This is a genomic window from Cellulomonas sp. Leaf395, from assembly GCF_001424125.1.
Lineage (GTDB): Bacteria > Actinomycetota > Actinomycetes > Actinomycetales > Cellulomonadaceae > Cellulomonas.
Window position 1 is genome coordinate 651,257 of sequence record NZ_LMQI01000005.1, and the last position, 353,216, is coordinate 1,004,472.

The 353,216-nt window shown below is 72.1% G+C and carries 327 protein-coding genes, 3 tRNA genes, 1 rRNA gene, 3 pseudogenes and 1 riboswitch; of the genes and pseudogenes, 158 read left to right on the forward strand and 176 right to left on the reverse strand.

Annotated elements, in window-relative coordinates:
• The first annotated feature begins 303 nt into the window (after positions 1 to 303).
• Entirely contained in the window at positions 304 to 819 is a 516-nt protein-coding gene (locus ASG23_RS17590) for a hypothetical protein (protein WP_056027696.1), read from the forward strand.
• Positions 820 to 1,236: 417 nt separating this feature from the next.
• On the opposite strand, the gene ASG23_RS17595 is transcribed toward ASG23_RS17590, so the two are convergent.
• The 13 genes from ASG23_RS17595 to ASG23_RS17655 all read right to left on the reverse strand — a co-directional run bounded on the left by ASG23_RS17595 (position 1,237) and on the right by ASG23_RS17655 (position 12,967).
• Positions 1,237 to 1,310: transfer RNA gene (locus tag ASG23_RS17595), tRNA-Pro, on the reverse strand.
• 27 nt (positions 1,311 to 1,337) lie between these two features.
• Positions 1,338 to 2,381, reverse strand: a complete 1,044-nt coding sequence (locus tag ASG23_RS17600; RefSeq protein ID WP_056027698.1) for a hypothetical protein — start codon at positions 2,379 to 2,381, stop codon at positions 1,338 to 1,340.
• Entirely contained in the window at positions 2,378 to 3,853 is a 1,476-nt protein-coding gene (gene der, locus ASG23_RS17605; protein ID WP_056027700.1) for a ribosome biogenesis GTPase Der, read from the reverse strand. The genes ASG23_RS17600 and der overlap by 4 nt, the downstream gene beginning before the upstream one ends.
• A gap of 56 nt (positions 3,854 to 3,909) precedes the next feature.
• Positions 3,910 to 4,725 (reverse strand): class I SAM-dependent methyltransferase, encoded by an 816-nt coding sequence (locus ASG23_RS17610; RefSeq protein WP_157465734.1) that lies wholly within the window; start codon positions 4,723 to 4,725, stop codon positions 3,910 to 3,912.
• Positions 4,725 to 5,411: a lysophospholipid acyltransferase family protein gene (locus tag ASG23_RS17615; protein ID WP_056027705.1), complete on the reverse strand. Its 687-nt coding sequence runs from the start codon at positions 5,409 to 5,411 to the stop codon at positions 4,725 to 4,727. The genes ASG23_RS17610 and ASG23_RS17615 overlap by 1 nt, the downstream gene beginning before the upstream one ends.
• Positions 5,408 to 6,118, reverse strand: a complete 711-nt coding sequence (gene cmk / locus ASG23_RS17620) for a (d)CMP kinase (protein WP_056027706.1) — start codon at positions 6,116 to 6,118, stop codon at positions 5,408 to 5,410. The genes ASG23_RS17615 and cmk overlap by 4 nt, the downstream gene beginning before the upstream one ends.
• Positions 6,100 to 7,209, reverse strand: a complete 1,110-nt coding sequence (locus ASG23_RS17625) for a prephenate dehydrogenase (RefSeq protein ID WP_056027708.1) — start codon at positions 7,207 to 7,209, stop codon at positions 6,100 to 6,102. The genes cmk and ASG23_RS17625 overlap by 19 nt, the downstream gene beginning before the upstream one ends.
• Positions 7,206 to 8,522, reverse strand: a complete 1,317-nt coding sequence (locus ASG23_RS20820; protein ID WP_327019480.1) for a pseudouridine synthase — start codon at positions 8,520 to 8,522, stop codon at positions 7,206 to 7,208. The genes ASG23_RS17625 and ASG23_RS20820 overlap by 4 nt, the downstream gene beginning before the upstream one ends.
• Positions 8,519 to 9,181: an SMC-Scp complex subunit ScpB gene (scpB, locus tag ASG23_RS17635; RefSeq protein WP_056027711.1), complete on the reverse strand. Its 663-nt coding sequence runs from the start codon at positions 9,179 to 9,181 to the stop codon at positions 8,519 to 8,521. The genes ASG23_RS20820 and scpB overlap by 4 nt, the downstream gene beginning before the upstream one ends.
• The gene (locus ASG23_RS17640) at positions 9,178 to 10,119 is read right to left on the reverse strand and encodes a segregation and condensation protein A (protein ID WP_442856827.1); all 942 of its coding nucleotides are present in this window, start codon (positions 10,117 to 10,119) and stop codon (positions 9,178 to 9,180) included. Before ASG23_RS17640 ends, scpB begins: the two co-directional genes overlap by 4 nt.
• Positions 10,088 to 10,903, reverse strand: coding sequence for a ParA family protein (locus ASG23_RS17645; protein ID WP_235521277.1), 816 nt, complete (start codon positions 10,901 to 10,903; stop codon positions 10,088 to 10,090). Before ASG23_RS17645 ends, ASG23_RS17640 begins: the two co-directional genes overlap by 32 nt.
• A gap of 115 nt (positions 10,904 to 11,018) precedes the next feature.
• Complete coding sequence (locus ASG23_RS17650; protein ID WP_235521223.1) at positions 11,019 to 11,960, reverse strand: site-specific tyrosine recombinase XerD; 942 nt, start codon at positions 11,958 to 11,960, stop codon at positions 11,019 to 11,021.
• An 11-nt stretch (positions 11,961 to 11,971) separates the two neighbouring features.
• Complete coding sequence (locus ASG23_RS17655) at positions 11,972 to 12,967, reverse strand: heme o synthase (protein ID WP_056027717.1); 996 nt, start codon at positions 12,965 to 12,967, stop codon at positions 11,972 to 11,974.
• Positions 12,968 to 13,285: 318 nt separating this feature from the next.
• Here ASG23_RS17655 and tkt point away from each other — a divergent pair, with 318 nt between their 5' ends.
• From tkt to pgl, 5 genes are all read left to right on the forward strand, one after another.
• The gene (gene tkt / locus ASG23_RS17660) at positions 13,286 to 15,460 is read left to right on the forward strand and encodes a transketolase (protein ID WP_056027719.1); all 2,175 of its coding nucleotides are present in this window, start codon (positions 13,286 to 13,288) and stop codon (positions 15,458 to 15,460) included.
• Between the two features lie 66 nt (positions 15,461 to 15,526).
• Positions 15,527 to 16,669 (forward strand): transaldolase, encoded by a 1,143-nt coding sequence (tal, locus tag ASG23_RS17665; RefSeq protein ID WP_056027721.1) that lies wholly within the window; start codon positions 15,527 to 15,529, stop codon positions 16,667 to 16,669.
• A complete protein-coding gene (gene zwf, locus ASG23_RS17670; RefSeq protein ID WP_056027723.1) occupies positions 16,666 to 18,207 on the forward strand; it encodes a glucose-6-phosphate dehydrogenase in 1,542 nt (513 codons plus the stop codon). The genes tal and zwf overlap by 4 nt, the downstream gene beginning before the upstream one ends.
• Entirely contained in the window at positions 18,204 to 19,121 is a 918-nt protein-coding gene (locus tag ASG23_RS17675) for a glucose-6-phosphate dehydrogenase assembly protein OpcA (RefSeq protein WP_056027725.1), read from the forward strand. Before zwf ends, ASG23_RS17675 begins: the two co-directional genes overlap by 4 nt.
• Complete coding sequence (pgl, locus tag ASG23_RS20825; RefSeq protein ID WP_056027727.1) at positions 19,118 to 20,566, forward strand: 6-phosphogluconolactonase; 1,449 nt, start codon at positions 19,118 to 19,120, stop codon at positions 20,564 to 20,566. The genes ASG23_RS17675 and pgl overlap by 4 nt, the downstream gene beginning before the upstream one ends.
• 58 nt (positions 20,567 to 20,624) lie before the next feature.
• Here pgl and ASG23_RS17685 read toward each other — a convergent pair whose 3' ends face one another.
• The 9 genes from ASG23_RS17685 to uvrC form a co-directional block, all read right to left on the reverse strand.
• Positions 20,625 to 20,972, reverse strand: coding sequence for an RNA polymerase-binding protein RbpA (locus ASG23_RS17685; RefSeq protein ID WP_055914815.1), 348 nt, complete (start codon positions 20,970 to 20,972; stop codon positions 20,625 to 20,627).
• Between the two features lie 11 nt (positions 20,973 to 20,983).
• Complete coding sequence (gene secG, locus ASG23_RS17690; RefSeq protein WP_056028586.1) at positions 20,984 to 21,226, reverse strand: preprotein translocase subunit SecG; 243 nt, start codon at positions 21,224 to 21,226, stop codon at positions 20,984 to 20,986.
• 166 nt (positions 21,227 to 21,392) lie between these two features.
• Positions 21,393 to 22,187 (reverse strand): triose-phosphate isomerase, encoded by a 795-nt coding sequence (gene tpiA, locus ASG23_RS17695; protein ID WP_082516308.1) that lies wholly within the window; start codon positions 22,185 to 22,187, stop codon positions 21,393 to 21,395.
• Between the two features lie 3 nt (positions 22,188 to 22,190).
• Positions 22,191 to 23,390, reverse strand: coding sequence for a phosphoglycerate kinase (locus ASG23_RS17700; RefSeq protein WP_056027731.1), 1,200 nt, complete (start codon positions 23,388 to 23,390; stop codon positions 22,191 to 22,193).
• 117 nt (positions 23,391 to 23,507) lie between these two features.
• Entirely contained in the window at positions 23,508 to 24,512 is a 1,005-nt protein-coding gene (gap, locus tag ASG23_RS17705) for a type I glyceraldehyde-3-phosphate dehydrogenase (RefSeq protein WP_056027733.1), read from the reverse strand.
• Positions 24,513 to 24,729: 217 nt separating this feature from the next.
• Positions 24,730 to 25,710: a DNA-binding protein WhiA gene (gene whiA / locus ASG23_RS17710; protein WP_056027735.1), complete on the reverse strand. Its 981-nt coding sequence runs from the start codon at positions 25,708 to 25,710 to the stop codon at positions 24,730 to 24,732.
• 50 nt (positions 25,711 to 25,760) lie between these two features.
• Positions 25,761 to 26,738 carry a gluconeogenesis factor YvcK family protein gene (locus tag ASG23_RS17715; RefSeq protein WP_056027737.1) on the reverse strand — a complete coding sequence of 326 codons (978 nt, stop codon included), beginning with the start codon at positions 26,736 to 26,738 and terminating at the stop codon, positions 25,761 to 25,763.
• Complete coding sequence (gene rapZ, locus ASG23_RS17720) at positions 26,735 to 27,679, reverse strand: RNase adapter RapZ (RefSeq protein ID WP_056027739.1); 945 nt, start codon at positions 27,677 to 27,679, stop codon at positions 26,735 to 26,737. The genes ASG23_RS17715 and rapZ overlap by 4 nt, the downstream gene beginning before the upstream one ends.
• Positions 27,676 to 29,694: an excinuclease ABC subunit UvrC gene (uvrC, locus tag ASG23_RS17725; RefSeq protein ID WP_056027741.1), complete on the reverse strand. Its 2,019-nt coding sequence runs from the start codon at positions 29,692 to 29,694 to the stop codon at positions 27,676 to 27,678. The genes rapZ and uvrC overlap by 4 nt, the downstream gene beginning before the upstream one ends.
• Before the next feature lie 73 nt (positions 29,695 to 29,767).
• Between uvrC and ASG23_RS17730 the strand changes: the two genes are divergently transcribed.
• Complete coding sequence (locus tag ASG23_RS17730) at positions 29,768 to 30,280, forward strand: OsmC family protein (protein ID WP_056027743.1); 513 nt, start codon at positions 29,768 to 29,770, stop codon at positions 30,278 to 30,280.
• 111 nt (positions 30,281 to 30,391) lie between these two features.
• Here the strand turns inward: ASG23_RS17730 and uvrA are convergent, their stop codons facing one another.
• The gene (gene uvrA, locus ASG23_RS17735) at positions 30,392 to 33,283 is read right to left on the reverse strand and encodes an excinuclease ABC subunit UvrA (RefSeq protein WP_056027745.1); all 2,892 of its coding nucleotides are present in this window, start codon (positions 33,281 to 33,283) and stop codon (positions 30,392 to 30,394) included.
• 106 nt (positions 33,284 to 33,389) lie between these two features.
• Here uvrA and ASG23_RS17740 point away from each other — a divergent pair, with 106 nt between their 5' ends.
• Both ASG23_RS17740 and ASG23_RS17745 read left to right on the forward strand, forming a co-directional pair.
• Positions 33,390 to 35,213: a glycoside hydrolase family 15 protein gene (locus ASG23_RS17740; RefSeq protein WP_056027747.1), complete on the forward strand. Its 1,824-nt coding sequence runs from the start codon at positions 33,390 to 33,392 to the stop codon at positions 35,211 to 35,213.
• Positions 35,210 to 35,881, forward strand: a complete 672-nt coding sequence (locus ASG23_RS17745) for an MBL fold metallo-hydrolase (RefSeq protein WP_056027749.1) — start codon at positions 35,210 to 35,212, stop codon at positions 35,879 to 35,881. Before ASG23_RS17740 ends, ASG23_RS17745 begins: the two co-directional genes overlap by 4 nt.
• A gap of 4 nt (positions 35,882 to 35,885) precedes the next feature.
• Here the strand turns inward: ASG23_RS17745 and ASG23_RS17750 are convergent, their stop codons facing one another.
• Together ASG23_RS17750 and ASG23_RS17755 are read right to left on the reverse strand one after the other, a co-directional pair.
• The gene (locus ASG23_RS17750; protein WP_056027751.1) at positions 35,886 to 37,574 is read right to left on the reverse strand and encodes an AMP-binding protein; all 1,689 of its coding nucleotides are present in this window, start codon (positions 37,572 to 37,574) and stop codon (positions 35,886 to 35,888) included.
• Positions 37,575 to 37,625: 51 nt separating this feature from the next.
• Positions 37,626 to 38,789, reverse strand: a complete 1,164-nt coding sequence (locus tag ASG23_RS17755; protein WP_056027753.1) for an acyl-CoA dehydrogenase family protein — start codon at positions 38,787 to 38,789, stop codon at positions 37,626 to 37,628.
• A gap of 37 nt (positions 38,790 to 38,826) precedes the next feature.
• Here ASG23_RS17755 and ASG23_RS17760 point away from each other — a divergent pair, with 37 nt between their 5' ends.
• On the forward strand, positions 38,827 to 39,111 hold the full coding sequence (locus tag ASG23_RS17760) for a YciI family protein (RefSeq protein ID WP_056027754.1): 285 nt from the start codon (positions 38,827 to 38,829) through the stop codon (positions 39,109 to 39,111).
• 3 nt (positions 39,112 to 39,114) lie between these two features.
• On the opposite strand, the gene ASG23_RS17765 is transcribed toward ASG23_RS17760, so the two are convergent.
• From ASG23_RS17765 to ASG23_RS17795, 7 genes are all read right to left on the reverse strand, one after another.
• Entirely contained in the window at positions 39,115 to 40,119 is a 1,005-nt protein-coding gene (locus ASG23_RS17765; protein WP_056027756.1) for a TerC family protein, read from the reverse strand.
• Between the two features lie 10 nt (positions 40,120 to 40,129).
• On the reverse strand, positions 40,130 to 41,137 hold the full coding sequence (locus tag ASG23_RS17770) for a TerC family protein (RefSeq protein ID WP_056027758.1): 1,008 nt from the start codon (positions 41,135 to 41,137) through the stop codon (positions 40,130 to 40,132).
• A 207-nt stretch (positions 41,138 to 41,344) separates the two neighbouring features.
• The gene (gene uvrB / locus ASG23_RS17775; protein WP_056027760.1) at positions 41,345 to 43,450 is read right to left on the reverse strand and encodes an excinuclease ABC subunit UvrB; all 2,106 of its coding nucleotides are present in this window, start codon (positions 43,448 to 43,450) and stop codon (positions 41,345 to 41,347) included.
• A gap of 45 nt (positions 43,451 to 43,495) precedes the next feature.
• Positions 43,496 to 44,134 (reverse strand): pyroglutamyl-peptidase I, encoded by a 639-nt coding sequence (gene pcp / locus ASG23_RS17780; RefSeq protein WP_056027762.1) that lies wholly within the window; start codon positions 44,132 to 44,134, stop codon positions 43,496 to 43,498.
• Positions 44,131 to 44,760, reverse strand: a complete 630-nt coding sequence (gene coaE, locus ASG23_RS17785; protein ID WP_056027764.1) for a dephospho-CoA kinase — start codon at positions 44,758 to 44,760, stop codon at positions 44,131 to 44,133. Before coaE ends, pcp begins: the two co-directional genes overlap by 4 nt.
• 108 nt (positions 44,761 to 44,868) lie before the next feature.
• Positions 44,869 to 46,374, reverse strand: a complete 1,506-nt coding sequence (gene rpsA / locus ASG23_RS17790; protein ID WP_056027766.1) for a 30S ribosomal protein S1 — start codon at positions 46,372 to 46,374, stop codon at positions 44,869 to 44,871.
• A gap of 220 nt (positions 46,375 to 46,594) precedes the next feature.
• Positions 46,595 to 47,620, reverse strand: coding sequence for a 6-phosphofructokinase (locus ASG23_RS17795; RefSeq protein ID WP_056027768.1), 1,026 nt, complete (start codon positions 47,618 to 47,620; stop codon positions 46,595 to 46,597).
• 104 nt (positions 47,621 to 47,724) lie between these two features.
• Between ASG23_RS17795 and ASG23_RS17800 the strand changes: the two genes are divergently transcribed.
• Positions 47,725 to 48,543, forward strand: a complete 819-nt coding sequence (locus ASG23_RS17800; RefSeq protein WP_056027770.1) for a class I SAM-dependent methyltransferase — start codon at positions 47,725 to 47,727, stop codon at positions 48,541 to 48,543.
• Between the two features lie 32 nt (positions 48,544 to 48,575).
• On the opposite strand, the gene ASG23_RS17805 is transcribed toward ASG23_RS17800, so the two are convergent.
• The 3 genes from ASG23_RS17805 to polA all read right to left on the reverse strand — a co-directional run bounded on the left by ASG23_RS17805 (position 48,576) and on the right by polA (position 53,487).
• Entirely contained in the window at positions 48,576 to 50,246 is a 1,671-nt protein-coding gene (locus ASG23_RS17805) for a solute symporter family protein (RefSeq protein WP_056027772.1), read from the reverse strand.
• Positions 50,243 to 50,593: a DUF485 domain-containing protein gene (locus tag ASG23_RS17810; protein ID WP_082516310.1), complete on the reverse strand. Its 351-nt coding sequence runs from the start codon at positions 50,591 to 50,593 to the stop codon at positions 50,243 to 50,245. Before ASG23_RS17810 ends, ASG23_RS17805 begins: the two co-directional genes overlap by 4 nt.
• 134 nt (positions 50,594 to 50,727) lie before the next feature.
• Positions 50,728 to 53,487 carry a DNA polymerase I gene (polA, locus tag ASG23_RS17815; protein WP_082516311.1) on the reverse strand — a complete coding sequence of 920 codons (2,760 nt, stop codon included), beginning with the start codon at positions 53,485 to 53,487 and terminating at the stop codon, positions 50,728 to 50,730.
• On the opposite strand from polA, the gene ASG23_RS17820 reads away from it, so the two are divergent.
• Entirely contained in the window at positions 53,486 to 53,890 is a 405-nt protein-coding gene (locus ASG23_RS17820; RefSeq protein ID WP_056027777.1) for a PaaI family thioesterase, read from the forward strand. The genes polA and ASG23_RS17820 overlap by 2 nt on opposite strands.
• Here the strand turns inward: ASG23_RS17820 and ASG23_RS17825 are convergent.
• On the reverse strand, positions 53,806 to 54,528 hold the full coding sequence (locus ASG23_RS17825; RefSeq protein ID WP_056028589.1) for a GNAT family N-acetyltransferase: 723 nt from the start codon (positions 54,526 to 54,528) through the stop codon (positions 53,806 to 53,808). The genes ASG23_RS17820 and ASG23_RS17825 overlap by 85 nt on opposite strands.
• Before the next feature lie 332 nt (positions 54,529 to 54,860).
• On the opposite strand from ASG23_RS17825, the gene ASG23_RS17830 reads away from it, so the two are divergent.
• Genes ASG23_RS17830 through ASG23_RS17845 form a run of 4 tightly spaced genes read left to right on the forward strand, consistent with a single transcriptional unit; the run spans position 54,861 to position 59,108 of the window.
• Positions 54,861 to 56,309 (forward strand): branched-chain amino acid ABC transporter permease, encoded by a 1,449-nt coding sequence (locus ASG23_RS17830; RefSeq protein WP_056027779.1) that lies wholly within the window; start codon positions 54,861 to 54,863, stop codon positions 56,307 to 56,309.
• A 12-nt stretch (positions 56,310 to 56,321) separates the two neighbouring features.
• A complete protein-coding gene (locus ASG23_RS17835) occupies positions 56,322 to 57,308 on the forward strand; it encodes a branched-chain amino acid ABC transporter permease (protein ID WP_056027782.1) in 987 nt (328 codons plus the stop codon).
• Positions 57,298 to 58,227 (forward strand): ABC transporter ATP-binding protein, encoded by a 930-nt coding sequence (locus ASG23_RS17840; protein ID WP_056027785.1) that lies wholly within the window; start codon positions 57,298 to 57,300, stop codon positions 58,225 to 58,227. The genes ASG23_RS17835 and ASG23_RS17840 overlap by 11 nt, the downstream gene beginning before the upstream one ends.
• A complete protein-coding gene (locus tag ASG23_RS17845; protein ID WP_082516312.1) occupies positions 58,224 to 59,108 on the forward strand; it encodes an ABC transporter ATP-binding protein in 885 nt (294 codons plus the stop codon). The genes ASG23_RS17840 and ASG23_RS17845 overlap by 4 nt, the downstream gene beginning before the upstream one ends.
• Here the strand turns inward: ASG23_RS17845 and ASG23_RS17850 are convergent.
• Positions 59,105 to 59,749, reverse strand: coding sequence for a nucleotidyltransferase family protein (locus tag ASG23_RS17850; protein ID WP_056027787.1), 645 nt, complete (start codon positions 59,747 to 59,749; stop codon positions 59,105 to 59,107). The two genes, ASG23_RS17845 and ASG23_RS17850, sit on opposite strands and share 4 nt — an antisense overlap.
• A gap of 59 nt (positions 59,750 to 59,808) precedes the next feature.
• Here ASG23_RS17850 and ASG23_RS17855 point away from each other — a divergent pair, with 59 nt between their 5' ends.
• Positions 59,809 to 60,570 carry an endonuclease/exonuclease/phosphatase family protein gene (locus ASG23_RS17855; protein ID WP_056027789.1) on the forward strand — a complete coding sequence of 254 codons (762 nt, stop codon included), beginning with the start codon at positions 59,809 to 59,811 and terminating at the stop codon, positions 60,568 to 60,570.
• A gap of 80 nt (positions 60,571 to 60,650) precedes the next feature.
• Here ASG23_RS17855 and ASG23_RS17860 read toward each other — a convergent pair whose 3' ends face one another.
• Positions 60,651 to 61,916 carry an ABC transporter substrate-binding protein gene (locus ASG23_RS17860; RefSeq protein ID WP_056027791.1) on the reverse strand — a complete coding sequence of 422 codons (1,266 nt, stop codon included), beginning with the start codon at positions 61,914 to 61,916 and terminating at the stop codon, positions 60,651 to 60,653.
• Between the two features lie 242 nt (positions 61,917 to 62,158).
• Positions 62,159 to 62,845, reverse strand: a complete 687-nt coding sequence (locus ASG23_RS17865) for an ANTAR domain-containing response regulator (RefSeq protein ID WP_056028595.1) — start codon at positions 62,843 to 62,845, stop codon at positions 62,159 to 62,161.
• A 129-nt stretch (positions 62,846 to 62,974) separates the two neighbouring features.
• On the opposite strand from ASG23_RS17865, the gene ASG23_RS17870 reads away from it, so the two are divergent.
• The 3 genes from ASG23_RS17870 to ASG23_RS17880 all read left to right on the forward strand — a co-directional run bounded on the left by ASG23_RS17870 (position 62,975) and on the right by ASG23_RS17880 (position 64,640).
• A complete protein-coding gene (locus ASG23_RS17870; RefSeq protein WP_056027792.1) occupies positions 62,975 to 63,952 on the forward strand; it encodes an SMP-30/gluconolactonase/LRE family protein in 978 nt (325 codons plus the stop codon).
• Between the two features lie 28 nt (positions 63,953 to 63,980).
• Positions 63,981 to 64,057: transfer RNA gene (locus ASG23_RS17875), tRNA-Leu, on the forward strand.
• Between the two features lie 163 nt (positions 64,058 to 64,220).
• Positions 64,221 to 64,640, forward strand: a complete 420-nt coding sequence (locus ASG23_RS17880; RefSeq protein ID WP_056027795.1) for a hypothetical protein — start codon at positions 64,221 to 64,223, stop codon at positions 64,638 to 64,640.
• A gap of 149 nt (positions 64,641 to 64,789) precedes the next feature.
• Here ASG23_RS17880 and ASG23_RS20175 read toward each other — a convergent pair whose 3' ends face one another.
• The 5 genes from ASG23_RS20175 to ASG23_RS17900 form a co-directional block, all read right to left on the reverse strand.
• Positions 64,790 to 65,059: a carbohydrate-binding protein gene (locus ASG23_RS20175; protein ID WP_056027798.1), complete on the reverse strand. Its 270-nt coding sequence runs from the start codon at positions 65,057 to 65,059 to the stop codon at positions 64,790 to 64,792.
• A 47-nt stretch (positions 65,060 to 65,106) separates the two neighbouring features.
• A complete protein-coding gene (locus tag ASG23_RS20180) occupies positions 65,107 to 69,900 on the reverse strand; it encodes a hypothetical protein (RefSeq protein ID WP_056027800.1) in 4,794 nt (1,597 codons plus the stop codon).
• A gap of 14 nt (positions 69,901 to 69,914) precedes the next feature.
• Positions 69,915 to 73,175, reverse strand: a complete 3,261-nt coding sequence (locus ASG23_RS17895) for a hypothetical protein (RefSeq protein ID WP_056027802.1) — start codon at positions 73,173 to 73,175, stop codon at positions 69,915 to 69,917.
• A 164-nt stretch (positions 73,176 to 73,339) separates the two neighbouring features.
• The gene (locus tag ASG23_RS20060; protein ID WP_157465735.1) at positions 73,340 to 73,495 is read right to left on the reverse strand and encodes a hypothetical protein; all 156 of its coding nucleotides are present in this window, start codon (positions 73,493 to 73,495) and stop codon (positions 73,340 to 73,342) included.
• Between the two features lie 465 nt (positions 73,496 to 73,960).
• Positions 73,961 to 75,574, reverse strand: coding sequence for a helix-turn-helix transcriptional regulator (locus tag ASG23_RS17900; protein WP_056027804.1), 1,614 nt, complete (start codon positions 75,572 to 75,574; stop codon positions 73,961 to 73,963).
• Between the two features lie 164 nt (positions 75,575 to 75,738).
• Between ASG23_RS17900 and ASG23_RS17905 the strand changes: the two genes are divergently transcribed.
• A complete protein-coding gene (locus ASG23_RS17905) occupies positions 75,739 to 76,146 on the forward strand; it encodes a putative quinol monooxygenase (protein WP_056027806.1) in 408 nt (135 codons plus the stop codon).
• 32 nt (positions 76,147 to 76,178) lie between these two features.
• Complete coding sequence (locus ASG23_RS17910) at positions 76,179 to 76,967, forward strand: alpha/beta fold hydrolase (protein ID WP_056027808.1); 789 nt, start codon at positions 76,179 to 76,181, stop codon at positions 76,965 to 76,967.
• 241 nt (positions 76,968 to 77,208) lie between these two features.
• Here the strand turns inward: ASG23_RS17910 and ASG23_RS17915 are convergent, their stop codons facing one another.
• The 6 genes from ASG23_RS17915 to ASG23_RS17940 form a co-directional block, all read right to left on the reverse strand.
• Positions 77,209 to 78,141, reverse strand: coding sequence for a LysR family transcriptional regulator (locus ASG23_RS17915; protein WP_056028598.1), 933 nt, complete (start codon positions 78,139 to 78,141; stop codon positions 77,209 to 77,211).
• A 91-nt stretch (positions 78,142 to 78,232) separates the two neighbouring features.
• Entirely contained in the window at positions 78,233 to 80,452 is a 2,220-nt protein-coding gene (locus tag ASG23_RS17920) for a glycoside hydrolase family 3 C-terminal domain-containing protein (protein WP_056027810.1), read from the reverse strand.
• Positions 80,449 to 83,106, reverse strand: coding sequence for a family 78 glycoside hydrolase catalytic domain (locus tag ASG23_RS17925; protein WP_082516314.1), 2,658 nt, complete (start codon positions 83,104 to 83,106; stop codon positions 80,449 to 80,451). Before ASG23_RS17925 ends, ASG23_RS17920 begins: the two co-directional genes overlap by 4 nt.
• Positions 83,103 to 83,891 (reverse strand): carbohydrate ABC transporter permease, encoded by a 789-nt coding sequence (locus ASG23_RS17930; RefSeq protein WP_235521226.1) that lies wholly within the window; start codon positions 83,889 to 83,891, stop codon positions 83,103 to 83,105. Before ASG23_RS17930 ends, ASG23_RS17925 begins: the two co-directional genes overlap by 4 nt.
• A 121-nt stretch (positions 83,892 to 84,012) precedes the next feature.
• Positions 84,013 to 84,897: a carbohydrate ABC transporter permease gene (locus tag ASG23_RS17935; RefSeq protein ID WP_056027814.1), complete on the reverse strand. Its 885-nt coding sequence runs from the start codon at positions 84,895 to 84,897 to the stop codon at positions 84,013 to 84,015.
• 72 nt (positions 84,898 to 84,969) lie between these two features.
• Entirely contained in the window at positions 84,970 to 86,256 is a 1,287-nt protein-coding gene (locus ASG23_RS17940) for an ABC transporter substrate-binding protein (protein ID WP_235521229.1), read from the reverse strand.
• A gap of 240 nt (positions 86,257 to 86,496) precedes the next feature.
• Between ASG23_RS17940 and ASG23_RS17945 the strand changes: the two genes are divergently transcribed.
• The gene (locus ASG23_RS17945) at positions 86,497 to 87,564 is read left to right on the forward strand and encodes a LacI family DNA-binding transcriptional regulator (RefSeq protein ID WP_056027816.1); all 1,068 of its coding nucleotides are present in this window, start codon (positions 86,497 to 86,499) and stop codon (positions 87,562 to 87,564) included.
• 284 nt (positions 87,565 to 87,848) lie between these two features.
• On the opposite strand, the gene ASG23_RS17950 is transcribed toward ASG23_RS17945, so the two are convergent.
• Positions 87,849 to 88,880 (reverse strand): LacI family DNA-binding transcriptional regulator, encoded by a 1,032-nt coding sequence (locus tag ASG23_RS17950; protein WP_056027818.1) that lies wholly within the window; start codon positions 88,878 to 88,880, stop codon positions 87,849 to 87,851.
• A gap of 76 nt (positions 88,881 to 88,956) precedes the next feature.
• Between ASG23_RS17950 and ASG23_RS17955 the strand changes: the two genes are divergently transcribed.
• From ASG23_RS17955 to ASG23_RS18020, 14 genes are all read left to right on the forward strand, one after another.
• On the forward strand, positions 88,957 to 89,538 hold the full coding sequence (locus tag ASG23_RS17955; RefSeq protein WP_056027820.1) for a TRAP transporter small permease: 582 nt from the start codon (positions 88,957 to 88,959) through the stop codon (positions 89,536 to 89,538).
• Positions 89,535 to 90,809: a TRAP transporter large permease gene (locus ASG23_RS17960; protein WP_056027821.1), complete on the forward strand. Its 1,275-nt coding sequence runs from the start codon at positions 89,535 to 89,537 to the stop codon at positions 90,807 to 90,809. Before ASG23_RS17955 ends, ASG23_RS17960 begins: the two co-directional genes overlap by 4 nt.
• Positions 90,806 to 91,732: a shikimate dehydrogenase gene (locus tag ASG23_RS17965; protein ID WP_056027823.1), complete on the forward strand. Its 927-nt coding sequence runs from the start codon at positions 90,806 to 90,808 to the stop codon at positions 91,730 to 91,732. The genes ASG23_RS17960 and ASG23_RS17965 overlap by 4 nt, the downstream gene beginning before the upstream one ends.
• A gap of 12 nt (positions 91,733 to 91,744) precedes the next feature.
• Positions 91,745 to 92,779, forward strand: coding sequence for a DctP family TRAP transporter solute-binding subunit (locus ASG23_RS17970; RefSeq protein ID WP_056027825.1), 1,035 nt, complete (start codon positions 91,745 to 91,747; stop codon positions 92,777 to 92,779).
• 41 nt (positions 92,780 to 92,820) lie between these two features.
• Positions 92,821 to 93,777, forward strand: coding sequence for a phosphotriesterase family protein (locus ASG23_RS17975; protein WP_162242705.1), 957 nt, complete (start codon positions 92,821 to 92,823; stop codon positions 93,775 to 93,777).
• Positions 93,777 to 95,591: a bifunctional sugar phosphate isomerase/epimerase/4-hydroxyphenylpyruvate dioxygenase family protein gene (locus ASG23_RS17980; protein ID WP_327019481.1), complete on the forward strand. Its 1,815-nt coding sequence runs from the start codon at positions 93,777 to 93,779 to the stop codon at positions 95,589 to 95,591. The genes ASG23_RS17975 and ASG23_RS17980 overlap by 1 nt, the downstream gene beginning before the upstream one ends.
• Position 95,592: 1 nt before the next feature.
• The gene (gene pcaH / locus ASG23_RS17985; RefSeq protein WP_056027829.1) at positions 95,593 to 96,351 is read left to right on the forward strand and encodes a protocatechuate 3,4-dioxygenase subunit beta; all 759 of its coding nucleotides are present in this window, start codon (positions 95,593 to 95,595) and stop codon (positions 96,349 to 96,351) included.
• The gene (gene pcaG / locus ASG23_RS17990) at positions 96,344 to 96,901 is read left to right on the forward strand and encodes a protocatechuate 3,4-dioxygenase subunit alpha (RefSeq protein ID WP_056027831.1); all 558 of its coding nucleotides are present in this window, start codon (positions 96,344 to 96,346) and stop codon (positions 96,899 to 96,901) included. The genes pcaH and pcaG overlap by 8 nt, the downstream gene beginning before the upstream one ends.
• Positions 96,898 to 98,079, forward strand: coding sequence for a lyase family protein (locus ASG23_RS17995; RefSeq protein WP_056027833.1), 1,182 nt, complete (start codon positions 96,898 to 96,900; stop codon positions 98,077 to 98,079). The genes pcaG and ASG23_RS17995 overlap by 4 nt, the downstream gene beginning before the upstream one ends.
• Positions 98,076 to 99,290, forward strand: a complete 1,215-nt coding sequence (gene pcaDC / locus ASG23_RS18000) for a bifunctional 3-oxoadipate enol-lactonase/4-carboxymuconolactone decarboxylase PcaDC (RefSeq protein WP_056027836.1) — start codon at positions 98,076 to 98,078, stop codon at positions 99,288 to 99,290. Before ASG23_RS17995 ends, pcaDC begins: the two co-directional genes overlap by 4 nt.
• On the forward strand, positions 99,265 to 100,047 hold the full coding sequence (locus ASG23_RS18005; RefSeq protein WP_056027838.1) for a CoA transferase subunit A: 783 nt from the start codon (positions 99,265 to 99,267) through the stop codon (positions 100,045 to 100,047). Before pcaDC ends, ASG23_RS18005 begins: the two co-directional genes overlap by 26 nt.
• Positions 100,047 to 100,694, forward strand: coding sequence for a CoA transferase subunit B (locus ASG23_RS18010; protein ID WP_056027840.1), 648 nt, complete (start codon positions 100,047 to 100,049; stop codon positions 100,692 to 100,694). The genes ASG23_RS18005 and ASG23_RS18010 overlap by 1 nt, the downstream gene beginning before the upstream one ends.
• Positions 100,691 to 101,905: an acetyl-CoA C-acetyltransferase gene (locus ASG23_RS18015; protein ID WP_056027842.1), complete on the forward strand. Its 1,215-nt coding sequence runs from the start codon at positions 100,691 to 100,693 to the stop codon at positions 101,903 to 101,905. The genes ASG23_RS18010 and ASG23_RS18015 overlap by 4 nt, the downstream gene beginning before the upstream one ends.
• Positions 101,906 to 102,367: 462 nt before the next feature.
• Positions 102,368 to 103,096, forward strand: a complete 729-nt coding sequence (locus tag ASG23_RS18020) for a DUF72 domain-containing protein (protein ID WP_056027844.1) — start codon at positions 102,368 to 102,370, stop codon at positions 103,094 to 103,096.
• A 146-nt stretch (positions 103,097 to 103,242) separates the two neighbouring features.
• Here the strand turns inward: ASG23_RS18020 and ASG23_RS18025 are convergent, their stop codons facing one another.
• Positions 103,243 to 105,372, reverse strand: coding sequence for a SpoIIE family protein phosphatase (locus ASG23_RS18025; protein WP_056027846.1), 2,130 nt, complete (start codon positions 105,370 to 105,372; stop codon positions 103,243 to 103,245).
• A gap of 207 nt (positions 105,373 to 105,579) precedes the next feature.
• On the opposite strand from ASG23_RS18025, the gene ASG23_RS20065 reads away from it, so the two are divergent.
• The 14 genes from ASG23_RS20065 (at position 105,580) to ASG23_RS18095 (ending at position 119,063) form a co-directional block, all read left to right on the forward strand.
• Complete coding sequence (locus ASG23_RS20065; RefSeq protein WP_157465736.1) at positions 105,580 to 106,140, forward strand: VOC family protein; 561 nt, start codon at positions 105,580 to 105,582, stop codon at positions 106,138 to 106,140.
• Positions 106,141 to 106,208: 68 nt separating this feature from the next.
• Entirely contained in the window at positions 106,209 to 107,303 is a 1,095-nt protein-coding gene (locus tag ASG23_RS18030) for a flavin-containing monooxygenase (RefSeq protein ID WP_056027848.1), read from the forward strand.
• A gap of 51 nt (positions 107,304 to 107,354) precedes the next feature.
• A complete protein-coding gene (locus tag ASG23_RS18035) occupies positions 107,355 to 108,974 on the forward strand; it encodes a helix-turn-helix transcriptional regulator (RefSeq protein ID WP_235521286.1) in 1,620 nt (539 codons plus the stop codon).
• Between the two features lie 307 nt (positions 108,975 to 109,281).
• The gene (locus tag ASG23_RS18040) at positions 109,282 to 109,659 is read left to right on the forward strand and encodes a hypothetical protein (RefSeq protein WP_157465737.1); all 378 of its coding nucleotides are present in this window, start codon (positions 109,282 to 109,284) and stop codon (positions 109,657 to 109,659) included.
• A 417-nt stretch (positions 109,660 to 110,076) separates the two neighbouring features.
• Positions 110,077 to 110,694 (forward strand): GNAT family N-acetyltransferase, encoded by a 618-nt coding sequence (locus tag ASG23_RS18045; protein WP_056027854.1) that lies wholly within the window; start codon positions 110,077 to 110,079, stop codon positions 110,692 to 110,694.
• Between the two features lie 91 nt (positions 110,695 to 110,785).
• Positions 110,786 to 111,148, forward strand: a complete 363-nt coding sequence (locus ASG23_RS18050) for a PadR family transcriptional regulator (RefSeq protein WP_056027856.1) — start codon at positions 110,786 to 110,788, stop codon at positions 111,146 to 111,148.
• Positions 111,148 to 112,497 carry a permease prefix domain 1-containing protein gene (locus ASG23_RS18055; protein WP_056028605.1) on the forward strand — a complete coding sequence of 450 codons (1,350 nt, stop codon included), beginning with the start codon at positions 111,148 to 111,150 and terminating at the stop codon, positions 112,495 to 112,497. Before ASG23_RS18050 ends, ASG23_RS18055 begins: the two co-directional genes overlap by 1 nt.
• A gap of 320 nt (positions 112,498 to 112,817) precedes the next feature.
• Entirely contained in the window at positions 112,818 to 113,483 is a 666-nt protein-coding gene (locus tag ASG23_RS18060; protein ID WP_056027858.1) for a Type 1 glutamine amidotransferase-like domain-containing protein, read from the forward strand.
• Positions 113,484 to 113,625: 142 nt separating this feature from the next.
• On the forward strand, positions 113,626 to 113,907 hold the full coding sequence (locus ASG23_RS18065; RefSeq protein WP_056027860.1) for a dsRBD fold-containing protein: 282 nt from the start codon (positions 113,626 to 113,628) through the stop codon (positions 113,905 to 113,907).
• A 170-nt stretch (positions 113,908 to 114,077) separates the two neighbouring features.
• Positions 114,078 to 115,097: an alcohol dehydrogenase AdhP gene (gene adhP / locus ASG23_RS18070; RefSeq protein WP_056027862.1), complete on the forward strand. Its 1,020-nt coding sequence runs from the start codon at positions 114,078 to 114,080 to the stop codon at positions 115,095 to 115,097.
• 289 nt (positions 115,098 to 115,386) lie between these two features.
• Positions 115,387 to 116,526, forward strand: coding sequence for a hypothetical protein (locus ASG23_RS20070; RefSeq protein ID WP_056027867.1), 1,140 nt, complete (start codon positions 115,387 to 115,389; stop codon positions 116,524 to 116,526).
• Between the two features lie 129 nt (positions 116,527 to 116,655).
• Complete coding sequence (locus ASG23_RS18085) at positions 116,656 to 117,522, forward strand: alpha/beta hydrolase (RefSeq protein WP_056027869.1); 867 nt, start codon at positions 116,656 to 116,658, stop codon at positions 117,520 to 117,522.
• A 128-nt stretch (positions 117,523 to 117,650) separates the two neighbouring features.
• Positions 117,651 to 118,040 carry a hypothetical protein gene (locus ASG23_RS18090; protein WP_157465738.1) on the forward strand — a complete coding sequence of 130 codons (390 nt, stop codon included), beginning with the start codon at positions 117,651 to 117,653 and terminating at the stop codon, positions 118,038 to 118,040.
• Positions 118,041 to 118,187: 147 nt separating this feature from the next.
• Positions 118,188 to 119,063 carry a universal stress protein gene (locus ASG23_RS18095; protein ID WP_056027873.1) on the forward strand — a complete coding sequence of 292 codons (876 nt, stop codon included), beginning with the start codon at positions 118,188 to 118,190 and terminating at the stop codon, positions 119,061 to 119,063.
• A gap of 141 nt (positions 119,064 to 119,204) precedes the next feature.
• Here ASG23_RS18095 and ASG23_RS18100 read toward each other — a convergent pair whose 3' ends face one another.
• Positions 119,205 to 119,528, reverse strand: a complete 324-nt coding sequence (locus ASG23_RS18100) for a hypothetical protein (protein WP_056027875.1) — start codon at positions 119,526 to 119,528, stop codon at positions 119,205 to 119,207.
• A 349-nt stretch (positions 119,529 to 119,877) separates the two neighbouring features.
• Here ASG23_RS18100 and ASG23_RS18105 point away from each other — a divergent pair, with 349 nt between their 5' ends.
• Complete coding sequence (locus tag ASG23_RS18105) at positions 119,878 to 121,041, forward strand: hypothetical protein (protein ID WP_056027877.1); 1,164 nt, start codon at positions 119,878 to 119,880, stop codon at positions 121,039 to 121,041.
• 110 nt (positions 121,042 to 121,151) lie between these two features.
• The gene (locus ASG23_RS18110) at positions 121,152 to 122,039 is read left to right on the forward strand and encodes a phenylalanine 4-monooxygenase (protein WP_056027879.1); all 888 of its coding nucleotides are present in this window, start codon (positions 121,152 to 121,154) and stop codon (positions 122,037 to 122,039) included.
• On the opposite strand, the gene ASG23_RS18115 is transcribed toward ASG23_RS18110, so the two are convergent.
• Positions 122,036 to 123,907: an FAD-binding monooxygenase gene (locus ASG23_RS18115; RefSeq protein ID WP_056027881.1), complete on the reverse strand. Its 1,872-nt coding sequence runs from the start codon at positions 123,905 to 123,907 to the stop codon at positions 122,036 to 122,038. The two genes, ASG23_RS18110 and ASG23_RS18115, sit on opposite strands and share 4 nt — an antisense overlap.
• 102 nt (positions 123,908 to 124,009) lie before the next feature.
• On the opposite strand from ASG23_RS18115, the gene ASG23_RS18120 reads away from it, so the two are divergent.
• The 9 genes from ASG23_RS18120 to ASG23_RS18160 all read left to right on the forward strand — a co-directional run bounded on the left by ASG23_RS18120 (position 124,010) and on the right by ASG23_RS18160 (position 134,256).
• Positions 124,010 to 125,656 carry a thiamine pyrophosphate-binding protein gene (locus ASG23_RS18120; RefSeq protein ID WP_056027883.1) on the forward strand — a complete coding sequence of 549 codons (1,647 nt, stop codon included), beginning with the start codon at positions 124,010 to 124,012 and terminating at the stop codon, positions 125,654 to 125,656.
• Between the two features lie 66 nt (positions 125,657 to 125,722).
• Positions 125,723 to 127,210, forward strand: coding sequence for a fumarylacetoacetate hydrolase family protein (locus tag ASG23_RS18125; RefSeq protein WP_056027885.1), 1,488 nt, complete (start codon positions 125,723 to 125,725; stop codon positions 127,208 to 127,210).
• Positions 127,192 to 127,902 carry a GntR family transcriptional regulator gene (locus ASG23_RS18130; RefSeq protein ID WP_056027888.1) on the forward strand — a complete coding sequence of 237 codons (711 nt, stop codon included), beginning with the start codon at positions 127,192 to 127,194 and terminating at the stop codon, positions 127,900 to 127,902. The genes ASG23_RS18125 and ASG23_RS18130 overlap by 19 nt, the downstream gene beginning before the upstream one ends.
• A 10-nt stretch (positions 127,903 to 127,912) precedes the next feature.
• Positions 127,913 to 129,397: an aldehyde dehydrogenase gene (locus ASG23_RS18135; protein ID WP_056027890.1), complete on the forward strand. Its 1,485-nt coding sequence runs from the start codon at positions 127,913 to 127,915 to the stop codon at positions 129,395 to 129,397.
• Between the two features lies 1 nt (position 129,398).
• Entirely contained in the window at positions 129,399 to 130,523 is a 1,125-nt protein-coding gene (gene hpaD / locus ASG23_RS18140) for a 3,4-dihydroxyphenylacetate 2,3-dioxygenase (protein ID WP_056027892.1), read from the forward strand.
• Positions 130,520 to 131,308 carry a 2-keto-4-pentenoate hydratase gene (locus tag ASG23_RS18145; RefSeq protein ID WP_056027894.1) on the forward strand — a complete coding sequence of 263 codons (789 nt, stop codon included), beginning with the start codon at positions 130,520 to 130,522 and terminating at the stop codon, positions 131,306 to 131,308. Before hpaD ends, ASG23_RS18145 begins: the two co-directional genes overlap by 4 nt.
• Entirely contained in the window at positions 131,293 to 132,096 is an 804-nt protein-coding gene (locus ASG23_RS18150; RefSeq protein WP_056027895.1) for an HpcH/HpaI aldolase family protein, read from the forward strand. The genes ASG23_RS18145 and ASG23_RS18150 overlap by 16 nt, the downstream gene beginning before the upstream one ends.
• Before the next feature lie 183 nt (positions 132,097 to 132,279).
• Positions 132,280 to 134,025: an eCIS core domain-containing protein gene (locus ASG23_RS18155; RefSeq protein ID WP_056027897.1), complete on the forward strand. Its 1,746-nt coding sequence runs from the start codon at positions 132,280 to 132,282 to the stop codon at positions 134,023 to 134,025.
• 9 nt (positions 134,026 to 134,034) lie between these two features.
• Positions 134,035 to 134,256 carry a hypothetical protein gene (locus ASG23_RS18160; protein WP_056027899.1) on the forward strand — a complete coding sequence of 74 codons (222 nt, stop codon included), beginning with the start codon at positions 134,035 to 134,037 and terminating at the stop codon, positions 134,254 to 134,256.
• Between the two features lie 16 nt (positions 134,257 to 134,272).
• On the opposite strand, the gene ASG23_RS18165 is transcribed toward ASG23_RS18160, so the two are convergent.
• The gene (locus tag ASG23_RS18165; RefSeq protein ID WP_056027901.1) at positions 134,273 to 135,028 is read right to left on the reverse strand and encodes an AfsR/SARP family transcriptional regulator; all 756 of its coding nucleotides are present in this window, start codon (positions 135,026 to 135,028) and stop codon (positions 134,273 to 134,275) included.
• Positions 135,029 to 135,211: 183 nt separating this feature from the next.
• Here ASG23_RS18165 and ASG23_RS18170 point away from each other — a divergent pair, with 183 nt between their 5' ends.
• The 11 genes from ASG23_RS18170 to ASG23_RS20350 are packed head-to-tail and all read left to right on the forward strand — an operon-like array spanning position 135,212 to position 150,170.
• Positions 135,212 to 135,883, forward strand: a complete 672-nt coding sequence (locus tag ASG23_RS18170; RefSeq protein WP_056027903.1) for a hypothetical protein — start codon at positions 135,212 to 135,214, stop codon at positions 135,881 to 135,883.
• Between the two features lies 1 nt (position 135,884).
• Positions 135,885 to 136,190: a hypothetical protein gene (locus ASG23_RS18175; protein WP_056027905.1), complete on the forward strand. Its 306-nt coding sequence runs from the start codon at positions 135,885 to 135,887 to the stop codon at positions 136,188 to 136,190.
• On the forward strand, positions 136,187 to 137,329 hold the full coding sequence (locus ASG23_RS18180; protein ID WP_056027907.1) for a hypothetical protein: 1,143 nt from the start codon (positions 136,187 to 136,189) through the stop codon (positions 137,327 to 137,329). Before ASG23_RS18175 ends, ASG23_RS18180 begins: the two co-directional genes overlap by 4 nt.
• A gap of 9 nt (positions 137,330 to 137,338) precedes the next feature.
• Positions 137,339 to 137,860 carry a phage baseplate assembly protein V gene (locus ASG23_RS18185; protein ID WP_056027909.1) on the forward strand — a complete coding sequence of 174 codons (522 nt, stop codon included), beginning with the start codon at positions 137,339 to 137,341 and terminating at the stop codon, positions 137,858 to 137,860.
• Positions 137,860 to 138,177, forward strand: a complete 318-nt coding sequence (locus ASG23_RS18190; protein ID WP_056027911.1) for a hypothetical protein — start codon at positions 137,860 to 137,862, stop codon at positions 138,175 to 138,177. Before ASG23_RS18185 ends, ASG23_RS18190 begins: the two co-directional genes overlap by 1 nt.
• Positions 138,174 to 138,593, forward strand: a complete 420-nt coding sequence (locus tag ASG23_RS18195) for a GPW/gp25 family protein (RefSeq protein ID WP_082516319.1) — start codon at positions 138,174 to 138,176, stop codon at positions 138,591 to 138,593. The genes ASG23_RS18190 and ASG23_RS18195 overlap by 4 nt, the downstream gene beginning before the upstream one ends.
• Entirely contained in the window at positions 138,590 to 141,163 is a 2,574-nt protein-coding gene (locus tag ASG23_RS18200) for a hypothetical protein (RefSeq protein ID WP_056027913.1), read from the forward strand. Before ASG23_RS18195 ends, ASG23_RS18200 begins: the two co-directional genes overlap by 4 nt.
• On the forward strand, positions 141,160 to 143,691 hold the full coding sequence (locus ASG23_RS18205) for a putative baseplate assembly protein (protein ID WP_157465739.1): 2,532 nt from the start codon (positions 141,160 to 141,162) through the stop codon (positions 143,689 to 143,691). Before ASG23_RS18200 ends, ASG23_RS18205 begins: the two co-directional genes overlap by 4 nt.
• Complete coding sequence (locus ASG23_RS18210; protein WP_056027916.1) at positions 143,688 to 145,934, forward strand: phage tail protein; 2,247 nt, start codon at positions 143,688 to 143,690, stop codon at positions 145,932 to 145,934. The genes ASG23_RS18205 and ASG23_RS18210 overlap by 4 nt, the downstream gene beginning before the upstream one ends.
• A gap of 1 nt (position 145,935) precedes the next feature.
• A complete protein-coding gene (locus ASG23_RS20075; RefSeq protein WP_056027918.1) occupies positions 145,936 to 149,013 on the forward strand; it encodes a DUF6519 domain-containing protein in 3,078 nt (1,025 codons plus the stop codon).
• Positions 149,010 to 150,170 carry an eCIS core domain-containing protein gene (locus ASG23_RS20350; RefSeq protein ID WP_082516320.1) on the forward strand — a complete coding sequence of 387 codons (1,161 nt, stop codon included), beginning with the start codon at positions 149,010 to 149,012 and terminating at the stop codon, positions 150,168 to 150,170. Before ASG23_RS20075 ends, ASG23_RS20350 begins: the two co-directional genes overlap by 4 nt.
• 73 nt (positions 150,171 to 150,243) lie before the next feature.
• Here the strand turns inward: ASG23_RS20350 and ASG23_RS18225 are convergent, their stop codons facing one another.
• The 7 genes from ASG23_RS18225 to ASG23_RS18255 are packed head-to-tail and all read right to left on the reverse strand — an operon-like array spanning position 150,244 to position 158,289.
• Entirely contained in the window at positions 150,244 to 151,299 is a 1,056-nt protein-coding gene (locus ASG23_RS18225; protein WP_056027921.1) for an eCIS core domain-containing protein, read from the reverse strand.
• The gene (locus ASG23_RS18230; protein ID WP_056027923.1) at positions 151,296 to 153,236 is read right to left on the reverse strand and encodes an ATP-binding protein; all 1,941 of its coding nucleotides are present in this window, start codon (positions 153,234 to 153,236) and stop codon (positions 151,296 to 151,298) included. The genes ASG23_RS18225 and ASG23_RS18230 overlap by 4 nt, the downstream gene beginning before the upstream one ends.
• Positions 153,233 to 154,507, reverse strand: a complete 1,275-nt coding sequence (locus ASG23_RS18235; RefSeq protein ID WP_162242706.1) for a DUF4255 domain-containing protein — start codon at positions 154,505 to 154,507, stop codon at positions 153,233 to 153,235. Before ASG23_RS18235 ends, ASG23_RS18230 begins: the two co-directional genes overlap by 4 nt.
• Positions 154,504 to 155,463, reverse strand: a complete 960-nt coding sequence (locus tag ASG23_RS20185; protein WP_056027927.1) for a hypothetical protein — start codon at positions 155,461 to 155,463, stop codon at positions 154,504 to 154,506. Before ASG23_RS20185 ends, ASG23_RS18235 begins: the two co-directional genes overlap by 4 nt.
• A 6-nt stretch (positions 155,464 to 155,469) precedes the next feature.
• Positions 155,470 to 156,222: a hypothetical protein gene (locus ASG23_RS18245; RefSeq protein ID WP_056027929.1), complete on the reverse strand. Its 753-nt coding sequence runs from the start codon at positions 156,220 to 156,222 to the stop codon at positions 155,470 to 155,472.
• The gene (locus ASG23_RS18250; RefSeq protein ID WP_056027931.1) at positions 156,222 to 156,743 is read right to left on the reverse strand and encodes a phage tail protein; all 522 of its coding nucleotides are present in this window, start codon (positions 156,741 to 156,743) and stop codon (positions 156,222 to 156,224) included. The genes ASG23_RS18245 and ASG23_RS18250 overlap by 1 nt, the downstream gene beginning before the upstream one ends.
• A gap of 10 nt (positions 156,744 to 156,753) precedes the next feature.
• On the reverse strand, positions 156,754 to 158,289 hold the full coding sequence (locus tag ASG23_RS18255) for a phage tail sheath family protein (protein ID WP_056027933.1): 1,536 nt from the start codon (positions 158,287 to 158,289) through the stop codon (positions 156,754 to 156,756).
• 131 nt (positions 158,290 to 158,420) lie between these two features.
• Between ASG23_RS18255 and ASG23_RS18260 the strand changes: the two genes are divergently transcribed.
• Positions 158,421 to 158,867 (forward strand): DUF1579 family protein, encoded by a 447-nt coding sequence (locus ASG23_RS18260; RefSeq protein ID WP_056027935.1) that lies wholly within the window; start codon positions 158,421 to 158,423, stop codon positions 158,865 to 158,867.
• 38 nt (positions 158,868 to 158,905) lie between these two features.
• Positions 158,906 to 159,094 (forward strand): annotated as a pseudogene (locus ASG23_RS19705) (2-dehydro-3-deoxyglucarate aldolase); the annotation flags it as partial.
• Positions 159,095 to 159,099: 5 nt separating this feature from the next.
• Here the strand turns inward: ASG23_RS19705 and ASG23_RS18265 are convergent.
• The 3 genes from ASG23_RS18265 to ASG23_RS18270 form a co-directional block, all read right to left on the reverse strand.
• Positions 159,100 to 159,516, reverse strand: a complete 417-nt coding sequence (locus ASG23_RS18265; protein WP_056027937.1) for a CBS domain-containing protein — start codon at positions 159,514 to 159,516, stop codon at positions 159,100 to 159,102.
• A gap of 186 nt (positions 159,517 to 159,702) precedes the next feature.
• Positions 159,703 to 159,918, reverse strand: a complete 216-nt coding sequence (locus ASG23_RS20745; RefSeq protein WP_162242707.1) for an aldehyde dehydrogenase — start codon at positions 159,916 to 159,918, stop codon at positions 159,703 to 159,705.
• Positions 159,855 to 161,192 (reverse strand): aldehyde dehydrogenase family protein, encoded by a 1,338-nt coding sequence (locus tag ASG23_RS18270; RefSeq protein WP_162242708.1) that lies wholly within the window; start codon positions 161,190 to 161,192, stop codon positions 159,855 to 159,857. Before ASG23_RS18270 ends, ASG23_RS20745 begins: the two co-directional genes overlap by 64 nt.
• Before the next feature lie 140 nt (positions 161,193 to 161,332).
• On the opposite strand from ASG23_RS18270, the gene ASG23_RS18275 reads away from it, so the two are divergent.
• The 8 genes from ASG23_RS18275 to ASG23_RS18310 are packed head-to-tail and all read left to right on the forward strand — an operon-like array spanning position 161,333 to position 171,426.
• Positions 161,333 to 163,003, forward strand: coding sequence for a carbamoyltransferase family protein (locus tag ASG23_RS18275; RefSeq protein ID WP_235521231.1), 1,671 nt, complete (start codon positions 161,333 to 161,335; stop codon positions 163,001 to 163,003).
• A complete protein-coding gene (locus tag ASG23_RS18280) occupies positions 163,000 to 164,535 on the forward strand; it encodes an HAD-IIIA family hydrolase (protein WP_056027941.1) in 1,536 nt (511 codons plus the stop codon). The genes ASG23_RS18275 and ASG23_RS18280 overlap by 4 nt, the downstream gene beginning before the upstream one ends.
• Positions 164,532 to 165,563 (forward strand): glycosyltransferase family 9 protein, encoded by a 1,032-nt coding sequence (locus ASG23_RS18285; RefSeq protein WP_056027943.1) that lies wholly within the window; start codon positions 164,532 to 164,534, stop codon positions 165,561 to 165,563. Before ASG23_RS18280 ends, ASG23_RS18285 begins: the two co-directional genes overlap by 4 nt.
• The gene (locus ASG23_RS18290) at positions 165,560 to 166,519 is read left to right on the forward strand and encodes a glycosyltransferase family 4 protein (RefSeq protein WP_056027945.1); all 960 of its coding nucleotides are present in this window, start codon (positions 165,560 to 165,562) and stop codon (positions 166,517 to 166,519) included. The genes ASG23_RS18285 and ASG23_RS18290 overlap by 4 nt, the downstream gene beginning before the upstream one ends.
• Positions 166,516 to 167,742 carry a glycosyltransferase gene (locus tag ASG23_RS18295; protein ID WP_056027947.1) on the forward strand — a complete coding sequence of 409 codons (1,227 nt, stop codon included), beginning with the start codon at positions 166,516 to 166,518 and terminating at the stop codon, positions 167,740 to 167,742. The genes ASG23_RS18290 and ASG23_RS18295 overlap by 4 nt, the downstream gene beginning before the upstream one ends.
• Positions 167,739 to 169,763 carry a PfkB family carbohydrate kinase gene (locus ASG23_RS18300; RefSeq protein ID WP_082516322.1) on the forward strand — a complete coding sequence of 675 codons (2,025 nt, stop codon included), beginning with the start codon at positions 167,739 to 167,741 and terminating at the stop codon, positions 169,761 to 169,763. Before ASG23_RS18295 ends, ASG23_RS18300 begins: the two co-directional genes overlap by 4 nt.
• Entirely contained in the window at positions 169,760 to 170,488 is a 729-nt protein-coding gene (locus ASG23_RS18305) for an SDR family oxidoreductase (protein WP_056027949.1), read from the forward strand. Before ASG23_RS18300 ends, ASG23_RS18305 begins: the two co-directional genes overlap by 4 nt.
• On the forward strand, positions 170,485 to 171,426 hold the full coding sequence (locus ASG23_RS18310; protein ID WP_235521233.1) for a glycosyltransferase family 9 protein: 942 nt from the start codon (positions 170,485 to 170,487) through the stop codon (positions 171,424 to 171,426). The genes ASG23_RS18305 and ASG23_RS18310 overlap by 4 nt, the downstream gene beginning before the upstream one ends.
• Here the strand turns inward: ASG23_RS18310 and ASG23_RS18315 are convergent.
• Positions 171,418 to 172,413 carry a UDP-glucuronic acid decarboxylase family protein gene (locus ASG23_RS18315; RefSeq protein ID WP_056027951.1) on the reverse strand — a complete coding sequence of 332 codons (996 nt, stop codon included), beginning with the start codon at positions 172,411 to 172,413 and terminating at the stop codon, positions 171,418 to 171,420. The two genes, ASG23_RS18310 and ASG23_RS18315, sit on opposite strands and share 9 nt — an antisense overlap.
• Positions 172,414 to 172,540: 127 nt before the next feature.
• Positions 172,541 to 173,122: an NADPH-dependent FMN reductase gene (locus ASG23_RS18320; RefSeq protein ID WP_056027953.1), complete on the reverse strand. Its 582-nt coding sequence runs from the start codon at positions 173,120 to 173,122 to the stop codon at positions 172,541 to 172,543.
• Positions 173,123 to 173,371: 249 nt separating this feature from the next.
• On the opposite strand from ASG23_RS18320, the gene ASG23_RS18325 reads away from it, so the two are divergent.
• A complete protein-coding gene (locus tag ASG23_RS18325; protein WP_056027955.1) occupies positions 173,372 to 175,810 on the forward strand; it encodes a lysylphosphatidylglycerol synthase transmembrane domain-containing protein in 2,439 nt (812 codons plus the stop codon).
• A gap of 9 nt (positions 175,811 to 175,819) precedes the next feature.
• Here ASG23_RS18325 and ASG23_RS18330 read toward each other — a convergent pair whose 3' ends face one another.
• Entirely contained in the window at positions 175,820 to 176,026 is a 207-nt protein-coding gene (locus ASG23_RS18330; protein WP_056027957.1) for a dodecin family protein, read from the reverse strand.
• Positions 176,027 to 176,123: 97 nt separating this feature from the next.
• On the opposite strand from ASG23_RS18330, the gene ASG23_RS18335 reads away from it, so the two are divergent.
• Together ASG23_RS18335 and ASG23_RS18340 are read left to right on the forward strand one after the other, a co-directional pair.
• Positions 176,124 to 176,723 carry an FMN-binding negative transcriptional regulator gene (locus ASG23_RS18335; RefSeq protein WP_056027959.1) on the forward strand — a complete coding sequence of 200 codons (600 nt, stop codon included), beginning with the start codon at positions 176,124 to 176,126 and terminating at the stop codon, positions 176,721 to 176,723.
• A gap of 75 nt (positions 176,724 to 176,798) precedes the next feature.
• Positions 176,799 to 176,981, forward strand: coding sequence for a DUF1918 domain-containing protein (locus ASG23_RS18340; protein WP_056027961.1), 183 nt, complete (start codon positions 176,799 to 176,801; stop codon positions 176,979 to 176,981).
• Positions 176,982 to 177,031: 50 nt separating this feature from the next.
• Here ASG23_RS18340 and ASG23_RS18345 read toward each other — a convergent pair whose 3' ends face one another.
• On the reverse strand, positions 177,032 to 177,268 hold the full coding sequence (locus tag ASG23_RS18345) for a hypothetical protein (protein WP_056027963.1): 237 nt from the start codon (positions 177,266 to 177,268) through the stop codon (positions 177,032 to 177,034).
• A gap of 75 nt (positions 177,269 to 177,343) precedes the next feature.
• Entirely contained in the window at positions 177,344 to 179,605 is a 2,262-nt protein-coding gene (locus ASG23_RS18350; protein WP_157465740.1) for a LuxR C-terminal-related transcriptional regulator, read from the reverse strand.
• Between the two features lie 215 nt (positions 179,606 to 179,820).
• Between ASG23_RS18350 and ASG23_RS18355 the strand changes: the two genes are divergently transcribed.
• The 4 genes from ASG23_RS18355 (at position 179,821) to ASG23_RS18370 (ending at position 183,477) form a co-directional block, all read left to right on the forward strand.
• A complete protein-coding gene (locus tag ASG23_RS18355; protein WP_056027967.1) occupies positions 179,821 to 180,216 on the forward strand; it encodes an SHOCT domain-containing protein in 396 nt (131 codons plus the stop codon).
• A gap of 25 nt (positions 180,217 to 180,241) precedes the next feature.
• Entirely contained in the window at positions 180,242 to 180,700 is a 459-nt protein-coding gene (locus ASG23_RS18360; RefSeq protein ID WP_056027969.1) for a DUF6325 family protein, read from the forward strand.
• Positions 180,701 to 180,836: 136 nt separating this feature from the next.
• Positions 180,837 to 182,015 (forward strand): peptidoglycan-binding domain-containing protein, encoded by a 1,179-nt coding sequence (locus ASG23_RS18365; protein ID WP_235521234.1) that lies wholly within the window; start codon positions 180,837 to 180,839, stop codon positions 182,013 to 182,015.
• Between the two features lie 229 nt (positions 182,016 to 182,244).
• The gene (locus ASG23_RS18370) at positions 182,245 to 183,477 is read left to right on the forward strand and encodes a PP2C family protein-serine/threonine phosphatase (RefSeq protein ID WP_056027971.1); all 1,233 of its coding nucleotides are present in this window, start codon (positions 182,245 to 182,247) and stop codon (positions 183,475 to 183,477) included.
• 81 nt (positions 183,478 to 183,558) lie between these two features.
• On the opposite strand, the gene ASG23_RS20085 is transcribed toward ASG23_RS18370, so the two are convergent.
• From ASG23_RS20085 to ASG23_RS18380, 3 genes are all read right to left on the reverse strand, one after another.
• Positions 183,559 to 183,705, reverse strand: coding sequence for a hypothetical protein (locus ASG23_RS20085; protein ID WP_157465741.1), 147 nt, complete (start codon positions 183,703 to 183,705; stop codon positions 183,559 to 183,561).
• Between the two features lie 43 nt (positions 183,706 to 183,748).
• Complete coding sequence (locus tag ASG23_RS18375) at positions 183,749 to 183,937, reverse strand: hypothetical protein (RefSeq protein WP_056027973.1); 189 nt, start codon at positions 183,935 to 183,937, stop codon at positions 183,749 to 183,751.
• Positions 183,938 to 184,049: 112 nt separating this feature from the next.
• A complete protein-coding gene (locus tag ASG23_RS18380) occupies positions 184,050 to 184,490 on the reverse strand; it encodes an SRPBCC family protein (RefSeq protein ID WP_056027975.1) in 441 nt (146 codons plus the stop codon).
• A 92-nt stretch (positions 184,491 to 184,582) separates the two neighbouring features.
• On the opposite strand from ASG23_RS18380, the gene ASG23_RS18385 reads away from it, so the two are divergent.
• Entirely contained in the window at positions 184,583 to 185,008 is a 426-nt protein-coding gene (locus ASG23_RS18385; RefSeq protein WP_200941639.1) for a hypothetical protein, read from the forward strand.
• 82 nt (positions 185,009 to 185,090) lie between these two features.
• On the forward strand, positions 185,091 to 185,762 hold the full coding sequence (locus ASG23_RS18390; protein WP_056027980.1) for a DUF6766 family protein: 672 nt from the start codon (positions 185,091 to 185,093) through the stop codon (positions 185,760 to 185,762).
• 148 nt (positions 185,763 to 185,910) lie between these two features.
• On the opposite strand, the gene ASG23_RS18395 is transcribed toward ASG23_RS18390, so the two are convergent.
• Positions 185,911 to 186,351 carry an Hsp20/alpha crystallin family protein gene (locus ASG23_RS18395; RefSeq protein ID WP_056028617.1) on the reverse strand — a complete coding sequence of 147 codons (441 nt, stop codon included), beginning with the start codon at positions 186,349 to 186,351 and terminating at the stop codon, positions 185,911 to 185,913.
• A 471-nt stretch (positions 186,352 to 186,822) separates the two neighbouring features.
• Between ASG23_RS18395 and ASG23_RS18400 the strand changes: the two genes are divergently transcribed.
• The 4 genes from ASG23_RS18400 to ASG23_RS18415 all read left to right on the forward strand — a co-directional run bounded on the left by ASG23_RS18400 (position 186,823) and on the right by ASG23_RS18415 (position 189,199).
• Complete coding sequence (locus tag ASG23_RS18400; protein ID WP_056027982.1) at positions 186,823 to 187,530, forward strand: hypothetical protein; 708 nt, start codon at positions 186,823 to 186,825, stop codon at positions 187,528 to 187,530.
• Positions 187,527 to 187,937 (forward strand): phage holin family protein, encoded by a 411-nt coding sequence (locus ASG23_RS18405; protein WP_056027984.1) that lies wholly within the window; start codon positions 187,527 to 187,529, stop codon positions 187,935 to 187,937. The genes ASG23_RS18400 and ASG23_RS18405 overlap by 4 nt, the downstream gene beginning before the upstream one ends.
• Positions 187,934 to 188,542 (forward strand): DUF3618 domain-containing protein, encoded by a 609-nt coding sequence (locus ASG23_RS18410; protein ID WP_082516323.1) that lies wholly within the window; start codon positions 187,934 to 187,936, stop codon positions 188,540 to 188,542. The genes ASG23_RS18405 and ASG23_RS18410 overlap by 4 nt, the downstream gene beginning before the upstream one ends.
• A gap of 81 nt (positions 188,543 to 188,623) precedes the next feature.
• Positions 188,624 to 189,199 (forward strand): DJ-1/PfpI/YhbO family deglycase/protease, encoded by a 576-nt coding sequence (locus ASG23_RS18415; RefSeq protein ID WP_056027986.1) that lies wholly within the window; start codon positions 188,624 to 188,626, stop codon positions 189,197 to 189,199.
• A 52-nt stretch (positions 189,200 to 189,251) separates the two neighbouring features.
• Here the strand turns inward: ASG23_RS18415 and ASG23_RS18420 are convergent, their stop codons facing one another.
• Positions 189,252 to 189,464 carry a hypothetical protein gene (locus ASG23_RS18420; RefSeq protein WP_056027988.1) on the reverse strand — a complete coding sequence of 71 codons (213 nt, stop codon included), beginning with the start codon at positions 189,462 to 189,464 and terminating at the stop codon, positions 189,252 to 189,254.
• A 92-nt stretch (positions 189,465 to 189,556) separates the two neighbouring features.
• On the opposite strand from ASG23_RS18420, the gene ASG23_RS18425 reads away from it, so the two are divergent.
• The 7 genes from ASG23_RS18425 to ASG23_RS18455 all read left to right on the forward strand — a co-directional run bounded on the left by ASG23_RS18425 (position 189,557) and on the right by ASG23_RS18455 (position 195,886).
• Positions 189,557 to 190,441, forward strand: a complete 885-nt coding sequence (locus ASG23_RS18425) for a phosphotransferase family protein (RefSeq protein WP_056027990.1) — start codon at positions 189,557 to 189,559, stop codon at positions 190,439 to 190,441.
• Between the two features lie 23 nt (positions 190,442 to 190,464).
• Positions 190,465 to 191,541: a DNA polymerase IV gene (locus tag ASG23_RS18430; protein ID WP_056027992.1), complete on the forward strand. Its 1,077-nt coding sequence runs from the start codon at positions 190,465 to 190,467 to the stop codon at positions 191,539 to 191,541.
• A 287-nt stretch (positions 191,542 to 191,828) separates the two neighbouring features.
• Positions 191,829 to 192,332, forward strand: coding sequence for a cysteine dioxygenase (locus tag ASG23_RS18435; RefSeq protein ID WP_056027994.1), 504 nt, complete (start codon positions 191,829 to 191,831; stop codon positions 192,330 to 192,332).
• Positions 192,329 to 192,763 (forward strand): rhodanese-like domain-containing protein, encoded by a 435-nt coding sequence (locus ASG23_RS18440; protein ID WP_056027996.1) that lies wholly within the window; start codon positions 192,329 to 192,331, stop codon positions 192,761 to 192,763. Before ASG23_RS18435 ends, ASG23_RS18440 begins: the two co-directional genes overlap by 4 nt.
• A 75-nt stretch (positions 192,764 to 192,838) precedes the next feature.
• Positions 192,839 to 194,629: a gamma-glutamyltransferase gene (gene ggt / locus ASG23_RS18445; protein WP_056027997.1), complete on the forward strand. Its 1,791-nt coding sequence runs from the start codon at positions 192,839 to 192,841 to the stop codon at positions 194,627 to 194,629.
• Between the two features lie 145 nt (positions 194,630 to 194,774).
• Positions 194,775 to 195,347: an NADPH-dependent FMN reductase gene (locus ASG23_RS18450; RefSeq protein WP_056027999.1), complete on the forward strand. Its 573-nt coding sequence runs from the start codon at positions 194,775 to 194,777 to the stop codon at positions 195,345 to 195,347.
• Positions 195,344 to 195,886: a flavin reductase family protein gene (locus tag ASG23_RS18455; protein WP_056028001.1), complete on the forward strand. Its 543-nt coding sequence runs from the start codon at positions 195,344 to 195,346 to the stop codon at positions 195,884 to 195,886. The genes ASG23_RS18450 and ASG23_RS18455 overlap by 4 nt, the downstream gene beginning before the upstream one ends.
• Positions 195,887 to 195,977: 91 nt before the next feature.
• Here ASG23_RS18455 and ASG23_RS18460 read toward each other — a convergent pair whose 3' ends face one another.
• The 10 genes from ASG23_RS18460 to ASG23_RS18505 all read right to left on the reverse strand — a co-directional run bounded on the left by ASG23_RS18460 (position 195,978) and on the right by ASG23_RS18505 (position 208,228).
• The gene (locus tag ASG23_RS18460; protein WP_056028003.1) at positions 195,978 to 197,078 is read right to left on the reverse strand and encodes an LLM class flavin-dependent oxidoreductase; all 1,101 of its coding nucleotides are present in this window, start codon (positions 197,076 to 197,078) and stop codon (positions 195,978 to 195,980) included.
• A 10-nt stretch (positions 197,079 to 197,088) separates the two neighbouring features.
• Positions 197,089 to 198,195 (reverse strand): LLM class flavin-dependent oxidoreductase, encoded by a 1,107-nt coding sequence (locus tag ASG23_RS18465; RefSeq protein ID WP_056028005.1) that lies wholly within the window; start codon positions 198,193 to 198,195, stop codon positions 197,089 to 197,091.
• A 27-nt stretch (positions 198,196 to 198,222) separates the two neighbouring features.
• Positions 198,223 to 199,389, reverse strand: a complete 1,167-nt coding sequence (locus ASG23_RS18470; RefSeq protein WP_056028007.1) for an LLM class flavin-dependent oxidoreductase — start codon at positions 199,387 to 199,389, stop codon at positions 198,223 to 198,225.
• A 182-nt stretch (positions 199,390 to 199,571) separates the two neighbouring features.
• Complete coding sequence (locus tag ASG23_RS18475) at positions 199,572 to 200,432, reverse strand: DUF1684 domain-containing protein (RefSeq protein WP_056028009.1); 861 nt, start codon at positions 200,430 to 200,432, stop codon at positions 199,572 to 199,574.
• Positions 200,429 to 202,105 (reverse strand): dipeptide ABC transporter ATP-binding protein, encoded by a 1,677-nt coding sequence (locus tag ASG23_RS18480; RefSeq protein WP_056028011.1) that lies wholly within the window; start codon positions 202,103 to 202,105, stop codon positions 200,429 to 200,431. Before ASG23_RS18480 ends, ASG23_RS18475 begins: the two co-directional genes overlap by 4 nt.
• Complete coding sequence (locus ASG23_RS18485; protein WP_082516324.1) at positions 202,102 to 203,001, reverse strand: ABC transporter permease; 900 nt, start codon at positions 202,999 to 203,001, stop codon at positions 202,102 to 202,104. The genes ASG23_RS18480 and ASG23_RS18485 overlap by 4 nt, the downstream gene beginning before the upstream one ends.
• 18 nt (positions 203,002 to 203,019) lie before the next feature.
• Entirely contained in the window at positions 203,020 to 203,967 is a 948-nt protein-coding gene (locus tag ASG23_RS18490; RefSeq protein WP_056028013.1) for an ABC transporter permease, read from the reverse strand.
• Positions 203,964 to 205,610, reverse strand: coding sequence for an ABC transporter substrate-binding protein (locus ASG23_RS18495; RefSeq protein WP_056028015.1), 1,647 nt, complete (start codon positions 205,608 to 205,610; stop codon positions 203,964 to 203,966). Before ASG23_RS18495 ends, ASG23_RS18490 begins: the two co-directional genes overlap by 4 nt.
• Positions 205,611 to 205,649: 39 nt before the next feature.
• Entirely contained in the window at positions 205,650 to 207,065 is a 1,416-nt protein-coding gene (locus tag ASG23_RS18500) for an NtaA/DmoA family FMN-dependent monooxygenase (protein ID WP_056028018.1), read from the reverse strand.
• 8 nt (positions 207,066 to 207,073) lie between these two features.
• The gene (locus ASG23_RS18505; protein WP_056028020.1) at positions 207,074 to 208,228 is read right to left on the reverse strand and encodes an LLM class flavin-dependent oxidoreductase; all 1,155 of its coding nucleotides are present in this window, start codon (positions 208,226 to 208,228) and stop codon (positions 207,074 to 207,076) included.
• Positions 208,229 to 208,507: 279 nt separating this feature from the next.
• Positions 208,508 to 208,628: riboswitch (SAM riboswitch) on the reverse strand.
• A gap of 112 nt (positions 208,629 to 208,740) precedes the next feature.
• Here ASG23_RS18505 and ASG23_RS18510 point away from each other — a divergent pair.
• Entirely contained in the window at positions 208,741 to 209,250 is a 510-nt protein-coding gene (locus ASG23_RS18510; RefSeq protein WP_056028623.1) for a GNAT family N-acetyltransferase, read from the forward strand.
• Here ASG23_RS18510 and ASG23_RS18515 read toward each other — a convergent pair.
• From ASG23_RS18515 to ASG23_RS18535, 5 genes are all read right to left on the reverse strand, one after another.
• Entirely contained in the window at positions 209,195 to 209,926 is a 732-nt protein-coding gene (locus ASG23_RS18515; RefSeq protein ID WP_056028626.1) for a glycosyltransferase family 2 protein, read from the reverse strand. The two genes, ASG23_RS18510 and ASG23_RS18515, sit on opposite strands and share 56 nt — an antisense overlap.
• A gap of 5 nt (positions 209,927 to 209,931) precedes the next feature.
• Entirely contained in the window at positions 209,932 to 210,471 is a 540-nt protein-coding gene (locus tag ASG23_RS18520) for a hypothetical protein (RefSeq protein WP_235521235.1), read from the reverse strand.
• Positions 210,468 to 210,677, reverse strand: a complete 210-nt coding sequence (locus ASG23_RS18525) for a CDGSH iron-sulfur domain-containing protein (RefSeq protein ID WP_056028024.1) — start codon at positions 210,675 to 210,677, stop codon at positions 210,468 to 210,470. Before ASG23_RS18525 ends, ASG23_RS18520 begins: the two co-directional genes overlap by 4 nt.
• Positions 210,674 to 211,690 carry an iron-containing redox enzyme family protein gene (locus ASG23_RS18530; protein WP_056028026.1) on the reverse strand — a complete coding sequence of 339 codons (1,017 nt, stop codon included), beginning with the start codon at positions 211,688 to 211,690 and terminating at the stop codon, positions 210,674 to 210,676. Before ASG23_RS18530 ends, ASG23_RS18525 begins: the two co-directional genes overlap by 4 nt.
• Positions 211,691 to 211,839: 149 nt before the next feature.
• A complete protein-coding gene (locus ASG23_RS18535; RefSeq protein ID WP_157465742.1) occupies positions 211,840 to 212,910 on the reverse strand; it encodes a fatty acid desaturase family protein in 1,071 nt (356 codons plus the stop codon).
• Positions 212,911 to 213,081: 171 nt separating this feature from the next.
• Here ASG23_RS18535 and ASG23_RS18540 point away from each other — a divergent pair, with 171 nt between their 5' ends.
• From ASG23_RS18540 to ASG23_RS18575, 8 genes are all read left to right on the forward strand, one after another.
• Positions 213,082 to 213,384, forward strand: a complete 303-nt coding sequence (locus ASG23_RS18540) for a hypothetical protein (protein ID WP_056028028.1) — start codon at positions 213,082 to 213,084, stop codon at positions 213,382 to 213,384.
• On the forward strand, positions 213,381 to 214,055 hold the full coding sequence (locus ASG23_RS18545) for a GAF domain-containing protein (RefSeq protein ID WP_056028030.1): 675 nt from the start codon (positions 213,381 to 213,383) through the stop codon (positions 214,053 to 214,055). The genes ASG23_RS18540 and ASG23_RS18545 overlap by 4 nt, the downstream gene beginning before the upstream one ends.
• Before the next feature lie 72 nt (positions 214,056 to 214,127).
• The gene (locus ASG23_RS18550) at positions 214,128 to 214,868 is read left to right on the forward strand and encodes a GAF and ANTAR domain-containing protein (protein WP_157465743.1); all 741 of its coding nucleotides are present in this window, start codon (positions 214,128 to 214,130) and stop codon (positions 214,866 to 214,868) included.
• A gap of 331 nt (positions 214,869 to 215,199) precedes the next feature.
• Positions 215,200 to 216,282 carry a YihY/virulence factor BrkB family protein gene (locus ASG23_RS18555; RefSeq protein ID WP_056028034.1) on the forward strand — a complete coding sequence of 361 codons (1,083 nt, stop codon included), beginning with the start codon at positions 215,200 to 215,202 and terminating at the stop codon, positions 216,280 to 216,282.
• Between the two features lie 18 nt (positions 216,283 to 216,300).
• Positions 216,301 to 217,272, forward strand: coding sequence for a manganese catalase family protein (locus ASG23_RS18560; protein WP_056028036.1), 972 nt, complete (start codon positions 216,301 to 216,303; stop codon positions 217,270 to 217,272).
• A gap of 442 nt (positions 217,273 to 217,714) precedes the next feature.
• Positions 217,715 to 218,827 carry an ABC transporter substrate-binding protein gene (locus ASG23_RS18565; protein ID WP_056028037.1) on the forward strand — a complete coding sequence of 371 codons (1,113 nt, stop codon included), beginning with the start codon at positions 217,715 to 217,717 and terminating at the stop codon, positions 218,825 to 218,827.
• 62 nt (positions 218,828 to 218,889) lie between these two features.
• Positions 218,890 to 219,615: an ABC transporter ATP-binding protein gene (locus tag ASG23_RS18570; protein ID WP_235521287.1), complete on the forward strand. Its 726-nt coding sequence runs from the start codon at positions 218,890 to 218,892 to the stop codon at positions 219,613 to 219,615.
• Positions 219,605 to 220,513, forward strand: coding sequence for an ABC transporter permease (locus ASG23_RS18575; RefSeq protein ID WP_056028041.1), 909 nt, complete (start codon positions 219,605 to 219,607; stop codon positions 220,511 to 220,513). The genes ASG23_RS18570 and ASG23_RS18575 overlap by 11 nt, the downstream gene beginning before the upstream one ends.
• On the opposite strand, the gene ASG23_RS18580 is transcribed toward ASG23_RS18575, so the two are convergent.
• Positions 220,510 to 221,640, reverse strand: coding sequence for an alpha/beta hydrolase family protein (locus ASG23_RS18580; protein WP_056028043.1), 1,131 nt, complete (start codon positions 221,638 to 221,640; stop codon positions 220,510 to 220,512). The genes ASG23_RS18575 and ASG23_RS18580 overlap by 4 nt on opposite strands.
• Positions 221,641 to 221,673: 33 nt before the next feature.
• Between ASG23_RS18580 and ASG23_RS18585 the strand changes: the two genes are divergently transcribed.
• The gene (locus tag ASG23_RS18585) at positions 221,674 to 222,345 is read left to right on the forward strand and encodes an AIM24 family protein (protein WP_056028046.1); all 672 of its coding nucleotides are present in this window, start codon (positions 221,674 to 221,676) and stop codon (positions 222,343 to 222,345) included.
• Positions 222,346 to 222,360: 15 nt separating this feature from the next.
• Here ASG23_RS18585 and ASG23_RS18590 read toward each other — a convergent pair whose 3' ends face one another.
• From ASG23_RS18590 to ASG23_RS18600, 3 genes are all read right to left on the reverse strand, one after another.
• Complete coding sequence (locus tag ASG23_RS18590) at positions 222,361 to 222,543, reverse strand: hypothetical protein (protein ID WP_056028049.1); 183 nt, start codon at positions 222,541 to 222,543, stop codon at positions 222,361 to 222,363.
• Between the two features lie 32 nt (positions 222,544 to 222,575).
• Complete coding sequence (locus ASG23_RS18595; protein WP_056028052.1) at positions 222,576 to 223,430, reverse strand: SDR family oxidoreductase; 855 nt, start codon at positions 223,428 to 223,430, stop codon at positions 222,576 to 222,578.
• Positions 223,431 to 223,569: 139 nt separating this feature from the next.
• Positions 223,570 to 223,833, reverse strand: a complete 264-nt coding sequence (locus tag ASG23_RS18600; RefSeq protein ID WP_056028054.1) for a hypothetical protein — start codon at positions 223,831 to 223,833, stop codon at positions 223,570 to 223,572.
• Positions 223,834 to 224,120: 287 nt separating this feature from the next.
• Between ASG23_RS18600 and ASG23_RS18605 the strand changes: the two genes are divergently transcribed.
• The 3 genes and pseudogenes from ASG23_RS18605 to ASG23_RS18615 all read left to right on the forward strand — a co-directional run bounded on the left by ASG23_RS18605 (position 224,121) and on the right by ASG23_RS18615 (position 226,470).
• Positions 224,121 to 224,303 (forward strand): hypothetical protein, encoded by a 183-nt coding sequence (locus ASG23_RS18605; protein ID WP_056028056.1) that lies wholly within the window; start codon positions 224,121 to 224,123, stop codon positions 224,301 to 224,303.
• Between the two features lie 165 nt (positions 224,304 to 224,468).
• Positions 224,469 to 226,040, forward strand: a pseudogene (locus ASG23_RS18610) (NAD(P)/FAD-dependent oxidoreductase).
• Positions 225,991 to 226,470 carry a hypothetical protein gene (locus ASG23_RS18615; protein WP_235521237.1) on the forward strand — a complete coding sequence of 160 codons (480 nt, stop codon included), beginning with the start codon at positions 225,991 to 225,993 and terminating at the stop codon, positions 226,468 to 226,470. Before ASG23_RS18610 ends, ASG23_RS18615 begins: the two are co-directional and overlap by 50 nt.
• A gap of 22 nt (positions 226,471 to 226,492) precedes the next feature.
• Here ASG23_RS18615 and ASG23_RS18620 read toward each other — a convergent pair whose 3' ends face one another.
• Positions 226,493 to 227,077 carry a DinB family protein gene (locus ASG23_RS18620; protein WP_056028061.1) on the reverse strand — a complete coding sequence of 195 codons (585 nt, stop codon included), beginning with the start codon at positions 227,075 to 227,077 and terminating at the stop codon, positions 226,493 to 226,495.
• Between the two features lie 149 nt (positions 227,078 to 227,226).
• Positions 227,227 to 228,921: an MFS transporter gene (locus ASG23_RS18625; protein ID WP_082516325.1), complete on the reverse strand. Its 1,695-nt coding sequence runs from the start codon at positions 228,919 to 228,921 to the stop codon at positions 227,227 to 227,229.
• 139 nt (positions 228,922 to 229,060) lie between these two features.
• Here ASG23_RS18625 and ASG23_RS18630 point away from each other — a divergent pair, with 139 nt between their 5' ends.
• Positions 229,061 to 229,771 (forward strand): hypothetical protein, encoded by a 711-nt coding sequence (locus tag ASG23_RS18630; protein WP_157465744.1) that lies wholly within the window; start codon positions 229,061 to 229,063, stop codon positions 229,769 to 229,771.
• A gap of 80 nt (positions 229,772 to 229,851) precedes the next feature.
• Here ASG23_RS18630 and pyk read toward each other — a convergent pair whose 3' ends face one another.
• The 15 genes from pyk to ASG23_RS18705 all read right to left on the reverse strand — a co-directional run bounded on the left by pyk (position 229,852) and on the right by ASG23_RS18705 (position 249,326).
• Positions 229,852 to 231,288 carry a pyruvate kinase gene (gene pyk, locus ASG23_RS18635; RefSeq protein ID WP_056028067.1) on the reverse strand — a complete coding sequence of 479 codons (1,437 nt, stop codon included), beginning with the start codon at positions 231,286 to 231,288 and terminating at the stop codon, positions 229,852 to 229,854.
• A 98-nt stretch (positions 231,289 to 231,386) separates the two neighbouring features.
• On the reverse strand, positions 231,387 to 232,853 hold the full coding sequence (locus tag ASG23_RS18640; protein ID WP_056028070.1) for a glutamate synthase subunit beta: 1,467 nt from the start codon (positions 232,851 to 232,853) through the stop codon (positions 231,387 to 231,389).
• Entirely contained in the window at positions 232,846 to 237,411 is a 4,566-nt protein-coding gene (gene gltB / locus ASG23_RS18645) for a glutamate synthase large subunit (protein WP_056028073.1), read from the reverse strand. The genes ASG23_RS18640 and gltB overlap by 8 nt, the downstream gene beginning before the upstream one ends.
• Before the next feature lie 154 nt (positions 237,412 to 237,565).
• Positions 237,566 to 238,447: a prolipoprotein diacylglyceryl transferase gene (gene lgt, locus ASG23_RS18650; RefSeq protein ID WP_056028076.1), complete on the reverse strand. Its 882-nt coding sequence runs from the start codon at positions 238,445 to 238,447 to the stop codon at positions 237,566 to 237,568.
• Entirely contained in the window at positions 238,444 to 239,280 is an 837-nt protein-coding gene (gene trpA / locus ASG23_RS18655; protein ID WP_056028079.1) for a tryptophan synthase subunit alpha, read from the reverse strand. Before trpA ends, lgt begins: the two co-directional genes overlap by 4 nt.
• Positions 239,277 to 240,554, reverse strand: a complete 1,278-nt coding sequence (gene trpB, locus ASG23_RS18660; RefSeq protein ID WP_082516368.1) for a tryptophan synthase subunit beta — start codon at positions 240,552 to 240,554, stop codon at positions 239,277 to 239,279. The genes trpA and trpB overlap by 4 nt, the downstream gene beginning before the upstream one ends.
• 35 nt (positions 240,555 to 240,589) lie before the next feature.
• A complete protein-coding gene (gene trpC, locus ASG23_RS18665; RefSeq protein ID WP_056028081.1) occupies positions 240,590 to 241,402 on the reverse strand; it encodes an indole-3-glycerol phosphate synthase TrpC in 813 nt (270 codons plus the stop codon).
• Between the two features lie 133 nt (positions 241,403 to 241,535).
• Positions 241,536 to 242,009: a DUF2752 domain-containing protein gene (locus ASG23_RS18670; protein WP_235521239.1), complete on the reverse strand. Its 474-nt coding sequence runs from the start codon at positions 242,007 to 242,009 to the stop codon at positions 241,536 to 241,538.
• Position 242,010: 1 nt separating this feature from the next.
• A complete protein-coding gene (locus tag ASG23_RS18675; RefSeq protein ID WP_056028084.1) occupies positions 242,011 to 242,544 on the reverse strand; it encodes a DUF4190 domain-containing protein in 534 nt (177 codons plus the stop codon).
• Positions 242,545 to 242,601: 57 nt separating this feature from the next.
• The gene (locus tag ASG23_RS18680; RefSeq protein ID WP_056028087.1) at positions 242,602 to 242,907 is read right to left on the reverse strand and encodes an HGxxPAAW family protein; all 306 of its coding nucleotides are present in this window, start codon (positions 242,905 to 242,907) and stop codon (positions 242,602 to 242,604) included.
• A 100-nt stretch (positions 242,908 to 243,007) separates the two neighbouring features.
• Complete coding sequence (locus ASG23_RS18685) at positions 243,008 to 243,592, reverse strand: Trp biosynthesis-associated membrane protein (RefSeq protein WP_235521241.1); 585 nt, start codon at positions 243,590 to 243,592, stop codon at positions 243,008 to 243,010.
• A 29-nt stretch (positions 243,593 to 243,621) separates the two neighbouring features.
• Positions 243,622 to 245,199 (reverse strand): anthranilate synthase component I, encoded by a 1,578-nt coding sequence (locus ASG23_RS18690; protein ID WP_056028093.1) that lies wholly within the window; start codon positions 245,197 to 245,199, stop codon positions 243,622 to 243,624.
• A complete protein-coding gene (hisI, locus tag ASG23_RS18695) occupies positions 245,196 to 245,597 on the reverse strand; it encodes a phosphoribosyl-AMP cyclohydrolase (RefSeq protein WP_056028096.1) in 402 nt (133 codons plus the stop codon). The genes ASG23_RS18690 and hisI overlap by 4 nt, the downstream gene beginning before the upstream one ends.
• A 64-nt stretch (positions 245,598 to 245,661) precedes the next feature.
• A complete protein-coding gene (locus tag ASG23_RS18700) occupies positions 245,662 to 247,479 on the reverse strand; it encodes an ABC transporter ATP-binding protein (RefSeq protein WP_056028099.1) in 1,818 nt (605 codons plus the stop codon).
• A complete protein-coding gene (locus ASG23_RS18705; protein ID WP_056028102.1) occupies positions 247,476 to 249,326 on the reverse strand; it encodes an ABC transporter ATP-binding protein in 1,851 nt (616 codons plus the stop codon). The genes ASG23_RS18700 and ASG23_RS18705 overlap by 4 nt, the downstream gene beginning before the upstream one ends.
• 152 nt (positions 249,327 to 249,478) lie before the next feature.
• On the opposite strand from ASG23_RS18705, the gene ASG23_RS18710 reads away from it, so the two are divergent.
• A complete protein-coding gene (locus ASG23_RS18710) occupies positions 249,479 to 250,126 on the forward strand; it encodes a TIGR03085 family metal-binding protein (protein WP_056028104.1) in 648 nt (215 codons plus the stop codon).
• Here ASG23_RS18710 and ASG23_RS18715 read toward each other — a convergent pair.
• The 9 genes from ASG23_RS18715 to ASG23_RS18755 form a co-directional block, all read right to left on the reverse strand.
• Positions 250,123 to 251,007 carry an FKBP-type peptidyl-prolyl cis-trans isomerase gene (locus ASG23_RS18715; protein WP_235521242.1) on the reverse strand — a complete coding sequence of 295 codons (885 nt, stop codon included), beginning with the start codon at positions 251,005 to 251,007 and terminating at the stop codon, positions 250,123 to 250,125. The two genes, ASG23_RS18710 and ASG23_RS18715, sit on opposite strands and share 4 nt — an antisense overlap.
• 164 nt (positions 251,008 to 251,171) lie before the next feature.
• Positions 251,172 to 252,533: a Pup--protein ligase gene (pafA, locus tag ASG23_RS18720; protein WP_056028106.1), complete on the reverse strand. Its 1,362-nt coding sequence runs from the start codon at positions 252,531 to 252,533 to the stop codon at positions 251,172 to 251,174.
• Positions 252,534 to 252,585: 52 nt separating this feature from the next.
• Positions 252,586 to 253,287, reverse strand: coding sequence for a proteasome subunit alpha (prcA, locus tag ASG23_RS18725; RefSeq protein WP_056028109.1), 702 nt, complete (start codon positions 253,285 to 253,287; stop codon positions 252,586 to 252,588).
• A complete protein-coding gene (prcB, locus tag ASG23_RS18730; protein ID WP_056028113.1) occupies positions 253,284 to 254,141 on the reverse strand; it encodes a proteasome subunit beta in 858 nt (285 codons plus the stop codon). The genes prcA and prcB overlap by 4 nt, the downstream gene beginning before the upstream one ends.
• A 6-nt stretch (positions 254,142 to 254,147) precedes the next feature.
• Positions 254,148 to 254,345, reverse strand: a complete 198-nt coding sequence (locus ASG23_RS18735) for a ubiquitin-like protein Pup (RefSeq protein ID WP_056028116.1) — start codon at positions 254,343 to 254,345, stop codon at positions 254,148 to 254,150.
• 116 nt (positions 254,346 to 254,461) lie between these two features.
• The gene (gene dop, locus ASG23_RS18740) at positions 254,462 to 256,069 is read right to left on the reverse strand and encodes a depupylase/deamidase Dop (protein ID WP_056028119.1); all 1,608 of its coding nucleotides are present in this window, start codon (positions 256,067 to 256,069) and stop codon (positions 254,462 to 254,464) included.
• A gap of 46 nt (positions 256,070 to 256,115) precedes the next feature.
• Complete coding sequence (gene arc / locus ASG23_RS18745) at positions 256,116 to 257,750, reverse strand: proteasome ATPase (RefSeq protein WP_056028121.1); 1,635 nt, start codon at positions 257,748 to 257,750, stop codon at positions 256,116 to 256,118.
• Between the two features lie 275 nt (positions 257,751 to 258,025).
• A complete protein-coding gene (locus ASG23_RS18750) occupies positions 258,026 to 259,054 on the reverse strand; it encodes a tRNA (adenine-N1)-methyltransferase (RefSeq protein ID WP_056028124.1) in 1,029 nt (342 codons plus the stop codon).
• Positions 259,055 to 259,065: 11 nt separating this feature from the next.
• Complete coding sequence (locus tag ASG23_RS18755) at positions 259,066 to 260,199, reverse strand: site-2 protease family protein (RefSeq protein ID WP_056028127.1); 1,134 nt, start codon at positions 260,197 to 260,199, stop codon at positions 259,066 to 259,068.
• A 60-nt stretch (positions 260,200 to 260,259) separates the two neighbouring features.
• Between ASG23_RS18755 and ASG23_RS18760 the strand changes: the two genes are divergently transcribed.
• Positions 260,260 to 261,207: a RecB family exonuclease gene (locus tag ASG23_RS18760; RefSeq protein ID WP_442856828.1), complete on the forward strand. Its 948-nt coding sequence runs from the start codon at positions 260,260 to 260,262 to the stop codon at positions 261,205 to 261,207.
• Between the two features lie 31 nt (positions 261,208 to 261,238).
• Here ASG23_RS18760 and ASG23_RS18765 read toward each other — a convergent pair whose 3' ends face one another.
• Positions 261,239 to 261,922, reverse strand: a complete 684-nt coding sequence (locus ASG23_RS18765) for an HAD family hydrolase (protein WP_268760898.1) — start codon at positions 261,920 to 261,922, stop codon at positions 261,239 to 261,241.
• A gap of 176 nt (positions 261,923 to 262,098) precedes the next feature.
• On the opposite strand from ASG23_RS18765, the gene ASG23_RS18770 reads away from it, so the two are divergent.
• Positions 262,099 to 262,956, forward strand: a complete 858-nt coding sequence (locus ASG23_RS18770) for a PAC2 family protein (RefSeq protein WP_056028130.1) — start codon at positions 262,099 to 262,101, stop codon at positions 262,954 to 262,956.
• Between the two features lie 4 nt (positions 262,957 to 262,960).
• Here ASG23_RS18770 and mshC read toward each other — a convergent pair whose 3' ends face one another.
• Positions 262,961 to 264,220 (reverse strand): cysteine--1-D-myo-inosityl 2-amino-2-deoxy-alpha-D-glucopyranoside ligase, encoded by a 1,260-nt coding sequence (gene mshC / locus ASG23_RS18775; RefSeq protein ID WP_056028133.1) that lies wholly within the window; start codon positions 264,218 to 264,220, stop codon positions 262,961 to 262,963.
• 40 nt (positions 264,221 to 264,260) lie between these two features.
• Here mshC and ASG23_RS18780 point away from each other — a divergent pair, with 40 nt between their 5' ends.
• Complete coding sequence (locus ASG23_RS18780) at positions 264,261 to 265,271, forward strand: CorA family divalent cation transporter (protein WP_235521245.1); 1,011 nt, start codon at positions 264,261 to 264,263, stop codon at positions 265,269 to 265,271.
• Between the two features lie 3 nt (positions 265,272 to 265,274).
• Here ASG23_RS18780 and ASG23_RS18785 read toward each other — a convergent pair whose 3' ends face one another.
• Complete coding sequence (locus ASG23_RS18785) at positions 265,275 to 266,162, reverse strand: undecaprenyl-diphosphate phosphatase (RefSeq protein WP_056028136.1); 888 nt, start codon at positions 266,160 to 266,162, stop codon at positions 265,275 to 265,277.
• 78 nt (positions 266,163 to 266,240) lie between these two features.
• Here ASG23_RS18785 and ASG23_RS18790 point away from each other — a divergent pair, with 78 nt between their 5' ends.
• A complete protein-coding gene (locus tag ASG23_RS18790; protein WP_056028139.1) occupies positions 266,241 to 267,200 on the forward strand; it encodes an aldo/keto reductase in 960 nt (319 codons plus the stop codon).
• Between the two features lie 9 nt (positions 267,201 to 267,209).
• Positions 267,210 to 267,803, forward strand: coding sequence for a YdeI/OmpD-associated family protein (locus ASG23_RS18795; RefSeq protein WP_056028143.1), 594 nt, complete (start codon positions 267,210 to 267,212; stop codon positions 267,801 to 267,803).
• Here ASG23_RS18795 and ASG23_RS18800 read toward each other — a convergent pair whose 3' ends face one another.
• Positions 267,804 to 268,100, reverse strand: coding sequence for a hypothetical protein (locus tag ASG23_RS18800; protein WP_056028145.1), 297 nt, complete (start codon positions 268,098 to 268,100; stop codon positions 267,804 to 267,806). It lies immediately after the preceding gene.
• A gap of 112 nt (positions 268,101 to 268,212) precedes the next feature.
• On the opposite strand from ASG23_RS18800, the gene ASG23_RS18805 reads away from it, so the two are divergent.
• Positions 268,213 to 268,461 carry a DUF5703 family protein gene (locus tag ASG23_RS18805; protein ID WP_056028147.1) on the forward strand — a complete coding sequence of 83 codons (249 nt, stop codon included), beginning with the start codon at positions 268,213 to 268,215 and terminating at the stop codon, positions 268,459 to 268,461.
• Positions 268,462 to 268,760: 299 nt separating this feature from the next.
• Here ASG23_RS18805 and ASG23_RS18810 read toward each other — a convergent pair whose 3' ends face one another.
• The 4 genes and pseudogenes from ASG23_RS18810 to ald form a co-directional block, all read right to left on the reverse strand.
• Entirely contained in the window at positions 268,761 to 270,110 is a 1,350-nt protein-coding gene (locus tag ASG23_RS18810) for a M20/M25/M40 family metallo-hydrolase (protein ID WP_056028150.1), read from the reverse strand.
• Between the two features lie 49 nt (positions 270,111 to 270,159).
• Positions 270,160 to 272,265 (reverse strand): annotated as a pseudogene (locus ASG23_RS18815) (M3 family metallopeptidase).
• A gap of 28 nt (positions 272,266 to 272,293) precedes the next feature.
• Entirely contained in the window at positions 272,294 to 273,298 is a 1,005-nt protein-coding gene (locus tag ASG23_RS18820; protein ID WP_157465745.1) for an NAD-dependent epimerase/dehydratase family protein, read from the reverse strand.
• 9 nt (positions 273,299 to 273,307) lie between these two features.
• Entirely contained in the window at positions 273,308 to 274,426 is a 1,119-nt protein-coding gene (ald, locus tag ASG23_RS18825; protein ID WP_056028153.1) for an alanine dehydrogenase, read from the reverse strand.
• A gap of 98 nt (positions 274,427 to 274,524) precedes the next feature.
• Here ald and ASG23_RS18830 point away from each other — a divergent pair, with 98 nt between their 5' ends.
• Positions 274,525 to 275,046 (forward strand): Lrp/AsnC family transcriptional regulator, encoded by a 522-nt coding sequence (locus ASG23_RS18830; protein WP_056028156.1) that lies wholly within the window; start codon positions 274,525 to 274,527, stop codon positions 275,044 to 275,046.
• Here ASG23_RS18830 and ASG23_RS18835 read toward each other — a convergent pair whose 3' ends face one another.
• A complete protein-coding gene (locus ASG23_RS18835; protein ID WP_082516370.1) occupies positions 275,047 to 275,946 on the reverse strand; it encodes an aminoglycoside phosphotransferase family protein in 900 nt (299 codons plus the stop codon).
• 90 nt (positions 275,947 to 276,036) lie between these two features.
• Between ASG23_RS18835 and ASG23_RS18840 the strand changes: the two genes are divergently transcribed.
• Genes ASG23_RS18840 through ASG23_RS18855 form a run of 4 tightly spaced genes read left to right on the forward strand, consistent with a single transcriptional unit; the run spans position 276,037 to position 279,457 of the window.
• On the forward strand, positions 276,037 to 276,945 hold the full coding sequence (locus ASG23_RS18840; RefSeq protein ID WP_056028162.1) for a matrixin family metalloprotease: 909 nt from the start codon (positions 276,037 to 276,039) through the stop codon (positions 276,943 to 276,945).
• A 52-nt stretch (positions 276,946 to 276,997) separates the two neighbouring features.
• The gene (locus tag ASG23_RS18845; RefSeq protein ID WP_268760899.1) at positions 276,998 to 277,714 is read left to right on the forward strand and encodes an alpha/beta fold hydrolase; all 717 of its coding nucleotides are present in this window, start codon (positions 276,998 to 277,000) and stop codon (positions 277,712 to 277,714) included.
• A 31-nt stretch (positions 277,715 to 277,745) separates the two neighbouring features.
• Positions 277,746 to 279,098: a DNA polymerase IV gene (locus tag ASG23_RS18850; RefSeq protein WP_082516326.1), complete on the forward strand. Its 1,353-nt coding sequence runs from the start codon at positions 277,746 to 277,748 to the stop codon at positions 279,096 to 279,098.
• Positions 279,095 to 279,457 carry a cupin domain-containing protein gene (locus ASG23_RS18855; protein ID WP_056028167.1) on the forward strand — a complete coding sequence of 121 codons (363 nt, stop codon included), beginning with the start codon at positions 279,095 to 279,097 and terminating at the stop codon, positions 279,455 to 279,457. The genes ASG23_RS18850 and ASG23_RS18855 overlap by 4 nt, the downstream gene beginning before the upstream one ends.
• On the opposite strand, the gene ASG23_RS18860 is transcribed toward ASG23_RS18855, so the two are convergent.
• Genes ASG23_RS18860 through ASG23_RS18870 form a run of 3 tightly spaced genes read right to left on the reverse strand, consistent with a single transcriptional unit; the run spans position 279,431 to position 281,069 of the window.
• A complete protein-coding gene (locus ASG23_RS18860; protein WP_056028170.1) occupies positions 279,431 to 279,814 on the reverse strand; it encodes a HipA domain-containing protein in 384 nt (127 codons plus the stop codon). The genes ASG23_RS18855 and ASG23_RS18860 overlap by 27 nt on opposite strands.
• On the reverse strand, positions 279,811 to 280,650 hold the full coding sequence (locus ASG23_RS18865; RefSeq protein ID WP_200941641.1) for an alpha/beta fold hydrolase: 840 nt from the start codon (positions 280,648 to 280,650) through the stop codon (positions 279,811 to 279,813). Before ASG23_RS18865 ends, ASG23_RS18860 begins: the two co-directional genes overlap by 4 nt.
• Complete coding sequence (locus tag ASG23_RS18870; RefSeq protein WP_056028172.1) at positions 280,647 to 281,069, reverse strand: ChaB family protein; 423 nt, start codon at positions 281,067 to 281,069, stop codon at positions 280,647 to 280,649. Before ASG23_RS18870 ends, ASG23_RS18865 begins: the two co-directional genes overlap by 4 nt.
• 161 nt (positions 281,070 to 281,230) lie before the next feature.
• On the opposite strand from ASG23_RS18870, the gene ASG23_RS18875 reads away from it, so the two are divergent.
• Entirely contained in the window at positions 281,231 to 281,665 is a 435-nt protein-coding gene (locus ASG23_RS18875) for a transferase (protein ID WP_235521248.1), read from the forward strand.
• 1 nt (position 281,666) lies between these two features.
• Here the strand turns inward: ASG23_RS18875 and ASG23_RS18880 are convergent, their stop codons facing one another.
• Positions 281,667 to 282,218, reverse strand: coding sequence for a DUF1269 domain-containing protein (locus ASG23_RS18880; RefSeq protein WP_056028659.1), 552 nt, complete (start codon positions 282,216 to 282,218; stop codon positions 281,667 to 281,669).
• 133 nt (positions 282,219 to 282,351) lie between these two features.
• Here ASG23_RS18880 and ASG23_RS18885 point away from each other — a divergent pair, with 133 nt between their 5' ends.
• The 3 genes from ASG23_RS18885 (at position 282,352) to ASG23_RS18895 (ending at position 284,976) form a co-directional block, all read left to right on the forward strand.
• Positions 282,352 to 283,035 carry a helix-turn-helix transcriptional regulator gene (locus ASG23_RS18885; protein WP_056028175.1) on the forward strand — a complete coding sequence of 228 codons (684 nt, stop codon included), beginning with the start codon at positions 282,352 to 282,354 and terminating at the stop codon, positions 283,033 to 283,035.
• An 89-nt stretch (positions 283,036 to 283,124) separates the two neighbouring features.
• The gene (locus tag ASG23_RS18890) at positions 283,125 to 284,255 is read left to right on the forward strand and encodes an epoxide hydrolase family protein (RefSeq protein WP_056028178.1); all 1,131 of its coding nucleotides are present in this window, start codon (positions 283,125 to 283,127) and stop codon (positions 284,253 to 284,255) included.
• A gap of 103 nt (positions 284,256 to 284,358) precedes the next feature.
• Positions 284,359 to 284,976, forward strand: coding sequence for a dihydrofolate reductase family protein (locus ASG23_RS18895; RefSeq protein WP_056028181.1), 618 nt, complete (start codon positions 284,359 to 284,361; stop codon positions 284,974 to 284,976).
• A gap of 43 nt (positions 284,977 to 285,019) precedes the next feature.
• On the opposite strand, the gene ASG23_RS18900 is transcribed toward ASG23_RS18895, so the two are convergent.
• The 3 genes from ASG23_RS18900 to ASG23_RS18905 form a co-directional block, all read right to left on the reverse strand.
• Positions 285,020 to 286,765, reverse strand: a complete 1,746-nt coding sequence (locus ASG23_RS18900) for a glycosyltransferase (RefSeq protein WP_056028184.1) — start codon at positions 286,763 to 286,765, stop codon at positions 285,020 to 285,022.
• 12 nt (positions 286,766 to 286,777) lie between these two features.
• Positions 286,778 to 286,939 (reverse strand): hypothetical protein, encoded by a 162-nt coding sequence (locus tag ASG23_RS20090; RefSeq protein ID WP_157465748.1) that lies wholly within the window; start codon positions 286,937 to 286,939, stop codon positions 286,778 to 286,780.
• A gap of 167 nt (positions 286,940 to 287,106) precedes the next feature.
• Positions 287,107 to 287,433: a hypothetical protein gene (locus ASG23_RS18905; RefSeq protein ID WP_056028188.1), complete on the reverse strand. Its 327-nt coding sequence runs from the start codon at positions 287,431 to 287,433 to the stop codon at positions 287,107 to 287,109.
• 142 nt (positions 287,434 to 287,575) lie between these two features.
• Between ASG23_RS18905 and ASG23_RS18910 the strand changes: the two genes are divergently transcribed.
• Positions 287,576 to 288,385, forward strand: coding sequence for a helix-turn-helix transcriptional regulator (locus tag ASG23_RS18910; RefSeq protein ID WP_235521250.1), 810 nt, complete (start codon positions 287,576 to 287,578; stop codon positions 288,383 to 288,385).
• Between the two features lie 99 nt (positions 288,386 to 288,484).
• On the opposite strand, the gene ASG23_RS18915 is transcribed toward ASG23_RS18910, so the two are convergent.
• Positions 288,485 to 288,567, reverse strand: a tRNA-Leu gene (locus ASG23_RS18915).
• Between the two features lie 147 nt (positions 288,568 to 288,714).
• Between ASG23_RS18915 and ASG23_RS18920 the strand changes: the two genes are divergently transcribed.
• On the forward strand, positions 288,715 to 289,941 hold the full coding sequence (locus tag ASG23_RS18920; RefSeq protein WP_056028194.1) for an AI-2E family transporter: 1,227 nt from the start codon (positions 288,715 to 288,717) through the stop codon (positions 289,939 to 289,941).
• A gap of 3 nt (positions 289,942 to 289,944) precedes the next feature.
• Here the strand turns inward: ASG23_RS18920 and ASG23_RS18925 are convergent, their stop codons facing one another.
• From ASG23_RS18925 to ASG23_RS18935, 3 genes are read right to left on the reverse strand one after another with little or no spacing between them, the layout of a single operon-like run.
• A complete protein-coding gene (locus ASG23_RS18925; protein ID WP_056028197.1) occupies positions 289,945 to 293,538 on the reverse strand; it encodes an error-prone DNA polymerase in 3,594 nt (1,197 codons plus the stop codon).
• Entirely contained in the window at positions 293,531 to 295,249 is a 1,719-nt protein-coding gene (locus tag ASG23_RS18930) for a DNA polymerase Y family protein (RefSeq protein ID WP_056028200.1), read from the reverse strand. Before ASG23_RS18930 ends, ASG23_RS18925 begins: the two co-directional genes overlap by 8 nt.
• On the reverse strand, positions 295,246 to 296,142 hold the full coding sequence (locus tag ASG23_RS18935) for a hypothetical protein (RefSeq protein WP_157465749.1): 897 nt from the start codon (positions 296,140 to 296,142) through the stop codon (positions 295,246 to 295,248). Before ASG23_RS18935 ends, ASG23_RS18930 begins: the two co-directional genes overlap by 4 nt.
• A gap of 218 nt (positions 296,143 to 296,360) precedes the next feature.
• Between ASG23_RS18935 and ASG23_RS18940 the strand changes: the two genes are divergently transcribed.
• The 5 genes from ASG23_RS18940 to ASG23_RS18960 are packed head-to-tail and all read left to right on the forward strand — an operon-like array spanning position 296,361 to position 300,453.
• Entirely contained in the window at positions 296,361 to 297,029 is a 669-nt protein-coding gene (locus ASG23_RS18940; RefSeq protein WP_056028203.1) for a Pr6Pr family membrane protein, read from the forward strand.
• A 7-nt stretch (positions 297,030 to 297,036) separates the two neighbouring features.
• On the forward strand, positions 297,037 to 297,561 hold the full coding sequence (locus ASG23_RS18945) for a YbhB/YbcL family Raf kinase inhibitor-like protein (RefSeq protein WP_056028206.1): 525 nt from the start codon (positions 297,037 to 297,039) through the stop codon (positions 297,559 to 297,561).
• Positions 297,558 to 298,124, forward strand: a complete 567-nt coding sequence (locus tag ASG23_RS18950; protein WP_056028209.1) for a YbaK/EbsC family protein — start codon at positions 297,558 to 297,560, stop codon at positions 298,122 to 298,124. The genes ASG23_RS18945 and ASG23_RS18950 overlap by 4 nt, the downstream gene beginning before the upstream one ends.
• 54 nt (positions 298,125 to 298,178) lie before the next feature.
• Positions 298,179 to 299,486 (forward strand): Fic family protein, encoded by a 1,308-nt coding sequence (locus ASG23_RS18955; RefSeq protein ID WP_056028212.1) that lies wholly within the window; start codon positions 298,179 to 298,181, stop codon positions 299,484 to 299,486.
• A gap of 34 nt (positions 299,487 to 299,520) precedes the next feature.
• The gene (locus ASG23_RS18960; protein ID WP_162242709.1) at positions 299,521 to 300,453 is read left to right on the forward strand and encodes an alpha/beta hydrolase; all 933 of its coding nucleotides are present in this window, start codon (positions 299,521 to 299,523) and stop codon (positions 300,451 to 300,453) included.
• Between the two features lies 1 nt (position 300,454).
• On the opposite strand, the gene ASG23_RS18965 is transcribed toward ASG23_RS18960, so the two are convergent.
• The 9 genes from ASG23_RS18965 to ASG23_RS19005 form a co-directional block, all read right to left on the reverse strand.
• Complete coding sequence (locus tag ASG23_RS18965) at positions 300,455 to 301,282, reverse strand: TrmH family RNA methyltransferase (RefSeq protein WP_056028218.1); 828 nt, start codon at positions 301,280 to 301,282, stop codon at positions 300,455 to 300,457.
• A gap of 4 nt (positions 301,283 to 301,286) precedes the next feature.
• Entirely contained in the window at positions 301,287 to 302,528 is a 1,242-nt protein-coding gene (locus ASG23_RS18970) for an endo-1,4-beta-xylanase (RefSeq protein WP_056028221.1), read from the reverse strand.
• 28 nt (positions 302,529 to 302,556) lie between these two features.
• Positions 302,557 to 303,780 carry an MFS transporter gene (locus ASG23_RS18975; protein WP_056028223.1) on the reverse strand — a complete coding sequence of 408 codons (1,224 nt, stop codon included), beginning with the start codon at positions 303,778 to 303,780 and terminating at the stop codon, positions 302,557 to 302,559.
• A 42-nt stretch (positions 303,781 to 303,822) separates the two neighbouring features.
• A complete protein-coding gene (locus ASG23_RS18980; protein WP_056028225.1) occupies positions 303,823 to 305,799 on the reverse strand; it encodes an ABC transporter ATP-binding protein in 1,977 nt (658 codons plus the stop codon).
• Positions 305,796 to 307,541: an ABC transporter ATP-binding protein gene (locus ASG23_RS18985; RefSeq protein ID WP_056028228.1), complete on the reverse strand. Its 1,746-nt coding sequence runs from the start codon at positions 307,539 to 307,541 to the stop codon at positions 305,796 to 305,798. The genes ASG23_RS18980 and ASG23_RS18985 overlap by 4 nt, the downstream gene beginning before the upstream one ends.
• Positions 307,535 to 308,197 carry a TetR/AcrR family transcriptional regulator gene (locus ASG23_RS18990; RefSeq protein ID WP_235521252.1) on the reverse strand — a complete coding sequence of 221 codons (663 nt, stop codon included), beginning with the start codon at positions 308,195 to 308,197 and terminating at the stop codon, positions 307,535 to 307,537. The genes ASG23_RS18985 and ASG23_RS18990 overlap by 7 nt, the downstream gene beginning before the upstream one ends.
• A 110-nt stretch (positions 308,198 to 308,307) precedes the next feature.
• A complete protein-coding gene (locus ASG23_RS18995; protein ID WP_056028231.1) occupies positions 308,308 to 309,468 on the reverse strand; it encodes an SPFH domain-containing protein in 1,161 nt (386 codons plus the stop codon).
• A gap of 58 nt (positions 309,469 to 309,526) precedes the next feature.
• Positions 309,527 to 309,961 (reverse strand): NfeD family protein, encoded by a 435-nt coding sequence (locus tag ASG23_RS19000; RefSeq protein ID WP_056028234.1) that lies wholly within the window; start codon positions 309,959 to 309,961, stop codon positions 309,527 to 309,529.
• Positions 309,962 to 310,052: 91 nt separating this feature from the next.
• On the reverse strand, positions 310,053 to 310,847 hold the full coding sequence (locus ASG23_RS19005) for an ABC transporter ATP-binding protein (RefSeq protein ID WP_056028237.1): 795 nt from the start codon (positions 310,845 to 310,847) through the stop codon (positions 310,053 to 310,055).
• A 77-nt stretch (positions 310,848 to 310,924) separates the two neighbouring features.
• On the opposite strand from ASG23_RS19005, the gene ASG23_RS19010 reads away from it, so the two are divergent.
• Positions 310,925 to 311,713: a hypothetical protein gene (locus ASG23_RS19010; RefSeq protein ID WP_056028668.1), complete on the forward strand. Its 789-nt coding sequence runs from the start codon at positions 310,925 to 310,927 to the stop codon at positions 311,711 to 311,713.
• A 3-nt stretch (positions 311,714 to 311,716) separates the two neighbouring features.
• On the opposite strand, the gene glgA is transcribed toward ASG23_RS19010, so the two are convergent.
• Positions 311,717 to 312,943, reverse strand: a complete 1,227-nt coding sequence (gene glgA, locus ASG23_RS19015) for a glycogen synthase (protein WP_056028671.1) — start codon at positions 312,941 to 312,943, stop codon at positions 311,717 to 311,719.
• A gap of 113 nt (positions 312,944 to 313,056) precedes the next feature.
• On the opposite strand from glgA, the gene glgC reads away from it, so the two are divergent.
• The 3 genes from glgC to ASG23_RS19030 are packed head-to-tail and all read left to right on the forward strand — an operon-like array spanning position 313,057 to position 316,061.
• Entirely contained in the window at positions 313,057 to 314,298 is a 1,242-nt protein-coding gene (gene glgC, locus ASG23_RS19020) for a glucose-1-phosphate adenylyltransferase (protein WP_056028239.1), read from the forward strand.
• 45 nt (positions 314,299 to 314,343) lie between these two features.
• Positions 314,344 to 314,988, forward strand: a complete 645-nt coding sequence (serB, locus tag ASG23_RS19025; RefSeq protein WP_268760900.1) for a phosphoserine phosphatase SerB — start codon at positions 314,344 to 314,346, stop codon at positions 314,986 to 314,988.
• Positions 314,985 to 316,061: a DUF4037 domain-containing protein gene (locus ASG23_RS19030; protein ID WP_056028242.1), complete on the forward strand. Its 1,077-nt coding sequence runs from the start codon at positions 314,985 to 314,987 to the stop codon at positions 316,059 to 316,061. The genes serB and ASG23_RS19030 overlap by 4 nt, the downstream gene beginning before the upstream one ends.
• Position 316,062: 1 nt before the next feature.
• Here the strand turns inward: ASG23_RS19030 and ASG23_RS19035 are convergent, their stop codons facing one another.
• From ASG23_RS19035 to ASG23_RS19045, 3 genes are read right to left on the reverse strand one after another with little or no spacing between them, the layout of a single operon-like run.
• A complete protein-coding gene (locus tag ASG23_RS19035; RefSeq protein WP_056028678.1) occupies positions 316,063 to 316,581 on the reverse strand; it encodes a SixA phosphatase family protein in 519 nt (172 codons plus the stop codon).
• A 38-nt stretch (positions 316,582 to 316,619) separates the two neighbouring features.
• Positions 316,620 to 317,390, reverse strand: a complete 771-nt coding sequence (gene fabI / locus ASG23_RS19040; RefSeq protein ID WP_056028244.1) for an enoyl-ACP reductase FabI — start codon at positions 317,388 to 317,390, stop codon at positions 316,620 to 316,622.
• A 54-nt stretch (positions 317,391 to 317,444) separates the two neighbouring features.
• Positions 317,445 to 318,185: a beta-ketoacyl-ACP reductase gene (locus tag ASG23_RS19045; protein WP_056028246.1), complete on the reverse strand. Its 741-nt coding sequence runs from the start codon at positions 318,183 to 318,185 to the stop codon at positions 317,445 to 317,447.
• Positions 318,186 to 318,318: 133 nt separating this feature from the next.
• On the opposite strand from ASG23_RS19045, the gene ASG23_RS19050 reads away from it, so the two are divergent.
• From ASG23_RS19050 to ASG23_RS19060, 3 genes are read left to right on the forward strand one after another with little or no spacing between them, the layout of a single operon-like run.
• Entirely contained in the window at positions 318,319 to 318,678 is a 360-nt protein-coding gene (locus tag ASG23_RS19050) for a DUF3099 domain-containing protein (RefSeq protein ID WP_056028681.1), read from the forward strand.
• Positions 318,675 to 318,917, forward strand: coding sequence for a hypothetical protein (locus ASG23_RS19055; RefSeq protein ID WP_056028249.1), 243 nt, complete (start codon positions 318,675 to 318,677; stop codon positions 318,915 to 318,917). Before ASG23_RS19050 ends, ASG23_RS19055 begins: the two co-directional genes overlap by 4 nt.
• The gene (locus ASG23_RS19060; protein WP_056028251.1) at positions 318,914 to 319,873 is read left to right on the forward strand and encodes an SURF1 family cytochrome oxidase biogenesis protein; all 960 of its coding nucleotides are present in this window, start codon (positions 318,914 to 318,916) and stop codon (positions 319,871 to 319,873) included. Before ASG23_RS19055 ends, ASG23_RS19060 begins: the two co-directional genes overlap by 4 nt.
• On the opposite strand, the gene abc-f is transcribed toward ASG23_RS19060, so the two are convergent.
• Positions 319,870 to 321,468 (reverse strand): ribosomal protection-like ABC-F family protein, encoded by a 1,599-nt coding sequence (gene abc-f / locus ASG23_RS19065; RefSeq protein ID WP_056028253.1) that lies wholly within the window; start codon positions 321,466 to 321,468, stop codon positions 319,870 to 319,872. The genes ASG23_RS19060 and abc-f overlap by 4 nt on opposite strands.
• 171 nt (positions 321,469 to 321,639) lie before the next feature.
• Here abc-f and ASG23_RS19070 point away from each other — a divergent pair, with 171 nt between their 5' ends.
• Genes ASG23_RS19070 through ypfJ form a run of 4 tightly spaced genes read left to right on the forward strand, consistent with a single transcriptional unit; the run spans position 321,640 to position 324,602 of the window.
• Entirely contained in the window at positions 321,640 to 322,329 is a 690-nt protein-coding gene (locus ASG23_RS19070; RefSeq protein WP_056028262.1) for a biotin transporter BioY, read from the forward strand.
• Between the two features lie 16 nt (positions 322,330 to 322,345).
• Entirely contained in the window at positions 322,346 to 323,059 is a 714-nt protein-coding gene (locus ASG23_RS19075; protein WP_056028265.1) for an energy-coupling factor ABC transporter ATP-binding protein, read from the forward strand.
• Positions 323,056 to 323,688: an energy-coupling factor transporter transmembrane component T family protein gene (locus tag ASG23_RS19080; protein ID WP_056028268.1), complete on the forward strand. Its 633-nt coding sequence runs from the start codon at positions 323,056 to 323,058 to the stop codon at positions 323,686 to 323,688. Before ASG23_RS19075 ends, ASG23_RS19080 begins: the two co-directional genes overlap by 4 nt.
• 50 nt (positions 323,689 to 323,738) lie before the next feature.
• The gene (gene ypfJ / locus ASG23_RS19085) at positions 323,739 to 324,602 is read left to right on the forward strand and encodes a KPN_02809 family neutral zinc metallopeptidase (RefSeq protein ID WP_056028271.1); all 864 of its coding nucleotides are present in this window, start codon (positions 323,739 to 323,741) and stop codon (positions 324,600 to 324,602) included.
• Between the two features lie 178 nt (positions 324,603 to 324,780).
• Here the strand turns inward: ypfJ and ASG23_RS19090 are convergent, their stop codons facing one another.
• Complete coding sequence (locus tag ASG23_RS19090; RefSeq protein ID WP_056028274.1) at positions 324,781 to 324,996, reverse strand: hypothetical protein; 216 nt, start codon at positions 324,994 to 324,996, stop codon at positions 324,781 to 324,783.
• Positions 324,997 to 325,370: 374 nt separating this feature from the next.
• Between ASG23_RS19090 and ASG23_RS19710 the strand changes: the two genes are divergently transcribed.
• Positions 325,371 to 325,769 carry an META domain-containing protein gene (locus ASG23_RS19710; protein ID WP_082516330.1) on the forward strand — a complete coding sequence of 133 codons (399 nt, stop codon included), beginning with the start codon at positions 325,371 to 325,373 and terminating at the stop codon, positions 325,767 to 325,769.
• A 118-nt stretch (positions 325,770 to 325,887) separates the two neighbouring features.
• Here the strand turns inward: ASG23_RS19710 and ASG23_RS19100 are convergent, their stop codons facing one another.
• From ASG23_RS19100 to ASG23_RS19135, 8 genes are read right to left on the reverse strand one after another with little or no spacing between them, the layout of a single operon-like run.
• Positions 325,888 to 326,217 (reverse strand): metal-sulfur cluster assembly factor, encoded by a 330-nt coding sequence (locus tag ASG23_RS19100; RefSeq protein WP_056028280.1) that lies wholly within the window; start codon positions 326,215 to 326,217, stop codon positions 325,888 to 325,890.
• A complete protein-coding gene (gene sufU / locus ASG23_RS19105; RefSeq protein WP_056028283.1) occupies positions 326,214 to 326,693 on the reverse strand; it encodes a Fe-S cluster assembly sulfur transfer protein SufU in 480 nt (159 codons plus the stop codon). The genes ASG23_RS19100 and sufU overlap by 4 nt, the downstream gene beginning before the upstream one ends.
• Entirely contained in the window at positions 326,690 to 328,000 is a 1,311-nt protein-coding gene (locus tag ASG23_RS19110; protein ID WP_056028286.1) for a cysteine desulfurase, read from the reverse strand. Before ASG23_RS19110 ends, sufU begins: the two co-directional genes overlap by 4 nt.
• A gap of 17 nt (positions 328,001 to 328,017) precedes the next feature.
• Positions 328,018 to 328,782: a Fe-S cluster assembly ATPase SufC gene (gene sufC, locus ASG23_RS19115; RefSeq protein ID WP_056028289.1), complete on the reverse strand. Its 765-nt coding sequence runs from the start codon at positions 328,780 to 328,782 to the stop codon at positions 328,018 to 328,020.
• A 19-nt stretch (positions 328,783 to 328,801) separates the two neighbouring features.
• Positions 328,802 to 329,134 (reverse strand): non-heme iron oxygenase ferredoxin subunit, encoded by a 333-nt coding sequence (locus tag ASG23_RS19120; RefSeq protein ID WP_056028292.1) that lies wholly within the window; start codon positions 329,132 to 329,134, stop codon positions 328,802 to 328,804.
• The gene (sufD, locus tag ASG23_RS19125; RefSeq protein ID WP_056028295.1) at positions 329,131 to 330,429 is read right to left on the reverse strand and encodes a Fe-S cluster assembly protein SufD; all 1,299 of its coding nucleotides are present in this window, start codon (positions 330,427 to 330,429) and stop codon (positions 329,131 to 329,133) included. Before sufD ends, ASG23_RS19120 begins: the two co-directional genes overlap by 4 nt.
• Positions 330,429 to 331,886, reverse strand: coding sequence for a Fe-S cluster assembly protein SufB (sufB, locus tag ASG23_RS19130; protein ID WP_056028298.1), 1,458 nt, complete (start codon positions 331,884 to 331,886; stop codon positions 330,429 to 330,431). The genes sufD and sufB overlap by 1 nt, the downstream gene beginning before the upstream one ends.
• The gene (locus tag ASG23_RS19135; RefSeq protein WP_056028301.1) at positions 331,883 to 332,659 is read right to left on the reverse strand and encodes a helix-turn-helix transcriptional regulator; all 777 of its coding nucleotides are present in this window, start codon (positions 332,657 to 332,659) and stop codon (positions 331,883 to 331,885) included. The genes sufB and ASG23_RS19135 overlap by 4 nt, the downstream gene beginning before the upstream one ends.
• Positions 332,660 to 332,841: 182 nt before the next feature.
• Between ASG23_RS19135 and ASG23_RS19140 the strand changes: the two genes are divergently transcribed.
• The 6 genes from ASG23_RS19140 (at position 332,842) to ASG23_RS19165 (ending at position 337,967) form a co-directional block, all read left to right on the forward strand.
• Positions 332,842 to 333,756, forward strand: a complete 915-nt coding sequence (locus ASG23_RS19140; protein ID WP_056028304.1) for an ABC transporter ATP-binding protein — start codon at positions 332,842 to 332,844, stop codon at positions 333,754 to 333,756.
• Positions 333,753 to 334,502, forward strand: coding sequence for an ABC transporter permease (locus ASG23_RS19145; RefSeq protein WP_056028307.1), 750 nt, complete (start codon positions 333,753 to 333,755; stop codon positions 334,500 to 334,502). The genes ASG23_RS19140 and ASG23_RS19145 overlap by 4 nt, the downstream gene beginning before the upstream one ends.
• Before the next feature lie 16 nt (positions 334,503 to 334,518).
• Positions 334,519 to 335,058, forward strand: coding sequence for a hypothetical protein (locus tag ASG23_RS19150; RefSeq protein ID WP_056028310.1), 540 nt, complete (start codon positions 334,519 to 334,521; stop codon positions 335,056 to 335,058).
• Between the two features lie 57 nt (positions 335,059 to 335,115).
• Entirely contained in the window at positions 335,116 to 336,045 is a 930-nt protein-coding gene (locus ASG23_RS19155) for a COX15/CtaA family protein (protein ID WP_056028313.1), read from the forward strand.
• Positions 336,046 to 336,108: 63 nt separating this feature from the next.
• Positions 336,109 to 337,155 (forward strand): ATP-binding cassette domain-containing protein, encoded by a 1,047-nt coding sequence (locus ASG23_RS19160; RefSeq protein WP_082516331.1) that lies wholly within the window; start codon positions 336,109 to 336,111, stop codon positions 337,153 to 337,155.
• Positions 337,155 to 337,967 (forward strand): ABC transporter permease, encoded by an 813-nt coding sequence (locus ASG23_RS19165; protein ID WP_056028316.1) that lies wholly within the window; start codon positions 337,155 to 337,157, stop codon positions 337,965 to 337,967. The genes ASG23_RS19160 and ASG23_RS19165 overlap by 1 nt, the downstream gene beginning before the upstream one ends.
• 13 nt (positions 337,968 to 337,980) lie before the next feature.
• Here ASG23_RS19165 and ASG23_RS19170 read toward each other — a convergent pair whose 3' ends face one another.
• From ASG23_RS19170 to rrf, 13 genes are all read right to left on the reverse strand, one after another.
• Positions 337,981 to 338,574: an NUDIX domain-containing protein gene (locus tag ASG23_RS19170; protein ID WP_056028318.1), complete on the reverse strand. Its 594-nt coding sequence runs from the start codon at positions 338,572 to 338,574 to the stop codon at positions 337,981 to 337,983.
• Positions 338,574 to 340,244, reverse strand: a complete 1,671-nt coding sequence (locus tag ASG23_RS19175) for a CTP synthase (RefSeq protein ID WP_056028321.1) — start codon at positions 340,242 to 340,244, stop codon at positions 338,574 to 338,576. The genes ASG23_RS19170 and ASG23_RS19175 overlap by 1 nt, the downstream gene beginning before the upstream one ends.
• A 71-nt stretch (positions 340,245 to 340,315) precedes the next feature.
• Positions 340,316 to 341,998 (reverse strand): murein biosynthesis integral membrane protein MurJ, encoded by a 1,683-nt coding sequence (murJ, locus tag ASG23_RS19180; RefSeq protein ID WP_056028324.1) that lies wholly within the window; start codon positions 341,996 to 341,998, stop codon positions 340,316 to 340,318.
• Entirely contained in the window at positions 341,995 to 342,885 is an 891-nt protein-coding gene (locus ASG23_RS19185; protein ID WP_056028327.1) for a hypothetical protein, read from the reverse strand. Before ASG23_RS19185 ends, murJ begins: the two co-directional genes overlap by 4 nt.
• Positions 342,882 to 343,913, reverse strand: a complete 1,032-nt coding sequence (locus ASG23_RS19190; RefSeq protein ID WP_056028331.1) for a copper transporter — start codon at positions 343,911 to 343,913, stop codon at positions 342,882 to 342,884. The genes ASG23_RS19185 and ASG23_RS19190 overlap by 4 nt, the downstream gene beginning before the upstream one ends.
• 73 nt (positions 343,914 to 343,986) lie before the next feature.
• Positions 343,987 to 345,165 carry a putative cytokinetic ring protein SteA gene (gene steA / locus ASG23_RS19195; RefSeq protein ID WP_056028333.1) on the reverse strand — a complete coding sequence of 393 codons (1,179 nt, stop codon included), beginning with the start codon at positions 345,163 to 345,165 and terminating at the stop codon, positions 343,987 to 343,989.
• 6 nt (positions 345,166 to 345,171) lie between these two features.
• The gene (gene recN, locus ASG23_RS19200) at positions 345,172 to 346,902 is read right to left on the reverse strand and encodes a DNA repair protein RecN (protein ID WP_056028684.1); all 1,731 of its coding nucleotides are present in this window, start codon (positions 346,900 to 346,902) and stop codon (positions 345,172 to 345,174) included.
• Positions 346,899 to 347,807 carry an NAD kinase gene (locus ASG23_RS19205; RefSeq protein WP_056028336.1) on the reverse strand — a complete coding sequence of 303 codons (909 nt, stop codon included), beginning with the start codon at positions 347,805 to 347,807 and terminating at the stop codon, positions 346,899 to 346,901. The genes recN and ASG23_RS19205 overlap by 4 nt, the downstream gene beginning before the upstream one ends.
• Positions 347,804 to 348,625, reverse strand: coding sequence for a TlyA family RNA methyltransferase (locus tag ASG23_RS19210; RefSeq protein WP_056028339.1), 822 nt, complete (start codon positions 348,623 to 348,625; stop codon positions 347,804 to 347,806). Before ASG23_RS19210 ends, ASG23_RS19205 begins: the two co-directional genes overlap by 4 nt.
• A 6-nt stretch (positions 348,626 to 348,631) precedes the next feature.
• Entirely contained in the window at positions 348,632 to 348,793 is a 162-nt protein-coding gene (locus ASG23_RS20360) for a hypothetical protein (protein WP_200941642.1), read from the reverse strand.
• A gap of 159 nt (positions 348,794 to 348,952) precedes the next feature.
• A complete protein-coding gene (locus tag ASG23_RS19215) occupies positions 348,953 to 349,993 on the reverse strand; it encodes an HAD-IIA family hydrolase (protein ID WP_056028342.1) in 1,041 nt (346 codons plus the stop codon).
• On the reverse strand, positions 349,990 to 351,063 hold the full coding sequence (locus ASG23_RS20635) for a hypothetical protein (RefSeq protein ID WP_235521254.1): 1,074 nt from the start codon (positions 351,061 to 351,063) through the stop codon (positions 349,990 to 349,992). Before ASG23_RS20635 ends, ASG23_RS19215 begins: the two co-directional genes overlap by 4 nt.
• A gap of 2,066 nt (positions 351,064 to 353,129) precedes the next feature.
• Positions 353,130 to 353,216 (reverse strand): 5S ribosomal RNA (rrf, locus tag ASG23_RS19225); the annotation flags it as partial.

Here is a 353,216-nt window from a genome sequence, read left to right on the forward strand (position 1 = left end):
TCGTGGAGCCAACCGGCTGACAGCTGACGGGGCCGAGGCTCGTGCGCGCGGCGTCCGGTACCCCCTGCCGGCAGGCTCTGCGGGCCACCCGAACTACCCCGAGAGTCGAGCTCGCCTGAGGAAGCTTCCTGCTCCGGGTTTAGTGCAGGCTCGGAACTGGCCCAGGATGGACGATGTGCGCGTGGCTGCCGAACTCCTGAGTCCTGCCCGCCCAGCACGCCGTGGGCGTTCTTCGCCGTGCGAGGCTCGGCGACAGGCGCGCCCAGGTGGCTGCTTCTGGAGGACGAGCGTCCCGAGCCGGTTGTGGGCCTCAACGACGTGACGACACGGCTCCGGGAGCAGCTCGCCGGCGACCCACCAGGTGCGCCGTTCGACGACCGATGCGAACGGTGGCTGGAGAGATTCCTGCACCGGGCGCAAGCGGCCGAGCTCGCGATGCTGCCGCGCCGCCACCAGCGGGCCCTCGACCAGATGCGGCGCACTGGTCGCGCGTGCGCACAGCACGCCCGAGTCGAAGCACGATTCGACGACGCCGAACGGTGGGAAGCTCTTGCCGCCCTCGCCAGGGACGAGTCCGACCGAAGAGACGTAGACCTGCACCAGCTCGCCGAGATCTGGCTGGAGTTGATGCACCCCTACGTGCTCGAAACCCGCGCGCTACGTCATCACCACCCGTACAGCCGCCTCTCCGACATCGACCCGCTGCTCCTTGAACGACCCGTCGATCTCGGTACGGTCGAGCGCGCCTTGCGCCGCCTGCGAATTGTCGAGCCCCTCGCCCAGCGCGTGGCGTCCTGCATCCTCGGCGTCCCCGAGTAGTTGCCCCGACTGGGGCGCGCCCGCCGCTTCTCCGTACGGTCGAGCAACGACGTCACCACGGTGGTCTGCGTCAACAGCCGCCTCGCAGCGGGCGCCGGTCCGCGGCTAGCGAACGCGGCTGGCGGGTCCCCGACGAAGTGACCATCACGGGCTGGGACGACGGCAAGAGACGCCGCGATCATGCCGTCGAGCATCAGTACCGGCGCCGGGAGCGTGGACACGAATCCCGCTCGTGGTGGAGGGCCGCCACTCAGCGTTTCCGGATGGAGGACGTACGCCTTGGGCCGCCCACGGACTGCTCCGTCCGCCCCTGTACGCGGCGAGATGTTTCCCGAGATGCTTCCCGCCGGGCCAAAAAGAGAAGGTCAGGGGCTTGCTAGGATGACCCCCAGAAGCCCCTGACCTGCGCTTTCACTGTCGGGCTGACAGGATTTGAACCTGCGACCCCTTGACCCCCAGTCAAGTGCGCTACCAAGCTGCGCCACAGCCCGATGGCTTCCGCAGAAGCCTCGGAAACTCTACCCCACGGGCGAGGTGGTCCTGTCATTGGCGATCACGTCGAGCTCGGCGGCGACGACCCCGAGGATCACCAGGTCGACCAGCAGCCCGACGGTCGCGTCCCAGGGTGAGAGCCGGAACAGGAAGATCTGGGTGATCAGGAGTGCGACGAGGGCGGCGCGGCGGAACCAGCGGTAGCCGGCCTCGCGGTCGCGGCGGACCCGGACGAGGCCGACCACGGCGAACGCGGTGGACGCGAGCCCGCTGAGCAGGATGCCGGCCACGAGCCACACGGGCTGGTCAGCGGAGGCCCTCCACCCGTAGATGCCACGGGCGAGCGTCACGACGGACGTCGCGACCAGGACGGCGACGGTGACCCACGGGACCCACCGGGCACGGACGAGCCACCGGGATGCTGCGACGACCGACCGGGACGTCGCACCGATCGGGTCGGGGAGCTCGTCGGCGTCGTGCTCCACGGTGTCGAGCAGCGCGCGCACCTCGTCGGCACCCGGGACGTCGCCAGCGCGGGACAGGTACCAGCGTGCGCGGGTGCGTTCACGGGTGCTGAAGCCGCCTGCCAGGCCGGAGACGGCTTGGTCGGCGGCTGCGGCGAGGTACTCGGAGGGGTCGCGCGGGTGGCGTCGTTGAAGGGTGTCCGCGAACAAGCCCAGGCTGATGACCACGAGGTAGATCAGGGCGGCCGTCGGTTCCCAGAAGTAGTCGTAGTCGGAGGTGACGAACTTGCCGATCTCGTCGATGAAGAGCCCGAAGCCAACGCCGGAGACGATCACCGAGACACGGCGGGCGACGGGACCGATGAACGTCATCAGCCCGATGAACGCCAGCGCCATCAGCAGCCCGCCCCACAGGACGTGGGAGATGTGCACTCCCCCGCCGCCCAGCTGCGGGAACCCGGTCAGTCCCAGCAGCAGGCGCGTCAGGATGACGGTGGCGAGCGTGGTCACCAGGAAGCCGGTGATGTGGCTGCTCGACGCGGGGTCGCGTGGCAGGCCGAGCCGCAGGAGCGGCCGTCGGCGGTGCACGGACCCCTCGGGCGTCACCGCTTGCGCTTCTCCCGCACCCGCACCGAGATCGAGATGGGGGTGCCCTCGAACCCGAACGTCTCGCGCAGGCGACGCTCGATGTAGCGGCGGTAGCCGGGGTCGAGGAAGCCGGTCGCGAAGATGACGAAGCGGGGCGGGCGCGTGGACGCCTGCGTCGCGAAGAGGATGCGGGGCTGCTTGCCGCCGCGCAGCGGGTGCGGGTGGGCCGCGACGAGCTCCCCGAGGAACGCGTTGAGGCGCCCCGTGGAGATGCGGGTGTCCCAGGACTCCAACGCGCGCTCGAGCGCGGGGACCATGCGGTCGGTGTGCCAGCCGGTCTTCGCGGAGATGTTGACGCGGGGCGCCCACTGCACCTGCACGAGGTCCTGCTCGATCTCGCGCTCGAGGAACGGGCGGCGGTCCTCGTCCATGAGGTCCCACTTGTTGTACGCGATGACCAGGGCGCGGCCCGCCTCGATGACCTGGGTGATCACGCGCGTGTCCTGCTCGGTCAGCTTCACCGACGCGTCCACCAGGACGACGGCCACCTCGGCCTTCTCGATCGCGGCCTGCGTGCGCAGCGAGGCGTAGAAGTCGGCGCCGGACGTCTGGTGCACGCGGCGGCGGATGCCGGCGGTGTCGACGAACACCCACGGCTTGCCCTTGAGCGCGACGAGCTCGTCGACGGGGTCGCGCGTGGTGCCGGCGACGGAGTCGACGACGACACGCTCCGCTCCGAGCACCTTGTTCAGCAGTGAGGACTTGCCGACGTTCGGGCGGCCGACCAGTGCGACGCGACGCGGACCGTCGGGGATCGGGGTGCCGTGGGCGGAGACCTCGGGCAGCGCCTCGATCGCGGCGTCGAGCAGGTCACCGGTGCCGCGGCCGTGGAGGGCCGAGACGGGGAACGGTTCGCCCAGGCCGAGGGACCAGAGGTTGGCCGCGTCGGCCTCACCGGCGGGTCCGTCGACCTTGTTGGCGCACAGCACGACAGGCTTGCCCGCCTTGCGGAGCAGGCGGACCACCTGGGTGTCGGTCTCGGTGACGCCGACGGTCGCGTCGACGACGAAGATCACCGCGTCGGCAAGCGAGATCGCGACCTCGGCCTGCTGCGCCACGCGTGCCTCGATGCCGGCGACGTCGACCTCCCAGCCGCCCGTGTCGACAAGCGTGAACCGCTTGCCGGACCAGTCGGCGGGGTAGCTCACGCGGTCGCGCGTGACCCCGGGCTTGTCCTCGACGACGGCCTCGCGGCGGCCGAGGATGCGGTTGACGAGCGTCGACTTGCCGACGTTCGGACGGCCGACGACCGCGAGCACCGGGAAGACGACGACCGGCTCCTCGCCGATCTCGCCGACGTCCCCCGCGTGCAGGAGGGCAAGGTCCTCGTCCTCGAGCTCGTAGTCGGTGAGCCCTGCGCGCAGAGCCCGCTCACGGTCGGCGTCGGAGGCCTCGTCGGGCAGCGCAAAGGTCGGATCGGGCTCAGTCATGCGCCCATTGTCCCCTGTGCACCGACCCCGGGACGACTACCGGCGCGAGAGTCCCGTCACGGACGCCAGATGACGACGCCGATGTCGCGCGCCCGCTCCGCGAACGTGCCTGTCGGGGACGCCGCTCGCAGCAGCCGGCGTAGGTCGTCGTCGAACTCCGGCAGCCGAGGTCCGAACAGGTGCGGCGCCGAGCTCGACAGCGAGAAGACGGCGGACACGACCTCCTCCGTCGAGCGCTCCACCACGTCTCCGCGCACGACGTCGAGCCGCTCCGGCCCGCGGTAGCCGACCTCGCGCATGACGTCCTCCTCGCCGCCGCGCGTGCCCGACGGCAGAGAACCCTGGCCTGCCCGGCGGACCGGCCCGAGGTAGGTGGCGACGAGCTCCTCGATCTGGTCCCACGGTGGGCGGGGGTGCGGGAGCGCGTCGTCGCCCGCGGCCCCGCGGTGCGTCGTCGCGAAGACGTGCACCCAGGCGCCACCGGGCTCGATCATCGGGCGGACCGCCCGGGCGACCTGCGGCTGATCCATCCAGTGGAAGGACTGTGCGAAGCTCACCAGCCGGAACGTCCCCAGGTCGGCCGGCAGCTCCTCGGCGCGCATCTGTCGCCACTCGATCCCGACCGCACCCGAACGACGAGCCTCGGCGACCATGCCGTCGTCGGCATCGATCCCCACGGCCGACGCGACCAGCGGTGCGAGCAGCAGCGTCAGCGAACCCGGTCCGCAGCCGACGTCGAGCAGACGGCCGGTGCCGTCAAGGCCGAGCGCATCGCGCAGGGCGTCGGCGAGTGCTGTCGGGTAGGCCATCCGGCCCACGGCGTAGTGCCGGGCGCTGCCCTCGTAGAGGCTCGGGTCCCACGCCCAGTCCATCAGAGCGCGCGTTCCCTGTTCGGGTCGTCGGTGGGCAGGACCAGCCCGGTGCGGGCGGTGGCCCGGTCGACCAGCTCGGCGAGCGCCACCCGGATCGACTCGTTCGCCGCTTCGAGGGCGGCCCGGCCGGACACGCCGGCCCGGCGTTCGAGGATCAGCGGCTCACCGAACTCGATCGCGAGCCGGCGCCGCAGACCGGGCACGTGACCGACCGACTCGCCCGTCCGCCGCGTGCCGAGCACCGCGACCGGGACCACGGGTGCATGGCCGTTCAGCGCGAGCCACGCGATCCCGGCGCGCGCGCTCGCGGCGTCGCCCTTGCCGCGGTTCCCCTCGGGAAAGACTCCGACGACGCCACCGCGCTTGAGCACGACCAGCGCGCTGTTCAGCGCGGAGCGTCCACCGTCGTGCTCGACGGGGATCTGGCCGGCCGCGCGCAGCACCGTGCCGACGGGACCCCAGAACATCTCCGACTTGACCAGCATGTGCGACGGCCGCGGCGAGACACCCAGCAGGATCGGGCCGTCGATGATGCCCGTGTGGTTCGCGGCGAACAGGACCGGTCCGTCGGTCGGCACCAGGTGGCCGGCGACGACGTCGGTGTTCCAGACGATCCGCGCGAGGAACCGGCCGATCCACCGTGCCCAGCGCGGACCGCTCGACGACGGCCCGACGGACGTGCTCACGCGCGCGGGCCGACGACCGACTCGACGACGTCGAGCACGGCCTGCACGGTCTGGTCGAGGTCCAGGTGCGAGGAGTCCACGGTGGCCACCCCGTCGGCGGCGACGTGGAACTGCACGACGGTCGAGTCGTCCGCGTCGCGACGCAGCACCTGGTCGCGCGTCGCCTCGACCGCGGCGGCGTCGTCCGTGCCGTGCACGTCACGCGCCCGCCGGGCGAGCCTGGCCTCCTCGCTCGCGGTCAGCAGCACGCGGACGTCCGCGTCGGGCGCGACGACCGTCGTGATGTCGCGTCCCTCGGCGACGATGCCCCGCCCTTTGACGCGCGCCGACTCGATCTCCGCTCGCTGGAGCCTCCCGAGCTCGGCGCGTACCTCGAGGTTGGTCGCGACCGCACTGACGGCTGCCGAGATCTCCGTGGTCCGGATCGCCTCGCCGATGTCGATCCCGTCGACGTGCACCGTCGGGTGCAGCGGGTCCACACCCATCACCAGCGGCAGCGTGCGCACCAGTCCGGCGACCGCGTCGACATCGGTCAGCGGCACCCCGCGGTGCAGGCACCACCACGTGGCCGCTCGGTACATCGCACCGGTGTCGAGGAACGCCAGCCCCAGCGCGCTCGCGACACCCCGCGACACGCTCGACTTGCCGGACCCCGAAGGACCGTCGATCGCGACGACAATCGCCCTGCTCAACTCACCAGCCTCCATCCGCGGGCCGTGAGTTCCGCCTCGAGGTGCTCCACCCGGCCGGGCAGCACCGAGATCTCCGCCATGCCGACCGGCCGGCCGGCGGCGTGCTCGAGGTGCAGGTCCTCGAGGTTGACCCCCGCCTCGCCCACCTCGGTCAGCAGCCGCGCGAGCTCCCCCGGCGCGTCCGGGACGAGGACCGTGACGACGCCGTACACCCGCTGCGCGCCACCGTGCTTGCCGGGGATGCGCGCGACGCCGGCGTTCCCGTCTGCGATCGCCTGCGCGAGCGTCGCCAGGGCGCCGAGCTCGACCGTCTCCGGCCCGTCGGCGGCCGCCGCGTGGCCGAGCGCGTCAATGACGGTGTCGAGGTCGGCGCGCAGGTCCCGCAGCACGTCGCCCACGGCGGCGGCGTTCGCCGCGAGGATCGAGGTCCACAGCGCGGGGTCGGAGGCCGCCAGCCGCGTGACGTCCCGCAGACCCTGGCCGGCGAGCACGAGCGCTGCGTCGTCGGCTCCGCGCAGCCGGGCGGCGACGAGGCTGGCGGCCACCTGGGGCACGTGCGAGACGGCGGCGACCGCGGCGTCGTGCGCGTCCGCGTCCATCGTCACGGGAACGGCGCCGAGGTCGACGGCGAGCGAGCGGACGGCGAGCACGGCGTCCGGGTCGGACGCACCCGAGTCGGTGATCACCCAGGGGCGACCGAGGAACAGGTCGGGGACGGCCGCGGCCGGGCCGGACCGTTCGCGGCCGGCCATGGGGTGGGAGCCGACGTACCGCGTGAGGTCGGCGCCCGCGGCCTTGAGCTCGGCCAGCACGTACCCCTTGACGCTCGCCACGTCGGTCACGACGGCATCCGGGTACGCCTCCAGCTCCGCTCGCACCACGTCGGCGGTCACGTCGGGCGGGGCTGCGACGACGATCAGGGCCGGCGCGGAGTCGTCGGGACCGGCGGGCCGTCCCGCACCGACGTCCCGCGCCAGCGCGAGGGCGGTGCGGGACGGGTCGTGCAGGACGACGTCGACGCCGTGGGTTGTCAGCGCGAGACCCACCGACGTGCCGAGCAGACCGGTACCGACGATGCGCACCGGCCCTCGCGTCGCGACCGTCACATGCCCACCCGTGTCATCAGGGAGCCCACCTCGGTCTTCGACAGCACGCGGGTGCGGCCCGGCTTGAGGTCGCCCAGACGGATCGGGCCGATCTGCGTGCGGACCAGCTGCGTGACCGGGTAGCCGACCTCCTCGAAGATCCGTCGCACGATGCGGTTGCGACCCTCGTGCAGCTCGATCTCCACCAGGCTCGCCTGCGGGGTCGTCTGCACGATCTGGAACTTGTCGACCTTGGCCAACCCGTCCTCGAGCTCCACGCCCTTGATCAGACGCTGGCCCAGCGACGGCGTCACACGCCCCTCGAGCTGGACGAGGTAGACCTTGGTGACACCGTGCGACGGGTGCGACAGGCGGTTGGCCAGGTCTCCGTCGTTGGTCAGCAGGATCAGGCCCTCGGTCTCGGCATCCAGGCGACCGACGTGGAACAGCCGTTCCTCGCGGTCGGACACGAACTGCCCGATCGACGGCCGGCCTTCAGGGTCGTGCATCGTCGAGACGACACCCTTCGGCTTGTTCAGCGCGATGGTGATGATCGACGAGTCCAGCTGCACGCGCATGCCGTCCACGTGGATGACCGCCGTGAGCGGGTCCACCCGCACGCCGAGCTCGAGCACCTTGTTGCCGTCGACCGTCACGCGCCCGGCCGAGATGAGGTCCTCGCACGAGCGCCGCGACCCGAGCCCGGCGGCCGCGAGCACCTTCTGCAGGCGCACGCCGTCGGGGTCGTGGACGTCGATCGTCACCTCGGGCGTGCGGCTCGGCTTCGTCGGCCGGCTCGACGCGCCGTTGCTGCGGGGACGACCTGAGCCACCGCTGCGCGGGTACCCGCCGCCCGCCTTGGGTGCGCCGCTGCGCGGGTACCCACCACCGCTCTTGGGTGCACCGCTGCGGGGTGCGCCGCCCCGCGACGCCCCGGCCGCACCGCGCGAGGCTCCGCCGGTCGAGCTCCCTCCGGAACCCGCGCCGGTGCTCGCGCGCGAACCACCGGAGCCGGCCCCGCGGTTGGCGTCGCCGCTGCTGCCACGGCCGCCGCCGGTGCTGCTTCCCCGGTAGCTGTCGCCGCTGCTGCGGTACCCCTCTCCGCCGCCGGTGCTCCCCCGGTACCCCTCGCCGCCGCCCGCACCGCGGTACCCGCCGGAGCTGCCACCGCGCGAGCCACCGGACGAACCGGACCCGGACCCCCCGCGGTACCCGCCCGCGCTGCCACCCCGGCTGGCGCCGGACCCGCTGCTGCCCCGAGGCGCACCGCTCTTGCCGCCGGACTGGCCACCGGACTGGCCGGCGCCCCCTGACCGTCGTTCCTGCGGGCTCATCTGTTGTCTCCGATCGCCTGGTCGACCCCGTCGAAGGCGTCGATGTCCGGCAGGTAGGGCGCGAGCGGGGGCATCTCGTCCAGGCTGGACAGCCCCATCCGCTCCAAGAAGTATCCCGTGGTCTGGTAGAGCACCGCACCGCTGGACGGATCCGTCCCCACCTCGGCGACCAGTCCGCGGGTGGTCAGCGTGCGGACGACCCCGTCGACGTTCACCCCGCGGACCGCCGAGACCTGTCCGCGCGTCACGGGCTGCCGGTAGGCGATGACGGCGAGCGTCTCGAGCGCCGCCTGCGTCAGGCGGGCGGTCTGCCCCTCGAGGACGAAGCGCCCGACGACGTCCGCGTAGACCGGGGCGGAGTAGACCCGCCAGCCGTCACCGACCCGTCGCACCTCGAAGCCTCTCGGGCGACCACCGTTCTCACCGCGGTACTCGGCGGCGAGCTCGTCGAGGAGGGCCTCGACCCGGGCGGTCGGCAGCGCCAGGACGGTCGCGAGCCGGACGGCGGCGATGGGCTCGTCGGCCACCATGAGCACCGCCTCGAGCGCGGCCAGGGCCCCGCCGGGCAGGTCGTCGACGTCGAAGGCGAGCTCGTCGGCCGCGGCCTGCTCGTCCGTCGGCTCCTCGACGGCCGCGTCGTCTGCTGCCTGCTCGGTCATGCGTCCTCCTCGGCTGACCCGTCGCGGGCCAGCTCTGCGTCGAGTGCGGTGTCCAGCGTGTCGAAGTCGTCGGAGACCTCGATCTCGCCCTCCTCGGATCCCGTCCAGCGCACGGTCAGCTCGCCCAGCGGCGTGACCTGGTCGAACGCGACCGCGCCCTCCCGGAACAGCTCCAGAAGCGCGAGGAATCTGGCGACCACGACGACCGTCGCGCCGGCGTCGGCCGTGAGCGCGCGGAACGACATCGCTCCGCCGTGCCGCAGGCGGTCCACCAGGACGGCGGCCTGCTCCCGGACGCTGACGGCCGGGGCGTGCAGGTGGCTGATGTCGACACCGGGAGGTGCTGCCTTCGGCTGCTCGGCCTTCGCGGCCAGCGCCGCCAGCTGCTCGGGACCGATCTGCCACACAAGCTCCGGCAGCAGCGCGGCCAGGTGGGGCTCCAGGATGACCAGGCGCGGGAAGCGCCGGCCCTCGGTGGCGAACCGCTCCGCCAGGTCTGCGGCGACCAGCTTGTAGGCGCGGTACTGAAGCAGTCGCGCGAAGAGCAGGTCACGGGCCTCGAGCAGCTCCAGGTCTTCGGCGTCCTCGACGTCGGCCGACGGCAGCAGTCGCGCCGCCTTGAGGTCGAGCAGGGTGGCAGCGATGACGAGGAACTCGCTGGCCTGCCCCAGGTCCCACTGCTTCTCGGCGCCACGGATGTGGGCGATGAACTCGTCGGTGACCTGCGCCAGCGCGACCTCCGTGATGTCGAGCTTGTGCTTGGCGATCAGCCCGAGCAGGAGGTCGAACGGACCGCTGAAGTTGGTGAGATGGACCTCGAACGCACTCGTGCCCATGGGGGACGGCGCAGGCGCGCTCGCACCCGTCGGCTCCTTCACCGACTGCTCGGGCGGGACCGCGCGCTCGTCAGGCGGCGTCGCCACGGGCGACGAGCTCACGTGCCAGCTGACGGTAGGCCGCCGCACCCGAGTGCGTCGGGGCGTAGGTGGTGATCGGCTCCGCGGCCACGGTGGCGTCGGGGAACTTGACGGTCCGGCTGATGACGGTGTGCAGCAGCGTGTCGCCGAACGCCTCGTTGACGCGTGCGACGACCTCACGCGCGTGCAGCGTGCGCGGGTCGTACATCGTGGCGAGGATGCCGTCGACCTCCAGGCGCGGGTTCAGCCTGTCGCGGACCTTCTCGATGGTCTCCACGAGCAGCGCGACTCCGCGCAGGGCGAAGAACTCGCACTCCAGCGGGATGAGCACGCCGTGCGCGGCAGTCAGCGCGTTGACCGTGAGCAGGCCGAGAGACGGCTGGCAGTCGATCATCACGACGTCGTAGTCGTCGAGGACCGGACGCAGCGTGCGGGCCAGCACCGACTCGCGGGCGACCTCGCCGACCAGCTGCACCTCGGCGGCGGACAGGTCGATGTTGGCGGGCAGCAGGTCGAGGCCCGGCGTCGCCGTGTGCTGGATGAGCGCGTGGATGTCGGCGTCCCGCTCCATGAGCAGGTTGTAGACGGTCCGGTCCAGCTCGTGCGGGCTGATGCCCAGACCCACGGACGCGGCACCCTGCGGGTCGAAGTCGACGATGAGCACCTTGCGGCCGTACTCCGCGAGAGCGGCGGCCAGGTTGATGGTGGTCGTCGTCTTGCCGACGCCACCCTTCTGGTTGCACAGCGCGATCACGCGCGCCGGACCGTGCGACGCGAGCGGTGGGGGCTCGGGGAACACGGGCATGGGCCGCCCGACGGCATCGAGCTGCGGGTCGGTCGTCTGCTGGCTCACCACGCGGGACAACCTACCGGAGCGGCGCGCCGGATGGCCCCGCGACAGTCCGATGCCGGCCCGATGCTCATCGAGCGCGCGGGTGTGACGCCGCGAAGACCTCGCGAAGGGTGTCCGGGGTGACGGTCGTGTAGATCTGCGTCGTGGTCACCGACGCATGCCCCAGCAGCTCCTGGACCACGCGAACGTCGGCGCCGCCGGCGAGCAGGTGCGTGGCGAACGAGTGCCGCAGCGTGTGCGGGGAGATGTGCTCCCCGCCCGCCAGCCCGGCACGCTCCGCGGCCACCTGCAGGACCGCCCACGCGCTCTGCCGGCTGAGCCTCGCGCCACGCGTGTTGAGGAACATCCCGGGCGACCCGCCCGTGCTCCCGACCGCCAGCGCGGGCCGCGCGCGGGCGAGGTACGCCTCCACGGCGTCGAGCGCGAACGATCCCAAGGGGACGATGCGCTCCTTGCTCCCCTTGCCGAACAGCCGGACGGCCGCACGTCCCGGGGTGCGGTCCACGTCGTCGACGTCGAGTCCCACCGCCTCGGAGATGCGCGCACCCGTCCCGTAGACGAGCTCGAGGAGCGCCCTGTCGCGCAGCGGCACCGGACCGTCACCGAGGCCTGCCGCGTCGAGCAGCTTCTCGACGTCCCCCACGGAGATCGCCTTCGGCAGCCGCTTCGGCTGGGCCGGAGGCTTCACGGCGCGCGCGGGGTCGACGCCGGTCACGCCGTCCAGCAGCAGGAACTTGTGCCACCCGCGGACCGCGACGACGATCCGGGCAGTCGACGAGTCTGACAAGGCGGTGCGACCGTCGGACCCGGTGCGGACAGCGAGGAGGAAGTCCTCGACGTCCGGCTCGGCCACGTCGTCGGGCGCGACGTACCCGCGGGACTCGAGAAAGGCCGTGTACCGGGCCAGGTCACGGCGGTAGGCCAGCAGCGTGTTCGTGGACAGCCCGCGCTCGACCGTGAGGTGCGCGAGGTAGAGCTCGAGCGCCGAATGGAGCGCGGTCCGGTTCACGCGTCCGCCGCTCAGAACGGCAGGAACACGTCCACCGCGATCGCGACGGACAGCAGCGTGAGGTACGTGATCGACGCGTGGAACACGCTCATCGCGCGCAGCTTGCCGGCCTCGGGGTGCTCGGCGCGGCGCAGCAGCCCGATGCACGCCCACAGGAACCAGAGCCCCAGGGCCAGCGCGACGACGCCGTACACCCAGGTCATGCCCTGCACGGGGACCAGCAGCAGCGAGCAGGCGATCATCGCCACCGTGTACGCGATCATCTCGCGGGCGACCTTGGTGTCCTTGGCCACCACGGGCAGCATCGGGACGCCCGCGGCGGCGTAGTCGCCACGGAACTTCATCGACAGCGGCCAGTAGTGCGGCGGCGTCCAGAAGAAGATGACACCGAACAGCAGGACCGCGGTCCACGAGAGGCCGCCCGTGACCGCCGACCAGCCGATGAGCACCGGCATGCACCCCGCTGCGCCACCCCAGACGATGTTCTGCGGGGTGCGGCGCTTGAGGATCATCGTGTAGCCGACGACGTAGATGAGGATCGCGGCGGCGGTCAGCCACGCCGACGCCGGGTTCACCACGACGGCGAGCCACACGAGCGACAGGACACCGAGCGCGAGACCGAAGACGAGAGCCGCGCGGGGGCTGACCTCGCCGGTCACGATCGGGCGCCGTTTGGTGCGGTTCATGATCTTGTCGATGTCGCGGTCGAGGTAGCAGTTCAGGACGTTGGCCGAGCCGGCCGCGGCCGCGCCACCGACGAGGGTCGCGACCACCAGACCGAAGGGGGGGAAGCCGCCCTGCGCCAGGATCATCGTCGGGAGCGTGGTGACCAGCAGGAGCTCGATCACGCGCGGCTTGGTCAGCGCGACGTACGGCCCGACCGTGCGGCGCAGGCGAGCGAGCGGACCGCTCGGGGCGGCGGTGGTGGCGGTTGCCTCAGGTGCACCCGGGGTCGACGCGGAGGACGCTCCGGCGTCGTCGACTGACAGGGGGCTGCTGAGGCGCACGCGCTGCGATTCCGTTCGTGTTCCGGCGGGGATGGGTCGCGCAGACATGCTACGGCCTGCGCCTGCGCCAGGGCGCGACGGGGGCGCCGGATCGCCAGGCGTCCGTGTGAGATCGGTCGCTCCGCCGCGTGATGGTCACGCCCGGCACCGGTACCCGGGTGCGCTATAAGGTCGGTTCGCACGGTCCGACGACCGCCGTGACGGCGTGACGTCCCACCTGCCCGGCATCCGACGCGGATGTCGTCTCATCTCGAAATCACGTCGAAGATCTCGTCCGACACGACACCCGGCCCTCTGCCCGGGTGGAAATGAGGTTCGGTGAACGCGAAGGCTCCCCTGGCTGAGACGGTCGGTTGGACTGACCTCGACCTGCGGGCGGTGGACACCGTGCGTGTCCTGGCCGCCGACGCGGTCGAGAAGGTGGGCAACGGCCACCCCGGGACGGCGATCAGCCTCGCCCCCGCGGCCTACCTGCTCTACCAGAACGTGCTGCGGCACGACCCGGCGGACCCGCACTGGCTGGGCCGGGACCGGTTCGTCCTGTCCGCGGGCCACTCCAGCCTGACCCAGTACATCCAGCTGTACCTCGCCGGATTCGGCCTCGAGCTCGAGGACCTCGAGGCGCTGCGAACCTGGGGCTCGAAGACCCCTGGTCACCCGGAGTACAAGCACACCACCGGCGTCGAGATCACGACTGGTCCGCTCGGCCAGGGTCTCGCGTCGGCGGTCGGCTTTGCGATGGCGTCGCGGCGAGAGCGCGGTCTGCTCGACCCCGAGGCCGCGCCCGGCGCCAGCCCGTTCGACCACTTCGTCTACGTCATCGCCTCCGACGGCGACCTGCAGGAGGGCGTGACCAGCGAGGCCTCGTCGATCGCGGGCACCCAGGAGCTGGGCAACCTCATCGTGCTGTGGGACGACAACCACATCTCGATCGAGGGCGACACCGAGATCGCGTTCACCGAGGACGTCGTCGCGCGCTACGAGGCCTACGGCTGGCACGTGCAGTTCGTCGACTGGACCGGTGGCCAGGACGGCTACCGCGAGGACGTCGACGCACTCCACGCAGCGATCGAGGCCGCCAAGGCCGTCACCGACCGCCCGTCGTTCATCGGCCTGCGCACGCTCATCGCGTGGCCGACGCCGACCAAGACCAACGACCACTCGTCCCACGGTTCCAAGCTCGGCGGCGAGGCGATCCGCGGCCTCAAGGAGCTGCTGGGCTTCGACCCCGAGAAGACGTTCGAGGTCGACCCCGAGGTCATCGCGCACACGCGTGGGCTCTCCGAGCGCACGGCGCCGGTGAAGGCGCAGTGGCAGAGCTCGTTCGATGCGTGGCGTACCGCCAACCCGGAGAACGCCGCACTGCTCGACCGCCTGGTCGGGGGCGACCTGCCGGACGGCTGGACGGACGCGCTCCCCGTGTTCCCGGCGGGCAAGGCGCTGGCCACCCGTGCGGCGTCCGGGGAGGTCCTCAGCGCGCTGGCACCGGTGCTGCCCGAGCTGTGGGGCGGCTCGGCCGACCTGGCCGGCTCGAACAACACCACCATGAAGGGCGAGCCGTCCTTCATCCCGGCCAAGCGCTCGACGCACGAGTTCGCCGGTGACGAGTTCGGCCGCACGCTGCACTTCGGCATCCGCGAGCACGCGATGGGCGCGATCCTGTCGGGCATCCGGTTGCACGGTCTGACCCGGCCCTACGGCGGGACGTTCTTCACGTTCAGCGACTACATGCGCGGCTCGGTCCGGCTGGCGTCGCTCATGGGGGTGCCGGCGATCTACGTGTGGACCCACGACTCGATCGGCCTGGGCGAGGACGGCCCGACGCACCAGCCCATCGAGCACCTCGCGGCCGTGCGCGCGATCCCCGGTCTGACGGTCGTCCGCCCCGCGGACGCGAACGAGACGGCAGCGGCGTGGGCCGCGACCCTCGCGCACACCGACGGCCCGGTCGCCCTCATCCTCACGCGGCAGAACGTCCCGACGTTCCCGCGCGGCGAGGAAGGGTTCGCGACCACCGAGGGGGTCGCGCGCGGCGCCTACGTGCTGCTCGAGGCGAGCAGCGGCACGCCGGACGTGATCCTGATCGGCACGGGGTCCGAGGTCCAGCTCGCGGTTGCGGCTCGGGAGACCCTCGAGGCCGCCGGGGTGGCCACGCGCGTCGTGTCGGCGCCGTCGCTCGAGTGGTTCGGCGAGCAGGACGAGGACTACCGCCAGTCGGTGCTCCCGTCGTCGGTCAAGGCGCGAGTGTCCGTCGAGGCGGGCATCGCGCTTTCGTGGCACAAGCTCGTCGGCGACGCCGGCCGGTCCGTCTCGATCGAGCACTACGGCGCGTCGGCGGACGACAAGACGCTCTTCCGCGAGTTCGGGTTCACGCCTGAGGCCGTGGTCGCGGCGGCGCACGAGTCGATCGCGGCGGCACGCGGTGGCGCGAGCCCGTCGAGCAGCGCCGGCCTGCCTGTCAACGAGGGACTGACGGGCGACCAGCAGATCTGAGTCTGAACGGGCGCGTCGGCCCCGGTCACTCCGGGGCCGACGCGCAGGAGAAGGGGATCGATCGACATGGCACCGAGCAGCACCCCTCTGGCACGGCTGGCTGACGCCGGCGTCGCGATCTGGCTCGACGACCTCTCGCGCGAACGCCTGCGCACGGGGAACCTCGCGGAGCTCGTCGAGGCGAAGGGCGTCGTCGGCGTGACCACGAACCCGTCCATCTTCGCGAGCGCGCTGGCGAAGGGCGACGCCTACGACGAGCAGCTGCGTGAGCTCGCCGCGGACGGAGCCGACGTGGACGCGGCAGTCTTCCGCATCACGACGGACGACGTCCGGCAGGCCGCCGACGTGCTGCGGCCCGTGTACGACGCCACCGACGGCGTGGACGGCCGGGTGTCGATCGAGGTCGATCCCCGGCTGGCCAGGGACACCGACGGCACGATCGCGTCCGCGAAGTCGTTGTGGTCGACGGTCGACCGGCCGAACGTCTTCATCAAGATCCCGGCCACGCGCGAGGGGCTGCCGGCGATCACCGCGGTTCTCGCCGAGGGCATCAGCGTCAACGTCACGCTGATCTTCTCGCTCCAGCGGTACAGCGATGTCATCGACGCGTTCCAGAGCGGCCTGGAGCAGGCCGAGGCCAACGGGCACGACCTGGCGCCCATCGCCTCGGTCGCCTCGTTCTTCGTCTCCAGGGTCGACGCGGCGATCGATCCCCGCCTCGACGCGATCGGTACTCCCGAGGCCGCGGCCCTGCGCGGGAAGGCCGCGATCGCGAACGCCCGTCTGGCGTACGCGCTCAACCAGGACGCCGTCGCCGACGAGCGCTGGAAGGCGCTCGCCAGGGCTGGCGCGCACCCGCAGCGACCGCTGTGGGCGTCCACGGGTGTGAAGGACAAGGCGTACCCGGACACCCTGTACGTCGACGAGCTGGTCGTCGCGGGTGTCGTCAACACCATGCCCGAAGCCACGCTGAACGCGGTCGCGGACCACGGCGGCGACGGTAGCGACACGGTGACGGGAACTCGTCCGGAGTCGCAGGCCGTCATCGACGGCCTGCGGGACCTGGGCATCGACATCGACGAGGTGACCGAGCAGCTGGAGGTCGAGGGCGTGGACAAGTTCTCGGCGAGCTGGGGAGACCTCCTCGGCACCGTTTCCGACGGCCTGGCCGGTGTCGCCGACCAGAACGCGTCCGGGGGCGCCAGGTGAGCCCGAGCAAGGTGTCCGCCGGCAACAACCCCCTGCGCGACCCCCGCGACCGCCGCCTCCCCCGCATCGCGGGCCCCTGCGGTCTGGTCATCTTCGGCGTCACGGGCGACCTGGCCCGCAAGAAGCTGATGCCCGCCGTCTACGACCTCACCAACCGAGGTCTGCTCCCACCCGGGTTCGCGCTCACGGGCTTCGCCCGGCGCGACTGGGCCCGGCAGGACTTCGAGCAGATCGTGCACGACTCGGTCAAGGAGCACGCCCGCACGCCGTTCCGCGAGGCGACGTGGCGCCAGCTCTCCGAGGGCATCCGGTTCGTGCAGGGCACGTTCGACGACGACGACGCCTTCGACCGGCTCCGGGACACCGTCGAGGAGCTCGACGCCTCGCGCGGGACCGGCGGCAACCACGCGTTCTACCTCTCGGTGCCGCCGAGCGCGTTCCCCGTCGTCTGCAAGCAGCTCGCCCGGTCGGGGCTGTCGCAGCCTCAGGACGGCACCTGGCGCCGGGTCGTCATCGAGAAGCCCTTCGGGCACGACCTGGCGAGCGCGCGTGAGCTCAACGAGATCGTCTCGAGCGTGTTCCGCCCGGACGACATCTTCCGGATCGACCACTACCTGGGCAAGGAGACGGTCCAGAACCTCCTGGCACTGCGCTTCGCCAACCAGCTCTACGAGCCCATCTGGAACGCCCACTATGTCGACCACGTCCAGATCACGATGGCCGAGGACATCGGCATCGGTGGCCGCGCGGGGTACTACGACGGCATCGGCGCCGCCCGCGACGTGATCCAGAACCACCTGCTCCAGCTCCTCGCCCTCACGGCGATGGAGGAGCCGGCGTCGTTCGAGGCGTCGAGCCTGACGGCCGAGAAGGTCAAGGTCCTGTCGGCGGTCCGACTTCCTCGGGAGATCGGCAAGCACACCGCCCGCGGCCAGTACGCGGCCGGGTGGCAGGGTGGCGAGAAGGTCGTCGGCTACCTCGAGGAGGAGGGCTTCAACCCGGAGTCGACCACCGAGACGTTCGCCGCGATCCGCGTCGACATCGACAACCGCCGCTGGGCGGGGGTGCCGTTCTACCTGCGCACGGGCAAGCGTCTGGGTCGTCGCGTCACGGAGATCGCCGTCGTCTTCAAGCGTGCGCCGCACCTGCCCTTCGAGTCGACCGCCACCGAGGAGCTGGGCAAGAACGCCCTGGTCATCCGCGTCCAGCCCGACGAGGGCGTGACGCTGCGGTTCGGTGCCAAGGTGCCGGGCACCGCGATGGAGGTCCGGGACGTCACGATGGACTTCGGCTACGGCCACGCGTTCACCGAGTCGTCGCCCGAGGCGTACGAGCGTCTCATCCTCGACGTGCTGCTGGGTGACCCGCCGCTGTTCCCCCGGCACGAAGAGGTCGAGCTGTCCTGGAAGGTGCTCGACCCCATCACCGAGTACTGGGCGAGCAAGGGCAAACCCGAGGAGTACCGCTCCGGCACCTGGGGCCCGGAGTCGGCGGACCAGATGATGGCGCGCGACGGGCGAGCCTGGAGGCGACCATGATCATCGAGATGCCCGGCACGACCACGCGGGCCATCAACAGGCGTCTGCTCAAGGAGCGCGACGAGGGCGGAGCGATCGCCCTGGGGCGCGTCCTCACGCTCGTCATCTCCGTAGGTGACCGGGACCCGGACGAGGCCATCGACGCCGCGAACGACGCCAGCCGCGAGCACCCGTGCCGCGTCATCGTCATCGCGAACGACACCAAGGACCGCGCGTCGAACCTCGACGCCCAGATCCGGCTCGGGGGTGACGCGGGTGCGAGCGAGGTGCTGGTGCTGCGCCCGTCCGGGCAGCTGGAGCGGCACCTGGACACGCTCGTGATCCCCCTGCTGCTCCCGGACGCGCCCATCGTCACGTGGTGGCCGTACGAGATCCCCGAGAATCCGGCCGAGCACCCCCTCGGCCGCATGGCGACCCGGCGGATCACCGACTCGACGCAGTGCGCGCACCCGAACACGGCGCTCCGCACGCTGGCGGCGTCGCACACCGACGGTGACACCGACCTGGCGTGGACGCGCGCGACCCTGTGGCGCGGGCTCATCGCCGCGACGCTCGACCAGCCGCCGTACGAACAGGTACACAAGGCCGTCGTCGTCGGCGAGAGCACGCACCCGTCCGTCGACCTGATGGCCGCGTGGCTCGCTTACGCCCTGAAGTGCCCGGTCGAGATCGAGCGCGTCCCCGACGCGCTGGCCATCACCCAGGTGCGGCTGGAGCGGTCGTCCGGTGACATCGTGCTCGACCGGCCGGACGGCAAGACCGCCGCGCTGCGTCAGCCCGACCAGCCGGAGCACCGGATCGCCCTCCCGATCCGGCAGCTGCGCGAGTGCCTGGCGGAGGAGCTGCGGCGGCTCGACGCGGACGAGGTCTACGGCGAGGTCCTGCAGAAGGGCCTCCCGAGGATCGACGCATGAGCCGCGACGTCCTCGTCCACCCCGACGCCCGTGTGCTCGCCGAGTCGGTGGCGGCTCGCCTGCTCACGCACCTGGTCGACATCCAGTCGCACCGCTCCCCCGTCCACGTCGTCCTCACCGGTGGCACGGTCGGCATCGCGACTCTCGAGGCGGTCGCGGCGAGCCCGGTGCGGGACGCCGTCGACTGGTCGGGCGTGCACCTGTGGTGGGGCGACGAGCGCTTCCTGCCCGACGGCGACCCGGACCGCAACGAGACGCAGGCCCGCAACGCCCTCATCGACGCGCTCGGTGACGCACTGCCGGCCGAGAACGTGCACCCGATGCCCGCGAGGTCGGACGACGTGACCACGCCGGAGGCGTCTGCTGACGCCTATGCAGCCGCGCTGACCGAGGCCGGCTCACCCGCCTTCGACGTGCTGGTGCTGGGCATGGGGCCTGACGGGCACATCGCCTCACTGTTCCCCGAGCACGACGCGCTCGCCGTGACGGGGCAGCCGACGGTCGGAGTGCACGGATCCCCCAAACCGCCGCCGGAGCGGGTCTCGCTGACCTACGACGCGATCCGCGGCGCCCGGGAGGTCTGGGTGGTCGCGTCCGGCACGGAGAAGGCCCAGGCGGTCGCCTCCGCCCTCCGCGGCGCCCCCGTGACCACGACTCCGGCCGCGGGTGCGATCGGCACGGAGCGGACGCTCTGGCTCGTCGACATCGCCGCCACCGAGGGCCTGGGCACGCCTGCCGCACTCTCGACGACGGCCGCGGCCTTCCCAGCCGCGGTGGACGCCGCCGCCGAGCGTTGGACCCACGTCGACGAGTACTTCTCGGTGCTGGTGCCCGAGGACGTCGCCCTGGTCGACACCCGGCACGCCGCTGCTGCGGGTGGTCTCCCGGACATCGCCGTCGCCGCGAACCAGGGCAAGCTCCTGCACCTGCTGGCACAATCGGTCGGTGCGCGACGGATCCTCGAGATCGGCACGCTCGGGGGCTACAGCACGCTCTGGCTCGCCCGGGCCCTGCCGTCCGACGGCCGCCTCACGACCCTCGAGATCGACCCCGAGCACGCCCGCGTCGCGACGGACTCGCTCACGCAGGCGGGCGTCGACGAACTCGTCGACGTGCTCGTCGGGCCGGCGGCCGACACGCTCGACCGCCTCATCGAGGAGGAGACGGCGCCGTACGACCTCGTGTTCATCGACGCCGACAAGCAGTCGATCCCCCGCTACCTCGGGCAGACCCTCGAGCTCACGCGTCCGGGGTCCCTCGTCATCGTCGACAACGTCGTCCGAGGCGGGGCCGTCGTGGAGGCGGACCACCCGGACGACCGGGTGCAGGGCGTCCGGTCGATGGTCGAGCTGCTCACGGACCACCCGCGCTACGACGCCACGGTCGTCCAGACGGTCGGCACCAAGGGATACGACGGCTTCGCTCTCCTGCGCGTCCGCGACTGAGACCGGAGAACCACGAAGGCCCCCGCACCAGTGCGGGGGCCTTCGTCATGTGCAGTGTTCAGCCGCCGCGCTTGGCGCGCAGCGCAGCCAGTGCCTCGTCCAGGATCGCGGCGCCGTCCTCGTCGGAGCGTCGCTCCTTCACGTAGGCCAGGTGCGTCTTGTACGGCTCGTTCTTCGACGGAGACGGAGGGTTCTCCTGGTCCTGCCCGGCGGGGAACCCGCAGCGTGGGCAGTCCCACGTCACCGGTGCCTCGAGAGCGGCCTCCTCCGCGAAGCTGGGGCGTGTCTCGTGACCGTTGGCGCACCAGTACGACACCCAGATCCGCGGGGCCGTGTCACCGCGCTCGGCCTCACCCATCGGGCCCGCGCCGACTCGCGACCCCCTGATCGCGCTCCCGCTCGCCATCGCCTACCGCCTCAGACCGTGCGCTCGATGAGACCCAGCAGGACGATGATCGTCGTCCACACGAGTGCGGTGCCCACCGTGATGCGGTTGAGGTTGCGCTCCGCGACGCCGGAGCTCCCTGCGCTGCTCGTGATGCCACCGCCGAACATGTCCGACAGTCCACCGCCCTTGCCCTTGTGGAGCAGGACGAGCGGGATGAGAAGGAGGCTGGTCAGCACCAGCAGCACCTGGAGGGTGATACGAAGGCCAGTCACGTCGGTGTAGTTCCTCACTGGGCGGGCACATCGACGGCGGTAGAGCCAGCGACGTTGCGGTGGACCGCGGTACAGGGTAGGCGACGAGTGGGGCGATAAGCCACCACCGTGCCCAGGCAGGTCCCGGAGATTTCCCGGAACCTGCCTGGCTCACATCGGTGTCAGGTCACAGACCGACGGCGTGCGACTTGTACCGCGCGATCGCGGCGAACTCCTCGGGGTCCAGGCTGGCGCCGCCGACGAGTGCACCGTCGACGTCCGGCTTGGCCATGATCGAGGCGACGTTCGACGACTTCACCGAGCCGCCGTAGAGCACGCGGACCGCGTCGGCCGTCTCGGCGTCGTAGAGCTCGGCGATGCGGGCACGGATGGCCGCGGCCAGCTCCTGCGCGTCCTCCGGGGTCGCCGTCTCGCCGGTGCCGATGGCCCAGACGGGCTCGTACGCGACGACGATCGTGGCCACCTGGGCGGCCGTCAGACCGGCCAGGGCGCCGTCGAGCTGCGCCAGCGTGTGCGGGACGTGCTCCCCGGCCTTGCGGACGTCGAGCACCTCCCCGACGCACAGGATCGGGGTGATGCCCGCGCCGAGCGCCGACTTCACCTTGGCGTTGACCAGCTCGTCGGACTCGTTGTGGTACTCGCGGCGCTCCGAGTGGCCGATCGCGACGTACGTGACCCCGAGCTTGGCCAGGAACAGCGGCGAGATCTCGCCGGTGTACGCGCCCGACGCGTGCGCCGAGACGTCCTGCGCGCCGTAGACGAGCTCGAGCTTGTCGGCGTCGACCAGTGTCTGCACGCTGCGCAGGTCCGTGAACGGGGGCAGCACGCAGACCTCGACAGCCGCGAAGTCGTGCCGGGCGTCCTTGAGCGTCCACGCGAGCTTCTGCACCGTGTGCGTGGCCTGGTGGTGGTCCAGGTTCATCTTCCAGTTGCCCGCCATCAGCGGGGTGCGAGTGGTCAACGCTCAGTCCTCCAGAACCGCGATGCCGGGGAGCGTCTTGCCCTCGAGGAACTCGAGGCTCGCGCCACCACCGGTCGAGATGTGTCCGAACCCGGCCTCGTCGAAGCCGAGCGTGCGCACGGCCGCGGCGGAGTCGCCACCGCCGACGATCGTGAAGCCACCGTTCGCGCCCGCGTCGACGAGTGCCTGCGCGACAGCGCGCGTGCCGCCCGAGAACGCCTCGAACTCGAACACGCCGGCCGGACCGTTCCAGACGACCGTCTTGGCGTCGACGATCTTCGACGCGAAGAGCGCGCTCGACTCGGGACCGATGTCGAGACCGATCGTGCCGTCAGGGATGGCGTCGGCCGGGACGATCTGCGCCGGGGAGTCGGCCTTGAACTCGTCGGCCACGACGATGTCGGTGGGCAGCACGATCTCCACACCGGCCTCCTCGGCCTGCGCGAGGTAGCCCTTGACGGTCTCGATCTGGTCCTCCTCGAGGAGCGAGTTGCCCACCGAGTAGCCCTTCGCCGCGAGGAACGTGAACAGCATGCCGCCACCGATGAGCAGGCGGTCCGCCTTGGTCAGCAGGTTGGCGATGACGCCGAGCTTGTCCGACACCTTGGAGCCGCCGAGGACGACCACGTAGGGCCGCGCGGGGTCGTCGGTCGCCTTGCGTAGCGACGCGACCTCCTTGAGGACGAGCTTGCCGACCGCGTGCGGGAGCACCAGCGCGACGTCGTACACCGACGCCTGCTTGCGGTGCACGACGCCGAAGCCGTCGGACACGAAGACATCAGCAAGGCCGGCCAGCTCCCCCGCCAGCTCGGCACGCTCGGCGTCGACCTTGGACGTCTCGCGCGGGTCGAACCGGATGTTCTCCAGCAGGGCGATCTCGCCGTCCTGGAGCGCGGCGACGGCGGCCTTGGCCGAGTCGCCGACGACGTCGGTCGCCAGCGCGACGGGCTGGCCCAGCACCTCGGCGAGCCGGTCGGCGACGGGCTTGAGCGAGTACTTGTCCTCCGGGGCGCCCTTGGGGCGGCCGAGGTGGGCTGTCACGACCACGCGCGCACCGGCGGCGAGCAGCGCCTGGAGCGTCGGGAGGGCCGCGCGCACGCGGCCGTCGTCCGTGATGGTGGTGCCGTCGAGCGGCACGTTGAAGTCGGAGCGGACGAGCACGCGCTTGCCGCGCAGGTCGCCGAGGTCCTCGATGGTCTTCATGCGTCTTCTTCCCGTGACTCGTGCAGGGGCTGACACGGCAACGTCCGCGTGCGCCCGGGCCACAGGGGCCGGGGCGCACGCGGACGCATGACCGTCACTACAGGTGCAGCGAGACCGTCAGAGACGCTCGCCGACGTACGTGGTGAGGGCGACGAGGCTGTTCGAGTAGCCCCACTCGTTGTCGTACCAGGCGATGATCTTGACCAGGTCGCCGCTCACCTTGGTGAGCTTGGAGTCGAAGATGCTCTGGTGCGGGTTGGTGACGATGTCGCTCGACACGATCTCGTCCTCGACGTACTCGAGGATGCCCTTGAGCGGACCGTCGGCGGCAGCCTTGACGGCCGCGTTGACCTCCTCGACGGTGACCTCACGCGAGGCCGTGAACGTCAGGTCGGTGGCCGACCCGGTGATCGTCGGCACGCGCAGCGCGAAGCCGTCGAGCTTGCCCTTGAGCTCCGGGAGCACGAGCGCCACGGCCTTGGCCGCACCGGTCGAGGTGGGGACGATGTTCTGCGCGGCCGCACGGGCACGACGGAGGTCCTTGTGGGGGCCGTCCTGCAGGTTCTGGTCACCGGTGTAGGCGTGGATCGTGGTCATGAGGCCACGCTCGATGCCGATCGAGTCGTTGAGCGCCTTGGCAACGGGGGCCAGGCAGTTCGTGGTGCACGACGCGTTCGAGATGATGTGCTGCGTCGCCGCGTCGTAGTCGGTGTGGTTGACACCGACGACGAACGTGCCGTCCTCGTTCTTCGCCGGAGCGGAGATGATGACCTTCTTGGCGCCGGCCGTCAGGTGAGCCTTGGCCTTCGTCGCGTCCGTGAAGAAGCCTGTGGACTCGATGACGATGTCCGCACCGAGCTCGGCCCACGGGAGGTTCGCCGGGTCCCGCTCCTCGAGCGCACGGATCTTCTTGCCGTCGACGATGATGTTCTCGTCGTCGAAGTCGACGCTCAGCGGGAACCGGCCCAGCACGGTGTCGTACTTGAGCAGGTGCGCGAGCGTCTTGTTGTCCGTGAGGTCGTTCACGCCGACGATCTCGATGTCGGCGCCGGACGCGATGATCGCCCGGTAGAAATTACGCCCGATACGGCCGAAGCCATTGATACCGACGCGGATGGTCACTTGCCCTCCTCGGCAGCGCCGACGAGGGCCGGCGCACACATTTTGGTGATGGGGTCACGCACGCCGCTGTGCGTTCCAACCGCCCACCGGGCTACCGCGCACAGCACGGACGCACGTCTGGCGGTCGGATGACCCGAGCCTATACCCGTGACGACGGTCACGCGGACAGCGCCCGAAGAGTCAGGACGAAGGTCCCGGCACGGACTCGGACGCCGGCTCAGAGGTCGAGCAGGTCAGGGCTCAGGCCCGCCTCGGTGTCCGGGATGCCCAGCTCGACCGCGCGCTTGTCCGCGGTCGCCAGCAGCCGCCGGATCCGCCCTGCCACCGCGTCCTTGGTCAGCGTCGGCACCGCGAGCTTGCCCAGCTCCTCCAGCGACGCCTCCTTGTGGGCCAGGCGCAGCTCGCCCGCCTCGCGCAGGTGCTCGGGAAGCTCGTCGCCCAGGATCTCGAACGCCCGCTCGACCCGGGCACCTGCTGCCACAGCCGCACGTGCCGACCGGCGCAGGTTCGCGTCGTCGAAGTTCGCCAGCCGGTTGGCCGTGCCGCGGACCTCGCGCCGCACGCGGCGCTCCTCCCAGACGAGCATCGTCTCGTGGGCACCGAGGCGGGCGAGCATCGCGCTGATGGCGTCGCCGTCGCGGATGACCACCCGGTCGATGCCGCGCACCTCACGCGCTTTCGCGGCGATCCCGAGCCGCCGCGCGGCCCCGACCAGCGCGAGCGCAGCCTCCGGGCCGGGGCAGGTGACCTCCAGGGCGGAGGACCGACCGGGCTCGGTGAGCGAGCCGTGCGCGAGGAACGCACCGCGCCACGCGGACTCCGCCTCGGCGACGCCCGCGGACACGACTTGCGGCGGGAGTCCCCGCACCGGCCGACCGCGGTTGTCCAGCAGACCCGTCTGCCGCGCGAGCGACTCGCCGTCCTTGACCACCCGCACGACGTACCGGCTGCCGCGGCGCAGGCCACCGCCGGAGACGACGATGATCTCGCTCTCGTGCCCGTAGACCTCGGCGATCGCCTGTCGGAGCCGACGGGCAGCGATGCCCGTGTCCAGCTCCGCCTCGATGACGATCCGACCCGAGATGATGTGCAGCCCCCCGGCGAACCTCAGGGTGGCCGAGACCTCGGCCTTCCGTGAGGACGTCTTGTCCACCTTCAGACGGGCGAGCTCGTCCTTCACCTGTGCCGTCAACGCCATGGGGTGCATCCTGCCATTGCGGGACAGGTGTCCGGGACCGGTCTCGTCACCTACGCGGGTGGCTTCTCTCGCGTGCCGACGTCGCCGAGAAAGCCGTCGAGCACGTCCGAGTAGGCCCCGGCGAGGCGCAGCGGGTCGTGTCGGGGCGTGCCGTCACCCCGGCTGACCTGGCGCAGCAGGAGACGGGCTCCCAGGTCCGCGCAGCGCGCGGCGAGCGCCTCGACGTCCTCGACCGCCGTCGGGTCCGCGACGACCGCGTCCACCCACAGCTCCGGCGCGTGCGCATGGAGCACGTCGAGGTACTGGTCCGCACGCATGCCCGCCGTCTCACCCGATTCACCCGAGGCGAGGTTGAGCGTCACGATCGTCCGCGCGCGCGTGCGGTGCAGCGCCTCGCGCAGCCCGGGGACGAGAAGGTGCGGAAGCACCGACGTGTACCAGGACCCAGGACCGAGGACGACCCAGTCGGCGGCGACGATCGCGTCCACCGCCTCCGGGCAGGCCGGCGGGTCGGGCGGCTCCAGGCGGACCTGGGAGATCGTCCCGGTGGTCACGGCGACGGCACTCTGCCCGACGACGAGCCGGGAGGCCCCCGCCGCGTCGACCACGTCCGCCTCGATGAGGAGGGGCACCGCGGCCATCGGCAGGACCCGACCGCGCGCGCCCAGCAGCTTGCCGACCCAGTCGAGGCCCTCGACCGTGTCGCCCAGCAGCTCCCAGAGGGCGACGATCAGCAGGTTTCCCACGGCGTGCTGGTTCAGGTCCCCCGAGGAGCTGAACCGGTGCTGGAGCAGGTCCCGCCACGTCCGGCCCCAGTCCGAGTCGTCGCACAGGGCCGACAGCGCCATGCGCAGGTCCCCGGGCGGCAGGACCCCGAGCTCGTCGCGGAGCCGGCCGGAGGACCCCCCGTCGTCCGCGACCGTGACCACCGCGGTGATCCGGTCGGTCATCAGGCGCAGCGCGGACAGCGACGCCGACAGGCCGTGGCCACCTCCGAGTGCGACGACGGCCGGCGCGGCCGCCCTCATTCCTTGCCGAGGTCGCGGGCCGACACGGCCACGAGGTGACCCCGCTCCCGCAGCCTCGCGGCGATCGCCTCGCTGACGGCGACCGAGCGGTGCTTGCCGCCCGTGCAGCCGACGGCGATCGTCACGTAGCGCTTCTCCTCGTTGAGGTACCCAGCGAGCACGGGCTCGAGCGCGTCGACGTACCGGTCGATGAAGGTGACCGCCCCCGGCAGCCCGAGCACGTAGTCCCGCACGGGAGCGTCGCGGCCGGTCAGGTGCCGCAGCTCGGTGATCCAGTAGGGGTTGGACAGGAACCGCATGTCGACCACGTGGTCGGCGTCGAGCGGCAGCCCGTACTTGAACCCGAACGACAGGATCGAGATCCGCAGCGCGTCCTCCGCGCCGCTCGCGACGACCGCCCGGACCTCGCGAGCCAGGTCGTGCACGTTGAGCTCGGACGTGTCGATGAGCGTGTCTGCGCGCTCACGCAGGTCGGAGAGGATCGCGCGCTCCTCCGCGATGCCGTCGAGGATGCGCCCCTGGCCCTGCAGCGGGTGCGGCCGGCGGACCTGCTCGAACCGGCGGACCAGCACCTCGTCGGACGCGTCGAGGAACAGGATCCGGTACTCCACGCCGGACGCCCGCAGCCCCGCCAGCACCGGCGCGAGGTCGCGGAAGAACTCACGCCCACGGACGTCGATGACGGCGGCCAGCCGCTGCGCTCGCGCACCCGTCGGCCCGCCGGTCAGCATGCCCACCAGGTGGGTGAGCATCTGTGCGGGCAGGTTGTCGATGACGTACCAGTCGAGGTCCTCGAGTACCGCAGCCGCTCGCGTCCGGCCGGCACCGGACATGCCGGTGATGATCAGGACCTGGGGCTGGCTCACGTGGGGCGCCTCGGTGGCTGCCTCGAGGGCCGGGATCCCGGTGGGCACCGTGATCGGCGAAGGCTCGTCGCTCATGCGTCCAGCATGCCAGCCGACTCGGGGACCGGGTCCGACGCCACTCCCGGGGCAGCGAGCGCCGCGACCACCGCCGCGGCCGTCCTGTCCCCCATGCCCTGCACCGACGCGATCTCCTCGACAGACGCTGCGCGCAGACGCTTGACCGACCCGAAGTGCCGCAGCAGCGCGGCCTGACGCGCAGGTCCGAGACCCGGCACGCCGTCGAGGACCGACGTCGTCATGCCCTTGCTCCGGCGCTTGCGGTGCGCCGTGATGGCGAACCGGTGGGCCTCGTCGCGCAGGCGCTGGAGCAGGTACAGACCCTCCGAGCTGCGCTGCATGATCACCGGGTACTCCTCCCCCGGCAGCCACACCTCTTCCAGCCGCTTGGCCAGCCCGACGAGCGCGACGTCGTCGATGCCCAGCTCCGCCATCGCGGCCTTCGCCGCCGCGACCTGCGGTGGGCCGCCGTCGACGACGACGAGGTTCGGCGGGTACGCGAACCGCACAGGCTTGCCCGTCACCTCGTCGATCGGGCCCGAGCGCAGCGGCTGACCGTCGTCGTCCTCCCCGGTGCCCAGCTCCACGTCCCGCGCGTCCGAGCGCTCCGCCAGATAGCGCCGGAAGCGCCGCGTGATGACCTCGTGCATGGCCGCGGTGTCGTCGCGCGCGCCCTGCCCCTCGGGACCGCGGATGGTGAACAGGCGGTACTCGCTCTTGCGGGACAGTCCGTCCTCGAACACCACCATCGATGCCGACTGGTACGTCCCCTGGTTGTGCGAGACGTCGTAGCACTCGATCCGCAGCGGTGCGGACTGCAGGTCGAGCGCCTCCTGGATCTCCTGGAGCGCCTGGCTGCGCGTGGTCAGGTCGCCGGCACGTCGGGTGCGGTGCAGCACCAGCGCGTGCTCGGCGTTGCGGTGCACGGTCGCCGCCAGCTCCCGCTTGTCCCCGCGCTGCGGGATGCGCACCGACACCCTGCTGCCGCGCAGCCCGGACAGCCACGCCTGCACCTGCTCGACGTCGGGCGGCAGCACCGGGACGAGCACCTCGCGAGGCACCGCCGACGAGCCCGCGCCTCCGTCGCCAGCCGCGGCCTCGGACCCGTAGATCTGCTGGAGCAGGTGCTCCACCAGCTCCGCGTCCGTGACGTCCTCGACCTTCTCCACGACCCACCCGCGCTGACCGCGGATGCGCCCGTCGCGCACGTGGAACACCTGGACGGCGGCCTCGAGCTCGTCCCCGGAGAGCGCGAAGATGTCCGCGTCCGTCCCGTCTGCGAGCACGACGGCGTTCTTCTCCGTGGCTCGCTCCAGCGTCGCGATGTCGTCGCGCAGCCGCGCCGCTCGCTCGTAGTCGAGCTCCGCCGCCGCCTCCTTCATCCGCGCGGTCAGGCGGCGCGTGAACTTGGCGGTGTCACCCGCCATGAAGTCGCAGAAGTCCTGAGCCAGCTGGTGGTGGTCGTCCGGCGAGATACGCCCGACGCACGGGGCCGAGCACTTGTCGATGTAGCCCAGCAGGCACGGCCGGCCCTGCTGGTGCGCACGCTTGAACACGCCGGCCGAGCAGGTGCGGACGGGGAACACGCGCAGCAGCAGGTCGACGGTCTCCCTGATCGCCCACGCGTGCGCGTACGGGCCGAAGTAGCGCGTGCCCTTGCGCTTGGCGCCGCGCATCACCTGGATCCGCGGGAACTCGTCGGCCAGGGTCACCGCGAGGTACGGGTACGACTTGTCGTCGCGGTACTTCACGTTGAACCGCGGGTCGAACTCCTTGATCCACGAGTACTCCAGCGCCAGCGCCTCGACCTCGGTCCCGACCACCGTCCACTGCACCGACGCCGCGGTGGTGACCATCTGCCGGGTCCGCTGGTGCAGCCCGGACAGGTCCTGGAAGTAGCTGGACAGGCGCGAGCGCAGACTCTTGGCCTTGCCGACGTAGATGACACGGCCGTGCTCGTCACGGAAGCGGTAAACCCCGGGCGCGTCCGGGATCTCCCCCGGCGCAGGGCGGTACGTGGCGGGATCAGCCATGCTGTCGAGCGTAGTTCGCACCGCCGACGCCACGGACCGCACAGGGCTGGCCGGACGCCGCTACCGTGGGCAGATGGGCCCCCTCCACACGTACTCCGTCGACGTCACCTGGACCGGCGCCGGCCGGACCGGCACCTCGAGCTACACCGCGTACAGCCGCGACCACGAGGTCAGGATCGGCTCGAAGCCGCCCCTGCTGGGCTCGTCGGATCCCGCGTTCCGCGGCGACCCGAGGCGGTACAACCCCGAGGAGCTGCTGGTCAGCGCGCTGGCGCAGTGCCACATGCTCTGGTTCCTGCACCTCGCCTCGGCCGCGGGTGTCGTCGTCGTCGGCTACGAGGACCAGGCCGTGGGCACCATGCGGATCGAGGCCGCGGGGCAGGGCCAGTTCCGTGAGGTCGTCCTGCGCCCACGCGTGACCGTCGCCGCGGGCGCGCACCTGCCCACCGGTGCCGCGATCACCGACGGCGTGCTCGCCGGCATCCATCACCAGGCCCACGAGCACTGCTTCATCTCGCGGTCCGTCAACTTCCCCGTGCGCCACGAGCCCGTCCCGGTCCGCATGGCGCAGCACGTCACGCACTGAGCGGCTCACGGCCGGCGCAGGCGCAGCCAGGCCGCGGCCTGGAGCGCGACCGCCGACGGGTCGTCCTCCCGACGGAGATGACGCCGCCACGCTCGTCCGGCGCCTCGACCGTCACGCGGGGACGGGCAGCTTGACGGCGCGCTTGCGCTTGACGGGCTCCGCCACCGGCTCCAGCACCTCGGCGAGGAAGCGACCCGTGTGGCTCGCCTCGACGGAGGCGATGTGCTCCGGCGTGCCCTCGGCGATCACGAGCCCACCGCCGCTACCGCCCTCAGGTCCCATGTCGACGACCCAGTCGGCGTTCTTGATGACGTCGAGGTTGTGCTCGATCACGATGACGGAGTTGCCCTTGTCCACCAGCGACTGGAGGACGCCGAGCAGCTTGCGGATGTCCTCGAAGTGCAGGCCGGTGGTCGGCTCGTCCAGGACGTAGATCGTCCGCCCCGTCGACCGGCGCTGGAGCTCGGCCGCGAGCTTCACGCGCTGCGCCTCGCCACCAGAGAGAGTCGGGGCAGGCTGGCCCAGCCGCACGTAGCCGAGGCCGACGTCGACCAGCGTGCGCAGGTGCCGGGAGATCGCGGGCACGGCGGCGAAGAACTCCGCAGCCTCCTCGATCGGCATGTTCAGCACGTCGGCCACGGTCTTGCCCTTGAAGTGCACCTCGAGCGTCTCGCGGTTGTACCGCGCACCGTGGCAGACCTCGCAGGGGACGTAGACGTCGGGGAGGAAGTTCATCTCGATCTTCAGGGTGCCGTCGCCCGAGCACGCCTCGCAGCGCCCGCCCTTGACGTTGAACGAGAACCGGCCCGGGGTGTAGCCGCGGACCTTCGCCTCGGTGGTCTCCGCGAACAGGCGGCGGACGTGGTCCCAGACCCCGGTGTACGTGGCGGGGTTGGAGCGCGGGGTACGGCCGATGGGTCCCTGGTCGACGTGCACGACCTTGTCCAGGTGCTCCAGCCCGGTCACGCGCTTGTGCCGGCCGGCGACCTGACGCGCGCCGTTGAGCTCGTTGGCGAGCACCGTGTAGAGGATGGCGTTCACCAGCGTCGACTTCCCGGACCCGGACACGCCGGTCACGGCCGTGAGCACGCCCAGCGGGAAGGACACGTCGATGCCCTGCAGGTTGTGCTCACGCGCACCGATGACGGTCAGCTGGCGGTTCTTGTCGGTCGGCCGGCGCACCTGCGGCATGGGGATCGTGCGACGACCGGACAGGTAGGCACCCGTCACGGACTCCGCGGACGACAGCAACCCGGCGAGGTCGCCGGAGTGGACCACCCGTCCCCCGTGCTCGCCGGCCCCGGGTCCGATGTCGACGATCCAGTCGGCCGTGCGGATGGTGTCCTCGTCGTGCTCGACCACAATGAGCGTGTTCCCCAGGTCCCGCAGACGCGTGAGCGTGTCGATCAGGCGCCGGTTGTCCCGCTGGTGCAGGCCGATGCTCGGCTCGTCCAGGACGTAGAGCACGCCGACCAGGCCGGACCCGATCTGGGTCGCGAGCCGGATGCGCTGGGCCTCGCCGCCGGACAGCGTCGCCGCGGGGCGCGTCAACGAGAGGTAGTCGAGGCCGACGTCGAGCAGGAAGCCGAGGCGCGCCTGGATCTCCTTGAGCACCTGCGCGGCGATCGCCCGCTCCCGCTCACCCAGCTCCAGGCCGTCGAGGAACCCGCGGGCCTCGCGGATGGGCAGCGTGCAGACCTCGGCGATGGACTTGCCGCCCACCCGCACGGCGAGCACCTCTGGCTTGAGCCGCGCGCCCTCGCACACCGGGCACGGGACCTCGCGCATGAAGGCCTCGTACTTCTCCTTGCTCCAGTCCGAGTCGGTCTCCGTGTGCCGGCGCTCGAGGAACGTGATGACGCCCTCGAAGCCCGTCGAGTACTGCCGCTCACGGCCCCAGCGGTTCTTGTACCGGACCTTCACCTCATGGTTCTGGCCGTGCAGCACCGCGTCCTTGGCCCGCTGCGGGAGCGCTCGCCACGGCACCGACGTCGAGAAGCCCATGTCCGAGGCCAGTGCGCTCAGGACGCGGGCGAAGTACTCACTCGAGATCTGCGACCACGGAGCGACCGCACCCTCGTCGAGCGACAGGTCCTCGTCGGGGACGACCAGGTCCGGGTCCACCTCGAGGCGCGAGCCGATGCCGGTGCACTCCGGGCAGGCACCGTAGGGCGCGTTGAACGAGAACGTGCGGGGCTCGATCTCGTCGAGGGTCAGCACGTGATCGTTCGGGCACGCCCGGTGCTCGGAGAAGCGTCGCTCGCGGTTCAGGTCGTCGATGTCGGCGTCCACCAGCTCGACGACGAGCAGCCCGCCGGCGAGTCCGAGGGCGGTCTCGACGGAGTCCGTGAGCCGGCGCTTGACGCCCTCGCGGGAGACCAGGCGGTCGATGACCACCTCGATGTCGTGCTTGAGCTTCTTCTCGAGCGTCGGCGGCTCGGTGAGCTGCACGACCTCGCCGTCGACACGGGCGCGCGCGAAGCCCTTGCTCTGCAGCTCCTTGAACAGGTCGGCGTACTCCCCCTTGCGGCCGCGGACGACCGGTGCAAGGACCTGGTACCGCGTGCCCTCCGGCAGCTCGAGCAGCCGGTCCACGATCTGCTGGGGTGTCTGCGCGGTGACGCGCTCGCCGCAGATCGGGCAGTACTGCGTGCCCGCCCGGGCGTACAGCAGGCGCAGGTAGTCGTAGACCTCGGTGATGGTGCCGACCGTCGACCGCGGGTTCCGGTTGGTCGACTTCTGGTCGATGGAGACGGCGGGCGACAGACCCTCGATGAAGTCGACGTCGGGCTTGTCCATCTGCCCGAGGAACTGCCGTGCGTACGCGGACAGCGACTCGACGTAGCGTCGCTGCCCCTCCGCGAAGATGGTGTCGAAGGCCAGCGACGACTTCCCGGACCCGGACAGACCGGTGAACACGATGAGCTTGTCACGCGGGAGATCGAGGTCGACGTTGCGAAGGTTGTGCTCGCGGGCGCCCTGCACCACCAGTCGTTCGTTCACGCGGGGAGTCTACGTTGCGCCTCCGACAATCGCACATCTGTTCGACGTGAACCTCCGCACACCGGGTCGACGTGCCGAGCCCGCCCGGTAGCGCAATGCTCGCCTCGTGGAGAGAACCGACGACGTCGTCGACCCCCCGCTCGTCCCCATCGAGGACTACGCCGTGCTCGGCGACGGGAAGACCGCCGCCCTCGTCTCCCTGCGCGGGTCGGTCGACTGGATGTGCCTGCCGACGTTCGACTCGACCGCGTGCTTCGCGCGCCTGCTGGGCACGCCGGAGAACGGCAGGTGGCTCCTCACGGTCCGCGACGCCACGAGCGTCACCCGGCGCTACCTCGACGACTCCTTCGTGCTCGAGACGACCTACGAGACCGCTCAGGGGACCGCCGTCGCGCACGAGACGATGCCGCTCAACGACGGGCGCGCCGACCTGGTCCGCCGCCTCGTGTGCACCCAGGGCAGCGTCGAGGTCGAGCACGAGTGGATCGTGCGGTTCGGCTATGGCGCCATCGAGCCGTGGGTCCGGCACACCACCGACGACGACGGGAACGACACGATCCGGGCCATCGCCGGCCCGGACTCCCTGATGCTGCGCGGCGACCGCCTGCCCACGGCCGCCGACCACCGGCACGCCGACCGGTTCACCCTCCGGCAGGGCGAGTCGGTCGAGCTGTCGCTGACGTGGACCCGGTCGTTCGACCCGGTCCCGCCCCGCCTGACCATCGAGGACCGGATCGACTCCACGCGCATCTCCTGGGGTCTGTGGGCGCGCGGCTGCGCTTATGAGGGCTCCTACCGCGAGGCCGTCGTCCGGTCGCTGCTGGTCCTGCGCCTGCTGACCGACGCGGAGTCCGGAGGGATCGTCGCGGCGGCCACGACGTCACTTCCCGAGGACTTCGGCGGCGAGCGCAACTGGGACTACCGGTTCTGCTGGCTGCGCGACGCGGCGATGACCCTGGAGGCGCTGCTGGAGCACGGGTACCGCGACGAGGCGACGGAGTGGCGCGACTGGCTGCTCCGGGCCGTGGCGGGTCGGTCGACGGACCTGCAGATCATGTACCGCGTCGACGGAGGGCGCGACCTGCCCGAGAGGGAGCTCGACCATCTGGCGGGCTACGCCGGCTCACGCCCGGTCCGGATCGGCAACGCCGCGGTCGGCCAGGTGCAGAACGACGTGCTCGGCGAGGTCATGTGTGCGTTCGAGCTCGCGCGCGCTGCAGGGCTGGAGGAATCGAAGGACTCCTGGTCGCTCCAGCGCAAGCTCGTCGACGAGCTCCTCGCGCGGTGGCGCGAGCCGGACCGCGGAATCTGGGAGGTCCGCGGCGATCCGCGCCACTTCACGCACTCCAAGGTGATGGCCTGGGCTGCGGTCGACCGGGCGATCCGAGCGGTGGAGAAGCACGGATTGAGCGGACCCGTCGAGCGCTGGCGCGCCGAGAGGGACGCGATCCACGCCGACGTCCTGGCGCGCGGCTGGAACGACGAGCTGGGCACCTTCGTGCAGTCGTACGACGCAGAGCACACCGATGCGGCCCTCCTGCAGATCGCCCAGGTGGGCTTCCTGCCCGCCGACGACCCTCGCGTCCTGTCGACGCTCGCGACGATCCGCGCGGAGCTCGAGGTCGCCCCCGGCCTGCTGCGCCGCTACCCCACGGAGCGCACCGACGACGGTGTGGCCGGGGACGAGCACGCGTTCCTCGCCTGCTCGTTCTGGCTCGCCGACGCTCTCGCCCGTACCGATGACGTCGAGGGGTCGACCAAGGTGCTCGACATCCTGGTGGGTCTGAGCAACGACGTCGGACTGCTGGCGGAGCAGTACGACCCCGTCGGTCGTCGGATGGCCGGGAACATGCCGCAGGCGCTGTCGCACCTGGCGCTGGTCCGCGCGGTGCACAGTCACGACCTCGCCCTCGAGCGGAGGGCGCGATGACGTACACCGGCGACGTGCACGTGGGCGGCCCCACCGAGGTCCGGGTGCTCGACGAGATCGAGATCCGCAAGGCCGCGGTCGGGCCGATGCAGAACAACGCCTACCTGCTGACGTGCCGAGCCACCGGCGCCCAGCTCCTGATCGACGCCGCCGACGACCCCGACCGCCTCCTCGCCCTGCTGCAGGAGGGGACGACGCAGCTCGACCTCGTGGTGACCACGCACCGGCACCCCGACCACCACCGTGCCCTGGCATCCGTCGTCGCCGTGACGGGCGCGACCGTCGCGGCGGGTGCCGACGACGCCGACGCCATCGCCGAGGCGACGGGCATCGACGTGACGCAGCGTCTCCACGACGGCGACATCGTGCGGGTGGGGAACGCGACCCTGGCGGTCGTGGCACTGCGGGGTCACACCCCGGGCTCGGTCGCTCTCGCCTACCGCGAGCCGGACCAGCGTGTGCACCTGTTCACCGGTGACTCGCTGTTCCCGGGCGGGGTCGGCGCCACGCGCGGCCCGGAAGCCTTCGACCAGCTCTACACCGACGTGGTGCAGCGGGTATTCGAGCGGTTCGACGACGACACCTGGGTGTACCCAGGCCACGGCCGCGACACGACGCTCGGGACCGAGCGCGAGCATCTGCCGGAGTGGCGCGCCCGCGGGTGGTGAGGCCTCAGCCCGCCAGCACGGACTCACGCACGACGCGCCGCAGGACCTTGCCCACCTGCGACCGCGGCAGCGCGTCCAGGAACACCAGCCGGCGGGGCAGGGCGTAACGCGCGAGGTGTCGCTCTCCCCACGCACGCACCGCGTCGAGGTCCACCACGCCGGCGCCGGGCTCGAGCACCACCGCGGCCACCACGGTCTCACCGAGGTCCCCACCGGGGATCCCGACCACCGCGACGTCCGCCACCCCGGGCATGGTCCGCAGGTGCTCCTCGACCCGCGACGGGTAGACCTTGAACCCCCCGGTGACGATGACCTCCTTGATGCGGTCGACGAGCACGACCCACCCCGTCTCGTCGACGGTCACGATGTCCCCGGTCCGCAGCCAGCCGTCGTCGAGCAGCTGCTCCGCGGTCTCGTCGGGCCGCTGCCAGTAACCGGCGAAGACCTGCGGGCCGCGGACCAGCAGCTCCCCGCGCTCCCCCGGCTCGACCTCGGTCGTGACGTCCTCCGGGTCGACGACACGGATGCTCGTGCTCGGGAACGGCAGCCCGAGCGTGCCGGGCCGACGCGCATCCGTCAGCGGGTTCCCCAGCGCGACCGGCGAGGTCTCGGTCATGCCGTACCCCTCGATCACCAGGCCGCCGGTCACCTGCTCCCACTTCTGCGCGGTGGACGTCGGCAGCGCCATCGCCCCGGAGATCGCGTAGCGGAACGACGTGAGGTCGGCGCCGGACGTCTCCGCGGCGGCGGAGAGCCGGTCGAGCATGGGCGGCACCGCCGGGAGGAACGTCCCGGGCAGCCGTCGCTGCGCCTCGAGCACGCGCTCGGGGTCGAACGACGGGAAGGCGACGAGGGTGGCGCCGACGCGGATCGGGTAGCTCAGGCACAAGGTCAGACCAAAGGCATGGAAGAACGGCAGGACGCCGTACACGACCTCGGTGCCCGGCTGGGTACCGGTCCACGCGTGCCCCTGCACGGCGTTCGCGACGAGGTTGCGATGCGTGAGCATGGCACCCTTCGGCGTGCCAGTGGTCCCGCCCGTGTACTGCAGGAGCGCCAGGTCGGACGTTGATGGTGCCGCATGCGCCGGGTCCAGGGGTGCGGCCTTGGCGACGAGCCGGTGCCACATCGGGAAGGCCGGTGGAACCTTCCCGCACATCGACTGCCGCACGCGTCGCGCGCTGGGGAGCGGAAGCCGCAGCGCGAGCCGCTTGCCTCGCGACAGGTCCGCGGAGAGGTCGACGGCGACGACCGCCTTGAGCGCCGTCCTCGGCAGCGACTCCAGCACGCGCGGCACGGCCTTCTCCCAGACGAGGGCGACGACGGCTCCCGAGTCGGCGAGCTGGTGCTCGAGCTCCCCGGTCGTGTACGTCGGATTGTGCTCGACGACGACGGCACCGATGCGCAGCGCGGCGTAGAAGGCGATCACGTGCCCCGTGCAGTTCGGCATCACCAGCGCGACCCGGTCACCGGGTCGGACGCCGAGGTCGAGAAGCACCTGCGCCCCGCGGGCGACGGCGTCGGCGAGCTCGCGGTAGGTCGTCGTCGCGCCCAGGAAGTCCACTGCCACCCGCTCCGGCCAGCTCGCGGCGGCCCGGTCGAGCGCGGCGGTGAGCGCTTCGTCGGGGATCTCCACCTCCTGCGGGGTGCCGGTCGAGGGGGCGGAAGGTCGGCCTGGTCCCACGGTGGTCATCTCCAGAGCCTAACCTACGGTTGCGTAGGTTACTTGAGAGTAGGTTGCGCGTCAGTCCTCCGGCGGCCCGAGCACGGACGTGGCCAGCGTGGCGTGGGCGGACTCGTCGTCGGACGGGTGGAAGATCCCGGCGAGCACATCCCGGTAGAGCCGCCCGAGCTCGCTCCCCGAGAAGTACGACCCTCCGCCGGAGACCCGGATCGCGTTGTCGACGACCACCCGCGCGGACTCCGTCGCGCGGACCTTGAGCCCGACCAGCTGGGCGAACCAGCGCGCGCCGTGGTCCACCTGCTCGTCGACGTCCCGCGCCAGCGCGAACACCTGGAGCTCGGCACCGTCCTGCGCCAGGACCGCGTCGGCGATCCGCCAGCGGATGTCGGGGTCCTGGGCATAGGCCCGGCCGTCGTACTTCATCGACGTCCGGCGCCGGGCGGCCTCGACCCCGAGCTCGATCGCCCGTCGACCGATGCCGGTGTACACCGCACCGAGCAGGATCTCGAAGACCGCGAAGAGGGCGAAGACGAACGGGTCCGCGTTCGGCCCCGGAGGCAGCGAGCGGTAGACGCGATCAGCCGGCGCGAACGCACCGTCGAGGACGGTCGTGGCGGACTGCGTGGCGCGCATCCCGAGCGTGTCCCAGTCGTCACGCGTCTCGATGCCCCCGTCCGTGCGCGACACCACCCCGTGCACCAGGCGCGGGTCGTCCGGGTCGGCGTCGTCGAGCCCGAACGTGGCCAGGCGTGTCCACACGGGCGACAACGACGTGAAGATCTTCGTGCCGGAGTAGCGGTACGAACCGTCTGGCTGCCGCACGGCCCGGGTGCGCGACCCGAACATCACCAGGTCGTTGCCGGGTTCGGAGTTGCCGAACGCGAAGACCTCCCCCGCCGCCGCGTCGCGCAGGACGAACTCGACCGAGTCGTCACCCCGACCGACCAGGAGCGCGGCCAGCCCGGTGACCACCAGGTGCATGTTCACCGCCAGCGCGGTCGCCGGCGCCGCTGCCGCGAGCCGCACCTGCTCACGCGCGACCTCCTCGAGCGTGAGCCCTGCACCACCCAGCCGCTCCGGCACGAAGGCGAGCAGGTACCCGACGCCGACCAGGTCCGCGAGGTCGTCGTGCGGGAACGTGTTGTCCCGGTCGTGCACCGGAGCCCGCTCGTGGATGCGGGCCAGCACGTCGTCGGTCAGCAGGGTGCGCAGGATCCGAGCCATGTCAGCACTCTGCCACCGGCTCGGGCAGGATGACGCCATGCCTACCTATGCCGTCCGGTACACCTACGACGAGCGCACCGACGTGCGCGACCACTTCCGCGCCGAGCACCGCTCGTACCTGGCTGCACTCGCCGAGCACGGCACGCTGCTCGGCTCCGGCCCCTTCACCGACGGCGACCCCGGCGCGCTGCTGGTCTTCCGTGCCGCCTCTCCGGAGGTCGTCGGCGCCATCCTCGACGACGACCCGTTCGTGCGCGAGGGCCTCGTCGCGGACAGTGACGTCCGCGCGTGGGACGTCGTGCTCGGGCCCTGGAGCGCCTGACGCTCAGTCCGTCGGTTCGCCCGCCGTGACGGCTGCCCGCTCGTCGCGCCGCACCTTGATGATGCTCGCGATGGCGGTCGATCCGAGGATCGCGACGATCGCACCCAGGGAGACTCCGATGGGGATCTCGGGCACCCACGCCACCGGCTCGCCACCGTTGATGAACGGGACCTCGTTCTCGTGCAGCGCGTGCAGCACCAGCTTGACGCCGATGAAGCCGAGCAGCACCGCGAGCCCGATGTTCAGGTAGACCAGGCGCTTGAGCAGGTCACCCAACAGGAAGTACAGCTGGCGCAGTCCCATGAGCGCGAACAGGTTGGCCATCAGTACGAGGTACGGCTCACTGGTGAGCCCGAAGATCGCCGGGATCGAGTCGAACGCGAACAGCAGGTCCGTGGCACCCAGGGCGACCAGGACCACGAACATCGGAGTGATCAGCCGACGGCCGCCCTCGACGACGGTGAGCTTGACACCGTGGTACTCCTGCGTGGCGGGAAGCCATCGCTGGACCAGCCGCAGGATCAGCGGCGGATGGAACTCGTCATCGCCCGCCTCGCCCTCCCGGCCGACCTTCCAGGCCGTGTACACCAGGAACGCACCGAACAGGTAGAACACCCAGCTGAACGCGCCGATGACCGCGGCGCCCGCCCAGATGAACAGCCCGCGGAACACCAGCGCGAGGATGATCCCGATGAGCAGGGCCGTCTGCTGGTACGCCTTGGGCACCGCGAACTTGCCCATGATCAGCAGGAACACGAACAGGTTGTCGACCGACAGCGAGTACTCCGTCAGCCACCCGGCGTAGAACTGGCCCGCGTACTCGGCCCCGTTCGTCAGCCAGATCCCGATCCCGAAGAGGACGGCCAGGCCGATGTAGAACGCGAGGTAGCGCACGCACTCGGCGGTGGACGGCACGTGCGGCCGGCGGGCGACGACGGCGACGTCGACGAGCAGCAGCGTGCCGGCCAGGCCGAGCGAGACGGCCCAGACGAGGGGGGAGATGTCCACGAGGTGGTCCTCAGCTCTTAGTCTTCGACGCGATGCTCGCGTCGCTTCGGGTCTTCAGCAGGCTCAGCACCGTGGCCACGACGAGCGTGCCGAGGATGACGGTGAGGGACAGCCAGGTCGGGATCTCAGGTGCCCACTCGACGGGCTCGCCGTTGTTGATGAAGGGCAGCTCGTTGACGTGCAACGCGTGGAGCACGAGCTTGAGCCCGATGAATCCGAGGATGACGGCGAGACCCTGCGACAGGTAGATGAGCCGCTCGAGCAGCCCGCCGATGAGGAAGTACAGCTGGCGCAGGCCGAGCAGCGCGAACGCGTTCGCCGTGAAGACGATGTAGGGCTCCTCCGTCAGTCCGTAGATCGCGGGGATCGAGTCCAGCGCGAAGAGGACGTCCGTGGAGCCGATGGCGATCATGACGACGAGCATCGGCGTGAAGAACCGCTTGCCGTCGATCCGCACCGTGAGGCGGTCGCCGTGGTACTCGTCCACGGTCGGCACCAGCCGCTTGAAGAGTCGGACGGCGATGCCGTCGCGCTCCTCACGCGGGTCCGGGTGCTGGGCGTCGTGGTGCTCGCGAGCGAGCTTGACCGCCGTGTACACGAGGAACCCGCCGAAGATGTAGAACACCCACGAGAACTGCTCGATGGCGGCCGCGCCGGCCAGGATGAAGACCGTCCGCAGGATGAGTGCGATCACGACGCCGACCAGCAGCACCTTCTGCTGGTACTCACGCGGAACCGCGAACTTGGTCATGATGATGAGGAATACGAACAGGTTGTCGACCGAGAGGCTCTTCTCCGTGATGTAGCCGGCGAAGTACTCGGTGCCCGGGCCCCAGCCCCAGACCATCCCGACGACCACGCCGAACACCAGCGCGAGGACGATGTAGAAGATGGACCAGCGCGCAGACTCCTTGAAGGTCGGAGCGTGCGGCGTGCGCACGTGCGCGAAGAAGTCGAAGAAGATCAGACCGACGACGAAGACCGCCGTCGCTGCCCAGACCCAGCCGGACACGTCCATATAGGAAAACCCTCCGGTACGAGATGTGCTTCGGTACCGAAGGTCTCCCCCGCCCGCGCGACGAACCGCAGCGGACCGATCCCACCGGGCACCGCGCTAGCGGGTCCGTGATGACGACGGGATCGTGTCTGGGGTACTCCCCTTCAACGTCGGCAAGCATAAGGCACGCATGTTGCGGGACCGTGACATGTCCACAGCCGGCGGCGCTCAGGCCGTCGCGGCCTGCATCTGCCGGAGCTCCTTCTTCATCCCCGAGATCTCGTCGCGCAGCCGGGCGGCCAGCTCGAACTGGAGCTCGCCGGCAGCCGCGTGCATCTGGTCCGACAGCTGCTGGATGAGGTCCGCGAGCTCGCCCGCGGCCGCGCCCGTGAGCCGGGTCCGCTCGTCGCGCGGGGTCCCCTTCGAGCCGAACCCCGGTACGGGTGCCTTCCCGCGGCTGGTCTGCCGTCCGGAACCCCCGAGAAGCTCGGCCGTGTCGGCGTCCTCGCGGGCCAGCAGGTCGGTGATGTCGCCGATCTTCTTGCGCAACGGGGTCGGGTCGATGCCGTTCTCAAGGTTGTAGGCGACCTGCTTCTCCCGGCGCCGCGCCGTCTCCTCGATGGCCTGCGCCATCCCGTCCGTGATCCGGTCCGCGTACATGTGCACCTGACCGGAGACGTTGCGTGCGGCACGGCCGATCGTCTGGATGAGCGAGCGTCCGGAGCGCAGGAAGCCCTCCTTGTCGGCGTCGAGGATGGCGACCAGCGACACCTCCGGCAGGTCGAGGCCCTCGCGCAGGAGGTTGATGCCGACCAGGACGTCGTACTCGCCCATCCGCAGCTCTCGCAGGAGCTCCACGCGACGCAGCGTGTCCACCTCGGAGTGCAGGTAGCGGACGCGGACCCCCTTCTCCAGGAAGTAGTCCGTCAGGTCCTCCGCCATCTTCTTGGTGAGAGTGGTGACCAGGACCCGCTCGTCCTTCTCGACGCGGTCGTGGATCTCCCCGAGCAGGTCGTCGATCTGTCCGGTGGTCGGCTTGACGACGACCTCGGGGTCTACGAGCCCCGTCGGGCGGATGATCTGCTCGACCACCCCGTCGGAGATGGACAGCTCGTAGTTGCCCGGCGTCGCCGACAGGTACACGGTCTGCCCGATCCGCTCGACGAACTCCTCCCAGCGCAGCGGGCGGTTGTCGGTCGCGCTCGGCAGGCGGAAGCCGTGGTCCACGAGCGCGCGCTTGCGCGACATGTCCCCTTCGAACATGGCCCCGATCTGGGGCACGGTGACGTGCGACTCGTCGATGACGAGCAGGAAGTCCTCGGGGAAGTAGTCGATGAGCGTGTTCGGTGCGCTGCCGGGGCTGCGCCCGTCGATGTGCCGCGAGTAGTTCTCGATGCCCGAGCACGAGCCGATCTGGCGCATCATCTCGATGTCGTAGGTGGTGCGCATGCGCAGGCGCTGGGCCTCCAGCAGCTTGTTCTGCCGCTCCAGCTCGGCCAGCCGGTCCTCCAGCTCGAGCTCGATGCCCGTGATCGCCCGCTCCATGCGCTCGGGACCGGCGACGTAGTGCGTGGCCGGGAAGATGTGCATCTGCTGCTCGGAGTGGACCACGTCGCCCGTCAGCGGGTGCAGCGTGGCGATGGCCTCGATCTCGTCGCCGAAGAACTCGATCCGGATGGCCAGCTCCTCGTACACCGGGATGATCTCGACGGTGTCCCCGCGCACGCGGAACGTGCCCCGCGTGAACGCCATGTCGTTGCGGGTGTACTGCATGGTGACGAACTTGCGCAGCAACTGGTCGCGGTCCACCTGGTCGCCCACCGACAGGGTCACCATCCGGTCGACGTACTCCTGCGGCGTACCCAGGCCGTAGATGCAGCTGACCGAGGCGACCACGATGACGTCCCGCCGCGTCAGCAGCGAGCTGGTGGCGGAGTGCCGCAGCCGCTCGACCTCGTCGTTGACCGATGAGTCCTTCTCGATGTAGGTGTCCGTCTGCGCGATGTACGCCTCGGGCTGGTAGTAGTCGTAGTACGAGACGAAGTACTCGACCGCGTTGTTGGGCAGCAGCTCCCGGAACTCCGTGGCGAGCTGAGCGGCAAGCGTCTTGTTGGGCGCCATGACGAGCGTCGGCCGCTGCACCTGCTCGATGAGCCAGGCCGTGGTCGCGGACTTGCCGGTACCGGTGGCGCCCAGCAGGACGACGTCCTTCTCCCCCGCCTGGATGCGCGCCGTCAGCTCCTTGATCGCCTTGGGCTGGTCACCCGACGGGGTGTACTCCGAGATCACCTCGAAGGGTGCGACGGTCCGCTGGAGGTCGGTGACAGGACGCATCCCACAACCGTACGTGGCACCACCGACATCCACGTCGGGGAGAGCTCAGGCGAGCGTGCCCGCAGACACCCGCAGGTCCGACGTCGTCGACAGAGCGGCCTGCAGCAGGGCGTTCAGGGCCGTGGCCGCCACGTCGACGTCCATCGACGGCTCACCCGGCTCGACCTGGGCGGGGGTCCGGGGCACGTGCACGAACCCGCTGCGGATCTCGGGTCGGGACGCGAGCAGGTGCTGCAGCGCGTAGAACGTTGCGTTGCAGACGTACAGCCCCGCGGAGTTCGACACCTCGACCGGAACGCCGAGCTCGCGGACGGCCACGGCGCACGCTTTGACGGGCAGCGTCGAGAAGAACGCCGCGGGCGCGCCGGCGATGACCGGGACGTCGATGGGCGCCGACCCGTCGATGTCGGGGATGCGGGCGTCGATGACGTTCACCGCGACGCGCTCGATTCCGACCTGCGTGGTCTGGCCCGCTTCGCCGACGCAGACGACGAGGTCCGGCACGACCTCGGCGATCGCCGCCCGCAGCAGCTGACGGGCTCCCCGGAACGACACGGGGAGCTCGCGCACGACGAGCTCCTCCGGTCCGGACCAACGCTCCACCAGCTCCGTCACCGCGAGCCACGAGGCGTTGACCTGCTGGCCGTCGAACGGGCCGAAGCCCGTGACCAGGACCCGCGTCACGGAGTCTCCGCCGCGAGCTCGTCCGCCCGCTCCACCGCAAGGCGGTCCCAGAGCTCGTCCACCTGGGTGCGCAGGTCGTCGTCGCTGCCACCGCCGTCGAGCACGACGTCCGCGACCGCGAGCCGCTCGTCGTCGCTCGCCTGCGCGGAGACGCGCGCCTCGGCCTCGGCGCGGTCCATGCCGCGCAACCGCACCAGCCGCTCCACGCGCAGCACCGCGGGGGTGTGCACGACGACGAGCACATGGAAGGCGTCGGCCTGGCCGGTCTCGACCAGCAGGGGGATGTCGTGCACGACCACGGCACCGTGGTCGGTCACCGCGGCCGCGGCCTCCCGCTCGGCGGAGAGTCGACGCACGATCGGGTGCACGATGCCGTCGAGCCGAGCACGTGCGGCGGCGTCGGCGAACACGATCGAGGCGAGCGCCGCGCGGTCCAGGGACCCGTCCCCGGCGAGGACCCCGCGGCCGAACTCGTCGACCACCGCGTCCAACCCCGCCGAGCCGGGGGCCACCGCCTCCCTCGCCAGGACGTCGGAGTCGATCACCACCGCCCCGAGCTCCGCCAGTCGCCGTGCCGCGACGGACTTGCCGGCCGCGATCCCGCCTGTCAGACCGATGCGTTGCATCCGCCCATCCTGCCCTGCCCCGCCGTTCGATGCCTCGCGGCGCAGGGCCCGGGAACGCCGAAGGCCGGCCACCGCGAGGGTGACCGGCCTTCGAGCGTCAGGCGTGGATCAGTTGCCCGTGAGCTTCTCGCGCAGAGCGGCGAGCGCCTCGTCGGACGCGAGCGTGCCCGCGGCCTCCTCGGTGGACGACGAGTACGACGACGGCACGGGGCCGGCCGACGAGCTCGACGACGAGGACGAGGACGTTGCACCCTCGGCGGCGCCGCTGGCGGCCTCCGCGTCGGCCTTCGCGGCGTCGGCGACCTGCTTGCGGTGCGCCTCCCAGCGCTCGTGGGCCTGCGCGTACTGCGCCTCCCACACCTCGCGCTGAGCCTCGAAGCCCTCGAGCCACTCGTTCGTGGCCGGGTCGAAGCCCTCGGGGTACTTGTAGTTGCCGGCCTCGTCGTACTCCGCCGCCATGCCGTACAGCGCGGGGTCGAAGTCCTCGCTGGCCGGGTCGAAGCCCTCGTTCGCCTGCTTGAGCGACAGCGAGATGCGGCGACGCTCCAGGTCGATGTCGATGACCTTGACGAAGACGTCGTCGCCGACCTGGACGACCTGCTCCGGGATCTCGACGTGGCGCACGGCCAGCTCCGAGATGTGGACGAGGCCCTCGATGCCGTCCTCGACGCGCACGAACGCACCGAAAGGAACCAGCTTGGTGACCTTGCCCGGGACGACCTGGCCGATGGCGTGCGTGCGGGCGAATGCCTGCCACGGGTCCTCCTGCGTCGCCTTCAGCGACAGGGAGACACGCTCGCGGTCGAAGTCGACGTCGAGAACCTCGACGGTGACCTCCTGGCCGACCTCGACGACCTCGGACGGGTGGTCGATGTGCTTCCAGGACAGCTCGGAGACGTGCACGAGCCCGTCCACGCCACCCAGGTCCACGAACGCACCGAAGTTGACGATCGAGGACACGACACCGGGGCGGACCTGGCCCTTCTGCAGCGTCTGCAGGAAGGTGGAGCGCACCTCGGACTGCGTCTGCTCGAGCCAGGCACGGCGCGACAGGACCACATTGTTGCGGTTCTTGTCGAGCTCGATGATCTTGGCCTCGATCTCCTTGCCGACGTACGGCTGGAGGTCGCGGACACGACGCATCTCCACCAGCGACGCGGGCAGGAAGCCGCGCAGCCCGATGTCGAGGATGAGGCCGCCCTTGACGACCTCGATGACGGTGCCGGTGACGACGCCGTCCTCTTCCTTGATCTTCTCGATCGTGCCCCAGGCGCGCTCGTACTGTGCGCGCTTCTTGGACAGGATCAGCCGGCCTTCCTTGTCCTCCTTCTGGAGAACGAGGGCCTCGACTGCGTCGCCGACCTTGACAACCTCGCCGGGGTCCACGTCGTGCTTGATGGACAGCTCACGGGAGGGGATGACGCCTTCGGTCTTGTAACCGATGTCGAGCAGGACCTCGTCGCGGTCGACCTTGACGATGGTGCCCTCGACGATGTCGCCATCGTTGAAGTACTTGATGGTGGCGTCGATCGCGGCGAGGAAGTCCTCGGCCGAGCCGATGTCGTTGATCGCGACCTGCGGGGTGGCGGGCTTCGCGGGGGTGGTGATGCTCATGTAGGGATGGGCTCCGATGCGGACAGGGAAGTTGTGAGGACTGAACGTGTGTGCCGGCGGCACGGTGATTGCATGGTGGTGACCACGAACCGTTGGGGACGCCCCTGCCGGCACGAAGGCCGACCACGTACGAGCAGTACGCGTGGGTATCGCCGACGCAACAAGGCGCGCGGCACCGCCGTCCACCCTATCGGGGTGACGATGGGCAGGTCAAAGCAGCTCACGCGAGCGCGCGCGCCACCGAGAGCAGCTCATCCGGCACGTACTTGACCTTCCCGGCCACCTCGCTGAGCGGGACCATCTCCACCCGCTCGCCGCGCAGCGCCGTCATGACGTTCGACTGCCCGTTGCTGGCGGCGTCGATGGCCGCCACCCCGAACCGCGAGCCGAGGATCCGGTCGACGTGCGTCGGGATGCCGCCGCGCTGCACGTGCCCGAGGACGACCACCCGGGTGTCGAATCCCGTGCGCTTCTCGACCTCGGCCTTCAGCCGCCAGCCGATGGCTCCGGCGACGATGTCACCGAACGTGCCGACGGGCGTCTCGTAGTCCATCGACGTCCCCGCCGCGGGGATCGCACCCTCGGCCACGACGATGATCGAGAAGCTCGCATGCGCCCGGTGCCGGTGCTTGAGGAACTTCTCGATCTTGTCGATGTCGAACGGCGCCTCGGGGACCAGGACGAGCTCGGCTCCCCCAGCGATGCCGGACGTCGCGGCGATCCAGCCGGCGTGCCGGCCCATGACCTCGACGATCATCACGCGGTTGTGGCTCTCCGCCGTGGTGTGGATGCGGTCGATGGCCTCCGTCGCGATGGCCACCGCGGTGTCGAAGCCGATGGACTGGTCCGTGCCCCAGACGTCGTTGTCGATCGTCTTCGGGATGGCCACGATCCGCACGCCCGCCTCGGCGACCTTGCTGGCGGCGTGCAGCGTGCCGTCGCCGCCGATGCAGATGAGCACCTCGATCCGCTCGGACTCCAGCGTCGACAGGACGGCGTCGAGGCCACCGTCGTCGGCGTGCGGGTGGTAGCGGGCGGTGCCGAGGAGCGTGCCGCCGACCGCGAGCTGGTTGCGGATGTGCTGGCGGGTCAGCGGGATGCTGAACCCGTCGACCACCCCCCGCCACCCGTTGCGGAAGCCGATGATCGTGTGCCCGTACTCACCCTCGCCGCGCTTGACGACGGCGCGGATCGCGGCGTTCAGGCCGGGGACGTCCCCGCCGCCCGTAAGCAGACCGACTCGCACGCTGGCACTCCTTGGTCGCGATGACATGGATCGGAGCGCATCTTCGTGCTGCCGGAGGCCCAGCGTATCGGCGTGGACAGTCCGTGGGAGGGGACACTGGTCCTGTGTCTGACGATCCCTTGGCCGAGGCCGGTTACCTCGAGGTGCCGGCGGCGGCCGGCGGAGCGGCGGGCCGCCGCTGGTGGGACGCCAACGCGGACGAGTACCTCGACGAGCACGGTGCGTTCCTCGGGCCGGCCGACTTCTGCTGGTGTCCCGAGGGGGTGCGGGAGAAGGACGCCCGGCTGCTCGGTGACCTGTCCGGACGACGCGTGCTCGAGGTGGGCGCCGGGGCCGCGCAGTGTGCACGGTGGCTCGTCGGCGAGGGCGTCGACGTCGTCGCGACCGACGTGTCCGGCGGGATGCTCGAGGCGGGCGCTCGCTACGACGCCGCCGCGGGCCGCGTGACGCCTCTGGTCCAGGCGGACGCCCGCGTGCTGCCGTTCGCCGACGACTCGTTCGACGTCGCCTTCACGGCCTTCGGTGCGCTCCCGTTCGTCCCGGACGCGGACCGGGTCCACGCGGAGGTCGCGCGGGTGCTGCGCCCCGGCGGACGCTGGGTGTTCGCCGTGACCCACCCGGTGCGCTGGGCGTTCCCCGACGACCCCGGCGAGGCGGGCCTGACCGCGACGCGCTCGTACTTCGACCGGACCCCCTACGCCGAGCTCGGCGAGTCGGGCGGCGTGCTGTACGCCGAGTACCACCGGACCCTCGGTGACCACGTCGGCGAGCTGGTCGCCGCCGGGTTCGTGCTCGACCGGCTGGTCGAGCCCGAGTGGCCCGCCGGGCACGACCGGACCTGGGGAGGGTGGGGCCCGGTGCGCGGAGCCCGGCTGCCGGGGACCGCGATCTTCGTGACGCACCTCGGGCGGCCGCCCCTGTGAGAGCGACCGCCCGAGCCGTGCGCGTCAGCGTGTCAGTGCACGGTCGCCTTCTCGGACCCGGCGCCGGTCAGGGAGCGAACCTCCATCTCCGCGAACTTCTCCGGGCTGCTCGTGTCCTTGCTCAGGTACGTGCCGAGGATCCCGAGCAGGAATGCCAGGGGGATCGAGATGAGCCCCGGGTTCTCCAGCGGGATCACGTGGAAGTCGATGTCGGTGTTCTTGATCATCGACAGGCTCSCGCCCGTCACCGGGTCGACCTTGCCTGACACGACGGGCGAGAACGTGATGAGCACCAGGCACGAGATGAGCCCGCCGTACATGCTCCACAGCGCACCCGAGGTGTTGAACCTCTTCCAGAACAGCGAGTAGAGGATCGTCGGCAGGTTGGCGCTCGCCGCGACGGCGAAGGCCAGCGCCACGAGGAACGCGACGTTCTGGCCGTTCGCGAAGATGCCACCGATGATCGCCAGGATCCCGATGACCACCACCGTGATCCGTGCGACGCGCACCTCGCCGTCGGGCTTGACCTCGCCGTGCTTGATCACCGAGGCGTAGATGTCGTGCGCGAACGACGCCGCCGCCGTGATCGTCAGACCGGCGACCACCGCGAGGATCGTCGCGAACGCGACCGCCGAGATGAGGCCCAGCAGGATGGTGCCGCCGAGCTCGTACGCGAGCAGCGGCGCTGCCGAGTTCACCCCGCCCGGTGCGGCCTTGATGACCTCCGGCCCGACGAGTGCTGCCGCGCCGTACCCGAGCACGAGCGTGAACAGGTAGAAGATGCCGATCAGCCAGATCGCCCAGACGACCGAGCGACGAGCTTCCTTGGCCGTCGGCACCGTGTAGAAGCGCATGAGCACGTGCGGCAGGCCGGCGGTGCCCAGGACGAGCGCGAGGGCGAGTGACAGGAAGTTGAGCTGGCTCATCGCACTGACGCCGTACGCCTTGCCCGGCTCGATCAGCGCCTCGCCGCCCTCACCTGCGGTGTCGATGGCCCCCTGGAGCAGGTCGGACAGGTTGAACCCGAACTTCGCCAGCACCCACAGAGTCATGACCGCGGCGCCCGCGATGAGCAGGATCGCCTTGATGATCTGGACCCAGGTGGTCCCCTTCATGCCGCCCACCAGGACGTACAGGATCATCAGCGCACCGACCACGGCGATGACGAATCCTTGCGCGACGGCACCGTCGACGCCGAGCAGGAGTGCCACCAGTCCGCCCGCGCCCGCCATCTGGGCGAGCAGGTAGAAGAAGACGACCGTGAGCGTGGCCAGGGCCGCTGCCATGCGCACGGGGCGTTGCTTGAGCCGGAACGACAGGACGTCCGCCATCGTGAAGCGCCCCGTGTTGCGGAGCAGCTCGGCCACGAGCAGCAGGGCGACGAGCCACGCGACGAGGAAGCCGATCGAGTACAGGAACCCGTCGTACCCGTTGATCGCGATCGCGCCGCAGATGCCGAGGAAGGACGCGGCGGACAGGTAGTCGCCCGCGATCGCGGTGCCGTTCTGGGGGCCGGTGAACGAGCGACCGGCCGCGTAGTAGTCGGCGGCCGTCTTGTTGTTGCGCGAGGCGCGGAACACGATCACGAGCGTGATGGCGACGAAGCCGCCGAAGATCGCGATGTTGACCCACGGGTTGCCGATGTCCTCGGTCTCCGCGGTGCGGAGCACAGCATTCAGGGTTGTGCTCAGCGAGGCGCTCATGCGGGCTCACCGTCCAGCGAGTCACCGTTCTCGATGTGCAGACGGAGACGCTCGGCCACGCGGTCCTGCCGGTTGTTGGCCCAGCGCGCGTAGATCATCGTGATCGCGAACGTGCTGACGAACTGGCCCAGTCCGAGCAACAACCCGACATTGATGTTGCCCCACACCTTGGTGGACATGAAGTCGTGGGCGTAGGCGGCGAGCAGGACGTACAGGAAGTACCAGGCCAGGAAGAAGGCCGTCATGGGAAAGACGAAGTGACGGAACCGGCGTCTGAGCGCCTGGAACTCCGCACTGTTCTGCACGCGTTGGTAATCGGTCTCAGGTTCTCCGAAGATGTCAGTCATCAGCGCCTCCCGGGTGGGAATGTCAGCGGCCTCGTCGCCACTGCGACACTGTGGCGTAGATCACCCCCGAATGCACCGGAAACTTACGACGTGTCGCCCGACACCCGCGCTTTACGCACGATCGGGCGACACGGTCAGTGCCCGGCGTCGTGCCAGGAGGCCCCTGCGCCGACCGTGACGTCCAGCGGCACGTCCAGCGGACCGTCCGTGGCAGCGTCCCCCGCGGCGCCCATCTGCTGTCGCACCAGTGCTTCGACCTCGGCCCGCTCCCCCGGCGCCACCTCGAGCACGAGCTCGTCGTGCACCTGCAGGAGCACGCGCGAGCCGAGCTCGCGGCGCGTGAGCTCGCGGTCGACACCGAGCATCGCCACCTTGATCAGGTCCGCGGCGCTGCCCTGGATCGGCGCGTTGAGCGCCATCCGCTCCGCCGCGTCGCGGCGCTGCCGGTTGTCGCTGGTGAGGTCCGGCAGGTACCGACGTCGGCCGAGGATCGTCGCGGTGTACCCGGTCTGCCGGGCGACGTCGACAACCCCCGTGAGGTAGTCGCGCACGCCGCCGAACCGAGAGAAGTAGTCCTGCATCAGCGCGGCGGCTTCGGACACCTCGATCGAGAGCTGCTGCGAGAGACCGAACGACGACAGGCCGTACGCGAGCCCGTAGCTCATGGCCTTGATCTTGGACCGCATGGCTGGCGTGACCTCGTCGGTGGGCACGTTGAACACCCGCGAGCCCACGTAGCTGTGCAGGTCCTCACCGGAGCGGAAGGCGTCGATCAGACCCTCGTCGCCCGACAGGTGCGCCATGATGCGCATCTCGATCTGGGAGTAGTCCGCGGTCAGCAGCGTCTCGTAGCCGTCGCCGACCACGAACGCACGCCGGATCTGCCGGCCGGCCTCGGTGCGGATCGGGATGTTCTGCAGGTTCGGGTCCGCGGACGACAGCCGTCCGGTCGCCGCGATCGTCTGCTGGAACGTGGTGTGGATACGCCCGTCCGTTGCGACGGACCGCAAGAGGCCCTCCACGGTCTGGCGGAGCCGGATGGCGTCACGGTGGGCCAGCAGGTTCTCGAGGAACGGGTGCTGGGTGCGCGCGAACAGGTCCGTCAGGGCGGCGGCGTCCGTGGTGTAGCCCGTCTTGATCTTCTTCGTCTTCGGCATGCCCAGCTGGTCGAACAGCACCTCCTGGAGCTGCTTCGGCGAACCGAGGTTGACCTCGCGACCGATCACCGCGTACGCCTCGGCGGCCGCGTTCTGCACCTGACCGTCGAACGACTTCTCCAGGCCAGACAGGTAACCCGAGTCGCTCGCGATGCCCGTGCGCTCCATGCGCGCGAGCACGTCGACCAGCGGCAGCTCGAGGTTCTCCAGCAGGCCCGTGGCGCCGCGGTCGGACAGCTCACCGCCCAGCACGTCGGCGAGGTCACGGACGGCGGCGGCGCGGACGGCGGCGCGCCGGCCCTCGTCGGTGCCGTCCAGCTCGAGGTCCAGCGCACCCTGACCGCTGCTCGACACCTCGTCGGCGCCGAGCTCGCGGTGCAGGTAGCCGATGGCCAGGTCCGTCAGGTCGTACGCGCGCCGGTCCGGCTGGCACAGGTACGCCGCGAGCTCGGTGTCGAACACGACGCCGGCGATCGGCAACCCGCGCCCGGTCAGCGCGTGCCACGCCTCCTTGGACGCGTGCACGATCTTGGGTGCGGCCGGGTCGGCGAGCCACGCCGCCAGTGCCGCCTCGTCCGGCGGCTGGATCTCGGCGAGGTCGAACGAGGCCGCCTGGCCGTCGGGGTCCGCCAGCGCGATCCCCCACGCGTCTCCGCTCGCCGGCGAACCGGATCCGCGCACGTCGACACCGAGCGGGCGTCCTGCCCGGGCGGAGAGCCACCCGGCGAGCTCGCCGGAGCCGAGGACCGCGTGGTCGATCTGGGCCGCCGCGACCGTCTCGGGCCCCTGACCGCTCTCGTCGGGCAGCATGGCGAACAGGCGGTCCCGGATGGCGCGGAACTCCAGCTCCTCGAGGATCGCGTGCAGCGCGGGACGGTCCCACGGCCGCGCCGCGAGATCCTCGGGACCCAGCGGCAGCTCCAGGTCCGTGAGCAGCGCGTTGAGCTGGCGGTTGAGGCGCACCTGCTCGAGGTTGTCGCGCAGCGACTCTCCTGCCTTGCCCGGCACCTGGTCCGCCGACGCGAGGATCCCGTCGAGCCCGTCGAACTGGCCGATCCACTTGGCGGCCGTCTTCGGGCCCACTCCCGGGATGCCGGGCAGGTTGTCGCTGGACTCCCCGACGAGCGCGGCGAGGTCCGGGTAGCGGTGCGGCGGCACTCCGTACTTGGCCTCCACCGCGGCCGGGGTCATGCGAGCCAGCTCGGAGACGCCCTTGACGGGGTAGAGCACCGTCACGTCGTCGTTGACCAGCTGGAGCGCGTCGCGATCGCCGGTGCAGATGAGGACCTGCATGCCCTGGGCGCGCGCCTGGACGGACAGGGTGGCCAGGATGTCGTCCGCCTCGAACTGCGGCTTGCTCAGCGACGGGATGTGCATGGTCTCCAGGACCCGCTCGATCACCGCGACCTGCCCCTTGAACGGTGCCGGCGTGGCGTCCCGGTTGCCCTTGTAGGCCTCGTAGACCTCGGTGCGGAACGTGGTCCGACCCGCGTCGAAGGCGACGGCGACGTGCGTCGGCTCCTCGTCGCGCAGCAGGTTCGCGATCATCGAGAAGAACCCGAACACCGCGTTGGTGGGCTCGCCGGCCGACGTCGCGAACTTGTCCACCGGGAGCGCGAAGAACGCCCGGTAGGCCATCGAGTGACCGTCGATCAGGAGAAGTCGGGCAGGCGTTCCGGGAGTGGCCGGCGGAACCGCTGGCAGTGCGTCGCTCACGGGTGCCAACCTATCTGCCATGTCCGACACGACCCGACCGGTCCACGAGTACGCAGGCACCCTGATCGAGCGCATGGGCATCAAGGTGATCGAGGCGTCCGCACAGCGGGTCGTCGGCACCATGCCCGTCGCGGGGAACACCCAGCCGTACGGTCTGCTGCACGGCGGCGCGTCCGCCGTCCTGGCGGAGACGCTCGGCTCGATCGCGGCGATGGCGCACGCCGGCGAGGGCCGGGCCGCGGTCGGGATCGAGCTGAACGCGACGCACCACCGTTCCGCGCGGAGCGGCATCGTCACGGGAACGGCGACGGCGCTGCACCTCGGGGGGCGTCTGGCGACCTACCAGGTGGTGGTCGAGGACGAGGACGGCCGACCGGTCTGCACGGCGCGGCTGACCTGCATGGTGATCGACGCGCGACCCTGATCCGCTCCGGACGCCCGGGCGGGGAGCACAGGCTCCTCCGCGATGGGCTGGCGCGCGGCGCGGGCCTGCCGGCGCCGCGCGATGAGGTCCTCGAGGCCACGCGGGCCGGAACGGCGGACCGATCCGCCGGGGCCGGCGTGCGCATGCTCGTGGGTGAGCTTGCGCTGCAGCGCAGCGGTCGTCACGACCCGGTGGGACGCCGCGGGCGCGAAGCCCAGCCGCGCGAGGAACCGTTGCATCCCCCGCGCACCGGGCAGGGGCGAGGAGTAGATCTCGGTCGCGCCGGCCTCGTCGGCCACCGTCGTCGCGCCGACCAGCAGCGCGTGCCCGAGACCGCGACGGCGCGCCGCCGGCAGGACGTAGATGGCTTCGATGTCGAGGCTGACGAGATCGGTGAAGGGGCCGGGTCCGACCACTCGGGCCAGCAGCAGACCCGCCGGCTCGTCGTCGAGGAGGGCAACCAGCACACGCCCGCCGCGGACCGCCAGGAGCGCTCCCAGCTGGTCACGCAGCCGCTCGGCGTCGTCGGTGCACAGCTGGGCTCCTACCGCAGCCTCCTGACGCGCGGCGAGGCAGAGCGCGACGAGGCTGTCCATGTCGCCCGGCAGGGCTTCGCGGACCTGCACTCCGAGTCGCACGGCGCAGTACCTCCAGACGGGACGAGGGGATCCGGTCAGGATGGCGTCACCTCGTCGTTCGGGGATGGCGCCGTCCTTGATCATGGACCAGCCTGGTCCGGGGTGCCAGTCCTGGGCGATCCCTCATCCGAATGACGGAGCCGTAAACTGGACGATCGACCAATAATGTACGACACGCGGGCTGTCCTCGGCCCGGGGGCCTCGCGTTCACGAAATGAACACGACACAATCCCTGCCTATCGTCCTGCCACCCGGCAGACGTCGAACGTGCGCGGCAACGACGCCGCTGCGCACGGCTCCGCCACACCCGAACAGACGGACGGAGGTCCCAGGTGCGATCAGCCGTCCTGGACCCCGGCGGCACCACCTCGCCGCCACTTGCCCGACGCATCGCTGCCCTGCTCCTGCTCGCACTGACGTTCGCGACCCTGCTCCTCGTGGCCTCCCCTGCGCGTGCGCAGGGCCCCGTGGCGTCCGCGACGGCGGCCTGTGTCGCGGACGCCACGACCGGGTGCATCGTCGGCACTCTGCGCACGGCAGCCGGAGAACCCGTCGTCGGCGCGGTCGTCAACGTCGTCGGCCCGCAGGGAGACCTCACGGCCACGAGCGACGCGACCGGTCGCTGGTCGGTCGCCGTCACCGAGCCGGGCGAGTACGAGGTCACGCTCGACGTCGCGACCATCCCCGCCGGCGAGACGCTGCGGGACCCCGCCAACAACCCCCGCACCGTGGAGGTGGGGCTCGGCGCGTCGGCAGCCGCCCTCTTCCCGCTCGGCGCTCCCGCTGCGGGCGCAGGCGGAGGTGGCGACGACGGCGGCGAGCCCAGCGACGCACCGACGACCGGCGCCGACGGTGGCGCCGCGGTCCCCACGACCCCCGGCTCCACCGGCTCCGGCGTGACCGCCGCGCGCGTCGCGCAGCTCACCGTCAACGGTCTGGTGTTCGGCACGCTCCTCGCCCTCGCGAGCGTCGGGCTCTCCCTGATCTACGGCACGACCGGGCTGAGCAACTTCGCGCACGGCGAGCAGGTGTCGCTCGGCGGCATCCTCGCGTACGTCGGCACCCAGCTGGTCGGGCTGCCGCTGATCCCGTCGGCGATCATCGCGGTCGCGCTCGGCGCGGCCACCGGGTGGTTGCAGGACGCGGGCCTCTGGAAGCCGTTGCGACGGCGCGGCGTCGGGATGATCCAGCAGATGATCGTGACGATCGGCCTGTCGATGGCGATCTCGTACGTGTTCCAGTTCTTCTTCGGCGCCGGTCCGCTGCGTATCGTCACGGACACCCCGACGTCGGTCTCCATCGGTCCGGTCCGGATCACGACGACCACGCTGTGGTCGCTGGCGATCGCGGTCATCGTGCTCGCCGGGGTCGCCTACTTCCTCCTCGGCACCCGGGCGGGACGCGCGACGCGGGCGGTCGCGGACAACCCCGCGCTCAGCGCCGCGTCGGGCATCTCGGTGAACGGCATGATCCGAATCGTCTGGACTCTCGGAGCCGGTCTGGCGGCGCTCGGCGGCGTCCTCATCGGCCTCTACTTCGGCGCGACGTCCTGGTACTCGGGCGGCGCCCTCCTGCTGCTGATGTTCGCCGCCGTGACGCTCGGTGGCCTGGGTGCCGCGTTCGGGGCGCTCGCCGGCTCGATCGTCATCGGCCTGGTGGTCGAGCTGTCGAGCCTCTGGATCCCGACGGACATGCGGTACGCCTCCGCGCTCGTGATCCTCATCCTCGTCCTGCTGGTACGACCGCAGGGCATCCTCGGCCGAGCGACGCGCGTCGGATAACGGAGACCACTCATGGACTGGACACGCATCCTCACGAACGTCGCCGGCGAGTTCTTCGCCCCGACGACCGCCGCCTACGCGCTCGCCGCTGTCGGGCTCAACATCCACTTCGGCCTCACGGGGCTGCTCAACATGGGCCAGGCCGGCTTCATGCTGCTCGGTGCCTACGGCTTCGCCATCGCGACGATCGCGGGCTGGCCGCTGTGGGCAGCTGTCCTCATCGCCATCGCTGCGGCGACCATCTTCGCGCTCATCCTCGGCATCCCGACCCTGAAGCTGCGCGGGGACTACCTGGCGATCGTCACGATCGCCGCCGCCGAGATCGTCCGCCTGGTCGGCCGGTCGACCGCCCTCACGGAGCTCACCGGCGCCTCGAGCGGACTGCGCGGCAACCAGTACAAGGACACGTTCCAGGACGCGTCACCGTTCGACGACGGCAACTGGGCCCTCGGCCCGTTCGAGTACGCCGTGAACGCGTCGAACAGCTGGTGGATCCGGATCGTCGGCTGGGTCGTCGTCGGCCTCGCCTGCTGGCTCGTCTGGCTCCTCATCCGCAGCCCGTGGGGTCGCGTGCTCAAGGGCATCCGCGAGGACGAGGACGCCGTGCGCTCGCTCGGCAAGAACGTCTACAGCTACAAGATGCAGGCGCTCGTGCTCGGCGGCGTGATCGGGTCCCTGGCCGGGATCCTCTACGTGCTGCCACGAGCGGTCCAACCCGACTCCATGGGCAGATCGATGACGTTCTTCATCTGGACGATCCTGCTGCTCGGCGGGGCGGCGACCGTGTTCGGCCCGGTGCTCGGCTCGATCATCTTCTGGGCTGTCCTCGCCCTCGTGAAGCTCACCCTGCGCGACGTGGTCCCCACCACCTTCCTGCGCAGCGAGCAGATCGAGCAGTTCGGCTGGATCATCGTGGGAGTCGCCCTGATGCTGCTGATCATCTTCAGACCACAAGGCATCCTCGGCGACAAGAAGGAGCTGGCGATCAATGCCCACTGAGCCCTCGCCCGCAGCCGTCGACGCCCGAGCGGCTGTCGCTGCCGCACTCAAGGACGTCCCGCACGTCCCCGGCGCTCCCAAGCCCGACCCGGTCCTCATTGCCGACGACGTCCGCCGGATGTTCGGTGGCGTGAACGCTGTCGACGTCGACCACGTCGAGGTGCAGCGCGGCGCCATCACGGCCCTCATCGGGCCCAACGGCGCCGGCAAGACGACGTTCTTCAACCTGCTGACCGGGTTCGACAAGCCCAACAGCGGGAAGTGGACGTTCGACGGCCGGTCGCTCGGCGGCGTCGCAGCCGCCCGGGTGGCACGTGCCGGGATGGTCCGCACGTTCCAGCTGACCAAGGCGCTGAACCGCATGACCGTCATGGAGAACATGCGGCTCGGCGCCACCGCCCAGCCGGGCGAGAACCTGTTCGCGGCGCTCGTGCCCGCGGTGTGGCGTCCGCGCGAGAAGGCGATCACCGAGCAGGCGGAGGAGCTCCTCGCTCGCTTCAAGCTCGACACCAAGCGCGACGACTTCGCGGGCAGCCTGTCCGGTGGTCAGCGCAAATTGCTCGAGATGGCCCGTGCGCTCATGGCCAAGCCGCAGATGATCATGCTCGACGAGCCGATGGCCGGCGTGAACCCCGCGCTGACCCAGTCGCTCCTCGGGCACATCCAGGCGTTGCGCGACGACGGCATGACCGTGCTGTTCGTCGAGCACGACATGCACATGGTCCGGCACATCTCGGACTGGGTCATCGTCATGACGGAGGGCCGGATCGTGGCCGAGGGGCCGCCTGACTCCGTGATGAACAACCCCGCGGTGATCGACGCGTACCTGGGTGCGCACCACGACACCGACCTCGGTGACGACGCCCTCCTGGACGACGCCGTTCTCGAGCAGCTGCGCACCGAGGAGGAGGCACGATGAGCGACGAGGCGATGGACGCCGTCACCCGCGACGACCACGGCACCCCTGCGACGGGGTCGACGTCGGTGGCTCTCGGTGACCGGGCCGGCCTGCACCGCGGGGCGCCGGAGGGCGAGCCGCTCCTGGCAGCGACCGACCTCGTGGCCGGGTACCTGCCCGGGGTGAACATCCTCAACGGGTGCGACCTCGTCCTGCACCCGGGGGAGCTCATCGGGATCATCGGCCCGAACGGCGCCGGGAAGTCGACGCTGCTGAAGGCCCTGTTCGGGCTGGTCAACGTCCGCTCCGGGTCGGTGACTCTGGGCGGCGAGGACATCACCAACCTGCGTGCGGACCACCTGGTCCAGCGCGGGGTCGGGTTTGTCCCGCAGAACAACAACGTGTTCCCCTCGCTCACCATCGAGGAGAACCTGCAGATGGGGGCGTTCCAGGCGCCGAAGAAGTTCGCGGAGCGGTTCGCGTTCGTCTCGGACCTGTTCCCGACGCTCGCGGAACGTCGACGTCAGCGCGCCGGCTCGCTGTCCGGCGGTGAGCGTCAGATGGTCGCGATGGCCCGCGCGCTCATGATGGAACCGTCCGTGCTCCTGCTGGACGAGCCCTCCGCGGGCCTGTCGCCGGTGAAGCAGGACGAGACGTTCCTGCGTACCCGCAAGATCAACAAGGCCGGCGTGTCCGTCGTGATCGTGGAGCAGAACGCCCGCCGCGCACTGCAGATCTGCGACCGCGGCTACGTGCTCGACCAGGGCCGCAACGCCTACTCGGGCCCGGGCCGGCAGCTCATGCACGACCCCAAGGTGATCGAGCTCTACCTGGGCACGCTCGCCGCGGACGTCGACGCAGCGAGCCACGGCCCGCTGCTCCCGCCCACCTCGACGTCCTAGTCCGAGTCGGACCCGGTCGGTGCTGCGGCCCGACCGGGTTCGACGTCGACGTCGGCCGCGCGTTGTGCGTCGGTGATGCCCAGCTCGTCCGCGAGGTACAGGAACGCCTTGGCGTACGGGTGGTCCCGCACGTCGTGACGGATGACGTCCCAGTCGATCTGCTCGCGCAGCGCACGCACGATCGCCAGGAGCCGGCCGAAGTCGCACGCGTGCTCCCCGAGCACCCGCATCTTCGCCGAGACGATGTCCGTGGCGGCCAGCACCGGCATGCGCACGGCGAGCACCTCGAGGACGTCCGCGCGGGCCAGCAGCTCCTCGGTGACCGGCTCCCCCACCATCCGGAAGAGCACGTCGACCAGCTGCCCGTGGTGGAACGCCTTGAACAGCCAGTTCTCCGCCGGCTGCTCCACCACCAGGCCCGCCGAAGCGATGGCCTCCTTGGCTCGCTGGACGTCCTTCTCGGTCACGGCGAAGTCGGCGTCGTGGCTCGGTTCAGGTGCCCCTCGTGCCCAGGAGGCGTAGCCGCCCACGAGCGCGAACGGGATCTCCGCATTCGTGAGCGCGACGGCCGTGAGCCGGAGCCCGTCCTGGAGCGCGGTGCGGTCGTCGGGAGGATCGGCGAGGGCGCCCTGCTGCGTCATGGCTCCTGTGTCTACACGCCGACGGGCGGGCTCGCAGGTCGACAGGAACAATCAACGGGATGCGCCTCGCCACCTTCAACATCCTGCACGCGCGCTCCCTCGCCGACGGGCAGGTGGACCTCGACCGCTTCTCCGCGGCCGTCCGCGACCTGGACGCCGACGTGCTCGCGCTGCAGGAGGTGGACCGTGACCAGCCGCGGTCGCACGGCGCCGACCTCACCGTCCTGGCCGCCGAGGCCATGGGCGCCCCGGAGCACCGGTTCGCCGCCGTGCTGCACGGCGAGCCCGGGCTCTGGACGGCCGCGACCGGCGACCACCAGCCGGCGACGGCGTCCTACGGGATCGCGCTGCTGAGCCGGCACCCGGTCCGCGAGTGGCGTGTCCTCAAGCTTCCGGTGCTGCGCCGACGGGCTCCCGTCCTGTGGCCCGGCAACCGCTGGCCGGCGCTGGTCAGCGACGAGCCCCGCGCCGCCCTCGCCGCGGTGGTCCAGGGGCCCCACGGCGACGTGACGGTCGTGGCGACGCACCTGACGTTCATCCCGGGGTGGAGCACCCGGCAGCTGCGCACGCTCGTCTCGTACGTCTCGGCGCTCCCCCGCCCGCTCGTCCTCATGGGCGACCTCAACATCGGCGGCGACCGGCCGGCGCGCGTGTCTGGCATGCGCCCGCTCGCGACGGCCGCCACGTTTCCCGTGGCGCACCCGCTGCGCCAGCTGGACCACATCCTCGCGGACGGCCGTGTGGAGCCTCTGGGGGCCGCTCGCGCCGTCGACACGGGCCTGTCAGACCATAGGGCGCTCGTGGTCGACGTCTCGTACTAAGGAGCTTCGAAGGCCGGACGCGCCGGAGGCCGGCGAGGATCTCTCCGCGCCGGCCTCCGGTCAGTCGATCAAGGGCGCGGTCAGCCGACCTCGCCGAACTCCGACTTGCTGAACGTGTACTTGTTGTCGGCACCGAACTTGTAGACGCCGATGTACGCGTTCGACGGGTCGTTGTCCGCGTTGAACGGACCGGCACCCGACTGCGCCTCGTAGTCGATGTCCTCGCCGGCGTCGAGCAGCTCGAGGCACTCCTCGAACGTCGCGCACTTCTCGCCGCCGTCGGCACCGGAGACCGCAGCCATGTTGGCCTGGATGGTCTCGCCGTCCGTGGCGCCGCCCTTCACGGCCGCGAGGGCCGCGAGGATCGTCGCGTCGTAGGACTCCGCCGCGTACGAGAAGTCCGTCAGACCGTCGTTGATCTCCAGGAGGCGGGCCTGGAACTCGTCGCTCGGGAAGGCGCCCGGCAGCGTGCCCTGGGCACCCTCGAGCAGCCCCGCCTGGAACTCCTCACCGAACTGCGTGAGGTTGCCGTCGACGAAGTAGACCTTCGACATGTCGTAGCCCTGAGCAGCGAGCTCCGAGACGATCAGCGGCGTCTGGGTGGTGAACGCGATGATCGCGATCGCGTCGGGGCTCGTGGCGAGCGCTCCGCTGACGATCGTGTTGAAGTTCGTCTCGTTCGGGTCGAACTCCTGGCCGGCGGTCCCGTAGGACAGCGTGGCGCCGGCGTCCGTCACGACCTTCTCGACGACGTTGCGCAGCGACGTGCCGTAGTCGTCGTTGAAGACGATGACGCCCGGGTTCACCGCACCGTCACCGAGGATCAGGTTGGCGAGCGCCGCACCCTGGACCGTGTCCGGCGGTGCGGTCCGGAAGTAGAAGTCGCTGTAGCCGGAGAGGTCCGTGGCCGTGTTGGCCGGCGAGATCTGGACGATGTTCGCGCCCGTGATGTCGTCGATCACGTTGCGGGTCACCGAGGACGACGCGGCACCGATGATGACCGAGACGTCCTGGCTGATGAGGTCCTGCACCGACTGGGTGGCGACCTCGGCGTGCTCGGCGTCGGAGGAGTCCGTGTGCTCGACCTGGATGTCCTGACCGAGGACTCCGCCCGCGGCGTTGATGTCCTTGACGGCCAGGTCCACGCCCGCGATCTCGGGCGGGCCGAGCTGGGCGAGCGACCCGGTCTGCGGGAGGAGCGTGCCCACGATCAGCGGGCTGCCGGAGTCGGCGGTGGCGCCGTCGGTCGCGTCGTCGCCGCTGTCGCCGGAGCTGCAGGCGGCAAGGACCAGCGCTGCTGCGCCAGCCAGGGCCGCGGCCCGAACTGCGTGTGTCGAACGAATCATGCGTGGTACCCCTCTGTGAAGTACTGCGATCCGCGGAACCCGGTAGGGATCCTGCAGGGTGTGGCGCGAAAGTACTCATTGTTTGTGTCCGCGATGTGAATCAACATGTCCCAGAGCGGGTTGTTGCCGAGTTGTGACCAACCAGTAACCCCCGATCTGGACGTCCGACCGACAGATGCGTCGTATCCGGACACGACGAAGGCCGGCCCGACGTGAGTCGGACCGGCCCCGTCATGCACGCGTCAGGACGACCCGCCACCCACCTGCTCGATGACCGCGTCGGCCACCTCACGCATGGTCAGGCGACGGTCCATCGACGTCTTCTGGATCCAGCGGAACGACTCCGGCTCCGTCAGACCCATCTTGGTCATGAGCAGGCCCTTCGCCCGGTCCACCCGCTTGCGCGTCTCGAACCGCTCCGCGAGGTCCGCGACCTCGGACTCCAGCGCGGTGATCTGCGCGTACCGGGAGATCGCGATCTCCACAGCGGGCAGCAGGTCGGCCGGGCTGAACGGCTTGATCACGTAGGCCATCGCGCCGGCGTCCCGCGCGCGCTCGACGAGCTCCTTCTGCGAGAAGGCCGTCAACAGCACCACGGGAGCCAGGTGCAGCTTGCCGATGCGCTCTGCCGCCGAGATGCCGTCGAGGACAGGCATCTTCACGTCCATCACGACGACGTCGGGCTTCAGCTCCGTGACCAGCTGCACGGCCTGCTCGCCGTCGCCGGCCTCGCCGACCACGTCGAAGCCCGCATCACGCAGGGTCTCGACGACGTCCATGCGGATCAGCGCCTCGTCCTCGGCGACGACCGCGCGCCGCGCTGCACGTGCCGGTGCGGGGGTCGTCGGCTCGCCCGTCGGAGCCGGAGTGCTCAGGTCGAGGGCGTCAGGGGCCGCCTCGGTGGGTTCGGGGGTCGCGTCGGTGCTCACGTGCACAGAGTAGTGGGCGGCGCGGCTCGCTTCGCAGTAGGTGAACCTGTGAGGCAGCCCACGCGGCGCGTTCCTCCGGCGCCGGACGTAGCCTCGAGGGGTTCGGACACGTCCGAGGAGGCCCCGATCATGCGCAGCCACCCATCCGTCCGCGCGGCCCTCGCTGCCGCGACCGCTCTGCTCCTGCTCGTGGTCGCCGCCCCCGCGGCGAGCGCCCGCGACAAGCCCACGGACTACCTGCTCGACCCGGCGGGGACGGCCGCTGCGGACATCTACCCCGAAGGCATCGCTGCACGCGGCGACACCTTCTACGTCGGCAGCACGACCGACGGCACCGTCTATCGCGGCGACCTGCGCTCCCCCACCGCGACCCCGTTCCTCCCGGGCGGCGCCGACGGTCGCACGTCCGCGGTCGGCATGAAGGTCGACGGTCGCACCCTGTTCGTCGCCGGTGGAGCAACCGGCCGAGTCTTCGCCTACGACGTGCGCACCGGCGAGCTCACCGGTTCGTGGCAGGTCGAGCAGACCGGCGCCCCGACCTTCCTCAACGACATCGCGATCAGCCCGCGCGGCGACGTGTACGTGACCGACTCGTTGCGGCCCGCGCTCTACCGGATCGAGCGCTCCGATCGCAGCACGTCAGACGTCGAGACCCTGCCGACGTTCCTCGACTTCACGGGGACCGCCCTGACGTACGCACCCGGGTTCAACGTCAACGGCATCGTGGTCTCGCCCGACGGCCGGTACGCCGTCGTCGCACAGTCGAACACCGCCACCCTGTTCCGGGTCGGTCTCACCGACCGCAGCGTCCAGCCCGTCGACCTCGGCGGGATGACCGTCGCCGGCGACGGCCTCGTCCTGACCGGCCGCACCCTCTTCGCCGTCGAACGCCAGGGCGACGTCGGGTACGTCGTCACGATCACCCTCGATCGCCGCCTCACGTCCGGCACCGTCGCGTCCCGCACCACCGACCCCGGGTTCGACGACCCGACCACCGCCGCGCTGGTCGGAGGACCCCTGCTCGTCGTGAACAGCCAGTTCGGGGAGCGGTCCGCCGGCGAGGTCCCCGGACCGTTCACCGTCAGCCGCATCCGCGCACCCAGATGACCGCCGGGTCCGGCTATCCTGCTGCACGGCCCCGATAGCCCAACCGGCAGAGGCGTTCGGCTCAAACCCGATCCAGTGTGGGTTCGAATCCCACTCGGGGCACCATGTTTTCGCAGTTCAGAGGCCTCGTCGAACCGTCTGTCCCCACGGGCCCCCAATTCTGTCCCCACCGACCGCACATGGGGTCCCGGCAAGCGTCGAGAAGCGGGTCCGACGGACCGTCGAGACGGCGACCGGCAGGCTCGAGGACAAGGGGCACCGTCGGGCTGTGCACCTCGACGACAATCTGATCCGCGTGCACGTCGGCGTACTCGGCGGGCACAAGCTTGAAGCGCTCGAGCCGACGACGGAACCGGCACGACGGAGCTGCGGCGGCTCGAGCGCTTTCGCACCCGGCGCTAGCGCAACGCGCAGCGCGCTCGAACGGCTGGGAGACGAGATCGTCATCGCCGCGGTGCTGCCCGCCGACCCAGAGCATCGCGCCCGAGAGGTCGCCGACGAGCTACGTCAGATCGCGCTCCGCGCGCGTGCTGCGACTACCCCGGGTTTCACCGACGACGATTGGCCGTCGATCCGGGCAGTCGCCACCGTGAGCCTGCAGGCCTGCGCCGACGGACCGCTCCTGCTCCAGGAGCAGCACCGGGACATCCGCCGGGAGAAGGCGCAGTGGGCCTCGAGGCTGTCGTAGGCGAGCAGTGCCGCGGTCGCGTCCGCCTGGCGCGTCCGCACAACGACCTGCGCACATCGGAGATCGACCCGAGTGCTCCACCATCGGGTGGCTCCGCGACGCGGGACGGCCCGCGGGGACGGAAGGGCCCTCTCCTGAACCGATCCCTATCAGGCGAGGAGCTTCCAGGCGCTCCGGGCAGTTCCCGGAGCGACGCCTGCCGTCCACCACTGCGCCTGGTCGGTGTGACCGAGATAGGTCACCTTCTCGCCGCCGAAGTTGACGGTTGCCGCGCTCCACGCGGGGTAGGAGCCGGCAGGCACCGGCGCCGGCACCTCGGACCACGGACCTCCGACTCCACCGGGGGCCTGGTTGCGCGTCCACCACATCGCCTTGTACTTCTTGCCGTTGTAGACGACCACGTCACCGGTGGTGAACACGCGCGTGACCGCCCGAGACCTCGTCGCGCAGCCACTCTCTGCCCGACCTACAACGCGACACCGTCCGCATAGACGAGTCGCGGCACGCCCGCGACTCCCGGCACCGTCGGGTCGGCGTCGAGCAGCTCGTGCTCCTCCACCAGCACCCGCCAGTCCGACTCGACCGACCCGGGCTGCCGCAGACTGGGAGACCCCTCGCTCTCGGGCAGCAGCACGGACCCGGTCCAGGTGGCCCGGAACGCGCCGGCCTCCTCGACGCTCACCGCGAGCAGCGCAGACGCCGAGACGGTCGACCACTCCAGATCGCCGGCCCCCGCGACCCTGCTCTGGACGGTCGCCCGCACGGTCCGCGACTGCTGCAGCCGGGAGGCCCGGGTCGCCGCGTCGCCGGTCGGGCTGTCGGCGCTCAGCTGGTCACCCTGGAACTCCGGGCCGCCGTGCGGGTCGAACCGCAGCCAGCTCACGACGCCGGTCAGAGTGACCTGGACGTGCCCCGGGTCGGGACGGCTCACGGTGAGCGTGCGGGAGGGAAGGGGCTGCACCCAGCCCGTCAGCGCGACCGGCGAGAGCGAGCAGCCCTCGATCGACTGCGGCTGGAAGCGAGCGACGGCCAGGCGCACGAACGGCCACAGCGCGGGGGTCTCCTGCAGTGCGACGTCGACGAACCAGCGTCCGGTGGCCTCGTCGAACTCCGGCTGGTAGCCGAGCACTCTGACCGCGGGGTGCCCACGCACGTCCCGCAGCGGCACGGACGCGGCTACCGCGACCGGGTTCCCGGGGCCGTCCGGCCAGCCGCGGTCGCGCCCGCCGAACACCTCGCCGTCGAGCGGCGGACGGATCCCGACCGCCTCGGCTGCGCCCGTCTCGACCACGTCGAGCACCAGCTGGTCGAACGTGAGCAGCGGCGGCACGGTCGGGTTGGTCGTCGCACCGCCGTGCTGGACGATCGGGTCCGCTGCCCACAGGCTCGTCGCGCCGTCGGGCGCCTGCCTGGCTTTGGCCTGGCGGGACCACGTGCCGTCCCCGTCCTGCACCCACTCGTCGGTGTCGAACACGAGGACGCCCAGCAGCTCACCGTCACCCGAGGAGAACCACGGGCGCGCCAGCCAGACGCGGACGCCCGAGCGGCGGACCTGCCGCCACGCGAACGGGTCGGCCGGCTCGGGCTGCTGCTCCCAGCGCAGCAGCGGCACGGCGTCGAGCACCAAGGGCGCCGCCGGGCGTGCGGACGACGGGATGTCGAGCACCACGGCCTCGCCGGGCACGGGATCGGCCGGGATCTGGTCGGGCGGGAAGAACTCGGCGTAGCGGGTGGCCCCGCTCGGAACGTAGGTGACCCGCCGGTAGTGGGTGTCCTCGAAGGTCTGCAGCATCCGGTGGAACCCGATGCCGCCGAGCGCCTGCGCGAGAGGACCGGTCGGCAGGAAGTCGTGGAGGAACAGCACTCCGGTCGTCTCGCGCTCCGCAACCGCCGAGCGCACGACGACGTCGGACTTCGACACCACCTGCGGCGTCGACGCCGTCGGGTCGTCGACCGTCTCGGTCCACGACGCCCGGACGACCACCGTGTCCGTGCTCGCGCCGTGCACGTCGAGCAGCCCGGTGAAGGCGGCGACCGAACGGCCGGGCGGACGCAGGAACAGGTCGAGCACCGTGAGCTCGGGAGGCCGCACCGGCGTCGGCACCGCGTGCACCAGGCGGACGTCGGTCGAGGGCGTGAGCCACCAGGTCCACCCGGACGACGCGGCGCGCATGAGGGCGGCTGCGGCGATCACCTCGTCCGTGGTGTACCCGTCGGTGGGGTCGACCGCGCTGGCCAGGTGCGACCTCCACAGGCCGAACTTGTCGAGCGAGCTCGCGTCCAGGGTGCTCGACACGGCGACGCGGACCTGTTCGCCCGGCGGCAGCTGCACATGCACCTCGTGACCGACGACCTGAGCGCCGAGGACCTCACCGGCCTCGACGACGAGCCGCAGCGGCTGCAGGGACGGCCACACGCCGGGGTAGGGCACCGAGACCGCCTGGAGGGCGCGCGGCTCCGGCAGCACGTGCGGCGCGCCCGCCTCGTAGAAGACCAGCGAGATCCCGGTCGCGTACGGGTCGGGCAGGTACGGGAGTCGCAACGCGTCGGTGTCGTGCACGACGTACTGGCCCTCACCGATGGGTCGACCGCGGTCGGCCGTGATCTCGGCGAGGGTCGCCCGGTGGGCCGAGCCCGTGTCGGCCCCGGGACGGTCGACCAGCGCGATGCCGGGCTGCTCGACGGTCGCGGTGGCGTCGGTCAGGCTGGGCACGAACTGGTCGAGGAGCGTGCCACGCTCAGCTAGCGCGAGGGCGTACAGACGCTTGATCTCGGCCGCGTCGCCCGTGCCGATCGCTTTGTCGAACTCGCCGGCGGTCTCGGCCTCGAGCTGGGTGGCCTTGGGCGGGGCGAGGTGGCGCTCGGACGTCGCGGGGCCGCCGCTGCGCACCACCAGCGCGGCGGGCTGCTCCCCCGGTGTGAGCTCCACCCGCACGACGAGCGCGGGGGCCGGGACCGGTTCCCACCGCAGGTAGGGCCGCGGCGTCGTGACGACGGACCGGAGGGGCAGGCGCACCTCGTCGGGCAGCTGGAGGTCGTCGTTGGCGGCCAGTCCCGCGAACTCGCCCGCGTCGATCCGCAGCTGTGGGCGCACACGCAGGGTGGCCCGCGACTCGGCGAGGATCCGCGACGCCGCCGCGACGTCGTCGAACAGCCGCTGGACGGGCGCTGTCTCGTCCGGCGCGGTCGCCCGTGCCACCAGGTTCTCGAGCGTCGCGTCGAGTCGCGCGTCACCGGACAGCAGCTCGTCGGGCAGTAGCGCCGCCTGCGGCGGCTCCACCCGCAGGTGCTCGATCACCGCGTGCCGCCTCGCCTCCGCGACGCCGGCGCGGTCCCGACGCACGTATGCCTCCCGCACGCGGTCCAGGTGGTCACGGGCGGCGCCGACCTGACGCTCGCCCGGTCGACGCGGCCGACGCCGCGGCACCTGCGGGACCGAGTTGCCGGCCAGGTCGACGGCCAGCACCCGGAAGCTGTACGACGTGCCGTACCGCAGCCGGGGAAGCGACAGCGGCTCGACGCGCGAGACCGTGTGCGCGCCGTCGATCGGCTCGTCAGGCAGGGTGTCGACGACGGCCTCGGTCGCTCCGTCGGGACCCGGCGGCTCGACGTGCACGATAGTCAGTCCGGGCCGCGGCGCGGACAGGCTCCAGCCGTCCCACCCCGCGACGACCTCGTGCAGGTAGTACCCGTTCGTCTCGTCGCCGGGCGCCCGGTTCAGCGCGGAGAGCTGCAGGAACCCCACGTCGGGCTGGTCGGCCAGCACGCTGAGTCCGCCGGGCGCCGCCGTCACCGTGACTCGCCGGCGGTGCAGGCTGTGCCACTCCTTGGTCACGTCGTCCCACACCTCGATCCGGATGCCGCGCACGACGTCGTCCAGCAGCAGCTCGCGCGTGCCGTCGTCGACAGCCAACGCCTCGGCCTCCTGGACGCGCGCGCGCAGCTGGGCGGCACGCTCACGACGAGCGAGTGCGAAGCCCGTCGAGCGAAGCGTCCCTGGAGCGGAGGTCGCATGGTCCCCGTTCGCCTCGCTCGCGTACTGCCGCGCGAGGTCGCGCGCGTGCTGGTCCAGCTTGAGGCCGGACGCGTCCGGGTCGACGTCGAGCACGACCCACTCGTCGTCACCGAGCGGCAGCGCGCCGCCGACCCACGCGTTGCTCGACAGCGCCGCGAAGACGGGGCCGTCGACGACCACGGCGGTCTTCCGCGGTGGGAGCACCTGCAGGTCGGCATCGGGCGACGTGAGGGTCACGCTCACCCAGGTCGCGCGGGCGAGCGCTGCACGGGCCCGGGTGGCATCGACGCCGTCGAGCACGACGTCGACCGCCAGCCCGAGCCGCCGCAGCAGGGCGGGCGTCGACCCGAAGGAGCCGACCTTGGCGTGGAAGTCGTGCTCGGGTCGGTCCGGCCGAGGCGTCGGTGGCGCGGCGGGGTCCGGCTCCGTGCGAGGTGTCTGCTGCGGCTGCTCGGGCCGTTCGTAGTAGCGCCGCATGGCGTGCGCGTCAGCGATCAGCTGCAGCTGCGGGTCCCCGGACAGGTCCTGCCCCGCCAGCGCGTCCAGCTGCCGGGTCACTCGCGTGTCCGCCTCGGGATCGTCCAGAAGCACCTGGACGGGCGAGTCCTGGTCGGCGATCTCCGACTGGTACGGCGGCAGTGGTGGGGTCTCCCCGCCGTGGCCGTGCTCGGGGTCGGTGTCGTCGACCTCGGTGAGCGGGCCGATCGTGGTCAGTGCATCTCGGAGCCGGCGGCCGGCGATCTGCAACGAGCGCCGCGCGCGACCCGCCTCGTCGTCGAGCAGCCGCCAGAGCGGGCCACCCTGGTCCAGGTTCGCGAGGGTGCGCAGCATCCCGCCGGCCACGGGATCTCCCGCGAGGCGGGGCCTCGTCAGCGGCGCCGCCGTGATCGCCGCGAGGTGCAGGTCCACGGCGTGGTCGCTCATCCGGCTCGCAGGGTTGGTCCGCCACGTCTCGTCGGAGAGAGCGGGCGTCGGGAAGCCGTCGACCGGCGTGCCCGGGGGCAGCACGGCCGACCACGAGGCGGCGTCGGCGACGGACACGACGCGCAGAGGGAGACTCGTCCCGAGCGAGGTCTCCAGCGCGAACGTGCAGCCGGCGAGAGTCGTCGGCCAGTCGGCGGCTGCCGGGAAGTCGGACAGGAGAGCGCCGCCGACGAGCTTGTGCGTGAGGAAGACGGTGAGCTGGAAAGGGGCGTCATCGGCGAGCGAGTGCGGCAGGGCGGTCGCCAGGACGGTCGTGGGCATCGGTCCTCCTGCGCTTACGCCGGCACGGGCGCGAACGCGCCGCAGTACTCGGCCCAGTCGGCGTTCGTGCCCATGCCGTCGGGCGGCATGACCTGGTACATCGTCGGATCCCCCTTCGAGCCGGCCAGCTTGCGCTCGACCGAGATCTCCACGGAGGCGGAGAAGAACAGCACCCCGATCTCGACCACCAGCGAGGCTCGACCGATGAGCTTGCCGGTCTCGAAGTGGTAGGTCAGCGACAGCTCGAGCGTGATCGAGGCGCTGATGAGGCCGAGCACGTCCACCTCGCCGCGGATCCTGAAGTACGCGGTGAACAGTCCCTTGTCCGCCTCGAGCCGCAGGTAGACGCCGACGGAGATCGACACCGAGCCCGACGCGACGCCGAGGTCGACCGACAGCGACGCGCACGCCTCGAGCCCGAGCTCCAGGAGGACCAGCCCCTTGGGCGCCGCCCGCACCACGAGCCACCCGCCGCCACCGACGCACATGACCGTGAGCCGGAAGGGTGCGTCCTTCGAGCAGAAGTGGAAGCCGACGGTCATCGCTTCGCCGAGGAACGGCACCCGCGCGTCGGCGCCCAGCGAGATGTTTTCCAGGCTGAACACGCCGACCGACACGTTCGGGAGCGTGAGGTCGAACCCGGCCGTCACGCCCTCGGGAGCGACGTCGACGTAGGGCGGGTCGGAGAAGCCGTCGAACGGGATGAGCTCGCGCAGCCGGTCGACGAACGACAGCGGCCCGAGGAACCCGAGCCCGCCGAACACCACGTCAACCTCGGGCTTTCCCGACGACCCCGCGTGGAACCCGATCCGGCGGAACATCAGCTTCATCAGCCCGGCGTCGCCGTCGCCGATGAGGTTGAGGTCGAAGTCGACGATCTCCGCGACGATGTCGACCGCCGGCGGCGCGGTGGCGGACGCGCGGACCTCGACGTCGAGGTGCAGCGAGTCGGGCTTCGGCTTGAAGATGTTGGGCGCGCCCGGCAGCCCCCACGGCTTGATCAGCGGCCGCCACGACATCCGTGCGGTGACCTGACCGCCCGCGATCCCCTCGAGCATCTGCGCCAGCCCGGCGGCGTCCTTGGCGAGGTCCGTGAGCGTCTTCAGGGTCGCGACGGGCTTCTCCAGCGCGGACCGGAGCGCTGCAGGCACGCCGGGCACGCCGATGGCGTCGAGCAGCGGCTGCAGGTCGCCGGCGAGCGCGACGGCTGCGGCGCTCACCGCGTCGGGGTTGCCGGGCAGGCCCTGCACTGCGGCGATCAGCGCGTCGAGGTGGGTGGTGAGGTTGCCGACGACAGCGTCGAGCTGGTCCTTCGCGTGCTGGGCGACCGCCTGCGCTCCCCCGTGCGCGGCGTTCGCGACCTCCTGCGTCAGTCGGGCCTCAGCGTCCTCGAGAGCCTGCTTGAGCCGCTGCGCCTCGGTGAGCAGCTTGGTGACGGCGTCGACCGCGTCGGACACGAAGGCCGGAGCCTCGTCGAGACCCGCTTCCTCGAGCAGGTCCAGGAGGCTGAACAGCCCGAACAGCTTGGGCAGTGCGCCTGCCAGGAGCTCCCCGGGGTCGAACTTCGCCGCGTCGAACGCCGACGGCGCGTTGCCGCTCTCCCCGATCGCACCGAGCGCACGGGAGATCCCTCGGACGGCCAGGTTGGGCGCGACGAACCCGCCGGCCCGGTCCGACCCCTTCGAGAAGTCGACGGCGGGCGGCGCGCTCTTCAGGGCAAGGATGAGCTCGCCCGCGTTGGGTTCGCCGGGGACCGGCTTGGCGTCGAGCGCCCGTGCCGGGAGGCCGTTCGCGAGGTACGGCTTGGCGAAGACGAGGTCCACTGCCGGAGCCTGCGGGGCGAGGTGCCGCATCGACGGCACGATCGACCGCGTCTCGGTGAGGAACGGCCGGCTCGTCACGTTGGCGGAGTCGATCTCACCGTCGAAGATCAGGTGCCCGACCTCGATCGACGTGTCGCCCGCCTTGACAGGCTTCGCCACCGCCAGCGTCTGCCCGCGTCCCTGGATGTGCCGCACCGGGAAGTACCGCGGCGAGGCGTCCTCGGCGTGGAAGACGAACGTCTGCGGTCCGTCCTTGCCTGCCTGAACGAACACGAGCGGGGCTGGCCAGCTCCGCGTCTCGCCACCACGGTCGACGGTCGTGAGCGTGAACGGGAACGGGACACCGTTGCGCGTCGGCACGAACGGCTGCTGGTCCTCTGGCGGCTTGTCGATGTCCGGCGTGACCAGCGGGCTGACCGTGACCTGGCCAAACGGGTTGTCGAGGTCAGTCGGCGGGTACGTCCGCGTGGGCTGCCGCACGATGATGAACCAGCGCTGCCACAGGTACGCGACCGGGGTGTCTCGGTGCTTGACCTCCCGCTCCGTGATCTTGACCAGGAAGCACCGGTGCCCGAACGGGAACAGGATCCCCGGGTACGCCACCCGGACGTACCCGTCGCGCCCCATGAACGCCTGGTGCCGATAGTCGACGATGTTGGCGGGGAACTCCCAGGACTGCTTCCAGTCGAACCAGGCGCCGAGGCTGGACAGGCTCAGGCGGGAGACCTCGAGCGGCGTGCGTGCGTTCTCCGGGTTGCCGCCATGGGTCTGCGTGACGATCGCGGTGCGGTCGAACGGGACGAGCGGCTGGTCGAAGCCGGGCGGCGGGAGCTCGTCGTCGCGGGTCCACAGCGCGCGGACGATGCGCTGGTCGGCGTCGTCGTCGTCGACGGTCCCGTCGGCCCTGCGGACCGTCAGGTGTGTGCGCCAGAGCTCCGACCGGTCGCTCGGACCCTTCGGGCTCGTCTCGTGGCGGAACGCGCCCCGCGCACTCGGCGAGACGATCAGGCGGTACGGGGCCTCGATCGCGGTCTCCACGTCGCGCGGCGGTTCGATGCCCGAGCCGTTCGACTCGCCGTTCTCGGTCGCGCCGGGCGCCACCCGCAGCCGCAGGGTCTGGATCGCGTCGAGAACCTTCTCGAGCGTGTAGGTGATCCGGGTGCCTTCGGGCACCTCGTAGACGAGCCGCGTCGGCCCGGCCGCGACGTGACGCGACGGACTCCCCGGCTTCGCGGGAGGGGGTGGCGGCGCTCCCGCCTGCCAGACCTCCTCGCCCACGTGCTGCGGGGGGAAGTGGACGACGAGCGACGCATCGGGACCAGCGACCAGCTCCGCGCCGCCGTCGGTCGGTTCGACCGTGCAGCCGAGAGCCTCCAGCCTCAGGTCGACCAGGTCGCGGGTGCGCAGGAGCCTCGTGTCGACCGACTGCGGCCGTTCGTCCGGCTGGCCCATGCAGCACCGCCCCCTCGCCGCGCCCGCTTCGTGCCGTTTTGGGCGCCTTCGAGAGCGATCATGCTCCGGTTCACGTCTTCCCGCTACGCCTTTCGGGTGAACGTCGCCCGCGCGCCCGGTGGTGGACCCCGCGTCCGCCCGACGTCGACGTCGCCGTGGCCGAGTCAGGCGTCGGCGACGTCCTCACCCTCGGCCGGCTCGCTGGCGTGCCGGCGCTCGTCGGTCGGCTCGGCCGTCGACGATGCGGCAGCACCCTCGGCGGGCTCGGTCGCGTGAGCCCGGGTCTCGTCGTCGGGGAGCGGCGGGATATCCGTGGTCATCGATCTGCCTCCTCTGCGTGCGCCCGGCGGCGCCCTCGTCCTCTCGACCGTACGCCCGTGGCGCGCTCCTGCACTGTGGCCGGTCAGAACCCTTCTCAGACCGAGGCGTGCGCGGTGGCGGGCCACGGACAAGATCGCGGCAGCAGTCACCGACCTCGTGGACCATCCTCAATACGCGGCAGCGGCCAACCGCTTCGCGCACGTCCCCGCGCAGGAAGCCTGCCACTACGCCCAGCGCGGCCGATGAATCTGAAGCCATGCTGCGAAGCTGATGCCAGGGTGCATCGAACCCCCAGACGAGAGACCGGGCGCTTGCGACCTCGGGGTTACGTGCCCAGGGCGTCGCCGCCAACTCGTGCGTGCCGCCAGCGGCGCACACCTGCCTGCAACAGGAGGCTGCCGAGGAGGACGGCACCATGCGGATCGTCGACCTTGCAACCGAGCAGTGACAGCCCGATGGCGATCTCAGACAAGGCCGCTCCTCACCGCATGGACCGCCGCGGCGGTCCGGGACGGCAGGCCGAGCTTGGTGAGGATGTTGCTCACGTGCCGGTGAACTGTTCGCTCGCTGAGGTGCAGGTTCGCGGCGATCTCAGCATTCGTCTGGCCGTCGACGATGAGCCGGAGCACGTGTGTCTCGCGCGGGCTCAGGGCATGGTCGGCTTCGCCCGACAGCTGGCGGGCCCGGTCGGCGTCGGGACGCGCACCAAGGTGCTCGAAGGTCGCGAGGCAGGCGCGGAACTCCAGGGCCGCCCCCTCCTCGTCACCAACGGCCCGCCTAGCCTCGGCCAGGTGGAGGCCGGCGGCGGCCGCCTCGTACGGCGCGCCGAGCTCGCGCCACGTGTCGGATGCTGCTCGTAGTCGCGGTAGCGCCTTCGTCGCCGACCCCTGGGCGAGCTGCAAGCAGCCACGGATCGAGTCGGCGGTGGCTCGCAGCGCGGGCGTGGGGTATGTGGCCAGCGCGCGCTCGATCTCCCCGACGCAGCTGTCCGCCATCTCGAACTCGCCGCACGCGATGGCGACCTCGGCCGCTGCGGGAAGGATGGCCAGCCGCTCATCGACCTGGGTCAGCTCGGCCAGCGCGCGCCGGATGCCCGACTCCGCGGCAGCGAGATCACCCTCCCGCCACCGCAGCAGCGCCAACCCGGGCTGTCCTGAGTGCCCCGAGGTGACAGCCCGCTCGTACGCCTCTGAGGCGTTGGCCTTCCCCTGAAGGCGTCGCACGTCGCCAAGTTCGTACCACGCGTGTCCGACGATGAGTTGGGCATCGGAGGCGAGCCCGACGCACGTGTTCTCCAGCTCTTCTACGCTGCGTGTCCACTCGCCTCGCAGGCGAAGCAGCATCGCACGGTAGATCCGGCAGTTGCCGTAGTAGACGCCCGACAACGAGGGGACATTCGAGAGCCAGCCATCAAGGGCAGTCGACCACTCCGCGGCTCGCCTGACCTCGTGCGCTTCGTAACAGGACCCGATCGCGGCGCAGTACATTGCGCTCGTCGCGCGCACCGACGTCGACCGGGTGAGGATCCGGACCATGGCCTCGTCGAGCAGTGCGATGCCGCGATCGAGGAACCCGAGCTTCAGCGTCGCCCGACCCCGCATGGTCGTGGCGATCGTGACCAGATCGACGTCGCCGCGACCCATGCCGAGCTCCGCCGCCCGGTGCAGCATCCCCTCAGCGGTCTGCCAATCACAGCGCCCGAAGTGCCGGTAGGCCTGCGGGATCAGCAGCCATCCGTACTCCTCACTACCCGCTGCCTCGCGGGCGCGCTCGACCCAACCGGCGCCGATCGCGAACTCCGCCCGAGCGAAGGCGTGTGCACTCCACAGCCAGTACGTCGCGCGCGTCGCCTCGTGGATGGCCCCTGTAGCGACGCGCTCCTCGAAGCAGAGAGCCAGTTGCTGCACCGCCTCGGAGATCCGCCCACCGATCTGTGCGGCCTCCGCCCAATCTTCGCGATCCTCGACCGAGATTGGCGAGACGCGATCCGCCGCGGCGTACCGCTCACAGGCTTCGACCCACCGCGACGCGCTGTGGTGCTCGCGCGCGGCGCCCAGATTGTCATCGGACGCGGTCATCAGGGTTCACCCACGTCAATCCTGCCAGCCGGTGGCCCTGGGCAGGAATACCCATTCGGGCGCCGGGCAGGTCGGCAGTCGATGCCGAAGCCGGGTCGGTGCGTGCCGTCGGAATCTGGAGCCACACGCCCGAACCCGTCGGACGAAGGTCAGGAGGAACCGAAATGACCGCACCGTTCATCTTCGTCGGCACCCATCGGGTCAAGCCGGGCAAGCGCGATGACTTCATGGAGTACTTCACCGAGTTCTGCACCGGTGTCGTCGAGCCCAACGAGCCGCGGCTGCACTCGTTCTTCGGCTACACCGCACCGGACTCCGACCTCGTGACCGTCGTACAGGTCCACCCCGACGCCGACTCGATGGCCACCCACATGAGGCTGATCTTTAAGCACATCGGCGAGGCGTACGCCGACTACCTCGAGCCGGAGAGCACCGTGCAGATCTACGGCACCATCTCCGACGAACTGGCCCAGACGATTGCCGGAGCGTCGCAGGGAAGTAGGGACGCCGTCACCATCCGTGAACCCTTCGCCGGCTTCAGCCGCCTGCCGAGCGCGGAGCCGCGCCGTTGACTGGCGCGGGACCGCCGACAGACCATGCGGGAATGCGACGGATCCCGCTGGCAACCGGCGTCGAGTTGGCTGTCCACGAATTCGGCGCCGGSGAGCCGGTGCTCATGCTGCACGCGTGGAGCGAGACCCATCGCAGCTTCCAGCGCCTCGTGCCGCTCCTGCCGCGGACTTGGCGCGTGATCGTGCCCGACCAACGCGGTGTTGGTGACAGCGCCCAGCCAGACACTGGCTACGCCCTCACCGACTTCGCCGCGGACACCGTCGGCCTTCTGGACGCCCTCGGCCTGCACTCCGCCTGGCTCGTCGGCACGTCGAGCGGTGGGTACGTAGCGCAGCAGATCGCCGTCGACCATCCCTCGCGGGTCCGCGGACTCGTCCTGATCGGATCACCGGCAGACCTTCAGCGGCCCCTTCCGGTAGCCCTAGCGGAAGCATTGGATTCGTTCCACGACCCCATGACCCGCGACGACATCGGGCGACTCAACAGGATGCTCGGCGGTCAGCACCGGATCCCGGCCGACTTCCTAGACGACATGGACACCGCCGCCCTGACGATCCCAGCGCGCGTCTGGAAGGAGTGGCTGGCAGAGCTCCTCGCCGCCGAGCCTCCGTGCCGCCAGGGTCGGATCTCCAGACCGACCTTGCTCCTGTGGGGCGGCGCAGACGAGGTTCTTCCCGCTGAGCAGCTCGACACGCTCAGAGCGGCCATCGACGAGGTCACTGTCAGGATCTACGAGGGCACTGGGCACCTGGTGCTGTGGGAGCAGCCCGAGCGAGTGGCCGCCGATGTCAGGGCTTTCGTCGGCGTGTCAGCGAGCTGAGTCTCGTCGCCAAGCTCGTGAGCCTGGCGTTGCGTCCGTTTCGCGGGTCTGGCGGGGTTCGAATCCCACTCGGGGCACCTTGTGCCCCGCAAAACCACAGGTCAGAGGCACACTTCGTCTCCACGGCGGGTGATGCTGTGGGGACACTGGCGGGTCTCGTGGGGACAGAACTGAGCAAAACCTGCTCGCGGCCGGCGCCAGTCCTGCGAGGTCTGGCACCGCGCCCATGATCAGCAGGAGGTCAGGTCGGAACGGACGACCGGACATGGTCGACGTCCTGCGCGGCCTCCAGGATGATCGACCGTAACCACGCGTGCCCGGGCTCCAGCTGCTGGGAGGGATGCCACCACAGCGCCTCGACGAGCGGGATCACGTCGAACGGGCACGGCACCGTCCGAAGACTGTGTCCCCGCTGGAGCATCGGCACCAGTCGCTCCTGGACCAGAGCGATGCGATCGGTCCCGACGACGAACTGGGGGATCGCCAGGAAGCTTTCGACCACGATCTGGACGTGGACGTCGACGCCGAGGTTCTCCATCTGCCGCATCGGCGGGGTGAACGCCGACGACGACCTGTAGCTGACCACCCAGGGGTTGCTCGCGAGGTCGGCCAGGGTGGCCGTCTCCCCGATCGTCGGGTGATCGACATCGACGAGGCAGACCCAGGTGTCGGTGAACAGGTCGAGGTGCGGCAGTCCCGACGCGAACCCTCGCGGCAGGATCATCGCGTCGGCCTCGCGCAGCACCTCCTCGGCCCGCTCGATGAGCTGGGGAGTGTGCGGGTGGAACTCGACGCGGACCCCTGGGGCCCTTCCGGCGACGATCTGGCTGACGCCCGTGCCGATCACGCTGAGCGAGTAGTCGGCCACGAGGATGCTGAATGCCCGGTCGGAGGTAGCGGGGTCGAAGGTGGGGGCGACGGAGAACACGCGCTCCACACCCGCCATGGCCGACCCCGTGCGCTCGCGCAGCTGCTCGGCGAAGGGGGTGAGCTCGTAGGCGTTCCCGACGCGGACCAGCAGCGGATCGTTGAAGTGGCGGCGCAGGCGCGCCAGCGACGCACTCAGGGCCGGCTGGCTCAGGCCGAGCTTTGCGGCCGCGTTCGTGACGCTGCGCTCCCGCAACAACGCATCGAGCGCGGTCAGCAGGTTCAGGTTCAGGTTGGCGATGTTCACGGTCAGTCTCCCGCCGAACGGGCGCACCAGTGGGCCGCGATCCTGGAGGACGCCATGGTTCATCGTAGGAGCGCCTCCGGTGTCGCGGCGCTCAGAGTCCGTCGTTCTGCTCCTCGTGCACTGTCGCGTGCTGCAGGGCTCGGCTCAGGAGGTCGGGGCCGAGCGCGGTCGATGGATCGTCGAAGAGCCGCTCGATCGGCAGGTCGCCGATCATCGTCAGGATCGTCGGGTTGGCCAGGAATCCCGCGGTCGCGCCCGACGGGTCAGCGTCCTGTGCCACGTGGACGAGGGAGGTCCCGACGCTCGGGTCGGTGAGCCACTCACGGAGGGTCGACCTCCCGTCGAGGACCGTCCTCGGTCCGGATGCGACCCGGCGGACGGTCGTCTCCGTGCGGATGTCCCGCGAGGACGCCCCGATGTCGAGGGCGTAGGTGCCGTCGTCGACGACCCACCCGTCTCGCCGCTCGTCCCAGCGGGCGAAGTCACGCGAGGCGACCGTCGACCTGATCCGAGCTGACGCTCCCGGCTCGAGGTGGACCTTGCCGAAGGCGGCGAGCGTCCGCACGGGCCTGTCCTCGGTAAGGGGCTCTGGCCTGACATAGACCTGCCACACTTCTGCACCCGCCACGGCTCCGACGTTGCGCACCGTGAACTCGATGACCGGGTCGCCACTCTGGGCTCCGTCGTCGATCACGAGAACGTCCTCGTAGGCGAACTGGGTGTAGCTGAGCCCGTGACCGAAGGGGAAGGCGACCTCGCGCTCGGCGAGGTCGTACCCGCGGTACCCGACGAAGATCCCTTCACCGTGGAACACGCGCCCCCCATGCCCCGGGAAGGACGCGAATGCGGGCGTGTCGCTCAGGCGGAGTGGGATGGTCTCCGCGAGCCGACCGGACGGGTTGACCGCCCCGGTCAGCACCTGCGCGATGGCTGCGCCTCCGCCCTGGCCCGGCAGCCAGCCCTCGACGAGTGCGGCGACGCCGTCGGACCACGGTGCCGTCAGGACGATCCCGCCGTTGACGAGCACGACGACAGTCCGCTCGTTCACCTCCCTGATCCGCGCCAGGAGATCCAGCTGGGCGGCCGGCAGCTCGAGCGATGCCCGGTCGTACCCTTCGGACTCCGAACCCTCCCCCGGCCCGAGGAAGACGACGGCGACGTCGGACCCACGGGCGACGCGGACGGCCTCGTCGACGAGCGACTCCTGCAGGGCGGGGTCGGTCGAGTACCCGGCCGCAAAGCCCACCGGGCGTTCCAGGACGGCGCGCAGACCGTCGAGCGGGGTGTCGACACGCGTCGGTGCCGCGCTCGCGCTTCCGCCGCCCTGGATGTGCGGGGTGCGCGCTAGCTGGCCGATCACGGCGATCTGCCCACCCGTCGGGGCGAGAGGAAGGACCCCGTCGTTGCTGAGCAGCACGACCGACGCCGCCGCAGCGTTCACGGCGAGGCGGTGGTGCTCCTCATGATCGGGCGTGGACGCGGGGCGGGCGCCCCAGGTCGTGGCCACCCGGCGCAGCCGGTCGGCAGCCTCGACGACGACCGACGCGTCGAGCTCGTCGTCCTCGACCGCAGCGAGGATCCGTCGCAACGAGCCCTCCCCCGGTCCTGGCATCTCGAGATCGAGGCCTGCGCGAAGGGCGGCGACCCGGTCGTCGACGGCGCCCCAGTCGGACACGACCGCCCCGTCGAATCCCCACTCGCCTCGGAGGATGTCGGTCAGGATGCGCCGGTCCTGCGTCACGTAGGTGCCGTTGACCCGGTTGTACGACGCCATGATCATCGCCGGAGCTGCGTGCGCGACGACGTGCTCGAAGGCGGCGAGGTAGATCTCGCGCAGCGCCCGCTCGCTGACCTCGGCGCTCACGCGCATGCGGTCGGTCTCCTGGCTGTTCACCGCGAAGTGCTTGACGCAGGCGCCGACACCGGCGGACTGGACGCCGTCGACGAAGGCTGCGCCGATCCGGCCCGTGAGGAACGGGTCCTCGGAGTAGTACTCGAAGCCGCGGCCGCCGAGCGGAGATCGCTTGATGTTGATGCTGGGTCCCAGAAGAACGTCAGCACCGGCCGCACGCGCCTCCCGACCGATCGCGGCCGCGACCTCGGCGACGAGGTCCACGTCCCAGGTCGCGGCGAGCGCCGCCGGGGCGGGGAAGCAGGTCGCCGGCACCTTGCCCGACCAGTCGGGCAGGTTCATCGCCAGACCGTTCGGGCCGTCGCTCATGGTCAGCGCCGGGACGCCGTCCTCGGCTCGCGTGTGAGACATGTCCGCGCCGCTGAGCAGCGCCGCGGGCCTGGCGAGGTTCGTGGTCATACCTCGACTCCCTGCTGCGCCATCTCGACGCGATCCTCGGGGCTGTGCACGTTCCACAGACGGGGCATCACCGGGTCATCCTCCGCCGCGCGGCAGGTCGCGTGGAACGCGTGCGTCCCCCCGGCGACGCGGAGCGTCCGGTCGGAACCCGGCAGGTGGATGTCCGCCTCCACGCCGGCCGGCAGGTCCACCTCGACGCGGAGATCCGTCCCGGTGCGCCGCCACGAGCATCGGACCAGCCCGTAGGGCGACAGGTGGGCGGCCGAGGCGTGAGTGAGTCCCCCGCCGGGGGACGGAGCGATCCTGACCCGCTGGTACCCGGGCTCGGCAGGGCTGAGACCGGCGACGACGCGGTGGAGGAAGTCGACGACCGCACCGAGCGCGTAGTGGTTGAACGAGGTCATCTCGCCGGGGTTGATGCTCCCGTCCGGGAGCATGCTGTCCCACCGTTCCCAGACGGTGGTCGCCCCCATCGTGACGGGGAACAGCCACGACGGGCACTTGGTCTGCAGGAGCAGGTGGTACGCCGTGTCCACCGAGCCCGTCGCCACGAGCGCGTCGCAGACCAGAGGCGTCCCGATGAATCCCGTCTGGATGAGGTGGTCCCCCTCGCGGACCAGATCAGCCAGGCGACGACCCGCGATGGCCCGCTGTTCGGACGTCGGCAACAGGTCGAAGCAGAGCGCGAGCGACAAGGCCGTGACGGTGTCGCTCACGACCCGACCCGACGGCGTGACGAACTCGTTCTGGAACGCCTGGCGTGCGCGCACAGCAACAGCGTCGTAGCGCATGGCGAGGCTGTTCAGGCCGAGCACCGAGCACGCACGTGCTGTGATGGCAGCCGTCTGGGCGTGGTACGCGCTGGCCACGAGATGCGCGTCCGTCGCGGAGTCTCCTGGCCGGTCGGGAGGCGCTTGAGGGTCGAGCCAGTCGCCGAGCTGGAACCCTGTGGCCCACAGCCCGGTGCCGCGGGTGAGCTCGTCGACCTGGTCCACCCAGGCCGTCATGCTCGGCAGCTGCTCGTGGAGCAGTGCGAGGTCCCCGGTGCGCTGGTAGATCGTCCACGGCACCAGCACGGCGGCATCGCCCCACCCGGCGGCAGGGTCTGCCGGGAACCCGCAGTCGAGCCACGGGTGGAAGTTCCTGACCGAGCCGAACTCGCGCTGCTCGGCGGCAAGGTCCCGCAGCCAGTTCCGCAGCACCCCGGTGCTCTCGTACAGGAAGGTCGCCGCGGGGACGAAGGCCTGGATGTCACCGGTCCAGCCCAGGCGCTCGTCGCGCTGCGGGCAGTCCGTGGGTAGGTCGACGAAGTTGTCCCGCATGCTCCAGACCACGTTGTCGTGGAACTGGTCGAGAAGCACGTTCGAGCTGCTGAACCACCCGGCGCGGCGCATGTCGGAATGGATGACGCGTGCGACGACGTCCAGTTCCTGCCCGGCCGGCCAGCCGTCGATCTCGACGTACCGGAAGCCGTGCACGGTGAATCGGGGTTCCCACGTCTCCGGTCCCTCGCCCGCGAACGTGTACCGGTCGACCGAGGTGGCGGTCCGCAGTGGTCGCACGCACAGCTCGTCGTCCTCGAGGACTTCCGCGTGCCGGATCGTGAGCTCGTGATCGCGGGGGGCGGTCGCGGTCAGGCGGACCCGGCCGGAGATGTTCTGACCGAAGTCCAGCCGTACGCGTCCGTGCGGACGCCGCTGCACGATCGTCGGCGCGAGCTCCTCGACGACCCGCATCGCGGGCCCGGTCGGTCCTTCGAGGGTGGCGGTGAAGCCGGTCCGCGGAAGGACGGTCGCGGAATCCCAGCTGACCGTGTCGTAGCCGGGGTTGGCCCATCCCGCCGCGAACCGGCGCGCGTCGTAACTCTCCCCCTCGTAGAGGCCTGTGGCAGTGATCGGCGACGCCGTCGTCTGCCAGTCGAGCGGGACGAGCTCGAGCCGCCCGTCGTCGTGCACGAGCTCGAGCTGCACCATGACGGCGACATCGTCCCCGTAGACGTCCCAGAGGCCGCCGTTGAACCCAAGTCGTCCGCGATACCACCCGTCAGCGAGCCAGATGCCGAGGACGTTGCGCCCGGCGTGCACCAGGTCCTCCAGGGGGAACGTCTGGGTCCGGAGCCGGTGCCGAAAGCTCGTCCAGCCCGGTGCGAGGACCGAGTCGTCCGCTGGTGCGCCGTTCACCTCGAGGTCGTAGACGCCGTGGGCGGCAACGTACGCCCGGGCCCGTCGGACCGTCGCCGGCAGGTCGAACTCGGCGCGCAACAGGTACGCGGGTCGCGGTCCGGTGGCGGGGGCGTTGGTCGACGGCGAGACGAAGTCGACTGCCCAGTCGGCTGCGGCAAGGCCCCGCTCCACCACGGTCGGCTCCGACCAGGCGGTCGGCTCTGCGGTGTCGAACCACGAGCGGATACGGATCACCGCACGTTCCCTGGGCTGGAGCGGCAGCACGGGCCACCGGACGAGGACGGAGTCCGGACTGTCGATGCGCGTCCGCAGCGCCGCCCCGTGGTCTCGTGCCACCTCGATCTCGTACGCGACCGGGCGCGCGCCGCGATCCGCGCCGACCACCCGCCAGCTCAGGCGAGGCGTCGCCTCCGAGATGCCGACCGCACGGTCGACGTGCTCGAGACGGACGTCGACGACCTGGGCGGTCACCCCTTCACCGAGCCGGCGGTCAGGCCGGTCATCATCCGCTGGTTCAGGAAGAGGTAGACCAGCAGGGTGCCGAAGACATTGAGGCAGATCGCGGCCATGGTCGGACCGTACTCGACCTGGCCGAACTGACCCTGGAAGCTGAGCAGCCCGACCTGGATGGTGCGGAGCTCGTCGCTGTTGACGAACGTGAGGGCGATGAGCAGGTCGTTCCAGATGAAGAAGAACTGGACCAGCGCCACCGTGAAGATCGCGTTGCGCACGAGCGGCACGGCGACCACGAAGAACATGCGCAGGATGCTGGCGCCATCGAGCGTCGCTGCCTCGAAGACCTCACGAGGGACGCTGCGGAAGTAGGTCGCCATCATGAACACGGTCAGCGGGAGGCCGATGGCCGTGTAGGTGATGATCAGCGGCCAGAGCGAGCCGGTCAGGCCGGCGCGGAAGTAGATCGTGAAGAGCGGCAGCAAGATCATCTGGCCCGGAATCATGATTCCCGCCAGGAACATGAGCAGAACTGTCCCGCGGCCTTTCCAGACCATGACCTCGAGAGCGAATCCTGCGGCAACTCCCAGCGCGATCGTGAGGAACAGGGACGGAATCACGGCGAGGACAGAGTTGCGTGCGTAGGTGCCGAGATTTCCCTCGGTGATGGCGCGCGTGTAGTTCTCGAAGTTGAGCCAGTTCTCGGGCAATGCGAACGCCGCGTTGTCCAAGAACTCCGACTGCGACTTCAGGGAGCCGAGCACGAGCCACACGAGCGGGCCGACGACGACGATCAGGAGCACCGCTGTCAGGATGCCGGTACCGATGGACCGGGCCCGTCGACGAGGAACCAGGCGGCGCGGCGCCGAGGCGGAGCTTGCGGCGAGCGGCCTCGTCGTGGGAGTGGTAGCGAGGGACATGGACTCAGGCCTTCGTCAGGTCGCGGCGTGCGGAGCGGAAGATGAACAGCGTGACGACGAGGCACAGCACGGTCAGCAGCAGCGCGATCGAGCTGCCGTATCCGTACTGGCCGTACGAGAACGACGTCTGGAACATGTAGAGCGTCAGCGGCGTCGTGGTGCTCCCCGGCCCGCCGTTGGTGAGCGCAAGAACCGAGTCGAAGATCTTCAACGTCCCGTTGATGCTGAAGATGACGGCCGAGAGCAGCACGGGCAGCGACAGCGGCAGCACGACCGAACGCACGAGGCGGAGCCCGCTGGCGCCGTCGAGGCGGGCCGCTTCGAGCAGGTCGTCAGGGATGTCGACGAGGCCGGCGTACAGGAGCACGGCGTAGAAGCCCATCGAGCGCCAGGACTCCATCAGGATGAGGACCCAGAACGCCGTCGTGCTCGACCCGAACCAGTCGACGCTCTCGATCCCGAAGACGTTGAGCAGACCGTTCACGGGACCCGTGCGCGGCGCGGACTCGAACAGCTGCTGGAACAGCAGACCGACCGCGACGGTCGGCAGGACGACCGGGAAGAACGCCAGTGTCCGGACGAGGTTGGACGCCTTCTTCAGCACGAACACGTAGAGCAGCGCGAGCCCGTAGCCGAGCAGCACCTGCACGATGGTCAGGACGATCGCAAAACGCACCGTGAACGACAGCGCCTCACGGACGTGCGCATCGGTGAACAGCAGCTGGAAGTTCTGCAGCCCGACGTAGTCGAACCCGATGATCGCGTTGCCCTCGAAGAGGGTGTACCCGAACGACCAGATGACCGGGACGAGAATGATCAGGGAGTAGACCGTGAGGGCCGGGGCCAGCAGCATGAAGATCGCGCGGCGATCGCCTAGGACGTGCGTCATCGTGGTGTCTCTCAGTTCTGTTCTTCGGTGATCCGCCGGGCGCACCACCATCGGTGCGCCCGGCGGCGAGGCTCAGCCTGCGTCCAGGTCCGCCTGGACGGTCTCCATGAACTGCTCGGGGCTCACGCCTCCCGTGACCAGCAGAGACGCGTTGGTCTGGCTCGTCGTCGATGCCTTCGGCGTGAACAGCGCCTCGAACCACAGAACGGTCTGGGTGGTCGTGGCGATCTGGTCCTGCACCGACTGCGTCAGTGCCGGCACCTCGCCCACGTCACCGTCGACCTTGAACCCGGTGATGACGCCCTGGTCCTTGAGGGACTGCGCGCCGAAGTTCTTCGCGATGCACTCGAGCCACTGCTTGGCACCGTCGTCGTACCGGGACTTCGACATCGCCAGCGGCACACCGACGTTGGCCGCCAGCTGGTCGGCGGAACCTGCGCCGCCCTCGACCGCCGGGAACGGCATGAAGCCGATGTTGTCGTTGCCGATCTTGTTCGCCTCGGGGTCGTTGAAGTTCCCGAGGATCCAGCTGCCCATGTAGAACATCGCGGCGTCACCGGACAGGAACTGGTTGACGGCCGTCATGTAGTCGATGGAGTTGACGGACGGACCGAAGTAGCCCTTCGCGCCGAGGTCCGCGACCTTCTGGGCCGCCTCGACGTACTCCGAGTCGGTCAGCTTGGCGCTGCCATCGGCCACCTTCGCCAGAGCGTCCGGCCCGAGGCTCCGGTAGATGTAGTTGCCGACGAGCCGGGTCAGCGGCCACCCGTCCTGGCCGTCCGCGGAGAACGGCTGCACGCCGGCCGCGCTGAGCGTGTCGGCCGCGGCGACGAGGTCGTCCCAGGTCGCCGGCACCTCGATGCCGTTGGCGGCGAACAGCTGCTTGTTGTACCAGATGCCCTCGACGTTGAACTCGGTCGGCAGGACGTAGACCTTGCCGTCGTAGAGAGCCTCGATGGTCGACTTGGCCGCCGGGATGATGGCGTCCTCGAGTCCCATGTCCGACAGCTCGGCGCCGATGTCGACCAGCGCGCCGGACGACTCGATGTCCTTCGCGATCTGCGGCGAGTTGCCGCTGGCGAAGATGGAGGGCAGGTCCATCTGGCCCGCCTTGAGCTGGATCGACTGGTCGTAGGCGGCCTGCGGTGTGTTGTCGACCTTGAGCTTGGCGTCGGCCTCGGCCGTGCTGCAGGACCCGGTGGACAGCGAGGTGAACGTGTCCTTGATCGAGGTGTTCTCGGCGAACGACAGGTAGGTGAACTCCTTGTTCGCCGCACCGGTCGAGCCGCCGGCCGGGCTCGAGCCCGAGCACGCCGAGAGCAGCAGTGCTCCGGCGGTGGCGAGACCCAGGAATGTCACGACTTGAGTGCGCTTCCGTTCACGCGTCAACATCACACTTCCTCCTTGAAATGTTTTGGTGGCAGCGCATTGAAGCGCTTCAGGTCGAGACAGTAGACAAGCGTCCACGGCAACTCAAGGCGCGAGGACCCGGTAGAACAAGTTCCAATAACCGGCATAGACAGGCGTGATGTGGCTTGTCTTGCAGCGCTTCAAAACCCGGTATTGTGATGGAATCGAGACCCGAACAAAGGGGACGCAGTGCACCGCAACAACCACCCGGGCGCAGAGTCGCGTGCGGGCATCGCCGACGTCGCGTCACTCGCAGGTGTCTCGCAGGGAACCGTCTCCAACGTCCTGAACCACCCCGAACGGGTGGCCGAGGAGACGCGAGCCCGCGTCGTCCGCGCGATGGAGATGCTCAGCTACGTCCCCAACGGACTCGCCCGATCGCTCGCAGCCGGGTCGAGCTCGACCATCGGGCTGGTGGTCACCGACCTCAGCAACTCGCTCTTCATCGACATCGCGCGCGGTGCCGAACGGGCAGCTGAGCTGGCCGGCGTGGACCTCATGCTTGCCAACGCGGACGGCCGGCTCGACCGGGAGGAGCGTTACCTCGGCCTGTTCGCCCAGTCCCGGTTCGCAGGCATCCTGATGACCCTGAACGACGAGCAGCACTTCGCGTCGATCGCCGCTCGAGCGACGGGGCGGACGCCGCTGGTCATGCTGAACTTCAACGCTCCCGAAGCGCGGTTCTGCAGCGCATCCGTCGACAATGAGCTCGGCGGATACCTGGCCGCGCAGCACCTGCTCGAGCTCGGCCGACGCCGCCTGGTGTTCGTCGGCGGACCGGACGAGCTGAAGCCGGTGCAGGACCGAGGACGCGGATATCGCCGAGCGCTTCGGGAGCACGGGCTGGGGAGCGTCAGGGAGGTCATGCCTGAACGCATCAACCGCGCGGACGGCTGGGAGATCGGGCTGGCACTGGCCGATCCCGTCGCCCGCGCCGAGGTCGACGGGATCTTCGCCTCGTCGGACCTCCTGGCTGCCGGCATCGTCCAGGCTCTCGCGGGGACCGTTGGAGTCTCGATCCCGGAGGACGTCGCCATCGTCGGGTTCGACAACAACCAGGCGGCCTGGGACAGCCCGATCCCGATCACGACTGTGAGCCAGCCCGGCGAGGCGGTGGGCCGGATCGGCGCGGAGCTGGTGCAGACCGAGGCAGCGGCACGATCCGGCCCACACGCCCATCGCTCGGTCATCCTCACGCCCGAGCTGGTCGTCCGCCGCTCGACCTCGACAGTCCCCGCCCTGCAAACGACGGCGTAGCGAGCACGCATCGGCGGGCGCCATGAGTCGGCCGTGGTGGTCCCGCCTGCCGGTTCAGCGAGCTCCTAGTCGGGGGCTGGGGCCCCTCACCGACGCCCTGCGGCCTCCAGGAAGTCGTGGACCTGGCGGATCGCCACCGACCCCTCGCCGACGGCGGAGGCGACGCGCTTCACGGAGCCGCTCCGCACGTCACCCACGGCGACAACCCCTGCCGTCGGGTCTCGAACATGCCGCGGTGGCCGTCGGCGTCAGGCCCAGTGAGGACGAAGCCCATGACCAGGACTTCATGGGCGTCCACCACCAGCCACCGTCGAAGCCGTAGGTCGGTCGACGGGTCCGGTGGACTCGCGCAGCCGCAGCTCAGTCGGCAGCACCACCCGGACCGGTGGCCCACCGACCGCTCCTCCGTGAACAGCAGCTTTGAGCAGGATCTCGACCGCGGCCCGTCCCACGTCCGCGTGCGCGCCGCCGAGCGTGGTCAGCCGGGGCGTGCACAGGTCGGCGGCGAAGATGTCGTCGAAGCCGACGACGGACACGTCGGCCGGGACTCGGACCGCGCGCTGCTGCAGGCGCTGCACGACACCGATCGCGAGCAGGTCGTTGTGCGCCACGAAGGCGGTCGCGCCCGAGGCCAGAGCCGCGTCCGCCGCGACGCCGCCCTGTGACACCTTGGGTGTGAACGGTCCGACGCGGTCGGCGCGCATGCCGGTCTCCTCCGCAGCTGTGCGCAGGGACGACCACCGGGTGCTTGCCATCCAGGAGCTGCGCGGTCCGGCAAGGTAGACGAGGTGGCGGTGCCCCAGCGAGTCCAGGTGCTGCACGATCTGCCGACAGCCGTCCACGTGGTCCAGCAGGGCGCACGGCAGACCGGGCAGCTCCCGGCTGACCAGCACCACCGGTCGCTGCTCAGCCAGGTGGGCCAGGTTCTCGTCCGGGAGCCTGCTGGCGGCCAGCACGAAGCCGTCCACCGATGGCAGCAGCCGCTGGATCTGCTCGAGCTCGATGCGGGCGGACTCCTCCGCGTTGACCAGGACGAGGGTGTACTCGGAGGCCTTGGCCCGCATCTCCGCGCCGCGGATCAGCTCGAAGTAGTGCGGGTTGGTGATGTCCGAGACGACCATCGCCACCGTGAAGTGGTGGTCGGACAGCAGGGCGCGGGCGTGCGGGTTCGGCCGGTACCCCAGCTCCTCGGCCACCGCGAGCACATGCTCACGCGTCGCAGCACCGACCCGCTCCGGGGTGGAGAACGCCCGGGAGACGGTGGAGGTCGCTACCCCCGCCGTACGGGCGACGTCGTAGATCGTCGGGCCACGCACCCGGCCAGCCAACCCACTTCGGCAACTTTTGACAACCCCTTGCCATGGTTGTCGTGGTCTCAATAGCGTCCGGAATGTGACGCACATCACATCCGATGCCGGAGGTCGGCTGCACGCGTTCTTCGCCGATCCCCCGCGACCTGTCGCCCGCACGGTCCGCGCGCTCACGGCCGTCGAGCTCGCCATCGGCGTGCTCGCGATGCTGCTGATCTTCGTCCTGGTCCTGGTGCAGGCCGGCCAGCGCTACCTGCCGCTGCAGGGGTGGCCGTGGACCGGCGAGCTGGCCCGGTTCTGCCTGGTCTGGCTCACCTTCGTGACCGCCGGCGTCCTCGTCAGCTCCGACTCGCACATCGCGATCGAGACGATCGACGCGGTCCGCAACCCGACCGTCCGCCGCGTCGTGCGAGTCATCTCCTGCCTCATCGTCGCGGCGATCGGTGCCCTGCTCACCGCCGAGGCGTGGGAGCTCATGCACACCCAGGGTGTGCTGCGCTCCCCCGCGATGGGGATGCCCATGTCGTGGCTGTACGCGATCTCGATCGTGGGGTTCATCAGCACCACCCTGCGCGCCCTCGTCGCCGCAGCCCGATTCGCGGTGCTGGGCGTCCCTGACCCGCAGGAGCTGGACGACTCGCGTCCCGAGGTGACGAGCACATGAGCCTGCTCGTGCTCTGCGTGCTCATCACCGTGCTGCTGCTGGCACGGGTGCCGGTCGCGTTCGCGTTCATCGGACCGTCGCTCGTGTACCTGCTCAGCACCGGGCAGTCGCTGGGGCTGTCGCTGCGGCTGGTCGCCCAGTCGACGGCCAGCTTCCCGCTGCTCGCGGTGCCGCTCTTCATCCTGCTGGGCTGCCTCGCCAGTCACGCCGGGATCGCCGACCGCCTGTACGCGTTCGCCCTCGCGCTGCTCGGCCGGGTGCGCGGGAGCCTGGGCTACGTCAGCGTCGGGGTGAGCGTGGGCTTCTCCTGGATCAGCGGCTCGGCCGTCGCGGACGCCGCCGCGCTGGGCAAGATCCAGATCCCCGCGATGCTCCGCGAGGGGTACTCGAAGCGGTTCGCGCTCGGCGTGTCCGGTGCGTCGGCGCTGATCGCCCCCGTGATGCCGCCGAGCATCCCGGCGGTGATCTTCGCCGGCCTCGCCGCGGTCTCCACCGGTGCGATGTTCGCCGCGTCCGTCGTGCCGGCGCTGCTGATGGCGCTCGGGCTGTGCGTCGTGGTGTTCCTCTGGGTGCGACGGGACCCGAACATCCGCGTCACCCGGGTCGACCGCGCCGGTCTCGGCAGCGCCGGTCGCCGGGTGCTCGGCGTGCTCGTCGCGCCGATCCTCATCCTCGGCGGAATCCTCAGCGGCTGGTTCACGCCGACGGAGGCAGCCGCGGTGGGCGCGGCCTACATCGGGTTGCTCGGCTTCGCGTACCGGACCCTGCACTGGCGGGACCTGCCCAAGATCCTGGTCGAGGCGGTGCTGACCTCCGGTGCGATCCTGCTCATCGTCGCGTCGGCCAACCTGCTGGGCTACATCTTCGCCCGCGAGCGGGTGCCGCAGGCGATCGCCGAGTGGATGCTCGGGATCACGTCCGACCCGACCGGCTTCCTGCTGCTCGTGCTGGCGCTCTCGCTGATCCTCGGCACCGCGCTCGACGCGATCGCCGTGCTCACGCTCACCGTGCCGATCCTGATGCCGATCGCGGCGGTCTACGACGTGGATCCCATCGCGCTCGGGGTGCTGATGATCCTGTCCCAGATGATCGGGCTGCTCACGCCACCGGTGGGCACGGTCATCTTCGTGCTGCAGGCCATCGCGAAGGTCCGCATGTCCGAGGTGTTCTGGGGCTCGCTGCCGTTCATGGTGCCGCTGCTGCTGCTGTGCGTGGCGATCATCCTGTGGCCGGACGCGATCCTCTACCTGCCGCAGAGGCTCGGGCTGTGAAGGCGCGGCGCTCGATCCTGGCCGGCCTCCTGGGCCGGGGCGTCGGCCCGTCGCTGACCCCGGAGCTGCACGAGCGCGAGGCGGCCCGCCAAGGGTTGCGCTACGTCTACAAGACCGTCGACCTGGACGATGGCCAGCTCGACCCCGAGCACCTGAGGGAGCTGCTCGGGTCCGCTGTGGAGCTCGGCTTCGACGGGCTGAACGTCACCCACCCGATCAAGCAGGCCATGGTGCCCCTGGTGGACCGGGTGTCGCCCGAGGTCGCCGCGATCGGCGCGCTGAACACCATCGTGGTGTCGGACGGGCAGACGTTCGGCCACAACAGCGACGTCACCGGGTTCACCTCCGCGTTCCGCGACGGGCTGCCGGACGTCGATCTCGGCGAGGTGCTCCTGCTCGGCGCGGGCGGTGCCGGCACGGCCGTCGCGCACGCGCTGGCCGCTCTGGGAGTGCACCGGCTGCTGATCGCCGACCCGGACACCCGGCGTGTGGCCGCCCTCGTGGACTCGCTGCGACGGACCCCGCACGAGGTGCAGCCCGAGCCGGTGCCCCCGCACGACGTGCCCGCGGCGCTCGCGCACGTCCAGGGTCTGGTGAACGCCAGCCCTGTGGGGATGACCGGTCACCACCCGGGCAGCCCGGTGGACACCTCCGGGCTGCGCACCGACCTGTGGGTCGCGGACATCGTCTACCGCCCCCTCTACACCGTTCTGCTGCGCGACGCGCACGCCCGCGGCTGCCGGACGCTGTCCGGGGCCGGGATGGCCGTGCACCAGGCGGCCGACACGTTCGAGCTCATCACCGGACGACCGGCGCACCGGGCGGACATGTTCGGCGACTTCGACGAGCTGGTCGCCGCCGAGACCGGCGGCGATCGTCACACCCCCGAGCCCCCGGCTTCGGGGACCCACACAAGGAAGTGAGGTCGAGATCCCATGCGATGGAACCCGAAGGTCGCCCTCGTCGCAGGGGCGGTCATCACGCTCACCACGCTCACTGCTTGCAGCGGCGACGACGAACCTGACGCGGAGGCCAGCGAGCCTGGCGCCACCGCCGAAGAGGTCACGCTCCAGCTGGCGCACAGCTACGCCGAGACCCAGCCGCAGCACCGCTGCGGAGCCCAGGTCATCGCCGACGAGGTCGCCGCCGCCGACGTCGGACTCACGGTCGAGATCTTCCCCGGCAGCCAGCTGGGCGGGGACGCCGACCGCATCGCGTCCGTCGTCTCCGGCGACATCGACATGGACATCCAGGGCGCCTCCGCCCTCGGCGCGGTGTACGCCCCGATCAGCGTGCTGGACGCGGCGTACGCGTTCGACGACAGCGACCACCTGGCGCGGTTCTTCACCGACGAGGCCTCCGACGAGCTGCTGAACGGGTTCGAGGAGGAGACAGGCGTGCACACCCTCGGCGCCTGGTCGGCAGGCATGCGGCAGTTCACCGCGAACAAGCCGATCCGCAGCCCCCAGGACCTCGAAGGGCTGAGGATGCGGTTCCCCGCCTCGCCACAGTTCCTGATGAACGCCGAGGCGCTCGGAGCGAGTGCGACCGAGGTGGCCTACGAGGAGCTCTTCCTGGCACTGCAGCAGGGCACCGTGGACGGCCAGGAGAACCCGATCGTGAACATCGACGCGAGCAACCTGGAAGAGGTGCAGGACTTCATCAGCATGTCCTCCCACCAGGCCAACTCCAACCTCGTGATCATCGGCGGCGACGCATGGAGCGGGCTGTCCACCGAGCAGCAGGACGCGCTGCAGGCGGCCGTCGACGCGGCCATGGAGCAGGTGCCCGGCTGCGTGGATGAGGACGAGCAGGCGAAGCTCGCGGAGTGGGCGGAGACAGGCGCCATGGAGGTGGTCGACGACGTCGACGTCGAGGCCTTCCGCACCAAGGCGGACGCCTACCTGCAGGAGAACTTCACGCCGGAGCAGCTCACCGTCTACGAGGCGATCCGGGCCACGTCGGAATGACGGCGATCGGGGAGGTTCACACGTTCCGCGGTCCGGTCCCGGTGACCGACCTCGGCACGACCCTCCTGCACGAGCACGTGTTCGTCCGCGACCACGAGCTCGACGTGAACCTCCCCGACCCGGAGTGGGACCCGGCTGCGCTGGTCGCGGCCGCGGTCGACGGGCTGCGCCGGGTGCATGCGCTCGGCGTGCGCACCGTGGTCGACCTCACCGTGCCGGGCCTCGGCCGGGACGTCGCGCTGGTCGCGCAGGTGGCGGCACAGGTCCCGGTGCACCTGCTGGCCAGCACCGGCTGGTACGCGCCGAAGGCGCTGCCGGTGACGTTCTCGGTCCGCGGTCCGGGCCTTCTGCTCGACGGGCCGGACCCGCTCGAGGAGCTCTTCGTCCGCGACACCCAGCAAGGCATCGCGGGCACCGGGGTGCGGGCCGCGATGCTCAAGATCGTGCTGGACCGCTCGGGCGCGACGCCGGACGTCCTGCGGGTGCTCGCCGCAGCGGCGGCCGCCCACCGGCTGACCGGTGTCCCGATCACCGTGCACACCGACCCCTCGACGCACCGAGGTCGCGAGGCGCTCGAGCTGCTGGTCCAGCACGGCGTCGACCCGAGCCGGGTGGTCCTGGGGCACAGCGGGGACAGCGAGGAGGTCGGGGAGCTGCGCACCCTGATGGACACCGGGGCCACGCTCGGCATGGACCGGTTCGGCGTGGAGCACGTGCTCACCGACGACCGCCGCGTCCGCACGGTGCTGGCTCTGCTGCGGCTCGGTTACGCGGACCGGATGGTGCTCTCGCAGGACGCCGCGTTCTACAGCAGGGTCACGCCGCCGTCGTGGCGGCGGGTGCACACGCCGCACTGGCACCTGGAGAACCTGCCGCGGCGGGTGCTGCCGATGCTCCAGGCCGGCGGGGCGACCGAGAAGGACCTGCACCAGATGCTGGTCACCAACCCCGCCAGGCTGCTTGCGCCCGGCGGGGCACCACGTGAGGAGAAGCCCTGATGCTGCGCACCTCGATCGCCACCGTCTGCCTCAGCGGCACGCTGACGGAGAAGCTGCACGCCTGCGCCGAGGCGGGATTCGACGGCGTGGAGCTGTTCGAACCTGACCTGCTCGCCTCCCCGGCCGGCCCGGACGAGATCAGCGCGCTGGCCCGCCGGCTCGGTCTCAGCCTCGACCTCTATCAGCCGTTCCGGGACGCCGAGGGCGTCACCGAGGCCGAGTTTGCCGCGGTGCTGCACCGCGCCCGGGCCAAGTTCGGGCTGATGCAACGGCTCGGCGTGGACACCGTGCTCGTCTGCTCCAACGTGGCCACCGCGACGCTGGATGACGACGCGGTGTCCGCCGACCAGCTGCGTCGACTGGGCGAGGAAGCCCAGGCCTACGGCGTGCGGATCGCCTACGAAGCGCTCGCCTGGGGTCGGTACGTGGACGACTACCGACGGGCCTGGCGGATCGTGCAGCAGGCCGACCACCCCGCACTGGGGGTCTGCCTGGACAGCTTCCACATCCTGTCCCGCGGGCACGACCCGGCCGCGATCGAGCAGATCCCCGCCGAGAAGATCTTCTTCCTGCAGCTCGCGGACGCTCCCGCCCTGACCATGGACGTGCTGTCCTGGAGCCGGCACCACCGGCTGTTCCCGGGCGAGGGCTCGTTCGACCTGACGGCGTTCCTCGGGCACGTGCTGGACGCGGGGTACACCGGTCCGGTCTCGTTGGAGGTCTTCAACGACACCTTCCGGCAGACCGATGTGAAGCGCACCGCCCGACAGGCGAAGCGGTCGCTGACCTGGTTGGAGGACCAGGTCGCGCGGCGCCCGCTGCGGTCCCGCCGCACCGACGGCCCGAGCCGGCTGCCGGACGTCGGGCAGCCGGTCGCGTTCGACTTCGTCGAGGTCAAGGCGGAGGACGCGGGCGAGGTGGACGAGGTGCTGCGGATGCTCGGCTTCACGTTCCGCGGCCACCACCGGAGCAAGCCGGTGCGGCTCTGGACCCAGGGCGCCGCCCGGGTGCTCTGCAACGAGCACCTGGCCCGCGAGTGGGCACCCACGCTGGCCGCGATCGGCATGGAGGTGCCCGACCCGGCGGCATCGGTGCGCCGTGCCCGTCTGCTCGGAGCACCCTCGGTGTTCCGGCGCACCCGCGCCGGCGAGCAGGACCTGGTGGCGTTCCGGGCGCCGGAGGGCACGGAGATCTTCTTCGCCGAACCCTCGCCTGCCGAGCCCGCGTGGGTGCCGGAGTTCGACGGCGGTGACGAACCCGGCGGAGCGCCGATCCTCGCGATCGACCACGTGAACCTCGCGCACCCGTGGCAGACCTTCGAGGAGTCCGTGCTGTTCCACACGAGCGTGCTGGCCCTGCGCTCGCAGGGCACCCAGGAGGTCGCAGCGCCGACCGGGCTCGTGCGAAGTCGCGTGATGCGCTCGGACGACGGCGCGGTCCGCCTCGCGCTCAACGTGGCGCCGGTGCTGGACCGCGGCCTGCCCCAGCACGTCGCGTTCCGCAGCCCGGACGTGATCGCCGCCGCCCGGACCGCGCGAGCACGCGGTCTGCACCCGCTGCCGATCCCGGCCAACTACTACGACGACCTGGCAGCCCGGTTCGACCTGCCCGCGGCGGTGCTCGACGAGATGCGCGAGCTCGGTGTGCTGTACGACCGGGACGACACCGGGGGCGAGTTCCGGCACTTCTACACCCGCACGGTCGGTGCGGTGTTCTTCGAGCTCGTCCAGCGTGACGGCGGGTACGACGGGTACGGAGCAGCCGGTGCGCCGGTCCGGCTCGCCGCCCAGCACCTTGCGTCCTCCAGGGGGTGAGATGACCGACCTGACCCAGGAGATGATCTCGGCGGAGATCGCGGACCGGCACCTGCGCGAGCAGGGCAGCACCACCGTGCACCCGCGTCGCGACTTCGCGCCGTACCGGTCCACCGTCCTGCGCCACCCGACGCACGAGCTCGTGCGTGCGGACCCCGAGGAGATCGAGCGGGTCTCCCCCGCGTTCGGGCACACCGACGTGGCGGTCCACGAGTCGGACCTCACCATCCAGCACGCGGGCGAGCCGCTCGGCGAGCGCATCATCGTCACCGGCCGCGTCCTGGACGGCGACGGGCTCCCCGTCCGGGGACAGCTGGTCGAGGTCTGGCAGGCCAACGCCGGCGGCCGGTACGCCCACAAGCGCGACCAGCACCCCGCGCCGCTCGACCCGAACTTCACCGGCGTCGGCCGCATCATCACGGGCGATGACGGCTCGTACCGGCTGACGACGATCAAGCCAGGCCCTTACCCGTGGCGCAACCACCGCAACGCCTGGCGGCCCGCGCACATCCACTTCTCGTTCTTCGGCACGGCCTTCACCCAGCGGCTGATCACGCAGATGTACTTCCCCGGCGACCCGCTGTTCGGGCTCGACCCGATCTATCAGTCGATCACCGACCCGGCAGCCCGCGCCCGGCTCGTCGCGAGGTACGACCATGAGGTGAGCCAGTCCGAGCGGGCGCTCGGGTACCGCTGGGACGTCGTCCTGACCGGCCCGCGCGCCACCTGGACGGAGCCGGAGGGTTCGGACCATGCCTGAGCAGACCCCGGGCCAGACGGTCGGCCCGTTCTTCGGGTTCGCGCTGCCCTACGACGGCGGCCCGGAGGTCCGGGCGCCGTGGCAGCCCGACGCCATCCGGCTGCACGGGATCGTGCTCGACGGCGAGGGGTCACCTGTCCCTGACGCGGTGATCGAGGTCTGGGGCGCCGACGGGGACGGGCGCCCGTCGACGGAGCGCGGCTCGTTGGACCGCGACCCGCACGGGTTCACCGGGTTCGGGCGGGCTGCGACCAGCGAGGACGGGCACTACGCGTTCAGCACGGTGAAGCCCGGCGTCGGCCGACCCGGCTCGGCGCCCTACGTGGTGCTGGCCGTCTTCGCGCGCGGTCTGCTGCACCACCTGCTGACCCGGGCGTACTTCGGCGACGAGCCCGACGCCAACGCGATCGACCCGCTGCTGCGGCGCGTCGACCCGGACCGGCGAGGCACGCTCGTCGCCACGGTTGACGGTCCGCGGTCGTACCGGCTCGACCTTCGGCTGCAGGGTCCCGGCGAGACCGTGTTCCTCGACTACGGGACCGAGCAGTGACGCCCGGCGACTGGGGCCTGCTCCAGCCCGTCACCGCCGGCACCCCCGACGCGGCCGGCGACGACCAGGTGCTCGCCGCCATGGTGGCCGTGGAGGCCGCACTGCTGCGCGCCTGGGCACGGGTGGACGGCACCGACGACGATGCGGCCGCTCGCGCACTCGGACCCGTCGCTCTCGACCGGGAGGCACTGGTAGATGGCGTCGCCCGGGACGGCGTCGTCGTCGCGGAGCTGGTCGAGCAGCTGCGGGACCACCTCGAGCAGCTCGAGATCCCCGCTCCCCGTCTGCACACCGGCGCCACCAGCCAGGACGTCCTCGACACCGCCCTCATGCGCGTCGCGCGCACGGCGTTCGAGCAGCTCCGGGTGCAGCTCGCCGCCTCGGGCACGGCCCTCGCGGTGCTCGCCGATGCTGAGCGCGACGCCGCACGCGTCGGACGCACGCTCGGCCGCAACGCCGCGCCCACGACGCTCGGGGCACAGGTCGCCGGATGGTTGGACGGCATCAGCTCGGCCGTCGCCACCGTTGACCGGACACGGTTCCCCGTCCAGCTCGGCGGCGCAGTCGGCACCGGCGAGCAGGCCGACCGCGCCGGAGGCCGACCCGGCGCGATCACCGCCCTCCGGTCCGCGCTTGCCGAGGAGCTCGACCTCGACGACCCCGAGCGCTCGTGGCACACCGAACGGACTCCGATCCTGGCCGTCGCGACCGCGGCGGCGACGGTGACGTCCGCCCTCGGCCGGATCGGTCGCGACCTCGTCACGGGCTCGCGCGACGGCGTGGACGAGATCGTGCTCGCGGACGGCGGCCGGTCGTCGGCCATGCCGCACAAGCGCAACCCGGTCGGTCCCGTCGTCATGAGCGCCGCGGCCCTGCAGGCTCCCGGGCTGCTGTCCACCGTCGTCCGTGCGGCGGTCTCCGTCGACGAACGACCCGCGGGCGAGTGGCACGCGGAGTGGTCGGCGCTGCGCGAGCTGGTGCGGCTGGCGAGCGGCTCGGCCGACGCGGCGGCGCGCACGGTCGCGGGGCTGACGCTGGACCGGGAGGCGGCCGCCCGCAACCTGCGAGACGCCGGCGTCGGCTCGGCCGACGACGTCACGCTCGCGGCCTGCGGCAAGGTGGTGGACGCCGCGATCGCCCGCTTCCGCAGCACGCTCGACGACGGGCCAGGCCGATGAGCGTCCCCCGGCTGCGCGGCTCGTTCGCCCCGGCGACCGCACCGGCCGCCCACCAGGACCTGCTCGTCCTGCTGCCGTCGCTGGGCACCACGACCGAGCTGTGGGACGGGGTCGTCACGCACCTCCGGGGCGAGCCGTCGACGGCGGCGCTCCGCATCCTGCGCATCGACCTGCCCGGGCACGGGACGAGCCCTGCTGCACGGGAGCCGTTCACCATCGCCGAGCTGGCCGCGGCGGTCCTCGACATCATCGAGGAGGTCGGGGGTGGGGCGTTCCACGTCGCCGGCGCCTCGCTCGGCGGAGCCGTCGCGCTCGAGCTCGCTGCCGGGCACCCGGACCGGGTGCTGAGCCTGGTGATGTGCTGCAGCGGCGCCCGCATCGGCACGGTGGACGGCTGGGAACAGCGTGCGGCGACGGTGCGCGCGAGCGGGACCGCCTCCCTCGTCGCGGCGAGCGCCGGCCGGTGGTTCGCACCCGGGTTCCTGGAGCGCAGCGGCCGCCCGGGCTCCCGCTCTCTCGACGCGCTCATGGACGTCGACGACGAGTCGTACGCGCGCTGCGCGGACGCGCTCGCCGGCTTCGACCGGACCGGGTCGGTCGCCGGGGTGCAGATCCCTACGCTGCTGGTCTCCGGCGAGCACGACGAGGTGACGACGCCAGCGTCGATGCAGCGGCTCGCCGAGGACTTCCCGCGCGCCACGCACGCCACGCTCACCTCGACCTCGCACCTGGCCGTCCTCGAGGCGCCGACGACGGTGGCCGCGCTTCTGCGCGACCACCTGGCCGGATCCCGCGCCGACGACGACGTGCACGCTCGCGGGATGGCCGTGCGGCGCGCCGTCCTCGGCGACGCCCACGTCGATGCGGCGCTCGCGGCCACGACGCCGGAGACGGCCGCCTTCCAGGACTTCGCCACGCGCTACGCGTGGGGCGAGGTGTGGAGCCGACCCGGTCTGTCCCGCCGCGAGCGGTCGATCGCGACACTTGCGAGCCTGGTCACCGGCGGTCACGAGGCGGAGCTGCGGATGCACGTACGGGCGGCCCTGCGCAACGGCCTCGAACCCGACGAGATCGCGGAGGTCGTCCTGCACACCGCCCTCTACGCGGGCCTCCCGTCGGCGAACACTGCCATGACCGTCGTCCGGGACGTCTTCGCCGACTCGGATCCCCTGAAGGGAGGTCCCGATGGACAAGACCGTCGCGACGGCTGACGAGGCCGTCGCCGACATCGGCTCGGGCTCCTCGCTGGCCGTCGGCGGCTTCGGGTTGTCGGGTGTGCCCATCGCCCTCATCCGCGCCCTGCTCGCCCGCGGGGTCGACGACCTCGAGGTCGTGTCCAACAACTGCGGCGTCGACGGCTGGGGTCTGGGCGAGCTGCTCGCGGCCGGCCGCATCCGTCGGGTCGTCGCCAGCTATATCGGCGAGAACAAGGAGTTCGCCCGGCAGTACCTGAGCGGAGAGGTCGAGGTCGAGCTGACTCCCCAGGGCACGCTCGCGGAGCGGCTGCGCGCGGGCGGGGTCGGGATTCCCGCCTTCTACACGCCTGCCGGGGCGGGTACGGCGGTCTCCGACGGGGGGATGCCGCTGCGGTACGCCGCGGACGGCACGGTCGCGCTGGCAAGCGAGCCCAAGGAGCTCCGTCCGTTCGCCGCGTTCGGCCGGAGCCGCGACTACGTCCTCGAGGAGGCCATCAGGACCGACTACGGGCTGGTGCGGGCGGCGGTCGGCGACCGGCACGGCAACCTCCGGTTCGAGAAGTCCGCCCGGAACTTCAACCCGCTGGCCGGCATGGCAGCCCGCCTGACCATCGCCGAGGTCGACGAGCTGGTCGAGCCGGGCGAGCTCAGTCCGGACGACATCCACCTCCCCGGCATCTACGTCGACCGGGTCGTCCTGCTGAACGCCGAGCAGTCCGCGGATCTCCCGATCGAGAAGATCACCGTCCGCGCGCGCCGCGAGGGGTCCTGATGCCGCTCACTCGCGAGCAGCTCGCCGCCCGTGCGGCCCGTGAGCTTGAGGACGGGTCCTACGTGAACCTCGGGATCGGTCTGCCGACGCTGATCCCGAACCACCTTGCGCCGGGGGTCGAGGTCGTCCTGCACTCCGAGAACGGGATCCTCGGCGTCGGGCCGTACCCGTGGGAGGGCGAGGCCGACCCCAAGCTGATCAACGCGGGCAAGGAGACCGTCACTGTGCTGCCCGGGGCCGCCTACTTCGACTCGGCCGCCAGCTTCGGCATGATCCGCGGCGGCCGCGTCACGCACGCCGTCCTCGGTGCCATGCAGGTCTCCGCAGGTGGAGACATCGCCAACTGGGCGGTTCCCGGCAAGATGGTCAAGGGAATGGGCGGCGCGATGGACCTGGTCAACGGTGCCGCGCACGTGCTGGTGGTCATGGAGCACGTCGCCAAGGACGGGTCGGCCAAGATCGTCGAGCGGTGCACGCTGCCGCTGACCGGACGGGCGTGCGTCGACCGCATCATCACCGACCTCGCCGTCCTGGACGTGACCGACGACGGCCTGCTGCTGGTGGAGCTCGCGCCGGACGTCACCGTGGAGCAGGTCAGGGCCGCCACCGGGGCGCCGATCACCGTCGCCCTCGCGGACCGACCATGACCGAGCTCCGCGAGGTCGTCCTCTGCTCTCCGCTGCGCACACCTGTCGGCCGCCTGGGCGGGGCGCTCGCACCGCTGTCCGCCCGGGACCTCGCCACCACCGTGCTGCGCGCGCTCGTCGAGCGGACGCAGCTGGACGTCACCGCCGTCGACTCCGTCATCGGCGCTCAGGGCTACCCGACGATGGAGTCCCCCGCCTTCGGCCGCGTCGCAGCCCTCGACGCGGGCTTCCCCGTCACCACCACCGGCTACCAGCTCGACCGACGCTGCGGCTCCGGGCTGCAGGCCGTGGTCAACGCCGCGATGGAGGTGCAGACCGGCGTCGCCGACGTCGTCGTCGCCCTCGGCGCCGAGTCCATGTCGAACGCCCCGCTCTACACCGAGCAGGGCCGGCGCGGGCTGCCCCCCGGTGGGCTCCTCCTGCACGACGCGCTCGCCCGCGGCCGCGAGACCGTCGGCGGTGTCGACTACCCGACGCCCGACGGCAACGTCGGCACCGCCGAGGCCCTGCGCGCCGAGTACGGCATCAGCCGGGAGGACCAAGACGCCCTCGCGCTCCGGTCGCACCAGCGCGCCGTCGCCGCTCAGGACGCGGGCGCGTTCGATGCCGAGATCGTCCCGGTCACGGTGCCGGACAGACGCGGACCCGTCGTCGTCGAGTGCGACGAGCACCCCCGTGCCGACACCACGCTCGCCGCCCTCGCGGCCCTCCGCCCCGTCCTCGTCGCCTCCGACCCGGACGCCACGGTGACCGCCGGGAACTCCAGCGGGCAGAACGACGCCGCGGCCGCGTGCGTCGTCACGACCCCGGAGCACGCCCGTCGGCTCGGCCTGACGCCCGCCCTGCGCCTGATCTCGTGGGCGGTCGCCGGAGTCGACCCCCGGCGCTTCGGGATCGCCCCGGTCCCCGCGACCCGGCTCGCGCTCGACCGGGCCGGTGCGACCCTCGACGACATCGACGTCCTCGAGCTCAACGAAGCCTTCGCCGTCCAGGTCCTCGCCTGCCTGGCCGACTGGCACATCGACCCTGAGGACCCCCGGGTCAACCCGCGGGGCAGCGGCATCTCGCTCGGCCACCCCATCGGCGCTACCGGGATCCGGATGCTCGCGACCCTCTCCCACGAGCTCCCGGCACTCGACGGCGCGCTCGCGGTCGAGGCCATGTGCATCGGCGGCGGCCAGGCCCTCGCCGCAGTCCTCGAGCGCGTCTAGCGGCCCACCTGAACAGCGCAGACGGTCAGCAGCGGTCGCTGGCGGACGTCGGCCTCCTGCCCGACACGGAAGAAGTCACGCGGCTGTCTACCGGCACGATGTCGGTCCGATCCGCAAGCTCGGATCCGCACCTCGGTGACGTTCCCGCGGCCGGGCTCAGAAGTTGAGGTTGCTGGCCGGGTCCTGGTTGGTGAGATCGTCCGGGAACGAGCGGGGATCGACGTCGGTCGGCGCGTCGGGCTGACGAACGGAGTCGACTGACATCGCCGCACGGACGTCGCCACGACCAGGTGGCGCGAACCTCGACAGTTGCTGGGTCACGCCTGGTAGTCCCCCCTGGTTGCTCGCTCGACATGCGCGTCGATCGGGTGGGCACCACGATGCCTGGATGCCGGCTGCACAGGAGGTCCCCGCCCTCATCGCCGACGTCCACAAGTCCCTCGCCGCGTCGCCGGCCCGGCCGTGAGTATTCGGATCGGGACCTCGGGCTGGTCCTACGACCACTGGGACGACGTTCTCTATCCGCACGGCACGCCGCCGAACGACCGGCTCGCGCGGTACGTGCAGGAGTTCGACACCGTCGAGCTCAACGCGAGCTTCTACCGCTGGCCGCGCGAGTCGACGTTCACGTCGTGGCGACGCCGGCTTCCCGACGGGTTCGGCATGTCGGTGAAGGCGCCCCGCGGGCTCACCCACGCCAAGCGTCTGTACGGCCCTGAGACCTGGTCCGCGCGGATCGCCGGGTCGTGGCACGCGCTCGGCGATCGTCGCGAGGTGCTCCTGGTACAGCTGCGCCCGGACCAGGAGCGCGACGACGCGCGTCTCGACTGGTTCCTGGGGTCGTTGCCCGACTGGATCCGGGTCGCCGTCGAGCTGCGCCACCCGTCCTGGCAGACCGACGACGTCTTCGCGCTGCTCGAACGGCACGGTGCCGCGTCCTGCGTGATCAGCGGCGCGAACCTGCCCTGCGTCCTGCGGGCGACCGCACCGTTCGTGTACATCCGCATGCACGGCCCAGACCACGACCACCTGTACGCCGGCTCCTACTCCGAGGACGACCTGCGCTGGTGGGCCGACCGAATCCGGGAGTGGGCCGACGACGGCCGCGACGTCCTCATCTACTTCAACAACGACGGCGGCGGCCACGCCGTGCACAACGCACGTGCCCTCCGCCGGATCCTGGGCACCTGAGCGCACCGGACGCCGCCTCTGACGCCCGGCGCGTTACACGCGCAGACCGACGAGCCAGTCCCCTTGCCGGGACCTCATCGTCCTCAGGCTCGGCGGACGACGACGAGGTGCTGATGACCGTCAAGAAAGGGCGACAGCTCGCAATCTCACGTCACCACCTCGGCGCCGGGCTCGAGGTATACGGCAAGGACCGCGACGTCGTCGTCTGCCTCGCTCTCGGGGACCAGCCGCCGCAGCAGCTCGTCGACGAGGCCGTCCAGGTCGCGCCCGGCGCGGCCCGCCCCGTCGTCACGCGTGAGCTCGACGACCTGGGCGACGAGCCGGTCCAGCCCGACGCGCAGGTGCTCGCCCCGGCGCTCGACGAGGCCGTCCGTGTAGAGCAGCACCGTCGAGCCGCGGGGCACACGCACGACGTGGTCGGTGCGCGGCGTCCCGGGGTGCAGGCCCAGCAGGAGCTCCGCGGGGGCGGCGAGCTCCGTCACCGTGCCGTCGGGCGCGATGAGCAGCGGCGGCAGGTGGCCGGCATTCGTCCAGCGCAGCGTCGTGGCGTCGTCGACCCGGTCGTCGGCCTCCTCGAGCCGGAGGACGACGGCTGTCGCCATCGTGTCGATGCCAAGCGCGCGGACGGCGTCCTCGAGCGACGTGAGCACCTGCGCGGGCGTCCCGCCGCCTGTGTGCGCGATGCCGCGCAGCAGGGTGCGTAGCTGGCTCATCGCGGCGGCCGCGGGCGTGTCGTGCCCCATCACGTCCCCGATGACGACGACCGTCTCACCCGACGGCTGCGTGAACGCGTCGTACCAGTCGCCGCCCACCTGCGCCGCCTCCGCCGTCGCGACGTAGCGCACGACGACGTGCAGGTCCTCCGACGGCGTCGGCGACGCGAGCAGCGAGCGCTGCAGCGCGACCGCGATCTCGCGCTGACGCCCGAAGAGCCGCGCGTTGTCCAGGGCCATGCCCGCCCGGTCCGCCAGCTGCACCAGGAGTGCGACGTCGTGCGGCGTCAGCCCGGGCTGCCCCTCGTCGAGGAACACGGTGATGGCGCCGACCGTCCGTTCGCGCGCGCGCATCGGGATTGCGTACGCGGTGCTCGGCGCGAGCTCGCGCAGCACGTCGCGGGCGCGGCCGGACAGCACGCCGCTGATCGACTCGGTCGCGTTGTGGATGACGATCGTCTCGCCCGTGCGCATCGTGCGGAACAGGTACGCGTCCGGCAAGAGCGCGTCGATGCGCAGGGCCGCGTACGTGTTCACCGTGTCGCGCATAGCGGGGTCGGTGTGCCAGGCGGCGATGTCGCGCAGCTGGCGGTGGTCCTCGGACATGGTCACGAGGCACCACGTGCCGAACGTCGGGACGAGGTGGGTCGCCAGGCGGCGGACCGCCTCCTCCGTCTCGAGCGTCGAGCTCAGGTCGTCACTCACCTGGGCGAGCAGGCGCAGCCGCCGCGAGGAGTCCTCCGCAGCGGCGCGGGCCGTTCGCACCTCGTCCTGCGCGCGACGACGCTCCGAGATGTCGTCGAGATAGACCGACAGGCCGTCAGGGCCCGGCCATGCCCGCACCTCGCACCAACGGTCGACCGGCTCGGCGACGAATGCCTCGAAGAGGCGCGGCGCCACGGCCGCGACGGCCTCGCGGCACTCGCGCTCGACGTCTGTGCCGAGCCACTGCGGGTACGCGTCCCAGACGACGACGGACAGCAGCGCGTCCCGCGTGCTGCCGAGCAGGTGCTCGGCGGCGGCGTTGACGTAGGTGAACCGCCACTCCTCGTCGAGCAGGAAGAAGGCGTCGGGCATCGTCTCGAGGATGCGGTCGACCCGCGCCTCGGCATCCCGCTCGGCCGTGGTGTCGTACGCGGCCCCCATGAGCCGGACGGCCGTCCCGTCCGGACCGGCCAGCGCCATGCCCCGCGCCTTGACCCACCGCACGGAGCCGTCGCCCCGGATCACGCGGTACTCGGCGACGTACTGCGTGCACGTGGCGATCGCGGCCTGGAGCGCGTCGCTCACCCGCGGCAGGTCGTCGGGGTCGAGCGCGGCGTTGAACGCCTCGATCGTGGACCCGAAGGCGTCCCGTGCGATGCCGAAGATCTCGAGCAGCTGGTCGTCCCAGTCGAGCCGGCCGGAAACGAGGTCCCAGTCGAAGCTCCCGACCCCCCCGGCGCTGACGGCGAGCTGCCAGCGCATGCGGTCCGCGTCGTACCGCGCCGCTAGCTCGGCCAGTGCCGCCTCGGGATCCGCGGGCGCGAGGGGAGCCAGGTCTCCAGCGTCGACGTCCGTCATCGGCCCGCCTCTCAGGGTGCTGTAGGTCAGCACGATACGTGCTCGGCCCGTGGACACGACCCCGCGACAGCGGGTGAGCGTCGGGCGTGACGGCCGGGTCGTTCAGTCGGTCGGCTCGACCGCCGCTGGATCCTCCACGAGCTCGCCGGGCGTGGGCCCGTCGCCGCTCTTTACCTTGACGCCGCGTCAACGTGCAGGCTGAAGCCTATGACGAACTCACCTGCCCTTATCGAAGGCATCACTCGAGACATCTACGGAATGCCCGCATTCGTCTCCCTCGACGTCCCCGACGTGCGAGACGCCGCCCGTTGGTTCGTGGGAGCACTCGATTTCATCGAGTTGTTCGCAATGCCGCCCGGCGACGACCCCACACTCATTCACCTGCGCCGGTGGAGATATCAAGACATCCTCCTGCGGCGCAGCGATACGGACGCAACCATCGGCCCAGGCATCCAACTGTCGATAGCGGCCACCTACGAAGAGCTGGACGACTTGGCAACACGTGCACGTACGGTCGGAGCGACCACCGTCCTCGGCCCAGAGGACACGCCCTGGAACACCCGCGACCTCACATTGACGAGCCCGCAGGGCCTACAGATCGTCCTCACCGCCCGACGACCGGAGCCGCTCCGAGATGCAGAATTCACTGCCAAGATGAATCGGTGGTCGCCGACCACTCTGGCCGATGACGGTCGCGGTCCGGTAGCACTGCCTCGCACCGACCCTGCTGGCCCGTTCTTCCCATCCCGGAACCGAGAAGATGGGTGATCGTGCCGACGCGGCGCCCCGTCCCGCGCTCCTAACGTGCTGCCGTCCAGCGACGACAGGAGCGTGTCATGACCACCCAGCACATCGAGACCCTCGTGATCGGTGCCGGCCAAGCCGGCCTCGCCACCGGCTACCACCTGCAGCAGCTCGGCCGCCCGTTGCTGATCGTCGACGGCGACCAACGCGTCGGCGACGGCTGGCGCCGGCACTGGGACACGCTGAGGCTCTACAGCCCGGCGAAGTACGACGCGCTCCCCGGGCTGAGCTGGCCGGCGGCGCCCTGGTCGTTCCCCGGCAAGGACGAGGTCGCGGACTACCTGGAGAAGTACGCGATCCACCACGACCTCCCGGTGCGGACGAGCACCCGCGTCGAGCGGCTCGAGGAGAGGGCCGCGGGTGGCTACCGCGCCGTGCTCGGCGAGGACACGATCACCTGCGACAACGTCGTCGTGGCCACCGGCACCTTCGGGCGGACGCCGTACATCCCGGCCTTCGCCGCCGATCTCGATCCGTCCATCCAGCAGCTGCACTCGTGCGAGTACCAGCGTCCGTCGCAGATCTCCGCGGGTCCGGTGCTCGTCGTGGGCGCCTCGCACTCGGGGTGCGACGTCGCCTACGAGGTGGCCGAGCACCTGCCCACCACGCTGGTCGGGCGGGACCCCGGGCAGATCCCCTTCCGGTGGGACCGGAAGGCGCTGCGGATCGGCTTCCCCGCGGTCGTCCTCGCCTGGCAGCACGTGCTCACCCGGCGCACGCCCATGGGACGCAAGGCGCTCGACGAGGTCCGGCACCACGGCGGACCGATGACCCGGGTCAAGCGGGAGGATCTCGCGAGGCGAGGCGTCGAACGCATCACCGTGCGGGTCGCCGGCGTCGAGGGCGGGAGGCCGGTGCTGGACGACGGCCGGGTGATCCCCGCCTCGACGGTGATCTGGTGCACCGGCTTCCAGCAGGACTTCGACTGGATCACGGTGCCGGTCTTCGGTCCGGACGGGTGGCCCGAGGAGTACCGCGGCGTCGTCGAGAAGGCTCCCGGGCTGTTCTTCTGCGGACTCGCCTTCCAGTACGCCTTCAGCTCCATGGTGCTGGTGGGCGTGGGGCGCGACGCGGAGCACGTCGCGCGCCGGATCGCGGGAAGGGTCGAAGAACTGGCAGCTGCCTGACGGGTCCCACGCGCACGTCCTAGCATCAAGGGAGGGTGGTGCGCCGTGGGAATGGTCGACGATCTGGAGCGAGCACGGGACGCTTACGAGCGCCGCGAGTGGGTGGCGGCGTACGACGCCCTCTCCGACGCCGACGACTCCGCCCTCGGCGCACAGGACTTCTCTCGGCTGGCCGTCGCTGCCTACCTTCTGGGCCGGCAGAACGACTGCGTCCAAGCCCTGCAACGTGCCTACAAGGCGCACATCGACGCCGGCGAGACGGTGTCCGCGGTCCGAGCCGGATTCTGGCTGTCCATGGTGCTTCTGGGGAGCGGCGAGTCCGCCGTCGGGGCCGGCTGGGTCGGGCGCTGCCGGCGGCTGCTCGAGCAGGTCCGCGGCGACGTCGTGGAGCGGGGGTACGTCCTGGTTCCTGAGATGATGCGCCACATCTACGCGGGCGAGTTCGAGCCGGCGTCGAAGCTGGCGGCCCAGATCACGGAGTACGGGCGGAGGTTCGGCGACGCCGACCTGCTCGCCCAGGGGCTCAATGCGCAGGGCCGGACGCTGATGTACGCGGGCCACGTGCCGGAGGGCATGTCGCTGCTCGACGAGGCGATGATCGGCGTCTCGATGGGCGAGGTCTCCCCCATCGTCGCGGGCCACGTGTACTGCTCGCTCATCGAGGCGTGCCAGGAGGTCTTCGACTACGCGCGCGCCGCGGAGTGGACCGCCGCCCTCACCAGGTGGATCGACGAGCAACCCGGCCTGGTCCCCTTCACCGGACAGTGCGCGATCCACCGTGGGCAGATCATGGGGATCCGTGGCGCCTTCCGGGCGGCGCTCGAGGAGTTCGACCGCGCCGTGCGGAGGTACCTCGATTCCGGGACCCCGTGGGCTGCGGGACTGGCCCTGGCCGAGGCCGGCAACCTGCATCGCATCTGCGGCGACCTGGACGCGGCCGAATCGGACTACGAACGGGCCACCGGCTTCGGCTACGAGTCCCAGCCAGGGCTGGCGCTGCTGTGGCTCGCGCGGGGCCGCACCGGGGCCGCGACCAACGCCGTCCACCGCCTGCTGGCCGAGCCGCGGGACCCGGTCCACCGCTCCCAGCTGCTCGCCGGGTCGGTCGAGGTGCTGCTCGCCAGCGGCGAGGTCGAGGAGGCGCAGGCCATCGCCGACGAGCTGGCAGGGATCGCCGAGTCGTTCAGGTGCGCGGCGCTGTCGGCCGCCGCTCACCAGGCGCGGGCGGCCTGCCTGCTCAGCGCAGGAGATGCGGCCGCGGCCGCTCTGGAGGCTCGCAGCGCGATCTCCCTGTGGCGGTCGCTCGAGGCCCCGTACGACGCCGCGCGATGCCAGGTGCTCCTCGGACGTGCCCTGCAGGACCTGGGCGACGGTGACTCGGCTGTCGCCGAGCTCGGCCAGGCGCGCCGCATGTTCCAGGGTCTCGGCGCGGCTCCGGCGGAACGCGACGTGCTCCGGCTCGTGCAGTCGAGTCGGCCCGCCGGACTGACGGAACGCGAGGTCGAGGTGCTCCGGCTGGTGGCCAGCGGCCGCAGCAACGCAGACATTGCTGCCGCGCTCGTGCTGAGCGAGAAGACGGTCGCACGGCACCTGTCGAACATCTTCACGAAGCTGGGCGTCGCCTCCCGGACAGCGGCCGCGGCGTTCGCGTTCGAGAACGGGCTCCTCTGACTCGCTGCCGTCCGGCCAGGTCAGATCAGGTCAGGTCAGGTCACCAGACCGAATCGCGCCCGCGACGGTCCGACAGATGACCCATGGCCTCGCCGACAGCTTGCATGAATCTCCCGATGCGACAGGCCGCGCCGCTCCACGACCGTGGAGCAAGGAAGATGCGTCGGGAGGATCCGGTGGAGTCATCGACGAGGGCCGTGCCGCAGACCTCCGCGACCGCGTGGGTCCGCGCCAACTGTGCCACGGAGCTCGAACCTGCCCTCCGGTGCGGCGCGCGCATGCTCTCGGGGCCACGCGGGGGGCCGCCGTGATCGCGTTCGCCGAGCTCGCCGGATTCGCGGGCTCGGCCGTCTCGCTGGTGCTCTGGTGGCCCCAGGCCTTGGTGGTGTGGCAGAGCCGGGGCGACCCGGACCGCCTCCGTGGGGTTTCCGTGACCTCGCAGGTCCTGCTGCTTCTCAACGCCGTGATCTGGGGCGCGTACGCCATGTCCACCCAGTCCCTGTGGGTCGGTGCTCCAGGGTTGGTCAACGCACCGCTCGCCGTGCTGACCATCGTTGTCCTGCGGAAGGCACATCGGCACCCCGAGTCGCTGACCTCCCGGCGCCAGACGGGAGACGGCCCTCCTTCGATGCGCCCGCCCGTGGTGTCCCCGCACCACAACCGTCCGTCCGAGCTCGTGTCCTGACCCGACGCGCCTGGGACGGTCGCAGCGACGTCGCCCGAGGATCACCTCGCGGATACCTCCTGCCCTGTGCGGTACTCGCGCCTGCCGCGATGATCAGATCTGCGAGCGCCGGGAGGAAGGATGCTGACATGTCCGACCGTTTCGCCGGTCCCACACACATGGTCTTTGCACGCCACTCCAACCCGTGGAGTGCCTGGACTCGCTGGCTGAGCACCCCGCTTGTGCTCGTCCCGCTGTGGACGCGGCGGTGGAGCCACGCAGCCCGCTACTACAGCCAGCACCGGAGCGCCGTCACTGTCTGAACACCGAGTGGCTCGTTCGGAGGCGGTCGCGGCTCACTCCGGGTCTCCTGACCGACGTCACGTTCCCGAAGCCGAGAGGATTGTTGCGCCGGATCCTCGCGGTTATCGTCGCGAGATGAGCGATCGGGAACTCACTGTCGATGGTTTTCGGATCGAACCGCTCAGCCCTCAGACCTGGGACGCCTTCGCGGACCTGGCCGAACGACACAACGGCGTCTGGGGCGGCTGCTGGTGCACCTACTTCCACCTCTACCCCGACCCCACAGAGGAGCGCCGAGCACTCGGCCACCGGGAGTTCAAGCGACAGCTCGTCGAGGCCGGTCGCGCACACGCGGCACTGGTGTTCGACGGTGACGTCGCGGTGGCCTGGGCCCAGTACGGGACGGTCGATGAGCTGCAGAACATCCACCACCGCAAGGAGGGGGAACAAGGTGTCCCGCGCAGGCCGGACTTCCGGATCACCTGCCTGTTCGTGGACCGCCACTACCGACGCAAGGGGATGGCGTCGGTCGCGGTCCGCGGTGCCCTCGCACTGATCTCCGCCGCAGGAGGCGGCCTGGTCGAGTCGTATCCGCACGACCTGCCGCCCGGCAAGAAGACGTCCGCGTCATTCCTCTACAACGCCACGCGGACCATGTACGAACAGCTCGGCTTCACCTACCAACGCCCCAAGGGCAAGGGCAACTGCGTGATGACCACCCAGGTCCCGGCCGACGAGCTCGCGCCCTCCTGACCCCCGCGCCGATTGGTGCTTGGACCGTGCGCTCCGCGATACCTAGAGCCGCTAGGGTTGATACCTAGCAGATCAAGGTAGAGGAGACGCCGTGCGCATCGACAAGGACCTGGTCGCCGCGTCGGCGACACCGCTCGTGCTCGGGATCCTCGCGGACGGCGACCTCTACGGGTACGCCATCCTCAAACGCGTCGGCGAGCTCTCCGGCGGGCGCATGCAGTGGACGGACGGCATGCTCTACCCGCTCCTGCACCGGCTCGAACGGCTCGGCCACGTCTCGGCGTCCTGGGGCACGTCCGAGTCGGGGCGCCGCCGCAAGCACTACTCGATCACCCCGACCGGCCGGGCGGCGCTCGCCGAGCGGCAGGCGCAGTGGAGCGTGGTCGCGGACGCGCTCCGGCAGGTCTGGGAGTCGGCGCCGCGGCCCGCCACTGTCGTGGAGGGGTGGGCGTGATGGCGCACGACGACGAGCTCGAGGCCCAGATCGACAGGTGGCGCGGCTATGTGCACCGACGGCAGGTCATCTCGTCGGCCGACGTCGACGAGCTCGAGGACCACCTGCGCGGCCAGGTGACCGACCTCCGCGCGACAGGGCTCGACGACGACGAGGCGTTCCTCGTCGCGATCAAGCGCCTCGGCAACCTGGACGCCGTCTCCCGCGAGTACGCCCGGGAGCACTCGGACCGGCTGTGGAAGCAGCTCGCGCTCGTCCCCGACGACTCCCCCGGCTCGCCGGCACCCCGGTGGCGCGAGCTCGCGGTCGTGCTCGCGCTCGCGGTCGGTGCGGGCCTCACGGTGCGGGCCGGGTTCGCCTTGATCGACGACGAGCTCGCGCTCGCGCGCAACATCGGCCTGCTCGTGATGCCGTTCCTCGCCGCGTACCTCGGGTGGAAGCGCCAGGCCGGCCTGCGGACCGTGGTGGCGATCGCGGTGCCGTTCGTCGTGCTCGCCGTCGCCCTCAACGTGTACCCGTTCGCCCCCGGGGGGTCGACCGAGGTGCTGGCGGTGCTGCACGCACCCGTCGTCCTGTGGCTGCTGGTGGGGCTCGCGTACGTCGCCGGCTCGTGGCGCTCCGACGCCCGACGCATGGACTTCGTGCGGTTCACGGGCGAGCTCGCGATCTACTACACGCTGCTCGCACTGGGTGGCGGGGTCCTCGTCGGCCTCACCGCCGGGGTGCTGCAGATCGTGGGCGTCGACCCCGAGCCGGTGATAGCCGGCTGGGTGCTGCCGTTCGCCGTCCCGGGCGCCCTCGTCGTCGCCGCCTGGCTCGTCGAGGCCAAGCAGGACGTCGTCGAGAACATCGCGCCGGTGCTGACCCGGATCTTCACGCCGCTGACCATCGTCATGCTCGTGGCCGTCCTCGTCGCGCTGACCGCGTCCGGGGGCCTCGTCGAGGTGGACCGCGAGCTGCTCATCCTGATGGACGCGATCCTCGTGCTGGTCCTGGCGCTGCTCCTGTACTCGATCTCGGCCCGCGACCCGCTCGCGCCGCCCGCGCTCGCCGACTGGCTCCAGCTCGTCCTGGTGGGGGCAGCCCTCGCGGTCGACGCCGTGATGCTGACCGCGATGCTGACGCGGATCGCGCAGTTCGGCACGAGCCCCAACAAGATCGCCGCGCTCGGTCTCAACCTGCTGCTGCTCGTGCACCTCGGGGTCTCGGCGTGGCACAGCGCCCGGTTCCTGCGTGGACACGGCACGTTCTCGGAGCTCGAACGCTGGCAGACGCGGTACCTGCCGGTCTACGCCGCCTGGGCCGCGGTCGTCGTGATCGTGTTCCCGCCGCTGTTCGACTTCGCCTGACGCGGCTGGAGCGGGACCGAGGGGAGCTGGCCGAGACGGGGATCCAGGACGTTGTGGTCGATCCGCGCCCTGGCCTCCAGCGAACCGCGAGAAGCCAGGACGGCGGCGGCGCCGCCTGGCCCGAGCCCTGCAGGCCGAGCAGGACGGCGAGACCGGCACGCTCGACGTGCAGAAGCTCGAGAAGCTCTTCCTCTCGCTCGCCTGAGTCGCTGAAGGGCGACCGAGCCGTGCTTGTGGTCGAGCGGTGGCTCCGACGATGATCCGTCAGAGTGAACCGGCTCGGATGATCTGATCGACGTCCCGGCGGATCTGGAGGAACGATGAAGCTCCTGCTCACCTCGGGCGGCATCACCAACGCCAGCATCCACGCCTCCCTCCTCCAGCTCCTCGGCAAGCCGATCAGCGAGTGTCACGCCCTGTGCGTACCGACGGCTCAGTGGGGGCACCCGATGTGCGGTCCGGCATCAGTGCGAGGCTTCATCGCCGCCGCGCCCGGCTGGGAGCACTTCTCCGGCCTCGGCTGGGCGTCGCTCGGCGTCCTCGAGCTCACCACCCTGCCGACCGTCGGCCCGGACCGATGGGTCCCTTGGGTTCAGGAAGCCGACGTGCTCCTGGTCGACGGTGGCGACGCGACCTACCTGTGCCACTGGATGCGAGAGTCGGGGCTCGCCGACCGGCTGCCGTCGATGCCCGACAAGGTCTGGGTGGGCGTCAGTGCCGGGAGCATGGTGATGACCCCCCGGATCGGGACGTACTTCATCGAGTGGCCGGATGCGCCGGACGACCGCGCGCTCGGAGTTGTCGACTTCTCGATCTTCCCGCACCTGAACATGTTCCCGACCAACACCCCTGCTCACGCAGAGCGATGGGCCAGTGACATCGACGGCACGGCTTACGCGATCGACGAGCAGACGGCCATCCAGGTGGTCGATGGCTCGGTCGACGTGATCTCCGAAGGGCAATGGCTCAAGTTCGGGTCCGACTGACTCCGTACGCCACTGGCCCTCGACGCCACCCCGGCTCCGGGACGTATTGCCCTATCCCGGCACCTGCCCCCGACGGAGGCTGGATGGTGAGGACGCATCGCCCACAGGCGGGGCGACCCGGCTGGGTGGAAGGAGCAGTGCGATGACGCACAGCTGGAAAGTCGCGATCCACATCTTCGATGCGGACGACCTGCGGGCCGATGGCGATGTGACCACAGCGCACGCCGTCCTCACCACCTCGGCCGGCACCCGCCTCGACGGCTACGGGCGCGCCCGGCGGGCACCCCAGGATGCCGACGTCCCCGAGATCGGCGACGAGCTCGCAGCTGCCCGAGCGCTGCGCGACCTCGCGGACCGCCTGCTGCGGGCGACCTCCGACGACATCTCCGCGATCGAGCACGGCGACGTGCGGATCACGCACTGAGCTGGGTCTCGGCGCGGGTAGCACCGCCGGGCCGGCACGGTGACGTCCGGGACTGACGCCCGGGGTTGGCCGGGACCTCCGACCCTTGTCGCACCTCTATCGCAGCGGAAAAGTGGAGACCCCCGCAGCGCAGCGGGGACCCGTCTCAAGGAGCGTGCACCATGGGAACGATGATGGCTGGCGTCGTCCGGTCGTTCGACACAGAGCTCGACGTCGCGGAGGTTGCAGTCCCCGCGATCGGCAGGCATGAGGCACTCGTGCGGGTCGACTACTCCGGGGTGTGCCACACGGACCTGCACGCCGCTCGAGGAGACTGGCCGGTCAAGCCGACGCCGCCGTTCATCCCCGGTCATGAGGGAGTCGGGCACGTCGTCGAGATCGGCGACGCCGTCACCCGGGTCGCGGTCGGCGACGTCGTGGGCAACGCGTGGCTGTGGTCCGCGTGCGGCGAGTGCGAGTACTGCGAGACCGGTCGGGAGACGCTGTGCCCTGACCAGCGCAACAGCGGGTACTCGGTCGACGGGTCCTTCGGGCAGTACATGGTCGTCGACTCGCGCTACTGCGCCGTGATCCCGGACGGCGTCGAACCCGCCGCGGCGGCACCCGTCCTGTGCGCGGGAGTGACCGTCTACAAGGGCCTGAAGATGACCGACACCAAGCCGGGCGAGTGGGTTCTCATCTCCGGCATCGGCGGACTCGGACATCTCGCGGTGCAGTACGCCGTCGCCATGGGACGCCGCGTGGCCGCCATCGACATCGACGACGCGAAGCTGGCGCTCGCCACCAAGCACGGAGCAGAGGTCGTCGTGAACGCCGCCGTCGAGGCGGACCCCGCGGCACGCGTGCAGGAGCTCACCGGTGGGGTGCACGGCGCACTCGTGACAGCGGTGAACGGCCACGCGTTCCCGCAGGCCGTCGGCGCGCTGCGCCGAGGCGGCACCGTCGTGCTGGTCGGGCTTCCTCCCGAGCAGTTCCCGCTCGACATCTTCACCACGGTGCTGCTCGGACTGACCGTGCGTGGGTCGATCGTCGGAACTCGCAAGGACATGACCGAGGCACTCGACTTCTTTGCCCGCGGTCTGATCTCCCCGACCTGCTCGATCCGCCCGCTCGAGGACATCAACGCGGTCTTCGCCGAGATGCAGCGCGGCGAGATCGACGGACGTGTCGTCCTGGACATGCGGGCCTGACGTCGCTCTCCGGCGGTCGTGGTGAGAGCACGACCACCGGACTCGGGCGTCGATGAGGCGTCACGGTTCGGCTCCACGGTCGGGATCGACGCAGGCGCGGACCGGCTCGCATCGCTCACCGGCGTGCACGACCTGCAGCGGACCGACGGGCACGTCACGTTCTCCGTCGACGACGCCGAACTGCCGGCCGTGCTGGCGACGGTGGCGAGTCTGCGGCCGCGATCGCTCGTCGCGAACCCACCGTCGCTGGAGGAGCTGTTCGACCGGGTCATGGCTGGTCAACGCCGCGTTGTGCGTCGCGTGCGGCGTCGGCGTCGCGGCCGCGTCGATCCTGCTCGGCCTCGACCCGGCCGGTGCCGGCATCACGGGCTCGCTGGTGGTGGGTGCGTCGATCGCCGCCGTGGGCGCGGTCGCGCTCGGCGTCGCGGCGGTTGCCAACCAGGTCGCGACGACGTCGCGGGGGGCCAACACGATCGCGTCCGTCGTGCTCGGCGTCTTCTACGTGCTGCGCATGGTCGGCGACCTCGGCGACGGACGACTCACGTGGCTGTCGCCGATCGGCTGGGGGCAGGAGATGCAGCCGTGGGGTGCGAACCGGTGGTGGGTCCTCGGCCCGCTGCTCGGCCTGACCATCGTGCTGCTCCTGGTCGCCCTGCGGGTCGAGGCCCGACGCGACCTCGGTGCGGGGCTTGTCGCCGAGCGTCCCGGGCGCTCCGGCGCGCCCGCCCGGTACGCGTCGTCGCTCGGGCGCCCTGTCGGCCCTCCTGTTCGGGTCCCTCGTCCAGGCGATGACCGACCTGCTCGACGACGCAGGCACGCAGATGCCGGCACTCGTCGCCGGCACCGGCATCGACTCCCTGCTCGCCCTCCTCGTCGAGCTCATCGCCCTGGTCGTCACCGTGTTCGCCGTCCAGTCAGCCGTGGCCCTGCGCAGCGACGAGGCGGCCGGATGGCCGAGCTGCAGCTGGCCGGCGCGATGTCGCGCCTGCGATGGGCCGCGGGACGTCTCGCCATCCCGGTCGTCGGGACGGCGGTGCTGCTCGTCATCGGTGGCGCGCTGTTCGGCGGTGCCTACGGGGCGTCGATCGGCGAGACGGGGCACGTCGGGTCGCTCGCGCTCGCGGCACTGGCGTACTGGCCGGCTGTCATGGTCATCCTCGGAGTGGCGGTGGCGCTGTTCGGATGGCTGCCACGCGCCGCGGTAGTCGGTCCGTGGGCGGCGCTCGGCGCGATGTGGGTCATCGTCATCGCCGGCGACGCGCTGCACCTGCCCAGCTGGGTGCTCGACGCGCTGCCGTTCTCGGCGACGCCGTACCAACCGGCGGAGCCGTTCTCCTGGACACCGCTACTGATTCTGACGGTGGTCGCCGGCGCCCTCGTCGCGTCCGGGCTCACCCGCTACGCCCGACGGGACGTCCAGCTCGCCTGACCCGTGCCCCACCCGGCACTGTCTCGCCGCCGCCGGGATCAGCGCGGCCGGCGGCGACATCTAGGGCGTCACAGAACCGGTCATCGTCGAGGGCGCGATCACCGGTGACGCCGGTGCGACGATCGGAGGATGGCGGAGCGGAGGCGCGCTCTTCGGGTGCTGCCCCGGGTCGGGGCGGTCGTCGCCGTCGCGCTCCTCGTCGGCGTCGGGCTCGTCCTCGCGTTCCAGCGCTCGTTCGTCTTCGTGCCGGACCGGAGCGCTCCACCACCGGTGGACGACGCCCTGCCCGGAGGCGCGGAGGTCTCGCTGCGGACCTCCGACGGGCTGACGCTCGCGGCGTGGCACCTGCCACCCCCCGAGGGCTGCAACGCGACCGTCCTCGTCATGCCGGGCAACGGCGGTCATCGCGGCGTTCGCGCCCCGCTCGCCGCGGCGCTGGGTGATGCAGGCTTCGGAGTCCTGCTGCTGGAGTACCGGGGGTACGGAGGCAACCCGGGGGCGCCGTCGGAAGTGGGCATGGCCCGAGACGCGCGCGCCGCCCGGGCGTACCTGCACGATGCCGGCATCCCCGACGCCTCCCTGGTCTACCTCGGAGAGAGTCTCGGTGCGGCGGTCGCGGCCGGGCTTGCCGCCGAGCACCCTCCGGCCGCGCTCGTCCTGCGCTCGCCGTTCACCACGCTCGCCGACGCCGCACGCGCCGCCTACCACGTGCCGGTGGGCGCGCTGCTGCTCGACCGGTTCGACGTCGTCACCGCGGTGCGCCGGACGACCGTGCCCGTCGCCGTCGTGCTGGGCGACGCGGACACCACGGTGCCGCCGCGCCTGAGCCGGTCGGTCGCGGACGCGGCGCGTGCAGCACCCCGGCCGGTCGTCGAGGTCGTGGTGCCCGGGGCGAACCACAACGACGCGACGCTGGTAGCAGGAAGTTCCTTGGTGAACGCCGTGGTGGACATCGCGACCGTCGCGGCTACGCCGCCCTGCCCCGGGGCGCCCTGACCGCTCCGCGCCCGCTGCACCACCGACGTCCCCGCCGGCGGAGCGCACGAGGTGGGACCTTCGGCCCTGGATAAATCGGTCACGGCGCGATGGACTGGGCATTCGCGACCGCTCGGAGGGAGATGGTGATGATCACCGCACTGACCACGGCTGCTGAGGCGCGCGTCGGAGACACCTCGGTGGAGACGCGGTTCGACAACTCCCTCTGCCGAGTCCAGGTACGGACGGACGGCGGGAGTGCCGCCGCCAGCACGGCCGCACGCCTGGTCCGTCAGGCTGTCCTCGATGCCTCGGACAAGGGCATGCGGACCGTCATCATGACGCTCGACGTCTCCTCACCGGCGTCTGGAGCCGTGCTTGCACAGCTGCGCGGGCTCGCCGTCGACAGTGTGGGCACGGTGCGGGTGCGACGGGCCGGCGACACCGTGCTGGTCGACGTCGACCTCGCTCAGGTCCTCGGCCTTCCCGCCGACGACGGCGTGCCGAGCCCGATGTTCCCCCTGTCCGGCCGACGCTGACGAAGGCGCGTCCGAGCCTGCACGACGGCCGGATGAGGGACTCAAGTCCCGGGACGCACGGGGTCGCGAAGGCGGACCCTGGAGATAGCGCGGCAGAGCGGCCGGCAGACGAACGGCCCTGTCCGACGCGGACGGAGGTGTGGTGCCATGCGTGCCGACGGACCGGTGGTCGTGGCCCTCGACGGGACCGAGCACAGTGCGCAGACGCTCAGGTGGGGCGTCGACGAGGCCGTCCGGCGGCGGGCTTCACTCCTGCTCGTGCGCGCTCTCGACGACGCCTGGCAGGTCACGGCCTGGAGCTGGTACCCGGTCGTCGGGGGCAGCGACGTCGACACCGAGGCGAAGGCGTACCTGGAAGACCTCGCTAGCTCCCTCGCGGAGCACCACCCCGGTGTGCCCGTCGAGACCCGGGTGATGCACGGTCAGGTGGTGCCGTGCCTGCGTGAGCTGAGCTTCGGCGCCCAGCTGCTGGTGCTCGGTGCCCATGCCCGCACCGGGCGCGCGCGCACGGGCTCGACAGGTGTCCACGTCGCGGCACACGCCCGGTGCCCTGTGGCGGTGGTCCGCTCGGATCCCGACCACCCCACGGCGACCGATGCGGCGGTCGTGGTCGGCGTCGACGGGTCGTCGGCGTCCTTGGCGGCGGCGCGCGTCGCGGCGCGCGAGGCGTGGATGCGCGGGCGGCCCCTTCTCGTCGTGCACGCCCGACCGACGATCCCCGACCCCTTCGGGCGCGGAAGCGTTCCCCCGCTGGCGACGGCTGACGAGGACGACCCGACGCACCGCGCTGCGCACAGCGTGGCCGAGTCGCTCCGCGCAGAGAACGACGGTCTCACCGTCGAGCTCGCGCTCGTCGACGACGACCCCGCCGACGCCCTCGTCGGCCTCGGCACCGGTGCCGCGCTGCTCGTCGTGGGCTCGCGGGGACTGGGCACCTTCCGCGGCATGCTGCTCGGCTCGGTCAGCCATGCGGTCCTGCGCGAGGCGACGGTCCCGGTGGTGGTCGTGCACGACAACGGATGACCGACAGGTAGGGGCAGGTCGCCACCGGTGCGATGCAGGTGGTCACCCGTCCCGCGCGTGCGGTCGTCGACCCGAACGATCGGCGGCGTCGACGGCCGCACGCGCAGGCGGGCCCGGCTCCCAAGGAGCCGGGCCCGGACCTCACCCCTCGGTGCCGGTCACGCCGATGTAGACCGCCGCGCTGCCGCGGGGATTGAGCAGCACGTCCGGGGCGATGCACCTCTGCGGCAGGGTGACCTCGGCGTCGATCCTGGCATCACCCGTGGACGAGAACGGCACGACGGCCGTCGTCGCGACCACGGCCCCGTTCCACACGACGCTGGCCGCGAGCTGGGTGACGGGGTTCGCGCCGGTCGACGTCAGGACCAGGCCCTCCACCCGGACGTCCAGCCGACCGTCGTGGCGCAGGCGCGCGTTACTGTCGCCGATCACCCAGTCCGCGCCGCCGAGTGCGACCTGGAGCAACTGGGCTCGGCACCGCGGCGCCGAGCCGCGGAGGCGCGAAGCAGCAGTGGTACCCGTGACGCGCTGACTCCCCGTCCGGCAGCCTCAGCTCTCCAGGCTGCCGGACGGGGTTTCTCAACGCGCGTTATCGAATGGAAAGCGCCGTCGCCGTGCGTGGAATCACCAAGCGCCCGTGTGTTCTGGAGGTCGCTATTCGGACCTCTGGTCGTTCATCGTGTTTTCCTTTTTTGCCGCAGACCTTGACGAGCCGCGTCGACGGAGGAGGATCAGAACTGCGGCGAGCAATCCGACGATGGGCGCTCGCCGGGTGCAGGTCCTGTAAACGGTGGGCACGAGCAGGAGACCCGACATGGCCGCTGACGAGGAACCAGCTCAAGAACGCACCGCCACCGGCAACCCGTGGTCGTCGGAAGCGTCGCAAAAGCGACGCAAGCGGATCTGGGTCCCGCACGTCGACGCGGAGCTGCGTGCGCTGTGGTTGCGCGTCGACGTCGCGAGCGCCCGCGACGGATGGTCGGCCGAAGACCAGGTCGTGGCCGAGGGCGTCCGCGACCTGGTGGCACGGGCGGTGCGGGCCGCATATCGGAACGACCCGGTGCCTGGTCGCTTCTTCAACTGGTGGCGGGGAACACTCGTCGAGCTGGCCTATCGCAATCTGCACACCGCGCGGGCACAGATGATCGACATCATGTCGCCCCAGGAATTGACCGCCGAGATACCTGGCGTCGTGGCGCGCGCCCACACCGAGCTCAGTCGTGATGATCCCCGATGCATCAGCCAGGCCGCTCTGTACGCGAAACCGCTCGCGCTCCGCCGCGCGTGGGTCCGCAGGCTTCTCGAGGACGTCTACGAGGCCGCCGACGTGCAGCACGCGCGGCTTCGGCTCTTCCGCAACAGCATCCTGTCCGCGGCAGCGATCGTGATCCTGCTGACGGGCACCACCGCCACTTTCACGGCGCTCAACCCGACGGTGCTGCCCCTGTGCTTCGTGGCCCCCGACGCCGGTGCGACCGAGTCGTCCGGCGACGACTCGACTGCCGTGGGGACACCACTGCTCAACTGCCCGACCCGCACCGACACGGAGGCGCCCACAGGCGGCGACGTGCTGATGGTGGGTCTCGTCGGACTCCTCGGCGGAACTCTCGCCTCGACGATCTCGATCAGGAAGCTCAAAGGCAACTCTGGCGCCTACAACGTGCCGCTCGCACTGGCGTGGCTGAAGGTTCCGCTCGGCGCATTTACTGCGATTCTCGGGCTGGTTGCCATACGCGGAGAGTTCGTTCCTGGCCTTTCCTCGCTCGACTCACAGGAGCAGATCCTCGCGTACGCACTGCTCCTGGGCTTCGGGCAACAGGCCTTCACCGGAATCCTGGACCGGCGGGCGGGCGAGCTCGTCGATTCCTTGCCGTCGAAGGACTCGCAGGTGGAGATGATCAGGCCGGGCCCGGCCACCCGCGCTTCGAGCATGATGGAGGAGAGTCCTACCCAGGAGGCGCTCCAGGCCGAGGCCTAGTCTCAGGTCGCGGCAACCGAGCCGGGTGCCTGGCACATGGACGACGGGTGCGCGGTCCCCGTCGCGTTCGGGGGATGCGTCGCTCGCGCTTCAGGCGTAGAACGGATCGCATGTTCGAAGAAGGACAGCTCTACGCCCCCGTCACCGCGGACGAGGACGGCAAGGTCACGGTCCACCTCGCGGACGACCACCCCGGCGCGAAGGACGCGGAGTACCGGCGCCGTCGCAGCGAGATCGCCGCGCCGGCTCTCGCGTGGCAGCCCGGTGACCCGGTGCCGCGCGTCGAGTACACGGACTCGGAGAACGAGATCTGGCGGACCGTGTGCCGCGAGCTGGCGCCGAAGCACGAGCGGCTCGCGATCCGCGGCTTCCTGGAGGGCAAGGAGGCTCTTGCCCTGCCCACCGACCACGTTCCCCAGCTCGACGAGGTCAGCGCGGGTCTCGGTCCGCTCAGCGGCTTCCGGCTCCACCCGGCCGCGGGGCTCGTACCCCTCGACGTGTTCTACGGGTCGCTCGCGGACGGCGTGTTCCACTCCACCCAGTACCTGCGCCACCCGTCCCAACCGCTGTACACGCCGGAGCCGGACATCCTCCATGAGGTCGTGGGGCACTGCAACCTGCTCGCGAACCCCGCGATCGCCGAGGTCAAGCGCCGTGCCGGGGAGGCCGCGCGCCGGTGCGAGACGCCCGAGGGACTCCAGTACGTTGCCGACGTCTTCTGGTTCACGATCGAGTTCGGGGTCATGTACGAGGACGGCGAGCTGCGGGCCTACGGTGCGGGCCTGCTCTCCTCGTACGGCGAGATCGAGGAGTTCCGCGGGGCCGACGTCCGGCCCGTGGACTTCCACCAGATGGCCACGCTCGAGTACGACATCAGCCACTACCAGCCGATCCTGTTCGCCTGCGACGGCATGAGCGAGCTGACCGACCGGGTGGGCGGGTTCTTCGCCGAGTTCGACGACGAGACGCCGGCCCGGCTCGCCCGCGGTGCTGCCTAGCTCTTTGTGACCCGCTCCCGGACGAGCAGGTGCTGTCGGACGAACCCCGCGAGCTCGTCCGTGGCGTCGAGCGGGAACACGGCTGCGACGTACTGGTCGGGCCGGACGACGACGACGCACCCGGCTCGGTCCACGCCCCGCAGCTCGAAGATGTCGTCGTCCGGGTGCGTCGCGAAGACGTTCTCGTAGTCGACGAGCTCGAACGGCCCGGTGCGCGGCAGGAAGAGCTCGGGCACCGCCGAGATGTCCACGTCGACGTGCCGTTGCTGGTAGACGACCTTGACGTCGAAGACGTCCCGGCCGTGGGCGCGCACCGGGGAGCCGGGCGATCCGGCCATCCACCCGGCCCACGCCGTCAGCGCGGGGGCCTGCCCGGCGTCGGCGAACGCGTACACCCGCCAGCGGCCGTCCGCGCGGTGCTGGTGCCCGAGCTGCAGGGGGTTCGCGTCGGCGACGCGCACGACCGGCGCGGACTTGAACCGCTTCCCGATCGGGAAGTCCGTGGCCAGCGCCTGGTGGGCGGGCTCGGCGACGACCATCGACGGCGGGTACTGCGTCATGAAGCCGAAGAGGAACTCCGTGGTCCGCACGTAGAAGTCGGCGAGCCGACCCGGGTCCCCCAGCTCCTCCGGTGTCTTCGCCATGAGCGTGGACCACTCCTTGTCGAAGTCGATGAGGTTCTGCGCGACGACTTGACGCTCGGCGGAGTACGTGGCGAGCAGGCTCTCCGGGCTCCGGCCCGACAGCACGTACCCCAGCTTCCACGCCAGGTTGAAGCCGTCCTGCATGGACACGTTCATGCCCTGACCGGCCTTGGCGCTGTGGGTGTGGCAGGCGTCGCCCGCGATGAACACGCGCGGCGTGCGCAGCGCCTTCTCCTCGACCGGCACGTCGTCGAACCGGTCGGTGAGCCGGTGGCCCACCTCGTACACGCTGTGCCAGGCGACGTCGCGCACGTCGAGGGTGTACGGGTGCAGGATCTCGTTCGCGCGGGCGATGATCTGCTCGATCGTCGTGCTGCGCACCTCGTGGTGGGCGTCGGGGTCGATCTCTCCGAGGTCGACGTACATGCGGAAGAGGTGGCCGCCCTCCCGTGGGATGAGCAGGATGCTGCCTCCCGCACCGGACTGGATCGCGCACTTGAGGCGGATGTCGGGGAAGTCGGTGACGGCGAGGACGTCCATGACGCCCCAGGCGTGGAACGCCGAGTTCCCCTCCATCGTGCAGCCGATCGCGGTGCGCACCCCGCTGCGGGCACCGTCGGCGCCCAGGACGTACTTCGCCCGCACCACCTTCTCCTGCCCCGCCTGCTCCCCCGCCGTCCGCACGAGCGTGACGGTGACGTGGTCGGCGGACCGTTCGAGGCCGCGGAACTCGTAGCCGTAGTCCGGCACCATCCGGCTGGGTGCGTTCGCCATGTACTCGGCGAAGTAGTCGAGGACGCGTGCCTGGTTGACGATGAGGTGCGGGAACTCGCTGATCCCACCGGGGTCGTCAGCAGGGCGCTCGCCGCGGACGATGCGCGACGGGTCGGCGGGGTCCGGGTGCCAGAAGCACATCTCGGTGATCCGGTAGGCCTCCTCGGCGATCCGGCCGGCGAACCCAAACGCCTGGAACGTCTCGACGCTGCGTGCCTGGATGCCGTCCGCCTGCCCGATGGGGAGCCGCCCGTCGCGGCGTTCGACGATCCGGGTGGTGATCTCGGGGAACTGGGAGAGCTGCGCGGCCGCGATCATCCCCGCGGGCCCGGTGCCGACGATGAGGACGTCGACCTCGTCGGGGAGCTCGTCCGGCCGGTCCAGGCCGACGCCGGCGGCGGGCTGGACGCGCGGGTCGCCGGAGACGTAGCCGTGGTGGTGGAACTGCATGGGACTGACTCCCCTGACGCCGATGTCGAGGTGGAACGGATCGTATATTATCCCTTCCAGGCCGCACCGACGCGGCCGACCCGGTCCGAGAGGTCCTCCTCCATGCCGACGGTTTCCGCGCACGTCGCGGTCACGCTCGCCGCTCATGTCGACCACGTCTTCGGGGTCATGGGCAACGGCAACGCGTACTTCCTGGACGCCCTGACGTGCCAGACCGCCGCCCGCTTCACCCCCGTCCGGCACGAGGCCGGCGCCGTGGTCGCGGCCGACGCCTTCCACCGGGCCTCCGGCAGGCTCGCTGCGGCGACGACGACGTACGGGGCGGGGTTCACCAACACCCTCACCGCCCTCGCGGAGGCCGTGCAGGCGCACGTGCCGCTCATCCTCGTCGTCGGGGACGAGCCGACGTCGGGTCCGCGCCCGTGGGACGTCGACCAGATCGCGATGGCCTCGGCCGTGGGCGCACGCACCTACACGGTGGGCCGCACGGACGCCGCCGCCACGACCGTCATAGCCGTCGAGCACGCGCTGACCTACCGGGTGCCCACCGTGCTCGCGCTCCCCTACGACGTCGCGACCCTGGACACCGGCCCGGTGCCCGAGACGCCGACCCCCCGCCTGCCCGCTCCGCTCGCGGTGCGCGGCGCCTTCGCCGAGGGCGTCGTGCGGGAGGTCGCGACCGCCCTCGCCACCGCGCGTCGACCGCTGCTCCTCGCCGGTCGCGGCGCCTGGGTGGCCGGCGCAGGCACGGTGCTCGGAGCTGTCGCCGACGCCGTCGGTGCGCTGACCGCGACGACGGCGCTCGGGCGCGGGATCTTTCCGCGGAGCGAGTTCGACCTCGGCGTCGCCGGTGGTTTCGGCACCCGGGAGGCGATGACGCTCGTCCGGGAGGCCGACGTCGCGGTCGTCGTGGGCGCCGCACTCAACCAGTTCACGATGCGGTTCGGGGACCTCTTCGCGCCCGGGTGCCGGGTGTTCCAGGTCGACGTCGCGCCCGCGGCGACCCATCCGCACGTGGGCGGGTACGTCCGCGGGGACGCCGCGGTCGTCGCGCAGACGATCCTCGACGAGCTCGACGGGGTCTCCCCCAGCGGGTGGCGCGAGTCCGTCGACCTCACCGCCGCACGAGGGCACCACCCCGGGGACGGGACCGCCGCGGACGGGCGACTCGACCCGCGCTCCGCGGCGGCGCGGCTCGCCGAGCTGCTGCCCGAGGACCGCGTGGTCGTCTCCGACGGCGGGCACTTCCTCGGCTGGGCGAACATGTACTGGCCGGTGTCGGCACCGGACCGCATGGTGATGGTCGGCACCGCGTTCCAGGCGATCGGGCTCGGCCTCCCCAGCATGGTGGGGGCGGCCCTCGCCCGGCCGGAGGTCACGGTGGTCCTGACGACAGGCGACGGTGGCGGGCTCATGGCCCTGTCCGACCTCGAGTCGGCGGTGCGGGTCGCGGGCGGCCGCGGGATCGCGGTCGTGTGGAACGACGGGGCGTACAGCGCGGAGATGCACCTCTACGGCCGCAAGGGTCTGGCCCGGGAGCCGATGCTCATCCCGGACGTCGACTTCGCCGGCGTGGCCACCGCGCTCGGCGCCCACGGCGTCGCCGTGCGGTCGATCGAGGATCTCGAGGTGCTGACTGCGTGGCGCGCCCGCCCGGTGACCGAGCGCCCGTTCCTGCTCCTCGACCTGCGGATCTCCGGCGCCGTGGTCGCACCGTTCTGGGAGGAGATCGCGCGGGCGAGCGGCTGATCGCCGCCACGACACCGCGACGGCCGATTCGTATACGATTTCACCGGCACTCGAGCGAGGGAGCTCATGACCGACGACAGCACCTCCGTCGAGGAGGCATCGGACCCCCGGCACTCCGGCCTCCCCAGCCGGCCCGGGAAGATCGTCGCGATCCACCTCAGCTACGCCTCGCGCGCCGACCAGCGCGGCCGCCGCCCCACCCATCCGTCGTACTTCTTCAAGCCCTCGAGCTCCGTGGCCCCGTCGGGCGGCACGGTCGAACGTCCGCGCGGCACCGAGCTGCTCGCCTTCGAGGGCGAGATCGCGCTCGTCATCGGCACCGTCGCCCGACGCGTGCCCCTGGACCGGGCGTGGGACCACGTGGCATGGGTCACGGCGGCGAACGACCTCGGGCTGTACGACCTGCGCGCGAACGACAAGGGCTCCAACGTCCGGTCCAAGGGCGGGGACGGCTTCACCCCGGTCGGACCCAGTCTCCTCGATGCCCGCACGGTCGAACCGGGCGCACTGCGGCTGCGTGCGTGGGTCAACGGCGAGCTGCGCCAGGAGGACACGACCGCCGGGCTCCTCTTCCCCCTCCCCCAGCTCGTCGCCGACCTCTCGCAGCACCTCACCCTCGAGCCGGGCGACGTCATCCTCACGGGCACCCCTGCCGGCTCCTCCGTCATCGTCCCCGGGGACGTCGTCGAGGTCGAGGTCGACGCACCGGACACCCCCGGCGCGCCGACCTCGGGCCGGCTCCGCACGACCGTCGTCCAGGGCGAGCACGGGTTCGACGGTGCTCTCGGGTCGCTCCCCGCCGTCGACGACGTCCAGCGCGCCGAGGCGTGGGGCCAGGAACCGGCACCTCCGCCGTTCCGCCTCACCGCCGAGCTGCGCGAGAAGCTCGTGCGGGCCCCCGTCGCCGGTCTCAGCGCGCAGCTGCGCAAGCGCGGTCTCGACGCCGTGACGATCGACGGCGTCCGGCCGATGCACCCCGGCGCCAAGCTCGTCGGCACCGCGCGCACCCTGAGGTTCGTGCCGGGCCGCGAGGACCTGTTCGCCCGCCACGGCGGCGGCTACAACGCCCAGAAGCTCGCGTTCGACACCGTCGGCGAGGGCGAGGTCCTCGTCATCGAGGCGCGTGGCGAGGCCGGGTCCGGGACGCTCGGCGACATCCTCGCCCTGCGCGCCCGTGCGCGCGGCGCGGCCGGCATCGTCACCGACGGTGGCGTCCGCGACCACGCCGCCGTGGCCGCCGTCGGCATCCCCGTCTACTCGGCAGGCCCACACCCCGCCGTGCTCGGCCGCAAGCACGTGCCGTGGGACGTCGATGTCGCCGTCGCGTGCGGCGGGACGACCGTCGAGCCCGGCGACGTCGTCGTCGGCGACGGGGACGGTGTCGTCGTCATCCCACCCGCGCTGGCCGCGGAGGTCGTCGACGCCACCCTCGCGCAGGAGGAGGAGGACGGCTGGATCGCCGAGCAGGTCACCGCCGGTCACTCCGTCGAGGGTCTCTTCCCGATGAACGCGTGGTGGAGAGCGAGGTTCGACGCATGGCGCGAGAGCCGGTGAACGAGACGGCGGCCCGGAGCAAGTCGCAGCACGCGTACCACTCGCTCAAGGAGCGGATCGCGGCCGAGGAGCTCACCCCCGGGCACCGCCTGGTCCTCGCGTCCGTCGCGAACGAGCTCGGCATGAGCGTCGTGCCGGTGCGTGAGGCGATCCGCCGGCTCGAGGCCGAGGGTCTCGTGACGTTCGAACGGAACGTCGGGGCTCGCGTGTCGATGATCGACGACTCCCAGTACCGGCACAGCATGGAGACACTTGCCATCCTCGAAGGAGCGGCCACCGCGCTCGCGGCCCGGCACCTGACCGCCGACGACGTCCGGCAGGCGCGTGAGCTCAACCGCCGCCTGATCGCGTCGCTCGAGCACTTCGACCCCCGCCTCTTCACCTCGCTCAACCACCGGTTCCACTCGGTGCTCTTCGCCGCCTGCCCGAACCCCCGCATGCTCGCGCTCGTCGAGTCGGAGTGGGTCCGGCTGGGTCATCTGCGCGACTCGACGTTCAGCTTCGTGCCCGGCCGCGCGCAGGAGTCGGTCCGAGAGCACGAGATCCTCCTCGGGCTCATCGAGGCGGGCGCGCCGCTGGCGGACATCGAGCGTGCGGCTCGCTCGCACCGGTCGGCCACCCTCGCCGCGTATCTCAGTCACGAGCACCCCGACGAGGCACCGGGCGAGCCCGGCGTGCCGACCGCACCCTGAGAGGCGACCGATGCCTGCCGATCTTCCCGAGCACCTCCAGCACTACGTCGGCGGCGAGCACGTCGACTCCGTGGACGGTGCCGTGTTCGAGGTCCTCGACCCGGTGTCGAACGAGACGTACCTGCACGCCGCAGCCGGTAAGGCGGCGGACGTCGACCGGGCCGTCGTGGCGGCGCGGCACGCGTTCGAGGAAGGGCCGTGGCCGCGGATGCTGCCGCGCGAGCGCTCGCGGATCCTGCACCGCGTCGCCGACATCGTCGAGTCGCGCGACGCCCGGCTCGCGGAGCTCGAGAGCTTCGACTCCGGCCTGCCGATCACGCAGGCGCTCGGGCAGGCCCGACGGGCGGCCGAGAACTTCCGGTTCTTCGCCGACCTGGTCGTCGCTCAGACCGACGACGCCTTCAAGGTGCCCGGGCGGCAGCTCAACTACGTCAACCGCAAGCCGATCGGCGTGGCCGGGCTCATCACGCCGTGGAACACGCCGTTCATGCTCGAGTCCTGGAAGCTCGGGCCCGCACTGGCCACCGGCAACACGGTCGTCCTCAAGCCGGCGGAGTTCACCCCGCTCTCGGCGTCCCTGTGGGCCGGGATCTTCGAGGAGGCCGGCCTGCCCGTTGGCGTGTTCAACCTCGTCCACGGGATCGGTGAGGAGGCGGGCGACGCGCTCGTCAGGCACCCCGGCGTCCCGCTGATCTCGTTCACGGGTGAGAGCAGGACCGGGCAGCTCATCTTCGCCAACGCCGCGCCGCACCTGAAAGGTCTGTCCATGGAGCTCGGGGGCAAGTCCCCCGCCGTGGTCTTCGCCGACGCCGACCTCGAGGCGGCGATCGACGCGACGATCTTCGGGGTGTTCTCGCTCAACGGCGAACGGTGCACGGCGGGCAGCCGGATCCTCGTCCAGCGCGAGATCCACGACGAGTTCGTCGAGCGCTACGCCGCACAGGCGACGCGGGTGGTCGTCGGCCCCCCGCACGAGGCGAGCACCGAGGTCGGCGCCCTCGTGCACCCGGAGCACTACGCGAAGGTCATGCGCTACATCGAGATCGGCCGGACGGAAGCGCGCCTCGTCGCGGGCGGCGGCCGGCCCGACGGATTTCCCACCGGCAACTACGTGGCGCCCACCGTGTTCGCCGACGTGCCGTCGGACGCCCGGATCTTCCAGGAGGAGATCTTCGGGCCGGTCGTCGCGATCACACCGTTCGACACCGACGCCGACGCGCTCGCGCTCGCCAACGGCGTGAAGTACGGGCTCGCGGCGTACGTGTGGACCAACGACCTGCGGCGGGCGCACACCTTCGCGCAGGCGCTCGACGTGGGCATGGTCTGGCTCAACAGCAACAACGTCCGTGACCTGCGGACCCCGTTCGGGGGCGTCAAGGCCTCCGGCCTCGGCCACGAGGGCGGGTACCGCTCGATCGACTTCTACACGCACCAGCAGGCCGTGCACGTGACGCTCGGCGAGGCGCACAACCCGACGTTCGGCAAAGGAGTCTGACGTGAGCGCGACCCCGATCACCCGCGGCGGACCCGAGCCCATCCCGACGCCCTCGTCCCCGCCCCCCGACGTCCTGCGTGCCGCCTCCATGGAGCTCGTCGTCACCGACCTCGCGGAGTCGCGCCACTTCTACGTCGACGTCCTCGGCCTCGTCGTCACCGAGGAGGACGCGGAGACGGTCTACCTGCGCAGCTTCGAGGAGTTCATCCACCACAACCTCGTCCTGCGCGCGGGTCCCGTGGCCGCGGTCGCCGCGCTCTCCTACCGGGTCCGTTCCCCCGCGGACCTCGACAAGGCGGTCGCCTTCTACCGCGAGCTCGGGTGTCGGGTCGAGCGGCGGCCGGAGGGCTTCGTGACGGGCATCGGGGACTCGGTCCGCGTCCAGGACCCGCTCGGGTTCCCCTACGAGTTCTTCCACGACGTGCAGCACGTCGAACGGCTCGCGTGGCGGTACGACCTGCACACGACGGGCCCGCTCGTCCGCATCGACCACTTCAACCAGGTCACGCCCGACGTGCCGCGCGCCGTGGCGTACATGGAGGACCTGGGGTTCCGGGTGACCGAGGACATCCAGGACGAGGCCGGCACCACGTACGCCGCGTGGATGCGTCGCAAGCCCACCGTCCACGACACCGCGATGACCGGCGGGAACGGCCCGCGCCTGCACCACGTCGCCTTCGCGACCCACGAGAAGCACAACATCCTGGCGATCTGCGACAAGCTCGGCGCGCTGCGGCTCTCGGACCGCATCGAGCGCGGGCCCGGTCGGCACGGCGTGTCCAACGCGTTCTACCTCTACCTGCGCGATCCCGACGGGCACCGCATCGAGATCTACACGCAGGACTACTACACCGGCGACCCGGACAACCCGGTGGTCACCTGGGACGTCCACGACAACCAGCGTCGCGACTGGTGGGGCAACCCCGTCGTCCCCTCCTGGTACACCGAGGCGTCCCTCGTGCTCGACCTCGACGGCGTCCCGCAGCCGGTCGTCGCGCGCACGGACACCAGCGAGATGGAGGTCACCATCGGGGCCGACGGGTTCTCCTACACGCGCAAGGGTGACGCCCCCGACGAGCTCCCCAGCTGGAAGCAGGGCGAGTACAAGCTGGGGCACCAGCTGTGACGCTCCCCGCCGAGACCCTCACGGCGATCGCCGACGAGCTGGCCGCCGCCGAGCGCGACCGGACCACGGTGCCGCTGCTGACCGCGCGGCACCCCGGCATGACCGTCGAGGACGCGTACGCGGTGCAGCGCGAGTGGCGGCGACGGGGCGTGTCCGCCGGTCGGCGACCTGTCGGCCACAAGATCGGCCTCACGTCGAAGGTCATGCAGGTGGCAACCGGCATCGACGAGCCCGACTACGGGGCGATCTTCGCTGACATGGTCTACGACAACGACTCCGTGATCGAGCACGACCGGTTCTCGAACGTCCGCATCGAGGTCGAGCTCGCGTTCCGGCTGGCCGAGCCCCTGGAGGGTCCCGACGCGACGCTCGCCGACGTCCTGCGCGCCACCGAGCACGTCGTGCCGGCCCTGGAGATCCTGTCCTCGCGGATCGCGCTCGAAGGCCGCACGATCGTCGACACGATCAGCGACAACGCGGCGATGGGGGCGATGGTGGTGGGCGGCACCCCCGTCCGACCCGACGCCGTCGACCTGCGCTGGGTCGCCGCGCTGCTGTATCGGAACGGGACGGTCGAGGAGTCCGGCGTCGCCGGCGCCGTGCTCGACCACCCCGCGCTGGGCGTCGCGTGGCTGGCGAACAAGCTGGCCCAGCACGGCGACCGGCTCGAGGCCGGTGAGCTCGTGCTCGCGGGCTCCTTCACCCGTCCGATGTGGGTGCACCCGGGCGACACCGTGCTGGCCGACTACCGCGACCTGGGGACGATCACATGCCGCTTCACCTGATGCCGACGTTCCGCGACGCCCTCGCGACAGCGGACCGGCCGCTCGTCGGGATGTGGGTCTGCACGGGCAGCCCGCTCGTCGCCGAGATCTGCGCGGGCTCCGGGGTGGACCTGCTGCTCATCGACATGGAGCACTCGCCCAACGGGCTCGAATCGGTGCTGTCCCAGCTCCAGGCGGTCGCCGCCTACCCGGTGACCCCGGTCGTGCGGGTGCCGATCGGCGACGTCGTGACGATCAAGCAGGTCCTGGACCTCGGGGCCCAGAACCTCCTCGTGCCCATGGTGTCGTCGGCGCAGGAGGCGCAGGCGGTCGTCGAGGCCGTGCGCTACCCGCCCCGGGGACGCCGCGGGGTCGGGTCGGCGCTCGCCCGGTCGGCCCGGTGGAACAGGGTCGAGGGGTATCTCGACGACGCCGACGAGCACGTGTCACTGATCGTGCAGATCGAGACGGTCGAGGGCGTGGCCGCCGCCGAGGCGATCGCGGCCGTCGACGGCGTCGACGCCGTCTTCGTGGGGCCGGCCGACCTCGCCGCCTCGATGGGGCTGCTCGGCCGGCAGAGCCACCCGGACGTCGTCGCCGCGGTCCACCGCACGTTCGACGCCGTGCGCGCTGCCGGCAAGCCGGTCGGTGTCAACGCGTTCGACCCCGCCCTGGCACGCAGGTACGTCGACGCCGGAGCCACGTTCGTGCTCGTCGGGTCTGACGTGACGCTCCTCGCGCGGGGGTCGGAGCAGCTCGCCGAGCGACTCGAGCACCCGGCCGCCGACGCTGAGGCCACCAGTCCCTGACGGCCCTGCGGGCTATCGTCAGCGGCGACCGCGACGGCGGTGAAACGATCGTCTCGTGCGTGCCGTCGCAGCACGGCGTGATCGTCCACGCACCGCAACGGCGCACCGGCGCGGCCGCGTCCCCGGTCCCGACGTGACATCCGGGTGATGCCGCCGTGATGCCTCCGCTCGACGCTGGCGCACATGACGTCGCACATCGCGTCCGTCGCCGCTCCCCCGACCGCTGACCGCGCAGCGGGCGGTGCCGGGACCACTCGGCGCGACCGTGCGGCCGTGCACGCAGTGCACGCACCGAAGTCACCGTCGCACCCGGGCGCGTCGCAGGCCTCGCCACCGTCCACCCAGCACGACGTCGGTCAGGTCTCCGTGCACGACCGCAGGTCGGAGCCTCTCGCGCCGACGGCACCCACACCGCTCCCCACGCTGCTCGCGGTCGGGCGGACCGACGACCCGCTCGAAGCAGCAGCCGACTCCCTCGCCGGCACCGTTCCCGGCGGCACCCGACCCGCGCACGTCCGCCGATCCGCGGGTCGTGCGCGCTCCACGGAGGCGGCGCCACGATCGGTTCACACCGCGCTGAACGCTCCCGGCCACCCGCTCGCACCGGACGCGCGCGCGTCGTTCGAACCGCGCCTCGGCCACGACCTCGGTGCGGTGCGCGTCTATTGGGGAGCCGCCGCAGACCGCTCCGCGGAGGACCTCGGGGCAGCGGCGTACACCGTCGGCTCCCGGGTCGCTCTCGGCCGGGGTCACCACCCGGCGAGCCCGCCGGGACAGGAGCTGCTCGCCCACGAGCTCGCGCACGTGGTGCAGCAGGCCCACGGCCTCGACCTGCGCGTCCAGCGGCGCGAGTTCGGGAACGGTGTCCGTTTCGACTCGCTGGACGGCGACCCACCGCGGGCCCGGTTCCTCGGCCCGTACACGGACCGGGCGATCGCCATGGAGCTGTACGGCGATCCGGCCGCCCCGGTGGCGCACGACCTCGACGACTCGATGGTGGTCCTCGTCGACACAACCCGCCTGCTCCCCGCCTGGGCATCGTTCTTCGACGAAGCGCCCCCACGGAACTCGTGGCCTTTCCCCGGCTTCTCGGCGGCGGACACCCGGGCCTACGTCGACGAGCGGGCGACCGCCCTCGCCATCAACCTCGCCGCGGGCCAGGCTGTCATCACGCTCGACGACGGAACCGTGGTGCGCACGCCGCTGCGGGACCTCGACCCACAGGATCTCGACCTCCTGCCCCTGATCCCGCCGCAGGCGTCCCGAGAGGACGCCGAGGCCGAGGTCGCGAACCTCGCCGACGCCGTCAGGTCCCGCGGACTGACCGTCGTCGCCTTCTACCGGGACACCCAGGTCGTGTGGCCGACGCTCCTGAACCCGCAGACCGCGCCACGAATCTTCAGCGTCTACCAGCCCGCGCTGGACGCAGCACGCGAGGACGCGGCGGCGACCGCCCGCGCCTTCACCGACCTCGCGTTCTGGTACATCGGAGCCCGGTTCCTCCCGGGCGTCGGCACAGGCACAGCCCGCACCGGCCGCCTCGTCATCGAGGGTGGCCGGAGGCTGTCCGCGGAGGAGTCCATCATCGTCGGGCGCCTGATCAAGGAAGGGCGCAACGTCCGGGTGCTGGCCGAGTCGACCCGCCACGGGGTGCGGACCGCCGATTTCATGGTCGACGGCATCCGTACCGAGCTGAAGACCATCTCGAGCCTCACCTCCCGTGACCTGTCCGGAGCGCTCGGACGTCGCATCCTGGAGGGCGCGGGCCAAGCACCGCACATCATCGCGGACGTGCGAGGACAGACCGGGATGACCAGAGAGCTCGCGCAGCGCGCGATCCGGAGGGCGTTCGGCGCCGATACCCTGGGTCGGATACAGCAGATCCGAGTCATCGGCAGGGACTTCGACCTCGTCGTCCCCCGGATCTAGGAACGGCGGATGGACCAGAGCACACAGGACGAGCTCGCCGCGCGTATCCACGCCGACGCGACGCACTTCGCCGGCGAGCTCCCGCGCGACTACGCCATCGCGTGGCGCGCGTACCTGGCCGGCCTTCTGGAGTGGGGGGTCCTCGACGTCGCGTCGCACACGACGCTGGTGGGCCTGATCCCACCCGTCGACGACGATCCGGCGGTCACGATCCTCCTCGGGCGCGACTAGGACGAGCGCGAGCCGCTCAGGTGGAGGCGGTGACGACGTGCAGCGGCGCGTGGCCGCCGGGCCGGACGAGAGCGGCGAGGGTCGGCGAAGGGTCGATGCCGAGCTCGTCGCGCATCGTGCGGCTGCAGGCGTCGTACGCACGGCGCGCCTCGACGACGTTGCCCTCGGCCAGATGGATCTCGATGACCGCGCGGTGCGCACTCTCGCGCAGCTCGTCGGCGCGCAGCGCGGCGAGGGCGAACTCGAGCGCGAGGCCGAACCGGCCGTGGTCGGCGAGCAGGCGGGCGGTGGCCTCCAGCACGTGGAGGCGCAGCTGGTGCAGGCGTTCGCGCTCGGCGTCGAGCCACGCGTCGTCCCAGTCGGGCAGGAGCTCACCATCGCCAGGGTCGGTCGGATCGGCGGTGTCGGGAGCACCCCGGAGCAGCGCGCGGGAGTGGTCGATCAGCTGCTGCACGTCGACCTCGGGCTTCAGCCCGAGCTCGATCGTGCCGTGCGCGGACACGACGAGACCCGGCGCGGCCTGGTTGACCCGCCACAGCCCGGTGCGCAGGCTCGCGAGCGCCCGCCGCTCCTCCGTGTCGGGCCACAGCAGGCCCGCGAGCCGGCTGCGTCCCGTCCGTCCGCGCAGCGCGAGCAGCGCGACGAGACGCTGGACGCCCCCGGGGAGCTCGACGGGACAGCTGTCGACGTTCATGGCGAACGCCCCGAGGAGGCGGATCGAGACCTGGGGGCGTCCCCGGGCGGACGCGACGGTGGCTGCCTGCGGCGACATCGGAAGTCCCCCTCCCGTGACCCGGTCCGCCCTGTCGGGCGACGGCCGGTCCCACCCTGCACCGTCCCCGTCGGATGCAGGCCCGTGCTGCATGGAGAGAGACGCACCCGCTCCACACTGATACATAGCACGGCGTGACAGGCACGTGACACAGACGTGACGACGCCCGTCCACGATCGCCGGATGAGCAGCTTCCCGGGGTCACCGCGCGTCATGGCCGGGGCGATCGTCGCGGTCGAGCCGACGGCGCCCCTCGCACGGATCGCGGTGTTCCAGTACAACCCCGACGAGGTCACGCGGTCGCTGCGCCCGCGCGGGCCGGCGGCGGGGGCGGCGTCCGCGTCGGACGCGCTGCGCGTGTGGGGGGCGGCGACCGAGACCGTCACGATGACGATCGAGCTCGACGCGACCGACGGCCTCGAGGCGGGTGACGCGATCACGCAGGTCATGGGTGTCGCGGGGCGGCTCGCCGTGCTGGAGATGCAGCTGTACCCGAGCACCGCGCAGGTCATCGCGCGCACCGCGCTGACCGCTGCCGGGGTGATCGAGGTGCTCCCGCCGACCGGGCCGCTCACGGTCCTCGTGTGGGGTCCCGGGCGGGTGGTGCCTGTGCGCGTCGACTCCCTGACCATCCGCGAGCAGGCGTTCGACACGCTCCTCAACCCGATCCGCGCCGCGGTGGACCTGTCGTTGACGGTCCTGACCTACGACGACTTCTCGCCCACGGACGTCGGGTTCGCGATGTCCCTGGTGCACCAGGTCCAGCAGGAGGTCCGCGCGACCGTCGGTGGGCTCGCGGGCATCGCGGGCGCGCTGGCGGGCTCGGCCGGCGTCTCCGTCTCGGTGGGAGGGTGACGTGGCACGGTACGACGAGGTCGAGACGACGGTCCTGGAGGTCACCACGGCCGACGGCGCGCGCCGCCTGGTGCGTCACCTGCGGCGACGGTTCCCGCCCGACCCGGCGGCGCAGGCCACGCTCGCGGTCCACCTCGTCGCGCCCGGCGACCGGCTGGACCTGATCAGCGCGCGGTACACGGGTGACCCGCTGGGCTTCTGGCGGGTGTGCGACGCGAACGACGCGCTCGATCCGGACGCGCTCGTCGACGCGGAGGCCGTCGGCACGGAGCTGGTCGTGCCACTGCCGAGGGCGGCCTCGTCGTGAGCCTGCTCGGGGTGCACATGGCGTTGTCCGCCGGCCCGACGGTCCCGCTGCCGGTGCCGCCGGACGTCGCGCAGCGCGTGAAGTCCGTCCAGGTCACCGAGTCGGACTCCCGGCCGACGGTGTTCAGCATCGTGCTGGACGCGGGTCGGTCCGGCCCCACGGCCGCCCTCGACTCCCCCGTGCTGACGACGTCGCCGCTGCGGGCCAACGCCCGGGTCGTCGTCGAGCTGACGATGGGGGTCGTGCCGAAGGTGCTGGTCGACGGGATCGTCACCGAGGCGACGCTCGTCCCCGGCGGTGAGCAGCAGCGCGCGGAGCTGACCCTGACGGGGCGGGACCTGTCGGTGCTGCTGGACCGCACGGAGGTCTCGGACGAGCACGTGGCCCTCGAGGACTCGTTGCAGGTGCTCGCGATCGCCGCGCAGTACGCGCAGCACGGCATCCTCCCGACCGTCATCCCGCCGCCCACGATGGACCCGCCGCTGCCGATGGAGCGCACGCCCACGCAGCAGGCCACGGACTGGCGGCACATCTCGGACCTCGCACAGTGGCACGGCTTCGTGTGCTGCATGATCCCGGGCCCGGTGCGCGGCATGAGCTCGCTCTACTGGGGGCCGGCCGTGCGGGCGGGCCTGCCGCAACCGGCGATCTCGGTGGACCTCGGGCCGGCGACGAACGTGCAGGGCCAGGTGTCCTTCACGACGGACGTGCTGCGACCGGAGAACGTCGAGGGGCAGGTGCAGGACGTGCGCTCGGGGCAGACGCTGCCCGTGCGGACGGTCGCGCCGACGCGGCCGCCGCTGAGCGCGCTGCCGGTGTGGGTGGAGCACCAGGCGTCGTTGCGGTCGAGGCAGTTCCGCGGCACGGGAGTCAGTGCGGCCGCGGCGTTCGCGCGGGCGCAGGGGGTGCTCGACGCCAGCGTCGACGCGATGACGGCGTCGGGGACGCTCGACGGCGGCGCGTACGGCTCGGTCCTGCGGCCCCGCATGCTCGTCGGGATGCGCGGCGCAGGCTGGTCCGCCGACGGCATCTGGTACGTGCAGCAGGTGGTGCACCACGTGACCCGCGGCGCCTACACCGCGTCGTTCACGCTGCAGCGCGAGGGCAGCGGCGCACTCACCCCCGTGGTCATGGTCTGAGGGGCGACGATGGACGACTTCGCCTCCACCGGCCCGGCGCGGTTCTACGGCAAGTACCGCGGGACGGTCGCGAGCAACGTCGACGTGATGCAGCTCGGGCGCGTGCAGGTGGAGTGCCCCGCGGTGCTCGGGCAGGGACGAATGAGCTGGGCGATGCCGTGCACGCCGTACGCCGGGGACAAGGTGGGGCTGTTCCTGGTCCCGCCCGTCGGCGCGAACGTGTGGGTCGAGTTCGAAGGTGGCGACCCGAACTCGCCGATCCTCGCGGGCTGCTTCTGGGGCACGGGCCAGGTGCCGGCCTCGCCCGCGGTGGCCGAGGTCAAGATGCTCAAGACCGACGCGATCTCCGTCGAGCTGTCCGACCTGCCCGGCGCGGGCGGCGTGAAGGTCTCCGTCGGGTCCCCCGCGGTCGCGACGACTATCACGGTCGAGGCGACGAGCAGCGGGTTCACCGTCGCGATGGGCAGCAACAAGATCGCGGTCTCCATGTCGTCGGTGTCGATCAACAGCGGTGCCCTGGAGGTGAAGTGATGCCTGGCAACCTCGTGACGCAGTCCTCGACGGTCACGTGCACCCACCAGGGCCAGGCCAAGCCCGCGAGCGCGTCACCGCGTGTCACGGCGGGCGGGCAGGGCGTCATCCTGCTGCCCACGCCGTACACGGTGTCGGGCTGCTCGTACCCGCCGCAGTCGGGCGGTCCCGACGCGACCGCCCAGTGGAGCAGCGGCACGACACGGGTCACGTCGATGCAGCAACCGCTCGCGATCCAGGGCGGCTCAGGTTCGTGCCTGCCCACGGGGGTTCCCCTGACCTGCACGGTCACGCAGACCCGCGTGAGTGCGACATGAGCACCGCGTCGCCGCGCCGGTCCAACCCGCCGCGTCACGTGGCGTTCCCGCTGCGCCTCGACGCGCGGGGTCGCACCGCGCTGGTCGACGACTCTGTCTACGTGGCGGGTCTCGTCGAGCAGGTGCTGTTCACCGGCCCGGGCGAGCGGGTCAACCGCCCGGGCTTCGGCAGCGGGGTCGCCCGCCTGGTGTTCGCGCCGCTCGACGACGCGCTCGCCGAGACGACGCGGGCCCTGGTGCAGGGTGCTCTGCAGCAGTGGCTCGCCGACCTGGTGCGCGTCGAGGACGTGCAGGTCACGGCTGTGGACTCGGCCCTCGAGGTGGTCGTCGTCTACGCCCCGCTGTACGCGTCGCACCCGGACCAGCGCCGCACGGTCACCGTGACGGGCGGGCCCACCGCCGGGGTGTCGCCGTGACGACCGACACGCTCCCGTTCGCGGCCGCGATCGACCTGGAGGCGCGCCGTTCGCTCGTGCGCGGGCGGCCGGGCATCGGGCAACCCGACGGGATCGACGGGATCGACCACGTCGAGGTGCTCTCGAACCACGACGGCACTCCTGGCCAGGTCCCCGGTGCGCCGCAGCAGAGCACGCTGCTGGTGCACCTGCTCAACGGACCGGTCCCGACAGCGTGGACGGCGGACGCGGTGCTCGTCGTCGGTGGTGTGCGTCCGGACCCGGCGCTGAACCCGGTGCACGCCGTGTGGGCGTTCCGGGCGGACGCGATCGTGGGGACGGCGAGCGACCCTGTCGGTGTCCTGCCGGACGGTGTGAGCCCGGCCGACCAGATGCTCGTCGCGCAGGCGCTGCCCGAGCCCGCGGACCCGGACCACGACGACCTGGCCCGTCGCGTGCTCGTCGTGCGCACCTCGTCGTGGGGCGACAGGTCGACGTACACGTTGCGGCTCGCGGGGCCGGGTGGCCTCGGCGCCCCGGACGGGGTGGACCTGCCGCTGTCGACCGCGCCGTTCGCGTTCTCGGTGGACTGCCCGACCGACCTGGACTGCCGTGACGAGTGCGTCCCGCCGGACGGCGAGGTCGACCTCCTGCCCGGCGACTATCTGGCGCGCGACTACGAGGCGCTGCGCACCCGCCTGCTGGACCGGCTGGCGACGCTGCTGCCGGACTGGACGGACCGCAACCCGGCGGACCCCGCGGTCATGCTCGTGGAGCTGTTCTCCGCGGTCGGTGACCGGCTCGCGTACTGGCAGGACGCCGTGGCTGTGGAGGCGTACCTCGGCACGGCGCGGCGCCGGACGTCGGTGCGCCGCCATGCGCGGCTGCTGGGCTACGCGGTGCACGAGGGCTGCTCGGCGCGCACCCTGCTGGCGTTCACGACGGGCGCCGGCACGCTGACCGTGCCCGCGAGGACTCCCGTGACGGACCTGCCGGCGCGTGCGGGTCAGGACGTCGCGGTGCCGGTCGACGCGACCGACCTGGGCGGCACGGTGTTCGAGACCGTCACTGCCGTCGAGATCACCCCGGCGCGCAACGCGTTGCCGCTGTACGCGTGGGGCGACCCGGACCACTGCCTGCCCGCGGGGACGACCGCGGCGTTCGTCGCGAGCGGCACGGGTCCCGCGGACGACCCCGGGCTTCGCCAGGGCGACGTGCTCGTGCTCGTCGACGCACCCGTCAACGGGGTCGCCCGTGAGGGTGACCCGGCGCGCCGGTTCCCGGTGCGGCTCGTGGAGGATGCGCACGAGCACGCCGACCCTCTGGACCCGACGGTGCGCGTCTGGGAGCTGCGGTGGCACCCTGCCGACGCCTTGCCCGCGCCGTTGCAGGTCAGTACGCCTGGCACGGACGACGCCCGGGCTGTGGCGCTCGCGAACGTCGTCGTCGCCGACCATGGCGCGAGCCTCCTCGACGAGACCCTCGTGCCGCCGACGGTGCCCGCCGACGGTGCGTTCCGTCCGCGCCTGCAGCGCCCGGACCTGACGTACACGGACCCGACCTTCCCGACGACGGGCGCCGCCGGTGCGCTGCTGCGGCCGGACCCGCGGCGTGCCGGGGCCGCCCTGTCGCTGTACGACGGACAACGCACGTGGCTGCCTCGGCCGGACCTGCTCGCGAGCGGCCGGCTGGCGACGCACGTCGTCGTCGAGCCCGAGCCGGGCGGGGTCTCCCGGCTGCGGTTCGGCGACGGGCTCACGGGCCGGGAGCCGTCCGTCGGGTCGACGCAGCTCGCGTCCTACCGGATCGGTACAGGCACCCTCGGCGGCGTCGCCCCGGACCGGCTGATCCGTCTGCTGCCCCGCGCGGACCGCCTCGCCCCACCCGCGGGGGTCGAGGTCTGGAACCCGCTGCCCGCGACGGGCGGCACGGACCCGGAACGCCTCGAACAGGTACGTCAGCTCGCCCCCGCGGCGCTGCGCACCCGGCTGCGCGCCGTGACCTCCCCGGACTACGCGACGGTCGCCGAGCAGCACCCGGGCGTGCAGCGCGCCGTCGCACGGCGACGGTGGACGGGGTCGTGGTACGCGCAGGAGGTCACCGTCGACCCGGTCGCGTCGCACGCGGGTGACGAGGCGCTGGACGACGAGCTGGTCGCGTCGCTCGAGGTGCGCCGCATGGCGGGCATCGACGTCGAGCTGGAGCGTCCCGTCGTGGTGCCGCTCACGATCGCGCTGTTCGCGTGCGTGCGTCCCGAGCACGACACGGCCGACGTCGAGGCGGCCCTGCGCGACGTCCTCGGCTCGGGGACGCGCCGCGACGGGCAGCGCGCGTTCTTCCACCCCGACCGCTTCACGTTCGGCGACCCCCTGCGGCTGTCCGACGTGGTGGGCGAGGCCATGACGGTCGACGGCGTCGCGTGGGTCGAGGTCACGCGGTTCGCGCGGGCCGACGCCAGCGACGCGCAGGCGGCGGCGAGCCTCGTCGCGGGCGAGCTGGTGATGTCGCCGCGCGAGCTGCTGCGGTGCGACTCGGACCCGAACGACCCGGAAGCCGGTCGGGTGGACGTGAGGCTGGGAGGCGGGACATGACGACCCGGACGGGCTGCGGCTGCGGTGGGGCGTGCGGCGGGGCGTGCGTGGGCCGCGGGCCGACCGCGCCCGAGGGGAACCTGCCCGGTCAGCGTGCGCTGCGGTGGCGGGTGGCACCGCACGGGACGGCGCTCGCCCGGATGCGCGAGCACCTTGCTGAGCCCGCGCAGGATCTCGCGGTGCGCTCCCTGGCGACACAGCCGCCCGCCGACCCGACCGTCGCGCTGCTCGACACGTGGGCGGTCGTCACGGACGTCGTGTCGTTCTACACGGAGCGGATCGCGCAGGAAGGGTTCCTGCGGACCGCGACCGAGACGTCGAGCGTGCGCCAGCTCGCGCGCACGCTGGGCTACGAGCTGCGGCCCGGCGCCGCGGCGCGCGTCGAGCTGGCGTTCGCGGTGGAGTCCGCACCGACCGCCCCGCTGACCGTGGACGTCCCCGCCGGCACCCCCGTGCAGTCGGTCCCCGCGCCCGGCAAGCTTCCGCAGACGTTCGAGACGACCGGTGACCTCGTCGCCCGCGTCGCGTGGAACGCCGTCCCCGCGCTCGACCGGGTCCGCCAGTCGTTCCCCGCCGGGACCGACACCGTGTGGCTCGATTCCACCGCGCCGATGGTGTTGGTCGACGACCGCGTTCTCCTCGTCGGGGCGGCCGACGTCGCCCCGCCGCGCCGGGAGCGTCCCCGTCGTGGCACCGACGGCGAGCAGTGGGCGCTGCGTCGCGTGACCGCGGTCGAGGTGGACCCGCCCTGGGCGGTGGGCTGGACGCGGGTGACGCTCCACGCGCCAGTGACCTTCGGGGAGGGGCGCACAGTGGGCGACGTGCGGGTGCTGCGCCTGACCCGGCGGCTCAACCTGTTCGGCCACAACGCCCCCCGCACCGAGCTGCTCCAGGACGAGGACAAGCGCATCGCGTTCGTGACGACCGGCACCGACCCTGAGGAGCGGTGGCCGGGCTGGGCGCTGAGCGAGCTCGAGATCGACGGCGACGTGCCGGACCTCGTCCCCGGCTCGTGGCTCGCGCTCGAGAGCGGCGACCAGGTCGAGGCGTTCGAGGTCACCGGCGTGTCCCCGGGCGGTGCACGCCGGTTCGCGCTCGCGGGCAGGACGACGCGCGTCGACGTCGACGACGACGACGGCAGGCGGGTTGCGACCTTCGACCGCGAGAGCACGCTCGTGCACGCCGTGAGCGAGGAGCTGCCCACGGTGTGGATGCCCGCACCGGGCGCGGCGGGCGCGCCCGCGACGACGCTCGACGTGCTCACGACCGACCCCCCGCTCGAGGTGGACCTCCGCGTCCTCGTCGTCGGTGTGACCCCCGACGACGAGGAGGTCGTCGAGGCCGCGACGGTGATCGCCGTCGAGCAGCGCTCCGGCGACGACGTGCCCGCGACCGGCGCGCAACGCCTCACCCTCGAGCCGGTCCTCCAGCACGCGTACCGCGCCGGCTCGGTCGTCGTGCACGCGAACGTCGCCGACGCCACGCACGGGGAGACGACCGAGCAGGTGCTCGGCAGCGGCGACGGCGCCGTCCCGTTCCCTCGCTTCACGCTGCGCAAGGCTCCGCTGACCTACGTGTCCACGACGACGAACGCCGCGGGTGTCGAGGCCGAGCTCGAGGTGCGGGTCGAGGACGTCGCCTGGGCGCCGGTCGAGACGCTCCTGGACGCGGGGCCGACCGACCAGGTGTACGTCGTGCGGCAGGCCGAGGACGGCGTCTCGACGGTCGTGTTCGGCGACGGCCTGCACGGCTCCCGGCTGCCGTCGGGAGCGGAGAACGTGCGCGCGACGTACCGCGCGGGCATCGGCGCGGACGGCGTCGCGGACGCGGGTGCCGTGATGCTGCCCGTGCGGCGGCCGCGCGGCATCGCGACAGTCACGAACCCCGCACCGACGCACGACTGGGCACCGCCGGAGGACCTGGACGGCGCGCGCACCAACGCTCCGCAGCGGATCCGCACGCTCGACCGCGCGGTGTCCGTGGCGGACTACGCGGACTTCGCCCGCGGCTACGCGCGGGTCGGCCGCGCGTGCGCGCACCTCGTGTGGGACGGGCGCACGCGCACGATCGTGGTGTCCGTGCTGGGCGTCACAGGCGACCCGGCCACGTCGGACCTGCTGTCCGACCTGCAGGCGACGCTGGACGCCGCCCGCGAGCAGCGTGGGCAACGCGTGGTGCTGGCAGGTGAGGTCGTGCCCGCGGTGGCGCAGCTGGGGATCCACGTGGACCGCCGCTACGAGGCCGCGCCCGTGCTCGCCGCGGTCGAGGCAGCGCTGCTCGCCGAGTACGCCGCGATGGATCTGGCGACGTCCCTGGCCGCGTCGTCCGTGCTCGTGACGGCCGCGGCGGTCGAGGGGGTCGAGTCGGTGACGATGCCCACGCTGTCGGCGCCCGACCTCGCGGACGCGTCCGATGACCTGCTGGTCGCCGCACCGGCCCGCTGGGACCGCCCGTCGCCCGATGCCGACATGCAGCTCCTGCCCGCGCAGGCCCTGCACGTCACCGCACACGTGGAGGTGCTCGCATGACCGTCTCCGACCTGCGACGCGACGAGCGCACCGCGTATCTCGAGTCCCTGCTCCCGGCGCACGTCCTGCAGCGCGACGCCGAGTCCGGCGGGCTGCTGCACGCGCTCCTGAGCGCCGTGGCCACCGAGCTCACGACCGTCGAGGACGACCTGCAGTCGCTGTACGACTCGTGGTTCGTCGAGACGGCGCCCGAGTGGGTGCTGCCATACCTCGCGGACCTCGTCGGTCTCGACGGGTTGCCGGGCGACCTGGGATCGGGCACCGGAGCGGGGGTCTCGCGGCGCGGTGTCGTGGCCAACACCGTCTCCTACCGGCAGCGCAAGGGCACCGTCGCGGTCATCGAGCAGGTCGTCCGGGACGTGACCGGCTGGCCGACGAAGGCCGTCGAGACGTACCGCCTGCTGGGCACCACGACGCACGTCAACCACGTCCGGCCGGAGCGGCCCACCTGGGCGAGCCTCCGCGACGCCGCGTCCGCCGAGCTCGGCTCGCCCCGGCTCGCGCAGGGCGCGCTCACCCGGTTCGCCCACACCGCCCACGTGCGGCGCGTCGACCCGGGCCGGCACGGCGGGCGGGGCCGGTACGGCATCGAGAACATCGCGGTGTTCGTCTTCCCTGTGCAGGTGTACGAGGCGGTCGACGTCGCGGCGCGCGCCCTCGGGGATCCGGAGGACGGCTGGGCGACGCACCCGCTCGGCGTGCGCGAGCCCTGGTTCGCGGTGCCGGCGACGGAGACCACGATCGAGCACCTCGCCGACGAGAGCGACCTGCCGGTGCCCCTGCGGCCGCGGCGCCTGCTGGCCCTGCTGCGCGCTGCGCGGGCGCGCGGCGTCGACACGGACCCCCCGACCCTGCCGGTCGCGGTGCGCATCGACGGAGCCGACCTCCTCGAACCCTGGCGCCTGCGCGTGCGCGGCCTCGAAGAGCTCGCGACCGACGATGCAGGGACCCCTGACGACCCGTCCGACGACCCGCCGCTCGGCTGGCAGGTCACGGTGGACCCGGTGTGCGGGCGGGTGCGCACCTACCTCGACGGCGTCGCGACCAACCCGGGTTCGGTGCTCGTGCGCTACGCGTACGGCGCGGTCGCGGACGTCGGCGCCGGCACGTACGACCGCAGCCCCGGGCATGCCGAGGCCCTCGCGGCCGACCCGTTCACGGGCGACACCGACGAGGGCGGCGACCGGATCGAGTCGCAGGTCCTGGTCCGCACGGGACCACCCGCCGGCGGGCTCCGGACCACCGTCGTCGACGGGCTCACCGACATCGCGGCGCGGTGGGCGGCGACCGACCCGGACCTCACCGGCGGCACGCAGGTGCTGTCCGTCGCGGACAGCGAGACGTACACGGGGACGCTGGACGTCGACGTGCCCGCCGAGTCGCGGCTCGTGCTCGTGGCGGCGACGTGGCGCGGGCGACTGCTGCTGAACGGCGACGTCGAGGCACCGGTGCCAGGCGTGTACTCCCCTGACGGCCTGCGCCCGCGCATCCTCGGCGACGTCGTCGTCACTGGCGCGGCGGGGTCCGCCGTGCTCCTCGACGGGCTCGTCGTCGACGGTGACGTGGTCGTGCAGGCCGGCGACCTGCGGTCGCTGACGCTGAGCCAGTGCACCGTCGCGGGACGCGTCGTCGTCGAGGGCACGGTCGACGACGGCAACCGCGAGCTCGCGGTGGCGGTGCGGCGCAGCCTCGTCGGCGGTATCGACCTGGTCGGCACCGTGCCGACGCTGTCCGTGGTCGACTCCGTCGTCGACCCGGCGCTGACGGACGCGCTCGCCGACCCCGCACCGCAGGGACCGGCGATCACGGCGACGGGCACGCACGTGACCGTCGACGGGTCGACGCTGTCCGGCACGCTCGACGCGCGGATCCTCGACGTGACGTCAAGCCTGTGCACCGACGTCGTCAGCGTCGTCGACCGGCAGCGCGGCTGCGCACGGTTCAGCTACCTGGCCCCCGGCTCGCGCACAGCGCGCCGGTTCCGGTGCGTGCCGCACCCCGACGCCGCCGGCGCCGACTGGCCCTCGTTCCTCGCCGGCGGGCCAGGTGCCACGAGCCTCGGCTCGCCCTTCTACCCAGCGCTGTCCCCCGCCGCGCCTCCGTCGGTACGCCGCGGCGGCGAGGACGGCGCCGAGATGGGCGTCCACCACCACCTGCGCCGCCCCCTGAGGGCGGACGCAGCACGTCGTCTCGTCGAGCCCTACGTGCCGGCGGGGATGCAGATCGGACTGTTCGGGAGCTGACATGCACGCTGACCTCACCCGCCGTACCTTCGACCCCGCGCTGGGGTTCCGGTCCGTCGTCATGCAGCAAGGCCGCGTCCTGCTCGACGCCGAGTGGAACGAGCAGGCCGACATCACCGCCCACCACGACGAGGTGCGCACCGCCGACATCGTCGGGCCGGCGGGAGGCGTCGACCCCGGCGACGGCTCGCCCGGACCCTTCGCCATCGTGTCGCTGAGCACCGGCGACGTGGCCGACGACGGCGCGGTGCCGTGGGAGGACCTCGGGGTGACGCCCGGTCGCTACTACGTCGACGGCGAGCTGGTCGAGTCGCCGGAGCCGCCCGGAGCCGCGACGGCGTGGCCGTTGACGGAGCAGCCCTACCTGCCGCAGGTCTCGGACGAGCCCGCCGTCGGCCAGCCGGGAACGGACGGTCGGTACGCGGTCTTCCTCGACGTGTTCGACCGTCTGGTGACCGCCGACGAGCGGCCCGAGCTGCTCGAGTCGGCGCTAGGCGGGCCCGACACCGCGGCGCGTGCACAGACCGTCTGGCAGGTGCGACTCGAGGCGCTGCCTGGCGACGAGGTCTGCTCGCAGGTCGCCGGCGCCCTGCCGCTGCGCGTGCCGCGGCTCATGGTCGCCGGGGTCGCGGACGCGCAGGCCCAGACCGACCCCTGCTCCATCACCGCGGGCAGCGGCTACGAGCTGCTCGAGAACCAGCTGTACCGGGTCGAGGTGCACGACGTCGACGGTCCCGCGCGGTTCGTGTGGTCGCGCGAGAACGGCTCGGTCGTCGCCAAGCTGGTCTCCGTCGAGCCATCGATCGTCACCGGCATGGACCACGCGCTCGAGCTGGACCGCGTGGGACGCGACGACGAGCTGTCGATCCTCCCGGGGGATCTCGTCGAGGTCACGAGCGTCGCGCTGCAGCTGCAGCACCGGCCCGGGTTCCTCGCCCGGGTCGGCTCGACGGTCGACTCCATCGCCGAGAACGTCGTGCACGTCGCGTGGCTCGATACCGCCGTCACCAGCGTCGGCACGCTCGGCGGGACGCCGGTCGTGCGGCGCTGGGACGGCGGGCCGACACCGCTGAGCGCGGCACCGCAGCTCCTCGAGGGAGGGATCAACGTCACGTTCCCGGCCGGTGGCACCCCCGCCGTCGGCGACCACTGGCTCATCCCTGCGCGCACGGTCCGGCTCGCATACGGCGTGACGGCACGCCAGGGCACCATCGAGTGGCCCGGCCTGCCGGACGCGCCCGTCGCGGTGGCACCGCACGGGCCGAGCACGCACCGCGCGCAGCTCGGCATCCTGGAGCGCGGTGCGGGCGGCTGGACCCTCGTGGCCGACTGCCGCTCCCTGTTTCCCCCGCTGACCGCGATGACGTCGATCGACCTCGTCGGCGGCGACGGCCAGGAGGCCATGCCGGGCGAGGAGCTGCCCGAGCCCGTCCGCGTCGTCGTGCGTCGTGGCGCGATCCCCGTCGCCGACGAGGACGTGCGGTTCACCGCGGCCGGCGGCACGGTGCGCACGGCCGACGGAAGCGCGGGCAACCCGCTCGTCGTGGCCACCGGCCCCGACGGTGTCGCCGCCGTGCTGTGGACGCTCACCCCCGACGGTGCGACCACGCAGACGCTCACGGCCCGGCGACTGACGGACACGCAGGACGTCGACGACGTCGCGGTGGTCGTCACGGGGCGGCTCTCCGTGGCGAGCCAGGTCGCCTGGGAACCCGTGTGCGACGGGTTCGCGCGGACGCGAACCGTCCAGGACGCCCTCGCGCGGCTCGTCACGACCCCGAGCCTCGCGCTCGTCGGCGGGGACGGGCAGGAGGTCGCCACCCGCGGCTCGACCGTGCCGCAGCTGGTGCGCGTCGCGGTCGACTCCCCGTGCGGCCCGGTCGTCCGGGCAACGGTCTCGGCCGCGGTCGGGCGGGGCGGGCTCGTGCTCGGCGCTCCGGACGGCTCGCCCGTCCCGTCGACGCTCTCGAACACCCCCGGCGCCGACGAACGCGTCGTGACGGAGACCGACGAGCGGGGCGTCGCCGCGTTCGTGTGGCAGCCCGGGTTCGTCGAGCCCGACACGGGCGGCAACCGGACGAGCGACGTGCTCACGATCGTGCTTGAGGAGGTGCCGGGCGCCGTCCAGCCCGACGAGGCACACATCCGGGTCACCGCGCAGCTCGACCCGACCGGCCGGCGGACCCCAGGTGTCCATGTCACCGCCGTGCGGTTCTTCTCCGGCGAGGACCTCGAGAACGACACGGTGTACAGCTACGAGCAGCTCGGGGGGCAGTCCCCCGGGATCGCGGTGCTGCTCGACGGCCCGGTCCGGCAGGAGAGCGTGCAGAGCAAGCCGGTCGGGCGCGTGCTGCTCGAGCTCCCCTGGCCCGTCTCCCCCGAGGCCGAGATGTGGGTGGCGCCGCCGGCGTGGGCGCGGCGGACCGTCGAGATCGCCGGGAACCTCAACGCGGACGGCGGGCTGATCATCTGGACGGCGAACCAGCCTCTCGACGACCTGCTCAGGCGGGTGATCCGGCGGCTGCGCCAGCTCGCGGCGGAGCAGCAGCTCGGCGAGCCGCCGCTTCCGCTGCTCCTGCGGCTGCAGCTCGACGGGTGGGCGATCCTCGGCGAGGACGGCAGGTTGCACCTCAACGGGCACGCCGACACGGACGTGTCCGACCGCCGGACGACACTGATCCTGCCCACGACCGACGAGGTCACGGGAGGACGGTTCGAGACGTGGTTCTGGTTCGACGAGCAGCGCGACGACCGACCTGGTCGCGGCGACGGGTTCACTCCCGGCCCGATCGACTTCGGGCGCCTCCCGATCGACCCGAGACGCCTGCTGCGGGCGCCCGGCGTCTCCATCCCGCCGGTGGACCCCGTGCCGCGGCTCGTCGTCGACGACCTGCTGGGTCGCACGCGCGCATTCGTCACGCGTCGTGCGGCGGAGGCCGACGTCGAGGTGAGGTTCGTCGAGGAGGACGCCCCCGGCGTGCGCGGTGGGACGGTCCTCGGCACGGACGTGCCCGCCGGCGAGACGCTGCTCGCGGGCGAGCAGCTGGTCGTCCGGGTCGCGAGAGGAGCGGGCGGATGACGAGCCCTCACGCGATGGCCGAGCACGCGCGCGAGACGCCCGGCCCCGACCCGCGCGCGGAAGGCGTCCCGGCGGGCGGAACGGCCCTCGACAGCGCGACGCGCCGCGCGATGGAGTCCGGGTTCTCGCACGACTTCTCCACCGTGCGGGTGCACGCCGACGAGCGGGCCGGCACGGCCGCGCGCGGGTTGCACGCCCGCGCGTTCACGGTCGGGACCGACGTGATGTTCGCGCCCGGTGCGTACCGACCCCGGACGGCCGAGGGTCGCCGGCTCGTGGCGCACGAGCTCGCGCACGTCGCGCAGCAGGCCGCCGGTCCCACCGGCGTCGCCCGGTCGCCCGTCGCCCGGGCCTCAGGACCCGACCATCCGTCGGAGCGCGAGGCCGACGCCGCCGCCGCGGCCGTGCTCGGCGGCGGCAGGTTCGTCGTGCACGAACGCCCACCCGCCGGTGCGCAGTGCGAGGACGAGGCCGAGAAGAAGCCCGGGGCGGGCGAGGAGGTCGTCACGGGCCTGTCGAAGCTCGTCGAGAAGGCGAAGGACGACCCGAAGATCAAGAAGGAGATCATCGAACCGGCCACCAAGCTGGTCACGCGCCCGTTCAGCGCGCTGTCGGGCGGCGAGACGGGTGCTCTCATCGGGTTCGGAGCAGCGACCTACGGTCTGGGCATCGGCTCGCTTCTCGCCGACCCGACAGGTCGCCAGAAGCTCCAGGGGTTCAACCTCGCGATGCCGCTGACCCTCGTCCCGTACGCGACGCTCACGAAGCTCGACTTCCAGCTGCCCGACGCGACGAACCCGAACCTGCGGTTCAGGACGGCGTTCGACCTCGGCGACCTGATCAAGCTCTCCCACGGCTGGAAGGGCCTGAGCCTGACGGCGGACCTCGCCTGGTCGTGGGACCCGACCGCCGAGCGACTGTCGCTGGCCGGCGGCACCGCGAAGCTCGGGCTGCTGCCAGGGCTGGGCGTCTCGGGCGGGACCTTCCCGTCGCTGCTCCAGCTCCAGCCGGCGTTCGCGCCGCCGGACCTGCCCGGCTTCGGGCCGAGCCGCTTCGACGTCGGCCCGGCACCGAAGATCCCCGACACCCGCATCATGTTGAACATCGACCTGCTCAAGCTGCCCACGGTCGGTGACTTCCTCAAGAAGGCGTTCTGACGAGCGCCGGTGTTCGCCATGACTGCGCGGGAGGCACCGGCCGAGGCAACGCGCGAGCCACCGGCGACGTGAGCTACGGGACCTGCATCCCGTACATCCGCGCGTAGTTGCGCCAGTCGAACAAGGACATGAACCCGTGCTCGGCACTGTCGACGCTGGCCTGCGCCGCACCCGACGCGGTGGACTGCGTGCGCGACGCGTTCGAGGAGCCGCGTCCTGCGCCCCCGCGCTCCGACGGGTCGGTCGCCGGCAGCGCCTCGCGATGGGCGGCCGTGTCGGACGCCGGTCGCGCGCCTGCGTGCGTCATCCACCGCTGCAGCGCGTCGTGGAGCGACTCGCCCTCGACGCTCGCGACGAAGTCGTCGCCGAACTCGGCGCCTGCGGCGTTGCTCGGGATGTCCTCAGGAGAGAACCCGCTGCGGTACGAGTCACCCCACTCGCCCAGCCACTGCGCGACCTCGTTCCCGAGCCCGAGCCCCTCGGCGACGACGCTCCCGGTGGAGCTCGCGAAGGCCGCGGCCTTCGCGAAGTGCCGGATGTCCACCCACCCGTACGTGTCGGTGTAGAAGTACCGCTCGTCGTTGCCGTCGTGCGCGTCGCTCAGCGCGTCCAGCACGGTGCCGGCGTCTCCGTCGCCCTCGTGCGCCGAGACCCAGTCGAGCACGTGCGACGGGTCGGTCGTCCCCGCCCGGTTCGGGGCGCGGTGCAGGACGAGCGCGCCGGCCCACCGACGCCCCGGGGCCAGCTCGTGCCCGACGGCCTGCCCGCCCGCCACCCGCCCGGCCAGACGGTCCGCCTGCGCCTCGGTCGCGGCTCCGCCCTCGCTCGTGCCGGCCCGGTTCTGCAGCACGTGCACGACCTCGTGCGCCACGAGCCCGGGCGAGGCGTCGGCCGGCAGCGCGACCGCGTCGCCGTAGGTGAACGCGTGCGACTGCACGCGTCGACGCCCGTCCGCGCCGCCGCCGGGGTCGGCGACCCGGATCGACGACAGGTCGTGCCCGGCAAACGCCTGCTCGAGCCGCGCGCGGTGCGGCAGCGCGCCCGGACGGGCGGCCGTCACCGCGTCCGCCGCGACCTGCTCGACGCTGCGGCGCTGGGCGCCGGCCCCCTCCCTGACCCGGGAGGTCATGCCGGTCGCCGTGGTCCGGTCGCGCCGCGGTTGGCGACGCGGCCGTTCTTCGCGAGCTCCCAGCGCACCGCCTGCCCCAGGTGCGACATGGTCAGGGTCCCCCCGTCGTCGGCCGCGAGGTAGGCCGCCTGCAGCGCGGCCGCGGCGATCGCCCCGCCGGACAGGTCCGCCTCGGCCAGCCGGCCCAGGTCCAGGTCCGCGGTGGGCAGCGCCGCGGGCAACGACTGCCGCCACATGCGCAACCGGGCGGGGCGGTCCGGGTACGGAAAGGTCACGATCGTCGACAGCCGCCGCGTGAACGCGACGTCCAGCGCGGAGCGCGCGTTCGTCGTCAGGATCGCGAGCCCGCCGAACTGCTCGAGCCGCTGCAGCAGGTAGCCGACCTCGACGTTCGCGTACCGGTCGTGGCTGTCCTTGACCTCCGAGCGCTTGCCGAACAGGGCGTCGGCCTCGTCGAACAGCAGCACCATGCCGCCGTCCTCCGCGGCGTCGAACAGCTGCGCGAGCCGTTTCTCCGTCTCTCCCAGGTACTTGTCGACCACCTGGCTGAGGTCCACGTGCACGAGGTCCAGCGCGAGGTCGTGCGCGACCACCTCCGCCGCGAACGTCTTGCCCGTGCCGGAGTCCCCCGCGAACAGCGCCGCCGTGCCGCGGCCGCGCTCGCTCGCTGCGGCGAACCCCCACGCGTCGAGCACCGTCGTGCGGTGCCTCGCCGCAGCCACCAGCGCGCGCAGCTGCGCGAGCTGCTCGTCGGGCAGCACCAGCCTGTCCCAGCCGACCGTGGTGCTCCGCACCCGGGCGAGGCCCCCGACGTCGGCGCGCGGCCGGCGTCGGCAGGCGGTCCACAGCGACACGCCGCGCGCGACGTCGGCGGCGGCGACGCGCACGTCGGGCAACGCCAGGTCGAACGTCCCCGCAGCCGCCGCCACCTCCGGCTCGGGGACGTGCGCGCCGGCGCGGCGCAGGGCGCGCGCGTAGGTACCCGTGCGCTCACCCGCGCCCAGCCGCGGGACCCGCAGCACCGGTACCGCGAGCCCGTCGAGGCCTCCGGCGACGGCGCCGCCCGGCCGGTCCGAGACCGTCATGACCAGCGGTACCTCGCTCGTCGGGGCGATACGGCCCACCGCAGGCGCGAGCCCGGGCGGCGCCTGCTCGAGGTCCAGCACCCAGCCGACGCGGCCGAGCACCGACTCGCGGGCCATGCGGCGCATGAGCGCGGCGAGCTCCTGGCCGCCGGTCGGCAGGTCGGACGCGGCGACGAGCCGGGGTTCGAGGCCCACGGTCGCGCACGCTGCCGCGGCGATCTCCCGGGTCGAGCGCGGCTGCGGTCCGCGCAGCACGACGGGACCTTCCGCCGCCCACCGCCGCACCACCTCGGCGGCCACCGCGGCGTGGGTCGGGGGCAGGTCGGGCGGCGCCTCGAGCGGTCGGCTGAGCCCGTCGAGCCGCTCGTCGCTCGTGTCGACGCCGACGAGGTGGTGCACGACCCGCTCGTCGGGCCGCAACGGGGTCCCCAGCAGCGCGGTGGGGTCTTGCAGCTGGAGGAGCGACCACGACCGCAGGGGCGCGGCGTGGGTGAGGGCGTCCCAGTGCGGGTCCGGCAGGATCGCGAGGGCGGCAGCGAACGTGAGGAACGGCTGCCCGGTCCGCTCCGCCAGCTCGCGACCCACCTCCCCCACGAGATCCGGCCCGCACGCGAGCAGCAGCGTCGCCCGCTCGAACGAGGACAGGTCGAACGCGACCGCCACCTCGTCGAGCCGGCTGTCACCCGGGGTGCGCGCGCGAAGCCGCTCGAGCCGATCGCGGGCGGGTGCCGGGTCCCGGCCCACGACGAGAGCGCGCAGCACGTCGAGCTCGGCGACGACGAGATCGCGGTCCGCCGTCGCGGACCGCACCTGACGGCCTGACTCCTGCGCCGTCGTCGAGGTCGCGGTCACGGCACCGTCACCGCCGGGGTGTCGTACTCCTCGCCGCTCGCCGACGGCAGCGACTCGGCGCCGTCGACACTCACGCGTACGAGCCACGTGCCGGCGGTGAGCGCGGACTCGACGACGTCCAGGGTCGACGGCGGGAGGGGGTCGTCCGGGTCGACGGGCTCGACCAGCACCGGGGCCGGCGGGAAGCTCACCGTCACCACACCGGGCTCGTCGGGCAGCCCACCGGTGAGCCGACCGAACGTGACGGTCGCGCGCTGCCCCTCGTGCAGCGCCGGCACCACCCGTACCCGCACCAGGCCGGCGGGGCGGGTCACGTTCGTGATGCGTGGGACCACGGTCAGGCCGACCCCGTTCGACCGACCCGTGACGCGCTCCGGTTCGCCGCTGACCGGGTCCTCGGGCTGCACGTGCACCACCTGCATCCGGTGCGCGCCCGCAGGCACACGGTCGCTCAGCGCGACGACCACCTCGTTGCTCGTCGACCCGGCTCCCGGGACCAGCCGGCGCCCTCCGACCGACACGGCGGTCGTGCGCGCGCCGAGCAGCCCCGCGCCGAGGAGCCGGAGCGTCGAGCCGGTGACCGCGGGACCGGAGCCGTCTACGACGACCTGCTCGAGCCGCGCCTGCGTGAAGGTCCGCACGTCGAGCTCCCGCTGCCGGACGGGCAGCGCGCTGCGCACCGGGACGTCCGCCTCGAGCAGGACGACCGTCGCGGTGTACGTCTGCGACAGCAGGTACGACGCCCCGAGCACGCCCCAGAGCTTGGAGATCTCCTCCAGCGTCAGCGGCGTCGGGGACAGCTTGACCAGCTCGGCCTGGTCGGCGAGGTCGGCGTGGTCGAGGAACGCGGTCGAGCCCGACCCGTACTTGTCGATCGCGTGCTCGATGACGTCCTTGGTGAGCACCGGCGTCACGGACAGCGCGAGCGCGCTGCGGGCGAGGAGCCGCTGCGGCTCGAGCGCGGACTCGTCGCCGTACGCCGTGACGAGGTAGTACAGGTCGAGGGCCGCGACGGGGCGGCGCGTGAGCGTGCCCGCTGGGGAACGCGTCGGCAGGTCGGACAGGTTCCACGCGTGGTTCGGCGTGACCTGGTAGAGGTACACGTTGAGCCCGGCGGAGTCCGTCCCGGGCCCCTCGTCGGCCACGAGCTGCGCGGGCCGGAGCGTGGTGACGTCGGCGCCGCCCACCGGGTCCGGCAACCAGGACAGCGACTCGTGCAGCACGTGACGGATGGTCGTCGTCACCGCGGCGATCGCCAGGACGTTGCTCACCGCGCCCACCTCCGGTCCTGGCGCGCCAGGTACGCCGCGTGGTCGACCGCGGGCGAGGGCGCGGGCGGTCGGGCCGGCGCCGGGGCGGGTGCCGGCTCGCGGCTCACCTCGATGCGGTCGACGTGCACGTGGATCTCGTCCGCCCCCACCCGGACGTCGTCGAGGCGCACCTGGCCACGCCCGTCGGGCCGCGCACGCCGGGGGCTCGTGGTGGGGACCACGACGAGACGCTCGGCCTCGCGACGCGTCAGCGCGTGCGCATCGAGGAGCGCGGGCACGAGCTGGTCGAGCAGTCGCGCTGCCGGGACGGTCCGGACGGAGTCGGGCCACGGGGTGGCTCGTGCGTCGTCGCGACCGGGCTCGGTGGCTTCGACGAGTCGGTGGGGGCCGTTCGAGGAGGTCTCGACGGGGTCGCTGGATCCGTCCGGTGTCGAGCGGAGCCTGGGCGCCGCGGCGGTGGGACGGACGGGCGGGGCGTCGGCCGCCACCGCGGGGCGGTCCACGTCAGGCGCCGGCTGCTCGGGACGAGCAGCGCCGCGGAAGGTCGCGGGTCGTGGGGCGACGGGCTCCCCAGCCGACGCCGGCGTCACTGCGGCAGGCCGTGCGGGTGGGCGTGCCGTCCGCGGCCGCGCACCCACGACGTCCTCGGCGTCGGAGGGGTCCGCGCCCGGCTCCGGCCCGGGCAGGGCGCGAGACGACCGCGTCGCCGCTCGCCCACGGACCGCCGGCGCGACGTCGGTGGCTGTGGGCGCCCGGTCGGAAGAGGGCGACACCGGCGCCCGGGCGCCGGGCGGTGCGTCGTCGAGCCGCTCCACCTCGAGCGGGACCACCCCGGCGAACCCTTGGGCCGGGGCGTCCCGGCCCCGGACCGGCTCGAACCGCGACGCGCGCCGGACCGCGAGCGCCGGCGAGCTCCCCGCGGCGCGGGCTGCGAGCCGGTCGAACACGTCGCCCACGGTCCCTCACCACTCCGTGCGCACGAGGTCGAGATAGGCGCGTCGACGCACGGGCGACATCGCGAGCACGGACTCCTGCGACCATCCGTATGCCGCCGCGAGCTCGGCGATCTCGATGAGCAGCGCGCGGGCCTGCTCGGTGACCCGTTCGGTGAGCAGGTCGACCACGTCGACGTCGGCGGAGACGTCGCGTCCGCACCCGGGGCACGAGGAGCGCACGGTGGCGCCCGCGAGGCCCGTGAGGTCGTCGGCTGCGCGCGCGACCCGCGCGCGGACGTCGGCGGTGGTGTCCGCGCCCGGCGGCCAGGTCTCGCAGCGTTCCCGCAGGTGACGCGCGGGGTCGGGTGCCGTGAGCGCGTCGAGCACGTCGCTCGTCGTCGGTGCCCGCACGACCACCTCGCCCGACTCCCAGACGACGCGGCGTTCGAGCGGGTCACCCTCGTCGTGGGCGGTCTGCGCCGAGGAGGCCAGCGCCTCGAGGTCGAGGGGGACGTCGAGCACCTGCCCGCAGGCTGTGCACTCGAGCACGGTCGCGAGGGTCGGGCCGGTCCGCTCGCACAGCTCGTCGAGGGCGGCCGCCGCAGACGCCGCCAACGGCGCGTCGCACGCCGCGGCCACGTCCTCGGCGGCGCCACGCACGGTCAGGACGACGGCACCGCGAGCCGCGGGCACGGTCGAGGCCAGCGCCTCCCACAGCGTGAGCGTCGCGTGCGCGGACGTCACGTGCCGCGGCGCGGCCTCGACCGCCCGCGCACGCATCACGGCTCGACGAACGTCGGCTCAGTGGGCTCGGTGACGGCGTAGTCGCGCTCCCAGCCCTCGTTCTCGAGCTTGATCGTCTGGATGGCGACGGCGTTGGCGTTCGCGTCGAGGTCGGGCAGCGCCTGGAACTCCGAGACCCAGCACCGGAACACGCGGTACGCGAGGGCGAGCTGGCCGGCTTCGTTGTAGACCTCGACGATCACGTCCTTGCGGAAGTCCTTGAGCGAGACCTCCGCACCGAGGCCTGAGCCGAAGTTCCACACCTTGTTGGCCCACGCCTCGAACTCGACGTCGTGCGTGACGCCCCGTTCGAGGGTGATCGCCTCGAACTCGGTGCGCCCGGGCGACTTGCGTGAGCTCGACGGATCACCGCCCGCGCGGTGCTTGACCACCTCGGTGGTCTTCTTGAGCGCGCCGACCTTCGCGACGCCCGCCACGTACCTGCCGTCCCACTTCACCCGGAACTTGAAGTTCTTGTACGGGTCGAAACGGCCGGCGTTCACAGTGAACTCAGCCACGAGAGGCCTCCTACGCCGCGGCCGCGGCAGTCTTCTGCTGGATGGAGATGAGGACGAACTCAGCCGGCTTGAGCGGCGCGAAGCCGACCTGGATGTTGACGATGCCGCGGTCGATGTCGTACTGCGTGGTGGTCTCCGCGTCGCACTTGACGAAGTACGCGTCGCGCGGCGTGGCGCCCTGGAACGCGCCCTTGCGGAAGAGGTCCTGGAGGAACGCGCCGACGGACATGCGGATCTGGCCCCACAGCGGCTCGTCGTTCGGCTCGAACACGACCCACTGGGTGCCTCGGTACAGGCTCTCCTCCAGGTAGAGGGCGAGCCGGCGGACCGGGACGTACTTGTAGTCGTCGGCGAGGGAGTCGGCGCCGCGGACCGTTCGTGCGCCCCACACCACCGAGCCTGCCTCACGGAAGGTGCGCAGCGCGTTGACGCCTGCACGGTTGAGCGTGCCGTTCTGGTCGTTCGTGAGACTGACAGCGAGGTCGACGACGCCGGTGAGGCCCGCCTCAAGGCCCGCGGGGGCCTTCCAGACGCCCCGTGAGCCGTCCGTGCGCGCCATGACGCCCGCGATCGCGCCGCCGGGGGCGAACGTGTCGATCGCCCCGTTGCGCAGCGGGTCCGCGTGCCGGATCCGGGGGAAGTACAGCGCCGCGTTGCGCGTGACGGTCCCGACGAGACCGAGGGTGGCCGCGTAGGCCGGGGCGTCGTCGGCGACGAGCGCCGCGGGCGGGTCGACGACGAGGAACGCGCGGCGTTCCTGCGCGTACGCGAGGGCCGGTGCCCACACCCCGTCCGGGAGGTCGCCGGTCGGCGTCGGTGGTGGGATCACGACGATCGTGACGAGGTCGGCGAGCTCGAGCGCGTACAGGCCACGCTTGGCTGCCTGGAAGCCGGCGCCCACGTAGTCGTCCGCGTCGACCGCCGCACCGTCGGCGCCCGCGACGTCGACGGGGTAGGCCGCCGCCGCCGGGGCAGCCGCGGGGAGCGCACCCGGCACCGTGACCAGCTGGGAGGCGTCGAGCACGCGGTCGACGCGCTGGGGGCCGTCGACCACCGTGACGTTGCGGAACACCTCGACCGGGTCGGTCAGGGCGGGGTCGCCGTCGTGGATCGCGAGCGTGAACAGGTCTGCTGCGGTCACGCCCTGGGCGTCCGCGACCTCGGCCGCCTCCGCGGCAGGGAGGGTGGACACGACGACCTGCAGCGTGTTGGCCCAGACTCCCGGACCGCTCGCCTCCAGCCCGAGGCCGTCGACGTCGAACGTCGCCACCGCGGCGTCTCCGGCGACGACCCGGACGATGAGCGCCGGACCACCGCCGTTGAGGTAGAAGTCTCGGACGGCGTAGCCCAGGCCGCGGCCCCGCGACAGACCGCCGAACACTCGCTCGAACTCGGCGAAGCTCGAGATGGGCGCGGGCGCGTCGACGGGTCCACGGGCCGCGACACCGACGAACGCCGCGATGGCGGTCGCTACACCCGTGATCGTGCGGTTCCCGCTCGGCACCTCGGTGAGGTAGACCCCGGGGTAGGTGGGTGTGATGGTCATGGGGTGCTCCTTCGTCGCGCGGTACGTCCCCGCCGCTGACGAGACTCCCGACCGTGCGTCAACCCGGCGTCACCCCGCCGTCACGACCCACCGGGGGTGGGGTCGGACGGCCCGCCTCGGTACCGTCAGGTATGAGCGTCGTCGACCACCTCAGCCCGATGCGGGGTCAGTGGCACGGCACCAACCGCCTCCGTCTCATGCCCACCGACGACTACCAGGCCTCGACCGCGACGGCCGCGATCGCCGTGACCGCTGTCCGATTCGTTTCGATCGCCTACACCTGGTCGGACGGGGACGCTCCGCAGGACGGGCTCATCCTCGTGGGCGGGGACGCCGACTCGGCGTCCGGCGTGTGGCAGGACTCCTGGCACACCGGCCCGACCTGGATGACCTTCTCCGGCGGCATCGGCCAGGACGACGTGCTGCGGCTCACAGGCTCCTACCCGGCGGAGTCGGGGCCGGACTGGGGCTGGCACATCCACATCCGACCGCAGGACGCCACGATCACCATGCACAACCTCGTGCCCGGTCAGGAGCCGTACCAGGTCGTCGAGCTCGCGCTGGAGAGCGTCGGCTAGAGACCCGTCGCCCGAGACAGGACCGTCAGGACGCGCACCGCACGTTCGACGCCGTGCGTGCTGCCGGCAAGCCCGTCGGCGTCAACGCGTTCGACCCGGCCCTCGCGCGCTCGTACGTCGCCGCCGGCGCCTCGTTCGTGCTCGTCGGGGCCGACGTGACGCTGCTCGCGCGGGGGTCGGAGGAGCTTGCGCAGCGATTCGTCGACCGCGACGGCACCAGGGTTTGACCCACTCAGTCGTTCGGGGGCGCGGCGGAGATGTCGGCGAGCGCCGAGTCGGAGTCGAGCGCCTGGGCGAGGTCGCCGATCGTCACGATGCCGACCGCCGTGTCGCCGTCGAGGACGGGGACCCGTCGGACCGCGTTGTCACGCATGATCTGGACGACCTCGGCCACGTCGTCGTTCGGACCGACCGAGACGAGGGCGTCGGTGGCGAGCTGGCCCACGGGTGCGTCGAGACCGATGCCCGCCGCCAGGCCACGGACGACGAGGTCGCGGTCGGTCACGATGCCGACCACCGAGCCGCCCTCGGCCACGACGAGCGAGCCGAGGTCCTGGGTCGCCATCGTCTGGGCGACGGACTGCAGGCTGTCGGTCACCTCGACCACGGTCGGGTGCGCGGTCATGAACTCGGAAACGGTGCGTGTCATGGCAGTCCTCCTGGGCCGTACTGAGGATCGATGGTCGACGCCATCGGTCCAGCGGCACCTCCTTGACCGCGTGTCCACTGTCGATCAGGACCGGCACCTCCGCATCCGGGACGGCGTCGACCCGCCGGGTCTCAGCGTGACCGTCTGCCGAAGCCGTCTCGCGACGGAAAGCCGACGATCCCGACGTCAAGGGCCCGACGAACCGACCCCTTCGACGTGCACGGTCTTGAGCACGGTCATCGCGTCCAGCAGGTCCGGCCCATAGCCCGCCCCCGCGCCGCTGTCGCGTCGCGGGTCGGCTGACCCGCCGGGAGCGCCGCCGAACACGGCGTTCACCTTCACGGTGCCCACCTCCAGCTCATCAGCCGCGCGCAGAGCGTTGTCGAGGCTCGGCGTGAGCACCGTGGCGGCCAGCCCGTAGCGACCTGCACCGCCAGCTCCAGCCCGGTCGCGAAGTCCGGCACGCGGGTCACCGCCGCGACCGGCCCGAACGTCTCCTCGGTCATGACGTCCATGGTCGCCGTGCAGCCGTCGAGCACCGTCGGTGGGTAGAACGACCCCGCACGGTCGAGCCGGCGGCCTCCGGTCAGCACCCGGGCCCCCGCCGCGACGGCCTCGTCGACGTGCCGTTCCACGACCGCCAGCTGTGCCTCGTCGACGAGCGGGCCGAGGTCGGTCGCCTCGTCGCCGGGGTCGCCGACGCGCATTGCGGCGCACAGCGCGACCAGCTCCTCGAGGACCGCATCGGCGACGCGGTCGTGCAGGTAGACCCGCTCCACCGACGTGCACAGCTGGCCGGTGTTGGTGAACGCGCCGGTCGCGATCTGGCGCGCGGCCCACGCGGGGTCGACCCCGGCGTCGACGAGCACCGGGTCCTTGCCGCCGTTCTCGCGGATCACCCGGGCGCCCCGCGCACCGGCGGCGGCCGCGATCCGGCGGCCCGTGGCGCTGCTGCCGACCTGCGCCACGAGCGCGACACGCCGGTCCGCGACGAGTGCCTCGCCGGTCTCGCCGTCGCCGTTGACGACGTTCAGCACGCCGTCGGGAAGCTGCTCCGCGACCAGACGCGCCAGGTGCCACCCGGCGACGGCGCTGCGCTCGGACGGCTTGTGCACGACGGTGTTGCCGGTCATCAGGGCGGCGGCCAGCAGGCCCGCCGCTGCCGGGTACGGGTCGTTCCAGGGGGTGATCACGGCGACCACGCCGTGCGGTTCGCGTCGCACGACGTCCAGCGACGCCGGTGCCCCGCTCAGCACGCGACCGGCTGCGCCCAGCCCGGCGGTAGCCGCCTCGTCGAGCAGGTCCGCGGCGACGCGGGCCGAGTCGGTCGACTGGGACAGCAGCCGACCGGTACTCCGGCACAGCTCACCGCCCAGCTGCTCGGCCGCGCCCCGCACCGCGGACGCGGCACGGTGCAGCGCGGCGGCCCGGGTGGCGGGGTCCGCGCGTCGCCAGTCCGCACGGGCCGCGTCAGCCGCCGCGACGGCCTCCGCCACCTCGCCGGGGGTCCCCGGGACGAGCACGAGGGCAGCGTCGCCGGTGAGCGGGTCTCGTCGCTCCACGGTTCGCTCACCCGCGGCGCGGACCGTCCGACCCGCGACGTAGTGCTCCGCCAGTCGCTCCAGAGGAGCCCGGTCGCGCGGGGCGACGCTGGAAGGCGTCGGGGTGAGGGTCATGGGGACGGCTCCGTTCGTCGGCGGAGAAGCGGTTCAAGGTGCGGCTCTCGGAGAAGTGCTCCACAGTGGGCGAGGCAGGGGGCCGCGGGAACTGAGCACCACCTCATCGTGTGCAGAACACGCACGACTCTGGACCACCGGTGAGAGGCCTGCCACTCATGCGAGTCCTGGGGATCAACGCGATCTATCACGATCCGTCCGCCGCCCTCGTCGTCGACGGCCACGTGGTCGCTGCCGCCGAGGAAGAGCGGTTCAGCCGCCGCAAGCACGGCAAACGACCGGTGCCGTTCTCGGCCTGGGAGCTGCCCGAGCTGTCGATGCGGTGGTGCCTGGACGAGGCCGGGCTGCGCCCGCAGGACCTCGATGCCGTGGCCTACGGGTGGGACCCGGCCCTCGCCAAGAACGCCGAGGACCTCGGGCTCGACGACCCGTGGGACCACCTGCGGACCACGTACGCCGAGCGTGTCCCCAGCTTTCTGGCGACCGCCCTGCCGGGCATCGACCCGTCGATCGTGCGGTACGTCCCGCACCACGTGGCGCACGCGGCGTCGGCGGCGCTCGCGTCCCCCTTCGAGGAGAGCAGCGTGCTCGTCCTCGACGGGCGGGGCGAGCGCGCCTCGCACCTCGCGGGACGCTACACGGGCGGTCGCCTGGACATCTTCGCCACGCAGGAGCTCCCCAGCTCGCTCGGGCTCGTCTACGAATCCCTGACCGAGCACCTGGGCTTCCTGCGGTCGAGCGACGAGTACAAGGTCATGGCGCTCGCGTCCTACGGGACCCCGGCGTACCTCGAGGACCTGCGCTCGCTGATCTACGCGACGGACGACGGCGGCTTCGTTGCCGAGGCGCCCGACTGGACGCGCTGGGCGCCGCGCCGGATCGACGACGGCACATGGGGAGGCGAGCACGCGGATCTCGCCTGCTCGGTGCAGGCGAGGCTCGAGGAGGTGCTCGTCGACCTGGCGCGGTGGCTGCACGAGCGGACCGGCGACCGCGTCCTGACGATGGCCGGCGGCATCGCGCTCAACTGCGTGGCGAACTCGAGGATCTGGCGCGAGAGCGGGTTCGAGGAGGTCTGGGTGCAGCCGGCGTCCGGCGACGCCGGGACGGCGCTCGGGGCGGCGATGCAGCTCGCCGCCGAGCTGGGCGACACACCGCAGCCGATGCCGGGCGCCGCGCTCGGGCGGGCATGGAGCGACGACGCCCTCGCTGACTGGCTCCGCGCAGCGGCGGTGCCCTTCACCAGCCCGACCGACCTGGCAGGCGAGGTGGCCGACGTCCTCGCCGACAACGGCGTGGTCGCCTGGTTCGACGGGCGCAGCGAGTTCGGGCCGCGGGCGCTCGGGCACCGGTCCCTGCTGGCCCACCCCGGGCACGCCGAGAACCTCGAGCGGCTGAACGACGTGAAGGGCCGCGAGCAGTTCCGGCCGGTCGCGCCGATGGTCCTGCTCGACCAGGCCGAGGAGCTGTTCTCCGGCGGCCCCCTGCCGAGCCCGTACATGCTGTTCGTGCACCAGGTGGCGCCGCAGTGGCGCGAGCGGATCCCCGCCGCCGTGCACGTCGACGGGACCGCGCGCATCCAGACGGTGGACCCGTCGACGCAACCGCGGCTTGGCGCCACCATCGAGGCTTTCCGGGAGCGCACCGGGCTGCCCGTCGTCATCAACACGAGCCTCAACACGGCCGGCCGGCCGATGGTCGACGACCCCCGGGACGCGCTCGAGCTCTTCGGCTCGGCGCCCGTCGACCTGCTCGTGCTCGGCCCGCACCTGGTGCGCCGCGCAGAGCTGTTCGGGGCGGCGACGGCATGACCGAGCCCTTCTCCTGGTCCGTCGTCGTGCCCACGGTGGGCCGGCCGTCGCTCGACGTCCTCCTCACGAGCCTGGTCGAGCAGGACTGGGCAGCAGCCGGGACGCAGCCCTCTGCCGTCATCGTGTGCGACGACCGTCCCTTCTCGGCGACGCTCCCCCTGGTCCTGCCGGAGCTGCCCTGGCCCAGCCGCGTCGTACGGACGGGTGGCCGCGGACCCGCGGCTGCGCGCAACGCCGGCTGGCGCTCGACGACCACGCCGTGGGTCGCGTTCCTCGACGACGACGTCGTGCTGCCGGCCCGCTGGGCACCGGCACTGGCCCGTGACCTGGACGCGGCGGCGCCGGACGTCGCCGGGACACAGGCACGCCTCCACGTCCCCCTGCCGCCGGGTCGCCGGCCGACGGACTGGGAGCGCAGCACCGCCGGGCTCGAGGGCGCCCGCTGGGCGACTGCCGACATGGCCTTCCGTCGTTCATCCCTGGAGCAGGTGCGGGGGTTCGACGAGCGCTTCCCGCGCGCCTACCGGGAGGACGCCGACCTGGCGCTGCGGCTCCGGCAGGCGGGCTGGCGACTCGTGCGCGGCACCCGGACGACGCACCACCCGGTCCGCCCCGCCGACGACCGGGTGAGCGTCCGCGTGCAGGCCGGGGCGGCCGACGACGCCCTGATGCGCGCTCTGCACGGACCGGCCTGGCGCACGCTCGCCGGCACCGGTCGGGGCCGGTTCCGCTGGCACGTCGCCACGGTCGCCGCCGCAACCGTGGGCGTCGTGGCCGCCGTCGCCGGACGCCCCCGCACGACGACGGCGGCGCTCGGGGCGTGGGCGCTGCTGACCGCGGACTTCGCCGGACGCCGCATCGCCCCCGGGCCGCGGCCAGGCGAGCCCGGCGCCGCAGCCGAGTGGCGCCGGATGGCGTGGACGAGCGCCGTGATCCCGTTCGCCGCCGTCGGGCACCGGATCCGCGGGACCGCCGCCCACCGGCAGGCCGCACCCTGGCGCCCCGCGCCCCGGGCGGTGCTCTTCGACCGCGACGGGACCCTCATCCGTGACGTCCCGTACAACGGCGACCCCAGCCGCGTCGACCCGATTCCCGGCGCGGGCGAGTCGCTCCTGGCGCTCCGCGAGGCGAACGTGGCGGTGGGGCTCGTGACCAACCAGTCGGGCGTCGCGCGCGGCCTCCTCAGCCGCGCCCAGGTCGACGCCGTGAACGATCGGGTGGCAGAGCTGCTCGGGCCGTTCGACACCGTCCAGGTGTGCCCGCACGGACCCGAGTCCGCCTGCCCGTGCCGCAAGCCGGCCGCCGGGATGGTCCTGCGCGCGGCGTACGAGCTCGGGGTGGCACCGTGGGAGTGCGCCGTGGTGGGCGACATCGGTGCCGACGTGGACGCCGCGCTCGCAGCCGGCGCACGGGCGGTGCTGGTGCCCACCGAGGCGACGCGTCCCGAGGAGGTCCGGGCCGCCGAGCTGGTTGCCGCCGACCTACGCGAGGCGATCTCCCTGGTGGTGCCGGCCGCGACGGGTGCGAGATGAGCGGCATCCTGGCGGTCCGCCTCGACTCGGACGGCGACGTGCTCCTGACGGGTCCCGCCGTGCGTGCCCTGGGCCGGCTCGGGGAGGTCGACCTGCTGGTCTCCCCCGCCGGACGTCAGGCCGCCGACCTGCTCCCGGGGGTCCGCTCGACCCTGCTCTTCGACGCTCCGTGGAGCGGCCTGTCCCCCGCGCCCGTCGACGCCGAGGCCGTGCTCGAGCTGGTGCAGCGGCTGAGCTCTGCGCAGTACGACCGTGCGGTCGTGTTCACGTCGTTCCACCAGAGCCCCCTGCCGACGGCGCTCGTCCTGCGCCTGGCCGGCGTGCCGTGGATCGCCGCCACGAGCGAGGACTACCCCGGCACGCTCCTCGACGTCCGGCACCGCCGCGCGGACGGTCTGCACGAGGTCGACGCCGCGATCGGTCTCGCGCTCGCGGCCGGGGGCTCTCTGCCACCCGGGGACGACGGTCGCCCGGCCGTCCGGCAGCCGCTGCCGGACGTCAGCCACCTCGTGCCGCGGTCGCGGTACGTCGTCGTGCACCCGTCGGCGTCCGTGCCGGCACGAGCGCCGAGCCCGGACCAGGCACGGGAGATCGTCGGTGGCCTGGCCGACGCCGGCTGGGCGGTGGTCGTCACGGGCGGCCCGTCGGACGCACCTGCGACGGCGCGCGTCGCCGGCGGCTCGCCCGACGCCCTCGATCTGGCAGGCCGGACCAGCTTCGCGGAGCTCGCCGGGGTGCTCGCGGGCGCGGACGTGGTCGTCGTCGGGAACACCGGACCGGCGCACCTCGCGGCGGCGGTCGGCACGCCGGTCGTGTCGCTGTTCTCGCCCGTCGTGCCGGCCGACCGCTGGGCGCCGTTCGGCGTGCCGCACGTGCTGCTCGGAGACCAGGCCGCCGCGTGCGCCGGCACCCGGGCACGCCTGTGCCCCGTCGCCGGCCACCCGTGCCTGACGTCGGTGACGACCGCGCAGGTCGTGGCGGCGGTCGACGCCCTCGCCCGCGCGTCCCGGGACGAGGTGGTCGCATGAGGATCCTCGTCTGGCACGTGCACGGCTCCTGGATGACCTCGTTCGTGCAGGGCCCCGACGAGTACCTCGTGCCGGTGGACGCCACCCGGTCGCGGAACGGCCTCGGTCGCGCGCGGACCTGGGACTGGCCGGCGTCGGCCCGTGAGGTGGCCCTGGCGGACCTGCACGACGAGGAGATCGACGTCGTCGTGCTCCAGCGGCCCGGCGAGCTCGAGCTCGTCGAACGGTGGACCGGTCGGCGACCGGGCGTCGACGTGCGGGCCGTGTACGTGGAGCACAACACGCCGGCCGGTCCCGCGGCGACGACCCGTCACCTCCTGGCCGACCGGTCGGACATCGTGGTCGCCCACGTCTCCGACTTCAACGCCCTGATGTGGGACACCGGCCGCACCCCGACGACGGTGATCGACCACGGCATCCCCGACCCCGGCTACCGGTACACCGGGGAGCGTGCGCGGATCGCGGCCGCCGTGAACGAGCCGGTGCGCCGCTGGCGGGTGGCCGGGACGGACGTGCTGCTCACGGTGGCCGCACGCGTGCCGGTCGAGGTCTACGGCATGGGCGTCACCGCGCTCGCGGAGCATGACGCCGCCCTGGCACCGTACCTGCACGACGACGTGCCGCAGCAGCAGCTGCACGAGCAGCTCGCCGGTGCCCGGGCCTACCTGCACCCCTTCCGCTGGACCAGCCTCGGGCTCGCGCTGATCGAGGCCATGACCCTCGGCATGCCGGTGCTCGCCGTCGCGGCCACCGCCGTCCCGCAGGCGGTGCCCGCGGACGCCGGCGTGGTCAGTGCTCGGCCCGACCGGCTCGTCGAGGCAGGGCGCCGGTGGCTGCACGACCCCGAGGAGGCCCGGGCCGTCGGTCGCGCGGCGCGCGAGCACGCGCTGCGCGACTTCGGCCTCGACCGGTTCCTGTCCGACTGGCAGTCCCTGCTCAAGGAGGTGACGCGATGAGGATCGCGATGGTGTCCGAGCACGCAAGCCCGCTCGCCACGCTCGGCGGCGTCGACGCGGGTGGCCAGAACGTCCACGTCGCCGCGCTCGGGGCCGCGCTGGCCCGAGCAGGTCACCAGGTCGACGTGTACACGCGGCGCGACGATCGCCGCCAGCCCGAGTGCGTCGAGCTGGTGCCGGGCGTCACGGTCGTGCACGTCCCTGCTGGGCCGCCGCGGCAGGTCCCCAAGGACGACCTGCTGCCGTACATGTCGGCGTTCGGGGACGTGCTCGCCCAGTCGTGGAGCGGCGAGCGGGCCCCGGACGTCGCGCACGCGCACTTCTGGATGTCGGGGATGGCCGCCCTGCAGGCGCGTGCCGTCACGGGCGTCCCGGTCGCGCTGACCTTTCACGCGCTGGGCTCGGTCAAGCGCCGGCACCAGGGCGACAAGGACACGAGCCCGCCCGGCCGGATCGCCATCGAGCGCTCGGTCGGCCGGCACGTCGACGTCGTCGTGGCCACCTGCTCGGACGAGGTCTCGGAGCTCGTGCGGCTCGGTGTCCCGGCGGACCGGATCCGCGTCGTGCCCTGCGGTGTCGACGTCGAGCACTTCCGGCCCGGCCCGCGCGGCGAGGCGCCGGGCCTTCCCCGGACCGCGCGCCACCGCATCCTGTGCATCGGGCGGTTGGTGGAGCGCAAAGGGATCGAGACCGTGATCGACGCGCTCACCGGGCTGCCCGACGTGGAGCTCGTCGTCGCGGGGGGACCGTCGGCCGACCAGCTGGACGCCGACGTCGAGGCGCGACGACTGCTCGCCCTGGCATCGTTCCACGGCGTTCAGGACCGGGTCCGCCTGGTCGGGAGGGTGGACCATCACGATCTGCCGACCCTCGTCCGCTCGGCCGACGTCGTGGTCGCGACGCCCTGGTACGAGCCGTTCGGGATCGTGCCCATCGAGGCCGCCGCGTGCGGTGTCCCGGTCGTCGGCTCGGCGGTCGGTGGCCTGCTCGACACCGTGCAGGACGGACGGACGGGGCTGCTCGTCCCGCCGCGCGACCCTGCATCGCTGGTGTCGGCGCTGCGGTCGCTGCTCGACGACCCCGACCGCCGCGCGGCGTTCGGCCAGGCAGCACGCCGGCGCGCGGTGGCGCGCTACGGGTGGGACCGTGTCGCCGCCCAGACCGAGCTGGTCTACCGCACGATGGCCCGCCAGGCCGTCCTGACGCAGGTGGCGGCAGGATGACCGGCGCCGGATGGCTCGAGGAGCACCTCGCGGAGCTGGCGGGCTCGCTCGCCGGGGTCGAAGACCAGGCGGCGACGGTCGAGGAGTGGGGCCGGCTGCTGGCCGAGCGGTTCGTCGCCGGCGGGAGGCTGCTCGCCGCGGGGAACGGCGGGAGCGCGGCGGAGGCCCAGCACCTCACCGCCGAGCTGGTCGGGCGGTTCGTCGCCGAGCGCCGCCCCTACTCCGCGATCGCCCTGTGCGCGGAGACCTCGAGCCTCACCGCCATCGTCAACGACTACGGCGCCGACGAGATGTTCGCGCGGCAGGTCGAGGCGCACGGGCGCGCCGGTGACGTCCTGGTCCTGCTGTCGACGTCCGGACGCAGCCCGAACGTGCTGCGGGCCGCCGAGCGCGGGCGTGACCTCGGGATGCAGGTCTGGGCACTCACCGGCCCGGGCCCGAACCCGCTGGCGGAGGCCTGCGACGCGGCCGTGTGCGTCCCGGCCGGCTCGACGGCGAGCGTGCAGGCCGTGCACCTGGTCCTCGTGCACGCCCTGTGCGCCGCCGTGGACGCACACCTCGACCGGATGCATCACGCCGAGCCCCGTGGGCAGAGCGAGCCGACGGACGACGCGAGCCCCGACGGCCGCCCCCACGTGGTGGTGGTCGGCGACATGGTGCTCGACCGGGACGTCACGGGTCGGACCGACCGGCTCTGCCCGGACGCGCCCGCACCGGTCCTCGACGTGACCGCCGTGGACGACTCCCCCGGTGGCGCCGGGCTTGCCGCGCTCCTCTGCGCGGCGGACGGCGCACGCGTCACCCTGGTCACCCCGGTCGCGCACGACCAGGACGGCAGGTCGCTGGTGGCGGGCCTGCGGTCGGACGTCGAGGTCCTGGCACTCGGCCACGACGGCCCGACCAGGCGCAAGGTCCGGGTCCGCAGCGACGGCCACTCGCTCGTGCGCATCGACGACGGAGGGCCAGGATCGCCCACCGCAGTGCCCGAGGACCGTGTCCGCGCCGCCCTGGCGACGGCCGACGCCGTCCTCGTCTCCGACTACGGCGCCGGCGTCACCCGTGACCCGCGGCTGCGGGCGCTGATCGCGGAGGCCGCGGGTCGGTGCCCGGTCGTGTGGGACCCGCACCCGCGCGGCGGCTCGCCGGTCCCCCGGGTCGCGCTGGTGACCCCCAACCTGGCCGAGGCCCGGCACGTTGCACCGGGCATCGCGTCTCCCGACGAGCTCGCCCAGGACCTGAGATCGGCCTGGGGCGCGCGAGCGGTGGCCGTGACGGTGGGCGACCGGGGCGCCTTCGTGGCGACGACCGGCGACGAGCCGCTCTTCGTGCCGGCGATCCCGGCACACGGTGGGGACACGTGCGGCGCGGGCGACCGGTTCGCCGCCTCGGCGACGGTGTCCCTCGCGCGGGGCGCACTCGTCTCCGCCGCCGTCGGCACCGCCGTCGCCGCCGCGTCCGCGTGGGTGGCCGCGGGCGGCGCCGAGTCGTTCCGGACGCACCGCCGCAGCACGCCGCCCGAGGGGAGGGTCGAGGTCGCCCAGGACGAGGACGTCGCCGCGCTCGCGACGCGCCTGCGCCTCGGCGGTCGGACGCTGGTGGCCACCGGTGGATGCTTCGACATCGTGCACGCGGGCCACGTCGCGACGCTCCAGGCTGCTCGTCGGCTCGGCGACGCGCTCGTCGTGGTGATGAACTCCGACGACTCCGTGCGCCGCCTGAAGGGCGCGGGTCGGCCGGTGGTGGGCGCCGCGGACCGGGCGCGCGTGCTCGAGGCCCTCGACTGCGTGGATGCCGTCGTGGTGTTCGACGAGGACGACCCGCGCGAGGTCCTGGAGGCGCTCCGGCCGGACGTGTGGGCGAAGGGCGGCGACTACGGCGGACGGCCGCTACCCGAGACCGACGTCGTGCGGTCCGCGGGCGGCCGCGTCGTGCTGCTGCCCTACCTGGACGGTCGTTCCACGTCGTCCATCATCGAACGGACGGGACGCACCCGGACGACTGCGCACGAGGAGGCCGAATGACCGACACGTTGACCGGACGAGAGCTCTCCCCTGCCGCACCTCGCGCCGTCGGCACGGTGATCGTCACCGGGGGCGCGAGCGGCCTCGGCGCCGCGGTCGTCGAGGCCGTCGCCGCGGCGGGCGGGACCCCCGCCGTCCTCGACCGGGTGCCACCCCGCGACGGCGTGGCGCACGTCCTGGTCGACCTGTCGGACTCCGCTGCAGCCGCGCGCGCCGTCGAGGAGCTCGTCGACCAGGTCGGCGCGCCGTCGGGGCTCGTGACCGCGGCGGGGACGGACGCGTGCGGGCCGCTGGACCAGATCGACACCGAGACCTGGGAACGCGTCGTCCGCGTCAACCTCTTCGGCACCGTGGCCGTGGTGCGCGCGTGCCTGCCGCACCTGGTGCACACGCACGGCACGGTCGTGACGGTGGCCTCGACCCTCGCGCTGCGCGGGATGAGCGACGCCACGGCGTACTGCGCGTCCAAGTTCGCGGTCCGGGGGTTCACGCACGCCCTCGCTGCCGAGCTGGCCGGCCGCGTGGGGGTGACGCTGCTCATCCCCGGCGGCATGCAGACGGCGTTCTTCGACGGGCGCAGCGAGCAGTACCGGCCTGGCCCGGACGCCCAGCTCAACGACCCGGCCGCCACGGCCGGTGCCGTGCTGACGGCACTGACCCAGCCGGTGGGTTCCGAGATCCGGGAGATGCTGGTCATGTCGTCCGGGGAGAGCAGCTGGCCGTGAGCGGCTCTCCCGGGTCCGGCGGCGACGTGCTGGTCCTGAGGGCGCTCGGGCTCGGCGACGCGGTGACCGGCATCGCGCCCCTGCGCGGCATGCGGCGCGCGTGGCCCGACCGGCGGCTGTGGTTGGCCGCGCCCGAGACCGTCGGACGCTGGCTCCAGGGCATCGGGATCGTCGACGAGGTCGTCCCCACGGTCGGCCTCGACGAACCGCTCGGGTGGGACCGTGCGGGGCACGTCGCGGTCAACCTGCACGGGAAGGGGCCCCGGAGCCACGAGCTGCTGCGCGCCACCCGCCCCGCTCGTCTCGTGGCCTTCGCCACGGCGGAAACCACCGGTCCGGCGTGGCGTGCCGACGAGCACGAGGTGGACCGCTGGTGCCGCCTGGTCCGCTCCGCGGGCTGCGACTGCGACCGAGAGGACCTGCGGGTCGACGTGACGGCGGACGGGCGGTCGGACGAGGTGCTGCTCCACCCGGGCGCCGCCGCAGCGGCACGTCGCTGGCCGCCCGACCGGTGGGCGGCCGTGGCCCGGGCTCTCGCCGCGCGCGGCGCACCCGTGACCCTGACGGGCGGCCCGGACGAGGCGGACCTGTGCGCACGGGTCCGCGCCCTCGCCGGCCCCGCCGTCGACCTCGCCGGTCCCCTGTCCCTCCCGGAACTCGCTCGACGCGTGGCCCGGGCGAGGCTGCTCCTCTGCGGCGACACGGGCGTCGCGCACCTGGCCACCGCGACCGGCACACCCTCGGTGCTGCTGTTCGGGCCGGTCCCGCCGCGCTGGTGGGGTCCCGCGATCGACCCCGACCTGCACACGGTCCTGTGGCACGGGGACGGAACGCCAGACGGCGACCCGCACGGCACCGTGATCGACAGCGCGCTGGAGGAGATCGGCGCCGGCGAGGTCCTCGCCGCCGCGGACGCGCTGCTCGTGCGGTCAGGCTGAGGCGCTCAGCGCCTGCTCGAACCACCGGACCGTCCGGGCCAGACCGTCCTCCCACGCGACCTCCGGAGCCCATCCCAGCTCGCGGCGCGCCAAGCTGGTGTCGGGACGACGCACCTCAGGGTCGTCGACCGGTCGGTCCACGAAGGTGAGGCCCGCTCGGGACCCGGTGGCGGCCAGCACGTCCTCCGCGATCTGGCGCACGGTGAGCTCTCTCGGGTTGCCGATGTTCATCGGTCCGGTGTGCCCGTGCGCGGCGAGCGCGAGGATGCCCCGCACGAGGTCGTCCACGTAGCAGACCGACCTCGTCTGGCTGCCGTCGCCGGCCACCGTGACCGGCTCACCGGCCAGCGCCTGGCGGATGAACGTGGGGATGGCACGCCCGTCCCGCGGACGCATGCGCGGACCGTAGGTGTTGAAGATCCGCACGATCGCCGTGTCCACGCCGTGCGTCGCGCGGTACGCCGTCGTCAGCGCCTCTCCGTACCGCTTCGCCTCGTCGTAGACCCCCCGGGGCCCGACGGGGTTGACGTGGCCCCAGTAGTCCTCGGTCTGCGGGTGCACCTGCGGGTCGCCGTACACCTCGGAGGTCGAGGCCAGCACGAACCGTGCGCCCTTGTCCTTGGCCAGTCCGAGCGCGTGCCCGGTGCCGATGGAGCCGACCTTGAGCGTCTCGATGGGCAGCTGCAGGTAGTCCACCGGAGACGCCGGGGACGCGAAGTGCAGCACCAGGTCCACGGGTCCGGGCACGTGCACGAAGTCGGTGACGTCGCACCGGGTGAGCCGGAAGGCACGCCGGTCCATCAGGTGGGCGACGTTCGAGGGCGCGCCGGTGAGGAAGCTGTCCAGGCAGACGACCTCGGCGCCGCGGTCGAGGAGCTCCGTGCACAGGTGGCTCCCGAGGAAGCCCGCACCGCCCGTGACGACCACCCGTCCTCGGGTCGGGTCAGGGCGGGCGGGTGGGGTGGTTCCGGTCAAGGCGGTCGGCATCGGTGGGTCCCCTCATGAGGATCGTCCCCATCGCCGGCCCCGTCTTCGCCGGCTGGTGTACCACGCACAGTCCTACCGCCGATCCCCACGGCCCGCGCGTCGAGGAGCTAGCGCCGGAGCGCCTGGGCTAGAGACTCGTCGCCCGTGGCAGGACCGTCAGGACGCGCACCAGGTGGTCGTGGAACTCCTGCATGTACGCCGTCAGGAACTCGGCGGTGTCCTCGTTCCTGACCCCACCGTCGGGGTCGAACACGTCGGTCGAGTAGTGGATGTAGGCCTCGGGCGAGGTCATCTGCCGCGCGTTGCAGAAGCTGAGGACCGCGCGCAGGCTCTGCTGGCCCACCGCGGTGCCGATCGCCCCGATGGACGCACCGATCACGGCGGCCGGCATGTGGTCGAACGAGTTCTGCCCCCAGGGTCGCGACGCCCAGTCGATGGCGTTCTTCAGCGCTCCCGGGATGGACCGGTTGTACTCCGGGGTGACGAACAGGACCGCGTCGACGCCCGCGATCGCCTCCTTGAGCGCCCGTGCCTCCGGCGGAAAGTCGGCGTCGTAGTCGGGGCTGTACAGGGGCAGGTTCGCGATCGGCAGCTCGACGAACTCCAGGTCCTCGGGAGCGAGCGCGATCAGCGCCTTGGACAGGATCCGGTTGATGGAGGTGGACGAGAGGCTTCCGACGAAGTACCCGACTACGTACGTGCGCGCCATGGGTGTTCCGATCTCGGCGACCGAGGTCGTGTGTCCGGCCGTCGATGTCGACGAGGGGAGGTCGGTTGACCTCACCACGGTAGGACCGCCCTCGCAGTCGTGCGAGCCAGGCCGGACCTGCCCTCGGCGATTCGTCGGCGAGTCACGAACCCGCTGGTCAGGGCCGCGGTAGGCTCTGCGCGGGTTTGCACGCTTGTGACCTCCGGTAGGCGCCAGCTCCCACCTCATCTCTGTGCCCCAGGAGGCTCGATGGCCGCCCGAGCGGAACGGACGCGCAGGCGAGGGGACGGATTCGTCCGCGTCTGGTCGTCCGCGGCGGGCGCCCCCCGCCTCCGGCGGCCGACGGACATCCTGCTGCTCGCCGTCTCGGTCCTTGCGCTCGGGGTCCTCGCGCTGGCAGCGCCGGGACCGACCGGCGCGGACGCCGCGCTCGCCACCTTCCTCGCGTGGATGCAGCCGCTGTTCGGCTGGCTCTGGAGCGTCGTCTACGCCGTCATGACGCTGTGGGCGATCGGGGTCGTCCTGCTCGCCGCGGCGAGCCGAGGGCGGCGCCGGCTCCTCGTCGACCAGGTGACCGCCGCTGCCCTGGCCTTCGGTGCGTCGATCGGTGTCGGCGCCCTGGCGGGGACCCACCCGTCCGCGATCGTCCAGGGGCTCGTGTCGTCGGGCCCTCCGGCGGTCTACGTCGCCAGCCGGGTCGCCGTCCTCACGGCCATCGTCGTCACGGCGTCGCCGCACCTCGCCCGACCGTGGCGCTACGCGAGCCGCATCGTCATCGGCCTGGGTGCCCTGGCGGCGATCGGCCTGAACACGACGAACCTCCTCGGGGCGAGCGCCGCCATCGCCGTCGGGATCGCGGCCGCAGCCATCACCCATCTGGTCCTGGGGTCACCGCAGGGGCGCCTGACCGACGCCCAGGTGCAGGAGGCACTCGCCGAGCTCGGGGTGCCGACGACCCAGGTGTCGGCGTCCCCCGACCCGACCGCCGTGAACCTGCTCGTCGCCCGCGCGGACCAGGGCGACCGGCTGCAGGTCACGGTCTACGGGCGCGACGCGTGGGACAGCCAGCTCGTCGGATCGCTCTGGACAGCCGTGACGCGCCGCGGCGAGCGCGCCCACATCTGGGGCACGCGACGCTCCCGCGTCGAGCACGAGGCCCTCTTCACGCTGCTGGCCTCGGAGGCGGGCGTGCCGACGCTCGACGTCGTCGCGGTCGGTGTCGCGGACCAGGGTGACGCCCTGCTGGTGACCAGCAGCCCGCGCGCGTCGCTGCGCGAGCTCGATGCCGACGCGGTGGACGACGAGCTGCTCGCCGGCATGTGGCGGGCCGTCGTCACCCTGAACGACGCCGGGATCGCCCACGGTCGCATCGACAGCAGCCACGTCGTCGTCCGCACCGACGGCACCCCCGCGCTGGCCGACTTCGACGCCGCCGGACGGGCGACCGACGAGGGCGACGTCCGCACCGACCAGGCCCGGCTCCTCGTCTGCACCGCCGTCGTCGTCGGTCCCGACCGCGCGCTCGCCGCCGCGGTGACCGCCCTCGGAGCCGACGGCCTCGCCGACGTGCTGCCCTACCTGCAGTCGGCCGCTCTCGGCCGCGGGACGCGCGCCGACGTCCGCGCAGGGACCTGGACGCTCGACGAGCTGCGCTCGGCAGCCGTCGACGCCGCGGGTGTCGAGGAACCGCCCCTGGAGCGCCTGCGACGGGTGACCCCGCGGTCGATCGGCACCCTGCTGCTGTCCGCGCTGCTCGTCTACGTGGTCGTCACGCTGCTGGCGGGCGTCGACCTCGCCAGCGTCGTCTCCGCGCTCGCGTCCGCGGACTGGGTCTGGCTCGCGGCCGCGCTCCTGCTCTCTCCGGTCATCCAGATGTCGCTCGCCGGTGCCACCCTGGGCGCGGCGCTCGCGCGGTTGCGGTACGTCCCGGTCCTGATGCTGCAGTACTCGATCCAGTTCATCTCGTTGGTGCTCCCCGCGACGGCTGCCCGGCTCGCGCTCGAGATCCGCTTCTTCCAGAAGTTCGGGATCCCGGCCGGGACGGCTCTGTCGTTCGGCGTCATCGACAGCGTCATGGGGTTCGTCGTGCAGGTCGGCCTGATCCTGCTGGTCCTCGTCAGCGGCCTGCCGGGCTTCACCTCGAGCCTCGCGACGGGGTCCAGCACGGACGAGTCGGGCTCGACGAGCCCCTCGCTCGTGCTGGTACTGATCGCCGTCCTCGTCCTCGCGGCGGTGGTCACGCTGGCCGTCCCTCGGCTGCGCCACCGCGTCACCGCACGGATCCCGCGCATCCGTGCGGTGATCGCCGAGCAGGCGCGTTCGGCGCACTCCGCGCTCGGCGTCCTGCGCAAGCCGGCGAAGGTGTCCGCGATCCTCGGCGGGAACCTCGGTGCGCAGCTGCTCCAGGCCGGGGTCCTGGCCCTGTGCCTGCAGGCGTTCGGGCAGACCGCGCACTTCTCGCAGCTGATCCTCATCAACACCGCGGTGGCCCTGTTCGCCGGCCTGATGCCCGTTCCCGGAGGCATGGGGGTCGCCGAGGCGGGCTTCACGGTCGGCCTGCAGGCCATCGGCGTACCCAGCGCGATCGCCGTCTCGACGGCCATCACGTTCCGGCTCGTCACGTTCTACCTGCCCCCGATCTGGGGGGCGGCGGCGATGCGCTGGCTACGCCGACAGGACTACGTGTAGCCGGTCGTCCTACTCGGGCTTGTACTTGAACGAGAGCTGGATCCGGGTGCGGTACAGCAGCTCCCCGCTCTCACCGACGACGACGTCCTGCTTGGTCACCTCGGCCACGCGGAGGTCGTGCAACGACCCCCCGGCCGTGCTGATCGCCTCGGCCGCGGCCGCCTCCCAGGACGACGTGCTCGTCCCGATGACGTCGATCACTCGGTACACGCTCATGGTGCTGGCCTCTCATCGCTCGGAAACCGACGACTCCATACTGGTCGCGGCGGGTCGCCGTGACTACCGCGGATGCCCTGACGACAGGAGATCGCTGATGCGCCACACCCCCTCGTTCCTCATGACCGACCCGGAGGAGGTCAAGCGACTCGTCCGCCAGCACCCGTGGGCGACGTTCGTCTCCCCGGCATCGACCGGGCTCGTCGCGTCGCACTACCCGGTGATGGTCGAGGACGGCGACGGCATCACGCTCGTGAGCCATGTCGGCCGCCCCGACGAGACGCTGCACGAGCTCGGCCGGCACGAGATCCTCGTGATCGTCCAGGGGCCGCACGACTACGTCTCCCCGAGCTGGTACCCGCCGGGCGAGCTGGTCCCGACCTGGAACCACGTCACGGCACACCTCTACGGCACGCCCGAGATCCTCAGCGACGACGAGAACTACGCGGTGCTCGCGCGCCTCACCGACTACTTCGAGCACGACCGGCCCGGCGGTCGCAGCCTCGACGAGGACGAGGAAGGCACCCGCCGCATCGCCAAGGGAACCGTCGGGCTCCGCCTGCGCGTCACGCGGTTCGACGCCCGCGCCAAGCTCAGCCAGAACAAGCCGCCCACCGTCGCCCAGGACGTGATCGCCCACCTCGAGCCCACCAACCCCGCCCTCGCCGACGAGATGCGCCGGGTGCACGGGCACTGACGGTGTCCGGCCGCGCGTCCGCGGGCGGTGCGGTCCGGCCGGACCCGGCATAGCCTGGCGTCGAGGTGAGCGACGATGCACGCAGAGATCGGTGACAAGGTCGTCATCCATGGCCGGACGGTCGGGACGGCGGATCGCGGTGGCACGGTGGTCGAGGCTCGAGGACCGGACGGGCCGTACCTCGTGCGGTTCGACGACGGGCACGAGTCGCTCGTGTACCCCGGACCGGACCTGACGGTGGTGCGGACGACGGCCTGACCTGTCCGGCACCTGTTCAGCGCCGAGCCATCCCGATGGTCCGGCGGCCCTCACCCGCGCCCGTGACTCCCTCGGGGATCGGCAGGCTCGCCTGTCGTCGTCGAGAACGACACGACCTCGAGCCCGAGGTCGAAGAGCTGGTGCAGGACGCCCTGGACCTGAGCCTGGTCGGTGAGGGTCCCGACGAGCTCGGTCCGCCCGTCCGCCGCCGTCAGCGTCATGCCCTCCACGGCGTCGCCGAACCGGGCGTCGAGCTCACCGGCGACGACGATCGTGCAGAGGATCATGCGGACATCGTGCGCACCCCGGGGCCGGTCACGGACCACCCGCCCGACTGCTCACCCGGGTGGTCGGTCGGGCTCTCAGTCGGGCGGAGACGTGATCTCCAGGTCCCGCAGCCGCACGATAGCCGCGTCGCGGGACGCGACGCCGAGCTTGCGGTAGGCGGCCTTCAGGTGCGACTTCACCGTGTTGTAGGAGATGAAGAGCTGCTCGGCGATCTCGCGCTGCTGGAGCCCGTCCGCGGCGAGCCGCAGCACGACGACCTCCCGATCGGACAGCTCCTCGCCGAACTCGGTCGCGTGCCGCGTGGGTGCGGTGAGCGCAGCACGCAGCGATGCCGCACGCACGACCAGCCCGCCCGGGTCGGGGAGACGGTCGAGGATCTCCTGTGCCCGGTCGATGGCCTCGATCGCGGCGGGTCCGTGGCCGACGACGCGCTCGGTGGCGGCGAGCAGCAGGAACGCGTTGGCGAGCCACGCGCTGCGGGGCATGTCCTCCAGGATGTCGATCGCGCGGCGCAGCTCGCTCAGCGCGCCCTTCGGGTCGCCCAGCCGGCGCGCCTGTTCCCCTCGGGCGAGCAGCAGGACGGCGGCGGGGACCGACCGGTCGGCGCCGACCGCACGGAGCGCGTCGGTGAGGCGGTCCAGCAAGGGGTCGGCATGGGACTCGACGCCCGTCGCCGACTCCGCCAGCCCGAGGTTCGCGACGGCGAGCGCGAGCATGATCGGGGTGGCGTCAGAGATCTGCCCCACAGCGTCCCGCAGCGTCGCAGCCGCCTCGTCACCCTGTCCTGCCAGGTATTGCGCCTGCCCCAGGCACGCCAGCGCGATGCCGTGCCATCGCGAGCTCGGCGCACCGAGGACCACGCGCTGCGCCACCTCGAGGGCGCGCCCCACGTCGTTGACGCCCATCGCGCTGTCCAGGAGGTCGACCCGGAACCCCAACCGGAGCCCGCCCGCGTCCACGGTGTCGGGATCGCCGGTGCGCGCGACGTCGAGCCACTCCGCCGCCTCGTCGAGCTGGTTCGCCAGGCTCGCCGCCACCGCCCGGGCGAACGCGAGCTCCGGGTCCCGCAGCGCCTCGGGCCACGAGAGCGCCGCGAGCCAGCGCCGGATGTTCGCCGTGCGCCCGCTCGCGGACATCGGCTGGACCTGCCCCGCCACCAGTCGGGACGCGATGCGCACGTCGTGCGCCGCGATCGCGTGGTCGGTCGCGGACTCGGTGTCACCGGCCTCCTCGAACCATCCGGCCGCCCGGGCGTGCAGCACCGGCACCAGGGTCGGCTGCGTCCTGGTCAGCTCGACCCGCAACGCTTCCGTGAACAGCTGGTGAGGCTGGTACCACTCCCCCGCGCTCGCCACCGAGATGAACAGGTTCGCCCGCTCGAGGTCGGCCAGCAGCGCGCCGGAGCCCGTGGTCCCGGCGACCGCGTCGCACAACGAGCCGTTGAGACGACCGAGGATCGAGACCCGGAGCAGGAAGTCTCGGGTGGCCGGGTCGAGCAGGTCGAGCACGTCCTGCGCGAGGTAGTCGACGACGTGCCGGCTCGCTCCGGTGAACTGCTCGATGAACGCGGCGCGCCCGTGCTCCGGCATGAGCAGGGACGCGAGCCGCAGCGGGGCGGGCCAGCCACCGGTGCGTTCTGCCAGCTGGTGCCCCTCGGTCGGTGTCAGTCGCGGCAGACCGATGCCGTCGAAGAAGCTCGCCACCTCGGCGTGGTCGAACCGCAAGGCGTCCGCCCGCACCTCGACCAGCTCCCCGCCGGCGCGCAACCGCGCCACGCCGAGGGCCGGGTCCGACCGGGTCGAGACCACCACCTGGACGCGCTCGGGGCGGTAGCGCAGGAACTCGGCGAGCAGCGCGCTGATCTCCGGCGTCTCCGCGCGGTGGTAGTCGTCCAGGACGAGCACCACGTCGTCGGCGCCTCCGGCCAGCGCGTCGAACAGCCGGGGCAGCGCGAGGTCACCGATCCCGCGCGGTCGTGCACGCATCGCGTCCACCGTGGCATCCGTGACGCCCGGCTCCACACCGGACAGCGCCGCCGCGACGTGGCGCCAGAACCGTTCCGGGTCGCAGTCCCCGGCGTCCAGCGACACCCACGCGAACCGGGCGAGGAGATCGGTCTGCTCCCACTCGGCCAGCAGGGTCGTCTTGCCGAAGCCGGCCGGTGCGGAGACCAGCGTGAGGCTCTTGTCTCGGCCGGCGCGCAGCGTGTCGAGGAGGCTCGGACGGCTCACGGCACCACGCGGGAGGCGCGGTGGCACCAGCTTCGCCCGGACCACGCCCTGCTCCGCCGTCGGCCTGAGCCGGTGCGCCCGATCCGAGCTGATGTCGTGCGTCACGAACTCTCCCCAGGGTCGCGTGATTCGCACCCTAGCCCCACGACGGCACGTGGACCGACGTGTCATCCAGGACACGCTCACCCGGGTGATCCGTGCCGAGGGTGATCCCGAGGCATGGCGGGGCGACGCACCATCGCACCGACGCCCCGACCGGGGCTCTAGAGACCTGCCCGGGCACACGCTCGAACGGTCACATCACGACGAAGGAGACCGCCATGGATGTTTCTGCGACGTTCGGGAGCGGCGACATTCTGCTCTGGATGCTCTATTTCTTCCTCTTCATCATCTGGTTCTGGCTCCTGATCGCCATCTTCGGGGACCTCTTCCGCGACTCCGAGACCGGGGGCGGGGTCAAGGCCCTGTGGGTGATCTTCCTGATCGTGCTGCCGTTCCTCGGGATCCTGCTGTACCTGATCGTGCGCGGGAAGGGCATGGGCGCCCGCCAGGCTGAGCAGATGCAGGCCGCGCAGTCAGCCTTCGACAGCCGGATCCGGAGCGTGACGTCGTCGTCGTCACCCGCCGACCAGATCGCTCAGGCCAAGTCCTTGCTCGACTCTGGAGCCATCGACCAGGCCGAGTTCGCCAAGCTCAAGGCCGCGGCACTCTCCTGAGCCCGCCCGACGAAGGGAAGAGCTGATGACTGAGACACCACTGGACAAGCTGGGACCGGTCGACTACCTCGTCGTCGAGTTCCCCGCCGGGCAGAGCACCTTCACCGGCGAGATGATCGACGAGCTGATCGCGCTCGTCGACGCGGGGACGATCCGCGTGATCGACCTGCTGGTCCTCACCAAGAACGAGGACGGCTCCGTCGACTCCGTCGAGCTGTCCGACATCCCGCAGCTGGGCGAGCTGCAGAAGCTCGAGGCCGAGCTGGCCGAGCTCCTGGCGAGCGACGACGTCGAGCACCTCGCCGAGACGATGGACCCCGGCACCACCGCCGGCGTCCTCATCTGGGAGAACCTGTGGGCCGCGGGCTTCGCGTCCGCAGCACGCCGAGCCGGCGGGCAGCTCGTGGCCGACGGCCGGATCCCCATCCAGGCGATCCTCGCCTTGGTCGAGGCCGACGACCGCCGCACCGCGAACGGGGCGTGACAACCCACCGCGGCCGGCGGGCATCGGTCCCTGCCCCCACCCGTCCCGCGGTGACCGTGACGACGGGACACACGACCGACTGAGGCGGCTCGGCGACCACCCGCCGAGCCGCCACCGCACCGAGAGGACGAGCACCGTGGACGCATCGACCGGCAAGGCCCACCTGCACCGACGTCAGTGGCACACCGCGACGGCGGTCGTCGCGGCCGCCGGTCTCTTCGCCACCCTGTCCGCCTGCACCGCGGATCCCGAGAAGACCCCGGTGGAGATCGCGCAGGACGACGTCGCCGCCAAGGAGGAGGCGCTCGCCGAGGCGCAGACCGCGGCCACGGACGCCCAGGCGCAGTTCTGCACGGCGGGGTCCTCCTACATCACGGCTCTCGACCGCTACGGCGACGTCCTCGACGACACCGAGACCACCGTCGGCGACGTCCGCGTCGCCGGCCAGGACCTCACCGAGCCCGGCGAGGAGACGGCGGACGCGGCGGACGCCGTGGTCAGCACCCGGGAGTCGCTCGCCGACGCCCAGCAGGACCTCACCGACGCACAGGCGGCACTGGCGGCGGCCGAGGCGGCCGAGGCCGGCCAGGAAGCCCCGGAGCCGGCCCCGTCCGAGCCCACGGTCGAGCCCACCGTCCCTCCGGCCACCGTGACCCGCGTGCAGGAGGCGCAGGCGGACCTCGACTCCACCCGGGAAGGGCTCAGCGACGACACCCCGCTCGCCCAGGCGGCCGAGCAGTTCAACTCCGCCGTCGTCGCCCTCGAGATGGCGTGGGTCCAGCTGTTCGTCCAGTCCGGGTGCATCCCGGAGGAGCAGCAGGCACAGGCCGCGGACGCTGTCGGCGGCTACACGGTCGCGCTCCAGCAGCAGCTGACGGAGGCCGGGTACTACACGGGCGCCGTCGACGGAATCTACGGCCCGCAGACCGTCGCAGCCGTCGAGGCCCTGCAGAACGCCGCCGGGCTGCCCGAGACCGGGACGATGGACAAGGCCACCGAGGCAGCACTGAGGGCCCAGCTCGAGGCCGCCGGTGGCGCGGCCGCGGATGCGAGCCTGGCATCGACCGCCGCGCTCCAGCAGACCCTCAAGCTCGCCGGGTACTGGGACGGGCCGGTCGACGGGCTGTGGACGGACGCCCTGACTGCCGCTGTCGGTGCCGCGCAGACGGACCTCGGCGTCCCCGTCACGGGCACCGTGGACGCCGCCACGGTCGCCGCCTTCCAGCGCGCCATCGCCGAAGCGATGGAACCTGCTACGCCGGAGCCGACCGAGGAAGCTGAGCCCGAGCCGACGCCGTCGTCGACCGAGGGCTGACACGCGCGACGCCACACTCCGTGGACCGGCGGCGCGCGCGAGCATCCCGCGCGCGCCGTCGGGCCGGCCCGGGGAAGCTCGATCCGCTGGTGCTGGGATCGCCGCACGAGCACGTCGAGGCTGCCGAGCCGTCCGTGGACAGCGCGTCGCCGACTGCGCAGGACGACCACCGTGGCGGCACCTAGGGTGACGTAAGAGGGGCATCCGGCCTACGTGAGAGGCGCGTCGCATGGATCCGAACGACCCTCGGGATGACGGAGCGGCCCGGCCGCTCGCGGCACTGACCGAGCTCCTGCGTCGCACGCACCTCGCGCCACCGGACCTCCTCCCGTCCGCGGTCGACGACGCGGTGGTGAACCTGCGCGCCAGGGCGACCATCTACCTGGCCGACTACTCGCACACGGTGCTGGTGCCGATGCCCACCGCCGGCGCCGCGCCCCTGCCCGTCCTGCCGATCGACACCACGCTCGCGGGCCTCGCATACAGGACGACGTCGACGCAGACGACAGTCACCAGCCCGGAGCCGCACCTGTGGATGCCGATCATCGACGGACTCGAACGGCTCGGGGTGCTGAAGATCGTGCCCGCCGACGCCGGCGATCTCGAGGATCCCGTCTTCCTGGTCCGGTGCTGGTGGTTCACGCACTACCTCGGCCACCTGGTCTCCGTGGTGGACGCCTTCGGGGACGGGATCGACGTGATCCGACGTCAGCTGCGCCGGAGCCTGTCTGCCGAGCTCATCTGGCAGCTCCTGCCGCCGCTGACCTCGGGCACCGACAAGGTCCTGGTGAGCGGTCGGCTCGAGCCGTCGGCCACGGTGGGCGGAGACGTCTTCGACTACGCGCTGTCGGACGACAAGGCGCAGTTCGCGATCCTCGATGCGACCGGTCACGACCTGCGGTCGGGGCTGGCCGCAGCGACCGCGCTCGCCGCGTACCGCAACTCCCGCCGGCAGGGTCATGGGCTCTTCGAGCAGACGGAGTCGATCCATCGCGCCGTGCGTGACGAGTTCGGGGGGCACATGTACGCCACCGGCGTGCTCGGACGCCTCGACCTGCGGTCCGGCGTCCTGCGCTATCTGTCCGCCGGGCATCCTCCACCCCTCCTGCTCCGCGGCGGCAAGGTGGTCAAGTCGCTCGCCCAAGGCCACCGGCCCTTGCTCGGCCTGGACATGCGCAGCGCGAGCGTCGCCGAAGAAGCCCTGGAGCCGGACGACGTGGTCGTCCTCTACACCGACGGCATCATCGAGGCCCGCGACGAGGAGCAGCAGTTCTTCGGCATCGACAGGCTCGTCGACTTCCTCGAACGGGAGGCCGCGGCGAGCACCCCGCTGCCCGAGATCGCGCGGAGGGTGTGCCGACGGATGATGGAGTACCAGAACGGGGTGCTCCAGGACGACGCCACGATCCTGCTCGTGCAGTGGACGACCACGGGCCAGCACCTTCTCGACCCCGTGCGCTGACGTCGGCACGGGTCCGGGCCCTCGTCGGGGTGCGTCGTCTCCGCGTCGTCTTCTCGTCCTGGTCGGGCCTGCCCGTGCGTCTCAGGCCTGGATCATCGGGCCGTGCGCGTCGGGGTTCGCGGGGTCCTCGATGGCGGGCGGGGAGTGCGCCGGCTCCTTGTCGGGGAGCCCGTCGCGCTCCTCGGGCAGGTCAGGGACGTCGTCCCGACGGGGTGTGTCCTCGCTCATCGTCCACCTCTCTCCTGGTCGGTCTCGCGCCGGTGCCGCGGCCTCACCGCAGGACCGACCGGGCGCGCCGGGCTGTCGACTCGACGACCCGCAGTCCACGCGACCCGACCGTCGGGGACTCGTTGAGGCGCTCGGCCCGCTCCGCCAGCCGGCGGGCGATCGACGCGACGACGGGGAGCAGGACGACGCCGATGATCATCATTCGAACCCGACGGAAGAGCAGGAACCACATCGGTGCCTCCGGTATCCGGCAGCCGGCGACGCAGCTACTCGACGTCGACCCCCATCGTCAGCCCGTCGCGCCGCTCCCGCACCCCGACCGCACCCGTTCGCGACCCGAGGCGCTATACCGAGCGGCGCTCGGCGAGGAACGCCAGCCGTCGCAGCGTCTCCGTGTTGCGCGGGACCAGGGCCGCGGTCCGCAGCGGCCGCGGGACGAGGGTCCCCGGTCCGCGGACCGCGTCCTCCGTCAGCTCGACCGTGCACCCGCCGCCCTGGCGTGGGCGGACCGTGATCTGCACCCGGGCCTCGCCGGCCGGCCACCCGCGGGCCTGCAGGTCGATGCCGCGCTCCGGATCCCACCGTCTAGTCACCGTGACGTCGTCGCGTAGCGCGGGCCAGACTCCCACGGAGTGGGCGATCCGGCTGCCGACGGCGGGCCAGGCCCGGTCGACGGCGCGGATCCGCGAGGTGCCGACGACCCAGGTGGCGTAGCTCCAGCCGTCGGCCAGCACCTCCAGGACGGCGGCGGGTGCGCAGCGGAGCTCTCGGGTGACGGTCGCCATGGCTCGAACGTAGCCACCGGTCCGGGATCGGCAACTCGCCGGCGTGGTGCGGTCCGACTGCGCCGCGACGACGGTGCACCTACGCTCGGGCCGTGATGCGACGACGGTGGCCTGCGCTGGGCCTGACCCTCACCGGCGTCGCGCTCCTTGCGGGATGCGGTCGCCCCGATGCTGCGGCGGCGGACGCGACAGCAGAGCACTTCTACCAGGCCGTCGAGGCGGCCGAGGGTGCCGACGCCTGCTCGTTCCTCGCCCCGGCCACCGTCGAGAACCTGGAGGACGACGCCGGCGAACCGTGCGCCGACGCGATCCTCGCCGGAGAGGTGGGCGACACGCTGACGTCCCGTGCCGACGACGCCACCGACCCTGTCGCCCGGGTGGCCGGACGGCAGGCGCAGGCCGTGCTCCCCACGGATGTCGTCTTCCTGACGGTGTCGGGCGACCACTGGCTGATCACAGCGGCGGGGTGCGACGCCCGGCCGCAGCGTCCCTACGACTGCGTGCTGGAGGGTTCGTAATGACGCGGCTGCTCTTCTGGACCTGTCTCGGCGGCATCCTGCTCGGGCTGGCCTACTGCCTGGCGCTCGGGATCGCGCACCGATGAGGAGCCTGCGCGAGAACGGGCTGACCCTCTTCTTCGGGGTGATCTTCGTCGTGGCGCTGGTCGGGCAGGCGGTCTCCGGCGTCGCACTGATGAACGAGGAGCAGCTCAACGCCGGCCTGGACCCGATCACGATCGGGGAGTACGTCACGACGTCGGCGTTCGCCGTCGACGTCACCGAGAACTGGCAGTCGGAGTTCCTCCAGTTCCTCCTCTACATCGTCGCCACCGTCTTCTTCCTCCAGCGCGGGTCACCGGAGTCGAAGGAGCTGGACGAGGCCGGACGAGAGAGCGACGCAGATCAGAAGGTCGCCGAGTTCTCGACGAACGACTCCCCCGCGTGGGCGCGCCGACGCGGCTGGCGACTGTCGGTCTACTCCCGATCCCTCAGCCTGGTCATGGGCGCGATCTTCCTGGGGTCGTGGCTGACCCAGTCGGTCACGGGTTCCGTCGCCTACTCCGAGGAGCAGATGCGGGAGCTGGCGGACCCCGTCAGCTGGAGCGAGTACCTGCTGCTGCCCGACTTCTGGAGCCGCACGCTGCAGAACTGGCAGTCGGAGTTCCTCGCCGTCGCGAGCATGGTCGTGCTCTCCATCTACCTGCGTGAACGCGGGTCACCGGAGTCCAAGCCGGTCGGCACGCCGCACGACACCACCGGCGTCGAGGGCTGACGTCGCCGTCTGCCGCTGGCGCGCGCCAGCTGGTCCGACCCGCGCACAGAGTGAGCTCGGCGGGGGCGCGGGGTCGGCTCGCCCGCACAGGGCGTCCCGAGGTTCCCCGGTGGTGCTCTCGCAGCCCGGCGCCCCCGCCGTCCGCTCGTCACGCGCCGGCGTCGGCCTCCGCGGTGATCTGGGTGGCGTCGCCGGTGTGCTGGACCTCGATACGGCGGGGCTTGGCCTCGTCGGCGACGGGGATGCTCAGGGTCAGCACACCGTCGGTGTAGGTCGCCGTGATCGCGTCGAGCGCGAGGCCACGGCTCACGGTGAGCTGACGTGCGTACGTGCCGACCGGGCGTTCCTTGGCCAGCCACTGCACGTCCTGCTCGGTGTGCGCGGTGCGCTGGGCACGGATGGTCAGGGTGCGGTCCTCGACGTTCACATCGATGGTGCCCGGATCCGCGCCCGGCAGGTCCACGTGGAGCACGTAGTGGTCGCCGGACCGGTACAGATCCATCGGCATCGTGGTCGACGCACGCTCGGCCGTCATCACCTGGGCGAACAGACGGTCGAACTCCTGGAACGGGTCGAATCGCGTAGCCATGACCGTCACCTCCTTCGTGTCGGGGCGCCGGACCGTCCGGGCCCCGGGTGGCTGTCCGGCCGTCCTGGCCGAACTGGCTACATCTGAAGAATTAGCACTCTCGGTGCTCGAGTGCCAGTGGAGATCGGAGGCCGTTCGCGCGCGGCGAACACCGCCGTCCGCAGCGACCCTGGCGCCGGCTCAGGTGGCGGACCGGTCCCATCCGTCCTACTTTTCCAAGTGCTGGTCCGGCCCCCGCCGGTCAGCAGACCGTCGCCCGGCACAGCAGCGTCGCCGGACATGGGGCTGGTGTGCGGCATCGTCGTCGCACCTCGCTGACTCCCGGATCGCCCTGGCGTACCGGCAGCCCTGTGCAGACGGCCGCGCGGCAGAAGGTCCGCGCACTCGTCGACCCCTCCGGACGGAGTGCTGGCCCCGCCTCATCGGCCGGGCTGCGCCGACTCCTCCTGACGACCTGAGAAGAGACACGCCATGAGTGACGACTACACCAGCAGCTACCCCCGCTCCGACGCCCCACTCTCCGGCAGTGGGACCTCGACGACCCCGAACGCCCCACTCTCCGGCAGTGGGACCTCGACAACCGATACCGCCAAGGACCGGGCGACCGATGTCAAGGACAAGGCCACCAGCGCCGGCGAGCACCTGCTCGGCGAGGCGAAGGGGGAGGCCGCCGCGGTCACGCAGGAGGCTCGGCGTCAGCTCGGTGACCTGTGGTCGCAGGCCCGCTCCGAGGTGTCCAGCCAGGCCGGGGTCCAGCAGAGCCGGCTCGCCGGAGGCCTGACGTCGGTCGGCGGACAGTTCACGCAGATGGCGTCCGCACCGTTCGAGCAGAACCTCGCGACCGACATCGTGCGTGAGGTCGGCCAGAGGATGGACTCGCTGGGCCGGTGGCTGGAGAACCACGGTCCCGACGAGGCCCTGGAGGAGGTTCGCGGCTTCGCCCGGCGGAGTCCCGGCACGTTCCTCCTGATCGCTGCCGGCGCCGGGGTGGTGCTAGGTCGCCTCACCCGCGGCCTCAAGGACGCCCCGCCGAGCCCGTCCACCCGGTCCACGACGCCGACGCGCGTGACCGCCACCGAGCCTCTGCCGGTGTACACGGACGTGGTCGAGGAGCGTCCGCGGTTCACCGACGAGCTCGCCACCCCGGTGCCGGGCGCCCTCGGCTGGGACCAGCGATGAGCGAGCCCTTGGACGCTCCCCCGCGCCAGTCCGTCGGTGACCTGCTCGGCGACGTCACCCGCGACCTGTCGACCTTGCTGCACCAGGAGGTCGAGCTGGCCAAGGCCGAGGCCCGCCAGTCGGCGAAGGCTGCGGCCAAGGGCGGGTCCATGTTCGCGGGCGCAGCGGTCGCCGGGCACTTCGTCCTGCTGTTCCTGTCGATCGCCCTCTGGTGGGCGCTCGGCGACGCGATGGACTCCTGGGCCTGGTCTGCGGTGATCGTCGCCGTCATCTGGGCGATCGTCGCCGCCGTGCTCGCCGCACGCGGCCGCGCCGAGTCCAAGCGGGTCGGCGGAATGCCCAAGACAGCCGACACCGTCAAGAAGATCCCCAACGCTCTGCAAGGACACGAGGAGAAGAACTCATGAGCACCGACCCCGACCAGATCCGCGAGGACATCGAGCGCACGCGCGCCGAGCTCAGCTCGGACGTCGACGCCCTGACCGACAAGGTCAGCCCCAGCCAGGTCGCACAGCGCCAGGCCGAGAAGGTCCGCACCGCCGTCACGGACGTCAAGGAGAAGGTCATGGGCGGGGTCAGTGACAGCGCCGACGCCGCCGGCTCCGCTGCCGCGTCTCTGCCGCATGCCGCGAAGGACCGGACCCGCGGGAACCCGCTGGCCGCCGGCCTGGTCGCCTTCGGCGCCGGGTGGCTGATCTCCTCCCTGCTGCCGAGCACGCGTCAGGAGCAGCAGCTCGCCCAGGCGGCCAAGGAGCAGGCGGCGCCTCTGGTCCAGGAGGCCAAGGACGCCGCCCAGGGAATCGCGGAGAACCTCCGCGAGCCCGCTCAGGACGCGGCTGCTGCCGTCAAGGACCGGGCTGCTGAGGCAGGCGCGACGCTGCGCGACGAAGGTCGCGCGACCGCCGACGACCTGCGGGCCGACACGAAGAGCACAGGCGGCGCCGTCACGAGCCCGCCCACCGTCGGCGGCACCCAGTCGGGCTACGTCGGCGGCACCCAGTCGGGCTACTGAGAGCCCTCTGCGGCGGGGCGCCTCAGGGTGCCCCGCCGCGTGCCCGAACCCAGCGCACTCGGCACCGGAAGAGGACACCTCATGAGCCAGACGACCCTCAGCGGGTACCGCGTCCTGGCGATCGTCACCAACTACGGCGTCGAGCAGGACGAGCTCATCGTCCCGCGCGACCACCTGCGCGAGCGCGGTGCGACCGTCGTGGTCGCCGCCGTCACCACGGACCCGATCCAGACGCTCGTCGGCGACAAGGACCCGGGGAAGTCCTTGCAGCCGGACACCACGTTCGGGGACGCCGGGTCCGACTTCGACCTGCTCCTCATCCCGGGCGGCACCCTGAACGCCGACGCGTTGCGGCTGGAGAGCCGCGCCATCGACACGGTGCGTGCGTTCGCCTCGTCAGGCCGGCCGATCGCCGCGATCTGTCACGGACCGTGGGCGCTCGTCGAGGCGGGCGTGGTGGACGGCAGGACCGTGACGTCCTACCCCTCGCTGCAGACCGACCTGCGCAACGCAGGCGCCACCTGGGTCGACAGGTCGGTGTCGATCGACGACGGCGGAGCGTTCACCCTGGTCACGTCGCGCAGGCCCGACGACCTCGACGACTTCCTGCCTGCTGTGGAGAAGGCGCTGGCCACGGGCCCAGACGTCGCAGAGTAGGGCCCACGCACGACGGCTGCCCGTCGTGCGCTCCCGGGCGTCTGCGCTGCGGTCAGTCTCGCGGGTTCAGCTGTTCCGGGTCGCCGTCCGGGTCACCGTCGGGTCCGCCGCTCCCGTCGCCGGCGGCAGCGCTCCCCGTGCGCGGGTTGAGCATCTCCGGGTCGGCGTCCGGGTCCGTCGCGGGGTCGTAGGGCGTCGTCGAGTCGTCCGGGGGCGACGTCCCGTCGTCCGGTGTGGTGGGGGTGGCGTCAGGTGTGCTGCTCATCCCCTCACGCTGGCACCGTCGCGCCGTCGACGCATCCGGTGGACGATGCACCTGAGACGGTTCTGGCCGAGAGCTGTGGAGGGGCAGACCCCATGTCCGACCGGACGCCAGCTCCCGACCTCTGGCTCCCGGTCGCCCGCGAGATCGTGGCCACACACGTCGGCCGGGCCACGCTCGAGGTCCTGACCTCGGGCCCCGCGCACGCCGTGCTGCTGGTGAGGGCCGCGTCCACGGTCCACGTGCTGAAGGTGGCGTCGACCGACGCCCGGCCCGCTCTCGACTACAGGAGATCCGCCTCCGCGCAGGAGCTGGCACGACGAGCCGGGGTGCCGGTCGGTGCCGTGGTCGCGGCCGGCGTCCACGGCGAGCTGCCCGGGGTGCAGTTCCTGCTCCAGGAGCAGGTGGAGGGCGTCGAGTGGCGGCAGGTGCGTCCCTTGCTGCGGCCGGCCGAGCTGGCTACCCCGTCCATCGACATCGCCCGGGCCGTGCTTGCCCTCCAGTCCGTCGTGCTCCCCTCGTTCGGCGCGCTGGACGAGCCCACGCCGCGCCTGGTCGACGCTCTGCGCGCCCGGATCGCCCTGCGTATCCCCGCGGGCGACCGACGGTCGCTGGCGACGGAGGTGCTCGACCGCCACGCCGACCAGTTCTCCGGACCGGCTGGGCCGACGCTCGCGCATGACGACCTGCACCACGCGAACCTCCTCTTCCGGCAGGGTCGAAACGGCTGGAGGCTCGCGGGGGTCCTCGACTGGGACAAGGCGTGGGCCGGGCCGGCCGAGTCGGACGTCGCCCGGATGGCCTTCTGGGACGACATGACCGACACGGTGTTCTGGTCGGTCTACCGCGAGAGCGTGCCCGCGACGGACGGGTGGGCGCTGCGGGCGATGGTCTACCAGCTGCTGTGGTGCCTGGAGTACGACGTCGATACCGCCCGGCACCGGCAGGACACGGCGACTCTGGTCGCACGACTCCGGTAGGTCGGGTCGGGCAGACTCGGACCATGGGCTCGCAGACCGCCTGGGTGCTGCACGTCGACCTCGACCAGTTCGTCGCGGCCGTCGAGGTTCTGCGCCGGCCCGAGCTGGCGGGGAAGCCGGTCGTCGTCGGCGGGCGCGGCGACCCGACCGAGCGCGGTGTGGTCTCCACCGCGTCCTACGAGGCTCGCGTCTTCGGGGTCCGCTCCGGGATGCCCCTGCGGATCGCCGCTCGCAAGCTCCCCGACGCGGTGTTCCTCCCCGTGGACGCCCCGGAGTACGAGGCGGTCTCCGAGCGGGTGATGGCGACGCTGAGATCGCTCGGCGTGGTCGTGGAGGTGCTGGGCTGGGACGAGGCGTTCCTCGGTGTGCAGACCGACGACCCCGAACAGCTCGCGCGGAGCGCCCAGGAGGCGGTGCTGCGCGAGACACGGCTGCACTGCTCGGTGGGCATCGGGGACAACAAGGTCCGCGCGAAGATCGCCACCGAGTTCGGCAAGCCGGCGGGGGTCTTCCGGCTGACCACTGAGAACTGGTTCGAGGTGATGGGCAGCCGGCCGACCATCGACCTGTGGGGCGTGGGGACGAAGGTGTCACGCCGCCTGGCGACGCTCGGCATCACCACCGTGCAGGAGCTGGCCGTCGCGCCGGCCGACGCCCTGGTCGCGGAGTTCGGGCCGAAGATGGGCGTCTGGTACCACGAGCTCGGGCAGGGCCTCGGGCCGACCACCGTGGACGACGCTCCCTGGGTGCCGCGCGGTCACAGCCGCGAGACGACGTTCCAGCAGAACCTCACGACCCCCGAGCAGGTGCGGGAGGCGGTCCGGGTGATGGCGCACGAGGTGGTCGAGGACACCGCGAAGGACGGTCGGCCGGTCGTCCGGGTGGCCCTCAAGGTGCGGTACGCGCCGTTCGTGACGACGAGCATGAGCCGCAAGCTCCCCGAGGCCACCCGGGACCCCGCGACCGTCGTGGACGCGGTGCTGACGCTGCTGGAGAAGGTCGAGGACCGGGAGATCCGGTTGCTCGGCGTGCGTGCCGAGATGGCGATGCCCGACGACGCGGACCCGGCTGACCGGACGCCGGTGCGAGGCCGGATCTGAGGCTCGTCCAGCATGCGAGAGTCCCTGGCGAACTCTTGACCACCGGATCGCGCGCATGCTCGTCTGTGCCCGCCGTGATCGAGCCGACCTGGGAGGAGCACGCGATGACCGCCGTCCGCGTCACTGCGCTCCCGTCCCGTCGCGCCACCCTCGCGCTGCGTTCCTGTCCGGCCCGCTGTCAGCAGCACTGACCCTCCCACCCGGCCCACGCCGGGAGCAGGCCCGTCCGACCCCACGCCTCGACGCGTCCGGGTCGGCCCGCAGACGCACCCCCGAGAGGCACCACCATGAGCATCGACCTGTCCCCCCGCCCCACCACCGCCGCCCCGTTGGACGTCGACGAGCTCAGCGCGCTCACACGTTCGCTCGCCGCGCAGCCCGACCTCTGGCAGCCCTTGGTCCAGTTCCAGGAGAGCGGCCGCTGGTGGACCCGGCTGGACGCCCCGCCCGGGGTCGACGTCTGGCTGCTGACGTGGCTGCCGTCGCAGGGCACCGAGCTGCACGACCACGGTGCCTCCGCCGCGGCGTTCACGATCGTCGCCGGCACCCTCACGGAGGTCCGGCCGACCCGGGACGGAGAGCTGGTGCCGCAGCAGTTCCCCGCGGACCGCACCCAGACGGTCGACCCGGGTGACCGGCACGATGTGCTGAACACCGGGACCGAGCCGGCCGTGAGCATCCACGCCTACTCCCCGCCACTGACCCGGATGACGTACTGGGCGACCGCACCGGACGGGAGCCTCGTCCCGTCGCGCACCGTCGACACCGACGAGCCGGAGTCCGACAAGTGACCCGCCGCCGCACCATCGACGACGTCCTCGCCGACGCCCGGGCCCAGCTGCACCGGCTGGACCCGATCGAGGCGTGGGACGCCCTGGAGGCCGGCGCGCTGCTGGTGGACATCCGCCCGGCCGCCCAGCGCGCGGCCGAGGGCGAGGTGCCGCAGGCGCTTCTGATCGAGCGCAACGTCCTCGAGTGGCGCCTGGACCCGGCCAGCGCCCACCGGATCCCGGCGGCGACCGGCCACGACGTGCAGGTGATCGTGCTGTGCTCCGAGGGGTACACGTCCAGTCTCGCGGCCGCCGCCCTGGCGGACCTCGGCCTGCACCGTGCGACCGACGTGGTGGGCGGTTTCCACGCGTGGGCAGCGGCAGGACTTCCGGTCACGGGAGGCGATCGTGGCGCGCTCGTGGGCTCGGGGGCGCACTCGCACCGGTCATGACCGCGGGAGCACTGGGCAGTCTCGTCGGCGAGTGGTAGACCGGGTCTCACCCGCTCCCTCGCCCGAGGAGATCTCATGCGATCGTCCAGGCCGACCGGCTCGCTGGTGGCGCTCGTCGCCGCCGTCGCTCTCGCACTGGGGGTGGGCGTCGCGCCCGCCTCGGCGCGCCCCCCGCACTCCGGTCCCGGCGACAAGGTGCCGGTGGCCACCGGCTACGGCGGGGCGGTCACCACGGTCGACGCCGACGCGACCCGGGTCGGCCTCGACGTGCTGCGCCAGGGCGGCAACGCGGTCGACGCCGCCGTGGCGGCCGCGGCGACGCTGGGTGTCACCGAGCCGTTCTCGTCGGGCATCGGGGGCGGCGGCTTCTTCGTCTACTACGACGCGGCCACCGGTCAGGTCCACACCATCGACGGTCGTGAGACGGCGCCGATGGCGATGCGCAGCGACTCGTTCGTCGAGAACGGCGTGTCGATCCCGTTCGCCGACGCCGTGACGTCGGGCCTGTCGGTCGGCGTGCCGGGCACCCCGAGGACGTGGGCGACGGCCCTGGAGCAGTGGGGATCGGTCGACCTGCGCACGGCGCTGCACGGCGCCACCGAGGTGGCGCGCAAGGGATTCGTCGTCGACCAGACGTTCGCGGACCAGACGGCCGCCAACACCGCGCGGTTCTCCGCCTTCAAGTCGTCGGCGCACCTGTACCTGCGCCACGGCGCTCCACCGGCCGTCGGGTCGGTGTTCCGCAACCCGGACCTGGCCAAGACGTACGACCTGCTGGCCCGCAATGGCGTCGATGCGCTCTACACCGGCAAGCTCGCGGACGACATCGTCGAGACCGTCCAGGACCCGCCCGCCCACAAGAACAGCACTCTCGTCGTGCGCCCGGGCCTCCTGGAGCTCGGTGACCTCGCGTCCTACCAGGCGCCGCTGCGTGCTCCCACCCTCGTGTCCTACCGCGGGCTCGACGTCTACGGGATGGCTCCGCCGTCGTCCGGCGGGTCGACCGTCGGCGAAGCGCTGAACATCCTGGAGGCCTCGGACCTCGTCGGAGCGGACCCGACTCAGACGCTGCACCACTACCTGGAGGCGAGCGCCCTCGCCTTCGCCGACCGCAACCGGTACGTCGGCGATCCGGCCTTCGTGGACGTGCCGCTCGCGCATCTCCTGTCGGACGGGTTCGCGGCGGAGCGCGCCTGCCTCATCGACCCTGCTGCTGCCCTGATCAAGCCGGTCGCCCCGGGTGTCCCCGACGGCGACTACACGTCGTGCGAGACGGCGGCAGTCGGCACGGAGGGCACCGACGGCCAGTCCACGACGCACCTGACCACGGCGGACCAGTGGGGCAACGTGGTGGCGTACACGCTGACCATCGAGTCGCTCGGCGGGAACGGCATCGTCGTGCCGGGCCGCGGCTTCCTGCTCAACAACGAGCTGACCGACTTCAACTTCACCGACACCCAGGGTGGCAACGACCCGAACCTGCCCGGTCCCGGCAAGCGGCCGCGCAGCTCGATGGCGCCGACGATCGTCCTGGCCGACGGCACGCCGTTCCTGGCGCTGGGCTCCCCCGGAGGCTCGACCATCATCACGACCGTCCTGCAGATCCTCGTGAACCGGCTGGATCTCGGCATGGACCTGCCGGCCGCCGTCGCGGCGCCACGGGCGACCCAGCGCAACACCGTCGCGGTCCAGGCCGAACCGGGCTTCGACCGGACGCCGTTGCAGGCGCTCGGGCACACGTTCGTGGACAACCCGGAGATCGGGGCTGCGACCGCGATCGAGTTCCTGGAGGACGGTGCGCTGCTGGCGGTCGCCGAGCCGGTCAGGCGCGGTGGGGGCAGCGCGGCGGTGGTGCAGGACCGCTGAGTGCGTCCTGACGAGGTCATTCGTCCGCCATGCAAGAAAGTTGACTAAATCCTCTGGTCAAGTCGGGATTGTTGTTATACCCGGTGCATCGAACCCGCGCGGACCGTGCGGCGGGTTCATGAGAGCCGAGATCGAGGACCCCGCCATGACCTATCAGACGTCGTCGCAGCACCCCGGAGCTCGAGTGGTGGTGCTGTCGGGCAATCCCCGGGCAGGCTCGCGCACCACCGCCGCCGCGGTGCACGTCGCGCAGGAGACCGCACGGCTCCTCGGCTCCGAGCAGGCCGTCGAGACCGTCGAGCTCGCGCAGTTCGCCGCCGAGATCCTGGCCGACGTGCACCCGGCCGCCGACGCGGCGCTGGGCACCGTCGCCGACGCCACTGTGCTCGTCGTCGCGACCCCGGTCTACAAGGCCTCGTACACCGGCCTGCTGAAGGCGTTCCTCGACCTGTACGGGCCCGGCGGGCTCTCCGGCGTCGTCGCGGTACCCGTCGTGGTCTCGGGCAACCCCGCGCACGCCCTGGTCGGCGAGGTCCACCTGCGGCCCCTGCTCGTCGAGCTCGGCGCCGTCGTGCCGACGCGGGCGCTGACCCTGGTCGAGTCGCAGCTCACCGACCTGGATCCGGTGGTCGGACGCTGGTGGTCCGAAGGTGGCCACGCCCTGGGCGCCCAGGTTGCCGCGATCGCCCCCGCCGAACTGGCGGAGGCCCGCGCATGACCGCCGAGACGCTGCAGGCGTTGGACCGCCTGCTCCGGGACCAGGACGAGCCGCAGCTCTCGCCGCAGCAGTACAAGGAGGTCTTCCGCCAGCACCCCGCGGGCGTCGCGGTCGTCGCGCTGCGGGACGGCGAGCGTCGGGTCGGGTTCACGGCGACCTCGGTGATCTCCGTGTCCGCCGCTCCCCCGCTGCTCGCGTTCTCGCTGGCGTCGACGTCCTCGTCGTGGGACGCCCTGTCCCGCGCACGCACCCTCACCGTGAGCTTCCTGTCCGCGGACCAGGACGACGTGTCGGCGCGCTTCGCGACGAGCGGCATCGACCGGTTCGCCGCGGGCGGCTGGTACGACCTGGGCAGCGGCGAGCCCGTCATCGAGGGGGCCGTGTCCTGGGTGCGTGGGCGGGTGCTGCAGCGCACGCCGGTGGGCGACAGCTACCTCGTCTCGCTGCGGGCGCTCGAGCACGGCACCTCCGACGACACGACGCCGCTGGTGTACCACGACCGCAGCTACCACCGGATCGGCACGCACACCGCCATCTGACGCTCCGACCCCGGCCGTCGCGCACGCGGCCGGGGTCGGGCAGGACGCACGGAGAAGCCCCCCGCCGAGCTGGCGGGGGGCTTCTGAGCGTTCAGTCGATCGCGGTGAACCCTGCCGGACGCCGGGCGTCGGCCGGACCCCACAGATCCGTCTTCACCTCGGCCTTGACCAGCGGGACGACCTCCTCCGCGAACCGCCGCAGCACGTCGTCCTGGTGCGCCGGCTCGAGGACGTGGTTGATCGAGACCGACTGCAGGTCGTGCCCGTAGCTGGCGTGGTAGTCGAGGATCTTCTCCACGACCCGCTCGGGTGACCCGACGAGCGCCGGACCGCGCTCGACGGCGTCCTCAATGGTCCGGAAGCTGGTCACCTTGCCCACCGCCGCCGGGTCGTGCTTGCGCAGGTCCTGCCGCGCGACCGCGCCCTCGTAGAACGGCCGGTACTGCTCGATGGCCTGTTCGGTGGTGTCCGCGAGGAAGAGCCCGCCGGAGCCGGAACCGACGAAGGCGTACGCCGGGTCGTGACCGTGCGCCGCGTACTGCTCCCGGTACCGGTCGATGAGCACCTGGTAGTTCTCGCGGGGCTGCAGGGCGTTCGCGCTGACGATCGGGTCGCCGTGCTTGGCCGCGAGGTCGACCGCGAACTGCGACGTCGCCGACCCGTGCCAGATCCGGAACGGTCCGGAGAACGGCCGGGGCAACGTCGTCGCACCGTGCAGGTCCGGGCGGTGCCTGCCGACCCACTCGACGTCCTCGCGACTGAGCAGCAGGCTGAGCAGCTCGTAGTTCTCCTCGAGGTACTCGTACTGCTTGTCCAGGTCGAGCCCCAGCAGCGGGTACTGCAGCGCCTCGTTGCCCTTGCCGATCACGATCTCGAGCCGTCCTCGGCTGAGCTGGTCGATGGTGGCGTAGTCCTCGGCGACCCGGATCGGGTCCAGCAACGACAGCACGGTCACGCCCGTACTGAGCAGGATGCGGGAGGTGCTCGCGGCGAGCGCCCCCAGCAGCACCGTGGGCGACGACGAGAGCACCTCACCGGCGTGCCGCTCCCCCACCGCGAACGCGTCGATGCCGAGCTGTTCGGCCAGCACCGCCGTCTCGACCACCCGGGCCAGCCGGTCAGCCGGGGGGACCGCCTCACCCGTGACGGGGTGCGGCGGGTTGAAGACGATGTCGAGGACCTGGAAGCGCATGGTCGTCGCCTCAGGCCGCGGCGCGCGCGGCGTCGCGGGCAGCGACGCCCTCTCGGACCAGCGGTATCACGTAGCGGCCGAAGTCGATCGCGTCGTCGAGCAGGTCGTACCCGCGGGCCGAGATGACGCTCACGCCCAGGTCGTAGTAGGCCAGCAGCGCCTCCGCGACCTGCTCGGGCGTGCCGACCAGCGCGTTCGAGTTGCCCGCGCCGCCGGTCGCCTTCGCGGTCGCCGTCCACAGGACGGAGTCGAAGCGGTCGCCCTGCGCGGCGATCTCGAGGAGTCGCTGCGACCCCGCGTTCTCCGGCTTGTCGATCGAGTGGCGCCGGCTCAGCACTCCCCCGGCGGCAGCCTTGCGGGCCTCGATCGCACCGAGGATCCGGTGGGCCTTCTCCCAGGCGAGCGCCTCGGTCGGCGCGATGATCGGCCGGAACGCGGCGTGGATGCGCGGCGGCGTACTCCGTCCCGCCGCGGCGGCCTCGCGACGGATGCGCGCGATCTGCTCGGCGGTCCGGTCCAGCGGCTCGCCCCACACGGCGTAGATGTCGGCCTCCGCGGCACCCACCCGGAACGCGGCGTCGGAGGACCCGCCGAACGAGATCGTCGGCGAGCGTCCGTCGACCGCCTTCGCGTCGAGCACGAAGTCCCGGAACTGGTAGAACTCGCCCTCGTGGTCGAACGGCTCGGCGCTGGTCCACGCCTTCTTGACGATCTGGATGTACTCCTGGGTGCGCGCGTACCGCTGGTCCTTGGTGAGGGTGTCGCCCTCACGCTGCTGCTCGTGGTCGTTGCCGCCGGTGATGAAGTGCACCGACAGGCGTCCGCCGGAGAGCTGGTCGAGCGTCGCGAACGACTTCGCCGCGAACGTGGGGTACGAGACGTTCGGTCGGTGCGCGAGCAGCAGCTCGATCGAGTCCAGCCGCGCGGCGGCGTGGGCTGCGAGCACCGACGGCTCCGGACCGCTGGAGCCGTACGCGAACAGCACGCGGGTCCAGCCGTTGTCCTCGTGGGCGCGGACGATCCGCTCCAGGTAACGCAGGTCGAACGGCGCCGTGGTGGGGACCTGCGTCTCCGAGCCGTTGCTGGTGGTGGCGATGCCGAGGAAGTCGACAGGCATGGGGGGCTCCTTCTCGTGGTGGGGGTGTCAGGCGCCCGAGGGCACCAGGTCGTACGCGGCGTCGGACACGCCGACGTGCAGGCCCCACGCACCGGCGAGCAGCTCGAACGAGCGCACCCGGTCGCGTGGGTCGTGCGTCTCGGTGGTGACGAGGAGCTCGTCGGCCCCGGTCACGCGCTGCAGCGTGGCCAGACCGGCCGCGACCTCGTCAGGCGTACCGACGATCCGGGTGTCGATCCGGTCGCGGAGCACGTCCTGCTCGGCGGCGCTGCGCTGCTCCCACGGGGTCGTCGTCCCGGGCTCCGGGTAGGCGATCGCCCCCTGCACGCCGCGGCGGATCGAGAGCACCCACTCCGCGAACGGGTCGGCGAGGTGCTGTGCTCGCTCCGTCGTCTCGGCGGCCAGCACGTCGGCGGAGACCACGACGTACGGCTCCGCCAGCACGCCCGGCCGGAACGCCGAGCGGTACGCCTCGACCGTGCCCAGCACGTTCGACGGGCTCACGTGGTAGTTCGCGGCGAGCGGGAGGCCGAGGGCGCCGGCGACGCGCGCGCTCTCTCCGCCGCTGGACGCCAGGACCCACAGGTCGAGCGCGGCACCGGCGACGGGCGGGCTCACGTAGGCGTGCCCGGCGCTGTCGACGTAGGAGTCGGCGAGCAGGCCGAGGACGAGCTCGAGCTCCGCGCGGAAGTCCTGGCCGGTGCGGCTGGCGCCGATGACCTCCTTCTGCGCGAGGAGCCGGGCGCGCAGCGCCGAGTCGGTGAAGTCGATCGGCGGTGTGCCAGGCACGTGCAGGCCGTCGACGTCGCGCGCCTCCGTCCGCGGCGGAGCGACGAACCCCTCGGGCGGCGGCGTGAACGCGCGACCGAGACCGAGGTCGACGCGACCGGGGTGCAGCGCCGCGATGGTGCCGAACTGCTCGGCGGCGATCAGCGGGCTCGTGGTCCCCAGCAGCACGGCTCCCGACCCCACCCGCAGGCGCCGGGTGCGCTCGGCCGTGAGGGCCGCCAGCACGGCAGGGGATGCCGACGCCACCCCCGGCGCGAGGTGGTGCTCGGCGAACCAGAGCCGGCGGTAGCCGAGGCGGTCGGCGGCGACCGCGAGGTCCAGGGTCGCGCGCAGGGCGTCCGCGCCCGTCTGGCCGGCGCCGACGGTCGCCAGCTCGAGGATGGACAGGGGCACGTTCGTGGTCATGGGGTTCCTCCGTGGGGGTCGACGATCAGGGGTGACGGTCGAGGGCGACATCCGGTCCGGCGTGGTGGTCCACGTCCTCGCCCATCTGCTCCTCCTGTGCGTGCGGGTCGGCCGGCTGGGCGACCCCCGTCCACCCAGCCGGCCGTGTGAGGCGACTCCCCAAGCCGCCTCGTCTGTGGGCCTCAGTCCGCGCTGGGCAGACCGGGCGGGTTGGCCCCCCGCGGATCGAGCTCGCCGACGGGCACCGCGAACGGCAGGTGGTTGCCCTCGACCGGCGCGGGGCAGGTGCCGAAGTCGCTGAACGCGTACGGCAGGTTGATCGTCCGGTTGAGGTCGATCCGCAGCGTGTCCGCCGTGGGATCGGCCTCGGCGTCGGCCTCGAGGCTCAGAATCCGCCAGGGAGCCAGGTCGGCGGCCTCGTCGCTGAACAGCACGCTCGCCGAGCCGGCCGCGTGACCCGCCGTCAGCCGCAGGATGTGCACGGCGCCGTCCCGCTCGATGTCGATCTCGCCCACGAGCCGCACGTGGTGGACGAGCCCGTGCTGCGCCGCACCGACCGTGACCTGGACCGGCTCGTCGTACCAGCGCACCGGGACGTCGAGCACCCAGGACGGGTCGTACCCGTAGGCCGGGACGCCGGCGAAGTCGGTGCGAGCCGCGGCGCGCGGGTCGCGCACGCGCAGGTACAGCCGCCCGGTCCGCCGGACCAGCTCGACGACGACGCGGTCCACGTCGTCGCGTCCGGCCGGGACGAACGCCGCGACCAGTGTCGACAGCCCCTCGCAGACCGTCCGCTGCCAGGTGCCCACCAGCGCGTCTCGCGTCTGCGGTTCGGTGACCCCGTCGGCAGCGTCGGTCTGGACGAGCGCGTCGTTCCCGTCGGTCCACCACCGGCCGGGCACGCCCGGGATCGTCCGCGGTTCGGAGGTCAGCGCGTACAGACCGGTCAGGCTGAGCCACCCGTGCGGCTGGCGGAGCGCCGCCTCGCGGTCGGCACGCCAGTCCTGCAGGTCGATGGTCGGGTCGGTGGCGAGGGTGGTCATCGGGTGCTCCTCTCGAGCAGCGCATCAGGGGTGAGGTCCGCGAGGTCTGCGAGGTCGGCGCGCCGGCCGGGGATCGCGCCGACCAGCTCGGCGGTGTACGGGTCCTGCGGGTCGTCGAACACGTCCTCGGTCGGTCCGACCTCGACCAGCCGGCCGTCGTGCATCACCCCGACCCGGTCGACCACCTGGCGCACCACCGCGAGGTCGTGCGAGATGAACAGGTACGTCAGGCCGCGCTCGCGACGCAGCCGGTCGAGCAGCGCGAGGATCTGCGCCTGGACGGACACATCGAGTGCACTGGTCGGCTCGTCGAGCACCAGCAGGTCGGGCTCGAGCGCGAGCGCGCGGGCGATCGCGACGCGCTGCCGCTGCCCGCCCGAGAGCTCGCCGGGACGACGGTCCGCGTAGGACGCGCCGAGGGCGACCTGGTCGAGCAGCTCGACCACCCGTTCCCGCCGCCGTGCCCTGTTGCCCACACGGTGCGACCGCAGCGGCTCATCGATGATCTTCGCCACCGTGAACCGGGGGTCCAGCGACGCGAACGGGTTCTGGTGCACCAGCTGCGACCGGCGCCGCAGCACCGCACGACCGGCCGCGTCGGCCACCGGAGCGCCGTCCAGCAGCACCGACCCGGTGTCCGGGGCGGTGAGCTGCAGCACGAGCCGCGCGACGGTCGACTTGCCGGAGCCCGACTCGCCGACCAGGCCGAACGCCGCTCCTCGGGTGATCGAGAAGCTCACATCGTCGACGGCCTGGACCGTGCGGCCCGCGTGACCCGGCAGCCGGAAGGTCTTGCTGACCGACAGCACGTCGAGCAGGGGCGTCTCCCCCGCCGGGACCGGCGCGGGAGCGACCCGCTCGCGCACCGTGAGCTGCGGCGCGGCCGCCAGCAGGGTCTTCGTGTACGGGTGGCTCGGGGAACCGAGCACCTGCGCCGTCAGGCCCTGCTCGACGATCTCGCCGTCCTTCATCACCACCACGCGGTCGGCGCGGTCGGCCGCCACGGCCAGGTCGTGCGTGATGAACAGGACGGCCGACCCGGTGCGCGAGGTGACGTCGTCGAGCAGGTCGAGCACCCGGCGCTGGACCGTGACGTCGAGCGCGCTGGTGGGCTCGTCGGCGATCACGAGGGCCGGTTCGAGGGCGAGCGCGATGCCGATCAGGACGCGCTGCCGCATGCCGCCGGAGAGCTCGTGCGGGTACTGCCTCGCGCGCGCCTCGGGGTCGCTCAGCCCGACGGACCGCAGGATCTCGACCGCCTGCTGCGCAGCAGCGGCCCGACGCACCCGGCCGTGGATGCGGAGCACCTCCGCCACCTGGTCGCCGATCCGGGTCACGGGGTTGAGCGCGATGCCCGGGTCCTGCGGCACCAGACCGATCCGCGCCCCACGCACCTGCTGCCAGGCCTTGGCGCCCAGGCCGACCAGCTCGCCGTCGTGCAGCCGGACGCTGCCGCCGACCACGCGGCCCCCGCCGGGCAGCAGGCCTACCACGGCGTGCGCGGTGGTCGACTTGCCGGAGCCGGACTCCCCGACGAGCGCGACGACCTCGCCGGCGTGCACGTCGAAGCTGACGCCTCGGACGGCCTGCACGCGCTCACTGCTGCTGCGATGGACCTCGTACTCCACGACGAGGTCGCGGACCTGCAGGACAGGTGCTGTCGAGGCGCTCATCGGTGCGCCCTCCCTTCGAGGACGCGACCGAGCCGGTTTGCGGCCAGGACGAGGGCGGCGATGACGAGGCCGGGCAGGGTGGTGAACCACCAGGCCACGGAGAGGTAGTTGCGTCCTTCCGCGACGAGCGAGCCCCACTCGGGGGTGGGTGGCACGGCCCCGAAACCGAGGAAGCTGAGCGACGACACGGCCAGCACGATCACCCCGAGCTGCACGGTGGCGAGCACGAGGATCGGAGCGGCCGCGTTGGGCAGCACGTGCCGCGCGAGCACCGCCGAGCGACGCGCGCCCGCCAGGACGGCCGCCTCGACGTAGGTCGTCGTCCGCACCCGCAGGACCTCCGCGCGCATGACGCGTGCGAAGGTGGCCACCTCCGCGACACCGACGGCGATCGCGACCTTGAGCGTGCCGAACCCGAGCGCGGTGACGACCGCGAGCGAGAGCAGCAGGCCGGGGATGGCGAGGAGCACGTCGGTGGTCCGCATCAGCACGGAGTCGACGACGCCCCCGAAGTAGCCTGCGACCAGGCCCATCACGGCACCGGCGACCAGGCCGAGACCGAGCGCGAGCAGCGCGGCCTGCAGGGAGAGGCCTGTGCCGTGCACGGTGCGGGCGTACAGGTCGCGGCCCAGGTTGTCGGTGCCGAACCAGTGCTCCGCGCTCGGCGGGCTCAGCTTGTCGGCGGGCACGCCCACGAGCGGGTCCGCCGCCGTGAACAGCTCAGGCACGAGGGCCCAGCCGAGGATGACGAGCACGACCGCGAACGACGCGAGCACGCCCGGCCGGGCCAGGGGGTGGCGGGCGAGGCGGGCGCGGCGGCCCGGCACCGGGAACGTCCGTACGGGCACCACGCTGGGTGCCGCGACTGCGGCGGGCGCCTGCGAGACGAGTGTCATGTCAGTTCCTTCCCTGTGTCAGGCCGTGGCCGGGGTACGGGCGATCCGCGGGTCGAGCGCCGGGTAGGCCAGGTCGACGACGAGGTTGACGACGACGAACACGAGCGCACCGACGACGACGACGCCCTGCACGACCGGGATGTCCTGCGTCCGGACCGCCTTCTCCACGAGCCCGCCGAACCCGGCCCGCGAGAAGACCGTCTCGACCACCACGGCACCGGCCAGCAGGTTGCCGACGGCGATCCCGAGCAGGGTCAGTGCCGGCAGTGCCGCGTTGCGGGTGACGTGCCGCCACTGCACGCGGCCACGGCTGGCGCCCTTCGCGAGCGCCGTCTCCACGTACGGCGCATCCCACGCGGTCCGCATCGACCGGGCGAGAACCTGCGCGATCACCGCGGACAGCGGGATCGCGAGCGTGAGGGCCGGCAGCACGAGGCTGGGAAAGCCCTGGTTGCCGACCGCCGGGAAGATCGGCAGACGGAACGAGAACGCCTGCAGCAGCAGCAGCCCGATCCAGAACGTCGGCATCGAGACGCCCAGCGGAGGCAGCGAGAGCAGCGCGCCGCGCAGCCGGGTGGACCGAGACCACGACGATGCCGCCGCGATCGCGCCGCCGAACAGCAGCGCGAGCCCCAGCGCGAAGCTGGTCAGCGCCAGCGTCTGCGGGAACGCGTCGGCGAGCAGCTCCGACACCGGCGCGCCCGAGGTCACGGAGACCCCCAGGTCACCGGTCACCGCCCGCCCGAGCATCACGAGGTACTGCTCGAGCGGCGGGCGGTCGAACCCGTAGCGTGCGCTCAGCTCGGCCACCTGCTCGGGGTCGACGGTGCCGCCCGGGTTGGCCGCGTCGAGAATGATGCTCACCGGGTCGCTGGGCAGCAGGTACAGCACCGCGAACGAGACGGTGAACGCCGCCCACAGGACCAGGACCGCTGCGCCGAGCCGGCGCAGGACGTAGCCGGTCACTGGTCGGCACCGATCCAGGTGTCGTGGAACAGCAGCCGGGACGAGGCGTCGAACGCGAGGCCGTGCACGTCCGCACCGACACCGATCGACTGGGCGAGCTCGAACAGCGGGATCGCGAACCCGTCCGCGAGGATCGTCTCCTGTGCGGTGGCCAGCAGGTCCGCGCGCGCGGCGGCGTCACCCTCGGCGAGCTGGGCGTCCAGCAGCGGGTCCAGAACCGTGTCCGCCGGACGCTTGTTGATGTTGCGGAACTTGGACGAGAACTGCGTGCGCAGGATGTCGCCGTCGGCCCGCGTGGAGTTGTAGTAGTACGTGTCGTAGTCACCAGCAGCCACGGCTGCCTGCTGCTCGGCAGGAGTCTGCTGGCGCACCTGGAGGTCGACACCAACGGCCTTGAGCTGCTGCTGCGTGAGCTCGAGGACGGCCTGGCTGCCCGTGAACAGCGGGGCGTAGACCACGTCGAAGGAGAGCTTCTCGCCGCCCTTCTCGCGGATGCCGTCAGCCCCGAGGGCCCAGCCGGCGTCGTCGAGCGCCTCCGCGGCGCCGTCCTGGTCGAAGACGAGCGCGTCGGACAGGTCGGCGTAGCCGGGCGTCGTGCTGGCGAGCACGCTCGTCGCCGGCTCGAACGCCTCGCTCAGCACGGTGTCCACGAGCTCCTGGCGGTTGATCGCCACCTGGACGGCTGCCCGCACGTCGGGGTCGGCCAGCGGACCGGTGCTCACGTTCGGCTGGAGCACGAACACGACCCCCGGGTTGGTGCGCGTCAGCACCGAGCCCCCCGAACCCTCCACCTGCGGGACGTCCTGCGGGAGCACGTCGCCCACGGCGTCGAACTGGTCGGACGCCAGGCCACCGGACCGCACGCCCGACTCGGGCACGATCGTGAAGTCGATCTGGTCGAGGTACGCCTCGCCGGGGTTCTCGGAGACCTCCGACGGCCACACGTAGCCGTCGCGGCGCACGATCGTCGCCCCCTGGTCCTGCGTGTACTCCGCCAGCTCGAACGGTCCCGACCCCACGATCTCGCCCTGGAGCCGCGCCGCAGGGTCCGCCGTGGTCGTCGCGTCCGACAGGATCGCGAGCGACACGGTCGAGGTGGCCTGCAGGAACTGCGCGTTCGGGGTGGCGAAGACGACCGTCACCGTGTGCTCGTCGTCAACCGTCGTCTCCTGGTAGCCCGCGAGGTAGGACGTCGCCAGCGCGGCGGTCGGCGCGAGCGCACCGACGAGAGAGTCGAAGTTGGCCTTGACGGTCGTCGCGGTCAGGGGCGTGCCGTCCGAGAACGTGACGTCGTCGCGCAGGTGGAACGTGAAGCGCGTCAGGTCGTCACTGACCTCCCAGCTCTGGGCGAGCCACGGCACGATCTCGCCGGTCTCGGGGTCCTGGTCGGTGAGCGAGTCGGCGAGCTGACGGGCGATGTAGATGCTGACGTTCGAGCCGACCTGCTGCGGGTCGACACCGCTGGGCGACGCGCCGAGCGCGAACCGCAGGGTGCCACCAGGCGTCGCGGCCGCAGCGTCGGCCGTCGTGGAAGCGGACGCGTCCGCAGCCGGGGTGGCGCCGGAGCTGCACGCCGTCAGCAGGAGCGCGGGGACGACGAGCGTCGTCAGGAGGGCGGAACGGGCACGGGTCGAGCGGAGCATGACGGGGGTCCTTCGTTCTGGTGGGCGGGGTGGGGTGGGTCAGCCGACGAGTGCGCGGTCGGCGTGCGATCGGGTCGGAGTGGTGCCAGGGGCTGAGTTCGTCGCGCCAGGCGCCCTGCGGGTCAGCCCGAGGTGGTCGCGGAGCGTCGGCCCCGCGTACTCGGTGCGGAACGAGCCGCGTTCCTGCAGCAGGGGCACCACCTGGTCGAACACGTCGTCCAGGCCGGCGGGGGTCAGGTGCGGCACGAGGATGAAGCCGTCGGACGCGTCCTCCTGCACGTGCCGGTCGATGGCGTCCGCGACCTGCGTGGCGGTGCCGACGAACCCGCCGCGGGACGTCACCTCGATGACGAGCCGGCGGATCGACCAGCCGTTCGCGTCGGCCTGCTCGCGCCACGCGGCCGCGATGGTGCGCGGGTCCTTGACGTGCCGCACCCGGCCGCGCGTGATGTCGATGTTCTGGACGTCCGGGTCGATCCGCGGCAACGGTCCCTCGGGGTCGTGGTCCGTGAGGTCGCGGCCCCAGACCTGCTCGAGGAACGCGATCGCCGTCGGGCCGGGCACCTGCTGGAGCCGGATCTCGCGGGACCGTTCGGCGGCCTCCTGCGCGGTCGCGCCGAGCACGACCGTGGTCGCGGGGAGGATGAGCAGCTCGCCCGGCGTGCGGCCGTGCGCAGCGAGGCGGCCCTTCACGTCGGCGAAGAACACCTGGCCGGCCTCGAACGTCGAGTGCGCCGAGAAGACGACGTCCGCGGTGGCCGCTGCGAAGTCGCGACCGTCCGCCGAGTCGCCCGCCTGGAACAGCACGGGGTGGCCCTGCGGACCGCGTGGGGTGGTGAACTCCCCACGGACCTGGAAGTGCGTGCCCTCGTGGCGGACCTCGCGCACCGACCCTGGTCGGACGAACTGCCCCGTGCGGGCGTGCGCGATCACCGCGTCGTCGTCCCACGAGTCCCACAGCGCCCGAGCGACCTCGACCATCTCGGCCGCCCGCTCGTAGCGCTGCTCGTACGGCAGGAACCCGCCACGGCGGAAGTTCTCCCCCGTGAACGCGTCCGAGCTGGTCACCAGGTTCCACGCGGCACGCCCGCCCGACAGGATGTCGAGCGTCGCGAACTGGCGGGCCAGCTCCCACGGCTCGTTGAACGTCGTGTTGATCGTGCCCGCCAGCCCGATCCGGTCCGTGACCGCCGCCAGCGCGGCGAGCACGGGCAGCGTGTCGGGACGGCCGACGACGTCGAGGTCATGGATCTGCCCCTTGTGCTCGCGCAGGCGCAGGCCCTCGGCGAGGAAGAAGAAGTCGAACCGGGCGGCCTCGGCGCGGCGGGCGAGGTGCTCGAACGACGCGAAGTCGATCTGGCTGCCGGAGCGGGGGTCGCTCCACACGGTGGTGTTGTTGACGCCGGGGAAGTGTGCGCCGAGGTGGATCTGCTTGCGGGGCGTGGGGGTGGTCATCGCGGGGCTCAGGCGATCGCGGCGTAGCGGTTGACCGGGTGGGTGAGGCCCAGCTGGTCGCGCAGCGTCGGGCCGTTGTAATGCTCCCGGAACGCCCGTGCGGTGCGCAGCATCGGCACGACGCCGTCGACGAGGGCGTCGAGGTCGGTGTGCAGCGAGGAGGGCCGGACGACGAACCCGTCCACGGCGCCGATCTCCCACCAGTGCAGGAACGTGTCGGTCAGCTCGCGGGCCGTCCCGACGTGCGTCATGGAGTCGGTGTCCCACCGGACGCCCTCGAGCTCGGTGAGCAGGTCCAGCCGAGCGCGCGCGCTGTCCTGGTCGGGCCCCGTCACGACGAACGCGTCGACGAGGACCCGCAGGTCACCGGGCTCGCGACCCGCCGCGGCGGCGGCGGCCCGCAGCCGCAGCCGCAGGTCGAGGGCCTCGTCGCGGCTGGTGGCGCTGATCCGGACGACGTCGGCGTGCCGGGCGGCGAGGCCGAACGACTCGTCCGAGCCGACCCGCACCACGATCGGCGGCTGACCCTGCGGGGGCCGCGGGGTGATCGACGGGCCCTTGACCGCGAAGTGGACGCCGTCGTGCTCGACGTAGTGCAGCTTGGCGCGGTCGACGTACCGGTGCGTCGCCTCGTCGCGGATCTCGGCGTCGTCCTCCCAGCTGTCCCACAGCGCCGAGACGACCTCGACGGCCTCCTCGGCCTCGGCCACGGCGGCAGCCTCGGACAGTGCCGGCCCGCGGCCGAAGTGGGTGGCGTCCTGGTCGTCGGCGGACCACCCGAGCTGCCAACCGGCCCGGCCGCCGCTGACGTGGTCGATCGTCGCGATCGCCTTGGACACGTGGAACGGCTCGGTGTGCGTCGTCGCGACCGTCGGCACCAGACCGATGCCCCGGGACCGCGGCGCCAGCCGCGCGGCGACGAGTGCAGCATCGAGGCGACCCCGCAGCGTCGTGAAGCGGGAGGGCTGCAACGAGAAGGAGTCGTCGATCACGACGAGGTCGAGCGTGCCGCGCTGGGCAGTGTCGACCAGGTGCTGGAGCCGCTCGGCGTCGAAGAGGCGCTGGGCCTGGGAACCGTGCGTGCGCCAGGCGGCGGGGTGGGCGCCGGCGTCGCTGAGGTCGACGCCGAGGTGCAGGGGCAGGGGGGAGGCAGGTCGTGCCATGGCAGGGGTCCGTTCATGAGTCGCGGAGGCGGGCGCACTGGGCGCGGCCATCGGTGCGTGGGAGGGGCGAGCGCGCGAGACGGCCGGGCCGTCGATCGGGTGGCTCGTCGGGGGCCGGTCAGGCGGGGCAGACCGGGCAGAGAGTCAGCGACAACAGGTGCTGAGCGCGCCGGACCCGGCGCCGGGACAGCACGAGGACAGGCGCGAGAGGCCGCCGGGAACCGCAGCGGGCTGACCGTCCGTGCTCATCGTGCGTCCCTTCGTGCCCGCCGAGCGGGCGCTGCGTCGTTGTCGGGCACGAGCGGGGCGCTCGTGCAGGACCAGGTCGTCACCCGGGGCACCCCACACGCAGGAGGGTTGCCACCCAGCAAGCCGGGGCTCGTTGCTGGAATTCATGACCTAACAGGTCGGGAAAGTAGAGAAAGTTCGGTGCCGAGTCAATACTGGCGCCGAAAAGTCCAGATGGTGGGACCGGTCGTCCCGTCAGGTGGTGGAAGAATCGGCGCGTGGCCATCACGATCTCCCCCGACGAGCCCACCGCACCCGACGTGCTGACCCTGCTCGGCGAGCACCTCACCGACATGTACGCGACGTCGCCCGCCGAGTCGGTGCATGCGCTCGACCCCTCCGCGCTCGCGGCACCGGGCATCAGGTTCTGGACCGCCCGGGACAGCAGCGGCGCGCTGCTCGGGTGCGCGGCGCTCAAGGAGCTCGGACCGACGGACAGCGAGCTGACGTCGATGCGGACCACGACCGCGGCCCGCGGGCAGGGTGTGGGCGCCGCGGTGCTGGCGCACGTGCTCGCCGCCGCGGCAGGCCGGGGCGTCCGGACGGTGCACCTGGAGACCGGCACGCAGGACTACTTCGCGCCCGCCCGACGCCTGTACGAGCGCGCCGGGTTCGTCCCGTGCCCGCCCTTCGCCGACTACGTCCTCGACCCCCACAGCGTCTTCTACCGGCTGTCGCTCACCGCGCCAGACGTGCCCGCCACCGGTCCCACGGCGGCGCGACCCGCCAGTTGAGGCGCAGGGTGCGGCACGCCCGGTCGAACCGGCGCACCCGCTGCGCGTGCCCACGCAGGGACCGGGCGGACACCCCCACCCGCAGCATCGGGTCGAACCGGATCCGCCGCCCGGGTCCGAGGGCGAACGCGAGGTCGAGGTCGTCGTGCACCTCCGAGTCGTCGCGGCTCACGCGTGAGCGGACGGCGAGCCACGCCTGCCGGCGCACCGCCATCGACGACCCCCACAACGCGGTGTGGCCGAGGGCGAGGTGCGCCAGGACGTAGTACGCACCGAGGTAGGCCCCCGAGACGCCTGCCCGCAGCACCACCGGGAGGTCGAAGAACTGCCCCGAGCCCGTCACGGCGTCGAGCCCCGGGTCCGCGGTCATCGACGCGACGATCCGCTCGACCCACCGCTCGTCCGGTCGGGAGTCGGCGTCGAGCCGCGCGATGACGTCGCCGCGAGCGCTGTCGTACCCGGTCGCTGCCGCCGAGGGGATGCCGATCCGCGCCTCCTCGACCACGCGCGCGCCCCATGCTGCGGCGACCGCCGCGGTGCCGTCCGTGGAGCCGTTGTCGACGATGAGCACCTCCCACGGCGGAACCGTCTGCCGGCGGAGCCGCTCGAGGCATGCTGCCAGCGCGATCGCGTCGTCGCGGACGGGGATGACGACCGAGACGGTGAGTCCTGGCATGTTGCTCACGGGCGCCGGCCCACGACGACCGCGGCCACAGCGCTGCCGGTCAGCCCTGCGGCCAGGTCGCCCATCGTGTCGGCGTACCCCACCTGGATACGTCGGTCGAACCAGGCGTTGCCGGCCCACTCCCCCACCTCCCACAGCACCGCGAGCACCGCACCGAGGCCGAGGACCAGCAGGGCGAGCTCCCCGTGCGACCGCCCTGCGTCGATGACGCCCCAGGCCTGCAGCGCCCGCACGCTCATCACCGCGACCAGGCCCGTCGTCACCGCGTGCACCACGACGTCGAGCCAGCTCACGGCCACGTACCAGTCGAGCTGCGCGGCCCAGGCGGCGAACAGGATGGTGCTGCAGTACGCGACGTCCAGGACCGCCGGCGCGCGGATCGCCCGCGGCGCCATCGTGCCGCCGAGCACGAGCAGGAAGAGGGCAGTCGCGACGAGACCGGAGCGCCAGGTGCCGACGGCGACGCTGACGAGCGCGAGCGCACGGACGACGTCGCCGGGCACGAGCCGCGCTACCGGACCGGTCATCTCGCTCATGAGGGGGTGACGAAGCCGATCGCCTTGTGGCTCCCGTCGCAGAACGGAGCGATCGCCGAGGACCCGCACCGGCACAGCGCGACGGTCCGCCGACGCTTCTCGATCGGCCGTCCGTCCCCGTCCACCAGCTCCACGTCGCCACGGACGAGGAGCGGACCGTTCGGGCACGCCTCGATCGTGGCCGGCTGGGGTGCGCGGCCGGTCATGCCGCACGCAGCGACGACGTGCCCGCCGACCAGGCGTCGAGCAGGTGCCGGCCGACCAGCTCGTCGAGGTACAGGCAGGCCGCGGCGCCGAAGAGGATGTCGCCGACGAGCTCGGGCTCCTCCTCCGCGAGCCGTCCCGCCAGGTCCCGCCCGGCGATCTGCTCGTGCACGGCGTCGGCCTCGACGTGCTCGTCGAAGTAGTCGGTGGTCCCCTCATCGTGGCCCAGCCGTCGGAACCCGTCCCCGTAGAGCCGGTTCGGCAGGGACGACGTCATCTCGAACGCCGCGAGGTGACCGGCGATCGCGCCCCGCCACCGACGGTGCAGCCCGAACAGCGACATGAGGTTGAGCGCGGCGATCGTGACGGCGGGCAGCCGGTCCACGTAGTACCCGTACTCGTCGACCAGCCCCGCTCCGCGCATCGTCCGGGCGAACAGCGCGCTGTGCATGCGCTCCGGCCGCCCCCCGCCGTACTCGTCGGCCTGCACCTCGACCAGTGCGGCCTTGGGCACCCCGGACAGCCGCGGGATCGCCCACGTGTGGGGGTCGGCCTCCATGAGCGTGTAGAGCGACCGGTGGATCAGGAACTCCTCGGCCTGCGTCGCGTCGGCCGACCTGCTGACGTAGCGGGCGACGCTCGGGCCTGGGCCGGGAGCGGTCATCGCGAAGAGTGCGGACGCGACGGCCTCCCGCGCCGCGGCGGTGCCCCCGGGGACGGCGACCCTGTCGCGCAGCGAAGCCTCGAAGGCGTCCTCCAGGACGCGGCGCAGGCGCAGGACGTCCGGGTCCCACTCCCACGCGTCGTCCACGCCCTCGAAGCCGCGGTAGTGCAGCGCGTAGAGCGTCCACAACGTCAGCTGGAGGTCGTCGTCCGTGAGCGGGTCGGCGGTCGCCGCCGCGTCACGCCAGCGGGTGAGCACCACGTCGTCGACGATGCCCGTGTCTCGTGGCGGGTGCACCAGCAGATCGGTCAGGGACGCCCCGAGGGGTCCCCGGGGTGCGGGCAGCTTCATGGTCGAGATCCGTCCTGGTGCGTGCACCCGCCCGGTTCTGGAGCAAGCCTCGCGTTCACCGTCGCACGTGTCGCGCCGTCCGCAACCGGAGCGGAGGCCGCGCACACCGACGGAACGCCCCTGAGGCCCGGGCGACCGCTCGTCAGGGCTCAGACAGCGGCGCGTGCGGCCACCAGCGGGCACTGGAACGGGTCGCGCGCCGCCAGACCGACCCGGTTGAGGTAGCGGACGACGATCCCGTACGACTGCGTGAGGGTGGCCTCCGTGTAGGCGACGTCGTGCGTCAGGCAGAACTGCCGCACGAGGGGCTGGACGGCCCGCAGCGCAGGACTGGGCATGCTCGGGAAGAGATGGTGCTCGATCTGGAGGTTGAGCCCTCCCATGAACAAATCGACCAGCCGTCCCCCGCTGATGTTGCGGCTGAGCAGCACCTGCCGGTGCAGGAAGCCGAGCTTCAGCGACGCAGGGACGATCGGCATGCCCTTGTGGTTCGGCGCGAAGGTGGCGCCCATGTAGAGACCGAACAGACCCAGCTGGACGCCGAGGAACGCGAACGCCATCCCGACCGGGAGGAACCAGAACACGACGCCGAGGTAGCCGCCGATGCGGAGCGCGAGGAAGCTGACCTCCACGGCACGCCGCTTCACCGGCGCCCGGCCCAGGACCGTCCGGACCCCGGCCGCGTGCAGGTTCAGTCCTTCGAGCAGAAGCAGCGGGAAGAAGAACCAGCCCTGACGCTGCGCGAACCACCCGGCCAGACCCGTCCGGGGGCGCTCCAGGTCGGCGGTGGTGAAGACGAGCGGGCCGCTCGCGATGTCGCCGTCCGCGCCGACCGTGTTCGGCTTGGCGTGGTGACGGCTGTGCTTGCGGTTCCACCAGCCGTAGCTCATGCCCGCGTACAGGTTGGCGAGCACCAGGCTCGCCCAGTCGTTCCAGCGCCCGGAGCGGAAGATCTGGCGGTGCGCGGCATCGTGCCCGAGGAACATGACCTGACCCAACGCGACAGCCAGTGCCGCGGCGACCAGCAGCTGCCACCAGGACTCGCCGACGAGCAGGAACAGCGCGGCGAGCCCGACGAGGACCGCGGTGAGCACCACGAACCGGGTCCAGTAGTGGCCGTACCGGCGTCGGAGCAGCCCGCTGCCCTGCACGGTGTGCATCAGCTCGGTGAAGTCGCTGCCGGACTGGCGTGCGGTCTCCGCCGCGGTGGGGATGGTCATCGGGACTCCTGGGGCTGCGTCTGCTGCGTCTGCGACGTTGGTCGTCTACGACGCACCGCGGCCCGGTCCTGACCTCTTTCCACGGTAGCCCTCCCCCGCGGGACCGCAACCGGGCGTACGCTCGCAGTCAGGTCTGGAGGCGGCCGCCCATCGACGCGCTGGAGCGTCAAGATGCCGAACTTCCTCGTCGTCACGGATCCACCCGACACCGCCCACATCTCGGCCGAGGGTGAGCTCTGGGCGCCCCATCTGGCCGACCTGCGTACTCGCCTGCTCGCCCTGGTCGCGCACGGCTGCCACGAGATCGACATCGACCTGTCGCAGGCCCGCCCCGGGTTCCTGGCGAGCGAGCTCCTGACCGAGGTCGTCGCGCTCGCCCCGAGCACCTGCACCGTGACCGTCGTCGGGTGGCGAGCGGCCGAGGACGTCGGGGCACCCGCCGCGGCGGCGTCCGAGCCGGCACACGTGCGATGAAGCTGCTCCCGGAGACCTACGTCGCGCTGCGCAGGCTCGGTGAGACGTCCGACCGCGACCTGGCCGCGTCGATGGCCGACGCGGCAGAACGCCTCCGGGCCGTCGTGCCGTCGTGCGTCGGGGTCAGCTACTCGCTCCTCGACGAGCACCTCACGTTCACCGTGCTCGCCACGAGGCGGGAGACGGCCGCCCTCGAGACGGCGCGAGTGCCCGCCGCTCGCGGTGAGGCCCACCGCGCGGACGCCGCGGCGGACGTGCTGGACGAGGTTCGCTGGCGTGAGCTGTCGACCGTGGCCGGCGAGCACGGGGTCCGCAGCACGCTGTCGATGCCGGTGATCACGCAGGGTTCGCTCGTCGGCACGGTCAGCGTCTACGCGGGTGAGCCGGCGGCCTTCGACGGTCTCGAGACGCTGGTCGCCGACATCGTCGGAGCGAGCGCACCGGACAGCACCGCGAACGCCGACCTCGGGTTCCGCTCGCTCGACGAGGCGTTCGCGAGCCCCGGACGCCTCGACGACCGACGGGCCATCGACCGCGCGACCGGTGCGATCGGCTCCTCCGAGGGCGTTCCCCTGCCCACGGCTCGCAGGATGCTCGGCGAGGGCGCCGAGCGGATCGGCATCTCCGATGCGGAAGCGGCCCGCGCCGTTCTACGCTCGCAGGATCGATGACCCGGCCGCGCCGTCGGCGTGTGCACGCCGGCACCCGCGGCACCGGCCGGCCGCTGGACGACGGAGCACGCCATGGACGACCCGCTCGACCGCGCCGCACTGCTCGACGAGCTGCAGGACCTGCTGCTCGCGACGCCCGCGCTGGAGGGGTTCGTCGAAGGCGTCGCCAGGGCGGCTGCGGAGCACATCGGCCCGGCTGCAGCGGCGACCGTCTCGATGCAGCGGCACGGTCGCCCGTACGCCGTCGCCGCGAGCGACCCCCTGTCGGCGGCGTGCGACGAGGTCGAGTACGCCGCGGACGACGGGCCGTGCCTCGACGCCCTCCGGCTCGGGAGGGTCGTGGCGTCCGCGGACCTCGCCGTCGACTCCCGCTGGCCGGCATGGCGCGACGCCGCGCTGAGCCGCGGCTTCCGCTCGGTCGCCGCCGTCCCGAGCCCTGTCCGTCCGGGGGTCGCCATCGCCCTGAACCTCTACGCCCGGGCGACGGACGCCTGGGACGACCAGGTGCTGCCCGTCGCGCACCTGTACGCGGACCAGATCGCCCGGGCGATGCACCTCTACCTGCGCAGCACGGACCAGACCGAGCTCAACGCCGACCTGCGCGCCGCCATCGTGTCCCGCTCGGTGATCGACCAGGCGATCGGCGTGATCATGGCGCAGAACCGGTGCACCGAGGACCGGGCAATCGAGATCCTGCGCTCGGCGTCGCAGCACCGCAACGTCAAGCTCCGCGACCTCGCCGCCAGCCTGATCGAGTCCGTGACAGGGTCTGCGCCGAAGGGCTCCGACACGTTCCACGAGCGGACGTCCTGACCGCCCGACGAGCGGCGGCGGCTCGGGTGGCGAGGTCGGCGGAACGGGCTTAGCGTCCCTCGTGCTGGGCCGAGATCGTCGACCCGCGCACCGTCGCCCGGGACGGGACTCGTCGCCGGACATCGCAGTTCCGTGCGGAGCAGCAGCGCTCACGCACCACGACAGGCGGCACCAGGACGCCCCAGGCTCCCAGGGCCTCCTGCGGACGATCGCGCGAAAGCAGCCTCGCGTCACGTCGGCCCCTCACCCGTGCGGCCCCGCGCGCCGCCCCGTGGCCCGGTGGACCCGCCACGCGACACCGACCCGACCGACCACACCCGGGAGAGACCGCATGACCTCTCACGACACGGACAGCACCCGCAGCACCGAGAAGGCCGCCGCGCCCGACCCGGAGGACCCGCGCAAGCCGGACTCCCCCGACGACATGACGAAGCCGTCCTGGCGGTACGTGGTGCGCAAGACGCTGCGGGAGTTCAAAAAAGACCAGTGCACCGACCTCGCCGCCGCGCTGACGTACTACGCGGTCCTCGCGATCGCGCCTGCCCTGCTGGCCGTCATCTCGATCCTCGGCCTCGTGGGCGACCCGGAGAAGATGGTCGCCGACGTGCTGACGATCGCCTCGGACGTGGGCGTCTCCTCGGTCGACGAGACGTTGGAGCCGATCCTCGAGCAGCTGACTGCGGCGCCGGCCGCGGGCTTCGCGCTGGTCTTCGGCCTCGTCCTGGCCCTGTGGTCGGCCTCGGGGTACGTCGCGGCGTTCAGCCGGGGCATGAACCGGATCTACGAGGTCGACGAGGGTCGCCCGATCTGGAAGCTGCGGCCGGTGCTGCTCGCGGTCACGGTGGTCCTCGTGCTGATCGCCGTCGTGATCGTCACGGCCGTCGTGCTCTCCGGCGGTGTCGCCCGCGCGGTCGGCGACGCCGTCGGGCTCAATGACGTCACGGTGACCGTCTGGAGCATCGCGAAGTGGCCGGTGATCGTCGCCTTCGTGGTCGTCGCGATCGCGATCCTCTACTACGCCACACCGAACGTGCAGCAGCCGAAGTTCCGGTGGATCAGCCTCGGGGCTGTCGTCGCGCTCGTGGTCTGGGTTCTCGCGTCGGTCGGGTTCGGGTTCTACGTAGCGAACTTCGGCAGCTACGACGAGACCTACGGCTCGCTCGCAGGCGTGATCGTGTTCCTGCTCTGGCTGTGGATCACCAACCTGGCGCTGCTGTTCGGCGCCGAGCTCGACGCGGAGGTCGAGCGCGGTCGGCAGCTGCAGGGCGGCATCAAGGCCGAGAAGACCATCCAGCTCCCGCCGCGGGACACGCGAGCGAGCGAGAAGAAGCAGGCCAAGCAGGAGGAGGACGAACGGCTCGGCCGCGCCCTGCGCCAGACGCGCGGGGCCGAGACGAAGGACGACGACGCCTGACACCCAAGGGGGACACCGATGTACCTGCACGTGCAGCGACTCATCAACGAGATCGAGGCCGACGAGCCGGACCCGGCCGCCGCGAACGCCCTGCAGGAGGGGCTTGGCGGTCAGTTCGGCGAGATGCGCACGATGATGCAGTACCTGTTCCAGAGCATCAACTTCCGCGGGCCGAAGGGGAAGCCGTACCGCGACCTGCTCCAGGGCATCGGCACCGAGGAGATCAGCCACGTCGAGCTCATCGGCACCACCATCGCTCGGCTGCTCGACGGCTCCCCGCGGTACAACGGCACGAAGTCGGACCCGTTGGACACGCCCGGTGCCGGCGGCGCGACCCCGCTGGAGTCCGCGCTGGACCAGGGCAACATCCACCACTACCTGGTGGCCGCCCAGGGCGCGCTGCCCGTCGACGCCGCGGGCAACCCGTGGTCCGGCTCGTACGTCTACAACTCGGGCAACCTCGTGCTCGACCTGCTCTACAACCTCATGCTCGAGTCCACGGGCCGGCTGCAGAAGTGCCGGATCTACGAGATGACCGCGAACAAGACCGCCCGGTCGACGATCGCCTATCTGATCGTGCGCGACCAGGCCCACGAGAACGCGTACGCCAAGGCGCTGGAGACGCTCGGCGTGAACTGGGCCTCGGTGCTGCCGATCCCCAAGACGAACGCGGAGAAGTTTCCGGAGGTCAAGAAGCTGCTGGACCTGGGGCTCCAGAGCAAGCAGTACAGCTTCGACCTGACGGCGGCCTCGGAGGCCGGAAAGATCTTCCAGGGGATGTCACCCTCGAAGGACGGGACGGAGCTCGACGCGACGGAGCAGGCACCCGCGGGCGTGCCGTCGACCATCGCCGACGAGAGGTTCGAGGAGTTCTCCCCCGGACTCGACACCGACCTGCTGGCGCTGATCCAGGCCACCGCCGATCTGGAGATGGCGGAGCTCCAGCCGCCGCTGTACGGGCCGGTCCCGCCGCAGAAGCCAGCGACGTAGCACCGCGACGGCCGCGGCCGGGGCCTGGAGCCTCGGCCGCGGCCGTCACGCTGATAAGTCTCGTATTCCGACCCGCGGTGTCCACAATAAGAGACGGTTCTGTCGCTGACGCCTCCGGACGGCCATCCTCGTCTCATGCAGACCCGCCGCGCCGCCTCGACGTGCTGTCACGCCGTCCTGGCTTCCGCGCGCCCCTGCTGTCCGCGGAACGTCTGAACGCGGCCCCGTCCCCCCCGGCCGCGCGTCCGACGCCCGGCCCTCGTCGATCCCCACGACGACTCGGTGCGACGCGCGTCCCTCCACCCCCGTCCCCCGCGGAGGACTCACCTCATGGCGTCCAGCCGGCCCCACCTCGCTCAGCACGCGCGCACCGAGCCCGCGCGGCGATGTCGTCCCTGACGACCCGCCCGCCACTCGACCCGCGACCCCCGAAGGACCTGACATGACCGCCCGTCCCACCCGTCTGATCGCCGCACTCGCCGCTGCCGGCCTGCTCGCCTCCCTCGCCGCCTGCTCCTCCTCCGCCGCCGAGGAGCCTGCCGCGGACGCGAGCGCCGACTCGTCCGCCGCTCCCGCCGCCCTCGCGGAAGCCCCGGAGCTGCGCCTCGGCTACTTCGCCAACCTGACGCACGCCGTCGCCCTCGTCGGTGTCGACGACGGCACCTACCAGGAGGCGCTGGGCGACACGACGCTCACCACCTCGGTCTTCAACGCCGGCCCGGCCGCGGTCGAGGCGCTCTTCGGCGGCGCGATCGACGCGACGTTCATCGGCCCCAACCCCGCCATCAACGCGTTCGCGCAGTCGAACGGCGAGGCGGTCCGCATCGTCTCCGGTGCGACCTCCGGCGGGGCACAGCTGGTCGTCCGCGAGGGCATCGACTCCCCCGAGGACCTCGTCGGCACCACGCTCGCGACCCCGCAGCTGGGCAACACCCAGGACGTCGCGCTCCGCGCCTGGCTCGCCGAGGAGGGGCTGGAGACCTCGCTCACCGGTGGCGCCAGCGACGTGACCATCGCGCCGCAGGAGAACTCGCAGACGCTCGACCTGTTCAAGGCCGGGCAGCTGGACGGCGCGTGGCTGCCGGAGCCGTGGGCGTCGCGGCTCGTCGTCGACGCCGGTGCGCACGTCCTGCTCGACGAGAAGGAGCTGTGGCCCGACGGCGACTTCGTCACCACCCACCTGATCGTCGCCACGGAGTACCTGTCCAAGTACCCCGGCACGGTCAAGAAGCTGCTCGAGGCGCAGTACGCGACGTCCGAGTGGATCGCGGCGAACCCCGACGAGGCCAAGACCCTCTCGAACACCGTCATCGAGAAGCTCAGCGGCAAGCCGCTCTCCGCGGAGGTGCTGGACCGCGCGTGGAGCAACCTGCGGATCACGCTCGACCCGATCGCGTCGAGCCTGCAGACGTCGGCCGACCACGCGGTGGCGGCGGGCACGTCCAAGGAGACCGACCTGCACGGCATCTACGACCTGACCCTGCTCAACGAGGTGCTCGCCGAGAACGACCAGGAGCCGGTCTCCGACGCCGACCTCGGGGCGTCGGAGAAGTGACCACCACCGTGACGGCGGTCGGCGGCCCGGGCTCCACGGCCCCGGCCGCCGTCGCGGCGCGCCTGACGGGGGTGACGCACCACTTCGGCGAGGCGTCGCGACCGCCGGTGCTCGACCGCATCGACCTCACCGTGGCGCCGGGCGAGTTCGTCTGCCTGCTCGGGGCGTCGGGCTGCGGCAAGTCGACCCTGCTGTCCCTGGTCGCAGGGCTGGACAAGCCCGTCTCCGGCACCGTCGAGGTGACGGGCGGGCGGCCGGCCCTCATGTTCCAGGAGCCCGCGCTGTACCCGTGGCTCACGGCCGCCGGGAACGTCGAGCTCGCGCTGCGGCTGCGGGGCCTCGCCCGGACGGAGCGACGCGAGGAGGCTCAGCGTCTGCTCACGCTCGTCCGGCTCGACGGTGCCGGCCCCAAGCGGGTGCACGAGCTGTCGGGCGGCATGCGGCAGCGCGTCGCGCTCGCCCGCGCCCTGGCCCAGGAGGGCGACCTCCTGCTCATGGACGAGCCGTTCGCCGCTCTCGACGCCATCACCCGTGACGTCCTGCACGAGGAGCTCACCCGGATCTGGACCGAGACCGGGCGAGCCGTCATCTTCGTCACGCACAACGTGCGCGAGGCGGTGCGGCTCGGGCAGCGCGTCGTGCTGCTCTCCTCGCGCCCTGGACGCGTCGCCCGCGAGTGGTCGGTCGACATCCCGCAGCCGCGCCGCATCGAAGACCCCGACGTGTCCCGGCTCAGCGCCGAGATCACCGAGGACCTGCGACAGGAGATCGCCCGCCATGGCCACTGACACGACGGCGCCCACCACACCCCCGGTGCGGCGCACCTCGGACGACGACCTCGCAGCCGGCCTCGACGCTCTCGAGACGCCGGTCGCCGCACCCCGCAGCTCTGCCTGGCGTGCCGCGTGGCGGGCCGTCTGGCCGGTCCTCGCCGCGCTCGGTGCGCTCCTGGTGGTGTGGCAGGTCGCCTACCTGCTGGAGCTGAAGCCGCCGTACGCGCTGCCCAGCCCGGCCGACACCTGGCAGACCCTCCTGGGCACGATCCAGGACGGCTCGGCGTGGCGCGCGGTCACCCTCAGCGTGCAGCGTGCGGCGGTCGGCTTCTCGATGTCGGTCGTCGTCGGGGTCGCGATCGGGATCGCGCTCGCCGCCTCCCCGCTCCTGCGCCGCGCGTTCGGCCCGATCATCACCGGCCTGCAGTCGCTGCCGTCCGTCGCGTGGGTGCCGGCCGCGATCATCTGGTTCCAGCTCACCGACGCGACGATGTACGCGGTGATCCTGCTCGGTGCGGTGCCGTCCATCGTCAACGGGCTGCTCGCGGGGACCGACCAGGTGCCGCCGCTGTACCTGCGCGTCGGCCAGGTGCTCGGCGCCTCGGGGTGGACGCGGATCCGCTTCGTGCTGCTGCCCGCCGCGCTGCCCGGGTTCCTCGGCGGGCTCAAGCAGGGCTGGGCGTTCGCGTGGCGCTCGCTCATGGCCGCCGAGCTCATCGTGCAGACGGGCCTCGGCACAGGGCTCGGCCAGATCCTCGACCTGGGCCGGGTCACCAGCGACATGTCCCTGGTGATCGCGTCGATCGGGCTCATCTTCCTGGTCGGCATCGTCATCGAGCTCGTGGTCTTCGCGCCGCTGGAACGCCACGTCCTGCACTCCCGCGGGCTCACCGGACAGGTCTCGGCCCGCTAACCGTCCGCGCGGCTGGGAAAGCACACGTCGCACCAGTGGTACCCGGCCGGGCGCGCACCGACGGGCAGGCGGTTGCGCGCCGCGATCCTCGACACCCACACGCACGGGTGGTCCAGGGAGTGCGTCTCCCGGGTGCGACGGTTGGCGAGCAGGCGCTCGCTGTCGGACGACACGGTCACCCCGCACTGCGGCCTGCTGCCCAGGCGCTGGAAGCCACCGAGGAAGCCGCCTGCGAAGAACTCCTGCTCCGGCGTGAGGTCCAGGTCGGGTGGCACCAGCGACGAGGGCACCTCCACCGCGAGGTTGGTCGCCAGCTCGGGCGGCAGGTACCGGGCGAAGAACATCGTCACCAGGTCCGCCGTCGCGCCGGCGATCTCCGTGCACGCGCCGGGGCCTGCTCTGCACGGGAGGTCGGCGTCCCCGAGGTAGTCCCAGTGGGTGCCTTCGTCGAACACCACGCGATGCCGCGGCCGGTTCATCGCCTGCCACTGCGCCTCCGTGAGCTGGCTGAACAGGTCTATGTCCAGGCCCCACACCAGCAGCGTCGGGAGGTCCAGCAACGGCAGCGGGAACGGCGACCCACCGAACCAGTCCTGCCAGCCGCCGCTCAGTCCGGCAAAGGCACCGATCTCCCGGCCGAGCGCGAACCGGGCACCGAGCATCGCGCCGAAGCTGTGCCCGACCACTCCCGTCGCCGGGGGCGGGAGGAGCACGTCCGCGTGCTCCCACCCCGTGCGCACCCAGTCGAGCACCGCGTCCAGGGTGGCCTCGTCCGGGTGCTCGGGCACGGACGGGTTCTGGCCGCCCGCGTTGCCGGCTAGGCGCGGGACGACCACGACGTAGCCGCTGCGCGCGAGCATCGCCGGGACGAGGAACCAGCGCCGGTAGTGGTCGGTGTCCTGGTGACAGTGCCCGTGCGCGAACAGCACGACGGGATACCGGCCGCACCCCTCGAGCAGCGGCGCGGACTCGACGGCACCGTCGAGGCTCGGGAAGAAGATCCGCAGGTCGACCGGTGCGCCGTCGGCCGGCCCGAGCGAGCGGACGCCCCAGAAGACGGGCGCGAGCGCCTGCGGCTGCCACCCGATCGGGCAGCTGGGCGGTGGTGGGACCGGGCTGTCGACCACCTGGCCAGTCTGCCCTGGCGGCTAGCATGCGTCATGCGCAGCTCACTCATGCAGAACGCGGAACGGTCCACCGAGCCTGGCAGCTTCGTGCTCCAGAACAGCAGGATGCTCAAGGTCGATCTCGCCGGCACCGGCGGCTTCTTCTACGCCAAGCAGGGGTCGATGGTCGCTTACCAGGGCGACGTCGACTTTGCCTACCAGGGCAGCGGCGGCGTCACCAAGATGTTCAAGAAGGCGTTCACCGGCGAGGGCATGTCGCTGATGAAGGTCTCGGGCAGCGGCGACGTGTTCCTCGCCCAGGAGGCGGACGAGATCTTCGTCGTCAACCTGGAGAACGAGAGCGTCACCGTCAGCGGCAACAACATCCTCGCCTTCGAGAGCACCCTGACCTGGGACATCAAGCGGGTCGAGGGAGCCTCCATGCTCAGCGGAGGCCTGTTCAACACGACCTTCACCGGCACGGGCGCCCTGGCCGTGACGGCGTACGGCACGCCGGTCGTCCTCCAGGTCGACGTGCCCACCTACGTGGACATGCAGGCGGCTGTCCTGTGGTCCACCTCGCTGCAGTCGACGATCCGCAAGACAGCGAAGCTCGGGGCGGTCGTCGGCCGCGGCTCCGGCGAGGCGTATCAGCTCGGGCTGACCGGCCAGGGGTTCGTGGTCGTCCAGGCGTCCGAGGGACACCCGGTCGTCAACCAGGGGTGACCGCTCGGTAGCGGCTCAGTCGGGCGGCTCGATCGACCCCTCGTCACCGGCGGCGATGCTGTCGGGCGTGTCCCGGGGCGCCTGGATGTCCGGGTTCTCGGGCACGTCCGGCGGCGTCTGGTCGTCGATCGGCCGCGCGTCCTCTCCGGGCAGGTCCGTGAAGCCGGGCCCGTCCGGGTCGGGGGTGGGGATGCTCATGTCGAGACCTCCTGTGGGTGGGAACGGCGGACTCAGAAGACCGGCTTGCCGCCGGTGACGCCGAGGACCGTGCCGGAGACGTACGACGCGGTCGACTGTGCGGCGAGGAAGACGAACGCCGGTGCGACCTCCGCCGGCTGACCGGCGCGCCCCAGCGGGGCGTCCGCACCGAACTTCTGCACCTTCTCCGAGAACTGGGTGGCCGGCTGCAGGGGCGTCCAGATCGGACCGGGCGCGACCGCGTTCACGCGGATCCCGCGCGACCCGACCTCGGCCGCGAGGTTGACGGTGAAGTTGTTGATCGCCGCCTTGGTCGACGCGTAGTCGAGGAGCGTCTCGGACGGCTGGTACGCCTGGATCGAGGAGTTGTTCAGGATGACGCCGCCCTCCCCCAGGTGCTCCAGGGCCGTCTGCGTCACCCAGAACAGCGCGTACAGGTTCGTCTTGAACGTTCGGTCCAGGTCGCGGGAGGTGATGTCCGCGATCGACTCCCTGCGCGCCATCTGGAACCCGGCGTTGTTCACCAGGATGTCGAGCCCGCCCAGCTCGGTCACAGCCGTCCGGACGGCTCCGCGGGCGGCCTCCTCGTCCGTCAGGTCGGTCGGGATGCGCACGCACCGACGGCCGGCCTGCTCGACCCACCGCGCGGTCTCGTCGGCGTCCTCCTGCTCCTCGGGGAGGTACACGATCGCGACGTCCGAACCCTCTCGCGCGTACGCGATGGCGACCGCGCGACCGATGCCCGAGTCGCCCCCGGTGACCAGCGCGCGCCGGCCCGTCAGCAGCCCGTGTCCCTCGTAGCTGGACTCCCCGTGGTCGGGGGCCGGGGTCATCGGTGCCGTGAGGCCGGGCGGCTGTTGCTGCTGTGCGGGGAACTGCTCTGACACGTCTGCTCCTGAAGGTCCGTCCTCGCGCCGCCGGTCTTCTTCAGCTTGTTCATCGTCCGTCCCGAGAGCCGGGCACGCATCCCGACGCGGCGAGAGCGGCCCACCATCCGGTGGACCGCTCCCGTCGGGCGACGTCGGGTCAGCGACGGCGAGCCGAGCCGGCGACGATCGCCACACCGATCGCCGCGAGGACGACCTGGAAGAGCAGCTCGATCCAGTCGATGCCGTCGGTCGTCTGGACACCGACCAGGCCTGCCAGCCAGGTGCCGATGAGCGCCGCGACGATGCCGACGATGATCGTGACGATGATCGAGATGTTCTGCTTGCCGCGGACGAGCAGGCGGCCGAGGGCGCCGATGATGGCGCCGATGATGATCGCGGAGATGATGCCTGCGGGGGTCATGATGAGGCTCCTCACGGTGATGGTGCGGCCAGGTGTGGCGACGAGTGAATCTAGGGGCGATTCGTCCGGTCCGCGCGCTGAGCCGGGAGTTTCATCCGGGTGGAGCACCCGCACGGGCACGTCCCGTGGTCGGACGACCACGGGGAGCACGTCCTGCCGGCGGTGGCCGGCGTGCGCGACGCCGACCCTGTGCGCCTGACCTGGACGTCCGCCGCTCGACGCGCGCGGACGCCGTACCGGTCCTACGCTCGCCTCTTGCACGAAGCCTGAACGACGAGGAGGTCGAGATGCACAGCGACGACAGGATCGTCCACCAGACCGACGACGACACCACGGTGGTCCGCGACACCCACGTGGTCCGCGACACCCCGGTGGTCCGCGACGTCGAGGCTGAGGCGGAGGCAGAGCTCACGGACGCCGAGAAGATCAAGGCCGACGGGATCGACGAGCAGAACGTCGACCCCCGCTAGGACCCGCACCGCAAGGCGCCGCAGCCCACCGGGCTCGGCGCCTTGCTCCTGCCCGCCGTGCAGCTGCCGGACGGCGACGTGCGCCACATCACAGCCGACGCCCGGCTCGGGGTGTCACGTTTCGGCGTGCTACGCCGTCGAAGAGTTGTGACACAGAAGAGGATCGTGATCGTCGGCGGTGGCTACGCGGGCTTCTACGCCGCGTGGAACCTGGAGAGGAGACTGCGCCCGGACGAGGCGGAGATCACCGTGATCGACCCGCGTCCGTACATGACGTACCAGCCGTTCCTGCCCGAGGTGATGGCCGGTTCGATCGAGGCCCGGCATGCCGCGGTCTCGGTGCGCAAGCACCTGCGCCGCACGAAGGTGGTCGCCGGCGAGGTGACCAGGGTCGAGCACGCGCGCCGGGGCGCTGCAGGTCCGCCCCGCCGATGGCGATGACGTCGAGCTCGACTACGACGTCATCGTGATCACCGCCGGCGCGGTCACGCGCACGTTCCCCATCCCGGGATCGCCGAGCACGCCATCGGGATGAAGCACGTCGAGGAGGCCGTCGCCATCCGCGACACGCTCCTCACGGCGTTCGACCGCGCCTCCGTCCTTCCGCCCGGACCCGAGCGACAGCGGCTCCTGACCGTGACGTTCGTGGGCGGCGGCTTCTCGGGCGTCGAAGGGTTCGGGGAGCTCCTGTCGCTGGCCACGTCGCTGCTGCGGACCTACCCCGAGCTCTCGCCGGTCGACCTCAGCTTCCACCTCGTCGAGGCGGCCGGCCGCATCCTCCCGGAGGTCACCGACGAGCCCGGGCGCTGGGTCGTGCGCGCGCTCGAGGAGCGCGGCGCGCACGTGCACCTGGACACGCAGCTGGTCTCCGCGGTGGGAGGGCACGTGGTGCTCTCCACGGGCCAGGAGTTCGACTCCGAGCTCATCGTGTGGGCCGCGGGCAACGCCGCGAACCCGGTGGTCGCCCAGCACACGGACCTCCCGGTCGACGACCGCGGCTTCCTCCGGGTGCGTGCGGACCTGCGCGTCGGCACCGCACAGGCGGCCGTGCCCGACGCCTGGGCCGCCGGGGACGACGCCGCCGTCCCGGACCTCGCCGTCGGCACCCCCGGGGCCCGTACCGCCCCGAACGCGCAGCACGCCGTGCGCCAGGGCAGGCACCTGGCGGCGAACATCGCCGCCGTGCTGCGCGGCGGGACCCCGCGGGACTACGTGCACCGGAGCCTCGGCGTCGTCGCGACCCTCGGCCTGGGCCAGGGCGTGTTCCAGTACCGGCGTCTGGTCGTCACGGGCTTCCCCGCGTGGGTCATGCACCGCGGCTACCACATGCTGGCGGTGCCCACGTGGGAGCGCAAGATCCGGGTGCTGACCGTGTGGCTGGCCGCGGCGGTCTTCGGGCGGGAATCGTATCGCTCGCCGGCGTCCAGCACCCGCGGGACGCGTTCGTGCGTGGCGGGGCGCCGCGGTAGACGGGTCCTGCCAGGATGGGTCGGTGACCACACCTGCGCCCGGACTCGTCGCCCGACGATGGCGCAGTCGGCGGTCCGCCGCGGTCGCGGGGATCCTCTTCGCGGTTCTGCTCATCGCCGCGCTCGTGATGTTGCGGCGCGCCGTCGCGGGCGAGACCGTCGGCCAGATCGAGCTGGACCCCGGCCGCCGCGCCCTCGTCCGCCTCTCCCTCAACCTCGTGCCGTTCGCAGGGATCGCGTTCCTCTGGTTCATCGGCGTGGTGCGTGACCAGCTGGGCGAGGTCGAGGACCGCCTCTTCTCGACCGTCTTCCTGGGCAGCGGCCTGCTCTTCCTCGCGATGCTCTTCCAGGGCGCGGTGACCGCGACGAGCCTGGTCGCGATGGCGTCCGGGAACGACCTCGACGCCGGTGTGTGGACGTTCGGCCGCGGCACGACGGAGTCGCTGATCTCGGTGTACGCGATGCGGATGGCAGCCGTGTTCACGTTGTCGGTGAGCACGGTCGCGCTGCGCACGGCTGCGGTCCCGCGCTGGGTGCCGTTCAGCGGCTACGGGGTCGCGCTGGTGCTCCTGCTGGTCGCCGGCGAGCACAAGTGGGCCCAGCTGCTGTTCCCCGCGTGGGTGCTCGTGCTCAGCATCGCCATCCTGCTCACCCCGGCTCACGCACGTCCAGCCACCGCAGCGACCGACGTCCGCTGAGTCCTGCGGAGGGCCCATCACCTTACGGACGCATCGACCCGGCCTCGGCCTGCCTCGCGGCGGTCTCGAGCCGCTCGCGGTAGGCCGGCCAGTCGATCACGGGGATGTTCGGGTCGTCCTTCCGGCTCCCCACGGCGCCGTCGACAAGCTCGCGCACGATGTCGGCTTGGCCCGCGTGCCGGGCCGTCTCGACACACAGGTGCACCAGGATCTGGTGCAGCGTCACGTCCCCCCGTTCCTCCGGCCACCACGGCACCCGTCCTGGCGCGTCCAGCGGCAGGGCCTCGATCGTCGCGTCGGAGCGCGTGGCCGAGTACTCGTGGAGCTCGACGATCTCCTCGCGCGTCTCGTCGGCCGTCGCCCACATGTCCGCGTTCACCTCGGCGTCCTCGGCGAGCCACGGCAGATCCCGCCCGCTCGGCCTCCCGAACACCACGCCGAAGTAGTCGAGCTGGACGCTGGCGACATGCTTGACAAGTCCGAGCAGGTTGGTGCCCGTGGGTGTCATCGGCCGACGGATCTCGTACTCGCCGAGACCGTCGAGCTTGCCGACGAGGCTGGCGCGCTGGGCGCGCAGGTGCCGAAGCAGGGTGTCCTTGTCGTCCATCCGGCCACTATGCCGCGGGCACGCGTGTGGGACCTGGTCGCCGAGGTGGGTGACGTCGACGAGCGGTCGGTGGTGGCCGCGCGTTCGGCACGCCGCCGAGCGCGGGCTCGAAGGTGATGCGCCCGTCCGTGCTGGTCGGCTACGCCGCGTCAGCCGGGTCCTCGCGCCGAGGTCTCGATCACCACGGGTTCCGGTTCTCCCGGCTCCACCGCTGACGACGTCTCACCCGGCGGCCCGGCCGCGCCGACCGGCTCCGACCCCACCGGCGCGGTCGGCAGCAGGCGGGAGAAGTACAGCGCGAGAGCCGCGATCAGGGCGAGCACCGCGAGGCTCGCCCGCAGGGCGTCGATCCGCGCGGCCTCGTTCTCGTCCTCGATCGCCGCTACCTGGTCGGCGGGGACCCCAGCGTCCTCGAGCGCGGTCACCAGCTGCGCGTCGGAGATGAAGGGCACGCCCGACGCCAGCTGCACCTGCGCGGTCTGCGAGACCTCGGCGCTCACGTCCGGGTTCGCCTCGAGACCGAGCAGCAGGGTCGAGGTCAATGTCGCGATGAGGATGGACCCGGCGACCGCGGTCCCCAGGGACGCGCCCAGGTTGGTCATCGTGTTCTGCACGCCACCCACGTCGCCCGCATCCTTGTCCGCCACGGCCGAGACCGTGACCGCCCCGAGCTGCGACGACAGCGCACCCACACCGAACCCGGCGAGCAGCAGCGGTACCGCGACGATCTCCGCGCCCGCCCCCACCTCGAGCGCACCCATCAGCGCGACGATGCCCAGCAGCATGCTCACCAGACCCCAGCGGACCACCTCACGCGGGGAGGCGGTCCGGAAGAACCGTGGGATGCCCACGGCGGCGACCAGCAGTGACAGGGACAGCGGGAGCAGCCGCACGCCCGTCTGCAGGGCGGTCAGGCCCAGCGCGACCGACAGGAAGAGCGGCACGACGAAGAAGAGCCCCGCCTGGATCATGAACTGGAAGAAGAACATGGTCAGTCCGCCCGCCAGCCGGGCGTTGCGGAGCATCGCCGGGCGGACGAGCGGTTCGCGACCGGCGGCAACCATCCGGGTCTCCCAGGCGAAGAACAGCCGCAGCACGACGATCCCAGCCAGGACCAGCCAGATGGTGGGCGAGAGACCCAACCACGACGGACCGCCGGGACGCGTGACGACCCACCCCCACTCCCCCGACCGCAGCACCCCGAAGACCGCCAGCCCGAGGCCCAGCGCGGACAGGATCGAGCCCACGACGTCGATGCGGAACCGCGCCTCCGGTTCGGCGTCCGCCAGCCTGCGGGTGAGCACGAGGATGCCGGCGACCAGCACGACCTCCCCGGCGAACACGTACCGCCAGGTCCAGTAGGTGGTGACGAACCCGCCGATCAGCGGACCGGCCGCCACCGCGATGGCACCCGCGGAGGCCACCAGCCCGTACGCCCTCGGGCGGTCCTTCGACGCGAAGTTCGACGCCACCAGCGCGACGATCGCGGGCATGATCAGCGCCGCCCCGAGCCCTTCCAGCACCGACCAGCCGATGATCAGCACCGTGAGGTTCTGCGCGATCGACGTGACGAACGAGCCGCACGCGTAGATCACGCACCCGATGGCGAACGCCCGCCGTCGGCCGATGAGGCTCCCGACCTTCCCGCCGGTGATCATCATCGACGCCATCACCAGCGTGTAGAGCGTGATGGCCGTCTGGATGCCGGTCACGGTCGTCCCGACGTCCGCCGCCACCTGGGCGATGGACACGTTCATCACCGAGCTGTCGAGCGTCATGAGGAACTGCGCCGTGGCGAGCGTGAACAGGACCAGTCCCGCGGTTGCGCCGGTGCGTCGCGCCATGCGGCACGCGTCCCCTCTCCGGCGACCGCCGGGGCTGGTCATCGTCGCCCGCAATGTCCAGGACGCTGCGGACAACGATAGCCGTGGCGTCGCCCGTCACGGCCGCCGTCTGCGCAGGTCGGAGGGCTACGCTTCCGACGTGAGCGACACGGCCGAGCCCGAGCAGGTCACCGCGCCGCAGGCGCCAGTCTCGGAGTCAGGCTGGTACCGCCACCTCGACCTCGTCGCGACGGTCCTGCTCGCCGTCGCGACGGTGCTGACAGCATGGTCGGCGTTCCAGAGCAGCCAGTGGGGCGGCGTCCAGGCGATCGCCTACAGCACGGCCGCGCGCGAGCGGGCCGAGTCCAACCAGGCGGCCACGCTCGCAGGCCAGGAGACGACCATCGACGTGATGCTCTTCACGGACTGGCTCGCGGCCCTGCACGAGGAAGGCGACGCGCTCCTCCCCGAGCCCTACGTGCCCGACCCGGAGCAGTACTCCGGCTTCCTGTTCGAACGGTTCCGACCCGAGTTCACGCCCGCGGTGCACGCGTGGCTGGCGGAGGACCCGTTGACGGACCCGGCCGCGCCACCCAGCCCGTTCGCGATGGACGAGTACGTGCTGGCATCGACCACCGAGTCGGTCAGGCTCGACAAGGCCTCCGAGCGTTCCGCCGCCGTGGCCCGGCTCGCCATCGAGCGCAAGGACCACTACGTGCTGGCGACCGTCCTGTGCGCGTCGGTGCTCTTCTTCTCCGGCATCGGCTCCAAGCTCGGATCGCCCCGCAAGCGCACCGCGATGATCGCGATCGCGGGCGTCGTCCTGCTCGCCACCGTGGGCGTCCTGATCACGTTCCCGATCCAGGTCTGAGACCGGGAGGCTCTAGAACGACGTTCGGCCCCGCGTCACAGACGCGGGGCCGAACGGGTCGTACGACGAGTGAGAGAGCGTCAGGCGACGCGCCCGCTCGCGTTCTCCTCGTCACCGATCTTGTGGACGACGATCGAGTTGGTCGAGCCGACCACGCCCACCGGCGCACCGGCGACGACGACGACGTAGTCGCCGACCTCCGCCAGACCGTTGGCACGCAGCGTGGAGTCGACCTGGCTCACCATCGCGTCGGTGTTCTCCACCGAGGGCACGCGATACGTCTGCACGCCCCAGCTGAGCGACAGGACGTTGCGCACGTCGTCGACCGGCGTGAACGCCAGCAGCGGGATCGCCGAGCGCAGACGCGACATCCGCCGCGCCGAGTCGCCCGACTGCGTGAACGTCACCAGGTACTTGACGTTGAGCGTCTCGCCGACCTCCGCAGCCGCCCGGGTGATCGCACCACCACGGGTGTGGGGCGTCGAGCCGAGGGGCGCGATGCGCTCGCGGCCCAGCTCCTCGGTCGCCTCGATGATCCGCGCCATCGTGCGCACGGTCTCGATCGGGTAGTCGCCCACACTGGTCTCGCCCGAGAGCATCACCGCGTCGGCACCGTCGAGCACCGCGTTGGCGCAGTCGGAGGTCTCGGCGCGGGTGGGCCGCGGGTTGTTGGTCATCGACTCCAGGACCTGCGTGGCCACGATGACCGGCTTGGCGTTGCGGCGGGCCAGCTCGACGGCGCGCTTCTGCACGAGCGGCACCTGCTCGAGCGGGAGCTCGACGCCCAGGTCCCCGCGGGCCACCATGATGCCGTCGAACGCCGCGATGATCTCGGCGAGGTTCTCGACGGCCTGCGGCTTCTCGATCTTGGCGATCACCGGGACGACCCGGTTCTCCTCCTCCATGATCCGGCGCACGTCGTCGTAGTCGGCGGCGGAGCGCACGAACGACAGCGCGATGATGTCTGCGCCGACGTTGAGGGCCCAGCGCAGGTCCTCCGCGTCCTTGTCGCTCATCGCGGGCACGGAGACGGCCACGCCCGGAAGGTTGAGGCCCTTGTTGTTGGAGACGGTGCCGGGGACCTCGACGCGGGTGACGACGCGGGTGCCCTCGACCGCGGTCACGCGGACCAGCACCTTGCCGTCGTCGATGAGGATCGGGTCACCGACGCGCGCGTCGTCGGTGAGGCCCTTGTGGGTCGTGGAGACGAGCTCCTTGGTGCCCTCGACGTCCTCGGTCGTGATGGTGAACGTGTCACCGACGGCCAGGTCGTGCTTGCCCTCGGTGAACCGGCCGAGGCGGATCTTCGGACCCTGCAGGTCGACGAGGACCGCGACGGACCGTCCGGACGCCTGCGCGGCCGCACGCACGTTGTCGTACACCCGCTTGTGGACCTCGGTGTCACCGTGGCTGCGGTTGAGCCGTGCCACGTCCATCCCGGCGTCGACGAGGGCCTGGATCTGCTCCGCAGACTCCGTGGCGGGGCCGATGGTACAAACGATCTTTGCTCTACGCATGAAGCGAGCCTATGCCTTTCGTGCATTCAAGGGTCGGACCGAAAGTCCCAGTTCCGACCCTGTGGCCGGCCCGGTTCGCGACTCGGTCGGGGGTGGGTTCAGGGGCGCAGCGCCACGGTGGTGGCGGTGACCGGGGCGGGCAGCTCCGTGCTGCCCGAGAGATATGTATCGACCGCGGCCGCCGCTGCGCGGCCCTCGGCGATCGCCCACACGATGAGCGACTGCCCACGGCCGGCGTCCCCCGCGACGAACACGCCGGGAACGGTCGTCGCGTAGTCGTCGGTGCGGGCGACGAGCCCCCGAGGGGTGAGCTCGATGCCGATCTGCTCCGTGAGCGGGTCCACCTCGGGGCCGGTGAATCCCATCGCCACCAGCACCAGGTCCGCCGGGATCTCGCGCTCCGTGCCCGGTGTGGGCACGCGGCGACCGTCGGACAGGTACTCGGTCGTCGCCAGCGTCAGCGAGCGCACGGCGCCGGACTCGTCGCCGACGAACTCGACGGTCGAGGCGAGGTAGTCGCGGTCGCCACCCTCGGCGTGCGAGGAGGACACCTCGAACAGGATCGGGTCGGTCGGCCACGGCTGGTGCGCGGGACGCTCCTCCGGCGGGCGCTTCCCGATGGCGAGCGTCGTCACCGACGCCGCGCCCTGCCGCAGCGCGGTACCGAGGCAGTCCGAGCCCGTGTCTCCGCCGCCGATGATGATGACGTGCTTGCCGGCGGCCGTGATCTGGTCCTCGACGGGCTTTCCCGCGGCGACGGCGTTGGCCTGGTGCAGGAACTCCATGGCGACGTGCACGCCGCTCAGCTCCTTGCCCGGCACCCGCAGCTCGCGGGGCACCGTCGCGCCCGTGGCGATCACGATCGCGTCGTAGCGCGCCTGCAGCTGCGGCCACGTGACGTCCCGGCCGACCTCGACGCCGGGCCGGAACCGGGTGCCCTCGGCCTCCATCTGCGTCAGACGGCGGTCGATGTGGATCTTCTCGAGCTTGAAGTCCGGCACGCCGTAGCGCAGGAGACCGCCGATGGCGTCGTCGCGCTCGTACACGGCGACCGTGTGGCCGGCGCGGGTCAGCTGCTGCGCCGCAGCCAGGCCCGCCGGACCGGACCCGACGACGGCGACCGTGTGACCGGTGAGGCGCTGCGGGACCTGCGGGGTCACGTAGCCGCGCTCGAACGCCTCGTCGATGATCGAGACCTCGACGTTCTTGATCGTCACCGGCGGCTGGTTGATGCCCAGCACGCAGCTCGACTCGCATGGCGCCGGGCAGATGCGGCCGGTGAACTCCGGGAAGTTGTTCGTCGCGTGCAGCCGGTCGATGGCGTCCGACCACTGCCCACGCCACACCAGGTCGTTCCACTCGGGGATGAGGTTCCCGAGCGGGCAGCCGTTGTGGCAGAACGGGATGCCGCAGTCCATGCACCGTCCGGCCTGCTCCTTCAGGTACGGCTGGCCGTCCTGCAGGTGCTCGTGGACGTCCTTCCAGTCGCGCAGCCGGACCTCGACAGGGCGGTTGGGCGGGAGCTCACGGTCCCGCACCTTCAGGAAGCCGCGGGGGTCAGCCACGGGCCACCTCCAGGATCTGGTCCCACACGCCGGGCGCGGCGGGGTCGAGGCCGTCGGCCTCGGCCTGCGCGAGCGCGCGACGGACGCGGGCGTACTCGGTGGGCAGCAGGCGCGTGAACCGCGCCCGGGTCGAGGGGAAGTCCTCGAGCAGCTGGGCGGCGACCGGCGAGCCGGTCTCGTCGAGGTGGGCACGCAGGAGCGTCTGCACCAGCGTGGCGTCCTCGTCGTCGAGCGGGTCGAGCGCGAGCTCGTGGTTCCGTACGGCGTCGACGTTCACCAGGGCGGGTACGAGGTCCAGCACGTAGGCCGTACCGCCCGACATGCCCGCGCCGAAGTTTCGGCCGGTGCGGCCGAGCACCAGGACGGTGCCGCCGGTCATGTACTCGCACCCGTGGTCACCCACGCCCTCGACGACGAGCGTGGCGCCGGAGTTCCGGACGCCGAAGCGCTCGCCGACCAGGCCGCGCAGGAAGATCTGCCCGGTGGTCGCGCCGTAGCCGATGACGTTGCCGGCCACCACGTTGTGCTCGCTCGACAGGGCCGCGTTGCGGTCGGGCCGCACGACGATGCGCCCGCCGGACAGTCCCTTGCCGACGTAGTCGTTGGCGTCACCGAACAGCCGCAGCGTGATGCCGCGCGGCAGGAACGCGCCGAACGACTGCCCAGCCGAGCCCGTGAGCGTGACGTCGATGGTGTCGTCCGACAGCCCGGCGCCGCCGAACCGCTTGGTCACCTCGTGGCCGAGCATCGTGCCGACGGTCCGGTTGACGTTGCGCACCGGCAGGTCGATCCGGACCGGCTCGCTGCGCTCCAGGGCGTCGCCGGCGAGCGCGATGAGCTGGTTGTCGAGCGCTCGGTCGAGACCGTGATCCTGGTCCTTGGTGTGGTGCAGCTCCGTGCCGGCGACGGGCGCCGGGACGGCGAGCACCGGCGCGAGGTCGAGACCGGACGCCTTCCAGTGGTCGATCGCTGCACGCGTGTCCAGGAGCTCGACGTGGCCGACGGCCTCGAGCAGCGTCCGGAAGCCCAGCTGCGCGAGCAGCACGCGGACCTCCTCCGCGATGAACTCCATGAACGTCACGACGAACTCGGGCTTGCCGGTGAACCGTGCACGCAGCTCCGGGTTCTGCGTGGCGACGCCCACCGGGCAGGTGTCGAGATGGCAGACGCGCATCATCACGCAGCCCGACACGACGAGGGGCGCGGTCGCGAAGCCGAACTCCTCGGCACCCAGCAGCGCACCGATCACCACGTCGCGGCCGGTCTTGAGCTGCCCGTCCACCTGGACGACCACCCGGTCGCGCAGGTTGTTGAGCACCAGGGTCTGCTGCGTCTCGGCGAGGCCGATCTCCCACGGCGTGCCCGCGTGCTTGAGCGACGTCAGCGGGCTCGCCCCGGTGCCGCCGTCGTGACCCGAGATGAGCACGACGTCCGAGTGCGCCTTGGCGACACCCGCCGCGATGGTCCCGACCCCGAACTCGCTGACGAGCTTGGTGTGGATCCGGGCGCGCGGGTTCGCGTTCTTCGCGTCGTGGATCAGCTGCGCCAGGTCCTCGATCGAGTAGATGTCGTGGTGCGGCGGCGGCGAGATGAGACCGACGCCGGGCGTGGAGTGCCGGGTGCGACCGATCCACGGGTACACCTTGTTGCCGGGCAGCTGACCGCCCTCGCCGGGCTTGGCGCCCTGGGCGAGCTTGATCTGGATGTCGTCGGCGTTGGTCAGGTACTCGCTGGTCACGCCGAACCGCCCCGACGCGATCTGCTTGATCGCCGAGCGGCGCACCGGGTCGTGCAGGCGCTCCGGGTCCTCGCCGCCCTCACCGGTGTTCGACTTGCCGCCGATGCTGTTCATGGCGACCGCGAGCGTCTCGTGCGCCTCGATGGAGATCGAGCCGTACGACATGGCGCCCGTGTTGAACCGCTTGACGATCTCACTGACGGGCTCGACCTCGTCCAGCGGGACCGGTGTGCGCTCGCCCTCCTTGAAGGCCAGCAGGCCGCGCAGCGTCATCAGGCGCGACGACTGCTCGTCGACCCGGTTCGTGTACTGCTGGAAGACGTCGAACTGCCGGGTCCGCGTGGAGTGCTGGAGCCGGAACACGGTCTCGGGGTCGAACAGGTGGTCCTCGCCGTCGCGACGCCACTGGTACTCGCCACCGACAGCGAGCCGCAGGTGCGCCTGCCGGTTCCCGCTGGCGGGGTAGGCGTCCGCGTGACGCGCCGCGACCTCGGCCGCGATGACGTCCAGGCCGATGCCGCCGAGGCGGCTCGTGGTCCCGGTGAAGTACTTGTCGACCAGCGGCTGCGACAGCCCGATGGCCTCGAACACCTGCGCACCGCGGTAGGACGCGATCGTGGAGATGCCCATCTTGGACATCACCTTGAGCACGCCCTTGCCGAGCGCCTTGATGAGGTTGGCGACCGCCTTCTCCGGGCCGACGCCGGGCAGGTAGCCGTGGCGTGCCATGTCCTCGACCGTCTCCATCGCCAGGTACGGGTTGACCGCAGCCGCGCCGTACCCGATGAGCAGGGCGACGTGGTGCACCTCGCGCACGTCACCGGCCTCGACGACGAGCGAGATCATCGTCCGGGTGTGGCGACGCAGCGTGTGGTGGTGCACCGCGGACAGCAGCAGCAGGGACGGGATCGGTGCCAGGTCAGCGTCGGAGTTGCGGTCCGAGAGCACGAGGAAGCTCACGCCGTCGGCGACCGCGGCATCGACCTCGGCGAAGATCTCCTCGAGCCGCTCCTCAAGCGACGCTCCCCCGCCGCCCACCTTGTACAGGCCGCGGATCGTGACCGCGCGGAAGCCCAGCGCAGGCTCCTTGGCGACGTGCACGATCTTGGCCAGCTGGTCGTTGTCGATCACCGGGAACGGGAGGATCAGCTTGCGGGCGTGACCCGGGCCGTCCTCGAGCAGGTTGGGCTCCGGACCGATGGCGCCGCCGATCGCGGTCACCAGCTCCTCGCGGATGGCGTCCAGCGGCGGGTTGGTCACCTGCGCGAACATCTGCGTGAAGTAGTCGAAGAGCATCCGCGGGCGGGTCGAGAGCACCGCGACCGGCGTGTCCGAGCCCATCGCACCCAGCGGCTCCGCACCCGCGGCGGCCATCGGGCTGAGCAGGATCTTCAGCTCCTCCTCGGTGTACCCGAAGGCGCGCTGCCGACGACGCACCGAGGCGGCCGAGTGGGCCACGTGCTCACGCTCGGGCAGCTGCTGCAGGTAGACCGAGTTGTCGCGGACCCACTCGGCGTACGGACGCTTCGCCGCCAGGGAGGACTTGATCTCCTGGTCGTCGATGATCCGACCCTTGCCGGTGTCGACCAGGAACATGCGGCCGGGCTCGAGACGGCCCTTCGCGACGATGGTCGCCGGGTCGATGTCGAGCACGCCCGCCTCGGACGCGCAGACGACGAGCCCGTCCTCCGTCACCCAGTACCGACCGGGACGCAGACCGTTGCGGTCCTGCACCGAGCCGATGAGCGTGCCGTCCGTGAACGTAATCGCCGCCGGCCCATCCCACGGCTCCATGAGCGTCGAGTGGTACTCGTAGAACGCGCGGCGCGACGGCTCCATCTGGGCGTGGTTCTCCCACGCCTCCGGGATCATCATCATCACCGCGTGGGGCAGCGTGCGGCCCGACAGGTGCAACAGCTCGAGCACCTCGTCGAAGCTGCCGGAGTCCGAGCCGCCCGGCGTACAGACCGGCAGCAGGGGTGCCAGGTCGCCGAGCTCGTCACTGGCCAGCGTGCCCTCACGGGCCGCCATCCAGTTGCGGTTCCCGCGCACCGTGTTGATCTCGCCGTTGTGCGCGATCATCCGGAACGGCTGGGCGAGCGGCCACGAGGGGAACGTGTTCGTCGAGAAGCGCGAGTGCACCAGCGCGATCTCGGAGGCGTACCGGGGGTCGGACAGGTCCGCGAAGAACGGCTCCAGCTGCCCGGTGGTGAGCATGCCCTTGTAGGCGATCGTGCGGGCCGACAACGACGCGAAGTAGAGGCCGTGCTCCCGCTCCGCACGCTTGCGCAGCCGGTATGCCCGGCGGTCCAGGTCGATGCCCGAGAGCTCACGGGACGGGTCCGCCACCACGAGCTGGCGGAAGACGGGCATGGACGCCCGCGCGGTCGGGCCGACGAGGTCCGCCGTCACCACGACCTCGCGCCACGCGAGCACGTCGAGCTTCTCCTCGGCGGCGATGGCCTCCAGCGCCGCGACAGCCAGCCGCTGCTCGAGCTCGTCGACAGGCAGGAACGCCATGCCGATCGCGTAGTAGCCGGCCGGCGGGAGCTCGGCGTCCACCACGTCGCGCAGGAAGGCGTCCGGGATCTGCGTGAGGATGCCGGCACCGTCCCCGCTGTCCTCCTCGGCGCCCACGGCACCGCGGTGGTCGAGGTTGAGCAGCGCGGTCAGGCCCGCGTCGACGATGTCCCGACCGGGTGTGCCGCGCAACGTGGCGACGAAGGCGAATCCGCACGCGTCATGCTCGGCAGCGGGGTCGTAGAGACCCTGCGGCAGCGGCGCGCGTACTGCGCCAGGGCTCGCGGGCGACGTCGACATCAGCACCGTCCTCACGGTCCCCGACAGGGTCGGGGAATTGCACGAACATGGGGGGAACGCGGGACGTCGTCGGCCCAGGTGTGTGGTGACGATACAGCCCGGTGGATGGACCGCCCGCATCGTCGTGCGGATCAGGTGACCGCTCGCCCGCGGGTCAGCGGGCGGGATCGGTCGCGATCTCCTCGTCGTCCTGCGCGGTCGGGGGTGCCAGCAGGAGGGTCGTGTCACGTCCTGGGTGCCGGCGCCCGACCACCACGAACGCTACCAGCGCTCCGAGGCCGACGATGATCGACGTCCAGACGTTGATCCGCAGGCCGAGGAACTCGTGCGCCGGGTCGATGCGGAGCATCTCGATCCAGAGCCGCCCGCTCGTGTAGATCACGATGTAGAGCAGGAACACGCGCCCGTAGCCGAGCTGGAGCTTGCGGTCGAGCCAGATCAGCAGCGCAGCACCCGCGAGGTTCCAGACCATCTCGTACAGGAACGTCGGGTGGTACAGCGTGCCTGCGGCGTCACCGACCGGCATGTGCGCCGCGTCGATCCGCAGACCCCACGGCAGCGTGGTGGGACCGCCGTAGAGCTCCTGGTTGAACCAGTTGCCGAGCCGGCCGATCGCCTGGGCGACCAGCAGACCAGGGGCCAGCGCGTCACCCCACGGTGCGAGCCTCACGCCCTGCCTGCGGCAGCCGATCCAGGCGCCGACGGCACCGAACGCGACCGCACCCCAGATGCCGAGGCCACCCTCCCAGATGTACAGGGCGCGGATGGGGTCCCCGCCGACGCCGAAGTAGGCGTCGGGCGAGGTGATCACGTGGTAGATCCGGCCGCCGACGATGCCGAACGGCACAGCCCAGAACGCGATCTCGAGCGTCGTGTCCGGCTCACCACCGCGCTCGATCCACCGGCGACGCGTCATCCACAGCGCGGCGACGATGCCGAGCAGGATCGCGAACGCGTAGGCGCGCAGCGGGAAGGGTCCGAGGTGCCAGACGCCGGTCGAGGGGCTCGGGATCACCAGCGGAAGGAGGGCGCTCACCGGTCGCTCCGGCTCGCGGAACGCACACCCTCGGCAAGGTCGGTCGTCAGGCGGGCCAGCGCGTCCCGACCAGCCGCGTCGTCGGACGCGTCCAGCAGCGTGCGCACGAGGGCCGAGCCGACGATCACGCCGTCGGCGTACCCGGCGATCTCCGCGGCCTGCTCACGACGCGAGACCCCGAGCCCGACGCACACGCGCTCGGCACCGGCCGCACGGGTGTGGGCGACGAGCTCTGCCGCCTTGGTGCCGACGGTCGCGCGCTCGCCCGTCACGCCCATCGTCGACGCCGCGTAGACGAACCCGCGGGAGGCGGCCGCCGTGGAGGCCAGCCGCTCGGGCGTCGAGCTGGGTGCGACGAGGAACACGCGGTCCAGGCCGTGCGCGTCCGAGGCGGCGATCCAGTCGGTGGCCTCGTCAGGGATGAGGTCGGGTGTGATGAGCCCCGCCCCGCCTGCTGCCGCCAGGTCCCGCGCGAACGCGTCGACGCCGTAGCGCAGGACCAGGTTCCAGTAGGTCATGACCAGGACGGGCGCCCCGCGACCCGACACCTGCTCGACCGCGCGGATCGTGTCGCCCACCCGGGTTCCACCGGCCAGCGCAGCGTCCACGGCGCGCTGGACGGTCGGACCGTCCATCACGGGGTCGCTGTACGGCACACCCAGCTCCACCACGTCGGCGCCCGCGTCGATCATCGTGCGGACGGCGTCGATGGACCCGTCGACCGTCGGATAGCCCACCGGCAGGTAGCCGATGAGCGCCGAGCGACCGAGCGAGTCGAGGTGCTCCGCGACCTGGGATCGAACGGCAACTGCACGCGGTGCCGTGCTGTTCACAGCTGTTCTCCTTGGTCGGCCAGCACCACGGGCTCGTCCTCGATGAGGTCGAACCACGCCGCGGCGGTGGCCACGTCCTTGTCCCCGCGTCCGGAGAGGTTGATCAGCAGCACCGGCTCGTGGCCGTCGTCGCCCGTCCAGCCCGACAGCTCGCCGCCCAGCTGGATGGCGCCCGCCAAGGCGTGCGCCGACTCGATCGCCGGGATGATCCCCTCGGTCCGGCACAGCAGACGGAAGGCCTCCATGGCCTCGTCGTCGGTCACCGGCCGGTAGTCGGCGCGCCCGATGTCGTGCAGCCAGGCGTGCTCCGGACCGACGCTCGGGTAGTCCAGACCGGCCGACACCGAGTGGCTGGGCAGCGTCTGCCCGTCCTCGTCCTGCAGCAGGTACGACTTGGCGCCGTGCAGCACACCGGGCTCACCGCCCGAGAACCGTGCGGCGTGCCGGCCCGACGAGATGCCGGCCCCGCCCGCCTCGAAGCCGAACAGGCGCACGCCGGGGTCGTCGAGGAAGGCGTTGAAGATGCCCATCGCGTTGGACCCGCCACCGACGCACGCGGCGACCGCGTCGGGCAGCCGCCCGATCTCCTCGAGGAGCTGCGCCTTGGCCTCCTCGCCGATGATCTTGTGGAAGTCGCGCACCATCTCCGGGAACGGGTGCGGTCCGGTGACGGTGCCGAGCAGGTAGTGCGTCGTGTCGACGTTGGCCACCCAGTCCCGTAGGGCCTCGTTGATCGCGTCCTTGAGGGTCCGCGTCCCGATGGTCACGGGAACGACCTCGGCTCCGAGCAGCCGCATCCGGGCGACGTTGAGCGCCTGCCGGCGGGTGTCCTCCTCGCCCATGTACACGACGCACTCGAGGTCGAGCAGCGCCGCAGCAGTCGCGGTCGCCACCCCGTGCTGGCCGGCCCCCGTCTCCGCGATGACTCGCGTCTTGCCCATGCGCTTGACCAGCAGCGCCTGTCCGAGCACGTTGTTGATCTTGTGCGAGCCCGTGTGGTTGAGGTCCTCACGCTTGAGGAACACCCGCACGCCGGGCGCCACGTGCTGCGCGAACCGCGGCACCTCCGTGAGCGGGCTGGGCCGGCCGGTGTAGGTGCGGTGCAGCCGGGCCAGCTCGCGACCGAACGCCGGGTCCGTCAACGCCTTGTGGTACTCCGTGTCCAGCTCGTCGAGCGCCGCGATGAGCGCCTCGGGCACGAACCGGCCGCCGAACTCGCCGAAGTACGGTCCCGCGTGGGTGGACAGCGGGCCACCCACCGTGGCCTCGAGCAGCTTCTGCGAGAGGGCCTCGACGGTGGGCCGACCGGTCACTGGCGCACCGCCCGCAGCGACGGGTGCGCACCCGCGGCCACGAGGTCAGCGACGGACTCGCGCGGGGCGTCGTCCGTGACCAGCGCCTCGCCGACGAGCACCGCGTCGGCGCCCGCGCGGGCGTAGTCCATAACGTCGTGCGGTCCGCGGACCCCGGACTCGGCGATCTTGACGATGTGCGACGGGATGGCCGGCGCGACCCGGGCGAACGTCGTGCGGTCCACCTCGAGCGAGCGCAGGTCCCGGGCGTTGACGCCGATCACGCGCGCGCCGGCGTCGGCCGCCCGGGAGACCTCCTCGGCGTCGTGCACCTCGACCAGGGCGGTCATGCCCAGGGAGTGCACGCGCTCGACCAAGGACTCGAGCACGGTCTGCTCGAGGGCGGCGACGATGAGGAGCACGAGATCGGCGCCGTGGGCGCGGGCCTCCCACACCTGGTACGGGGTGACGACGAAGTCCTTGCGCAGCACGGGGATGTCCACCCGGGCACGGACGGCGTCGAGGTCGGCCAGCGAGCCGTGGAACCGGCGCTCCTCGGTCAGCACCGAGATGACGGCGGCGCCGCCCTTCTCGTACTCGGCCGCGAGGGCCGCGGGGTCCTTGATGGTGGCGAGAGCGCCCTTGCTGGGGCTCGACCGCTTCACCTCGGCGATCACGCGGACCGCGTCCTCGGCGCGCAGACGGCCGACGCACTCGATCGCGGACTCGCGGCGGCGAGCGCGCTCCTTGACCTCGGCGAGCGGGGTCGCCTGCTCGCGGACGGCAAGGTCCTGCCTGACTCCCGCGACGATGTCGTCCAGGACGGTCATCGAGAACTCACCTTCTCCCCCGGTCGGTTCCGGACCTTGTGCGCGCCGGAGAACGTGGCGGCGGTCCAGTGAGCCATCGTAGAACGGTCCCGCAGTGACCCCGACCACAGGTCAGTGGCTGGGACGTGCTACCTCACGGGGCAAGCCACGGCGCCAGTGCCGGGACGTTCCGCAGGATGCCGAACGCGACGACGACACCCCCGAACACCCACGCCACCCAGGCGGGTGGGGACCCGAGAGACCGCCCAGCACGGGCCCGTGCCAGCCATCGGACCCAGAGCGCGATCACGAGCGGGACCGCCAGCACCCACAGCGGGTTCATCGACCATGCACCGGCGAGGTCGCCCTGCGCGAGGTCGTGCGTCGCGCGCAGACCGCCGCAGGCCGGGCACCACACGCCCAGCAGCAGCAACGACGGGCACCCGCCGTAGCTCCCGGCGATGTGCGGGTCCCGCACCGCGAGCAGCACCGTCGCGAGAGCGACCACCCCACCGGTGACGAGCGGGGCGGTCAGCGACGCACGACGGCCCGCTCCGTCAGACGCGGGTGCGTCGGACGGGAGCGGGCCGGTCGGCAGATCCTGCGGACCGTCGTCGACGGTCGCCACGTCAGTAGTTCGTGTCGTAGCTCTCGTTCATCATGTCCCGGAAGTCCGCGTTCGAGAACAGGACGGCGAACAGGATGGCGGTGAGCACCGAGAGCACGATCGCGATCCAGCCGAGGATGATCCCGGCTGTCGCCATGCCACCGTTGTTGGCCTCGCCGCGCGCGACCGCCTTCTTGGCGTTGTTGCCCACGATCACCGCCGGGATCCCGGTGAACAGGCCGCAGCCGATGACGAACGACACGATGCCGAGCACCAGCGACCAGACCGCGAGGCTGTTCTTCGGGTAGGCGGCGCCGTACCCCCCGCCGGGCTGTCCGTAGCCGCCGGGTGCCGACCCGTACGGCGCAGCAGCCGGGTACTGCGGCGTGCCGGCAGCACCGGGGTACTGCGGAGCGCCCGGGTACGGGGTCGGGGCGGACGGTCCCTGCGGGTAGGGGGGCGGTGCCGCGGGGTACTGCGGGGACCCGCTGGGGTCCTGCGGCTCCTGCGGCTCTCCGCTCCCGTACGGGTTCTGCGGCTCGTTGGGGGTCGACATCGGTCCTCCTCGGTCGCGTGCGCTCACCCGGTCCGGGCAGCGGTGAAGCAGGTGTGGTCAGTGCCCGCCGGTGCGCGCCTGGCGCGCCCGCGTCTTGTCGCCGCCCTGCCCGTGGCCCGCCGCCTGGAGCGCCTTTCCGGCGATCAGGGTGGCCACGACGAGGGCCATGCCGACCCAGAACAGCCAGACGATCGCGAACAGGACGCCGAGACCCGCGAGGGTGAACGAGATGACCACGCCGTAGGTGGTGACCCAGGCAGCGAGCGTCTTGCCGTGGTTTGTCGGTGCGGCCGTCGGCGGCAGATGCATCGCCTCGGTGCTCGTGGCGTTCTGTGCGCGGTGCGCGAGAGTGTCGTCAGCCATCAGTGGGTGCCCTTCGTGCTCGGTTCTGTGTTCACCCTATCCGACCGTGCCTGTGGCGCCCGGCACCTGACCGGCACGTCCCGGCACGCGCCGCCGCACGTCACGACGGGTCGTCACCACGGCTGAGCGCATCCCAGTCGGACCGCTCGTCGGGCTTCTCGTCGAGCTTCTCGTCGCGCACAGTCGCGGTCGGTGCCGTCCCACTGCGCGCTGCCTCGTGCCGCTGCGACGGCCCGGACCACTCGCGTGACGCGAGCACGAACCAGACGCCGGCCACGACGTCGAGGACTCCGGCACCGACGGCGAGCCACGGCCAGACGCTGGTCTCGACGGGACCCGCCAGGGCACCCACCCCGGTCTGGGCGGCGACCACGGGGGTGACCGCCGCGACCGGGTCCGCCAGCACGCCGAGCGTCGTGGCCGCGACGAGCACGCCGCACGCGACGACGACCACGGCGACCACCCAACGGCCCGCCCGGCCCACCAGTCCGACGGCCGCGACGGCCGCCAGGATCGCGACCGCCGCCGCGAGGATCGCGGGTGCCACCTGGGAGCCGCTGACGTCGACCGTCACCGTGCCCTGGAGCGCGGTGGTGCCTGTCGTCGTGAACCATGTGGGCACCGCGACGACCGCCGTCAGGCCCGCCAGGACGAGCAGCACACCTGCCGCGCGTCCTCGTCCCACGCGGCGACGGGCGGCTGCCTGTGGGTCCGTCACGCGCCCGCTCGGCGCAGCCGGGAGGCGATCTGCACGGCCCGCACCGCCGCAGCCGCCTTGTTGCGCGACTCCTCGTACTCGAGGGCGGGCACGGAGTCTGCGACGATCCCGCCGCCGGCCTGGACGCTCGCCCGCCCCTCGCGGATCAGCGCCGTCCGGATGGCGATGGCCATGTCCATGTCACCGGCGAAGTCGAAGTAGCCGACCGTCCCGCCGTAGATGCCGCGGCGGGCGGGCTCGATCTCGTCGATGAGCGCGATCGCGCGCGGCTTGGGGGCACCGGAGAGCGTCCCGGCGGGGAACGTCGCGACGAGCGTCTGCAGAGCGGTGGCCCCCTCGCGCAGGCGCCCGACGACCGTCGAGCAGATGTGCATGATGTGGGAGTAGCGCTTGACCGCCATGAACTCGACGACCTCGACGCTGGCGGGCTCGCACACCTTGACCAGGTCGTTGCGGGACAGGTCGACCAGCATGATGTGCTCGGCCCGCTCCTTGGGGTCGGCGAGCACCTCGTCGTGCAGCCGACGGTCTTCGTCGGGGGTGGCACCACGGGGGCGCGAGCCGGCGATGGGGAACGTCACGACGCGGCCCGAGGTCACCTTCACCAGGGTCTCCGGGCTCGACCCGACGACGGCGAAGTCCCGCCCGTCGGCGTCCTGGAGCTGCAGGTAGTACATGTACGGGCTCGGGTTGATGGTGCGCAGCACCCGGTAGACGTCGATCGGCTCGGCGGGGCAGTCGAGGTCCAGGCGCTGCGAGATGACCACCTGGAAGACGTCGCCCTCACGGATGGCCTCCTGCCCGGTGCGCACGGCGTCCTCGAACTCCTGGCGCGTCGAGCGGAACGACAGCTCCGGCTCGGCGACGTCCGCCAGGACCGCGACGGCGGAGTCGGTCGGCTGCAGCAGCGCCGCCTGCATCGCGTCGATCCGCGCGACGGCGTCGGCGTGCGCGTCGTCCACCCGCTCGTCGGTGTCGTCAAAGTTGATGGCGTTGGCGATGAGCCAGACCGACCTGTCGTGGTGGTCGACGACGGCCAGGTCGGTGGCCAGCAGGAGGGTGAGCTCCGGCACGCCGAGCTCCTCGGGAGCGTCCGCCGGCAGCGTCGGCTCCCAGTGCCGCACGATGTCCCAGCCCAGGGCGCCCACGAGCCCGCTGGTCAGCGGCGGCAGCCCCGGGATCGCGGGGGTGCGGAGCGCGTCGAGCGTGCGCTCGAGGACGTCGAGGGCGTCGCCGTCGGTGGGGACGCCGACCGGCACGTCCCCGACCCAGACGGCCGACCCGTCCCGCACGGTCAGGGTGGCGCGCGAGCGCACACCGACGAACGAGTACCGGTCCCAGGTCCCGTCCGCCTCCGCGGACTCGAGGATGAATGTGCCCGGACGCCCTCCCGCGAGCGTGCGGTACAGCCCGACAGGAGTCACGTCGTCGGCGAGGAGCCGGCGCACCACGGGGATGACCCGGCGGTCGCGGGCCAGGCCGCGGAAGGCCGCGAGCGACGGCCACGTACCGCCCCAGGGGACCTCAGCCGCAGCGACGTCCGTGGGGAACATCGTGGGCAGAGCGGCGGTCATCGCGACTCTCCGTTCTCGGTCGGGCGGGTGCCGACGACGGCCGGCAGGGGGCCACCCTCGTCGAAGCAGGTGCGAGCGCCGGTGTGACACGCGGCGCCGACCTGGTCGACCTCGACCAGCAGGGCGTCGCCGTCGCAGTCGATGCTCACGGCCTTGACGTACTGGGCGTGGCCGGACGTGTCGCCCTTGCGCCAGTACTCCTGCCGCGAGCGGCTCCAGAACACGACCCGGCCCGTGGTGAGCGTCCGGCGCAGAGCCTCGTCGTCCATCCAGCCGAGCATGAGCACCTCGCGCGAGTCGTGCTGCTGCACGATGGCCGCCACGAGACCGTGGCCGTCACGCGTGAGGCGGTCGGCGACCGCGGGATCCAGAACGAGGGGCGAGGGGCTGGAAGACACGCCCCGATCCTGCCACGCCCGGCACGGCCGTCCCGGCCCGTCCCATCGCGCGGGCAACGCTCGGTCACCGGGTCTGGGAGACCCAGGCGGCGTGCATCGCGGCGTAGTGCCCGTCGCGCGCGACGAGCTCGTGGTGGTGCCCGACCTCGACCACCCGGCCCGCGTCGACCACCACCACCGTGTCGGCCGCCTCCGCGGTGGACAGGCGGTGCGCGATCGTCAGAGTGCTGCGGCCGCGCGTGAGCGAGTCGAGCGCGCGCGCGATCCTGACCTCGGTGGCCGGGTCCACCGCCGACGTCGCCTCGTCCAGCAGCAGCAGGTCTGCCTCCGCCAGGTACGCCCGGGCGAGCGCGACCAGCTGCCGCTCCCCCGCCGACAGGGACTCGCCCCGTTGGCCGACCGGTGTGTCGAGCCCGTCGGCCAGCTCGTCCACCCAGCCGTCCAGGCCCAGCGCCTCGATCGCCGCGCGGATCCGCACGTCGTCGTCCTGCGCCGCGGTCGTCCCGTCCTCGTGGCGCAGACCGTAGGCCACGTTCTGCGCGAGGGTGCCGTCGAACAGGAATCCCTCCTGCGGGACGAGCACCACCCGGCGTCGCAGGTCGGCGACGGCGATGTCCCGCACGTCCACCCCGTCCAGCAGCACGGAGCCGCCGGTGGGGTCCATGAACCGCGCGACGAGCTTGGCGATCGTCGTCTTGCCCGACCCGGTCGCTCCGACGACGGCCACCGACGTCCCGGCGGGGATCGCGACGTCGACCTCCTGCAGGACCGGCGGGCCGTCCGGGTAGGAGAAGTCCACCCCCCGCAGCTCGACGTGGGCGGGGCCGCGCGGGCTGGGCACGCCGTCGGGCCCGGCGTCGACCACCTCGACGGGCGTCTCCAGGACGCCGAGCACCCGGCGCCATCCCGCGACGGCGTTCTGCAGCTCGTTGAGGATCTCGGTCGCCATCTGCACCGGGCCGGTGAAGAGCTGGACGAGGAAGAGGAAGGCAAGCAGGCGGCCCACCGACATCTCCCCCGCGATGCCCAGGTACGTCCCGGCGACGACGACCAGTGCCAGCACGAGGTTGGCCACGAGCACGCCGCTGGAGAACACGAGGGCGACCATGTTCTGCGCCCGCACCATCGCCGCGCGGGTCGCGGCGACCGCGGCGTCGATCCTGCGCTGGGTCCGCTCTGCGACGCCGTACGCACGGATGGTCTCGGCACCGACGACGGCCTCCGAGATGGCGCCGAGCATCGCGCCGACCCGCTCACGCACCGCGGTGTACCGCCCGTTCACCCGCTTCTGCAGCGGCTGGAGCAGGATGAACAGCGGCACGAAGCCCGCCCACACGATCAGGGTCAGCTGCCACGAGTAGACCGCCATGAGCACGGTCGCCACCGCGATCTGCAGGACGGAGACGAGCAGCATGATCCCGCCCCACTGCACGAACAGCGAGATCGTGTCGACGTCGGAGGTGACCCGGGAGACCAGGGACCCGCGCCGCTCGGTGTTCTGCGTGAGCACCGACAGGTCGTGCACGTGCCGGAACGCCCGTGTGCGCAGGGCCAGCAGCCCGCTCTCGCTCGAGCGGAACAACCGCACGTTGACATAGGCGGAGCACACGGCACCGATCACGAGGCCGATCGCGGCCAGGCCGGCGAGTGCTGCGACCCGCGACACGTCCGGGCCGCCGTCCGCGAGGATCCCCGTGTCGACGGTCTGCTGCACCGCGATCGGCACCAGCACGCGCCCGATCGACGCGACCACCGCGAGCAGCACGGTGAGCTGCCAGCCGACGAGCAGCTGCGGGGACACCTGCACGCCGCGGCGCAGCGTCGCGAGCACCCCCAGGGTGCTCGCGGGCGCGAACCGGTGGCTGCGCTGCTGCTCGCTCACGCCAGGTCCTCCACGACCTCGAGGGCGGCCTCGTCCGCGGCCTCGGCGGCGCGGCGCGCTGTCTCCTGCTCGTAGGCGGTCGCCAGAGCGCGGTAGCCGGGGTCCCGGGCGAGGAGCTCGTCGTGCGTGCCGCGGTCGACCACCCGGCCGCCGTCGATGTGCACGACCTCGTCGGCGAGCAGGACGGACGACATCCGGTACGCGACGAGCAGCACCGTCGGGCCGGTCGTCCCGGCGTCGCCCCGCAGACCGCGCAGGATCGCCTGCTCGATGCGTGGGTCGACCGCGGAGGTCGCGTCGTCCAGCACGAGCACGGCCGGCCGGCGGACCAGCGCACGGGCGAGCGCGAGGCGCTGGCGCTGGCCGCCCGAGAGGTTGGCCCCGCGTTCGCCGAGGGGCGCGTCGAGGCCGCCGGGCAGTGCCCGCACGACGTCGTCGACCCGGGCCAGGCGCAGCGCGTCCCAGACGGCCTCGTCGTCGGGTGATCCCGGTGCACCGGCGTCGGCGAGCGTGACGTTCGAGCGGACGGTGTCCTCGAACACGAACGTCGACTGGGCCACCAGCGCGACGTGGCGCGCGAGGTCGGCCGGGCGCACGTCCCGCAGGTCGAGGCCGTCGACGTGGACCGAGCCGTGGGACGGGTCATACAGCCTGCTGACCAGCGCGACGAGCGTCGTCTTCCCGGCGCCCGTCGGACCCACGACCGCGATGGTGCGGCCGGCGGGCACGTCGAGGTCGATGTCGTGCAGCAGCTCCAGCTCACCGCCACCGGGCAGCGCCACAGAGCGGCCCACGTCGCGCAGCTCCACCCGCGCGCCGCCGACCGGCGACCACGGGGTGCCGCCGACGCTCAACGCCCCGTGCGAGTCGATCACCCGGGCGATCCGGTCGTACCCGACGAGCGCCCGTGGCAGCTCCCCCAGCACCCAGCCGAACGCACGCACCGGCACGGCCAGCAGGGTGAGCAGGTAGGCCGCAGCGACGACGTCCCCGGTTCCCACCCGGCCCTCGCTGATCTGCACCGTCCCGATCACCAGGACGAGCAGGGTCCCCAGGCTCGGCAGCAGATCGATGACGGGGTCGAACAGAGCGCGCACCACCCCGACGCGGACGTTCGCGTGGCGCAGCTGCGTGGCCCGCTCGGCGAACCGCGCCTCCTCGCGCGCCTCCGTGCCCAGCGACGTGACGAGCACCGCGGCCTCGAAGCTCTCGTGCGCGATGTCCGCCACCTCGGCGCGCAGCTGCTGCGCACGGATCGCGGCGGGCGACATCCGGCGCTGGAACACGACGTTGGCGATCACGGCGAGAGGGAGGACGAAGAGCGCGGCGACCGCCAGCCAGATGTCGGTCCGCACCAGCTCGACCGTCGCGACGACCAGCATCACGACGACCCCGAGCGCAAACGGGAGCGGGGTGAAGATCGACGTCGCCGCCTCGACGTCCGCGCTCGCGTTCGAGAGCAGCTGGCCCGTCGGGTGCTGACGGTGCCACGACATCGGCAGCCGGAGGTACTGGCGCGTGACGGCCGTGCGGTGGTCCTCCTGGAGCAGCGCCACTCCCCGGCCCGCGTAGATCCGGCGGGCGGCGACCGTCAGGGCGAGCGACACCGCGACCAGCGCGACCGCGCCGCCGGCGAGCCAGATCCGGTCCCGCGCCTCGCTCGAGCCAGCGAGCGCGGGGACGACGACCTGGTCCGTCACGGCACCGAGCACCCGGCTCACCCCGACCGTCAGGGCGCCGAAGAGCCCGGACATCCCGATGGCGAGCGCATACGTGCGGGGATGCGAGCGCAGGCCCCGGCCCAGCAGCTGGAGGGCGCGCCGCGGCATGGAGCCGGTGAGCGCCATCGACCGGGGCGGCTCGTCTCGCGTGGGCACGACAGGACCTTCCATGGAGCTCGTGGGGTTCGCCTCATTCTCTCATGCAGGTACGAGCGCTGACCTGGCCAGTGCGCTGCGCTCGGACCGCAGGGCGGAGCACAGCATGGGATCCTGCGGTCATGACCTGGCACGAGATCGAGCGCGAGCAGCTGGCGCAGGCACTCCGGGACGTCACACCTGACGCACCGACCCTCTGCGAAGGCTGGGAGGCCCGCCACCTGGCGGCGCACGTCGTGCTGCGGGAACGCTCCGCCGTCGTCGGTGCGGGGATCGCCATCCCGGCCCTCTCGCCCCGCGCCGAGGCCGCCATCGCGAGGCTCGCCGACCAGGCGTCGACCGAGGGCGCCTACCGGGACCTGGTGGCACGGGTCGCCGACAGGCCCCCGCGCTGGCACCCGGCCTCCTGGGTCGGCGAGTTCGCGAACGTCGTCGAGTTCTTCGTGCACACCGAGGACGTCCGGCGAGGAGCCGGCCCCGTCCCGGCCCGCGAGCTCCACCCGGGGCTCGTCGAGGCGCTGTGGTCGCACCTGCCGCGTGCCGCCAAGGGACGACTGCGCACCGTGCCTGTCGGGGTCGTGCTCGCCCGGACCGACGGCATCCGGCGCCACCTGAGCACGCCGAAGGCGGACTACGGCACGGTCATCGTGCGCGGCGACGTCGGCGAGATCGTCCTGTACCTCCTCGGGCGCGGCGCCGCGGCCGACGTGCGGGTCGAGGGCCAGGACGACGACGTCGCGACGATCGAGGCGGTTCTGCCCTCGCGCTAGCCTGCCGCCTGCTCGGGGTGCCCGGTGGCCAGGATGTCGACGACGAAGACGACCGTCTGGCCGGCCAGCTCCTCGCTCTCGGTGACCCCGAGGGCGTACGTGGGCGGGACCACGAGCATCACCTGGCTGCCGACCGGTTGGTCGACCAGCGCCTCGGCCCACGCCTGGACGTCCAGCAAGGAGAACGACACCGGCAGGCCGTGCGTCCACGTCGAGTCGAACGCCTCCCCCGTCGTCCAGGCGAACCCCGTGTACTGCACGGTCACCACGTCGCTGGCAGCCACCTGGTCGCCGTTGCCGCGGATCAGCGGTTGTGCCACGAGCGTCGTCGGCGGCTCGGTGCCGGTCGGCGTGATCGACGGTGCGCCGGACGCGTCGAGGGTGACGACGGGCAGGTCGGGTCGAGGGGCCTTGGCCTCGCCGTCGGCGCGGGTGGGCAGGACGTCGACCACCGTCACCGTCGGGTAGTCCGTCGCGCCCGATCCGCTGCCGGGGCTGACCTGGAGCATCCGCGCGCCGACCTGCTGGCCCCGCAGCGTCTCGTACAGGTCCGTGCCGAGGTCCTCCTCGGTCAGGAGCATCGCCGTCGGGTTCGTGGAGTAGCTCTCCTTGACCAGAGAGGCGTCCGTCCCGTCCTCCAGCCAGAAGTCGATGAGCACGGGCTCTCCCTCGACCAGCTCCGGCCCCGTACCCGGCCAGATCTGCTCCGTTCGGGTCGCCTCGACGTGCAGCGGGGTCAGGTAGGTGACCGTCGGTGCCTCGCCGGACTCCCCGGACACCGTCACCGCGGCCGGCTCCGAGGCCGGTGCGCTGCAGCCGACAAGGGTCAGCATCGCGATCGCCAGACCGGCGACCAGGGCTCGGCCCTGAGGTCGTCGCACGTCGTTCCTTCCAGCTCCTGGGTCCTGGCCGGCTCGCGGTCCTAGAGGGACCCCTGCTCACGGTCCTGGCGGGCTCCGTTCGCGGTCCTGACGGACGCCGGCCCACCGGTCCTGGCGGACGCCGGGACCGCCACACTGTACGGCCCGGCGCTGTCAGGTCGGTGCTACATGGACTCGATGAGCCGGTCCACCCGCTCGTCGACGCTGCGGAACGGGTCCTTGCACAGGACCGTGCGCTGGGCCTGGTCGTTGAGCTTGAGGTGCACCCAGTCGACCGTGTAGTCGCGGCGCGCGTCCTGCGCGGCCCGCACGAAGTCTCCCCGGAGCTTGGCCCGCGTGGTCTGCGGCGGGACCGCGGTCGCCTCGAAGATCTCCAGGTCCGTCGTCACCCGCTCCACCAGCCCTTTGGCGGCCATCAGGTTGTAGAGGCCCTCCGTGCGGGAGATGTCGTGGTACGCCAGGTCGAGGCGCTGCACCCGCACGTCGGACATCTCCAGGCCGTGCTTGGCGCGGTACCGCTCGATCAGCCGGTACTTGATCACCCAGTCCAGCTCACGGTCCACCAGCGACAGGTCGCCGGTGCGCATCGCCCGCAGCCCGCGCTCCCACAGGTCGAGCACCTGCTTGTTCTCCGGGCTCGGTCCACCCTCCGACGCCAGGAAGTCGGTCACCCGCGTGAGGTACTCCTCCTGCAGGTCGATCGCCGTGACGGTCCGACCGTTCGCCATCGTCACCGGGTGCATCCCCGTGAGGTCGTGGCTGATCTCCCGGATCGCGCGGATCGGGTTCTCCAGGGCCATCTCCCGCATCGGGACGCCGGCCTCGATCATCCGCAGCAGCAGGTCCGTCGAGCCGACCTTGAGCATCGTCGTCGCCTCGGACATCGACGAGTCGCCGACGATCACGTGCAGCCGGCGGTAGTGCTCGGCGTCGGCGTGGGGCTCGTCGCGGGTGTTGATGATGGGCCGCGACCGGGTCGTCGCGCTGGAGACCGCCTCCCAGATGTGGTCCGCGCGCTGCGACAGGCAGTAGACCGCACCCCGTGGCGTGGTGAGCACCTTGCCCGCGCCCGTGAGGATCTGGCGGGTGATCAGGAACGGCACCAGCACGTCCGACAGCCGGGAGAAGTCGCCCTGCCGACGCACGAGGTAGTTCTCGTGGCAGCCGTAGGAGTTGCCCGCGGAGTCGGTGTTGTTCTTGAACAGGTGGATCGTGCCCGGCAGGCCCTCGTGCTCGAGCCGCTGCTGGGCGTCCGCGACGAGCCCTTCGAGGATGCGCTCTCCCGCGCGGTCGTGCGTGACCAGCTGTCGCACGTCGTCGCACTCGGCAGTCGCGTACTCGGGGTGCGACCCGACGTCGAGGTACAGCCGCGAGCCGTTGCGCAAGAACACGTTGGACGAGCGCCCCCACGCGACGACCTTGCGGAACAGGTAGCGCGCGACCTCGTCCGCGGAGAGCCCGCGACCGTCCTGCGCGGCGCACGTGACTCCGTACTCCGTCTCCAGGCCGAAGATCCGCCTGTCCATCGCCGTGCTCCCCTCCACTCGACACCGCGCCCGGTCCGCTGGTCTGCCCCCGTCAGTCTGCGCCCAGGAGGTCCTCCAGCAGCGCCCCGGCCAGCCGTCGGAACGTGCGGCGGGGACGCGTGCGGTCCAGCACGGCCACCTCCAGCTGCACCGCCGGGATCGCCCGGGGCTCCCCGCCGTCCTCCGCCGCGGCACCGAGCGTCCGCACCGCGAGCCCGAGCACCTCCGGCAGGGTCAGCCCGGCCCGCCACTGCTCGGCCAGCAGACCGCCGAGCCGTTCGGCCTGCCCGCCCATGACGACGTAGCCGTGCTCGTCCGTGACCGAGCCGTCGTACGCGAGCCGGTAGATCTGGTCGCCCGCGGCTGCGCGACCGACCTCGGCGACGACGATCTCGACCTCGAGCGGCTTGGACTCCGTCGTGAACGACGTGCCGAGCGTCTGCGCGTACGCGTTGGCCAGACCCCGGGCGGTGACGTCCTCCCGGTCGTAGGAGTAGCCGCGCAGGTCGGCGTAGCGCACGCCGGCGACGCGCAGGTTCTCGAACTCGTTGTACTTGCCGACGGCCGCGAAGCCGATGCGGTCGTAGATCTCCGAGATCTTGTGCAGCGCGCGCGAGGCGTTCTCCGTCGCGAACGCGATCCCGTCGTCGTACTGCAGGACCACGACGGACCGCCCCCGCGCGATGCCCTTGCGTGCGTAGTCGGCCCGGTCCTTCATCAGCTGCTCGGGCGAGACGTAGAACGGCATGCTCATCGCGCACCGCCAGAGGCGTCTCGGTGACCCTCGTGCGTCCGTCGGCGTTCCTGCTCGACCTGTGCGGCGACCGCGCCGAGGTCGGCGTCGCTGACGCGCAGGTACCCGGACTCGGTCACGGTCGCGACGACCGGCCAGATGCCCCGGGTGTGGTCCGGGCCGCCGGTCGCCGAGTCGTCGTCCGACGCGTCGACGAGCGCCTCCACGGCCACCTTCACCGCCGCGTCGGCGTCGAGGCCCGGCCGCCACAGCTTCTTGAGCGAGCCGCGCGCGAACACGGACCCCGAGCCGACCGCGTGGTGGTCGTGCTCCTCGTAGCGGCCGCCCGTGACGTCGTAGGAGAAGATCCGGCCGATGCGCCGGTCCAGGTCGAAGCCGCCGAACAGCGGCACCACCGCCAGTCCCTGCATCGCCATGCCGAGGTTGCCGCGGATCATCGTCGCGAGCCGGTTGGCCTTGCCGTCGAGCGACAGCAGGCTCCCCTCGATCTTCTCGTAGTGCTCGAGCTCGAGCTGGAACAGCCGGACCAGCTCCACGGCGAGGCCGGCGGTGCCGGCGATGCCGACCGCCGAGTACTCGTCGGCGGGGAAGACCTTCTCGATCTCCCGGCTGGCGATCATCGAGCCCATGGTCGCGCGGCGGTCCCCCGCCATGACGATCCCGCCCTCGAACGCTAGCGCGAGGATCGTGGTGCCGTGCGGTGCGTGCACGTCGCCGGTCGGCCGGTTACCCGGCAGCAGCTGCGGGGCGTGGCCGGACAGGAACTCCACGAACGACGACGAGCCGGGCGTCGTGAACGCGTGCGGCAGCCGCCCGGATGACGAACGGTCGGGCGACGGTGTCGAGAAAGTCATCGGCGGTCACTGACCGCCCTTCTGGACGAAGCCGCGCACGAACTGCTCGGCGTTGGACTCCAGGACGTCGTCGATCTCGTCGAGCAGCGCGTCGACGTCCGCGTCCCGCGACTGCGCGGCCGGAGCGGCAGGAGCGGGCGTGTCCGGTCCGTCGTCCGGCTCCGAGTCCTCGCGGCGCGGGCGTACCTGTTCCTGACCAGCCATGGTGACCTCCCGAAGTACCGAGCCGACGTGCTGTCGCCCACCCTAGGCCCATCTTCCGACGGTCCCGGTCCGCGCGCCCGCAGAACGGACGGCGGCGGACGGCCGCCGTGGGACGGCTACGCCCCCAGCGCGTCCAGCAGCGCGGTGGCGTCCGGGCTCCGGTCCAGCAGCTCCCCCACGTGCGCGTGCGTCCCCCGCAGCGGGTCGCGCATCGGCACCCGCTGCAGCGTCGCCGCCCCGGGCACGTCGAACACCACCGAGTCCCAGCTGGCCGCCGAGATCTCGCCGCCGTACCGCGCCACCGCCTCGCCGCGGAAATAGGCCCGGGTGTCGCGCGGTGGGTGCAGGACCGCGTCGGCGACCTCCTCGGCACTGACCAGGAGCTCGACCGCGCCCGCCTGGACAAGTCGGTGGTACAGGCCGCGTTCCGGTCGCACGTCGGACCACTGCAGGTCCATCGCAGCCAGGCGCGGGTGGTCCCACGCCAGCCGGTCGCGGCGCCGCATGCCTTCGAGCAGGCGGAGCTTGGCCAGCCACTCGACCTCGCGTGCGCACGACGCCGGGTCCGACCCCAGCCGGTCGAGCACCGAACCCCAGCGGGCGAGCACGTCGGCGGTCTGCGCGTCGGGCTCGTCGCCGACGTGCTCCACGGTCGCGCGGACGGCGTCGAGGTACTCGCGCTGCACCTCGAGAGCGGTCAGGTGGCGCCCGTCCGCGAGCTCCAGCCGTGCGGTGAGGGTCACGTCGTGGCTGACCACGTGGACGGCGTGCACCGGGTCGCGCAGCGCCAGCCGGTCGACCGCGGCCAACGCTCCCCCGGACCCGCTCTCGGCGACCGCGCGCTCGATGAGCCAGAGGACCAACGACGTGGTGCCCAGCCGCAGGTACGTGGCGACCTCGAGCATCGTCGCGTCGCCGATGATCACGTGCAGCCGTCGCCACCGGTCCGGGTCGGCGTGCGGCTCGTCACGCGTGTTGATGATCGGGCGACGCAGCGTGGTCTCCAGACCGATCTCCGCCTCCATGTAGTCGGCGCGCTGCGACAGCTGGAAGCCCGGCTCCTCGCCGCGCTGGCCCAGGCCGACCCGGCCCGCGCCGGTGAACACCTGGCGGGTGACGAAGAACGGGATCAGCCGCGAGGCCAGGTCGTGGAAGGGGACGGCCCGGTCGACGAGGTAGTTCTCGTGCATGCCGTAGGTGGCGCCCTTGCCGTCCACGTTGTTCTTGTAGAGCGCGACGTCCGGCAGCGCCGCCGTCGACGCGAGCGCCCGGACGGACGCGAGCATCACACGCTCCCCGGCGCGGTCCCAGCGGACGGCGTCGAGCGGGTTGGTGACCTCCGGCGAGGAGTACTCCGGGTGGGCGTGGTCGACGTACAGGCGCGCGCCGTTGGTGAGGATCACGTTGGCGGCGCCCGGGTCTTCGTACTCCTCGGCGGTCGCTCGCGGGAGGGCCTGGGGGCTGTCGCCCGACGGTGCCGGCTTCTCCGGGTCGTCCGTCAGCAACGACGGGTGCGCCGACGCCCTCTGCAGGTGGAAGCCGCGCGCGTCGTGCAGCGGGTCCTCGTCGTCGTAGTCCCAGCGGGCCTTGGTCCGCGCACCCTCGCGCGCCGCGGCGTGCACGGCGACGACGTGGCTGGACAGGAGCATCGGGTTGGCCAGCGGACGTCCGGGCTGGAGGATCCCGTACTCGGTCTCGATCCCCATCACACGGCGCACGGTCACGTGACCACCCTAGGGTCCCGTGACCGTGCGTCGATCGAGCGTCCGTCTACAGGTACTGGCCGGTGCTCGTGACGTTCTCGATGGTGCGTGAACCCTCGGCGCCCTTCTTGCCCTGCACGATCGTCCGGATGAACACGATGCGCTCACCCTTCTTGCCGGAGATGCGCGCCCAGTCGTCCGGGTTGGTCGTGTTGGGCAGGTCCTCGTTCTCGCGGAACTCGTCGACGCACGCGGTGAGCAGGTGGTCGACGCGGATCCCCCGCTGACCACTGCTCAGGAAGTCCTTGATGGCCGACTTCTTGGCACGGTCGACGACGTTCTGGATCATCGCGCCGGAGTTGAAGTCCTTGAAGTACAGGACCTCCTTGTCGCCGCTCGCGTAGGTGACCTCGAGGAACCGGTTCTCGTCGCTCTCGGTGTACATCCGCTCGACGACGCGCGTGATCATCGCCTCGACGGCCGCGGAGGCGGACCCGCCGTGCTCCGCGATGTCGTCCGGGTGGATCGGCAGCGTCGGCACCAGGTACTTGCCGAAGATCTCCCGCGCACCCTCGGCGTCGGGGCGCTCGATCTTGATCTTCACGTCGAGACGTCCGGGCCGCAGGATGGCCGGGTCGATCATGTCCTCGCGGTTCGAGGCACCGATGACGATCACGTTCTCGAGCCGCTCGACGCCGTCGATCTCGCTCAGCAGCTGCGGCACGATCGTCGTCTCGACGTCGCTCGAGACACCTGTCCCGCGGGTGCGGAACAGCGACTCCATCTCGTCGAAGAACACGACGACGGGGTGGCCCTGGGACGCCTTCTCACGGGCCCGCGCGAAGATCAGCCGGATGTGCCGCTCCGTCTCGCCGACGTACTTGTTGAGCAGCTCCGGGCCCTTGACGTTGAGGAAGAAGCTCTTGGTGTCGGCGGTGGACTCGCCCTTCGCCGCGGCCGCGGTGGCCGCGAGCGAGTGGGCGACAGCCTTAGCGATGAGCGTCTTGCCACATCCCGGAGGGCCGTACAGAAGCACGCCCTTCGGGGGCTTGAGTCCGTGCTCCCGGAACAGCTCGGGGTGCAGGAACGGCAGCTCGACGGCGTCGCGGATCGCCTCGATCTGCGGTCCGAGCCCGCCGATGTCCTCGTAGTCGATGTCCGGCACCTCTTCGAGCACCAGCTCCTCGACCTCGGCACGCGGGATGACCTCGAAGACGAAGCCGCTGCGCGAGTCGATGGTCAGCGCGTCGCCGATCCGCACGTGCGCGTCACGGACCTGACCGGCGAAGCGCACGACGCGCTCCTCGTCACCGCGGCCGACCACCAGCGCACGATCGGTGCCGAGCAGCTCCTTGACGGTGACGAGCTCGCCGACCTCCTCGTAGCCACCGGCCTCGACCACGGTCAGGGCCTCGTTCAGCATGACCTCCTGGCCGGGCTGGAGGCGTGAGACGTCGAGCGACGGGCTGGCACCGACGTGCATCTTGCGGCCTGACGACACGATGTCCACCGTGCCGTCGGCGCGGGAGCCGAGGAACGTCGCGTACGTGCCGGGGGGCTTGGCCAGGTCGTCCACCTGGCGCTTGAGGTCGATGATCTGCTCCCGGGCCGCCACGAGCGCGTCGCTGAGCCGCTCGTTCTTGGCGGCCAGCACTGTGAGCTCTCGGTGCAGGTCCCGTCCAGGGGCTGCCGGATCGGTCATCTCGTCGGCCTCCGTTCCGCGTCGTGTGGTCGTCTACCGTCACCACCGTGCACGGCGCTGTGCCTGCTGGTCCGACGACCCTAACCACCAGTGTCAACACACGGGGTCCGACGCGCGCAGCGCGTTCTCGACCAGCGGACAACGGGAAGAGGCTGCGCTGGTCGTCGCGAGCCTGCGCTCCGGCTCAGACCTCGGTGCTCACAGTCGGCGTGTGCCTGCGCTCCGCTCCGGGCGCGTGCCGCTGGCGCGACCCCCACCCTGCGCTGCGCTACGGCTCAGACCTCCGGACCCGTGGTCGGTGCGGGGGCCTGGCCCACGTCGCGCCGCGCGCGGCGCAGCTTCTTGTCCGAGACGAGCCGCTCTCCCATGGCCTCGGGCGACCAGAGCTCGGAGTCGTCCACCGCGGGCGCTCCGTCGGGTGCCACGGGGTAGGCGCCCTTGGCGGGCCGCCGACGCCGCTGCGGGGCCTCGACGCCGTCCGCGAGCCGGCGCGTGGTGAGCAGGAAGCCGGTGTGCCCGATCATCCGGTGCTGCGGCCGCACGGCGAGGCCCTCGAGGTGCCAGCCGCGCACCATCGACTCCCACGCCTCGGGCTCGGTGTACCGGCCGTCGCTGCGGATGTCCTCGGCCAGCCGGGACAGCTGCGTGGTTGTCGCGACATAGGAGATGAAGACGCCACCGGGGGCGAGCGCGTCGGCGACGGCATCCAGGTTCTCCCAGGGCGCGAGCATGTCGAGCACGACGCGGTCCACGCTGCCGGGCTCCGCGACGGTCGGCAGCACGTCCGAGAGGTCACCGACGGACAGCTGCCACGCCGGGTGCGGTCCGCCGAAGAAGCCCTCGACGTTGCCGCGGGCGATCGCCGCGAAGTCCTCACGCCGCTCGATCGAGTGCAGAGAACCGCCGTCGCCGACCGCTCGCAGCAGCGACATGGTCAGCGCGCCGGAGCCGACGCCCGCCTCGATCACGCGCGCGCCGGGGTAGATGTCCGCCATGGCGACGATCTGGCCGGAGTCCTTGGGGTAGACAACGGCGGCGCCGCGCGGCATCGACAGCACGTAGTCCGCGAGCAGCGGGCGCACCGCGAGGTACTCGATGCCGGCGGTGTTGCGGACCACCGAGCCCTCGGGCGCATCCAGGAGCTGGTCGTGGTTCAGGTACCCGCGGTGCGTGTGGAACGAGGCGCCCTCGGCGAGCGTGATCGTGTGCAGCCGGCCGCGCGGGTCGGTGAGCTGCACGCGGTCGCCCGCACGGAAGAGGCCGCGGCGCTGCGCGGCCCCGGTGGACGTCTGGTCGGGGTTCACGGTGCCCGAGTCTAGGAGCGGATGGCGGCCACGACGTCCATCGCACGGATCAGGCCGACCACGCGACCGTCCACGACGGCCACCACGACGGGCGAGTGCTCGGTGGCGCGGCCGACGGCCGCCACCAGCTGCTGCCCGGTGAGCAGCCCGTCCACCACCGCGCCGCCGGGCAGGGGGACGGCGACGGCGGTCACCGGGGTGGTGCCTGCGGCGGCGGCGGGAACCGAGGCGGCTGCAGCACGGTCGACGTACGCGGCCGGGCGGCCGTCGGGCGCGAGGATGACGACCTCCTCGGCACCGGCCGCGGCGGCGAGCGCCGCGGCGTGCGCGAGCGACTCGGTGTGCCCGACCGCTGTCGCTCGGCGGCCCACCGACGCGACCGTGACCAGGCCGACCGCCTTCTGCGTCCGGCCGCCGCGGACGGCCGCGGAGGCTCCCGACCAGAGGAACGCGCCGATGAGCGCTGCCCAGACCATGTCGTAGATCTCCGGCTGACGGCCCTGCGCGAGCGGCAGCAGGAGCGCCCAGGCGAACACGCCGACGGCGACGGCGCGGCCGACCCACCCGGCGGCGACCGTCCCCGTGTGCCGGTTCTTGGTGACCGCCCAGACGGCAGCCTCGAGCAGGAACCCGCCGTCGAGCGGGAGCCCGGGCACCAGGTTGAACAGCCCGACGAAGGCGTTGGTCAGGCACCCGGACCAGACGAGCAGCCCGACGAGGCTCGTCGCGTCGACGCCCTGCGCGATCGCGAGGAACCCGGCGGCGAGCACCAGGTTGGCGATGGGTCCGACGACCGCGATGAGCGCGCTGCTGGCCGGCGTCGGCGTCGCGCCGCCGAACGCCGTGTGCCCACCCCACAGCGTGAGCACGAACTCGCGCGGCTGCTGCCCGCGGGCGCGCGCCATGAGCCCGTGCGCGAGCTCGTGAACCAGCACGGAGGCGAAGAGCAGGACGACGAACCCGAGCGCGACGACGTAGACGAGGGCGCCGAGGTCCCCGGAGCGCGCGCGGACCGTGGGGGCGAAGATGAGCGTCAGCACCACCGCGGCGATCAGCCAGCTCGGGGCCAGGATGATCGGTGCACCGACGGCGCGGCCGATCACCCAGCCGGAGGCTCGTCGTGCGGGGGGTCGAGGGGCGCTCACCGGTCCAGAGTAGGTGGGTCGCTGGTCGGCCGTGTGGGCGCCCCCGCCTACGCTCGACACGTGACAGCCCAGCACCTCGACCAGGACGTGCCAGACGCCGCGGCGATCGCCGACGATGCGGTCGAGGAGGCCGTCGAGGTCGCCGTCGAGGCAGCCGTCTCCGAGCGGCCTCCGTCGCGGCCCGGCCTGTCCCCGTCGCGCGCCAACGACTTCCTGCAGTGCCCGCAGATGTTCCGATTCCGCGTGATCGACCGCCTCCCCGAGCCGCCCAGCTCGGCCGCCGCCCGCGGGACGCTGGTGCACGCGGTCCTGGAGCACCTCTTCGACCTGCCTGCCCCCGAGCGCACGCTGGCGGCGGCGCACGCGCTGCTGCCCGACCAGTGGGCCACGCTTCTCGAGCGCTCTCCGGCGATCGGCGAGCTGTTCGCGGACCCGACGGAGCTCGCCGAGTGGCTGACCAGCGCGGAGGCATTGCTCGGGACCTACTTCACGCTCGAGGACCCGACGCGCATCGAGCCCCGGGAGCGCGAGCTGCTCGTGTCCACGGAGCTCGACGAGGGCGGCCCCCAGCTGCGCGGCATCATCGACCGGGTCGACGTCGCCCCCAATGGCTGGGTCCGGGTCGTCGACTACAAGACGGGACGCTCCCCGCGCGTCGGGTTCGAGAGCTCCGCGCTGTTCCAGATGCGCTTCTACGCGTACGTCATCTGGCGCACCCGCGGCGTGCTGCCCAAGCGGCTCCAGCTCGAGTACCTGGGCGACGGCGTGATCCTCGCGCACGAGCCGACGGAGGCCGAGATGGCGACCGTCGAGGCGCGGGTCCGCTCCATCTGGGGAGGCATCGAGGATGCGGCCCGGTCCGGGGACTGGCGCCCGCGCACCTCCAAGCTCTGCGACTGGTGCTCGTTCAAGGCGCTGTGCCCGGCGTTCGGCGGTACGCCCCCCGAGATTCCCGAGGGTGCGGTCGAGCGGTCGATCGGCGTCGTCCCGGCGGTCCCGGCGGCCTGAAGCGCAGGTCAGCCCGGGCCTGACGCGCAGGTCAGCCCGCGCGGCGCAGGTCGAGCACCTCGCCGCCCACGATCCGCGCGAGGGTGGGCAGCGTCAGGTCGGTCAGCGAGGCGATCCGGGTCAGCCCGGGCTGTGCGGCGACGGGCTGCATGACCTCGATCGCCACCGCACGCGCCCCGGAGGCGAGCGCGGAGGCGATGCCTGCGCGGGAGTCCTCGACCGCGACGCAGTCCGCAACGTCCACGCCGAGCAGGCGCGCCGCGGTCAGGTACGGCTCAGGGTCCGGCTTCGCGCGCGCCACCTCGTCGCCGCTCACGACGACGTCGAACCGACCGGCCGCCGCGGCGAACGGCTCCGCGAGCATGCGGAACGACGAGGTGACGAGCGCCATCGGCACGCCCGCGTCGTGCAGGTCGGCGAGGACCTGCTCGGCGCCCGGCTGCCACGGGATCCCGGCGGCGACGCCCTCGGCCACGCGGCGGTTGAGGAAGTCGACGATGTCCTCCAGGGACAGGTCCACCCCGCGCTCCTGGAGCTTGCCCGCCGACACCAGCATCGGGTTGCCCACCAGGGACAGGCCGTCCTCGTGCGTCCAGACACCCCCGTGCGCCTCGACCAGCTCGGTCTCCGCACCGATCCAGAAGGGCTCCGTGTCGATGAGGGTGCCGTCCATGTCCCACAGGACGGCCGCGGGGAGCAGCCGGACAGGGACCACGCTGTGACCTGGGGAACTGCTGGGGGTATGGAGGGTCAAGGGATTCTCCCGTCGGTGCCATGGACCGATCGAGGTTACCCGCCTCGCGGTTCGCACCCGACCTGCCGAGGACGCGCCCGACGCGCGCGCAGCCGTCCGTCAGGGTCGCACCCCCGCCCGCGCCCTAGGCTGGGTCGATGAGCGAGACCCCCTCGGCCGACCTCCCTGCCCGCGAGACCGTGCTGCTGGCGGCGTTCGAGGGATGGAACGACGCCGGGTCGGCCGCCACCCAGGCTCTGGAGCACCTGCACGAGATGTGGGACGCCGAGCAGGTGGACGAGCTCGACCCCGAGGAGTACCACGACTTCCAGGTCAACCGGCCGGTGGTCGGTCCCGGCCCGGACGGCCGACGCGAGATCACGTGGCCGACCACCGCCGTCGCGGTCGCGAGCGCACCCGTGAGCGGGCGGCGGGTGGTCCTGGTGCACGGCATCGAGCCGTCCATGCGGTGGCGCCGGTACTGCACGGAGCTGCTGGACATCGCCGCGGGTCTCGGTGTCGACACGGTGATCACCCTGGGCGCGCTGCTGGCGGACGTGCCGCACACGCGGCCGATCCCGGTGAACACGACGAGCGAGGACGCGGGCGTCCGCGACCAGTTCGGACTGGAACCCAACACGTACGAGGGGCCCACCGGCATCGTCGGCGTGCTCCAGCACGAGGCCGCGGCACGCGGGATGCGGGCCATGTCCCTGTGGGCCGCGGTCCCGCACTACGTCGCGCACCCGCCCTCGCCGAAGGCCACGCTCGCGATCCTGCACCGCATCGAGCAGCTGCTCGGGGAGCCGGTCCCGCTGGGCGAGCTGCCCGACGACTCGGCCGCCTGGCAGCACGGGGTCGACGAGCTGGCCTCGGAGGACGCCGAGATCGGCGAGTACGTGCACCAGCTCGAGGAGGCCAAGGACACGGCGGACCTCCCGGAGGCGAGCGGCGAGGCGATCGCCCAGGAGTTCGAGCGCTACCTGCGCCGCCGCGACAAGGGCACCGGCGGCTGAGCCGTCAGAGGCGGATGCCCAGGAGGGCGTCGAGGGTCCGGCCGATGACGCCCGGTGCGCCTTCCACCGGGTCCGCCGTGCCTGCCAGCGACAGGTCCGACCAGGCGTCGATCGCGGCCAGCGCCGCGGGCGTGTCCAGGTCGTCGGCCAGCGCCGCTCGCACGGCGGCGAGCGTGCTGTCCGCGTCCGGGCCGCCGTTGCCCGACACAGCCGCCCGCCAGTGCTCCAGGCGCGCCTGCGCGGCGTGCAGGCCCTCGTCGGTCCAGTCCCAGTCGTCGCGGTAGCGGTGCGCGAGGATGGCCAGGCGCACGGACATCGGATCGACACCCTGCTCGCGCAGGCTGGAGACGAGCACGAGGTTGCCGCGCGACTTGCTCATCTTGTGACCGTCGAGCCCGACCATTCCGGTGTGCAGGTGGACCCGCGCTCCGCGACCCTGGTCGAGCAGCCGGGCGTGCGACGTGCTCATCTCGTGGTGCGGGAACTGCAGGTCGGACCCCCCGCCCTCGACGTCGAAGGGCAGCCCGAGGGCGTCCCGCGCGATGACCGCACACTCGATGTGCCAGCCGGGACGACCGCGACCGAGCGAGCCGCCGTCCCAGGCGGGTTCGCCGGCCCGCTCACGGCGCCACAGGAGCGGGTCGAGTGGTGCGCGCTTGCCCGCCCGCTCGGGGTCTCCCCCACGCTCCGCGGAGAGCGTGCGCATCGTGTCGTCGTCGAGTCCCGCGACCGCGCCGAAGTCGATGTCGGCGGTGAGGTCGGCGTAGACGTCGCCCAGGTCGTCGTCGGCGAGCGCCTCGGGCGTCGTCACGCGGTACGCGGCACCGGCGGCGAGCAGGACCTCGACGGCCTCGACCACCGCGGGGATGACCTCGACCACCCCGCAGTAGACGTCGGGCGGGATGACGGCCAGTGCTGTCATGTCCTCCGCGTAGAGCTGGGTCTGCTCGGCTGCGAGGTCACGCCAGTCGATGCCGAGCGACGCCGCGCGCTCCAGCAGCGGGTCGTCGACGTCCGTGACGTTGGAGGCGTAACGGACCCGCAGGCCGGCGTCGCGCCACGCCCGCCCGAGGACGTCGAAGGCGACGTAGGTGGCGGCGTGGCCCAGGTGGGTGGCGTCGTACGGCGTGATCCCGCAGACGTAGAGCGTCGCGTCGGTGCCTGCCGCCGCGAGGACCAGCTGGTCCGTCGACGAGTCACGCACCTGGACCGCGAGGCCACGTCCGGGGAGCTGCGGGATGTACGGGGGCGGCCAGGTGAGCACGGCGGAAGCCTAACTGCGTCCCGAGGTCCACAATGCCCAGGTGACGCACGAGACGACGACCGACGGCCCCCGCGAGCGTGTCTGCGTGGGCACCTCCGACGGGTGGGAGCTCGCCGAGGACGGGCCCGTGCCCGCCGGAGCCCGGTGGGTGATCGTGGACTCGATGGACGACCTGTCGGACGCCGCGCGTCGGCACGGCATCAGCGACCGGGCCATCGCGCTCCTCGAGCACCGCATCCCCGGAGCCCATCCGCCGGCACCGAACCACGCGCAGCGCGCCCGCCTCGACCGTTCCCCGGACGGCGAGCTCATCCTGACGACGCCGACGCTGTCCTACGACGAGGCCACGCACGACGTGCACACAGGAGCCCTGACGAGCGTCGTCGGCAACGACGTCGTCCTCATGGCGGAGCTGGGCGACGCGCACGTCCTCGACCGCGCGGTCGCCAAGCTGACCGGTGGGTTCCCCGTGCCCGACGAAGGCGTCCACCAGGTCCTCGCGGTCGTCGTGCTCACGCTCGTCGCGGAGGCGTCCGACGTCGAGATCGGTCTCGGGGATGCCGTCGCCGACGCGGAGCGTCTGGTCTTCTCCTCCGCCCGGCACGACAACCCGCTCGCGGAGATCTACGACCTCAAGCGCGAGATCGCCGAGGCCCGCCGGGCGCTCAGCCCGGTCACGTCCGTGCTGCCCGAGCTGATGGCGGAGGCCGACGAGGGACCCGGTCGCCGTCGCTCGCAGCCGTGGCTGCGCCGGGCCGAGGCTTGGGTCGACCGCCTGGACAAGCACCTCGACGGGTACGACGACCTGCTCAGCGACATGCTCTCGGTGCACCTTGCGCAGGTGTCGGTGCGGCAGAACGAGGACGTCCGCAAGATCTCGTCGTGGGCGGCCATCGCGGCAGCGCCCACCCTCGTCGCCAGCATCTACGGCATGAACTTCGAGCACATGCCGGAGCTGACGTGGACGTTCGGGTATCCCTTGGCGATCGCCGCGATGGGTGCCGTCTGCTACTCGCTCTACCGGCTCTTCCGCCGGACCGGCTGGCTCTGAGCCCTACGTGGTGACGGGTGCGCTGTTGGCGTCCAGCACGCCGGTGAGCAGCAGGAGCACGACGAGCGCGGCAAGCCCGAGCCGGTAGTACACGAACGGCTTGTAGCTGAACGTCGAGACGATCTTCAGGAACACGATGATGACCAGGTAGCCGACGAAAAAGGCGACGAGCGTCGCCACCAGCGTCGCGCCGAAGCCCGGGGTGCCGCCCTTGCCGAAGTCGTCGACGCTCTTGGCCAGCTGGAACAGCCCCGACCCGAACACCGCGGGGATGGCCAGCAGGAACGAGTAGCGCGCCGCGGCTTCCCGCGTGTAGCCCATGAGCAGCCCACCGGTGATGGTGCCGCCGGACCGGGAGACCCCGGGGACGAGCGCGAGCGCCTGCCAGAACCCGAACTGGATCGCGTGCTTGCCGGTCAGCTCCGTGAGCTCGCGCTGCTTGGCCCCCCTGCCGTCCGCCCAGCCGAGCACGAGCGCGAAGCCCGCGAGCGTCAGGGCGACGAGCCACAGGTTGCGGAACGTCTGCTCGATGGCGTCCTGGAACGCCAGGCCGAGGACGACGATCGGGAGCGAACCGAGCGCGATGAACCACGCCATGAGCGCGTCGTGGTTGGCCCGCCGCCCCGCCGGCATCCCCGCGCGCGAGCGCCAGTCGCTGCCGTGGTCCCCCCGGATCGCCCGCCACCAGGCGGTGGCGATCCGCGCGATGTCGCGCCGGAAGTAGAGGATCACCGCGGTCTCGGTGCCCAGCTGGGTGATCGCCGTGAACGCGGCGCCCGGGTCGGACCCGAACAGGTCCCCGACGATGCGCAGGTGCGCGCTCGACGACACCGGGAGGAACTCGGTCAACCCCTGGACGAGCCCCAGAAGGATCGCTTCACCCAGTCCCATGGCCTCAGTCACGAGCGGACACGATAGCCGGGTGCGTTGCTGCAGCAGGCGTGCGCGCGCCGATTAGTGTTGCGCCTCATGGAACAGCGCCACCTGGGCCGCACGGGTCTGCGGGTCTCCCGGCTCGGGCTCGGCACGATGACCTGGAGCCGCGACACGGACGCGCACGACGCGACCGAGCAGCTGCGGGACTTCACCGACGCCGGCGGCACGTTCGTGGACACGTCCGCGTCCTACGCCGACGGTGGGGCCGAGGAGCTCCTGGGTGAGCTGCTCGACGACGTCGTCCCGCGCGACGAGGTCGTCCTGTGCACCAAGGCCGGCATCCGGCGCACCAACAACGGCGGGGTGGTCGACGCCTCGCGCGGCGGGCTTCTGGCGTCGCTGGACGGCTCCCTGCGGCGACTGCGGACCGACCACGTCGACCTGTGGCTCGTCCAGACGCCCGACCCGCGCACCCCGCTCGACGAGACCGTGTCGGCGCTGCGGCTGGCCGTGACCAGCGGGCGCGCGCGCTACGTCGGGCTGGCCAACCACGCCGGCTGGCAGGTGGCCCGTGCGGCGAGCCTGCTCGAGGGCGAGGTCGGGCTCACCGCGGTCCAGGCCGAGTACTCGTTGCTGCAGCGCGGCATCGAGCGCGAGGTCGTCCCCGCGGCCGTCGCGCTCGGGGTCGGCGTGCTCGCATGGTCGCCCCTGGGGCGCGGAGTCCTGACCGGCAAGTACCGCCGGACCATCCCGGCCGACTCCCGGGCCGCGTCGCCGCATCTCGCGGGCTTCGTCGAGCCGTATCTCGCCCGGGCGTCCGCGACGATCGTCGAGGCGGTGGCGACCGCGGCCTCCGGTCTGGAACGCACACCGCTCGAGGTGGCGCTCGCGTGGGTGCAGGGGCGTGGCGTCGCGTCGGCGATCGTGGGTGCACGCACGGCCACGCAGCTGCGGGGCTCGCTCGCGGCTCAGGACCTGGAGCTGCCCGACGAGCTACGCAGAGCCCTCGACGAGATCAGCGCCCCGACGCTGGGCTATCCCGAGCGCTTCTAGGCTGCCGCCATGTCGATGGACCACACCGACGCGGTGTTCTTCGAGGACGACACCGCGTTCGAGGCCTGGCTCGTCGAGAACGCCTCGACCGCCGCGCACGTCTGGATCCGGATGGCCAAGAAGGGCACCGGCGTCACGTCGATCGACTGGACGACGGCCGTGGACGTGGCGCTCTGCTTCGGCTGGATCGACGGCATCGCCCGGCGGCTCGACGACGATTGGTACGTCCAGCGGTTCACCGCGCGCCGCGCGAAGAGCGTCTGGTCGAAGATCAACCGCGAACGCATCGGGCGCCTCACCGCCGAAGGGCGGATGCGCCCCGCCGGCCTGGCCGAGGTGGAGAGGGCGAAGGCGGACGGCCGCTGGGACGCGGCCTACGACAGCCCGGCCACGGCAGTGGTACCCGACGACCTCGCCGCCGCCCTGGCCACGCGCAACCTCACCGACGTCTTCGCCGCGCTGGACGGCCGCAACCGCTTCGCCTTCCTGGCACGCATCCAGACCGCGGTGCGCCCGGAGACCCGCGCCCGCCGAATAAAGCAGCTCACCGACGCCCTCGCCCATGGCATAACGCCGTACCCGGCACCGAAGAAGAAGGACTAGCTACCGGCTCGCCTCGTCGGCGAGGTCGTCGACGTCCGCGTCGTCGTAGTCCTCGTCGTCCTCGTCCTCGTCGTCATCGTCGTCCTCACCGTCGTCCTCCTCGGCGAGGTAGAACGGCGTGGCCTCGCCGTGGACGGTTCCGAGGGCGTCGTCGTACACCTCGAAGGCGTCCGCCAGGATGTCGTACGCGTCGTCGACTGCGGGGTCGTCCTCGCCGTGCGGTGCGGCGACGGCGGTGTAGTGGGCCTCGAGGGCTGCGATCAGGCGGTCCAGCGCGGCACGCGGGTCGACGGTCATGCGACGACCGTAGTCGTCTACGAGGCACAATGGCAGCGCGTAAGGTTCTGCGGCACCAGGCTCTGACTCTCTATCGTTGCGGCGCGAGCGCCGTCGCGGGACGGGGTGGCGAATGGCAATCGGTCAGACACGGACGAAGCGACCCGACTGGGTCGCGCAAGGCGGCCAGTACGAGTACCGCGTGCTGCGGATCCCGGCGACGACGTCCCGGAACGACGCGCGCCGGATGCTGACCGAGCAGGCCGAGCTGGGCCGCTGGGAGCTGTCGAGGACGCTCCTGTTCGCCGGTGGCGAGCGCAAGGTCTGGTTGCGACGCAAGGTCATCCGCGTGCGCAGCACGCTGGCGGAGACCTCGGGCTAGAGCTCGTCGAGCGCACGTCCTGGCGAGCGGGCGGTCGGGAGCGATCTCGCGCCCCACGAGCACTCGCAGCTGCTCGTTGACGTCCCAGACGTTGACGGCCGATCACGGCTACGAGCCGCCCCGCCACGCCGACCTGCAACAACTGCCCGTTCCACGCGCTCGCGCAGGTGCACACCGACCTGGTGTGCGGGGCGAACCGGCGCCTCGCCACGGACGGCATCGCACCCGACCGGCTCGACGTTCGGCTCGAGCCGCACCCGACCGCTGCTGCGTCGTCCTCGACGCCCGGCCGGGCTGAGTCAGCAGGTCCGCAGGAGGCGGTCCAGGACGCGGGTGCCGAACCGCAGCGCGTCCGACGGCACGCGCTCGTCGACGCCGTGGAACATGCCGGCGAAGTCGAGGTCCGCGGGCAGCCGCAGCGGCGCGAAGCCGTAACCCCGGATACCGAGGCGGGACAGCGACTTGTTGTCCGTGCCGCCCGACAGCGTGTACGGGAGCACGGTCGCGTCGGGGTCCTCGGCCAGCAGCGACTCGACCATGCGGTCCACGAGGTCTCCGCTGAACGGCACCTCGAGCGCCGTGTCGTGGTGCAGCCGCTCGATGCGCACGTGCTCCCCGGCGAGCTCGGCGACGGTCCGCGCGAACTCGTCCTCCATGCCGGGCAGGAAGCGGCCGTCGACGGTCGCCTCCGCGGACCCGGGGATCACGTTCGCCTTGTAGCCAGCGGTCAGCTGGGTGGGGTTGGTGGTGTTGCGCAGGGTGGCGCCGACGAACTTCGACGCCGGACCGAGGGCGGCCACGAGGCGGTCGATGCCCGCAGGGTCCTGGGGGTCGAACGGCAGACCGGTGAGCTGTGCGACGCCCTCGAGCAGCGCGTGGACCGTCGGGGTCAGCTGCAGCGGCCACGCGTGCCGACCGAGCCGGGCCACCGCCTCGGCAAGGTGCGTGACCGCGTTGTCGGCGTTGACCTGGCTGCCGTGGCCCGCCCGACCGTCGGCGACGAGCCGCAGCCACGAGAGCCCCTTCTCGGCGGTCTGCAGCAGGTACGCGCGGTGACCGTCGACGTCGACCGAGAAGCCACCGACCTCGCTGATCGCCTCGGTGGCACCCTCGAACAGCTCCGGGCGGTGGTCGACCGCCCACCGCGCCCCGAGGCTGCCGCCGGCCTCCTCGTCCGCGAACATCGCGACGACGACGTCCCGCGCGGGCTTGCGGCCCTCGCGGGCCATCTGCCGCACGACGGACAGGATCATCGCGTCCATGTCCTTCATGTCGACCGCACCGCGACCCCAGACGAGGCCGTCGACCTCCTCGGCGCCGAACGGGTCGACCGTCCAGTCCTCGGCCCGCGCGGGCACCACATCCAGGTGGCCGTGCAGCACGAGCGCGGGGCGCGACGAGTCCTCGCCCTCGAGCCGCACCACGACGCTCGCCCTGCCCGGCGCGCTCTCGAACAGCTCGGGGTCCAGGCCCACCTCGGTCAGCAGGTCCATGACGTGCTCGGCGGCCACCCGCTCCCCCGGCCCGGAGTCGTCACCGTAGTTCGACGTGTCGATGCGGATCAGGTCGCGGCAGATCTGCACGACCTCGTCCTGGGCAGAGAGTGAACCGCTGCCGGGCGCGCCGGAGGCCGGGTGGGTGACGGACATGCCGTCCACCGTACCGGCCCCCGGACTTGCTCCGGTTGGCCGACCGCCGTCAGCTCGTGGCCGCTCCGAGCAGGCCGCGGCGGGCCAGCAGCGGGTCGATCAGCGGGTCGCGTCCACGCAGGTCGCGGAACGCGTCCATCGGGTCGAGCGACCCTCCACGCGACAGCAGCCGGGCGCGGAACTCGTCACCGTTGCGACGGTCGAGCCCGCCGTTCTCCCGGAACCACTCGACCGTGTCGGCGTCGAGCACCTCGGACCAGATGTACGAGTAGTACCCGGCCGAGTAGCCGCTGGCGAAGATGTGGTTGAAGTAGGTGGTCCGGTAGCGCGGCGGCACCGGGGCGTAGTCGACGCCGGCTCGCTTCAGCGCGGCCGCCTCGAACGCCTCGACCTCGTCGACGTCGGTCGGCACCTCGTCGGGCGACAGCCGGTACCAGGCCTGGTCGAGCAATGCGGCCGCGAGGTACTCAGTCGTCGCGAACCCCTCGCCGTCCTGACGGGCCGCGAGCAGCGTGTCCACCCACTCCGACGGCATGGGCTCGCCCGTCTCGTGGTGCCGGGCGAACGCGCGCAGGATCGACGGGTCCCAGGCCCACATCTCGTTGACCTGCGACGGGTACTCGACGAAGTCCCGCGGGACGGCGGTGCCGGACTGCGAAGGCCACCGGACCGCGGAGAGCAGGCCGTGGATGGCGTGACCGAACTCGTGGAACATCGTGATCACGAGATCCCAGGTCAGCAGCGTGGGCTCGCCGTGGGGAGGCTTGGGGACGTTGAGGTTGTTGACCACCACGGGACGCTCGTCGAGCAGCGTCGACTGGTCGACGAGGTTGTTCATCCACGCACCGCCGCGCTTGGACTCACGCGTCCAGAAGTCGGCGAGGAACAGGCCGAGCTCGCTGCCGTCCGCGTCGAACACCTCGAACACGCGCACGTCGGGGTGGTAGCCCACGAGGTCGTGGCGCTCCGCGAAGGTGAGCCCGTAGAGCTCGGTCGCCGCGCGGAACACCCCGTCGGCCAGCACTCGCTCCAGCTCCAGGTAGGGGCGCAGGACCGCGTCGTCGAGCGAGCGGCGCTCCTTCTTGACCTGCTCGGCGTAGAACTGCCAGTCCCATGGCTCCAGCCGGGCACCGGGGTGGTCGTGACCGAGCGCGTCGGCCAGGTCGGCGCCCTCGTCGCGGGCGTTGGCGACAGCGACGGGCGCGAGGCGCTCGAGGATGTCCGAGACGGCCTGTGCGGTCTTCGCGGTCGCGTCGGCAGCGACGTACTCCGCGTGGTGGGCGTACCCCAGCAGCTGGGCGCGCTCGGCACGCGTCCGGGCCAGGCTCAGCAGGGTCGGCCGCGTGTCGTGAGGGCCTGAGGCCCCCCGCCCCGCGGACGCGCGGAAGACCCGCTCCCGCAGGCCGCGGTCGCGCAGCGCGGCCAGTGGTGCCTGCTGTGTGGGCAGCGCCAGCTCGAGGAACCAGCCCTGCTCGTGGCCACGGGCTCGGGCGGCGAGCTCCGCGGCGTCGCGGGCGTCCTCGGGCAGACCGTCGAGCTCGTCCTCGTCGGTCACCAGGACGCCGGCCGCGTTCGTGGCCGCCAGCAGGAGTCGACCGAACTCGGCCTCGAGGCTCATGATCTCGGCGTTCAGGGCTCGCAGGCGGTCCTGCGACGCCGCGTCGAGCCCGACCCCGGAGCGCACGAACTTCGTGTGCGTGCGGTGCAGCAGTCACGCGGTGTCGGGCTCGAGCTCCAGCGCGCCGGAGTCGACGTCTGCCTGCAGCGCGGCCACCCGGGCGAACAGGCGCTCATCGAGGTAGATCGCGTCGAGGTGCGCAGCGAACTGCGGTGCGAGCTCCTGCTCGATCGCGTCGAGCCCGGGGGTGGAGTCGGCGCTGGACTGGTTGTAGAAGCTCTCGACCGCGCGGTGCAGCAGGCGACCTGAGCGTTCGAGCGCCTCGAGCGTGTTCTCCACGGTCGGCGGGGCGGGGTCGGACGCGATCGCATCGATCTCCGCGCGCTGCTGCGCCATGCCGGCGAGCAGAGCGGGGCGGTAGTGCTCCTCACGGATCCGCGTGAAGTCGGGGAGCCCGTAGGGAAGGGTGGAGGGGGCTACAAAAGGATTGTCGGCAGGGAGGTCGGGAGGGAGATCGGTCGGCTGCATGGCGGACATCATCGCCGACGGGTCCGACGTCCGCCCCTCACGACGTGCGGGCGAGGAACGCGTCCTCGGCGGCGTACGCGAAGAAGTCGCCCATCGCCTCCATGCGGACGAAGCCGGGGAAGGCCTCGCGCCAGTCCCGGGCCGCCGCAGCCTCGACCAGCCACGCGACGCAGGCACCGACGGTGTCCTCGTACCCGCCGGGGGCGACGTACCCGAGCTCGTCCGCCGCCCGCTGCATGTCGAGCACCAGCGGTCGCGGCACGGACCAGGGTGTCAGCCCCAGACCGTGCTCCGGAGCGCCCGGGACGGTGACCAGGCGCGACGTGACCCCCATGGCCGCGTCGACCGCCCTGGCGATCTCGGCGACCGTGAGCGCCTCCGGGTCGGCGGCGTTCAGCACCCGGTGCCCCGGCCGCCGCGCCGACAGCCGGACCAGCTCGCCCAGGACCGCGGTCGCGGTGGTGTGGAACCTGCTGAGCCCGTCGTAGGCGAGCACGCGCACGTCGCGGCCGTCGAGCACCCGCTTGACGAAGCACCACTCGCGCGGCTGGACGCAGCCGGGTCCGTGGATGGCACCTGGCCGCAGGATCGTGGTGGGCACGGGGGACGCCGACCACGCCTGCTCGAGCGCCACCTTCCCGGTCGCGTAGGTGTGGCGCCCGGGTCCGACGGTCGGCTGGTCCTCCGTCACCGGGACGGGGAAGCTCCCGAACTCCGCGGACTCCAACCCGTCGCCCGCGCCGTCGACGTAGACGGCCGCGCTTGAGACGACGACCGCCGACCCGATCCGGTCGGCCCGCTCGAGCAGCGCGGTGGCCTCCCGGTCGTCGTACGCGACCACGTCGACCAGCACGTCCACACCACCGGCGAGGGCCTCGTCGAGCGCGGCGGGATCGTCGCGATCGCCGAGCACGAGTCGCGCGCCACCGACGTCCGCGTCGTTCCGGGCCAGCACCCGCACGTCCCAGCCGTCTCCGAGCAGCGCGGGCACCACAGCCCGGCCGATCTGCCCGCTGCCACCGATCACCAGTGCCGTCGTCATCGTCCGAGGCTAGGCGAGAGCCCCGGCCGCGGTCGCGTGCGTCGGGTAGCCGTGGGCTCGGCCGACCGCGGCGTTGTAGAGCTGCCCGGCGTGCGTCGTCAGCCCCGCGCCGAGGGCGGGGTCGGCTGCGGTCGCGGCCGTCCACCCGAGGTCCGCGAGCGCGTTGAGGTACGGCAGCGTCACGTTGGTCAGTGCCCGGGTGGACGTGACGGGGACGGCGCCGGGCATGTTGGCGACGCAGTAGAAGACGGACCCGTGCACCCGGAACGTCGGGTCGTCGTGCGTGGTGGGGCGCGTGTCCTCGAAGCAGCCGCCCTGGTCGACGGCGACATCGACCAGGACGGAGCCGGGCCGCATACGGGCGACCAGCTCGTTGGTGACGAGGTGCGGTGCGCGCGCGCCGGGCACCAGCACGGCGCCGATGACGAGGTCGGCGTCGAGGACCTCGCGCTCGATCGCGTAGGCGCTGGACGCGATGGTGCGGACGCGTCCGCCGAAGGCGGAGTCGGTGTCCCGCAGCCGCGGCATGGACAGGTCGAGCACCGCGACGTCGGCGCGCATCCCCACGGCGATCTCGGCGGCGTGCCGGCCGACGACCCCACCACCGAGCACGACCACCTTCGCGGCGTCCACGCCGGGGACACCGCCGAGCAGGACCCCGGCGCCGCCCTCGTTCTTCATGAGGTGGTAGGCGCCGACCTGGGTGGCGAGCCGGCCGGCGACCTCGCTCATCGGGGCGAGCAGCGGCAGGGACCCGTCGGGCAGCTGCACCGTCTCGTAGGCGAGGGACGTGGTCCCGGCCGCGAGCAGGGCGTCGGTGGCCGGCCGGTCGGCCGCGAGATGCAGGTAGGTGAACAGGACGAGGTCGTCGCGCAGGTGGCCGTACTCGGACGGCACCGGTTCCTTGACCTTGCAGACGAGGTCCGCGCTCCCCCAGACCTCGGCCGCGTCGGCGAGGATCGTCGCCCCGGCGGTGGCGAACTGCTCGTCGCTGATGGCCGAGCCCAGCCCGGCTCCGGCCTGGATCAGCACCTGGTGACCGGACCCGACCAGCTGGTGCACCCCCGCGGGCGTGAGCGCGACGCGGTACTCGTGGTTCTTGACCTCGCTGGGGATGCCGACCTTCATGGTGGTCTCCGTCCGGGCTGATCGTCGCAGTTCCCCTATTCTGAACTTTCTTTGTTGCGATCGCGTGACGACGAGCGATGATTCGCTAGATTCGTGCCATGCCCGTCACAGATTCGTCCAACCCGACGTCTTCCGGTCCGGGCCGAACAGCGTTCGGCGCCGTCGAGCTCGACGACGTCGACCGGCGCCTGCTCCGTGAGCTCGAGCGCGACGGCCGGATCTCCAACAAGGAGCTCGCGGCGCTCGCCGGGATCGCCCCGTCGACGTGCCATGCCCGGGTCCGCGCCCTGCGAGAGTCGGGTGTCCTGCGCGGTTTTCACGCCCAGGTGGACCCGGAGGCGGTCGGTCGCGGGCTGCAGGCGATGATCGCCGTGCGGCTGCAGCCGTCCGCGCGGGCTCGGCTCACCGAGGTGGCGCACCGGTTGGCGCAGCGGCCCGAGGTGCGGGACGTGTACCTGCTTGCCGGGGTCGACGACGTGCTCGTGCACGTGGCAGTGCGTGACTCCCCCGAGCTGCGGGCCTTCGTGCTCGAGCACCTGAGCACCCGCCCCGAGGTCGCCCACACCCAGACCAGTCTGGTGTTCGAGCACGTGCACGCCCCGGGGACGGCGTCGATCTGATCAGCCCGCCACCCGGGCCCAGACGGCGGCCTGGCGCAGGAGGTGGCGCCCGCCGGGCTCGTCGCGGAGCTGGTCCCAGACCCACAGCGCCGACTCGGTCGAGCGCGCGAACGCCCAGGCCGCGATCCGGTCGGGGTCCAGGTCGAGCAGCCCGGCGAGCAGGGCCACCCGGTCGCGCAGCACGCTCACCGGGTCGGGGTGCTCGAACGGGTCGTCGACCTGCTCCAGCAGCGGCCACAGGTCGTACGCCGGGTCGCCGCGCATCGGCTTGGGGTCGATGGCGAGCCAACCGCGCTCTCCCGCGGCCAGGATGTTGCCGGGGTTGAGGTCGCCGTGCACCAGCGCGTCCGACCACCCCGGGAGGGTCCGCAGCAGCTGGGCCGCGCCGGTGACATCGACGCCGTGCCGAGACCCGCGGTCCTCCAGCAGGTCCGCCCAGCCGGCGCAGACGTCGGCCATCGACGGGACTGCGACCTCACCAGCGACGAACCACAGCGACCGGGCGACGTCCGCGGCGGTGGTCAGGCGCTCCTGCGGGCTCCCCGGTGCACGGGACAGCGGCGTGCCGGGCTCGATGCGCTCCAGCAGCAGCGCCCAGTCGTCCTCGTGCGCCCCGAGCAGCCGCGGGACACCGTGCCCGTGCCACGCGCGCAGCGCCGCTGCCTCGTGGCGCGCCTCGTCGTGCGGGAAGGAGATCTTCAGGACCACCGACCGGCCGTCCTGCAGGGCGGCCGGTGCGCACCAGGACGCCGACCCGTCCGTGAAGGGGGCCCCGAGCTGCAGCGACCACCGCTCGCGAGCCCGGGCGACCACGACCGGCAGCCGCCCGATCCACTCGGCACCGGCGGGCGTGCGGCCGACGCCGTCGCACAGGATGGCGGGAACGACCACACCGGACACCTGCACGCTCCCTCTCGCTCTCTGGCTCTCGCATCTCGGCCGCATATGCGATCCTGCGGCGACCGACGTCGGACACAAGGGGGTGACGCAGTGAGCGCTGGGGACCCGCAGGGGCTGAACCCCTGGGTCGACGCGCGCGGTGCGCAACCCTACCCGCTGCTCCTGCCGCACCCTCGGTACGCCGCCGAGGAGAACGTCGTCCGCTTCCTCGGCGCGCCGGCACGCGTCCGCCGAGGACCGCGACCCGCCATCCTGGTGCTGGGTGCCATGCTGATCGGGGTGGTGGCTGCAGGGAGCCTCTGGTGGACGTCGACGTCGTCGGCGTTCGGTCCACCGGCGGGACTGGAGGAGTCGGCGCTCCCCCTGGGTGCCCCGCCGCCGGATCGGCACGCGACGTCCGGGAGCTTCGCGTTCAGCGCCGTCCAGCCCGACGGCGGCGGCCCCGTCGCGTACAGCCCGTGCCGGCCGATCCACTACGTCGTCCGCCCGGACGGCGCACCGGCGGGCAGCGAGGAGTACGTCCGGGCCGCGGTCGAGCGGGTGTCGGCCGCGACCGGGCTCCAGTTCGTCGACGACGGGATCACGCAGGAAGCACCGAGCGCGGCCCGCGAGGCGTACCAGCCCGAGGCCTACGGCCGCCGCTGGGCACCCGTCCTCATCGCCTGGTCATCCGCGGCGGAGTCGCCCGAGCTGGCGGACGACGTCGCCGGGATCGCGGGCTCCGCCTCGGTGACGCGAGCCGGCCGGACGGTCTACGTCACCGGGTCGGTCACCCTCGACAGCGAGGACATCGGCGCGCTGGCGGCAGTACCGGCCACCCGGGCGGTCGCGCTCGGCGTCGTCACCCACGAGCTCGCCCACCTGGTCGGGCTCGACCACGTCGACGACCGGGCGCAGCTCATGTACCCGAGCACCAGCCTCGCGATCTCCGACTTCGGCACCGGTGACCTCGCCGGGCTCGCCGCGCTCGGCACCGGCGAGTGTGCGCCGGACGTCTGACCTAACCCTTCACATCCGGTCCGCACGACCTCACACGGAACTCCCAGCCTGGTTGCGTACCCTCGCCAGAGACGCGTCACCACCGCCAGCCCTTGAGGAGCCCGTCATCCCCCGTCGCCCGATCGTGCTCGTGCACGGCACACGGACCTCGTCCGTGATCTGGCGTCGGCAGGTGGACGCGCTCGAGCGCTCGGGACACCTCACGGTCGCGATCGACCTGCCGGGGCACGGACGACGGTCGCACGAACGCTTCAGCCTGGACGGCGCCCTGGCGGCCATCGACGACGCCGTCGAGGCCTGCCCCGAGCCCCCGCTGCTGGTCGGGCTCTCCCTCGGCGGCTACACGAGCCTCGCGTACGCACGCCAGCACGAGCACAAGATCGCGGGCGTGGTCCTGGCGGGCTGCTCGACGGAGATCAAGGGCAAGCCCCTCGCCGCCTACCGGCGCGCCTCCGGGATGCTCGCGCGAGCACTGCGGCTGGGTGGCCCGAACTGGCACGTGGTGACCGACATGCTCACGGCGCTCGCGGGCTACTCGCCGCTGGCGGACCTGCGTGGCACGGCGGTGCCCGTGTGGCTGGTCAACGGTCGCCGTGACCCGCTGCGGCTCGACGAGCGCCGCTACCTCGAGGCCCGCCCAGGGACGCGGCTGACGGTCGTCCCGCGCGCAGGTCACGACGTGAACGCCCACGCGCCCGTCGCGTTCAACCGCATCCTGCTCGACGCCCTGCACGAGCTGCGTCACCGCGGCGGCCTCGCCCTCGCGTGAGCCACGCGCTCAGCGAGGCACAGTAGGGGGCGTGGACCCCGCGCAGCTCGCCGACGCCTCCCGGCTGCGGACCCGCGCGACCGTGCTGCACGCCGACGCGGACTCGTTCTTCGCCGCCGTCGAGCAACGGGACAAGCCGTCCCTGCGCGGCCGACCGGTGCTCGTCGGCGGGACCGGCCCGCGCGGCGTCGTCTCCACGGCGTCCTACGAGGCCCGCCGCGCGGGGGCACGGTCCGCGATGTCGATGAGCCGCGCACGCCGGCTCAGCCCTGCGGCGGCCGTGCTCTTCCCCCGCTTCGAGGCCTACTCGGCGTACTCGCGCGTCATCATGGCCGAGCTGGGGACGTTGTCCGAGCTGGTCGAGCCACTGAGCATCGACGAGGCCTTCGTCGACCTGGAGGCCGGCCCGTTCGCCGACGACCCCGCCGGTGCGGCCACCGAGGTCCGGGCACGGATCCGCGAGCGCACCGGCCTCGCGGTCTCCATCGGCATCGGCCGGACCAAGCTCGTCGCCAAGCTGGCCTCCGATGCGGGCAAGCCGGACGGGTTGCTCGTCGTCGAGCCTGCCGACGAGGACGGCTTCCTCCTGCCGCTGCCGGTGCGCGCGGTGCCCGGTATCGGTCCGGCGACGGCGGCGGCCCTGGAGCGGCTCGACGTCCGCACGGTCGCGGACCTGCGCCGTCAGCCGCTCGACATCCTCACCATGACGGTGGGCGAGTCGTCCGGCGTCAACCTGTTCCGACTCGCGCGTGGCATCGACCCCCGGCCTGTCGCACCCAGCGGTGAGCGCAAGTCGGTGGGCGCGGAGCGCACGTTCGCCCAGGACATCTTCGGGACGGACCTGATCGCCGCTGCCGTCGACCGGGTCACCGACGAGGCGCTGCGCCGCCTGACCGCGCACGGGGGCGGCGCACGGACGGTCGTCGCCAAGGTCCGGTTCGCCGACTTCACCACGCTGACGCGATCCGTCACGCTCCCCCAGCCGAGTGCGGAGCCCGCCGAGCTGCGCGCCGCCGCGCACCAGGCGGCCCGCGCGGCCGGCATCAGCGACTCCGTGCGGCTGCTGGGCGTCTCGTTCCACAACCTGTCCGCGCACGCACAGCTGACGTTGCCGTGGGACTCGGAGGAGACCGTCCCGGTGGCCGTCGACGAACCGGCGGACGGCCCGGCGATGCTCGGGCTGCTCACCGAGCAGAACGCGCGTCCGGGCCTCGACATCGAGCACGAGTCCCTCGGCCGCGGCTGGGTGGTGCACGTCCGGGGTCGGCAGGCGACGGTCCGGTTCGAGAGCGTCGACACCCCGCCCGCACGCTCGCAGGTGCTCGACCTCGACGCCGACCCGCTGCTGCTCGTGCCGCCGCTACCTCGTACGCTCGACGGATGACCCTGCGCAACATCCAGACCGCGCTGGACCAGGTGCCTGGCCCGTGGCAGCCGCACCTTCTCGCCCGGTTCAACGACCACGAGGTCAAGGTGGTCAAGCTGCACGGCGAGTTCGTCTGGCACACCCATCCCGACACCGACGAGATGTTCGTCGTCGTCGCCGGGTCCCTGACCATCCAGCTCCGCGACGGCGACGTCGTGCTCGGTCCCCAGGACGTCTACGTCGTCCCTCGCGGCGTCGAGCACTGCCCGAGGGCCGACGAGGAAGTCTCGGCACTGCTGGTCGAGCTCGCGGGCACGCCGAACACGGGTGATGCCGGAGGCGCCCGCACGTCAGAGACGCGGGAGCTGCCCGGCTAGCCGCCCGAGGCGCTGCTCGACGTTCTCCCACGCCTCCGCCGGAACACCGGGCTGCGCGTCCCGGTCGATGTCCGCGAGCGCGTCGCCGATCGCCTGCAGGGTCTGCGCAACGACCCGCTGTGCGCGCGGCGGCGCCATCCCCCAGGACCCCCCCTCGTCGGCGAGGTCGTCGACCCTGATCGACGCGATCGTGTCCTTGCCGGCCACCTCGAGAGCGAGGCGTCCGGAGGAGACCGTCGTGTGCTCGTGCATCGAGACGTCGTAGGCCGGGGCGAGGTTCAGGCGTGCGCCGTCGGGGTGGCGGACGAACGAGTGGTTCTTGGCGTGGGCGTCGGTGGTGCCGATGGCGACGGTCAAGGTCGCGAGGCGCAGCGGGACTCCATCCGGGCGACCAGCTCCGGCCAGGCGCTCCGCGGCGGCACGCCGTGGCCGGCGCCAGGCAGGACGAGGAGCTCAGCACCCGGGATCTCCCGCGCCAGCGCCTCGCCGTGGGCCAGCGGGAACAGCGGGTCGTCGTCGCCGTGGACCACCAGCGTCGGCGCCGACAGCTCCACGAGCCGGTCCCGGCACGACGGACCGGGGTCGACGAGGTACGGGTTGGTGAGGGCGGCTCGAAGGTCTCTCGACCGGTCCACGGTGCGCTGCGCGATCACCCGCTGGAGCGCCTCGTCGAAACCGCCCCGCTGGAACGGCCGTTCGAGCTCCGTCAGGTAGGCGACGACCGCGTCGCGGTCGCCCCAGTCGGGCTCGTCGGTGCCGCCGTCGAAGAACGCGCGCAGGTCGTCGGACATCCCCGGCAGCCCCGCCGAGCCCGGCGTGCAGCTCACCAACGTCAGGGTGGCCACCCGAGCCGGGTGGTCGAGCGCCAGGAGCTGCCCCACCAGACCCCCGCCCGAGACCCCCAGCACGTGCGCGCGGTCGAGACCCTCCTCGTCGAGGAGCGCGAGCACGTCGTCCACCGCGTCCCGCATCCCGTAGCCCGGCTTCCCCACCGGCCACGTCGTCGACCGGCCCTGGTCTCGTGCGTCGTAGCGCAGCACCCGGTGGTGCCGCGCCAGCAGCTCGACCAGACCGTCCGGCCACGCGACCAGCGAGCAGCCCGCGCCGTGCACGAGCACCAGCGGCTCCCCTGCGCCGGAGACGTCGACGCACAGCCGCACCCCGTCGGCCACGTCGACCATCCGCTCCGTCACTGACGCGCCTGCCGGCTGCGGCGGTCGTTCTCCTTCTCGATCGCCTCGACCAGCTCGTCCTTGCGCATCCGCGAGCGCCCGGCGATGCCGAGCTCCGTCGCCACGTCGTACAGGTGCGCCTTGCTCGCGTTGGCGTCGACCCCGCCCGCCGTCGGCGCGTCCGAGCCGTACCCCTCCTCGGCGTGCTGGTCCGACGGCCCGGGCTCGGCCTTCGGGCGCCAGCTGTCGCCGACCTTCTCGTGGGTGTGCTTCAACGCGGCGAACGCGACGCGGTGCGCGCGCTCCTCGTCGCCGTCGTACTGCTCGATCGCCGCGTCGTACGCGTGCGCGAACGTCCGTTGCGCCCACTGGCCGGAGCGTTGCAACGTGCTCGGCAGCTCGCTCTGCCGGGCGGCTCCGGATCGCGTCGTCTTGGGCATGGGTCACCACCCCGTCTCGGTTCTCGACGATCGTCGCCCGCCGCGCCGACGGTCGCCACCGGGCCTTTGGTCACTGGTCGGGTGCCCAGCCGCCTCAGATGATGGCTTGACCGCCACGTCTGCGACGACGCACGTGGAGCCGAGCAGACCAGGAGCGTGACGTGACAGACACCGAGGTGCGAGCCTGCGCCGTCCAGATCGAGAGCGTCGACGGTGCGGTCCGCAGGTACCGGCGCCACCCGAACGGCGGTGGCCTGGTCGAGGTCACCGCGACGGTGGCCGAGAGCGCCACGGTGCACGAGTCCGCGTACGTCGAGTCCGGATCGGTGCTCGGCGACGGCACCCACGTGGGCCCCGGCTGCTGGATCGAGTCCGGCGCGCGGATCGGTACCGACGTCACGGTCGGGCAGAACGCGCACCTCGGCTCCGGCTCACGGATCGGCGACGGTGCCCGGATCGGCGCGAACGCCCGGCTCGGTACGAGCGTGGTCGTCGCGGCCGGCGCCCGGGTCGCCATCGACGCCCGGGTCGCCGACCGCGGCGTGGTGCTCGACCGACGCCGGGCGCGCAGCTCGGACTTCCAGACCGCGGCCTAGCTCAGCTCGCCTCGGCCTTGGCCGCCTCGGCGGCCGCCTTGATCTCGTCGGCCTCGACCTTGTCGATCGCCTTCTCGACGATCGCGTCCGCCTTCACCAGCGCCTTGCGGATCTCGACCGCACCCGGGTCGGAGACCAGCGCGACCAGCCCGGAGTGCCCGGGGGCGATCGCGCCCTGGAGCTCCTCGGACAGCTCCTTGCGGTGCTTGATCTCGCGGGCCTTGCCGGTCGCCGCACCGACGGCACCCAGCACCGCGGCGCTCCCGATGATCGTCGGCGGGAAGATCAGCCCGAGCGCGACGCCACCGACGACGCCCCAGGTCAGGCCGTGCCGGGTGCTGTGGTCGGTCGCCTTCTGGATCTCCAGGGTCCCGTCCGTGGCGCGGTTGACGACGATGACGCCGTCGATCTCGATCGTCCTGCCGTCCTCGATCGCCTTGAGCGACTCGTACGCGGCCCACGCCGTGTCCGTGTCCGAGAATTCGGCCACGAAGAGGGTGTACGCGCCGTCCGAGAGGGCGGCGACGACGTCGGTGGACTGGTCGTCCGACATGGAGAGCTCCTTCATCTGCTGAGTCGATGTGCGATACCGACCGTAGACCCGTGGGGCGTCTGAGCGCAGTTGTTGCCCGCGCCCACACCGCACGCGCGGGGCACCGAGCGCACCCGGTCTACGCTCGACGGGCATGAGCTTCCTCTACGAGGAGCGAGCGTCTTCGTCGGTGTTCGTCGATGTCGTCTGGCACACCCACGACACCAGCGACGGGACGTACCTTGCGTCCGCCGACGCGCGGTGGGACATGATCTTCACGATCGCCGGTGAGCTCCACCGCGTGCTGCTCAGCGGCCCGTCGACGCAGCCCACGCCGGTACCGTACACGGCCGGCAACCGGAACGTGGGCATCCGGTTCGCCCCTGGCGCCTACTTCACGCACGTCCCCGTCGGCTCGATGCGGGACCGCACCGAGACGCTCGCGATGCCCTCCCCCGGCCTGTTCCTGCTGGCGGGATCGGCGTGGCCGTTCCCCGGGACGGACGACGAGCTGGTCGACGCCCTCGTCGAGTCGTTCGCCGACGGCGGGCTGCTGGCGCACGACGACGTCGTGGAGGCCGCGCTCGACGGCGACGCGGTGCCGCTGTCGCCCCGCTCGGTCGAGCGGCACTTCACGCACGCCACCGGGATGAGCCCTCGCGAGGTGCGCCGGATCTCCCGCGCACGCGAAGCCGTGGCGCGCCTGCAGCGCGGCGAGGCGATCGCCGCGGTCGCCCACCAGCTCGGCTACGCGGACCAGTCCCACCTGACGCGCGAGCTCAAGCGGCTCACCGGATACACGCCCGGTCAGTCGCAGGGCCGGGGCGAGCCCGTCTGAGCCGGTGTCGTCCCGGTTCAAGACACCCGCCAGGCGTTCGGGTTGGCTCGGAGAGCACGCACCACGCCGACGGAGAGGACAAGACCGCCATGGACATCCGACCGTACGAGATCGCGGTCCCGACCGCGGAGCTCGCCGACCTGGACGACCGGCTCGGCCGCACCCGCTGGCCAGCCGACCTCACGCCCGGCTGGGAACGCGGCACGCCCGTGTCCTACGCACGACGTCTCGCCGAGCACTGGCGCACGGGCTTCGACTGGCGCGCCCAGGAGCAGCGGCTCAACCGCCTGCCCCAGTTCCTCGCCGACGTCGACGGCCAACCGATCCACGGGCTGCACGTGCGCTCCGACCACGAGCACGCCACACCCCTTCTGCTGTGCCACGGGTACCCCGCGTCGTTCGTCGAGTTCGCCGCGCTCGCCCCCGCCCTCGCCGACCCGACAGACGGTCCGGCGTTCCACGTCGTCGTGCCGTCGATCCCCGGGTTCGGCTTCTCGACGCCGCTGACGGGCCACGGGTGGGACATCGTGCGGACCGCCGAGGCGTTCGACGGGATCATGCGCGCCCTCGGCTACGAGCGGTACGCCGTGGTCGGCGGTGACGTCGGCGCGGGGATCAGCGAGCAGCTGTGCCTCGACGCCGGCGAGCGGGTGATCGCCTCCCTGGTCACCACCGACCCCGGCGCCATCGCGACCGCGTACACCCCGCCCACCGACCACCTGACCGACGAGGAGAAGGCGCGGCACGAGGGCCTCAAGTCCGCCCGGGCGGAGGACTTCGGCTACCTGCAGGTGCAGACGACCCGGCCCCTGAGCGTCGCGTACGGGCTGACCGACTCCCCCGTCATGCAGCTGACCTGGATCGTCGAGAAGCTGCGCGAGTGGACCGACCCCGAGCGTGAGCTCCCCGAGGACGCCGTCGACCTCGACCAGCTCCTCACGCTGGTGAGCGTCGCCTGGTTCGGTCGAGGCGGCGACGGCGGTGCGAACCTTCTCTACGAGGCCGCGCACGCGTCGATGGCCTGGGGGCGAACCCACGACCGTCCCCAGGGCATGGTCGCGTTCGGCGTCGAGCCGCTGATGCGCCGGATCCTCGACCCCGACGGGCACCTGGAGTTCTGGGCCGAGCACCCCCGGGGCGGGCACTTCCCGGCGATGGAGCGACCGGACGAGCTCGCCGGCGACATCCGCCAGTTCCTCGCGGCGGTGCCGGTCGGCTGAGCCGGGGCGAGGTGGGGATGGCCGGATGTGGTGGTATGCGGTCTGATCGTGTCGACAGACCGCGCAGCGCGTGTGCGGCGACGACGACCCCTGGAGGACCCCGATGGCGACGATCGTCTCCACCCTGTTCATCTCGCTCGACGGCGTCGTCGAGATCGACCCGGCGTGGCACTTCCCGTACTTCGACGAGAACATGGGCGCCGTGGTCGGCGAGGACTACGAGGACGTCGACGTCCTGCTGCTCGGGCGCGTGACGTACGACAGCTTCGCCGGCGCCTGGCCGGACCGCGAGACCGCGGGCGGGGAGGACGCGACGTTCGCGGCGCAGCTCGGCGACATCCGCAAGGTCGTCGTCACCCGCGGCAGCCAGGACCTCGGCTGGCGCAACGCCGAGGCCGTCCAGGGCGACCTCGTCGAGGCTGTCACCGCGCTCAAGGCCGACCCGACCATCGGCAAGATCCTGATCGCCGGGTCGATCTCGGTGGTCCGCCAGCTGCTCGCGGCCGGGCTCATCGACCAGCTGAGCCTGCTCGTCCACCCCGTCGCGGCCCGCCGCGGCGAGCGGCTGTTCGACGAGGGCGAGCCCATCTACCCCCTGCGGCTGCTGCGCTCCGACATCTTCCCCACCGGTGTCGCGCACCTCGTCTACGCGCCCAGCGAGCTGCCCGGCAGCCAGACCTACGCCGACGTCACCGACAAGGTGCCGGGCTCCGACAGCTGATCGCGCCGGCCTGGCGGATGCCGCGCGGGCGGACCGAGCACACCTAGACGGGGGGTGCCGCAGCCCGTCTGGCGCGCATCTCGTGGATGGTCTTCCGGATCGGCGGGAGCATCTGGAACACACTCAGCGTCGCGAAGATCAAGGTGTTGACGCCGACGAAGATCGCGAGGGCCTCGACCCAGCTCGACTGCATCGTTTCTGCGGAGATCGGGTTCCACTGCGCGCCCAGCGCACCGGCCACCGGGACGGCGAGCACGGCCGCGGCGACGGCCGGCCGGGGCACGTCGTTCCACCCTTTCCCGCGCCGGGTGACGATGTGCGTGAGGGCCGTCGCGAACGCCCACTGCAGGAACAGCGAGTAGGACAGCTCGAAGAAGATCACCGCGGCGACTGCTCTGCCCCGCCAGCCGGCGCCCCATGCCGTGACGACGCGCTCGGCGAGGAAGACGCAGCCGATCGCGACCCAGAACGGCTGCCAGCGCAGGCCGTTCACCGACAGAACGCCGATCGCCATGAGCGCGACGTAGGAGTGCAGTGCGATGGCGCCGTACGCGAGCCCGAGCTGCTGGGACCAGTACAACGCGGTGGTGCGCGTGAAGCCGTACGCTCCGACGTTCTCCAGCGCCCCCCGCTGCCAGCGCAGCCGCTGCTTTCGAAGGTCGCGCCAGGTCGGCATGACCTCGGTGGTGACCCGGCACTGCGGCGGAGAGATCATCTTCGCGCCGAGGGACTTCAGCGCCAGGGTGATCTCGTTGTCCTCTGTCATCGCCAGGGTGTCGTACACGCCGCCCCGGTAGCCGGGGATCAGCGACTCGCGCGCCTGGGCGATCGTGGCGAGCGCGTACCCGCGGAAGACCGACGCCGTGCCGGTCAGCACGAAGAGGTTCCCCTCGCGCCGACCGATGACGCGCTGGTAGCGCGTGAACTCGTTGCGCTGCAGCTGACCCATCACACCGGCGCCGTCCTCACCGGCGAACAGTCCGCCGACGGCCATCAGGTCCGCGTCGGACTCCATCAGGCCGAGGGCGGTCTCCAGGAAGTCCGGAGTGATCGTCGAGTCGGCATCCATGATCAGGTACACGTCCTCGACCACGCTGCCGGGCAGGAGCTCCGCCAGAGCCTGGTTGAGCCCGCCGGCCTTCGCCTCGGTGTTGCCGACCGTCTCGAACACCTCCACACCGCGCGCCAAGGCGATCTCCACGGTCGCGTCGGTGCAGTTGTCGGCGACCACGAGGATCCGGTCCGCCGAGCGCGTCTGGCTCAGCAGCGAGTCGATCGACGCGCCGATGATCGCGGCCTCGTCGTGAGCGGGCAGCAGCACCGTGCACCGGACCACCGTCGGTGCGAGCGCCGGCAGGGCGGACGCAGGCCACTCGGGCGTCACGTCGAGCTCGAGGCTGCGCATCGCGGCCGCCCCGAGGATCCGACGACCCACCGCGGACGTCTCTCCTGGTAGCGGCTCGGTGACCTGCCGACGGCTGGACAGGACGCGCAAGGCGTTCGCCGCCTGCAGGGCGACGACCGTGACCAGCAGGGCGGCGAGGCCGAGCCCGAGCGCGAGCAGGACGGTGGGCCGCGGCGCGCCGATGTCGAGCTCGACGGGGAGGACGGCCATGACCAGGTCGAGGACGGGTCCCGGCGACTCGTCGACGACGGGTGCGTGTGCCGTGGCCACGAGCCAGATCGCCCAGACGAGAAGGCCGAGAGCAAGGGCACCCAGGCCGACTGCGACCCAGCCGAGGCGGGCCGCCCGGCGCTGCCAGGTGGTCGTGGTGACCGACTCGGCCATCGCGGCGCGCCTCTACGGTCTCTGCCGTCGGGTGCGACGAAGACTGACGATCGTCATGACGATCCCGCTCAGGACGATGTAGGCGCCGACCCACAGGAGGATGCTGCCCAGCCCAGCGAGCCCGAGCACAGCGAGAGCCGTGCCGCCCAGCACCAGGACGATCCAGACGGGCATCGGAGACTTCCTCGCAGAGGCGGTCGAAGCGGCTTCTGGCAGCCTACTGACCTTGCCTCGGGCAAGTCGTGCAAATAGCCGCCCCACTTTGCGCGCCCCTTGTCGGGTGGTCTCTTCCGGCCGAGCCTGTGACCGGGCCAAGCGCGTCGAGGTCCAGGTTCATGCCATCAGGCCGCAGGCAGCTGTCGGCGGCGGGTCAGGTGGACGACTCCCCACCCGATGCCCGCCAGGAGCGGCATCAGCACGGCGAGCGCCAGGTGGAAGGCGACGTCCGACCGGTTGACGACCCAGTCAGACCACGCCATGCCGACCCCGGTGCTCGCCCAGAGGACCGCCACCCACGCGTAGCTGACGCGCCGCGAGGCGAGAATCGCTCCGGTCAGCAGCGGACCGGCCAGGACCAGTGGGATGAACAACGGGTCGATCCACCCGAGCTGGGCGACCAGCTGGCCCAGAAGTGCGGCGTACAGGAGCTTGGTGGTGAGTCGAGCCATGGTGACCTCCGGGGTGTGTGGTTCGGACGTCCACCATGGGTGCGCACGCGGCCGCGCGGCATCGCTCCTGAGAGCGGTCCTGGCCGATCTCACCCTCGAGAGTGACGTCCGGAGGCACCGTGACCTGGGTACCGTCCCGCCCATGAGATGGACGTCGGATCGCCGGCCGACCACGGTGGACATCGTGGTGGCGGCGGCTCTGACGCTCGCCACCCAGATCGAGATCTGGGCGCCTGCTCTGGTGCCCGGCGTCGGGGAGGTGACCGGTTCGCGTCCGGTCCTCTCGGTCACCACGCTGGCGATGACTCTGCCGCTGGCACTGCGTCGTACGGCGCCCGTCGCGGTTCTCGTCGTCGTGTTCGGAGCGGCCGTCCTCCAGAGCATGCTCACCACACCGACCGAAGGACTGGCGACCCTTGCCGCGATGCTCGTGGCTGCCTACTCGAGCAGTGCCTTCGCCGGCGGCGCCAGGTCAGCGGCTGTGAGTGCCGCAACCATCCTGGTGGCGGTCGCGCTCCTCGCCAAGGCCGAGGGTGACGGCGCCTTCATGGCGATCGTCTACGGATCGGCATGGCTGACGGGCTTTGTCGTGGCTCAGCGGTCCGGGCAGCTCCAGCGGGTCGCGGGAGACAACCGCGACCTGGAACAGCGGTTGGCGGAGGCGACCCTTCTGCTCGGCGAGGCGGAGCGGCGGCGGGCCGCCGGTGCGCCGCCGCCGGCCCCAAGCGATCTGGCCGCGCTGACCGGTCGGGAGCTCGAGATCACCCGGGCGATCGCGACCGGGATGTCGAACGCGGAGATCGCTGGCGCGCTGGTGATCAGCGAGTGGACGGTCAAGACCCACGTCGCCAGCATCCTGCGCAAGCTGGGTCTGCGGGACCGAACCCAGGTGGTGGTAGCCGCCTACGAGTCGGGACTCGTCCGGCCGGACGCCCCGCCCGACATGCCCTGAGTGACCGCGGGATCCTGCGCGACCGGAGGCGCCGCCACAGAGAAGGCCCCAACCGGCATTTCTGCTGGTCAGGGCCTCATCCGTCGCTGTCTCAACGAGTGTCCGGAGGGGGACTTGAACCCCCACGCCCTTTCGGGCACTAGCACCTCAAGCTAGCGCGTCTGCCATTCCGCCACCCGGACAGGTGGACCGCAGGGCACCCGGAGGCGCCCTCAGGTGCGGCAGAAAAGATAGCACGGCGCGGCGGGCGAGCACGCATCGGCCGCCCGGGGCAGACTGGCCGCAGGCACCGTGACCTGGATGCCTCCGGCCGTGATGCAGGGAGCCCGATGACCGACGCCAGCAGCTCGAGCGGACGCGGTCCGTCGAGTCCGACGGCGCGGAAGGTCGCGGGCGCCCGGCGCAATCCGAGCGTCTACGGCGCGGAGCACACCGCCCCGCGCTGGTTGCGTGGCGCGGCGGGGGTGTCGTGGCGGCTGCTCGTCGTCATCGCGATGGTCGCGCTGATCTTCTACGCCACGGGCCAGGTGCAGCTGCTCTTCGTGGCGGTCTTCCTCGCCCTGGTCTTCACCGCGGTCCTGCGCCCTGCGGTCGAGTTCCTGGCCCGCTGGCTGCCACGGGGGCTGTCCACGGCGCTCGCCATTCTCGGGGGCATCGTCTTCTTCCTCGGCCTGCTGACCTACGTCGGGTACTCCATCGCCAACCAGTGGACCGACCTGACGGAGCAGTTCAGCGACGGCATCGGGCAGATCACCGACTTCCTGGAGAACGGGCCGCTGCCGTTCAGCATCACCAACGACCAGATGGCCGAGTGGGTCAGCAACGGTCAGCAGTGGGTGCAGGAGCACGCCGGTGACCTGGCCGGCCAGGCGGCCGCAGGTGCGGGTTCGGTGGTCGAGGTGTTCACGGCGCTCGCCCTCGCCATCTTCTGCACGGTGTTCTTCCTGGCACGTGGCCGGGAGATGTGGACGTGGTTCCTCAACCAGCTCCCCTCCCGTGTGCGCGACAGCTGGAAGACCGCCGGTGGCGCCGGCTGGTACACGTTCTCGGGGTACACGCGCGGCACGGTGATCATCGCGGTCACCGACGGCATGCTGGCCTTCATCCTGCTGAGCGTGCTGCGCGTCCCCCTGTCCGCGCCGCTCGCCGTGCTCGTGTTCATCGGTGCGTTCATCCCGCTGATCGGCGCCCCGCTGGCGATGGTCATCGCGATGATCGTGGCGCTCGCCGCGAACGGTCTGCTGTCCGCGGCGCTGGTCGGTATCGGCATCGCCCTGATCGGTCAGTTCGAGGGGCACATCCTGCAGCCGATCGTGATGGGCAAGCAGGTGTCGATCCACCCGGTGGTCATCGCGCTGGCCGTCACCGCCGGAACCCTGACCGCGGGCATCCTCGGCGCGGTGATCTCCGTGCCGCTGGTGGCCGTGTGCTGGGCGATCTTCTCCCGGCTGCGCACCCTGGACCCGCCGATGGACGAGGACGAGTCGGACGACGACGTCGAGCCGGTCGACGAGGTGGCGGAGATCGACGACGACGAGGTCGTCAAGCAGCCCTGAGCCTCACCGGAAGTCCCGCGACGCCGACCTGACCCTCAGCGACATCGGTGTCAGGTGCTCCGCGACCAGGTTGGTCGCCCCGTCGGAGCGTTCCAGCCGGCCACGCACGACGAGCGCACGGGACGTGCGGGCGACCTTGCGGAACTTCTGCCACAGACCTGCCGAGCAGATGACGTTGAGGAGCCCGGTCTCGTCCTCGAGGGACAGGAACGTGACCCCGCCGGCGGTGCCGGGTCGCTGCCGGTGCGTGACCACACCGGCGACCGCCACCCGTCGACCGATCTCGTGCGTGTACGCCTGCTCGACCCGCAGGACACCGGCCGCATCGAGCCCGTCCCGGACGAACTGCGTGGGGTAGGAGTCCACGGACACGCCCGTCGCCCACACGTCCGCCGTCGCGATCTCGACGTCGCTCAGTCCCGGCAGCGTGGGTGCGCTCACCCCGACCGAGACCCCGGGCAGCGTGTCCGGTCCCTCCTGCGCGAGCGCGCCGGCCGCCCACAAGGCCTCACGGCGAGTCACACCCAGGCACTCGAGCGCTCCTGCTGTGGCCAGGGACTCGAGTTGCGCGGTGGACAGTTGCACCCGCCGCACCAGCTGCCGCAGGTCGGCGAACGGGCCGTGCGAGCGGCGCTCGTCGACCACCCGCTGTGCGACGTCCTCCCCCACCGACCGCACCGACGCCAGCCCGAGCCGGACCGCGAGCGACCGCGCGCCGTCGCCCGTCCGCACCCCCGGAGCAGTGACCGGACCGGTCCCGCTCGGCGTCGGCACGAGCTGCGGCTCACCGCCCGCAGGCGTCGGCCCCAGGCGTTCCACGCAGGCCTGCACGTCGGACGCCTGCACGTCCGGGCGCAGCACCTCCAGGCCGTGCCGGCGGGCGTCCGCGGCCAGGCTCTGCGGCGAGTAGAAGCCCATCGGCTGCGCCGCGAGCAGCCCCGCGTAGAACGCCGCCGGGTGGTACACCTTGAGCCACGCGCTCGCGTAGACCAGGAACGCGAACGAGTACGCGTGCGACTCGGGGAACCCGAAGTCGGCGAACGCCTTGAGCTTGTCGAAGATCTCCTGCCCGGTCTTCTCGTCGATCCCGTGCCCGGCCATGCCGGACATCAGCCGGCCGCGCATCGCCTCCATCCGCTCGGTCGACCGCTTCGAGCCCATCGCCCGGCGCAGCTGGTCGGCCTCGGCGGGCGTGAAGTCGGCGACGTCGATGGCCATCTGCATGAGCTGCTCCTGGAACAGGGGCACGCCCTTGGTCTTGGCCAGCGACTTCTCCAGCAGCGGGTGCAGGTACGTGACGGGCTGGCGGCCGTGCGCGCGCTCGATGTACGGGTGGACCGAGCCGCCCTGGATGGGGCCGGGACGGATGAGCGCGACCTCGATGACGATGTCGTAGAACGTCCGCGGCTGCAGGCGCGGCAGGGTGCCCATCTGGGCGCGCGACTCCACCTGGAACACCCCGACGGTGTCCGCGGCGCTGAGCAGGTCGTACACCCGAACGTCCTCCGCGGGCAGCCCGTGCAGGTCCAGCTCCTTGCCCTCGTGCTCGTGCACGAACCCGAACCCGATCCGCAGCGCGGTGAGCATGCCGAGGCCCAGCAGGTCGAACTTGACCAGCCCCGCGTCCGCGCAGTCCTCCTTGTCCCACTGCAGCACCGTGCGTCCCGGCATCCGCGCCCACTCCACGGGGCACACCTCGATGACGGGCCGGTCGCACATGACCATCCCGCCCGAGTGGATGCCGAGGTGCCGCGGCAGGCGCAGGAACCGGTCCGCCAGGTCGATGACGTGCTCGGGGATCTCGTCGAGATCGCTGGCCGACGGCGGCAGGATCACCGGGACGATGTCGTGGCCGTCGGCGGTGGCCAGACCCGGCGTGTCGACGCCCTTCGGGGCGCGGAGCACCGACGGCGGCTCCCACGTGTTGCCCCACATCGACGCCTGCGTACGCCGGCGCTCGTCGCGCGCGGTGGTGACGGCGACGGGCTGGTCGGGCACCGGCCCGGTGTGGCCGACGTGCGGACGGGGCGGCCGGCGGCTGGAGGACGGCTTCTCGGGCGGCGGCGGCGGGGCCGGTCGCAGGCTCCCCCACCGCTCGATCGACTGCGCCCACGCGTCCTGCTGACCCGCGTCGTACCCGAGCGCCCGGGCGGCGTCCCGGACCGCCGACCGCGGCCGGTAGGAGATGACGTTGGCCACCTGCGCGGCGTGCGTCCGGCCGTGCTTGTCGTAGACGTACTGGATGACCTCCTCGCGACGGGCCGACTCGATGTCCACGTCGATGTCCGGCGGCCCGTCGCGCTCCGGCGCCAGGAACCGCTCGAACAGCAGACCGTGCCGCACCGCGTCCACGGCGGTGACCCGCAGCGCGTAGCAGACCGCGGAGTTTGCGGCGGAGCCGCGGCCCTGCGCCATGATCCCGTTTCGCCGGCAGAAGTCGACCAGGTCGTAGACCACCAGGAAGTACCCCGGGAAACCGAGGTCCTCGATGACCGTCAGCTCGTGCGCGAGCTGCGCGTACGCGCCGGGCACCTTCTCCGACTCCGGCGGCCCGTACAGCTCGAGTGCACCCTGACGGACCAGCTCGCGCAACCAGGTGGCCTCCGTGTGGCCCGGTGGCACCGGGTAGGGCGGGAGCTGCGGCGCGACGAGGGACAGGTCGAACGCGCACTCGTCGGCCAGGTCTGCCGCGGTCACCACGGCCGAGGGGTGCCGACGGTGCAGCGCGAGCATCTCGGTGGCCGAGCGCAGGTGCGCCATCGGGCCGCCGGGCAGCCAGCCGTCCAGGTCCTCCAGCGACGACCGGGCACGGACCGCGGCGAGCGCGGCAGCCAGGTCGGCGTCGCGCGGGGTGGCGTAGTGCACGTTCCCGGTGGCGACGAGCGGGAGCCCGGCATCGGCAGCGAGGTGTGCCAGGGCGTCGGCGCGGTCGGTGTCGTACGGGTCCCCCACCGCGGTGACCTCGACGGCCACGTTGTCACGGCCGAACAGTGCGACGAGCCGGTCGAGCTCGATCCGTGCCGCCTGCACCCCGGTGGGGCTCACCCCCGCGACCCCCGACGGGTCCCCGCCCGCGAGCGCCCGTCGCACAGATCCCTTGCGGCAGCCGGTGAGCACAAGCCACCGCCCGGCCGCGGTCGCCGCCAGCTCCTCCAACCGGTAGTCCGCAGCGCCCTTCGTGCCGGTCCGCAGGTGTGCCTCCGCGATCGCGCGGGACAGGGCGCGGTAGCCGTCAGGTCCGCGGGCGAGGACGAGCAGGTGCGACGCCCGCGGGTCCGGGACGCCCGTCGGCAGGTCCAGCACCGGCGGCCCCGGGGTGGCTCTGGCCTTCTCCCGAGGGTGCCGACGCCCGTCCGGTGCGGGCAGGTGCAGCTCCGCCCCGAACACGGTCGGCAGCCCGACCGCCTTGGCCGCCTGCGCGAACCGCACCACGCCGTAGAGCCCGTCGTGGTCGGTGAGCCCGAGCGCGCGCAGCCCCAGCCGGGACGCCTCCGCGGCGAGCTCCTCCGGCTGGCTGGCGCCGTCGAGGAAGCTGAAGGCGGAGTGTGCGTGCAGCTCCGCGTACCGCGGCGGAAAGTGAGCAGACGTCTCAGTCATACGTCGCCTCGCACGTCCAGCCGCCCGCCGTGCACGCCAGGAGCACCGCGCGACCGTCGTCGAACGTCACCTGCAGGTGTGCCCGCAGACCGGGGCGGTCGTCGGCAGCCACCCACCACCGTTCGCTCAGCAGCCACGGTCCGGCCCATCCCACGACGGCACGCCGTCCGCCGTCGGCCGACCACACCCAGGCGGGTTCCCCGCGCATCCCGCTGCGCACGTCGAGGACCACCGGCGCTCCCGACGCGTCCCGCACGTCGACCCGCTCGGGCGGGTCCAGGACGGTCGCGGGTGCGGGGTCCGGCAGCCGGCCGGGCCAGGGTCGGTCCACGGGACGTGCCGGCTCGGTCTGCTCACCCCACGGCTGCAGGTGCACCTGGTCACGCACGTCGCGCCCGCCCTGCAGGGTCGCGACGAGGAGCCCCGACCCACCGACGATCCCCTGCACCCGGTCGAGCGCCCGGTGTGCGCGCAGGTCACCGCCTGACGGCCCACCCCACAGCCGTCCCTGCTCGGCCCCTGCCGAGGCGACGTCGAGGGCGGTGACCGCGAGGTGGACCAGACTGATCGCCCGCGAGGCCTCGTCATGCCAGGGGTCGGTCGGCAGGTCGTCGTGCGCCCAGGGGTCCCTGCCCGACGTGACGGCGTCCCGGGCCGTCCGCGCGCGGGCACGGGCGGCGGGGTCGTCGGCCGCACGCGCCCGGGCCGTCTCCACCGCGCTGGAGGCCAGCCACCCCTCCAGCTGCCAGCGGATCCGGTCGGTGATCCGCGCCGGGGTCAGCCCACCCCAGCCGCCGAGGTCGGTGCGCCAGGTCCGCACCAGGTCGGTGCCCTCGTCGGTGCGTGCGGAGATCTGCAGACGGCCGCAGGTCACCGAGTGCTGCACGAGCAGCGCGTGGAGCTCCTCGGCCAGCCGGCGGCCGGCGAACGTCGCCGAGTCGACCCGGTCGAGCGGGGGGTCGAGGTCGGCGGCCACCTCGAGGTCCGCCTCCGGCCGGCGACGAGCGGGTGGGCGCTCGTCGTCCCCGCGTGCGAGCAGCTGCGCCCACGCGCCGAGCCGTCCGAAGCGGGCGTGCACGTCCGTGGGAGGCAGTGCGGCGAGGTGGCCGAGCTGCCGCAGTCCCAGGCGGTGCAGCAGGTCCACCAGCTGGGCCACCGCGGACGCCGCCTCGTCGGTGACCGCCGCGTGCACCAGCTCGTCCATCGCGCGCGGCGCCAGGTAGGCGGCCGACGCCCCCGGGGACACCACCGCACCGGTCCGGGCGGCCAGCACCGCCGCCAGCAGCCCGTCCGCGGTGCCGACCGCGCACTCGTGGCCTGAGCCTTCCGCGACCGCGTCGATGAGCTTCTCCGCCAGGGCGTCCTCGGAGCCGTGGTACCGGCTGGCGCCGCCCGCGGGCAGCAGGAGCATCCCGGCGCGGACCACCTCGATGCCCGCCACCACCGTCTCGGCGGCCGCCGCGACCGGTTCGAACAGCCGCACGTCCCGGGCGTCGTCGGCGGGCAGCAGCACCAGCTCGGGGCAGACCCCCTGCGCCTGCCGACGCCGCATCCCCCGGCGCACGCCTTCCGCCCGCGCGAGGGCGGACACCGCGGTGAGCTGCCGCCCGTCGTGCACCGCGGTCGGCACGTGCGGCGGCACCTCCTCGGACGTCGCGGCGGCCACCACCGGCCAGTCCGGGACCCACAGGACGGTCGTGCGGGTGCTCACCCGACGAGCCTCAGACCGGGCGGCGCCGTGGCCTCGACCCGTGGCTCTGGTGTCGAGCCGATCGGCAGGGTCAGGTCGAGCGCGCGCGGCACGGCGGCGCTCCCCCGCCCGGTGCGGACCAGCCGGATCTCGTGCGTGCGCAGACGCCCCTCACCCGCGTCGATCCCCGTCCACCGGCCCGACTCGACCGTGAGCACCACCGCGGCGCCTGGCCAGTCGACCGTCGACAGGAGCACCGAACCTCGGTCTCGTGCACGTGCGGACAGCTTGCGGCGCTCGGTGTCGGTCAGGGCGGCCTCGGGTCCGACCACCACGACGTCCACACCGTCGAGCAGCGCGGCCACCACGGTCGGCGCCTCGAGGCCCGGGCGCGGGACCACGGCCAGCCGGTCGAGCGACACCCCTGCCTGGGCAGCCGCGAGCAGCCCGATGGTCGGCTGGCCGACGACGGCCGCCCACGCCCCGCCGGCGCACGCGTGCGCGAGCACGGCCAGCACCAGCGACGTCGACCCGGTGACCACCGTGGTGCCACCGCGGCGCAGCCCCTCGGGCAGGATCGGGGCCAGCGGCGGCGGGACCGCCATCGGCGGGCGCTCGCTGGTGATGATCCCGGTGGTCGGCTGCTCGGCGGGGACCTCGGGCCGGTGCGGCAGCGACACCAGCGTGGGGGCGGCGACCGCCTCCGGGTCGGTGTGGCCCACCTCCGTCACGACGGCGGTGCCTCGTCCAGGCGGCCCGGCAGGCTCCTCCATGGCCGCGAGCCCGCCCAGCGGCAGCACGCTGCGCGCCCCCGTGCGCTGCTCGGCGCGCGCGAGCGCGGCCCGCGCGAGCACGGCCCGGTCCTCGCGCGACATGGTGCCGACAGCCATCCCGACAGCCATCCCGACAGCCATGTGACCTCCTCCCGATCAGCCGATGAGAGGGTGCTCCCGGAGACCTCATCGAACATCTGTTCGAAGTATCTCAGTACACGCTGACACTCCGGCACTGTCAATCCGCTGTCGCCCGGTCGGCCGACAGACGGCGTGCCAGCCGCCGCGATGTCGCAGGTCTCGGCTATGTTCTCGTCGCCCGGCAGCGTGGTCGGGGGCGTCCAGCAGAGAGGCACGTCATGCGAGTCGTCGTCGGGACCTACCGCCTCGCGCTGGCGGCGATCGGCCTGCTCGCGCTGTTCTGGGCGCCCAGCACCGGGCTGACGTTCGACCTCGAGGACTACGTCTACTTCACCAACCAGTCCAACCTGCTGCTGGCGGTCGTGATGCTCTGGGGCGGCGTCGCGGTGCTCACCCGACGCAGGGAACCGGCTCCCTGGCTGTTCGGCGCGGTGACCCTCTTCATCCTCATCACCGGGCTGGTCTCCTACCTCATCCTCGACCCGGCGCCCCCCGGCGAGGAGATCGTCGCGCTCGGCCTGACCCGGGACCAGATCGTGCACCGGCTGACGCCGATCGCGGCGTTCGTGCACTTCGTGCTGATGGTCCCGCACCGGAGCCTGCGCATCCGGAACGCGGCGTACTGGCTGCTCTACCCGGTGGCGTACTGCGCGTTCTCCACCCTTCGCGGCGTGCTCAGCCCGGCCAGCGAGTACCCGTACGGGTTCGTCGACGTCTCCGAGCTGGGCTACGGCGGGCTGCTGCTGAACGTGCTGATCTACGGCGTGGGCTTCTTCGTCCTGGGTCTCGCGCTCGTCGGCCTCGACCGGCTCCTGCCGTCCCGGGCGCTCGTCGGGCGCCCGGAGCCCGAGACGACCACGAGCGAGCCGCTGGTCCCCGCGCCATGATGTCGGGATGGCCGTGAACCTCACCCGTCCCGTCGCCCCCGACCCCTACTCGCTGCTCCCGTCGGTCCCCGACTTCACCCTGACCAGTGAGGACATCAGGCCTGGCGAGCGACTCCCCGACATCCACACCAACACCGACGCCGGCAGCAACGTCTCGCCCCAGCTGTCGTGGGAGGGCTTTCCCGACGCCACGCGGTCGTTCATGGTGAGCTGCTTCGACCCCGACGCCCCGGGGCCGGCCGGCTGGTGGCACTGGACCGTGGTCGACGTCCCGGTCACCACCACGTCGCTGGCCAGAGGTGCGGACCTGCCCGCCGGGGCGTTCGCGCTGCGCGGCGACGACGGCGAGGCCCGCTACGTGGGAGCGGCTCCCCCGCCCGGCGACCAGGTGCACCGGTACTTCTTCGTCGTGCACGCCCTCGACGTCCCGTCGCTCGGGCTCGGCCCGGAGACGATGCCGGGCGCCGCGAACACGGCCGTGCTGTTCCACACGCTCGCGCGTGCCGTGCTCGTCGGGACGTACCAGCGGTGACGCTCGGCACGCTGACCTGGGTGCGCGCGCTCGACCGCCCCGACCTGCTCGCCGTCTCCACGCTCGCCGCGATCGAGGCCTGGGTCGCGCAGGATCCGACCGTGGCCGATGCCGTCCTGGTGACGGAGATCGACCCCGCCCTGGCGGACACCGCTGCGCTCACCGAGGCCTATCAGCTGCCGCCGGCGGCGTCCGCCAACTGCGTCCTCGTCGCGGGCCGCCGCGAGGGCGAGGAGCGGGTCGCTGCGGCCGTCGTGCGGGCCACGACACGCGCGGACGTGAACGCCACGGTCAAGCGGCTGCTCGACGTCCGCAAGGCGTCGTTCCTGCCCATGGACCGCGCGGTCGAGGAGTCGGGCATGGAGTACGGCGGCATCACCCCTCTCGGCCTGCCTGCCCGCTACCGCGTGTTGGTGGACGGCCGCGTCGCGGTGGACGACCCCGACGCCGGACCGACCGTCATCATCGGCAGCGGGATCCGTCGCTCGAAGATCGCGCTGCCCGGAGCCCTGCTCGCCGGGGCGCCCGGAGTCGACGTCATCGACGGGCTCGCGCTCGCTTAAACTTTCCTCGAGTAGCATCGGAAACAACTTTACGAGGCTACCGGGGAGGTGAGCATGGGCACCTACGTCACGCAGCCGTGGACGCCACGCGTGACGGACGGCGTCCCGCGCCGATTCACGCGCTCTGGCACCTACCAGGCGTTCGTCCCCGACTCCCTGCTCGACCTCGACGTCCCCCTCGCCCCGCACGCCGTCGCACTGCTGGACGAGGCGGAGGGCCGCGCCCGGGAGGCTGCCGACCTCGCCGTGCACACCGGTCTCGGGCAGATCGGTGACCTGCTCGTGCGATCCGAGGCGGCTGCGTCGTCCCTCATCGAGGGCTACGAGCCGACGCCGCGGGCGGTCGCCGTCGCCGACTTCGTCGCGCGCGGCCGCGAGGCCGCCGTCACGGTCGCCCGCACCCTGCACGCGGTGCGGGCCTCCGTGGAGCGCGCCCTGGATCCGGACGTGTCCCTCGTGCGGGACGTCGTCGAGCTGCAACGACTGATCACCCCCCGGCACGCCGGCGTCCGCGCCGAGCCCGTCTGGATCGGTGGCCGGACACCGCTGGAGGCGCACTACAACGCGCCGCCCCACGAGCTGGTGCCGGAGCTCCTCGAGGACCTGGACGCCTACCTGTCCTCACGCCGGCACCGGCCCGTGCTCGCCGCAGCCCTCGCGCACGCCCAGCTGGAGACCATCCACCCGTTCACCGACGGCAACGGCCGCGCGGGCCGGGTGCTCATCGGGACGGTCCTGGCTCGCTACGGCGTCGCCCCGCAGATCACGCTGCCCGTCAGCACCGCGCTGTTCCGCGACCGCGGGCGCTACTACGCCGCGCTCGACGCGTACCGGCAGGGCGATCAGGGCCTCGCCGTCGTGCAGGTGATCGCCAGAGCCGTCGTCGCCGCCGCCGACGACGCGCTCCGGCTGTCGGGCCAGGTGTCGCACTGGCAGCGCCGGCAGACCGAGGCCCTCGACGCCTACCTGCGGGACAGGTCGTCGACCGGCCGCGTCCGGCGCGGGGTGGCGCACCGGGTGGTCACCGACCTGCCGACGCACCCCGTTCTCGATGCCGCGACCGCCGCGGCCAGGTACCAGGTCACCGCGCTCGCAGCCCGCAACGCCCTGGACTCGCTGGCCGCCGCGGGCGTGCTCCGACCGGACAGGAAGGCGGACCGGACACGGACCGTCTACGTGGCCACCGGGCTGCTGGACCTCATCGCGGAACCAGGCACCGCCGCCGACGCCGACGCCTCCTCGGCCGCCGACGTCCCCGTGGCAGCGCTCGACCCGGAGGTCGAGACCGCGTGCGGTGCCTGGCTCCCCCGCGCAGGGCGGACGTGCCGCCTGCCGCGGGGCCACCGCGGTCAGCACCGCTGACGCGGACGGGGCGGCCGTCGCTAGGGTGCCCGGCATGAGCCGCACGACCCACCGCGTCATCAGGGACCGCGCGGTGTGCCGCGCGCACGGGATCGCGGGCGTGCTGGCGCGACCCGCCTCGGGTGCGCAGTGCGCGGTCGTCGTGATCGGCGGCTCCGAGGGCGGGATGCACGAGCGGGACGCCGTCGCGCTCGCGGAGGAGGGCTTCGCGGCGCTCGCCCTCGCCTACTTCGGCGCCCCCGGCGTCCCGTCCACCCTGCTCGACGTGCCTCTCGAGTACTTCGGCCGGGCGCTCGACCTGCTCGAGGCGCAGGGTTTCGGGCCGGGCTCGATCGGGCTGCTCGGCGGGTCCCGTGGCGGAGAGGCCGCGCTCCTGGTGGGCAGCCGGGACGAGCGGGTCGGGTCGGTGGTCAGCATCGTCGGCAGCGGGGTGGTCACACCCGGCATCGACTACGACGCCGGACGGCTGGACGCGATCCTGCGGTCGTCCGGGCCGGCCTGGACCGTCGACGGCGAACCGTTGCCGTCCCTGCCGTACGAGGTCACGCCCGAGCTCGTCGCGACGATCGAACGCCACGAACCGGTGGCGCTGCGCGACGGGTTCGCCGCGTTGCCGACGGATCCGGACGCGCTGGATCGAATCAGCATCCCGGTCGAGCGCATCCGCGGCGGTGTCCTCCTCGTGGCCGCCGGCGACGACCAGATGTGGGACTCCCCCGCGTACAGCCGGGTCGCCGCCGACCGCCTGGCCGACCACCCGTACCCCTGGGCCAACGTCGTCCTCGACTCCGTCGGGCACCTGATCGCCGGACCACCGGGCGCCATCGCCGGCAGTCTGAGCCCGGGTCCCGGGGTCATGTTCCGCAACGGCGGCGACCCGGTCCTCACGGCGCACGCCCGCACGGAGACCTGGTCGAGGACTCTCGGCTTTCTGCGCTACACGCTGCCCCGGGACGAGCCGGCGTAGGTCAGGGCACCCGGGTCGCCCAGAAGGCGACGGCGGCGGCCGCGGCGACGTTGAGCGAATCCACGCCGCCGGCCATCGGAATCCGGACCACCAGGTCGGACTCCGCGACGGTCACGGGCTTGAGCCCGTGCCCCTCGGCACCCAGCACGAGCGCCAGCCGGTCGGGCGGGTCGGCGATGAGGGCGTCGAGAGTGATCGAGTCATCGGACAGGGCGAGCGCCGCGGTGACGAACCCCGCCTCACGCAGCACGGAGATGCCGTCGGGCCAGGGGTCGATCCGCGTCCAGGGCACCTGGAACACCGTGCCCATCGAGACCCGGACGGAACGCCGATAGAGCGGGTCGGCGCAGCGCGGTGTGACGAGCACGGCGTCGACGCCGAGGGCTGCCGCGGACCGGAAGGCGGCGCCGACGTTGGTGTGGTCGACGATGTCCTCCAGGACGGCGACCCGCCGGGCACCGGCCAGCAGCGAGGGGACCGGCTCCAGCACCGGCCGGTGCATGGCGGCGAGCGCCCCCCGGTGGACGTGGAACCCGGTGATCGCTTCGAGCACGGGCTCCTCGGCGACGTACACCGGAACCACCGCGCCGTCGGCGGGCAGGCCGGCCAGCAGACGCTCGAGGTCGGGGAGCCAGCGCGGCGACAGCAGCACCGACCGCGGTCGGTGGCCCGCGGCCAGCGCGCGTCCGAGGACGGTGGAGCTCTCGGCGATGTACAGGCCCTTGGCCGGCTCCTGGCGCGAGCGCAGCGCGACGTCGGTCAGGGAGACGTAGTCGGCGAGGCGCTCGTCGGCGGGATCGGTGACGGGGTGGAGGGAGGCGACGGGCACCCGGTCATCCTTCCAGCCGGACGACGACCTCCCCGTCGCCCGTCAGCTCGAAGGGCACCCCGTCCACCGAGTACGTCCCGCGGAACCCGCTGACGGGAACGCGCCCCGTGGAGGACGTGCGCAGGGTGGTCGGCGCCAGCCACCACTCGTCCTTCACCAGCCGGCGCAGCGCGTCGTACGCGGGCTTGGGCGTGCCGTCGGCGCGGACGAGCCCCGCCGGTGCGCCGAGCCAGGCGCCCTCGTCGGTGATCCCCCAGTACGTCGCCGCCTGGACGGCCGGGTACCCGAGCAGGGTCCGGTAGTGCCGCTCGAGCTCCTCGGCCTGGCGCGCCTCGCCCTCGGGGGTCGACGGCCACGACGACACCTGGTGGTCGTTGAGGTCCTCGATGTGCGCGGGCATGAGGTCCCCGGACAGCAGCGTCGTCTCCGTCAGGTGCAGCGGCAGTCCGAAGCGCGCGAACCTGTCGAGAACGGCGAGCGTCTTCTCCTCGCCCCAGTAGCCCTGGTGCATGTGGCTCTGCAGGCCGAGGGCGTCGACCTGGATGCCGGCCTCGAGGACACCTTCGATCAGGCACTCGTAGGCGGTGGACATGTCGAAGTCGTTGAGGAGCAGGGTGGCCGACGGGTTGGTCTGCCGGGCCGCGTCGAACGCGAGCCGGATGGTCGGGATGCGCCCCCGGTCCCAGGCGAGCCGGGTGAGGCCGTTGGGCTCCTTGTCGAACACCGGCATGATCACGACCTCGTTGATCACGTCCCAGGTGTCGATCACCCCGGCAAAGTCGGCGACCTCCCGGCGGATCCGGGCGTCCTGGGCGTCGGCGATCTGGTCCGTCGTCAGGTCGAGGAGCCACGGCGCGCCGACGGTGTGCCACGCGAGCGGGTGCCCCTTGACCACCACCCCGCGGTCCGTGAACCAGCGCGCTGCCGTCAGAAGGCGCGCGGTGTCCGGACGTCCGCGGACGGGTTCGAAGCCGCCCCAGTAGAACGGCAGCGTCGCTGCGTTGAAGACGTCGAACCAGAGCTCGGCGAGCGCCGCGGCAGAGCCGACCGAGGCGCCGCCGAACCGGGGCGGCTCGGCGGCGTCGCCCTCCGCGTTGGCGAGCGCGACGAAGTCGAACCCGATGTTGCCGAAGAGGAACGCGTGGCGCTCCTGGGCGACGACGACGTCGGCGTCTGCCAGCGGGTGCCCGTGGGCATCGAGGACCGTGACGACGGCGTCGGCGCGCCGGTGCTGCAGCGTGGGCATCCGGCCAGCCTGCCACGGGTCGAAAACGTTATCGACTCGCCGCCACGCCGGCCTCTCGGTCGACGGCCGGGGCTCGTCGCGCCGCCCGCCCGCCGAGAACCGCGACCACCGCCCCGACGAGCGCGACCACCGGCACCACGAGGAACGCCCGGTGGGTCCCGACGGCGTCGGACAGCGCGCCGAGCGCGAACGGTGCGACGCCGATGGCCAGGCCGCTCGCAAGCGTCGCGCGGGCCTGCATCGCGTCCGTACGGTCGGGCGCCGTGGCGAGCAGGAGCGCGACGGACAGCGGGTACTGCGCGCCGTACCCGAGACCGGCGACGAACAGGCCGACGATCGCGACGGTCGGCGTCGTCGCGGTCCACAGGACCGCCCAGCCGCCGATGGCGACGACGAACGCGACGGCGAGCAGCATCACCGGTGCCACCCGCAGCGACAGCGGCCCGACCACGAACCGGATCGCCGACATCCCCGCCACCAGTCCCGCGGTCGTCGCTGCCGCGATCCCGGGACCGGCACCGGTCCGCTCGAGCACGAGACCGGTCGCCCAGTACGTGGTGGCGAACTCCATCGCGACGGCGGCGACCATCGTCACCAGGAAGCACCAGCCGGGCAGCGTGGTGCGCACCCGGACAGCGCGCGAGGGCGTTCCGTCGGCGACGTGCGGCGCGGTCATCGCACCACCGACCGGGATGCGCGACACGACGATCGCCGCGACGAGGGCGAGCACGACGGTCACCGCGACGGCCGGGCGCCAGCCCCAGCCGATCGCCACGCAGACGCCGACCGCCAGCGGACCGATGAGCCCGATCGACGAGCCGATCCCGTTCCCCTCGGTGAGCGCCGCCGACGCCTTGCCGCCGTGCCGGAGCGCGATACCGGCCTGTGCGGAGCTGATCGCGATGTTGCCCCCGAGCGCCAGTACCACCATCGAGGGCAGGCTCCAGGCGAGCGACGGGGCCGCCACCAGGCCGGACGCGCCGACGGCGATGAGTGCGCAGGCGACGAGGATCGCGGGGCGCCGGCCGCGGCTGCGCACGAACCGCGGCGTGACGAACGCGGCGAGGATGCCGCCGACCGCCATCGCGGTCCCGTGCAGACCGGCCTGCGCGTCGCTGATGCCGAGCTCGTCGGCGAGCAGCGGCACGCTCGGGTTGAAGCTGTAGAGCAGCCAGCCCCAGACCACAAAGCTCCCGTAGAACGCGACCGTCATCCGGTCGCGGGGGAACCCGGTGGTGGTGGGGCTGGGCATGGGCCGAGAGTACGTCCCCCGATCACTCCCCCGATCCCGGGGTCAGTCCACCGGCGCCACCGCCGCGGCGAACTGGCTCGCGTACAGCCGCGCGTACGCGCCCTCGGCGGCGAGCAGCTCGTCGTGCGAGCCCTGCTCCACGATCGCGCCGTCCTCCATGACCAGGATCGTGTCGGCGTCGCGGATGGTGGACAGCCGGTGGGCGATGACGAACGACGTCCGGCCGTGGCGCAGCGCGTTCATCGCCTGCTGGACCAGCACCTCGGTGCGGGTGTCCACCGAGGACGTCGCCTCGTCGAGGATGAGGATCGCCGGGTCGGCCAGGAACGCCCGGGCGATGGTGAGCAGCTGCTTCTCCCCCGCTGAGACGTTGGCGCCCTCGTCGTCGACGACGGTGGCGTACCCGTCGGGCAGCGTCCGCACGAAGCGGTCGACGTGGGTGGCCTCGGCGGCGGCGACGATCTCCTCCTGCGTCGCACCGTCCGCGCCGTAGGCGATGTTCTCGGCGAGGGTGCCGCCGAACAGCCAGGTGTCCTGCAGCACCATCCCCATCTGCGAGCGCAGCGCGTCCCGCGTGAGGTCCCGGGTGTCGATGCCGTCGAGGGTGATCCGTCCACCGTCGACCTCGTAGAACCGCATGAGCAGGTTCACGAGCGTCGTCTTGCCGGCGCCCGTGGGTCCCACGATCGCGATCGTCTGGCCCGGCTCGGCTACCAGCGACAGGTCGCGGATGAGCGGCTTGTCGGGCGAGTAGCTGAAGGCCACGTGCTCGAACGCGACGCGTCCCCGGGTCGGCGCGACGGGCGGCGTGGCGTCCACCGGGTCGGGAGACTGCTCGTCGGCGTCGAGGAGCTCGAACACGCGCTCCACCGACGCGACGCCGGACTGCAGCAGGTTGGCCATCGCCGCGATCTGCGTGATCGGCTGCGTGAACTGGCGGCTGTACTGGATGAACGCCTGCACGTCGCCCAGCGTCATGGTGCCCGACGCCACGCGCAGACCACCGACGACGGCGACGATGACGTAGTTGAGGTTGGCGACGAAGCCGAGCGCCGGCTGGATGATCCCGGAGATGAACTGCGCCCGGAAGCTGGAGTCGTAGAGCTTGTCGTTGCGCTCCGCGAACACCTCGGCCGCCTCGGCCTGCCGCCCGAACACGGTCACGAGCGAGTGGCCCGTGTACATCTCCTCGATGTGGGCGTTGAGCTTGCCGGTCCAGGCCCACTGCTCCATGAACTGCGGGCGGGACCGCTTGGCGATGGCCCCGGCGATGGCGATCGACAACGGCACGGTGACCAGCGCGATCACGGCCAGCAGCGGTGAGATGACGAACATCATCACCAGCACGCCGATCACGGTCAGGACCGAGGTGATGAGCTGCGAGAGCGTCTGCTGGAGCGTCTGCGCGACGTTGTCGATGTCGTTGGTGACGCGGCTGAGCAGCTCGCCGCGCGGCTGGGAGTCGATGTACCGCAGCGGCAGCCGCGACAGCTTGGCCTCGACGTCCCGGCGCATCGCGTAGACGGTCCGCTGCACGACCACGGCGGTGAGCCGCCCCTGCAGCCACCCGAACAGGAACGACCCCACGTAGATGACCAGCACGATCATCAGCAGCTGCCACAGCCGGTCGAAGTCGATGCCGACCCCGGGGACCGCCCCGCTGCCCGCGACGACGTCCGCGAACGTGTCCTCCCCGCTCGCGCGCAGCGCCGTGACGGCCTGGTCCGTGGTGGTGCCCGCCGGGAACGCCTCGCCCAGCTGGGTGCCGATGACGCCGTCGAAGATGATGTTCGTCGCGTCGCCCAGCAGCTTCGGCCCGATGACGGCGAGCACGACCGAGGCGATCGCGAGCACCACGATGAGGGCCAGCGGCGCCCGCTCGGAACGCATCTCGCGCAGGAACCGCTTCGCCGACCCGCGGAAGTTCATCGACTTCTCGGTGGGCATGCCCATGTTCATCATCGGGCCGGGGCCACGACGTGCGGCTGCCGGAGGGAGCCGCCTGGTCTCGGTGCTCATGCCGCCTCCTCCACGCTGACCTGCGAGTACACGATCTCCTGGTAGATCTCCGAGGACTCCAGCAGCTCGGCGTGCGTCCCGACGCCGACCACCAGGCCGTCCTCCATCACGACGATGCTGTCCGCGTGCCGGATCGTGGCGACGCGCTGCGCGATCACCAGCACGGTCGCGTCGCGCGTCTCCGGGGCCAGCGCAGCACGCAGCCGCGAGTCCGTCGCGTAGTCGAGTGCCGAGAAAGAGTCGTCGAAGAGGTAGATGTTCGGCCGTCTGACCAGGGCTCTCGCGATGGCGAGGCGTTGGCGCTGCCCGCCGGACACGTTGGTCCCGCCCTGCGCGATCGGTGCGTCGAGGCCCCCGTCGAGCGCCTCGACGAAGTCGCGTGCCTGGGCGACCTCGAGCGCGTGCCACAGCTCCTCGTCAGACGCCCCCGTCCGCCCGTACTCGAGGTTGGACCGCACGGTCCCGGCGAAGAGGTACGGCTTCTGCGGGATGAGCCCGATCTGTCCCCACAGCTGGTCCGGGCTGAGCGCGCGCACGTCGACGCCGTCGATGAGGACCTCGCCCCCGGTCACGTCGAACAGCCGCGGGACGAGGTTGAGCAGCGTCGTCTTGCCGGCACCCGTGGAGCCGATGATCGCCGTCGTCTTCCCCGGTTCGGCGAGGAGGTCGACCCCGTGCAGGACCGCCCGCTCGGCGCCCGGGTAGCGGAACTCGACGCCGCGCAGCTCGAGCAGCCCGGGCCGCGACTGCGCACCCGTCCGCAGCGTCGCGGGTTGCGCGGGCGGGACGACGGAGGTCCGGGTGTCCAGCACCTCACCGATGCGCTCGGCGGACACGACGGCCCGCGGGACCATCACGAACATCATCGTCGACATCATGACGCCCATGAGGATGTAGGCGATGTACGAGAGGAACGCGGTGAGCTGCCCGATCATCAGGGCGCCCGCGTCGATGCGCTCGGCCCCGAACCACAGGACGGCGACCGTCGTCGCGTTCAGCACCAGCATGACCGCCGGGAACATCAGCGCCATGAGCTTGCCCACGCGCAGCGACGTGTCGTAGAGGTCGGTGTTGGTGGCGGCGAACCGCTCGGCCTCGCGGCGCTCACGCACGAACGCGCGCACCACGCGGACGCCGGCGATCTGCTCACGCAGCACCCGGTTGATGGCGTCGATCCGCTTCTGCATGGACCGGAAGTACGGGATCATCCGCGTGACGATCAGGGCGATGACGATCGCGAGCACGGGCACGGCGACCAGCAGGACCGCGGACAGCCCGACGTCCTCGCGCATCGCCATGATGACGCCGCCGACCAGCAGGATCGGCGCCATGATCATCATGGTGAACGTCAGCAGCACCACCATCTGGACCTGCTGCACGTCGTTCGTCGTGCGCGTGATCAGCGTCGGGGCACCGAACGTCGCCACCTCCTGCGCGGAGAACGTCTGCACGTGCCCGAACAGCCGCTTGCGCACGTCCCGCCCGAACGCCATCGCCGTCCTCGCGCCGAAGTAGACGGCGACCACCGCGGCGAGCACCTGCACGAGGCTGACCGCGAGCATCACGCCGCCGAGCCGCAGGATCTCCGCCGTGTCACCCTTCGCCACGCCGTCGTCGATGATCCGCGCATTGAGGGTGGGCAGGAACAGCGTCGCGATCGTCTGGACCAGCTGCAGCACGATCACGGCGACGACCGCACCCTGGTAGGGCTTGAGGTGCACCTTCAGCAGGGTGATCAGCATCGCCCGCTCCCTTCCGTCAGGACGCCGTGCAGGACCAGGTCGGCCAGCCGGCCGGGATCGGGCGACGGGGTGTCGACGCCCCGGCGCCGGGCCTCGACCGTGCGCATCGTGGCGCCCATGAGCACCGTGGTCAGCAGCTCGATCACGTCGTCCACGGGCAGGCGGAACCGGTCGGCGTCGGGTTCCAGCAGCCACGCGATGGTCGCGTTCACCGCCTCGGCGCCGGCCTGCTGGCGCGCTCCCCACATCCGCACGGCGGCCGCGCGGTGCTCGGCGGGCGGGCGCTCCACTCGTTCGAGCTCGTGCAGCAGCCCCATCCAGCGCATCGACTCGCCGACACGCGCGAGGCCTTGCGCCAGGACGGCAGCGACGCGGTCACGCAGGGGCAGCGAGCGGTCGATGGCCGCGAGCTCGGGGACGGAGTCCGCGGGGTCGACGGCGGCGAGCACCGCCTCACGCACGAGCGTCACCTTGTCGGTGAACACCCGGAACAACGTCCCCTCCGCGACGCCGGCAGCCTCGGCGAGCTCGCGGGAGGTCACGGCCGCCCCACGCTCCAGCAGGACCGGGCGGACGGCGAGCAGGATCGCGGCGCGACGCTGGTCCGGCGGAAGCGGGGCTGCCCGGCCGCGGACCGGACCTGTGGTCATCTGCATCCGCCGACTGTAACTGAGTGAGCACTCACTCCGGCAAGGCCAATTCGTTCACTGTGAGCGAACATGGCGAGGGCCGGACCCTCGTCGTCGGATCCGGCCCCACGCGTCGATCAGGTGCGCGGCGCGTCCTCCGGGGGCGGTTCGGGCGTCCGCTGCGGCACCGCTCCCCCGCCGGGCCGCTGGCCCAGCTCCACCGAGGGGTTGAACGGCAGCCCGCTGAGCGTTCCCGAGGCTGTCGCGTCCGCGGTCGCGGCCGCGGACTCCCGGCGCGCCTCCGCCAGCGCCTCTGCCGGGTCCGTCAGCGTGGTGGGAGGCAGGTCGTCGCCCAGCGGCGACGTGCCCGCGGCCCGGCCCGAGTCCGGCGCGGCACCGTCGTCGGAGACCGGCCCGCCGAACCCCTTGGCGAACACACCCAGCGCGCTGGTCAGCTCCGACGGCAGGAACCACATCTTGTTCGACGGGCTCGCCGCGATCTTCGGCAGGGTCTGCAGGTACTGGTAGGCCAACAGCTTCGGGTCGGCGTCACCGCGGTGCACCGCGTCGAAGACCTGCAGGATCGCCCGCGCCTCGCCCTCGGCCGTGAGGATCGCCGCCTGGGCGCCACCCTCGGCCCGCAGGATCGCCGCCTGCTTCTCCCCCTCGGCCGTGAGGATCTGCGACTGCTTGAAGCCCTCGGCCGTGAGGATCGCCGCTCGACGATCACGCTCGGCACGCATCTGCTGCTCCATCGAGCCCTTGATGCTCTCCGGCGGGTCGATCGACTTCAGCTCGACACGGTTGACGCGCACGCCCCACCGGCCGGTGGCCTCGTCGAGCACGCCTCGCAGCTGGCCGTTGATCTGGTCACGGCTCGTCAGCGTCTGCTCGAGGTCCATCGACCCGACGACGTTGCGGAGCGTGGTCACCGTCAGCTGCTCGATGCCCTGGATGTAGTTGGCGATCTCGTAGACCGCCGACTTCGGCTCGGTCACCTGGAAGTAGATGACCGTGTCGATGCTCACCACGAGGTTGTCGGACGTGATCACCGGCTGCGGGGGGAACGAGACCACCTGCTCGCGCAGGTCGACGCCGGCACGCACCCGGTCGACGAACGGGATGAGCAGGTGCAGTCCGGCATCGAGCGTGCGGGAGTAGCGGCCGAGCCGTTCGACGATGATCGCGACGGCCTGCGGGACGATCTTGACCGCCCGCACGAGCGCGATGATGACGAACAGCAGCACCAGGCCCAGCACGATGAAGAGGGCGATCTGCCCACCGTTCACGTCGTCCACGGATCCTCCAGGGGTCACGCACGGGCAAGGTGCCCGCGCGACATGCAGAACTGAGCTCTCAGAGCCCCGGAACCGGCGCGATCACCGCGGTGGCGCCGTCGATTCGCGTGACCAGCACCTCCGTGCCGGGCGGGATCGTCTGGGGAGCGTCCACCCGCGCGCTCCACACCTCGCCTGCCAGCTTGACCCGCCCGCCCTCACCCGTGACGGTCGAGACGACCACCGCCTCACGGCCGACCAGGGCCGCGGCGTTGGTCTCCACCAGCGGCATCCGTGCCCGCAGGTGGCGCAGGAGCCACGGGCGCAACGTGAAGAGCAGCAGCACCGAGGTCAGCGCTGCGACGATGAACTGCACCGGGACCGAGGCCCCGAACAGGTAGGCGATCGCGCCGGCGATGGCTCCGCCGGCGAACATCGCGAGCACGAGGTCGAGCGACAGCATCTCCAGGATGCCCAGAGCGAGCGCCGCGCCGATCCACCACAGCCAGCCCATGGGTCCACTCCCTCGGTCGAGCAGGTTCCGACAGCGGACCCTGCGGTCAACCGATCCTAGACGGTCTCTTTGCGAATCTGTGGGGAAACGCTCAGCCCTGGGCGGAAGCCGCCCGGGCGGACCACCGACCGTCGGTGTGGTCGACCACCAGAGGGAGGTCGAACGCCCCCGACAGGGTCTCGGCGGTGAGCACCTCGTCGATCGGGCCGGCGGCGAAGGCCTTACCCTGGCGCAGCAGCAGGATGTGCGTGAAGCCGGGCGGGATCTCCTCGACGTGGTGCGTAACCAGCACCAGGACAGGTGACTTCTGGTCGCCGGCCAGCTCCGAGAGCGCCGCGACCAGCTCCTCGCGTCCGCCGAGGTCCAGGCCGGCGGCGGGCTCGTCGAGCAGCAGGAGCTCCGGGTCGGTCATGAGCGAGCGGGCGATCTGGACGCGCTTGCGCTCGCCCTCGCTGAGGGTGCCGAAGTAGCGGTCGCTCAGTTGGGCGACGCCGAACGCGGCGAGCAGGTCGGTGGCCCGTGACTCGTCGAGCGTCTCGTACGCCTCCCGCCAGCGCCCCGTGACCCCGTAGGCCGCCGTCAGCACGACGTCGCGCACCGTCTCCCCCGCCGGGATCCGGTCCGCCAGCGACGCGCTCGACAGGCCGATGCGCGGACGCAGCTCGAAGACGTCGACCCGCCCCAGGCGCGAGCCCAGCAGGTCGGCGGTGCCGGTCGAGGGGTGCATCCGGCCGGACGCGACCTGCAGCAGGGTGGTCTTGCCGGCGCCGTTGCGGCCCAGGATCACCCACCGCTCGCCGTCACGGACCGTCCACGTCACCTCGTCCAGGATCGTCGTCGTTCCCCGGCGGATCGTCACGGCCTGCAGGTCGAGCACGTCGGTCATGGGCATGACCCTAACCGTCGATCCGGAGGGGGGCGGGCTGGTCGCCGGTGCGGTGGGTCACGTCCTACCGTGGTCCGGTGGACCTCACCCTCGAGCTGCCGCGCTCCGTCCTGCTCGCCCTGTGGCTGGCAGACGACAGCACCGATCGGTCGGTGCTGGTCCGCGCCGTGCAGTCCGACGACGAGCCGCACTCCGTGCAGCGGCGGCCGGCCGCGGACGAGCCGCCCCGCGACGACGTGACGGACGAGCCGCTGAGCACGCTGCTCGACGCCTGCGACGCGTCTCCCCGGGATGTCGCGACGGTCCTGCCGGTACCGGGCGACCCGGGGGCGACACCCGCATCGGTCAGCTCGGCCGCAACCGACGCGGGCGAGGCGGTGCTGGTGCGGACGCCGCAGGCGTGCCTCGTCGCGGTGCCTGTGGTGCAGCGGTTCGGGTCGGCGCTGGAGCCGGGGCACCTGGTCACCTGGGAGCTCTCCGACGTGCCCGACTGGCGGCACGCCGTGCACGCGCAGACCGGGTCGCTGCAGGACGCGGAGCGTGAGCTGCGGCAGGGGCTGCTCCAGGCGACGGAAGCCCTCGTCCGGCTCGACATCGCCCGGTGGCGCCCCGACGCGGCCGAGGCCGTCGCCGCACTGCGCGACGTCGAGCTGCCCGCGTGGCGGCTGCCCGACGGCCTTGACGGGCGACGCGCGCGGGTGCTGGCGAGCGCGGCCCGCCTGCGGGCGATCGTCGCGCTGGCCACGCAGGACGACGGCGCCGCGGTCAACCTGTGGCAGGCCGACCAGCGCTCGACCGCACTGCGCGAGGTCGACCGGATGGCCCGCCGCGCGATGGCCGCAGCGGCGTCCCGGCTCACGGCCTGACGCTCACCTCAACGCGGCCCGATACACCTCGATCGTGCGGTCGGCGATCGCCTCCCATGTGAAGTGGTCCTCGACCCGCCGACGGGATGCCAGGCCCCACTGGGCGGTCCGGGCTGTGTTCCCGACGACGTCCGACAGCGCGTCCGCCAGGTCGTGCACGAAACGCTCGGGGGCCACCGGGGTGCCGGTGCCGTCCTGCAGCTGGTCGATCGGGACGAGCCGACCGGTGACGCCGTCGTCGATGACCTCCGGGATGCCGCCGGTGGCGGTCCCTACGACCGGCAGCCCGACGGCCATGGCCTCGAGGTTGACGATGCCCAGCGGCTCGTAGATCGACGGGCACGCGAACACCGTCCCGTGCATGAGGACCGCGATGAGCTCGTCGCGCGGCAGCATCTGCTCGATCCAGACCACGCCGGAACGCTTGGTGCGCAGCTGCTCGACGAGCCCCGTGACCTCGGCCATGATCTGCGGCGTGTCGGGCGCCCCGGCGCACAGGACCACCTGGACGTCGGGTGGCAGCAGCTCGACCGCGCGCAGGAAGTAGGGCAGCCCCTTCTGCCGGGTGATGCGGCCGACGAAGACGACGCTCGGCCGCGACGGGTCGATGCCGAGCCGGCGCACGGTGGCGTCCGCGGCGGTCACGGCCTCGTCGTCGGTCGGGCGCTGCCACTGGTCGAGGTCGATGCCGTTGTGCACCACCTTGACCAGCGCCGGGTCGACCTTCGGGTACGCCCGCAGGATGTCCTCGCGCATCCCGCCGCTCACCGCGATGACCGCCGCCGCACCCTCATACGCCGTCTTCTCCGCCCAGCTCGACAGCGCGTAGCCACCGCCCAGCTGCTCCGCCTTCCAGGGACGCAGGGGCTCCAGGCTGTGGGCGCTGACCACGTGCGGCAGCCCGTGCAGCAGACCCGCCAGGTGGCCGCCCAGGTTCGCGTACCAGGTGTGCGAGTGCACCAGGTCCGACGCGACGCCGTCGGCCCCGACCGCGCCGACCGCGTCGGCCATCTGGAGGTCGATCCCGAACGTCTGCAGCGCGGCGTTCGCTCCGGCCAGCTCGGTGGGCACCGAGTACCCGACGACCCCGGCGGCGTCGCGCGGACCGTCGAAGCAGTGCACCCGCACGTCGATCGTGCGTTCCAGCACGCGGGTCAGGCCCGCGACATGGACGCCGGCTCCGCCGTAGACGTTCGGCGGGTACTCCCTGGTCAGCAGGTCGACACGCACGTCAATCATCCCCTCGCCGACCGGCACGGACGACCGGTTCTCCCGCCGACACGCTAGCGCCTGTGCGCGCGCACGCCTCGCTGTGACCGCGTCGGGGGCCTAGGGTCGTGCCCATGGCAGCGCCGCGCGTCCTCGCTATCGTCCTCGCAGGTGGGGAGGGCAAACGTCTGATGCCCCTCACCGCCGACCGTGCCAAGCCGGCGGTCCCCTTCGGTGGGCTGTACCGGCTGATCGACTTCGCTCTGTCGAACGTCATCAACTCGCGGTACCTGCACGTCATCGTGCTGACCCAGTACAAGTCGCACAGCCTCGACCGGCACGTGTCCAAGACGTGGCGCATGTCGCCGCTGCTGGGCAACTACGTGGCCGCCGTCCCCGCGCAGCAGCGCGTCGGCAAGCACTGGTACCTGGGCAGCGCCGACGCGATCTACCAGTGCCTGAACATCATCGAGGACGAGCGTCCCGACATCGTGGTGGTGGTCGGCGCGGACCACGTCTACCGCATGGACTTCTCCCAGATGGTCGACGCCCACATCACCTCCGGTGCCGAGTTCACGGTCGCCGCGATCCGGCAGCCGATCGAGGAGGCCGACCAGTTCGGCGTCATCGAGACCGACCCCGCGGATCCCACGCGCATCAAGGCGTTCCTCGAGAAGCCGACCGACCCGGTGGGCCTGGCCGACTCCCCCGGCGAGATCCTCGCGTCGATGGGCAACTACGTCGCCGACGCGGACGCGCTCGTCGCCGCGGTGACCGCCGACGCGGAGAACGTGAGCTCGCGCCATGACATGGGCGGCGACATCGCCCCGTACTTCGTGGAGCGCGGCACCGCAGGCGTCTACGACTTCCTGCGCAACGACGTCCCCGGCTCCACCCCGCGCGACCGCGACTACTGGCGCGACGTCGGGACGATCGACGCGTTCTACGAGGCCAACATCGACCTGATCTCCATCGAGCCGGTGTTCAACCTCTACAACGACGAGTGGCCGCTCTACAGCGGGTACACCAGCCTGGCTCCCGCCAAGTTCATCCACGCCGGCGCGGGCAGGCTCGGTCACGCCGTGGACTCGGTCGTCTCGCCGGGGGTGCTGGTCTCCGGCGCGACGGTGTCCGGGTCCGTCCTCTCGCCGGGCGTCCGGCTGCACTCGTGGGCGCAGGTCACGGACTCGGTGCTCTTCGACGACGTCCACATCGGCCGGTACGCCCAGATCCACCGGGCGATCATCGACAAGAACGTCGTCGTCCCGGAACGCGTCAGGGTCGGCCTCGACCACGACCACGACCGCGCCCGTGGCTTCACCGTCACGGAGTCCGGCATCACCGTCATCCCGAAGGGGACCGTCATCCCGGAGTGAGCGGCCGTGACGCGCGACCCGCGTGCGGCACTACCCTCACCTCCCGTGAGCACCTACGAGCCCCACCTCGTCGTCATGGACGTCGACTCGACGTTCATCACCGGTGAGGTCGTCGAGCTGCTCGCGGCGCACGCCGGATCCGAGGTGCTGGTCACCGAGATCACCGAGCGGGCGATGCGCGGCGAGATCGACTTCGCGGCCTCCCTGCACGAGCGCGTCGCGACGCTCGCCGGTCTGCCCGAGTCCGTCCTGGCCGACGTGCTCGGCCAGGTCGAGCCGTCGCCGGGTGCGCGGGAGCTCGTCACGGAGCTCCAGTCACGCGGCTGGCCGGTCGGCCTCGTCTCGGGCGGCTTCATCGAGATCGTGCGCCCCCTCGCGACGTCGTTCGGCATCACTCTGACCCGCGCGAACGCGCTCGAGGTCGTCGACGGCCACCTCACGGGCAAGGTGGACGGCCCGGTGATCGACCGGGCCGCCAAGGCCGCGGTGCTGCGCGAGTACGCCGAGTCGGTCGGCATCCCGATGGAGCGGACGATCGCCATCGGGGACGGCGCCAACGACATCGACATGGTCGTGGCGGCCGGGTTCGGGATCGCCTTCAACGCCAAGCCGCTGCTGTGCCAGGCCGCCGACGCCGTCGTGCGGGACCGGCTGGACGCCGTCCTCGACCTGCCGGTCTTCGTGCCGTGACCGCGTTCGTGCCCGGCCTCGAGCTGGCGCGGACGCTCTACGACGAGGTCCGCCCGGTCCTGGCCGAGCGGGGGCTCGCGCACACCGCGGCGCTCGTCGGCCCCGGCTCGGACGTGCTGGGTCTCGACGACGCGACGTCGACCGACCACGACTGGGGTCCCCGGCTCCAGCTGCTCCTGTCCCCCGACGACCACCTCGCGCAGGCCGCCGACCTGCACGAGGAGCTCCGGCACCGGCTCCCCCCGGAGGTCCACGGCTGGACCACCCGGGTCGCCCTGCCGGCATCGGACGGCACCCGTGGGCTCGGCGACGCCACCGTTACCGGCCCGGTGGACCACCGTGTCGAGATCCTCACGCTCGACGCGCTCCTGCACCGGCTGCTCGGCCCGATCGACGCGCGCGGTCCGATGACGGCGGCCGACTGGCTGGTCCTCCCGCAGCAGCAACTGCTGTCGCTCACCGCCGGCGCCGTCTTCCACGACGACCTCGGCCTCGAGGCGGTGCGCGAACGGCTGCGCTACTACCCGCACGACGTCTGGGTGTACCAGCAGGCCGCGGCGTGGACCGCGATCGGGCAGGACGAGCACCTGGCCCCGCGGGCGGGGATGGCCGGTGACGACCTCGGGTCCCGTCTCATCACCGCCCGCGTGTGCCGCACCAGCGTCCAGCTCGCGTTCCTCCAGGAGCGCCGGTACGCGCCCTACGACAAGTGGCTGGGGACGGCGCTCGCCCGGCTCGACTCGACCGCGCCGCTGCGGTCCGCGTTGGCGGCCACGCTCGCTGCGCCGCAGTGGCGGGAGCGGCAGGAGCGGCTCGGGGACGTCCTCGTGGCGCTTGTCCGGCGGCACAACGGGCTCGGCCTGACCGCTCCGCTGCCCGAGGCACCGGTCGCGTTCCACGGCCGCCCGTTCGAGGTCATCGACGGTGCGGTGATCGCCCGTCGGCTCGCGGAGATCCTCACCGACCCCGACCTCGCACGACGACCGCTGGTCGGCGGGATCGACCTGCTCACCGCGATCACCGACCTCGCAGTCGACCTCGACCGGACCGCCGAGCTGCGCCGGCTCTACTGACTCAGCCCAGGACCGCGAGCCGACGGAGCGCGGCCGTCCCGGAGGCGAGCGTGTCCCAGCCGGCGACCTCGAGCAGCGACCAGCTGGCGGTCGGGACGCCGACCCGGACGCGCTCGAGCGTCGCCGGGTCGGAGTCCGGCCCGGCCAGCAGGACCGCCGCCTGCGACATCGTCGGCTCGTGACCGACGACGAGTACCGTCCGCACGTCGGCGGGCACGGCCCGGACAAGCTCGACCAGCGCGCTCGAACCCGCGTAGTACAGGTCGTCGAGGTACCGGACGTCGGGGTCGGCACCGAGCGACGACCGGACGAGGTCCCACGTCTGCCGGGTCCGCACGCTGCTCGAGCAGAGCACGAGATCGGGGACGAGGTCGTCGGCAGCCACGGCCGCGCCCACCCTGGAGGACTGCTTGCGGCCGACGAGCGACAGCGGCCGCTGGATGTCCGGGATCAGGTCGGGGTGCTCGGCCTTGGCATGGCGCAGGAGGAGGAGTCGCCGGGGACTGGTCTCGGACGTCACCGGCTCAGCGTCCCACTCCCCGCGCGCGTCGCCCAGGGTCACAGACCCATCGCGTGGTAGCCGCCGTCGACGTGCACGATCTCGCCCGTGGTCGCCGGGAACCAGTCGGACAGCAACGCCGCGACCGCACGAGCCGTCGGCTCCGGGTCGAGCGCGTCCCAGCCGAGCGGCGCGCGCTCGGGCCAGCCGCCCTCCATGGCCTCGAAGCCCGGGATCGACTTGGCTGCCGTGGTGCGGATCGGGCCGGCGGAGACCAGGTTCACGCGGATGCCCTGGGGGCCGAGGTCGCGGGCCAGGTAGCGCGAGGTCGACTCGAAGGCAGCCTTGGCGACGCCCATCCAGTCATACACCGGCCACGCGTAGCGGGCGTCGAACGTGAGGCCGACGATCGCACCCCCGGAGCTGAGCAGCGGCTGGGTAGCGACCGCGAGCGACTTCAGCGAGTACGCGCTGACCTGCAGCGCGGTCGCGACGTCGTCCCACTCGCCGGCCAGGAAGTTGCCGCCCATCACGGACTGCGGTGCGAAGCCGATCGAGTGCACGACACCGTCGAGCGAGTCGAAGCCCGCCTCGCGCACCCGGTCCGCGAGCGCCGCGAGGTCGTCGGCGTCGGTGACGTCGAGCTGCAGGACCGCCGCCTCCTTCGGGAGCCGCCGTGCGATGGCCTGCGTCAGCCGGAACTGGCGGCCGAACGAGGTGAGGAGCACCTCGGCACCCTCCTGCTGCGCCAGCCGCGCCACGTGGAAGGCGATCGAGCCGTCCGTGAGGACACCGGTGACCAGGAGCTTCTTGCCGTCGAGCAGACCCATGTGCGTTCCGTTCTCGTTCGTCGTGCAGGAGATTCGTCGTGCAAGAAGAGAGTGTCAGTGACCCATGCCGAGGCCGCCGTCGACGGGGATGACCGCGCCGGAGATGTAGCCCGCCGCGTCCGACGCGACGAACTCGACGACGCCGGCCACCTCGTCGGGCAGGGCGAACCGGCCGAGCGGGATGGACTCGCGGTACGCCTTCTGCTTGTCCTCGGGCAGCGCGCGCGTCATGTCGGTGTCGATGAAGCCGGGTGCGACGACGTTCGCCGTGATCGCGCGACCGCCCAGCTCACGGGTGATCGAGCGGGCCATGCCGACGAGCGCCGACTTGGACGCCGCGTAGTTGACCTGGCCGGCCGACCCGTACAGGCCGACCACCGAGGAGATGAAGATGATGCGGCCGCGGCGCAGGCGGATCATGCCCTTGCTGGCGCGGCGGGCGCAGCGGAAGGCGCCGGTGAGGTTGACGTCGAGGACCTCGGAGAACTCCTCGTCGGTCATCCGCATGAGCAACTGGTCGCGCGTGACACCCGCGTTGGCGACGAGCACCTCGACCGGGCCGTGCTCGGCCTCGATCTGCGCGAACGCCGCGTCGACGCTGGCCGTGTCGCGCACGTCGCCGACGACGCCGAGGACGCCGGCGGGCAGGTCGCCGGAGCGGTAGATGGTCGCGACCTTGTCGCCGTTGGCGACGAAGCGCTCCGCGATCGCCCTGCCGATGCCGCGGTTGGCGCCGGTCACGAGGACGCTTCGTGCGGTCGGCGGGGTCGCTGTGTTGTCGGAAGTCTCAGGCACGGGACACGACGTTATCCGACGTCCCCCGTGCGTCGCGGCAGGGTCCGCGCCCATGTTCGTCGCGTCGCGTTGTGGGACCTGGACAAGTCCGGCCCTCAGCGCTCCCACAGCCGAGCCGGACTAGAATCACGTGGTGAGCAGCATCCGTCGGCGCCCGGACCTCCCCTCGGAGGGGGTCCCCAGCATCACCCAGGCACCCGAGCCGCTCACCGACGACATGGCCCGTCGGCAGAAGCGCTACCTCGTGCAGATGGGCATCCGCATCATCTGCTTCGCCGCTGCCGTGCTGACCTGGGGCACGATCCCGATGTGGGCCTCGTTGCTGCTGATCGTCGCCGCCGTCGTGCTGCCCTACTCCGCGGTGCTGATCGCCAACGCCGGTCGCGAGCGCCGCGACTCGGACGGGACGTTCATGACGCCGCGCGAGATCGGTCCGGGCAGCGGCACCCCCCGTGGGCTCGGCTCTCCGGACCAGCCGGACGGTCATCAGTGAGCCTGTTCGCGCCCGTCCCTGATGCCGTCGACGAGCTGGTCTGCAGCAGTCGCGGCTGCCGGGCCGAGGCGACGTGGGGCCTGCTCTGGAACAACCCGAGGCTGCACACCCCGGACCGGCGCAAGGTCTGGCTGGCCTGCGACGAGCACCGTGAGCACCTGAGCCAGTTCCTCGACGTGCGCGGGTTCCTGCAGAGCGTCGTCCCCGCGGCGGATCTCGAGTCCGCGCCCCGGTCATGAGCCCCGCGGCCCGTCGCGCCACGGTGCTGGTCCTCGTCGGGATCGTCCTGGCGGTGGTCTGCACGTTCCTGGGTCGCTGGCAGTGGGACCGGCACGTGTGGCGCGACGGCGCGATCGCCGTGGTCGAGGGCAACTGGTCCGCCGACCCGGTGCCGCTCGACACGGTCCTGCCGTCCCCGGACGCACCGCTCACGGATGCCGACGTGTGGCAGCGCGTGAGCGTCGTCGGGCACTACGCGACGGAGGGCACCGTCCTGCTGCGCAACCGGCCCGTCGACGGCACCCCGGCCTACCACGTGCTGGTGCCGTTCGTCGTCGAGGACGCGTCCGCGGGGACCGCCACCGACCCGACACAGGCAGGCTCGGTGCTCGTGGTCGACCGGGGGTGGGTCCCGCCGGGACTGGACGGCAGCGTCGACGTCACCCCGCCCGCCGCGCCCGAGGGCACGATCACGCTCACGGCGCGGCTGCGGCACGACGAGCCGGCCTCGAACCGCGACGCACCAGCGGGGCAGGTCCAGGCGATCTCCGCCGAGCAGGTGCTGGCGGCCGGCGGGGTCGAGGGCGAGACGTACGAGGCCTACGTCGCGATGACGCAGGAGGAGCCGTCCGTGGACCCTGTCCCCGGCGTGCTCGCCGCGCCGAGCACGGACCCCGGGTCGCACCTGTCGTACGCGTTCCAGTGGTGGACGTTCGCGCTCGGCGGCCTCGTCGCGTTCTGCCTGGGCGCGCGCCGCGAGCTGCAGGACGGGCGGGAGGAACTCGACGCGGAGGCGCCCGCACCGGCGCCCCCCACGGTGAGCGCCGACGGAGTCGAGCTCTGGCCCACCCGCGACACCCCGCGACCCCGTCGCGCACCGACGGCACCCGATGTCCCCCGACGTCGCGGCGGTCGCGACGAGGACGCCGAGGACGCCCTCATCGACGCCCAGCTGGGCGAGCGGGACGAACGCTAGGCCAGCGCGATCAGGTCGAGGTACGCCGGGCTCCACAGGTCCTCGTCACCGTCGGGCAGCAGCAGCACCCGCTCCGGGTCGAGCGCCGCGACGGCGCCCTCGTCGTGCGACACGAGGACCACGGCACCGGCGTAGCCGCGCAGGGCCGCGAGGATCTCCTCGCGCGACGCCGGGTCGAGGTTGTTCGTCGGCTCGTCGAGGAGCAGGACGTTGGCGCTGGAGACCACCAGGGCCGCGAGCGCCAGACGGGTCTTCTCGCCACCGGACAGCACGCGGGCGGGCTTGTCGGCGTCGTCCCCCGAGAACAGGAACGAGCCGAGGACGGAGCGCACCTGGGTCTCGGTGAGGTCCGGGGCGTTGGACTTGAGGTTCTCGACGACGGTCCGCTCGAGGTCGAGCGTCTCGTGCTCCTGCGCGTAGTAGCCGAGCTTGAGACCGTGCCCGGGCCGGACCTCGCCCGTGTCGGACTTCTCGATGCCGCCCAGGATCCGCAGCAGCGTGGTCTTGCCGGCACCGTTGAGGCCGAGCACCACGACCTTGCTCCCCCGGTCGATCGCCAGGTCGACGTCCGTGAAGACCTCCTGGGACCCGTACGTCTTGGACAGGCCGGCGGCCGTCAGCGGGGTCTTGCCGCACGCGGCGGGCTCGGGGAACCGCAGGCGCGCGACCTTGTCCGACGCCCGCACCTCTTCCAGACCGGACAGCAGTCGCTCGGCGCGGCGCGCCATGTTCTGCGCGGCGACGGTCTTGGTGGCCTTCGCGCGCATCTTGTCCGCCTGCGCCATGAGGGCGGAGGCCTTCTTCTCGGCGTTGGCCCGCTCGCGGCGGCGACGCTTCTCGTCGGTCTCGCGCTGCTGCAGGTATGCGTCCCAGCCCAGCGCGTACTGGTCGAGCTGCGACCGGTTGGCGTCCAGGTGGAACACCTTGTTGACCGTGGCGCGCAGCAGGTCGGCGTCGTGGGAGATCACGACGAACCCGCCGGAGTACGCGCGCAGGTAGTCACGCAGCCACATGATCGAGTCGGCGTCGAGGTGGTTGGTCGGCTCGTCGAGGAGCAGCGTCTCCACGCCGGAGAACAGGATGCGCGCGAGCTCGACGCGGCGGCGCTGGCCGCCGGACAGCGTCCCGATGGTCTGACCGAGCACGCGCTCGTCGAGGCCGAGGTTCGAGGCGATGCGGTGCGCCTCGCTCTCGGCCGCGTACCCGCCGGCCGCGTTGAACCGCGCGTCGAGCCGCGTGTAGCGCTCCATGGCCTTGTCGCGGAGGTCGTCGTCGGTGCTCGCCATCGCCGACTCGGTCGCCCGCATCGCGCGGACGATCTCGTCGAGACCGCGGGCGGACAGCACCCGGTCCATCGCGAGCGCGTCGAGGTCCCCGGTGCGCGGGTCCTGCGGGAGATAGCCGACGTCGCCGGAGCGGATGATCTGGCCACCGGTGGGCTGGGTCTCCCCCGCCAGGGTCTTGGTGAGGGTGGTCTTGCCGGCGCCGTTGCGACCGACCAGACCGATCCGGTCGCCGGCCGCGATGCGGAACGACGACTCCTCGAGCAGCACTCGTGCGCCGATGCGCAGCTCGACAGCCTGGGCAGTGATCACTTGACGGTTTCCTCCGAGTTCGCCGCGCTGGCGTTGGCCAGGGGCACAAACGCCAGCAAGTCTACGACCGGCTAGCGTGGCGACCGGTCGCACGGGGCCGGTAGCAGGGCTGACCGCACCCCCGAACCACGCGGGAACGACCGCACTCGCCACGACGATCAAGGGGTAGCCATGACCAGTGGGCCTGAGAACGAGACCGCCGCCGCACTTCCCGCCCCGATCGTCCGGGCTTCGGTGTCCACCGACGTCGCCCTGATCGCCACGTTCGCCGCCTTCATCGCGGTGTGCGCGATCCTGCCCGGCATCCCGACGCCGTCCGGCGTCCCCATCACGCTCCAGACGTTCGCCGTGATCCTGGCGGGGCTCGTGCTCGGCGCTCGCCGCGGCGGCCTGGCGACACTGCTCTACGTCGTGCTCGGGCTGGCCGGACTGCCCATCTTCTCGGGCGGTGTCGGGGGTGTCGCCGTCCTGGCCGGACCCTCGGTCGGCTACCTGCTGGCGTTCCCCTTCGCAGCGGCCCTCGCCGGGGTGTTCGCCGGTGTCGCGCTGCGCGGCGCCGACCGCCTGATGGCGTCCTCGTTCGCCGACGGCCTCGCCGGCAGGGTCGGCGACGGCGTCGGCCGCGCACCGTCGGCGTGGCGGTACCCGCTCCTGGTCGTGGCCGGGCTGGCCGCGAGCTTCCTGACGATCCACCCCGCCGGCATCGTCGGCCTCATGGCGCGCCTCGGCCTGTCGTTCCGCGAGGCCCTCGCCATCGACGTCGTGTACTGGCCGGGCGACGTGCTGAAGAACCTCGCCGCCGCGGCGGTGGCGGTCGCGATCTTCAAGGCGTTTCCCGACATGCTGCGCACGCGACGCTGACCCCGATGCCGACCACATGATCGCGCTCGACGACGTCCTCGTCACGGCCTACAGCCCCGACCCGGCCGGTGGGCCGGACCGCGTCGTCCGGCTCCTCGGACCCGTGTCGCTCGAGCTCGTCGAGCACCGCGTCGCCATCGTCGGCGCCAACGGGTCCGGCAAGTCGACGCTCGCCCGGCTGCTCAACGGCCTCGTCCTGCCGTCGTCCGGCACCGTCCGCGTGGACGGCCTCGACACAGCCCGGGACGGGGCCGCGGTGCGCCGGAGGGTCGGGTTCATGTTCACCGACCCCGACGCCCAGCTGGTCATGCCGACACCCGTCGAGGACGTCGCCCTGTCCCTGCGTCGCCTGTCGATGACGCCGACGGAGCGGGATGTCGCGGCCCGCGCCGCCCTGGCCCGGTTCGGTCTGGCGGACCGCGCCGAGGTTCCCGTGCACGCCCTGTCGGGAGGCCAGCGGCAGCTGCTCGCGCTGGCGTCCGTGCTCGCCACCGAGCCCGCCGTCCTCGTGGCCGACGAGCCGACGACGCTCCTCGACCTGCGGTGGCGGGGGATCGTCGACGCGTTGCTGGCGGATCTCCCCCAGCAGGTCGTCGTCGTCACGCACGACCTCGATGCCGCGCTGCAGGCCGACCGCGTGCTCGTCGTCGACGACGGCTCGGTCGTGTTCGACGGCCCGCCACCCGAGGCTGTCGCCCACTACCGCGCGCTGATGCAGGTCGGCGCGTGAGCGGGCCGATCCGGCCGCCGTGGGCGGGCCCGCTCGGCCTGTACCACCCCGGCACGAGCGTCATCCACCGCGCTCCCGCGGGGCTCAAGCTGGCGCTCCTGGCGGTGTTCGCGATCGCGGTCGTCGCTGTCCGCGGACCGGTGTCCGCCCTGGCCTTCCTGGGCGTCGCGCTGCTGGCGCAGCTGGTCGCTCGTGTCCCGTGGCACCGGACGACCCGTGGCCTGGTCCCCGCGCTGCTCACCGCCGCACTGATCGGCGCCTACCAGTGGTGGGCGCGGGGCTGGGAGACCGCGGTGGAGGTCGCCGTCGACCTCGTCGCCCTCGTCCTGCTCGGAGCGGTCGTCACGGCGACCACGCGCGCGGACACACTTCTCGACGTCCTCGCCCGAGTTGCGCGCCCGCTGCGGCACGTCGGGCTCTCCCCCGAGACGGTCGCGCTGGCCGTCGGCCTGTTCCTGCGCACCATCCCGGTCCTGGCGCGGATGTCGCTGGAGACCCGGGACGCCGCCCGTGCCCGCGGGCTCGACCGCGAGCCGCGCGCGATCGTCGTGCCGGCAGCCGTGCGGATGGTCGCGCACGCGCGCGCCACCGGCGACGCCCTCGCCGCGCGGGGGCTGGGCGAGGACTGATCACCCGCTCTCGACAGGCGAGAACCGCGTGACCTCGCTACGTTGCCTCGGTGACATTCCAGGAGGGTGGCAGCTTTGGAGGCGGTCGCGTCCGCAAGGGCGGCGGCGGCAAGGTCGCGGCCGGTGGCGGTGCCGTCGGGCTGCTCGTCCTCGCCGTCTACCTGTTCACCGGCGTGGACCTGTCGGGTGTCGCGGGCGGCGGGGGCGGCGAACCGCAGCCCTCGGGCACCGTGGGTGAGTGCAGCGCCGAGCAGGCCAACACCGACCGCGAGTGCCGCCTGAGCGCCACCATCGACTCCCTCGACACCTACTGGGCCGCCGCCATCCCCGCCGCGGGTGGCGAGTTCAGTCAGCCCGGGGTGTTCGCGTTCACCGACACGGTCGCCACCGCCTGCGGCAACGCGACCAAGGCCACCGGTCCGTTCTACTGCCCCCCCGACACGACCATCTACCTCGACGTCACGTTCTTCGACCAGCTCACCCAGCTCGGTGCCGAGGACGGGCCGCTGGCCGAGCAGTACGTCATCGCCCACGAGTACGGGCATCACATCCAGCACATCACCGGCGTGATGGACCAGGCGGACCGGCAGGGCACCGGCGCCGACTCCGACTCCGTCCGGGTGGAGCTCCAGGCCGACTGCTACGCCGGCCTGTGGGCGGGCAAGGCGGCCACGACGGTCGACCCGAACACCGGAGTCACCTACCTCGAGCCGATCACCCAGGCGCAGCTGCAGAACGCGCTCGGCGCAGCAGCGGCCGTCGGCGACGACAACATCCAGGAGCAGTCCGGCGGTGGTGTGAACCCCGACTCGTGGACCCACGGATCCAGCGAGCAGCGCGAGCGCTGGTTCACCACCGGATACGAGCAGGGCACTCTCGAGGCCTGCGACACGTTCGCCACCGACCAGCTCTGACCGGCCACTCGGCCGACTCAGGCCCGGCGCGAGCTCGACGCCGCGAGTGTCGAGTTGCGGTGGGCTGGACACGGTGAGGCAGTGACCCGCTGCGCGGACTTGCGGATGACGGGAGCCCCGGGCGGCTCGGATGCGAGATCCGAGCCGCCGCCTGTGTTGCTCAGGAGGGACGAGCCGACTAGCAGAACGTCTTGGCGGTGGCGTTCTTCATGGTGCCGCCACCGACGGCCTGAACGAGCTCCCCGACGTTGTTGAACCCGGCCACGCCGACGGTGTTGACGGTCTTGTGCACCTGGCCGAAGCAGGCGGCCTCGGCGGGTGCGGCGGAGGCGCTGGCTGCGGAGCCGAGCAGGGCGAGAGCTGCGATGGCCCCCGCGGCGAGAATGCGCTTCATCGGACATCCCTTCTGTTGGTGGGTGCTTGGATCACCCGTCCACAGTTCTTCCGCACGGGGGAGGCGTTTGGATGCAGACCGGCCAAGTCTCTTGGCCAGGCAGACGAGCAATGTCCGCACCGTCCCGAACGGTGAGCAACGCTTTCGCCACAGGTCAACATGCAGGTCAGCACCGACGAAGGTCCCCGTCAGCGTGCTGCCCAGGACCTTGGGGCTTGCTCGGATGCTGAAGCCGAGCGGCTGAATCTCGCTGACCTGCAGCGGAGCCGTCTCCGCGAGGTCCGCGACTACCGCGCGGGCAGCACGCTCGCTGACGCAGCGCACGGGTCATTCACCCCTGTGAGCAGCACGTTCGTGCTGCTACCGTCGGCCGCATGAGCACACCGCGCTCGGCCCTGGTACGGATTGCTCTCCTCGTCGCCCTGGGCGGTGCGGCCTTAGCCGCCTGTTCCAGTAGCGAAGACTCGTCCGGAGCCGCTCTCGAGTCCGGCGACGTCATCGGGACCTGGTCGCAGACGGACTCCGAGCCCTTGGTCGACCTCGAGCTCATCGAAGACGGCACAGTGAGCGGCAGCGACGGGTGCAACCAGTTGAACGGCACCTGGAAGATCGACGGCTCCGAGGTCGAGTTCGGTCCGTTCGCCGCGACCATGATGGCGTGCGAGAACGTCAACACCTGGCTGTCCGCAGCCACATCGGCCAACGTCGACGGCGACGAGATGACGGTGTTCAACGAGGACCGCAAGGAGATCGGCGTCCTGATCAAGGAGTGACGCCCGAACGATGAATGGCCCGCACTCAACGACGAGTGCGGGCCTTTCAGGGTCCGACGGAGCCTACAGCGACTCAGACGGCAACGATCAGGCCGGCGGGCCTTCGTTCTTGGTTTGCTCAGATGTTGAAGCCGAGGGCACGCATCTGCTCGCGACCGTCGGGCGTGATCTTCTCCGGGCCCCACGGCGGCATCCACACCCAGTTGATGCGGAAGCCGTCGACGATCCCGTCGAGGGCCGATGCCGACTGGTCCTCGATGACGTCGGTCAGCGGGCAGGCCGCGGACGTCAGCGTCATGTCGATGATCGCCGTGTTGGTCTGGTCGATGACGACGCCGTAGATGAGGCCGAGGTCGACGACGTTGATGCCGAGCTCCGGGTCGATGACGTCGCGGAGGGCTTCCTCGACGTCGGCGACCGTGGTCGGTGTGGGGGTGTCCGTGCTCATGAGCTCTCCCGTGCGCCGGTCTTGATGAGTGCGTCGGTCAGCGCCGCCCAGCCGAGCAGGGCGCACTTGATCCGCGCGGGGTACTTGGCGACGCCCGTGAAGGCGGTCGCGTCGCCGAGGGTCTCCTCGGCGTCGTCGTCGAGGCCCGCACCGCGCGTCTGCATGAGCGCGCGGAACGTGCCGCCGATCTCGTCGACCGTGGCGAGGTCGTTGCCGACCACCAGGTCGTGCAGGACCGAGACGGAGGCCTGCGAGATGCTGCAGCCCTGCCCGTCCCACCGCACGTCGCGCACGATCCCCTGAGCGTCGAGGTCGACCTGCAAGGTCACCTCGTCGCCGCACGTCGGGTTCACCTGGTGCGACTCACCCGTGTGCAGGTGCAGGTCACCGGCCGCGCCCAGTCCCTTGCCATGCGGGAACTTCGCGTGGTCGAGGATGACCTGCTGGTACAGCTGCTCCATCGAACCCGTGCTCATGACACCTCCAGACCGAAGAACGCCCGGACCCCCGTCAGTGCTTCCCGGAAGACCTCGATCTCCTCGTCCGTCGTGTAGACGGCCGCGCTCGCGCGCGAGGTCGACGCGACGCCGAACCGCCGGTGCAGGGGCTGCGCGCAGTGGTGACCCACCCGCACGGCCACGCCGGCGTCGTCGAGCACCTGGCCGACGTCGTGCGCGTGCACGCCGTCGACGACGAACGAGACGGTCGCCAGGCGGTCGCGCGTGTCGGTCGGGCCGATGACCCGCACCCCGGGAACCGACGCCACCGCGTCGAGCAGGAGCCCGGCGAGGTGCGCCTCGTGCGCGGCGACCGCGTCCATGCCCAGCTCGTGCAGGTACGAGGCGGCAGCACCCATTCCGATCGCCTGCGACACCATCTGCGTGCCGGCCTCGAACCGCTGCGGCGGCGGCGCGTACGTCGTCGCCTCCATGGTGACGACCTCGACCATCGACCCGCCGGTGGTCACCGGGGGCATGGCCTCGAGCAGCTCGCGCCGCCCGTACAGCGCGCCGACCCCGGTGGGCCCCAGCATCTTGTGCCCCGAGAACGCCGCGAAGTCGACGCCCAGGGCTGTCAGGTCCACCGGCAGGTGCGGGACCGACTGGCAGGCGTCCAGCACGGTCAGAGCACCCACTGCGCGGGCGCGCTCGACGAACGGTGCGACCGGCGTGATGGCCCCGGTGACGTTCGACGCGTGCGTGAACGCCAGCACCTTGGTGCGCTCGGTGACGACCGTGTCGAGCTCGTCGACCCGGATCCGCCCGTCGTCGTCGACCCCGAGCCACCTCAAGGAGGCCCCGGTGCGCAACGCGAGCTCCTGCCACGGCACGAGGTTCGCGTGGTGCTCGGCCTCGGTGACGACGATCTCGTCGCCGGGCCCGAGGGCGAGCGGCCGCGCGGCCGCTCCCCCGCGACCCAGCGACGCGTTCGACATCGCGTAGGCCACCAGGTTGATCCCGGCCGTCGCGTTCGACGTCCAGACCAGCGAGCCCGGCGACACCCCGACGAACGACGCGACCCGGTCGCGCGCGTCCTCGAACGCCTCGGTGGCCTCCTCGGCGAGCTGGTGCGCACCCCGGTGCACCGCGGCGTTCCGCTGCGCGTAAAAGTCCTGCTCGGCGTCGAGGACGACCTCGGGCTTCTGCGAGGTGGCCCCCGAGTCGAGGTACACCAGCGGCCGCCCGCCGCGCAGGGTCCGCGAGAGCAGCGGGAAGTCCGCGCGCACGGCCGCGAGCTCGGTCGCGTCGAGCGTCCGGGCTGCGTCGTGGAGGAGGCTGGTCATCAGGGGCTCCGAGGTCCTCAGAGAGCCGGAGTGCTCGACAGGAAGCGGTCGTAGCCCTCGTTCTCGAGGCGGTCAGCCAGCTCCGGGCCACCCTCCTCGGCGACCTTGCCGTCGACGAAGACGTGCACGAAGTCGGGCGTGATGTAGCGCAGGATCCGCGTGTAGTGCGTGATCAGCAGGACGCCGACGTCGGGGTTCTCCTTGACGCGGTTGACGCCCTCGGACACGACGCGCAGCGCGTCGACGTCGAGGCCCGAGTCGGTCTCGTCGAGGATCGCGAACTTCGGCTTGAGGAGCTCCATCTGCAGGATCTCGTGGCGCTTCTTCTCACCACCGGAGAAGCCCTCGTTCACGGACCGCTCGGCGAACGTCGGGTCCATGCGCAGGTTGTCCATCGCGGTGCGGACGTCCTTGACCCACGAGCGCAGCGGCGGGGCCGTGCCGTCGATCGCCGTCTTGGCGGTGCGCAGGAAGTTCGACACGCTGACGCCGGGGACCTCGACCGGGTACTGCATGGCGAGGAACAGGCCGGCACGAGCGCGGGCGTCGACGGAGAGCGCGAGGACGTCCTCACCGTCGAGGGTCACGGTGCCGCTGGTGACGTGGTACTTCGGGTGGCCGGCCAGCGAGTACGCGAGCGTGGACTTGCCGGAGCCGTTCGGGCCCATGATGGCGTGCGTCTCGCCGCTCGCGACGGTCAGGTCGACGCCGCGCAGGATCTGCTTGGGGCCTTCCTTGGTCTCGACGCTGACGTGCAGGTCACGGATCTCCAGGGTGGACATGCTGTTCCTTCCAGACTTCTCAGAGCGGGGCGTCGACGTCGACCAGCACACGCTGGCCGTCGACGGTCACGGGGTAGACAGGGACGGGCTGGACGGCGGGCGGCCCGGTGGGCTTGCCGGTGCGCAGGTCGAACCGCGAGCCGTGGAGCCAGCACTCGATCGTGCAGCCCTCCACCTCGCCGTCCGACAACGAGACGGCACCGTGCGAGCAGATGTCGCTGATGGCGTGCAGCTCACCGTCGGAGTCGCGCACCAGCGCGACCTCGACCGTGCCGTGCTCAGCCTCCAGCTCGACGCGGAGCGTGCCCTCGAGGGGCACGTCCTCGTCGAAGCAGGCCAGCTGGGCGCTCATGCACGCTCCGTCGTGAGGGACACCTCGGAACCCTCGACGTGGCCCTCGGACAGGCTGTCCAGCACGCTCATCGACTTCTCGAGCTCCCGCTCGATCGCGCCGATGAGGCGCTCCTCGATCGCCGGCACACCGATCTCGTGGATGAGCTCCGCGAAGAAGCCGCGCACCACGAGCCGACGGGCGTCGGACTCCGGGATGCCACGGGCGCGCAGGTAGAAGAGCTGCTCGTCGTCGAACCGGCCGGTCGCGCTGGCGTGCCCCGCACCCTCGATGAGACCGGTCTCGATCTCGAGGTTCGGCACCGAGTCGGCGCGGGCGCCGTCGGACAGCACCAGGTTGCGGTTGAGCTCGTACGTGTCCGTGCCCTCGGCCGCGGCCCGGATGAGCACGTCACCGACCCACACCGTGTGCGCACCCTCGCCCTGCAGGGCGCCCTTGTAGGCGACGCGCGAGATGCAGTTGGGCACCGCGTGGTCGACGAAGAGGCGCTGCTCCTGGTGCTGGCCCGCGTCGGCGAAGTACAGGCCGAGCATCTTCACGCTCGCGCCCTCGCCGACGAACTCGGCGTCCGGCGTGATCCGGACGACGTCGCCGCCGAGCGTCACCGCGATGTGCTTGACGGTCGCGTCGCGGCCGATGCGCAGCCGGTGCGAGGAGGCGTGCACCGAGCCGTCGGCCCAGTCGTGCACCGTGACGACCGTCAGGTGCGCACCGTCGTCGGCGACGATCTCGACCGTCTCGGTGAGCGCCGCGTGGCCGATGTGGTCGATGACGACGACCGCCTGCGACAGCGCCTCGGCGTGGATCAGCAGGTGCGTCGCGCTCGGCTCGAGCGCCGCCTCGTGCGTGCCTGCACCCTCGACGCCCTCGATGCGGATGGACGTCACCTCGGAGGCCACGGCTTCCTTCGGGATCGTGACGATCGTGGCCCGCGGGAACGAGGCCCACGCGACGGCGGACGTCCGGTCGCCGGGCTTGCCGGCCTTCCCGAGCCGCTCGTCGTCGCGCTCGACGATCTCGACCTGCACCTCGGGCGCCTCGACGACCGTCGTCAGCACGCCGTGGCCGTCCAGGACACCGTCGGTGCCCGCCGCGAAGAGCGGCGCGAGCCGGGCGACCGGCGCGAAGCGCCACTCCTCCTCGCGGCCGTGGGGCACGGCGAAGTCGGCCACGTCGAAGGACGTGGGGCGGGACGCGCGGGACGCCTCGGGGAGCGGTCCGACCCCGTGGCTGTGGCTCCCGTCGGCCGTGGCCTTGCTGTGGTCGGTCGACAGGGAGTCTGTTGCGGTCGTCATCAGCCGACGGCCCCTTCCATCTGCAGCTCGATGAGGCGGTTCAGCTCGAGGGCGTACTCCATGGGCAGCTCACGCGCGATGGGCTCGACGAACCCGCGCACGATCATCGCCATGGCCTCGGTCTCGGCCATGCCTCGGGACATCAGGTAGAACAGCTGGTCCTCGCTCACGCGCGACACGGTCGCCTCGTGGCCCATCGAGACGTCGTCCTCGCGGACGTCCACGTACGGGTACGTGTCGGAGCGTGAGATCTGGTCGACCAGGAGGGCGTCGCAGAGCACGTTCGACGCGGAGTGGTGGGCGCCCTCGAGCACCTGGACCAGTCCGCGGTAGGACGTGCGGCCCCCGCCGCGCGCGACCGACTTGGAGACGATCGAGCTGGAGGTGTGCGGCGCGGCGTGGACCATCTTGGCGCCGGCGTCCTGGTGCTGACCCGCACCGGCGAACGCGATGGACAGCGTCTCGCCGCGCGCGTGCTCCCCGAGCAGGTAGATGGCCGGGTACTTCATGGTCACCTTGGAGCCGATGTTGCCGTCGACCCACTCCATGGTGGCGCCCTCGGCCGCGGTCGCCCGCTTGGTGACGAGGTTGTACACGTTGTTCGACCAGTTCTGGATGGTCGTGTACCGCACGCGGGCGTTCTTCTTGACGATGATCTCGACCACCGCGGAGTGCAGCGAGTCGCTCGAGTACACCGGAGCTGTACAACCCTCGACGTAGTGAACGTACGAGCCCTCGTCGGCGATGATCAGCGTCCGCTCGAACTGGCCCATGTTCTCGGTGTTGATCCGGAAGTAGGCCTGCAGCGGGATCTCGACGTGCACGCCCGGCGGGACGTAGACGAACGAGCCGCCCGACCACACCGCGGTGTTGAGCGACGCGAACTTGTTGTCCCCGGGCGGGATGACCGAGCCGAAGTACTGCTCGAAGATCTCCGGGTGCTCACGCAGCGCGGTGTCGGTGTCGAGGAAGATGACGCCCTGCTCCTCGAGCGACTCCTGGATCTGGTGGTAGACGACCTCGGACTCGTACTGCGCGGCGACGCCGGCGACGAGGCGCTGCTTCTCGGCCTCCGGGATGCCCAGGCGGTCGTACGTGCTCTTGATGTCCTCGGGCAGGTCCTCCCAGCTGGTCGCCTGCTTCTCCGTGGAGCGCACGAAGTACTTGATGTTGTCGAAGTCGATGCCCGACAGGTCCGAGCCCCACCAGGGCATGGGCTTCTTGTCGAACAGGCGCAGCGACTTCAAGCGCGTCTTGAGCATCCACTCGGGCTCGTTCTTGAGCGCGGAGATCTCCCGGACCTTCGCCTCCGACAGGCCGCGGGTCGCGACGGACCCGGCGGTGTCGGCGTCGTGCCAGCCGTAGTTGTAGTTGCCGATCGAGGCGATGGCCTCGTCCTGGGTCAGCTGCGTCGCCTGCGGCACGTCGGCCGCAGTGCTGTCGGTCTGTGCACTCATGCTGAATGTCCTTCCACGGAGGGCACGGGGTGGTCAGGGGCGTGGGGGGCGTGCGTCGAGATGGTCTGTCCGGTGGTGAGCGGGATGCTCGTGGTGCAGACGTGGCCGCCACCGGCCAGCGTCGCCAGGCGCTGTACGTGCACGCCGAGGAGCCGCGAGAACGCGCGCGCCTCGGCCTCGCACAGCGCAGGGAACTCGTGCGCGACGTCCTGCACGGGGCAGTGACCCTGGCACAGCTGCATGGCCATGCCGCCGGGGACCGGCCGCGCGGAGGCGGCGTACCCGTCGGCAGTGAGACCGTCGGCCAGGACGCGGACGCGCTCGGCGACGTCGTCACCTGCGGCGGCCACGGCCTGGGCGTGCCGCTCCTCCAGGTCCCGGACCCGCTGCTCCGCGAAGCCCTGCACGGCCTGCGGTCCGGCGGTCTCGGCGAGGAAGCGCAACGCCTGGCTGGCCAGCTCGGAGTAGCGGTGGGACAGCGCGGCCTGGCCGCGGCTGCTCACGACGTAACGGCGGGCGGGGCGTCCGCGACCCTTCGGTCCGTGGGGGCCCACGGGAGCCTCGTGCACGGTGATCTGGTCCGTGGCCTCGAGGACCCCGAGGTGCCGTCGGATCCCGGCGGGAGCGAGGTCGAGCTGGGCGGCGAGCTCGGCGGCGGAGACCGGGCCGGCGGCAGCGACGATCTGCAGCACGCGCTGGCGGGTCCCGGCGTCGGAGTCGGGCGTGGTGGTGTCCGCCAGGGTGCGGTCGATCGCAGGCAGCGTCGCGTTCATGCACACACCTCCGTCGGGCTTGTCCGGTCTTGGCGGCCGCGCACCATCCGTGCGCGTGCAAGGGCCGCGATATTGGCAACATCCTTGTTGTCAATATCCATCCCTGCAAGCAAGGAGACCCTTCGTTCGGGGTCGCGTCCCTCACACGGCGAGGTCATCCGGGCGCCCTAGACTTCCCTCTCGTGCCCGACTCCCCCGCGCTCGAGATCTCCGGGCTCGTCAAGCGCTACGGCGGCCGTGCCGTCGTCGACGGGCTCGACCTCGTCGCCCACCACGGCCAGGTGACCGCGGTCCTCGGTCCGAACGGCGCGGGCAAGACGACGACGGTCGAGTGCTGCGAGGGCCTGCGGGAGCCCGACGGCGGAAGCGTGCGCGTGCTGGGCCTCGACCCGCTGACGCAGGCCCGGGATCTGCGCCCTCGCGTGGGCGTGATGCTCCAGGACGGCGGCCTGCCGACGGGCGTCAAGGCGCACGAGATGCTCGCGCACGTCGCCCGGATGTACGCCGACCCCCGAGACCTGGGCGAGCTCACCGAGCGCCTCGGGCTGGGGTCGTTCGCCCGCACCACCGTCCGGCGGCTCTCCGGAGGTCAGCGGCAGCGGCTCGCGCTCGCCGCGGCGATCGTCGGCCGACCCGAGGTCGTGTTCCTCGACGAGCCCAGCGCCGGGATGGACCCGCAGACCCGCCACGCGGTCTGGGACCTTGTACGCGAGCTGCGCGACGAGGGCGTCGCCGTCGTGCTCACCACCCACCTCATGGACGAGGCGGAGGACCTTGCCGACCAGGTCGTCGTCGTCGACCGCGGCCACGTCATCGCGCAGGGCTCCGTGCCGTCGCTCGTCTCCTCGGCCGAGGACCGCACCCTGCGACTCGAGACCGCGCCGGGGCTCGACCTGCACGCTGCGCTCGGCGCGGAGTTCGTCGTCACCGAGCCGCGCGACGGCTCCTACACCGTCACCGGCGCCGTCGACCCCGACGCGGTCGCCGCGGTCACCGCCTGGCTGGCCGGGCAGGGCGCGCTGGCGACGAAGCTGACGGTCGGACGCCGCACCCTCGAGGACGTCTTCCTCGACCTGACCGGACGGAACCTGCGATGAGCGCCCCGGCACCCACCTCGGCGCGCATCCTCGCCCAGACCTCGTTCGAGGCGCGCGCCATCCTGCGTAACGGCGAGCAGCTGCTGGTCACGATCATCGTGCCCGTGCTCGTCCTCGTCGGGCTCGCGCGGGTCACCGGGATCGAGCTGGACACCGGCGGTGCCAGCCGGATCGACTTCCTGACGCCCGGCATCCTCGCCCTCGCGGTGATGACGACGTCGTTCACGTCGCAGGCGATCGCCTCGTCGTTCGACCGCCGCAACGGCGTCCTGCGGCTGCTCTCGACCACCCCTCTGGGCCGCGGCGGGCTGCTCGCGGGCAAGGTGCTCGGCGTCCTCGTCGTGGAGATCGTGCAGGTCGTCGTCATCGGCCTGACCGCGCTGCTGCTCGGCTGGCGCCCCGACCCCGCCGGGCTGGCTCTCTCGCTGGTCGCGATCGTCCTGGGCACCGCCGCCTTCACGTCGCTCGCCCTGCTCGTCGCCGGCACCCTGCGCGCCGAGGCGGTCCTCGCCGTCGCGAACCTCCTGCTGCTCGTCCTGGCGGTGGCCGGCGGCGTCGTCATCCCGGCAGAGCAGCTGCCCGGCCCGATGGCCCACATCGCGCTGCTGCTGCCCTCCGGCGCGCTAGGCGAGGCGATGCGCGAGACCTTGATGCACGGCGCGCTGCCACCCTGGTCGGTCGTGGTCCTCGTCGGCTGGACCGCCGCGCTCGGATGGGGTGCGAGCCGCCTGTTCCGCTGGCACTGACCGCTACCGTGGGCCGATGGACGCTGCGCAGGACGCCTCGTTCCAGGCGGCGCTGGCCGCCGAGTACGCCGCGCTCGTGCGCACCGTCTCCGAGTTCGACGGGCGGCTGATCACCGTCAAGGGCTGGTCGGTGACGCTGAGCCTGGCGGGTATCGGTCTCGGCTTCCAGCAGGAGCACTACTCGCTGTTCGCTCTCGCCGCCGCGACGGGCGCAGCGTTCTGGCTGATCGAGGCGATGACGAAGCGCCACCAGGTGCGGTACTACCCGCGGATGCGGCAGATCGAGGCGTGGTGCGCCGGCTGGAGTGACCTCCGGCTCGGCGTCGTGCCGGTCTCCGCGCCCCGCATCGACGCCGCCTGGACGGCGGCCGGGCGGGCCGATCCCGCGGCCGCGCTCGACGAGCCGCCGCGGGAGATGACGAGCGACGAGATCCGCCGCATGCACCGCCACGTCGCGTGGCTCCCTCACGTGTTCGTGCCCAGCGCGTTCGCCGTGGTCCTCGGGCTCGCCCTCACCGTGGTGGCAGCGGCCGGGGGCCTCGACATCCCGCTGTGACGAGCCTCGCGCGCTGACCGGTCAGGCGCCGACCGGCCGGAACGTAGGCTGGTCGACGTGAGCTCGTCCCCCGCCCTCGACACCGGATCGTCGACCCTGGACCGGTTTCGTGACCGGTGGACCTGGACGGCCGTCGTCGCCAACCTCGTCGGCCAGATCCTCATCATCGTCACCGGCGGCGCCGTGCGGCTCACCGGCTCAGGCCTGGGGTGCTCGACGTGGCCCGAGTGCGAGCCGGGCGAGTTCACTCCCCGGTTCCACGACGCGACGTCGATCCACCCCTTCATCGAGTTCGGCAACCGCACGGTCAGCGGTCTGCTCGTGGCCGTCGCCACCGTCGTCGCGGTGCTGGTCGTCCTCGACCGTCGCCGGCCCTGGTCGTACCGCCGCCTGGGCCTCGTCCCCGTGGTGGGCGTCCTGCTCCAGGCCGTCATCGGCGGGATCACCGTGCTCGTGGACCTGCACCCGGCGATCGTCGGCGGCCACCTGCTCATCTCGATGGCCCTCGTCGCGTTCTCCACCTGGTTGGTCGTGCGCACGCGCGAGGGAGACGGCCCGGCCGTGCCGCTGGTCGACCGGCCGACTCAGCTCCTGGTCCGCGTGCTCAGCGTCCTCACCGTCGTGGTGCTGGTGCTCGGCGTCGTCGTCACGGGCGCAGGACCTCACTCGGGCGACGACGAGGTGGGCTACCGGTTCGACGTCGACCCGTGGGCCATGTCGAAGCTCCACGCGGCCTCCGTCTGGGCGTTCGTCGCCGTGCTCGTCGTCGTCCTGGTCCTGCTGCGCCGTCGCGGTGTCGTAGGGCGACCCTGGACCACCGGCCTCGTCCTCCTGGCGGTGACGCTGGCCCAGGGCGCCATCGGCTACGTCCAGCTGTTCTCCGGCCTGCCGATCGGCCTGGTCAACCTGCACATGCTGGGCGCCGCGGCGCTCGCGTCGACGGTCACGTTCTTCGTCGGGAGCCTGCGCACACGCGGCAGCATCTAGCCGACTCTGTCTCTGTCTGGATTTCCCTGTCGTCGTGTCGGACGTCTCTTCTAGCCTCGGACCATGGCAGACGCGATCACGGCAACGGGACTCGTCAAGAGGTACAAGACCGTCACGGCCCTCGACGGGGTCGATCTCGCCGTGCCGACCGGCTCTGTGCTCGGCCTGCTCGGACCCAACGGCGCGGGCAAGACCACCATCGTCCGCATCCTCACCACCCTGCTGCAGCCCGACGAGGGATCCGCGACGGTCGCGGGCGTGGACGTCCTGGCCAAGCCACGGGACGTGCGTCGACGCATCGGCCTGTCGGGGCAGTACGCCGCCGTCGACGAGTACCTCACCGGCTTCGAGAACCTCGACATGATCGGCCGGCTGTACCACCTGGGGGTCAAGCGCTCCCGGGAGCGCGCCCGCGAGCTGCTCGCATCGTTCCGGCTCGAGGACGCCGCGGACCGTCCGTCCAAGACCTACTCGGGCGGGATGCGCCGCAGGCTCGACCTCGCGGGCGCGCTCGTGGCGGACCCGCCGATCATCTTCCTCGACGAGCCGACCACAGGCCTGGACCCGCGCGGGCGCACCGAGATGTGGGAGGTGATCCAGAACCTCGTCGCCGGTGGGACCACCCTCCTGCTGACCACCCAGTACCTGGAGGAGGCCGACCTGCTGGCCGACGACATCGTCGTCATCGACCACGGCAAGATCATCGCGCAGGGCACGGCCGACCAGCTCAAGATGCAGGTGGGCGGCGAGCGCCTCGAGCTCACCGTCCGGGACCCCGCCACGCTGCTCGCCGCACGGGACCTCCTCGAGCCGCTCGGGGTCGGCAAGGCAGGGCTGGACGAGGGCCGTCGCACCCTGCTCATGCCGATCAGCGGTGGTGCGCAGGTGCTCACCGAGGCGCTGCGCGTCCTCGACGACGCGGGGATCGGCATCGACGACGTCGGGCTGCGCCGCCCCACGCTCGACGACGTGTTCCTGTCGCTCACCGGTCACGTCAGCGAGGAGGACGGCCCGCAGGACGCGCGACCACCGGACGATCCTCCCCCCGCAGAACCGACCGCTCGCGGCCGGCACGCGGCCAGCGACGCGTCGTCCACCGGAGGTGCCTGATGGCCACACCGACCGTCTTCTCGGACTCCTACGTCGTCGCCAGGCGCAACATCATCAAGATCAAGCGTGTCCCCGACCTGCTGGTCTTCACCACGCTCTCGCCGATCATGTTCGTCCTGCTCTTCGCGTACGTCTTCGGCGGCGCGATCGCCGTGCCCGGCGGGACCGACCCGGACGCGTACCGGGAGTTCCTCATGGCGGGGATCTTCGCGCAGACCGTCATCTTCGGGGCCACGATCACGGGCGCCGGGCTGGCGGAGGACATCAAGAAGGGCATCATCGACCGGTTCCGGTCGCTGCCCATGGCCCCGTCGGCGGTGCTGACCGGCCGCACGATCTCCGACGTCGCCAACAACATCCTCGTGCTCGTCGTCATGTCGCTGACCGGGCTGCTGGTCGGCTGGGCCATCCACAGCTCGCCCGCCGAGGCCGCGCTCGGCTATCTGCTGCTCCTGATCTTCGCCTACGCGATCTCCTGGATCATGGCGTGGCTCGGCATGCTGGTGCCCAGCGTCGAGGTGTTCAACAACGCCACGTTCATCGTGATCTTCCCGTTGACGTTCGTGGCCAACACGTTCGTCCCGCTGGAGACGCTGCCCGCTCCCCTGCAGACGTTCGCGGAGTGGAACCCGGTCTCGGCGGTGACCCAGGCCTCCCGTGAGCTGTTCGGCAACATCCCCGAGGGGGTCCCCACCCCGGACGCATGGCCGTTGCAGAACCCGGTGCTGTACACGCTGATCTGGTCCGCGATCTTCATCATCGTGTTCGTCCCGCTGGCCAACCTGCAGTACCGCCGGTCGACCAGCCGCTGATCACTCGGAACGGTCAGGACGCCACGGCCTCCAGCGTCGACCACCCGCGGGCGCGCGCCGCCGCCGCCGCGAGCACACCGGTGACGGCCGTCGGGCTGTGCAGCCGCCCGGACAGGGCCGCGTCCACGGCCTCGTCGAGCGGGACCCACACCGGCACCATGGTCGCTTCCTCGTCGGTGCGCGTGAAGAGGTCGGCGTGCGCCACGGGCCGCAGGTCCCGCGCCAGGAACACCCGGATCCGTTCGTCCGACCCGCCGGGCGTCGTGAAGAAGTCGACGAGCCGCCACCAGGAGCCTGCGACGAGGTCGGCCTCTTCGGCGAGCTCGCGGGCCGCGGCGACGACGAGGTCCTCGTCCGGCACGTCGCGCAGACCGGCCGGCGGCTCCCACAGCTCGGAGCGCACCGGGTGCCGGTATTGCGAGAGCAGCAGCACGCGGTCGTCGTCGTCCAGCGCGATCACGGCCACGGCACCCGGGTGCGCGACGTACTCGCGAAGTACCTGGGTGTCCCCCAGGTCCACCACGTCGCCGACGAGGTCGAAGATCTTCCCCCCATGGATCACCTCGTGCGACACGACCGGACGCGGTGCCTCGAGGTCACGGAGCATCAGGACTCGTCGCCGCGCTGGGCCAGAGCAGCCTCGATGAGCCCGGCGAACAGCGGGTGCGCACGGGTGGGTCGGGACTTGAACTCCGGGTGCGCCTGCGTGGACACGTAGTACGGGTGCACGTCACGCGGCAGCTCGACGAACTCGACGAGCGAGGTATCGGGCGAGACGCCGGAGATGACCAGACCGGCCTCCTCGAGCTTGTCGCGGTACGCGTTGTTCACCTCGTAGCGGTGGCGGTGGCGCTCGGAGACCTTGGTGGCGCCGTAGGCCTCGGCGACGACGGACCCCGGCGTGAGCACCGCCTCGTACGCACCCAGGCGCATGGTTCCGCCGAGGTCGCCGTCCCCGCCGACGATCGCCAGCTGCTCGGCCATCGTCGCGATGACCGGGTGCGCGGGGTCGGCGTCGAACTCGGACGACGACGCCCCGTCGAGGCCGAGCACCGTGCGCGAGTACTCGATGACCATGCACTGCAGGCCGAGGCAGATGCCGAGCGTCGGGATCAGGTTCTCCCGGGCCCAGCGCAGTGCGCCGAGCTTGCCCTCGATGCCCCGGACACCGAAGCCACCGGGCACGAGCACGGCGTCGACACCCTCGAGCGCGAGCCGGGCACCCTCGGCCGTCTGGCAGTCGTCCGAGGTCACCCAGCGGATGACGACCTTGGTGTCGTGGTGGAAGCCGCCGGCGCGCAGGGCCTCTGTCACGGACAGGTAGGCGTCAGGCAGGTCGATGTACTTGCCGACGAGGGCGACCTCGACGCGGTGGGCCGGCTGGTGCACGCGGTGCAGGAGGTCGTCCCACCCCTTCCACACGACGTCCCGGAACGGGAGGCTGAGCCGCTGGACGACGTACGCGTCGAGCCCCTCGGAGTGCAGCACGCGCGGGATGTCGTAGATGCTCGGCGCGTCCTTGGCGGTCACCACACCCTCGACGTCCACGTCGCACATCAGCGCGATCTTGCGCTTCGTGGCCTCGGGGACCTCGCGGTCGGCCCGCAGGACGATGGCGTCCGGCTGGATGCCGATGCTGCGCAGGGCGGCGACGGAGTGCTGCGTCGGCTTCGTCTTGAGCTCGCCCGACGGCCCGATGTACGGCACGAGCGAGACGTGCAGGAAGAACACGTTGTCGCGGCCGAGGTCGTGGCGCACCTGACGGGCTGCCTCGAGGAACGGCAGCGACTCGATGTCGCCGACGGTGCCGCCGATCTCCGTGATGATGACGTCGATGTCCTCGTCCGCCTGCTGACGCATGCGGGTCTTGATCTCGTCGGTGATGTGCGGGATGACCTGCACGGTGTCGCCGAGGTACTCGCCGCGACGTTCCTTGGCGATGACCTGCGAGTAGACCTGGCCGGTCGTCACATTCGCCGAGCCCACGAGGTTCACGTCGAGGAAGCGCTCGTAGTGACCGACGTCGAGGTCCGTCTCGGCGCCGTCGTCGGTCACGAAGACCTCGCCGTGCTGGAACGGGTTCATGGTGCCCGGGTCCACGTTCAGGTACGGGTCGAGCTTCTGCATCGTGACGCGAAGGCCACGGGAGCGAAGGAGTCGGCCGAGGCTGCTCGCCGTCAGACCCTTGCCGAGGGAGGAGGCGACACCCCCGGTGACGAAGATGTGCCGGGTCGTGGATTCCGACCGCCCGGAGAGTCGATGCGCGCGCTCTGTCACGGGATTCCAACCTACCCGACGAACGCCCCATGCCGGAGCGCGGAGCGGGGTGAGTCCGCACACGTCGGACGTCAGACCAGCGGCGCGCCCGGGTTCGCGGGGTCGGTGACGGCCACGGCCGCGGGCGGTCGGGGCTGGGCCTCGATCGCCCGGAAGTCCCGGACCGTGCCACGGTCCCCCGCGAGGACGGCGCCGGCGACGACGAACGCCGCGATCACCGCACCGCCGGCTGCGGCACCGGCCGCGGTGACCGGACCGTGCCCGGCCACCTCGGCGACAGCGTCGACGACCCACCTGCCGGCGAGCGCCCCCACCGCGGCGCCGGCGACGAGCACGACCGCCGCACGCACCAGCCCCGCGGTCGCCGGGCGACCGGCGGCCCGACGCAGCAGGATGACGGCGAGTGCGCCGCCCGTCAGCATGCCGAGGGAGCTGGCCTGGGCGAGCGCGAGGAGCGTCGCCGCTGGGTCGTCGCCGGCGGGTGCGAGCACAGCGGCGAGCACCGGTGCCGCGACGGCGACCGTGCCCCAGCCCACGACGTTGGCGGCGATCGCCGACCTGCCGCGCTCGAGCGCGTAGAGCGCCCGCGACGCGTGGAACATGAGCGCGAACCCGAGCAGCCCGGGCGCCAGCCAGGTGATCGTCGTGGTCATCGCGCCCAACGCCGAGCCGCCGTCCGCGATCCAGTCGAAGATGTCGGTCACCGCCGGGGCGATCGCCACCAGCACCGCCGCACCCAGGGCTGCCGCCGCGAGGACGGCGCGCAGGGTGCCGGACGCCATACGCGCGAACGCCTCGTGCTCGCCGGAGGCGGCCCGTTGCGCGAGCCGCGGGAACGTCGACGTCGCCAGCGGGACGACGAGCACGGCGTACGGCAGGAGGTACACCTGCTGCGACCAGAGGTAGACCGACCACGTGCCGGCGCTGCCGCGGGCGCCGGCCACGAGCAGCGCCACCAGCACGGAGAGCTGCTGCGCCACCAGGGAGCCGACGCCGGCGAACGCCAGCACCGCCAACCGGCGGCCCACCCCGCCGGGCGGGAACCGCAGCGTCGGGCGGATCCGCACGCCGAGCCGGTGGACCGGGATGAACATGGGGAAGCACATCGCGGCGACGCCGAGCGTGGTCCCCCAGCCCAGAACGGCGAGGGCGGTGTCGGTGACGGCGGCAGGGTCGTCGACCTCACCGCCGGCGAGCGCCGCGTAGACCAGGTAGGTCGCGATGACGACCACGGACGACAGCACTGGCGCGAACGCCGGCCAGAAGAACCGCTTGTGAGCCTGCAGGACCGCGTAGAGCAGTACCGCGATGCCGTACATCGGCACTTGGACGGCGAAGATCGCGATGAAGTACTGCAGGAGGCCTCGCTCGGCGTCGTCGAGATTCGGCCACACCGAGGCGATGAGCCCGCTGGCTGCAGCGAGGCCGGCCCCGAGCGGCACCAGCACCAGCAGCGTCCAGCCGAACGTCGCCGACGTGATCGCGTCGACGTCCTTGCGCAGGGCGCGCGACACGGGCAGCGCCAGGACCGGGATGAGCGCACCGGCGAGCGCCCCACCGGCGGCGACCTCGAAGAGGACGTTGGGGAGCGTGTTCGCCGCGTTGTAGACGCCGCCGATGCTGCCATCGTCGAACGCGTGCGCCTGGACCAGGTACCGGCCGAACCCGAGCACACGGCTCAGGACCGTCACCGCCGCGATCATCGCGGCCGCGCCGCCGAGCCCGGCGAGGGTCCGCCGCGCCGTCGGGCTCACGCGGACCGGTCCGCCGGCGGGTCGACGGGACGCCGACCCCAGCCGTCGATATCGCGCAGCACCGGGGTGCGCTCGATCACGCGCGTGAAGCTGACCTTCTCGCTGGCGACGGTGAGCGCCACGACGACGGCGAGCGCGGCCAGCCGGACCGGTCGTGGTGCACTCAGCACCACCGCCGTCCCCAGGGTCGCGCCGAGGGCGTTGGCGCCACCGTCACCCAGCATGTCGGCCTCGGCCAGGTCCCGCTGCATCGCAGCCCCCACCACGCCGAGCACCGCCGCGCCCGCCCCGGCACCACCGCCCGGACCCAGGCTCAGCGGAGCCGCGACGAGCGTCGCCGCCTTGAGGGCGCGGCCCGGCCGCAGGTCGAGCAGGTTGAGCAGGTTGGCGCTCGACGCGACCAGCGCGCCGGACGCAGCGACGTCGGCCAGCCAGCCGATCGCCGAACGGCGCGTACCGTCGGGTCGCTGCAGGGGCGTCGCCACGGCGGCCGCCACCAGCGCGCCGCTGCCGATGCCCAGCACCTTGAGCCCACCCGTGGTGAGCTCGCCGTGCGCGAGGGCGCCGAGGTGGCCCCGCAACCCCTTGCGTCGCGTCGCGGTGTCCTCGCCGAGGTCGTCCACCAGGCCGAACGCTGCGCCCGACGCCGTCGCGACGGTCAGCGCCAGGGCTCCGCGCGACGAGGGCGCACCGACCAGGCCTCCGGCGAGCAGCCCCGCGGCGACGGCCGGTCCTTCAAGCAGGCTGATGGGCTCGCCCCGGTGGTTCGTGCGGGTCCAGCGCACCTGGCCGCCCGGCGCCTGCGCGTCGGACGCGCGGCGCACCACCGCGGTCACCGCGCTCGCGACGACACCGGACAGGATGCGGCGCGGCAGGCCGACCGTCATCCCTCGGTCCCGGCGGTCGCGCCCGTGCCCTCGGGCACCCGCGGCGAGCGGTCCACCGGCGGGAGCTCGACGGCCGCGGGCAGCGGAGTCTCCTCCTCGCCGAACCCGTAGTGCCCGTTGGTCCCGGCGATCCGACCGGCGAGCGCGAGCGGCACGTTGACCTGCCCGGTGACGACCTCGGTCCCCGAGACGGTCGTCAGGGTCGCGGCCAGGTCCTGGTCGGCCAGCACGGCATCGGTGAGGCTGCCCTCGCCGCGAGGGCCATCGGCAAGCGCCGCACCGGACGACAGCTCCTGCGCCGCGCTCAGCACGGCGAGCTGGGCGGCCACGGACTCGTCGGGCACCGCGGTGGGCGTCGCACCCTCGGCCGGCTGCTCGAACGGCACGCCGAGGACGACGATCGCGTCGGCGGGGACGGTCACCTGGTCCGCCACGGTCACCAGCGGGCTGTCGCTCTCGCTCGACGACAGGAGCTCCAGCAGCACGGAGGCGTCGTCGGAGAGCACGTCCGGGTTGCTCGGGTCGGCCGTCACGAGCGCCTGCACGAGGGCCGAGGCGAGCTCCCCCTCCACGCCGGCGTCGTCGGCCGGGACCGGGTCGAGGTACGTGAGCAGCTGACCGACGAGGGCCTGACGGAAGGTCCGCGCGTCCGGGTCCGCCCAGGTCTCGGTCAAGGTCACGTGCGCGGTGACGCTCGCGCCGGACTCCTCGAGCCGCTCGTCGATCGCGGTGCGGGTCGACTCGTCGACCTCCCCGAGCGCGATGACGGCCACGCGGCGGTCGGCGAGCGAGCCGTCGAGCAGCTGCGGTCCTGCGGCGTCGATGTACGTCTCGGCGTCCTGCAGGGCGCCGGACGTCGTGTCGAGCTCGGCCCGCAGAGCGTCCTTCTCGCCGCGCAGCTGCTCGACCTGACCGGTGAGCGTGTCCCCGATCGTCTCCTTGAGCGGGCCGGCGCCGAGGGCGATGCCGACGGCGAGCGCGAGGAAGACGGAGATGAGCGAGACGATGTGGTAGCGGAAGTCGATCACAGTGCGAGGTCTCCGTCGGGTACGTCACCGGCGAGGACCGGGACCAGGTGCAAGGGGCGGGCGGCGGCGGGGCTCATCCGAACAGACCGCCGAACCACGACGTGATGTCGTCGATACGGGCGCCGGAGAGGCCGATCAAGGTCTGGCCCGCCGCGGTCGAGGCCAGAGCCACGCCGAGGGCGAGGAGTCCGGACAGGACCAGGAGCGTGAGCTGGAGGTTCGAGATCCGGTTCCGGTAGAGCCGCGACACGCCCTTCGCGTCGACCAGCTTGCTGCCGACCCGCAGGCGGGTCAGGAAGGTGCTCGCCATGCCGGAGCGGCCCTTGTCGAGGAACTCCACCAGCGTGGCGTGCGTGCCGACGGCAACGATGAGCTCGGCGCCCTTGTCGTCGGCGAGGAGCATCGCGACGTCCTCGCTCGTGCCGGTGGCGGGGAACACGACATGGTTGACGTCGAGCTGCTCCACGCGGGCGAGCCCCGGTGCGCGACCATCGCGGTAGGCGTGCACGACCACCTCCGCACCGCACATCAGGGCGCGGTCGGAGACGGAGTCCATGTCGCCGACGATGAGGTCGGGCTTCCACCCGGCATCGAGGATCGCGTCCGCTCCGCCGTCGACACCGATGAGCACCGGCCGGTACTCCCGGATGTACGGGCGCAGCGTGACGAGGTCTTCCTTGTAGTGGTAGCCGCGCACGACGATGAGCACGTGCCGACCGTCGATCTCGGTCGAGATGTCCGGCACCCCGATTCCGTCGAGGAGCAGGTCCCGCTCGCGGCGCAGGTAGTCCATCGTGTTCGCCGCGAACGACTCGAGCTGCACCGAGAGGCCGGCGCGGGCCTCTTCCATCGCCGCCGCGACGCTCGCCTCGGTCTGCAGCACGCCCTCGGCGACGAGCGTCTCCCCGTCGTACACCGAGGCGTCGACGATCCGGAGCCGATGCCCCTCGGTGACGGCCATGACGTCCGCACCGAGGTCGTCGATCAGCGGGATGCCCGCCTCGATGAGGATCTCCGGACCGAGGTTGGGATAACGCCCCGACGTCGAGCGCGCCGCGTTGAGCACCACCGACGGCTGGCACGCCACGAGCGCCTCCGCGGAGACCCGGTCGAGGTCGAGGTGGTCGATGACCGCAATGTCACCGGGCCGCAGACGCTTGGTCAGTGCCTTGGTCCGAGGGTCGACACGTGCCGGACCGGCGACGACGCCGGGTTCGGGCAGGGCGGTGCGCTTGCGCAGGGAAGCTCTCATCGCCGCTCATCGTCCCACGGACGAGAGCTCGAGCAGTTCTGCGGCGTGGGTCCGCGCCGCATCGGAATCCTCCTGACCTGACAGCATGCGGGCGAGCTCGCGCACCCGCTGGTCCAGCGTGACCAAACGCACGTCCGACTCGGTGACCACGTCGACCCCGTCGGCGGTCGACTTGGTGACCACGAGGTGGTGGTCGGCGAACGCGGCGACCTGCGCGAGGTGGGTCACGACGAGCACCTGGCTGCCCTGCGCGAGGGCCGACAACCGTCGGCCGACCTCGATCGCGGCGCGCCCACCGACGCCGGCGTCGACCTCGTCGAACACGAAGGTGCCCGGCCGGGTGGCCCCGGGTGCCGTGGCGAGCGCGACTTCGATGGCGAGCATCACGCGGGACAGCTCGCCGCCCGACGCGCCCTTGCCCAACGGTCGTGCGGGTGCACCGGCGTGCGGGACGAGAAGCATCTCGACCCGGTCGGCACCGTGCGGCCCGGGCTCGTCGGCCGGCTCGACGCTGACGCGCAGCTCCGCACCGCCCATCGCCAGCCCCGACAGCTCCTCGGAGACCACGCCGGACAGCCGTTCCGCACCGCCGCGCCGACCGGTGGTGAGCTCCGCCGCCAGGGAGTCCAGCCCGGTGTCGAGCCGGGTGCGGGCCTCGCGCAGCTCCGCGATCCGTTCGTCGCCGCCGTCGAGGTCGAGCAGGCGACGGCCGGCGGTGTCCGCCCAGGCCAGCACCTCGGCGACCGTGGAGCCGTAGCTGCGTGTCAGGGTGCCCAGCTCGGCACGACGACGCTGGGCGGCGTCGAGGCGCAGCGGGTCCGCCTGCAGGTCCTCGAGGTAGGCGGCCAGTTCCGTGGAGACGTCCGCGAGCAGGTAACCGGCCTCGGCGACGCGGGTGGCCAGCGCGGCGAGCGCCGGGTCGTGGGTGCCCTCGTGCTCGAGCAGCCGGCGCGCGAGCTCGATCGTGCCGATCGCCGCGGCGCCCTCGTCGGCGCCGTCCTCGCCGACGAGCGCCGCGTGCGCCCCCGCCGCCGCCGTCCGCAGGTCTTCGGCGTGCGAGAGCCGGTCGACCTCCTCGGCCAGCGTGACGTCCTCGGCGGGCTGGGGGTCGACCCGCTCCACCTCTGCCAGCCCCAGCCGCAGGAGCTCGGCCTCGCGCGTCCGGTCCCGTGCCTGGTCGACGAGGTGCGTGAGCTCCGCGTCCACCCGGGCGCGCTCCGCCCAGGCGGCGCGGTAGCGCGCGAGCACCTCGCGGTGCGCTGCCCCGACGAACTCGTCGAGCGCCTCCCGCTGCACGGCCGGCGACCGCAGGCGCGCCTGGTCGGCCTGGCCGTGCACGGTGACCAGCTCGTCCGCGAGCTCGGCAAGCACACCCTGCGGCACCGAGCGCCCGCCCACGTACGCCCGCGACCGGCCGGCCGCGCCGTCGGTGCCGGCGCCGACGGTCCGCAGGAGCACGAGGCTGCCGTCGTCGTCCAGCTCGGCACCGGCCTCCGCCGCCCGCTCCAGCGCGGCGCCACCGACGGCCAGCACGACGCGCCCCTCGACCGCGGCCGACGTCGACCCGATTCGCACGGTGGCCGGGTCCGCCTTGCCGCCCAGCAGCAGGTTGAGCGCGGTCAGGACCATCGTCTTGCCGGCGCCCGTCTCCCCCGTCAGGACGGTGAGCCCCGGTCCCAGCTCGACGTGCGCGCGACCGATGACGCCGAGGTTGTCGATGCGGATCTCCTCGATCACGCCGTCACCTCCGGGGTCGTGGGTCGTGCGGTCGGTCGTGCGGTGGGTCGAGGTGCGCTCGGCCGACCGCGCCACCCGTCCACCGGCAGCCCGAACTTGTTCACCAGGCGGGTCGTGAACGGCGCGGGTGTCAGCCGCGCCAGCCGCACCGGGATGTCGCTGCGGGTGACCTCGACGCGCGACCCCGGGGGGACCTCGAGACGACGGCGCCCGTCGAGAGTGACGAGGCCAGCGGCAGGCGACCGCTCGAGCACCTCGACGGCGAGCCGGCTGCGAGGGCCCACGACGAGGGGACGTGCGAACAGCGCGTGCGCGGAGATGGGGACGAGGATCATGCCGTCGACGTCCGGCCACACCACGGGGCCGCCCGCGGAGAACGCGTGGGCCGTCGAGCCCGTGGCGGTCGCCGCGACGACGCCGTCGCAGCCGAACGACGACAGCGGGTGGCCGTCGACCTCCAGGAGCACCTCGAGCATCCGCGAGCGGTCGGCCTTCTCCAGCGCAGCCTCGTTGAGCGCCCACCCGGTGCCGATGCTGCCGTCGGGCCGGATGACCCGGACGTCCAGGGTGCCGCGCTCCTCGACGTCGAACTCGCCCGCGGTCAGGCGGCGCACCGCCTCGCCGACATCCTCACGCTCGCTCTCGGCGAGGAAGCCGACGTGCCCGAGGTTGACGCCCAGCAGGGGCACCGCGGTCCCGCGCGTGAGCTCCGCCGCCCGCAGGATCGTCCCGTCGCCCCCGAGCACGATGGCGAGCTCGAACGTCGGCAGGTCCGCGGCGACGGCATCTTCCGACGCCAGGACGGCCTCGACACCGGCCCGTTCCAGCTCGCGGACGGCGTCGTGGGTGGCCGACACGGCCTCCTCGCGGCCGCGATGGGTGACGACCAGGGCGCGCCGGGTCACTGGGCCACCTCTGCGTCCGCCAGGACGGCGTCCGTGATGAGGGCGACGGGCACCTGAACCGGGTCGGCGCTGTCCGGCCGCGCGAGCCACAGGAAGAACTCGATGTTCCCGCTCGGTCCGGGCAGCGGGCTGCGGACCACGCCGCGCACGGCAAGACCGAGGTCCGCCGCCGCACGGGCGACACCGACGACGGCATCGACCCACAGCCCGGGGAGCCGGACGACCCCGCCCGACCCGAGGCGTTCGCGCCCGACCTCGAACTGGGGCTTGACCATCACCAGGAGGTCGGCGTCGGGGCGCGCCACGGCGACCAGCGCAGGGAGCACGAGGGTCAGCGAGATGAACGACAGGTCGGCGACGACGAGGTCCGGCTCCGGGGTGACGTCTCCCTCGGTCAGCGTCCGCACGTTGACACCCTCCCGCACCTCGACCCGCGGGTCCTCGCGCAGCGCGTCGACAAGCTGGTCGTGCCCGACGTCGACGGCGACCACCCGGGTGGCACCCCGGCGCAGCAGCACGTCGGTGAAGCCGCCGGTGCTCGCGCCCGCGTCCAGGCAGCTCCGCCCGGCGACGACCGGCCCGTCGGGACCGAGCGCGTCGAGGGCACCCGCCAGCTTGTGCCCGGCGCGCGAGGCGTACCCCGGGTCGGAGTAGTCAGCCCGGACGGACACCTGCCGCTCGTCCGTGACCTGCGCGGCACTGCGCGCCACCGCCGTGCCGTCGACGGTCACCCGGCCTGCCGCGATGAGCTCGCCGGCGTGGCGACGCGACCGGGCCAGACCGCGACGCACCAGCTCCGTGTCGAGGCGTGTGGTCACCGCAGGTCAGCCCTCCGCGTCCGCGAGCCGGTCCTGGAGGGCACCGTGGACCGCGTCGAACACCGCGACGTGGTCACGCAGCGGATGGTCCTCGAGGCCCGCCAGAGCCGACAGCGCCTGGTCGACGGCGTCGTCCGACGTCGAGCCCGTGATGGCCGTCTCGCTCACTGCACCGCCTCCCGACGTGGTCGTGTACCCGCGCGGTCCGCGGAACGCTCACCGCCGGACCCGATGGGCACTGACGCGCCACGGGACGCGCCCACGCTACCTGGCGCGCGGCACATCAACCCGTCGCCACACACAGGCGGGACCACCCCGGCGGCGCCGTCAGTCGTGGACGAGCTCCGTCGCCAGGTCGGGTACCGACGTCGGGTCGAGCTCGACGCCCGCATCGACCGCGGCCCACGCCGCCGCACACGCGGCCCGCACGACGTCGACCTCGTCCTCGACGGACGACGACGTCCCACGACCGAGCTCGAGCCTGCCGTCGAGCACGCGAGCCGACGCACCGCGGACGGTCCACCAGCCCTCCGAGCCCTGCTGCGGCTCCGGGTGCGCGACGAGCAAGGACCTCAGGTCCGCGCCGATCAGGTGCGGACGCTCCCCCGGCGCGGCGAGGATGTCGTCGCGCGCCGAGCTCACACCCGTCAGCACGTGCAGGCCGATGTAGCCACCCGCCCGCGCACCGGCGAGGTCCGTGTCCAGACGGTCCCCGATGACGAGGGTCTCCCGGGCGCCCGCCCGCTCTACCGCCATGTCGTACATCGTGGGCGACGGCTTGCCTGCGCTGTCCGGAACCACGCCCGTCGCCGCCTGCACGGCGCCGACCAGCGAACCGTTCCCGGGCGCGAACCCGCGTGCCGTCGGCAGGCTCAGGTCCAGGTTCGACGCCACGTGCCACGCCCCGCGTCCGACGGCGTACGCCGCCTCCGCCAGCTGCGGCCAGCCCACGTCTGGAGAGAAGCCCTGCGCGACCGCCGCAGGATCGTCCTCGGCCGACTGCACGACGACGTACCCGGCCGCGCGAACGGCCGTGACCAGGCCCGCACCACCGACGACCAGCACCTTCGACCCACGCGGGAGTCGCGTCAGCAACAGCTGCGCCGCCGCCTGCGCGGCCGTCATGACCTCCGACGGCTCCGCCGCGATGCCCAGCTCCGTGAGCTGGTCCGCGACCGACTCCGGCTCGCGCGACGCGTTGTTGGTGACGAACACCAGCCGCATGCCCCGCGCACGCGCCGACGTCAGCCCCTCAGCCGCGCCGTCGATCGGCTCGTGGCCGCGGTAGGCCACACCGTCCAGGTCGACGAGCGCGAGGTCGAACCGGTCTGCGAGCGGCGTCTGCGAGCCGACGAGACCGCCCGTCACCGACCGTCCTCCGCCTCGTCCGACCCGCTCGCACCCTGCTCAGCCTCGTCGCGAGTCCCGTTGGCACCCGCGTCATCCGCCACGTCACCAGCGAGGGCTGTGCCTGCGTCGTCGGTGCCAACACCGCCGTCGTCGGCGGCCACGTCGTCGCCAGAGGCCACGTCGTCAGAGTCGTCGTCAGACTCGTCCGAGTCGTCCGACTCGTCGTCCGACTCGTCCGACTCGTCCGACTCGTCGGTGCCGTCGATATCGGCGGCCTCGGCGACCGGTGCCCCGGCAGCGTCATCCACCTCGTCAGAGGTGTCGTCGGAGTCGTCGTCGTCGGACGCATCGTCGTCGGAGTCAACGTCGTCGGCAGAGTCGTCGACGTCCGTCGAGTCGGCGCCTTCGGGTGCCTCCTCGTCGTACTCGCCGTCGGCGTCGAACTCGCTCAGGTCGAACGAGACCACCTCGTCCTCCACCTCGACGTCCCCGGAGGCCTCGTCGAGCTGGTCCTGGGTGTAGGGCGCCAGCTCGGCGAGCGCCTCGTCGGACCGTCCGGCCGCGTCCAGCGCCGCCGCCCGCGCCTGTGCCACCCGGATCGTGACCAGACCGGTCCCCGCTCGCACAGCGGGCGTCGAGAGGGCCGCCACGGCGGCCTCGGCCTGGCCGAGGTCCAGACGTGCGCCGCTGACGACCATCGCGAGCTCGATCTTCGCTTCCGCGTCGAGCGTCTCAGCCTCGGGCTCCTGAGCCAGCGCGAGCGCCCGCTCGGGCCGACCGAGGCCACGTTCGCAGTCGGCCATGATCGCGAGGTGCTCCGACGAACCGTTCAGCCGGCGCACGGTGCGCAGCTCGCGCAGCGCCTCGGCATAGCGTCCCGTGCGGTACGCGGCCAGCCCGGCGGCCTCCCGCACCACGTCGACACGACCGGCACGCCGGACCGCAGCCTGGGCGTGCTCGTACGCGAGCTCGGGCTGCACGTCGAGGAGCCGGCCCACCATCACGAGGTGGCGTCCGACACCGTCGGCGTTGTCCTTGCTCAAGGTGCGCAGGCGCCCACGGACCGAGCGGTCGAGGTCACTGAACACCACCTCGTCCGGGATCTCGGGCGCGACGACGCGCTCGTCCTGCGGGGGGCGTGTCAGCCGACGGTCGTCGCTCTCGCGACGGTCCGCGCCCGCGCCGTAGCCCCGGCTCGAGCCCGACCGGTCGTCCCGGGCTGACCCACCGGACGGGGGCCGACGATCACCCGTCGCCGGACGATCGGCCCGGTTGCCGCCGGCCGCCGGCCGAGAGGAGCTGGTCCGCTCGCCCGAGGTCCGCGCGCCACGATCTGCCGAGGGGGGACGCTGACCGCTCGACGCCGGTCGGTCGCTCGACGGTCGCCGCTCCGTCGCGCTGCGCTCGCCGGACGGACGGCTTCCCTGGCTCGGCCGGTCGCCGGACGCGCGACGGTCGCCGTCGCTCGGGCGGCTACCGCCGGGACGTTCGCCGTACGAGGGACGCTCCGTGCCACGGCTCCGGTCACCACTGCCGGCGGGGCGGTCGCCGTAGGACGGACGACCGGCACCCCGGTCACGGTCACCGGCGCCGTAGGCAGGGCGGTCTCCGTCACCGGAGCGCTCGCCACCGGACCGGTCGCCGTACGAGGGCCGGTCACCAGCAGGGCGCCCGCCACCGGACGACCGGTTTCCGGACGGCCGGTCGCCGCCCGAGGGCCGGTCGCCGTACCCGGACCGCGCGCCGCCAGAGCGGTCGCCATAGGACGGACGGTCGCCACCTGAGGGGCGGTTGCCGTACGACGGACGGTCACCGCCACGGCTGCGATCTCCGCCTCCTGAACGGTCCCCGTACGAGGGACGGTCACCACCGGACGGGCGATTGCCGTACGACGGACGATCGCCACCGGACCGGTCACCGTACGAAGCACGGTCACCACCGGAAGAATGGTTGCCATACGACGGACGATCGCTACCGGAGGTGCGGCCTCCGTACGACGGACGGTCGCCACCGGACCGGTCACCGTACGAGGGACGGTCACCACCGCGGTTGCGGTCTCCGCCACCAGGTCGGTCTCCGTACGACGGCCGGTCCCCGGCACCTCGACTGCCGTAGGACGATCGCTCGCCGCCCCCGGAGCGATCACCGGTGGGACGCCCGCCGGACGTCGGACGGTCTCCGCCCGGGCGGTTGCCGTAGGACGGACGGTCGCCCCGGCTGCGGTCGCCGGAACCGGAACGGTCGCCGTAGGAGGGCCGGTCACCGGCGGGACGACTGCCATAAGACGGCCGGTCGCCGCTAGGACGACTGCCGTAGGAGGGCCGGTCGCCGCCACGAGACTGGTCGCGACCGCCACTGCGGTCACCGTAAGGGGGACGTTCGCTCGATCCACGGCTGCCGTAGCTGTTGCCACCATCGCGGGAGCGGTCGCCGTAAGACGGTCGCTCGCCGGCGCGGCTACGGTCGCCGCCGCCGGCGCGATCACCGGAGGAGGGACGCTCGCTGCGTCCGTAGCCGGGCCGGTCGCCACCGGACCGATTGCCGTAGGACGGCCGGTCGCCGCCAGACGCGGGCCTGTCGCCACGCGAGTCCCCAGCGCGGCCGGCCGACGACGGCCGGAAACCTCGGTCGTCACCTGGCGGCCGGCCACCGGACGACGGCCGATAACCGCGGTCGCTACCGGAGCCGTACGACGAGCCCGACGCACGGCCACCGCCCTGAGACGAACCACCTGAACGCGGCCGTCCGCTGCCCCCGGACGAGCCGCTGCGGGGCGCACCGCCACCGCCTTGCGAACCACGCGCCGAGCTGGTGTTGCCGTCGGGTCGACCTCGGTCCGCCCCACCCGACCGGCCACGGCCGTCGGGTGTGCTCCCGGCACGATTCTCGCTGTTCATCTGTGTGCTCTCCTCGTCGCGATCGACCGCCCCATCGTCTCATCCCCGGCTCCGGGCGCCGGACGGCGACCAACGGGCCGCACCGACGACGCGGAACGGGGACGACACTGCGGTGATTCTTGGTGATCAATACGCCCGACGTTGCGCGCACAAAGCTGTCCTGAAAAGTGGTCTGGAAAGTGGTCTGGAAAGGGTCTGGAAAGGGTCTGGAAACACAGAAAGAGCCACCCCCGTAGGGGTGGCTCTTCCTGAATGATGTCCGGCGGCGTCCTACTCTCCCACACCCTGGCGAGTGCAGTACCATCGGCGCTGAAGGGCTTAGCTTCCGGGTTCGGAATGGGACC

Excerpts from the sequence above, each read along its gene's own strand:
- ASG23_RS20090 (WP_157465748.1), bottom strand. The coding sequence starts at position 286,939 with ATGCCCGTCTGGATCGTCCTGGTGCTGGGCGGCACGGCTCTCGCTGTG.
- ASG23_RS20180 (WP_056027800.1), bottom strand. The coding sequence starts at position 69,900 with ATGCCCACGACCGTCCTGGCGACCGCCCTGCCGCACTCGCTCGCCGAT.
- ASG23_RS17920 (WP_056027810.1), bottom strand. The coding sequence starts at position 80,452 with ATGACCACGAACCTCGCCAGGCCCGCGGCGCTGCTCAGCGGCGCGGAC.
- ASG23_RS19005 (WP_056028237.1), bottom strand. The coding sequence starts at position 310,847 with ATGACCGACGTGCTCGACCTGCAGGCCGTGACGATCCGCCGGGGAACG.
- ASG23_RS18130 (WP_056027888.1), top strand. The coding sequence starts at position 127,192 with ATGGCGCGAGAGCCGGTGAACGAGACGGCGGCCCGGAGCAAGTCGCAG.
- ASG23_RS18500 (WP_056028018.1), bottom strand. The coding sequence starts at position 207,065 with ATGACCACCCCCACGCCCCGCAAGCAGATCCACCTCGGCGCACACTTC.
- ASG23_RS18550 (WP_157465743.1), top strand. The coding sequence starts at position 214,128 with ATGGACGACCCGCTCGACCGCGCCGCACTGCTCGACGAGCTGCAGGAC.
- ASG23_RS18505 (WP_056028020.1), bottom strand. The coding sequence starts at position 208,228 with ATGGCACGACCTGCCTCCCCCCTGCCCCTGCACCTCGGCGTCGACCTC.
- ASG23_RS18435 (WP_056027994.1), top strand. The coding sequence starts at position 191,829 with ATGAGCATCGACCTGTCCCCCCGCCCCACCACCGCCGCCCCGTTGGAC.
- ASG23_RS18370 (WP_056027971.1), top strand. The coding sequence starts at position 182,245 with ATGGATCCGAACGACCCTCGGGATGACGGAGCGGCCCGGCCGCTCGCG.
- uvrB (WP_056027760.1), bottom strand. The coding sequence starts at position 43,450 with ATGCGTCCTGTCACCGACCTCCAGCGGACCGTCGCACCCTTCGAGGTG.
- pafA (WP_056028106.1), bottom strand. The coding sequence starts at position 252,533 with ATGGACAGGCGGATCTTCGGCCTGGAGACGGAGTACGGAGTCACGTGC.
- der (WP_056027700.1), bottom strand. The coding sequence starts at position 3,853 with ATGACTGAGCCCGATCCGACCTTTGCGCTGCCCGACGAGGCCTCCGAC.
- ASG23_RS18430 (WP_056027992.1), top strand. The coding sequence starts at position 190,465 with ATGGGCTCGCAGACCGCCTGGGTGCTGCACGTCGACCTCGACCAGTTC.
- ASG23_RS18290 (WP_056027945.1), top strand. The coding sequence starts at position 165,560 with ATGAGGATCCTCGTCTGGCACGTGCACGGCTCCTGGATGACCTCGTTC.
- ASG23_RS18330 (WP_056027957.1), bottom strand. The coding sequence starts at position 176,026 with ATGAGCGTGTACCGAGTGATCGACGTCATCGGGACGAGCACGTCGTCC.
- ASG23_RS17810 (WP_082516310.1), bottom strand. The coding sequence starts at position 50,593 with ATGACTGACATCTTCGGAGAACCTGAGACCGATTACCAACGCGTGCAG.
- ASG23_RS17855 (WP_056027789.1), top strand. The coding sequence starts at position 59,809 with ATGCGCCTCGCCACCTTCAACATCCTGCACGCGCGCTCCCTCGCCGAC.
- ASG23_RS19185 (WP_056028327.1), bottom strand. The coding sequence starts at position 342,885 with ATGACGGTCGGCCTGCCGCGCCGCATCCTGTCCGGTGTCGTCGCGAGC.
- ASG23_RS18105 (WP_056027877.1), top strand. The coding sequence starts at position 119,878 with ATGGCCGCTGACGAGGAACCAGCTCAAGAACGCACCGCCACCGGCAAC.
- ASG23_RS18805 (WP_056028147.1), top strand. The coding sequence starts at position 268,213 with ATGGCAATCGGTCAGACACGGACGAAGCGACCCGACTGGGTCGCGCAA.
- ASG23_RS18515 (WP_056028626.1), bottom strand. The coding sequence starts at position 209,926 with ATGCCAGGACTCACCGTCTCGGTCGTCATCCCCGTCCGCGACGACGCG.
- ASG23_RS18205 (WP_157465739.1), top strand. The coding sequence starts at position 141,160 with ATGACGACCCGGACGGGCTGCGGCTGCGGTGGGGCGTGCGGCGGGGCG.
- ASG23_RS18940 (WP_056028203.1), top strand. The coding sequence starts at position 296,361 with ATGCGAGTCGTCGTCGGGACCTACCGCCTCGCGCTGGCGGCGATCGGC.
- ASG23_RS18975 (WP_056028223.1), bottom strand. The coding sequence starts at position 303,780 with ATGCCCAGCCCCACCACCACCGGGTTCCCCCGCGACCGGATGACGGTC.
- ASG23_RS18530 (WP_056028026.1), bottom strand. The coding sequence starts at position 211,690 with ATGAAGCTGCCCGCACCCCGGGGACCCCTCGGGGCGTCCCTGACCGAT.
- prcB (WP_056028113.1), bottom strand. The coding sequence starts at position 254,141 with ATGACTTTCTCGACACCGTCGCCCGACCGTTCGTCATCCGGGCGGCTG.
- ASG23_RS17895 (WP_056027802.1), bottom strand. The coding sequence starts at position 73,175 with ATGGGCCAGCCGGACGAACGGCCGCAGTCGGTCGACACGAGGCTCCTG.
- ASG23_RS18150 (WP_056027895.1), top strand. The coding sequence starts at position 131,293 with ATGCCGCTTCACCTGATGCCGACGTTCCGCGACGCCCTCGCGACAGCG.
- ASG23_RS17610 (WP_157465734.1), bottom strand. The coding sequence starts at position 4,725 with ATGGACTGGGCGTGGGACCCGAGCCTCTACGAGGGCAGCGCCCGGCAC.
- ASG23_RS19120 (WP_056028292.1), bottom strand. The coding sequence starts at position 329,134 with ATGAGCGCCCAGCTGGCCTGCTTCGACGAGGACGTGCCCCTCGAGGGC.
- ASG23_RS18210 (WP_056027916.1), top strand. The coding sequence starts at position 143,688 with ATGACCGTCTCCGACCTGCGACGCGACGAGCGCACCGCGTATCTCGAG.
- ggt (WP_056027997.1), top strand. The coding sequence starts at position 192,839 with ATGCGATCGTCCAGGCCGACCGGCTCGCTGGTGGCGCTCGTCGCCGCC.
- ASG23_RS18800 (WP_056028145.1), bottom strand. The coding sequence starts at position 268,100 with ATGACCGTCGACCCGCGTGCCGCGCTGGACCGCCTGATCGCAGCCCTC.
- sufB (WP_056028298.1), bottom strand. The coding sequence starts at position 331,886 with ATGAGTGCACAGACCGACAGCACTGCGGCCGACGTGCCGCAGGCGACG.
- ASG23_RS18090 (WP_157465738.1), top strand. The coding sequence starts at position 117,651 with ATGATCACCGCACTGACCACGGCTGCTGAGGCGCGCGTCGGAGACACC.
- ASG23_RS17840 (WP_056027785.1), top strand. The coding sequence starts at position 57,298 with ATGCCCACTGAGCCCTCGCCCGCAGCCGTCGACGCCCGAGCGGCTGTC.
- ASG23_RS18465 (WP_056028005.1), bottom strand. The coding sequence starts at position 198,195 with ATGCCTGTCGACTTCCTCGGCATCGCCACCACCAGCAACGGCTCGGAG.
- ASG23_RS18790 (WP_056028139.1), top strand. The coding sequence starts at position 266,241 with ATGGAACAGCGCCACCTGGGCCGCACGGGTCTGCGGGTCTCCCGGCTC.
- ASG23_RS18565 (WP_056028037.1), top strand. The coding sequence starts at position 217,715 with ATGACCGCCCGTCCCACCCGTCTGATCGCCGCACTCGCCGCTGCCGGC.
- ASG23_RS17750 (WP_056027751.1), bottom strand. The coding sequence starts at position 37,574 with ATGACCACCGTGGGACCAGGCCGACCTTCCGCCCCCTCGACCGGCACC.
- ASG23_RS18120 (WP_056027883.1), top strand. The coding sequence starts at position 124,010 with ATGCCGACGGTTTCCGCGCACGTCGCGGTCACGCTCGCCGCTCATGTC.
- ASG23_RS18735 (WP_056028116.1), bottom strand. The coding sequence starts at position 254,345 with ATGGCTGGTCAGGAACAGGTACGCCCGCGCCGCGAGGACTCGGAGCCG.
- ASG23_RS17770 (WP_056027758.1), bottom strand. The coding sequence starts at position 41,137 with ATGGACGTGTCCGGCTGGGTCTGGGCAGCGACGGCGGTCTTCGTCGTC.
- ASG23_RS18400 (WP_056027982.1), top strand. The coding sequence starts at position 186,823 with ATGAGTGACGACTACACCAGCAGCTACCCCCGCTCCGACGCCCCACTC.
- ASG23_RS18245 (WP_056027929.1), bottom strand. The coding sequence starts at position 156,222 with ATGCGTGCGCGGGCGGTCGAGGCCGCGCCGCGGCACGTGACGTCCGCG.
- ASG23_RS18320 (WP_056027953.1), bottom strand. The coding sequence starts at position 173,122 with ATGGCGCGCACGTACGTAGTCGGGTACTTCGTCGGAAGCCTCTCGTCC.
- rpsA (WP_056027766.1), bottom strand. The coding sequence starts at position 46,374 with ATGAGCATCACCACCCCCGCGAAGCCCGCCACCCCGCAGGTCGCGATC.
- ASG23_RS18460 (WP_056028003.1), bottom strand. The coding sequence starts at position 197,078 with ATGCGCTTCCAGGTCCTCGACATCGTCTTCAACCCGCCGCACCCCGTC.
- ASG23_RS18025 (WP_056027846.1), bottom strand. The coding sequence starts at position 105,372 with ATGACGGACGTCGACGCTGGAGACCTGGCTCCCCTCGCGCCCGCGGAT.
- ASG23_RS18415 (WP_056027986.1), top strand. The coding sequence starts at position 188,624 with ATGAGCCAGACGACCCTCAGCGGGTACCGCGTCCTGGCGATCGTCACC.
- ASG23_RS18625 (WP_082516325.1), bottom strand. The coding sequence starts at position 228,921 with ATGGCGCGACGCACCGGCGCAACCGCGGGACTGGTCCTGTTCACGCTC.
- ASG23_RS18470 (WP_056028007.1), bottom strand. The coding sequence starts at position 199,389 with ATGACCACGAACGTGCCCCTGTCCATCCTCGAGCTGGCGACCGTCGGC.
- ASG23_RS18300 (WP_082516322.1), top strand. The coding sequence starts at position 167,739 with ATGACCGGCGCCGGATGGCTCGAGGAGCACCTCGCGGAGCTGGCGGGC.
- ASG23_RS19070 (WP_056028262.1), top strand. The coding sequence starts at position 321,640 with ATGACCAGTGGGCCTGAGAACGAGACCGCCGCCGCACTTCCCGCCCCG.
- ASG23_RS18795 (WP_056028143.1), top strand. The coding sequence starts at position 267,210 with ATGTCGATGGACCACACCGACGCGGTGTTCTTCGAGGACGACACCGCG.
- ASG23_RS18785 (WP_056028136.1), bottom strand. The coding sequence starts at position 266,162 with ATGGGACTGGGTGAAGCGATCCTTCTGGGGCTCGTCCAGGGGTTGACC.
- ASG23_RS17760 (WP_056027754.1), top strand. The coding sequence starts at position 38,827 with ATGCCTACCTATGCCGTCCGGTACACCTACGACGAGCGCACCGACGTG.
- ASG23_RS18005 (WP_056027838.1), top strand. The coding sequence starts at position 99,265 with ATGGACAAGACCGTCGCGACGGCTGACGAGGCCGTCGCCGACATCGGC.
- ASG23_RS17715 (WP_056027737.1), bottom strand. The coding sequence starts at position 26,738 with ATGAGGGCGGCCGCGCCGGCCGTCGTCGCACTCGGAGGTGGCCACGGC.
- ASG23_RS19090 (WP_056028274.1), bottom strand. The coding sequence starts at position 324,996 with ATGAAGCGCATTCTCGCCGCGGGGGCCATCGCAGCTCTCGCCCTGCTC.
- ASG23_RS17850 (WP_056027787.1), bottom strand. The coding sequence starts at position 59,749 with ATGACGCAGCAGGGCGCCCTCGCCGATCCTCCCGACGACCGCACCGCG.
- ASG23_RS18325 (WP_056027955.1), top strand. The coding sequence starts at position 173,372 with ATGGCCGCCCGAGCGGAACGGACGCGCAGGCGAGGGGACGGATTCGTC.
- ASG23_RS18095 (WP_056027873.1), top strand. The coding sequence starts at position 118,188 with ATGCGTGCCGACGGACCGGTGGTCGTGGCCCTCGACGGGACCGAGCAC.
- ASG23_RS18585 (WP_056028046.1), top strand. The coding sequence starts at position 221,674 with ATGCGCAGCTCACTCATGCAGAACGCGGAACGGTCCACCGAGCCTGGC.
- ASG23_RS20820 (WP_327019480.1), bottom strand. The coding sequence starts at position 8,522 with ATGAGCCCGCAGGAACGACGGTCAGGGGGCGCCGGCCAGTCCGGTGGC.
- ASG23_RS18620 (WP_056028061.1), bottom strand. The coding sequence starts at position 227,077 with ATGGACGACAAGGACACCCTGCTTCGGCACCTGCGCGCCCAGCGCGCC.
- ASG23_RS20085 (WP_157465741.1), bottom strand. The coding sequence starts at position 183,705 with ATGAGCGAGGACACACCCCGTCGGGACGACGTCCCTGACCTGCCCGAG.
- ASG23_RS19110 (WP_056028286.1), bottom strand. The coding sequence starts at position 328,000 with ATGACCAGCCTCCTCCACGACGCAGCCCGGACGCTCGACGCGACCGAG.
- whiA (WP_056027735.1), bottom strand. The coding sequence starts at position 25,710 with ATGGCGTTGACGGCACAGGTGAAGGACGAGCTCGCCCGTCTGAAGGTG.
- ASG23_RS18475 (WP_056028009.1), bottom strand. The coding sequence starts at position 200,432 with ATGACCACCCTCGCCACCGACCCGACCATCGACCTGCAGGACTGGCGT.
- ASG23_RS18265 (WP_056027937.1), bottom strand. The coding sequence starts at position 159,516 with ATGACACGCACCGTTTCCGAGTTCATGACCGCGCACCCGACCGTGGTC.
- ASG23_RS18520 (WP_235521235.1), bottom strand. The coding sequence starts at position 210,471 with ATGAGCGAGATGACCGGTCCGGTAGCGCGGCTCGTGCCCGGCGACGTC.
- ASG23_RS18705 (WP_056028102.1), bottom strand. The coding sequence starts at position 249,326 with ATGGCGCTCACCGGCTCCATGCCGCGGCGCGCCCTCCAGCTGCTGGGC.
- ASG23_RS17960 (WP_056027821.1), top strand. The coding sequence starts at position 89,535 with ATGAGCCTGCTCGTGCTCTGCGTGCTCATCACCGTGCTGCTGCTGGCA.
- ASG23_RS18280 (WP_056027941.1), top strand. The coding sequence starts at position 163,000 with ATGACCGAGCCCTTCTCCTGGTCCGTCGTCGTGCCCACGGTGGGCCGG.
- ASG23_RS19160 (WP_082516331.1), top strand. The coding sequence starts at position 336,109 with ATGGCAGACGCGATCACGGCAACGGGACTCGTCAAGAGGTACAAGACC.
- ASG23_RS17905 (WP_056027806.1), top strand. The coding sequence starts at position 75,739 with ATGACCGCACCGTTCATCTTCGTCGGCACCCATCGGGTCAAGCCGGGC.
- ASG23_RS18945 (WP_056028206.1), top strand. The coding sequence starts at position 297,037 with ATGGCCGTGAACCTCACCCGTCCCGTCGCCCCCGACCCCTACTCGCTG.
- ASG23_RS19135 (WP_056028301.1), bottom strand. The coding sequence starts at position 332,659 with ATGAACGCGACGCTGCCTGCGATCGACCGCACCCTGGCGGACACCACC.
- glgC (WP_056028239.1), top strand. The coding sequence starts at position 313,057 with ATGGCAGCGCCGCGCGTCCTCGCTATCGTCCTCGCAGGTGGGGAGGGC.
- ASG23_RS18270 (WP_162242708.1), bottom strand. The coding sequence starts at position 161,192 with ATGACCCTCACCCCGACGCCTTCCAGCGTCGCCCCGCGCGACCGGGCT.
- ASG23_RS18295 (WP_056027947.1), top strand. The coding sequence starts at position 166,516 with ATGAGGATCGCGATGGTGTCCGAGCACGCAAGCCCGCTCGCCACGCTC.
- ASG23_RS19710 (WP_082516330.1), top strand. The coding sequence starts at position 325,371 with ATGAGCACACCGCGCTCGGCCCTGGTACGGATTGCTCTCCTCGTCGCC.
- ASG23_RS18675 (WP_056028084.1), bottom strand. The coding sequence starts at position 242,544 with ATGTCGACCCCCAACGAGCCGCAGAACCCGTACGGGAGCGGAGAGCCG.
- ASG23_RS17675 (WP_056027725.1), top strand. The coding sequence starts at position 18,204 with ATGATCATCGAGATGCCCGGCACGACCACGCGGGCCATCAACAGGCGT.
- ASG23_RS18910 (WP_235521250.1), top strand. The coding sequence starts at position 287,576 with ATGAGATGGACGTCGGATCGCCGGCCGACCACGGTGGACATCGTGGTG.
- ASG23_RS18160 (WP_056027899.1), top strand. The coding sequence starts at position 134,035 with ATGGACCAGAGCACACAGGACGAGCTCGCCGCGCGTATCCACGCCGAC.
- ASG23_RS18195 (WP_082516319.1), top strand. The coding sequence starts at position 138,174 with ATGAGCACCGCGTCGCCGCGCCGGTCCAACCCGCCGCGTCACGTGGCG.
- adhP (WP_056027862.1), top strand. The coding sequence starts at position 114,078 with ATGATGGCTGGCGTCGTCCGGTCGTTCGACACAGAGCTCGACGTCGCG.
- ASG23_RS18260 (WP_056027935.1), top strand. The coding sequence starts at position 158,421 with ATGAGCGTCGTCGACCACCTCAGCCCGATGCGGGGTCAGTGGCACGGC.
- prcA (WP_056028109.1), bottom strand. The coding sequence starts at position 253,287 with ATGAGCATGCCGTTCTACGTCTCGCCCGAGCAGCTGATGAAGGACCGG.
- ASG23_RS19060 (WP_056028251.1), top strand. The coding sequence starts at position 318,914 with ATGAGCCCCGCGGCCCGTCGCGCCACGGTGCTGGTCCTCGTCGGGATC.
- ASG23_RS18870 (WP_056028172.1), bottom strand. The coding sequence starts at position 281,069 with ATGCCCAAGACGACGCGATCCGGAGCCGCCCGGCAGAGCGAGCTGCCG.
- ASG23_RS18395 (WP_056028617.1), bottom strand. The coding sequence starts at position 186,351 with ATGGCTACGCGATTCGACCCGTTCCAGGAGTTCGACCGTCTGTTCGCC.
- ASG23_RS18990 (WP_235521252.1), bottom strand. The coding sequence starts at position 308,197 with ATGCAGATGACCACAGGTCCGGTCCGCGGCCGGGCAGCCCCGCTTCCG.
- ASG23_RS17980 (WP_327019481.1), top strand. The coding sequence starts at position 93,777 with ATGCTGCGCACCTCGATCGCCACCGTCTGCCTCAGCGGCACGCTGACG.
- ASG23_RS18420 (WP_056027988.1), bottom strand. The coding sequence starts at position 189,464 with ATGAGCAGCACACCTGACGCCACCCCCACCACACCGGACGACGGGACG.
- ASG23_RS18885 (WP_056028175.1), top strand. The coding sequence starts at position 282,352 with ATGAGCTTCCTCTACGAGGAGCGAGCGTCTTCGTCGGTGTTCGTCGAT.
- ASG23_RS18605 (WP_056028056.1), top strand. The coding sequence starts at position 224,121 with ATGCACAGCGACGACAGGATCGTCCACCAGACCGACGACGACACCACG.
- trpC (WP_056028081.1), bottom strand. The coding sequence starts at position 241,402 with ATGACCGTCCTGGACGACATCGTCGCGGGAGTCAGGCAGGACCTTGCC.
- ASG23_RS18830 (WP_056028156.1), top strand. The coding sequence starts at position 274,525 with ATGCCCGTCACAGATTCGTCCAACCCGACGTCTTCCGGTCCGGGCCGA.
- ASG23_RS18085 (WP_056027869.1), top strand. The coding sequence starts at position 116,656 with ATGGCGGAGCGGAGGCGCGCTCTTCGGGTGCTGCCCCGGGTCGGGGCG.
- ASG23_RS18855 (WP_056028167.1), top strand. The coding sequence starts at position 279,095 with ATGACCCTGCGCAACATCCAGACCGCGCTGGACCAGGTGCCTGGCCCG.
- ASG23_RS18110 (WP_056027879.1), top strand. The coding sequence starts at position 121,152 with ATGTTCGAAGAAGGACAGCTCTACGCCCCCGTCACCGCGGACGAGGAC.
- ASG23_RS18540 (WP_056028028.1), top strand. The coding sequence starts at position 213,082 with ATGCCGAACTTCCTCGTCGTCACGGATCCACCCGACACCGCCCACATC.
- ASG23_RS18055 (WP_056028605.1), top strand. The coding sequence starts at position 111,148 with ATGGCGCACGACGACGAGCTCGAGGCCCAGATCGACAGGTGGCGCGGC.
- ASG23_RS18525 (WP_056028024.1), bottom strand. The coding sequence starts at position 210,677 with ATGACCGGCCGCGCACCCCAGCCGGCCACGATCGAGGCGTGCCCGAAC.
- ASG23_RS18955 (WP_056028212.1), top strand. The coding sequence starts at position 298,179 with ATGGGCACCTACGTCACGCAGCCGTGGACGCCACGCGTGACGGACGGC.
- sufC (WP_056028289.1), bottom strand. The coding sequence starts at position 328,782 with ATGTCCACCCTGGAGATCCGTGACCTGCACGTCAGCGTCGAGACCAAG.
- ASG23_RS18545 (WP_056028030.1), top strand. The coding sequence starts at position 213,381 with ATGAAGCTGCTCCCGGAGACCTACGTCGCGCTGCGCAGGCTCGGTGAG.
- ASG23_RS18170 (WP_056027903.1), top strand. The coding sequence starts at position 135,212 with ATGAGCAGCTTCCCGGGGTCACCGCGCGTCATGGCCGGGGCGATCGTC.
- pcaDC (WP_056027836.1), top strand. The coding sequence starts at position 98,076 with ATGAGCGTCCCCCGGCTGCGCGGCTCGTTCGCCCCGGCGACCGCACCG.
- ASG23_RS18115 (WP_056027881.1), bottom strand. The coding sequence starts at position 123,907 with ATGCAGTTCCACCACCACGGCTACGTCTCCGGCGACCCGCGCGTCCAG.
- ASG23_RS18355 (WP_056027967.1), top strand. The coding sequence starts at position 179,821 with ATGGATGTTTCTGCGACGTTCGGGAGCGGCGACATTCTGCTCTGGATG.
- ASG23_RS17870 (WP_056027792.1), top strand. The coding sequence starts at position 62,975 with ATGCGCAGCCACCCATCCGTCCGCGCGGCCCTCGCTGCCGCGACCGCT.
- ASG23_RS18560 (WP_056028036.1), top strand. The coding sequence starts at position 216,301 with ATGTACCTGCACGTGCAGCGACTCATCAACGAGATCGAGGCCGACGAG.
- ASG23_RS18770 (WP_056028130.1), top strand. The coding sequence starts at position 262,099 with ATGAGCGAGACCCCCTCGGCCGACCTCCCTGCCCGCGAGACCGTGCTG.
- ASG23_RS18590 (WP_056028049.1), bottom strand. The coding sequence starts at position 222,543 with ATGAGCATCCCCACCCCCGACCCGGACGGGCCCGGCTTCACGGACCTG.
- arc (WP_056028121.1), bottom strand. The coding sequence starts at position 257,750 with ATGACCGATCCGGCAGCCCCTGGACGGGACCTGCACCGAGAGCTCACA.
- ASG23_RS18485 (WP_082516324.1), bottom strand. The coding sequence starts at position 203,001 with ATGACACTCGTCTCGCAGGCGCCCGCCGCAGTCGCGGCACCCAGCGTG.
- steA (WP_056028333.1), bottom strand. The coding sequence starts at position 345,165 with ATGAGAGCTTCCCTGCGCAAGCGCACCGCCCTGCCCGAACCCGGCGTC.
- ASG23_RS17845 (WP_082516312.1), top strand. The coding sequence starts at position 58,224 with ATGAGCGACGAGGCGATGGACGCCGTCACCCGCGACGACCACGGCACC.
- ASG23_RS18190 (WP_056027911.1), top strand. The coding sequence starts at position 137,860 with ATGCCTGGCAACCTCGTGACGCAGTCCTCGACGGTCACGTGCACCCAC.
- ASG23_RS18970 (WP_056028221.1), bottom strand. The coding sequence starts at position 302,528 with ATGCCCACGCTGCAGCACCGGCGCGCCGACGCCGTCGTCACGGTCCTC.
- ald (WP_056028153.1), bottom strand. The coding sequence starts at position 274,426 with ATGAAGGTCGGCATCCCCAGCGAGGTCAAGAACCACGAGTACCGCGTC.
- ASG23_RS18555 (WP_056028034.1), top strand. The coding sequence starts at position 215,200 with ATGACCTCTCACGACACGGACAGCACCCGCAGCACCGAGAAGGCCGCC.
- ASG23_RS19150 (WP_056028310.1), top strand. The coding sequence starts at position 334,519 with ATGGACGCTGCGCAGGACGCCTCGTTCCAGGCGGCGCTGGCCGCCGAG.
- ASG23_RS18345 (WP_056027963.1), bottom strand. The coding sequence starts at position 177,268 with ATGATCCTCTGCACGATCGTCGTCGCCGGTGAGCTCGACGCCCGGTTC.
- ASG23_RS18890 (WP_056028178.1), top strand. The coding sequence starts at position 283,125 with ATGGACATCCGACCGTACGAGATCGCGGTCCCGACCGCGGAGCTCGCC.
- ASG23_RS18305 (WP_056027949.1), top strand. The coding sequence starts at position 169,760 with ATGACCGACACGTTGACCGGACGAGAGCTCTCCCCTGCCGCACCTCGC.
- pyk (WP_056028067.1), bottom strand. The coding sequence starts at position 231,288 with ATGCGTAGAGCAAAGATCGTTTGTACCATCGGCCCCGCCACGGAGTCT.
- ASG23_RS18690 (WP_056028093.1), bottom strand. The coding sequence starts at position 245,199 with ATGACCGCCGCTCTGCCCACGATGTTCCCCACGGACGTCGCTGCGGCT.
- ASG23_RS18035 (WP_235521286.1), top strand. The coding sequence starts at position 107,355 with ATGGTCGACGATCTGGAGCGAGCACGGGACGCTTACGAGCGCCGCGAG.
- ASG23_RS19145 (WP_056028307.1), top strand. The coding sequence starts at position 333,753 with ATGAGCGCCCCGGCACCCACCTCGGCGCGCATCCTCGCCCAGACCTCG.
- cmk (WP_056027706.1), bottom strand. The coding sequence starts at position 6,118 with ATGGAGGCTGGTGAGTTGAGCAGGGCGATTGTCGTCGCGATCGACGGT.
- pgl (WP_056027727.1), top strand. The coding sequence starts at position 19,118 with ATGAGCCGCGACGTCCTCGTCCACCCCGACGCCCGTGTGCTCGCCGAG.
- ASG23_RS18405 (WP_056027984.1), top strand. The coding sequence starts at position 187,527 with ATGAGCGAGCCCTTGGACGCTCCCCCGCGCCAGTCCGTCGGTGACCTG.
- ASG23_RS17835 (WP_056027782.1), top strand. The coding sequence starts at position 56,322 with ATGGACTGGACACGCATCCTCACGAACGTCGCCGGCGAGTTCTTCGCC.
- ASG23_RS19165 (WP_056028316.1), top strand. The coding sequence starts at position 337,155 with ATGGCCACACCGACCGTCTTCTCGGACTCCTACGTCGTCGCCAGGCGC.
- ASG23_RS18155 (WP_056027897.1), top strand. The coding sequence starts at position 132,280 with ATGACGTCGCACATCGCGTCCGTCGCCGCTCCCCCGACCGCTGACCGC.
- ASG23_RS18925 (WP_056028197.1), bottom strand. The coding sequence starts at position 293,538 with ATGACTGAGACGTCTGCTCACTTTCCGCCGCGGTACGCGGAGCTGCAC.
- ASG23_RS18600 (WP_056028054.1), bottom strand. The coding sequence starts at position 223,833 with ATGACCCCCGCAGGCATCATCTCCGCGATCATCATCGGCGCCATCATC.
- sufD (WP_056028295.1), bottom strand. The coding sequence starts at position 330,429 with ATGACGACCGCAACAGACTCCCTGTCGACCGACCACAGCAAGGCCACG.
- ASG23_RS18185 (WP_056027909.1), top strand. The coding sequence starts at position 137,339 with ATGGACGACTTCGCCTCCACCGGCCCGGCGCGGTTCTACGGCAAGTAC.
- ASG23_RS18375 (WP_056027973.1), bottom strand. The coding sequence starts at position 183,937 with ATGTGGTTCCTGCTCTTCCGTCGGGTTCGAATGATGATCATCGGCGTC.
- ASG23_RS19075 (WP_056028265.1), top strand. The coding sequence starts at position 322,346 with ATGATCGCGCTCGACGACGTCCTCGTCACGGCCTACAGCCCCGACCCG.
- ASG23_RS18985 (WP_056028228.1), bottom strand. The coding sequence starts at position 307,541 with ATGCTGATCACCCTGCTGAAGGTGCACCTCAAGCCCTACCAGGGTGCG.
- ASG23_RS20065 (WP_157465736.1), top strand. The coding sequence starts at position 105,580 with ATGACGAACTCACCTGCCCTTATCGAAGGCATCACTCGAGACATCTAC.
- ASG23_RS18880 (WP_056028659.1), bottom strand. The coding sequence starts at position 282,218 with ATGTCGGACGACCAGTCCACCGACGTCGTCGCCGCCCTCTCGGACGGC.
- ASG23_RS17730 (WP_056027743.1), top strand. The coding sequence starts at position 29,768 with ATGGGCCCCCTCCACACGTACTCCGTCGACGTCACCTGGACCGGCGCC.
- ASG23_RS17970 (WP_056027825.1), top strand. The coding sequence starts at position 91,745 with ATGCGATGGAACCCGAAGGTCGCCCTCGTCGCAGGGGCGGTCATCACG.
- ASG23_RS18960 (WP_162242709.1), top strand. The coding sequence starts at position 299,521 with ATGAGCCGCACGACCCACCGCGTCATCAGGGACCGCGCGGTGTGCCGC.
- ASG23_RS18900 (WP_056028184.1), bottom strand. The coding sequence starts at position 286,765 with ATGGCCGAGTCGGTCACCACGACCACCTGGCAGCGCCGGGCGGCCCGC.
- ASG23_RS20060 (WP_157465735.1), bottom strand. The coding sequence starts at position 73,495 with ATGACCACGGATATCCCGCCGCTCCCCGACGACGAGACCCGGGCTCAC.
- pcaG (WP_056027831.1), top strand. The coding sequence starts at position 96,344 with ATGCCTGAGCAGACCCCGGGCCAGACGGTCGGCCCGTTCTTCGGGTTC.
- ASG23_RS18905 (WP_056028188.1), bottom strand. The coding sequence starts at position 287,433 with ATGGCTCGACTCACCACCAAGCTCCTGTACGCCGCACTTCTGGGCCAG.
- ASG23_RS18285 (WP_056027943.1), top strand. The coding sequence starts at position 164,532 with ATGAGCGGCATCCTGGCGGTCCGCCTCGACTCGGACGGCGACGTGCTC.
- ASG23_RS18125 (WP_056027885.1), top strand. The coding sequence starts at position 125,723 with ATGACCGACGACAGCACCTCCGTCGAGGAGGCATCGGACCCCCGGCAC.
- ASG23_RS18045 (WP_056027854.1), top strand. The coding sequence starts at position 110,077 with ATGAGCGATCGGGAACTCACTGTCGATGGTTTTCGGATCGAACCGCTC.
- ASG23_RS19000 (WP_056028234.1), bottom strand. The coding sequence starts at position 309,961 with ATGGGCTGGCTGTGGTGGATCGGCGCGGCGCTCGCTCTGGGCATCCTG.
- ASG23_RS17820 (WP_056027777.1), top strand. The coding sequence starts at position 53,486 with ATGTCCGACACGACCCGACCGGTCCACGAGTACGCAGGCACCCTGATC.
- ASG23_RS18255 (WP_056027933.1), bottom strand. The coding sequence starts at position 158,289 with ATGACCATCACACCCACCTACCCCGGGGTCTACCTCACCGAGGTGCCG.
- ASG23_RS18680 (WP_056028087.1), bottom strand. The coding sequence starts at position 242,907 with ATGGCTGACGACACTCTCGCGCACCGCGCACAGAACGCCACGAGCACC.
- ASG23_RS18135 (WP_056027890.1), top strand. The coding sequence starts at position 127,913 with ATGCCTGCCGATCTTCCCGAGCACCTCCAGCACTACGTCGGCGGCGAG.
- pcaH (WP_056027829.1), top strand. The coding sequence starts at position 95,593 with ATGACCGACCTGACCCAGGAGATGATCTCGGCGGAGATCGCGGACCGG.
- ASG23_RS20075 (WP_056027918.1), top strand. The coding sequence starts at position 145,936 with ATGCACGCTGACCTCACCCGCCGTACCTTCGACCCCGCGCTGGGGTTC.
- ASG23_RS18165 (WP_056027901.1), bottom strand. The coding sequence starts at position 135,028 with ATGTCGCCGCAGGCAGCCACCGTCGCGTCCGCCCGGGGACGCCCCCAG.
- ASG23_RS19100 (WP_056028280.1), bottom strand. The coding sequence starts at position 326,217 with ATGAGCACGGACACCCCCACACCGACCACGGTCGCCGACGTCGAGGAA.
- ASG23_RS18340 (WP_056027961.1), top strand. The coding sequence starts at position 176,799 with ATGCACGCAGAGATCGGTGACAAGGTCGTCATCCATGGCCGGACGGTC.
- ASG23_RS18710 (WP_056028104.1), top strand. The coding sequence starts at position 249,479 with ATGACCTGGCACGAGATCGAGCGCGAGCAGCTGGCGCAGGCACTCCGG.
- ASG23_RS18030 (WP_056027848.1), top strand. The coding sequence starts at position 106,209 with ATGACCACCCAGCACATCGAGACCCTCGTGATCGGTGCCGGCCAAGCC.
- ASG23_RS17755 (WP_056027753.1), bottom strand. The coding sequence starts at position 38,789 with ATGGCTCGGATCCTGCGCACCCTGCTGACCGACGACGTGCTGGCCCGC.
- ASG23_RS18495 (WP_056028015.1), bottom strand. The coding sequence starts at position 205,610 with ATGCTCCGCTCGACCCGTGCCCGTTCCGCCCTCCTGACGACGCTCGTC.
- sufU (WP_056028283.1), bottom strand. The coding sequence starts at position 326,693 with ATGAGCACGGGTTCGATGGAGCAGCTGTACCAGCAGGTCATCCTCGAC.
- ASG23_RS18360 (WP_056027969.1), top strand. The coding sequence starts at position 180,242 with ATGACTGAGACACCACTGGACAAGCTGGGACCGGTCGACTACCTCGTC.
- ASG23_RS18335 (WP_056027959.1), top strand. The coding sequence starts at position 176,124 with ATGCGCCACACCCCCTCGTTCCTCATGACCGACCCGGAGGAGGTCAAG.
- rapZ (WP_056027739.1), bottom strand. The coding sequence starts at position 27,679 with ATGAGCGACGAGCCTTCGCCGATCACGGTGCCCACCGGGATCCCGGCC.
- ASG23_RS17685 (WP_055914815.1), bottom strand. The coding sequence starts at position 20,972 with ATGGCGAGCGGGAGCGCGATCAGGGGGTCGCGAGTCGGCGCGGGCCCG.
- ASG23_RS18380 (WP_056027975.1), bottom strand. The coding sequence starts at position 184,490 with ATGGCGACCGTCACCCGAGAGCTCCGCTGCGCACCCGCCGCCGTCCTG.
- ASG23_RS18920 (WP_056028194.1), top strand. The coding sequence starts at position 288,715 with ATGACCGACGCCAGCAGCTCGAGCGGACGCGGTCCGTCGAGTCCGACG.
- ASG23_RS17900 (WP_056027804.1), bottom strand. The coding sequence starts at position 75,574 with ATGACCGCGTCCGATGACAATCTGGGCGCCGCGCGCGAGCACCACAGC.
- ASG23_RS17700 (WP_056027731.1), bottom strand. The coding sequence starts at position 23,390 with ATGAAGACCATCGAGGACCTCGGCGACCTGCGCGGCAAGCGCGTGCTC.
- ASG23_RS19170 (WP_056028318.1), bottom strand. The coding sequence starts at position 338,574 with ATGCTCCGTGACCTCGAGGCACCGCGTCCGGTCGTGTCGCACGAGGTG.
- ASG23_RS18010 (WP_056027840.1), top strand. The coding sequence starts at position 100,047 with ATGCCGCTCACTCGCGAGCAGCTCGCCGCCCGTGCGGCCCGTGAGCTT.
- ASG23_RS18425 (WP_056027990.1), top strand. The coding sequence starts at position 189,557 with ATGTCCGACCGGACGCCAGCTCCCGACCTCTGGCTCCCGGTCGCCCGC.
- coaE (WP_056027764.1), bottom strand. The coding sequence starts at position 44,760 with ATGCAACGCATCGGTCTGACAGGCGGGATCGCGGCCGGCAAGTCCGTC.
- polA (WP_082516311.1), bottom strand. The coding sequence starts at position 53,487 with ATGGCAGATAGGTTGGCACCCGTGAGCGACGCACTGCCAGCGGTTCCG.
- ASG23_RS17645 (WP_235521277.1), bottom strand. The coding sequence starts at position 10,903 with ATGCCCGTGTTCCCCGAGCCCCCACCGCTCGCGTCGCACGGTCCGGCG.
- ASG23_RS18315 (WP_056027951.1), bottom strand. The coding sequence starts at position 172,413 with ATGCCGACCGCCTTGACCGGAACCACCCCACCCGCCCGCCCTGACCCG.
- ASG23_RS18065 (WP_056027860.1), top strand. The coding sequence starts at position 113,626 with ATGACGCACAGCTGGAAAGTCGCGATCCACATCTTCGATGCGGACGAC.
- ASG23_RS18455 (WP_056028001.1), top strand. The coding sequence starts at position 195,344 with ATGACCGCCGAGACGCTGCAGGCGTTGGACCGCCTGCTCCGGGACCAG.
- ASG23_RS18060 (WP_056027858.1), top strand. The coding sequence starts at position 112,818 with ATGAAGCTCCTGCTCACCTCGGGCGGCATCACCAACGCCAGCATCCAC.
- ASG23_RS18980 (WP_056028225.1), bottom strand. The coding sequence starts at position 305,799 with ATGAGCACCGAGACCAGGCGGCTCCCTCCGGCAGCCGCACGTCGTGGC.
- ASG23_RS18390 (WP_056027980.1), top strand. The coding sequence starts at position 185,091 with ATGAGGAGCCTGCGCGAGAACGGGCTGACCCTCTTCTTCGGGGTGATC.
- gltB (WP_056028073.1), bottom strand. The coding sequence starts at position 237,411 with ATGTCGACGTCGCCCGCGAGCCCTGGCGCAGTACGCGCGCCGCTGCCG.
- ASG23_RS17935 (WP_056027814.1), bottom strand. The coding sequence starts at position 84,897 with ATGACGCACGTCCTAGGCGATCGCCGCGCGATCTTCATGCTGCTGGCC.
- ASG23_RS18480 (WP_056028011.1), bottom strand. The coding sequence starts at position 202,105 with ATGAGCGCCTCGACAGCACCTGTCCTGCAGGTCCGCGACCTCGTCGTG.
- ASG23_RS20350 (WP_082516320.1), top strand. The coding sequence starts at position 149,010 with ATGACGAGCCCTCACGCGATGGCCGAGCACGCGCGCGAGACGCCCGGC.
- tal (WP_056027721.1), top strand. The coding sequence starts at position 15,527 with ATGGCACCGAGCAGCACCCCTCTGGCACGGCTGGCTGACGCCGGCGTC.
- fabI (WP_056028244.1), bottom strand. The coding sequence starts at position 317,390 with ATGGGTCTGCTCGACGGCAAGAAGCTCCTGGTCACCGGTGTCCTCACG.
- ASG23_RS17860 (WP_056027791.1), bottom strand. The coding sequence starts at position 61,916 with ATGATTCGTTCGACACACGCAGTTCGGGCCGCGGCCCTGGCTGGCGCA.
- ASG23_RS18450 (WP_056027999.1), top strand. The coding sequence starts at position 194,775 with ATGACCTATCAGACGTCGTCGCAGCACCCCGGAGCTCGAGTGGTGGTG.
- ASG23_RS18810 (WP_056028150.1), bottom strand. The coding sequence starts at position 270,110 with ATGTCCGTCACCCACCCGGCCTCCGGCGCGCCCGGCAGCGGTTCACTC.
- ASG23_RS18575 (WP_056028041.1), top strand. The coding sequence starts at position 219,605 with ATGGCCACTGACACGACGGCGCCCACCACACCCCCGGTGCGGCGCACC.
- ASG23_RS18015 (WP_056027842.1), top strand. The coding sequence starts at position 100,691 with ATGACCGAGCTCCGCGAGGTCGTCCTCTGCTCTCCGCTGCGCACACCT.
- ASG23_RS18895 (WP_056028181.1), top strand. The coding sequence starts at position 284,359 with ATGGCGACGATCGTCTCCACCCTGTTCATCTCGCTCGACGGCGTCGTC.
- ASG23_RS18820 (WP_157465745.1), bottom strand. The coding sequence starts at position 273,298 with ATGACGACGGCACTGGTGATCGGTGGCAGCGGGCAGATCGGCCGGGCT.
- ASG23_RS17745 (WP_056027749.1), top strand. The coding sequence starts at position 35,210 with ATGACGTACACCGGCGACGTGCACGTGGGCGGCCCCACCGAGGTCCGG.
- scpB (WP_056027711.1), bottom strand. The coding sequence starts at position 9,181 with ATGACCGAGCAGGCAGCAGACGACGCGGCCGTCGAGGAGCCGACGGAC.
- ASG23_RS18410 (WP_082516323.1), top strand. The coding sequence starts at position 187,934 with ATGAGCACCGACCCCGACCAGATCCGCGAGGACATCGAGCGCACGCGC.
- ASG23_RS18935 (WP_157465749.1), bottom strand. The coding sequence starts at position 296,142 with ATGGCTGTCGGGATGGCTGTCGGGATGGCTGTCGGCACCATGTCGCGC.
- ASG23_RS18225 (WP_056027921.1), bottom strand. The coding sequence starts at position 151,299 with ATGACCTCCCGGGTCAGGGAGGGGGCCGGCGCCCAGCGCCGCAGCGTC.
- uvrC (WP_056027741.1), bottom strand. The coding sequence starts at position 29,694 with ATGGCTGATCCCGCCACGTACCGCCCTGCGCCGGGGGAGATCCCGGAC.
- ASG23_RS18535 (WP_157465742.1), bottom strand. The coding sequence starts at position 212,910 with ATGACCATCCCCACCGCGGCGGAGACCGCACGCCAGTCCGGCAGCGAC.